The 461373-nt window shown below is 62.3% G+C and carries 396 protein-coding genes, 9 tRNA genes, 1 other RNA gene and 20 pseudogenes (2 of these 426 cut by a window edge); 241 read left to right on the top strand and 185 right to left on the bottom strand.

The window, feature by feature from the left end:
- From lon to RPMA_RS16560, 3 genes and pseudogenes are all read left to right on the top strand, one after another.
- Positions 1-456, top strand: a pseudogene (gene lon, locus RPMA_RS16570) (endopeptidase La) (it extends 1967 nt beyond the left edge of the window).
- A 165-nt stretch (positions 457-621) separates the two neighbouring features.
- On the top strand, positions 622-879 hold the full coding sequence (locus RPMA_RS16565; protein ID WP_211908819.1) for a hypothetical protein: 258 nt from the start codon (positions 622-624) through the stop codon (positions 877-879).
- A gap of 67 nt (positions 880-946) precedes the next feature.
- Positions 947-1023: transfer RNA gene (locus RPMA_RS16560), tRNA-Val, on the top strand.
- A 15-nt stretch (positions 1024-1038) separates the two neighbouring features.
- On the opposite strand, the gene RPMA_RS16555 is transcribed toward RPMA_RS16560, so the two are convergent.
- The 5 genes from RPMA_RS16555 to RPMA_RS16535 all read right to left on the bottom strand — a co-directional run bounded on the left by RPMA_RS16555 (position 1039) and on the right by RPMA_RS16535 (position 4495).
- Positions 1039-1221, bottom strand: a complete 183-nt coding sequence (locus RPMA_RS16555) for a hypothetical protein (RefSeq protein ID WP_211908818.1) — start codon at positions 1219-1221, stop codon at positions 1039-1041.
- Complete coding sequence (locus RPMA_RS16550) at positions 1221-1835, bottom strand: acyl-homoserine-lactone synthase (RefSeq protein WP_211908817.1); 615 nt, start codon at positions 1833-1835, stop codon at positions 1221-1223. Before RPMA_RS16550 ends, RPMA_RS16555 begins: the two co-directional genes overlap by 1 nt.
- An 82-nt stretch (positions 1836-1917) precedes the next feature.
- Positions 1918-2652: a helix-turn-helix transcriptional regulator gene (locus tag RPMA_RS16545; RefSeq protein ID WP_211908816.1), complete on the bottom strand. Its 735-nt coding sequence runs from the start codon at positions 2650-2652 to the stop codon at positions 1918-1920.
- 180 nt (positions 2653-2832) lie between these two features.
- Complete coding sequence (gene pepT, locus RPMA_RS16540) at positions 2833-4092, bottom strand: peptidase T (protein ID WP_211908815.1); 1260 nt, start codon at positions 4090-4092, stop codon at positions 2833-2835.
- Positions 4093-4177: 85 nt separating this feature from the next.
- Entirely contained in the window at positions 4178-4495 is a 318-nt protein-coding gene (locus tag RPMA_RS16535) for an HU family DNA-binding protein (RefSeq protein WP_211908814.1), read from the bottom strand.
- Positions 4496-4741: 246 nt separating this feature from the next.
- On the opposite strand from RPMA_RS16535, the gene RPMA_RS16530 reads away from it, so the two are divergent.
- Positions 4742-4818, top strand: a tRNA-Asp gene (locus RPMA_RS16530).
- A 120-nt stretch (positions 4819-4938) separates the two neighbouring features.
- Here RPMA_RS16530 and RPMA_RS16525 read toward each other — a convergent pair.
- A complete protein-coding gene (locus tag RPMA_RS16525) occupies positions 4939-5085 on the bottom strand; it encodes a DUF3072 domain-containing protein (RefSeq protein ID WP_211908813.1) in 147 nt (48 codons plus the stop codon).
- A gap of 176 nt (positions 5086-5261) precedes the next feature.
- On the opposite strand from RPMA_RS16525, the gene RPMA_RS16520 reads away from it, so the two are divergent.
- The gene (locus RPMA_RS16520) at positions 5262-5444 is read left to right on the top strand and encodes a hypothetical protein (RefSeq protein WP_211908812.1); all 183 of its coding nucleotides are present in this window, start codon (positions 5262-5264) and stop codon (positions 5442-5444) included.
- Positions 5445-5577: 133 nt separating this feature from the next.
- Here the strand turns inward: RPMA_RS16520 and RPMA_RS16515 are convergent, their stop codons facing one another.
- Positions 5578-5913: a hypothetical protein gene (locus RPMA_RS16515; protein WP_211908811.1), complete on the bottom strand. Its 336-nt coding sequence runs from the start codon at positions 5911-5913 to the stop codon at positions 5578-5580.
- Positions 5914-6375: 462 nt separating this feature from the next.
- Here RPMA_RS16515 and RPMA_RS16510 point away from each other — a divergent pair, with 462 nt between their 5' ends.
- From RPMA_RS16510 to RPMA_RS16395, 24 genes are all read left to right on the top strand, one after another.
- Positions 6376-6741 carry an NADH-quinone oxidoreductase subunit A gene (locus tag RPMA_RS16510; protein WP_211908810.1) on the top strand — a complete coding sequence of 122 codons (366 nt, stop codon included), beginning with the start codon at positions 6376-6378 and terminating at the stop codon, positions 6739-6741.
- Positions 6732-7313, top strand: coding sequence for a NuoB/complex I 20 kDa subunit family protein (locus RPMA_RS16505; RefSeq protein WP_211908809.1), 582 nt, complete (start codon positions 6732-6734; stop codon positions 7311-7313). Before RPMA_RS16510 ends, RPMA_RS16505 begins: the two co-directional genes overlap by 10 nt.
- A 40-nt stretch (positions 7314-7353) precedes the next feature.
- Positions 7354-7965 carry an NADH-quinone oxidoreductase subunit C gene (locus RPMA_RS16500; RefSeq protein WP_211908808.1) on the top strand — a complete coding sequence of 204 codons (612 nt, stop codon included), beginning with the start codon at positions 7354-7356 and terminating at the stop codon, positions 7963-7965.
- Entirely contained in the window at positions 7965-9158 is a 1194-nt protein-coding gene (locus RPMA_RS16495) for an NADH-quinone oxidoreductase subunit D (protein WP_211908807.1), read from the top strand. Before RPMA_RS16500 ends, RPMA_RS16495 begins: the two co-directional genes overlap by 1 nt.
- A gap of 2 nt (positions 9159-9160) precedes the next feature.
- Entirely contained in the window at positions 9161-10120 is a 960-nt protein-coding gene (locus tag RPMA_RS16490) for an FkbM family methyltransferase (protein ID WP_408056553.1), read from the top strand.
- An 11-nt stretch (positions 10121-10131) separates the two neighbouring features.
- A complete protein-coding gene (gene nuoE, locus RPMA_RS16485) occupies positions 10132-10920 on the top strand; it encodes an NADH-quinone oxidoreductase subunit NuoE (protein ID WP_211908805.1) in 789 nt (262 codons plus the stop codon).
- A 47-nt stretch (positions 10921-10967) separates the two neighbouring features.
- Entirely contained in the window at positions 10968-11132 is a 165-nt protein-coding gene (locus RPMA_RS16480; protein ID WP_328516522.1) for a hypothetical protein, read from the top strand.
- A gap of 11 nt (positions 11133-11143) precedes the next feature.
- The gene (gene nuoF / locus RPMA_RS16475) at positions 11144-12469 is read left to right on the top strand and encodes an NADH-quinone oxidoreductase subunit NuoF (RefSeq protein ID WP_211908803.1); all 1326 of its coding nucleotides are present in this window, start codon (positions 11144-11146) and stop codon (positions 12467-12469) included.
- A 10-nt stretch (positions 12470-12479) separates the two neighbouring features.
- Positions 12480-14525: an NADH-quinone oxidoreductase subunit NuoG gene (gene nuoG / locus RPMA_RS16470; protein ID WP_211908802.1), complete on the top strand. Its 2046-nt coding sequence runs from the start codon at positions 12480-12482 to the stop codon at positions 14523-14525.
- A gap of 4 nt (positions 14526-14529) precedes the next feature.
- Positions 14530-15555 carry an NADH-quinone oxidoreductase subunit NuoH gene (nuoH, locus tag RPMA_RS16465; protein WP_211908801.1) on the top strand — a complete coding sequence of 342 codons (1026 nt, stop codon included), beginning with the start codon at positions 14530-14532 and terminating at the stop codon, positions 15553-15555.
- A gap of 7 nt (positions 15556-15562) precedes the next feature.
- Positions 15563-16051: an NADH-quinone oxidoreductase subunit NuoI gene (gene nuoI, locus RPMA_RS16460; RefSeq protein WP_211908800.1), complete on the top strand. Its 489-nt coding sequence runs from the start codon at positions 15563-15565 to the stop codon at positions 16049-16051.
- Between the two features lie 9 nt (positions 16052-16060).
- Positions 16061-16699, top strand: a complete 639-nt coding sequence (locus RPMA_RS16455; RefSeq protein WP_211913697.1) for an NADH-quinone oxidoreductase subunit J — start codon at positions 16061-16063, stop codon at positions 16697-16699.
- Entirely contained in the window at positions 16696-17004 is a 309-nt protein-coding gene (gene nuoK / locus RPMA_RS16450; protein WP_211908799.1) for an NADH-quinone oxidoreductase subunit NuoK, read from the top strand. Before RPMA_RS16455 ends, nuoK begins: the two co-directional genes overlap by 4 nt.
- A 7-nt stretch (positions 17005-17011) precedes the next feature.
- The gene (gene nuoL, locus RPMA_RS16445; RefSeq protein WP_211908798.1) at positions 17012-19216 is read left to right on the top strand and encodes an NADH-quinone oxidoreductase subunit L; all 2205 of its coding nucleotides are present in this window, start codon (positions 17012-17014) and stop codon (positions 19214-19216) included.
- The gene (locus RPMA_RS16440) at positions 19101-20624 is read left to right on the top strand and encodes an NADH-quinone oxidoreductase subunit M (RefSeq protein ID WP_211908797.1); all 1524 of its coding nucleotides are present in this window, start codon (positions 19101-19103) and stop codon (positions 20622-20624) included. Before nuoL ends, RPMA_RS16440 begins: the two co-directional genes overlap by 116 nt.
- A gap of 23 nt (positions 20625-20647) precedes the next feature.
- On the top strand, positions 20648-22084 hold the full coding sequence (nuoN, locus tag RPMA_RS16435; RefSeq protein ID WP_211908796.1) for an NADH-quinone oxidoreductase subunit NuoN: 1437 nt from the start codon (positions 20648-20650) through the stop codon (positions 22082-22084).
- Entirely contained in the window at positions 22084-22896 is an 813-nt protein-coding gene (locus RPMA_RS16430; RefSeq protein WP_211908795.1) for a biotin--[acetyl-CoA-carboxylase] ligase, read from the top strand. Before nuoN ends, RPMA_RS16430 begins: the two co-directional genes overlap by 1 nt.
- On the top strand, positions 22893-24569 hold the full coding sequence (locus tag RPMA_RS16425; RefSeq protein WP_211908794.1) for a ribonuclease J: 1677 nt from the start codon (positions 22893-22895) through the stop codon (positions 24567-24569). Before RPMA_RS16430 ends, RPMA_RS16425 begins: the two co-directional genes overlap by 4 nt.
- A gap of 36 nt (positions 24570-24605) precedes the next feature.
- A complete protein-coding gene (gene mce / locus RPMA_RS16420) occupies positions 24606-25010 on the top strand; it encodes a methylmalonyl-CoA epimerase (RefSeq protein ID WP_211908793.1) in 405 nt (134 codons plus the stop codon).
- Between the two features lie 7 nt (positions 25011-25017).
- Positions 25018-25293 (top strand): DUF1467 family protein, encoded by a 276-nt coding sequence (locus tag RPMA_RS16415; RefSeq protein ID WP_211908792.1) that lies wholly within the window; start codon positions 25018-25020, stop codon positions 25291-25293.
- Positions 25294-25342: 49 nt separating this feature from the next.
- The gene (locus RPMA_RS16410) at positions 25343-25744 is read left to right on the top strand and encodes a hypothetical protein (RefSeq protein ID WP_211908791.1); all 402 of its coding nucleotides are present in this window, start codon (positions 25343-25345) and stop codon (positions 25742-25744) included.
- Positions 25745-26370: 626 nt separating this feature from the next.
- Positions 26371-27690, top strand: coding sequence for a proline--tRNA ligase (proS, locus tag RPMA_RS16405; RefSeq protein ID WP_211908790.1), 1320 nt, complete (start codon positions 26371-26373; stop codon positions 27688-27690).
- 88 nt (positions 27691-27778) lie between these two features.
- On the top strand, positions 27779-29047 hold the full coding sequence (locus RPMA_RS16400) for a lipoprotein-releasing ABC transporter permease subunit (RefSeq protein WP_211908789.1): 1269 nt from the start codon (positions 27779-27781) through the stop codon (positions 29045-29047).
- Positions 29048-29056: 9 nt separating this feature from the next.
- The gene (locus RPMA_RS16395) at positions 29057-29755 is read left to right on the top strand and encodes an ABC transporter ATP-binding protein (protein ID WP_211913696.1); all 699 of its coding nucleotides are present in this window, start codon (positions 29057-29059) and stop codon (positions 29753-29755) included.
- A gap of 57 nt (positions 29756-29812) precedes the next feature.
- Here the strand turns inward: RPMA_RS16395 and RPMA_RS16390 are convergent, their stop codons facing one another.
- The gene (locus tag RPMA_RS16390) at positions 29813-30112 is read right to left on the bottom strand and encodes a DUF3551 domain-containing protein (protein WP_211908788.1); all 300 of its coding nucleotides are present in this window, start codon (positions 30110-30112) and stop codon (positions 29813-29815) included.
- A gap of 868 nt (positions 30113-30980) precedes the next feature.
- Between RPMA_RS16390 and dnaE the strand changes: the two genes are divergently transcribed.
- Positions 30981-34457, top strand: coding sequence for a DNA polymerase III subunit alpha (dnaE, locus tag RPMA_RS16385; RefSeq protein ID WP_211908787.1), 3477 nt, complete (start codon positions 30981-30983; stop codon positions 34455-34457).
- Between the two features lie 3 nt (positions 34458-34460).
- On the opposite strand, the gene RPMA_RS16380 is transcribed toward dnaE, so the two are convergent.
- The gene (locus RPMA_RS16380) at positions 34461-34688 is read right to left on the bottom strand and encodes a hypothetical protein (protein WP_211908786.1); all 228 of its coding nucleotides are present in this window, start codon (positions 34686-34688) and stop codon (positions 34461-34463) included.
- Between the two features lie 10 nt (positions 34689-34698).
- Positions 34699-34929 carry a hypothetical protein gene (locus RPMA_RS16375; RefSeq protein WP_211908785.1) on the bottom strand — a complete coding sequence of 77 codons (231 nt, stop codon included), beginning with the start codon at positions 34927-34929 and terminating at the stop codon, positions 34699-34701.
- Positions 34930-35226: 297 nt separating this feature from the next.
- Between RPMA_RS16375 and RPMA_RS16370 the strand changes: the two genes are divergently transcribed.
- The 18 genes and pseudogenes from RPMA_RS16370 (at position 35227) to RPMA_RS16285 (ending at position 55706) form a co-directional block, all read left to right on the top strand.
- The gene (locus RPMA_RS16370; RefSeq protein ID WP_211908784.1) at positions 35227-36213 is read left to right on the top strand and encodes a 30S ribosomal protein S2; all 987 of its coding nucleotides are present in this window, start codon (positions 35227-35229) and stop codon (positions 36211-36213) included.
- A 157-nt stretch (positions 36214-36370) separates the two neighbouring features.
- Entirely contained in the window at positions 36371-37294 is a 924-nt protein-coding gene (gene tsf / locus RPMA_RS16365; RefSeq protein WP_211908783.1) for a translation elongation factor Ts, read from the top strand.
- An 83-nt stretch (positions 37295-37377) separates the two neighbouring features.
- Positions 37378-38094: a UMP kinase gene (gene pyrH, locus RPMA_RS16360; RefSeq protein ID WP_211908782.1), complete on the top strand. Its 717-nt coding sequence runs from the start codon at positions 37378-37380 to the stop codon at positions 38092-38094.
- A 61-nt stretch (positions 38095-38155) separates the two neighbouring features.
- Positions 38156-38722, top strand: a complete 567-nt coding sequence (gene frr, locus RPMA_RS16355) for a ribosome recycling factor (protein ID WP_211908781.1) — start codon at positions 38156-38158, stop codon at positions 38720-38722.
- 92 nt (positions 38723-38814) lie between these two features.
- Positions 38815-39570, top strand: coding sequence for an isoprenyl transferase (locus RPMA_RS16350; RefSeq protein ID WP_211908780.1), 756 nt, complete (start codon positions 38815-38817; stop codon positions 39568-39570).
- Positions 39567-40283 carry a phosphatidate cytidylyltransferase gene (locus RPMA_RS16345; protein ID WP_211908779.1) on the top strand — a complete coding sequence of 239 codons (717 nt, stop codon included), beginning with the start codon at positions 39567-39569 and terminating at the stop codon, positions 40281-40283. The genes RPMA_RS16350 and RPMA_RS16345 overlap by 4 nt, the downstream gene beginning before the upstream one ends.
- Positions 40284-40287: 4 nt before the next feature.
- Positions 40288-41514: a 1-deoxy-D-xylulose-5-phosphate reductoisomerase gene (dxr, locus tag RPMA_RS16340; RefSeq protein WP_211913695.1), complete on the top strand. Its 1227-nt coding sequence runs from the start codon at positions 40288-40290 to the stop codon at positions 41512-41514.
- 43 nt (positions 41515-41557) lie between these two features.
- On the top strand, positions 41558-42709 hold the full coding sequence (gene rseP / locus RPMA_RS16335) for an RIP metalloprotease RseP (protein ID WP_211908778.1): 1152 nt from the start codon (positions 41558-41560) through the stop codon (positions 42707-42709).
- Positions 42710-42897: 188 nt separating this feature from the next.
- On the top strand, positions 42898-45453 hold the full coding sequence (bamA, locus tag RPMA_RS16330; RefSeq protein ID WP_211908776.1) for an outer membrane protein assembly factor BamA: 2556 nt from the start codon (positions 42898-42900) through the stop codon (positions 45451-45453).
- 32 nt (positions 45454-45485) lie between these two features.
- Positions 45486-46567: pseudogene (gene lpxD / locus RPMA_RS16325) on the top strand (UDP-3-O-(3-hydroxymyristoyl)glucosamine N-acyltransferase).
- Complete coding sequence (fabZ, locus tag RPMA_RS16320; protein ID WP_211908774.1) at positions 46564-47025, top strand: 3-hydroxyacyl-ACP dehydratase FabZ; 462 nt, start codon at positions 46564-46566, stop codon at positions 47023-47025. Before lpxD ends, fabZ begins: the two are co-directional and overlap by 4 nt.
- Positions 47026-47534: 509 nt before the next feature.
- Complete coding sequence (locus RPMA_RS16315; protein WP_211908772.1) at positions 47535-50006, top strand: TonB-dependent receptor; 2472 nt, start codon at positions 47535-47537, stop codon at positions 50004-50006.
- 130 nt (positions 50007-50136) lie between these two features.
- A complete protein-coding gene (locus tag RPMA_RS16310; RefSeq protein WP_211908770.1) occupies positions 50137-50814 on the top strand; it encodes a Fe2+-dependent dioxygenase in 678 nt (225 codons plus the stop codon).
- 10 nt (positions 50815-50824) lie between these two features.
- Positions 50825-51943, top strand: a complete 1119-nt coding sequence (locus RPMA_RS16305) for an alpha-hydroxy acid oxidase (RefSeq protein WP_211908768.1) — start codon at positions 50825-50827, stop codon at positions 51941-51943.
- 138 nt (positions 51944-52081) lie between these two features.
- Positions 52082-52885, top strand: a complete 804-nt coding sequence (lpxA, locus tag RPMA_RS16300) for an acyl-ACP--UDP-N-acetylglucosamine O-acyltransferase (RefSeq protein WP_211908767.1) — start codon at positions 52082-52084, stop codon at positions 52883-52885.
- Positions 52886-52903: 18 nt separating this feature from the next.
- Positions 52904-53773: an LpxI family protein gene (locus RPMA_RS16295; RefSeq protein ID WP_211908759.1), complete on the top strand. Its 870-nt coding sequence runs from the start codon at positions 52904-52906 to the stop codon at positions 53771-53773.
- Positions 53770-54930 (top strand): lipid-A-disaccharide synthase, encoded by a 1161-nt coding sequence (gene lpxB, locus RPMA_RS16290; protein WP_249225233.1) that lies wholly within the window; start codon positions 53770-53772, stop codon positions 54928-54930. Before RPMA_RS16295 ends, lpxB begins: the two co-directional genes overlap by 4 nt.
- A gap of 140 nt (positions 54931-55070) precedes the next feature.
- On the top strand, positions 55071-55706 hold the full coding sequence (locus tag RPMA_RS16285; protein ID WP_211908751.1) for a nucleoside deaminase: 636 nt from the start codon (positions 55071-55073) through the stop codon (positions 55704-55706).
- A gap of 160 nt (positions 55707-55866) precedes the next feature.
- Here the strand turns inward: RPMA_RS16285 and gltA are convergent, their stop codons facing one another.
- Together gltA and gltX are read right to left on the bottom strand one after the other, a co-directional pair.
- Positions 55867-57168: a citrate synthase gene (gltA, locus tag RPMA_RS16280; protein WP_211908749.1), complete on the bottom strand. Its 1302-nt coding sequence runs from the start codon at positions 57166-57168 to the stop codon at positions 55867-55869.
- A gap of 155 nt (positions 57169-57323) precedes the next feature.
- Positions 57324-58751 carry a glutamate--tRNA ligase gene (gene gltX, locus RPMA_RS16275; protein ID WP_211908740.1) on the bottom strand — a complete coding sequence of 476 codons (1428 nt, stop codon included), beginning with the start codon at positions 58749-58751 and terminating at the stop codon, positions 57324-57326.
- Positions 58752-58931: 180 nt separating this feature from the next.
- Here gltX and RPMA_RS16270 point away from each other — a divergent pair, with 180 nt between their 5' ends.
- Complete coding sequence (locus RPMA_RS16270; protein WP_211908732.1) at positions 58932-60614, top strand: glutamine--tRNA ligase/YqeY domain fusion protein; 1683 nt, start codon at positions 58932-58934, stop codon at positions 60612-60614.
- Between the two features lie 199 nt (positions 60615-60813).
- Entirely contained in the window at positions 60814-63078 is a 2265-nt protein-coding gene (locus RPMA_RS16265; protein WP_211908730.1) for a ComEC/Rec2 family competence protein, read from the top strand.
- A 64-nt stretch (positions 63079-63142) separates the two neighbouring features.
- Here RPMA_RS16265 and lexA read toward each other — a convergent pair whose 3' ends face one another.
- On the bottom strand, positions 63143-63856 hold the full coding sequence (gene lexA / locus RPMA_RS16260; protein ID WP_211908728.1) for a transcriptional repressor LexA: 714 nt from the start codon (positions 63854-63856) through the stop codon (positions 63143-63145).
- 430 nt (positions 63857-64286) lie between these two features.
- On the opposite strand from lexA, the gene RPMA_RS16255 reads away from it, so the two are divergent.
- Positions 64287-66320: a YgiQ family radical SAM protein gene (locus RPMA_RS16255; protein ID WP_211908726.1), complete on the top strand. Its 2034-nt coding sequence runs from the start codon at positions 64287-64289 to the stop codon at positions 66318-66320.
- Positions 66321-66592: 272 nt separating this feature from the next.
- A complete protein-coding gene (locus RPMA_RS28265; RefSeq protein ID WP_256438168.1) occupies positions 66593-66715 on the top strand; it encodes a hypothetical protein in 123 nt (40 codons plus the stop codon).
- Between the two features lie 33 nt (positions 66716-66748).
- Here the strand turns inward: RPMA_RS28265 and RPMA_RS16250 are convergent, their stop codons facing one another.
- The 3 genes from RPMA_RS16250 to RPMA_RS16240 all read right to left on the bottom strand — a co-directional run bounded on the left by RPMA_RS16250 (position 66749) and on the right by RPMA_RS16240 (position 71044).
- Positions 66749-67258: a GNAT family N-acetyltransferase gene (locus RPMA_RS16250; protein WP_249225731.1), complete on the bottom strand. Its 510-nt coding sequence runs from the start codon at positions 67256-67258 to the stop codon at positions 66749-66751.
- A gap of 65 nt (positions 67259-67323) precedes the next feature.
- On the bottom strand, positions 67324-69699 hold the full coding sequence (locus RPMA_RS16245) for an Orn/Lys/Arg family decarboxylase (RefSeq protein WP_211908724.1): 2376 nt from the start codon (positions 69697-69699) through the stop codon (positions 67324-67326).
- Between the two features lie 139 nt (positions 69700-69838).
- Positions 69839-71044: a molybdopterin molybdotransferase MoeA gene (locus RPMA_RS16240; RefSeq protein ID WP_211908722.1), complete on the bottom strand. Its 1206-nt coding sequence runs from the start codon at positions 71042-71044 to the stop codon at positions 69839-69841.
- A gap of 164 nt (positions 71045-71208) precedes the next feature.
- On the opposite strand from RPMA_RS16240, the gene RPMA_RS16235 reads away from it, so the two are divergent.
- From RPMA_RS16235 to RPMA_RS16220, 4 genes are all read left to right on the top strand, one after another.
- Complete coding sequence (locus RPMA_RS16235; RefSeq protein ID WP_211908714.1) at positions 71209-71529, top strand: hypothetical protein; 321 nt, start codon at positions 71209-71211, stop codon at positions 71527-71529.
- A gap of 16 nt (positions 71530-71545) precedes the next feature.
- Positions 71546-71740, top strand: a complete 195-nt coding sequence (locus tag RPMA_RS16230; RefSeq protein ID WP_249225231.1) for a CbtB domain-containing protein — start codon at positions 71546-71548, stop codon at positions 71738-71740.
- Positions 71741-71767: 27 nt separating this feature from the next.
- Positions 71768-72511 carry a CbtA family protein gene (locus RPMA_RS16225; protein ID WP_211908712.1) on the top strand — a complete coding sequence of 248 codons (744 nt, stop codon included), beginning with the start codon at positions 71768-71770 and terminating at the stop codon, positions 72509-72511.
- A 91-nt stretch (positions 72512-72602) separates the two neighbouring features.
- Positions 72603-73436: an OmpA/MotB family protein gene (locus RPMA_RS16220; RefSeq protein WP_211908710.1), complete on the top strand. Its 834-nt coding sequence runs from the start codon at positions 72603-72605 to the stop codon at positions 73434-73436.
- Positions 73437-73459: 23 nt separating this feature from the next.
- On the opposite strand, the gene RPMA_RS16215 is transcribed toward RPMA_RS16220, so the two are convergent.
- Positions 73460-74080, bottom strand: a complete 621-nt coding sequence (locus tag RPMA_RS16215) for an HAD-IA family hydrolase (protein WP_211908709.1) — start codon at positions 74078-74080, stop codon at positions 73460-73462.
- 187 nt (positions 74081-74267) lie between these two features.
- Between RPMA_RS16215 and RPMA_RS16210 the strand changes: the two genes are divergently transcribed.
- Both RPMA_RS16210 and RPMA_RS16205 read left to right on the top strand, forming a co-directional pair.
- Complete coding sequence (locus tag RPMA_RS16210; protein WP_211908707.1) at positions 74268-74423, top strand: hypothetical protein; 156 nt, start codon at positions 74268-74270, stop codon at positions 74421-74423.
- 256 nt (positions 74424-74679) lie between these two features.
- The gene (locus RPMA_RS16205) at positions 74680-75042 is read left to right on the top strand and encodes an H-NS histone family protein (RefSeq protein WP_249225230.1); all 363 of its coding nucleotides are present in this window, start codon (positions 74680-74682) and stop codon (positions 75040-75042) included.
- Here RPMA_RS16205 and moaC read toward each other — a convergent pair whose 3' ends face one another.
- The 4 genes from moaC to RPMA_RS16185 form a co-directional block, all read right to left on the bottom strand.
- On the bottom strand, positions 75043-75558 hold the full coding sequence (gene moaC, locus RPMA_RS16200) for a cyclic pyranopterin monophosphate synthase MoaC (RefSeq protein WP_211908704.1): 516 nt from the start codon (positions 75556-75558) through the stop codon (positions 75043-75045).
- Positions 75559-75563: 5 nt separating this feature from the next.
- Positions 75564-76358 (bottom strand): indole-3-glycerol phosphate synthase TrpC, encoded by a 795-nt coding sequence (trpC, locus tag RPMA_RS16195; RefSeq protein ID WP_211908703.1) that lies wholly within the window; start codon positions 76356-76358, stop codon positions 75564-75566.
- Between the two features lie 110 nt (positions 76359-76468).
- Positions 76469-77482: an anthranilate phosphoribosyltransferase gene (gene trpD / locus RPMA_RS16190; protein ID WP_211908701.1), complete on the bottom strand. Its 1014-nt coding sequence runs from the start codon at positions 77480-77482 to the stop codon at positions 76469-76471.
- A 79-nt stretch (positions 77483-77561) separates the two neighbouring features.
- Positions 77562-79469: a peptidylprolyl isomerase gene (locus tag RPMA_RS16185; RefSeq protein ID WP_211908699.1), complete on the bottom strand. Its 1908-nt coding sequence runs from the start codon at positions 79467-79469 to the stop codon at positions 77562-77564.
- Between the two features lie 92 nt (positions 79470-79561).
- Here RPMA_RS16185 and RPMA_RS16180 point away from each other — a divergent pair, with 92 nt between their 5' ends.
- The 5 genes from RPMA_RS16180 to RPMA_RS16160 all read left to right on the top strand — a co-directional run bounded on the left by RPMA_RS16180 (position 79562) and on the right by RPMA_RS16160 (position 83811).
- The gene (locus RPMA_RS16180; RefSeq protein ID WP_249225228.1) at positions 79562-80029 is read left to right on the top strand and encodes a hypothetical protein; all 468 of its coding nucleotides are present in this window, start codon (positions 79562-79564) and stop codon (positions 80027-80029) included.
- A 13-nt stretch (positions 80030-80042) separates the two neighbouring features.
- The gene (locus tag RPMA_RS16175) at positions 80043-80630 is read left to right on the top strand and encodes a general stress protein (protein WP_211908697.1); all 588 of its coding nucleotides are present in this window, start codon (positions 80043-80045) and stop codon (positions 80628-80630) included.
- A 66-nt stretch (positions 80631-80696) separates the two neighbouring features.
- Complete coding sequence (gene tpiA / locus RPMA_RS16170; protein WP_211908695.1) at positions 80697-81470, top strand: triose-phosphate isomerase; 774 nt, start codon at positions 80697-80699, stop codon at positions 81468-81470.
- A gap of 158 nt (positions 81471-81628) precedes the next feature.
- Positions 81629-82003, top strand: coding sequence for a preprotein translocase subunit SecG (gene secG, locus RPMA_RS16165; protein ID WP_211908693.1), 375 nt, complete (start codon positions 81629-81631; stop codon positions 82001-82003).
- A 176-nt stretch (positions 82004-82179) separates the two neighbouring features.
- Positions 82180-83811 (top strand): CTP synthase, encoded by a 1632-nt coding sequence (locus tag RPMA_RS16160; protein WP_211908690.1) that lies wholly within the window; start codon positions 82180-82182, stop codon positions 83809-83811.
- 47 nt (positions 83812-83858) lie between these two features.
- Here RPMA_RS16160 and RPMA_RS16155 read toward each other — a convergent pair whose 3' ends face one another.
- The 3 genes from RPMA_RS16155 to RPMA_RS16145 all read right to left on the bottom strand — a co-directional run bounded on the left by RPMA_RS16155 (position 83859) and on the right by RPMA_RS16145 (position 85675).
- A complete protein-coding gene (locus tag RPMA_RS16155; RefSeq protein WP_211908688.1) occupies positions 83859-84137 on the bottom strand; it encodes a BrnA antitoxin family protein in 279 nt (92 codons plus the stop codon).
- Positions 84127-84381: a BrnT family toxin gene (locus RPMA_RS16150; protein WP_211908686.1), complete on the bottom strand. Its 255-nt coding sequence runs from the start codon at positions 84379-84381 to the stop codon at positions 84127-84129. Before RPMA_RS16150 ends, RPMA_RS16155 begins: the two co-directional genes overlap by 11 nt.
- A 100-nt stretch (positions 84382-84481) precedes the next feature.
- A complete protein-coding gene (locus RPMA_RS16145) occupies positions 84482-85675 on the bottom strand; it encodes a serine hydrolase domain-containing protein (protein ID WP_211908684.1) in 1194 nt (397 codons plus the stop codon).
- Positions 85676-85843: 168 nt separating this feature from the next.
- Here RPMA_RS16145 and RPMA_RS16140 point away from each other — a divergent pair, with 168 nt between their 5' ends.
- Positions 85844-86890 (top strand): histone deacetylase family protein, encoded by a 1047-nt coding sequence (locus RPMA_RS16140; protein WP_211908682.1) that lies wholly within the window; start codon positions 85844-85846, stop codon positions 86888-86890.
- A 42-nt stretch (positions 86891-86932) separates the two neighbouring features.
- On the opposite strand, the gene RPMA_RS16135 is transcribed toward RPMA_RS16140, so the two are convergent.
- Positions 86933-89638: a CHAT domain-containing protein gene (locus RPMA_RS16135; protein ID WP_211908680.1), complete on the bottom strand. Its 2706-nt coding sequence runs from the start codon at positions 89636-89638 to the stop codon at positions 86933-86935.
- Positions 89639-89644: 6 nt separating this feature from the next.
- Positions 89645-89980, bottom strand: a complete 336-nt coding sequence (locus RPMA_RS16130; RefSeq protein WP_249225226.1) for a PAAR domain-containing protein — start codon at positions 89978-89980, stop codon at positions 89645-89647.
- Between the two features lie 147 nt (positions 89981-90127).
- Between RPMA_RS16130 and RPMA_RS16125 the strand changes: the two genes are divergently transcribed.
- The 3 genes from RPMA_RS16125 (at position 90128) to RPMA_RS16115 (ending at position 92671) form a co-directional block, all read left to right on the top strand.
- Positions 90128-90454: an NIPSNAP family protein gene (locus tag RPMA_RS16125; protein WP_211908678.1), complete on the top strand. Its 327-nt coding sequence runs from the start codon at positions 90128-90130 to the stop codon at positions 90452-90454.
- A gap of 136 nt (positions 90455-90590) precedes the next feature.
- The gene (kdsA, locus tag RPMA_RS16120; RefSeq protein WP_211908677.1) at positions 90591-91448 is read left to right on the top strand and encodes a 3-deoxy-8-phosphooctulonate synthase; all 858 of its coding nucleotides are present in this window, start codon (positions 90591-90593) and stop codon (positions 91446-91448) included.
- Entirely contained in the window at positions 91445-92671 is a 1227-nt protein-coding gene (locus RPMA_RS16115; RefSeq protein ID WP_249225224.1) for an MFS transporter, read from the top strand. The genes kdsA and RPMA_RS16115 overlap by 4 nt, the downstream gene beginning before the upstream one ends.
- Here RPMA_RS16115 and queF read toward each other — a convergent pair.
- Positions 92668-93147, bottom strand: a complete 480-nt coding sequence (gene queF, locus RPMA_RS16110; RefSeq protein WP_211908675.1) for a preQ(1) synthase — start codon at positions 93145-93147, stop codon at positions 92668-92670. The two genes, RPMA_RS16115 and queF, sit on opposite strands and share 4 nt — an antisense overlap.
- A 136-nt stretch (positions 93148-93283) precedes the next feature.
- On the opposite strand from queF, the gene eno reads away from it, so the two are divergent.
- Complete coding sequence (gene eno / locus RPMA_RS16105) at positions 93284-94567, top strand: phosphopyruvate hydratase (protein WP_211908673.1); 1284 nt, start codon at positions 93284-93286, stop codon at positions 94565-94567.
- Between the two features lie 149 nt (positions 94568-94716).
- Here eno and RPMA_RS16100 read toward each other — a convergent pair whose 3' ends face one another.
- Complete coding sequence (locus RPMA_RS16100; RefSeq protein WP_211908671.1) at positions 94717-95394, bottom strand: hypothetical protein; 678 nt, start codon at positions 95392-95394, stop codon at positions 94717-94719.
- A gap of 245 nt (positions 95395-95639) precedes the next feature.
- Between RPMA_RS16100 and RPMA_RS16095 the strand changes: the two genes are divergently transcribed.
- The 5 genes from RPMA_RS16095 (at position 95640) to fabA (ending at position 100688) form a co-directional block, all read left to right on the top strand.
- Positions 95640-96878 carry a hypothetical protein gene (locus RPMA_RS16095; RefSeq protein WP_211908669.1) on the top strand — a complete coding sequence of 413 codons (1239 nt, stop codon included), beginning with the start codon at positions 95640-95642 and terminating at the stop codon, positions 96876-96878.
- 18 nt (positions 96879-96896) lie between these two features.
- Positions 96897-97484 carry a protein-S-isoprenylcysteine O-methyltransferase gene (locus RPMA_RS16090; RefSeq protein WP_211908667.1) on the top strand — a complete coding sequence of 196 codons (588 nt, stop codon included), beginning with the start codon at positions 96897-96899 and terminating at the stop codon, positions 97482-97484.
- Positions 97485-97517: 33 nt separating this feature from the next.
- Positions 97518-98657, top strand: a complete 1140-nt coding sequence (locus tag RPMA_RS16085; RefSeq protein WP_211908665.1) for a zinc-binding dehydrogenase — start codon at positions 97518-97520, stop codon at positions 98655-98657.
- On the top strand, positions 98654-99895 hold the full coding sequence (locus RPMA_RS16080) for an MFS transporter (protein ID WP_211908663.1): 1242 nt from the start codon (positions 98654-98656) through the stop codon (positions 99893-99895). Before RPMA_RS16085 ends, RPMA_RS16080 begins: the two co-directional genes overlap by 4 nt.
- A 262-nt stretch (positions 99896-100157) precedes the next feature.
- Positions 100158-100688 (top strand): bifunctional 3-hydroxydecanoyl-ACP dehydratase/trans-2-decenoyl-ACP isomerase, encoded by a 531-nt coding sequence (fabA, locus tag RPMA_RS16075; protein WP_211908661.1) that lies wholly within the window; start codon positions 100158-100160, stop codon positions 100686-100688.
- A 20-nt stretch (positions 100689-100708) separates the two neighbouring features.
- Here fabA and RPMA_RS16070 read toward each other — a convergent pair whose 3' ends face one another.
- Positions 100709-102469, bottom strand: coding sequence for a caspase family protein (locus tag RPMA_RS16070; RefSeq protein WP_211908659.1), 1761 nt, complete (start codon positions 102467-102469; stop codon positions 100709-100711).
- 297 nt (positions 102470-102766) lie between these two features.
- Between RPMA_RS16070 and RPMA_RS16065 the strand changes: the two genes are divergently transcribed.
- The 9 genes from RPMA_RS16065 to RPMA_RS16025 all read left to right on the top strand — a co-directional run bounded on the left by RPMA_RS16065 (position 102767) and on the right by RPMA_RS16025 (position 111483).
- Positions 102767-103321, top strand: a complete 555-nt coding sequence (locus tag RPMA_RS16065; protein ID WP_249225222.1) for an NADPH-dependent FMN reductase — start codon at positions 102767-102769, stop codon at positions 103319-103321.
- A 67-nt stretch (positions 103322-103388) separates the two neighbouring features.
- On the top strand, positions 103389-103706 hold the full coding sequence (locus RPMA_RS16060; RefSeq protein ID WP_211908655.1) for an FtsB family cell division protein: 318 nt from the start codon (positions 103389-103391) through the stop codon (positions 103704-103706).
- 280 nt (positions 103707-103986) lie between these two features.
- Positions 103987-105027: a pyruvate dehydrogenase (acetyl-transferring) E1 component subunit alpha gene (gene pdhA / locus RPMA_RS16055; protein WP_211908653.1), complete on the top strand. Its 1041-nt coding sequence runs from the start codon at positions 103987-103989 to the stop codon at positions 105025-105027.
- A 33-nt stretch (positions 105028-105060) separates the two neighbouring features.
- Positions 105061-106464, top strand: a complete 1404-nt coding sequence (locus RPMA_RS16050; RefSeq protein ID WP_211908651.1) for a pyruvate dehydrogenase complex E1 component subunit beta — start codon at positions 105061-105063, stop codon at positions 106462-106464.
- A 17-nt stretch (positions 106465-106481) separates the two neighbouring features.
- Positions 106482-106787, top strand: coding sequence for a DUF5076 domain-containing protein (locus tag RPMA_RS16045; protein ID WP_211908649.1), 306 nt, complete (start codon positions 106482-106484; stop codon positions 106785-106787).
- Positions 106788-106789: 2 nt separating this feature from the next.
- Entirely contained in the window at positions 106790-108151 is a 1362-nt protein-coding gene (locus tag RPMA_RS16040; RefSeq protein ID WP_211908648.1) for a pyruvate dehydrogenase complex dihydrolipoamide acetyltransferase, read from the top strand.
- A 188-nt stretch (positions 108152-108339) separates the two neighbouring features.
- A complete protein-coding gene (gene lpdA, locus RPMA_RS16035; protein WP_211908646.1) occupies positions 108340-109758 on the top strand; it encodes a dihydrolipoyl dehydrogenase in 1419 nt (472 codons plus the stop codon).
- Positions 109759-110042: 284 nt separating this feature from the next.
- The gene (locus tag RPMA_RS16030) at positions 110043-110678 is read left to right on the top strand and encodes a hypothetical protein (protein WP_211908644.1); all 636 of its coding nucleotides are present in this window, start codon (positions 110043-110045) and stop codon (positions 110676-110678) included.
- A complete protein-coding gene (locus RPMA_RS16025; protein WP_211908642.1) occupies positions 110665-111483 on the top strand; it encodes a tetratricopeptide repeat protein in 819 nt (272 codons plus the stop codon). The genes RPMA_RS16030 and RPMA_RS16025 overlap by 14 nt, the downstream gene beginning before the upstream one ends.
- Positions 111484-111522: 39 nt before the next feature.
- On the opposite strand, the gene RPMA_RS16020 is transcribed toward RPMA_RS16025, so the two are convergent.
- From RPMA_RS16020 to xth, 5 genes are all read right to left on the bottom strand, one after another.
- Positions 111523-112110 (bottom strand): hypothetical protein, encoded by a 588-nt coding sequence (locus RPMA_RS16020; protein ID WP_211913687.1) that lies wholly within the window; start codon positions 112108-112110, stop codon positions 111523-111525.
- A gap of 13 nt (positions 112111-112123) precedes the next feature.
- On the bottom strand, positions 112124-112798 hold the full coding sequence (locus tag RPMA_RS16015) for a hypothetical protein (protein WP_211908640.1): 675 nt from the start codon (positions 112796-112798) through the stop codon (positions 112124-112126).
- On the bottom strand, positions 112788-113561 hold the full coding sequence (locus RPMA_RS16010) for a MotA/TolQ/ExbB proton channel family protein (RefSeq protein WP_211908638.1): 774 nt from the start codon (positions 113559-113561) through the stop codon (positions 112788-112790). The genes RPMA_RS16015 and RPMA_RS16010 overlap by 11 nt, the downstream gene beginning before the upstream one ends.
- A 210-nt stretch (positions 113562-113771) precedes the next feature.
- Positions 113772-115802: a TonB-dependent siderophore receptor gene (locus RPMA_RS16005; protein ID WP_249225220.1), complete on the bottom strand. Its 2031-nt coding sequence runs from the start codon at positions 115800-115802 to the stop codon at positions 113772-113774.
- 488 nt (positions 115803-116290) lie between these two features.
- Complete coding sequence (xth, locus tag RPMA_RS16000; RefSeq protein ID WP_211908634.1) at positions 116291-117082, bottom strand: exodeoxyribonuclease III; 792 nt, start codon at positions 117080-117082, stop codon at positions 116291-116293.
- Between the two features lie 191 nt (positions 117083-117273).
- Here xth and RPMA_RS15995 point away from each other — a divergent pair, with 191 nt between their 5' ends.
- From RPMA_RS15995 to RPMA_RS15985, 3 genes are all read left to right on the top strand, one after another.
- On the top strand, positions 117274-118398 hold the full coding sequence (locus RPMA_RS15995; protein WP_211908626.1) for an efflux RND transporter periplasmic adaptor subunit: 1125 nt from the start codon (positions 117274-117276) through the stop codon (positions 118396-118398).
- 3 nt (positions 118399-118401) lie between these two features.
- Positions 118402-121530: an efflux RND transporter permease subunit gene (locus RPMA_RS15990; protein WP_211908624.1), complete on the top strand. Its 3129-nt coding sequence runs from the start codon at positions 118402-118404 to the stop codon at positions 121528-121530.
- A gap of 107 nt (positions 121531-121637) precedes the next feature.
- Positions 121638-122477: an amidohydrolase family protein gene (locus tag RPMA_RS15985; RefSeq protein WP_211908616.1), complete on the top strand. Its 840-nt coding sequence runs from the start codon at positions 121638-121640 to the stop codon at positions 122475-122477.
- Between the two features lie 296 nt (positions 122478-122773).
- On the opposite strand, the gene erpA is transcribed toward RPMA_RS15985, so the two are convergent.
- Positions 122774-123121 (bottom strand): iron-sulfur cluster insertion protein ErpA, encoded by a 348-nt coding sequence (erpA, locus tag RPMA_RS15980; protein WP_211908613.1) that lies wholly within the window; start codon positions 123119-123121, stop codon positions 122774-122776.
- Between the two features lie 99 nt (positions 123122-123220).
- Here erpA and RPMA_RS15975 point away from each other — a divergent pair, with 99 nt between their 5' ends.
- The 12 genes from RPMA_RS15975 to serS all read left to right on the top strand — a co-directional run bounded on the left by RPMA_RS15975 (position 123221) and on the right by serS (position 134751).
- Positions 123221-124435 carry a deoxyguanosinetriphosphate triphosphohydrolase gene (locus tag RPMA_RS15975; RefSeq protein ID WP_211908610.1) on the top strand — a complete coding sequence of 405 codons (1215 nt, stop codon included), beginning with the start codon at positions 123221-123223 and terminating at the stop codon, positions 124433-124435.
- A 139-nt stretch (positions 124436-124574) separates the two neighbouring features.
- On the top strand, positions 124575-126377 hold the full coding sequence (argS, locus tag RPMA_RS15970; RefSeq protein ID WP_211908608.1) for an arginine--tRNA ligase: 1803 nt from the start codon (positions 124575-124577) through the stop codon (positions 126375-126377).
- A gap of 118 nt (positions 126378-126495) precedes the next feature.
- Positions 126496-127140, top strand: a complete 645-nt coding sequence (locus RPMA_RS28420; protein WP_328516521.1) for a hypothetical protein — start codon at positions 126496-126498, stop codon at positions 127138-127140.
- On the top strand, positions 127137-127997 hold the full coding sequence (locus RPMA_RS28415) for an SPOR domain-containing protein (RefSeq protein ID WP_328516520.1): 861 nt from the start codon (positions 127137-127139) through the stop codon (positions 127995-127997). The genes RPMA_RS28420 and RPMA_RS28415 overlap by 4 nt, the downstream gene beginning before the upstream one ends.
- Before the next feature lie 46 nt (positions 127998-128043).
- The gene (gene nagZ / locus RPMA_RS15960; RefSeq protein WP_211908606.1) at positions 128044-129069 is read left to right on the top strand and encodes a beta-N-acetylhexosaminidase; all 1026 of its coding nucleotides are present in this window, start codon (positions 128044-128046) and stop codon (positions 129067-129069) included.
- Complete coding sequence (locus tag RPMA_RS15955; RefSeq protein ID WP_211908604.1) at positions 129066-129896, top strand: segregation and condensation protein A; 831 nt, start codon at positions 129066-129068, stop codon at positions 129894-129896. Before nagZ ends, RPMA_RS15955 begins: the two co-directional genes overlap by 4 nt.
- Before the next feature lie 222 nt (positions 129897-130118).
- The gene (gene scpB / locus RPMA_RS15950; protein WP_211913686.1) at positions 130119-131219 is read left to right on the top strand and encodes an SMC-Scp complex subunit ScpB; all 1101 of its coding nucleotides are present in this window, start codon (positions 130119-130121) and stop codon (positions 131217-131219) included.
- Positions 131220-131360: 141 nt separating this feature from the next.
- Positions 131361-131600 carry a twin-arginine translocase TatA/TatE family subunit gene (locus RPMA_RS15945; RefSeq protein ID WP_211908602.1) on the top strand — a complete coding sequence of 80 codons (240 nt, stop codon included), beginning with the start codon at positions 131361-131363 and terminating at the stop codon, positions 131598-131600.
- A gap of 77 nt (positions 131601-131677) precedes the next feature.
- Positions 131678-132208, top strand: a complete 531-nt coding sequence (tatB, locus tag RPMA_RS15940; RefSeq protein ID WP_211908600.1) for a Sec-independent protein translocase protein TatB — start codon at positions 131678-131680, stop codon at positions 132206-132208.
- On the top strand, positions 132205-133008 hold the full coding sequence (tatC, locus tag RPMA_RS15935) for a twin-arginine translocase subunit TatC (RefSeq protein ID WP_211908598.1): 804 nt from the start codon (positions 132205-132207) through the stop codon (positions 133006-133008). The genes tatB and tatC overlap by 4 nt, the downstream gene beginning before the upstream one ends.
- A gap of 72 nt (positions 133009-133080) precedes the next feature.
- A complete protein-coding gene (locus RPMA_RS15930) occupies positions 133081-133389 on the top strand; it encodes a hypothetical protein (RefSeq protein WP_211908596.1) in 309 nt (102 codons plus the stop codon).
- 57 nt (positions 133390-133446) lie between these two features.
- Complete coding sequence (serS, locus tag RPMA_RS15925; protein WP_211908594.1) at positions 133447-134751, top strand: serine--tRNA ligase; 1305 nt, start codon at positions 133447-133449, stop codon at positions 134749-134751.
- A 15-nt stretch (positions 134752-134766) separates the two neighbouring features.
- Here serS and RPMA_RS15920 read toward each other — a convergent pair whose 3' ends face one another.
- A complete protein-coding gene (locus RPMA_RS15920; protein WP_211908592.1) occupies positions 134767-135261 on the bottom strand; it encodes a hypothetical protein in 495 nt (164 codons plus the stop codon).
- A 236-nt stretch (positions 135262-135497) separates the two neighbouring features.
- Between RPMA_RS15920 and surE the strand changes: the two genes are divergently transcribed.
- Entirely contained in the window at positions 135498-136265 is a 768-nt protein-coding gene (surE, locus tag RPMA_RS15915; RefSeq protein ID WP_211908590.1) for a 5'/3'-nucleotidase SurE, read from the top strand.
- A gap of 9 nt (positions 136266-136274) precedes the next feature.
- Here surE and RPMA_RS15910 read toward each other — a convergent pair whose 3' ends face one another.
- Entirely contained in the window at positions 136275-136652 is a 378-nt protein-coding gene (locus RPMA_RS15910) for a response regulator (RefSeq protein WP_211908588.1), read from the bottom strand.
- 314 nt (positions 136653-136966) lie between these two features.
- On the opposite strand from RPMA_RS15910, the gene RPMA_RS15905 reads away from it, so the two are divergent.
- Positions 136967-137617, top strand: coding sequence for a protein-L-isoaspartate(D-aspartate) O-methyltransferase (locus RPMA_RS15905; protein WP_249225218.1), 651 nt, complete (start codon positions 136967-136969; stop codon positions 137615-137617).
- A gap of 106 nt (positions 137618-137723) precedes the next feature.
- Positions 137724-139136 (top strand): LysM peptidoglycan-binding domain-containing M23 family metallopeptidase, encoded by a 1413-nt coding sequence (locus tag RPMA_RS15900; protein WP_211908579.1) that lies wholly within the window; start codon positions 137724-137726, stop codon positions 139134-139136.
- Positions 139137-139212: 76 nt separating this feature from the next.
- On the opposite strand, the pseudogene RPMA_RS15895 reads toward RPMA_RS15900, so the two are convergent.
- Positions 139213-140183: pseudogene (locus RPMA_RS15895) on the bottom strand (ATP-binding protein).
- Positions 140184-140376: 193 nt separating this feature from the next.
- On the opposite strand from RPMA_RS15895, the gene yajC reads away from it, so the two are divergent.
- Genes yajC through RPMA_RS15870 form a run of 5 tightly spaced genes read left to right on the top strand, consistent with a single transcriptional unit; the run spans position 140377 to position 144661 of the window.
- Positions 140377-140763 carry a preprotein translocase subunit YajC gene (gene yajC, locus RPMA_RS15890; RefSeq protein ID WP_211908575.1) on the top strand — a complete coding sequence of 129 codons (387 nt, stop codon included), beginning with the start codon at positions 140377-140379 and terminating at the stop codon, positions 140761-140763.
- Positions 140764-140807: 44 nt separating this feature from the next.
- Positions 140808-142406, top strand: coding sequence for a protein translocase subunit SecD (gene secD, locus RPMA_RS15885; RefSeq protein WP_211908573.1), 1599 nt, complete (start codon positions 140808-140810; stop codon positions 142404-142406).
- 16 nt (positions 142407-142422) lie between these two features.
- Positions 142423-143448, top strand: a complete 1026-nt coding sequence (secF, locus tag RPMA_RS15880; protein ID WP_249225216.1) for a protein translocase subunit SecF — start codon at positions 142423-142425, stop codon at positions 143446-143448.
- Complete coding sequence (locus tag RPMA_RS15875) at positions 143448-143831, top strand: Mth938-like domain-containing protein (protein WP_211908571.1); 384 nt, start codon at positions 143448-143450, stop codon at positions 143829-143831. Before secF ends, RPMA_RS15875 begins: the two co-directional genes overlap by 1 nt.
- Entirely contained in the window at positions 143828-144661 is an 834-nt protein-coding gene (locus RPMA_RS15870) for a phytoene/squalene synthase family protein (protein WP_211908569.1), read from the top strand. The genes RPMA_RS15875 and RPMA_RS15870 overlap by 4 nt, the downstream gene beginning before the upstream one ends.
- A gap of 95 nt (positions 144662-144756) precedes the next feature.
- Here RPMA_RS15870 and RPMA_RS15865 read toward each other — a convergent pair whose 3' ends face one another.
- The 4 genes from RPMA_RS15865 to RPMA_RS15850 all read right to left on the bottom strand — a co-directional run bounded on the left by RPMA_RS15865 (position 144757) and on the right by RPMA_RS15850 (position 149152).
- Positions 144757-145851 (bottom strand): AMP-binding enzyme, encoded by a 1095-nt coding sequence (locus RPMA_RS15865; RefSeq protein WP_211908567.1) that lies wholly within the window; start codon positions 145849-145851, stop codon positions 144757-144759.
- Positions 145852-145873: 22 nt separating this feature from the next.
- Positions 145874-147310 (bottom strand): methylenetetrahydrofolate--tRNA-(uracil(54)-C(5))-methyltransferase (FADH(2)-oxidizing) TrmFO, encoded by a 1437-nt coding sequence (gene trmFO / locus RPMA_RS15860; RefSeq protein WP_211908565.1) that lies wholly within the window; start codon positions 147308-147310, stop codon positions 145874-145876.
- A 175-nt stretch (positions 147311-147485) separates the two neighbouring features.
- Positions 147486-147638 (bottom strand): DUF1127 domain-containing protein, encoded by a 153-nt coding sequence (locus RPMA_RS15855; protein ID WP_211908563.1) that lies wholly within the window; start codon positions 147636-147638, stop codon positions 147486-147488.
- Positions 147639-148249: 611 nt separating this feature from the next.
- On the bottom strand, positions 148250-149152 hold the full coding sequence (locus tag RPMA_RS15850) for a DUF2189 domain-containing protein (protein WP_211908561.1): 903 nt from the start codon (positions 149150-149152) through the stop codon (positions 148250-148252).
- 370 nt (positions 149153-149522) lie between these two features.
- Between RPMA_RS15850 and RPMA_RS15845 the strand changes: the two genes are divergently transcribed.
- Positions 149523-149900, top strand: a complete 378-nt coding sequence (locus RPMA_RS15845; protein ID WP_211908559.1) for a DUF3597 domain-containing protein — start codon at positions 149523-149525, stop codon at positions 149898-149900.
- Positions 149901-150008: 108 nt separating this feature from the next.
- On the top strand, positions 150009-150800 hold the full coding sequence (locus RPMA_RS15840) for a fumarylacetoacetate hydrolase family protein (RefSeq protein ID WP_211908557.1): 792 nt from the start codon (positions 150009-150011) through the stop codon (positions 150798-150800).
- Positions 150801-150944: 144 nt separating this feature from the next.
- Here the strand turns inward: RPMA_RS15840 and RPMA_RS15835 are convergent, their stop codons facing one another.
- Entirely contained in the window at positions 150945-151235 is a 291-nt protein-coding gene (locus tag RPMA_RS15835; protein WP_211908555.1) for a GNAT family N-acetyltransferase, read from the bottom strand.
- 81 nt (positions 151236-151316) lie between these two features.
- Complete coding sequence (locus tag RPMA_RS15830) at positions 151317-151925, bottom strand: HAD-IA family hydrolase (RefSeq protein ID WP_211908553.1); 609 nt, start codon at positions 151923-151925, stop codon at positions 151317-151319.
- 254 nt (positions 151926-152179) lie between these two features.
- Between RPMA_RS15830 and RPMA_RS15825 the strand changes: the two genes are divergently transcribed.
- The 3 genes from RPMA_RS15825 to RPMA_RS15815 all read left to right on the top strand — a co-directional run bounded on the left by RPMA_RS15825 (position 152180) and on the right by RPMA_RS15815 (position 153366).
- Positions 152180-152701 (top strand): hypothetical protein, encoded by a 522-nt coding sequence (locus RPMA_RS15825; RefSeq protein WP_211908551.1) that lies wholly within the window; start codon positions 152180-152182, stop codon positions 152699-152701.
- Positions 152702-152803: 102 nt separating this feature from the next.
- The gene (locus RPMA_RS15820) at positions 152804-153031 is read left to right on the top strand and encodes a DUF433 domain-containing protein (protein WP_211908549.1); all 228 of its coding nucleotides are present in this window, start codon (positions 152804-152806) and stop codon (positions 153029-153031) included.
- A gap of 2 nt (positions 153032-153033) precedes the next feature.
- Positions 153034-153366, top strand: coding sequence for a DUF5615 family PIN-like protein (locus RPMA_RS15815; protein ID WP_211908547.1), 333 nt, complete (start codon positions 153034-153036; stop codon positions 153364-153366).
- 30 nt (positions 153367-153396) lie between these two features.
- Here the strand turns inward: RPMA_RS15815 and uvrA are convergent, their stop codons facing one another.
- From uvrA to RPMA_RS15800, 3 genes are all read right to left on the bottom strand, one after another.
- Complete coding sequence (gene uvrA, locus RPMA_RS15810; RefSeq protein WP_211908545.1) at positions 153397-156381, bottom strand: excinuclease ABC subunit UvrA; 2985 nt, start codon at positions 156379-156381, stop codon at positions 153397-153399.
- Positions 156382-156675: 294 nt separating this feature from the next.
- Positions 156676-157443 (bottom strand): outer membrane protein, encoded by a 768-nt coding sequence (locus tag RPMA_RS15805; protein ID WP_211908536.1) that lies wholly within the window; start codon positions 157441-157443, stop codon positions 156676-156678.
- Between the two features lie 216 nt (positions 157444-157659).
- The gene (locus RPMA_RS15800; RefSeq protein WP_211908534.1) at positions 157660-158397 is read right to left on the bottom strand and encodes an outer membrane protein; all 738 of its coding nucleotides are present in this window, start codon (positions 158395-158397) and stop codon (positions 157660-157662) included.
- Between the two features lie 445 nt (positions 158398-158842).
- Here RPMA_RS15800 and RPMA_RS15795 point away from each other — a divergent pair, with 445 nt between their 5' ends.
- Entirely contained in the window at positions 158843-159343 is a 501-nt protein-coding gene (locus RPMA_RS15795) for a single-stranded DNA-binding protein (RefSeq protein ID WP_211908532.1), read from the top strand.
- A 116-nt stretch (positions 159344-159459) separates the two neighbouring features.
- On the opposite strand, the gene RPMA_RS15790 is transcribed toward RPMA_RS15795, so the two are convergent.
- Positions 159460-159750 (bottom strand): DUF1127 domain-containing protein, encoded by a 291-nt coding sequence (locus tag RPMA_RS15790; protein WP_211908530.1) that lies wholly within the window; start codon positions 159748-159750, stop codon positions 159460-159462.
- 322 nt (positions 159751-160072) lie between these two features.
- Here RPMA_RS15790 and RPMA_RS15785 point away from each other — a divergent pair, with 322 nt between their 5' ends.
- Positions 160073-160477, top strand: a complete 405-nt coding sequence (locus RPMA_RS15785) for a DUF2306 domain-containing protein (RefSeq protein WP_211908528.1) — start codon at positions 160073-160075, stop codon at positions 160475-160477.
- Between the two features lie 168 nt (positions 160478-160645).
- Positions 160646-163414, top strand: coding sequence for a DNA gyrase subunit A (gene gyrA, locus RPMA_RS15780; protein ID WP_211908526.1), 2769 nt, complete (start codon positions 160646-160648; stop codon positions 163412-163414).
- Positions 163415-164059: 645 nt separating this feature from the next.
- Here gyrA and RPMA_RS15775 read toward each other — a convergent pair.
- The 3 genes and pseudogenes from RPMA_RS15775 to RPMA_RS15765 form a co-directional block, all read right to left on the bottom strand.
- Positions 164060-165889, bottom strand: a complete 1830-nt coding sequence (locus RPMA_RS15775) for a monovalent cation:proton antiporter-2 (CPA2) family protein (RefSeq protein WP_211908524.1) — start codon at positions 165887-165889, stop codon at positions 164060-164062.
- A gap of 114 nt (positions 165890-166003) precedes the next feature.
- Positions 166004-167037, bottom strand: a pseudogene (locus RPMA_RS15770) (LLM class flavin-dependent oxidoreductase).
- 135 nt (positions 167038-167172) lie between these two features.
- On the bottom strand, positions 167173-167820 hold the full coding sequence (locus RPMA_RS15765) for a hydrolase (RefSeq protein WP_211908522.1): 648 nt from the start codon (positions 167818-167820) through the stop codon (positions 167173-167175).
- A gap of 143 nt (positions 167821-167963) precedes the next feature.
- On the opposite strand from RPMA_RS15765, the gene RPMA_RS15760 reads away from it, so the two are divergent.
- Positions 167964-168860 carry a LysR family transcriptional regulator gene (locus tag RPMA_RS15760; protein ID WP_211908520.1) on the top strand — a complete coding sequence of 299 codons (897 nt, stop codon included), beginning with the start codon at positions 167964-167966 and terminating at the stop codon, positions 168858-168860.
- Positions 168861-168872: 12 nt separating this feature from the next.
- Here the strand turns inward: RPMA_RS15760 and RPMA_RS15755 are convergent, their stop codons facing one another.
- Both RPMA_RS15755 and RPMA_RS15750 read right to left on the bottom strand, forming a co-directional pair.
- The gene (locus RPMA_RS15755; protein ID WP_211908518.1) at positions 168873-169106 is read right to left on the bottom strand and encodes a DUF2798 domain-containing protein; all 234 of its coding nucleotides are present in this window, start codon (positions 169104-169106) and stop codon (positions 168873-168875) included.
- A 126-nt stretch (positions 169107-169232) separates the two neighbouring features.
- Positions 169233-169490 carry a hypothetical protein gene (locus tag RPMA_RS15750; protein WP_211913683.1) on the bottom strand — a complete coding sequence of 86 codons (258 nt, stop codon included), beginning with the start codon at positions 169488-169490 and terminating at the stop codon, positions 169233-169235.
- 321 nt (positions 169491-169811) lie between these two features.
- Between RPMA_RS15750 and coaD the strand changes: the two genes are divergently transcribed.
- The 6 genes from coaD to tgt all read left to right on the top strand — a co-directional run bounded on the left by coaD (position 169812) and on the right by tgt (position 174144).
- On the top strand, positions 169812-170309 hold the full coding sequence (gene coaD / locus RPMA_RS15745) for a pantetheine-phosphate adenylyltransferase (RefSeq protein WP_211908516.1): 498 nt from the start codon (positions 169812-169814) through the stop codon (positions 170307-170309).
- A 39-nt stretch (positions 170310-170348) separates the two neighbouring features.
- Positions 170349-170939 (top strand): peptidylprolyl isomerase, encoded by a 591-nt coding sequence (locus tag RPMA_RS15740; protein ID WP_211908514.1) that lies wholly within the window; start codon positions 170349-170351, stop codon positions 170937-170939.
- Between the two features lie 97 nt (positions 170940-171036).
- A complete protein-coding gene (locus RPMA_RS15735) occupies positions 171037-171387 on the top strand; it encodes a hypothetical protein (protein ID WP_249225215.1) in 351 nt (116 codons plus the stop codon).
- The gene (locus tag RPMA_RS15730; RefSeq protein WP_211908510.1) at positions 171363-171830 is read left to right on the top strand and encodes a peptidylprolyl isomerase; all 468 of its coding nucleotides are present in this window, start codon (positions 171363-171365) and stop codon (positions 171828-171830) included. Before RPMA_RS15735 ends, RPMA_RS15730 begins: the two co-directional genes overlap by 25 nt.
- 101 nt (positions 171831-171931) lie before the next feature.
- A complete protein-coding gene (gene queA / locus RPMA_RS15725; RefSeq protein WP_211908508.1) occupies positions 171932-173014 on the top strand; it encodes a tRNA preQ1(34) S-adenosylmethionine ribosyltransferase-isomerase QueA in 1083 nt (360 codons plus the stop codon).
- A complete protein-coding gene (tgt, locus tag RPMA_RS15720; protein ID WP_211908506.1) occupies positions 173011-174144 on the top strand; it encodes a tRNA guanosine(34) transglycosylase Tgt in 1134 nt (377 codons plus the stop codon). Before queA ends, tgt begins: the two co-directional genes overlap by 4 nt.
- Before the next feature lie 94 nt (positions 174145-174238).
- On the opposite strand, the gene torA is transcribed toward tgt, so the two are convergent.
- From torA to RPMA_RS15705, 3 genes are read right to left on the bottom strand one after another with little or no spacing between them, the layout of a single operon-like run.
- Positions 174239-176749, bottom strand: a complete 2511-nt coding sequence (gene torA, locus RPMA_RS15715; RefSeq protein WP_211908504.1) for a trimethylamine-N-oxide reductase TorA — start codon at positions 176747-176749, stop codon at positions 174239-174241.
- Positions 176736-177434: a molecular chaperone TorD family protein gene (locus RPMA_RS15710; protein ID WP_211908502.1), complete on the bottom strand. Its 699-nt coding sequence runs from the start codon at positions 177432-177434 to the stop codon at positions 176736-176738. Before RPMA_RS15710 ends, torA begins: the two co-directional genes overlap by 14 nt.
- Positions 177434-179074: a c-type cytochrome gene (locus tag RPMA_RS15705; protein ID WP_211908500.1), complete on the bottom strand. Its 1641-nt coding sequence runs from the start codon at positions 179072-179074 to the stop codon at positions 177434-177436. The genes RPMA_RS15710 and RPMA_RS15705 overlap by 1 nt, the downstream gene beginning before the upstream one ends.
- 324 nt (positions 179075-179398) lie before the next feature.
- Here RPMA_RS15705 and mog point away from each other — a divergent pair, with 324 nt between their 5' ends.
- Entirely contained in the window at positions 179399-179917 is a 519-nt protein-coding gene (mog, locus tag RPMA_RS15700; protein WP_211908498.1) for a molybdopterin adenylyltransferase, read from the top strand.
- A 54-nt stretch (positions 179918-179971) separates the two neighbouring features.
- Here the strand turns inward: mog and RPMA_RS15695 are convergent.
- Positions 179972-182289 (bottom strand): annotated as a pseudogene (locus RPMA_RS15695) (molybdopterin cofactor-binding domain-containing protein).
- A gap of 1 nt (position 182290) precedes the next feature.
- A complete protein-coding gene (locus RPMA_RS15690; RefSeq protein WP_211908496.1) occupies positions 182291-182743 on the bottom strand; it encodes a (2Fe-2S)-binding protein in 453 nt (150 codons plus the stop codon).
- A gap of 664 nt (positions 182744-183407) precedes the next feature.
- Between RPMA_RS15690 and RPMA_RS15685 the strand changes: the two genes are divergently transcribed.
- The 3 genes from RPMA_RS15685 to RPMA_RS15675 all read left to right on the top strand — a co-directional run bounded on the left by RPMA_RS15685 (position 183408) and on the right by RPMA_RS15675 (position 190966).
- On the top strand, positions 183408-185330 hold the full coding sequence (locus RPMA_RS15685) for an autotransporter assembly complex protein TamA (protein ID WP_211908488.1): 1923 nt from the start codon (positions 183408-183410) through the stop codon (positions 185328-185330).
- Between the two features lies 1 nt (position 185331).
- Entirely contained in the window at positions 185332-189666 is a 4335-nt protein-coding gene (locus RPMA_RS15680) for a translocation/assembly module TamB domain-containing protein (RefSeq protein WP_211908486.1), read from the top strand.
- Positions 189667-189835: 169 nt separating this feature from the next.
- Positions 189836-190966, top strand: a complete 1131-nt coding sequence (locus tag RPMA_RS15675; RefSeq protein ID WP_211908484.1) for a CaiB/BaiF CoA transferase family protein — start codon at positions 189836-189838, stop codon at positions 190964-190966.
- Positions 190967-191002: 36 nt separating this feature from the next.
- Here the strand turns inward: RPMA_RS15675 and RPMA_RS15670 are convergent, their stop codons facing one another.
- Positions 191003-191230: a hypothetical protein gene (locus RPMA_RS15670; RefSeq protein WP_211908482.1), complete on the bottom strand. Its 228-nt coding sequence runs from the start codon at positions 191228-191230 to the stop codon at positions 191003-191005.
- 343 nt (positions 191231-191573) lie between these two features.
- On the opposite strand from RPMA_RS15670, the gene RPMA_RS15665 reads away from it, so the two are divergent.
- Positions 191574-191813, top strand: coding sequence for a BrnA antitoxin family protein (locus RPMA_RS15665; RefSeq protein ID WP_211908480.1), 240 nt, complete (start codon positions 191574-191576; stop codon positions 191811-191813).
- A gap of 21 nt (positions 191814-191834) precedes the next feature.
- On the opposite strand, the gene RPMA_RS28040 is transcribed toward RPMA_RS15665, so the two are convergent.
- The 10 genes and pseudogenes from RPMA_RS28040 to RPMA_RS15625 form a co-directional block, all read right to left on the bottom strand.
- Complete coding sequence (locus RPMA_RS28040) at positions 191835-192008, bottom strand: hypothetical protein (RefSeq protein ID WP_249225786.1); 174 nt, start codon at positions 192006-192008, stop codon at positions 191835-191837.
- A gap of 90 nt (positions 192009-192098) precedes the next feature.
- Positions 192099-192167 (bottom strand): annotated as a pseudogene (locus RPMA_RS28035) (hypothetical protein); the annotation flags it as partial.
- A 407-nt stretch (positions 192168-192574) separates the two neighbouring features.
- A pseudogene (locus RPMA_RS28030) lies at positions 192575-193179 on the bottom strand (caspase family protein); the annotation flags it as partial.
- 194 nt (positions 193180-193373) lie between these two features.
- Positions 193374-194252 carry a DMT family transporter gene (locus RPMA_RS15655; RefSeq protein WP_211908478.1) on the bottom strand — a complete coding sequence of 293 codons (879 nt, stop codon included), beginning with the start codon at positions 194250-194252 and terminating at the stop codon, positions 193374-193376.
- Between the two features lie 186 nt (positions 194253-194438).
- Positions 194439-194936: a hypothetical protein gene (locus RPMA_RS15650; RefSeq protein WP_211908470.1), complete on the bottom strand. Its 498-nt coding sequence runs from the start codon at positions 194934-194936 to the stop codon at positions 194439-194441.
- Positions 194937-194955: 19 nt separating this feature from the next.
- A complete protein-coding gene (locus tag RPMA_RS15645; protein WP_211908468.1) occupies positions 194956-195315 on the bottom strand; it encodes a hypothetical protein in 360 nt (119 codons plus the stop codon).
- A gap of 160 nt (positions 195316-195475) precedes the next feature.
- Positions 195476-196063, bottom strand: coding sequence for a formyltransferase family protein (locus tag RPMA_RS15640; RefSeq protein ID WP_211908466.1), 588 nt, complete (start codon positions 196061-196063; stop codon positions 195476-195478).
- Positions 196064-196132: 69 nt separating this feature from the next.
- A tRNA-Lys gene (locus RPMA_RS15635) sits at positions 196133-196207 on the bottom strand.
- Between the two features lie 182 nt (positions 196208-196389).
- Positions 196390-199059, bottom strand: coding sequence for a glycosyltransferase (locus RPMA_RS15630; protein WP_211908464.1), 2670 nt, complete (start codon positions 199057-199059; stop codon positions 196390-196392).
- Positions 199060-199259: 200 nt separating this feature from the next.
- Positions 199260-199826, bottom strand: a complete 567-nt coding sequence (locus RPMA_RS15625; protein WP_211908455.1) for a beta-1-3, beta-1-6-glucan biosynthesis protein — start codon at positions 199824-199826, stop codon at positions 199260-199262.
- Between the two features lie 266 nt (positions 199827-200092).
- On the opposite strand from RPMA_RS15625, the gene RPMA_RS15620 reads away from it, so the two are divergent.
- Positions 200093-201694: a glycoside hydrolase family 17 protein gene (locus RPMA_RS15620; protein WP_408056552.1), complete on the top strand. Its 1602-nt coding sequence runs from the start codon at positions 200093-200095 to the stop codon at positions 201692-201694.
- Here the strand turns inward: RPMA_RS15620 and RPMA_RS15615 are convergent.
- Positions 201654-202034 (bottom strand): hypothetical protein, encoded by a 381-nt coding sequence (locus RPMA_RS15615; RefSeq protein ID WP_211908453.1) that lies wholly within the window; start codon positions 202032-202034, stop codon positions 201654-201656. The two genes, RPMA_RS15620 and RPMA_RS15615, sit on opposite strands and share 41 nt — an antisense overlap.
- 115 nt (positions 202035-202149) lie before the next feature.
- The gene (locus RPMA_RS28330) at positions 202150-203307 is read right to left on the bottom strand and encodes a hypothetical protein (RefSeq protein WP_211908451.1); all 1158 of its coding nucleotides are present in this window, start codon (positions 203305-203307) and stop codon (positions 202150-202152) included.
- Between the two features lie 170 nt (positions 203308-203477).
- On the opposite strand from RPMA_RS28330, the gene glmU reads away from it, so the two are divergent.
- From glmU to RPMA_RS15580, 6 genes are all read left to right on the top strand, one after another.
- Complete coding sequence (glmU, locus tag RPMA_RS15605; RefSeq protein WP_211908449.1) at positions 203478-204830, top strand: bifunctional UDP-N-acetylglucosamine diphosphorylase/glucosamine-1-phosphate N-acetyltransferase GlmU; 1353 nt, start codon at positions 203478-203480, stop codon at positions 204828-204830.
- Between the two features lie 461 nt (positions 204831-205291).
- A complete protein-coding gene (gene glmS, locus RPMA_RS15600; RefSeq protein ID WP_211908447.1) occupies positions 205292-207118 on the top strand; it encodes a glutamine--fructose-6-phosphate transaminase (isomerizing) in 1827 nt (608 codons plus the stop codon).
- Between the two features lie 79 nt (positions 207119-207197).
- Positions 207198-207485, top strand: coding sequence for a BrnT family toxin (locus tag RPMA_RS15595; RefSeq protein ID WP_211908445.1), 288 nt, complete (start codon positions 207198-207200; stop codon positions 207483-207485).
- A complete protein-coding gene (locus RPMA_RS15590; RefSeq protein ID WP_211908443.1) occupies positions 207433-207720 on the top strand; it encodes a BrnA antitoxin family protein in 288 nt (95 codons plus the stop codon). The genes RPMA_RS15595 and RPMA_RS15590 overlap by 53 nt, the downstream gene beginning before the upstream one ends.
- Positions 207721-207846: 126 nt before the next feature.
- Positions 207847-208611, top strand: coding sequence for a DUF502 domain-containing protein (locus RPMA_RS15585; RefSeq protein WP_211908441.1), 765 nt, complete (start codon positions 207847-207849; stop codon positions 208609-208611).
- Positions 208612-208620: 9 nt separating this feature from the next.
- Positions 208621-208923, top strand: a complete 303-nt coding sequence (locus tag RPMA_RS15580; RefSeq protein WP_211908433.1) for a hypothetical protein — start codon at positions 208621-208623, stop codon at positions 208921-208923.
- A 289-nt stretch (positions 208924-209212) separates the two neighbouring features.
- Here RPMA_RS15580 and RPMA_RS15575 read toward each other — a convergent pair whose 3' ends face one another.
- From RPMA_RS15575 to RPMA_RS15555, 5 genes are all read right to left on the bottom strand, one after another.
- Positions 209213-209707: an RICIN domain-containing protein gene (locus tag RPMA_RS15575; RefSeq protein ID WP_211908431.1), complete on the bottom strand. Its 495-nt coding sequence runs from the start codon at positions 209705-209707 to the stop codon at positions 209213-209215.
- A gap of 7 nt (positions 209708-209714) precedes the next feature.
- A complete protein-coding gene (locus tag RPMA_RS15570; protein ID WP_211908429.1) occupies positions 209715-210311 on the bottom strand; it encodes a class I SAM-dependent methyltransferase in 597 nt (198 codons plus the stop codon).
- Positions 210312-210327: 16 nt separating this feature from the next.
- Positions 210328-211236 carry an SDR family NAD(P)-dependent oxidoreductase gene (locus tag RPMA_RS15565; protein WP_211908427.1) on the bottom strand — a complete coding sequence of 303 codons (909 nt, stop codon included), beginning with the start codon at positions 211234-211236 and terminating at the stop codon, positions 210328-210330.
- Position 211237: 1 nt separating this feature from the next.
- A complete protein-coding gene (locus RPMA_RS15560; protein WP_211908419.1) occupies positions 211238-211801 on the bottom strand; it encodes a TetR/AcrR family transcriptional regulator in 564 nt (187 codons plus the stop codon).
- Positions 211802-212362: 561 nt separating this feature from the next.
- Positions 212363-213466, bottom strand: a complete 1104-nt coding sequence (locus RPMA_RS15555) for a Fic family protein (protein WP_211908417.1) — start codon at positions 213464-213466, stop codon at positions 212363-212365.
- 199 nt (positions 213467-213665) lie between these two features.
- On the opposite strand from RPMA_RS15555, the gene RPMA_RS15550 reads away from it, so the two are divergent.
- From RPMA_RS15550 to RPMA_RS15540, 3 genes are all read left to right on the top strand, one after another.
- Entirely contained in the window at positions 213666-213962 is a 297-nt protein-coding gene (locus tag RPMA_RS15550) for a nucleotidyltransferase family protein (RefSeq protein WP_211908415.1), read from the top strand.
- Positions 213962-214162: a HepT-like ribonuclease domain-containing protein gene (locus RPMA_RS28575; protein ID WP_408056442.1), complete on the top strand. Its 201-nt coding sequence runs from the start codon at positions 213962-213964 to the stop codon at positions 214160-214162. The genes RPMA_RS15550 and RPMA_RS28575 overlap by 1 nt, the downstream gene beginning before the upstream one ends.
- Positions 214163-214290: 128 nt before the next feature.
- On the top strand, positions 214291-214695 hold the full coding sequence (locus RPMA_RS15540) for a GNAT family N-acetyltransferase (protein WP_211908411.1): 405 nt from the start codon (positions 214291-214293) through the stop codon (positions 214693-214695).
- 360 nt (positions 214696-215055) lie between these two features.
- On the opposite strand, the gene recG is transcribed toward RPMA_RS15540, so the two are convergent.
- Positions 215056-217161, bottom strand: coding sequence for an ATP-dependent DNA helicase RecG (gene recG / locus RPMA_RS15535; protein WP_211908404.1), 2106 nt, complete (start codon positions 217159-217161; stop codon positions 215056-215058).
- Between the two features lie 191 nt (positions 217162-217352).
- Here recG and RPMA_RS15530 point away from each other — a divergent pair, with 191 nt between their 5' ends.
- Both RPMA_RS15530 and mfd read left to right on the top strand, forming a co-directional pair.
- Positions 217353-217640, top strand: coding sequence for an FAD assembly factor SdhE (locus RPMA_RS15530; RefSeq protein WP_211908402.1), 288 nt, complete (start codon positions 217353-217355; stop codon positions 217638-217640).
- Positions 217640-221161, top strand: coding sequence for a transcription-repair coupling factor (gene mfd, locus RPMA_RS15525; RefSeq protein ID WP_211908400.1), 3522 nt, complete (start codon positions 217640-217642; stop codon positions 221159-221161). Before RPMA_RS15530 ends, mfd begins: the two co-directional genes overlap by 1 nt.
- 150 nt (positions 221162-221311) lie before the next feature.
- Here mfd and RPMA_RS15520 read toward each other — a convergent pair whose 3' ends face one another.
- The 3 genes from RPMA_RS15520 to RPMA_RS15510 form a co-directional block, all read right to left on the bottom strand.
- Positions 221312-221728, bottom strand: coding sequence for a PRC-barrel domain-containing protein (locus RPMA_RS15520; protein ID WP_211908398.1), 417 nt, complete (start codon positions 221726-221728; stop codon positions 221312-221314).
- Between the two features lie 71 nt (positions 221729-221799).
- Entirely contained in the window at positions 221800-223038 is a 1239-nt protein-coding gene (locus tag RPMA_RS15515) for a GGDEF domain-containing protein (protein WP_211908396.1), read from the bottom strand.
- Positions 223039-223247: 209 nt separating this feature from the next.
- Positions 223248-223571, bottom strand: coding sequence for a hypothetical protein (locus tag RPMA_RS15510; RefSeq protein ID WP_211908395.1), 324 nt, complete (start codon positions 223569-223571; stop codon positions 223248-223250).
- A gap of 1657 nt (positions 223572-225228) precedes the next feature.
- Here RPMA_RS15510 and RPMA_RS15505 point away from each other — a divergent pair.
- Positions 225229-225768: a class I SAM-dependent methyltransferase gene (locus RPMA_RS15505; RefSeq protein ID WP_211908393.1), complete on the top strand. Its 540-nt coding sequence runs from the start codon at positions 225229-225231 to the stop codon at positions 225766-225768.
- Positions 225769-226632: 864 nt separating this feature from the next.
- Here the strand turns inward: RPMA_RS15505 and RPMA_RS15500 are convergent.
- Both RPMA_RS15500 and RPMA_RS15495 read right to left on the bottom strand, forming a co-directional pair.
- Positions 226633-228135, bottom strand: a complete 1503-nt coding sequence (locus tag RPMA_RS15500) for a class I adenylate-forming enzyme family protein (RefSeq protein ID WP_211908391.1) — start codon at positions 228133-228135, stop codon at positions 226633-226635.
- Between the two features lie 4 nt (positions 228136-228139).
- Positions 228140-229866, bottom strand: a pseudogene (locus RPMA_RS15495) (extracellular solute-binding protein).
- A 361-nt stretch (positions 229867-230227) separates the two neighbouring features.
- On the opposite strand from RPMA_RS15495, the gene RPMA_RS15490 reads away from it, so the two are divergent.
- Entirely contained in the window at positions 230228-231043 is an 816-nt protein-coding gene (locus tag RPMA_RS15490; protein ID WP_211908389.1) for an invasion associated locus B family protein, read from the top strand.
- Between the two features lie 285 nt (positions 231044-231328).
- On the opposite strand, the gene hspQ is transcribed toward RPMA_RS15490, so the two are convergent.
- Positions 231329-231661 carry a heat shock protein HspQ gene (hspQ, locus tag RPMA_RS15485; RefSeq protein WP_211908387.1) on the bottom strand — a complete coding sequence of 111 codons (333 nt, stop codon included), beginning with the start codon at positions 231659-231661 and terminating at the stop codon, positions 231329-231331.
- Between the two features lie 367 nt (positions 231662-232028).
- On the opposite strand from hspQ, the gene RPMA_RS15480 reads away from it, so the two are divergent.
- From RPMA_RS15480 to RPMA_RS15455, 6 genes are all read left to right on the top strand, one after another.
- On the top strand, positions 232029-232493 hold the full coding sequence (locus tag RPMA_RS15480) for a hypothetical protein (RefSeq protein WP_211908385.1): 465 nt from the start codon (positions 232029-232031) through the stop codon (positions 232491-232493).
- Positions 232494-233166: 673 nt separating this feature from the next.
- A complete protein-coding gene (locus RPMA_RS15475) occupies positions 233167-233376 on the top strand; it encodes a hypothetical protein (protein ID WP_211908383.1) in 210 nt (69 codons plus the stop codon).
- 65 nt (positions 233377-233441) lie between these two features.
- Positions 233442-233918: an RNA polymerase sigma factor gene (locus RPMA_RS15470; protein ID WP_249225214.1), complete on the top strand. Its 477-nt coding sequence runs from the start codon at positions 233442-233444 to the stop codon at positions 233916-233918.
- A 28-nt stretch (positions 233919-233946) separates the two neighbouring features.
- Positions 233947-234915: a FecR family protein gene (locus tag RPMA_RS15465; RefSeq protein ID WP_211908379.1), complete on the top strand. Its 969-nt coding sequence runs from the start codon at positions 233947-233949 to the stop codon at positions 234913-234915.
- Between the two features lie 228 nt (positions 234916-235143).
- Positions 235144-246873, top strand: coding sequence for a filamentous hemagglutinin N-terminal domain-containing protein (locus RPMA_RS15460; protein WP_211908377.1), 11730 nt, complete (start codon positions 235144-235146; stop codon positions 246871-246873).
- Positions 246870-247637 carry a filamentous haemagglutinin family protein gene (locus tag RPMA_RS15455; RefSeq protein WP_211908375.1) on the top strand — a complete coding sequence of 256 codons (768 nt, stop codon included), beginning with the start codon at positions 246870-246872 and terminating at the stop codon, positions 247635-247637. The genes RPMA_RS15460 and RPMA_RS15455 overlap by 4 nt, the downstream gene beginning before the upstream one ends.
- 232 nt (positions 247638-247869) lie before the next feature.
- Here RPMA_RS15455 and RPMA_RS15450 read toward each other — a convergent pair whose 3' ends face one another.
- Positions 247870-248328 (bottom strand): Lrp/AsnC family transcriptional regulator, encoded by a 459-nt coding sequence (locus RPMA_RS15450; RefSeq protein ID WP_211913681.1) that lies wholly within the window; start codon positions 248326-248328, stop codon positions 247870-247872.
- A gap of 241 nt (positions 248329-248569) precedes the next feature.
- Here RPMA_RS15450 and metC (RPMA_RS15445) point away from each other — a divergent pair, with 241 nt between their 5' ends.
- The 16 genes from metC (RPMA_RS15445) (at position 248570) to RPMA_RS15370 (ending at position 274472) form a co-directional block, all read left to right on the top strand.
- Positions 248570-249685 carry a cystathionine beta-lyase gene (metC, locus tag RPMA_RS15445; RefSeq protein WP_249225213.1) on the top strand — a complete coding sequence of 372 codons (1116 nt, stop codon included), beginning with the start codon at positions 248570-248572 and terminating at the stop codon, positions 249683-249685.
- A 32-nt stretch (positions 249686-249717) separates the two neighbouring features.
- The gene (locus RPMA_RS15440; protein WP_211908371.1) at positions 249718-250608 is read left to right on the top strand and encodes a VOC family protein; all 891 of its coding nucleotides are present in this window, start codon (positions 249718-249720) and stop codon (positions 250606-250608) included.
- 18 nt (positions 250609-250626) lie between these two features.
- A complete protein-coding gene (locus RPMA_RS15435; protein ID WP_211908363.1) occupies positions 250627-251640 on the top strand; it encodes a zinc-binding dehydrogenase in 1014 nt (337 codons plus the stop codon).
- Complete coding sequence (locus tag RPMA_RS15430; protein ID WP_211908361.1) at positions 251637-252068, top strand: PaaI family thioesterase; 432 nt, start codon at positions 251637-251639, stop codon at positions 252066-252068. Before RPMA_RS15435 ends, RPMA_RS15430 begins: the two co-directional genes overlap by 4 nt.
- 17 nt (positions 252069-252085) lie before the next feature.
- Positions 252086-253162, top strand: coding sequence for an ABC transporter substrate-binding protein (locus RPMA_RS15425; protein ID WP_211908359.1), 1077 nt, complete (start codon positions 252086-252088; stop codon positions 253160-253162).
- Between the two features lie 28 nt (positions 253163-253190).
- The gene (locus RPMA_RS15420) at positions 253191-253958 is read left to right on the top strand and encodes an ABC transporter ATP-binding protein (RefSeq protein ID WP_249225212.1); all 768 of its coding nucleotides are present in this window, start codon (positions 253191-253193) and stop codon (positions 253956-253958) included.
- A gap of 18 nt (positions 253959-253976) precedes the next feature.
- Complete coding sequence (locus RPMA_RS15415; protein ID WP_211908355.1) at positions 253977-254213, top strand: hypothetical protein; 237 nt, start codon at positions 253977-253979, stop codon at positions 254211-254213.
- Positions 254213-254758 (top strand): ABC transporter permease, encoded by a 546-nt coding sequence (locus RPMA_RS15410; protein ID WP_211908353.1) that lies wholly within the window; start codon positions 254213-254215, stop codon positions 254756-254758. Before RPMA_RS15415 ends, RPMA_RS15410 begins: the two co-directional genes overlap by 1 nt.
- 62 nt (positions 254759-254820) lie before the next feature.
- Complete coding sequence (locus tag RPMA_RS15405) at positions 254821-256308, top strand: class I adenylate-forming enzyme family protein (RefSeq protein ID WP_211908351.1); 1488 nt, start codon at positions 254821-254823, stop codon at positions 256306-256308.
- Positions 256309-256345: 37 nt separating this feature from the next.
- Positions 256346-257482 carry a M20 aminoacylase family protein gene (locus RPMA_RS15400; RefSeq protein WP_328516519.1) on the top strand — a complete coding sequence of 379 codons (1137 nt, stop codon included), beginning with the start codon at positions 256346-256348 and terminating at the stop codon, positions 257480-257482.
- Positions 257483-258038: 556 nt separating this feature from the next.
- A complete protein-coding gene (locus RPMA_RS15395; RefSeq protein ID WP_211908349.1) occupies positions 258039-258773 on the top strand; it encodes a secretin and TonB N-terminal domain-containing protein in 735 nt (244 codons plus the stop codon).
- On the top strand, positions 258770-259282 hold the full coding sequence (locus RPMA_RS15390; RefSeq protein ID WP_211908343.1) for an RNA polymerase sigma factor: 513 nt from the start codon (positions 258770-258772) through the stop codon (positions 259280-259282). Before RPMA_RS15395 ends, RPMA_RS15390 begins: the two co-directional genes overlap by 4 nt.
- A 74-nt stretch (positions 259283-259356) precedes the next feature.
- On the top strand, positions 259357-260379 hold the full coding sequence (locus RPMA_RS15385; protein WP_211908341.1) for a FecR family protein: 1023 nt from the start codon (positions 259357-259359) through the stop codon (positions 260377-260379).
- Positions 260380-260551: 172 nt separating this feature from the next.
- On the top strand, positions 260552-272890 hold the full coding sequence (locus RPMA_RS15380) for a filamentous haemagglutinin family protein (protein ID WP_211908339.1): 12339 nt from the start codon (positions 260552-260554) through the stop codon (positions 272888-272890).
- Between the two features lie 69 nt (positions 272891-272959).
- Complete coding sequence (locus RPMA_RS15375) at positions 272960-273118, top strand: sigma factor-like helix-turn-helix DNA-binding protein (protein WP_211908337.1); 159 nt, start codon at positions 272960-272962, stop codon at positions 273116-273118.
- Between the two features lie 400 nt (positions 273119-273518).
- Entirely contained in the window at positions 273519-274472 is a 954-nt protein-coding gene (locus RPMA_RS15370; RefSeq protein ID WP_211908335.1) for an AEC family transporter, read from the top strand.
- On the opposite strand, the gene RPMA_RS15365 is transcribed toward RPMA_RS15370, so the two are convergent.
- Positions 274469-275665: a UbiH/UbiF family hydroxylase gene (locus tag RPMA_RS15365; RefSeq protein WP_211908333.1), complete on the bottom strand. Its 1197-nt coding sequence runs from the start codon at positions 275663-275665 to the stop codon at positions 274469-274471. The two genes, RPMA_RS15370 and RPMA_RS15365, sit on opposite strands and share 4 nt — an antisense overlap.
- A 136-nt stretch (positions 275666-275801) precedes the next feature.
- Here RPMA_RS15365 and pcsA point away from each other — a divergent pair, with 136 nt between their 5' ends.
- The 3 genes from pcsA to RPMA_RS15350 all read left to right on the top strand — a co-directional run bounded on the left by pcsA (position 275802) and on the right by RPMA_RS15350 (position 278295).
- Positions 275802-276536 carry a phosphatidylcholine synthase gene (gene pcsA, locus RPMA_RS15360; RefSeq protein WP_211908326.1) on the top strand — a complete coding sequence of 245 codons (735 nt, stop codon included), beginning with the start codon at positions 275802-275804 and terminating at the stop codon, positions 276534-276536.
- A complete protein-coding gene (locus RPMA_RS15355) occupies positions 276533-277255 on the top strand; it encodes a TerC family protein (RefSeq protein ID WP_211908324.1) in 723 nt (240 codons plus the stop codon). The genes pcsA and RPMA_RS15355 overlap by 4 nt, the downstream gene beginning before the upstream one ends.
- 65 nt (positions 277256-277320) lie before the next feature.
- Positions 277321-278295, top strand: coding sequence for a quinone oxidoreductase family protein (locus tag RPMA_RS15350; RefSeq protein WP_211908322.1), 975 nt, complete (start codon positions 277321-277323; stop codon positions 278293-278295).
- Positions 278296-278476: 181 nt separating this feature from the next.
- Here RPMA_RS15350 and rimO read toward each other — a convergent pair whose 3' ends face one another.
- A complete protein-coding gene (gene rimO, locus RPMA_RS15345) occupies positions 278477-279805 on the bottom strand; it encodes a 30S ribosomal protein S12 methylthiotransferase RimO (RefSeq protein ID WP_211908319.1) in 1329 nt (442 codons plus the stop codon).
- Between the two features lie 271 nt (positions 279806-280076).
- On the opposite strand from rimO, the gene RPMA_RS15340 reads away from it, so the two are divergent.
- From RPMA_RS15340 to RPMA_RS15325, 4 genes are all read left to right on the top strand, one after another.
- On the top strand, positions 280077-280292 hold the full coding sequence (locus tag RPMA_RS15340; RefSeq protein ID WP_211908317.1) for a ribbon-helix-helix protein, CopG family: 216 nt from the start codon (positions 280077-280079) through the stop codon (positions 280290-280292).
- The gene (locus RPMA_RS15335) at positions 280286-280651 is read left to right on the top strand and encodes a type II toxin-antitoxin system VapC family toxin (protein ID WP_211908315.1); all 366 of its coding nucleotides are present in this window, start codon (positions 280286-280288) and stop codon (positions 280649-280651) included. The genes RPMA_RS15340 and RPMA_RS15335 overlap by 7 nt, the downstream gene beginning before the upstream one ends.
- An 89-nt stretch (positions 280652-280740) precedes the next feature.
- A complete protein-coding gene (locus tag RPMA_RS15330) occupies positions 280741-281328 on the top strand; it encodes an ANTAR domain-containing response regulator (protein WP_211908313.1) in 588 nt (195 codons plus the stop codon).
- The gene (locus RPMA_RS15325; RefSeq protein ID WP_211908311.1) at positions 281325-282509 is read left to right on the top strand and encodes a CmpA/NrtA family ABC transporter substrate-binding protein; all 1185 of its coding nucleotides are present in this window, start codon (positions 281325-281327) and stop codon (positions 282507-282509) included. The genes RPMA_RS15330 and RPMA_RS15325 overlap by 4 nt, the downstream gene beginning before the upstream one ends.
- A gap of 22 nt (positions 282510-282531) precedes the next feature.
- Here RPMA_RS15325 and RPMA_RS15320 read toward each other — a convergent pair whose 3' ends face one another.
- The 3 genes from RPMA_RS15320 to RPMA_RS15310 are packed head-to-tail and all read right to left on the bottom strand — an operon-like array spanning position 282532 to position 287496.
- The gene (locus tag RPMA_RS15320) at positions 282532-285825 is read right to left on the bottom strand and encodes an efflux RND transporter permease subunit (RefSeq protein ID WP_211908309.1); all 3294 of its coding nucleotides are present in this window, start codon (positions 285823-285825) and stop codon (positions 282532-282534) included.
- On the bottom strand, positions 285822-286895 hold the full coding sequence (locus tag RPMA_RS15315; protein WP_211908307.1) for an efflux RND transporter periplasmic adaptor subunit: 1074 nt from the start codon (positions 286893-286895) through the stop codon (positions 285822-285824). The genes RPMA_RS15320 and RPMA_RS15315 overlap by 4 nt, the downstream gene beginning before the upstream one ends.
- Before the next feature lies 1 nt (position 286896).
- On the bottom strand, positions 286897-287496 hold the full coding sequence (locus RPMA_RS15310) for a TetR/AcrR family transcriptional regulator (RefSeq protein ID WP_211908305.1): 600 nt from the start codon (positions 287494-287496) through the stop codon (positions 286897-286899).
- Between the two features lie 509 nt (positions 287497-288005).
- Here RPMA_RS15310 and RPMA_RS15305 point away from each other — a divergent pair.
- The 8 genes and pseudogenes from RPMA_RS15305 (at position 288006) to RPMA_RS15270 (ending at position 298117) form a co-directional block, all read left to right on the top strand.
- Positions 288006-289790, top strand: coding sequence for a NirA family protein (locus RPMA_RS15305; RefSeq protein WP_211908303.1), 1785 nt, complete (start codon positions 288006-288008; stop codon positions 289788-289790).
- Positions 289787-291391: a sulfite reductase subunit alpha gene (locus tag RPMA_RS15300; protein WP_211908301.1), complete on the top strand. Its 1605-nt coding sequence runs from the start codon at positions 289787-289789 to the stop codon at positions 291389-291391. The genes RPMA_RS15305 and RPMA_RS15300 overlap by 4 nt, the downstream gene beginning before the upstream one ends.
- Before the next feature lie 403 nt (positions 291392-291794).
- Positions 291795-292895, top strand: a complete 1101-nt coding sequence (locus RPMA_RS15295; RefSeq protein WP_211908299.1) for an ABC transporter substrate-binding protein — start codon at positions 291795-291797, stop codon at positions 292893-292895.
- A complete protein-coding gene (locus RPMA_RS15290; protein WP_211908297.1) occupies positions 292873-293913 on the top strand; it encodes an ABC transporter permease in 1041 nt (346 codons plus the stop codon). The genes RPMA_RS15295 and RPMA_RS15290 overlap by 23 nt, the downstream gene beginning before the upstream one ends.
- Positions 293907-294692, top strand: a complete 786-nt coding sequence (locus RPMA_RS15285) for an ABC transporter ATP-binding protein (RefSeq protein WP_211908295.1) — start codon at positions 293907-293909, stop codon at positions 294690-294692. Before RPMA_RS15290 ends, RPMA_RS15285 begins: the two co-directional genes overlap by 7 nt.
- A gap of 219 nt (positions 294693-294911) precedes the next feature.
- Positions 294912-296053: pseudogene (locus RPMA_RS15280) on the top strand (acyl-CoA dehydrogenase family protein).
- Positions 296054-296081: 28 nt separating this feature from the next.
- Positions 296082-297176 carry an LLM class flavin-dependent oxidoreductase gene (locus RPMA_RS15275; RefSeq protein WP_211908293.1) on the top strand — a complete coding sequence of 365 codons (1095 nt, stop codon included), beginning with the start codon at positions 296082-296084 and terminating at the stop codon, positions 297174-297176.
- Positions 297173-298117 (top strand): ABC transporter substrate-binding protein, encoded by a 945-nt coding sequence (locus tag RPMA_RS15270; protein WP_211908291.1) that lies wholly within the window; start codon positions 297173-297175, stop codon positions 298115-298117. Before RPMA_RS15275 ends, RPMA_RS15270 begins: the two co-directional genes overlap by 4 nt.
- 97 nt (positions 298118-298214) lie before the next feature.
- Here RPMA_RS15270 and RPMA_RS15265 read toward each other — a convergent pair.
- Positions 298215-299389 (bottom strand): annotated as a pseudogene (locus RPMA_RS15265) (IS481 family transposase); the annotation flags it as partial.
- Positions 299390-299584: 195 nt separating this feature from the next.
- Here RPMA_RS15265 and RPMA_RS15260 point away from each other — a divergent pair.
- Positions 299585-300625 carry an aliphatic amidase gene (locus RPMA_RS15260; protein WP_211908287.1) on the top strand — a complete coding sequence of 347 codons (1041 nt, stop codon included), beginning with the start codon at positions 299585-299587 and terminating at the stop codon, positions 300623-300625.
- Between the two features lie 144 nt (positions 300626-300769).
- Here RPMA_RS15260 and RPMA_RS15255 read toward each other — a convergent pair whose 3' ends face one another.
- From RPMA_RS15255 to pxpB, 3 genes are read right to left on the bottom strand one after another with little or no spacing between them, the layout of a single operon-like run.
- A complete protein-coding gene (locus RPMA_RS15255) occupies positions 300770-301540 on the bottom strand; it encodes a LamB/YcsF family protein (RefSeq protein ID WP_211913679.1) in 771 nt (256 codons plus the stop codon).
- A 16-nt stretch (positions 301541-301556) separates the two neighbouring features.
- Positions 301557-302591, bottom strand: coding sequence for a 5-oxoprolinase subunit C family protein (locus RPMA_RS15250; RefSeq protein ID WP_211908285.1), 1035 nt, complete (start codon positions 302589-302591; stop codon positions 301557-301559).
- Positions 302588-303319 carry a 5-oxoprolinase subunit PxpB gene (gene pxpB / locus RPMA_RS15245; protein ID WP_211908283.1) on the bottom strand — a complete coding sequence of 244 codons (732 nt, stop codon included), beginning with the start codon at positions 303317-303319 and terminating at the stop codon, positions 302588-302590. Before pxpB ends, RPMA_RS15250 begins: the two co-directional genes overlap by 4 nt.
- Before the next feature lie 224 nt (positions 303320-303543).
- On the opposite strand from pxpB, the gene RPMA_RS15240 reads away from it, so the two are divergent.
- A complete protein-coding gene (locus tag RPMA_RS15240; protein WP_211908281.1) occupies positions 303544-304242 on the top strand; it encodes a ribonuclease activity regulator RraA in 699 nt (232 codons plus the stop codon).
- Between the two features lie 134 nt (positions 304243-304376).
- Positions 304377-304781: a (R)-mandelonitrile lyase gene (locus tag RPMA_RS15235; RefSeq protein ID WP_211908279.1), complete on the top strand. Its 405-nt coding sequence runs from the start codon at positions 304377-304379 to the stop codon at positions 304779-304781.
- Positions 304782-304883: 102 nt separating this feature from the next.
- Here the strand turns inward: RPMA_RS15235 and RPMA_RS15230 are convergent, their stop codons facing one another.
- The 3 genes from RPMA_RS15230 to RPMA_RS15220 form a co-directional block, all read right to left on the bottom strand.
- Positions 304884-305660, bottom strand: coding sequence for a DUF2147 domain-containing protein (locus RPMA_RS15230; protein WP_211908277.1), 777 nt, complete (start codon positions 305658-305660; stop codon positions 304884-304886).
- A 148-nt stretch (positions 305661-305808) separates the two neighbouring features.
- Positions 305809-306342, bottom strand: coding sequence for a hypothetical protein (locus tag RPMA_RS15225; protein WP_211908275.1), 534 nt, complete (start codon positions 306340-306342; stop codon positions 305809-305811).
- A gap of 156 nt (positions 306343-306498) precedes the next feature.
- The gene (locus RPMA_RS15220) at positions 306499-307488 is read right to left on the bottom strand and encodes a hydroxyacid dehydrogenase (protein WP_211908273.1); all 990 of its coding nucleotides are present in this window, start codon (positions 307486-307488) and stop codon (positions 306499-306501) included.
- A 213-nt stretch (positions 307489-307701) separates the two neighbouring features.
- Between RPMA_RS15220 and RPMA_RS15215 the strand changes: the two are divergent.
- The 4 genes and pseudogenes from RPMA_RS15215 (at position 307702) to RPMA_RS15200 (ending at position 309501) form a co-directional block, all read left to right on the top strand.
- A pseudogene (locus tag RPMA_RS15215) lies at positions 307702-308369 on the top strand (Spy/CpxP family protein refolding chaperone).
- Between the two features lie 66 nt (positions 308370-308435).
- A complete protein-coding gene (locus tag RPMA_RS15210; protein WP_211908271.1) occupies positions 308436-308657 on the top strand; it encodes a hypothetical protein in 222 nt (73 codons plus the stop codon).
- A gap of 81 nt (positions 308658-308738) precedes the next feature.
- On the top strand, positions 308739-308993 hold the full coding sequence (locus RPMA_RS15205) for a hypothetical protein (protein ID WP_211908269.1): 255 nt from the start codon (positions 308739-308741) through the stop codon (positions 308991-308993).
- Between the two features lie 112 nt (positions 308994-309105).
- Positions 309106-309501 (top strand): DUF930 domain-containing protein, encoded by a 396-nt coding sequence (locus tag RPMA_RS15200; RefSeq protein ID WP_249225211.1) that lies wholly within the window; start codon positions 309106-309108, stop codon positions 309499-309501.
- 8 nt (positions 309502-309509) lie between these two features.
- Here RPMA_RS15200 and RPMA_RS15195 read toward each other — a convergent pair whose 3' ends face one another.
- Positions 309510-310385: a LysR family transcriptional regulator gene (locus RPMA_RS15195; RefSeq protein WP_211908253.1), complete on the bottom strand. Its 876-nt coding sequence runs from the start codon at positions 310383-310385 to the stop codon at positions 309510-309512.
- A 586-nt stretch (positions 310386-310971) separates the two neighbouring features.
- Positions 310972-311160, bottom strand: coding sequence for a hypothetical protein (locus tag RPMA_RS15190; protein ID WP_211908251.1), 189 nt, complete (start codon positions 311158-311160; stop codon positions 310972-310974).
- Between the two features lie 195 nt (positions 311161-311355).
- Here RPMA_RS15190 and RPMA_RS15185 point away from each other — a divergent pair, with 195 nt between their 5' ends.
- On the top strand, positions 311356-311580 hold the full coding sequence (locus tag RPMA_RS15185) for a hypothetical protein (RefSeq protein ID WP_211908249.1): 225 nt from the start codon (positions 311356-311358) through the stop codon (positions 311578-311580).
- A gap of 22 nt (positions 311581-311602) precedes the next feature.
- Here the strand turns inward: RPMA_RS15185 and RPMA_RS15180 are convergent, their stop codons facing one another.
- Together RPMA_RS15180 and RPMA_RS15175 are read right to left on the bottom strand one after the other, a co-directional pair.
- Entirely contained in the window at positions 311603-312343 is a 741-nt protein-coding gene (locus RPMA_RS15180) for an outer membrane protein (protein WP_249225209.1), read from the bottom strand.
- A gap of 219 nt (positions 312344-312562) precedes the next feature.
- Positions 312563-312826: a hypothetical protein gene (locus tag RPMA_RS15175; RefSeq protein ID WP_211908245.1), complete on the bottom strand. Its 264-nt coding sequence runs from the start codon at positions 312824-312826 to the stop codon at positions 312563-312565.
- A 647-nt stretch (positions 312827-313473) separates the two neighbouring features.
- Here RPMA_RS15175 and RPMA_RS15170 point away from each other — a divergent pair.
- Positions 313474-314061 (top strand): hypothetical protein, encoded by a 588-nt coding sequence (locus RPMA_RS15170; protein WP_211908243.1) that lies wholly within the window; start codon positions 313474-313476, stop codon positions 314059-314061.
- Between the two features lie 14 nt (positions 314062-314075).
- On the opposite strand, the gene RPMA_RS15165 is transcribed toward RPMA_RS15170, so the two are convergent.
- Positions 314076-314735: a dihydrofolate reductase family protein gene (locus tag RPMA_RS15165; protein WP_211908241.1), complete on the bottom strand. Its 660-nt coding sequence runs from the start codon at positions 314733-314735 to the stop codon at positions 314076-314078.
- A gap of 165 nt (positions 314736-314900) precedes the next feature.
- Between RPMA_RS15165 and RPMA_RS15160 the strand changes: the two genes are divergently transcribed.
- Together RPMA_RS15160 and ssrA are read left to right on the top strand one after the other, a co-directional pair.
- Positions 314901-314990, top strand: a tRNA-Ser gene (locus tag RPMA_RS15160).
- Between the two features lie 42 nt (positions 314991-315032).
- Positions 315033-315366: a transfer-messenger RNA gene (gene ssrA / locus RPMA_RS15155) on the top strand.
- Between the two features lie 41 nt (positions 315367-315407).
- On the opposite strand, the gene RPMA_RS15150 is transcribed toward ssrA, so the two are convergent.
- Entirely contained in the window at positions 315408-315653 is a 246-nt protein-coding gene (locus RPMA_RS15150; RefSeq protein WP_211908239.1) for a hypothetical protein, read from the bottom strand.
- 220 nt (positions 315654-315873) lie between these two features.
- On the opposite strand from RPMA_RS15150, the gene RPMA_RS28260 reads away from it, so the two are divergent.
- Together RPMA_RS28260 and RPMA_RS15145 are read left to right on the top strand one after the other, a co-directional pair.
- Entirely contained in the window at positions 315874-316002 is a 129-nt protein-coding gene (locus tag RPMA_RS28260; RefSeq protein WP_256438167.1) for a hypothetical protein, read from the top strand.
- A gap of 135 nt (positions 316003-316137) precedes the next feature.
- Entirely contained in the window at positions 316138-316275 is a 138-nt protein-coding gene (locus RPMA_RS15145) for a hypothetical protein (RefSeq protein ID WP_211908237.1), read from the top strand.
- Between the two features lie 27 nt (positions 316276-316302).
- Here RPMA_RS15145 and RPMA_RS15140 read toward each other — a convergent pair whose 3' ends face one another.
- On the bottom strand, positions 316303-316467 hold the full coding sequence (locus RPMA_RS15140) for a Flp family type IVb pilin (RefSeq protein ID WP_211908235.1): 165 nt from the start codon (positions 316465-316467) through the stop codon (positions 316303-316305).
- Positions 316468-316746: 279 nt separating this feature from the next.
- Here RPMA_RS15140 and RPMA_RS15135 point away from each other — a divergent pair, with 279 nt between their 5' ends.
- The 7 genes and pseudogenes from RPMA_RS15135 (at position 316747) to RPMA_RS15105 (ending at position 323973) form a co-directional block, all read left to right on the top strand.
- A complete protein-coding gene (locus tag RPMA_RS15135) occupies positions 316747-317679 on the top strand; it encodes a septal ring lytic transglycosylase RlpA family protein (RefSeq protein WP_211908233.1) in 933 nt (310 codons plus the stop codon).
- A gap of 103 nt (positions 317680-317782) precedes the next feature.
- Positions 317783-319042 (top strand): D-alanyl-D-alanine carboxypeptidase family protein, encoded by a 1260-nt coding sequence (locus RPMA_RS15130; RefSeq protein ID WP_211908231.1) that lies wholly within the window; start codon positions 317783-317785, stop codon positions 319040-319042.
- A gap of 2 nt (positions 319043-319044) precedes the next feature.
- On the top strand, positions 319045-319731 hold the full coding sequence (gene tmk, locus RPMA_RS15125) for a dTMP kinase (protein ID WP_211908229.1): 687 nt from the start codon (positions 319045-319047) through the stop codon (positions 319729-319731).
- Positions 319728-320768 carry a DNA polymerase III subunit delta' gene (locus tag RPMA_RS15120; protein ID WP_211908227.1) on the top strand — a complete coding sequence of 347 codons (1041 nt, stop codon included), beginning with the start codon at positions 319728-319730 and terminating at the stop codon, positions 320766-320768. Before tmk ends, RPMA_RS15120 begins: the two co-directional genes overlap by 4 nt.
- A 47-nt stretch (positions 320769-320815) precedes the next feature.
- Positions 320816-322378, top strand: a complete 1563-nt coding sequence (metG, locus tag RPMA_RS15115) for a methionine--tRNA ligase (protein ID WP_211908225.1) — start codon at positions 320816-320818, stop codon at positions 322376-322378.
- Between the two features lie 10 nt (positions 322379-322388).
- Entirely contained in the window at positions 322389-323180 is a 792-nt protein-coding gene (locus RPMA_RS15110) for a TatD family hydrolase (RefSeq protein ID WP_211908223.1), read from the top strand.
- Positions 323177-323973: pseudogene (locus tag RPMA_RS15105) on the top strand (MBL fold metallo-hydrolase). Before RPMA_RS15110 ends, RPMA_RS15105 begins: the two are co-directional and overlap by 4 nt.
- 139 nt (positions 323974-324112) lie before the next feature.
- Here RPMA_RS15105 and RPMA_RS15100 read toward each other — a convergent pair.
- The 3 genes from RPMA_RS15100 to RPMA_RS15090 form a co-directional block, all read right to left on the bottom strand.
- Positions 324113-325762 (bottom strand): acyl-CoA synthetase, encoded by a 1650-nt coding sequence (locus RPMA_RS15100; protein WP_211908221.1) that lies wholly within the window; start codon positions 325760-325762, stop codon positions 324113-324115.
- Positions 325763-325883: 121 nt separating this feature from the next.
- A complete protein-coding gene (locus RPMA_RS15095; RefSeq protein WP_211908219.1) occupies positions 325884-327767 on the bottom strand; it encodes a TRAP transporter large permease in 1884 nt (627 codons plus the stop codon).
- Positions 327768-327776: 9 nt separating this feature from the next.
- A complete protein-coding gene (locus tag RPMA_RS15090; RefSeq protein WP_211908217.1) occupies positions 327777-328796 on the bottom strand; it encodes a TRAP transporter substrate-binding protein in 1020 nt (339 codons plus the stop codon).
- Positions 328797-329015: 219 nt separating this feature from the next.
- Between RPMA_RS15090 and RPMA_RS15085 the strand changes: the two genes are divergently transcribed.
- On the top strand, positions 329016-329789 hold the full coding sequence (locus RPMA_RS15085; RefSeq protein ID WP_211908215.1) for an SDR family NAD(P)-dependent oxidoreductase: 774 nt from the start codon (positions 329016-329018) through the stop codon (positions 329787-329789).
- A gap of 339 nt (positions 329790-330128) precedes the next feature.
- Here the strand turns inward: RPMA_RS15085 and RPMA_RS15080 are convergent, their stop codons facing one another.
- Both RPMA_RS15080 and RPMA_RS15075 read right to left on the bottom strand, forming a co-directional pair.
- Positions 330129-331418, bottom strand: coding sequence for a serine hydrolase domain-containing protein (locus RPMA_RS15080; RefSeq protein ID WP_249225207.1), 1290 nt, complete (start codon positions 331416-331418; stop codon positions 330129-330131).
- Positions 331419-331520: 102 nt separating this feature from the next.
- On the bottom strand, positions 331521-332234 hold the full coding sequence (locus RPMA_RS15075; RefSeq protein ID WP_211908213.1) for a Crp/Fnr family transcriptional regulator: 714 nt from the start codon (positions 332232-332234) through the stop codon (positions 331521-331523).
- 260 nt (positions 332235-332494) lie between these two features.
- Here RPMA_RS15075 and RPMA_RS15070 point away from each other — a divergent pair, with 260 nt between their 5' ends.
- From RPMA_RS15070 to RPMA_RS15050, 5 genes and pseudogenes are all read left to right on the top strand, one after another.
- Positions 332495-332686: a periplasmic nitrate reductase, NapE protein gene (locus RPMA_RS15070; protein ID WP_211908211.1), complete on the top strand. Its 192-nt coding sequence runs from the start codon at positions 332495-332497 to the stop codon at positions 332684-332686.
- Positions 332687-332695: 9 nt separating this feature from the next.
- Complete coding sequence (locus RPMA_RS15065) at positions 332696-333001, top strand: chaperone NapD (protein ID WP_249225205.1); 306 nt, start codon at positions 332696-332698, stop codon at positions 332999-333001.
- Position 333002: 1 nt separating this feature from the next.
- Positions 333003-335497: pseudogene (napA, locus tag RPMA_RS15060) on the top strand (periplasmic nitrate reductase subunit alpha).
- Positions 335470-335973 (top strand): nitrate reductase cytochrome c-type subunit, encoded by a 504-nt coding sequence (locus RPMA_RS15055; protein WP_211908209.1) that lies wholly within the window; start codon positions 335470-335472, stop codon positions 335971-335973. Before napA ends, RPMA_RS15055 begins: the two are co-directional and overlap by 28 nt.
- Positions 335970-336659 (top strand): NapC/NirT family cytochrome c, encoded by a 690-nt coding sequence (locus RPMA_RS15050; protein ID WP_211908207.1) that lies wholly within the window; start codon positions 335970-335972, stop codon positions 336657-336659. The genes RPMA_RS15055 and RPMA_RS15050 overlap by 4 nt, the downstream gene beginning before the upstream one ends.
- A 133-nt stretch (positions 336660-336792) precedes the next feature.
- On the opposite strand, the gene RPMA_RS15045 is transcribed toward RPMA_RS15050, so the two are convergent.
- The 4 genes from RPMA_RS15045 to RPMA_RS15030 form a co-directional block, all read right to left on the bottom strand.
- The gene (locus RPMA_RS15045; RefSeq protein WP_211908199.1) at positions 336793-337770 is read right to left on the bottom strand and encodes a Bug family tripartite tricarboxylate transporter substrate binding protein; all 978 of its coding nucleotides are present in this window, start codon (positions 337768-337770) and stop codon (positions 336793-336795) included.
- A 189-nt stretch (positions 337771-337959) separates the two neighbouring features.
- Positions 337960-338934, bottom strand: a complete 975-nt coding sequence (locus RPMA_RS15040; protein ID WP_211908197.1) for a Bug family tripartite tricarboxylate transporter substrate binding protein — start codon at positions 338932-338934, stop codon at positions 337960-337962.
- Positions 338935-338984: 50 nt separating this feature from the next.
- Positions 338985-340415 (bottom strand): FAD-binding oxidoreductase, encoded by a 1431-nt coding sequence (locus tag RPMA_RS15035; RefSeq protein ID WP_211908195.1) that lies wholly within the window; start codon positions 340413-340415, stop codon positions 338985-338987.
- Between the two features lie 14 nt (positions 340416-340429).
- On the bottom strand, positions 340430-341179 hold the full coding sequence (locus tag RPMA_RS15030) for a FadR/GntR family transcriptional regulator (protein WP_211908193.1): 750 nt from the start codon (positions 341177-341179) through the stop codon (positions 340430-340432).
- 303 nt (positions 341180-341482) lie between these two features.
- Here RPMA_RS15030 and RPMA_RS15025 point away from each other — a divergent pair, with 303 nt between their 5' ends.
- Both RPMA_RS15025 and RPMA_RS15020 read left to right on the top strand, forming a co-directional pair.
- Entirely contained in the window at positions 341483-342247 is a 765-nt protein-coding gene (locus tag RPMA_RS15025; RefSeq protein ID WP_211908191.1) for an SDR family NAD(P)-dependent oxidoreductase, read from the top strand.
- Positions 342248-342378: 131 nt separating this feature from the next.
- Positions 342379-343278 (top strand): dihydrodipicolinate synthase family protein, encoded by a 900-nt coding sequence (locus tag RPMA_RS15020; RefSeq protein ID WP_211908189.1) that lies wholly within the window; start codon positions 342379-342381, stop codon positions 343276-343278.
- Here the strand turns inward: RPMA_RS15020 and RPMA_RS15015 are convergent, their stop codons facing one another.
- Both RPMA_RS15015 and queC read right to left on the bottom strand, forming a co-directional pair.
- Positions 343279-344037: a hypothetical protein gene (locus RPMA_RS15015; protein ID WP_249225203.1), complete on the bottom strand. Its 759-nt coding sequence runs from the start codon at positions 344035-344037 to the stop codon at positions 343279-343281.
- A gap of 161 nt (positions 344038-344198) precedes the next feature.
- Positions 344199-344905, bottom strand: a pseudogene (gene queC / locus RPMA_RS15010) (7-cyano-7-deazaguanine synthase QueC).
- Between the two features lie 151 nt (positions 344906-345056).
- Between queC and mazG the strand changes: the two are divergent.
- Positions 345057-345872 carry a nucleoside triphosphate pyrophosphohydrolase gene (gene mazG / locus RPMA_RS15005; protein WP_211908187.1) on the top strand — a complete coding sequence of 272 codons (816 nt, stop codon included), beginning with the start codon at positions 345057-345059 and terminating at the stop codon, positions 345870-345872.
- 133 nt (positions 345873-346005) lie between these two features.
- Here the strand turns inward: mazG and hflX are convergent, their stop codons facing one another.
- From hflX to dusB, 8 genes are all read right to left on the bottom strand, one after another.
- Positions 346006-347385, bottom strand: a complete 1380-nt coding sequence (gene hflX / locus RPMA_RS15000; protein ID WP_211908185.1) for a GTPase HflX — start codon at positions 347383-347385, stop codon at positions 346006-346008.
- 23 nt (positions 347386-347408) lie between these two features.
- Positions 347409-347651 carry an RNA chaperone Hfq gene (gene hfq, locus RPMA_RS14995; protein WP_211908183.1) on the bottom strand — a complete coding sequence of 81 codons (243 nt, stop codon included), beginning with the start codon at positions 347649-347651 and terminating at the stop codon, positions 347409-347411.
- Positions 347652-347842: 191 nt separating this feature from the next.
- Positions 347843-348700: a D-amino-acid transaminase gene (locus tag RPMA_RS14990; RefSeq protein ID WP_211908180.1), complete on the bottom strand. Its 858-nt coding sequence runs from the start codon at positions 348698-348700 to the stop codon at positions 347843-347845.
- A gap of 31 nt (positions 348701-348731) precedes the next feature.
- Entirely contained in the window at positions 348732-350102 is a 1371-nt protein-coding gene (gene ntrX / locus RPMA_RS14985) for a nitrogen assimilation response regulator NtrX (RefSeq protein WP_211908178.1), read from the bottom strand.
- 32 nt (positions 350103-350134) lie between these two features.
- The gene (locus RPMA_RS14980) at positions 350135-352426 is read right to left on the bottom strand and encodes a sensor histidine kinase NtrY-like (protein ID WP_211908176.1); all 2292 of its coding nucleotides are present in this window, start codon (positions 352424-352426) and stop codon (positions 350135-350137) included.
- A 284-nt stretch (positions 352427-352710) separates the two neighbouring features.
- Positions 352711-354153: a nitrogen regulation protein NR(I) gene (ntrC, locus tag RPMA_RS14975; protein ID WP_211908174.1), complete on the bottom strand. Its 1443-nt coding sequence runs from the start codon at positions 354151-354153 to the stop codon at positions 352711-352713.
- 14 nt (positions 354154-354167) lie between these two features.
- Complete coding sequence (locus tag RPMA_RS14970) at positions 354168-355325, bottom strand: two-component system sensor histidine kinase NtrB (RefSeq protein ID WP_249225201.1); 1158 nt, start codon at positions 355323-355325, stop codon at positions 354168-354170.
- Complete coding sequence (gene dusB / locus RPMA_RS14965; RefSeq protein ID WP_249225199.1) at positions 355322-356365, bottom strand: tRNA dihydrouridine synthase DusB; 1044 nt, start codon at positions 356363-356365, stop codon at positions 355322-355324. Before dusB ends, RPMA_RS14970 begins: the two co-directional genes overlap by 4 nt.
- A 230-nt stretch (positions 356366-356595) precedes the next feature.
- On the opposite strand from dusB, the gene RPMA_RS14960 reads away from it, so the two are divergent.
- Positions 356596-357777, top strand: coding sequence for a bifunctional 2-C-methyl-D-erythritol 4-phosphate cytidylyltransferase/2-C-methyl-D-erythritol 2,4-cyclodiphosphate synthase (locus tag RPMA_RS14960; protein ID WP_211908170.1), 1182 nt, complete (start codon positions 356596-356598; stop codon positions 357775-357777).
- Position 357778: 1 nt separating this feature from the next.
- Positions 357779-358393 (top strand): CinA family protein, encoded by a 615-nt coding sequence (locus tag RPMA_RS14955; RefSeq protein ID WP_211908169.1) that lies wholly within the window; start codon positions 357779-357781, stop codon positions 358391-358393.
- 88 nt (positions 358394-358481) lie between these two features.
- On the opposite strand, the gene RPMA_RS14950 is transcribed toward RPMA_RS14955, so the two are convergent.
- Both RPMA_RS14950 and lipA read right to left on the bottom strand, forming a co-directional pair.
- Positions 358482-358943, bottom strand: coding sequence for a type II toxin-antitoxin system RatA family toxin (locus RPMA_RS14950; RefSeq protein WP_211908167.1), 462 nt, complete (start codon positions 358941-358943; stop codon positions 358482-358484).
- 122 nt (positions 358944-359065) lie between these two features.
- The gene (gene lipA / locus RPMA_RS14945; protein WP_211908165.1) at positions 359066-360025 is read right to left on the bottom strand and encodes a lipoyl synthase; all 960 of its coding nucleotides are present in this window, start codon (positions 360023-360025) and stop codon (positions 359066-359068) included.
- A 101-nt stretch (positions 360026-360126) separates the two neighbouring features.
- Between lipA and RPMA_RS14940 the strand changes: the two genes are divergently transcribed.
- Complete coding sequence (locus RPMA_RS14940; RefSeq protein WP_211908163.1) at positions 360127-360732, top strand: DNA-3-methyladenine glycosylase; 606 nt, start codon at positions 360127-360129, stop codon at positions 360730-360732.
- Between the two features lie 87 nt (positions 360733-360819).
- Here the strand turns inward: RPMA_RS14940 and RPMA_RS14935 are convergent, their stop codons facing one another.
- The 7 genes and pseudogenes from RPMA_RS14935 to RPMA_RS14905 form a co-directional block, all read right to left on the bottom strand.
- Complete coding sequence (locus RPMA_RS14935) at positions 360820-363696, bottom strand: valine--tRNA ligase (RefSeq protein ID WP_211908161.1); 2877 nt, start codon at positions 363694-363696, stop codon at positions 360820-360822.
- Positions 363697-363854: 158 nt separating this feature from the next.
- Positions 363855-364574, bottom strand: coding sequence for a PopZ family protein (locus RPMA_RS14930; RefSeq protein WP_211908159.1), 720 nt, complete (start codon positions 364572-364574; stop codon positions 363855-363857).
- A gap of 284 nt (positions 364575-364858) precedes the next feature.
- Positions 364859-366250, bottom strand: coding sequence for a TolC family outer membrane protein (locus tag RPMA_RS14925; protein ID WP_211908157.1), 1392 nt, complete (start codon positions 366248-366250; stop codon positions 364859-364861).
- A 238-nt stretch (positions 366251-366488) separates the two neighbouring features.
- A pseudogene (locus RPMA_RS14920) lies at positions 366489-367069 on the bottom strand (protein-L-isoaspartate O-methyltransferase family protein).
- A gap of 119 nt (positions 367070-367188) precedes the next feature.
- Positions 367189-367404: a hypothetical protein gene (locus RPMA_RS14915; protein WP_211908155.1), complete on the bottom strand. Its 216-nt coding sequence runs from the start codon at positions 367402-367404 to the stop codon at positions 367189-367191.
- Positions 367405-367703: 299 nt separating this feature from the next.
- Positions 367704-367904, bottom strand: coding sequence for a hypothetical protein (locus RPMA_RS14910; RefSeq protein WP_211908153.1), 201 nt, complete (start codon positions 367902-367904; stop codon positions 367704-367706).
- A gap of 1497 nt (positions 367905-369401) precedes the next feature.
- Positions 369402-369476, bottom strand: a tRNA-Asn gene (locus tag RPMA_RS14905).
- A gap of 254 nt (positions 369477-369730) precedes the next feature.
- Between RPMA_RS14905 and RPMA_RS14900 the strand changes: the two genes are divergently transcribed.
- Both RPMA_RS14900 and RPMA_RS14895 read left to right on the top strand, forming a co-directional pair.
- Complete coding sequence (locus RPMA_RS14900) at positions 369731-369904, top strand: hypothetical protein (RefSeq protein WP_211908151.1); 174 nt, start codon at positions 369731-369733, stop codon at positions 369902-369904.
- Between the two features lie 249 nt (positions 369905-370153).
- Positions 370154-370333: a hypothetical protein gene (locus tag RPMA_RS14895; RefSeq protein ID WP_211908143.1), complete on the top strand. Its 180-nt coding sequence runs from the start codon at positions 370154-370156 to the stop codon at positions 370331-370333.
- A 187-nt stretch (positions 370334-370520) separates the two neighbouring features.
- Here RPMA_RS14895 and RPMA_RS14890 read toward each other — a convergent pair.
- From RPMA_RS14890 to RPMA_RS14865, 6 genes and pseudogenes are all read right to left on the bottom strand, one after another.
- A tRNA-Cys gene (locus tag RPMA_RS14890) sits at positions 370521-370594 on the bottom strand.
- Positions 370595-370684: 90 nt separating this feature from the next.
- A complete protein-coding gene (locus RPMA_RS14885) occupies positions 370685-371416 on the bottom strand; it encodes a tRNA-uridine aminocarboxypropyltransferase (RefSeq protein ID WP_211908141.1) in 732 nt (243 codons plus the stop codon).
- A gap of 45 nt (positions 371417-371461) precedes the next feature.
- Positions 371462-374511 (bottom strand): annotated as a pseudogene (locus RPMA_RS14880) (efflux RND transporter permease subunit).
- Between the two features lie 53 nt (positions 374512-374564).
- The gene (locus tag RPMA_RS14875; protein ID WP_211908139.1) at positions 374565-377699 is read right to left on the bottom strand and encodes an efflux RND transporter permease subunit; all 3135 of its coding nucleotides are present in this window, start codon (positions 377697-377699) and stop codon (positions 374565-374567) included.
- A gap of 57 nt (positions 377700-377756) precedes the next feature.
- Complete coding sequence (locus RPMA_RS14870; RefSeq protein ID WP_211908137.1) at positions 377757-379154, bottom strand: efflux RND transporter periplasmic adaptor subunit; 1398 nt, start codon at positions 379152-379154, stop codon at positions 377757-377759.
- Complete coding sequence (locus tag RPMA_RS14865; RefSeq protein ID WP_211913673.1) at positions 379144-380514, bottom strand: efflux transporter outer membrane subunit; 1371 nt, start codon at positions 380512-380514, stop codon at positions 379144-379146. The genes RPMA_RS14870 and RPMA_RS14865 overlap by 11 nt, the downstream gene beginning before the upstream one ends.
- Positions 380515-380994: 480 nt before the next feature.
- On the opposite strand from RPMA_RS14865, the gene RPMA_RS14860 reads away from it, so the two are divergent.
- From RPMA_RS14860 to RPMA_RS14845, 4 genes are all read left to right on the top strand, one after another.
- Positions 380995-382308 (top strand): NAD(P)/FAD-dependent oxidoreductase, encoded by a 1314-nt coding sequence (locus tag RPMA_RS14860; protein WP_211908135.1) that lies wholly within the window; start codon positions 380995-380997, stop codon positions 382306-382308.
- A 2-nt stretch (positions 382309-382310) separates the two neighbouring features.
- Positions 382311-383150 carry a DUF1365 domain-containing protein gene (locus RPMA_RS14855; protein ID WP_211908133.1) on the top strand — a complete coding sequence of 280 codons (840 nt, stop codon included), beginning with the start codon at positions 382311-382313 and terminating at the stop codon, positions 383148-383150.
- A gap of 43 nt (positions 383151-383193) precedes the next feature.
- The gene (locus RPMA_RS14850) at positions 383194-384450 is read left to right on the top strand and encodes an SAM-dependent methyltransferase (protein WP_211908124.1); all 1257 of its coding nucleotides are present in this window, start codon (positions 383194-383196) and stop codon (positions 384448-384450) included.
- Positions 384451-384571: 121 nt separating this feature from the next.
- Complete coding sequence (locus RPMA_RS14845; protein ID WP_211908122.1) at positions 384572-385618, top strand: cysteine synthase A; 1047 nt, start codon at positions 384572-384574, stop codon at positions 385616-385618.
- A 148-nt stretch (positions 385619-385766) separates the two neighbouring features.
- Here RPMA_RS14845 and RPMA_RS14840 read toward each other — a convergent pair whose 3' ends face one another.
- From RPMA_RS14840 to RPMA_RS14825, 4 genes are read right to left on the bottom strand one after another with little or no spacing between them, the layout of a single operon-like run.
- Positions 385767-386510: an amino acid ABC transporter ATP-binding protein gene (locus RPMA_RS14840; protein WP_211908120.1), complete on the bottom strand. Its 744-nt coding sequence runs from the start codon at positions 386508-386510 to the stop codon at positions 385767-385769.
- A 5-nt stretch (positions 386511-386515) separates the two neighbouring features.
- Positions 386516-387946, bottom strand: coding sequence for an amino acid ABC transporter permease (locus RPMA_RS14835; protein ID WP_211908118.1), 1431 nt, complete (start codon positions 387944-387946; stop codon positions 386516-386518).
- Positions 387943-389148 (bottom strand): amino acid ABC transporter permease, encoded by a 1206-nt coding sequence (locus tag RPMA_RS14830; protein WP_211908117.1) that lies wholly within the window; start codon positions 389146-389148, stop codon positions 387943-387945. The genes RPMA_RS14835 and RPMA_RS14830 overlap by 4 nt, the downstream gene beginning before the upstream one ends.
- A gap of 20 nt (positions 389149-389168) precedes the next feature.
- Entirely contained in the window at positions 389169-390185 is a 1017-nt protein-coding gene (locus RPMA_RS14825) for an amino acid ABC transporter substrate-binding protein (RefSeq protein ID WP_211908115.1), read from the bottom strand.
- A 323-nt stretch (positions 390186-390508) separates the two neighbouring features.
- Here RPMA_RS14825 and metC (RPMA_RS14820) point away from each other — a divergent pair, with 323 nt between their 5' ends.
- A complete protein-coding gene (gene metC / locus RPMA_RS14820) occupies positions 390509-391702 on the top strand; it encodes a cystathionine beta-lyase (RefSeq protein ID WP_211908114.1) in 1194 nt (397 codons plus the stop codon).
- Between the two features lie 214 nt (positions 391703-391916).
- Complete coding sequence (locus RPMA_RS14815) at positions 391917-392939, top strand: helix-turn-helix domain-containing protein (RefSeq protein ID WP_211908112.1); 1023 nt, start codon at positions 391917-391919, stop codon at positions 392937-392939.
- A gap of 27 nt (positions 392940-392966) precedes the next feature.
- On the opposite strand, the gene RPMA_RS14810 is transcribed toward RPMA_RS14815, so the two are convergent.
- From RPMA_RS14810 to RPMA_RS14785, 6 genes and pseudogenes are all read right to left on the bottom strand, one after another.
- The gene (locus tag RPMA_RS14810; protein ID WP_211908111.1) at positions 392967-393305 is read right to left on the bottom strand and encodes a lipid-A-disaccharide synthase N-terminal domain-containing protein; all 339 of its coding nucleotides are present in this window, start codon (positions 393303-393305) and stop codon (positions 392967-392969) included.
- Entirely contained in the window at positions 393306-394049 is a 744-nt protein-coding gene (locus tag RPMA_RS14805; protein ID WP_211908110.1) for a glycosyltransferase family 2 protein, read from the bottom strand.
- Between the two features lie 66 nt (positions 394050-394115).
- Positions 394116-394955, bottom strand: coding sequence for a phosphatase PAP2 family protein (locus tag RPMA_RS14800; protein WP_211908103.1), 840 nt, complete (start codon positions 394953-394955; stop codon positions 394116-394118).
- Positions 394955-396697 carry an ArnT family glycosyltransferase gene (locus tag RPMA_RS14795; protein ID WP_211908101.1) on the bottom strand — a complete coding sequence of 581 codons (1743 nt, stop codon included), beginning with the start codon at positions 396695-396697 and terminating at the stop codon, positions 394955-394957. The genes RPMA_RS14800 and RPMA_RS14795 overlap by 1 nt, the downstream gene beginning before the upstream one ends.
- A 52-nt stretch (positions 396698-396749) precedes the next feature.
- Positions 396750-398950, bottom strand: a pseudogene (gene pbpC / locus RPMA_RS14790) (penicillin-binding protein 1C).
- Positions 398947-404169 carry an alpha-2-macroglobulin family protein gene (locus tag RPMA_RS14785; RefSeq protein WP_211908099.1) on the bottom strand — a complete coding sequence of 1741 codons (5223 nt, stop codon included), beginning with the start codon at positions 404167-404169 and terminating at the stop codon, positions 398947-398949. Before RPMA_RS14785 ends, pbpC begins: the two are co-directional and overlap by 4 nt.
- Positions 404170-404588: 419 nt before the next feature.
- On the opposite strand from RPMA_RS14785, the gene RPMA_RS14780 reads away from it, so the two are divergent.
- The 5 genes and pseudogenes from RPMA_RS14780 to RPMA_RS14770 all read left to right on the top strand — a co-directional run bounded on the left by RPMA_RS14780 (position 404589) and on the right by RPMA_RS14770 (position 407966).
- Entirely contained in the window at positions 404589-404945 is a 357-nt protein-coding gene (locus RPMA_RS14780) for a hypothetical protein (RefSeq protein ID WP_211908097.1), read from the top strand.
- Between the two features lie 250 nt (positions 404946-405195).
- Positions 405196-405272, top strand: a tRNA-Arg gene (locus tag RPMA_RS14775).
- Positions 405273-405546: 274 nt separating this feature from the next.
- Positions 405547-405915, top strand: a complete 369-nt coding sequence (locus RPMA_RS28020) for a hypothetical protein (RefSeq protein ID WP_249225196.1) — start codon at positions 405547-405549, stop codon at positions 405913-405915.
- Positions 405882-405959, top strand: a pseudogene (locus RPMA_RS28570) (hypothetical protein); the annotation flags it as partial. The gene RPMA_RS28020 and the pseudogene RPMA_RS28570, both read left to right, overlap by 34 nt.
- 33 nt (positions 405960-405992) lie before the next feature.
- Positions 405993-407966 carry an autotransporter family protein gene (locus tag RPMA_RS14770; RefSeq protein WP_249225194.1) on the top strand — a complete coding sequence of 658 codons (1974 nt, stop codon included), beginning with the start codon at positions 405993-405995 and terminating at the stop codon, positions 407964-407966.
- A gap of 60 nt (positions 407967-408026) precedes the next feature.
- Here RPMA_RS14770 and RPMA_RS14765 read toward each other — a convergent pair whose 3' ends face one another.
- Complete coding sequence (locus RPMA_RS14765; RefSeq protein WP_211908093.1) at positions 408027-408296, bottom strand: hypothetical protein; 270 nt, start codon at positions 408294-408296, stop codon at positions 408027-408029.
- A 175-nt stretch (positions 408297-408471) separates the two neighbouring features.
- Between RPMA_RS14765 and RPMA_RS14760 the strand changes: the two genes are divergently transcribed.
- Both RPMA_RS14760 and RPMA_RS14755 read left to right on the top strand, forming a co-directional pair.
- The gene (locus RPMA_RS14760; protein WP_211908085.1) at positions 408472-409356 is read left to right on the top strand and encodes an FkbM family methyltransferase; all 885 of its coding nucleotides are present in this window, start codon (positions 408472-408474) and stop codon (positions 409354-409356) included.
- 90 nt (positions 409357-409446) lie between these two features.
- Positions 409447-410418 (top strand): TRAP transporter substrate-binding protein, encoded by a 972-nt coding sequence (locus tag RPMA_RS14755; RefSeq protein WP_211908083.1) that lies wholly within the window; start codon positions 409447-409449, stop codon positions 410416-410418.
- A gap of 4 nt (positions 410419-410422) precedes the next feature.
- Here RPMA_RS14755 and RPMA_RS14750 read toward each other — a convergent pair whose 3' ends face one another.
- Together RPMA_RS14750 and RPMA_RS14745 are read right to left on the bottom strand one after the other, a co-directional pair.
- Positions 410423-410887 (bottom strand): FKBP-type peptidyl-prolyl cis-trans isomerase, encoded by a 465-nt coding sequence (locus RPMA_RS14750; RefSeq protein ID WP_249225193.1) that lies wholly within the window; start codon positions 410885-410887, stop codon positions 410423-410425.
- 134 nt (positions 410888-411021) lie between these two features.
- A complete protein-coding gene (locus RPMA_RS14745; RefSeq protein ID WP_211908078.1) occupies positions 411022-411219 on the bottom strand; it encodes a hypothetical protein in 198 nt (65 codons plus the stop codon).
- Between the two features lie 387 nt (positions 411220-411606).
- Here RPMA_RS14745 and RPMA_RS14740 point away from each other — a divergent pair, with 387 nt between their 5' ends.
- Both RPMA_RS14740 and dctP read left to right on the top strand, forming a co-directional pair.
- A complete protein-coding gene (locus tag RPMA_RS14740) occupies positions 411607-411954 on the top strand; it encodes a DUF6481 family protein (RefSeq protein WP_211908076.1) in 348 nt (115 codons plus the stop codon).
- A 198-nt stretch (positions 411955-412152) separates the two neighbouring features.
- Complete coding sequence (dctP, locus tag RPMA_RS14735; RefSeq protein WP_211908074.1) at positions 412153-413175, top strand: TRAP transporter substrate-binding protein DctP; 1023 nt, start codon at positions 412153-412155, stop codon at positions 413173-413175.
- A 9-nt stretch (positions 413176-413184) separates the two neighbouring features.
- On the opposite strand, the gene RPMA_RS14730 is transcribed toward dctP, so the two are convergent.
- From RPMA_RS14730 to RPMA_RS14715, 4 genes are all read right to left on the bottom strand, one after another.
- On the bottom strand, positions 413185-414087 hold the full coding sequence (locus RPMA_RS14730) for a hydroxymethylglutaryl-CoA lyase (RefSeq protein WP_211908072.1): 903 nt from the start codon (positions 414085-414087) through the stop codon (positions 413185-413187).
- Between the two features lie 31 nt (positions 414088-414118).
- Positions 414119-416116: an acetyl/propionyl/methylcrotonyl-CoA carboxylase subunit alpha gene (locus RPMA_RS14725; protein ID WP_249225192.1), complete on the bottom strand. Its 1998-nt coding sequence runs from the start codon at positions 416114-416116 to the stop codon at positions 414119-414121.
- A gap of 10 nt (positions 416117-416126) precedes the next feature.
- The gene (locus RPMA_RS14720) at positions 416127-417731 is read right to left on the bottom strand and encodes a carboxyl transferase domain-containing protein (protein WP_211908061.1); all 1605 of its coding nucleotides are present in this window, start codon (positions 417729-417731) and stop codon (positions 416127-416129) included.
- 178 nt (positions 417732-417909) lie between these two features.
- Positions 417910-418215 carry an ETC complex I subunit gene (locus RPMA_RS14715; protein ID WP_211908047.1) on the bottom strand — a complete coding sequence of 102 codons (306 nt, stop codon included), beginning with the start codon at positions 418213-418215 and terminating at the stop codon, positions 417910-417912.
- Positions 418216-418444: 229 nt separating this feature from the next.
- On the opposite strand from RPMA_RS14715, the pseudogene RPMA_RS14710 reads away from it, so the two are divergent.
- Positions 418445-419625 (top strand): annotated as a pseudogene (locus RPMA_RS14710) (OpgC domain-containing protein).
- A 102-nt stretch (positions 419626-419727) separates the two neighbouring features.
- On the opposite strand, the gene RPMA_RS14705 reads toward RPMA_RS14710, so the two are convergent.
- The 6 genes from RPMA_RS14705 to RPMA_RS14680 all read right to left on the bottom strand — a co-directional run bounded on the left by RPMA_RS14705 (position 419728) and on the right by RPMA_RS14680 (position 422967).
- A tRNA-Pro gene (locus RPMA_RS14705) sits at positions 419728-419804 on the bottom strand.
- Positions 419805-419865: 61 nt separating this feature from the next.
- Positions 419866-420354: a DUF192 domain-containing protein gene (locus RPMA_RS14700; RefSeq protein WP_211908045.1), complete on the bottom strand. Its 489-nt coding sequence runs from the start codon at positions 420352-420354 to the stop codon at positions 419866-419868.
- A gap of 169 nt (positions 420355-420523) precedes the next feature.
- The gene (locus tag RPMA_RS14695) at positions 420524-421183 is read right to left on the bottom strand and encodes a cold-shock protein (protein WP_211908043.1); all 660 of its coding nucleotides are present in this window, start codon (positions 421181-421183) and stop codon (positions 420524-420526) included.
- Positions 421184-421377: 194 nt separating this feature from the next.
- Positions 421378-422139 carry an SIR2 family NAD-dependent protein deacylase gene (locus RPMA_RS14690; protein ID WP_211908035.1) on the bottom strand — a complete coding sequence of 254 codons (762 nt, stop codon included), beginning with the start codon at positions 422137-422139 and terminating at the stop codon, positions 421378-421380.
- 101 nt (positions 422140-422240) lie between these two features.
- On the bottom strand, positions 422241-422555 hold the full coding sequence (locus RPMA_RS28325) for an H-NS histone family protein (protein WP_211908033.1): 315 nt from the start codon (positions 422553-422555) through the stop codon (positions 422241-422243).
- A 169-nt stretch (positions 422556-422724) separates the two neighbouring features.
- Positions 422725-422967: a hypothetical protein gene (locus tag RPMA_RS14680; RefSeq protein WP_211908025.1), complete on the bottom strand. Its 243-nt coding sequence runs from the start codon at positions 422965-422967 to the stop codon at positions 422725-422727.
- 151 nt (positions 422968-423118) lie between these two features.
- Here RPMA_RS14680 and RPMA_RS14675 point away from each other — a divergent pair, with 151 nt between their 5' ends.
- Positions 423119-423571, top strand: a complete 453-nt coding sequence (locus tag RPMA_RS14675) for a hypothetical protein (protein ID WP_211908023.1) — start codon at positions 423119-423121, stop codon at positions 423569-423571.
- 86 nt (positions 423572-423657) lie between these two features.
- Here the strand turns inward: RPMA_RS14675 and RPMA_RS14670 are convergent, their stop codons facing one another.
- The 3 genes from RPMA_RS14670 to RPMA_RS14660 form a co-directional block, all read right to left on the bottom strand.
- Positions 423658-423861 carry a DUF3606 domain-containing protein gene (locus RPMA_RS14670; RefSeq protein ID WP_211908021.1) on the bottom strand — a complete coding sequence of 68 codons (204 nt, stop codon included), beginning with the start codon at positions 423859-423861 and terminating at the stop codon, positions 423658-423660.
- 97 nt (positions 423862-423958) lie between these two features.
- Positions 423959-424222, bottom strand: a complete 264-nt coding sequence (locus RPMA_RS14665) for a DUF6719 family protein (RefSeq protein WP_249225191.1) — start codon at positions 424220-424222, stop codon at positions 423959-423961.
- Between the two features lie 156 nt (positions 424223-424378).
- Complete coding sequence (locus RPMA_RS14660) at positions 424379-424585, bottom strand: hypothetical protein (RefSeq protein ID WP_211908019.1); 207 nt, start codon at positions 424583-424585, stop codon at positions 424379-424381.
- Positions 424586-424902: 317 nt separating this feature from the next.
- Between RPMA_RS14660 and RPMA_RS14655 the strand changes: the two genes are divergently transcribed.
- Positions 424903-425091: a hypothetical protein gene (locus RPMA_RS14655; protein ID WP_211908017.1), complete on the top strand. Its 189-nt coding sequence runs from the start codon at positions 424903-424905 to the stop codon at positions 425089-425091.
- A gap of 63 nt (positions 425092-425154) precedes the next feature.
- Here the strand turns inward: RPMA_RS14655 and RPMA_RS14650 are convergent, their stop codons facing one another.
- Positions 425155-425466: a hypothetical protein gene (locus tag RPMA_RS14650; RefSeq protein ID WP_211908015.1), complete on the bottom strand. Its 312-nt coding sequence runs from the start codon at positions 425464-425466 to the stop codon at positions 425155-425157.
- Positions 425467-425685: 219 nt separating this feature from the next.
- Here RPMA_RS14650 and RPMA_RS14645 point away from each other — a divergent pair, with 219 nt between their 5' ends.
- Both RPMA_RS14645 and RPMA_RS14640 read left to right on the top strand, forming a co-directional pair.
- Positions 425686-425931: a hypothetical protein gene (locus RPMA_RS14645; protein ID WP_328516518.1), complete on the top strand. Its 246-nt coding sequence runs from the start codon at positions 425686-425688 to the stop codon at positions 425929-425931.
- A gap of 60 nt (positions 425932-425991) precedes the next feature.
- On the top strand, positions 425992-426357 hold the full coding sequence (locus RPMA_RS14640; RefSeq protein WP_211908013.1) for a PRC-barrel domain-containing protein: 366 nt from the start codon (positions 425992-425994) through the stop codon (positions 426355-426357).
- A 370-nt stretch (positions 426358-426727) separates the two neighbouring features.
- Here RPMA_RS14640 and RPMA_RS14635 read toward each other — a convergent pair whose 3' ends face one another.
- Together RPMA_RS14635 and RPMA_RS14630 are read right to left on the bottom strand one after the other, a co-directional pair.
- Positions 426728-426913 (bottom strand): hypothetical protein, encoded by a 186-nt coding sequence (locus RPMA_RS14635; RefSeq protein WP_211913862.1) that lies wholly within the window; start codon positions 426911-426913, stop codon positions 426728-426730.
- A gap of 164 nt (positions 426914-427077) precedes the next feature.
- Entirely contained in the window at positions 427078-427254 is a 177-nt protein-coding gene (locus RPMA_RS14630) for a hypothetical protein (protein ID WP_211908011.1), read from the bottom strand.
- Between the two features lie 202 nt (positions 427255-427456).
- Between RPMA_RS14630 and RPMA_RS14625 the strand changes: the two genes are divergently transcribed.
- The 4 genes from RPMA_RS14625 to RPMA_RS14610 all read left to right on the top strand — a co-directional run bounded on the left by RPMA_RS14625 (position 427457) and on the right by RPMA_RS14610 (position 429709).
- A complete protein-coding gene (locus RPMA_RS14625; protein ID WP_211908009.1) occupies positions 427457-427885 on the top strand; it encodes a PAS domain-containing protein in 429 nt (142 codons plus the stop codon).
- Between the two features lie 67 nt (positions 427886-427952).
- Entirely contained in the window at positions 427953-428171 is a 219-nt protein-coding gene (locus RPMA_RS14620) for a hypothetical protein (protein WP_211908001.1), read from the top strand.
- A 107-nt stretch (positions 428172-428278) separates the two neighbouring features.
- The gene (locus RPMA_RS14615) at positions 428279-428728 is read left to right on the top strand and encodes a VOC family protein (RefSeq protein WP_211907999.1); all 450 of its coding nucleotides are present in this window, start codon (positions 428279-428281) and stop codon (positions 428726-428728) included.
- 333 nt (positions 428729-429061) lie between these two features.
- The gene (locus RPMA_RS14610) at positions 429062-429709 is read left to right on the top strand and encodes a glutathione S-transferase family protein (RefSeq protein WP_249225727.1); all 648 of its coding nucleotides are present in this window, start codon (positions 429062-429064) and stop codon (positions 429707-429709) included.
- Between the two features lie 3 nt (positions 429710-429712).
- Here RPMA_RS14610 and RPMA_RS14605 read toward each other — a convergent pair whose 3' ends face one another.
- A complete protein-coding gene (locus RPMA_RS14605) occupies positions 429713-429874 on the bottom strand; it encodes a hypothetical protein (protein ID WP_211907991.1) in 162 nt (53 codons plus the stop codon).
- Positions 429871-430125, bottom strand: coding sequence for a PilZ domain-containing protein (locus tag RPMA_RS14600; RefSeq protein WP_211907989.1), 255 nt, complete (start codon positions 430123-430125; stop codon positions 429871-429873). The genes RPMA_RS14605 and RPMA_RS14600 overlap by 4 nt, the downstream gene beginning before the upstream one ends.
- 321 nt (positions 430126-430446) lie before the next feature.
- Here RPMA_RS14600 and RPMA_RS14595 point away from each other — a divergent pair.
- The 3 genes from RPMA_RS14595 (at position 430447) to RPMA_RS14585 (ending at position 432920) form a co-directional block, all read left to right on the top strand.
- Positions 430447-430521 (top strand) — tRNA-Glu (locus tag RPMA_RS14595).
- Positions 430522-430975: 454 nt separating this feature from the next.
- A complete protein-coding gene (locus tag RPMA_RS14590) occupies positions 430976-431296 on the top strand; it encodes a hypothetical protein (RefSeq protein ID WP_211907981.1) in 321 nt (106 codons plus the stop codon).
- A gap of 436 nt (positions 431297-431732) precedes the next feature.
- On the top strand, positions 431733-432920 hold the full coding sequence (locus RPMA_RS14585; RefSeq protein WP_211907980.1) for a cytochrome P450: 1188 nt from the start codon (positions 431733-431735) through the stop codon (positions 432918-432920).
- Positions 432921-433508: 588 nt separating this feature from the next.
- On the opposite strand, the gene RPMA_RS14580 is transcribed toward RPMA_RS14585, so the two are convergent.
- The 4 genes and pseudogenes from RPMA_RS14580 to RPMA_RS14565 all read right to left on the bottom strand — a co-directional run bounded on the left by RPMA_RS14580 (position 433509) and on the right by RPMA_RS14565 (position 438207).
- Positions 433509-434663: an ABC transporter substrate-binding protein gene (locus tag RPMA_RS14580; protein ID WP_408056441.1), complete on the bottom strand. Its 1155-nt coding sequence runs from the start codon at positions 434661-434663 to the stop codon at positions 433509-433511.
- 14 nt (positions 434664-434677) lie between these two features.
- Positions 434678-435423 (bottom strand): annotated as a pseudogene (locus RPMA_RS14575) (ABC transporter ATP-binding protein).
- Positions 435335-437173 carry a branched-chain amino acid ABC transporter ATP-binding protein/permease gene (locus RPMA_RS14570; RefSeq protein ID WP_249225190.1) on the bottom strand — a complete coding sequence of 613 codons (1839 nt, stop codon included), beginning with the start codon at positions 437171-437173 and terminating at the stop codon, positions 435335-435337. Before RPMA_RS14570 ends, RPMA_RS14575 begins: the two are co-directional and overlap by 89 nt.
- Entirely contained in the window at positions 437173-438207 is a 1035-nt protein-coding gene (locus tag RPMA_RS14565) for a branched-chain amino acid ABC transporter permease (protein ID WP_211913667.1), read from the bottom strand. The genes RPMA_RS14570 and RPMA_RS14565 overlap by 1 nt, the downstream gene beginning before the upstream one ends.
- Positions 438208-438392: 185 nt before the next feature.
- Between RPMA_RS14565 and RPMA_RS14560 the strand changes: the two genes are divergently transcribed.
- Entirely contained in the window at positions 438393-439187 is a 795-nt protein-coding gene (locus RPMA_RS14560) for a helix-turn-helix transcriptional regulator (protein ID WP_211907978.1), read from the top strand.
- Positions 439188-439204: 17 nt separating this feature from the next.
- Here RPMA_RS14560 and RPMA_RS14555 read toward each other — a convergent pair whose 3' ends face one another.
- The 7 genes from RPMA_RS14555 to RPMA_RS14530 form a co-directional block, all read right to left on the bottom strand.
- Positions 439205-439747 (bottom strand): LysR substrate-binding domain-containing protein, encoded by a 543-nt coding sequence (locus RPMA_RS14555; protein WP_249225189.1) that lies wholly within the window; start codon positions 439745-439747, stop codon positions 439205-439207.
- Between the two features lie 316 nt (positions 439748-440063).
- Complete coding sequence (locus tag RPMA_RS28010; RefSeq protein ID WP_249225726.1) at positions 440064-440717, bottom strand: filamentous haemagglutinin family protein; 654 nt, start codon at positions 440715-440717, stop codon at positions 440064-440066.
- Between the two features lie 341 nt (positions 440718-441058).
- The gene (locus RPMA_RS28005; protein WP_249225188.1) at positions 441059-442774 is read right to left on the bottom strand and encodes a hypothetical protein; all 1716 of its coding nucleotides are present in this window, start codon (positions 442772-442774) and stop codon (positions 441059-441061) included.
- Positions 442723-451587, bottom strand: a complete 8865-nt coding sequence (locus RPMA_RS14545; RefSeq protein ID WP_211907972.1) for a two-partner secretion domain-containing protein — start codon at positions 451585-451587, stop codon at positions 442723-442725. The genes RPMA_RS28005 and RPMA_RS14545 overlap by 52 nt, the downstream gene beginning before the upstream one ends.
- A 136-nt stretch (positions 451588-451723) precedes the next feature.
- The gene (locus RPMA_RS14540) at positions 451724-452692 is read right to left on the bottom strand and encodes a FecR family protein (protein ID WP_211907970.1); all 969 of its coding nucleotides are present in this window, start codon (positions 452690-452692) and stop codon (positions 451724-451726) included.
- Positions 452689-453282, bottom strand: coding sequence for an RNA polymerase sigma factor (locus RPMA_RS14535; RefSeq protein WP_211907968.1), 594 nt, complete (start codon positions 453280-453282; stop codon positions 452689-452691). Before RPMA_RS14535 ends, RPMA_RS14540 begins: the two co-directional genes overlap by 4 nt.
- Positions 453279-454040: a TonB family protein gene (locus RPMA_RS14530; RefSeq protein ID WP_211907966.1), complete on the bottom strand. Its 762-nt coding sequence runs from the start codon at positions 454038-454040 to the stop codon at positions 453279-453281. Before RPMA_RS14530 ends, RPMA_RS14535 begins: the two co-directional genes overlap by 4 nt.
- A gap of 456 nt (positions 454041-454496) precedes the next feature.
- Here RPMA_RS14530 and RPMA_RS14525 point away from each other — a divergent pair, with 456 nt between their 5' ends.
- The gene (locus RPMA_RS14525; protein ID WP_249225187.1) at positions 454497-454982 is read left to right on the top strand and encodes a hypothetical protein; all 486 of its coding nucleotides are present in this window, start codon (positions 454497-454499) and stop codon (positions 454980-454982) included.
- A gap of 8 nt (positions 454983-454990) precedes the next feature.
- Here the strand turns inward: RPMA_RS14525 and RPMA_RS14520 are convergent, their stop codons facing one another.
- From RPMA_RS14520 to RPMA_RS14510, 3 genes are all read right to left on the bottom strand, one after another.
- Positions 454991-455608, bottom strand: coding sequence for an FMN-binding negative transcriptional regulator (locus RPMA_RS14520; RefSeq protein ID WP_211907964.1), 618 nt, complete (start codon positions 455606-455608; stop codon positions 454991-454993).
- Positions 455609-455645: 37 nt separating this feature from the next.
- Positions 455646-457361: a cytochrome c biogenesis protein DipZ gene (locus RPMA_RS14515; RefSeq protein ID WP_211907962.1), complete on the bottom strand. Its 1716-nt coding sequence runs from the start codon at positions 457359-457361 to the stop codon at positions 455646-455648.
- Between the two features lie 197 nt (positions 457362-457558).
- A complete protein-coding gene (locus RPMA_RS14510; protein ID WP_211907960.1) occupies positions 457559-457807 on the bottom strand; it encodes a hypothetical protein in 249 nt (82 codons plus the stop codon).
- Between the two features lie 220 nt (positions 457808-458027).
- On the opposite strand from RPMA_RS14510, the gene RPMA_RS14505 reads away from it, so the two are divergent.
- On the top strand, positions 458028-459053 hold the full coding sequence (locus RPMA_RS14505) for a PrsW family glutamic-type intramembrane protease (protein ID WP_211907958.1): 1026 nt from the start codon (positions 458028-458030) through the stop codon (positions 459051-459053).
- A 113-nt stretch (positions 459054-459166) separates the two neighbouring features.
- Entirely contained in the window at positions 459167-459742 is a 576-nt protein-coding gene (locus RPMA_RS14500; RefSeq protein ID WP_211907956.1) for an HdeD family acid-resistance protein, read from the top strand.
- Between the two features lie 101 nt (positions 459743-459843).
- Here the strand turns inward: RPMA_RS14500 and RPMA_RS14495 are convergent, their stop codons facing one another.
- The 3 genes in view from RPMA_RS14495 to epmA are tightly spaced (at most 39 nt apart) and all read right to left on the bottom strand, a layout consistent with a single transcriptional unit that may run on beyond the window.
- A complete protein-coding gene (locus RPMA_RS14495) occupies positions 459844-460119 on the bottom strand; it encodes a hypothetical protein (RefSeq protein ID WP_211907954.1) in 276 nt (91 codons plus the stop codon).
- 39 nt (positions 460120-460158) lie between these two features.
- Positions 460159-461247, bottom strand: a complete 1089-nt coding sequence (locus RPMA_RS14490; protein ID WP_249225185.1) for a lysine-2,3-aminomutase-like protein — start codon at positions 461245-461247, stop codon at positions 460159-460161.
- Positions 461248-461255: 8 nt separating this feature from the next.
- On the bottom strand, positions 461256-461373 hold the end of the coding sequence (epmA, locus tag RPMA_RS14485; RefSeq protein ID WP_211913665.1) for an EF-P lysine aminoacylase EpmA. The gene runs 929 nt beyond the window's last position; 118 of the gene's 1047 nt are visible here — the last part of the coding sequence; the start codon falls outside the window, past its right edge — the gene reads right to left on this strand; it ends in the stop codon at positions 461256-461258.

Here is a 461373-nt window from a genome sequence, read left to right as displayed (position 1 = left end):
CTTCGGGATCGAACCGCCGCTGTTCGAGCGGCGCGACATTCACGTCCACGTGCCGGAGGGCGCAACGCCGAAGGACGGTCCGTCCGCCGGCGTTGCGATGGCGACCACCATCGTCTCGGTGCTCACGGGCATTCCGATCAAGCACGATGTCGCCATGACTGGCGAGATCACGCTGCGCGGTCGTGTGCTGCCCATCGGCGGATTGAAGGAGAAGTTGTTGGCAGCGGCCCGCGGCGGCATCAAGACGGTGCTGATCCCGAGGACAATGCCAAGGACCTCACCGAGATCCCGGACTCGATCAAGGGCGGCCTGAACATCATCCCGGTCGCCCGGATGGACGAAGTGATCAAGAACGCGCTGGTTCGCCAGCCCGAGGCGATCGATTGGGAAGAGGATACCAAGCTGCCGGTGAAAGCCGACGGCGAGGAAGCGGCCGGTGGCCTGACGGCGCACTGATCGCCAACCCGGAGATCAACGACACCAGCGGCGTCCTTCGGGGCGCCGCTTTTGTTTTGAGGCATTTTGTTTGAGGTCGCGCCTCGCCCGATGACGGGAGCTTGATCGGCCCGCGCCTGTCGGCCCGTCGCCTGCAGTGTTATGCTTGGTGATGGAGAGATTGCGATGATGAGAGCGCTCATCCTGACGGCATTGATGTCGGTAGCCGCTAGCGATTCCGCGCTGTGCGAGCGGCTGGACAAGCGCTTCGGCGCAGAGCGTGAGCGCGGCTATCGCGCGGAACGCGAATTCGAGAGCAGGGATTCCGGTTTCCGAAACAAGGACCGCGCGAATTTTCTCGGTAGCAAACAGCCAGAGCAATCGCGTCCGGAATTGCCAAGGCAGGACCTGCAGGCACCATTGGCGATCGGATTACAGCGATAGACGATCAGTCTCGGCTTGCCGTCGCGATGTGCTGACGCTAAACAGACGGCCGATGGCGATTGCCTGAGGGCGGCTAGCTCAGCTGGTTAGAGCATCTCGTTTACACCGAGAGGGTCGGCGGTTCGAATCCGTCGCCGCCTACCATTCCCGCCGCAGCACCTAGCGCTCCATACCCTTCGCAATCTGAATCCCCTCATGCAGCAATGCCATGCGGAGCAGGTTGTAGGTCGTTTCCGATCGGCATGCCTCCGCCAGCTTGAGCGCGTGAAGCATCGTGACGATCAGGTCGTCGGTGTCCCTGCCGCCCTGGATGACTTTCAGATGGTGCTCGGTCATTGGCATCAGGCGGTCCGCCGGAATGTGGGAGTGGCGCCGAACACGGTATCGCGAATGTCCACTTTGTCGCGCACGCGGGCGTGGCATTGCTCGTTGACGTGGAACAGCACGGCGATGGTCGCTTCGCCGTCGATCATCGATGGCAGGCCGAGTGGCTCGATCTCGAAACCGAACCCTTGCAGGATCGGAATACGCAACGGGTTGATCACCGAGGTGAAGCCGGACAGCCCCTCCATCGTCCCGTATTCCTGAATGGCGACCAGCAGCTCGAAATAGTGTCGGCTGCGGCGCTCGGACTTCCGCATGGCAAAGCGCGTCAGTTCGAGCACGTCGCTCCGCCGGATAACGGCGCCTTCCACAAGCGCTGCGAATTGCTCGCTGAGCATATGCGGCAGCACCGTGGGATAGAGTCGGAAGCCGCCGGCCACGCCGCCATGGTCATCCGCGGCGACGAGATAAATGGCGGCATCGTCGTCATATTGGTCGCGCTCATAGGCGCCATCGACGTCAAACGAGGTCCATCCGCGTTCGCGGACGAAGATTTCATGACGGAGCCGGAATTGCTTGTCCAAGAGATCGGGATGTCGCGAGGCGTTGCCGTGGTGGATGACATCGATCATGAGAATTTCTCCGCGCGTGACTGCGCGGAAAATTTTCATGATGCGGCCTGTCGCGACATTCCGTGAGCAGGGGATTGACAAATCAGAAGGTGATCAGCCCCTGCCGGATCGCTTCGGCCACGGCCTGCGCACGCGTATGCGCGTTCAGCTTGTGCATCGCCGCCGTCACCGTCTTGTTCACGGTGTCCTCGGAAATGCTGAGGATGACGCTGGTGTCCCAGGCGGTTTTTCCCGCGGCAACCCAGCCCATCACCTCGCGTTCGCGTGTGGTCAGTCCGGTGGTTTTCGGCTTTTCCCGCGCGCGCAGCATGGCGAAGCGATTGAACGCATACATGGTTACAAGCTCGATGGCCGCATTCGCTTCCGGCGTGCGTTCCACGTCATGTCCGGCAAGCGACAGGCCAGCCTGATAACCGTTCATGCCATGCACGGGCGCACAAAGGCCGAACCGCAATCCATGATCGTTGGCGGCGATGTGCATGATCGCGCGTGAGGCCGGGCTGATGTCCTCCAGCCGGATATCGGACCAGGCGAACATCTCCGGCTGCTGGCGGATGCGGGGCGCAACCGGGTCGTGCGCATAGAAGTTCGAGATGCGATATTGCTCGGCCCAGGTCTTCGGCCAGACATTCCAGAGAACCCGGCTTTCGAACGGCTGATGACTACCGGCCGAGGCGAGAAAGCAGACATGGCCATAGCCGTAAGAGGCGGCCATGCGGGTGATGACGTCGCCGATCCCGCTCGCGGATGTGGCCGCGCCGATCCGTTCGATGGCGGACAATGCAGTCTGGAAATACCTGCCTTTGAACGACTCCATGACACCCCCTGGGTCTGATCTGTATGGAGTTTCGCGTGCGTGGACTTTGCCCGATCCGGTTTCCGCCGAAACCCATCGCCAGATGTCTTTTGCAGGATAGCCTGACTGGGCCGGGACGCAATTGGTCGGTTGGCTAATGTGATCGGCGACAGGTTACGCAGCGCGGTAGCCGTTACGGTTTTAGGCGCGTTCTTCCCAGATCATCGCAAGGTGGACGATGGTCTCCGCGGCTTTTTCCATGTCCTGAACGCTGACCCATTCCGTGCGGCCGTGGAACGCGTGTTCGCCGGCGAAGATATTCGGGCAGGGCAGGCCCATGAAGGACAACCGTGAACCATCGGTACCGCCGCGAATGCTGCTGCGAACCGGCGTCAGCCCTGTCCGCCGGATCGCCTCGACGGCGTAGTCCACCACATGCGGGTGCTGGTCGATCACCTGCTTCATGTTGCGGTATTGCTGGGTGATGGTGATCGATGCGCTGGAATGCGGATAGGACGCCATCACGTCATCGACGATGGATTGCAGCAGCGCTTCCTTCTGCTTCAGGCCATCCTCGGTGAAGTCACGCACGATCAGGCTGAGCGTCGCATGTTCGAGTGCACCCGAGATTCCGGTCGGATGCAGAAAGCCCTGTTTCCCTTCGGTGGTTTCGGGCGAGCAGGTGTCTTTCGGAAGCCGCTCCACTATGGCGGCGGCTATCTTGATGGCATGTTCCATTTTGCTTTTGGCAAAGCCTGGATGTGCCGAGACGCCGGTGATGCTGACGACGGCAGCGTCGGCAGAAAACGTCTCGTCCTCGATGTGGCCGGCGGTTTCGCCATCCATCGTGTAGGCGAAGTCGGCGCCGAGTTTCTTCAGATCGACCTTGTCGACGCCGCGGCCGATCTCTTCATCCGGCGTGAACAGGATCTTGATGGTGCCGTGCTTGATCTGCGGATTGGCGATCAGGAAACGCGCCGCATCTACGATCTCGGCGAGCCCGGCCTTGTTGTCGGCGCCGAGCAGCGTCGTCCCATCGGTGGTGATGATGTCGTTGCCGATCTGATCGGCAAGGGCGGGGTTGTCGTTGAAGCGGATCACCTGCGTTCTGTCGGCCGGCAGCACGATGTCGCCGCCCTGATAGTTGCGGACGATCTGCGGCTTCACATTGGCGCCGCTGCAGTCGGGCGACGTATCCATATGCGAGCAGAAGCAGATCACCGGCACGGCCTTGTCCGTGGTGGCCGGGATCGTCGCATAGACATAGCCGTGCGTGTCGAGATGCGCGTCGGCGAGGCCAAGCTCCAGCAGCTCGCGCGCCAGCAAGGCGCCGAGGTCTTTCTGCTTGGCTGTGGACGGGCAGGAGGGGGATGCGGGATCGGACTGGGTGTCGATCACGACATAGCGCAGGAAGCGCTCGGTGACGTCGTGGGTGAAGGCAATGGCCGACGTCGCTATCATGGATCTCTCGCCTCAGAGGGGCATCCGGAAGTCTTGGTATGGCGCTCCGGGCCGTAGCCCGAAGCGCGCGTTTGGAAGCCGCGGATCAGACCGCGTCCTTCAGCTCCTTGGCGGGGCGGAAGGCGACCTTCTTGCTGGCCTTGATCTGGATTTCTTCGCCGGTGGCTGGGTTGCGGCCGACGCGGGCGGCGCGGGTGCGGACCTGCAGGATGCCGAGGCCGACGATGCGGATGCGCTCGCCGTTCTTCAGGTGCTCGGTCATCTTGCCGACCATGTCGGTGAGAATCTCTTCGGCCTTCTTCTTCGACAGTTCATGGCTTTCGGCCAGCGCTGCCGCCAGATGCTTGAGGGTGATGGTCGCGGGCGCGGGCGCCTTCGCGGGAGTGTCAGGGGTATTCGCCATGGCAACTGGCCTTTCCGTTAATAACCGTCACAAAAACCTGGGACATCGCAGGGCTTAGACGATTCGGCGCGAAGCCGACTACGCCGATTTGCCAGTAAAATATGGGGTTATTTGCATTCGCTGCCTTGAAACGGCCGAACCGCAAGCGGGTGGGGATAGGTTTCAAAAAGGTCGTGCCAACGTCCTTGACTTCATCATGACGTCCCTTTATGTCCAGCCTCACTGCGGGACACAGTCCACGTCCACGCGGGAGTAGCTCAGTTGGTTAGAGCGCCGCCCTGTCACGGCGGAGGCCGCGGGTTCGAGTCCCGTCTCTCGCGCCATTCCATCCGGAATGGCGAGACGATGCAAAATCCTCACAAGCACATCCGATTAGACCGACCAGCAACGCGACGGCATTTATGCGTGTCCGCATTGTTCCGTTCACATCAAGCCGTGCGGCCTCAGAACGAATCCGCAAGCGCGATCTCGTCGCGCAGCATCTGGATACGCCGTGCAGCCTCGGCCCGCGTCAGGTCCTTTTCGAACTGTCCGGGCTGATAGGCTTCAATCGCCAGCGACTTTAAGGTCAGTGCCTGGCTGCGCGTCATCGGGCCGGACAGCCGGTCAAGCAGCGCCTCGGCGTCGAAAGGGACGGCAATCGCCGGCGCGGCGATGGCAGGGGCATAAAAGCCTGGGTCATCAGAGCTTGGGTCACGGAAGCCTCCGGTCAGATTCGGCTTAAGAAGGTCTTGCGATTTAGTTCTTGTTTTGTTCTATATCGGATATGACCGATCTCGCCAAGCTGAATTTTCGAATCGCCCGATTGCGGGTGCGCATGCGGGGAATGCAGTCGGATATCCGCTTACTGACCAATGCCGGCCTCGATTGCACCGACGCCTGCGAAAGGTTGCGGCTGACGCAGCGCGAAATGATCAAGTTAATCGTCAAGCGGGGCGCGCGCGGATAGGGGCGCCACCATATTGTGCCGCGCGATTGCCGCTGTCCCGCAAGCTGGCAGGGACTGGATGGTTTGACGTGACCATCGACCTGTGTGGAGGCTGCACCAGGCAAAAAGCCGGCGCAGCCCGTCCAGCTCGTCCTTACATCTTCTTCGAGTCGCCGCCGGCCATGGGCATCATCGGCAGCATCATGCCGGTGCCCATCATGCCGGTGTCGTTCTTCGGCTTCATCATGCCCATCTTCTGAGCGTTCATGAGATGCTTGTTGCAGCCGCGCATATCGCCTTTCGACATCGCCACATTGGCCATGCCGATCTCGCGATCCATCATCATCTTCTGCTGGCCGTCGGCCATGGCGGTGGACATGTTGTTCACCTTCATCATGCCATCGCCGCTGCAGCCCATCATTGGCTTGGCCGATGCCGGGGTGAGGGCGAAAACAGAGAGCGCTGCGGCCGTGATCAAGAATTTCGTCATGGGAACCTCTTGTCATTGAAAAGGCCAGCAGAGCGCTGGCTCTCAGGATACGGATTTCCTGAGATTTGGTTCGGCAGGAGAATGATTTTTTCGATGGCGCATTGCAGCAACACCGCACTTGCCCGCGGCTGAAAACCCTGTGAAATCGGGCGGTACACCCATACGTTGCCGGTTGAGGCTATAACGGTTTGGCTGGCTCCCCCGATGCAGATGCTCGCAGCCATAGCGCGCCGCAATTTCAACCTCCGGGAAACCCTGTCGCAAGTTTGGCATGCGAGGGCTGGAGGCGCGGTGTTGGCGGCAGAGCTAGTTGCCTAGCTTGAAGGCGTATCGCGCATGGCAGGGGCTGAAAACTGTCAACATCCCCGGTGTTGCATGGCTTGTTGCGCTGCGCTAAGGCTCAGAACCATTCCAATGTTCGAATCTGTGGCAGTTTCCAGGCCATGGGGTTAGGGATCGCCGATGAACGGCATCTTGCAGAATTATCTTCCTCTTGTGGTCTTCATCGGCATCGCTTCCGTCATCGGGTTGGCGTTGCTGATCGCGCCATTCCTTGTCGCTTATCAGAACCCGGATCCGGAAAAGCTGTCCGCATATGAATGCGGATTCAACGCTTTTGACGATGCCCGCATGAAGTTCGATGTGCGCTTCTATCTGGTGGCGATCCTCTTCATCATTTTCGACCTTGAAGTCGCCTTCCTGTTTCCGTGGGCAGTGGCCTTCGGCAAGGTAGGCATTGCCGGCTTCTGGTCGATGATCGTGTTTCTCGGCGTGCTCACCGTCGGCTTCGCCTATGAATGGAAGAAAGGCGCGCTCGAATGGGATTGAGCCCCGCAACTGCTCCCGCGATCGCTCAGGCGCCGCGCGGCATTCTCGATCCGTCTACCGGCAAGCCGGTCGGCGCGAACGATCCGTATTTCCTCGAAGTCAATGCCGAGCTGTCGGACAAGGGATTCTTCGTCGCTGCGGCTGACGATCTGATCACCTGGGCGCGCACCGGTTCGCTGATGTGGATGACCTTCGGTCTTGCCTGCTGTGCGGTCGAGATGATGCAGGTGTCGATGCCGCGTTACGACGTCGAGCGCTTCGGCTTCGCGCCGCGCGCGTCGCCGCGCCAGTCCGACGTGATGATCGTCGCTGGCACGCTTACCAACAAGATGGCGCCGGCGCTGCGCAAGGTCTATGACCAAATGCCGGAGCCTCGCTATGTGATCTCGATGGGATCATGCGCCAATGGCGGTGGCTACTACCACTATTCCTATTCAGTGGTGCGCGGCTGCGACCGCATCGTGCCGATCGACATCTATGTGCCGGGCTGCCCGCCCACTGCCGAAGCGCTGCTTTACGGCGTGCTGCTGCTGCAGAAGAAGATCCGGCGCATCGGAACGATCGAACGGTAAGCTTGCGAACGCTAAGACTGCGAACCTTTAAGGCTATGTCATGGACGATGTGAGGCTCGACACACTGGGTCAGACGATTGTCGGCGCTCTTCCCGGTGCCGCTCTCGCGCATTCGGTTGCTTTCGGCCAGCTGACGATCGTTGCGGAAACGTCGAAGATCGTCGAGGTCATGCGCTTCCTGCGTGATGATCCCGGCTGCCGTTTCGTCAATTTCACCGATGCGACCGCAGTCGACTATCCCGGCCGCGAGAAGCGTTTCGACGTCGTCTATCACCTGATGTCGCCGTTCCTGAATACGCGCATCCGCGTCAAGGCGATGGCGTCCGAGACCACCCAGGTGCCGTCGATCATCGACGTGTTTCCGGGCGCCGACTGGTTCGAGCGCGAAGCCTACGACCTCTATGGCGTGATCTTCGTCGGCCATCCCGACATGCGCCGTTTGCTGACGGATTACGGCTTTGACGGCCATCCGCTGCGCAAGGATTTCCCGCTCACCGGTTTCGTAGAGGTTCGCTACGACGATCAGGAGAAGCGCGTGATCTATGAGCCGGTTCGGCTCAACCAGGAATTCCGCAAGTTCGACTTCCTGTCGCCATGGGAAGGCGCCGACTATCCGACGCTGCCCGGTGACGAGAAGGCAGGGGTTAAGTGATGAACGATCAACCCGGCGTCCGTAATTTTACGATCAACTTTGGCCCGCAGCATCCGGCCGCGCACGGTGTGCTCCGTCTGGTTCTGGAGCTCGACGGCGAAGTCGTCGAGCGCGTCGATCCGCATATCGGCCTGCTTCATCGCGGCACCGAGAAGCTGATCGAGCAGAAGACCTACATGCAGGCGATCCCGTATTTCGATCGCCTCGATTACGTCGCGCCGATGAATCAGGAGCATGCCTTCTGTCTCGCCGCTGAAAAGCTGCTCGGCATCACCGTGCCGCGTCGCGGCCAGCTGATCCGCGTGCTTTATTCGGAAATCGGCCGCATCCTGTCGCATCTGCTCAACGTCACCACGCAGGCGATGGACGTCGGCGCGCTCACCCCGCCGCTGTGGGGCTTTGAAGAGCGCGAAAAGCTGATGGTGTTCTATGAGCGCGCCTCGGGCTCGCGCATGCACGCCGCATTCTTCCGTGTCGGCGGTGTCCATCAGGACCTGCCGCCCGCGCTGATTAACGACATCGACGCCTGGTGCGATGCGTTCCCGCAGGTACTCGACGATCTCGAGACGCTGCTCACCAACAACCGCATTTTCAAACAGCGCAATGTCGATATCGGTGTCGTGAAGCTGGAAGACGCCTGGAAGTGGGGCTTTTCGGGCGTCATGGTGCGCGGTTCAGGCGCGTCGTGGGATCTGCGCAAGGCGCAGCCCTACGAGTGCTATGACGAGATGGAATTCGACATTCCAATCGGCAAGAACGGCGACTGCTACGATCGTTACTGTATCCGCGTCGAAGAGATGCGTCAGTCAACCAAGATCATGAAGCAGTGCATCGCCAAGATGCGCGCAGCTGACGGGCAGGGACCTGTGGTCGTCGATGACCACAAGATTTCGCCGCCGCGTCGTGCCGAGATGAAGCGCTCGATGGAAGCGCTGATCCATCACTTCAAGCTCTACACCGAAGGCGTTCACGTGCCTGAGGGCGAGGTCTATGCCGCCGTGGAAGCGCCGAAGGGCGAGTTCGGCGTGTATCTTGTTTCGGACGGCAGCAACAAGCCATACAAGTGCAAGATCCGCGCGCCGGGCTTTGCACATCTGCAGGCGATGGACTTCCTGTGCCGCGGCCACCAGCTGGCCGACGTCTCGGCGATCCTGGGCTCCATCGATATCGTGTTCGGTGAGGTCGATCGGTGACACTGACGTCTCCCATCCAGTTTGACCGCGCATCGGGCGCGCTCCAGGGGGTAAACCTCTGGGAGCGCACGATGGCGTGCGTGCTGGCCTTGGGGGCAAGACTGTCGGCGTCGTTCTCGCATCGCGGCTACAATATGTGCGCCAATCTGATGCGCGCGACGGTGCTGCCGGCGCGCAATCTGGTGGTGAAGCTGAATGCGGATGCGCTGTTCGCATTCCCGTTCGGTGACGGTTACTGGAGCAAACTGCTCGACCGCAGCTTTTCTTACGAAGACGAGCTTGAACTGCTGTTCAAGAACTCGGTCGATGTCGATTACACGCTGCTCGATTGCGGTGCGAATTACGGCTACTGGTCGGTGCTGGTCTCGAGCGCGCCGTTCGGCTCGCACAAGGCGATTGCCATCGAGCCTTCGGGCGAGAATTTTCCGAAGCTGGCCAACAACGCCAAAATCAATCGCGATCGTTTCGAGGTCATCAAATGCGCGATCGGCTCCGTGCGCGGCACCGCGCGCCTGTCGGGCACCAAGCATGAGGCCTTCAGCATCGCGGGCGACCAGAGCGCCGGCGAGGAAGTGCCGGTCATCGCACTCGACAACCTGCTCGACGACGGCAAGCTGTCCATGAGCGGAAAATATCTCATCAAGCTCGACGTCGAAGGCGTCGAGATCGAGGCCATCAAGGGCGGCACGCGTTTGCTGCAGGGCGACTCGGTCATCATGTGCGAAGAGCACGGCAATGACCCCGCCCATACGGTCTCGCGCTACATTCTGGATCAAACACCGCTGTCGCTGATCGTGCATGATCCCTCAACCAACCGCTTCGAAACCGTGACCGAGTTGTCGATTCTCGATCGCATCAAGGTGTCCACCCACGTTGGCTACAATGTGTTCGGCACCTCCAGTGCGTTCTGGCTCGATCGCTTCAACAGCCTGAATGCGAGCGCGGCCCGCCGCGCTCACTGAGAGTAACCACCATGTCTGTCCGCCGTCTGGCCCCGAAAGAACAGCAGCCCGCATCGTTCGACTTCACGCCCGAGAACCTGGCGTGGGCGAAGAAGCAGATCGAGAAGTTTCCGCCGGGCCGTCAGGCTTCCGCGGTGATCTCGATCCTGTGGCGCGCGCAGGAACAGCATGCCGGCTGGGTATCGGAAGCGGCCATCCGTTACGTCGCTGACATGCTGGAGATGCCCTATATCCGCGTGATGGAGGTCGCGACCTTCTACACGATGTTCCAGCTGCAGCCGGTCGGCAAGAAAGCTCACATTCAGGTGTGCGGCACCACGCCGTGCATGCTGCGCGGCGCCGGCGATCTCATCGATGTCTGCCAGCATCGCATCCATCACGATCCCCACCATGTGTCGGCAGACGGCGATTTCTCGTGGGAAGAGGTCGAGTGCCTCGGCGCCTGTGTGAATGCACCGATGGTGATGATCTGGTCCGATACCTATGAGGACCTGACCAAGGACAGCATGAACAAGCTGATCGACGGTTTTGCTGCGGGAACGCCGCCGAAGCCGGGTCCGCAGATCGACCGTCAGCATGCAGCACCGGAAGGTGGTGCGCGCGTGCTGAAGGATACGTCTGCGAACTACACAAAACAGTTCGATGCTCCGCCGAAGGAGCCGGCGCTCGCCGATGCCGAGCCGAAGAAGCAGACAGAAGCCGCCAATGCGCAGGAACGTCCGGCGCCGAAGGCTCCGGCTGCTGATGCGACCAAGGACAATCCGCCGAAGGGCGGCGCTCCGAAGGATCCGGGCAAATGAAGCGGGCGCGCGCAAAAGCCATTGCATTGAAGTCGGGGGACGATGCCATGAACAAGTGGCTGTACATGTTGCTGCATACCGCAGCTGCGGCGACATTCATGTTCGTTCTGCAGCGCTTCGTCCTGCAGTCCACGTTTGAATCGAGCTTGATCTGGGCGATGGCCTTCGGCCTTGGCGCCGCGGTGATCGCCTTCAAGCAAACCAATCGCTGATCGAGGAAGCCATGCTCGACGACAAGGATCGCATCTTCCGCAATCTGTACGGCCTCGAAGACTGGGGTCTCGATGGCGCACGCCGCCGTGGCGGTTGGGATGGTACCAAGACCATCATCGACAAGGGCCGCGACTGGATCATCAACGAGATGAAGGCGTCGGGCCTGCGCGGCCGCGGCGGCGCCGGCTTCCCGACCGGCATGAAGTGGTCCTTCATGCCGAAGGAGAGCAAGGACGGTCGTCCGAGCTATCTCGTCGTGAATGCCGACGAGTCCGAGCCCGGCACCTGTAAAGACCGCGAGATCATGCGCCACGACCCGCATACGCTGGTCGAGGGCTGCCTGATCGCGTCTTTCGCGATGGGCGCCAATGCCTGCTACATCTATGTGCGCGGCGAATTCATCCGTGAGCGCGAGCGCCTGCAGGCCGCGATCGATCAGGCCTATGACGCCAATCTGATCGGCAAGAACAACATCCATGGCTGGCCGTTCGACCTCTATGTCGCCCACGGCGCCGGCGCCTATATCTGCGGTGAAGAAACCGCGCTGCTCGAAAGCCTCGAAGGCAAGAAGGGCCAGCCGCGGCTGAAGCCGCCATTCCCGGCCAATGTCGGTCTCTATGGCTGCCCGACCACCGTGAACAATGTAGAGTCCATCGCGGTTGCGCCGGACATCCTGCGTCGTGGCGCGTCGTGGTTCGCCGGCATCGGCCGTCCGAACAATGTCGGCACCAAGCTTTACGGCATCTCCGGTCACGTCAACACGCCCTGCGTCGTCGAAGACGCCATGAGCATCCCGTTCCGCGAGCTGATCGAGAAGCATGGCGGCGGCATTCGCGGCGGCTGGGACAATCTGCTTGCGATCATCCCGGGCGGCGCATCGTGCCCGATGATCCCGGCTGCGGATTGCGAAGAACTCATCATGGATTTCGACGGCACCCGTGCCGTGAAATCCTCGTTCGGCACCGCCGGCGTCATTGTCATGGACAAGTCCACCGACGTGGTCGCCGCGATTGCCCGCATCAGCTACTTCTTCAAGCATGAGAGCTGCGGCCAGTGCACGCCGTGCCGCGAAGGCACCGGCTGGATGTGGCGCGTGCTGACCCGCATGGTCGAGGGCCGCGCCCACAAGCGCGAAATCGACATGCTGCTCGAAGTGACGAAACAGGTTGAAGGCCACACCATCTGCGCACTCGGCGATGCCGCCGCGTGGCCGGTGCAGGGCCTGATCCGCGCCTTCCGCCCGGAGATCGAACGCCGCATCGAAGAGTTCAGCCGCAAGGCTTCGCTCGACGATCAGGGCATCCTCGATCCCGCGCATCTGGTCGCGGCGGAGTAGGGCAACGACAATGACTAAACTGATCGTCGACGGCAAAGAGATCGATGTCCCCGCGGAATACACGCTGTTGCAGGCGTGCGAAGCCGCTGGCGCCGAAATTCCGCGCTTCTGCTATCACGAACGCCTCTCGATCGCCGGCAACTGCCGCATGTGTCTGGTCGAGGTGAAGGGCGGACCGAAGCCGGTCGCGAGCTGCGCCTGGGGCGTGCGCGATTGCCGTCCGGGCCCGAATGGCGAGCCGCCGGAAATCTCCACGCGTTCGCCGATGGTCAAGAAGGCCCGCGAAGGCGTGATGGAGTTTCTGCTCATCAACCACCCGCTGGATTGCCCGATCTGCGATCAGGGCGGTGAGTGCGATCTGCAGGACCAGGCGATGGGCTATGGTGTCGACACCAGCCGCTTCGCCGAGAACAAGCGCGCCGTCGAGGACAAGTATCTCGGCGCCCTCGTGAAGACCTCGATGACCCGCTGCATCCAGTGCACGCGCTGCGTCCGCTTCGCTGCGGAAGTCGCCGGCGCGCCGGAAATGGGCGCCATCGGTCGCGGCGAGGACATGGAGATCACCTCCTTCCTCGAAACCGCGCTGACCTCGGAACTGCAGGGCAATCTCGTCGATATCTGCCCGGTCGGTGCGCTGACCTCGAAGCCCTATGCATTCGCGGCCCGTCCGTGGGAGCTCGGCAAGACCCAATCCATCGACGTGATGGATGCGGTCGGTTCGGCCATCCGCGTCGATACCCGTGGCCGCGAAGTGATGCGCATCCTGCCGCGCGTCAATGAGGCGGTGAACGAGGAGTGGATTTCGGACAAGACCCGTCACGTCGTTGACGGCCTGCGCACCCAGCGCCTTGATCGTCCGTATATTCGCGACAACGGCAAGCTGCGCGCCGCGACCTGGACCGAAGCTTTCGGCGCCATCGCTGCCAAGGTGTCGGCGGCCGGCAACAAGGTCGGTGCTATCGCCGGCGATCTTGCTGCGGTCGAAGAGATGTTCGCCATCAAGGCGCTGCTGGCCTCCATGGGCTCCAGCAATGTCGCGACGACCAGCACTGCCGCATTCGACGTGGGCGCGGGCCGTGCGTCCTACATCTTCAACCCGACCATCGCGGGCATCGAGCAGGCGGATGCGCTGCTGATCGTCGGCGCCAATCCACGCAAGGAAGCGGCCGTGCTCAACGCCCGCATCCGCAAAGCCTGGCGCGGCGGTAACCTCAAGATCGGCCTGATCGGCGAGAAGGCCGATCTGACCTATCGCTACGAGCATCTCGGCGCCGGCACCGATACGCTGACCGATGTGATCAGTGGCAAGCACTCGTTTGCTGATGTTCTCAAGAACGCCAAGAATCCGATCGTGCTGGTCGGCGCAGGCGCGACCTCGCGTGCGGACGGCGCTGCCGTGCTGGCGCAGGCCGCCAAGCTCGCTTCCGACATCGGCGCCATCAAGGACGGCTGGAACGGCTTTGCGGTGCTGCATTCGGCGGCGTCCACCGTCGGTGCGCTGGATATCGGTTTTGCTGGCGGCAACATAGCTGAAGGCGCTGACGTCCTGTTCTCGCTCGGCGCCGATGATGTCGAAATCGCTCCGGGCGCTTTCGTCGTTTACATCGGCACTCATGGCGACCGCGGCGCTCACCGCGCCGACGTGATCTTGCCGGGCGCGGCCTATACCGAGAAGTCCGGGCTGTTCGTGAACACCGAAGGCCGCGTGCAGATGGCGGAGCGCGCCTCGTTCCCGCCGGGCGATGCCCGTGAGGACTGGGCGATCATCCGCGCGCTGTCCGACGTGCTCGGCAAGAAGCTGCCTTTCGACTCGCTGGCGCAGCTGCGTCAGGCGATCTTCAAGCAGGCGCCGCATCTGATGCGTCTCGACCAGATCGAAGCCGGCGATGCCGCCGGCATCAAGACCCTCGCAGGGAAGGGCGGCACCGTCGATAAGGCGCCGTTCAAGAGCCCGGTCGAGGATTTCTACCTCACCAACCCGATCGCGCGTGCGTCAGCCGTCATGGCGGAATGCTCCCGCCTGGCCTCGGGCCAGTTGCTGACGGCGGCGGAGTAAGACGATGGCTGAACTCTGGACTAGCACTCTCTGGCCGCTGATCATCATGATCGCGCAGAGCCTTCTCGTGCTCGTATTGCTGCTGGTGGCAATCGCCTACATCCTGCTGGCTGACCGCAAGATCTGGGCCGCCGTGCAGATCCGCCGCGGCCCCAACGTGGTCGGGCCGTTCGGCCTGCTGCAATCCTTCGCGGACTTGCTGAAATTCGTGCTGAAGGAGCCGGTGGTTCCGTCGGGCTCGAACAAGGGCGTGTTCCTGCTGGCGCCGCTGGTGTCCTGTATCCTGGCGCTCGCCGCCTGGGCCGTGATCCCGTTCAATGCCGGCTGGGTGATCGCCGATCTCAATGTCGGCGTGCTCTACATCTTCGCGATTTCGTCGCTGTCGATCTACGGCATCATCATGGCGGGTTGGGCGTCGAATTCGAAGTACCCGTTCCTGTCCGCTCTTCGCGCAGCTGCGCAGATGGTGTCCTACGAAGTCTCCATCGGCTTCGTGATCATCACGGTTCTGCTCTGCGTAGGCTCGCTGAACCTGTCGGCCATCGTGATGGCGCAGGACTCGAAGTGGGGCATCCTCGGCTGGTACTTCATCCCGCTGTTCCCGATGTTCATCGTGTTCTACGTTTCGGCGCTGGCCGAAACCAACCGTCCGCCCTTCGATCTCGTCGAAGCGGAATCGGAACTGGTCGCGGGTTTCATGACCGAATACGGCTCGACCCCGTATCTGCTGTTTATGCTCGGCGAATATGTCGCCATCGTCTCGATGTGCGCGCTCGCCACCATCATGTTCCTCGGTGGCTGGCTGTCGCCGATCCCGTTCGCGCCCTTCACCTGGGTGCCGGGCGTGATCTGGTTCGCCATCAAGGTCATGTTCATGTTCTTCATGTTCGCGATGGCGAAGGCAATCGTGCCGCGCTACCGCTACGACCAGCTGATGCGTCTCGGCTGGAAGGTGTTTCTGCCGCTGTCGCTGGCCTACGTGATCATCGTCGCCGGTGTGCTGCAATTCGGGGGCCTGGCTCCGAAATGAGGTCGCTATGAATATCAGGGCAACAGCTCACTCGCTTCTGCTGGCGGAGTTCGCGCAAGCGTTCGTCCTCGCCATGCGGTATTTCTTCAAGCCGAAGCCGACCTTGAACTATCCGTTCGAGAAGGGCCCGATCTCGCCACGCTTCCGCGGTGAGCACGCACTGCGCCGTTATCCCAACGGCGAAGAGCGCTGCATCGCGTGCAAGCTTTGCGAAGCGGTCTGCCCGGCACAGGCGATCACCATCGAGGCCGGCCCGCGCCGCAACGACGGCACCCGCCGCACGGTGCGCTACGACATCGATATGGTGAAGTGCATCTATTGCGGACTGTGCCAGGAAGCCTGTCCGGTCGACGCCATCGTCGAGGGGCCGAATTTCGAATTCGCCACCGAGACGCGCGAGGAGCTTTTCTATGACAAGGCCAAGCTGCTCGCCAATGGCGACCGCTGGGAACGCGAGATCGCCAAGTCGCTCGCGCTCGATGCACCGTACCGGTAAGGGGAAGTCATAATGTTTCCCGCACTGTTCTTTTATATGTTTGCCGGCGTTTGCGTCGCCTGCGCGGTCATGGTGATCGCGTCGCGCAATCCCGTGCATTCCGTGCTGTTCCTGATCCTCGCTTTCGTGAACGCATCAGGCCTGTTCATCCTGATGGGCGCCGAGTTCCTGGCGATGCTCTTGATCGTCGTCTATGTCGGCGCGGTCGCGGTGCTGTTCCTGTTCGTGATCATGATGCTCGACGTCGACTTCGCGCAGCTGCGTGAAGGCTTCATCCAGTATCTGCCGGTCGGCCTGTTGGTCGGCGCGATCTTCCTGGCCGAACTGCTGCTCGTCGCAGGTGGCTGGGTGATGAACCCGAATGCCGGCAAGGCGATCACCGCGCCGATCCCGGGCGGTGTGTCGAACACCGAGGCGCTCGGCCTCGTGCTGTACACGACCTACATCCATTACTTCCAGCTTGCCGGCCTCGTGCTGCTGGTGGCTATGATCGGCGCCATCGTGCTGACGCTGCGCCATCGCGGTTACGTCAAGCGTCAGGACATCAACGTCCAGAACGCACGCACCAAGACCATGGCCATGGATGTGCGCAAGGTGCCGGCCGGGCAGGGCCTGCAGGATTCGGATTCGGGGAGCTGGATCAAATGACCATCGGTCTCGGACACTATCTCGCCGTCGCGGCGATCCTGTTCACGCTGGGTATTCTTGGCATCTTCCTGAACCGGAAGAACATCATCGTCATTCTGATGTCGATCGAGCTCATCCTGCTCTCGGTCAACATCAACATGGTGGCGTTCTCGACCTTCCTCGGCGACATCGTCGGCCAGGTGTTTGCGTTGCTGGTGCTCACCGTCGCGGCTGCTGAGGCGGCGATCGGTCTCGCCGTGCTCGTCGTATATTTCCGCAACCGCGGTTCGATCGCGGTTGAAGACGTCAATCTGATGAAGGGCTGAGCCAGTTATGATCCAGGCTCTTGTATTCCTGCCGCTGATCGGTGCGCTGATCGCTGGCGCCATCGCCCTCATGGGGGCGCATGCGCGCAACCCCAGCGGCGACGAGATGGACCACGCGCATGGTCACGACGACCATGGTCACGGCCATGCCGACGCTCACGCGTCGCATGCGCATGACGATCACGGTCATGGCCATGACGACCACGACGATCACCACCACGTCGCAGAGCCCGCCGCGTTCGGTTCGCGTGCGGCCGAGCTGATCACCGCCGGCCTGCTGGTGGTATCGGCGGCGCTGTCCTGGATCACCTTCGTCGATGTCGCCTTCAATCACCACGATGCCCGCGTCGTGCTGCTGAGCTGGATCAATTCGGGCGACCTGCAGCTGTCCTGGACGCTGCGCGTCGATACGCTGACCGCCGTGATGCTGGTCGTCGTCACCACGGTGTCGTCGCTCGTTCACATCTATTCGCTCGGCTATATGGAAGACGATCCGAACCGGCCGCGCTTCATGGGCTATCTGTCGCTCTTCACCTTCATGATGCTCATGCTGGTGACCGCGGATAACCTGCTGCAGCTGTTCTTCGGCTGGGAAGGCGTCGGTCTCGCCTCGTATCTCCTGATCGGTTTCTGGTTCAAGAAGCCGTCGGCGAATGCCGCCTCGATCAAGGCCTTCGTGGTCAACCGTGTCGGCGACTTCGGCTTCCTGCTTGGCATCTTCGGCATCTTCATGCTGCTGGGCACGACCGATTTCGACGCCATCTTCGCTGGTGCGCCCGCTCTGGCCGGCAAGACCATCAATTTCTTCGGTTGGCATGCCGATGCATTGACCCTGATCTGCCTGCTGCTGTTTGTCGGCGCCATGGGCAAGTCGGCGCAGTTCCTGCTGCACACCTGGCTGCCGGACGCGATGGAAGGCCCGACCCCGGTGTCGGCGCTCATTCACGCCGCCACCATGGTCACCGCGGGCGTCTTCATGGTTGCGCGCATGTCGCCGCTGTTCGAACTCGCGCCGAATGCCCAGGCCGTCGTCCTTTTGGTCGGCGCCACCACGGCCTTCTTCGCGGCGACCATCGGTCTCGTGCAGAACGACATCAAGCGTATCGTTGCTTACTCGACCTGTTCGCAGCTCGGCTACATGTTCGTGGCGCTGGGGACGGGGGCCTACTCGGTCGCCATGTTCCATCTGTTCACGCACGCCTTCTTCAAGGCGCTGCTGTTCCTTGGCTCGGGCTCGGTGATCTATGCGATGCATCACGAGCAGGACATCCGGAAGATGGGTGGTCTGTGGAACAAGATCCCGTTCACCTATGCGATGATGACCATCGGTACCCTGGCGCTGACCGGTTTCCCGTTCACTGCCGGTTACTTCTCGAAGGACGCGATCATCGAAGCGGCCTACGCCTCGAGCAACCCGTTCGCCTTCTACGGCTTCCTGATGACCACGGTCGCGGCACTGCTGACGTCGTTCTATTCCTGGCGTCTGGTGTTCAAAACATTCCACGGCAAGCCGCATGATCAGAAGCATTATGATCACGCGCATGAACCGCCGATGTGGATGCTGTTCCCGCTGGCCATTCTCGGTATCGGTTCGTTCGCTGCCGGCTTCCCGTTCAAGGAAGCATTCGCTGGCCATCACGTCGGCGAGTTCTTCCGGGAGTCGCTGAAGATGAACCCGCACATCCTCGACGCGATGCATCACTTGCCTGGCTGGGTGCCGTATCTGCCGACGGTGATGATGGTGGTCGGCTTCCTGATTTCGTACCTGTTCTACATCCGCAAGCCGTATCTGCCGGTGGAACTCGCGAACCAGCATCCGCTGCTCTACAAGTTCCTGCTCAACAAGTGGTACTTCGACGAGCTGTACGACCTCATCTTCGTCCGTCCGGCGAAGTGCATCGGTCACTTCCTGTGGAAGAAGGGCGACGGCATGGTCATCGACGGCTTCGGCCCTGACGGTGTGTCCGCCCGCGTGCTCGACGTCACCCGCGGTGTCGTCAAGGTGCAGACCGGCTACCTCTATCACTATGCCTTCGCGATGCTGATCGGCGTCGCCGGGTTGATCACCTGGTTTATCTTCGGCCTGGGGGCCACTAATGTCCGGCTCTGTCATGACCTGGCCGATCCTCTCGGTCACCACCTTCCTGCCGGTCGTCGGCGCCATCCTCGTTTATCTGATGGCCCGCGGCCGCGACGAGGCTGCCGATCGTAACGCCAAGTGGATCGCGCTCTGGACCACGATCATCACCTTCGCGGTGTCACTGATCATGGTGGCGCGCTACGACGGTTCGAATGCCGGCTTCCAGTTCGTCGAAAAGGCGCCCTGGCTGGCAGCGACCATCAACTACCACATGGGCGTTGACGGCATTTCGTTCCCGTTCGTGATCCTGACCACCGCCTTGATGCCGTTCTGCATCCTGTGCTCGTGGAAGTCGGTCTCGAAGCGGGTGCCGGAATACATGATAGCGTTCCTGGTTCTGGAAACGCTGATGATCGGCACCTTCTCGGCGCTCGATCTCGTGCTGTTCTATTTGTTCTTCGAAGGCGGCCTGATCCCGATGTTCCTCATCATCGGCATCTGGGGCGGCCCGCGCCGCGTCTATGCGTCTTTCAAGTTCTTCCTCTACACGTTCCTTGGCTCGGTGCTGATGCTGCTGGCCATCATGGCGCTGTACTGGCAGGCGGGGACCACCGACATCCCGACGCTGATGCAGACCGCGATGCCGCGTAACCTGCAGATGTGGGCATGGCTGGCTTTCTTCGCCTCGTTTGCGGTGAAGATGCCGATGTGGCCGGTGCACACCTGGCTGCCGGATGCCCACGTGGAAGCGCCGACTGCAGGCTCGGTCGTGCTGGCTGCGATCATGCTGAAGATGGGCGGCTACGGCTTCCTGCGCTTCTCGCTGCCGATGTTCCCGGATGCATCGCTGTATTTCGCGCCGATGGTGTGGACGCTCTCGGCCATCGCGATCGTCTACACCTCGCTCGTCGCGCTGATGCAGGAAGACATCAAGAAGCTGATCGCTTACTCGTCGGTCGCGCACATGGGCTATGTCACCATGGGCATCTTCGCCGGTACCCAGCAGGGTGTGGCCGGTGCGGTGTTCCAGATGATCTCGCACGGCATCGTGTCGGGCGCGCTGTTCCTCTGCGTCGGCGTTGCCTATGATCGCATGCACACCCGCGAGATCGCGGCCTATGGCGGTCTGGTCAACCGGATGCCGATCTACGCGATGCTGTTCATGGTGTTCACCATGGCCAATGTCGGTCTGCCCGGCACCTCGGGCTTCGTCGGCGAATTCCTGACGCTGCTCGGCACTTTCAAGGTCTCGATCCCGACCGCGACTGTCGCCTGCGCCGGCGTCATTCTCTCGGCGGCCTATGCGCTGTGGCTCTACCGCAAGGTGGTGTTCGGCGAGATGACCAAGCCGTCGCTGATGGGCATGAAGGACATGACCGTCCGCGAAGGCCTGCTGCTGGTGCCGCTCGCCATTCTCACCATTCTGTTCGGTGTCTATCCGAAGCCCGTCCTCGATATGTCGGCGGCCTCGGTTGATCTCGTCGTCAAGAATTATGCTGCCGCAACCGCTGCCGTGAAGGCCGCGGCACTGCTGCACTGACCGCAGCGGACCAGGATCTCGCTATGACCATTACGACCGCTGGATATTCACTACTGCCCGTGCTGCCGGAACTGATCCTGGCAGTGGGCGCGATGGTGCTTTTGATGATCGGCGCCTTCAACGGGCCGAAGGTGACGGGGCTGGTGACAGCTCTCGCCATCTGCCTGTTGATCGTCACCGGCGTCGCCGAGATCATGCTGCCCGCGGGCAAGCTGGTCACCTTCGGCGGCAGCTTCATCGTCGATGACTATGCACGCTTCCTGAAAGTCCTCGCGCTGATCGCTTCCGCCGCCACGCTGCTGCTGTCGCGCGAATTCCTCGAGCACGACACCCGCCGCATCTTCGAATATCCGATCCTGGTTCTGCTTTCGACCATCGGCATGATGGTGCTCATCTCGGCCGGCGACCTGATCATGCTGTATCTCGGCCTCGAACTGATGAGCCTCGCGCTCTATGTCGTCGCCGCCTCGAACCGCGACAATGCAAAATCCACCGAAGCCGGCCTGAAGTATTTCGTGCTCGGCGCGCTGTCGTCGGGCATGCTGCTCTATGGCGCCTCGATGGTCTATGGCTTCACCGGCACCGTGAATCTGGCCGGCATCGCTGCCGAAGCCAAGACCGGCAGTATCGGTCTCGTGTTTGGTCTCGTGTTCCTGCTCGCCGGTCTCTGCTTCAAGGTCTCGGCCGTGCCGTTCCACATGTGGACGCCGGACGTCTATGAGGGCGCTCCAACGCCGGTCACTGCGTTCTTCGCCTCGGCCCCGAAGGTCGCAGCACTTGCCGTGTTCACCCGCGTCGCGCTCACCGCATTCCCCGGGATCATGGTGCAGTGGCAGCAGATCGTGGTGTTCGTGTCGCTGGCGTCGATGGTGCTCGGCTCGTTCGCCGCCATCGGCCAGACCAACATCAAGCGCCTGATGGCCTACTCGTCGATCGGCCATATGGGCTTTGCCCTGGTCGGTCTCGCACCGGGTACGCAAGAGGGCGCGCAGGGCGTGCTGGTCTATATCGCCATCTATGTCGCGATGACCCTCGGTTCGTTCGCCATCATCCTGACCATGAAGCGCGACGGCAAGCCGGTTGAGACGATCGCGGACTTCGCCGGTCTGTCGCGCACCAATCCGGTCGTGGCGTTCTTCTTCGCGATGTTCCTGTTCTCGCTGGCCGGCGTGCCGCCGCTCGCGGGCTTCTTCGGCAAGTTCTACGTGTTCATGGCCGCCATCAAGTCGGGTCTGTTCGTGCTCGCCGTGGTTGGTGTGCTCGCTTCGGTCGTCGGTGCGTTCTACTATCTGCGCATCGTCAAACTGATGTATTTCGATGAGCCCAAGGGCGCGCTCGATCCGATGCGCGTGGAACTGCGCACCGTTCTGGCCGTGACCGGCGTGTTCAACATCCTGTTCTTCGTCTATCCGGCTCCGCTGGTCAGCGCAGCACAGCTGGCAGCGAAGTCGCTGTTCTAGTGGCGTTCGCCCTCGGGCCACGTGCATTGGCGGCGGGCACCACGCTCGCCGCCTTTGACAGTTTAGGGTCCACCAATGCCGAAGCCATGGACCGAGCCCGCGCAGGCGGGCGCGGTCCGATGTGGTTCGTAACGACAGAGCAGACCGCGGGCAGGGGACGCCGCCATCGTCCATGGAGCGCGCCGCGTGGCAATCTCGCAAGCAGCATTCTCGAAGTGATGGATCTGGCGCCGGCCCAGGCCGCGACCCTCGGCTTCGCCGCCGGCCTCGCGCTGGAAGCCGCCCTGCAGCGCGTCAGCCTGGAAGCGCGCATGCGCGCGCCTGACGCGGACGCGATGGAATTCCGGCTGAAATGGCCGAATGACGTGCTGGCCGGAAAGGCCAAGCTGTCCGGTATTTTGCTCGAAGCCGAGGCGGTTCCATCCGGTCTCGCCGTGGTGGTCGGCATCGGCACCAATGTGGTGGCGCATCCGGAAGACACGCCATATCCCGCAACTTCGCTGCGAAAACTCGGCCTCGATGTCGATGCCGAGGGGCTTTTCACCGCGCTTTCGGACGCATGGGCGGAATATCGCGCCATCTGGGACAATGGGCGCGGTTTTGGCGCCATCCGGGCCAAATGGCTGGATCGTGCCGCTGGACTCGGCGATCCCGTGTCCGTACAGGCTGGAAACTCCACACTTTCTGGAATCTTCGATACGATTGACGACGCCGGTTGTCTGATCGTCGCGACTGCAGATGGCCGGCGCGTGCCGATCTCGGCGGGCGACGTTCACTTCGGCTCCGCGGCGTCGGCAAGGACTGGACAATGACACGACCCGACGAATTGACATTCTCGCCGCTCGGCGGCGTCGGCCAGATCGGCATGAACCTGTCGATCTATGGCCTCGGCAACCGGCATCAGCGTAGCTGGCTGGCGATCGATCTCGGCGTCTATTTCGGCGACGAAGAACATCTGCCCGGCATCGACCTGGTGATGCCCGACATCACGTTTCTGGAAAAGCAGAAGAAGAACCTCGTCGGTCTCGTGCTGACGCATGCCCATGAGGATCACTTCGGCGCCATCATCGATCTCTGGCCGAAGCTGCAATGCCCGATCTATGCGACAAAATTCTCGGCGTCGCTGTTCGAGGCGAAATGCGCGGCCGAGCGTGGCGCGCCGAAAATCCCGGTTACCGTTGTCGAGTCCGGCTCGCGTTTCAATGTCGGCCCGTTCGAAGTCGAGATGATCCCGGTCGCGCATTCGATCCCGGAATCCCACGCCATCGCGTTGCATACGCCCGTCGGCACCGTGCTGCATACCGGCGACTGGAAAATCGATCCGACCCCGATCATCGGCAAGCCCACCGACGAGAAGCGTCTCCGCGAACTCGGCGACGAGGGCGTGCTGGCGATCATCGGTGACTCCACGAACGCCGTTCGCGATGGTCGCTCACCATCCGAAATGGAAGTCGCCGCGACACTGACAAAACTGGTGATGGCGTCCAAAGGCCGCGTGGCCGTCACGACCTTCGCGTCGAACGTCGCCCGCGTGCGCGCCGTCGCCGAAGCTGCGCAGGCCGCAGGCCGCGAAGTCGTCCTCGTCGGCCGCGCCATGGAACGTGTCGTGCAGGTGGCGCGTGAATGTGGCTATCTCGACGGCCTGCCGGCCTTCCGCAACGCCGACTATTACGGACACTTCCCGCCGGACAAGGTTCTGGCGCTGTGCACTGGCAGCCAGGGCGAAAGCCGTGCAGCACTGGCGCGCATCGCCAATGACGATCATCCGCTGGTGACGCTCAACAAGGGCGACACCGTGATCTTCTCGTCGCGCACCATTCCCGGCAACGAGAAGGCCGTGGGCACCATTATCAATGGTCTCGTCACCCAAGGCATCGAAGTCATCACCGACCGTGACGCGCTGGTGCACGTCTCCGGCCATCCGCGCCGCGACGAATTGCGCGACATGATTTCCTGGGTGCGCCCGGAATTGCTGATCCCGGTTCACGGTGAGGCGTTGCATCTGAGCGAACACGCCAAGCTCGCGCGTGCCTGCGGCGTGCCGAAGGTGATGATCGTCAAGACAGGCGACCTCGTGAAGCTCGGCCCCGGAGATTCCGCCGTGATCGACGAATTGCCGTCGGGCCGATTGTTCAAGGACGGCGCGATCCTCGAAAGCGAGAAGTCGCGCGCCGTCACCGAACGCCGTCGTCTCGGCTTCGCCGGCTGCGCCATGGTTGCACTGGCCATCAACAGCAAGGGCGATCTGCTCGATGATCCCGCAGTCGATCTGATCGGCATTCCCGAACGCAACAGCTCCGGTCAGCTGCTCGACGATATCGTCTACGACATCGTGCTCGAAGTGGTGGAGAACCTCCCCAAGGCGCGCAAGCGTGATCCCGATGCGATGGCGGAGTCGGTGCGGCGAGCTGTCCGCTCAACGCTGGCCGAGCATTGGGGTAAGAAGACCATCTGCTATGTGCAGGTCCTGACAGTCGATCAGTAAGACAACAAAACTGAAGAAAAACACGGAGGAAACATTATGCTGGGCAGGCTCAATCACGTGGCGATCGCGGTTGCTGACGCGGCCAAGGCCGCCAAGATCTACGGCACCGCGTTCGGCGCCGAGATTTCCGACCGCGTGCCGCTGCCTGAACATGGCGTCTACACCGTGTTCGCGACGCTGCCGAACACCAAGATCGAATTCATCGAGCCGCTCGGCGAGAACTCGACCATCGCCAAATTCGTCGAGCGCAATCCTGACGGCGCCATTCATCATCTTTGCTACGAAGTGCCGGATATCATCGCGGCGCGCGATCAGCTGATCAAGGAAGGTGCGCGCGTGCTGGGCGATGGCGAGCCGAAGATCGGCGCCCATGGCAAGCCCGTGCTGTTCCTGCATCCGAAGGATTTCTCCGGCGCGTTGGTCGAAATCGAACAGTCCTGAGGGCGCGATGGCCTATACGATCTCGACAGCGCTGGCGATCTACTTCGTGATCTGGTGGGTCACGCTGTTCCTGACGCTGCCTTTCGGCGTGCGCAGCCAGCAGGAAGCCGGCGAGGGCGTCGAAGGCACCGACCCCGGCGCGCCCGTGATGGCGCGGATGGGGCGTAAGCTGATCTGGACGACATTGCTGTCAGCCGTGTTTTTTGCCGCCGGCATGGCCGCAAACAATGCGGGCTATCTCAATATCGAGCGTCTATCGAAACTGATGGGCGTGCCGCTCTAGGATCGAGAGCGAAGCCTGGATTTGATCGCATATTGCTTGGAGCCATCGCATGAAACGCTTCCTGCTCTTTCTGCTGCTTGGTCCGGCGGTTGGCTTTGCCACATTTGAAATCCGCGAAGTGCTCAGCGGGAAAGTGATCGGCGGGTTTCCCGGCTTCATCATGGGCCTGCCTTTTGCCTACTGGTTCGGTCTCATTCCCTCGCTGATCATGTGGGGCGAGGATTGGTTCCTCGAAGACAAGATGGGATTGTGGCCGAAGGTGCTCACCTCGGCGATCACCGGCTACATCGTCAGCATCGGGATGCTGACGATCTGGTCGTCGGTCGCCATCCCGCTGTCGCAGATTTTGACCTTCGGCATCGTCGGCGCATCCCAGGGGCTGGTCTGTTCGTGGCTGTCGGGCATTAAGCCGAAGCGCAAGAATGATGTAGGGCGGATCAGCGAAGCGTAATCCGCCACGGAGTTTCCATGATCAAATCGGCCGGCGGATTACGGCTTCGTCTAATCCGCCTTACGCGCATGTGCAGCAATTGGCCGCGCGTTGTTGGCTTGCATCAATGACGGGGAAGGGCGAAAGAGGGCACGTTCTCGGGTGAGCCGTTGCTCGAAAAAAAAGAGCAGGGCACATGGCCCTGCTCGGAAAATTGTATCGACCCTATATACCCCGATCGTTGGATTTTATCCTTTGATTGGCGGGTTGACGCTGCTTTAAGCGCGTCAGGGTTCCTCCCGAGACTTGGACCTTCAGACGCCATCCTTGCGGATTTGCCTGAGCTTCGAGTCGTAGCTGAACTTTTCGTGTTTGTCATCAATTTCGGCACAGCGTGTTCAAAATTGAGGCATGCATAGAATTGGATTATGACGCGCAACCCATGGTGGTTTTTTGCCGTGAATCTGCGTCTTTTACTGTGGTTCAGGTTGTATTTTCCGCGCGTTTCGCTGTGATGCTTTTCGGCCATGCGGCGTGCCATCATGCGCTGTGTTGTAGCGCGACGATAGCCAAGCTGCCCTTGTGTTTTGCCGGGCGATCCGGTTTCACTCGGGCCTTCCAGTTTCCTCCGATTCCCGGGCCTCACGATGCGATTGTCGCGCTATTTTCTCCCCATCCTCAAGGAAACGCCGAAGGAAGCGGAGATCGTTTCGCATCGCCTGATGCTGCGTGCCGGCATGATCCGCCAGGAGGCCGCCGGCATCTATGCCTGGCTGCCGCTCGGCCTACGCGTGCTGAAGAAGATCCAGGCGATCGTGACCGAGGAACAGAACCGGGCCGGCGCCATCGAACTTCTGATGCCGACGCTGCAGCTCGCCGATCTCTGGCGCGAAAGTGGGCGGTACGACGCTTACGGCCCGGAGATGCTGCGCATCACCGATCGGCACAAGCGCGAGCTGCTTTACGGGCCGACCAATGAGGAAATGATCACCGAGATCTTCCGCGGCTATGTGAAGTCCTACAAGAGCCTGCCGCTCAATCTTTATCACATCCAATGGAAGTTCCGCGACGAACAGCGCCCGCGTTTCGGCGTGATGCGCGGCCGCGAATTCCTGATGAAGGACGGCTACTCGTTCGACATCGATGAAGCCGCGGCGAAGCATTCCTACAATCAGATGTTCGTTGCCTATCTGCGCACCTTCGCCCGCATGGGCCTGAAGGCGATCCCGATGCGCGCCGAGACCGGCCCGATCGGCGGCGATCACAGCCACGAATTCATCGTACTCGCCGAGACCGGCGAATCCGGCGTGTTCTGCGACAAGAACGTGCTCGACCTGCCGATCCCGCCGGCCGATGTCGACTACAAGGGCGATCTTTCCGCCATCATCAATCAGTGGACGTCGATCTATGCGGCGACCGAAGACGTGCATGACGCCGCACGCTTCGAAAGCGAAGTGCCGGAAGAGCGCCGCCTCAATACCCGCGGTATCGAAGTCGGCCAGATTTTCTATTTCGGCACGAAGTATTCCGAAGCGATGGAAGCCAAGGTTGCCGGTCCCGATGGCACTGAGGTCGCCATCCATGGTGGCTCCTACGGCGTCGGCGTGTCGCGTCTGCTTGGCGCGATCATCGAGGCCTGCCACGACGACAACGGCATCATCTGGCCCGAGGAAGTGGCGCCGTTCCGCGCGTCGATCCTCAATCTCAAGCAGGGCTCGGCCGATACGGATGCGGCCTGCGAAGCGCTTTACAAGGAACTCTCGGCCAAGGGCGTTGACGTGCTCTATGACGACACCGACCAGCGCGCCGGCGGCAAGTTCGCCACCGCCGACCTGATCGGCGTGCCCTGGCAGATCCTTGTCGGCCCGAAGGGGCTGGCGGAAGGCAAGGTCGAGCTGAAGAAGCGCAGTGACGGATCGCGCGAAAATATCTCGCCGGCAGAGGTCGTCGCAAAGCTGACGTCCTGACAACTTATCCACTGCATGGTCGCCGCATCCTTTGCGATGCGGCTAGAATAAGCCCGATTCGTATGGGAGTCGGACGACGGATGATGCCATGAGCGAGCCAGTTCGAACCCCACCCTTTGCCGCCTTCGAATGGCTGCTGTCCGGACGCTATCTCCGTGCACGCCGCAAGGAAGGATTCATCTCGGTCATTGCCGGGTTCTCCTTCGTCGGCATCATGCTTGGCGTCGCGACGCTGATCATCGTCATGGCCGTCATGAACGGCTTCCGAAAGGAACTGCTCGACAAGATCCTTGGCCTGAACGGCCATATCCTCGTGCAGCCGCTCGAACGCCCGCTCACGGACTGGAAGGACGTCGCCGACCGGATCAGCGGCGTGAATGGCATCCGTCTCGCGGCGCCCGTGGTCGATGGCCAGGCGCTCGGCTCGTCGGCCTTCGGTGCATCCGGCGTCTTCGTCCGCGGTATTCGCTCTGCCGATCTGAACAATCTCACGTCGATCGCCAAGAACATCAAGCAGGGCTCGCTCGAAGGCTTCGATGAGGGGCAGGGTGTCGCCATCGGGCGCCGTCTTGCCGATCAACTCTCGATCCATGCCGGTGACAACATCACGCTGGTGGCCCCGAAGGGGGCCGTCACGCCGATGGGCACGACGCCGCGCATCAAGCCTTACAAGGTCGCAGCCGTCTTCGAGATCGGCATGTCCGAATACGACTCGACCTTCGTGTTCATGCCGCTCGCTGAAGCGCAGACCTATTTCAACCGCAACAACGACGTCACCTCGATCGAGGTCTACACCGCCAATCCCGACAAGATCGACGGGTATCGAAAACTCGTCACGGAGTCGGCGGGGCGGCCGATCTTCCTGGTGGACTGGCGGCAGCGTAACGCGACCTTCTTCAACGCGCTGCAGGTCGAACGCAACGTCATGTTCCTGATCCTCACGCTGATCGTGCTGGTGGCGGCGCTGAACATCGTCTCCGGCCTGATCATGCTGGTCAAAGACAAGGGCAGTGACATCGCCATCCTGCGCACCATGGGCGCGTCGCAAGGCTCGATCATGCGCATCTTCCTGATCACAGGCGCTGCGATCGGCGTGGTCGGTACATTGGTCGGTTTCGTCGTTGGCCTCTTGGTCTGCATGAATATCGAGGCGATACGGCAGTTCATTTCCTGGATGACCTCCACCGAGCTGTTCTCGCCGGAACTGTACTTCCTGTCCAAACTGCCGGCCGAAATCGATATCGGTGAAACCAGCGCGGTCGTCATCATGGCATTGACGCTGTCGTTCCTTGCAACGCTGTATCCGTCATGGCGCGCGGCGCGGCTCGATCCCGTCGATGCGCTGAGATACGAGTGAGTGGCTGATATGGCGCAGGCGGATGAAGATACACCGGCACTGTATCTGCACGATATCAAGCGGCAATACACGCAGGGCGAAAGCGTCCTGACCATTCTCGACAACGCCAAGCTCGGCCTGTGGGCCGGGCAGTCGGTGGCGCTGGTCGCGCCGTCCGGCTCGGGCAAGTCCACGCTGCTGCACATCGCCGGCCTGCTGGAAAGCCCCGATGAAGGCGAGGTCTATGTAGGCGGCACGGCGACGTCCGGACTATCGGATGCCGAACGCACCCAGATCCGCCGCACCGATATCGGCTTCGTCTACCAGTCACACCGGCTTCTGCCGGAATTCACTGCGCTCGAAAACGTCATGCTGCCGCAGATGATCCGCGGCCTGAAGCGCTCCGAGACGGTGAACCGGGCCAAGGAAATCCTGGCCTATCTCGGTCTCGGCGAGCGCATCACGCATCGTCCTGCGGAACTGTCGGGTGGTGAGCAGCAGCGCGTAGCGATCGCGCGTGCGGTGGCCAATGCCCCGCGGGTTCTGCTGGCCGACGAGCCGACCGGCAATCTCGATCCGCACACCGCCGATCACGTCTTCAAGGCGCTGATGCAGCTTGTGAAGGCGACCCGGGTGGCGATGTTGATCGCGACCCACAATATGGAGCTGGCCGGCCGGATGGACCGCCGTGTCTCGCTGGAAAACGGCAAGGTCGTCGAACTCGACTGACGCGCCATAGCAAAACAGCCGGCGATGCCGGCTGTTCGATCCCTCAAATGATTGGGCTTAGTAGCTGCGGCGCTGCTTGCGCTTTGCCCGCGGTGCCGGTGCATAAGCCTGCGGCGCGTATGCGAGTGCCGGGTTGGCGAAGCAGGAGAGGCCGAGGCCCGACGCCGTGTTGGCGCACTGCTGATAGGTCGAATAGCTGCAATCGTCATCGCCGTAGAGCGAGCGCAGGCAGAACGCGTAGCCGCTCGGCGTATAGAATGAGAACGGGCCCGGATCACGGGGCTGCGCTGCGGCCGGTGCAACGTTCAAGGCGGACGTGGCACCGAGGGCCAACAAAGCAAACAAGGCTGCGCGCATCTAGTATCTCCGTGCCGACTCGCTGGTCGATCATCAGTGAATTTCGCTTGGCACAAAGCCGGCCGTACCGCGTTTCGTCAACTCACAATGCAGCTGTCGGACCGGAAAATATCTGCTGGAAATGCAGGGACATGGAAGGAAATGCAGGCATTGCCGCATCCGACCGTCGGAGCTGCGGCAATGTCGCGCATTCGAGGTGAAATCCGGGGTGTTGAGGTTAAGGGATGATTAATCCAGGTGCCCGGTAGACTCGTAAGAGGCGTTCACACGTCGATTGGACCCCAGCTGCTATCCCGAATCCAACGCAAAACATGCAGGGAGTTTGGGCGATGACCACGGCATTGATCGTTATCTGGGTGGCACTTGGTCTGTGTCTCGTCCCGATCATCTTCGTGTCGCTGGGCCTGTGGGCCAGCACCAAAGTCCAGGATCCCAAGGAATTTCATTGATTTGGCCGGTATGCGGCGCAAGGCGCCGCCGTTGCTTTTAACCATAGCTCGTAACCATGGCTTGTTCTTGCTGCGTTCTCGTGCGCGATATCCTTGACTCTTGGAACGGAATGAGAACATTGTTCTTCATATGTTCCAGGTGTCACGGAGGCTACCATGCTGAAGACCTTTGTTGAGGAAGCCGCGGCGCTGGCATCCATCGTTCTGTTCGTGGGGATGATCGCCGTTTGGGCGCAGGTCATCCCTCAGCTCTGAGCTAACACCAACCGGCGCCTCGCTGAGGGCCGGGAAAACGGGGATGCCCGTTCTGTCGGCTGGGTTTCAGTTGGACAGGGCGGCAGGCAAGGCTCACGATGGAATGGCGAGTCGGCCTTACGATGCCGCCGCGTTCCCCGAGATTGCCGACCCGGAATATCCTGATGAGTGAACGTCCAGCCGCAACCACACCCGGCTTTGTCCATCTGCACGTTCATTCGGCCTATTCGCTGCTGAAGGGCTCGATCAAGGTTGCCAAGCTGGCGGATCTGGCCAAGGCCGACCATCAGCCGGCGCTGGCGCTGACCGACATGGACAACATGTTCGGTGCGCTGGAATTCTCCGAGAAGCTGGCCGGTTCCGGCATCCAGCCCATCGTCGGCGTCGAACTCGCCGTCGATTTCGGCGATCAGGATCCCAATGCGCGCAATGCGCACGCCATCCTGCAACCGCGTATGGTGCTGTTGGCGACGCGCGAGCGTGGCTATTCGAGCCTGATGCGGCTCAATTCCCGCGCATTCCTCGAAACGCCGGTGCATCAGTCGCCGCATATCAAGCTCGACTGGCTGAAGGACGAGGCCGAGGACGTCATCGTGCTCACCGGCGGCCCCGACGGCCCGCTGGCGCAGGCACTGATCGCGGATCAGGCCGAACTCGCAGCACAGCGCTGCGAGCAACTCGCCAGTCTGTTCGGCGATCGCCTCTACATCGAATTGCAGCGCCACAATATCGAGAAGGAGCGCCGCGCCGAAGCGGGGCTGATCGATCTCGCTTATAGCCGCGGCATTCCGCTGGTGGCAGCCAACGAACCGTATTTTGCAACAGCCGAGGACTATGAGGCGCATGACGCGCTGCTGTGCATCGCTGGCGGCCGCATCATTGCCGAGACCGATCGCGAGCAACTAACCTCCGACCATCGTTTCAAGACCCGCGCCGAAATGGCCGTGTTGTTCGCCGATATTCCGGAAGCGCTGGCCTCGACGGTCGAGATCGCCGAGCGCTGCGCCTATCGCCCGCGCACGCGAAAGCCGATCCTGCCGCGCTTCACCGTCGGTGCCGGCAGCAATGCCGAGGCCGCCGCGCAGGAGGAGACTGACGAACTACGCCGCCAGGCGCAGGAGGGCCTCGACCGCCGGCTCAAGGTGCACGGCCTGTCGCAGGGACGCAGCGAGGAAGACTATCGCGCGCGGCTCGATTTCGAGCTCGGCGTCATCGCCCGCATGAACTATGCCGGCTACTTCCTGATCGTGTCGGACTTCATCAAATGGGCGAAGCTGCAGGGCATTCCGGTCGGGCCGGGCCGTGGTTCGGGCGCGGGATCGCTGGTCGCCTGGGTGCTGACGATCACCGACCTCGATCCGCTGCAGTTCAACCTGCTGTTCGAGCGCTTCCTCAATCCGGAACGTGTCTCGATGCCCGACTTCGACATCGACTTCTGCCAGGACCGCCGCGGCGAAGTGATCTCTTATGTGCAGCAGCGCTATGGCCGCGATCAGGTCGCGCAGATCATCACCTTCGGTACGCTGCAGGCGCGCGGCGTGTTGCGCGACGTCGGCCGCGTGCTGCAGATGCCTTACGGGCAGGTCGACAAGCTGACCAAGCTTGTGCCGCAGAATCCGGCGGCGCCTGTGACACTGAAGCAGGCGATCGAGGACGAGCCGAAACTGCAGGCGGCGCGCGATGAAGACCCGATCGTGGCGCGCGCTTTCGATATTGCGCAGAAGCTTGAAGGCCTGACGCGCCACGCCTCGACGCATGCGGCCGGCATCGTCATCGGCGACCGGCCTCTGTCCGAACTGGTGCCGATGTATCGCGATCCGAAATCGGATATGCCGGTCACCCAGTTCAACATGAAATGGGTCGAGCCTGCGGGTCTCGTGAAGTTCGACTTTCTCGGCCTGAAGACGCTGACCGTGCTCGATGTCGCGTGCAAACTGCTCAAGCAGCGCAACATCCATGTCGATCTTGCCACGACACCGATCACCGATGCCGACAGCTATTCCATGCTGGCGCGTGGCGAAGTGGTCGGCGTGTTCCAGGTGGAAAGCGCGGGTATGCGGCGCGCGCTCGTGGACATGCGCCCCGACCGTTTCGAGGACATCATCGCGCTGGTCGCTTTGTATCGACCGGGTCCGATGGCCAACATCCCGACCTATTGCGCGCGCAAGCACGGCGACGAGGAGCCGGAATATCTGCACCCGATCATCGAACCGATCCTGAAGGAGACGTTCGGCGTCATCATCTATCAGGAACAGGTGATGCAGATCGCGCAGGTGATGGCGGGCTATTCGCTCGGCGACGCCGATCTCTTGCGTCGCGCCATGGGTAAGAAGATCCGCGCGGAGATGGAAAAGCAGCGCGCGATCTTCGTCGAGGGCTCGGTGAAGAACGGCGTGCCGAAAGGGCAGGCCGACACGATCTTCGATCTGCTGGCAAAATTCGCCGACTACGGCTTCAACAAGAGCCACGCGGCGGCTTACGCGCTCGTCTCCTATCACACCGCCTATATGAAGGCGCATTATCCGGTGGAGTTCATCGCCGCGTCGATGACGCTGGATATGAGCAACACGGACAAGCTGTCGGAATTCCGCGCCGAGGCGCAGCGGCTCGGTATCAAGGTCGAGGCCCCGAACATCAATCGTTCGGGCGTGACCTTCGAGGTCAGCGAGAACACGATCTATTATGCGCTGGCTGCGCTGAAGGGTGTCGGCGCCGGTGCGGTCGAACAGATCGTGGCTGAGCGCAACAAGAACGGGCTGTTCACATCGCTCGCCGACTTCGCGTCGCGCGTGTCGCCGAAGGCGGTGAACAAGCGCATCATCGAAACGCTGGCCGCGGCTGGCGCTTTCGATACGCTCGATCCCCATCGCGCCCGTGTCCATGGCGGCGCCGACAGCATTCTGGCGGCCTGCCAGCGGGCCAATGAAGCGGCGACCTCTGGCCAGAACGACATGTTCGGCGGCGCTGTCGATGCGCCGACCGTGATGCTGCCGCAGATCGACAACTGGCTGGCGGCCGAGAAGCTGCGCAAGGAATATGACGCCATCGGCTTCTTCCTGTCCGGCCATCCGCTCGACGATTACGCCACCGCGCTGAAGCGGCTGCGGGTGCAGAGCTGGGCTGAGTTCTGCAAGGCCGTGAAGACCGGTGCCACCGCGGGCAGGGTGGCTGCGACGGTGGTGTCGCGCATGGAGCGGCGGACCAAGACCGGCAACAAGATGGGCATCATGGGCCTGTCGGACCCGACCGGTCATTTCGAGGCGGTGCTGTTCTCCGAAGGCCTCGCCCAGTTCCGCGACGTACTTGAGCCCGGTACCGCCGTGCTGCTGCAACTCGGCGCCGAGTTGCAGGGCGAAGACGTCCGCGCCCGCGTCCTCAATGCCGAACCGCTGGATGCCGCCGCCGCCAAGACCCAGAAGGGCCTGCGGATCGTTATGAAAGACACCAAGGCCCTGGATTCGCTGGAAAAACGCCTGCAGAAGCAGGTCGGTCCCGGCGCTGGTGGCGACGTCTCCATCGTGCTGCGGCTGGATCTGCAGACCGAGGTCGAATTCAAGCTCGACGGCCGCTTCGTCGTCTCGCCCCAGATCGCGGGGGCGATCAAGGCGGTGACGGGCGTTGAGATGGTGGAGACGCTCTAAGGCTCAGGTCGCGAGCACTGCCTTTTTCAAGGCGTCGGGGAGGGTAACCGGGCTGAACGACGATTTCGGGTACAGGTAGTCTTCCCCGGATTCATCGATGACGCGCAGCAAGCCGCGCTTGTCGGCCTCGTCGTCGGGGAGCACGACATAGATCTTCCGCCGTTCAAGTGCGGCTGCGTAACCCTCGTTGTCGAGGCAGATGACCAACTGTTCGTTTGAGGTCTTTGCCATGGCAGCCTGCTCAGAGCAGATGTTTGATCTTGTATTCCCGGCGGCCGATGCCTGCCGCTTCGTACCAGTGTATTTCAGCAAGCTGGATTTGACCATCGGCCAGCCGGACACGGCAGACGCCTTTCCGTTTCCGCCAGCGACCACGGCCATAGGCCTTGCGGAGACGGGCGATCTCGCGGATACCCGAACCCGTTGCAATCGTTTCGATATCGAGAATGCCGCCCACTATCTCGAATTGCATTCAATGATTGTCGCGAAGGTTTTGTGCGCGTCAAGGTAGACGGCCGTTATATGTCCTTGAGCGCGTCGCAGCATTAAGGCGTCCAATCGCCTGACGAGGTAGGGGAAAGCCGTGCCAGCCCCCGCCAAACCGCTGTTTCGCCTTGCTTCTCACCAGAATCCCGCTATAAGCCGGCCCATCTCACACGGAAGCATGGCTTAATCGCCGTCCGGTGGCACCGGGCTGCAGGCAGATTCTCCTGTCCGCACAACCCTTTGCTCACACGCTTCCGGAGGAACAAACCGGAGAATTATAACGATGGCACTACCTGAATTCACTATGCGTCAGCTCCTCGAAGCCGGCGTCCACTTTGGTCACCAGTCTCACCGCTGGAATCCGAAGATGGCCGAATACATTTTCGGCGCGCGTAACAATATCCACATCATCGACCTCGCGCAGACCGTGCCGTTGCTGCACACCGCGCTGAAGGCTGTCAGCGACACCGTCGCCAAGGGCGGCCGCATCCTGTTCGTCGGCACCAAGCGCCAGGCGCAGGACGTCGTTGCCGAAGCCGCCAAGCGCTCGGCGATGTATTTCGTCAATTCGCGCTGGCTCGGTGGCACGCTGACCAACTGGAAGACCATTTCCGGTTCGATCAAGCGCCTGCGTCACCTCGAGGAAGTGCTGAACTCGGGCGACGCCGCCCAGTACACCAAGAAGGAGCGCCTGACGCTGCAGCGCGAGCGCGACAAGCTCGACCGTTCGCTCGGTGGCATCAAGGACATGGGCGGTCTGCCCGACCTGATCTTCGTGATCGACACCAACAAGGAAGACATCGCGATTCAGGAAGCTCAGCGTCTGGGCATCCCGGTGGCGGCGATCGTCGATACCAATTCGGATCCGAAGGGCATCACTTATGTGGTCCCGGGCAATGACGACGCCGGCCGTGCGCTGACGCTGTATTGCGACCTGATCGCTCGCGCCGTCATCGACGGCATCTCACGCAACCAGGGCGACAGCGGCTACGATGTCGGCGCCTCAACGGCTCCGGCCGCTGAAGAGCTCCCGGCTTCGGGTTTCCAGGGCCTTGCCGGTCCGCGCGGCACCGCCGACGACCTCAAGAAGCTCACCGGCGTGTCCGGCGCGATCGAGAAGAAGCTTAACGATCTCGGCGTCTTCCACTTCTGGCAGCTCGCCGAGCTCGACCACGACACCGCCCACAAGATCGGCGAAGAAGTCGGTCTGCCGGCCCGCGCCGATGCGTGGGTTGCCCAGGCCAAGTCGCTGACCGCGGAAGCCGAGTAATGCGCGGCGCGCGATTGTGCGCCTCAGCTTGAACAAAATCGTGCGGCCGTCATGTCGGCCGCACGTTTCGTATCTACAACTCTCTCGATGATGGTTCCTGTGGTGAACCCCGGCACCGGCCGGGCTGTGCTCACCCCGACAGGCAAAGGGTACAACAATGGCAGCAATTACCGCAGCGATGGTCAAGGACCTCCGTGAGACCACGGGCGTCGGCATGATGGATTGCAAGAACGCACTGGCCGCCAATGACGGCGACATGCAGGCTGCAATCGACTGGCTGCGCGCCAAGGGTCTCTCCAAGGCCGCCAAGAAGGCGGACCGCGTCGCCGCTGAAGGTCTGATCGGCGTGCTGACCGATGGCACCAAGGGTGTCGTGGTTGAAGTCAACTCCGAGACCGACTTCGTTGCGCGCAACGATCAGTTCCAGGGCCTCGTGAAGATGATTGCCCAGGTCGCGCTGAAGGTCGGCGACGACGTGGAAGCCATCAAGGCTCACAAGGTCGGCGACAGCAATGTCGAGACCGCGATCACCGAAGCCATCGCCACCATCGGCGAGAACATGACGCTCCGTCGCGCCAAGAAGCTGGAAGTGTCGGCCGGCGTCGTGTCGCATTACGTGCATAACGCCGTGATCGACGGCCTCGGCAAGATGGGCATCATCGTCGCGCTGGAATCCACCGGCAAGGCTGATGAGCTGGCCGTACTCGGCCGCCAGATCGCCATGCATGTCGCCGCTGCCAACCCGCAGGCGCTGGACTCGACCGGTCTCGATCCGGCCGTGGTGGCGCGCGAGAAGGAAGTCATGGCGGACAAATATCGCCAGCAGGGCAAGCCGGATGCGATGATCGAGAAGATCGTCGAGAACGGCCTGAAGACCTATTACAAGGAAGTCTGCCTGCTCGATCAGGCCTTCATCCACGACACCGGCAAGTCGGTGGCGCAGGCCGTGAAGGAAGCCGAAGGCAAGGTCGGCGCGCCGATCACCGTCAAGGGCTTCGTCCGCTACGCGCTCGGCGAAGGCATCGAGAAGGCCACGTCGGACTTCGCAGCCGAAGTCGCTGCGGCGTCGGGCCAGAAGTAAGTTCGAAGCGTCAGCTTCGATAATGACGACCTCCCGGCAGATCACTGCCGGGAGCTGCCGCCTCGAAAGGAAGCGATCGCATCATGGCTGAGCCGCTCTATCGTCGCGTCGTCGTGAAAGTGTCGGGCGAGTCCTTCGCCGGCGGACAGCCCTTCGGCATCGATCAGCCGACCATTGATCGCATCGCCAGCGACCTCATTGCAGCCCAGAAACTCGGTGTCGAAATCGCTGTCGTCGTCGGCGGCGGCAACATTTTCCGCGGCGTCGAGGTCTCGTCGCGCGGCGTGTCGCGCCCCGCCGGCGACACCATGGGCATGCTCGCCACCGTCATGAATTGCCTTGCGCTGGAAGCCGCCATCGAACGCCAGGCGGTGCCGGCGCGCACGCTGTCGGCCATGGTGATGCCGCAGGTCTGCGAACTGTTCACCCGCGCCACCGCGCACAAATATCTCTCCGAGGGTCGCATCGTGCTGATGGCTGGCGGCACCGGCAATCCGTTCTTCACCACCGATACGACCGCTGTGCTGCGCGGCGCCGAAATCGGCGCGGCAGCGGTGCTGAAGGCCACCAATGTGGACGGCGTCTACAGCGCCGACCCGAAGAAAGACAAGACCGCCACGCGCTTCGAGCGCCTCAGCCATTCGCAGGCGGTGGAAGGTAACTACAAGGTCATGGACGCGACAGCCTTTGCGCTGGCGCGCGAAGCCTCGCTGCCTATTATCGTGTTTTCCATTGCGGAGCCGGGGTCTATCGGCGCCATTCTGACAGGTACGGGCCGCGGCACCATCGTCGCGGGTTGATCTTCACGACAGGCGAGGGCGCGCGTTTGCGATCCCCGCCAAGGTTTTAAGGAGAGTTCGCATGGCCGCTCTGGCCCCATTCGACATCAACGATCTGAAGCGCCGCATGCAGGGCGCGATTGCGTCCCTCAAGCATGACCTCGGCGGTCTGCGCACCGGACGCGCAGCGTCCTCGATGCTCGAGCCGGTCATGGTCGATGCCTATGGCAGCGCCATGCCGCTGAACCAGGTCGCCACCATCAGCGTGCCGGAGCCGCGCATGCTGTCGGTGCAGGTGTGGGACAAGTCGATGGTCAAAGCCGTCGAAAAGGCGATCGTCGATTCCAATCTCGGCCTCTCGCCGGCCACCGAAGGCACCACGCTGCGTCTGCGCGTGCCGGAACTGAACGAAGAGCGCCGCAAGGAACTCGTCAAGATCGCGCATAAATATGCCGAAGCCGCCAAGGTTGCAGTGCGTCACGTGCGTCGCGACGGCCTCGACATCATCAAGAAGCTTGAAAAGGCCCACGAGATTTCCGAGGACGACCAGAAGCGCCACGACACCGAGGTGCAGAAGGCGACCGACGCCGTGATCGCGGAAGTCGATCAGTTGCTGGCCGCCAAGGAAAAGGAAATCATGACGGTCTAGGCCGCGACGAACAGCGCTTAAACCAATTACAAAGCGTTTGGTCCGCAAATCGCCATAGATATAGCGGACCACACGCCCGGGGATTTCAATCGATGTCGAATGCCGCCGCGCCAGCCACTGAGGGATCTGACCGATCCTCGCCGGCGCATGTCGCAATCATCATGGACGGCAACGGGCGCTGGGCGGCAGCGCGCGGTCTGCCACGCGCCGAAGGCCATCGTCGCGGCGTCGAAGCATTGCGCCGTGTCGTGCGCGCCTCCGACGAACTCGGCATTCGCTATCTGACGATCTTCTCGTTCTCTTCGGAAAACTGGTCACGTCCGGCGTCTGAGATCAGCGACCTATTCGGCCTGCTGCGCCGCTTCATCCGCAATGACCTCGCCACGCTGCATCGCGACGGCGTGCGCGTCCGCGTGATCGGCGAACGGCATGGGCTGGAAGGCGACATCGCCTCGCTGCTCAAGGAAGCGGAAGATCTCACCCGCAACAACACCAAGCTCACGCTGGTGGTCGCGTTCAACTACGGCTCGCGCCACGAAATCGCGATGGCTGCGCAGCGCCTGGCCCGCGAAGTAGCCGAAGGCAAGCGAACGGCCGACAGCATCACCGCCGAACTGCTCGATCAGTCGCTCGACACGGTGGGCATTCCTGATCCCGATCTGATCATCCGCACCTCCGGCGAGCAGCGGCTGTCCAACTTCCTGATGTGGCAGGCGGCCTATAGCGAATTCGTTTTCGTACCGATGCACTGGCCGGACTTCGACAAGGCCGCGCTGGAAGGCGCCATCGCCGAATATGCGACGCGCGAACGCCGCTTCGGCGGCCTGGTTGCGAAAACCGCTTCGTGACGAATCCAGCTCCAGACAGTACGCCGAAACCGGTAGACGACCGCGGTGTGCGCAATCTCGTGCAGCGCGTGCTGGCCGCGATCGTCCTGATCCCGCTCGCGATCGGCGCTGCCTATGCCGGTGGCTGGCTCTGGGCCGGGCTGGTGGCGCTGGTGTCGGTCGGCCTGTTTCTCGAATGGCGCAGCATTGTCGGCCCGCGTCCGGGTTGGCTAGCCATCGGTCTGGTTTATGCGGTAGCCGCGCTCGTCGCTTCGATCCTGGTACGTCGGGATGCCGAGTGGGGCTTCCTGTCGCTGATGTTCATCCTGATCATCGTTTGGGTGACCGATATCGGCGGCTATGCCTTCGGTCGCACGATCGGCGGTGCCAAACTGTGGCCGCGTGTCAGCCCGAAGAAGACCTGGGCGGGCGCTGTCGGTGGAACATTGCTGAGCATTTTTGTTGCGCTCGTGTTCTCCCTGTCCGGCGTCGGAAAGATGGGCCCACTGGTGCTGCTGGCCGCGATCCTCACGGTGCTGTCTCAGCTCGGTGATCTCTTCGAGTCCGCCGTCAAACGCAAATTCGGTGTGAAGGATTCCGGCCAGATCATTCCGGGCCATGGCGGCCTGCTGGATCGGCTCGATGGCTATGTTTTCGCTGTGGTTGCGGCTGCGGTAATCGGTCTTATCCGCGGTGGCGCCGATGGCGTCGGCCGCGGTCTTATGGTTTGGTGATGTGATGAGCCCAGTTCCCTTGCGTAACGAAAAAGCTGCCGAGGCTTCGGTCCGCAGCGTCACGATCCTCGGTGCCACCGGCTCGATCGGCGACAGCACGATGGATCTCATTCGCGCGGCGCCCGAGCGCTACAAGGTCGAGGCGCTGACTGCGAACAGCAATGTTGAGGGCATCGTCAAGCTCGCAAAGGAATTCAACGCGCGCTTCGTTGCTGTCGCCGATGAGAGCAAGGGCGCCGAATTGCGCGCGGCGCTGGCCGGCACCGGCATTGAAACCGGGGCAGGCGAGAGCGCGGTCACAGAGGCTGCTGCACGTCCTGCCGATTGGGTGATGGCGGCCGTCTCAGGCGCCGCGGGCCTGAAGCCGGCGCTGGCCGCCGTCGATCGCGGCGCAACGGTTGCGCTGGCCAACAAGGAATGTCTCGTCTGTGCTGGCGATTTCTTCATGGACCGTGCCGCCAAGGCCGGGGCCTGCATCCTGCCGGCGGATTCCGAGCACAATGCACTGTTCCAGGCATTGGCCTCGGGCAGCCGCGATGAACTCACGCGCGTGATCATCACTGCCTCGGGCGGTCCGTTCCGCACCTGGAAGGCCGAGGATATCGAGCAGGCGACCCTGGCGCAGGCGCTCAAGCATCCGAACTGGTCCATGGGCCAGAAGATCACCATCGATTCCGCCTCGATGATGAACAAGGGCCTCGAAGTGATCGAGGCGTCCTATCTGTTTGCGTTGTCGTCAGATGAAATCGACGTGCTGGTGCATCCGCAGTCGATCATCCACGGCATGGTGGAATTCACGGATATGTCGGTGGTCGCCCAGCTCGGCTCGCCGGACATGCGCACGCCGATCGCCCACTGCCTCGGCTGGCCAAACCGTATCAGCAAGGGCAGGGCGGCGCCGCTCGACCTCGCCAAGATCGGTTCGCTGACCTTCGAGGCACCGGACTACGCCCGTTTCCCTGGCCTCAAACTGGCCTATGACGCGCTGCGCACCGGCTCTGGCGCGACCACAGTCTACAACGCCGCCAACGAAATCGCGGTCGCCGCCTTTATCGCCGGCAAGATCCGCTTCGGCGCCATCGCGCGGCTGGTCGAGGCCACCATGAACGGATGGGTGCGCGCCGGTAACCTGGCGCCGCTGTCGTCGGCGGATGATGCGATTTCCGTTGACCATAAAGCGCGAAAGCTGGCGGCAAGCCTGTTGCCTGAAATTGCCGCAAACGCTTCGTAGATATTTAGAGGCGAGGCTGCCTGGCTTCGCATAGGGGATTGGGATGTTTGACTTTTTGCAGCATGGCTTCACCACGTTGAGCCACGGGCTGATCGGCTACATCATCCCGTTCCTGTTCGTGCTGACCATCGTCGTGTTCTTTCACGAACTCGGACATTTTCTGGTTGCGCGTTGGAACGGCGTTAAGGTCCTGACCTTCTCGCTCGGCTTCGGTCCCGAACTCGCCGGCTTCAACGACCGCCACGGAACGCGCTGGAAAATTTCGGCGATTCCGCTCGGCGGCTATGTCAAATTCTTCGGTGACGAGAGCGAAGCTTCGACGCCGTCGGCCGAAGCGCTGCAGAATATGACGGTGTCCGAGCGCAAGGACGCCTTCCACCACAAGCGCGTCGGTCAGCGCGCGGCGATCGTTGCCGCCGGCCCGATCGCGAATTTCCTGCTCGCCATCGTTATCTTCACCTGCCTGTTCACCTTCTTCGGCAAGCCGAGCACCACCGCCAAGGTGGACAGCATCCAGGCCGGCAGCGCCGCCGAGAAGGCCGGCTTTCAGTCCGGCGACGTGATTGCCTCGATCAACGGCAAGCCGATCACCAGCTTCTCCGACATGCAGCGGATTGTCGGCATCAGCGCCGGCGAGCAGCTTTCCGTCACGGTCAAGCGCGGCGATGCCAATGTCGATCTCAAGGCGACGCCTGAGCAGCGCGAGGTAAAGGACAGTTTCGGTAATGTGCACCGCCTTGGCGTGCTCGGTATCACCCGCGCCACCACGGCGGGTGAGGCGACCACCGAACGGGTCGATCCGGCCACCGCGCTGGTGCTCGGCGTCAAGGAGACCTGGTTCGTCGTTGACCGCACCTTCTCCTATATCGGCGGTGTCTTCACCGGCCGCGAGGCGGCCGACCAGATCGGCGGTCCGATGCGAATCGCCCAGATCTCGGGGCAGGTGGCCACTATCGGCCTGACCGCGCTGATCCATCTGGCCGCGGTCCTGTCGATCTCCATCGGCCTTCTTAACCTGTTTCCAGTTCCATTGCTCGACGGCGGACATCTTCTGTTCTATGCCGTGGAGGCGGTGCGCGGTCGTCCACTGTCCGAACGCGCACAGGAGATGGGGTTCCGGATTGGGCTGGGTTTGGTGCTGATGTTGATGGTTTTCGCGACCTATAACGACATTCTTCACCTTGCCGGGTCATGATGTCTGGTGATGTCCGGAGCGGGGATAACGTGGCCGGAAGGCAACGTCTTGGAATGAAATTAGAAAACTTCGGCGAATGGTCGTTTGCCACTGGGGTAAAATTGGCTACAAGCTGGGCAACTCAAGGGATTCTGTCTGTCCGTAGGGGTGCGGGCCGGCGGTACTGGAATGATAAGGGCGCTTGGCGCATGATTTTTGGATTGCGGGGTTTCCGGGGCGGTTTGTTTGCTGCTTCGATCATGATTGCCATGCCGGTCGCCGCTTCGGTGACGGCTGCGCTTCTTCCGACAGCTGCGGTTGCGCAGACCGTCGCGTCGATCACCGTTGAGGGCAATCGCCGCGTGGATGTCGAAACCATCCGCTCTTATTTCCGTCCGGGCCCGAGCGGTCGTCTGGATCAGGGCGTCCTCGACGACGGCCTCAAGCTGCTGATCGAGACCGGTCTGTTCCAGGACGTGCGCGTCAGCCCCGCTGGTGGACGCATCGTGGTGACTGTGGTCGAGAACCCGGTGATCGGCCGCGTTGCCTTCGAAGGAAACAAGAAGGTCAAGGACGATCAGCTCAACGCCGAAGTGCAGTCGAAGGCCCGCGGTACGCTTTCGCGTCCGATGGTGCAGTCCGACGCCCAGCGCATCTCCGAAATCTATCGCCGTTCCGGCCGCTATGACGTCAGCGTCACCCCGGAAATCATCGAGCAGCCGAACAACCGCGTCGATCTGATCTTCACGATCAACGAAGGCGCGAAGACCGGCGTGAAGTCGATCGAATTCATCGGCAACAACTATTACTCGTCCTATCGCCTCAAGGACGTGATCAAGACCCGCGAGTCGAACTTCCTCAGCTTCTTGGGTTCGGGCGACATCTATGATCCGGATCGCGTCGAAGCCGACCGCGACCTGATCCGTCGCTACTACCTGAAGAACGGCTTTGCCGATGTGCAGGTTGTTGCTGCGCTGACCGAGTACGATCCGGGTCAGAAGGGCTTCCTGGTCACCTTCAAGATCGAAGAAGGCCAGCAGTACCGCGTCGCCAATGTCGATTTCTCGTCGACCATCCCGAACTTCGATCCCACCTCGCTGCGCTCGTTCTCGCGCGTTGGCGTCGGCTCGCTCTACAACGCGGAAGCGCTGGAGAAGTCGGTCGAGGAAATGCAGATCGAAATGTCGCGTCGCGGCTACGCCTTCGCCGTGGTTCGTCCGCGCGGCGATCGTAACTTTGAACAGCACACGGTCTCGATCGGTTATTCGATCGAGGAAGGTCCGCGCGTTTACATCGAGCGCATCAATGTCCGCGGCAACACCCGTACCCGTGACTATGTCATTCGCCGTGAATTCGACGTCTCGGAAGGCGATGCCTATAACCGTGCGCTGGTCGATCGCGCCGAACGCCGCCTGAAGAATCTCGACTTCTTCAAGAGCGTGAAGATCACCACCGAGCCCGGTTCATCCGGCGATCGCGTGATCCTGGTTGTCGATCTGGAAGAAAAGTCGACGGGTGACTTCTCGGTGTCGGGCGGTTACTCGACCACCGACGGTGCGCTGGGCGAAGTCAGCGTCTCCGAGCGTAACTTCCTCGGTCGCGGCCTGTTCGCCAAGGCGTCGGTTCAGTACGGCCAGTACGCTCGCGGCTACTCGCTGTCCTTCGTCGAGCCCTATTTGCTCGACTACCGCGTCGCGCTCGGTCTCGACTTCTTCTATCGCGAGCAGCTGTCGAACCAGTACATCTCGTACAACACCAAGACGATGGGCTTCAGCCCGCGCCTCGGCTTCCAGCTGCGTGAAGACCTCGCGCTGCAGCTCCGCTACTCGATCTTCCAGCAGGAAATCTCGCTGCCGGCTCAGCTCGCGAATTGTAACAATACGATTCCCAATAACGGCACGAACACGCCCGGCTATATCAATCAGCAGAATGGCATCGGTACTGTTCAGCCAGGTAATGCCGGCACATGGGGTTGCTACGCCGATGGTGAATCGTCGCTCCCAGTTCGCCGCGAACTGGCGAACGGCAAGGCTCTGACCTCGATGGTCGGCTACACGCTGAACTACAACACGCTCGACAACAACAAGAACCCGACTGACGGTCTGCTCATCGAGTTCAAGCAGGACTATGCGGGCGTTGGCGGCGACGTGAGCTACCTCAAGTCCACGTTCGATGCAAAGTACTACACCCCGCTGGTGGCGGATATCGTTGGCTTGCTGCGTGTCCAGGGCGGTATGCTGAACGAAGTCGGCAAGGACATCCGCATGCTGGATCACTTCCAGATGGGTCCGAACCTTGTGCGTGGTTTCGCTCAGAACGGTATCGGCCCGCGTGACATCAGCTACGTCGCACTCGGTTCATACGGCGACGCACTGGGCGGCACCAAGTATTGGGGCGCCTCGGCTGAATTGCAGATGCCGTTCTGGTTCCTGCCGAAGGAAGTTGGCATCAAGGGCGCGCTGTATGCCGATGCTGGCGGCCTCTGGGATTATAAGGGACCGACGACTTGGGCTCAGACCGGCGAAATTCAGTCCTTCAAGGCTGGCAGCACCCCAGGTGTTTGCGTCCCGGCATCGCAGACCTCGGTCGGAAGCTGCACCGGCATGACCTATGACGATGGCAATCAGGTTCGGTCGTCGGTCGGTGTTGGCCTGATCTGGCAGTCGCCGTTCGGTCCGCTCCGCTTCGACTACGCTGTTCCGCTCACCAAGGGCGCATATGATCGCGTTCAGCAGTTCAGGTTCGGCGGCGGAACTTCGTTCTAATCTTGCCTGACGGCCGCACCGCGACGGATGGAATGGCGCTGCCGACCTTCTTCAAGCAATACCCTTCGTTGACGTTGGCTGAAATCGCCGCGTCAACGAAGGCGCGTCTGGTCGATGCCGACAAGGCGGACCATGTCATCACGGGCGTCGCCTCGCTGGACGAGGCTGGCCCGCATCATCTCGCATTTTTCGAAAACGTCCGTTACGCCGATCAGCTTGCGCGCACGCAGGCTGGTGCCGTGCTGGTCAGTGAGGGCTATAAGGGCGAGATCCCGGCCCATGTCGCTGTGCTACGTGCCAGGCAACCATTTGCCGCGTTTGTCGGGCTCGCCACTGCATTCCATGCCGATACGCTGCGTCCGACATCAGGCTTCGACGTCTCCGGCATTTCCGAACAGGCCATCATCCATCCGACGGCAGTGCTCGAGGACGACGTCACGGTCGACCCGCTGGCTGTGATCGGCCCGGATGTCGAGATCGGCTCTGGCACGATTGTCGGTTCAGGCGCCGTCATTGCTGCGGGCGTCAAGATCGGCCGCGATTGCAATATCGGGGCAGGGAGCGTGCTGCAGTTCACGCTGATCGGGAATAACGTGCTGGTTCATCCCGGCTGCAAGTTCGGCCAGGACGGCTTCGGCTTTGTGTTTGGTCGCGACAGGCACATCAAGGTACCGCAAACCGGCCGCGTCCTGATCCAGAACGATGTCGAGGTCGGCGCCGGCACCACCATTGATCGCGGTAGTCTGCGCGATACGGTGATCGGCGAGGGCACCAAAATCGACAATCAGGTCCAGATCGGTCACAATGTGACGATCGGACGGCATTGCGTTATCGCCGCCAAATGCGGTCTTGCGGGCAGTCTGACCATCGGCGACAACGTCGCGCTGGGCGCCATGGTGGGCCTCAACAATCACATCACGATTGGCGACGGCGCACAGGTTGCCGCGATGGCGGGCGTGAAGGACAGCATCCCGCCGCGTGGGCGATGGGGGGCATCTTTGCCCGGCCGACGAAACAGTGGTTCCGCGAGATCCTCGCGGTGGAGAAATTGGCCCGTGAGACCGCGCCCGGCGCGGCCACGGATGCGCAGGATACGAAGGACGAGCGGGAATGAGCGAGGAATCGCCGGTTATCATCGAGGCGGTGGACATCAACACCATCCTCAAGACGCTGCCGCATCGCTATCCGTTCCTGCTGATCGATCGCGTGGTCGGTATCCGCAAGGACTTCAGCGGCGTCGGCATCAAGAATGTGACGATCAACGAACCGTGTTTCCTCGGTCACTTTCCCGAACGGCCGGTCTATCCGGGCGTTCTGATGATCGAGGGCATGGCGCAGACGGCCGGTGTAATCGGTATCAGCTCCGTCGAAGGCACCGAGAAGCCGCGCGCGGTTTACTTCCTCACCATCGACAAGTGCAAATTCCGCAAGCCGGTGATGCCGGGTGATACGATCGAGTATCACCTGCACCTGATCAACCGGAAGCGTGCCATGTGGTGGTTTCACGGCGATGCCAAGGTCAATGGCGTCACTGTTGCCGAGGCCGATGTCGGCGCCATGCTGACGGACTAACTGCGTCCTTCTCGATCCACTCCAGTCGTGACGTTCAGCATGCAGGCTGCGGCCTCGCATGCCGATTGAACACGTGTGTCCGGCGACGATCGCGTTGGCGGAGTGTCGATCAGTTCGACATCTACATGCCGATGCGAGCCGGGCGTTGTGCGCGGCATCGTCGAAGAGCGCGCGATTCGTTCCCAGTGTCGGCGCTTGAAAGGATGCAAACACATCGCGGTGTAGTACTGCGATGATTCAACTTATCGAACGTCGCAATGAATTGCTGGCGCGTAAAATTGGTCACTTCTGCCGCATGTGACGAAACGTAGCGTTGTTGATAGGTCTGCAGGTCATGAAACGTTGACCTTCATCAAACCACTGCTGCGATAGCGGATTCGCACGTAAAGATAGGATCGCTGCGACCGATTGCCTCCTGCGGCGTCGCTGTTTGTTAGATGGCTTCTACAAACAGCAATTTGTTTCTCAATGTATCAGCGCCCTGCAATTAAGATTTATGGGGCGATAGAATGACTAAAGTCGGGCGGGGGCGTAACGGTGGAATCGAGCAGCGTGTGATTGTGGTGCACGCGGCTGACACCAAGCGGACGCGACGATCAGCGATACCTTACGCCGCATTGTCGGCAGGCATTGCGATCTCGCTGTCGACGGCCGGTCAGTCAGCATCCGCGCAGGAAGCCACTGCGCAACGCGGATCTTCGCGGGTGCTCTATACGATCGAGGTTACCAGCCCGCGCGTGCAGCAGCGCCGCGCCACGGCGCCTGCGGCCTCTGCACCCCGTCAGGCCCAGCCACGCAGAACGCCGCGCGTTGCTGCTGAGCCGGTCGGTGTGCCAAGCCAGGGCGGGCCGCAGGGTTATGTGGTGCCGACAGCGTCGTCGCCGAAGCAGACCGCACCGCTGCTGGACACGCCGCAGACCGTGACAGTCGTGCCGCAGCAGATCATTCGCGAGCAGGGCGCGCGTAACCTCACCGAGGTTCTTCGCAACACACCCGGTATCAGCTTCGACGCCGGTGAAAACGGCTTCTCGACCTCCACCAACAACTTCAAGCTCCGAGGCTTCGACGGCAGCGGCAACATTTTCTTCGATGGCGCGCGCGACAGCGGCACCTACACCCGCGATACGTTCAACGTCGATCGCGTCGAAGTGTTCAAGGGGCCCGCGATGGAGAATGGTCGCGGCGGCGCCGGCGGCTATGTCAATCTCGTCAGCAAGGTGCCGTGGCTTGCCAATGTCACCCAGGGTGATGTGAGCTTCGGCTTCGCGCAGGGCGGTCAGCAGGCGCAGAAACGCGGCACCATCGACATGAACTACATCGTCGCGCCGAACACTGCGTTCCGATTGAATGCGATGATCGAGCAGAGCGGCATTCCCGGCCGTGACGTTGCGGAGAACCGAACCTGGGGCATCGCACCGTCGCTCGCCTTCGGTCTCGGCACTGATCTGCGTGCCTATGTGTCGTATGAGCATCTGACGCGTCGCGATCGGCCCGATTGGGGCATTCCCGGCGCCGGGGTGAAGGGCATGTTCCGATACGATCCGCTCGCTGCTTCCGCCTCAAAGGACAATTTCTACGGGCTGCGTTCGGATTTCGACAATGTCGATAGCGATGCTGTGCTCGGCCGTGTCGAATACGACATCACCAAGCACGTGACGATCAGCAACCAGACACGCTGGTCGACCGTTGATCGCTCGTCTCAGTACACCGTACCAACCGGTTTCACCCCTGCCACGCGGGTGGTAAGCACGCAGCGGCAGTTCTATGATCGCCGCAACACGTCGGTTTCGAACCTGACGAATGTTTCTGCATCGTTCGACACCGGTCAGCTCCAGCACAAGGTCTCGGCCGGCCTCGAGTTTACGCAGGAAGAGTCGAACGCGCTGCGGTTCGGAACGCAGAACTCGAACACCGATCTTTTTAACCCCAATCCGGATCGGGCCATCGCTGCTCCCTTGCTGCCGACCTTCACCAACGGCATCAAGATCAATACCGTCGCCGCTTACGTGTTCGACACGATCAAGCTGAACGAGCAGTGGTCGATCATGGGTGGCTTGCGCGCCGAAAAATACAAGGTCGATATCGATAGCCGCACCATTGCGGGCCTGCCTTCGGGTCTCAACGGCAGTGAGTCCGATGTCACGCTCGGTGGCAAGACGGCGATCGTCTACAAACCGACGCGTTATTCGAGCATTTACGGTGCGTTCGGTGTCTCCTATCTTCCGCCAGGCTCCTATCTGTCCAACCCGGACATCTCGCGCCCGGATGACAACGCGTTTCCGGGCTTCGTTGCCGGCGCAGATCCGACGCGTTTCCACAATTACGAAGTCGGCACCAAGGTTGATTTCTTCGGTGGCCGTCTGAGCACAACGGCCGCGATCTTCCGTACAGAAAAGCGCAACGCGCCAATTACAGGGCGTGATGTCGGCGATACCGTCGATAGCCTGAAGGGCTATGGGCAGCAGATCGTGCAGGGTATCGAATTCGGCGCGGCCGGTCAGATCACCCCGGCATGGTCGGTGTTCGGCGGTTTGCTGTTCATGCAGAGCGAGCGCAAGCATTCAGCCTATCTGGATGACGTGCGCCGCCGTGCAAATCCCGCGGACTACGCGCCGTTCCTCACCACCAGCGGCAACGAGCTCGCCTTCACACCGAATGTCTCGGGTAATCTCTGGACGACCTACAAGTTCATCTCGACCGGATGGACGCTGGGTGCCGGCGTGAACTTCGCCAGTGAGTCCTTCCTTGGACGCCCGGACGATGCGAACCGCATCATTCCGAACGGCCAGTTCGGCATGCTGCCGGGCTATGCGGCCTTCAACCTGATGGCGTCCTATGACATCCAGAAGGATGTGGTGCTGCGGTTGAACGTCGATAACGTGGCCGACAATCGCTACGCGGTGTCGAGCAACTGGAATGGCTCTCGTGCGGCTATCGCTGCGGGCCGCGTCTATCGGGTCAGCACAAGCTTCAAGTTCTGATCTGATCGATCTACGAAATAGCGGCTGCGGCGGGTTCGTTTAGAACCTGCCGCAGTTGCGTTTGGTGGCGTGGCGATCGATGGTCGGCGCTGCTAAGAAGAGCCGGCAGACGAGCGGAGGAGCGGCGACCATGGAGATCATTCCCGACGTGCTGACACCGGCTGAAGTCAGCCGTTGCCGCGAGCTGCTCGACAGGGCCGCCTGGCAGGATGGCAAGACAACAGCGGGGCACATCGCCGCGCGCGTCAAGCAGAACCAGCAGCTTGCACAGGACGATCCGCTGGCTGGCGAACTCAGCGCCTTCGTGCTGGAGAAGCTCAGCACCACCAGCAGGTTCATGGCTGCGGCACTGCCGCTGAAGGTGCTACCGCCGCGTTTCAACCGTTACGCGGATAGCGGCACCTATGGATATCACATCGACAATGCGATCTTCTCGGTCCCGGGGACGCCGACCCGCGTGCGCGGCGATCTCTCCGCCACGCTGTTTCTCAATGATGTCGATGAGTATGACGGCGGCGAGCTTCTGATCCAGGGTGAACTCGCGACGCATGAGGTCAAGCTGCCAGCGGGACACATGGTCCTGTATCCTGCCAACACGTTTCATCAGGTCACACCGGTCACCCGCGGCGTCAGGCTTGCATCGTTCTTCTGGATCCAGAGTCTGGTGCGCGAAGCCAATCGCCGCGCGATGCTGTTGGATCTCGACGACACCATTCAGGACCTTGCGGAGGAGGCGCCGGATAGCGAGGCGCTGGATCGCCTGACGGGCCTGTATCACAACCTGTTGCGCGAATGGTCGATCACCTGAGGGAGGCGATATGACCGTCGAGCCGCGCGACAAGCTGCAACAGATTCCGGCGACGATTGCGTCGGTCTCCGATTACGAGCCCTATGCGCGCGAGCGGATGACCGAGCAAGCCTGGGCCTATATCGCCGGCGGCGCAGCCGACGAGGTGACGCTGCGCGACAACTGCGCCGCATTCCAGCGCCTCACGCTGCGGCCGCGCGTCCTGCAGGATCTGACAGGCGCACACACGCAACTCACACTGTTCGGCCACACCTTCCTGCATCCGATCATGCTGGCACCCGTCGCCTTCCAGGCGCTCGTGCATCCCGAGGCGGAAATGGCTACCGCGCTCGGCGCATCCGCAATGCAGGCCGGCATGGTGGTGAGCACGCAGGCCACGCGTTTGCTGGAGGATATCGCTGCCGCGGCTTCGTCACCGCTCTGGTTTCAACTCTACATCCAGCCGGACCGCGACTTCACCCGCGATCTGGTGCAGCGTGCCGAGCGCGCCGGATATCAGGCGCTGGTCGTGACCGTCGATGCGCCGGTAAACGGGCTGCGCAATCGCGAGCAGCGGTCCGGCTTCGCGTTTCCAGCCGGAGTCGAGGCCGTCAATCTGCGCGGCATGCGCGGGCTGCCGCCACGACGCGGCGAGGCGGGCGCTCAGATCCTGCTCGGCAGTGACCTCCTGAATGCCGCGCCGACCTGGCGCGACCTCGCCTGGCTGAAATCGCTGACACGGCTGCCGGTGCTGTTGAAAGGGATCACGACAGCCGAGGACGCCGTGCGGGCGGTCACCGAGGGCATGGACGGGGTCATCGTGTCCAACCATGGCGGGCGTACCCTGGACGGCCTCCCCGCGACCATCGACGTGCTGCCGGACATCGTCGCGGCCGTGGAGGGCCGGGTGCCTGTCCTGATGGACGGCGGCATCCGCCGCGGCAGCGACGTGTTCAAGGCCTTGGCGCTGGGCGCGAAGGCGGTGCTGATCGGCCGGCCCTATGTCTATGGTCTGGCGGCGGCGGGCGCGACAGGGGTCTCGCACGTGCTGTATCTGCTGCGGGCCGAGCTCGAGGTCACCATGGCCCTGGCCGGATGCCGCGATCTGGCAGCGATTTCACCGGCTGCGGTGCGGTTCACCCAGGCTTGAGGGCCTGCGGCAACAAGCTGTGCGGACGTAACAGATCGCAATCAGACGTCACTGGACAGCCCCCAAAACTCGCGCTAACCACTGGAAAAATCACGACATTCGCAGGCAGCCGGGCATGGCTGGGATTGGACTTTCCGGATGAGTAAGATCGACCCGACCGCACGTATCGCCGATGGCGCTGTCATCGGTGAGGGCGCCGAGATCGGGCCGTTCTGCGTGGTGGGACCGCATGTCAGCATTGGCGCCGGCACCAAGCTGCTGTCCCATGTGAATGTTACGGCCGACACCACCATCGGTACCAATTGCACGATCTACCCGTTCGCGTCCTTGGGCACGCCACCGCAATCGCTGAGCTACAAAGGCGAGCTGACCAAGCTCGTCATCGGCAACGACTGCACCATCCGCGAGAGCGTGACCATGAATGCCGGCACCGTGGCCGGCGGCGGCATCACCACGGTGGGTGATCGCGGCTACTTCATGAACTGCTCCCATGTGGGCCATGACTGCCATGTCGGCAATGACGTGATCTTCGCAACCTCGGCCACGCTCGGCGGTCACTGCGAAATCGGCGACTTCGTCTTCATGGGCGGCCTCTCCGCCGTGCATCAGTTCACGCGTATCGGACCGCAGGCGATGGTCGGCGGTGTCTGTGGCGTGCGCGGCGACATCATTCCATTCGGCCTCGTCAACGGCCAGTATGCCGCGCTCGAAGGCCTCAACCTGATTGGTATGAAGCGCCGGAAGTTCACCAAGGATCGCCTCGCCATGGTGCGCGGCTTCTATCAGAAGCTCTTCCATGGTCCCGGTGTCTTCGCCGAGCGTCTTGAGCGCGTGCAACCGTTGGCTAGTGAAGATCCGGCGATTGCGGAAATCCTGGCTTTCATTGCAGGGGGCAAGCACCGTGCTTTGTGCCTGCCCGAGGACGGCGGTAGTCATTCCTGACCGGGGCGGGGGCCCAGCATGAACGGCCAGCCATCGACGCAAGCGCTCGCGATCGGATCTCCGTTCGGCATCATCGCCGGCGGAGGTGCCATGCCGTTTGCAGTGGCGGATTCGCTGGCTGCTCGCGGCATCAAGCCGATCATCTTCGGACTGAAGGGTTTCTGTGATCCCGCACAGGCGGCGCGGTTCGAGCATTACTGGACGCCGATCGGAAAACTCGGTGCGTTGCTCAGGCTGATGCGCAGCACGCATTGCCGTGATCTCGTTTTCATCGGCACGCTGGTGCGTCCCGCGATTTCTGAAGTCCGTCTCGACTGGGGCACTTTGCGCGTGATGCCGCAGGTGTTCCGCGCCTTTCGCGGAGGCGACGATCATCTGCTCACCAGCGTCAGCCGCCTGTTCGAAAACGAAGGCTTTCGCCTGCTGGGCGTGAAGGATGTCGCGCCGGACCTTCTGATGCCTGCGGGCAGCATTACGCGTGCGACGCCCGATGCCGACGCCTCGGCCGACATTGCACGTGGACGCGACGTGCTCAGCGCGTTGAGCCCGTTCGATATCGGCCAAGCCTGCGTGGTGATCGATGGTCACGTTGTCGGGATCGAGGACATCGGCGGCACCGACGCGCTGTTGGCGCGTGTCGCCGAATTGCGGGCCAATGGCCGCATCCGCGCCAAAGTGGGCAGGGGCGTGCTGGTGAAGGCGCCGAAGAGCAGCCAGGACCTGCGCTTCGATCTGCCGACAACAGGTCCACGCACGGTCGATGGCGCGATCGCTGCCAAGCTCGGCGGCATTGCTATCGTGGCCGGCAACACCATCGTCGCAGAGCCACAGGCGATGATCGCGGCTGCGGATGCCGCCGGACTGTTCGTGACGGGATTGTCAGCGTGACGCGCAAGATTCATCTGATTGCCACCGAGGAATCCGGGGATCGCCTCGGTTCGGCGCTGATGCGCGAGTTGAAGTCGCGCTTTGGCGATGATGTCGTGTTCTCCGGTGTCGGCGGCTCGTCCATGGCGCGCGAGGGATTGCAGTCGCTCTTTCCGATCGAGCAATTGTCGATCATCGGCATTGCCGCTGTCGTGAAGAAGCTGCCGTCGATCCTCAAGCTGATTGCGCGCGCCACCGACGACGTCTTGCGCACCAAGCCCGACGTGCTGGTCATCATCGACAGTCCCGATTTCACCCAGCGTGTCGCCAAGCGCGTGCGCAAACGCGATGCGTCCATTCCGATCGTCAACTATGTGTCGCCGACCGTATGGGCGTGGCGTCCGGGGCGCGCGAAGGCGATGCGCGCCTATGTCGATCATCTGCTGGCGCTGCTGCCGTTCGAACCCGAGGCGCATCGTAGGCTGGGCGGCCCGCCATGTACTTATGTTGGCCATCCCCTGATCGAGCAGATCGACAGTCTCCGACCGAATGCAGACGAACAGGCGCGGCGTGACGGCAAGCCGCCGGTGCTGCTGGTGCTGCCCGGGAGCCGGCGCGGTGAAATTCGCCATCACATGGAGACGTTCGGTGCGGCGCTCGATCTCCTGCGCAAGCGTGGGGGCGAGTTTGAGCTGATTCTCCCGACCATGCCGCATCTCGTCGATGGCATCACCACCGCTCTGAAGTCGTGGCCGGTGCAGCCGCGTGTCGTCATCGGGGAGGCGGAGAAGCGCGCCGCCTTCCGCATTGCGCATGCGGCTTTTGCGAAGTCCGGCACCGTGACACTCGAACTTGCTTTGGCGGGCGTACCGATGGTCACCGCGTATAAAGCGGGAAAGATCGAAGCGCGGATCATTCGTCGTTTCGTGACATCATCTTCGGTGATTCTCGCCAATCTCGTGATCGGCGAGAACGTTATTCCCGAATTCATTCAGGAAGACTGCACGCCGGAAAAACTCGCCGCATCCTTGCAGGACGTGCTTGCGGATACGCCGATGCGTCATCGTCAGGTGGAAGCAATGGCGAGGCTTGATGACATCATGGGCGTCGGACACGCATCACCCAGCCGCCAGGCCGCCGAAGTGGTAGAGAACTACGCTAAGCATTTGGGGAAATAGGTCTTTCTCCGCACCGCGTCGAAAGTGGGGGGGCGCCAACAAGACTCCGTAAGGACTTCACCTCTAAGAGCAGTGTCGGCCCTCTGCAATCATGCGGCGCGGGCGCTTCAGCGGTCGCTGTGACCGCCAGGGTGAATGACATGACCTCTTCCTCGAATGGCGACACGTCCCTCGATAAATTGTTCGCGTCTGCGCGCGTGGTGCATCGGCGCCAGTTTCTTGCGGCAGGTGCAGGCGGCGTGATCGCCGCGTCCGCGGGCACCGAAGCTTTTGCGAAGCCGGCTTCACCCGTCGCCTCCGGCACGGAAGAGGACAAGAAGTTCATGGCGCAGGCCATCGAACAGATGCGCAAGGCCGGCGTGGTGGAGCGCACCGGCGGTCCGTTCGGCGCCGTGATCGTGCGCAACGGCGAAGTTCTTGCCGTCACCGGCAATAGCGTGTTGCGTGACAACGATCCGTCGGCACATGCCGAGGTCAACGCTATCCGTGCGGCCTGCAAGAAGGTCGGCGCGCCCAATCTCAAGGGCGCTACCATGTATACGAGCTGCGAATGCTGCCCGATGTGCTACGCGACGGCCTATTGGGCGCGTCTCGATCGCATCGTATTCGCGGCGGCGTGGACGGACTACGCGGATCTGTTCGACGACAGCAATATCAGCGCGGATATGAAGCTGCCTTACAGCAAGCGGAAGCTGAAGATCGCGCAAGTCAGCCAAGCCGACGCGCAGAAGGTCTGGCAGGAATTCCGCAAGCTGCCGGATCGCGCGAAGTATTGAGATCGTAGCGTAGCCCGGATGGAGCGCAGCGCAATCCGGGGACAGCAGAGTTAGTTCAAACGCCGGTCCCCGGGTTACGCTTCGCTCCACCCGGGCTACACAAAAACAAAACCGGCGGATCTTGCGATCCGCCGGTTTGTCGTTTCAGCCTCGACGCCGTTTAGCGCTTGGCGATGTCCGTGTAGTCGCGGCGGGCTGCGCCGGTGAAGAGCTGGCGCGGACGGCCGATCTTCTGCTGCGGGTCGCCGATCATTTCGCTCCACTGGCTGATCCAGCCGACGGTGCGGGCGACGGCGAACAGCACGGTGAACATCGAGGTCGGGAAGCCCATCGCCTTCAGCGTGATGCCCGAATAGAAGTCGACATTCGGATACAGCTTGCGGTCGATGAAGTACTGGTCCGACAGCGCGATCTTCTCGAGCTCCATCGCAACAGCGAGCATCTCGTCGCCGCCATGGCCGGTTTCCTTGAGAACTTCGTGGCAGGCCTGCTGCATCAGCTTGGCGCGCGGATCGTAGTTCTTGTAGACGCGGTGGCCGAAGCCCATCAGGCGCACGGACGAGTTCTTGTCCTTCACCTTGGCGATGAATTCCGGAATCTTGTCCACGGTGCCAATGTCGGCGAGCATCTGCAGCGCAGCCTCGTTAGCGCCGCCGTGAGCGGGACCCCACAGGCAGGCGATGCCGGCGGCGATACAGGCGAACGGGTTGGCGCCCGACGAACCGGCGATGCGGACGGTCGAGGTGGAAGCGTTCTGCTCGTGGTCAGCGTGAAGCGTGAAGATCTTGTCCAGCGCCTTCGCGAGCACCGGATTGACCTTGTACTCCTCGCACGGCACGGCGAAGCACATCTTCATGAAGTTCGACGCGAAATCGAGCGTATTGGTCGGGTAAACGAAGGGTTGGCCGATCGTGTACTTGTAGGCCATCGCAGCAAGCGTTGGGATCTTGGCGATCATGCGGATCGAGGCGATCTCGCGCTGCTTGGCGTCGTTGATGTCCGTGGAGTCGTGGTAGAAGGCGGCGAGGGCACCGACAGAGGCGACCATCACAGCCATCGGATGCGCGTCGCGGCGGAAGCCGGTGAAGAAGCGCGTCATCTGGTCGTGGACCATGGTGTGGTTGGTCACGAGGTGGTCGAACTTTTCCTTCTGCGCCTTGGTCGGGAGTTCCCCGTACAGCAGCAGATAGCAGGTCTCGAGGAAGTCACCCTTCTCGGCGAGCTGCTCGATCGGGTAGCCGCGATATTCCAGGATGCCGGCGTCGCCGTCGATATAGGTAATCTGGGACTGGCAGCTCGCGGTCGAGGTGAAGCCCGGATCGTAGGTGAACATGCCCGACTGGGCATAGAGCTTGCCGATATCGATCACATCGGGGCCGACGGTCCCACTATGGATCGGCAGATCGAAACTCTTGCCATCGACTGTCAGCGTTGCGGATTTGGTGTTTGTTTTCGCGTCCATCGCATAGTCCCCGATGAGATCGTTGAGGGGCCGTCAAACCACCGTCATTTAAGGAGAAAATGGCGGCGTCCGACGGGAATTCCAGAGCATTCGGCTGCATGCGTAGCGTATTGGCGAGTGCGCTGCAAGGCGACCTAAGGCTGCCTACAGCTATGCTAAATCGCTGCCTGATCGGCGAGCCGATCGAGGCACTCCTGTCGCCCCAATACCGCCAGCACGTCGAAGATGCCGGGCGATGTGGTCTTACCGGTCAATGCAACCCGCAGCGGCTGCGCGACGCCGCCAAGTTTCAGGCCTGCTTCCTCGGCGAAAGCGCGGGCAGCAGCTTCGGTGTTGGCGGCCGACCAGTCGGTGACGGCTTCGAGCGCTGAGCGCAATTTGCCGAGCAGCGCGCGGGTTTCCGGCGTCAGCACGGCAACCGCCTTCGGCTCGGTGATTTCCAGCGGGCGGTTGGCGAAAATGAAATCGGCGCCCTTGACCAGTTCGAGCAGCGTCTTGGCACGCTCCTTCAGGCCCGGCATGGCGCGCAGCAGTTGTGCACGCGTGGCGTCGTTGAGCTTGCTCTGGATCGCAGCACCGCCCTCAGCGTAAGGGAGGATCTCCTCGAACATAGTCACGAGGGCTTGATCGTCGCTGTGGCGGATATAGTGGCCGTTGATGCTTTCGAGCTTGGCGAAATCGAACCGCGCGGCCGAACGTCCGATGGCCGACAGATCGAAGGCGTCGATCATTTCCTGCGTGGTGAAGATTTCCTGATCGCCATGGCTCCAGCCGAGGCGCACCAGGTAATTCCGCAGGGCGGCCGGCACATAGCCCATGGCGCGATAGGCATCGACGCCGAGCGCGCCGTGGCGCTTCGACAGCTTCGAGCCATCGGGGCCATGGATCAGCGGGATGTGCGACATGCTAGGGACCTCCCAGCCGAGCGCGTCATAGATCTGCTTCTGGCGGGCGGCGTTGATCAGATGGTCGTCGCCGCGGATCACATGGGTGACGGCCATGTCGTGGTCATCCACCACCACAGCCAGCATATAGGTCGGCGTGCCGTCGCCGCGCAGCAGCACGAGATCGTCGAGATTCTCGTTCTGCCAGACCACGCGGCCCTGTACCTGATCCTCGATCACGGTCTCGCCGGTGAGCGGCGCCTTGAGGCGGATGGTCGGCTTCACGTCCGGCTTCGGTGTGAACGGATCGCGGTCGCGCCACAGGCCGTTATAGAGTTTTGAGCGGCCCTCGGCACGCGCGCTCTCGCGCATCGCCTGCAGTTCCTCGGCCGAGGCGTAGCAGTAATAGGCCTTGCCCTCCGCGAGCAGTTGCTCCGCGACCTCGCGGTGCCGGGCGGCGCGGGCGAACTGGTAGACGGTGTCGCCGTCCCACTCGATGCCGAGCCACTTCAGCCCGTCGAGAATGGCGTCGATGGCCGCGTCCGTGGAGCGCTCGCGGTCGGTGTCCTCGATCCGCAGCAGCATCTTGCCGCCGTGCTTCTTGGCATACAGCCAGTTGAACAGCGCGGTACGGCCACCGCCAATATGGAGGAAGCCGGTGGGCGAGGGCGCGAAACGGGTAACGACGGGTGCGGTCATGTCAGGCGAAGTCGATCTGTTCGGATGGGATTGTTGCGGCCGTGTACCACACCCGTGCGCCGCTGCCCAATGGGCAAAAATGCCTGCTTTTCGGCCAGGAACTCCGGGGAGCCCGGTGCGGCTGCCCCTTGGCGGCGCGTCCGGGATTTGGCACATAGGGCGCAATCTGAAAGGCAGCTTATGACAGACGAATCGACCGCGGACACCGGCTCTGAGGCCGGCCGCGATTTTATCCGCGACATCGTGGCGGCGGACCTGGAATCCGGCAAGCACAAAAGCGTGGTGACGCGTTTCCCGCCGGAGCCGAACGGCTACCTGCATCTCGGCCACGCCAAGTCGATCTGCCTGAATTTTGGCGTCGCCGCCGAGTTCGGCGGGCGCTGCAATTTGCGTTTCGACGACACCAACCCGACCAAGGAAGAGCAGGAATATATCGACGCCATCCAGCGCGACGTCCGCTGGCTCGGCTTCGAATGGGGCGAGGGCAACCTGCATTTCGCCTCGGATTACTTCGAGCAGCTCTATGACTGGGCGGTGCACCTGATCCGGGCCGGCAAGGCCTATGTGGACGACCAGTCGCCGGAAGAGATGCGCATTGCCCGCGGCACGCTGACCGAGCCCGGCAAGAACAGCCCGTTCCGCGATCGTTCGGTTGAAGAAAATCTCGACCTGTTCGCGCGCATGCGCGCCGGCGAATTCCCGAACGGCGCGCGCGTGCTGCGCGCCAAGATCGACATGGCTGCCGGCAACATCAACCTGCGCGACCCCGTGATCTACCGCATCCTGCATGCGCATCATCCGCGCACCGGCGAGGCCTGGAAAATCTATCCGAGCTACGACTTCGCCCATGGCCAGTCGGATGCCATCGAACATGTGACGCACTCGATCTGCACGCTGGAATTCGAGGATCACCGGCCGCTCTATGACTGGTGTCTCGACAATCTGCCGGTCCCATCGCGGCCGCATCAGTATGAGTTTGCGCGGCTCAACATGACCTACACGCTGCTGTCGAAGCGCGTGCTCACCGAGCTCGTGCGCGGCGGCCATGTCACAGGCTGGGACGATCCGCGCATGCCGACGCTGGCCGGCCTGCAGCGCCGCGGCATTCCCGCAGAAGCCCTGCGCGAATTCATCAAGCGCATCGGCGTCGCCAAGGCGAATTCCACCGTCGATCTCTCGATGTTCGATTTCGCCGTGCGCGAGACGCTGAATCGCACCGCGCCGCGCCGCATGGCGGTGCTGCGGCCGCTGAAGGTCGTCATCGAAAACTATCCGGAAGGGCAGGTCGAGCAGCTCGAGGCCGTCAACCATCCCGACGATGCTGCGCTCGGCACCCGCCAGATCCCGTTCAGCCGCGAGCTCTATATCGAGCACGAGGACTTTATGGAGGATCCGCCGAAGAAGTTCTTCCGCATGGCGCCGGGCCGCGAGGTGCGTTTGCGCTACGGCTTCTTCATCACCTGCAAGGATGTCGTGAAGAACGACAAGGGCGAGGTGGTCGAACTGCGCTGCACCTACGATCCCGAAACCCGCGGGGGCAACGCGCCTGACGGCCGCAAGGTGAAGGCGACGATCCACTGGGTCAGTGCTTCGCATGCGGTGCCGGCGGAAGTGCGCGTCTATGAGCAACTGTTCGCGACGCCGACGCCGGAAGCGTCGAATTTTGCCGAGCAGATCAATCCGAATTCGCTGGAAGTGCTCGATGGCGCCATGCTGGAGCCGGCGCTGGCGAGCGACAACTATGATGGCGCGATGCAGTTCGAGCGGCAGGGCTATTTCTGCCGTGACAAGGACTCAGCCCCCGGCAAACCGGTGTTCAACCGTACCGTCGGCCTGCGCGACAGCTACGCCAAGCTGGCCTGATTGTAGGATGGGTAGAGCGCAGGCGCGATAGCGCCGAAGCGAAAACCCATCATTCCGTCTTTTCGGCAGGCTCCGCTGATGGGTTTCGCTTCGCTCTACCCATCCTACGCGTCTGAGATTAGTTCGCGCATTCTGCATCCGTTCCGCTAGTCGCCGCTCGCCCTTCCGATAGCATTCGGCAGGGCGAGCGAGCGGTTCGATGGAGCAAAGCGGGGGACAGCAGCGCAATCAGGCGAGAGCGGTCACATGGCCGCCATCGACGACGGCCGGCGCGCTCGCGCCCCATCATTCCTGGACATGGCCGTTCGACTGGCTCCGCGCCTGGGCGCAGGCGGAAGCCGGGCCCGGCCGTTTGCTGCCCTGGGTGCCGGTGGCTTTCGGCGCCGGCATCGCGCTGTATTTTGCAGCGGAGCGCGAGCCGGTGGCTGGGGTGGCGGCCGCAACGGCCTGTGCTTTTGCCATCGCAGCCATTCTGCTTCGGCGATCTTCTGCATTTCCTACCATGCTTCTCGCAGCCGCCTTGGCTGCAGGTTTCGCCTGCGCAACGTGGAAAAGTGCGCGCATCGCGCATGAGGTTCTGGCGAAGCCGGTTTTCGGGGCGGCACTGACCGGCTTCGTCGAAACCCGCGAGGAGCGCGAGCGCAGCGATCGTTTCGTGCTGCGCGTGGCGACGATGGAGACGCCGCGGGACGCGATCAAGCTGACGCGCGTGCGGCTGTCGGTGAAAAAGGGGACGGCGCCTGCGGTTGGCAGTTTCGTCACGCTGAAGGCGCGTTTGCAGCCGCCGCTCGCGCCGCTGCGGCCAGGCGGTTACGACTTTGCGCGCGATCTCTATTTCCAGGGCATCGGCGCTTCGGGCTTCGTCACCGGCGCGATCAGGAAGGTCGATCCACCCACGCCGCCATCGCGGCATCTGCAATATGCCGCCACCATGCAGGGCATGCGCGATGCCATCGATGCGCGTATTCGGGCGTCGCTCACGGGCGACAACCGCGCCATCGCGACGGCGCTCCTGACCGGCCGGCGGGATGCGATCTCATCGGACGTCAACGACGCCATGTTCATTTCCGGGCTCGGCCATGTACTGTCGATCTCCGGCTATCACATGGCGGTGGTCGCCGGCGTGGTGTTCTTTGTCGTGCGCGCGCTCTTGGCGCTGATCCCCGTGCTGACGGTGACGTTTCCCATCAAGAAGGTTGCGGCTGCGGCGGCATTATTGGCCGCGCTGTTCTACTTGCTGCTGTCGGGAGCCGAGGTCGCGACGCAGAGATCCTTCATCATGACTGCGGTGGTGCTGATCGCGGTCATGGTCGATCGCCGCGCCATCACCTTCCGCACACTGGCGATCGCGGCGCTGATCGTGCTGATCGTCACGCCTGAGGCGCTGGTGCATCCGAGTTTCCAGATGTCGTTCGCGGCGACGCTCGGCCTCGTGGCGCTGGTGCAGATCGGCATGCCAGCTTTGTTCGCGACATCCGAGAGTTCGACGACGGCACGCATCGCGCTCTGGGGCGGCCGCGAACTTTCATTGCTGCTGCTCGCATCGCTGGTCGCTGGCCTCGCGACGATGCCTTATGCGGCCTATCATTTTCACCGCATCACGCCTTACGGCATCATCGCCAATCTGCTGGCCATGCCGGTGGTTTCGATACTGGTGATGCCGGCAGGCTTGTTGGGCCTGATCGCCATTCCGTTCGGTTTCGATAGTCTGTTTTGGCACATCATGGAGATCGGGCTGCAATGGATGATCTTTGTGTCCAAGTGGGTGGCAGGGCTCCCCGGTGCGATCGGTCGCGTGTCGGCCTTCGGGACGGGGCCGCTGATCGCAGCCAGTTTCGGCATCATCCTGCTCGCATTGCTGCGCACGCCGTTGCGTTATGCGGGCGTGATCGCGCTGGCGGTGGCAACAGTGTGGGCTGCATTCACAAGGCAGCCTGACGTGCTGATCGCCGGTGACGGCCAGAGCGTGGCTGTCCGCGGACGTGACGGCCGGCTACATGTGATGCGCAGCGGCAAGGATGCGTTTTTGGTCAAGGAATGGCTTGGCGCGGATGCCGATGCGCGATTGCCGACCGATGCTTCGCTTGGCGAAGGCGTGTCATGCGATCCGTCAGGCTGCGTGACGGCGCTCGGTGATGGCGCCCTGATTGCCCTGACGTTGATGCCGGATGCATTCAGTGATGACTGTGAGCGCACGGTGTTGATCGTCACCGCGAAGCAGGCGCCCACCAACTGCCGGGCGATGGTGATCGATCGCGAGAGGCTGCAGGGGCAGGGAGCGACCAGTCTGCGGCGCGTTGGTGACGGTTTCTCAGCGGAGACGACGCGCACAGGCGGCTTGCAGCGGCCCTGGGCGCGCGGACCTGTCGATGCCGTGGAAGCTGCGAGTTCGACCGGCCAACGCACGCGCCAGGGACCGGTCGATGCAACGCCGGCGGAGACGGATCTCGCGCCGGACGATTGAGCAGGATCCCGAAAAGCGGATATGGGTTTTCGGGATCAGATCACGCTTTTACCGAGCGCATCGCTCAGTAGCGGCGATAGAGGCCGGTGAGCTTGCCTTGGATGCGCACGCGGTTCGGCGGCAGGATGCGAACCTCATAGGCCGCATTCGCCGGCTCCAGCGCGATGGAGGCGCCGCGGCGGCGGAAGCGTTTCAGCGTGGCTTCCTCGTCGTCGATCAACGCCACGACGATGTCGCCGGTGTCGGCGCTGTCGGATTTCTGGATCAGCGCCATGTCGCCATCGAGAATGCCGGCGTCCTGCATGGAATCGCCGCGCACTTCGAGCGCATAATGTTCGCCATTGCCGAGCATATCCTGCGGCACGCTGATCGAATGGCTGCGGGTCTGCAGCGCTTCGATGGGCGTACCAGCCGCTATCCGGCCCATCACCGGCACCGAGATGGTGCGGCCGCCGTCATCGTCGCTGGCCACGGGGGTGGGCGCGGAGCGGCCCTTGCCCAGCGTGCCTTCGATGACGCTCGGCGTGAAGCCGCGTCGTCCGCTCGCAGGGGCTGCGGTGTTGAGTTCAGGCAGCTTGATCACTTCGATCGCGCGTGCGCGGTTCGGCAGGCGGCGGATGAAGCCGCGTTCCTCCAGCGCCGTAATCAGGCGGTGGATGCCGGATTTGGAGCGCAGGTCGAGCGCATCCTTCATCTCGTCGAAGGAGGGCGGGACGCCGGCTTCCTTCAGTCGCTGGTCAATGAAGCGGAGCAGTTCGTATTGCTTGCGCGTGAGCATCTGAAAGCCATCCTCAGTTGACGGGTCTTCAACGACAGATCGTCGGCCGCCGCGTGTGTTTCAGGACCTCGTTGCAGACACCCTTTGCAGGGCATCTCATCGAGGGCAGTTCGCGAGTTCGGGCAACGCTTGACGACTAAGCCACGGAATCTCGAAACAAATCATGAACGAACACTATCTGTTCCATATGTGTTCCGCAATGGCTAATTTTGTCATCTTTCGCGCTTTCTGGACGTCCTTGCGACCCATTCGGAACGGCGCGTTTGTTTGCCCCGGTCGCGCGCGCTTACGGTGCGTGGTGGTACCAAGATAATCTTCTGCGAAGCGAAGCCGTCACAGTTCCCGCCAATGCCGGCAAAGACTGCATCGTTCTCGCTCAATATGCAGCGCCGCCGTTGAATTCGGACTCCCGGAGTCTTATGCGTGGCGCATGACAAATCTCGCCGTCGCCGAACAACCATTGATGTCCCGCGCCTTCCTGGTGCCGCAGCGCAAGCCTGCGCCATTCCTGCCCATGAGCCGTGCCGAGATGGACGAACTCGGCTGGGACGCATGCGACATCGTGCTGGTCACCGGCGACGCCTATGTCGATCATCCCTCATTCGGCATGGCCATCATCGGCCGCCTCTTGGAAGCGCAGGGTTTTCGCGTCGGCATCATTTCGCAGCCGGACTGGCATTCGGCCGAGCCGTTCAAGGCGCTAGGTAAGCCGCGCGTGTTCTTCGGCGTCACCGGCGGCAACATGGATTCGATGGTGAACCGCTACACCGCGGACCGCCGTATCCGCAGCGACGATGCCTATACGCCGGGCGGCGAGGGCGGCAAGCGGCCGGATCGCTGTACGGTGGTCTATGCGCAGCGCTGTCGTGAGGCCTTCAAGGATGTGCCGATCATTCTCGGCGGCATCGAGGCCTCGCTTCGCCGCATCGCGCATTACGATTACTGGTCGGAGAAAGTCCGCCGTTCGATCCTCGCCGACGCCAAGGCGGATCTCCTGCTCTACGGCAATGCCGAGCGCGCCGTGGTCGAAGTCGCACATCGGCTGGCCGATGGCGAGCCGCCGCGCGAACTCGATGACATCCGCGGCGTCGCGCTGTTCCGCCGCGTGCCCGAGAATTACACCGAACTGCCGGCGGACGATCTCGATTCCGCCGATGAAGGCGCGTCCCGCCAGAGCGGCGACACGGTGGTGCGGTTGCCGTCCTGCGAACAGGTCGAGCAGGACAAGGAAGCCTATGCGCGCGCTTCGCGCGTGCTGCATCGTGAGGCCAATCCCGGCAATGCGCGTGCGCTGGTGCAGAAGCACGGCGATCGCGATCTATGGCTCAATCCGCCGCCGATCCCGCTGACATCGGAAGAGATGGACGCGGTCTATGATCTGCCTTATGCGCGCGCGCCGCATCCGTCCTATGGTGATGCGAAGATTCCCGCCTGGGACATGATCAAGTTCTCGGTGACGATCATGCGCGGCTGCTTTGGCGGCTGCACCTTCTGCTCGATCACCGAGCATGAAGGCCGTATCATCCAGAACCGTTCGGAAAAATCGATCCTGCAGGAGATCGAAAAGATCCGTGACAAGACGCCGGGTTTTACGGGCGTGATCTCGGATATCGGCGGACCGACCGCGAACATGTACCGGATGGCGTGCAAGGATCCGAAGGTCGAGAAGGCCTGCCGGTTGCCGTCCTGCGTGTTTCCGGACATCTGCCCGAACCTCAACACCTCGCATGACGACCTGATCAGCCTGTATCGCAAGGTGCGCGAGACCAAGGGCATCAAGAAGGTGATGGTCGCCTCGGGCGTGCGTTACGATCTTGCGGTGCAGAGCCCGAAATATGTCGAGGAACTCGTCACCCATCACGTCGGCGGCTATTTGAAGATTGCGCCGGAGCACACCGAGCGCGGTCCGCTCGACAAGATGATGAAGCCGGGCATCGGCACCTACAACCGCTTCAAGAAGATGTTCGACGCCGCCGTGCAGAAGGCCGGCAAGAAATACTTCCTGATCCCGTATTTCATCGCGGCGCATCCGGGCACGACGGATGAGGACATGATGAACCTCGCGCTGTGGCTCAAGAAGAACCGCTATCGCGCCGATCAGGTGCAGACCTTCCTGCCGTCGCCGATGGCCACCGCGACGGCCATGTATCACACCGGCGTCAATCCGCTGCGCGGCGTGCGTCATGGCGCGAGCGAAAAGGTCGAGGCGATCAAGGGGCTGCGGCAGCGTCGGCTGCACAAGGCGTTTCTGCGCTATCACGATCCCGACAACTGGCCGATCCTGCGCGATGCGTTGCGGGCGATGGGCCGCGCCGATCTGATCGGGCCGCGTCCCGAACAGCTCGTGCCGGCGCATCAGCCCCCCGGAACGGGGAAGGCTGCCGGCACGCAGCGCCCGGTTCGGCCCGGTGGCGGCAAGTCCCAGCGCTTCACCACCAAGGGCGTGCCGATGATCCGCAAGTGAGCGGATTAAAGCGGTGTTAACCTTGCGCAACCACGAAATCGGAGCTTGCGGCCATGCGGCAGCACCGGCGACTTGGGGACCGGACATCCGCGCAGAGAGGCTGTCCGGGTGGGGACCCGGCAGCCTCTTGCCGATTCCAGCGCAGTTTGGTGGCCAAAGCTCTATTGCTGCTGTCGCGAAGCCGCGTGTTCCGCATTAAATGCGCGTAACCGTGCTTGCTCCCGTTTGTCCCGATCATACGTTTTGATCGAGGTTCAGACCGGGAGGATGCGATGTCTAAGACACTTGTCCTGATCATGGCCGCATTGGCGATCGCCGTCTGTATCGGCATCGGCGCCAATGCGCAGCATTTCGCCGTCGATCGCCACGTCGTTCACATGCGAACGCCGGCGTGATGCCGGTTGCGGGCAGGGCGATGCCCGCTGTGCTTACGAAATCCGCTCCGACAGCGGCATGGGCGGCGGCGGCGTGGTCGCGCCGGCGGCCAGCGAACGTTGCACCATCACCGTGTCGGCCCATCGGCCGGAGCGATAGGCGACGCCGGGCAGCGTGCCGATCCGCGTGAAGCCGAAGTGGTCGTGCAGCCCGAGCGAAGGGGCGTTGTCGGCGTCGATATAGCCGATGATCTGGCGGAAGCCGGCGGCGGCGCAGACGTCGATGAGTTCGCGCAATAACTTGCCGCCGACACCCTGGCCGGTGTGATCGTGATGCACATAGATCGAGTGCTTCACGGCATAGCGATAGGCCGGCCGCTTCCGGAACTGGACCACATAGGCATAGCCGACCACCTCGCCATTCCGCGTCGCCACGATATGCGGGAAGCGCTTGTTCTTTAGGTTCTTCCGGCGGTCGCGCAGATCGTCGGGCTGCATCGCATCGGCGTCGCTGACGCCTTCCTCCACGCCCTGACGGATGTGGCGGCGATAGATTGCGAGCATGGCATCGACGTCGCTGTCACGCGACGGCCGGACAATGATCGGTGCTTCCGTCCCGTTTGGTACGTTCACTTTCTCGGATCCCGCTCTTCGGACACGACATAGGTGTAGAGCCGAATCCGGCCGCTTGCATCGACCTTGCGATAGATGCCCTGGATTTCGACATCGAAGCCCGGGAAGGTGTTGAAGCAGGTCTCGAACATCTTGAGATAATCGATCATCGGCTGCGCGCGTTCGGTGAGGCGCTCGCCCGGCACGATGGTGGCGATGCCCGGCGGATAGACGACGAAGGGCGTGGTGGCGATGCGGCCGGCGATCTCGTCGATCGGCAGGTAGTCGACATCGTTGCGCACCAGCAGGCGTGCGGCGTCATGGGGCGACATCGCGATTTCCGGCAGATGCTGATCCATGAACTGCTTCGCCTGCAGGCCGCTGACATCGGCGGCGCGATAGAACTTGTGCATGTCGGCGCAGAGATCGCGCAGGCGCACGCCGGCATAGCGCGCCGGGCGGCGGCGCGCGAATTCCGGGATGACATCTTCGAGCAGAGCATTCTCGTCATGGAAGCGCTTGAAGGCGACGAGGCCCGACACCAACGTGCCGGCCTTGCTGGCCTCGACGCCCGGCGTCAGCAGGAACAGCAGCGAGTTGAGGTCGTTCTTTTCCGGCACGATCTGGTTCTCGCGCAGATACTGCGCGACGACAGGCGCCGGGATGCCATGCTCGGCATAGCCGCCTGTGGCGCGATCGAAGCCCGGCGTCAGCACCGTCAGCTTGTTCGGATCGGTCATGGCGAAGCCGGCTTCCATATCCGGGAAGCCGTGCCATTTGGCATCCGGCGTCAGTTGCCAGAAAGCGGGATTGGTGGCGAGCTGGTCGGTGCTGATGCTCTCCCACGGCACGCTGTGGGTGGCGCCGGGCTGCGCGACATCCGGAATCTGGACGCGCTCGGGCACGAAGGGCTCGAAGAACCAGCGGCGTTCCGGGCGGAACTCCTTTTCCTCGAATTCGCGGCGCACCGCGCGCATCTTCTTGCGCAGCTCGATGCCGAGGCGGATCGTATCGTCCCACAAGACTTCGCCGGAGCGGCCTTTCATCATCTGCGCGCCGACGTCGAGCGAGGCGAACAGCGGATAGAATGGGGATGTCGAGGCGTGCTGCATAAAACTTTCGTTGAAGCGACGATGCTCGACGCGGCGCTTCTGGCCGCGGATGTGGCGGTCCTTCATGTGGATCTGCGAGGCCTGCGAGAACGAGGCGAGCTGCTTGTGCGTCGACTGCGTGGCGATGATGCCCGGCGAATCCGGGCCGAGATCCTTGAGGCCCATGGCGAAGCGGCCGGCATAGAGCGGGTGGAATTTCATGAAGCCCGCCCAGGCCTCGTCGAACAGGATGTAGTCGCAGAGATGGCCGATGCGCTTGATGATCATCTCGGCTGAGTAGATGGTGCCGTCATAGGTGCATTGTTCGATGACGGCGACGCGGAACGGCCGCTCGCGTTTCCAGGCATCCTTGTCCTTGACCATGGGATTGGTGCGGATGCGCTCGCGCAGCGCTTCCTCGCTGAAGGAATCCCAGTTCATCGGGCCGATCAGGCCCCAGGGATTGCGCACGGTCGGCACATAGATCGGCGTGCCGCCGGAGATCATCAGCGCGCCGTGCAGCGCGGCCTTGTGGTTATTGCGGTCGAACAGAACCAGGTCGTCATCGGTGACCAGTGCGGACAGCGCGACCTTGTTGGAGGTCGAGGTGCCGTTGAGCACGAAATAGGTTTTCTCCGCGCCAAAAATTTGCGCCGCTTCCTTCTGCGCCTGAAGGGCGGGGCCTTCATGGGTGAGGAGGTCGCCGAGATCGAGCACGGAATTGTCGAGGTCGTCGCGGAACACTGCTTCGCCGAGATGTTCCATGAACACGCGGCCGATCGGAGAGCGGCTGTAGAACACGCCGCCATTGTGGCCGGGGCAGGTCCAGAGCTGGTTGCCTTCCTCGGCATAGTCCACAAGGGCGCCAAAGAACGGCGTCTTCAGCGTCTCGGCATATTGCTTGAGGCGGCTGATCAGGTTCTTGGCGATGAAGGGCGGGGTTTCTTCGGAGAGGAAGATGTAACCGTCGATGAAGTCGAGGACCTCGACCGGAATGTCCTCGAAGCGCTGGCGGCGGATCAGCAGCATGATCGGGAAGTCGAGGCCGCGGCGGCGCATCAGGTTGATCAGCGCGGCGGTCTTGCCCTCGAGGCCCTTCTTGCCCCAGTCCACCACCATGCAGCCGATGGCGGCGTCGGTCTGAACAGCGATGGCAGCGTCTTCAAGCTTGCGCGCCTTCACCACCTCGAAGCCCGATTTCTCGATTTCCTCGACGATCTGATTGAGGCGAACGCCTTCAAGGTCATCCGCATCGAAGGTCGGCATGGCAAAGAGGAAGTTGAAGCGCTTGAAGTAATCCATGAACGGGCACCGAATCTGTTGTCTATGCTCTCTGTCGCCGCGTTACGTGACAACTTGGTGACCGAGAGCTGGCGGAATTTATGAAGGGCGATGCCCCGTCGGGCAACGCCTGAAAATCGGGTCGGTTCGCGGTATCCCGCTAAGTCGGGAGGCGAATGATGGCGCAGGGATCCCCGGCCGTGGCAGCCTCCGCATGCGGCACGCGAACCAGCAGGCCTTCGGCGACGGCGAGGTTGCCCAGCAGCGACGAGTCCTGCTTCATCACCGGCGTCGCCACGAGCTTCCCGTCCTGCCATTCGAGCCGCGTGCGCAGATAGTCCTCACGCTGGTCATTGGCGGCGAGATCGCGGCCGAGCACGGCAGCCTCGCGAACATGCTGGACTTCGCTGCGGCCGGACAGCGCACGCAGCAGCGGCACCATGAACAGGAAGCCGCAGACATAGGACGAGACGGGATTGCCGGGCAGGCCGATCACCCGCATCCCGCCGCGGCGGCCATGCATCATCGGCTTGCCCGGACGCATGGCGATCTTCCAGAACGACATCTCGATGCCGGCCGCGACCAGCGACTGCTGCACGAGATCGTGGTCGCCGACCGATGCGCCGCCGGTGGTGATGAGGACATCCACATTCAGATCGATGGCGCGCCGGATCGCTGCAGTCGTCGATTCCAGCGTGTCGCGGGCGATGCCGAGATCGATCACGTCGGCGCCCTCGGCACGGGCCAATGCGCGCAGGGCGTAACCGTTGGAGAGCACGATCTGGCCGGGGCCTGGCGTGGCACCGGGCAGCACGAGTTCGTCACCGGTGGCGAGCATGGCGACCACCGGGCGACGATGCACCGGCAGCTGCGGATGGTTCATGCCGGCGGCGAGGGCGAGATCGCGGTCGGCGAGGCGCGTGCCGGCGCGCAGCAGCACATCGCCTTCATTGAAGTCCACGCCGGCCGGGCGGATGTTCTTGCCGACTGGGACGGCTTCATTGATGGTCACGATGTCGCCGTCGCGCGCGGTGTCTTCCTGGATCACAACGGTGTCGCTGCCGGCCGGCACGACGCCACCGGTGAAGATGCGCGCCGCTTCGCCGGCAGCGAGAGCGCGATCGAAAGGCTTGCCGGCGGAAATCTCGCCGATCACTTTCAGCTTCGCGCCGACGGTCACATCGGCCGCACGCACGGCATAGCCGTCCATCGCCGACATGGCTTCCGGCGGCTGCGTCCTCAGCGACGCGATGTCGCGCGCCAGCACGCGGTGAAACGCGTCCTCGATCTGCACCATTTCCTCGGGCAGCGCATCGGCGCCCTTCAGGATTGCGGCCATGGCATCGGTGAACGGCATGAGGGCCATCGGCGGATCTCCGTATTCTCGTGATGCCCGTCTTAGCGAAGCGGGCGGGGGAGGCAAGCGTCGGTTGTCCCTTTGGCCGGGCTTGGAGCAGAGCTTGAGGTCGGACTTGACGTCGGACTTGACGTCGGACTTGGGGATCGCTCCCGGAGCCGTTACCAAGGGGCATGACCGACGGATACGATAGGGCCGCTGGCCTTGCATTGCGCTGGCGCAGCGACGTGGATGCCTTGTCGTTCCGGCCCGAAGGGCATGAGGGCGCCTGCATGGTGCATCTCCATGCCTTCCGGACCCTGTTGAAGCACATGCCCTCGCCGGAGGAATGTGCGGCGTTTTTCCACGCGCAGGAAACCGCGTTCCATCTCGCCGCCCGCGCCAAGATCGCGCATGCGCGCCTTGGGCCTGATGCCAATCTGCATCTGACCAGCCGGGATCTCGCACGGGCCATGGCGAAATTGGCGGTCGCATCCGCGGAACAAAGCAGCTAAACTCGTTGCAGAATTGATGAGGAATCCCATGCAGCAGACCCAGACCGCCCAGCTCACCGCCGTCACCACCGACGTCAATGTCGTTGTGCAGGCCGTTCTGGCCATGGCGCTTGGCCTGTTCGTCGTGGGCGTAGTCGGCTTCTCCCATATCAGCGCAGTCCACAACGCCGCGCATGACGTGCGCCACGCCAACGCGTTCCCCTGCCACTGATCCACTGACAGCGGCTACCGAAGAACCATGTCCGTTTTCCGCTCTATCGTGTTCTCGGCCGTGCTTGCCGGGGTGATCGCCGGCGCCGCCACGACGGCCATCCAGATGGTCGGCACCGTGCAACTGATCCAGCGCGCCGAAACCTACGAGAAGAAGGCGGAGGCGCCGGTTGCCGCCCCGACCGCGACACCTGCACCGGCAGCGCCGGCGCATGACCACGGCGCTCATCAGCATGCGAGCGCCGCCGCGCATGACCATGGCGGGGCCTGGGAGCCTGAAGAAGGGTTCCAGCGCAATGCATTCACCGCCGGCGCCAACGTGCTGACGGCTATCGGCTTTGCCTTGCTGCTCGCCGGCATTTTCGCACTGCGCGGCCGTCCGGTGGATTGGCGTGAAGGACTGTTCTGGGGGCTCGGCGGTTTCGTCGTGTTCGTCGCTGCGCCCGGCCTCGGACTACCGCCGGAAGTTCCGGGGCAGCCCGTCGCAGACCTGACACTGCGTCAGACGTGGTGGATCGGTACGGCCTGCGCCACCGCGGCTGGCCTCGGCCTGTTGATTTTCCGCAAGGCGTCCTGGGCCGCACTGCTCGGCCTCGGCCTGATCGTGCTGCCGCATCTGATCGGCGCGCCGCAGGCCCCGGCCGGCCACACCGACGTGCCGGAGGCACTGGCGCACAGCTTCGTTGTCGCCGCTGCCGTCACCGGCCTGATCTTCTGGGCATTGCTGGGCGTCGTGACCAGCCTGGCCTACGCACGGCTGTCCCGGGCCTGAGCGGTGCTCCGTTAGTGCGACATTAATGTCAGGGGTATATTAGTAGTCATATCGCGGTGGTTCGCCCACCGCGCGCATGAAGACTGTACCCATGCTTACGAAAAAAGCATCGAAATCGAAACATGGCGACACGGGCGGCCACGGTGCCGGCTGGTTCGTCACCTTCGCCGACCTCATGAGTCTGCTCATGTGCTTCTTCGCCATGATGCTCGCATTCTCGCATCAGGACGACGGCAAGATGGCGATCCTGGCGGGCTCGATGCGCGAGGCATTCGGCGTGCAGCATGACGCGCGCTATGCCGGGGTGATCGAGATCGACGGATTGCCCACCCGCGGCAAGATCGCCAGTGTCGATCATGTCCCGCCGGATCACATGGGCAACGCACCGAGCCCCGATGGCAAGGCAGCCGAGGTGGCGCAGTCCGCCGAGCGCAATCTGATACGCGCCGCTGCGTCGTTGCGCCAAGCAATCCAGAGCTCGCCGGAGCTGTCGGAAATTTCCAAGAGCCTGATGTGGGAGGAGACGCCGCGCGGCATCAATCTCCAGATTACGGATCAGGAAGGCCGCGCGATGTTCGCCGAGGGCGCCAGCACGCCGACGCTCCAGATGCGGCTTCTGATCGAGCGGCTCGCCGTGCCTTTGCGTGCGACAGCGCTGCGGATTTCGATCACCGGTCATGCTGCCGCGGGCATGCCGACGGGGCGTCCCAATTACGACGCCTACGACCTCTCCTGGGATCGCGCCAATGCCGTGCGGCAGGTTTTGGCGCGCGAGGGTTTTCCGAACAGCCGGCTGTTCCTCGTCGCCAGCAAGGGCGATAGCGAGCCGCTCTATCCCGATGCGCCGTCAGCGGCGGCCAACCGCCGCGTCACCATCACCTTGATCCGCGAAAGCCCGTCGCTGCCGCCTGATCTCAAGCCATAGCCGGATCGTCGCAGCTCCTGGCTCTAAAGCCCGAAGCTGGCGAGCGTGTCGGCGACCACATGCGGCGTGGTGACGTGCACGGCCTGCAGGCCGCGGGCCCGTGCGGCTGTGACGTTCTCTTCTGAATCGTCGAAGAATAAAATGCGGTTCGCGGGCACGCCGATCTTGGCCACCACATGATCGAAGCTCTCGGCGTCAGGCTTACGCATGCCGATCGACGACGACAGAAACACCTCGCGAAAATGTCCGAGCAGATTGGCATGGGCGATCGAGAAATGCGCGACATGTGCCGGATTGGTGTTGGAGAAGGCGTAGAGCGGCCAGCGCGCCGCGGCGCGCGGCAACAGCTCGCCGATGCCCGGCATTTCGCCGACGAAGATTGCATTCCAGCCTTCGAGAAACTGCGCCGGGGTGAGTTCTATGGCGAGCGTCTCGCGCAGATGCGCGAAGAACGCATCATCCGATATCTGACCTCGCTCGTGCTGCATGTAGATGTCGCCGCGTGTGAAGCGTGCGAGCAGGGCTTGCGGCGTCTGTCCTGCATGATAGGCCCAAGCCTGCGCCACGCGGTCGAAATCGATGTCGAGGATAACGCGGCCGAGATCGAACAGCAGCGCGTCGATGGGCAGGGAAGGCGATGTCATGTGGTGTGCAACTTTGATCATGAATGTGCAATTTGAGACCTAGCACGCGCCGATGACGGCATCATCATCGCGAAGGATGCGCGATTAACCAGCGCTGTGCGTGCACGGCATGGGAGATCATCGAAACTTAAAAAAGGATTAACCGTAATTGATCCGATAGAAAGCTATTTTTCAAATCGGATTGCTGATGTCGATATTGTTTGTATTTGCCGTTCTGGCCGCGGGCGGATGGATGCTGGTGAAGCGCTACGAGCGTCATCTCGACGCGCAGATCGGTCCATGGATACTGGAAGAGACGAAGCCGGAACGTCGTCGTGTTCGTCGCCGTCACAACCGCCGTTAAGCGTATTGTACCGGGATTCACCGGTATTCAGGTTACCTGCAAAGTTACAATTGCGAGGCGTAGTTAGCTACGCGGCGTTTACGCTTGGCCCTGGTCGGCGCGCTACCTCTCGTGGCGCCACGATCGCCGGCCCCGGATGTTCTCATCCTCCCGCCCGGGTCGCTTGACGTGGTGCCGGGACCGCCGCCAACACCCCCCATGCTCGCGTGCGGTCCCGGTCCATTTTTTGGACAGCGAATGTGACGCGAGGGCTCAGATGGCGATGAAGTACGATTTCATGACGATGTCTGTGGATGCACTCTGGCAGCTCCATGAGGAGTTGCGCATCGTGCTGGCAGCCAAGATGGCGGCCCAGCGTCAGGACATGGACGACCGGTTGCGCGATCTCGAGCAGTTTTCCGCAGCATCGCAGCGCGCCGTCACGGCGTTACGTCCCAAGGCCGGTCCGTTCTATCGCAATCCGGATCAGCCGTCGCAGGTCTGGTCCGGGCGCGGCCTGCGCCCGCGCTGGCTGGTGTTCCAGCTCGCGTCAGGCCGCAAGCTCGATGAGTTCCGCGTCGAAGGTCAGCCCTGCATGAGCGGCACCGGCAATGACCCGCACGGGCAGATCAGCGCCTGATCAATCGGCGGCGTTGTCGGTCACGATGTAATGGCCGGACTTGCCGCCTTTTTTCTCGACCAGGTGGATGCCTTCGATGCGCACGCCGCGCTCCGCCGCCTTGATCATGTCATAGACGGTCAGACACGCGACCGACACGGCGGTCAGCGCTTCCATCTCGACGCCGGTCGGCCCAGACACCTTCACACTCGCGCGCACGCGGCAGCCCGGCAGCTTCTTGTCGGGTGTGATGTCCACCGTGACGTTCGACAGCGCCAGCGGATGGCAGAGCGGGATCAAGTCGGAGGTGCGCTTCGACGCCATGATGCCGGCGATCCGCGCGGTGCCGAGCACGTCGCCTTTCTTGGCGTTGCCCGACACGATCATGTCGAGCGTCGCCTTGCTCATGAGCACGAGACCTTCAGCAACCGCGACGCGCTCGGTGGCAGGCTTGGCCGACACATCGACCATATGGGCTTCGCCCGACGCGTTGATATGCGTGAGAGCAGGGGTCTTTGATTTCGTTTTCTTACTCATGATGATTAGCCCCGCTTCAGCAATGCTCTCGTCGCTGCCGTGACATCCGTCTGGCGCATCAGGCTTTCGCCGACGAGGAAGGTCGAAATCCCGACGCGCTCCAGTCGCGCGAGGTCATGCGGCGTGAAGACGCCGCTCTCGCCGACCTTGAGGCGGTCCTTCGGCATCATCGGCGCCAGCGTCTCGCTGGTCGCAAGCGTGACGTCGAAGGTGCGCAGGTTGCGGTTGTTGATGCCGATCATCGGCGAGCGCAGGTTCAGCGCGCGTTCGAGTTCGGCTTGATCGTGCACTTCCAGCAGCACGTCCATGCCGTGATCGATGGCGGCATCCTCGATGTCGCGGGCGAGCGCGTCGTCGAGGGCGGCCATGATGATCAGGATGCAGTCGGCGCCATGCGCGCGGGCTTCGACCACCTGATAGGTGTCGAACATGAAGTCCTTGCGCAGCACCGGCAGCCTGGTGGCCTCGCGGGCCGCAACCATGAAGTCGAGATGGCCCTGGAACGAAGGCGTGTCGGTGAGCACCGACAGGCACGCCGCGCCGCCATCCTCATAGGCTTTCGCGAGCGTCGGCGGATCGAAATCGTCGCGGATCAGGCCCTTCGAGGGGGACGCTTTCTTCACTTCGGCGATCAGCGCGAAGTCGCCTTTGTCGAGCTTGCGGTGGATCGCGGTCATGAAGCCGCGCGGCGGCGATGCCGTCTTGGCGAGGGCTTCCAGCGAGGCCAGCGAATGCTGTTGCTTCGCCCTGGCGATTTCCTCGCGCTTATAGACTTCGATCTTGGTGAGGATGTCGGACATGATCTGATCCGTAATTTCTCGTCATTGCGAGCGCAGCGAAGCAATCCAGTCTTTCTTCGCGGCGCTCTGGATTGCTTCGTCGCTGCGCTTCTCGCAATGACGACAATCAATTATGCGTTCGATACCGCCACGAGCTTGTTCAGCTTGGCGAGCGCCGCGCCGCTGTCGAGCGACTGCTGGCCGAGTGCCACGCCTTCCTTGATGTCCTTCACCTTGCCAGCCACCAGCAGCGCGGCGGCGGCATTGAACAGCGCGACATCGCGGAATGCGCTGGGCTTGCCGTCGAGCACCGCGCGCAGCGAGGCTGCATTGGCGGCGGCATCGCCACCCTTGAGCGCTTCCGCCGTGACGTAAGGCAAGCCGGCGTCTTCAGGCTTGATCTCGAAATTGGTGATCTGGCCGTTTTCCAGCGACGACACGAAGGTCGGGCCGGTGAGGGTGATTTCGTCCAGGCCATCGGAGCCATGCACCACCCAGGCGCGCGCGGCGCCGAGATTCTTCAGCACCTGCGCCAGCGGCTGCACCCACTGGCGGGAGAACACGCCGACCATCTGATATTTCACGCCGGCCGGATTGGAGAGCGGGCCGAGCAGGTTGAAGATCGTGCGCGTGGCGAGTTCGACGCGGGTCGGGCCGACATTCTTCATGGCCGGATGATGCGCCGGTGCGAACATGAAGCCGATCCCGGCCTCCGTGGCGCAACGGCTGACATCGGCAGGCTTGAGGTCGATATTGACGCCGAGCGCGGCCAGCACATCGGCCGCGCCGGACTTCGACGACAGCGCGCGATTGCCGTGCTTGGCCACCGGCACGCCGCAGCCAGCGACGATGAAGGAGGCGCAGGTCGAGACATTGACCGAGCCCGAACCGTCGCCGCCGGTGCCGACGATATCGACGGCATCCGCAGGGGCGGTGACGCGCAGCATCTTGGCGCGCATCACTTCGACGGCGCCGGTGATTTCATCGACGGTCTCGCCGCGGACACGCAGGCCCATCAGGAGAGCGCCCATCTGCGACGGCGTCGCTTCACCCGACATCATGCTGTCGAATGCAGCCGAGGATTCCTCACGCGTCAGCGCGGCGCCGGTCGCGACCTTGGCGATGATTGCCCGAAGATTGTCCATGGGGTGCTTTCGAAAGTAATGCGATGGAGCCTTGTAGGATGGGTTGCGCGTCAGCGAAACCCATCCCCGATTCCGAACATCAGTTACTGCTGGTTGCGCCGGTGGCGAGCGCAAATGCTTCCTGATTGATCTTGGTCCCGACCTGCTGCTCGAGCTTGGTGATGTATTGCGCCACCAGTTCGTCGGTCACGCCGCGCTGCAGCGTTTCCTTGAGCTTCTTGGCATCCTCGGACGCCATATCCACGGTCGGTGCCGTGATGTCGGTGATGCGATACACGATCCAGTCGGCGGTGCCGGCCCCCGGCGCCTGGCCGGCGGCATCCTTCACGCCGCGGAACACGGCCTGCATCACGCCCGGCGACAGATCGGCGACCGTGGCATCGCGCTTGAACGGCGCGGAGGTTGTGACCTTGAGACCGGCCGCTGCAGCTTCGTCGGCGAGCTTGGCGCCGCCTTCGAGCTTCTTGACCATCTCTTCGGCCTTGGTGCGCAGGCGCTTCGTGACTTCATCCTCGCGCCAGCGGGTTTCGACCTGGGCTTTGACCTCGTCAAGGGCGCGGTCGCGCGACGGCTTGATGTCGAGCACGTCGTACCAGATGTAACCGCCGCCAGCCTGGATGGCGTCATTATCGACGCCGACATCGCTGCTGAAAGCTTGCGACACGAGATCGGTACCGGCGGGCAGGCCGGTCACCGGCTGGCCGTCGAGGCCACGGCCGGAGCGGTCGATCGCCTCGATGGTCACGGCATTGAGGCCGAGCTTCTTGGCGGCATCGACGATGTTGGCGCCGCCGCCGCGTTCGTCCTCGACCTTGTTGTGCATCTCGTTCACGACCGCGCGGGCACGCTCGATGCCGAGATCACGCTTGATAGTCGCCGCCACGCTGTCATAGCTCGGCGTGGTTCCCGGCTGGATCTTGCCGACCTTGACGATGGTCGTGCCGAAGCGGCCGGTGATGGGCTGGCTGATGCCATCGGGCGCCAGCGAGAAGGCGGCATCGGCAACCGACGGGTCGAGAATGCCGGCCTTGGCGACCATGCCGAGATCGATATCCGATGCCGTCAGGCCGCGCTCCTTGGCGAGGTCGTCGAACGAGAAGCTGCCGCTCAGCTTGGCATGGGCGGCCTTCGCTTCTTCCGCATTGGGGAACACGATTTGCGAAATCTGGCGCTGCTCCGGCGTCGAGATTCGGTCCTTGCGCTCGTCATAGAGTTTCTTGGCGTCCTCGTCGGACACCGTCGACCACTTGCCCATCTCTTCCGGAGTCATCGCGAGGAAGGCGATCTTGCGATATTCGGGAGCGCGGAACTGGGTCTTGCGCTCATCGAAATAGGCGGCCAGCGCTTCGGGCGAGGGCGCGTCGATGGTGCCGGCCTGCGCCGCATCGAGCTTCACATAGTCGATGGTGCGCTGTTCGTTCTGGAAACGGCTGAGGGCTTCGACCATGGTCTTCGGCGCTTCGACGCCGGTGGTGACCGTGGAGGCGATCTGGCGACGCAGCGACACCTTGCGCTGTTCGGCGATGTAGCGCTGTTCGGTGTAGCCGAGCGAGCGGATCAGCTGCTGGAAGCGGCCGGCGTCGAATTGGCCGTTCATGCCCTGGAAGTTCGTATCGGTCATGATCTGGCGCAGCACTTCCTGATCCGACACACCAAGACCCTTACGACGGGCGTCCTCATCGAGTGCGGCTTCCGAAATCACCTGCTGCAACACCTGGCGATCGAGACCGAAAGCGCGGGCCTGTTCCGGCGTCAGCGGGCGGCCGAACTGGCGGCCGATCTGCTGCAGCTTGTCATTGAAAAGCTGGCGGAACTGCTCCGTGGAAATATCGGTAGAGCCGATGGAGGCGACCTTGGTCTGGGTCGATCCCTTGAAAGCGTCACCGATGCCCCAGACGCCAAAGCTGATGATGAGCACGCCCATCACGACGCTCATGATCATCTTGCCAATCCAGTTGGATGAGGCCTTGCGTATTCCTCGAAGCATTGGGGTCAATCTTGTCTGTCAGGAGGGGAACCGGCTCGCGCCAGCGGCTCAGGCCGCGTGAGGGCGTCGCCAAATTGGAGATGCATCATAAAGTGACGGTGGCGCTGTCGCAACCGGCCGGAAAGGGACGGATTGAAGCGGTTTCAGGCGCTTGGCCGGATTTCAGGGGATGGAACTTCTGCCGGTTCCGTCGATTGATGCAGCAGGCCGGGCCGGCCGACCGGGGAGGACACATGCGAATCTGGGCAGGCGGAGCAGTGGCCGTCGCCAGCCTCTGGCTGGCGGTTTCGTCGGGTTTGGCACAGCAGAACCCTGCGATGGAAAATCCGAGTGTCGTGCAGCCCAAATCCATGGCGCCGACCACTGCGCCATTGTCTGTCGGGGCAAACAGTTTCTCGGAAGGACAGGCGCGCGACTTGCTGGTTTCGCGCGGCTTCTCCGACGTGTCGCAATTGATGAATGACAGCCAGGGCATCTGGCGCGGCACCGCCAAGAACGGCACGCAGCGCGTCCGGGTCAGCGTTGATTTCAAGGGCAATGTCTCGGCACAGCCGGAGTGAGCAGGAGACGCCGATGACTAAAGTGACGATCTCCCGCCTGTTCGACGACTATGGTGATGCGCAGAAAGCCGTCGCGCAGCTGCGCGAGGCCGGCGTGGCCGAGGACGACATCAGCATCATCGCCAATAATGCGGACAAATGGTACGCGCCCGACCTCGCGGGAGGCGCTGGCAAGGGCGCCGCGATCGGTGCCGGCTTTGGCGGTTTCGGCGGATTGCTGGCGGGCCTCGGCCTGCTCGCAATTCCCGGCCTGGGTCCGGTGGTGGCGGCCGGCTGGCTCGCCGCCGCAGCGACCGGCGCGGCGGTCGCCGGCGCTGCTGGCGGGGTTATCGGCATGCTGGCGGAAGCCGGCGTCGCCGTGAACGAGGCCGAGGTCTATGCCGAAAGCATCCGCCGCGGTGGTTCGCTGGTCAGCGCCAAGGTTGAGGCTGCGGACAAGGAGAGGCTTGAGGCCGTGCTCCATCCGTCATCGGTGGATGTCACCGCCCGTCGCACCGAGCTGGAATCCTCGGGCTGGCATGGCTTCAATCCGCAAGCGCCGGATCCGACGGCGGAGGACATCAGGCGCCATCGCGGCAGCCGTGGCGGTGGGTCGGCTTGAGCCTCCGGGCGGCCTCTGTTAGCTCAGGGGATCACCACACTCTCTCATAATCACGGGATATACCTCATGACTGATGCCGTTCGGCCGCTGATCGCTGGCAATTGGAAGATGAACGGCCTCAAGACATCCATCACCGAGTTCGAAGCAATGCTTCGCGGTGCGCCGGAAGTGACTGGAAAGGCGGACCTTCTGGTTTGCCCGCCAGTGACGTTGCTGGCTGGCTTCGCCGCCAAGGCATCGAGCTTCGGGCAGGAAGGCAAACATGCCGTGACCGTGGGTGCGCAGGACTGTCACCCCAAGGCCTCAGGCGCCCACACCGGCGACATTTCCGCCGAGATGCTGGCTGATGCCGGCGCCACCGCCATCATCGTCGGTCACTCCGAGCGCCGTGCCGATCACGGCGAGAGCGATGCCGTTGTCCGCGAAAAGGCGCTGGCCGCCTGGCGTGCCGGCCTGACCGCCATCGTCTGCATCGGCGAGACGCAGGCCGAGCGCGATGCCGGCAAGACGCTCGATGTCTGCGGCGCCCAGCTCAAGGGCTCACTACCGGACGACTGCACGTCGGGCAACCTGATCGTGGCCTATGAGCCGGTCTGGGCGATCGGCACCGGATTGACTCCGACCGCACAAGATGTCGAGCAAGTTCATAAGTTTATCCGCGAACACCTCAACCAGCGTTTCAAGAACGAGGGGCCGTCGATCAAGATTCTCTATGGCGGCTCGGTAAAGCCCTCGAATGCCAAGGAGTTGATGGCGGTTCCCAACGTGAACGGCGCGCTGGTCGGCGGCGCCAGCCTGAAGGCGGCCGACTTCCTGGCAATTGCGGCTGGGTGTCCCTAAATCAGGAACGTTCCCTTCACACGGGAGAGGTTTGAGGTTTCCGCCCAAAGGGTTGGCAATTTCAGCCTCCTTCGTGTAGACACCTGCAGATTCAAACCCCGCGAGCCCTCAGACTGCAGCCGGCGATCGGCGCGGCGTGCTTGCGATGGAAGGACAAGATGCAAAGCGTCGTTATCGTAATTCACCTGATGATCGTCGCCGCCCTGATCGGCGTCGTGCTGCTGCAGAAGTCGGAAGGCGGCGGCCTCGGTATTGGCAGTGGCGGCGGCGGTGGTGGTGGTTTCATGACCGGCCGCGGTACGGCCAACCTCCTGACCCGCACCACAGCGTTCCTGGCGGTCGGCTTCTTCCTGACCTCGATGTTCCTGTCCTGGCTGGCGACCTATAACCGCGGTCCGAGCTCGATCATTCCGGGCACCGCGCCGTCGACCCAGCAGGGCGCTCCGTCGCCGCTGACCGCGCCGACCTCGGGTGGCCTTCTCGACTCGCTGAAGAAGGCCGACGAAGCACCGCAGGCACCGCAATCGCGGTAACTTGCGCGCTGATGCATTGGCGCCATGCAGGATGGGTGCTTCCATCCTGCCTCAACAGCCCCATCAAGGGCTGTTATCATTTCGAAATCCCAGTCACCCACAGCCTCGCCGGATCTCGGTCGGGTGCTGCGATTCGTTTTGGCGAATCGAGATCAAGGCCTTAAAGGTTAAGTCCCATGGCGCGGTACATTTTCATCACCGGCGGCGTGGTTTCCTCGCTCGGTAAAGGTCTGGCATCAGCGGCGTTAGGCGCGCTGTTGCAGGCACGTGGCTACAAGGTCCGGCTTCGCAAGCTCGACCCGTATCTCAATCTCGATCCCGGCACGATGTCGCCGTATCAGCACGGCGAGGTGTTCGTCACCGACGACGGCGCCGAGACCGATCTCGACCTCGGCCATTACGAGCGCTTCACCGGTCGTCCTGCCACCAAGAAGGACAACATCACCACCGGGCGCATCTATCAGGACATCCTCACCAAGGAGCGGCGCGGCGACTATCTCGGCGCCACCATCCAGGTGATTCCGCATGTCACCAACGCCATCAAGGATTTCGTCCTCTCGGACAATGACGGCTACGACTTCGTGCTGGTGGAAATCGGCGGCACCGTCGGTGACATCGAGGGCCTGCCGTTCTTTGAGGCGATCCGCCAGCTGCGCAACGACCTGCCGCGCGGCGACACGATCTTTGTCCACCTGACGCTGCTGCCCTATATCCCGAGCGCCGGCGAGCTGAAGACCAAGCCGACCCAGCATTCGGTGAAGGAGCTGCGCTCCATCGGCATCCAGCCGGATATCCTGCTGTGCCGCTGCGACCGCGATATCCCGGCGGAAGAGCGTCGCAAGCTCGGTCTGTTCTGTAACGTCCGCGAAAGCGCTGTCATCGAGGCGCGCGACGTCGACAACATCTATGCGGTGCCCGAGGCCTATCACAAGGCAGGCCTCGACGACGAAGTGCTGGCCGCCTTTGGCATCTCGTCGCGCGAAGAGCTGCAGCTGAAGTCATGGCACACGATCAACGAGCGCGTCCGCAATCCGGAAGGTGCCGTCACCATCGCCATTGTCGGCAAATATACCGGCATGAAGGACGCCTATAAGTCGCTGATCGAGGCGCTCTCGCACGGCGGCATCGCCAACAAGGTGAAGGTCAATCTCGACTGGATCGAGAGCGAGGTGTTCGAGAACGAGGACCCCGCGCCGTTCCTCGAGCACGTCAACGGGATCATGGTCCCCGGCGGCTTCGGCCAGCGCGGCGCCGAAGGCAAGATCCGCGCGGCGCAGTTCGCGCGCGAGCGCAACGTGCCGTATTTCGGCATCTGCTTCGGCATGCAGATGGCGGTCATCGAAGCTGCGCGAAACCTCGCCGGGATCAAGGACGCCAACTCCACGGAGTTCGGCGAGACCAATGAGCCCGTGGTCGGCCTGATGACCGAATGGCTGCGCGGCAACGAGCTCGAGAAGCGCACCAATGCCGGCGATCTCGGCGGCACCATGCGTCTCGGCGCCTATCCGGCCGCGCTGACCAAGGGCAGCAAGGTCTCCGAAGTCTATGGCGGTGCGCTGGAAATCTCCGAGCGCCATCGCCACCGCTACGAGGTCAACACGGCCTATAAGGAGCGGCTGGAGAAGCACGGCCTGAAATTCTCAGGGCTCTCGCCGGATGGGGTGCTGCCGGAGATCGTGGAATATGAGAACCACCCGTGGTTCATCGGCGTGCAGTATCACCCCGAGCTGAAGTCCCGCCCGTTCGAGCCGCATCCGCTGTTCGCGAGCTTCATCAAGGCCGCGGCGGCACAGAGCCGGCTGGTTTAAACGTCGGGATTGCGGGGCGGGGAGACGTGTGGCCCCCGCCTTTCCAACTACACCTTTGCGATCTTGCGCAACGCGTCGTCGATCCGGCTTTGCCAGCCGGGTCCGGTATCCTTGAAGTGCTTCACGACGTCTGCGCTAAGGCGAAGCGAGACCGGCACTTTGGTCGGCGCTTTCTGCGGACCGCGTCTGGCGACACCAGCAAGGATTTCCGGCGTCAGGTCGCTGGCTTTGATGCTCGGCTCGAAGGTCGTCGCGATCGCGAAATCCTGTTCGGTCCATTCCGGGTTGTCATCGTCAAACACTGGTTCTTTCAGCTTACGTGACATAGCGCTTCATTTCCTTTGCATGCGCGCGGCGCAGGCTGATGGGGCGCTTGGCGCCGTCGCGCATCGTGAAGACGAGGCAGTATGATTGTCCATCGATCAAACCATAGGCGCGATATCGCGGTTCGCCATAGTCAAAACGATCGTCCCGCATTATGGCTAAAACCGAGAGTTCACCCCACCGCTCTAGTGAGATGTGGTGTTTCTCGAGGTTCTTCGCTTCCTTAGTCGGATCGAAATCAGCCATTTAATCGTATATACGATTTGATCGGCGCGGTCAAAATGATCGCGCTGCAGGCTGATGTATATCACAGGTTGAGTAAAGATAGCGCGCCGGTGTGGGGCTTCTATCTCTCGATATGGTCACTCACCGCTTCCGCGAAGCGTAGCGTCAGTTCGGTGAGCGCGGCATCCAGCGGTGCTATCTGTGACGACATTTTCGCGATCACCAGCTCCTTTGCGGGTTCGACAAAAATGTTCTGGCCATGAATGCCGAGACCGAGCGCCATGCGTCGATCTCTCAACACATACCATTTGTTCCGGTAGTGCATCGATCGGTCGCCGAAATAGGGCGCCAGATCGCCCGCGGACCATGCTGCCGGATCGCCGTTTGCGAGGATGTCATCGATCCAGGCGGACGGGATGATCGATGCGCCGTTGCGCTGGCCGCCTTGCAGCATCAACTGTCCCACACGCGCCAGATCCATCACCGTCATGCAGATGCCGCCTGCACAGCGCGGCGCGCCGAAGCGATCGACGGTGACATAGGCCGGATACTGCGCGCCCATCGGCTGCCACAGATGTTTGCTCATCAGATCGGCGAACCGTGTCCCGGTCGCGCGCTCGATGATCCAGCCGAGCAGGTCGGAATTCGGCGAGACATAATGGAAGGGACCGTTGTCCGGACCTTCACGGTCCTTCAGGCTGGTGAGGAAGCTGCGCAGGTCGCTTGGGCTCTCGCCGTGGCCGAGCGGATTCCAGCCGGTCGATTTGCGATACTCAACGATGGGGCCCGATGTCGCGAGATAGTTCTCGTCGAAGCGGATGCCGACGCGCATATCCAGGACATGACGCACGGTGGCATCGGAATAGACGGAGTCGCGCAGTTCCGGAATGATCGACACGACGTTCTGCGTGGGATCGATGGCGCCCTTCGCAACGAGAATGCCGGCCACCAGCGCGGTCATGGATTTCGAAACCGACATCAGGATGTGGGGCGTGTTCGCCCCCATGCCATTGGCATAATGTTCGAAGATCACCTTGCCGCGATGCAGGATCACCAATCCGTCGGTGTCGGTCTCGCCGATCAGTTTGTCGAGCGAATAGCGGACACTGAGATGCTCGAACGATAGTGAAGACAGATCGGCAGGGCGCGATTCCAATTGCCAGACATTACCGGGCTCGTTCGCAATGTCAGCGGACGGCACGATGTCCCGGACATGATGAAACGCCCATTTGTTGTAGGGGCCGGTGCGCCAATTGGCCAAGGTGACCTGATCGGTGGGAGCGGACGGGAAACCGGACATCGGCGCAGACGGCATCAGCAACATCTCCAGAGAACGAACAACAATGCCAAGTCTGACCGTTTACATCGGCGACGTCGAGAGGCGTTGATCTCGCGCAGAGCCGAGTGGTTTTTCCGCAGTGTGGAAACGTTGGCGATGATGGCGTGGTCTGCTAACTCATCGATCCGACCGAAGGAGATGTCCATGCGTGCTTTCTATCATCCGGATCAGGCGGTTCATTCGCCGCAGCAATTCATGCGTTACGGCAAGTTCGTGCCCATCAAGGACTCGCCTGTTCGCACCGAGCGACTTCTTGGCGCTTTGGCGCGTCACGGGATTACGCCTGAGTTGCCGGCCGAACATGGCACCGCGCCGGCGCTCACGGTGCACACCGCCGCCTATGTCCGCTTTCTCGAGACCGCATGGGAAAACTGGGCGAAGCTGCCCGATCACGGACCGGAAGTGTGGCCGCAATATTTCCCTTACTGGAGCGGGCGCGTCGAGGAAACGGCACGGCCTGATTGTCCGGCGACGGGCTTCATCGGCCAGGTCGGCTGGTATCTCGGCGATCTCTCGGTGCCGATGGGTCCCGACAGTTGGCGCTCCATCCTGCGTTCGTCGGAAACGGCGGTCACGGCCGCCGATGCGATCCTCGCCGGTGACCGGTCGGCCTATGCCCTGTGCCGGCCGTCGGGCCATCATGCCCGTGCCGACCGCGGCACCGGCTTCTGCTATCTCAACAACAGCGCGATTGCCGCGCAAAGGCTGCGCAGCCGCTTCAAGAAGGTGGCGATCATCGACGTCGATATTCATCACGGCGACGGCACGCAGCAGATTTTCTACACGCGGCCGGACGTGCTGACGATTTCGATCCATGGTGATCCCATCGACTTCGTACCGTTCTATACCGGCTTTGCGAACGAGACCGGCTATGGCGAAGGCGAGGGCTGCAATCTCAACCTGCCGTTGGCCGCGGGCGCCGGTGGCGCCGAGATGAACGCTGCGCTCGACAAAGCGATCGCGGCCGTTCGTGCATTCGGTGCCGATGCACTCGTCGTGGCGCTTGGCTTCGATGCGCATCGCGATGATCCGATCGGCATCTTCAAGCTCGATGCGAAGGATTTCGGCAGTGTCGGCAGCAAGATGCAGTCTCCCGATCTGCCCACCCTCGTCGTGCAGGAAGGCGGATACGGCATCGATGCGATTCAGGATTGTTTGGACAGCTTCCTGACCGGATTCAGTAAAACATAGTTCTCGTAGCCCGCATGAATGAAGCTCATGCGGGCTACACGCTCAACTCTCGAAAAACACAAAGGCCGCCCAGACCGATGGATCTTTGGCGGCCTTGATCTTGCCGTGGATCGCTTCGATACGGACTTTGCGCAATGCGCTGGCATAATCGAGATCGTCATCCGCGAGCACCTGATAGAAGCGCGCCATGAAATTCGCGGTGCCTTCGTCCTCGACTTCCCACAGCGTCAATAGTGATCGCCGCGCGCCGGCAATCGCGAGCGCGGTGGGAAGCCCGCGGACGCTGCCGACACGGCTGGGATCGCCAAGCGCGGTCTGGCAGGCGGACAGCACGACGAGATCCGCGGATGACAGATCCCAATTCATCAATTCATGCGCATAGAGCACGCCGTCATTGTCGTCGCGCTGCGGCGGGCGTTTGAGGTTCGGCCGTGACGCGACAAGGCCGCTGCGCCAGAGGGCGTCGGTGCGGTCGGACGCCGTCTTGTAGAAGCCGTGGGTGGCGAGATGGATCAGCGACGCGCCCTTGGCGTCGCTGCGGATGAGAGGTTCGCCGATCCCGTCGCCGCTGCGCATGGTGACGTCGAGCTTGCGCTTCTTCAGGTCGGCCTCGACCGTCTCGATTTCGGTTCTGGTCGAGGGGAGCTGGCTCGCTGCGCCGGCATAATCGAGGCCGCCGACCAGCAGCGCCTTGCTGCCTGCCGCGAGCTTCGTACCGCGGCCGGCGAAGAACAACGCATCTGCGCGCGTCATGATGCGGGTGTCGTAGGTCTCGTCGAGATAGCGGCCGCCGGCGTCCTGCAGCATCGCGAAGGGCAGGCTGTAGAGTTCGCTGTCGGGCACCAGGAACAGCCGCGTGACCTCCGCAAGCTGCGGCTTGAGCGGACCGATCAGCGTGTCATGCAGACGGCGGAACGTCTTGGCGCGATCCGCTGAGGTGACATCGGCGCCGAGAAAATTGTCGAGCGGGCCGAGATCGACGAGCGACGGCGACTTGCCGGCGCGGTGGATCACCGCCTGCAGGCGCATCTCCGGCTTCGGATCGATGGGTGTCACGCGGTTGCGGCGTCCGCTGACGAAGAAGTCCACCAGCGCGTCGGTGCGCTCAAGTCTGTCCTCGATCGACGGAAGCTTGAGATCGCGCGGCACCGTCTCGCCCATGCGTGCGGATAAGGCCAGACGCGCCGCCTGCAACTCGCTCAGCACCTGTCGTGCATCGCTGTCGATCCTGCCGGATGACAGCAGTTCCTGCTGCTGGCCGGAGAGACGCAGCACGGTCTGTGCCAGTGTCCTGGTGGCGTCGTCGGGGAGGCGGTCTGCGGTGAGACGGAGCAATGTGCGGTCGCCGTCCTCCATGGTCTTCCAGCGCGTCACTGCTTCCGCATAGGCGACGGCCGCGGATGGCTCCTGCAGCGCGTAGCGGCCGAACTCGTAGAGAATGTCGTCGGCGAGCTTACGCATGGTTTCGGCAACATAGCGGTTGCCCGCGGTGCCGACCTCGCGCAGCATCCAGCGGAACGACTGCTGTTCGACATCCTTGAAGGTGGCGAGCGCGTCCTTGTCGCCGCGTTTCATCCGCGCCATGGCGACACCGAGCAGGGCATCGAAGGTCATGGGGTGCTGTTTCGCGATGGTGTCCTGCGAGCGCTGATAGGCATCGAGGCGCAGCGCCAGTGCGCGCGCGGTATCGCCGCGTGCCTCATATTGATCTGCCGCGAGTTGCGCCGTCTTGATGCGCAGGATGTCCGGTGCGCCGTTCCAGTCTTTCACGCGCGCCATCGCTTCGAGATCGGCATTGCTCAGGCGGCGGTCGGGATGGAAATAGGCTTTTGTATAAGCAATCCAGGTATCGGCCTGTGCGACATGCTCGGAGGTCGGATCGGCCAGCGCTGCTGCGGCGCGCTTCTGCAGGTCGAGCGCCTTCAGCGTTTCGGCCTCGTTGCCCATGGCGAGATGGTTGAGCGCGAGATTGGAGGCCGAGACCAGCGCCTGGATGCTGCCGAGACCGTAGTGGGCGATGCGCCGCTTCAGCAGCGGCTCGTCGATGGTGGCGGCGACGTCGGGATGGCCGACCATGCGCAGCGCTTCGGCATAGTTGTTTTCGGTACGCCAGGTCAGCGGTACGCGCTCGCCGAGCGCCTTCTTGGCATTGAGATAGATGTCTTCGGAGAGATTGAGCCCTGCGGCGACGGCGCCGTTATTGGTGAGGACGGTGGCGAGAATGTCGCCGCCGGCAATGTCCTCCTGCGAATTACGGCCATAGATCGCGCGCATCCGCTTATGCGCTTCGGTGGCGACCGGGATGGCGGCTTCATAGTTCTGGATGCGGTTGAGGAAGCGCGCATATTCGAACCACAGCGTGGCAGCGGCGGTTTCCGGCTCCTGCGCGGCGCGGGTCTTCGATGCATCGGCGAATAATTCGGATGCGGCCGCGTTGTCGCGGCGGCGTTCGAACAGCGTGACAGCGTTGAGATAGGCGCGGATCGTCAACTCGCTATAATTGCTGTCGGCGAGGGCACGGAGTGTCGTCTTCAGGCGCAGGCGGCCACCTTCGCTGTCGCCCGCTTGCAGCCTGCGAAACGCATCGTTGATGCGATCGACGAATTCGCGCTCGCTGGTGGCCTTGCGGGTCTGGGCGTGCGCGGTGTGAGGGACAACAGGCAGAGCGAGTGCGCCGGCGGTGATGGCGAGGGCGATCCGGCCGGCCAGGCCTATGCCTGCCGTTCGGCGAATTCCGGAATGAGACATCTGCGCTTATTTGCAGTCCGACGTGGTGTCGCCGGCGCGCGCCATCGGCTTGCCGTTGACGAAGACGCCGGTGGCGCCGGAGGTGGTCTTGCCACCGCATTCGGTGCCGCCGCCGACCACGGCTACGGGCTTGCCGTTGATATAGACGCCCTTGGCGCCTTCGATGATCTTGCCGTCTGTCGTGGTGTCGCCCACACGCGCTGCCGGCTTGCCATTCACCGTCACGCTGGTCGCGCCCGATGTGATCTGGCCGGGCTGCTGCGCGCCGGGCTGTTGCGCCATGGCCGGAGCCGAAAGAGCGGCAACGAAGAGCAGGCTATAGACGGTGTGTCGCATGGTCATTCCCAGTCCAATAAGCAGTCCGGCGAGCGCTGTTGCGTCGCCGGCGGCATGATGTAACCCTGTACCAGCGCAGGCAAGGGATGATGCCGCAACGAGCCATGCGCAAGAGCCGTAAGAGGCCGTCAAAAAGGGAAGGAACCAATTGCGATGATCTATGAATTGCGTGTGTATCGGTGTTTGCCCGGGCGGTTGCCGGCGTTGCTCAAGCGTTTCGAGGCTGCGACATTGAAGCTGTGGGAGAAGCACGGCATCCGCCAGGCCGGTTTTTTCACCACTGTGATCGGCGAATCCAACAACGACCTGACCTATATCCTGAAGTGGGAGTCGCTGGCCGAGCGCGAGAAGCTCTGGACCGCCTTCATGACCGATCCGGACTGGATGGCGGCACGGGCCAAGTCCGAAGAGGATGGCCAGATCGTCGGCAATATCGTCAGCCAGCTGCTCACGCCGACGGCGTTTTCCGCACTGAAGTGATGTGCGACGACAGCGCTGCCCGGTTGGGCAGCGCGTCCGGCGCAACCCTGATATCCCCGTGTGGGCGCAGGTCGATCCGGGCTTGCATCCCGCCCAGTCCTGCGGTTGATGGTCGCGTTTCCCAGAGGATATCGCTTTGACCGCATCGCCCATCGCCGCGCCCGTCGTTGAACTTGGCACCGTCCGCTTCGGCAATGACCTGCCGATCTCGGTCATCGCCGGGCCATGCCAGCTCGAAAGCCGGCAGCACGCGCTGGAAACCGCGCAGGCGCTGAAAGAGATCGCGCAGCGGTTGAAGATCGGTCTCGTCTACAAGACATCGTTCGACAAGGCCAACCGCACCAGCGCCTCCGCGGCACGCGGCATCGGTCTCGATGACGCGTTGCCGATTTTTGCGGAAATCCGCGAGACGTTCGGTCTGCCCGTTCTCACCGACGTGCATGAGAATGATCAATGCGCACGTGCGGCCGAGGCTGTCGATGTGCTGCAGATCCCGGCCTTCTTGTGCCGGCAGACCGATCTGCTGCTTGCAGCCGCTGCCACCGGCAAGGCAGTGAATGTGAAGAAGGGCCAATTCCTCGCACCATGGGACATGGCGAATGTCGTGAAGAAGCTGGTCGGCGGTGGCAATGACCGCGTGCTGGTCACCGAGCGGGGGGCGTCCTTCGGCTACAACACATTGGTGTCCGACATGCGCGCGCTGCCGATTCTGGCGCGCACCACCAAGGCGCCGGTGATTTTCGACGCCACCCATTCGGTGCAGCAGCCCGGCGGCAAGGGCGAGTCCTCCGGTGGCGAGCGTGAATTCGTGCCGGTGCTGGCGCGCGCGGCCGTTGCAGTCGGCGTCGCCGGTGTCTTCATCGAGACGCATCCTGATCCCGACAACGCGCCGTCCGATGGACCGAACATGGTGCCGCTGCGCGAATTCGAAGCGCTGGTGAAGAACCTGATGGCGTTCGACGCGCTCGCCAAGCAGACATCGGTCAAGGCGTGACCTACAACGCATCGGGTCGCCAAGTGAATTCGAGTGGCGCACCGGTGCTGCCGCCGGTCATCAAGATCATCGCACTGGCATCATTTGCCGCCGCGCTGTCCCAGCGCGCGCTCGATCCGGTGCTGCCGCATGTGGCCGACGACCTGCTGGTCACCGTCGCCGTTGCGGCAGGTCTCTCATCCGCGCTCGCTTTCACTTTTGCCATCGTGCAACCGGTGCTGGGCGCTGCGGCCGACATGTTCGGCAAGGCGCGACTGATGATCGTGTGTCTCGTATTGCTCGGCATCGCCAGCATTCTGGGTGCGATGACGACCAACTACTCGCTGCTGCTGGCCACGCGCGTCCTGGCCGGCATCGGGGCAGGCGGCGTGTTTCCGGTGACGCTCTCGCTGACCAGCGATCTGGTCGGACCGCAGCTGCGTCAGGTCGCGCTCAGCCGCGTGATGGCCGGCGCCATGACGGGCACCGTGCTCGGCTCGACGGCGGCCGGCGTGATCGGCGATGTCTTCGGCTGGCGCGGCGTGCTGGTGATCCTCGGCGGCGTCGCGATCCTCGCATCGATCGCTGTCGCGATCGGCTTCAAGGGCGCAGCGATTATCGCGCCGGCGGGCAAAGCGGATTTCGGTAAGCTCGCCCGGGGCTACAAGGTGATCTTCCGCAATCCGAATACGCTGATCGTCTACAGTGCCGTCTTCATCGAGGGCTGCTGTATCCTCGGCCTGTTTCCGTTCATCTCGTCATTCCTGTTCGATGGCGGCGTCACCAGCCTGTCGATCGCCGGAATCGTCATCGCCTGCTTCGCGCTCGGCGGCTTGCTTTATACGGCCACGGTGTCGCGCATGCTGGCGCGGCTCGGCATCAACGGCATGATGATCTGGGGTGGCATCCTGATCGCGATCCAGGTCGCCGCCACGGCTTTTGGCCCGCACTGGCAGATCCAGGCCTTGAGCCTGCTGATCATGGGCTGGGGCTTTTACATGCTGCACGGCTCGCTGCAGATTTTCTCCACCGAGCTGTCGCAGGAAGCCCGTGCCAGCGCCATGTCGCTGCATGCGTGCTGCTTCTTCCTGGGCCAGTCCGTCGGCCCCATCGCCTACGGCTTCGGCCTGGCCCATGCCGGCAAGGTGCCGACGCTGCTGATCAGCGCGGCCCTGGTGTTCGCGCTCGGCTTTTTCAGCGCCAGGTTCCTGAAACAGCGCAAGCCGGCGGATGCGGGGAACTAACCCCGCCCGCGATACGGCGCGACGCCTTGCTCCGGCACCCATACGCCCTTGGGCAAACGTCCGGTCTGCCAGAACACGTCGATGGGGATGCCGCCGCGCGGATACCAGTAGCCGCCGATGCGTAGCCATTTTGGCTTGATCGTGTCGGCGATGCGCTTGCCGATCGCCACCGTGCAATCTTCGTGGAAGGCGCCGTGATTGCGGAACGAGGCGAGGTACAGCTTCAATGCCTTCGACTCCACCAGCCACTGGCCGGGCACATAGTCGATCATCAGATGGGCGAAATCCGGCTGGCCGGTGATCGGGCACAGCGAGGTGAATTCCGGCGCGGTGAAACGCACGGTGTAATCGGTGCCCTTTTGCGGGTTTGGCACCTTGTCGAGCTGGGCGGCCTCGGGGGAGGTCGGCCATTCCACGGCGCGGCCGAGCTGCAGCTCGGGGGCGGCTTTGGACGATTTGCGAGGGTTTTTTGACATTTCGGTCTCCGTTGCCGCGGTTCTTAGCCAATTCGCCGCAATTCGTCACTCCGCGTCACGCGAAGCGGGGTTTTCCCGCCCCGCACCATGGGCTAGAAGCACGGCCAACCGACCACCCCAGCACAAAGAGGGCACCATGACCGCCATCGTCGACATCATCGGCCGCGAAATTCTCGATAGCCGCGGCAATCCCACGGTCGAGGTGGATGTGGTGCTGGAAGACGGCAGCATGGGCCGCGCCGCGGTGCCGTCGGGCGCCTCCACCGGCGCCCATGAGGCCGTCGAGCTGCGCGACGGCGACAAGAGCCGTTACCTCGGCAAGGGCGTGCTGAAGGCTGTCGATGCCATCAATGGCGAGATATTCGACGCCATCGGCGGCATGGATGTGGAAAACCAGATCCAGCTCGACGAGACCATGATCGCGCTGGACGGCACCCCGAACAAGTCGCGCCTCGGCGCCAATGCCATCCTCGGCGTCTCGCTGGCCGCAGCCAAGGCCGCCGCTGAATCGCTCGACATGCCGCTGTATCGCTATGTCGGCGGCACCTCGGCGCGCACCCTGCCGGTGCCGATGATGAACATCATCAATGGCGGCGCCCATGCCGACAATCCCATCGACTTCCAGGAATTCATGATCATGCCGGTGGGGGCCTCGACCTTCGCCGATGGCCTGCGCTGCGGCGCCGAAATCTTCCACACGCTGAAGGGCGAGCTGAAGAAGGCCGGCCACAACACCAATGTCGGCGACGAAGGCGGCTTTGCGCCGAACCTCGCTTCCGCCGAAGCTGCATTGGACTTCGTGATGGCTGCCATCACCAAGGCCGGCTACAAGCCCGGCGACGACGTCATGCTCGCGCTCGATTGCGCCTCCACCGAATTCTTCAAGGACGGCAAATACGCCTATGAAGGCGAGGGCAAGACACGCAGCATTTCGGAGCAGGCGAAATATCTCGCGCAGCTGGTCGGCAATTACCCCATCGTGTCCATCGAAGACGGCATGTCGGAAGACGACATGGACGGCTGGAAGGAAGTCACCGATCTCATCGGCGAGAAGTGCCAGCTGGTCGGCGACGACCTGTTCGTCACCAATGTCACGCGCCTCGAAGAAGGCATCAAGGCCGGCCGCGCCAATTCGATCCTGGTGAAGGTCAACCAGATCGGCTCGCTCACCGAGACGCTGAGCGCCGTCGAGATGGCCTTCAAGGCCGGCTACACTGCCGTGATGTCGCATCGTTCGGGCGAGACCGAGGACTCGACCATTGCCGATCTCGCGGTGGCCACCAATTGCGGACAGATCAAGACCGGCTCGCTCGCCCGCGCCGACCGCACCGCCAAGTACAACCAGCTCCTGCGCATCGAGCAGCAGCTCGGCACCCAGGCGCTCTATGCCGGCCGCAAGGCGCTGAAGGCGCTGGCATAAGCCACCCGCATTCAGTCGAACCGATCATCGCCGCCCGCAGAAACGCGGGCGGCGATTTTCGTTTAGGTACGCTGCTCAAGTCCGAGCGGAAACACAAACGGCCGAGGCGATGCCCCGGCCGTTTGGTCGTTCTGATCGATGTATCGCGCTTACTGCGGCGCTGCCGAGATCTGCGCGTTTTTCGGCGCGGCCGGCTTGCGGCGGATATTGCCGCCGGTGACGGCGAGCACGCGGGCGACGGTCTGACGCTGCAGGGCTTCGTCCTTGTCGATGGAGAAGTGGTTGGTTGTGCGGCTTTCGTTCACATTGGCAAGTTTGCCCTTGAAGCGCTTGTCAGCCGCAACAGCCTGTCCCCATCCGGTGGCCACATAATGGTTCACGACCTGCTTGACGTTGCTCGGAACGGCTTCCGGAGCCACCGGGTCGAAATTGACGATCAGCGCCACCGGAATGTTGTACTGCGCCAGCTTGCGCGCGACCGAGATGGTCGCGTCGGCACCGGCCGAGTGGCCCATCAGGATGATCGGTTCGCGGTTACCGGCCTGATAGGCGGCGATCATGTCATTGGCTTCGCTGCTCCACAAAGTGTGGTTGCTGACGGAAGTGGCAACGCCGACGGCCTGGAGCTTGGAGCCGAGCTGGTCCATGCCGAGCGAGAACACATTCATCAGGCCGCGATAGAGATAGACCTTGCCGGGGCGACGGCCGGCGGCTTCCGCGGCGCTGGAACCGGCGAAACTGCCCAGCACGAGGGAACATAGAATCAGCAGAACGGCCGCCGGAGATATCCGCGACGGCCGCTGCGAGCCCTGAACAACGATCGACATCTTGCTTTCTTTCCAAGGAGAAACCCGCGACATGTTCAGACATAACCTTGTCGCGTCAATCACCGTCCTGCCGCGATTCCAGGTTTTGTGATAGGGGCGGTTGCGAAACCGGCTTTGTGTGACCCGCGGGCGACAAAATGCAGCCGGGTCTTTCTGTTTTGATGCCGTAACAGGTTTGTGGTGCCGGGCGAATTTGCTATGCACCGGCCATGACCATGCGGGATGCAATCGGGAGCGAACGGGCGATGATCGCGCGGCGACACGTCTTCCATATTGGTGGCTACGACCCGATCTCGCCGGACACGCAGCTCGCGCGGTTCCGCAAGTCGCTGGGTACGTTCCAGAACACGTGGGGCGTGACCGCGAGCGCAACGGGCACGCCTGATGTGCGTGAGGTCAGCGCCGCATGGCCGGCCCAGGCGTCGGGCCCGAACTGGCATACCGACATCACCTACGAGATGCTGCGCTGGGATGATCTCATCAATGAGGATCATTCGCGGGGCATGGTCTCGCGGCTCGGTGCGGCTTTCGTCACTTTGGGCAACTGGCTGGTGACGGGAACCCTGTTCCGCTTCTTTTATTCGAGCTGGAAATATGCCGGCTTCTTCTTGTTCTCGTATCTGTGGATCGCAGCCTTTGCAGCCGCGGGCGCCGTGGTCGGCATCGGGCTGACCTGGCTGTTGGGCATGACCGGTGCGGCCGCGTGGATTGCCGCCCTTGTCGCAGCCGCCACGGTGTTCACGGCACTGCTGCAGTATTACGGCTGGCGCAAGCCGATCAATCATGTGTTCGACGACTGGATCTTCTCGCGCGAATACGTCTACGGCCAACGCCCGAAGATGAAGGCGCGCGTCGATGAATTTGCAAGGGTGCTGGTGGCGCGCGCGCAGAAGGCCGATATCGATGAAATCGTCATTGTCGGTCACTGCCTCGGCGCCGCATTGGTGATGGAAACGGTCGCGCGGGCGCTCAAACTCGATCCCGATCTCACCAAACACGGTCCGACCATCTGCATCCTCACCGTGAGCGCCACGATTCCGAAATTCGCACTGCATCCGTCTGGCACCAGCGTGCGCGAGGCATCGAAACTTGTCGCCGATACGCCGGCCGTGCGCTGGGCCGAGTATCACGCCCGTGACGATGTCATCAGCTTCTACCGGTTCGATCCGGTGACGCTGACGCGCATCGGCCGTCACGATCGCGAAGGGCGCCCCAATATCCGCCGCGTCCAGATGCACGACATGATGGGGCGCGAGCAGTTCAAGCGCTACCGTTTCAATTTCATGCGCATCCACTATCAGATGGTGATGGGCAATCAGCAGCGCGCGCCCTATGACTACTGCATGGTGCTGTGCGGCCCTCTGCCTTTCGATGAGATCACGGCGGTCGGCGGCGGCGTCACGCGCTTCGGTGCGGATGGCGCATTGCTGGCACCCGGCAATTCCTCTCAACTGCAGGCCGGGGCATCCGTGAATGCCGCATGATGGCCTGAACGGACGACCATGACCGCGTCACTTCTTGGAATCTATGTCTGGGCGATCGGGCTCGTCGCCTGGTTCATCATCCGCTACCCCTATGCGCGCAAGGCCCGCAAGACCGCCACGGTGAAGGCCGTGGGCTGGAGCCGTGAGCGCATCCTGCTGGCCATCGCCACCATCGGCCTGGTCGTGGTGCCGGCGATCTGGCTCGCCTCGGGCTGGCCCGCGGCGCTGAACTACCAGCTCAGCTACGTCTCCGTCGTGGCGGGCGCGCTGGTCTATGCGCTGTCGCTGTGGCTGTTTCGCCGCTCGCACAAGGATCTCGGCCGGCAATGGTCGGCCAGCCTCGAAATCCGCGACAGTCACCAGATCGTGCGCGGCGGTGTCTATCGCCTGATCCGGCATCCGATGTATTCGTCGTTCTGGCTGTGGGCGCTGGCGCAGGCTCTGCTGCTGCCGAACGTCATGGCCGCCCTGAGCGGACTTGTCGCCATCGCGATCCTGTTCTTCACCCGCATCGACCACGAGGAGCGGATGCTGATCGAGGCATTCGGTGACGACTACCGGGCCTATATGCGCGAGACCAAGCGCATCATTCCGGGCATTTATTGACGCGGCAGAGACCGCAGCATTTGGGAGAGCGACATGACTGCGGACATCACCACCGGCCTCGAACTGCGATCCTTCATCAAGAGCAGCGGCGAACTCGAAATCTCGCTGCAGCAGGTCGCTATCCCGGCACCCGGCGCCGATGAGATCGTGGTGCGCATCGAGGCAGCGCCGATCAATCCGTCCGACCTCGGCCTGCTGCTCGGCGCGGCCGATCCGACCACTGCCAAGGTCACCGGCTCCGGCACATCCGCTGTCGTCACGGCAACGGTGGCGCAGGCCAATCTGAAGGCCATGGGCGGCCGTCTCGACGAGTCCATGGCCGTCGGCAATGAAGGCGCCGGCACGGTGGTGAAGGCCGGCGCGTCCGAGGCCGCGCAGGCGCTGCTCGGCAACACCGTCGCGATGATCGGCGGCGCCATGTATGCGCAATACCGCGTCATCAAGGCGAAGGAAGTGCTGCCGCTGCCCGCAGGCACCACGGCGCTTGAGGGCGCATCCTGCTTCGTCAATCCGCTGACCTCGCTCGGCATGACCGAGACGATGAAGCGGGAAGGGCACACCGCGCTCGTCCATACCGCCGCGGCCTCCAATCTCGGCCAGATGCTCAACAAGATCTGCCAGAAGGACGGCATCGATCTCGTCAACATCGTGCGCAGCGAAACCCAAGAGAAAATCCTGCGCGACATCGGTGCCAAATATGTCGTGAACACAACGGCAGCCACATTCTTCGACGATCTCGTCGCAGCACTCGAAACCACCGGCGCGACCATCGCTTTCGATGCGACCGGCGGCGGCAAGCTGCAGGGGCAGATCCTCCATGCGATGGAAGCCGCTGCCGTGAAGGCCATGAAGGTCTATAGCCGCTACGGCTCGACGACGCACAAGCAGGTCTATGTCTATGGCCGCCTCGAGCCGCGTCCGATCGAACTGTCGCCACCGGGCATGGCCTGGGGCATGGGCGGCTGGCTGCTGTTTCCGTTCCTGCAGAAGATCGGCAAGGACGATGCCGCCAAGTTGCGCGCGCGCGTGGTCGCCGAACTCAAGACCACGTTCGCCAGCCACTACACCAAGACCATCTCGCTTCAGGACGTGCTCGATCTCGACAATCTGCGTGCCTATGCCAAGCGCGCCACCGGCGAGAAGTACCTGATCAATCCGAATCTGCAGGGATGACACTCGCAGATCAATCTGCCGAGGTTACAAGTGATGGCGCACGCCTGCTGCTGCGCCATCCGCCCTATCTGTATTACATGGTGTCGCGCAGCTTCTCGCGCTTTGCCTCGCAGATCGCGGCCGTCGCTGTTGGCTGGCAGATCTACGACCTGACCGGCAGCGCCTTCCAGCTCGGCATGGTCGGCCTCGCGCAATTCGCGCCGATGCTGGCGCTCGTCTTCTTTGCCGGCCATATCGCCGACCGTTACGACCGCCGTCGCGTCGTGCAGATCTGCCAGTTGCTGCAGGGCGTGACGGCGATCCTGCTCGCCTGGGGCACCTATGCCGGCTGGATCACGGTGCCGCAGATCTTCATCGCGCTGGTGGTGATCGGCGCCGCCACGGCCTTCGAGGCGCCGGCCGGCTCGGCGCTGCTGCCCGGCGTGGTGCCGGAAGGTCATCTGCAAAAGGCGACGGCGCTCTCCACCGGCGTGTTCCAGGTGGCGATGATCTGCGGCCCCGCGCTCGGCGGCTTCGCCTATGCGCTGGCGCCGTCGACGCCCTATGTGATGATGGCCGCGTTCTGGATCATCGGCGCGCTGCTCAACAGCGCCATCCGGCTCGCACGCGAGGTGGCGGTGAAGGATCCGCCATCGCTGCGCACGCTGTTCGCCGGCGTCGGCTTCGTGCGCAGCAATCCGAACATCCTCGGCACCATCTCGCTGGATCTGTTCGCAGTGCTGCTCGGCGGCGCCACGGCGCTGCTGCCGATCTATGCGCGCGACATCCTGCAGACCGGCCCCTGGGGCCTCGGCGTGATGCGGGCAGCGCCTGCGGTCGGCGCATTGCTCACCACCATCGTGCTGACGCGCTGGTCGATCAACCGCCGTGTCGGCATGCGCATGTTCCAGTCGGTGATCATCTTCGGCCTGGCGACGGCGGTGTTCGCGGTGTCGCAATGGCTATGGCTGTCGGTTGCAGCACTCGCGGTGCTCGGCGCCGCGGACACGGTGAGCGTCGTGATCCGCTTCTCGCTGGTGCAGCTTGCCACCCCTGACGAGATGCGCGGCCGGGTCGGTGCAGTGAACTATCTCTTCATCAACACATCGAACCAGCTCGGCCAGTTCGAAAGCGGTGTCACCGCCGCGCTGCTCGGCACGGTGCCGGCCGCCCTGATCGGCGGCCTCGGCACGGTGGCGATCGCGTTGATCTGGATGAAACTGTTCCCGACGCTCCGCGAGATGGAGCGGCTGGAGTAGCGTGACGTTCGTAGCCCGGATGAGCGTAGCGATATCCGGGGCCGGTGCCTTCACAGATGCGACATCCACGCATATCGCCTGCGCTCATGCGGGCTACGGCCTGCCTCAGTTACACACCTCGACATTCGTCAGGCCGATCCGCATGTCCTTCATCTCCAGCCGGGGGCGTCGCGGTCGTGTTGACCTGTGCGGGTGAGATCGTAAGATGCAACCGAGAGAGCGATGGCGATCGAGCGCCCGCTGGTCGCGCGAGGGGTGTGCATTGGTCGATCCGCATGCGTTTCACAAGCCGCAATCGACCTACACAAAGGACGATCTGCTCAAATCAAGCGACGGCGGATATTTCGGCCCGGGCAATGCACAGCTACCCGCGCCGCCGATGCTGATGATGGATCGCATCACGGCGATCACATCAGATGGCGGTGAGTTCGGAAAGGGGCAGGTCATCGGCGAACTGGATATCAGCACAGATCTTTGGTTCTTTGCTTGCCACACTCCGGGCGACCCGTTGATGCCGGCGTCGTTGGGGCTCGATGCGATGTGGCAGATGGTCGGCTACTGGCTTGGTTGGTCGGGCTCGCCTGGCAAAGGCAGGGCCATCGGTGTGGGAGAAGTGACGTGCACCGGATCCATCACGCCTGATACACGTTTGGTGCGCTACGTGGTCGATATGCGTCAGGTCCGACGTGGCAAGCTCACGCTCGGCGTCGCGAATGGCTGCGTGTTTGCCGATGACATTTGTGTCTGTGCCGCCAAGGATATGAGAGTGAGCCTCGTGACATCGATTGATTGAGTTCGTCGTGGTGCTTCCACCTAGTTACACACCTCGACATTCGTCAGGCCAATCCGCATGTCCTTCATCTCCAGACGGCAGCCGGCGCGGACAGGGCGACAACCGCTGGCATCACAGACGACTTGGCCGGAGGGGCGCGCAGCGCGTGAGGCGCGGGCCTGCGCCCGCGGGCGGTCGAGCTCTTCGGCCTCAAGGCGCTCGCGGCGCGGCACGTTGCGCTTTGCCTCGCTGCGGCTGCGCTTCTCGCATTCGTTGTCGTCGTTGAGCACGCTGCCGCGGCGGCAGACAATCTTCACGCATTTGTCGCCATCGGCGCGGCTGCCATGGGCGCAGGCGAGGGGGCAGACGCGCGCCGACTTCGCCTTGATGGCGTCGAGCGCGTCCAGGCTCGCGGCCTTGCTGTCGAATTTGGTCGATGCATAACGGTTGAAGCGCTCCAGCGATTTGCCGGAGGCGCTGGTCCAGCTGTCGTCGACCGCGCCCTGCAGGCAGCCGACACGCTGCAATTCCACCTGCACCTGGCGTGGCAGGTCGGAGGGCGTCGCGGGCTTAGGCGGGTCGGCGGGGGAGAGGGCCGCGAGCTGCGAGCCGCCGGTGGCCGGCGCGGCTTTCGTGGCATCAGCTTTGGCGGCATCGGATTTGGCTTCCGCAGTAGCACGCGCGCGTTCAGCGGCGGCAACGCGCTCCTGCTCGGCGAGCTTCTTCTTCTCGGCGGCGAGTTTCGCATCCTCCGCAGCCTTGGCGTCGGCGGCGGCTTTTGCCTGTTCGGCTTTCTTCGCGCCCTCGGCGGCGAGCCGCGTCTTTTCATCCGTCGCCGCGCGCGCCTTTTCCGCGGCGACGACATGCGCCGTTTCGGCGGCGAGCTTGGCGAGCTGCGCCTTGGCCAGATTGGCGTAGAAGCCATCCGGATGCTGGGCGAGGAAGGCGTTCCAGCCGTCGCGGGTGCCGACCTGCATGGCCAGCTCATAGTCGCGGCGGATCTCGTTCGGCACGCTTTGCGCGGCAGGCACGGCTACCGGCACCAGCGCCACGTCGTCGCCGCCCAGCGAGCCGTAGACATAGGGCTCCTGGCGGTTGCCGGTGTCCTTCATCACCTCGTCGCGGACGAAGCCGAAGGCCTTGCGCAGGTCGAGGCCGGGCGTCGCGATATGGCGCACCAGCGCCGTCGTGAACGGGCTGTTCTTGCTGTCGCCGTCCAGCGCGGTGGAACCGGCTTTCGCCGAATAGGCGATCAGCGTGTTCGGGCTGGCCGGTTCGACCTTGGCAAGGCCGCGCGGGATTGCGCGCGACGCCGTGGTGCGCTTCATGGTCTTCAGGAACGGGTTGTCGCGGCAGGCATCGAGGATCACCAGCCGAAGCTTTTTCGCGGGCTCGACGGTGGCGAGGATGCGCTCCAGCGAGAACGCTTCGTCATAGACGTCGGTGTCGCGTTCGAGCTGCGCGTCGGTGGGGATCAGGTAGTTGCTGCCGTCGATCTCGATGCCATGGCCGGCGAAATAGATCACCGCCACATCGGCGCTGCGCGCCTTTTCCGTGAAGTCGCGCAGGGCGCGGCGCATCTCGGTGGCCTTGAGGTCGCGCCGGCCTTCGACGATGTCGAAATTGGCGGCCTTCAGCGTCTCGGTCATCGCATTGGCATCGTTCACGGGGTTCGCGAGCTTGACCACGTTTTGATAGGCCGAGTTGCCGATCACCAGCGCGACGCGCTTGTCGGCCCAGGCCGAAGAGCTCAGCAATCCCGTTGCGAAAATGGCGGAAGCCAACAGTCCCAGTTTGCGCATCGAACGTCCCGCGAGTTGCGATGGTTGGATCGTATCATCCCGGCAGGAGGTCGCCTATCTCCGCCGGCCTGTGTGGTTGGTCGCGCGCTCGGCAATACCGGTTCGATGACCGGCAACCACCGCGTGACAGCTCCCGTATCCTTTCACCATTGTCACGCAGATGTGTTTGCAAACCGAGCGCGTGCAGGCGTCCACCGTTCGGATGATGCTATCCATGCACTTGCATGGTTCCACCGGATGCGACAAGTAACGCATGTTCGTGTTGCGCCGATGCGCGCGTTTCCCAGAGGACATGTCATGACCACCCACAGCGTCGCCGTCATCGTCGGCAGCCTTCGCCAGCAGTCGTTTTCGCTCAAGGTCGCCAAGGCCTTCGCCAAGCTGGCACCGGCCTCGCTCAAGCTCAACATCGTGACGTTGCACGACCTGTCCTTCTTCAACCAGGACCTGGAAGCCAATCCGCCGGCCGACTGGCTCAGGTTCCGCGAGACGGTGCAGGCGTCGGACGCCGTGATCTTCGTGACGCCGGAATATAACCGCGGCACGTCCGGCGTGCTGAAGAATGCCATCGACATCGGCTCCCGCCCGTTCGGCAAGAGCTCGTTCCTGGGCAAGCCGACCGGCATCGTCGGCAACGCACCAGGACCCGGCGGCGGCGTGTCTGCGGCCCTGAATCTGCGCCAGGTGCTGCCGGGCATCACCGGTCCGATCATGGGGCAGCCCGAGATCTATCTGAACGCCATCGCGGACGCGTTCGACGACCATGGCGAGATCGTCAAGGAGTCAATCCGGCCGGTGCTGCAGGCCTATATCGATGCCTTCGCGGCCTGGGTCGCGCTTCACAAGAAATAAGACCGTTCAACGACACGCACGGCCCGGTTGTTAGGTTGACCTTAACCGGGCCGTCGCATTTTCAGGCATGGTCAAACATACCCGCCTGAAATCGGTCCTGACCGGCCTCGTGCTCTATGCCGTGGCCGCGCTTTTGGTCAGCTATTTCGGCATGAATGCCTATACCGGCAAGTATGGCCTCAATGCGCGGCAGGAACTCGATCAGGAGATCACCGCGCTGACCTCCGAACTGGTGCAGCTTCGGAAGGAGCGCAACAAGGCCGAACAGCGCGTTGCGCTGCTGCGCTCCAACAGCCTCGATCCCGACATGCTCGACGAGCGTGTGCGCTGGCAACTCGACTACGCGCATTCGCGCGATGTCGTGCGCGTCCTCAAGCCGAACTAGGATTCACAATCGTCGCCGCATGAGTCGCGCGCGCGTAGAGCAATTCTGCTTTGCGTGAATCCGATGGTTAGCGCTTCGTCACCCTATGTTGCGATGAAATGACGACAACGCTCATTTCTATTCCTCAAATTACAAAACGCACTGCGATCCCGATCAAAAGTTTCACGCTCTCGCTGCAGTGCGAAATAACAGTGTGGCATTCCGCGCGACGCAATCCCTTTCACCGCGCAAGCAGTTGGAGTAGGAAGAACTAACTTCCTCACTCGCATCCGGAATTTTCATGGCCGCACCGAAGAAAAGCGCTCCCGCGGAGCAGGCATCGAGCAATGACGCCAAAACTTCTCAGGCAAAGTCATCGCCGCCCGCTTTCAACCGTGATCAGGAGATGCGCGCGCTGCGCGACATGCTGCTGATCAGGCGCTTTGAAGAGAAGGCCGGCCAGCTCTATGGCATGGGCGCGATCGGCGGTTTCTGCCATCTCTATATCGGTCAGGAAGCCGTCGTCGTCGGCATGCAGATGGCGCTCAAGGATGGCGATCAGGTCATCACCGGTTACCGCGATCATGGTCACATGCTCGCTTGCGGCATGGACGCCAATGGCGTGATGGCCGAGCTCACGGGGCGCCGCGGCGGCTACTCCAAGGGCAAGGGCGGCTCGATGCACATGTTCAGCCGCGAGAAGCATTTCTACGGCGGCCACGGCATCGTCGGTGCGCAGGTCTCGCTCGGCACCGGTCTCGCATTCGCCAATCGCTATCGCGAGAACGACAATGTCTCGGTCGCTTACTTCGGCGACGGCGCGTCGAACCAGGGCCAGGTCTATGAGAGCTTCAACATGGCGGAGCTCTGGAAGCTGCCGGTGATCTACGTCATCGAGAACAACCGCTACGCCATGGGTACCTCGGTGGTGCGCTCGTCGGCGCAGACCGATTTCTCCAAGCGCGGCGTGTCGTTCAACATTCCGGGCGAGCAGGTGGACGGCATGGATGTCCGCGCTGTGAAGGCTGCTGCTGACAAGGCCGTCGCCTGGTGCCGCGCCGGCAAGGGCCCGTACATTCTCGAAATGCAGACCTATCGCTATCGCGGCCACTCGATGTCGGACCCTGCGAAGTATCGCACCCGCGAGGAAGTCGAGAAGATCCGTCACGACCAGGATCCGATCGAGCAGGTACGTAGCCGACTGCTGGAAGCAAAGGTGAGCGAGCAGGACCTGAAGGCGATCGACGCGGAAGTGCGCGAGATCGTCAATGCGTCGGCCGACTTCGCACAGAACGATCCCGAGCCGGATGCGTCCGAGCTCTATACCGACATCTACCGCTAAGAAGCGCGCAAGCTAGAGCGATCCGGAGTTACTATGGCAATTCAAGTGCTGATGCCCGCGCTGTCCCCCACCATGGAAAAGGGCAACCTTTCGAAGTGGCTGAAGAAGGAAGGCGACACCATCAAGTCCGGCGACGTGATCGCCGAGATCGAGACCGACAAGGCCACGATGGAAGTCGAAGCGACCGACGAAGGGACGCTCGGCAAGATCCTTGTGCCGGAAGGCACCAATGACGTCGCGGTGAACACGCCGATCGCGATGATCCTCGCCGAAGGTGAAGATGCGTCGGCTGCCGATAAGGCGCCGGCCCCTGCCAAGCAGGAAGCCGCTCCGGCCGCTGAAGCCAAGTTGGAAGAGAAGTCCGAGACCAAGGCTGAAGCGCCGAAGGCCGAAGCTGCTCCGGAAGCGCCGCAGACTGCGCTGCTGCCCGATCCGGATATTCCGGAAGGCACCGAGATGGTCACCATGACCATCCGTGAAGCGCTGCGCGATGCCATGGCGGAAGAAATGCGCCGCGATGGCGACGTGTTCGTGATGGGTGAGGAAGTCGCCGAATATCAGGGCGCCTACAAGGTCACCCAGGGCCTGCTGCAGGAATTCGGCGCCCGCCGCGTCATCGACACGCCGATCACCGAGCATGGCTTTGCCGGCGTCGGCGTCGGTGCAGCCATGGCCGGTCTGAAGCCGATCGTCGAATTCATGACCTTCAACTTCGCCATGCAGGCGATCGACCAGATCATCAACTCCGCCGCCAAGACGCTCTACATGTCCGGCGGCCAGATGACCTGCCAGATGGTGTTCCGCGGCCCCAACGGCGCCGCTGCCCGTGTCGCCGCCCAGCACAGCCAGGATTACTCGGCCTGGTACTCGCAGATCCCCGGCCTCAAGGTGATCGCGCCGTCGAACGCCGCCGACTACAAGGGCCTGCTCAAGGCCGCGATCCGCGATCCCAATCCAGTGATCTTCCTCGAGCATGAAATGCTCTACGGCCAGACCGGTGAAGTGCCGAAGCTCGACGATTACGTGCTGCCGATCGGCAAGGCGAAGATCGTGCGCGCCGGCAAGGACGTCACGCTGATCTCGTGGTCGCATGGCATGACCTACACGCTGAAGGCCGCCGAAGAGCTTGCCAAGGAAGGCATCGAAGCGGAGGTCATCGACCTGCGCACGCTGCGTCCGCTCGACACCGAGACCATCATTGAATCGGTGAAGAAGACCTCGCGCGCAGTCTGCGTGGAAGAGGGCTGGCAGCAGAACGGCGTGGGCGCCGAAATCGCGGCGCGCATCATGGAAAATGCGTTCGACTATCTCGATGCACCGGTTGGCCGCGTGTCGGGCAAGGACGTGCCGATGCCTTACGCCGCCAATCTCGAAAAGCTCGCGCTGCCCTCGGTGGCCGAGGTCGTCGCTGCCGCCAAGGCCGTCTGCTATCGCTAACGCGGGAGAGCGCTGACATGGCCGGACCGAAGGAACAGTCGCTGCCGCCGGATGTCGTGGGACGCGAGGACGCAACCGAAGTGTTGCGTGCTTTCGTTGTCGATGGCGGCCTGTCGATCGCGTTCATGCGCGCCTTCGAGGACCCGGAAATGTGGGGCATGCTGCTGGTCGATATCGCGCGCCACGCTGCGCGCGCCTATGGGCGCGAGAGCGAATTCACCGAGGACGAGGCGCTGCAGCGCATCGTCGATATGTTCGAAGCCGAGATTGCTCGTCCGACCGATATGGGCGCCACCACGCCGCGGTCGCAACAAGGTCACTGACAATGCCGATTAACATTCTGATGCCTGCGCTGTCGCCCACGATGGAGAAGGGCAACCTTGCCAAGTGGCTCAAGAAAGAAGGCGACACCGTCAAGTCCGGCGACGTGATCGCGGAGATCGAGACCGACAAGGCAACGATGGAAGTCGAAGCCGTCGATGAAGGCACGATCGCGAAGATCCTGGTGCCGGAAGGCACCGCCGACGTGCCGGTCAACGACATTATCGCGATCCTTGCTGCTGACGGCGAGGATGTGAAGGCTGCGGCCAGCGGCGGTGGTGCTGCGAAGTCGGAAGCCAAGGCCGAGGCGAAGCCCGAGCCGAATGCAGAAGCAAAATCAGAAGCCAAGCCGGAGCCCAAGTCAGAAGCGAAGCAAGACGCGCCGAAGCCGGCTGCTGCGCCTGCGCCCGCTCAGGCCGTTGCGAACACCGGCGCGCGCGTGTTCTCGTCGCCGCTGGCGCGTCGCCTCGCCAAGGAAGCCGGCATCGATGTCAGCCGCGTCAACGGCACCGGCCCGCGCGGCCGTGTCGTTGCGGCCGATATCGAGAAGGCGAAGTCGGGTGGCGCGCTGAAAGCGCCCGCCGCTGGTGCTGCTGCTCCCGCCGGCTCGGCCGGTGTGCCCGCGATGTCCGATTCAGCAATCCTCGGCCTGTACGAAGAGGGCTCCTACGAGAGCGTGCCGCATGACTCCATGCGCCGCACCATCGCGCAGCGTCTCACCGCTGCCACCAATTCGATGCCGACCTTCTATCTCACGGTTGACTGCGATCTCGGCAAGCTCTCCGCCGCGCGCGAAGAGATCAATGCCGCGGCCGGCAAGGACAAGGACGGCAAGCCGAACTACAAGCTCTCGGTCAACGACTTCGTCATCAAGGCGATGGCGGTGGCGCTGCAGAAGATTCCGGAAGCCAATGTGTCGTGGACGGAAGCTGCCATGCTGCGCCACAAGCATTCCGACATCGGCGTCGCCGTGGCGCTGCCATTCGGCCTGATCACGCCGATCATCCGCCAGGCCGAAATCAAGTCGATCTCCGCGATCTCCAACGAGATGAAGGAACTCGCCGCACGCGCCAAGGCCAAGAAGCTGAAGCCGCATGAATATCAGGGCGGCGCGTCGTCCGTGTCCAATCTCGGCATGTTCGGCATCAAGGACTTCACCGCGGTGATCAACCCGCCGCAGTCCTCGATCCTGGCGGTCGGCACCGGCGAGGAGCGGGCGGTGGTCCGCAACGGCCAGATCGTCGCCGCGACCATGATGAGCGTGACGCTCTCCTGCGACCACCGCGCCATCGACGGCGCACTCGGCGCAGAGCTGATCACGGCGTTCAAGAAGCTGATCGAAAATCCGGTGATGATGGTGGTGTAGTTCACTTCCCCTCGCTACCGACGAAGCGCAGCTTCGTTGGGGGAGAGGGTGGCTCAATCGAGCGAAGCGAGATTGAGACGGGAGAGGGGGCTTTTGCCGCGACGCGCAGCAGACCCTCTCCCGCCTTCGCTTCGCTCAGGCACCCTCTCCCGAAGGGAGAGGGACAAGCAAACGCAAGCGAGTAACCCATGTCCGACAATTCCTTCGACGTCGTCGTCATCGGCTCCGGTCCCGGCGGCTATGTGACGGCCATTCGTGCCGCGCAGCTCGGCTTCAAGACGGCGATCGTCGAGAAGGCCTATTTCGGTGGCATCTGCAACAATTGGGGCTGCATCCCCACCAAGGCGCTGCTGCGCTCGGCGGAAATGTATCATGCCTTCCAGCATGCCAAGGATTATGGCCTCTCCGCCGACAACGTCTCCTTCGACATCAAGGCCGTGATCGCGCGCTCGCGCGGCGTCGTGAAGCGCCTCAATGGCGGCGTTGAATTCCTGATGAAGAAGAACAAGATCACCGTGATCTGGGGCGAGGCCACGCTGGACGCGCCCGGCAAGTTCTCCGTCAAGAAGTCGCAGGTCGAGGCGCCGAAGGGCGCGCTGGGCGAGGGCAGCTACACCGCCAAGCACATCATCGTCGCCACCGGCGCGCGCCCGCGCGCGCTGCCTGGGCTTGAGCCCGACAAGAAGCTGGTCTGGACCTATTTCGAGGCGATGAATCCGGACAAGATGCCGAAGTCGCTGCTGGTGGTCGGCTCCGGCGCCATCGGCATCGAATTCGCGTCGTTCTATCGTTCTTTCGGCGCCGAGGTGACCGTGGTGGAAGTGCTGCCGCAGATCCTGCCGGTGGAAGACGCCGAGATCGCCGCCTTTGCGCGAAAACAGTTCGAGAAGCAGGGCATCAAGGTGCTCGCCAATACCAAGGTGACGAAGCTCGACAAGAAGGCCGACAGCGTCGTCGCCACCATCGATGACGGCAAGAAGCCGGTGACGCAGGAATTCGACCGCGTGATCTCGGCGGTCGGCGTCATCGGCAATATCGAGGGCATCGGCCTGGAGAAGCTCGGCGTGAAGACCGAGCGCGGCTGCATCGTCATCGACAAACACGGCAAGACCAATGTGCCCGGCATCTATGCCATCGGCGACGTCGCCGGTCCGCCGATGCTCGCCCACAAGGCCGAGCATGAAGGCGTGATCTGCGTCGAGGCCATCAAGGGCATGAACCCGCATGCGATGGACAAGACGCTGATCCCGGGCTGCACCTATTGCCACCCGCAGATCGCCTCGGTCGGTCTCACTGAAGCCAAGGCCAAGGAAGCCGGCAAGGATATTCGCGTCGGCCGATTCCCCTTCGTCGCCAATGGCAAGGCCATCGCCCAGGGCGAGGACCAGGGCATGGTGAAGGTGATCTTCGACAAGAAGACGGGCCAGCTGCTCGGTGCCCACATGGTCGGCGCCGAAGTCGTCGAGATGATCCAGGGTTTTGTCGTCTCCATGAACCTGGAGACGACCGAAGAAGAGCTGTTCCACACCATCTTCCCGCATCCGACGATCTCGGAGACGATGAAGGAAGCGGTGCTGGACGCCTATGGCCGGGTGCTGAACACCTGAGCCACCGCGGTCACACCCGGGGGTCGCGACTGCCAACCGGCGTTCGCGTCCCGGATGACGGTCGGCGCCATGGTTGCCCCGGTGCAACGCCTGTGTCGCCGGCGCAACAGTTCCCCAACATTTAACCCTGTCAAGCGGCAGCTCTTGCAACCGCCGCTATTTGGCCACACGCCTTCGTGAAATCATTTCTCGTCAGCCAGTAAGGCTGAAGCGCTTCAGACGATCGGCGGGATGTCAGAGGGACTTCCCGGATTCCTGAAGCGGCCTGAGAAACCAGGTTCACGATGGACGCCGAGACGATCATCACGCCGCACATGCCGAGTCGCCCCGGGGCGACCAGCCGGCATTTGCCGTGGGCGTCGATGTCGTCGGTGACGCATTCCTTCGCGATCGGACACGAACCGGTGTCCGAACTTGTCGAAATCTTCAAAAAGACTCCGTTTGTCTCCGGTTTGCACTCAGTCAGCCGTGATGTGGTCAAAGACATCGCCGAAATTGGCAGCATCCCGTTGCTGACAATGACAACGCTCGATCACCACCTCCCGCAAGTGTCAGGCTTGGCGGGCAGGATGATCGCGGAGAGTTCGACGGCCGTGAAGTCACATTCCCACCAGGACGTTTTTCGTTCTGCCGACGCAAGGGCCGCTGCATGCGCCGATGTCGTCGGATCGACAGGGAATCAGGCCAAGAGTCCGGATTGGGCGGTGCCGGTTGGCGCGGGAATTTCTAACGGAAAGTTGACTGCTGGCGGTGGGGCTGGGCGCACGTCCGAAAGGGCAGGTTGCGCGACCAACCATGGGTCAGGGACGCACCGGATTTTCGCCAACCGGACTTTCGCCAAGACAAATCGAATTGCCATTGCTGACGCTCTGTGCCTTCCGGCCGGCGTCGTCGAGAAACAGTGTTATGCGGATCATTGAACGTATCGTTGCTGTCGCGTTGGCGTGGAGCGCTGCCGTTCTGGTCGGGCCCGCTTTTGCGTTTGACGGCTCCCCCGTAGGTGGCAGCGACGCTGCGCCGGCTCTGGTGCCGGTTGTGCCTGGTTCGCCCGCTGCGATCGCCAAGAAGCCGGCCGCGAAGGCCGATCCGTCCTTCACCGCTCTGCAATATGCCGCCGAGGGCGGCCATCCGATCGCCCAGTGGAAGCTCGGTCGCATGTATGCGGACGGCAATGGCGTCGCTCAGGACGATCTGCGCGCCTTCGAATATTTCAGCCGCATCGCCAATGCCCATGCCGAGGATTCGCCCTCGGCGCCGCAGGCTGCGATCGTCGCCAACGCCTTCGTGGCGCTGGGCCGCTATTATCTCGACGGCATCCCGAATTCGAAGATCAAGGCGGACACCGAGCGTGCGCGCGAGATGTTCTCCTATGCCGCGTCCTATTTCGGCAATGCCGACGCGCAGTATGATCTGGCCCGCCTGTATCTGAAGGGCATCGGCATGCCTCGCGACGCCAAATACGGCGTGCGCTGGCTCGGCCTTGCCGCACAGAAGGGCCAGCACCAGGCCCAGGCGCTGCTCGGCCAGATGCTGTTCAATGGCGAAGCGCTGCCGCGCCAGATGGCCCGTGGCCTGATGTGGCTGACGCTCGCCCGCGACAATGCCGGCCCGGAAGACACCTGGATCCGCGACAGCTACGCCAAGGCCATCGCCAAAGCCTCCGAAGACGACCGCGCCATGGCGCTGCAGATGCTCGAGCACTGGGTCCAGGGCAAGCGCGACTGAGGCCTTGCCCCGAATACTGCCCGATCCCTCGCCGCACGCCTACTGATCCTTCGGCGGCATTCGCGGCGGGAGCAGGGGTGTGAAGGACACGGCTTCGCCGGCACTTTGCGGCGCGACGGGGCCGCCGCCGGTCGAGGGATCGCCGCCTGACGTCTCCATGATCGTGCTGGGCGTGATGTATTCCCGGGCGGCATCGAGCAGCCCGCCTTCACCGCTGCCGTAATCGGCTGCGCGCCCGCCTTGCGGATGGCCGGCCGCGATCTCGCTGATGGCCTTGTCGGTTTTCTCTGCGAGCCTGTCGCTGTAGGGAACGCGAAACGCACGCGGGATGCCGCTCGGGCGATTGTCGTCGTCCAGCGTTTCCACCCAGAGATAGATCGCGCCGGGATCGCCGGCCAGTGAATGTGGTTCGACGATCCGCGCCTGCAGCAGCTTGAAGCGGGGCGGCAGCCTGTCGATGCTGGCCCAGCCGAGCAGGCCGCGCAGGCCGATGAAGCTCGCGATATAGAACGCGCTGGTGACGACGACGACCGCCGCCTTGGCACGCCAGCCGAGGCGCGCATAGACGAGGATCGTCAGCAGCAGCGCGCCGATCAGCGCGTAGCCGACCGACAGCGTCAGCACCATGGATTGTTGGCCGTTACTCACGGCGGGGCATCCTCACGCCGGTCTTGGGATCGAGATCGGCGCCATTGGCGCGGGCATTGCGGAAAGTCTCGAGCAGCGACTTGTGGCGCTGCTGGACATCAACGACCTTGCCTTCGGCATCGAGCCAGAACCGCACCGCGGTGCGCTCGTGGCCGGTGTGATCCAGGATCAGCCTGTCGTCGAACACGACCTGCGCCGTCGGATTGAGCTTCTGCACCTTCACCTTGACGGGGACCGGCTGGCCCGTGGTTGCCGCGAAGTGCGAGACATTGACCGTGTATTCGCCGCGCACGATTCCGCGAACCGTGACGATTTCCTCGCGGATCGGCGAGGCGATCTTCTTGCCGTTGACGGTGACGGAATTGTTGGCCCCGCCACGATCATCGCGATCGAGGGTGAGGAAGCCGGCTTCGCGATGCCGATACCAGGCGATATTGCCGATGGGGTCCTGCACGAACAGATCGAAGTCGTCGGGATGACTGTCGGGCCAGTCCATCGTGATGATGAACTCGGCCTTGGAGTCGATCTTGCCGTCCTTGGAGTCCGGTGACACCGCCAGCAGTGCGATAAAGAACAGGAAGGCGATGACCTGCAGCGCCTTGAACAGCATCACGCCGAGCGGATCGAAATTCTCGTCGCGTGGATAGAGGCCGAAATCATCGTTCATGGCGCGCTTCCAGAACCGGCGTGACCCGCGTTTCGGTCAGCATCACGGCATCGGAAAACACCCGCTGGGTGGCGGCATCGAGCATGTAATATTGAATTCTGACGAGGATCGAACCGATCAGCCCGGCCAGCGTCGTATACATGGCCACCGCCATGCCATCGCTCATCAGTCCCATCGACGCGCGCATCGCCGCCTTGTCGGCGGCATCGAGCGTGGCGACCGGCGCCAGCATGATGATGAAGCCGACGATGGTGCCGAGCAGCCCGAGCTTCATCAGCGTGTCGGACGCGAAGGCGCCGAAGCCGTTGGAGCCGCGCAGCCGATCGGCCAGCGCGCGCAGCATCAGTGTCTGGTCGATCCGGCCGCCGCCTTGCGCCTTCGCTTTCGTCACCAGATTGCGGATGTGATCGGTGACCATCCCGTCCGGCAATCGCGGGTGTTCAGATGTGAGCGCCGCCATGCCGTCGGGCGTGCTCAGCAATGCACGGCAGCGCGTCGCGGCTGCGCCTTCACGCGCAATCGCGCGGGTGCGCAGGAAACAGTGACAGCAGGTGACGATGTAGAGCACGCCGATCACGCTGGAAATGTAGGTCCGGTCGGATGCGATCATCAGGTCGATCAGGCCGTATCGCCACAGCAGCACGAGAGCGAAGACGGAGAGCCCGGTAAAGATCATCCAGAGCAGCAGGACGTCGCGTTCCGACGCGACAAGCGCGATATCAGCGATATCCGCGCGGTCGACGGAGGTGTCGATGGATCTCATAGCGCAGCTTCCCGAAACGACATTGCGATCAAGTCAGCCAGTGCGACCTGATTAAACCACAGCGTGTGGTGCTTCGTCCAAGGGATATGGAGGGATATGGCCGGAAGTTTTCAGGAATTATGCTGCATAGCGGTCGTGCGGCGTGGCGCCAGCGACAGCTATGCGCTGCAGCCGCCATCGTCAGGCCGCAGCGACGGGCTGGCGTTCACCTCACCATTTGTAGCGCAGGGTCGCGATCACCTGTCGGCGCAGGCCGTAATAGCAACCGCCGTCCTGACAGAGCGAGAGGTAGGTCTTGTCGAACAGGTTGGTGCCGTTCACCGACAGGTTCAGGCCTTTGAACTGTGGCCCGAGCGCGGCCATGTCGTAGTGCACTGCGGCGTCGAACAATGTGACGGCGGGGATGAAGAACGGTGTCGTCGCGTTCGGCGCGGGCAGGAAGTTCGACGTCGTGCCTGCGGACTCGCCAATATAACGCACGCCGCCGGATATGCCGAAGCCGTCGAGCGGACCGCCGCGGAATGTGTAGTCCGCCCATGCCGATGCGGAATGGGTCGGCATGCCAACCAGACGCTTGCCGAGCTGGGCGGCGTTGTTGCTCTGGGTCACGGTCTGGTCGAGATAGGTGTAGGCGCCGAGAACTGTCAGGCTGCGATTGACCTCGGTCTTGCCCTCGATTTCGATGCCGCGCGATCGCACTTCGCCGGTCTGCACATTGGTGCGGACACCGCCACGGATATGCGTCGGATCGGGATCCGGCGTCAGGACATTCTGTTGGGTCAGGTTGAAATAGGCGATCGTGTAAAGCGACTGTGGGTCAGGCTGATACTTGACGCCGATCTCTTCCTGCTGGCCGCGCGTTGGCAGGAACGGGCTGTTGAAGAAGTCGGTACCCGCGGTCGGCTGGAATGACTCCGTGTACTGGATGTAGGGCGCGACGCCGTTGTCGAATTTGTAGAGCAGTGCGCCGCGCTTGCTGATCGCGGTGTCCATCTTCTCGGTGCCGTTGACGCCGGCGAACAGGTTGTCGGTGCGCGAGTTGGCCTGATCGCGGCGGATGCCGAGCAAGGCGACCCAGCGGTCGAACTTGATCTGGTCCTGCGCATAGATGCCGACCTGATCGAGGCGCTGGCGGTTGTTGCCGGAAATCGCCATCGTGGGCGTGAAACCATAGACGGGATCGAGCGCGTTGATCGGGTTGGCGGTGCCTTGTCGGTTCAGGGCGGTGTCGATGGCATGGCGATAGTCGATGCCGAACAAGGTCGTGTGCTCGAACGGACCATAGACGAATTTGCCTTCGGCCTGGTTGTCGACCGCCAGCGACTTGATCGTTTCATCCGTGGCATAGGCACCGCGGGTGAGGTTGGTCGGGTTGGTCAGGCCGCCATCGGGCGACACCACCGCGAATTTCACATCGCTTTCCAGGTAACGCAGATTTTGCCGGAGCGTCAGGCCGCCGGTGAGGCGGTGCTCGAACTGATATCCGATCGAGCCAAAGGTCCGGTCGGTTTTGTCGAAGCCGGGTTCGCCGGAATAGAAGCTCGTCGGAATGAACCGGCCCTGATACGGAAACAGCGTGCCGATGCCGCGCGGCGGAAGCTGATTGTAGAAGCCGGCCTTGGGATCGCGCTGATAGACGCCCTGGATGGTCAGGGTGATGTCGTTGGTGGGGCGCCATGTCAGCGAAGGCGCGATCGACACGCGCTGGTAGCCGGTGTGATCAACCTGGCTGCCGACATCGTAACCCGATGCGGTCAGGCGGTAGAGAAACTCCTTGTTCTTGTCGAGCGGGCCGCTGAGATCGACGCCGCTCTGGATACGGCCGTAGCTGCCGGTGGAGACGAACATCTCGTGATAGGGCTCGGATGTCGGCCGCTTGCTCACCATGTTGATGACGCCGCCCGGCGTGGCCTGCCCGTAGAGGATAGAGGCGGGGCCATGCAGCACTTCGATGCGCTCGAGATTGAACGGCTCGGTGATCGCGTAGCTGAAGATGCCGAAATTCACGAGGCGCAGGCCGTCCAGATACTGGTCGGCGAGAAAGCCGCGGATATAGACGCCGTCGGTGCGGGCGTCGGCGCCGGCGACCTCGGCACGCGTACCCGATGTGTAGCGCACCGCCTGCGAGACGTTCTGTGCCGCTTGCGCCTGGATCTGGTCCTGCGTCACCACCGAGATCGCCTGCGGTGTCTCGATCAGCGCCGTGTCCGTCTTGGTGCCGGTGCCGCTGCGGGTCGCCACAAAACCATCCACATGGCCCAGGCCGTTTCCCTGGCACGCGGCGCTGATGCCGGAGCCTGCTGTGCCGGCTGGCTCGGCGACCGCGCAGTAATGCTTCGCGCGCGCCGTGCCCCGGCGTTGCGGCGGGGGCTCATGGCGCGGCGCGTGGTCGGTGCTTGCGGCGCATCGACGGTGACCGCCGGGAGTGTCGACTGCGCATGCGCGCCGGTGGTGATGTCTGCTGACAGAACGAGAAGACTTGCCGCGCCGAGCCAAGCGGCGTGTGTCAAGGTCCTGATGCCGATAATCACGATATCGCCCCCGTTAACGATGCAGATTGTCATCATCTGCCGGAGCTTTCGTGATCTACAACTTTAGCGTCCACAATCGTTCGGGACTTAGAATAGATTGAGAAATGTCAACCGTTGGCCGCGTGTGTCAAAATTAGCGCAGAGTGAGGGACGCGCGGTCAGGCCGGCCTATAGAGCGAGGCGGTCCCGACCGTCGGCTCACGCCACCTCCAGATCGAGATCGACCCAGACCGGTACGTGGTCGCTCGGCTTCTCCCAGGCGCGGACATATTTGTCGATGCCGACATCGACGAGCCTGTCGCTGGCCTGCGGCGACAGCAGCAGGTGGTCGATGCGGATGCCCCAGTTCTTCTGCCAGGCGCCGGCCTGATAGTCCCAGAACGTGTACTGGCCGGCGTCATCGGTGACGGCGCGCAGCGCGTCGGTCATGCCGAGGCCGAGCAAGGCCTGGAAGCTCTCGCGGGTCTCGGGCTTGAACAGCGCATCATTGGCCCAGGCCGCGGGATTGTGGACGTCGCGGGCATGCGGGATCACGTTGAAGTCGCCGGCAAGGATCAGCGGTTCTTCGGTCTTCAGGCGCAGCTTGGTGAATTCGCGCAGCCGCTCCATCCAGCGCAGCTTGTAGGGATACTTCTCGGTGTCCACCGGATTGCCGTTCGGCAGATACAGGCACGCGACCCGCACCACGCCCGATTTCAGCGACACCACGCCCTCGATGAACCTGGCATGCTCGTCCAGGTCGTCGCCGGCGAGGCGCGGCGTGGCTTCGTCGAGCGGATATTTGGACAGCAGGGCGACGCCGTTAAAGGTCTTCTGGCCGTGGGTGACGACATTGTAGCCGAGCGCCTCGATGGGCTCGCGCGGGAACGCGTCGTCCATGCATTTGATTTCCTGCAGGCAGACGATGTCCGGCCGGCATTCCTTGAGCCAGGTGAGCAGGTGGTCGAGCCGCTGACGGACCGAATTCACATTCCAGGTGGCAATTCTCATGGGCGCGAATTCCGGTAACAATGGTGGCAATATTGCGTCGGTGCGGCATATCATCCCCGGCGGCGGCATGATACGCTTTAAGCCTAAAGCGCACAGGTGCCGAAACAATCAGGCACGGGCGGGCAGGGGGGCGACACCCGAGCTGCGACCCGAAGGCTGTTCCAAGTGACGTTCCAGGTGACGAAGACCATATGAACAAACGCACATTGATCGCTCTCGTCGTCCTGGGTGGCGTCGCCGTCGCCGGCTATGCCACGCGGTCCTCCTGGATGGGGGGCGAGAAGGCCCAAACTCAGCCGCGCACCCGGATCGTGGCCGTCGAGCTCGCCAACGCCGAGCGCAAGCCGGTGCCGGTGGATGTGGATGCCATCGGGATGGTGACGCCGATCTCTTCGGTGGCGCTGAAGTCCCGGCTGGAAACCACCATCATCTCCGTCCACTTCCAGGACGGCGCCAAGGTCAATGAAGGCGACCTCCTCTTCACCCTTGATTCGCGCCAGATCGACGCCCAGATCGAGCAGGCCGAAGGCACGCTGGCCCGCGACCAGGCCCAGCTCGCCGGTGCCGAGCGCGACGTCCGCCGCTTCGCCGACCTGATCGGGAAGGGCGCGACCACCCAGGTCAGCCTCGACAACGCCAAGACCCAGACCGACATCCTGGCCGGCACCATCAAGGCCGACCAGTCGATGCTCGACAATCTGAAGGTCCAGAAGAGCTTCACCATCATCAAGGCGCCGTTCTCCGGGCGGATCAGCGCCGCCAATGTGAAGGTCGGCAATTTCGTGCGCCCGGCCGACACCGCGCCGCTCGCCACCATCAACCAGATGGCGCCGGTCTATGTGACCTTCACGATCCCGCAGCGCCTGCTCGCCGATCTGCGCGACGCCATGGCCGCCGGTACCACCAAGGTGGTCGCGACGATCCCGAACAGCGAGCGTTCGGAGAGCGGCAAGGTCGCCATGATCGAGAACACGGTGGATTCCACCACCGGCATGGTCACGGTCCGCGGCATCATGGACAACACCAGCGAGATCCTGTGGCCGGGCACGCTGGTGCAGACCAAGCTCATCATTCGCGTCGAGGACGGCGTCACGGTGCCGACGGTGGCCGTGCAGCGCAGCCAGACCGGGAACTTCGTTTTCGTGGTGAAGGACGGCAAGGCGCAGATCCAGCCGGTCGAGGTCGATCGCACCTTCCAGGGCCAGTCGGTGATCACCACCGGCCTGTCGGGCAATGAGGAGGTGGTGGTGGACGGTCAGCTGCTGCTGACCCAGGGCACCCAGGTCGAAGCGCGCAAACGCAAGGCCGGGGCGTAAGCCATGACCCTCTCGGAGATCTGCATCCGTCGCCCTGTGATGACCACGCTCATCACGGCGACGATCATCGCGTTCGGCATTTTCGGTTTCCGCCTGCTGCCGGTCTCGGCGCTGCCGAAAGTGGACTTCCCGACCATCGCCGTCACCGCGACTCTGCCGGGCGCCAGCGCCGACACCATGGCCGCGTCGGTCGCGGGCGTCATCGAACGCCAGCTCTCCACCATTGCCGGCATCTCGTCGATGTCGTCGTCGTCGTCGCAAGGCACGACGCAGATCACCATCCAGTTCGATCTCAACCGCAGCATCGACGCCGCAGCCCTCGACGTGCAGACCGCGCTGACCATCGCGCAGCGGCGTCTGCCGATCGAGATGACGATCCCGCCTAGCTTCCGAAAAGTAAATCCGGGTGACTTCCCGATCCTGTTCATCGCGCTGTCGTCGTCCACGCTGCCGCTCTCGGCGGTGAACGAATTCGGCGACATCACCATCGGGCAGGCGCTGTCGCAAATTCCCGGCGTCGCGCAGGTGCTGATCTACGGGACGCAGAAATTCGCCATCCGCGTCCAGGCCGATCCGGAGGCTGCGGCCGCGCGTGGCCTGTCGCTCGAAGACATCCGCACCGCCGTGTCGCGTGCCAATTCCTCGACGCCGGTCGGAACCCTCAACGGCCCCAAGCAGGACATTTCGCTACAGGCCTCCGGCCAGATGACCAAGGCCGCCGATTACAGCCAGATCGTCGTCGCCTGGCGCAACGGTTCGCCGGTGAAGCTAAACGAAGTCGCCAAGATCTATGACGCCGTCGAGAACGACAAGGTCGGCACCTGGCTGAACGGCGAACGCGCCATCGTGCTGGCGATCCAGAAACAGCCCGATGCCAACACCGTCGCGGTGGTGGATGCCGTGCGCGAGCGGCTGCCGTCGCTGCGCGCGCAGATCCCGGCCTCGGTCGAGGTCAATATGATGATGGACCGCTCGGTCTCGGTGCGCGAGGCCGTCGCCGACGTCGAGGAAACGCTGGTGATCGCCGTGGTGCTGGTGATCATCGTCATCTTCCTGTTCCTGCGCTCGGCTTCGGCCACCTTCATTCCCGCGCTGGCTGTGCCGATCTCGATCCTCGGCACCTGCGCCGTCATGTATATGCTGGACTACTCCATCAACAACATGACGCTGCTGGCGATGACGCTGTCCGTCGGCTTCGTGGTCGACGACGCCATCGTGATGCTGGAAAACATCGTCCGCCACATCGAGCGCGGCATGCAGCCTTTCGAGGCCGCATTGAAGGGCGCGCGCGAAATCGGCTTCACGATCATCTCGATCACCTTCTCGCTGATTGCCGTGTTCATCCCGGTGCTGCTGATGGGCGGCATCGTCGGCCGTGTGTTCCGCGAATTCGCAGTGACGATCTCGGTCGCCATCGTCGTCTCCGGCTTCGTGTCGCTGACGCTGACGCCGATGCTGTGCGCGCGCGTGCTGCGGGCGCATGATCCCAATCACAAAGAGAACGTCGTCCTGCGCCTGTTCGAGCGCATGTTCGCGGCCTGGCTGCGCGCCTATGAATGGTCGCTGGACCGCGTACTCGCCTACAAGGCCGTCATGCTGCTGGTGACGCTCGCGACACTGGGCGGCACCGTCTATCTCTACATGATCGTGCCGAAGGGCTTCTTCCCGCAGGAAGACACCGGCTTCCTTACCGGCATCACCGAGGCCGCCACCGACACCTCGTTCGAAGCCATGAAGGCGCGGCAGGCCGCACTGGTCGATGTGCTGAAATCCGATCCGGCGGTTGAATATATCAACTCCACCGTCGGCTCCGGCGGTCCCAATGCAACGGCCAATTACGGCCGCCTGTTTGTGGCGCTGAAGCCGAAGAAGCAGCGCGAGGCGGCGCCGGTCGTGATGGCACGTCTGCGCCAGAAGGCGACGGCGGTGCCGGGCCTGCAGGCCTTCTTCCAGAGCATCCAGAACCTGAATATCGGCGGCCGACCGTCGAAGAGCCAGTATCAATATGTCCTGCAGAGCAGCGACACCGAGCAGCTCTATCGGCTGGCGCCCGAGATGCGCGAGGCGATCTCGAAAGTGCCGGGCCTGCTCGACGTGACCACGGACCTCTACATCAAGAACCCGCAGATGACGGTCGATATCGACCGCGAGAAGGCAGCGGTCTACGGCATCACCGTTGATCAGGTCCGCAACCAGCTCTACAACGCCTTCGGTGCGCGGCAGATCGGCACGATCTATACGCCGACCAATGACTATCAGATCATCCTGGAGGCGCAGCCGCAGTTCCGCGTCGATCCCAGCGATCTCTCCAAGCTCTATATGAAGACCTCGGCCAACCAGACCATTCCGCTGTCGGCGGTGGCGAAACTGGTGCCGACGGTGGGCCCGCTGCAGATCAACCATCAGGGCCAGCAGCCCGCGGTGACGATCTCGTTCAACCTGCAGCCCGGCTATTCGCTGGGCTATGCGGTGGACCAGATCACGAAGATCGAAAGCGACAGTAAGCTCCCGGTGACGATTGCGACGGGCTTCTCGGGCACCGCGCAGGTGTTCCAGGACAGTTTGCGCGGGCAGGGCGTGCTGATCCTCGCCGCCGTGTTCGCGGCCTTCGTGATCCTCGGCATTCTCTATGAGAGCTTCATCCATCCGATCACGATCATTTCCGGCCTGCCATCGGCGGGCATCGGCGCCATCCTGACGCTGATGCTGTTCAAGATGGAAATGTCGGTCATCGCCATGATCGGCATCGTGATGCTGGTCGGCATCGTGAAGAAGAACGCCATCATGATGGTGGACTTCGCGCTGGAGCGCCGCCGTGTCGGTCTCTCCGCGGAACACGCCATCCGTGAAGCCGCGCTGCTGCGTTTCCGCCCGATCATGATGACCACTTTCGCGGCGATCTTCGGCACGCTGCCCATCGCCATCGGTGCCGGCGCCGGCGCCGAACTGCGCCAGCCGCTCGGCGTCGCCGTGGTCGGTGGCCTCTGTCTGTCGCAGCTCCTGACGCTCTACATCACGCCGGTGATCTACATCTATCTCGACCGCATCGATCGCAAGTTGAAGCGCAAGCTGCAGCCGCAGATCGAGGACGACGAGATCGACGGCCGCCCGCGGGTCGTTGCGGCGGAGTGATGTCGTAGCCTGGATGAAGCGAAGCGAAATCCAGGGACAGCAGAACAAATCGAGACGTCGGTCCCCGGATTGCGCTGCGCTCCATCCGGGCTACGCAGGAGCATCACATGTCGATCAAGGCCCTTTGCGCTGCAGTCGCTCTCGTTACTTGCGTCGTCGCCGCACGCGCCGATGACCGCATCGAAATCTTCGACGCCCACATGCACTACAACTGGGAGCCGAAACCCTATTACCAGCCTGACGAGGTGCTGGAGGTTTTCAAGCGCAACCGCGTCACCGGCATCCTCGCAACCTCCCGCCCGAACACCGGCACCCATGTGCTGATGGACAAGCAGGCGGACGGCAAGGCCAGCGGTTTGCAGGTGGTGCCGTTCATCCGGCCGTATCGCATTCGCGCCGATATCGGGTCGTGGTTCAACGATTCCGTGATCTTCGATCTCGTGCAGGACGAATACAAGCGCGGCTATTATCGCGGCGTCGGCGAATTCCATCTCACCGGCAAGGCCGCCGATACGGAGATGGTGAAGAAGACCGTCGACTTCGCCGTCGAGAAGAATCTCTATCTGCACGCGCATGCCGATGCCGAGGCCGTCGAGATCCTGATGCGCCACAATCCGAAGGCACAGATCATCTGGGCGCATACGGGCTTCAGCCTCGGCCCCGATCGCGTCGCCGCGATGCTGCAAAAATATCCGAAACTGTGGGGCGAACTGTCCTATCGTAGCGGCATCGTCGACGGATCAGGCAAACTGACGCCGGAATGGCGAAAACTGTTCGAGACCTATCCGGATCGCTTCCTGGTCGGCTCCGACACCTGGGTGCCGGAACGCTGGGCGAGCTATGACGACATCATGGCCGGCTACCGCGCCTGGCTCGCGCAGCTTCCGCCCGTGATCGCGAAGAAGATCGCCCACGGCAATGCGCGGGCGTTGTTTGCGGAGAAGTAGGGGCGGGGGTTGGTGGGTTGATACGCGGGCGCCGGTGGTTTCCCTCCCGGAGCGAAGCGAATGGGGAGGGGGGCGCGTAGCGCCGGGTGGGGTGTCTCCCCACGTGACGTCGGCGTTTGTGGCAGCACCCCACCCGTCTCGAAGCTCGCTGAACGCTCGCTTCTCACCACCCTCCCAGTCGCTGCGCTCCGGGGAGGGAAAAGAAGGCGCCGCTGCGCGGCTTGGGAGAGGGAGAAGACAACAGAAGCGCACTCGCGCCACTAACGCCGTTATCGAAACCGGAACAGCGCTGACGCTCAGATCGAAAAACTCGTCCCGCAGCCACACGATGCCGTCGCGTTCGGGTTGACCACGCGGAACGAGGCGCCGATGAGGTCGTCGACGAAATCGAGTTCGGAGCCGGCGAGAAACGGTGCCGATGCGGGATCGACGAGCACCACGGCGGTGTCGCGCTCGATCACCACGTCGTCTTCCGCCTTGGCGCGTTCGACGTCGAACTTGTACTGGAAGCCGGAGCAGCCGCCGCCTTCGACGGAGACGCGTAACATCGCGCCGTCACCTTCGGCCTTTAGAATCTCGCCGATCCGGCGCGCAGCGCTGGCGCTGACGGTGAGGGGGGCGTCGATCGTGGCAGTGTCGGTCATGTCTGGCTCCGCCGGAGGGATTCGGACTATTTGAATCTCCCGCGCCCCATAGTTAAGTGCGGCAGCCCCCGGAATCAATTGGATCAAGGATAAACAGCCGTGTCGGTCGGAATGGCAGCTCCCCGCGCTCCTTATGCCTGTGATTCCGAGCGCAGCCGCGGCCGGTTGTTCCCGGAAGCGCCGAGCCGGACCCGCAGCGCATTCCGCCGGGACTGCGACCGGGTGATCCATTCCACCGCGTTCCGCCGGCTGAAGCACAAGACCCAGGTCTTCGTGTTCCACGAGGGTGATCATTACCGCACACGCCTGACGCATACGCTGGAGGTCGCCCAGATCGCCCGCGCCGTGGCGCGGCAGCTCGGCCTCGACGAGGACCTCACCGAAACGCTGGCGCTGGCGCATGATCTCGGCCATCCGCCATTCGGCCACGCCGGCGAACGCGCGCTGGATGCCTGTCTCGAGGCCCATGGAGGCTTCGACCACAATGCGCAGGCGCTGCATGTGGTCACCGCGCTGGAGCACCGCTATCCCGATTTCGACGGCCTCAACCTGACCTGGGAATCCCTCGAAGGCATCGTCAAGCACAACGGCCCGCTGACGACGCCGAATGGCACGCCGCTCGACCGCTACGCGCAGCACGGCCTGCCGCTCGGCATCACCGCGTTCAATGCCCGGTTCGACCTCGAACTCGGCAGCTATGCCTCGCTGGAAGCGCAGGCGGCGGCGATCGCCGACGATATCGCCTATGACGCCCACGATATCGACGATGGCCTGCGCGCGGGCCTGTTCAGCATCGACGACCTCACGGCGATCCCGCTGGTGGCCGGTGTCGTCGCCGATATCGATGCGCGCTATCCCGGCCTCGATCAGGATCGCCGCGGCGCGGAGCTGGTGCGCGAGCTGATCTCCTATCTGATCGGCTCCGTGGTGAGCGAGGCGCAGCGGCGGCTGGACGAGGTGAGGCCGCGCTCGGCCGAGGAGGTCCGGCATTGCGGCCGGCAGCTCATCGCCTTCTCCGCGGAAGCTGCCGAGGCCGAGCGTGCCGTCAAAGCCTTCCTCTGGACCGGTATGTATCGCCATCCGCGCGTCATGCGGGTGATGGTCGAGGCCGAGTGCCTGGTCGCCGACCTGTTCTCGCGCTACATGCGCCAACCCGACGACCTGCCGCCGGACTGGCAGGCCGGCGCGACCGCCAAGGCGGAATCGGAGGCCGAGCAGGCCCGCCGGATCGGTAATTTTATCGCCGGGATGACCGACCGTTTCGCCATCACCGAGCATGTCCGGCTCTTTGACTCGACCCCGGAATTGCGTTGAATCAGTAAGTCTCTGCTTTTATTGTGAAATATTCGGGTTTGCGCGCCGCCGTTTGGCTGCGTGCAAACCGCGCCCAAAATGCTAATCAGCGCACAAATCCATGCCGGGTGAGTCCGGCTCAGCCCGGTTCCTGTACCTAATGACCACTTCCGCTCCGACGCCGCATCTGTTCGCCAATGTGCTCGCCCGCGTGCATGCGATCTGCAACGACCTGATCACCGACGGCGTGCTGCCTGCCGGCATCGATCTGTCGCGTATCGTCGTCGAGCCAACCAAGGATGCATCCCACGGCGACATGGCGAGCAATGCCGCGATGGTGCTGGCCAAGGAGGCCAAGGCCAAGCCGCGCGATCTCGCGGACGCGATCGCCGCCAAATTGCGCGCCGATGACCTCATCACGTCTGTCGATGTCGCCGGTCCCGGCTTCATCAATCTGACGCTGAAGACCACGGTCTGGGCCGACGCGCTGCGTGCCGTTTTGCGCGACGGCGATTCCTATGGCCGCAGCGCCATCGGTGGCGGCGAGAAGGTCAATGTCGAGTATGTCTCGGCCAATCCGACCGGTCCGATGCATGTCGGCCATTGCCGCGGCGCGGTGTTTGGCGATGCGCTGGCGAGCTTGCTGGACATCGCGGGATTTGGGGTCACCCGCGAATATTACATCAATGATGCCGGCGCCCAGGTGGATGTGCTCGGCCGCTCGGCATTCCTTCGCTATCGCGAAGCGCTGGGCGAGGCGATCGGCGAAATCCCGGAAGGCCTGTATCCCGGCGACTATCTGCAGCCGGTCGGGCAGGCGCTGGCTGCGGAGCATGGCGCTGCGCTGAAGGATATGCCGGAAGAGCAGTGGCTGCCGATCACGCGTGCCAAGGCTATCGACATGATGATGGAGATGATCAAGGGCGATCTCGCAGCCCTGAACATCAGCCACGAAATGTTCTTCTCGGAGCGTTCGCTGATCACGGGCGCGACCGATCAGGTCGGGGCGACCATCGATTTCCTGCGCGCCAAGGGCGACGTCTATGAGGGCCGCCTGCCGCCGCCGAAGGGCAAGCCAATCGACGACTACGAGGATCGCGAGCAGACCCTGTTCCGCGCCACCGCCTACGGCGACGACGTCGACCGCCCGCTTTTGAAGTCGAATGGCGGCTACACCTATTTTGCCTCCGACATCGCCTATCACAAGACCAAGGTCGATCGCGGCTTCCGCAGCATGGTGGACGTCTGGGGCGCCGATCACGGCGGCTATATCAAGCGCGTGCAGGCGGCGATCAAGGCGGTCACCGACGGCAAGGGCGATCTGGATGTGAAGATCGTCCAGCTGGTCAAGCTGCTGCGCAATGGCGAGCCGGTGAAGATGTCGAAGCGCTCCGGCGATTTCGTCACCTTGCGCGAAGTCGTGGACGAGGTCGGCTCCGACGCCGTCCGCTTCATGATGCTGTTCCGGAAGAACGACGCCGTGCTGGATTTCGACCTCGCCAAGGTCATCGAGCAGTCCAAGGACAATCCGGTTTTCTATGTGCAGTACGGTCACGCCCGCGGCCATTCGATCTTCCGCAATGCGCGGGAGCAGATGCCGGAGGTCGCCGACCTGCCTCTGGAAAGCGCGGCGCGGACTGCCTACCTCAAGGATGCGGCAATGGAGCGGCTGGACGATCCGGCCGAGCTGAGCCTGCTGCGGCAGCTCGCTTTGTATCCGCGGATGATCGAAGCGGCGGCCACGGCGCATGAGCCGCACCGGATCGCTTTCTACCTCTACGACCTGGCCAGCGCCTTCCATGCGCACTGGACCCAGGGGCGCGATGCGCCTCATTTACGCTTCATTATCACTAATGATGCAGAACTTACTAAAGCACGTCTGGCACTCGTGCAGAGCATCGTTTCCGTTCTTAGGTCAGGACTAGCCGTTCTCGGCGTCTCCGCTCCGAATGAGATGCGTTAGTAGTTGAGTAATAAATTGGGAATGGTCGCGGCATGGGGGTGTGTCGCGGTCAATGACAGGCAGCAATCTCGTCCGGTCGGCGAGGTGGCGGCTTTCCCGCAGGGGATGTGACATCACCATGGCCAATCAATACCAGAACCGATCTTACCCCGCAGGCGCCGGTTACAATGACCAGCGCTCGCAAGGCGAGGGTGATCCCTTGGCAGAACTGGCGCGCCTGATCGGTCAGACCGATCCGTTCGCTGCGCCCGCCCGTCCGTCGGCAGCCCAGACGCAGCGTCGTGCCGAGCCAGCGCCCGCCTATCACGACGAGCCGGAAGAGCCGTTCGAGACTGCGCCGACCCCGCCGCCGTGGATGCAGCGCGTCGCCGCGCAGCGTGCCGCTCAGCCGGTCGAGCCGGAGCCGCAGCATTACAGCCAGCCGCGGCCTGAGCCGGAATTCGATTTCCAGCAGCAGTATGAACAGGGTCCGCAACCCGATACGCAGGCTTATGCCGCAAGCGGATACGCTCCGCAGGGCTATGCAGCCCATGAGCCGCAGGCTCATGCTGGCTACGATGCCTATGGTCATCCGCAGCAGGCGCATGCTTACGAGACGCAGGCTCATCAGCCCGATCCGAACCGTTACGACGATGCACTGTATGGCCAGCCCGATCACGGGCAGCAGGTCTATCAGCAGGATCAGTATCAGGACGATCCCTATGGCTATCCGCAGGGGATTATGCGGACGAGGAGCCGGCGCCGAAGCGTCGCAGCGGCATGAAGACCGTTGCCGCGGTGCTTGCGCTCGCCATCGTCGGTACTGGCGGCGCGTTCGCTTATCGGACCTTTGTCGGCCCAACCCGCAGCGGCGAGCCGCCGGTGATCAAGGCAGAGCCCGGCCCGAACAAGATCATTCCGCCGTCGGCAACCGCCGCCAGCGACAGCGGCAAGCAACTCGACCGTCTGGCCAGTGGCCAGGAGCGCCTGGTGCCCCGCGAGGAAACGCCTGTGAACGTGCAGGATGCCACCAAGGCCGGCGGCCCGCGCGTGGTGTTCCCGCCACTGAACCAGAATAACAATCCGCCGACCACCGCGAGTGTCTCGCCGGCAAACAAGCCGATGGTCGCAAACAATGCCGTTAATGGCGACGAGCCACGCCGGGTCCGCACTTTGGCGGTCCGCGGTGATCAGATGGACGCGGCCGCGGTTCCGGCGGCACGCGCAGCTCCTGGCCGGCCGACCACGCCGGCTGCGATGCCGGCCGTCAATTCCAATGCCTCGGCCAACGCGCCGATGCAGCTGTCGCCCCAGCCGGCTCCGGCCGCGCCTGCGACCCGCTCGGCGTCGCTGAACGCTGCCCCGCAGGATGTCGCCCCGGCGTCAACCGGCGGCTATGTGGTCCAGATCTCGTCGCAGCGCAGCGATGCTGATGCCCGTGCCTCGTTCAAGGCGCTGCAGGGCAAATACCCCTCGGTGCTCGGTTCCCGCTCGGCCGTGATCAAGAAGGCTGATCTCGGCGACAAGGGAACATATTACCGGGCCATGGTCGGCCCGTTCGGTTCCGCGGATGAAGCGCTCCAGTTCCGCAAGAATCTGGAAGCTGCCGGTGGACCGCAGGGAATAGTCCAAAGGAATTAACGGCGCTTTCCTTGACCCTGCGTGGTGATGGGGCCTAATCGGCCCCATGAGCACCCGCGCTTTCATCACCGGAATATCCGGCCTCGAATTGACCGCTGACGAGCGCGCCTTTTTGCGCGCCGAGCGTCCGTGGGGCTTCATTCTTTTCAAACGTAACATCGATAATCCGGCCCAAGTTGCTGCGCTGGTTGAAGAATTGCGTGAGACGACAGGCGATCTCGGGGCGCCGGTCCTGATCGATCAGGAAGGTGGCCGGGTTCAGCGCCTTGGTCCGCCGCATTGGCCCGTTTATCCGCCGGGGGCGGTCTTCAGCGCGCTCTACGATATCCAGCCGGATCTGGGCCTCCGCGCTGCCTGGCTGAGCTCACGGCTCATTGCTGCCGATCTGATCGATCTCGGGATCACCGTGGACTGCCTGCCACTGGCGGATGTGCCAGTGGAGGGTGCCGACGCCGTGATCGGCAATCGCGCCTATGGCACGACGCCGGCCAAGGTGGCGGCCATTGCGCGGGCCGTGACCGATGGTCTGGCGGATGGCGGCGTGCTGCCGGTGCTCAAGCATATTCCGGGTCACGGCCGCGCCAATGCCGACAGTCATCACAAGTTGCCAATCGTAGATAGCTCGAAGAGTGAGCTTGAAGCCTCTGATTTTGAAGCGTTTCGTCCGCTTGCCGACCTGCCGATGGCGATGACTGCACATGTTGTGTTTAACGCCCTGGATGCCACTCAGCCGGCCACGACTTCTGCGACAATCATCAATGAAGTGATTCGCGGCAGTATCGGTTTCCAGGGTTTGTTGATGAGTGATGACGTGTCCATGAATGCTCTGGCGGGATCGATCGCCGAGCGAACCCGCGCCATCGTGAGCGCCGGCTGCGACGTCGTCTTGCACTGCAACGGCCAGCTGGACGAGATGCGCGCAGTCGCCGCCGAGACCCCGCTGCTCAAAGGCAAAGCCGACGAGCGTGCCCGGGCTGCCATCGCCGCGCGTCAGCAGCCAAAGCCGTTCGACCGCGTGGCGGGGCGTGCGGAACTCGACCAACTGATTGCACGGACGGGAGCCAGCGCATGAGCGCCGAAATTCTGTCGTTTGAAACCGGACGTCCGACGGAAATCGTCACCAATGACGAGCCAGCACTGGTCATCGACGTCGAGGGTTATGAAGGCCCGCTCGACCTGTTGCTGACGCTTGCGCGCCAGCAGAAGGTCGATCTGCACAAGATTTCGATCCTGGCGCTGGCCGACCAATATCTGTTGTTCATCGAGGAAGCGCGAAAGATCCGGCTGGAACTCGCGGCCGACTATCTGGTCATGGCGGCTTGGCTGGCCTTCCTGAAGTCGCGCCTGTTGTTGCCGGAACAGACGACCCAGGAAGAGGGCCCGAGCGCCGAGGATATGGCGACCGCGCTGGCCAACCGGCTGCGCCGCCTCGAAGCGATCCGGAGCGCGGCCGACCAACTGATGGCCCGGCCGCAGCTCGGCCGTGACACGTTTCCGCGTGGGGCGCCTGAGCAGATCGCCGAAATCAAGCAGCAGAAGTTCACCGCGACGCTGTACGATCTGCTGTCGGCCTATGCGACCCAGCGTCAGGCCCGCGTGTTGACCCGCGTCCATCTCGCCAAGCGCACCGTCTGGTCGCTGAGCGAGGCCCGCGCCTCACTGGAGCGGCTCATCGGCATGGCCGAGGACTGGAGTCGTCTGGACGAATATTTGCTGGCCTATGTGCCCGATCCGCAGCAACGCGCCACCGTAATGGCGTCGAGCTTTGCGGCGGCGCTGGAGCTTGTCCGCGAGGGCACGCTCGATCTCAGCCAGAGCGAAGCATTTGCACCCCTGTATTTCCGCAAGCATGTGGGCCCTCCGCCCGTGCCTGTGGCGCCGGTCGTTCCGGCTGAGTAAGTGAGAGAAGGAGATCCGGACATGGCCAGTGTCGCGAAGAAACATATCGACGCTGTCGAGGATCAGGTTGAGGACATGCCGCAGGCCGAGGCCGCGCAGCAGTACGAAGCCGCGCATCAGCACGACGACGAGCCATCCGACGTGATTGCCGCGCAGTCGGAGGTCGTCGCCGAGCAGGACGAATCCGCGCAGGCCGACGAGCCCGAAGTGAAAGATGACAGCATGCAGCAGGCTGGGTCCGTGATGTTGGCTGAAGTCGCTGCGGAGGACGAGCCGGAGGTCGCGGCGCGCCCCGAAGAGATGCGCATTCTCGAAGCCCTGCTGTTCGCCTCCACCGAGCCGCTCGACCAGTCCGCGCTGGCCAAGCGCATGCCCGAAGGCGTGAACGTCAAGAAAGCACTGGAAGCGCTGCAGGCGGATTACGCCATGCGCGGGATCAATCTGGTGCGCATCGCCAACAAATGGACCTTCCGTACCGCCGGCGATCTCGCCTGGCTGATGACCCGCGAGACCAGCGAGACCAAGAAGCTGTCGCGCGCCGCCGTCGAGGTGCTGGCGATCGTGGCCTATCACCAGCCGGTGACCCGCGCCGAGATCGAAGACATCCGCGGCGTCGTGACCTCCAAGGGCACGCTCGACGTCTTGCTGGAAACTGGATGGATCAAGCCGCGCGGCCGCCGCAAGACACCGGGCCGTCCGCTGACCTTCGGCACCACCGATACATTCCTGTCCCAGTTCGGCCTTGAAGCGCTCGGCGATCTGCCGGGTCTCGAAGAGCTGAAGGGCACGGGCCTGCTCGATTCGCGCCTGCCGGCCGGCTTCAGCGTGCCCAATCCGTCCGACGATCCGCAGCTCCGCGAGGACGAGGATCCGCTGGAGGATAGCGAGCTTCACCTGTCGCTTTCCGAGCCCGATCCGGAGTTCCCGGAAGCGCAGGGCGAGCAGGCCGAAACGGCGTCTGACGATGAGGCAAAAGCAGAAGTCATTGGCTTTGCGGATTTGGCGGGGACAGACGCTGCAGCAGGCGATATCGACGATCTGACCGACGCTGAAGAAGCCGAAGCGCCGGCACTCGGCGTCGTCGAGATCGACGAAGACGACGCGGACGACAGCGAAGACGCGGAAGACGTCGCCGAAACGGGGCAGGCCGAGACCGAAACTGCGGAACTCGACGCCGACGAGGCGGATGAGGACGATTTCGACGACGAAGACGACCTCGACGAGGACGACGAGGACGAGGAAATCGACGCCGATGGCTCGGACGAGGGGGCTTCGGAGGACGAGGCGCCGAAGTCGGACGAGGATGACGATCAGCACCGCTGATGCGACATTAACGCTCGCGACGTTACGACTTGTCCATGCGCGATTCCGCGGTGGTTAAGTCCTTGTTTTTGACGAACCCGCGGCCTACGTTCCGGTTAAATCAGGCCGGTACGCCGGCTCCGTGTTTGGAGGGTTAGCAGGATGGGTTCTCTCAGCATTTGGCACTGGATCGTGGTGATCGCGGTGGTCCTGCTGTTGTTCGGTCGCGGCAAGATCTCCGATCTCATGGGTGACGTCGCGCAGGGCATCAAGGCATTCAAGAAGGGCATGGCGGACGACGACAAGCCGGCCGAGAAGCCCGCTGATCCGAACAAGACCATCGATCAGGCTCCCTCGGCGCCGACCGCCAACCGGTCGGATGTCGGCAGCAAGGCTGTCTAAGGTCAAGGCTGTTTGGGTCTAGTCGCAGCGGACGGGTCAGAAGGCGCGGCTCGTCCGGCCTGTGAGCAGGTTGTTACATGTTCGATATCGGGTGGAGTGAACTGGTCGTCATCGGCGTCGTTGCGCTGATCGCCATCGGCCCGAAAGAATTGCCCGGCGTCCTGCGCATGGTCGGTCAATGGATGGGCAAGGCCCGTCGCATGGCCTCGGAATTCCAGGGCCAGTTCAACGAGGCCATGCGCGAAGCCGAAATGGCCGACGTCAAAAAGGCGTTCGACGACGTCAAGGACGCCGCCTCGGATTTTTCCAAGAACAACATCATGACCTCGCTGACCAAGGATGTCAGCGATGCCATGACCGTCGACAAGATCGACAATGTCACCACGCCCCCGGTTGAGCCGACCACGCCGGAGCCACCGACGCCGGACACCTTTATCGAGGCTGCAGCGCATGATGCGGTCAACGAGCCGCTCGCCATTACGCGTGAAGTCCTGCCGCCCCCGGCCGAGCCTGTGGCTACCAGCGACGTGCCCGTTGCTACCGACCACGTTGAACCGTCTGCCGAGTCCGGCAATCCCGAAGTCCTGAAGAACGCCAAAGCCCTATGAGCGCCGAAGATATCGAGGCCTCGAAGGCCCCCTTGATGGACCACCTGATCGAGCTGCGGTCGCGGCTGATCAAGGCGCTGCTGGCATTCGCGCTGGCCTTCATCTTCTGCTTCATCTTCGCCAAGCAGATCTACAACGTGCTGGTCTGGCCATTCGTGTGGATTGCGGGGCCGGAGAACTCGAAGTTCATCTACACAGCGCTGCTCGAATACTTCCTGACGCAGCTGAAGCTCGCCATGTTCGGCGCCGGTTTCATCTCGTTTCCGGTGATCGCGGCGCAGATCTACATGTTCGTCGCGCCGGGCCTCTACAAGCATGAGAAGGGGGCGTTCCTGCCCTATCTCATCGCAACGCCGTTCTTCTTCGTGTTGGGGTCATTGCTGGTCTATTTCATGGTCCTGCCGATGCTGATCCGCTTCTCGCTGGGCATGCAGCAGACCGGCGGCGCGGAGACTGCGCAGATCGCGCTGCTGCCGAAGGTCGGCGAATATTTGTCGCTGATGATGTCGCTGATCTTTGCTTTCGGCATCGCGTTCCAGCTGCCAGTCATTCTCACCTTGCTTGGCCGCATCGGGGTGCTCACGTCGAAGCAACTGCGCGACAAGCGTCGCTATTTCATTGTCGGCGCCTTCGTCATCGCCGCAGTGCTGACGCCGCCGGACGTGATCAGCCAGCTGTCGCTCGCGATCCCACTGATGATCCTCTATGAGGGCTCGATCTACTCGGTGGCCATCGTGGAGAAGAACGCAGCGAAACGGGCTGCGGCAGCGACCGGGACGGATCTGACGACGGTGGAGTAAGGACGTGTTTCTTGCAATTTTCCGTACTTCAATCTACCTTAGATTGTAGTTCGGTTGGTGGCGAGGAAGCACATGACCGTTACCTTTGACACGCTGACTTATTCCAAACGTTTGCGCGAGGCGGGCGTCCCCAAGGAACAGGCGGACGCTCATGCAGGTGCAGCCCTTTACCTGTTCAAAGCTATCAGTCCCAGCACCGTTGTTCTCGAAGCGCCCGAAGCCAAGTCTCATCTGCCTGCGTCTTCGGTGGATATGACGGCGGCGATAGATCGGATGGTATGGCAGGTCACCGTGCGCGTCGGCGGTCTCATCCTTTTGGCTGTTTCTGTCCTCGCGGTGTTCGTCGTCGGCGTCTTAGGAAAGGCTTCGCCTCCCATTTGATGTTCCAAATGGCAGCCATTCGGGGTACTCAGGGCCGCTTTCCCTAGGAATCCCGCTATGCACGACATCAAATCGATCCGCGACAATCCCGAAGCCTTTGACGCTGCGCTGAAGCGGCGCGGTTTGGCTGCGATGTCGTCGTCGTTGCTGGCCATCGACGAGGCCCGGCGCACCGCGATCCTGGCGTCCGAACAGGCGCAGGCGCGCCGCAATGCAGCCTCGAAGGAAATCGGCGAGGCCAAGAAGACCAAGGACGAGGCGCGCGCAAATGCGCTGATGGCCGAGGTTGCCGAGCTCAAGACCACGATGCCGGAGATGGAAGCGGCGGTGAAGGCGGCTGAGGACCAGTTGCGCACCGAGCTTGCCGGCATTCCGAACCTGCCGCTCGACGATGTGCCGGAAGGCACGGACGAGCATGGCAATGTCGAGCGTCACCACTTTGGCGCCAAGCGCAACTACGCTTTCACGACAAAGCCGCACTACGAGATCGGCGAAGCCATGGGCTTCATGGATTTCGAGGCGGCCGCAAAACTGTCGGGCGCACGTTTCGTCGTGCTGAAAAAAGGCCTCGCGCGGCTTGAGCGTGCGATCGGGCAATTCATGCTCGACCTGCACACGAACGAACACGGCTACACCGAAGTGAATCCACCACTGCTGGTGCGTGACGATGCGATGTTCGGCACGGCGCAGCTGCCGAAGTTTCGCGATGATCAGTTCGCCGCTGGTGCCCTTGGCAATGAGGGGCAGGGCTATTGGCTTATCCCGACGGCCGAAGTGCCGCTGACCAATCTCGTTCGCGAGTCCATTCTCGACGAGAAAGAGCTGCCGCTGCGTTTCACCGCGCTGACGCCGTGCTTCCGCGCTGAAGCAGGTGCGGCCGGCCGCGATACGCGCGGCATGATCCGGCAGCATCAGTTCACTAAGGTCGAGCTGGTTTCGGTCACGACGCCCGAGGAGAGCAGGAACGAGCATGAACGCATGCTGTCCTGTGCCGAGGAAGTGCTGAAGAAGCTCGGCCTGCATTATCGGGTGATGACGCTGTGCACGGGCGACATGGGCTTTGCCGCGCAAAAAACCTACGACATCGAGGTGTGGATGCCGGGACAAGGCGAGGGAGGCGCTTACCGCGAAATTTCGTCCTGCTCGGTCTGCGGCGATTTCCAGGCACGCCGGATGGACGCGCGGTCGCGCGGGCCGGACGGCAAGCCGCGTTTCGTGCATACGTTGAACGGTTCGGGCACGGCCGTCGGTCGCGCGTTGATCGCCGTGATCGAGAACTATCAGCAGGAAGACGGCTCCATCGCGGTGCCGGATGTCCTGCAGCCCTATATGGGCGGGCTCAAGGTCATTCAGGCGAATTGATTTTGCCTGAATGCGTCACGCACGGCTCGCAGTCACGAGCGAGCATTTTGCCTTTGAGGCGCGCACATTGATGTGGCCGACAAGTGTCATCGGAAACGCCTTGCGGCTCTTCATGGCGACGGTGTCGGCGACCATCTTGCGACGCTCGGTGGTGTAGCGGCCGTCGCGGCTCCTGAAGGCGCAGAGCAGTTCGAGATCCTTGATGTCATAGGCATTGGCGTTGCGCACCGTGAAGGTCATCAATGCCCGCGATCCCATGCCGCCACGACGAAACGACTGGCGCGACAGGCGCACCTTGTCGAGATCGACCGTCTCGGCCATCTCGACCGAGGGCGGCGGCTTTGTGTCGGTGATCTTGCTGTCGTCCTGCGGAGTGGCAACGGCCAGGTTCAATGTCAGGTCGGGCTCAGGTGCTTTGGCAAAGCTCGGGATCAGCATCCAGCCGACGATGCCGATTGCGACAATAGCGCAAGCACCGAGCCAGATTCGTCGATCAAGCACCGTGACCATGTTCCTCGCCTCGATAGGCGTTGCGGCCAGGTTCGCGGCCGCGCGCTAAAGTCCGAAACGCATCAACACGCAGTAAGCGAGGGGAGAACGGCGCTGCCGGGCGGCTGGTTCCCGTGCGCCGGAAAAATGGCCCACACGGGCAACGTACAGCGTCGAATAGGGGGTGGCAAAAGCCCCTTGGGCTGGCAAAAAGTCCGCAACGGCCGGGTCGGCCAGTATCGAAAGGGCTGACGCGCATGCGCATTCTCTGCACCAATGACGACGGTATTCACGCGCCGGGCCTGCAGATCATCGAGCAGATCGCCAAGCAATTGTCCGACGATGTCTGGGTCGTTGCGCCTGAGCTCGATCAGTCCGGCGTCTCGCATTCGTTGTCGCTGAACGATCCGCTGCGCCTGCGCGAAGTCAGCGAGCGGCACTATGCCGTGCGTGGCACGCCGACCGACTGCGTCATTATGGGCGCGCGGCACATCCTCAAGGACAAGCAGCCGGATCTGGTGCTGTCCGGCGTCAATAAGGGCCGCAATGTTGCCGAGGACGTGGTCTATTCCGGCACGATCGCCGGCGCGCTCGAAGGCACGATCCTGGGCTTCCCGTCGGTGGCGCTGAGCCAGGAATTCTCCATGGAAACGCGCAACAATCCGCAATGGGAAACCGCGCTGAAGCACGGGCCGGATGTGCTGCGCAAGGTGATCAAGGCGGGCGTGCCGAAGAACACGGTCATCAATATCAACTTCCCGGCCTGCGACGCAGATGAGGTCAAGGGCGTCGTGGTAACGCGGCAAGGCAAGCGCAATCAGGGTTTTCTGCGGATCGACGAGCGCCGCGACGGCCGCAATAACCCGTATTTCTGGATCGGTTTCGAACGGATCGTGGCAGCAGAGGCGCCGCCCGAAGGCACCGACCTCGCAGCACTCGCAGCCCGGTATGTGTCAGTCACGCCGTTGCGTCTAGACCGTACGGACGATGCGTTCTCGGACGTGTTGCACAAGGCGCTCGGCTGAGACTGAAGCCTAGACGGCCACGCCCTTGAGCGTGGTCGCCAGCACCTGGGCCAGCGTTTCCATCTGGAACGGCTTCTGCAATGTCGGGCGATCCCGAAAATCTTCCGGAAGTCCCTGCGCGCCGTAGCCGGTTGCGAAAATGAAGGGCTTCTTGCGGGCGGCCAGTGCTTCGGCGACGGGCGAGATCACCTTGCCGTTGACGTTGACATCGAGGATGGCAACGTCGAATTCGGCGCTCCCCGCAAGACGGGTGGCCTCTACGATGTCACCGGCTTCCGCGGCTACGCGGTAACCCAGCTCTTCGAGCATGTCGGCGACCATCATGCGGATCATCACCTCGTCTTCAACGAGGAAGACGGAGCCGCCCGGCTGGTTCGCTTCAGTCATGGCCGCATTCCCTGCATCATCCTGATGTAACGTCGCAAATTCCGGGATTGAACGCAATCGCGCGGCTTCTCGATTTCGAGTGAGTCAAAGAGACCATCACCGGCACGGATGTGTCCGGTTTCCGACGTTGACTGGCGAAAATCGATGATCCCCAAGTGCCTGTAACCGGTAAAACCTTGTCGGGTTCCGCGTTCGGAACAATAAAGTCGAAGCGACGCCCTCCTTGTTCCCGGCGCAGATTGCGTCAACTTATTTAGGGTATTCGGACGCCATCGCAGGTCGATGGCAGAAGAGGTCCCGAAGTGAGGTTTTCCATGGCGGATGCCGTTCAGCCGCCCGAGCAGATGCGGTTTCAGCTGAGCCTGCGTCGTCGCGGGATCAGCGATCGGCGCGTATTGCGCGCAATGGAAGAGGTGCCGCGCGATCGTTTCGTGGGCGCCGCAGATCAGGGCTATGCGTGGCGGGATTCGGCATTGCCGATCGCCTGCGGCCAGACCATCAGCCAGCCTTTCGTCGTGGCCTATATGACCGAGCAGTTGCAGCTCGACAGCCGGCATCGCGTGCTCGAGATCGGGACCGGGTCGGGCTATCAGGCGGCGGTGCTGGCGAAGCTGGTGCGGGAGGTGCTCAGCATCGAGCGGTACCGCACACTGGCCGACACGGCGCGGGCACAGCTCGAGCAGCTGGACCTCTATAATGTCGAGGTCATGTTGGGCGACGGCCTCAATCTCGCGCCCAATCTCGGCACCTTCGACCGCATCATCGTCACTGCGGCGGTCGAGGCCGTGCCGCAATCGTTAATCGAGCTGCTCGGTGAGGGCGGCGTTCTGGTGGCGCCGGTGGGGCCACATCACGGCGTGCAGACGCTGGTGCGTCTCCGCAAGTCGGGTGGCCAGATCGAGTACCGCGATCTCGTTGACGTCCGCTTCGTGCCCGCGCTTCCGGGGATCGCACGCGAGCTCTGAACAACTGCGTGATCACCTTTCACAGCTTTGTCGCAGGGTTAAAGGCTTGGTAACGGAGACGGTGTTTACTCAATTCAGTCGTTTGTTGCGTATGAGTGAGTAACCAATGTCCAGCGTTGTCGAGTTGCTTTGCTCACGTCGAGTTCCGCAGGTTGCGGTGCTGGCGTTGATGTCAATCGGATTTGCCGGCTGCAGTGCCGACATGTCGACACGCCTTTCCCAGACATTCGATTCCAATCCGCGTGGCAGTCAGCCACAGCAGTTCGGCTGGCAGCGTGAGGCGACAGGCTCGATTCCACAGCAGCCGATGACGCATTCCGCGCCGCGCGAGCTGCCGCAGTATCAGCGCCCGGCCTATACGCCGCAGCCACAATATCAGTCCCAGCCGTTGCCGCCGCCGATTGCGGCGCCGCAGTCTTATCCGTCCGCTCCGCGTCCGGTCGCATCCGCTGCGCCGATGAGCGGTGGGGGCAATGGCATGTATACGCCGCCGCCCGCGCGGGCGCCGATCGAGCACACCGGCAGCACCGCGCCGCGCTCGGTGGCCGCCGCCCGTGCGCCCGCCGCGCAGAATGGCACCACGATTATCGTGGGCACCAGCGACACGCTGGACGGCCTGTCGAAGCGCTACAATGTCTCGCAGGCTGCGATCCTGCAGGCGAATGGCTATCGCGGTCCGCGCGCACTGTCGCCAGGCCAGTCGCTGATCATTCCGCGCCAGGGTGCTGTCGCCGCGCCGGCAGTCGCAACTGCACCGGCCAAGCCGGCCGCTGCTGCAACGACGCACTACGTCAATCGCGGCGATACGTTGATGAGCATCTCGCGCAAGAACAACGTGCCGGTCGCTGAACTCGCCCGCGCCAATGGATTGTCGCCGACCGCCCAGTTGAAGCTTGGCAGCAAGATCAATGTGCCTGCCGGACGTTCGGCCGTCGCTGCTGCGCCCACCGCATCTGCTCCGGCGCCGCTCGGTGCGCCGTCCACCATCGCGGCTGCGCCGGTAGCGCCAGTCGCAACGGCTCCCGCGCGTGTTGCCGCCGTCGAACCGCAGCAGAAGGCCCGTCTCGCCAGCGCAACTGCGACGCCGGAAGAAACGGTCTCCGAGGCTCCGGCCAAGGCTGCTGAAGCCACCGGTGCGCTGCCAACCTTCCGCTGGCCAGTGCGCGGTCGCGTCGTGACCGGTTATGGTGCGAAGACCAACGGCAAGTCGAATGACGGCATCAACGTTGCCGTGCCGGAAGGCACGCCGGTGAAGGCTGCTGAAGATGGTGTCGTCGCTTACGCCGGCAACGAACTCAAAGGCTACGGCAATCTCGTGCTGGTGCGCCACTCGAACGGCTATGTGACCGCCTATGCGCATGCCAGCGAACTGATGGTGAAGCGTGGCGAGACCATCAAGCGCGGTCAGGTGATCATGAAGTCCGGCCAGTCCGGCGAAGTCGGTTCGCCGCAGCTGCACTTCGAAATCCGCAAGGGCTCGTCGCCGGTGGATCCGCTGCAGTTCCTCAACGGCGCGTAAGCGACCGATCGACACAGATACTAAAATGGCGCCGACGTCTCCGTCGGCGCCATTTTCATTCTCGGCTGTGCGATGTTTACTTGGTCGCCAGCTTCACGCCCAAGCGGCCCGCCAGTTCCTGCACGAATTGCCAGGCCACGCGGCCCGAGCGCGAGCCGCGGGTGGTGGACCATTCCAGTGCTTCGCGCTGCAGCTGGTCATCGGCGATTTTGACTTTGAAGTGGCTGCAATAGCCGCGCACCATCGCGAGATATTCGTCCTGGCTGCATTTGTGGAAGCCAAGCCAGAGACCAAAGCGATCTGACAGCGAGACCTTTTCTTCCACGGCTTCGCCGGGATTGATCGAGGTCGAGCGCTCGTTCTCGATCATGTCGCGGGCGAGCAGGTGACGGCGGTTCGAGGTCGCATAGAGAATGACGTTTTCCGGCCGGCCCTCGATGCCGCCTTCGAGCACGGCTTTCAGCGACTTGTAGGACGCGTCATTGCCGTCGAAGGAGAGGTCGTCGCAGAACACGATGAAGTAGAAGTCCGAGGCGCGGATCTGCGACATCAGTAGCGGCAGGCTCTCGATGTCCTCGCGATGGATCTCCACCAGTTTCAGTCGGCCATTGACCGACTTCGAGGCATTGATCCGCGCATGCGCGGCCTTCACCAGCGACGACTTGCCCATGCCGCGGGCGCCCCAGAGCAGGGCGTTATTGGCGGGGAGGCCATTGGCGAAGCGACGGGTGTTCTCGATCAGGGTATCGACCTGCTGGTTGATGCCCTGCAGCAGGTCGAGTTCGACGCGCGATACCTTGGGCACCGGCGCGAGGCGGCCGTCCGGGTGCCAGATGAAGGCATCGGCGCTGGCCAGAGAATCGGCATTCGAGACTTTTGGCGCGGCCGCGGCCATGTTGGCGGCGATCGCTTCCAGCGCCACGGCGATGCGTTCTTCCAGGCCGGGGGCGGCCATCGGTCGCGGGCGCTTGGGAGCGGCTTTCCGGGCGGGGGCTTGGCGGCTTTGGGGGCAGGGCGGCGGCTGGTTTTATTGGGTTTTTTTGACATTTCTGACTTTCCTCGGCCCGCACCCTTAACCATCCGGGAACAGCTCCGCAAGCGGTACAAAGCGCTTGTACATCAAGGGGGTTAGGAGCGTTGCAATTGGCTTGCCGGCCGCTATAGTCCGCGCCGAATTTACCGAGACCGGGCCGAACGCGGCTGCGTCGCCGGTCAACTCCCGCATTCACGAGGACTTTCGATGTTCATTACCCCTGCGTTCGCCCAGGCCGCAGCCGCCGGCAACGATACCAACAGCATGCTGATGTCGCTGCTGCCGTTCGCGCTGATCTTCGTGATCATGTATTTCCTGATCCTGCGCCCGCAGCAGAAGAAGGTGCGCGACCACGCCGAAATGGTGAAGAACATCCGCCGCGGCGACACCATCGTCACCTCGGGCGGTCTGGTCGGCAAGGTCACCAAGGTGGTCGATGACGAGCAGATCGAATTCGAACTCTCGGAAGGCGTGCGCGTCCGCCAGCTGCGTTCGATGATCTCCGGCGTCCGCACCAAGGGCGAGCCCGCCAAGGACAAGGGCGAGAAGACCGAAACCAAGGCCGAGGCCAAGGACGACGCGGCGGCGAAGTAATTCGCCGCGCGACTCCTCTCCTCGAATTCTGACGGATCAACTCGATGTTGTATTTCACGCGGTGGAAGGCGCTGGGCATCATTCTGACGGCGCTGGTCGTCTGCCTGTGCGCGGTGCCGAATTTCTTCCCCGAAGCCACCGTGAAGACCTGGCCGACATGGGCGCAGCGCCACTTAGTGCTGGGCCTCGACCTGCAGGGCGGCTCGCACATCCTGCTCGAAGTCGATGCCAATTCGGTCAAGAAGGACAAGCTCGATCAGGTGCGTGACGACGTCCGTCGCACCCTGCGCGATGCCCGTATCGTCTATACCGGCCTCAATGTCCGCAACGACACCGTCGAAGTCCGCATTACCAAGGACACCGACCTGCCGACCGCGCTGACCAAGTTGCGCGAACTCTCCCAGCCGCTCGGCGGCATCATGGGCCAGAGCGGCGCACGCAGCCTGGAAGTTAGCGATGCCGGCGGCGGTCTGATCCGCTTTACGGTCCCGCAGGCGGCCATCAACGATCGCATTCGCCAGTCGGTCGACCAGTCGATCCAGATCGTCGAGCGCCGCGTCAACGAACTCGGCACCGTGGAACCGCTGATCCAGCGCCAGGGCCTCGACCGCATCCTCGTTCAGGTTCCGGGCCTGCAGGATCCAAGCCGCCTCAAGGAACTGCTCGGCAAGACCGCGAAGCTCGACTTCCGCATGGTCGATAGTTCGATGTCGCCTGAGCAGGCGCAGGGCAGGCCGCCGGCCGACTCTGAAATCCTGATGAGCTCGACCTCACCGAAGACGCCTTATCTGGTGAAGAAGGAAGTGCTGGTTTCGGGTGGCGATCTCAACGACGCCCAGCCCGGCTTCGACCAGCGCACCAATGAGCCGATCGTCTCGTTCCGCTTCAACTCGTCCGGCGCACGCAAGTTCGCCGACGCGACCGTCAAGAACGTCAACCAGCCCTTCGCCATCGTGCTCGACAACGAAGTCGTGTCGGCGCCGGTCATCCGTGAACCGATCACCGGCGGTTCCGGCCAGATCTCGGGATCGTTCACGGTGCAGGGCGCCAACGATCTTGCGATCCTGCTGCGCGCAGGCGCGCTGCCGGCACCGCTGTCGATCATTGAGGAGCGCACGGTCGGTCCGGGCCTTGGCCAGGACTCCATCGCCAAGGGTGAACTTGCCGCCTATGTGGGCTCGATCTTCGTCATTCTGTTCATGCTGCTGACCTACCGGTTGTTCGGCCTGTTCGCGAATATTGCGGTCGCCATCAACGTGGCCATGATCTTCGGCATCCTGTCGCTGCTCAATGCCACGCTGACGCTGCCGGGCATTGCTGGCATCGTGCTGACGGTCGGTATCGCGGTGGACTCCAACGTGCTGATCTATGAGCGCATCCGCGAAGAACTGCGCGGTGGCCGCACGGCGATTGCCGCCATCGACGCCGGCTTCAAGCGTGCGCTTGCGACGATTCTCGATTCCAACATCACCACCTTCATCGCTGCCTGCGTGCTGTTCTATGTCGGAACCGGCCCGGTGCGCGGCTTTGCTGTGACCTTCGGCATCGGCATTGTCACGACGGTGTTCACCGCCTTTACGGTGACCCGCCTGATCGTTGCCGCCTGGGTCAGGTGGAAGCGGCCGCAGCGCGTGCCGATCTGAGCTGACGGAGCAGGTTTTGACTACAACACAAATGGTTCTCGCGGGTCTCGGTGCATTGGTCGTCATTCTGTCGATCGTGACCATCTTCGACCTGTTGCCTTCGCTCCGCATCGTCCCCGACGATACGAAGTTCGACTTCACCCAGTTCCGCCGGATCAGCTTTCCGGTGTCGGCGCTGCTGACGATAGCCGCGATCACGCTGTTCTTCACGCACGGCCTGAATTTCGGCATCGACTTCAAGGGCGGCACCCTGATGGAAGTGCAGTCCAAATCCGGTCCGGCCGACATCTCCGGCATGCGGACCAAACTGTCCACGCTGGAGCTCGGCGAAGTCCAGCTGCAGCAGTTCGGTGGTCCCGCCGATGTGTTGATCCGCCTCGCGCAGCAGCCTGGCGGCGATGCAGCGCAGCAGGCAGCCGTGCAGAAGGTGCGTGCGACCCTCGGCGATGCCGTCGAATATCGTCGTGTCGAGGTGGTCGGTCCGCGCGTGTCCGGCGAATTGCTCGCTTACGGCATGCTCGGCCTGATCCTCGCGATCTTCGGCATCCTGATCTATCTCTGGTTCCGGTTCGAATGGCAGTTCGCCATTGGCGCCATGATCGCCAACGTCCACGACATCGTGCTGACCATCGGCTTCATGTCGATCGCGCAGATCGATTTCGACCTCACCAGCATCGCGGCGCTGCTGACCATTCTCGGCTATTCGCTGAACGACACCGTGGTCATCTATGACCGTATTCGTGAAATCCTGCGTCGCTACAAGAAGATGCCGATGCCGGAGCTGCTCAACGAGTCGATCAATTCGACGCTGTCGCGCTCGATCATTACCCACGTCACCGTGACGCTGGCATTGCTCGCGCTGTATCTGTTCGGCGGCAACGCCATTCATTCGTTCACCGCCGTGATGATCTTCGGCGTCGTGCTGGTCGGCACCTACACCTCGATCTTCATTGCAGCGCCCATGCTGATCTATCTCGGCGTCGGTGAGAACCGCGACGAGCCGGTGGCCACGGGCAAGCCTGCGAAGACGGCGAAGGCTTGATGCCGGTCGATCCCGAAGCGCCGCATCTTCCGCGGGCTGCCGAGATCGAGGCCTACGGCAAGGGCGGCTTCATCTTCGACACCATGTCGCATCAGGGCTCGCTTCTGTGCCTCCCTGATGCGGTGTGGGCATGGTCGGTGACGAAGCCGGACGAGATCGACCGCCATGCGCTCCGTCGCGTGTTCGAGGGCCATGCGGGCATCGACACGCTGCTTATCGGCACGGGAAACGATGTCTGGATCATGCCGCGCAATCTGCGCGAAGCGCTGCGCGGTCTCCACATCATGGCGGATACGATGATGACCGGTCCTGCGATCCGCACTTACAACATCATGATCGGCGAGCGCCGCCGCGTGGCTGCCGCGCTGATCGCTGTGCCATGAGTGCCGACCCAAGCGCGGCGGCGTTCTGCGCCGATCTCGTGCGTACTCACGATTTCGATCGCTATGCGTCCACATTGTTTGTGCCGCCCGACAAGCGTCGTCCGCTATTGGCGCTGTATGCGTTCAACGCCGAAGTGAGCCGCGTCCGCGATCAGGTGAAACAGGCTCTGCCCGGCGAAATCCGGCTGCAGTGGTGGACCGATGCGCTGGCCGGCAACGGGCATGGCGATGTCGAGCAGAATCCCGTCGCGGCCGAATTGCTGCTGGCCGTGCGCAGCTTCGATCTACCTGTCGATCGGCTGACCAAGCTGGTCGATGCCCACGTCTTCGATCTCTACAATGACCCGATGCCCGATCTCGCGGTGCTGGAAAGCCATTTTCGCGACACGTCCGGCACGTTGTTCGCCTGCACCGGACGCGTCCTTGGCGATGCGTCGGAGGCGATCGATCATGTTGCCGAACATGCGGGCCTTGCGCATGGCGTCGCGCATATCACTGCGCGCCTGCCTTATGACGCTGCACGACGACAACTCTATCTGCCGCATGACATGCTCCAGCAGAACGGCAGTAGTGAGCACGAGTTCTATGCCGGCAAGCTGACACCGGGGATCCGCACGACACTTAATCAGCTGATCAAGGGCGCGCAGGAGCAACTGGCCGTGGCGGATGGCATGCTCGCCGATGTCGCCGAGCCAGCCCGCGCGGCATTCATGCCGATGGCGCTGATGAAATATGATCTCGGCCAGATGTCTGAAGCGAGCTTCGATCCGTTCGAGCTTTATCTGCGATCGCGGCTGCGGACATTGTGGACGTTGTGGCGGGCGTCATAAGCTCAGTGCGTAGCCCGGATGAAGCGTAACGCAATCCGGGAATCAGAGCTTCAGTCGAGACGCCGGTCCCCGGATTTCGCTTCGCTTCATCCGGGCTACGCTTGCGGTAGCTGCGTTTCGAAATTGAAGCGATCGCGCAGGTTCTTCCGCGATTCCAAAATCGTCTTCAAAAACGCTCGATCCGCGTCGCTCTTCATCAGCGGCTCCAGCAGATCCACCTGGTTCATCGCCACCAGCTGCAAGACTTCGGTCCGGATCTTGCCAGATGCATCGCGCGGCAAGGCCGGGATCACTTGAAGATGCTCCGGCGGTTTCGCCGCTTTCGCTGCCCCCAGCTCGTTCTGAAGTTTGCTCTCCAGCGCAATGTCATCCGCTTCAACGAATGCATAGAGGCCAACGCCCGTGCGCCGATCCGCGAATGCGACAATCGCCGCATCGCGCACCGCCGGATTGCGCTTGATCATCTCCAGCAGCGGCGGCGCGTCATTGACGAGGCGCTTGCCGCCGCCTTCGCGGTCGGTGAAGTTGAAGATGCCGCGGGTGATGGCGCGATAGACCTTCTTGCCGGTCATCAGCCAGATCCGCGCCGGCAGCGATTTCTTCGACAGGATCTGCTTTTCCTTCGCCGTCAGAAGCTCCGGCGCATAGGTCCGCTTGTGCTTGAGGAGATGGCGGAGGTCTTCATAAGCGGCGATACGAAACAGCTGGCTGCGGCTCTTGAAGCAGACGGCGAGCTGGAAATCGGTGAGATAGGCAAGGCCGTCGCTGCCCTGGAGCCAGTTCTGCTCCTTGGCGAGATCGTTATGGCACACGCCCATGCGATGCAATTTGCGCAGCGCCAGCTTGGCCGACTGGAAATAACGCGCATCGTTGTAGGGTTTGGCGAGATGCAGAGCGACGCCATCGATGAAACCGCGCACCAGTGTGCGCTTGCCGGCCCAGAGCAGTTCCGGTCCGACCTTGAGATCGCGCGCCAAAGTCAGCGCGCGGCGTTCGCGCGTGAACAGATGATGCGCGAGGATGAACGACCACCACGGCACCTGATCGAGGCGGCGGAGGACAGCATCGACGTCGCCATCGCGCGTGCGAAAACGACCTCGCTCGACGGTCGAGAACACGTCGCGTTTCAGCAGCACGCCTTCGGTCCAATGCTTGGACAGCGCAGCGGCATCCTGTTTGGGCAAGCTCATGAGATATCCAACCGAGCTTGCGTTACGCCGCTGCCGCGACGGCAGGGAGCGTGGTGGCGATCCAGCCATCGAGATCGGCCAGTGCGCGGGCGCTCATGGCCTGCTTCTTGGCGACGGTCTTCTCATTGCCGCGCAGCCGCGAGCCATCCGGCTTCTTTGTCGGTGGTGACGCCAGCGGCGGGAACAGGCCGAAATTGATGTTCATCGGCTGAAACGAGCGCGGGCCGGCATCCACGGTCTCGATGTGGCCGCCGGTGATATGGCCGAGCAGCGAGCCGAGCGCCGTGGTCGCGGGCGGCATGGTCAGCGACTGTCCCTTGGCCTCCGCTGCCGCGCACAGGCCGGCGATCAGGCCGACGCTGGCGGATTCCACATAGCCTTCGCAGCCGGTCATCTGGCCGGCGAAACGCAGGCGCGGCTGCGCCTTCAGGCGGAGCTGCTCATCGAGCAGTTTTGGCGAATTGAGAAAAGTGTTGCGATGTAGGCCGCCGAGGCGGGCGAATTCTGCATTCTGCAGGCCCGGAATCATGCGCAGCACGTTCTGCTGCGGGCCGTATTTCAGCTTCGTCTGGAAACCGACGATATTGTAGAGCGTGCCCAGCTTGTTGTCCTGGCGCAGCTGGACGATGGCATAGGGCTTCACCAGCGGATCGCGTGGATTGGTGAGGCCGACCGGCTTCATCGGTCCATGGCGCAGCGTCTCGCGACCGCGCTCGGCCATGACTTCAATCGGCAGGCAGCCGTCGAAATAGGGCGTGTTCAGCTCCCATTCCTTGAAGTCGGTCTTTTCGCCGGCCAGCAGCGCATCGATGAAGGCGTCATACTGTTCGCGGGTCATCGGGCAGTTGATGTAATCGGCACCGGTGCCACCAGGCCCGACCTTGTCGTAGCGCGATTGAAACCAAGCGATCTCCATATCGATGGAATCTTTGTGCACGATCGGCGCGATGGCGTCGAAAAAGGCCAGCGCGTTCTCATCGGTCAGTTCGCGGATGGAATCAGCCAGCGGGGCCGAGGTGAGGGGGCCGGTCGCGACAATGACGTTGCGCCAGTCTGCCGGCGGCAGGCCGGCGACTTCGGTGCGGTCGATGGTGATGAGGGGGTGTTCTTCCAGCGCCTTGGTGACGGCGTCCGAGAACGCGTCGCGGTCCACGGCCAGCGCCCCGCCGGCGGGCACCTGATGGGCGTCGGCGCTGCGCATGATCAGCGAGCCGAGCTTGCGCATTTCGGCATGCAGCAAGCCGACAGCGTTGTTTAGCGCGTCGTCGGAACGGAATGAATTGGAGCAGACGAGTTCGGCGAGCCCATCGGTGCGATGGGCATCGGTCATCCGGACTGGACGCATCTCGTGAAGGGTCACAGGGATGCCGGCATTGGCGACCTGCCAGGCGGCTTCAGAGCCGGCAAGGCCCGCACCGATCACATGGACGCGGTCGTCTGTATCTGAGGCTGTTGTCATGGCCCGCATGTAGCGCGTTTCAACGCGAAACGGAATTCGCTTTGGCGGGGTTCCGCAGGTTAGTCAGTGCTTTGCACTGGCGGCAACAAAGCCGGGTCCGCGGGGACCACGATCGCGCCCGCTCGTCGCGGGCGCAATTCGTGAAACGTCAGTGGACGGAGACCGTCCCGACGTATCAACCGTTGTAGGCACCCGAGGCAACGCGCGGAATGTCAGAGCGGTCGAGACCGATGTCGGACAGTTCGCGATCGCTGAGCTGCGACAGCTCGGCAACATTGCGCTGATAGTCACGGAAAGCCTGGATCATACGGATAAGCGAGAGCAGCATTTTCTTTCTCCTTCAATCTAGCGATTCATCTCTTGGGAGTGTCTCGCCGTTGAAGTGAATATAGATGACCGCTTCGCGATGCAGCAGTTCAGATGTTGCGGTGCAGCTAAGCGATTTATGCATGCCTCTGGCAAGAAGTGATTAACCTTTCGCCGTCGATTGGCGTCCGTTCGGGCAGGGTGCGTATCCGGACACCGAAGCCAATACCGGAGAGGTTAGTTAGTCGATTAAACGACGTTTTTAAAGGGGTTCTACAACGCATGGCGACGCGATGGCACGATGGCGGCGCGAAGCTGTTGGCAGGGTGTCGGACGTTAAGCAGCCTAGGTTCAGGCATGCGCGAATCGCATGTTCATATGGATATGAATCGTAATTCACATCAGTCATCGACATCTTGAAGCATGGATTTGCGTCAAATCCGTTCGTCGTAGTCTAACAATTTCCTGCTTTGTTCTTCGACAACCGGTGTCTTTCCCTTCTCTCTTAAGTTTTCTTGTGCGGCGGTTACCGCGTCATGCGTGTGTTGGTCGCAAAGACTGAACCATGTCGCGGGCTGGAACCACCGGCGCCCGCCCGGGAATCGGCGGGCGCGGAAGCAGGCGTACAGCCTTTCAGGTTTCACGACGTCCCTTGAACAGTGAAACCGGGAAATCGGCTGCGTGTCGCCTGGTCGTGCTGCGCTCCGGCAGGATCGGCGGATTCGGATTGCGCTCGACCACCATGCGATAGAGACGCCAGGTGGCGTGACCGAGCAGCGGGATCACGACGGCGAGTCCAAGGAAGAAGGGCAGCGAGCCCAGCACAAGCAGGGCGGCCACGATGACGCCCCATATGGCCATCGTCGCCGGATTGCGCGCGACCACGCGCAGCGATGTGGTCACGGCGTCCATCACGCTCGCATGGCGATCGAGCATTAGCGGAAATGACACGGCGCTGACGCCCAAGGCGACAAGCGCGAACATCAGACCGGTGCCGCAGCCGACGAAGATGAGCTGCCAGCCTTGCGATGTCGTCAGCACTTGCGACAGGAAGCTCGGAATTTCCGAGGCGGGGGCATTGCCGAAAGTGGAAACGTAGATCGCCTGCGCCGTGGCGATCCAGGTCAGGAACAGCACCAGCAATGCGAGGCCGAGTGCAAGCATGGCGCCGAAGGACGGCGAACGCGTCACGTCAAGCGCATGCCAGGCCGATGCATCCTCGCCCGTCTCGCGGCGGCGGCTGAGTTCATAGAGGCCGATGGCTGCGAACGGCCCGAGCAGTGCGAAACCTGCCGCGAGGGGAAACAGCAGCGGCAGGATCGAATAGCCGAGCACCGTGCGCGCCAGCACGATGCCGATCGCGGGATAGATCAGGCACAGCATGATGGCGTGGCTCGGCACCGCCTTGAAATCCTCCCAGCCGAGCCGCAGGGCATCGGCGAGATCCGAGGGCGTGATGGCGTAGACGCGGGGCGCCGTGCGGACATCGTCGAGACGGACGAGGTCGGTGGTATTGCCAGTATAAGAAGAGGCCATGGTCGTTGCTCCCATTTGCACGCGGCATCATCACGCGCGCCAGGCGCGGGAGCCGCTCGGAAACCATCACGACGAAGTCAGACGCGCTTTCAGAAAGAACTGACTTGCCGCGACCTGTGGCATCATCCTAGCGCGCGATGCGCATTGCCGCTCTCACGCTTGGGTGAGGGTGCAGCGCGTGCGCCTGGGGTGCAGTGCAGTCGGCGTTTCGCCGCAATTGGAGCGGAGTTTGAGCGAGTCTATTTGCTTGTCGCCGTTGCCGCATTGGCAGCGGTGGGCAGCGGGGACATACTGCTATCCGGCGGTCATTCGCCGGTCATGTCTTGCGGCAATTCTTGCAGCCATCATCATAGTTATTGGGAGCGACAAAATGAGCATTTTTGGAAAGATCATGGGCGCGATTTTCGGCAGCAGCGCCAGCGCTGCAGCTCCCGGCGCTGCCCCCGCCGCTGGCGGTGCGGCGGCCCCGGCCGGAGGCGCGGCACCGGCGGCGACCGTGGACGTGGCGCCAATTCTCGATGCCGCTGTGAAGGCCAAGGGCGAGAAGCTGGAATGGCGCACCTCCATTGTCGATCTGATGAAGGCGCTGGACATCGACAGCAGCCTCAGCGCGCGCAAGGAGCTGGCCAAGGAACTCGGCTATACTGGTGACACCAGCGACAGTGCCAGCATGAATATCTGGCTGCACAAGCAGGTAATGACCAAACTCGCGGCCAATGGCGGCAAGCTGCCGGACGATCTCAAGTAACTCTTCGCTCTCTCGCGAAACGAAAGGCCCGCGCTCGCGCGGGCCTTTTTGTTGTGGTATGCCAGCAGACCAGAACCGCTCATCCAAGAGCGGATAAGGGAGGCTATCATGGATCTGATTGATCGTCGGACACTCGTCGCCGGCGGTGCTGTCGCGCTGACCGCAAGTGCCATGGGCGGAGAGGCCGCGCAGGCACAGGCCGGCCCCAAAAGCATCTTCAAGGTCGATGCCATCACGATCCCCATCGTTGGCGAAACCGATGTCTTTCCGGTCCGGCGTATCTATTGCATCGGCCGCAACTACGCAGCGCATTCGCGCGAGATGGGATCCGACCCCACGCGCGAGCCACCGTTCTTCTTCCAGAAGCCGACCGATGCGATCCAGAACGTGAAGACCGGCGAGGTGGCTGATCACCCTTATCCGTCACTGACCAAGAACTATCACTATGAGGTTGAGCTCGTTGCTGCGCTGAAATCCGGAGGCACCAATATCCCGGTCGATAAAGCGCTCGATCACGTCTATGGCTACGCTCTCGGCCTCGACATGACGCGTCGGGATCTTCAGCGTGCGATGGGAGACGAGAAGAAGCCGTGGGAGATCGGCAAGAGTTTTGATCATGGTGCGGTGATCGGTCCGCTGCATCCGGTGAGCAAGACAGGGCACATGGCGAAGGGACCGATCTCGCTGGCGGTGAATGGTGCCGTGAAGCAGAGCTCGGATCTCGACAAGATGATCTGGAGCGTCGCCGAGCAGATCTCGAAACTGTCGGAAGCGTTCGAACTGAAGGCCGGTGATATCATCTATTCCGGCACGCCGGAGAATGTCGGTCCGGTGGTGAAAGGCGATGTGCTGCTGTGCAAGCTGCAGGGCCTGCCGGATATGTCGATCAAGATTGTCTGAGCAAGGACGCCAAGTCTCCAGACGTCATTGCGAGGAGCATAGCGACGAAGCAATCCAGGGCAACAAGCAAAGGCTGGATTGCTTCGCCCAAAGAATTGGCTTCGCCAATTCTTTGGGCTCGCAATGACGGACTGTGTTTGTCGGTCAGCCCTTGATATCCGCGTATTCAGGATGCTGCTCGAGATAATCGACTACAAAACTGCATCCAGCCACGACCTTGTTTCCATCCGCCCGGATCAATCCCAGGGCGCCTTTGACCAGCTCCGATGCGATACCGCGACCACGCAAAGCCGGCGGCGTCTCCGTATGCGTGATGATCACGCGATCGCCGGCCGTGCGATAATTGGCAAAGGCGATGCTGCCATCCACAGGCAGCTCGAAGCGGTTGGCGCTCTTGTTGTCGCGTACGGCGGAGGCGGTGAGGGTGTCGGTCATGATGGCGTCCCAATCAATGATAGATGCGTGATCGAAAACGTAAGCATCCTCGCATCCGCGGGCAATGCGGCTGGGTGATGATCAGCCCCGCGGCGACGTCAAGGCGACAGTGACGTCGTCCATCCGCGAGAACATGAAAGTCGGCGCGCGTGCATTGAGCGCCGCGGCGCTTGTATAGCCCCATGACACCGCACCGAAATCGACGCCAGCCTCGCGGGCGGCTTCGATGTCGCGGATCTCGTCACCGATGGACAGCGTATCGTCCACCGAAATGCCGGTCAGATCGAGGATGCGCTGGAATTTCGCGGTCTTGCCGAACAGGCCGGCGGCGCAGGCGAAATAAGACACCTGGTCCTCGAGCTGGTCGAGCACGGCGCGCACATTGTCCTCGGTGTCGGAGGAGACCACGGCAATGGTCACACCTCGCGCCTTCAGCTCATCGAACATGCGATCGACGCCGGGAAACAGCGCGATGCGATCGATCTGCTCCGCTTTCATCTTGCGCATGTCGCGCGCGATCAGCGGAATGCGCCACCGCGCGACGCCGAGCATACGGATCAGCTCATTGGCGCCGACGCTCCGCATGTCCTCGACGCGATCCTTGGTGACACGCTGAAACTTGTGCTTGTCAGCCACGGCATTGATGACGCTGAGAAACCACGGAAAGCTGTCAGACAGCGTTCCATCCATGTCAAAAATGGCGAGTTTATACGGCATGTCACTGGAAAAAGCGGCGAGGGAGGTTCGCCGTGCAACTGGTCATGAAAAGGCGGTGGAATCGAGGCCGCCCGCTGAGAGCAGGATGACCGGATTGGGGGACGACAGCAAGTCGAAGGGACGCGGCGAAAGGATGCACGGTGTCCGCCGACCACTCTTTTGCGTAAATGGATTGCGCGACGCCTGATCTCCGCTACGCTGGCTCGTCAGCGTCGGAGAAACACACAGTGCCTCTGCGTGCGGAACAGATCGAGGTTTGCTTCGACGACAACGCGCTGTTCAAGCTGTTGGCAGCTGAACTGACGGAGCGCCTCGGCCCGGAAGAGGGCGACGATCTCGACCTGTTTTTGAACCGGATTTCGCAAATCCCCGTTGGCCTCCGTGCGATGGCGGCGGTCTACCAACTCGACGTGAGCCTGACGCTGGATAATCTTGGCTGGCACTTCGCCAACTGGCACCATCGCGGCTATTGCGACATGACGCTATGGGCGCTCGGCGAACTTGGTGCGCACGACCATGCTGGGCTCTTCGGCGAGGCCTATCGGCGGGTGCTGCCATTCTGGGATGAGATCGGCATACGCTGCTCACGAGACTTCGAGGACTTCGTGGCGTGGTACGGAAATTCCGAACTCGAACGACTGATGCTGCCACTGACGAAGAAAATGTGGGACTTGCAGGAAATTGACGGCGGACTGTTCGGATTTTGGACGCGCTACGCACGCAAGCATCCCGAAAGGGTTGGTGGATAGTGCGACGAGATCGTTATGAGGGGATGTGCCCGGTAGCATTGGTACGCAGGTCGCCAATGACATTTTGTCAATTGGCTGATAAACTCACCTAAGAGGTGTAAAATGTCAGATTTGCTGGAGCGGATCACGATTGATCCCGAGCGCATGCACGGAAGGCCCTGCATCCGCGGTCTACGGGTCACCGTCGCTGATATTTTATCGCTTCTCGCTGCCGGAGAAACGCGCGAGCAAATTCTGGCTGACTATCCCTATCTTGAAAGTCCGGACATCGACGCTGCATTGGCATTTGCTGCCAGTCTCGCCGATCGATCCATCATCGCGGCGGAATAATCATGCGCTTCCTGGTGGATGCTCAGTTTCCACCAGCACTGGCCGACGCTTTGCGAGCCGAAGGGCATGACGCAATACATGTGGCCGATCTAAACATGCTTGCCGCCACAGACGCGGCGATATGGGATCAGGCGATCACGGCGTCCGCAACGTTGGTGACCAAGGATCGTGATTTCACTTTGCTTCGCGCGGCACGACGCAATGGACCCTCCATTGTTTGGATCCGTGTCGGTAACACTGGCAACGGTGCATTGATTGCTGCCGTCCTGCAATCGATGTCCAAATTGCTTAAAGCATTGAAGCGCGGCGATATGATCGTGGAGCTTGCAAAGTAGAATCGCCCCTCGCGCCGCGCTTGCGGACGTCTACTCCGCCGCTTCCCCCGTCACCTTGCGCTTTTTCGTCTTCCCAGCTTTCGCCAGCACCGGCTTCAGGAATTGCCCTGTATAGCTGCGCGGCGCCTTGACGATATCTTCTGGCGGGCCCCAGGCGACGATTTCGCCGCCGCCGTCGCCGCCTTCGGGGCCGAGATCAATGACCCAGTCGGCGGTCTTGATGACTTCGAGATTGTGCTCAATCACCACCACCGTGTTGCCTTGCTCCACCAACTCATGAAGCACTTCCAGCAGTTTTGCGACATCGTGGAAATGCAGGCCGGTGGTTGGCTCGTCCAGGATATAGAGCGTGCGGCCGGTGGCGCGCTTGCTCAATTCCTTCGCCAGCTTCACGCGCTGCGCTTCGCCGCCTGAAAGCGTAGTCGCCTGCTGGCCAACGTGAATGTAGTCCAACCCGACGCGATGCAAGGTTTTAAAAGTTTCGCGCACGCGCGGCACCGCCTTGAAGAATTCGGCGGCTTCCTCGACGGTCATGTCGAGCACGTCGGCGATGGACTTGCCCTTGAACAGGACTTCCAGCGTCTCGCGATTGTAGCGTTTGCCTTTGCAGGTGTCGCAAGTGACATAAACGTCGGGCAGGAAGTGCATCTCGATCTTGATGACGCCATCGCCCTGGCAGGCCTCGCAGCGGCCGCCCTTGACGTTGAAGGAGAAGCGACCAGCCTCATAGCCGCGTGCCTTGCTCTCCGGCAGGCCGGCAAACCACTCGCGGATCGGCGTGAAGGCGCCGGTATAGGTCGCGGGATTGGAGCGCGGCGTGCGGCCGATCGGCGACTGGTCGATCTCGATGATCTTGTCGATATGTTCGAGACCCTCGATGCGATCATGAGGTGCCGCGCCTTCGCTGGCGCCGTTGAGTTTGCGCGCAATGGCCTTGTAGAGCGTGTCGATCAGCAGAGTGGACTTGCCGCCGCCGGAGACGCCGGTGATGGCGGTGAACAGGCCGAGCGGCAATTCCGCCGAAACATTCTTCAGATTGTTGCCACGCGCATTGATCACCTTGATGGTGCGGCGATGGTTCGGCGGACGACGCTCCGGCACGGGCACCGACATTTCGCCGGTGAGATATTTGCCGGTCAGCGACTTCGGATTTTTCATCACCTCGGCGGGCGTGCCCTGGGCGACGATATTGCCGCCATGGGTGCCGGCGCCTGGGCCAACGTCCACCACATAGTCCGCTGCGATGACAGCGTCCTCGTCGTGCTCGACTACGATCACGGTGTTGCCGAGATCGCGCAGCCGCCGCAGCGTATCCAGCAGCCGCGCATTGTCGCGCTGATGCAGGCCGATGGAGGGCTCGTCCAGCACATAGAGTACGCCGGTGAGGCCGGAGCCGATCTGCGAGGCGAGGCGGATGCGCTGGCTCTCGCCGCCGGATAGCGTGCCGGAGGAGCGGGCGAGGGTGAGATAGTTCAGGCCGACATCGAGCAGGAAGGAGAGGCGCTCGCGGATCTCCTTCAGGATGCGAACGGCGATTTCGTTCTGCTGCTTGTTCAACAGCTTGGGTACGGTCTCGAACCAGTCGCCGGCCTTGCGCACCGACATTTCCGAGATGCTGCCGATATGCATGCCGCCGATCTTCACCGACAGCGCTTCCGGCTTCAGGCGATAGCCCTCGCAGGCGTCGCAGGGAACGTCGGAAAAATACTTGCCGAGCTCCTCGCGCGCCCATTCGCTTTCCGTCTCGCGAAAGCGGCGATCGATATTGGTGACCACGCCTTCAAACGGCTTCTTGGTGTCGTAGGAGCGGACGCCATCCTCATAGGAGAACTTGATCTCGTCATCGCCGGAGCCGTGCAGCAGGACGTTCTGCGTCTTCTTCGGCAGGTCCTTCCACTTGGTGTCGAGCGTGAACTTGTAGTGCTTGCCGAGCGCGGTGAGCGTCTGGAGATAATACGGTGAGGACGACTTCGCCCAGGGCGCGATGGCACCCTTGCGCAGTGTCAGCTCCCTGTCGGGAATGACGAGATCGGCATCGATGGTCTGCTCGACGCCAAGGCCGCCGCATTTCGGGCAGGCGCCGTAGGGATTGTTGAACGAGAACAGCCGCGGTTCGACTTCCGGAATGGTGAAGCCGGAGACCGGGCAGGCGAATTTTTCCGAGAACAGGATACGCTCGGCGCCGGTCTTGTCATGGATTTTGGCGACCTTCTTCTTGCTGTCTTTCGCGGGTTCTTCCGCGGCGGCAGCAGGCGCATCGGCGTATTCGATGACGGCAAGGCCTTCGGCGAGTTTCAGCGCGGTCTCAAAGCTTTCGGCGAGACGCTGGCCGATATCGGGGCGCACCACGATGCGATCGACCACCACGTCGATGTCGTGCGGAAACTTCTTGTCCAGCGTCGGCGCTTCCGCGAGTTCGTGGAAGGTGCCGTCCACCTTGATGCGCTGAAAACCCTTCTTGAGATATTCGGCGAATTCCTTGCGGTACTCGCCCTTGCGGCCGCGCACCACCGGCGCCAGCAGATAGAGCCGCGTGCCTTCCGGCATCGCCAATACGCGGTCCACCATCATGGACACGGTCTGGCTTTCGATCGGCAGGCCGGTGGCTGGCGAATAGGGAATGCCGACACGCGCCCAGAGCAGGCGCATATAATCGTAGATCTCGGTGACGGTGCCGACGGTCGAGCGCGGATTTTTCGAAGTGGTCTTCTGCTCGATGGAGATCGCGGGTGAGAGGCCATCGATCTGGTCCACATCGGGCTTCTGCATCATCTCCAGGAACTGGCGCGCGTAAGCCGACAGCGACTCCACATAGCGGCGCTGGCCTTCAGCATAGATCGTATCGAAGGCGAGGGAGGATTTGCCGGAGCCGGACAGTCCCGTGAAGACCACCAGCTTGTCGCGCGGAATGGTCAGATCGACATTTTTGAGATTGTGCTCGCGGGCGCCGCGAATGGTGATGCTGCGTGCGTTCGCCGCGGCCTGCTGCCGCTTCGCCTTGATGATCTCGTCCATAGCGGGCAATTCCCCGGCGCGTGAGGCGCGCCACATCCGGGCGAAGACCGCCGGCCAGACCGGGATCGAACGCCAATTGGCTTTGCTCGGAACATAGGAAGAACGGGAAGGGATTTCCAGTGCTCCGCATCAACCTTTCAACGGTTTGTTGGCGGAGTGGTTGCGCCGCCGCGGCAACCCACGAAGGGCACGGGGCGCTGCGCTCTTTTGGCTCGAACGCTCTTTCATCGCGACGGAGAAAAGCCCGGCACGAAGCCGGGCTGAGTTGTTCTGGAGTCGAAATAAACGATCAAGCTAGTATCTTGCAACCACGGGACCGCCGAAGCGGTAGTTGATGCGGGCGGTAACGATATCGACGTCCTGGCTGATGCGTTCGGTACGGCTCGGTGTGCCAGCCGCAAACAGGAGGCCAGTGGAGGTCAGGCCGACATCTCGGTCGCCAAGAAATATATGGTTGTATTCGACGCCAAATGACCAGTTCGGCGTAAAGCCATACTCGAGGCCAACGCCAACCGTTCCGCCCCAGCGGGTTTCGCGGCCGCCGTCGAAGGCTGCGCCGGCCAGAGTGTAGCCGGTGTATTTGTCGGAGGTGACGCCGGCGCCGCCCTTCACATAGAGCAGCGTGTTGTTCCAAGCATAGCCCAGCTGGCCGGTAAAAAGCCCGAACGCATCCACCTTCGACTCGTTGGTGGAGAGCAGTTGCAGGCTTGTATTGGAGCCCTTGAAGTCGGCCCAGTTGCCCTGCGCCTCGAGGCCGAACACCCATGCGCTGGACTGCCAGCGATAGCCGATCTGGCCGCCGACCGTGCCGCCGTTCGCGTCATGGCAGCCTTCGCCGAGCGCGGGCGCGACGGGTATGCCGACGAGATTGTTCAAGTCCCAGCATTTGCGGGTCGTGCCCCAGCCGCCATTGGCGCCGATGTAAAAGCCGCTCCAGTCATAGACTGCGGCGATCATCGGTGGTGCTTTGGTGTAGGGCCTTGCGGCCAGATCCGCTGCCGAAGCAGCTGTCATGGTACCCAATGTGCTGATCGCAACAGTCGCAAGAAGGATGTTCTTCATGGCGTAGCTCCCAAATGACAATGCAACCTTAGCGAGATTCATTGAGTTTGGCTGTGCCTTTGGTGCAACGACGAAAAACAAACGCACTAGTTGCGCGAATATTCATGTCGCACACCCCAGGGCACTCTTGTTGCGAGGGGCTCTATTCGCAAAACAAAAAGGCCGGCGTTTCCGCCGGCCGTTCCGCAAGTCTGAGCCTGAAATCAGGCGCGAAACTTAGTACTTCGCGACAACCGGGCCGCCCCAGTTGAAACGGTAGTTCAGGCCGGCCTTGACGGTGTGGGTGTCGTTCTTGGACGAAACGGCGGTGCCGAGACCAGTGACAGCCGGCTGCAGGGTGGTGCTGCCGAAATCGTAGTACTGGTATTCAACCTTGCCCGACCAGTTCTGGGTGAACAGGTATTCGAGACCGGCGCCAACGGTGTAGCCGTTCTTCTTGGTGCCGCCGTCGAATGCGATCGGAGCGCCGGCAACGCCAGCCACCAGGGTTTCGCTGACGTCCTGATAAGCCCAGCCGCCCTTCACGTAGAGCAGTGCGGGACCCCAGGTGTAGCCGAGACGGCCGGTCACCGAGGCGATAGCCTTCTGGTTCAGGTTGTAGGTCGAGAAGGTCGCCGGAGGAGCGGGCTGGAAAGCAACGTTCGTGTTGTTGTTGCCGAGCCAGCTGTACTGACCTTCAACACCGATCACCCAGTTCGGAGCGAACTGGTAGTCAGCGCCGATCTGCACACCGCCGAGGAAGCGACCATCCGAGTTGTCGGTGGTGCCGCCGAAGCCGTTGTTGCCGTTGAAGGCGCCACCGACGTGACCGCCGATGTAGAAGCCGGTCCAGTTGTAGATCGGGGCAGCGACGTAAGCCGGAGCCTTGGTGTAGGGACGAGCGGCGAGGTCAGCGGCCGAAGCCGAAGCGCCCATCGCGAGGAGGGCAGCGGTGCCCAGCAGGAACTTCTTCATGGTGATCTCCCCAGATCCGGCTTCCATCATGAAGCCAATGTTCGGCGCGGACGCCGAATGAATTCGATGGTCAAAATATACGCGAGTTCGCTCAAAAAGCAGTCTCTCAAAAGTCACACTTGATCGCGTTCTACCGAGCTTTCGAGGTTAAAAATGCGTAAGTAAAATCAAGCCGCTATGCCAGCCGGCAGAGAGGTGGAGAAGAGTTCGCCGGTTGGTTATGCCGGCCTCCACTACGGGATACCGTCATACGCCTGATGTTGAGAACGTAAAGGGAACGTGCTAGGTTACGTGACCGTGGATAACCTGCGGTGCGGGGACGTCCGGTCAGCGCGGACCGTATAGGGTCAATTTCAGCACGGTTGCGCGCGGCCCGGTACACTTGGTGTCGGGCTTTGATGGCAGCATCCGATCAGCAATTCAGATGAGAGCGTAGGAGCGTGATATGGCGGGTAGCGTCAACAAGGTGATTTTGGTCGGCAATCTCGGCAAGGATCCCGAGGTTCGCCGCATGCAGAATGGCAACCCGGTGGTCAATCTCACGGTCGCGACGTCGGACACCTGGCGCGACAAGGGCACCGGTGAGCGCAAGGAAAAGACCGAGTGGCATCGTGTGGTGATCTTCAGCGAAGGTCTCGCCAAGGTGGCCGAGCAGTATCTGAAGAAGGGCGCCAAGGTTTACATCGAAGGCGCGCTCCAGACTCGTAAATGGACTGACCCGCAGGGCGTCGAGAAGTATTCGACGGAAATCGTGCTGCAGGGTTTCAACTCGACCCTGACCATGCTCGATGGTCGCAGCGGCGGTGGCTCGGGCGGCGGTGGCGGCTATGGCGGCGACGACATGGGCGACAGCTTTGGCGGTGGCCAATCCAGCCCGCCGCAGCGCCGCGTAGCGGCTGCGCCGGCCGGCGGTCGCAGCGATATGGATGACGACATTCCGTTTTGATCGGCACTCGGAAGGCAACAGAACTGCCAGGTAGGCAACGGCGCTTTTGCGCATTGGTTATGGCTCTCGGCGGGGCAAGAAGAGTGGGCACACCGATTTGCCCACCCTTCGACTGCTCATGTTCCTGAGTGCATTCCGAGGTTACGTGAATTGTCCCTCAGCGTGTCGTGAGCGCGGTAAGCGGCGATGTATTCGATCTCGGCGGGCGTCACTCCGATATCGGTCAGCTCCCTGTCGCTGAGGTCGCGCAGCGCCATGCGGACGTTTTCGCGCTGGCGCTGCTCCTGGAATGCTCGCCAGTAACTAATCAGTGCATAGATGAACCGCGTCGCTGCCGAGGTGTAAGCGGCAGGGCGTGCCGTGCCGCGCTTGGCCTCGGATACGAAGTGGTGATGGTGTGTCGGCATCGGATGCTCCTGCTGTTGCGCGCGGCAGGAGAGGCCAACAAAAAGCCCCGTCCGGTGCCGGCGGGGCTTCTTGGAAAAAATCGTGTCGTCAGATGTCCTAGCGCACGACTCCGTCCATGGCCCAGCCAGAGTAGCGGGTCATTGGTTTGCGGTTGACGATGCACAGAGCATTGGACATCTGATACGAATATCTTTTTGGTTGCATCAATACAAGATGCTATTCTTAGATTGCGTCGGCGCGGCGATGCCAAATAGTCTGAAGTTATTGGGCTGAAAGCGACTGATCGGTCACGGGGCGGAGCCGACCCGAGCGGGGCTGCACATGAACCTGTCACCTTTGCTCGACTCCGCTGCGCCCATTCCCCTCCATGCCTCTGCGGCCATGGCTGGCTTTGTGCTCGGCATTGTCCAGCTCATCGCGCCGAAGGGAACGCTGTCGCATCGCGTGATCGGCTGGGCGTGGGTGCTGCTGCTTGCCGTTACGGCGATCAGTTCGTTCTGGATTCACAGCCACGGTTTTCGGCTGTGGCGCGACTTTGGTCCGATCCATCTTCTGTCAATCTTTGCGCCCGTGATGCTCGTCATTGGCGTTCTCAGGGCGCGCCGACATCGCGTCAGGGCGCATGCGATCACCATGGTGTCGATCTTTGTTGGGGCGCTGGTCGTCGCCGGCGTGTTCACGCTGGTGCCGGGGCGGGTGATGCATATGGTGGTGTTCGGTCGCTGAATCGCCGCAGGATTTTTGCCCCGTCCGCGCGATTTGGCGTTCTTGGGGTGAGCGTTGTAACCAATTGAAAAACAAGGTGGAAAATCGCCCGCCGCAAACCGCCTCGGGGTGGCCTGTGCGTGCATGTTGCGCTATATGAGTCGCACCCGAATCTGACCGGAAACGACCTTGTCCGACAACGAAGACCAGAAGCCCGGGGAGCCGCCGGTTCCCTCGGATATCCGTCCCGTATCCATCCTCGACGAGATGAAGCGCTCGTATCTCGATTACGCCATGAGCGTGATCGTGGCGCGTGCGCTGCCCGACGCACGCGACGGCCTCAAGCCGGTGCATCGGCGCATTCTCTACGCGATGTACGAGAACGGCTTCGAATGGAATAAGCCGTTCCGCAAGTCGGCGCGCACCGTCGGTGACGTGATCGGTAAGTATCATCCGCATGGCGACCAGTCGGTCTATGACGCCATGGTTCGCATGGCGCAGGACTTTTCCATGCGCGTGCCGCTGATCGATGGTCAGGGCAATTTCGGCTCAGTCGACGGCGATCAACCGGCGGCGATGCGTTATACGGAATCGCGCCTCACCAAGATCGCGCAGACGCTGCTCGACGATATCGACAAGGACACCGTCGACTATCAGGACAACTACGACTCGTCGGAGAAAGAGCCAAAAGTTCTTCCGGCAAAATTCCCGAACCTCTTGGTCAATGGCGGCGGCGGCATCGCCGTGGGCATGGCGACCAATATCCCGCCACACAATCTCGGCGAAACCATCGACGCCTGTATCGCGCTGATCGACGATCCCTCGCTGACCATCGACGATCTCAACAAGATCATTCCGGGGCCGGATTTCCCGACCGGTGGCATCATCCTCGGGCGCGCCGGCATCCGCTCGGCCTATAACACCGGCCGCGGCTCCATCGTGATGCGCGGCAAGGTGGCGATCGAGCCGACGCGCAAGGATCGCGAAGCGATCATCATCTCGGAAATTCCGTATCAGGTGAACAAGGCCACCATGGTCGAGCGCATCGCTGAACTCGTGCGCGACAAGAAGATCGAAGGCATTTCCGACCTGCGCGACGAATCCGATCGTGACGGCTATCGCGTGGTCGTCGAGCTGAAGCGCGATGTCGTGCCTGAGATCGTGCTCAACCAGCTCTACAAGTTCACGCCGCTGCAGACCAATTTCGGTGCCAATATGGTGGCGCTGGATGCCGGTCGTCCGCTGCTGATGAATTTGAAGGACCTGCTGACGATCTTCGTCGCCTTCCGCGAGCAGGTCGTCACCCGCCGCACCAAATTCCTGCTCAACAAGGCACGCGACCGCGCGCATATCCTCGTCGGTCTCGCGATCGCCGTCGCCAATATCGATGAAATCATTCGCGTGATCCGCACCTCGCCGGATCCGACCACTGCGCGCGATATCCTGATGGAGCGCCGCTGGCCGGCACAGGACGTTGCGGCGATGATCACGCTGATCGACGACCCGCGTCATCGTCTCGAGGAAGACGGCACCGCGCGCCTGTCCTTCGAACAGGCCAAGGCCATTCTCGATCTGCGTTTGGCCCGCCTCACGGCTCTCGGCCGTGAGGAAATTTCCGACGAACTCGACAAGCTCGCCATCGAGATAGCCGACTATCTCGACATCCTGCGTTCGCGTGCGCGCGTGCAGGGCATCGTCAAGGACGAGCTCGGCGCCGTGAAGTCCGAATTCGCCACGCCGCGCCGCACCGTGATCATGGAGCAGGAAGGCGAGGTCGAGGACGAGGACCTGATCCAGCGCGAGGACATGGTGGTGACGGTGTCGCATCATGGCTATGTGAAGCGCGTGCCGCTCTCGACCTATCGGGCGCAGCGCCGCGGCGGCAAGGGCCGCTCCGGCATGGCGACGCGTGATGAAGATTTTGTCAGCCGCCTGTTCGTGGCCTCCACGCATACGCCGGTGCTGTTCTTCTCGTCGCACGGCCAGGTCTACAAGGAAAAGGTCTGGCGCCTGCCAATCGCGCCGCCGAACGGCCGCGGCAAGGCGATGATCAACATCCTGCCGCTGGAGCAAGGCGAGCGCATCACCACCATCATGCCGCTGCCCGAGGACGAGAGCACCTGGGATACGCTGGACGTGATGTTCGCGACCACCGGCGGCAATGTCCGGCGCAACAAGCTTTCGGATTTCTCCGACGTGCGCCGCTCCGGCATTATCGCCATGAAGCTGGACGAGGGCGAGGCCATCGTCGATGTGCAGATCGCCACCGAGCATGACGACGTGCTGCTGACCGCCGCCGGCGGCCAGTGCATCCGCTTCCCGGTGACCGATGTGCGCGTGTTCCAGGGCCGCAGCTCCATGGGCGTGCGCGGCATTGCCCTCGCCGAAGGCGACAAGCTGATCTCGCTATCGATCCTGCGCCATGTGGAAACGACGTCCGACGAGCGCACGGCCTATCTGAAGATGCGCCGCGCAGTGGCAGGCGAGGCGGCGGTGACCGACGAGTCCGTGCTCGAGGCCGAGGCGGAAGAGGCTTCGGGCGAGACGTCCGGCGCGATCCAGCTGACTCAGGAACGCTATGTCGAACTGTCCGCCGCCGAGCAGGTGGTGCTGACCATCTCCATCAACGGCTATGGCAAGCGTACCTCGTCCTATGAGTATCGCACCACCGGCCGCGGCGGTAAGGGCATCGTCGCCATGTCGGTGAACAACCGCAACGGCAAGCTGATCGCCTCATTCCCGGTGGAAGACTCGGACCAGATCATGCTGGTCACCGACAAGGGCCAGCTGATCCGCTGCCCGGTGGAAGGCATCCGCGTCGCCGGCCGCTCGACCCAGGGCGTCATCGTGTTCAACACAGCCGATGACGAGCATGTGGTCTCGGTGGAGCATATCGGCGAAGCCGGCGAGGGCGATGAGCCTGAGGCTGGTGGGGATGTGCCGGTGGCGGAGGGCTGAGGCTCTTCGTGTTAGTCTCTGAGACGTGAGTTAAAAAGCCCGCGGTCATGCCGCGGGCTTTTTTATGCTTGCGGTGACAAGACGAGCAAAAAGGTGCTGAACCAAGTAACCACGACAGCAAAACTCAAGTCATGTTCGCTGTCTGATGATCTCTAGGGCGTCCGAGGATAGTTCTTCGTTGGAGCGGAATCGCAGAGGTGCTTGCGTGTCCTATCGTAGTCTATGCGGTCAAGGCAGTCGTCATAGATAGCGAACGAATAAATTCTCCAAGCTGCCAGCACGAGCAGTGCGGTGAGTACAATTGCGACCCACTTCAATCGTGAGGATTTCAAATCAACGCTCTCATCTGCGGTGTCGTCACTGTTGATGCGTTAGAGTGGATTAAAGCCTCAACGCAAAAACTGGAACACCAAAGCCGGGCTGGCAGCGGCAATGGCCCCAGCAGCGAACCCGACCAAACCGAGCGCAATTGCGCCGAACGGACCGGACTGCTGCCAGCCATAGAGGACTCCAATGCTTGTCGCCCCGCCTACAATGACCACTGTCCAAACGACCTGGATTGCAATCTTCAAAGCCCTCACATGGGCACTCCTATTGCGATGGACGGGTAATTCGATGCATCGATCGCACAGTGCTTTATCTTCACTACGGTTTTGCAGCCGCTCCCGCCGCGCCTGCGCCCGCATCCTCCGCCTTCACCGCCTTCGTCTTGAAGAACGGGCTCGGCTCCGGCGTCTCGGCATTGCCGCGCAGCAGTTTTCGCCCGGCCTCAAGCCCGCCGATCACTTCCAGCTCGACACGCTGGGCGTCGCGTTCGCGGACGTCGGCGATGGCTTCGCGGGCTTCGTCTTCGTCGAGGCCGAGGCCGGTCAACACGGCTTCGCTGAACAGCAGCGCTGATTCAAAGGTTTCGCGGATCTGGAAATCGACGCCGGCATGGATGAGGCGCAGCGAATGGCCGCGGTCGTAGGAGCGGACATAGAGTTTGGCCAGCGGGAATTCCGACTTGCAGAGTTCGACGATGTGATCGGCGGCCTCCGGCTTGTCGATACAGACCAGGATCGCCTCGGCGGTGGCCGCGCCCGAGGCGTGCAGCACGTCGAGGCGGGTGCCGTCGCCATAATGTATCTTGAAGCCGAAATTGCCGGCGGCGCGGATCATGTCCACATCGGTCTCGATCAGCGACAGTTCGATGTTGCGCGCCAGCAGCGCCTGGCTCGCCACCTGGGCGAAGCGGCCGAAGCCGATGAACAGCACCTTGCCGCTCAGGCCTTCGGCCTTGTCGATGCCGTCCATGGAGACCGGCGTGCTCTGGCGCATCTGCGCATGGATCAGCAGCACGATGGGCGTCAGCGCCATTGAGAGAATGACGATGGCGCTCATGACGGCGGAGACGCGGGTATCGAAGATGCCGGCGGTGCCGGCGGCTGCATAGAGCACGAAGGCGAATTCGCCGCCTTGCGCGAACAGGGCTGCGCGATGGGTGGCGGCAGCGTGATCGGATTTCGCGAGGCGTGCGATGACATAGATGCCGATCGCCTTGACGATCATGAAGGCGACGACACCGCCCAGCACGATGATCCATTCGCTGATGACGATGGTGAGATTCAGCGACATGCCGACGCTGAGGAAGAACAGGCCGAGCAGAATGCCGCGGAACGGCTCGATGTCGGCTTCCAGCTGATGCCGGAAGTTGGATTCCGATAGGAGGACGCCGGCGAGGAAGGCGCCCATCGCCATCGATAGCCCGACGCTCTGCATGAACACGGCGGAGCCGAGCACGACGAGCAGTGCTGCGGCGGTCAGCACTTCGCGGGCGCCCGCGCGCGCGATGATGCGAAAGAACGGATCGAGCAGCCAGCGGCCGGCGGCCAGCAGGGCTGCGAGGCCGGCCAGCGCGATCATGGCGCTCTGCCACATCGGCTTCGCATTGGCGGCAGCAGGCGCGCCGGCAGCGCCCCAGACGGCGACCAGCGCCAGCAACGGGACGATGGCGAGATCCTCCAGCAGCAGGATCGCGATCGCGCGCTGGCCTTCGGGCGAGGAGGTCTCGTCCTGCTCCTCCAGCAGCTGCATGATGACGGCGGTGGAGGACAGCACAAAGCCCATGGCGCCGATCATGGCCACGGGGAAAGAGAGGCCGGCAGCCATGCCCACCAGCGTGAGCAGAAAGCCGCAGGTGACGACCTGCGCGGCGCCGAGGCCAAAAATTTGCCGCCGCAGCTTCCACAGTTTCGACGGGCGCATTTCCAGCCCGATGATGAACAGGAACATGACCACGCCGAGTTCGGCGGTGTGGAGCAGGGTCTCGGGATCGTTGAACAGGCCAAGGCCGAATGGTCCCACGGCAAGGCCGGCGGTGAGGTAGCCCAGGACCGAGCCGAGCCCCAGACGCTTGAACAATGGTACCGCGACGGTGGCCGCACCCAGCAGGACGATTGCGTGTCCCAAGTTGAAACCGGAAGCGTCCGCCATGAAACCTCTTTCGTTGATGCACCGGACAGCCCGGTCCGGCGCGCGCAGCACCGTGGTTGCATATGCCTGCGTGCTGCGCGGCGGGCAAGGTGCCGGAGATGGAACCGGCCGCGGTTACGCCTGGGCAGCACGTATGACTGGCGCCACTTCGGTGCCGAGCAGTTCGATCGAGCGCTTCATGGCGGCCGTCTCGAGCGAGGCAGTGCTCATCTGGAAGGTGATGCGCGACACGCCGCCCAGTGCGTCATTGGCATGGCGCATCTTGGCTGCGACGGTGTTGGGGGCGCCAACGAGGAAAGCGCCTTCAGGCCCGGCCATGGCATCGAATTGCTGGCGCGACGGCGGCGACCAGCCGCGTTCGCGACCGATCTTCGCGGTCAGATGCGCCCAGCCGGGGAAGAAGGCGTCTCGGGCGGCGGCGTCCGTCTCGCCGACAAAGCCCATCGCATGCACGCCCACCTTGAGTTTGTCCGGGCTGTGCCCGGCTTTGCTACCGGCTTCGCGATAGAGATCGACGAGCGGGCGAAACCGCTCGAACGTTCCGCCGATGATGGCGACCATCAGCGGCAGGCCAAGAGTGCCGGCGCGGACGAAGGATTCCGGCGTGCCGCCGACGCCGATCCAGACCGGCAGTTTGGGCTGATGGGGCGGGGATAGACACCCTGGCCTTCAAGCGCTGCGCGGAAACGGCCCTTCCAGATCGGATGTTTGCTCGCGCCAAGCTTCAGGAACAGATCAAGCTTCTCCGCGAACAGTTCGTCATAGTCGCGGGGATCCATGCCGAATAGCGGATAGGCCTCGCCGAACGAGCCGCGGCCGACGACGAGTTCGGCGCGGCCCTTTGAAATCAGGTCAAGCGTCGCGAATTCCTGAAACACCCGCACAGGGTCGGCGGCGCTCAGCACGGTCACGGCGCTGGTCAGTCGGATCTGCTCGGTGCGCGCTGCCGCGGCGGCGAGAATGATGGCGGGCGCGGAATCGAGAAACTCGGCGCGGTGATGCTCGCCGATGCCGAACACGTCGAGCCCGGCACGGTCGGCGACTTCGACCTCGTCGAGGAGGTCGGCCATGCGGTCAGTCGCTGAGGGTAGTTGGCGGGTCGCGGGATCTGGGAGAATGGCGGCAAAACTGTCGATGCCGATTTCCATCACTATGTCTCCGGATTGACGTATCGATGTGGCTGATGCCGTCGGGTTAAATGAGAATAGACCGGGATGACGACGCAGGATGGCGCGTGCGTTGTTCTGCCGCACGCGCCATCCCAATCGTTGGTTCCGCTTCGGTCAGGTCTTGGGCACCGGCGTGTTGAGCAGTTGCTGCTCCCACAGGAAGGCAATGCCGCTGCCGCCTGCATGCTGCACGATGACTTCGGTGAGCTTGGCGGCACTGTCGGTCCTTGCCCAGTCGCGCTGCCATTCGGCTGCGACGACGAGCCAGGTCATCACATTAGCGCCGGCTGAAATCATGCGCTGGATGGCGACGTTATGCGCCTCGACAGACACGGCGCCCGATGCATCGGTGACGACGGTGACATCCCAGCCTTCGCCAAGCGCTTGAATCGCAGGCATTGCGACGCAGATCTCGGTCCACAGTCCGGCGATGATCAGCTGCTTGCGGCCGGTGGCCTTGACCGCATCCACAACCTTCGGATCTTCCCAGGTGTTGATGAAGGTGCGGTCGATCACCTCCTGACCAGGGAATACGTCGGTGATCTGCGGAAACAGGAGGCCGCCGCGCTCGGCGATCACCGAGGTCAGGATGGTGGGAACATTGAAGGCCTTCGCGGCCTTGGCCAACCCAGCCGTATTGTTGATCACCATCTGCGGCTCGTGGCTGTTCACGTTGGCAAGCTGGTAGGGCTGGTGGTCGATCAGAACGAGGACCGAGTCTTCGGGGCGAAGAAGCGATGCAAGGCCGTTACGAAAGGTCATGTATTCATCCTCTGCTGCCGGTGTGTGTAAGTTTGGTTGGCCGGAAGACATGCGCCGGCAGCGCGACGGAAACTGTCATTCCGGTTTCCTGTGCGGTAGGGCTCTCGGGTGCCAAGCTGTGTCGCAACATGGGGAACGCCGGATTGGATATCGAAGAGCTCAGGACATTCGTGGAAGTCGCCGACGCGGGCGGTGTGTCATCTGCCGCCCGCCGGCTCGGCGTTTCCAAGTCCATCGTCAGTCGGCAGCTTGCTCGGCTTGAAGCGGAACTCGGCGTTCAACTGCTTGCACGCAGCACGCGCGGTGCCGCGCTTACCGAAGCCGGCACCCTGTTTCGCGATCATGCCGCTCGCGCCTGCGCCGAGATCGACTCCGCGCGCGAACTGATCCTGCCGGATGGCGAATTGCGCGGCCGGTTACGCATCGCTGCGCCGCTGACTTTCGGCCCCACACATCTCGCGCCCGTGCTCGCGGAGATGGCGCAGAAACATCCGCAGCTCCACATGCACACCGTCTACAGCGATCGCTTCGTGGATCTCATCACCGAGGGGTTCGATTGCGCGATCCGTTTCGGCTATCTGCAGGACTCCAACCTGATTGCGCGCCACGTCGGACCTTTCCTTGGGAAGCTCGTCGCGAGTCCCGACTACATCAGGGCGCATGGATCTCCCGAGAAACCGGACGACCTGTCCGACCATCAGGCGCTCATGCAGGGCACGGAGGCCTGGCAGTTCACGGATGGCGACAAGATCGTGACGGTTCGCCCGCAGGGTCGTTTCAAGGCCGACAACGGGACCGCGCTGATGGCAGCGGCCCTGGCAGGCCTCGGCGTCGCATGGCTTCCCGATGCCATCACCGGCGAACATGTCGCCTCCGGTGCGCTTGTTCCGGTGATGACGCGCTATCCGCCGCCGCCGGCCGGGGTCTATGTCATCCGCCCGCCCAGCCAGCATCCGGCGCGAAAGGTGAGGGTGCTCACCGAGATGCTGATCGATTGCTTCGGCAAGGCGGCGCAAGGCCGTGCGGGTGTTGGTCGCTAGCGGCGTTGAAGATCAGCCAACGTCGTGTGTCATGCGGTGAACGAGCGCTTTGATGAAGGGGGCGGCAAAAACCACGATCGGCAGCATGATCAGCCAGGAGATCGACCAGGCCGACAGCCAATGCGCGAGAAATGACCGCTGCTGCCAGAATGGCACGCTGGCGACGGCCGCCGATATGCCACTGGTCAGACCAGACTGGATCACACCGAAGGTGAGGTGGCTGTAGCGTACGGGAATAAGCGTCATCTGGAGTCCTCTGATCGCTGAGGACAAAGCAACAAGCTTGCCAGATCTCCGGCCAGCGGCGTCATCGAATCAAAAAGCCCGCGGACATGCCGCGGGCTTTTTGATGTGTTCGGATCGCTGGAACGTCTAGTGGCGATCGGTGCTGACCACGCGCACTTCGCGGATATTGATGACCTTGGTCGCGGCGTTGCGCAGGCACGAGGCTTCGAAGTTCGGCCAGGCCTGTTCGGAACAGGCGCGACCGACTTGCTTGACGTCCAGGCGGTCGGCCTTGGCGAGCGCCACCGGAACCGACGCTTCGACCCGCGGTGCGAAGCCGGGGAGAACGGTGACGGCGGCGGCAATGAAAGCGGCAATCGCGATTGCGGAAAGAGCCTTGATCATGACGGTCCCTGTCATTTGGGGCATTTTGCCCCGGTTGTTTGTGGTCCCTGTGCCTGCCTGATTAATCAGGGCCGGTTTCGGGAGATTGTCGTGGCCGGGCAAACTGGTTTCATCCCGCCCGGCCTGTGTTTCATCCATCCGTCCGCGACGACACAATCCGCTGAAAAGCGTGTGTTTTCAGTGCCGTCCCAGATGCCCAATAGACGCGGTGACCGGCATTCCGGTTCGAACGAACGCAAAAAATATTGTGGCCGGGGCGGGGCGTCCCGAAGGGAACCAACGGCGCTTGCGGGGCTACCTTGGGCAGGCTAGGACGGGGGCATGACCCGTATCGCGCTCTATCCCGGATCGTTCGATCCCGTGACCAATGGCCACCTCGATGTGGTCCGCAACGCCGTCGGCCTCTGCGACAAGCTCGTCGTCGCCATCGGCGTCCATCCTGGCAAGAAGCCGCTGTTCACGACCGAAGAACGGCTGGCGATGGTGAAAGACGTGTTCGGCCCAGCGGCGAAAGCCGCCGGCTGCGACTTCGACTGCACGACCTATGACAACCTCACCATCACGGCCGCCGAAAAGATCGGCGCAACCATCATGATCCGCGGCCTGCGCGACGGTACCGATCTCGATTACGAGATGCAGATCGCCGGCATGAACCAGACCATGGCGCCGGATGTGAAGACCGTCTTCCTGCCGGCATCGGTCGGCGTCCGCCCGATCACCGCCACACTGGTCCGGCAGATCGCTGCCATGGGCGGCGATGTCTCGGCCTTCGTGCCGGAGGCTGTCGCCAACAGCCTGAAGACCAAATTCGCGACCTGAACTGAACGCCCTTTGGGCATTGCTGCATCCGGAGTTTCCATGATCCGTACCCTCGCCATCGCTGCCGTGCTACTATCGGCCGCTCCCGCTTTTGCGCAGGCGCCCGCTGCGCAGGCTCCAGCCGCAGCAGCGCTGCCGGCCGGCCTCGACAAGGCCAATGCCATCGTCATCGACAGCACCAAGGGTCGCATCGTCTTCAAGCTGCGTCCGGATATCGCCCCGCAGCATGCCGAGCGCATCAAGCTGCTGGCGCGCGAGGGCTATTACAACAATGTGCCGTTCCACCGCGTGATGGATGGCTTCATGGCCCAGACCGGCGACGGCAAGAATTTCAACGGCACCGGCGGCTCGAAATATCCCAACCTGAAGGCCGAGTTTTCGCAGGTGCCGTACAAGCGTGGCGTGGTCGGCATGGCACGCGCTGGCGATCCGGATTCGGCGAATTCGCAGTTCTTCATCATGTTCGCTGACGGCTCGTCGCTGAACGGCAAATACACCGTGGTCGGCGATGTCGTGCAGGGCATGGATGTGGTGGACAAGCTGAAGAAGGCACCTCCGGGCTCGGCGTCGGGCGCCGTCACCGATCCGGACAAGATGGTGAAAGTCCAGGTCGCCTCCGACATCAAGTAAGGCAGCGATGCTGCGGCGCGGACATATCGTCCTGCTCGCAGCATTGATGCTGATCGGGCCCGCTCGTGTGCATACTGCTCTCGCGCAGGAGGGGACGGTGAGTACGCTGGATGGGATGTTCGAAAAGCTGAAGGGATGCTGGCGCGGACCGGAATTGCCGCGCGGCCATCTCGGTATGCAGATCACTGTGCTGTTCAGCTTCAAACGCGACGGCGAACTTCTTGGCCGGCCGCGGATTACCTTTGAGACACCGGGTGCGTCCGATACCGACAGCATCGCCTACCGAACGGCGGTGATGGAGACTTTGCAACGGTGCTCACCGATGCCATTTAGCGGGGGACTAGGCGACGCTGTCGCTGGACGCCCGTTCCGAGTGCGGTTCGACGACCGCCGAAACCAACCCAAACCAGTCGAGAGAAAAGCATGGCTGTCACCGAAAATACTCTGATCCTCGAAACCACCCAGGGCAACGTCACCATCGAGATGCGCCCGGACCTGGCTCCCGGCCACGTCGCCCGCATCCAGGAACTGGTGCGCGAAGGCTTTTACGATGGCATCGTGTTCCATCGCGTCATCGACGGCTTCATGGCGCAGACCGGCTGCCCGCAGGGCACCGGCACCGGCGGCTCGGGCAAAAAGCTGAAGGCCGAATTCAACGCCGAACCGCATGTGCGCGGCACCACCTCGATGGCCCGCGCCGCCAGCCCGGATTCCGGCGACAGCCAGTTCTTCATCTGCTTCGACGATGCGTCGTTCCTGAACAAGCAGTACACCGTCTGGGGCAAGGTCACCGAAGGCATGGAGAATGTCGACAAGATCAAGCGCGGCGAACCCGTGCAGAACCCGGACAAGATCGTGAAGGCGTACATGGCTGCCGACAAGGCTGAGTAATCGACGCCTTCGTTTTTCCTGACGACGTCATGCCCGGGCCATACGCGAAGCGTTGCTTCGCTGGATGTCCCGGGCATCCACGTTTTATAGCCGTTGAGACCATGCGCACCGACCTGTTCGACTTCGAGCTTCCATCCGACAATATCGCGCTTCGCCCCGCGTCGCCGCGTGAGGCTGCGCGTCTTCTCGTGGTGCAGCCGGGATGTGGGGTGGAAGATCACACCGTCGGCGATCTGCCGGACTGGCTGAAGCCGGGCGATCAGCTCGTCGTCAACGACACCAAGGTGATTGCTGCATCGCTCACGGGCCGTCGCATCTCGCGCGAGACCGAACCGAAGATCGAGGCGACACTGATCAAGCGCGTCGATGGCTCGCGTTGGCAGGCTTTTGTGAAGCCCGCGAAGAAGCTCGCGCCCGGCGATATCGTGCGCTTCGGCAATGAAGGCCGCGTCTGCCTGCTCGGGCATCTCGACGCCACGGTGGAAGCCAAGGGTGAGGCGGGCGAGGTGACGTTTGCGTTCACCTTTCATGGCCCGGCACTGGATCAGGCCATCGCCGAACTCGGTGCGCCGCCGTTGCCGCCTTACATCGCGTCCAAGCGCGATGCCGACGAGCAGGACGCGGCGGACTATCAGACCATGTTTGCCGTCAATGAAGGCGCCGTTGCCGCGCCTACTGCCGGCTTGCATTTCACGCCCGCGCTGGAAGCGAAGCTGAAGGAACGCGGCGTCGGCTTGCATCGCGTGACGTTGCATGTGGGTGCGGGCACGTTTTTGCCCGTAAAGGTCGACGACACGACCGAACACAAGATGCATTCCGAGTGGGGATCGATCTCGCGCGAGACCGCCGATGCGTTGAATGCCGCACATGCTGCCGGTGGCCGCATCGTCGCTGTCGGCACGACGTCGATGCGCCTGCTCGAAAGCGCGACCGGTGAGGATGACGTCATCAAACCGTTTGCCGATGACACCGCGATCTTCATCACGCCGGGCTATCGTTTCCGTGCCGTCGATATCCTGCTCACCAACTTCCATCTGCCGCGTTCGACGCTGTTCATGCTGGTCTCGGCCTTTGCCGGGCTCGACACCATGAAAGCCGCTTACGCGCATGCCATTTCCACGGGCTACCGCTTCTACTCCTATGGCGATGCCAGCCTGCTGTTCCGTAACGAAAGCCCGCAATGACCGTCGCCAATCACTTTGAACTGCTCGGCTCGAATGGCGCCGCGCGCCTCGGTCGCCTGACCACGCCGCATGGTGTGGTGCGGACGCCGGCCTTCATGCCGGTGGGTACCATCGGCGCCATGAAGGGGCTGCACTGGCGTGAGGTGCGCGATGCCGGCGCGGATATCGTGCTGGGCAACACCTATCATTTGATGCTGCGGCCGGGCGCCGAGCGCATTGCGGCACTCGGTGGCCTGCAGAAGTTCACGACGTGGAATGGGCCGATGCTGACCGACAGCGGCGGCTTTCAGGTGATGTCGCTGGCGCAGCTGCGGAAGGTCACGGAGCAGGGAGTCACCTTCCGCTCGCATATCGACGGCGCGAAATATGAGCTGACGCCGGAGCGCGCGGTGGAGATTCAGCGGCTGCTGAATTCTGACATCGCCATGCAACTCGACGAATGCGTGCGGCTGCCGGCGGAGCCTGTCGAGATCGAGCGCGCCATGCAATTGTCGTTGCGCTGGGCCGAGCGCAGCAAGCGCGCCTTCGAGAGCGCGCCGGACGGCTATATGCTGTTCGGCATCGCACAGGGCGGTGACGTGCCGGCGCTGCGGCATGCGAGCGCGCGCGGGCTGATCGATATCGGTTTCCACGGCTATGCCATCGGTGGTCTCGCGGTTGGCGAGCCGCAAGAGGTCATGCTGGCGATGATCGAGGAAGTCGCGCCGATCCTGCCGACGGATCGGCCGCGCTATCTGATGGGCGTCGGTACGCCCGAGGATATTCTGGAAGCTGTCGCGCGCGGCGTCGATATGTTCGACTGCGTGATGCCGACCCGCAACGGTCGCCACGGCATGGCCTTCACGCGCCACGGCCAGATCAATATCCGCAATGCCCGGCATCAGGACGATCCGCGTCCGCTGGATGAAGAAAGCCCGTGGCCGGCGGCGCGTAACTATTCGCGCGCCTATCTGCACCATCTCGTGCGCGCCAACGAGACGCTGGGCGCGATGCTGCTGTCGGAGATCAATATCGCCTACTACCAGACCCTGATGCGGGGCATCCGCGCCGCGATCGAAGCCGGGACCTTCGAGGAATTTCGCGTCGCGACGAAAGAAGGCTGGGCGAAAGGCGATATCGCGCCGCGTTGAGGTGCTTCGCTCAACCCATCCTGCGAAACCGGTTACCCATGAACGCAAAACCCCGCCGGTCGCCCGGCGGGGTTTGTTGTTTGTCAGTGTCGCATCAGCCGGCGCTGGCCTGCTTCGCCGGTTCGTCGAACACGGCCACCTTCGGCGGCGTGCCCTGATATTTCTCCAGCTCGCAGCTGCCGGTCTGTCCTGAGGTGCCCTGTGCGAGCTTGGAGGTCGCCACGCTCGGCGTCAGGTTGTTGACGTCGCCGTAGCGACACAGCGTGCCAGCCTCGCGCGGGTTCTCCGGATCATACCAGCCGCCTTCGTCGATGCGGATCACGCCGGGGCGAATGTCCTTCGAGATCTTGATACCGACCAGGATTTGGCCACGATCGTTGAAGGCGCGGGCGACATCGCCGTCCTTCAGGCCGCGCTTGTCGGCATCGACCGGATTGATCCAGCAGGGCTCACGACCCGCGACTGCATACTTCTCCCGTAACGATGTGCCGCAGAGCTGCGAATGCAGGCGGTAGATCGGATGGTTCGACGCGATGTGCAGCGGATACTTCGTCGTCGGGCCGTCGAGGCGTTCGATCGGCTCCATCCAGGTCGGATGGGCCGGGCAGTCGTCATACTTCATCTTGGCGATCGCCTTGGAGAATATCTCGATCTTCCCCGAAGGCGTGCCCAGCGCGCTGAGCAGTGGATCGTTGCGGTATGCAGCATACGACACATAATCCCGTTGCGGCTTCTCGAGTGGGAAGGCTAGCGCGTCATTGCTGTTCCAGAATGCGTTGAACACCGGCAGTTCCTGGCCCTTGGAGCGGGCCGTCATGCGGGCCTTTTCGTAGAAGTTCCGGATCCAGTCCATCTCGGTCAGGCCTTCGGTGTACTGCTCCTTGAGCCCGAGCCGTTCGCAGATGCCTGCATAGATGTCGTAGTCCGAACGGGCCTCGAACAGCGGCTCCACGATCTTGCGCATCGGCACGATATGGCTGAGGGCGAAATCGCCGACCTGCTCGATGTCGTTGCGCTCATAGGAGGTGGTGACGGGCAGCACGATGTCGGCGTGGCGCGCCGTCGCTGTCCACTGGAAGTCGTTCACGACGAAGGTCTCGATCTTCCGCCAGGCCCGCAGCATCTCGTTGCGGTCCTGGTGATGCGCGAACGGATTGCCGCCGGCCCAGAACGCCATCTTGATGTCGGGATACTTCACCTTGCTGCCGTTGAAATCGATGGTCATGCCGGGATTGAGCAGCATTTCCACGATGCGCGAGACCGGGATCGAGACGCCGGCATCACCCATGCAGTAGGAGGTGGTGTTGCCCGGCGTGCAGCCCGGAGGCAGGTCGGCGAGCGAACGGCCGCGGCCGTCGGTCATGCCGGGGACGCTCGGCGAATTGTGCGAGGGCACGCCGGCATTGTAGTGATAGGAGAAGGCGAAGCCACCGCCGGGCAGGCCGATCTGGCCGAGCATGGCCGCCAGCGTCACCATCATCCATGGCGGCTGCTCGCCGTGATGCTGGCGCTGCGTCGACCAGCCCATGGAGAGCATGGTGCGGTTCTTGGCGAAGGTATGGGCAAGCTCGCGCAGCTTGTCCGCAGGCACGCCGCAGATCGCCGCTGCCCAGTCTGCTGTCTTCGCGACGCCGTCAGTTTCGCCGACGAGATATTTGCGGAAGTCCTCGAAGCCGGTGGCGTACTTCTTCAGGAACGCCTCGTCATGCAGCTTCTCGGAATAAAGGACATGGGCGATGCCGAGCATCATCGCCACGTCGGTCTGCGGCTTCACCGCGACCCATTCGCCGCCGAAATGCTGGCAGGTTTCGGTGCGGACGGGGTCGATGCAGATCAGCTTGACGCCGGCCTTCTTCACCTCGTCCAGATGCTTCATGTAGCCGTGATCGGGGACCATCCAGGCGATGTTGGAGGTGTTCATGGGGTTGCATCCCCACATCACCAGCACCTTGCAGTGCTTGGCCAGCATCTCATAGGTGGTGCACTGATCGACGACGCCGGCCGAGCCGATGACATGGGGCAGGATCACCGAGGCGGCGGCATTCGAATAGTTGCCGACCGAACTGACGAAGCCACCGGTGAGCTTCAGCATGCGCCACAGCAGCACGCGGCAGCTATGCACCTTGCCGACGCTCTTCCAGCCATAGGAACCGCCATAGATGGCGGTGTTGCCATGGGCCTTTCGGACCCGCTGCATCTCGGCCGCAACGAGGTCGAGCGCCTTGTCCCAACTGACGCGGACGAAATCGCCGGTGCCGCGTCCTTCGGGATCGGCACCCGGTCCTTTTTCGAGCCAGGCGCGGCGTACCATTGGATACTTGATGCGGGTCGGCGAGTAGATGGAGTCGCGCATGCCCTGGAGCATGACGCTTGGATGCTTGTCGCCTTCCCACGGGATGACTTCCTCGAAGCGGCCGTTCTTCACACGGGCGCGGAACACGCCCCAATGCGATGCTGAAAGCGGCAGCGTCTCCGGTGCTGCGGCCAGCGCGCCTCTGGTGAATAGGGGCGTGCCGCCGACGCCAAGCGCGGCCAGCGCAGCTGCGCTCTTGAGGAATGAGCGACGATCGAGATGCGAGGATGTGCGAACATTAGTGACGGGCATGATCTGCCTCCTGATAGGCATGGGGAGCGCGGTCGGCTGTCGGCCGGAGCAGCGACGCCGTTGCAACGAGGAACGCATCGAGCAGCGCGAAGAGGTGGCGATAGAAGCCGCAGTGAGGACTGGTCGTCACCGCGCCGCCGATTGAGGGTGTCCAGCGGCACAGCCGCGTGACGAGCCCATCGGCGATGTCGCGTTTGCCGAGGCGTAGCGCCTTGGCCAATGCGGCGAGTTCGATGGCGAGATGGTCCGGCGGCTCGCGGCAGGGATCGTCGAGGCGGATGTCGAGCGCGCGCAGGATTTCCTGCATCTCGACGAACGGCGCGCCAAACAAGCCAACTCCGTTGCCGCAATGACTACTCTCATAGAGCGAGATCGACTTCGGCCCGTTGATACCCTCGAACAGCAGCAGATAGTCGCGGGACAATCGGACTTCGGCCACCGCTGGCGCATCACCGGCCGCGGCGAGCAAGGCATGGGCTGCGGCTTCGCAGTCCAGCGCGTCGCCAAGGCTGCGGACAAAGTGCCGGCCTTCGGCGGTTTGCAATTGCTTGACGTCGCAGGCCTGCATCGGTGCCAGCAGGCGGTGGGCGAACCAGTCGGCGAGGAGGGCAGAGGCATCGACCTCCGCCCTCGCGGGACAGGCAGCAAGGCTGCCGGCGCCGCGGGTTTGGGCGGTCATCGGCATCAGTGATGTCCCCCCATGTCCTTCGCGTGGTTCTGTACATAAGCGAGGAGCAGGCGGTACTCATCATTGCTGAGCGACGTGTAGCGCCGCATTGCGCCGAGTGTGCCGATCCACTGATTGGCCGTAAAATGCTCCGGCGTATTCAGCGAGTGGCAAGTTGAACAACTGCTCGACAGCAGGTTCGATGAGAACTGCCACAGATTTTCCTGCTTCACGTTGAGGCCGGCGCTGTCGATCCAGATGCTTGCCTTCACCTGGGCCCAGCGGGCGCCAGAGTCCTTGTCGGTTTCGAACGCACCCCGCTCGACCTTGGCGATGGCATCCTCGTCGAGGACGGCGGCCACGATGCGCTTGCCGCGCGCGGCATAGACAACCGAGGTGACGCCTTCCGGCTGCCAGCCGTCGAGACGGACCTTGATCCGATCGCCCTGGCGTTCTTCAACCATGAGCTTGGCGGCGCCGAGCAGCTTGCCGCTGCTCTTGGTGGCATCCCTCATCGCGGCCTGGTCGAGATAAAGCGGCTTGGTCGCCGTGGTGAACAGCACCGGAGATTTCGCGATGTCGGCAGCAGTCGATGTCGGCAGCGGCACCTCGTTCTTCTGTACGGGGATCGTGACGACCTTCGCCGTGTAGTTCGGCGATGGCTGGCCCGGTGCGGGATTATCGACACCTGGCAGCGTCTTCAGATAGGCCGCAATGGCCTTGAGATCACGGTCCGGAAGCTGCTTGGTGTTGGCGATGACCTCGGCCATGTCGCCGCCCGCCGTCTTGCCGAGTGGGCTGATGCCGGTCTTCAGGTACGAGACGATAGATGCCTCGGCCCAGAAGTTGATGCCGGTGTCATGCTGGCTGATATTGGGGAAGAATGATTTGCCATCGGGCGCCTGTCCGCCGCCATAGCGCTTGGCATCGGCAATCACGCCCATGAAGTTGCGCGGCGAGTGACACTCGGCACAGTGGCCCGCGCCTTCCACCAGATAGCGGCCGCGCGCGACGAGGTCGGCCTGCGAAAGCGGGGCTCCCGTCTTGCCGGCCTGTGCCGCGTTGTCGTCGAGCGGCTTGCCGTCGAGGAAGGCAAGACGCCAGACGCCGATGCCGCGGCGGATATTGTAGGGAAACTTCAGCTCGTGGTCGGGTACCTTCCCGGCGACGGCCGGCAGGGTCTTCATGAAGGCAAACATGTCGCGCACGTCATTGGCGCTCAGGCGCTGATAGGACGTGTAGGGGAAGGACGGATAGAGGTTCTGCCCATCCGGCAGGAATTTTGCGGGACCGACGCCTTCGCGCACCGCGCGCGTGAATTGTGCGAGGGTCCAGCCGCCGATGCCGTCCTTCGGATCGGACGAGATGTTCGGCATGCGAAACTTGCCGAACTCGGTATCGAGAACCCGGCCACCGCCGAGCTTGAGATGGTCCGGCTGGTTCGGTGTGGCGTGACATGTCGCGCAATCGCTCGCGACGAACACGTCGCGGCCGTTCTTGAGATCGGCCGGTCCGCTATCGGCGACGTCGCGCGACGGATGGATGAGCGACCACGCCCACGGAGATGTGAGAGTGAAAAAGCCTGCAACGCCGAGGAGAGCCGTTATGGCAATTCCCTTCGTCAGCAGAGCTTTCCTGGTCTTGCGAGGTCCTGACACTGTCGATCCTTTCTCGCGACATATTCGCGGCAAGGTTGTGTTTTGGCGGTGCTGGGCCGTTGATCAGGAAATGCGGCGTTGCACTCCAACCGATCGTGCATGCGAACTGGGACGCGATTTTACGAATCAGGTCAGTGGCTTGCGCGACGGTGGTGCTATGGTGTGGTAATGGTGCTTGTATCGCATTGCGGCACATCAATGTCGAAAGGGCGAGCGCTTTGGTAGGAATTTAAGTAGATCTACAACTTTCGCGTGCGTTGCGTCAGGTGAGATACGTGGCGTCGCCAAGGATTTCGCACCGGCTGATCGCGTTGGAGACGAAGAATGCGCATTGCCATCATCACGATATCGGACAGGGCTGCCCGCGGAGACTATGAAGATATCAGCGGACCGGCGATCGAAGCGTGCCTGCGCGGCTTTGTGACATCGGACTTCGAACTCGTCCGCCGTGTGGTCGCCGATGGACGTGCTCTGGTTGCAGACGCGCTGATGGAATATTGCGATCGCGATCCCGTGGATCTAATCCTCACCACCGGCGGGACGGGCCCGGCACCGCGTGACGAAACGCCAGAAGCGATGCAGTCGGTGATGGAGAAAGAGCTGGCCGGTTTCGGTGAGCTGATGCGTCGCGTCAGTCTGGAACAGACGCCGACTGCGATTCTCTCACGTCAAACCGCGGGTATTCGTGGGCAGACCTTGATCATCAATCTGCCGGGGCGACCAGCGGCTATCGACATATGCTTGCGAGCGGTGTTTCCCGCCGTGCCTTACTGCCTTGATCTCATCGGAGCCGGCCGGATCGAGACCGATCCCGCTGTGCTTGCCAGTTTCAGACCGGCGTAGCGCGCGTCACGCAGGATGGAATGTGGGCTCCATCCTGCGTGATGTTTGCGTCGGTTACGCCTCCAGCTGCTTGCCGATCGGCAGGCTGCGGATGCGTTTCCCAGTGGCCGCAAAGATCGCATTCATCAGTGCCGGTGCGAATGGCGGCACGCCGGGTTCGCCGACACCGCTGGGCGGCGCATCGGGATCGGCGGGCACGATGTGCACATTGGTGATGGCCGGTGCATCATCGATCCGGACGACCTGATAGTCGTCAAAGTTCTTCTGCTGCACGCGGCCATCCTTGAAGCTGATCTCACCATATTTGGCGAGGCTGAGCCCCATGATCGCAGCGCCCTCGATCTGCGAGCGGATGCGCTCGGGATTGATAAAGGTGCCGCAATCGATGGCCGTATCGACCTGAGGGACGCTTAGCTTGCCCTTGTCGTCGATGGCGACCTCGACGATGGTCGCGACATAGGCGACAAAGCTGCGGTGCACGGCGATGCCGAGGCCATGGCCTTTCGGCACTGACCGCCCCCATTTGCCTTTCTCCGCCACATGCTCGACGACGCGGCGGAGACGGCCGGTGTCGATGGGATAGCTGCTATAGGGCTCGCCGTAATTCCACGGCTCCTTGACCGAGGACAGGTCGACGATGCGCGGCTTGCCGATCAGGTCGAGCAACACATCCTTCTGATCGCGACCGGTGGCATAGGCGATTTCGCCGACCATGGACTGCACGGCAAAGGCGCGCGGTATATTGGACACCGAGCGGAACCATCCGATCCGCGTCTGTGCCTTTGCTTCCGGATTCTCGCATTGCAGATTGGCGATCTCGAACGGCACGTCGATCAGGCCCATGCCGAGTTCGAGGCCAAGCTCATGCACGGCACCAGCGGCGAAGGTCGATGCGATGCTGGGCGCGGCGCTACGATGACGCCAGGCGATAACCTTGCCGCTCTTGTCGAGGCCGGCCTCGATCCGCTCCATCGAGACGGTGTGATAGAAGTCGTGCTGGACATCGTCCTCACGCGTCCATTGCACTTTGACGGGGGCGCCAAGTTCCTTCGACAGCAGCACAGCTTCCTGCGCGAAATCGCATTTCGATTTTCGTCCGAAACCACCGCCGAGCAGCGTCACGTTGACGGTGACGTTCTCCTCAGGGATTCCGAGGGTCTTGGCGACATCGCCGCGAGTGCCGCCAGGGCTTTGCACGGGTGCCCAGATCTCCACCTTGTCCCCTGGACATGCGCGACGGCGACCGGCGGCTCCATGCTCGCATGAGCGAGATGCGGCGCGTAATATTCGCCGACCAGCACCTTGTCCGCGCCTTTCAATGCCGCATCCGCATCACCTTCCTTGCGGACGACAAGGCCAGGTTGGCGTGTCGCCGCCTCGAGGGTCGTGCGGAATGCTGCGGAATCGTAGCTGGCATTGGCGCCGTCATTCCATTTGATCTTGAGCGCATCGCGGCCCTTGATCGCCGCGCCGGTGTTGCGCGCGATCACCGCCACGCCGCCGAGCGGCTGGAATTTCGAAGGCCACGGCCACCCTTTGACCTCCATGACTTTCTCGACGCCCGGGACCTTCATCGCATCTGTCGCATCGAATGATGCAAGCGTGCCGCCAGTTACCGGCGGGCGGGCGATGACGGCGTATTTCATGCCGGGGAGGCGGATGTCCGCACCGTAATGCGCGGCACCCGTGGTGATGTCGTGAAGATCGACGATGCTGACGGTGCCCTTGCCGAGATATTTGAAGTCCTTGGGATCTTTCAGCGTGATCTCGGTGAGGGCAGGCACCGGCTCCTTCGCTGCGGCATCCGCGAGATCGCCGAAGCCGAGGCTGCGGCCAGTCGCGGGATGGGTCACGGTGTGATTGACGGCTTTCACCTCGGCGCGCGCGACGCCCCATTTCTTGGCGGCGGCGTTTTCGAGCATGAAGCGGGCACAGGCGCCGATCTGGCGCATCGGGATCAGATAGTGACGCGTGCTGCGCGAACCGTCGGTGTCCTGATTGCCGAAGCGCGCTTCATCGCCATGGGCCTGCTGGACGGTCACACGGGTCCAGTCGGCCTCCATCTCTTCGGCCACGACGAGGGGCAGGCTGGTGCGGATACCGGTGCCCATCTCGGCGCGATGCGCGAGGATCGTCACCTTGCCGTCGGGCGCGATGGCCACAAAGATTTTTGGATCGACGACGACGCCGTGCGGCATCTTGCTGGCGCCGGTCTCATAGGCAAAGGACGGGCGCGAAAGGAGGGGCGAGGCAAGAACAAAACTTCCGGCGATCCCGAGACCTTTCAGGATGCTGCGACGGGAGAGGTTTTCTACCTTGCTGGCGTGTGGCGCTGAGCTGCGCGTGCTGGCTGGGTCGAAAGCGATGTTCATGTCAGGCCCCCGTGGATGCGAGATGAACGGCGTTCTGGATGCGCTGGTAGCAGCCGCAGCGGCAGATGTTGCCGGACATCGCCTCGCGGATCTGGTCGCCTGACGGTTTTGGATTTTCGGCGAGCAGGGCTGCGGCCTGCATGATCTGGCCGGCCTGGCAGAAACCGCATTGCGGCACGTTCTCCTGACGCCAAGCTTTCTGCACCACGTGATCACCGGTTGGATGCAGGCCCTCGATGGTGGTGATCGGCTGGCCGGCGGCATCGGAGACGGATGTGATACAGGCGCGGATCGCCTGTTTGTCCATCATCACGGTGCAGGCGCCGCACAGAGCCTGGCCGCAGCCATATTTGGTGCCTGTGAGCCCGAGCTCGTCGCGCAGATACCAGAGCAAAGGGAGATCGGGATCTCCGTCCCATGTCTGCGATTTTCCGTTGATATTGAGTGTGACCATGATCGTTCCTCGCTCTTTGTAAGCTTCGATGGTGGACGGGAGCGCATCGCATGCGTCCCGGTCTCGGCTCCCCGGCAGCTCTTGCGCGCCCGCAAGGCCGGATGAGCAGATGTCATCTGGATGATCGGATGTGGTGGGGGTGATGCCCTCCATGGTGAGTGACGAAATGCTAGCAGAGCAGCGGACGAGCGGACTTCACAGGCACGTGTGTTGCGGATGCGAAGTAACCAGTGGTGCGCATTCGGCCGGTGAAGTCTCAGGGAATCGGCCCCTGATCGCTCGTCGCCGGTTGCATCTTGCAAGCGAGATAAACGCGCGCTGCGTCGGCACGATGCGGGAACCCGCAATGTTCCAGCATCTGCGCAAATAAATCTCCGCATGCGGCAATATGACAATACGTAGTTTGAGACGCGGGAACCCTATAAATAAAGGACGATCCGCGATCTCGACGATGCGCCTACGTTGCATCGATGCGCCACGCGACCCCAGCGAGATTTTGGCGAAATCGCGTTCTTGTTTGGCTCACACCTTCGCCGTATTTGGCCGAACTATGTCCGAAAGCGCTCTTTAGATGTCTCGGGGTTGAGCGCGCAATCGTCTTTGGAATGTGATGCGACTGCGGAAATTTTCTTCCGATCTATTGGTTTGTTTCTCTGCTGCTGCTTTGGTTGTTGCCGTTCATCCAGCCGACGCGCTGGCGTTCGACCCGATTGCATGGGTCACCGGCGACGATACGCCGAAAGTTTCGCCGAACACGTTGCCATACAAGGTCGAATTCGATGCCGATGGTGTCGATAAGACTGCCGTGCAGGCATTGAAGGACGTCTCCAATCTGCACAAGCTGCGCACCGATCCGCCTGCCGATGGCGAGATGCTGGTGCGGCGTGCGCAGCTCGATGCCGAGCCGATGCTGCGGGCACTGTGGGGCTCCGGTTATTACGATGCATCGGTGACGATCGAGATTGCATCAGTGCCGCTGCGTGAAGACGGCGCAACGGCCGCGCAAAAGGCAGAAGAATTCCGCAATAGCGGCCTCGTTCCCATCAAGGTGCGGGTAGCGCCGGGCTCCCTGTTCAAACTGCGCAACATCTCGGTGGTCGATGCCGCCACCATGCGGCCGTTCGATGCGCAGACACTGCCGCCCCATGTGATGAAGATCGCGCCTGGGATGGGGGCAAGTGCAGGGGACTTGCAGGCGGCGCAGGGAGCCATCGTCGATTATTTCCGCGCGCAGTCCTATCCGCTGGTGCGGGCGCGCGATGCCGAGCCGCTGGTCGATCATCGCAACCGCACCATGGACATCACCTTCGTGATCGATCGCGGTCCGCGCGCCGGCTTCGGCGAGGTCACGGTCAGCGGCACGACGAATGTCGATCCACGCGTGGTGCAGTCGTATATCTATCCGGCACCGGGCGATCCCTATTCGCCAGACCAGATCGCGCGTATTCGCAAATCGGTTCTGCAGGTGCCGGCGATCCAGACGGTCCGCGTGCGCGAGGCGCGCGACCTCAACAGCGCCGGGCAGTTGCCGTTCACGGCCGAGGTGACCGAACGTCCCAACAATGTGCTGGGTGCATCCGCCCGGTTCTCGACGCTGGATGGGCCGAGCCTCCGCAGCTACTGGCAGCACCGCAACCTGTTCGGCGGCGCCGAGAGCCTGCGAGTCGAGGCCGACATCTTCGTGCCGCCGCGCACCAATCAAAGCGCACTGGATACGCTGCGCGATTTCGGCTTCTCCGACCTCGGTGGACGTCTGCGCACCACGTTCATCAAACCGGCGCTGAACGGCTCGCGCAACGATCTGCTGCTGGATGGCATGGTCGAGCGGGACCGCACAGGTGGCGACCGCTATGGCGGCTATGAGAGCGAGCGCGCGACTGCGAGCGCATCGATCCGCCATCGCTTCAGCGATACGTTCTCTGCACAGATCGGCATTGCAGGTGACGTCGGCCGCACCACCGATACGCTTGGCACAGTCGATTATCACCTGGTCGGCATTCCCGTGCAGGTCTCCTACGACACCACGGATCATGCGCTCGACCCGACCAAGGGCATCCGTCTGCAAGGCTTTGCCGCGACCTATCCGGACTGGCTGGGCTCGTCGGTCAGTTTTACCGAAACGCGCGCGCAGGCCTCGGTCTATCGCGCGCTCGACGAGTCCGCGCGATACGTGTTGGCCGGCCGTGTGGCGGCCGGTTCGCTGTTCGGCGCCGACACCGCGCTGATCCCCGCTAATCACCGCTTCTATGCGGGCGGCGGCGGCTCGGTGCGCGGTTTCCGCTATCGCAGCATCAGTCCGCTCGGCCCGACCGGTGAAGTGGTCGGCGGCAGCAATCTGCTGGAAGCCTCGTTCGAGGCGCGCATCAAGGTGACCGATACGATCGGCATCGTGCCTTTCGTCGATGTCGGCGGCGCGTTCAATTCGGGCTATTCGAACTTTGGCGAGGAGATGCGCGTCGCGGCGGGTGTCGGCCTGCGTTATTACACCGCCATCGGGCCGATCCGCCTCGATGTCGCTTTGCCGATCAACAAGCGACCGGGCGAATCCGCCTATGCGTTTTACGTCGGCATCGGCCAGGCGTTCTGACATGCGGTTACGCCGCAGAACCATATTCATTGGTCTTGCCGCATTCGTGCTGTTGCTCGGCGTCGCGGGCTATGCGTTTCTCCATTTCACATTGCGCGGGCAGGGCGACGACAAGGGGCTGCTCGCCAATCTGATCTCGCGCGCACTATCGACACCGGCGGCGCAAATCTCGATCGGTGACGTCTCGGGCGTGCTGACATCGGATGTCACCGTCAGCGATGTCTCGATCGCCGATCAGGATGGCGTCTGGCTCAAGCTCGACAAGATCAGGCTGGTGTGGCGCCGCACGGCGCTGCTGGCGGGCAGGCTTGAGATCGACAAGCTCGATGTCGGCCGTCTCGCCATCCATCGCAAGCCGCTGCCGACACCTGCAACGATTGTTCCCGAACAATCGCCGCCCGGTCAGACAGCACAGCCCGATGAGCCGCTGCTGCCCACCATCCCCGTCAAGGTGGAGCTGAAATCCTTTGCGCTGGCGGAACTGTCCCTCGGCGAGCCGCTGCTCGGCGTTGCCTCCCGGCTCACGGCAGCCGGCCAGGCCGTGCTTGGCAATCCCGCCGAAGGCCTCGCGCTGACGCTCGATGCGCGACGGCTCGATGCGCAGGGCGTGTTTGCAGCAAAGCTTGATTACATCCCGGCGAGCGGACGGCTGCAGACCATGCTGACCCTCGACGAAGCGCCTGGCGGCATCGTGGTGCGGTTGCTCAAGGTTGCTGATCTCCCGGCCGCCAAACTGGACCTGCGCGGCACCGGCACGCTGGATGCGTTCGATGCAAAGCTGGCTTTCGATGCCGGACCGAGCACAGGTGCCGATGGCGCTGCGCAACTGACCAGACAGGCCGATGGACGTCGGCTGAGCCTCGATCTCGGTGCGCGCATCGAGGGGCTGTTGCCGTCGGTGATCCAGCCGATCTTCGCCGGCACCACCCGGCTGAACAGCAGTATCGGTTTCGCGCCGGACGGCGGCATCCGCATCGAGCCGTTGTCAGTGGTGTCGAAACTGGCGCGCATGGATATCGGCGGCTCCGTCGATGCGGAGCAGGTCGCCGATCTCACCATCCGCATGCGCGCTTTGCCGAATACGGGCGACGCCACCGAGGTCAACGATATCGGCATCAAGACGTTGGCCTTTGATGCCACGGTGAAGGGCGCGCTGTCAGGACCGCAGGTCGCCGCCACAGCCGCGCTGCGCGACGCAAAATTACCGCAGGGCCGTTTCGGGCAGATCGACGCGTCGTTCAACGCAACGCCGGCGGGCTCGCTGCTTGAAAAGGACACGACGGTCAAACTGACGGGGCAGGTCAAGGCAACGGGCTTGCATGCGAGTGACGCGGCTATCGACAGCGCTGTCGGGTCGTCACTTTCGCTGATGTTCGCGGGTACGAGCCGTGCGGGCATCGTCGATGTGCAGACGTTGCAGCTGCAGACGGAAACCGCAGCCGCTTCGTTCGCCGGACAGGTCGGCGGTCCCTTACTGAAAGGCCGGGCCGATATCACCTCGTCCGATCTCGCGCGTTTTGGCGCATTGGCTGGCCTCAAGCTCCGCGGTGCGTTGGCATTCGGAGCGCAACTCGATGGCAGCCCCGACGCCGGACGGATCGACGCGCGGCTCGATGGCAAGCTGACTGGTCTCTCGACCGGGATCGGACAGGTCGATGGACTTACCGGCGGAACGGTCGATCTCGCGGGCACCGTCCGCACGCTGCCCGGTGCAGGGTACGGCTTCGACGATCTGCGCATTGCCGGCCGCCATATTGGTGCACGCGTGCATGGCGATGCCACCAGAGAAAACGCTGCGATCAGCGCCGTCGTGCAGATCCCGCAGCTGTCACATGCCGACAAGACACTGAGCGGGCAGGCCGAGGCAAATGCGCAGCTCAGTGGATCGCTCGGCAAGCTTAATGCCCATGTCGCGATGGCACTGAACGATGTGCGGGCTTCCGGCCGTCCAGTGCCGCGCGTCACGCTTGAACTCGCCGCAACCGACGTCACCGGTGCGCTCGACGCCAAGGCGACGCTCGATGGCATCATCGATCGCAACTCCGCGAATGGGCGTCTGCATGTGGCGAAGCAGAGTGACGGCGGCTGGCGGGTCGATGATCTCGATTTGCGCGTCGGTTCCGTCGCTGCGCGCGGTGTCATCGCGCTGGATGCGGAGCATCTGCTGTCGGGGCAGCTTGCGGCGTCTGCCGGCAATCTCGATGACCTGTCGCCACTGCTGCTGGCCAAACTGGCCGGCGCCTTCGATGCCAGTCTGAACTTCACCACCGAGGCAGGCGCGCAGAATGCACAGATCGCATTGCGCGGACAGGGGCTCAAATATGCGAGCGATGCGATCGGCAAGGTCGATGTGCAAGCGGCGTTGCGCGACATCTGGCGACGTCCGATGGCGGACGGCAATGTCGCCATCGACAATGCGAGCATCGCGGGCGAGGTGGTCCAGAGCGTCCGCGTGGCCTCGCGCAGCACGACATCGGGCAGCGACATCACGCTGAAGCTGAACGGCAAGCGTGTCGGGGCCGATCTGCGGGCCATGCTGGTGCCGGCCAACGACATCCGCCTCGATCTCTCGGCGCTGACAGCGCGCTACGAGAGCAGTCGCATCGCGCTGGCACGACCGGCATCGTTCACGCTGCGTGGCTCGGCCATTGATATCCGCGACTTCGCGCTGGCGCTGGATCGCGGTGTGCTCAGCGTGAATGGGACGGCTGGTGACACGCTCGATCTGACGCTGTCGGCCAAGGCCGTGCCGCTCGCCGTCGCCAATGCCGTGGCGCCGCAGCTCGGGCTTGCGGGGACGCTCGATGCGCAGGCCCGCGTCACCGGGACCGCGCAGGCGCCGAGCGGAGACTGGCGCGTGGCCATCGCGGGGCTCGCAGCGGCGCAGACGCGTGAATTCGCACTGGCGCCGATGGGCATTCAGGCCAGCGGTCGCCTGAGCGAGGGGCAGACTACACTGGATGCGCAGGTCAGCGCGCCGCGCCTCGGCCAGTTGCGCGCCGCCGGGAAGATCCCGCTACAGCGTGGAGCGCTCGATCTCGCGGTGAAGGGATCGCTCGATCTTGCCGCGGCCAACGGCCATCTGTCGCCGCAGGGACGTCGGCTGTCGGGGCGCTCGGATATCGACCTGCGCGTGACCGGTGCGCTCGACAAGCCCAAGCTCAATGGTGCGGCGACGCTGTCGGGCGGCACGTTCGACGATGTCGAACTTGGCACCAAGCTCACTGGCATCGCCGCACGGATCGCCGCGCGTAACGAAGACGTGGTGATCGAGCGCTTCACCGCGACCAGCGCCAATGGCGGCAGCCTGAATGCCAGCGGCAATATCCGCATCGATCCCGACGCCGGTCTGCCCGGTTCGATCCAGGTCTCCGGCCGCGACGTGCTGCTGGCGTCGAACGCCATCATGAAGATGCGCGCCAGCCCGAACCTGCGCATTGCGGGCCCGCTGATGCGCGATCCCCGGATCACCGGGCGCATTGATGTCGATGGCCTCGACGTCAATGTCCCGGAGCGGCTGCCATCCACGTTGAAGCCGCTGGCTGGTACACGCCATGTGGATGCGCCCGAACATGTTCGGCAGGCAATTGAGAAAGAAGAGAAGGCCCGAAAGCGCACCAAGCGGGCGCCGCCTTTCGACGCGGGGCTCGACCTCACCATCGCGGCACCCAATCGCGTCTTCGTGCGCGGTCGTGGCATCGATGCCGAGCTCGGCGGCGACATGCGCCTGACCGGCCGGCTGGCGTCACCGGTGACCATCGGTGCGTTCGAGATGCGGCGTGGGAAGCTGCAGGTGGCCGGCACGCGGCTTGATTTCAGCCGTGGCCGCGCGACCTTCAGCGGCGAGGTGACGCCGGAACTCGATTTTGTCGCGCAGACCCAGGCGGGCGATGTGACCGCACAGATCACGGTCAGCGGCATCGCCTCGGCGCCGACATTCGCGTTCAGCTCGTCGCCCGACCTGCCGCAAGACGAGGTGCTGTCGCGCATCATGTTCTCGAAGGCATCCGGTGGGTTGTCGCCGTTCCAGGCGGTGCAGCTTGCGCAGATGGTGGCGCAGTTCTCGGGCGATGGCGGACCGGACACGATGGAGCGCCTGCGTCGCTCGCTCGGCGTTGATGCGCTGGATATTTCGGCCGGCGGTGCCGGCGGCCCCAGCGTCGGCGCCGCGCGCGCCATCAACAGCCGCGTCAGCGTCGGCGTGAAAGGCGCAGCTGCCGCCAAGGATTCCGCCGTCACGCTCGATATCGATCTCACCCGCCGCCTGCGCCTGCAGGGCGAGGCCTCGGGCACCGGCGCGACATCGATCGGGATCGGGACCGAGATCGAGTATTGAACGAGGGGCGGCCATGTCCGCCCCGAACTTCTCAGTGTCGGGCGAATACTGGTAGTCATTCGCTGGTGTGTTTGAGACACTGGATTTCACTGAATCCGAATAGTCCGCACCACAGAAAATCAACGCGCCGCACAGAGCGCTGTCTCAATGATCGATCGGGGAGTTTGTCATGACGGGTCCGCTACATGGTGTTCGAGTTGTCGATCTCACCACGATGTTGTCGGGGCCATGTGCTGCGCAGACCCTTGCCGAGATGGGCGCCGACGTCACCAAGGTCGAGACGCCCGAGGGCGACAATCTCCGCAATATCGGCCAGTCCCGCAGCGGCGGGATGGGGCCGATGCATCTTCATGCCAATCGCGGCAAGCGCAGCGTCGCGCTCGATCTCAAGAGCGAGGATGGGCGCAACGCATTTATAGGTCTGATCAAGGATGCCGATGTCCTGATCTGCAATGTCAGGACCAAGGCGATGCAGCGTCTGCGCCTCGCTTACGATGATTTGCGCGCGATCAACCCGACCCTGATCTATGTGAGCATCGTTGGCTATGGCAGCGGTGGGCCTTATTCGGATCGGCCAGCTTATGATGATCTCATTCAGGCGGCCGTCGGCATTCCGTCGCTTGGCGCGTCGCAGGAAGGCGGCGCGCGCTACGCGCCGATCGCTGTTGCGGATCGTGTCACCGGCATGAATGCGGCCAATGCGGCGCTGGGTGCGCTGTATCACCGTCTCAGGACGGGTGAGGGCCAGCATGTCGAGGTCGCGATGTTCGAGACGATGGCCTTCATGGTGCTGTCCGATCACATGGGCGGTCGCACCTATCAGCCTCAACTCGGCCCGACCGTGTTCGAACGATATGCGTCGGTGCGCCGACCATTCCCGACGTTGGACGGCGTGGTTTGCTTGCTGCTCGTCACCGACAAACAGTGGAAGGCATTCTTTGATCTCGTCGATCGCGGCAATGTTCTCGAGGACGAACGTTTCTCCACAGTATCAGGGCGCACGCATAACACGACAGCGCTCTACAAGATCGTCGCCGAACTCGTCGCGACGCGCACGACCGACTGGTGGATGCAGGAACTGGAGCGTGTCGATATTCCCGCAGTGCCGCTGGCGACCATCGACAGCCTGATCGACGATCCGCATCTGAAGGCGGTCGGCTTCTTCGACGAGGTCGAGCATCCCAGCGAAGGTCCGATCAGGGCCATGCGATCGACGGGGCGTTGGTCGAAATCGCAGCCAGCACCAGATCGGCCAGCTCCACGCCTGGGCGAGCACAACGAACAAATTTTGCCGAGGTAGAGTTTTCAGGCCGCGAACACCGCGACCGCCGCCCGTTTAACTACAGGTGATCTTCTTCATCGTGTGATTGGTGACGAAGCCGTAGCCGCAGGTGTCGCAGGTCCAGAGATAGCTCACCACATTTTCAGCGAGAAACGCGGAAGACTCTGCGGCGATCATGCTGTCGGCGCAGACCGGACAAGTGGGAAGATCGACACGTGGTGTCGTGCTCGACGTAGTCTGATGGGACGTCGTGGTCGTATGGATTTCAGCAGCAGCTGCCATCGTGACCTCCTTCACCATCTGATTTGACCCGCGATGAGATTATCCTGATTTGCCCGACCAAAACTGATTTGTTTGACCTCGGCGCAACACAAATGCGTTGATCCGGTGATATTCCCATCGCGATTTTGCGATGCAGCGCGTTACGACGTTGTGCACTGCGGGCAATTGCGACGCAGTGTCACGCTTTTCAATGTTCGCAGGCGACCCTCTCCGTTTCGTTACCAGACGGATCGGTTACGGATATGCAGCGATTAACGTGACACCCAGCAGGATGCCTGCTGGCAATTGCGGGGGCCTTGCCGTAGCTCTTGGGCGCGTCTCACACCTGCAAGGATTCGCCTCGATGGCCCAGCCCCCACGCCGACCACGCACGCTCCAGGACGCCCGCACCGAGGCTGAATCAGCTTTCAAGAAGGTCACCGCGCCGGTTGCGGAAGCACCGGCCAAGGCGAAAGCCATTCCTGGTGTTCGCGAGGTGGTGTCGCTGCGGATCGATCAGGACGTGCTCGAATATTTCCAGGAAGCCGGTCCAGGCTGGCAGGACCGGATCAATGATGCGCTGCGCAAGGCTGCGGGAAAATAGCCCCGCAGCCTTTTCACATGATCAGCGCCCGAGAATGCCGCCCACAACGCCGCCGATGAACCGGCCCGGCAGTGCGGGATCGACCGAAGGCGGCGGCGCCTGGCGCCTTACCACAGGCGCGGGTGCTTCCTCATAGGTCTGTACCTGACGGCGCACCGGCTTCGGTGCCGGCGCGGGCTCTTCGGCCAAGGTCACAGGTTCGGCCAATAATGCGACGTGCTGGACCTTGTTCAGGTAACCCGAGGTCGGATAGCCGCGCGCGGCCTGCCAGCGGGTGATGACGCCGCGGGTTCCGGCGTCAAAGCTGCCGGTCGCCTTGGTGTCGAAGCCGAGCCCGTTGAGGCGGCGCTGCACGTCGCGGCGCTTGGCCTGGTTGAGGCCGATCTTGTCTTCGGTGAGCTGGTTGGCCTGTTCGGTGAACACGGCTTTGTCACCGCCGGGGCCGCGGTGCGCGGCGCTGTGGCGGCTTCCTGCAGCGCCGCGATGCGGGCGAGGGCGAGCGGCTTGAACTGGCCGTTCGGATACATGGTGATATAGGCGTTGAGTTCTTCGGGACGGTTGGAGTCCTTGATTGAGCGCCAGAATTCAAGCTCGACATCGGAGCCGGGTGTCGCTGCCGCAGGCATCGTGGCGGTCGGGCTGGCAGCGGCGACCTGTACCTGCGTCTGGACATCCGGATTGAGGTAGACGGCGCCGATCAGGTTGGTGTGGCCCCAGGGCAGCTGTCCCTTGTTGGTTTCGTCCTGCACCTGCGCGCGGACCTTGGTCATGGCCTGCTGGATCTCGGCGCCGGGCGTGGTGATGTTGTTCAACAGCGCGCGGGTGAACGGGCTGTTGCCGCCGCTCTTGCCGTCGAGCGCGGTCTGGCCCGGGCTGGTCGCGAAAGCGATCAGGGTACCTTCGCCAGACTTCATTTCGGCCAGGCCGGACGATACGGCGACGCTGCGCGTTGCCGATCCGCTGGAGCGGATCTTGGCGGCGAATGGATTGTCACGGCAGGCGTCGAGAAACACCAGTTTGACCTTGGCGTCGCCCATGGTCTGTTCGAGCGTCATCTCGACATTGATGGCGGCACCGAGCTTGACGTCCATTTCCGATTTCAGATTGGCATCGACCGGCAAGAGGTAGTTGACGTTGTTCACCGAGATACCGTGACCGGCGTAGAAGAAGAGGGCGACATCCGCCCCTGTGCCTTGCGCCCGAATTCGAGCAGGCGTTCGGTCATGCCGTCGCGGGTGAGGTTGGAACCTTCGATGACCTCGAAGCCGACATTGCGCAGCGTGCTGGCCATGGCCTTGGCGTCGATCGGCGGGTTCGGCAGCGGATCGACATTCTTGTAGGCGCCGTTACCGACGACAAACGCCACGCGTTTGTCGGCGAGCGCAACGTCGGCGCTGAAGACCACAGACAGCGCAGACAAAGCGAATACGAGCTGGCGCACGGCAAATCTCCCCTAATCGAATCCGGTCGTTCGACCACTGGCAGAGGAGAAACTATCAAGGGTGTGCCCGCGCCAAAATGGCGAGACGCGCACTGCAGGAATAAAAACGAAAATGGAACTCAGGTGGTCGCGCGCGCCGGTGCGCGATCGGGGCTGCGCAGGTTCAGCGTATTACCGGCGAGGATCAGCGTGGCGCCGAGCACCGTGAACATGTCCAGCTGTTCAGAGTATAGTAACCATCCGATCATGGCGCTCAACGGCACGCGCAGGAAATCCATCGGCACGACGACTGTCGCATCGGCATAGAGCATCGCGCGCGCCATGCAGAAGTGCGAGAAGGTGCCGCAGAAGCCGACGACGACCAGCCAGAACCACACATAGGCCGATGGCCATTCCCATGTGGCTATCGCGGGAATGAGACCTGCCGTCGACTGGACCACGATCATCCAGAAGATGATCTTGAGCGCGCTGTCGGTGCGCGTCAGCGACTTGATCAAGGTCACCGAAATACCAAATCCAAAAGCCGAGGCGAGCGAGATCAGTTGTCCGACATTCAGCTCGCCTGTCGTCGGCCGCACGATCACGATGACGCCGATCAAGCCGAGGACGATCGCGATCACCTTCCAGCGCGTGATGCGCTCACCGAGAAAGATCGCGGCCATGATGGCGATCCAGATCGGCATCGTGAATTCAATCGATACGAGTTGGCTGAGCGGGATCAGGGTCAGCGCATAAAACCAGCCGAGCTGCGATGCGTAGTGCACCAGATTGCGCGTGACATGCGCCATCGGCCGCGTGGTCGCCATGGCTCTGCAACCACCATTCATCAGGACGATCGGTACAAGGAAAACGAAACCGAACAGCGAGCGGATTTCCATTACCTGAAACACGCCGAGTTCGCGCAGCGTCTCGCGACCGCCGATGGCCACGAACAGCATCAAGAGCAGCCAGCCGGACATCCAGAAGGCGGCGCGAATTTTGGAGGGCTGGCGGTCCATGAAGACGAGCTTGTTTCCTGCAGGGCATGCACCGTTATGGTCGGCGATTGCCATCTCGCCGCTGTATCGGCGAGATATCCGGGCTTTGCAACGCGCGAATTCGCCGAAGCAGCAATGCGCGCGCAAAACAAAACCCCGGCAGCGCAGGGCGCCACCGGGGTTAGGATCACGGATGGGATGACAGGCTTAGCTGCGCGTCAGCGTGATGTTCACGCCCTTGAACTGGCCATCGGATGCGATGGAGACCGCCTGCTTGTTGCCGGTGGTCGTCAGCGTCAGTTTGGCATCGAAGCCCGGTGCCGAGACATTGACGTTGAACTTGCCAGCCGAAGAGGTGCCCTGGAGTTCGCCGCTGACATTGCGGGTGGTCTCGGACCAGTTACCCGACAGCGTATTGCCCTTGGCGATCACATTGCTCTTCAGCTCGAACTTGTAGCTGTCGCTGGCGCAGAGCAGCGACTGGTTGAGCCCGTTGCCGTCGCCGCTGACCGCATACGTCGCCTTGCAACGGATGCGCTCCTTGGCGCCGCCATCGAGCGAGATGTTGCCCTGGCCCGACCAGACACCCGCCATTCCCGCGAAGGGCGCGGACTGGGCGAACGCCGCAATGGACGGCACCGCAATGGCGGCGGCGAAAATAGCGGTCCGGGCAAAGGCGCGCGGGAAGGTCGAGACGGCGGTCATGGGCAGTTCCTGATGCGGGTTATTGACGAGAAGCTTCCCAGCGCCCGCTGCAGGGGACGCCACCCGAGGCGCCGTTCCATTTGCCGGAGCCGGCATTGCCGGTGAGCTGGCCGTTCGCGAATGCGGGGCCGATCGAGACGCGCACGAGGCCGGTGCTCGCGATCTTGCCGGAAACGTCAGCACCAGGTGCAGTCACCCGGCCGTCGGTCACCGTCAGCGGATAGCTGGCCGTACGGTCGCAGCTGCCAGTCTGCGTGAAAATGGTGACGTTCCAAAGACCGTCATAAGGGTGCTGGGCGGAGGCAGGGACGGTGGCGGCAAGCGTGGCACCGGCCAGCAAGGAGGCGGACAGGAACACGCGCATGCGGTCGAAACGCATTGAATCAAATCCTTTGATGTTGTGATGGGTCGCGTTATTCGCGACTAATGTGTCCAAAATTTGTGCGGTGCGCATTGACCCAAAACATCTGCATGGCGCAACGCACGGTCCCCGGTTTCGTTCCCCGGGAGCCGGTATTATTTTCGGCTCGTCCGAAAAATCAGCTCAGCTTCGGCGCCTTCGTGGCGAATTGCTCGTCCTGATAGGTGGCCGGCAAGCTATTGTTTGCAATGGCATAATCGACGACTTCGCCGAGCAGCTTGTAGCCGAGCGGGGCGAGGGCGCGTTCCCATAGTTCGCGAGCGGTTTCGCCCTTCTTCACGAAGCAGAATTCCTGGGCCGCAATGGCGCCGCCGTCCATCACGTCGGCCAGATGGTACACGGTGCCGCCGGCGATCGGGTCGCCTTCCTTGATGGTCCATTCCACCGCTGCGATTCCCCGGTGACGCGGAAGCAGCGACGGGTGATAGCCGATCCCGCCGAGCTTGGACTTGGCCAGTGCATCCTTGCCGATGCGGGCGTGGCTGTGGGCGGTGATGATCAGATCGGTGCCATCGGCGATTTCTGAGGCGACCACGAGCTTCGGATTGGCCTGCACGGTCACCGGAATCCCTGCGGCCTTGGCTGCAGCGGCCAGTCGGTCCTCTGCATCCGCCACGACCACGCTGATGATCTCGACCTTGTGGGTCTTCAGCATATCGAAGGTCGTGACGCCGAAGTGACGGGAGCCGACGAGCGTAATCCGCATGGTATGTGTCCGGTGATCAGAGGCTGGAGGGACAGAAGCCGGTTGGCCCGGCGTCGTTGATTGCGAAAGTGGTGGGCGGGATGGGGATCGAACCCATGACCAGTCGATTAAAAGTCGAATGCTCTACCGCTGAGCTACCCGCCCGAAGATGCCGTAAGATTTTGCGGTCCGACGGCTGATGCCCAACCCTGGGGAGAGACAGTCCGTCCGCCATGCCGCTTGCGATGCAGCGTATCGCGTTGGGACGCTGTGTAAAAGGCGGGTCCGCCGGGGTCAAGGGCGAGCCCGCTGGTTGTGGACATGAACCGGCGGACGGTAAACGCAGGTCAGCTGGCCTCGCGCTGCGGCTCGGGCCGGGAAATGTCCAGCTGCGGCATCCGCACGGGGCGCAGGCCGATCAGCTCGGCGGTGCGCACCGTGGTGTCTGTCCACCACTGGAACTGATTGGCGCGCGAATTTTCCAGAATGGCGATCAGCACCGCCGACAGGAATGGCAGGCTCTGCAGTATGAGCACGCCGGCGAAGATGTAGATTTCCGTGACCTGCTTGTCGTTGTTCGAAAACACCAGCACGCCGGCGCTGATCAGCAGCAAGACGCCGATCACCGCCTCCCAGAACGCCTGGAATTCGATCGACATGGTCGATTTGCCGCCCTTCGACGTCACGGTGAAGGGCAGGTGATCCTTGATGAGGCCGTCGGCGACGGCCCGTGACACCGTCCATTGCACGGACATGGCGGCGACCATGGCGCCGAGCATCTGCCATAGGCCGATCTTCACGCGCAGCCGGTACAGGATCAGGAAGTGCGCCAGCGAAATCACGAAGGAGACGATGATCGGCAGTGTCAGGATCGTGTCTGGGATCGAGATATCGGCAAAGGCGATGATCGGCACCCAGATGATGTTGAGGATCGCCACGACGACGCCGAGGCTCTCGGCACCGAGCCAGTTGAGCCAGCCGAGCCCGAATTCTCGCTTCTGGTCCTGCGTCATCCGGCTCGCGCCTGGCATGAAACGGCGCCAGTGCTTCTTGATGATCTGGAAGCCACCATAGGCCCAGCGATGCCGTTGCTTCCTGAACGCCTCATAGGTGTCCGGAAGCACGCCGTAGCCGTAGCGCTCCTTGGTGTAATGGGTCAGCCAGCCATGCTGCATGATCGCGAGACCGAGATCACTGTCCTCGCAGATGGTGTCGCCGGCCCAGCCACCCGCCATGTCCATCGCCTCGCGACGGATCAGGCACATGGTGCCGTGGACGATGATCGCATTGGCCTCGTTGCGCTGGACCATGCCGATGTCGAAGAAGCCGGCATATTCGCCGTTCATGATGTAGTGCATCAGTGAACGGTCTTCGTCGCGATGGTCCTGCGGCGCCTGCACGAGACCGACGCGCGGGTCGTTGAAGGCAGGGACAAGGTCCTTGAGCCAGTTCGGCTCCACAACATAGTCGGCATCGATGATGCCGATCACCTCTGCATCGGCCGCGGTGCGATCCATGGCAATGCGCAGCGCGCCGGCCTTGAAGCCCTCGACCTTCTCCGCATTGATGAAGATGAAGCGCTCGCCGAGCATCCGGCAATGATCCTGGATCGGCTGCCAATGGGCGGGATCCGGGGTGTTGTTGATGATCACCACGCATTCGAAATTCGGGTAATCGAGGGCTGCCACCGCATCCAGCGTCAGCTTCAGCATGTCCGGCTGTTCGCGATAGGCCGGGATATGAATCGAGACCTTCGGATATTTCTGCTCGGCATCGGCCGCCGCGCGCAGCACTTCGCTACGTTCGGCTGTCAGCAGCCGGAGTGGCTTCTTCCCGAATGCAATGGCCGCGATTTCCTCGATGCGGGCAAGTGCGATCAAGATCAGCGGAATCAGGAGAATACAGCCGAGCGTGAGGGCGAAAGCCGAGCCCCAGACGAAGTAATGAGTTTGCTGATAGGCAAAGATCGTTGCCGCCCAGGCGCCGACCGCATTGGCAGCCACCGCCAGCACGAAGGCCTGCAGCGCGGTCGGGGCGACGATCTGCAGGATCGGTAGCGACAGCAGAATGCCAACGAGCAGGGCGATGCTGGCGTTCTTCCAGTAGTCTGGGTTCACCACTGGACCGGTCCAGGGAAATTTCGGTTCGCGCGACGCGTTGAGCATGCCCCAATACGGGCCGACGCCGCCTTCGAAGAACTTCCAGGGCTGATCGATAGCTTCGACGATGTTGTAATCCATGCCGATGGCTTCGGCGCGGGTCACGAAATTGCGGATCACCACCGCCTGCTTGAACGGGCCGGGCTCGGCATTGCGGAGATTGTAGCCCTCGCTCGGCCAGCCGAATTCGGCGACCACGATGCGCTTGCCTGGGAAAGTCTCGCGGAGGAGGCCGTAGATATACACGGCCTGATCGACGGCCTGGGTGTCCTTGAAGTTTTCCCAATAAGGCAGGATATGCGCGGCGATGAAATCGACGGAGGATGCGAGCTGCGGGTTGTCGCGCCAGATGTTCCAGATTTCACCGGTGGTCACCGGAACGGAGACCTGCCTCTTCACCTTGCGGATATACTCGATCAGGTCCTGGATCTTGAGTTCGTCGCGATAGAGCGTTTCGTTGCCGACCACGACGCCGATGACGTTCGAGTTCTTTTTCGCCAGATCGACCGCGGAGACGATTTCGCGCTCATTGCGATCGGCATTCTTGTCGATCCAGACGCCGAGCGTGACCTTGAGACCGAATTCGGCGGCAATGGCCGGAACGATTTCGACGCCGCCGGTCGACGAATAGAGACGAATCGCCCGCGTCATGGTCGCGAGCTTCTTGAGGTCGGCGCGTACCTTGTCGACGGTCGGGATATTGTCGATGTCCGGATGTGCCGTTCCTTCGAACGGCGCATAGGACATGCTGGGGATCATGCCCCGGAAATCCGGGGCGTCCTGCTTCTCGCGCAGGAGGGCCCAGAGACCGGCATGAATGGCAGTGACGAGAAATATTACGGCGACGACGACGCGCATCGCGAGGAAACCATACGGGGCGAGCGAGGCCGGGAAGCGGACCTGTCCCCGAGGTCCGGCCAGTAGCGATCGTGGCCGATTATATCTGCCACACGAGTGAACAACTCAACTGCGGCCGTGGCGTTTTGAGGGCGACGACCGATCTCTGTGGAGACGTTTGCGGTGCACGACCGGCTTGGGCCGGTCGCGCGAAGCTAGACTTACTTTGGCGCCTCTGCCGGCTTGGCATCCGGCTTCGCCTCAGGCTGGGCAGCCGGAGGAGCAGGGGACGGCACGGGCGGCTGGGTGAGCGCGGCCGGCTGCGGCGTGGCGTTCGGATTGATCCAGCAGGCATGGACGTGACGGTTCAGGCTGTCGGCCACTTTCGGGTCGATCGCCGGGCCGAATTTCACGAGGCAACGGAACGTCGCCTGCACGTGGCCGCCGGGGCAGCCGAAGCGGTCATAGAGGTCGAGGTGACGGAAAGCCGTGTCGAGATCGTCGCGCCACATCAGGACGACGACGCGGCGGCCGAGCCAGACACATTCCGGATTGCCGCCCGGGCCATTGATCGCCTGAGTCGCCTCGACGAATTCGTCGGCCTTCTTCTGGCTCTCACGGGCGACGTCGGCAGGGGTGACAGGCGCATTTGCCGCAGGTTTCTGATCCTGCGCGAGGACGGCACTGACCGGCATGATTGTCGCGCTCACACCCAGCAGCAAAGCGAGTGCCGGAACGGCGCAACGACGCAGAACCGAAGTTTGGAACCCGAACACCAGTCGACCCATAAAGTCCCCGATAAAAGTTAGCTGTCAGCCCCTGACGTCCTCGCCAGATGCCGCGCAAATGGGTCTCCATTACGGCGAAGACCTCGGGTGAATCCCATGACTGTTATTTTGGATTTTGTCCAGCAACGCCGGAAGTTCGTCTCATTTTCGTGGCGTGACGGTGAACATTCGCCGCAGCGCCGGTTGGCGGGCTTGGCAGATCGGCGATGACGGGCTAATCGACGAGCGTCTTTTGGAGGACGGAACCAATTTCCTACCGCACGCCGCTGGCGCTTCTCCTAATCTCACTCGGTACGATCGCAGCGGTGTGGTGGTGGCTCGCCACGCCGGTTTCGCTCGCGCGTGCCCCGATCGATCCCGCCGCCAAGCTGGAATGCGTGTCCTACGCGCCGTTCCGCGGCGAGCAGACGCCGCTCAATTCGACGGCCATCATTCCTGCCGCGCAGATTGCCGCCGACATGGCGCAACTGGCGCAGATCTCGAAATGCGTGCGGACCTATTCGATCGACAATGGTCTCGATCAGGTGCCGGAGCTGGCCGGGAAGGTCGGTCTCAAGGTCTTGCAGGGCGTCTGGCTCGGCAGCAACCGGGCAAAGAACCTGGCACAGATCGCGGGCGTGGTCGATTTGACCAAGCGCTATCCCAGCGTCATCACCGGCGTCGTAGTCGGCAACGAAGTGTTGCTGCGCGGCGAGATGACTGCCGCCGATCTCGTCGGCAATATCCGGTCGGTGAAGGCGCAGGTCGGGCAGGTCCCTGTGACCTATGCCGATGTCTGGGAGTTCTGGCTGAAGAATCGCGAACTCTATGACGCCGTCGATTTCGTCACGATTCACATCCTTCCATATTGGGAGGACCTGCCGATCCGTGCCCGGAACGCGGCGGCGCATATCGATTCGATCCGTAAGCGGGTTGCAGTGGCATTCCCCGCCAAGGAAATCCTGATCGGCGAGACCGGCTGGCCGAGCGCGGGTCGCATGCGCGAAGGTGCACTGCCGTCGCGGGCCAATCAGGCGCGGGTGGTGTCGGAACTGCTCGATCTCGCCAAGCGTGAAGGCTTCCGGGTCAATCTGATCGAGGCCTATGACCAGCCGTGGAAGCGCGATCTGGAAGGAACGGTTGGCGGCTATTGGGGGCTTTATGACGCCGATGCCCGCGATCTGAAGTATCCGGCCGGCATTCCTGTCAGCAATTATCCGACCTGGAAGCTGCAGATGGGGCTTGGCATGGGCCTCAGCATCGTCGTGTTCCTCACGGGTATGCTGACGCTGCGCCGCAAGCCGTGGATGCCGCGTTTTTCGGCGTGGCTGACGGTAGCGGTGTCCGCAACGGTCGCCGGCGCACTGCTCGGCGTGGCCATCGACAAGCTGATTTACGAGAGCTACGGCAGCGGCCGGTCGATCCAGTGGGCCGCTCTGCTTGCCGCAGGCGTACTGTCACCGATCTTGTGTGCCTACGCCACCATGTCCGGCCGTTCGCTGCCGACATTCCTGGAGCTGCTGGGTCCGCAGCCCTACCAGAATCGCTCGTTTGCGACCGTTCTGCTGGGCCTGACCGTGATCGTCACGGCCCTGATCGCAGCGCAGACCGCGCTCGGCTTCGTGTTCGATCCGCGCTATCGCGATTTCCCGTTCGCTGCGCTCTCGATGGCCGTTGTGCCATTCGCCGGCCTGATGACGGTCAATCGCCGCGCCGACGGGACGCGGCCGATTGCCGAGGCCACCTTCGCCGGCCTGCTTGCCGCGGCCGTCGTCTATATCGGCTTCAACGAAGGGCCGGAGAACTGGCAGTCGGTCTGGACCTGTGCGGTCTACCTGCTGTTCGCTCTTACGCTGTGGCGGGCGCGGGCCGCGCAAATCCAAGGATAAGCAGCCCGATCGCGATGCCCGACAGGGCGACGTTGTAGAGCACGATGCCGAGACCGGCGGCGATCAACGCCCCGGTGATCAGCACGATCGATGGCCGCAGCAGGTTCAGCGTCGCAATCACGATCGCGGCGATGCCGAACACCGAATTCTTGAACAGATAGGTCGCGGTCAGTCGGCTTTTGCACAGCATGGTCTGCAAGCCGCCATCGCAGGCGAGTGCCGCAGACGACAGTTCGATCGCCATATAGCGCAGATAGATCGCATAACCGACGGTGGCGAAACCGACGATCAGGAGCCACTGGACTTCGCGAGCGGTGAGGCGGAACGGATCTTTTTTCATGGCCTGACTATGCTTTGGATCGGATCGGACGACAACCCGTCAGGCCGTCGCGGGCGCGCTTGAGCTTAGAAGACGATATAGGTTTCGCTGCCAAGCGTTTTCAATTGCTGGATTTTCATTCGCGGCTGAAGCCGAGCAATGTTCGCAGCGACGGCGTCGGCTTCGGCTCGGGGGCTTGGGCCTGCGCTTCCTCGACCGGGCGCGGTGGCGGCGAGGGCTCGGAGCGCTGTTCGGGCTTTGGTGCGGGTGCAGGTTCCGGCTTGGGCGCTGCGCGCCGCTGGGCCGGGCGCGGCGGCTTGGGTACGACCGGAGCGGCAGCTGCCGGTTCAGCCTCATTTTTCAGGGCAAGGCGCTGACCGTCGAAGGTCGAGGTCTCGCACGGGCGTTTGGTCTCGATCAGCGCGGCGCAGATCTGGGCCGCCGCCGCAGCATCGGTCAGCGGTCCCGCCACCAGGCGAAGCTGCATGCCGAGGCCGTTGCTGCGTTCGCGGACGGTGATGATGGGGCGCAGGCCGGACAATGCGCGCGATTTGGACATGCCGCGCCAGATCGCCCGCAGGCCATCGACCGAATTCGCGCCGCCGATATCGACGCCGAATTCGGTGCGGGACACCGGCGTGGCGACCACTTCGGGCTGAACGACAGCGGTGGCGGCCACTTCGATCGCAGGGGGCGCTTCAGGCGTCGGCTCGGGCGCCAGTATCGCCGCGGTCGTAACCTTGGCGGGCTCGTCCTGCGGCGGCGTCGAGGCGACGGGGGCGACCACCGGGACGAACGGGATCGCCGGGAGTGTTGCTGGCACCGGCTCGGTGGGGATCGCGGCGGTGGAGACCGGTTCGGCAGCAGGCTCCGGCGTGACCGGTTTCGGAACGACCACGGCGGCCGCCTGCCGCTTGATCGATCCGGTCACGGAATCCAGCCCCTGTTCGATCGAGGTCACGCGCGCAAACAGCCGGTCGCGGTCGCCATTCAGGGTCTCGATGGCGTGGGTCAGGCGGCGGTTCTCGACCTGCGCTTCCTTGGTGAGCTGCTGCAGCTGCTGGGCCTGGCGCGCGATCGAATCGGAGGCCACGACCTGGTCGTGGCGCAGCTGGAGCTGATACTGGCTGGAGACCACGGCGAGGCTGACTGCGCCGATCGCAGCCACGCCCCAGGAGCCCAGCCGCCACATCAGGCGCCGGCCTCCCTTGTCTTCATCGGCAAGGAATCCCGTCAGCAAGCCTTGCGGCTCGGCCGAGAAGGAATCCGCCCATTGGTCGCGCTTGTCAGCCATCCGACGTCTACGTCGTCCCGTCGCCCCGAATCACGCTTTGACATTATCAGGAAACCTTTGTGACCCTGACGCCGGAAAGCCACGTGATAGGGGAAACTGGTTTCCGGTTTCGCCGAAAGATGGCTATGACGGGGGCACGCGTTCGCGCGTTTCACGCTACGAGGACTTCCATGAACGATCGAACCAGCCTCACCATCGTCCTTGCCGCAGGCGAGGGCACGCGGATGCGGTCGTCTCAGCCGAAAGTGTTGCATCAGGTCGCCAACCAGTCGCTGCTGGCGCATGTGCTGCGCGCCGCGCCGCAGGGGGCGGGATCGTCGCTGGCGGTGGTGGTCGGGCCAGACCGCGAGGATGTTGCGGCCGAAGCCACCCGCGCCCGGGCCGACGCTGCGACTTATGTCCAGCGCGAGCGGCTCGGCACGGCGCATGCGGTGCTGGCGGCCAAAGAGGCGATGGTGAAAGGCGCCGACGATCTCTTGGTCGCGTTCGGCGACACGCCGTTGATCTCGGCTGCGACATTCGAGCGGCTGCGTGCGCCACTCCGGAATGGTGCCGCGCTGGCGGTGCTGGGTTTTCGCGCGGCCGATCCGACCGGTTACGGACGATTGCTCGTGGAGGGCGGTCAACTCGTCGCCATTCGTGAGCAGGCCGATGCCACCGAGGCCGAACGCAAGGTCGATCTCTGCAATGCCGGCGTCATGGCCTTTGCCGGCAAGACTGCGCTCGAGGTCATCGAGAAGATCGGCAATGCCAACAGCAAGGGCGAATATTACCTGACCGATGCCGTCGAGATCGTGCGCGGCATGGGCCTGCAGGCGACCGTGATCGAGACCGACGAGGACGAGGTCCGCGGCATCAACACCAAGGCGCAGCTCGCCGAGGCCGAAGCCATCATGCAGGCGCGCCTGCGCAAGGCGGCGCTCGATGCGGGCGTCACCATCGTAGCGCCGGACACGGTACATCTGTCCGCCGATACGACGTTCGGCAAGGATGTCATGATCGAGCAATTCGTGGTCATTGGTCCCGGCGTCAGCATCGGCGATGGCGCGGTCATCCATGCCTTCTCGCACATCGTGCAGGCCGAGATCGGCAAGCAGGTATCCGTCGGTCCCTATGCACGGCTGCGTCCGGGCACATCGCTGGGGGATGGCTCGCGGATCGGCAACTTCGTCGAGACCAAGGCCGCCAAGCTCGAGGCCGGCGTCAAGGTCAATCACCTGACCTATATCGGCGACACCCAGATCGGTGCCGGCGCCAATATCGGTGCGGGCACGATCACCTGCAATTACGATGGCTTCAACAAGAGCAAGACCATCATCGGCGCCGGCGCGTTTGTGGGGTCGAATTCATCGCTGGTCGCCCCGGTCAAGATCGGTGCGGGTGCGTACATCGGTTCCGGTTCGGTCATCACGCGCGATGTGCCGGACGACGCGCTTGCAGTGGAGCGCAACGACGTATCCGTGAAGGAAGGCTGGGGACAGCGTTTCCGCGACAAGAACGCCGGATCGAAGAAATCCAAGTGATGAAAAAATCCAAGTGACGATATCCGCCGGCTACTTGCCGGAGCCCTTGAGGAACCAGTTCCGCCGGGGTGGCGCCTTGACGGGCATTTCGGCGGGAAGTTCGACCGGTGGCGGTTCGTGGGCCGGAGGGGTCACAGTGTCGCGCATCGGCGGTGGCCACTGGGCGAGGCGGCTCTCATGCATTTCGATATGCCGCAGCCGTGTCCCAGCGATGGATCGCGGTTCGCGTGGATTGCGTGGCTCCCACATGGCCGTCACTCCATTTCAAGCTGGAGCGTCGCTAAATTGCGTTGACGTTTTGTTAAACGCCGCCGTGAAAATCGCATGGGATGGCCAGTCAAACTGTCTCAATCCGCAATAATTCTTGAGTATCAAGGCTTTTGCGATTCTCGCTAAGAGGTTCCGGCGCCCATTGTGGCAGCTTGTTACCGATCGTCGATTTACTGGAGATCAATTCGCACATGTGCGGCATCGTCGGAATTCTGGGACGCGCTCCCGTCGCTGAGCAGATCGTGGACTCGCTGAAGCGGCTCGAATATCGCGGTTACGATTCCGCCGGCGTTGCCACGCTGGAGAATGGTGAACTGACGCGTCGCCGCGCCGAGGGCAAACTGAAGAACCTCGAAGCCAAGCTGGCTAAGTCGCCATTGGCAGGCCATGTCGGTATCGGACATACGCGTTGGGCGACCCATGGCAAGCCCACCGAAGCCAATGCGCATCCGCATGCTGCCGATGGCGTGGCTGTTGTCCATAACGGCATCATCGAGAATTTTCGCGAGCTGCGCATCGAGCTTGAAAAGCAGGGCGCAGTGTTCGCCAGCGAGACCGACACCGAGACAGTCGCACATCTGGTCAACTCCTTCATCAAAAAGGGAGCCAAGCCCGTCGATGCCGTGAAGCAGGCACTGCCGCGCCTGAAAGGCGCCTTCGCGCTCGCTTTCGTATTCAAGGACCACGATGATCTCATGGTCGGCGCCCGCAAGGGCTCGCCGCTGGCCGTCGGTTTCGGCGATGGCGAGATGTATCTCGGCTCCGACGCCATCGCACTTGCGCCGTTCACCGACGATATCTGTTATCTCGAAGACGGCGACTGGGTGGTGATGAACCACAAGGGCTGCGAGATCTTCGACGAGGCCGGCAAACCGGCGAAGCGCGAGGTGCTGAAATCCGGTGCTTCGGCCTTCATGGTGGACAAGGCCAATTACCGCCACTTCATGGCGAAGGAAATTCACGAGCAGCCGGAAGTCGTCGGTCATACGCTGGCGCGTTACGTCGATATGGCCAGCGAACGCATTTCGCTGCCGACCGAGTTGCCATTCGATTTCAACGATGTTCAGCGTATTTCGATCGCTGCATGCGGTACGGCGAGCCTTGCAGGATTCGTCGCGAAATACTGGTTCGAGCGTTTCGCGCGCTTGCCGGTCGAGGTCGATGTCGCTTCGGAATTCCGTTATCGCGAAGCACCGGTGCGCAAGGGAGATCTGGCGATTTTCATCTCGCAGTCGGGCGAGACCGCCGATACCCTGGCAGCGCTGCGCTATGCCAAGGCCGAAGGCATGCACACGCTGGCCGTGGTCAATGTCCCGACCTCGACGATCGCGCGCGAGAGCGAGACCGTGATGCCCACGCTTGCGGGCCCCGAGATCGGCGTCGCTTCGACCAAGGCCTTCACGTGCCAATTGATGACGCTGGCTGCGCTGGCGGTTGCTGCCGGCAAGGCACGCGGCGTGCTGTCGGATGCCGACGAAGCCAAGCTCGTCCATGGGCTGGTCGAAATTCCGCGCCTGATGACCGAAGCGCTCACCCATGAGCACGAGATCGAGAAGCTTGCGCGCGACATCGCCAAGTCGAAGGACGTGCTCTATCTCGGCCGCGGCACCAGCTATCCGCTGGCGCTGGAAGGCGCGCTGAAGCTTAAGGAAATCTCCTACATCCACGCTGAAGGCTACGCCGCCGGTGAACTCAAGCATGGCCCGATCGCGCTGATCGACGAGACCATGCCGGTGGTGGTGATCGCGCCTTACGACAAGGTGTTCGACAAGACCGTCTCCAACATGCAGGAAGTCGCTGCCCGCGGCGGCCGGATCATCCTGATGACCGACGCCAAGGGCGCCGAGGAGGCGACCGTGGACTCCATGGTGACCATCGTGATGCCCGACATGTCCGCCGCCTTCACGCCGCTGGTCTATGCCGTGCCGGTGCAGTTGCTCGCCTATCACACCGCCGTGGTGATGGGCACGGACGTCGATCAGCCGCGCAATCTCGCGAAATCGGTGACGGTGGAGTAGGGCTAAGCGCTGATCTTGCCCTGGCTGAATTATGTAGTTACATTAATGCCTGTGGTGACTGCAGCAACGCGGGCAGCGCATGGCGACGACGTTCGATCCTGTCAAACGGAAATGGACGATCGAGCATCGCGGGCTCGACTTCGCCGTCGATGCCGATGAGGTCTTCGGCTCCATCAAAGCTACAAAGGTCGATGACCGGTTCGATTATGGCGAGGTTCGCTACATCAGTGCCGGATATGTCCGCAGCCGAATGGCTGTGATGGTTTGGACTGTTCGCGGCGATGATCGTCACGTGATCTCGATGAGGTACTGCCATGCGAAGGAAGAAACCTATTGGCAAGCCTATTTTCGGCAGTCCGGTGACTGATGACCCCGATGATGCTCCGGAATTGCTAGAAGAGTTTTTCCGGACTGCTGAATGGCGCGATGGGGATAAAGTCATCAGACCTGGGCGACCGCCACTGGGCGATCAACCGAAAAAGTCCGTCACGCTCCGGCTTGATGCCGATGTGCTCGAGTCCTATCGGGCGCTTGGCGCCGGCTGGCAGTCGCAGATCAACGCCGACCTTCGGAAGGTTCGTAAATTGAAAGCAGCATCCTGACGGTGTGTTCCGCGACGTCTTGTCCGAAAGGTGGCTTTCCCCGCACTGGCGAAATGCTGCTAGGATACCCATCAAAGGGGTAGGCGCAGTCGTGCGCCACCTGTCGTTTCTGACGCCGAGAGTTTGATGCAGCCCACCAATCTGCCGCCGACACCGCCTTTGGGCGAACTGCCGCCCGAGGCCCCGCGGGGCTTCATGGCGCGCATCCGCAACTACTTCCTCACCGGCCTGATTGTCGCCGGGCCGATCGCCATCACCTTCTATCTGACCTGGTGGTTCGTCACCTGGGTGGACGCCATCGTCCGCCCTCTGGTGCCCGAAGCCTATCGGCCGGAGCAATGGCTGCCTTATGGCATTCCAGGTTCGGGCCTGGTCGTCGCCTTCGTGGCGCTGACGCTGCTGGGTTTCCTCACGGCCAATCTCATCGGCCGTTCGCTGGTCGATCTCGGTGAAAACCTGCTCGGCCGCATGCCGGTGGTGCGCGCGATCTATCGCGGCCTCAAGCAGGTGTTCGAGACGCTGTTCTCCGGCAACGGTTCGAGCTTCCGAAAAGTCGGCATGGTCGAGTTTCCATCGCCGGGCATGTGGTCGCTGGTGTTGATCTCGCAGCCGCCGAGTGTCGAGGTCGCCACCAAGATCCCGAGCGAGGAGGAGCACATTTCGGTGTTCTTGCCTTGCGCACCGAACCCGACCACCGGCTTCTTCTTCTACGTGCCGAAGAGCAAGCTGATCGAGATCGACATGTCGGCGGAAGCGGCGGCCACGCTGATCATGTCGGCTGGCGTGGTGCAGCCCGGATCCGACCCTCAGAAGAAGATCGCGGCACTGGCCGAGATGGCCAAGGCGTCACGCGCCGGGACCGCGACGAAGCAGCCGGCCAAGGTCGAGTGATCGCGGCCGATGCGACCGCTTAACTCCTGGTCTCTGGCGGGGCTCGTTATCCTCGCCAGCGTGATCGTAACCGCCGTCACCGAAATGCGGATCGCCGGGATGGGCAGCGTCGCGCTGTCTGCCGGGGTCGCTTATGCCGGTTTTTTCGCCAACGTTGCCTGTTCGGGACTTGGGTTCTCGACACCGGAGCGGGGATGGTGGATTGCGAACGTTGCCATAGGCATCGCCACCATGACATTTCTCGGCGCACCCACCATTCCAAGTGCGTTGTGGACCGCCGGGCGCGTCCTGCTTGCGCGAGCGCTGGCCTAGAAGGCTCATAGCCTGAAGGGCGTTGGTTTAGATGCTGCCCTCGCGGGCGAAAGCCCAGCGCTTTCGTTTGCCCACACTCCATCGGGACGACCTAGCACGCGGCTATTCGTGGAATTAGCTCCGACGAGACCTTAGCTCATACCTCTTAGAGACATGATGACCGGGTTTGCTCAGCGTATACGCGAACGACGCGCACCGGAAAACGCGCTTCAGATGCAACGACGTCGGTGCGTTGGCGGCATGGGAGCCACGACGGCGATATCCGCGTCTTTGATTCGATATCGTGAGGCTAGAACCAAGGATTCTGTCTGATCAGACGCCATTTCTGCGCGGTTGAGTTCTGAAGTGGCTTGAGGACAATTGGGGAGTTCGTCTTCTCAGACGAGATGGTGACGTAGAGTTGTGTGTCCTTAAGTCGGATGAGGTAGGTCTCTCCTCCGTCTGAAATGAAATCCCAATATTGAGTTTTGCTGCTGCCAAGCGGCTGCTGCCAAAGTGCCGTCATTGCACCTGGAGTGCCTGATGGCTCCAGTGTTTTAGAAGTGTACACATTGCGAAGCTGATAGGTGTTGCCTTGCACCTGATCAAACTGCCAGGTCATGCACTTCCAGCTCCAGTGATCATAGAGAATGATGTTGTTACCGTCGTCTTTCTTGGCTTCGAATGGACGAATGTTTTTGGCAGTGAGCACATTTTGTATGGCGTAAGTGGTGCCGACTTCCTGCGCTGATGCGCCGGTCAGGAGCGCCAGTAATGCGAGGATCGGGGCAATAAGCGTGTTCATGGTTACCTCATGTCATGTACGCGACAGGCTGCCGACGACGAATGCGATAGACAGAGGCGGGCGGCACGTTGCGGGCTGTTCGTCCAACCAGGCTGGCCTTGAGACCTAGCCTGTCCAGGATCGGGCGCGGAACGGGGCAGCCTATGCCATAAGTGAACTGATAAAATGTGCCTCCATCACGCATATGACGGAAGGCGCCAGTGAGAATGGCCATTACCTTGCGGGGCGTCATAGAAAGCAGCGGAAGGCCGCTTACGACCGACCCTGCTGGCGCGATGAAGGGCTCATACTGCGCAAGCTGCGAAGCATCCATCCATAGCACGCGTGCATTTGGAAACCGCTGTTGCAGCAAGCGCATGAAGTCAGAGCCGTACTCAATGAGCAGAAGTTCTGATTCCGAGACGCCGCGTTGGAGGAGTGCTTTGGTGAAGACTCCAGTTCCAGGTCCAAGCTCGATGACAGGGCCATCCCCTGGTTTTATCTCGCTTGTTATGAGCCTTGCCAGAGATTGACCCGATGGAGCAACTGCCGACACCCGGCGGGGATTGGCTATCCAGGCGCGGAAGAACCCAAAGAAATCGTTGCAAGTGGTCGTCGTGCTCATCGTGTTTCCCTAAGGGCTAGAACTCGAACTTGACGCCGGTCATGTGCTCAAGTTGCTCAACGAGGATACGTCCAGCCTCGATGTCGTCGGCAATTGGTGCGGTCTTATCTTCAGCCGGATGGCCACGAAGTCGCATGAAACCACCAGGGCCGTAGTAGCCGCCCGGCTTGATGTCCTTCGATGTGGCAACCATCAGCGTTGGTTCGGCACCAGCAGCTGCGCTTTGAATCAAGGGATACATCGCGAAAACGGAGAGCAGCATGAGCTTGCTGGTGTCTGCAAAGAGATTGGTCTTGGCAGCGCCAGGGTGGCTGCAAGCTGAAAGGAGCCGGTCGCCTGCACGTCGTTGGAACTCCCTTGCAACGAGAATGTTTGCGAGCTTCGTTTTTGCGTAGGTCTTGATCGGTTTGTAGCCCTGCTTTGCATCAAGGTCTTGAATAGGAACTGGACCGCCCATGGCGTGAGTCCCAGAAGCCACCGTCACGACGCGGGGCGAAGATGATTTCAGCAGTGCGGGAAGAAGTAAGGCGGTGAGGCGATAAGGCCCAAGCACGTTGGTGGCAAATTGCATCTCGTGACCATCGACGCTTTCCCGGCGGTCTGGTAGCGCCATTACGCCTGCATTGTTGATGAGGATGTCGAGGGGCGTTCCAAGAGCAAGTTGGCGCTCTGCAAATGATTGAACCGAGTCCGGGTGCGCGAGATCAAGCTTGTCGGATCGAACGGTGGCGGTCGGGACAGCCGATAGAATGCGACGAGCGGCGTCGGCTGCTTTTCCCTCATTGCGGGAAGCGATCGTCACATCAGCTCCGGCGCGCACCAATTCAAGGGCCGTGTGCCAGCCGATGCCGTTACTCGCACCGGTTACGATGATGCGTTTGCCTGCCATTGAAGGGATATCCTTCAATGTCCATTCCTTACTCATACTACTTACGTTCCTTCTTATTGGACGGAGCGAAGCGCGCGGCGAGAAGCCGGATGCGCTGTTCAAGCACCGGTATTGGGGGCTCGTCGGTGAGAAGGCCGTCGAGTGCGAGAGTGAAAACCTCGGCGGATGTGCTGTCGCCTCCAAGGATTTCAGTGGCGCTTTCGATGACGATCTGCCGGTGAAGCGCTTCGACCTCAGGGTCAATGCGCTCACATACGTCGAAGAACTCTCCAGCCATCGGGGCGCCGATCATGTCGGACCATGGTTCGATGACCATCAGGCGGCAGACCTCAAAGAGCCGATCTTGGGCGGTGCCTCGCATGGTCACAGCAGCTTTGGCAGCCGGGTGGCGCGAAACGAGCCATTCCGCGAAGACAGCGGTGAAGATGTCCTCTTTGTCCTTGAAGATTTTATAGAGCAGCGTTCGCGAGATTCGCGCCCTTTTGGCGATGTCGTCGAAGGACGTCTTCGCGAATCCAAAATTCAGAAAGCACCAGCGAGCCTCTGTCAGGATGCTCAGGCGACGTGCTTCCGCCTCTTGTTGAGAAAGCTGCTTGGTCATGAATGAGATACTCGCATAAGACGTCTTTGACAGAAAGTGCCAAATTTGTCAAAGTGTATAAATCGGAGGGGAGCATGCCGGTCGCGATAGCGGACAGAATTCAGGGGCAGAGTTGGGGATCGGCAATGACAAGGCGAATGCGGTCATCTCTCGCAAATTCGATGCACTGCTCGATGAATAGCGGGTGTGTAGCCGCGATCTCAGAATCCGTGAGCTATAGGGCGGCGTTCTATAGCTCATGCTGACAATTGAACCGTGGGCGCCAAAAATGGCGCCGGGAGTGTGATTGCGGCTTTATTCCTTGCTCAAACGGCTGCCAACGCTCGATTCCGAAGGCGGGCATTGGAATTATCGTTTGCCCGCGCCCGTGCAAACGAAAGCCGGCTCGTTCCACCATCCCTGACGAGATCACCGGGATGTCCCGGTGCTGTTGCCATGGGCGATCCAATGGTCAGACAGCTATGCCCGATGGGGGATTTCGATCTACATCAAGACAATTAGCACAAGCATGATAGGCCAGCACAAATTTGACCCGAACGGCTGGGTGTCGTGGAACCCCGGTTAATCCAGCTTCAGATGATAGCGCGTGTGCCTTAGTTCGCCTGTTCGGGTGAGTGCACCTTTTGCGACGAGATCCTGTAGGTCGCGTGTTGTCGTGGCGCGCGCCGCATGCGCGATGCTGATGTAGTTCTCGGCGCTCAGGCCACCTTTGAACCCATTGATGCCTTCCTCGAACATGCGCGCGATGACTTTACGCTGACGCTCGTTGAACTGATCGCGCAGGCGGTCATAGAATTTGGTCTTGGCGACATAGAACTCGACGCGCTTGTTGGTGATGTCCTGGGCTTTGAGAACGGTCTCTGCAAAATAAGTCAGCCAGTCGGTCACCTCGGTGGATTTGTTGTTGTGCTCCAGAGCATCGTAGTAGGCCTTACGTTTGCGCTCGATGGTGTAGGCGAGTGCAATGAGCGTGGGTTGGCCGAGGTTCTGGGCGAGCGATTTTTCAGCCAGCGCACGCGCAATGCGGCCGTTGCCATCTTCAAACGCATGGATGCTGACGAAATAGAGGTGGGCAAGACCGGCGCGGGTCAATGCGGGCAGCACGTTTGCGCCGCCGGGGGCGGTCTCGTTGAACCAGGTGATGAAGGCCTCCATCTCTTTTGCCATGCGCTCGGAGGGGGGCGCCTCGAAATGAACCTTGCGGCGCGTGATCGGGCCGGACACCACCTGCATCGGATCGGGGTGTTTCCGGTAGTCGCCGATTACGCGGATAGAGTCGGCGTCCGCCATCAGCATCGTGTGCCACTTGAACAGTGTCTCATGGGTGAGGGGCGCAGCGAAGGTGCGGTAGAGATCGACCATCATGTCCACGACGCCGCGTTCAGCGGCTGGAACCCCTCTTTGGTCCGTGGCGAGGCCGAACTGGTAGCGCAGGGATGATTGGACGCTGTTGCGGTCGAGGAGTTCTCCCTCGATCTCGGAGGTCTTGAGCGCCTCCTCGCTGATGAGTTCGATACGCAGGCTGGTCTGGTCGTCCGGAGTGACGTGCTTGAAGGCTCCGATGAATTCACCGGAGTGCAGTAGGAAGTCAGCCTCCACTTTCTCCAGCCGTTTGCCGTCATAGGAGAAATGAGGCCAATCGGGGTCTTCCCAGATCCAGGGCATGAGTTATGAGCTTCCTTCTATAACTCATAATCGGACTTCTGGTGAGTTATAGCAAGATATTCTATCGCTCAGACCCAATGGTGTTTGGCAATATGGTACCGTCATCGCAGAAGAGGGGCGTCATCGTTTGCCCACGCCTGTCCGCCGCACTGGAATTCACCTGTGCCGCTCTCCCTATGTTTATGGATAGGATTTGACCATGAACCGGACCGAAGCCCTGAAGAGATTGCGGGCGTTTACCGGCGCTCTCAAAGAGCGTGGGGCAACCTCGCTTTATCTGTTCGGCTCGACCTCTCGCAAGGAGGCGAACGCGAAGAGCGATCTCGACCTCTTCCTGGATTACAACCCTCGTAGCAGGTTCAGCGCCTTTGACCTGGTAGCCGCCAAGCGCATGCTGCAGGAAGGGTTGGGGGTCGATGTGGACCTCACCACCAGAAGCGGACTGCATCCCTTGATCCGCAAGAAGGTTGAAGCCGAGGCCATTCGGGTCTTCTGATGCCGCGTCCCCCTCTGCTCCGCATTCACGACATGCTGGATGCCGCCAAGGAGATCGAACGGGCCATCCGCGGAATGAGTGATCGGGATTATCAAAGATCATGGGTGCTGCGCTCCGCACTGGAGCGCGGGATCGAGATTATCTCCGAGGCCAGTCGAAGTACCAGAATGTCGATGAGCGCATCATCTGGAATGCGTTGAAGAACGAGCTTCCGCCGCTCAAGGAGGCGCTGCTGGCTTTGCAGGATGTATTGGCAGACGAGTAGCGCTTCATGCATAGGATAGCTAGTGGACTTGAACTTAAGCCGGCTCAGCAGAGCGACTTTGCGATGGCGCTTGATCTCTATGTCGCGACCATGGAGCCCTACGCGGCGGAGCTCATGACGTGGGACGATGCAAAGCAACGTGAAAGTTTCGCGTCACAATGGACGACCGAAGCTTCGGAGGTCATCGTTTTCGAGGGGCAAGCCATCGGTTGGTTTGAGGCACAAATCACAAAGACAGGAGTTTTGCTTCAGCAGTTCTTCATTGCGCCTGACCACCAAGGAAAAGGCATTGGTACGCATGTGCTTGAGCATCTTCTGGCGAGATGGTCGAAGATGGGTGTACCGATTTTCCTGACTGTGCTGAAAAATAATCCGGCACGCAGGCTCTACGAGCGGCTTGGGTTTGTGGTGGTCGGTGAGGTCGGCGTCAAATTCCAGATGAAGCGTAGCGCTGCGGACCTGTGCTGACTTGTTTGGCAGGTTACGTTTTCAAAAAAAAACTGTGAGGCAGTCATCGTTCGCAGCACTTCGGCTGCAAACGATCAGCCTGCGCCAAAGGCGACGGCGGGCTTTATTCTTGAAGGGCAGGGTCGTTGACGTTTGCCCACGCTGTGCCAACGAAAGCCAGGCTCTTGCCACCATCCCTGACGAGATCACCGGGATGTCCCGGTACTGTTGCCATGGGCGATCCAATGGTCGGACAGCTATACCGGATGCGAGGCAAGCGTAGTGGTAGTCTAGAGCGAGAGAACTAGAGGCCGGATCACCGTCGCACGGCAACATCGTGTCGTCGTGCGACGGGCTCCCGAGCAAAAACACGTTGCCCGACTATCCAGCACCGAGCAGCGAAATCGCTTCATCGCGCTCATACAGATAGAGCAGGCAGCGCAGCGCTTCGCCGCGTTCACCCGTGAGTTTCGGGTTGTCCTTCATGATCCGCAGCGCCTCGTCACGGGCTTGCGTGATCAGCTGCGCATGCACTTCCGAGCGCGCGATGCGATAGCCGGGCAGGCCTGATTGCCGCGTGCCCAGCACATCGCCTTCGCCGCGCAGCTTGAGGTCTTCCTCGGCGATCCGAAAACCATCGGTCGAATCCTTGATCACCGTGAGGCGCTTCTTGGCGATCTCGCCCAGCGGCTCGCGATAGAGCAGCAGGCAGGTCGATGTTTCTGAGCCGCGGCCGATGCGGCCGCGCAGCTGATGCAATTGCGCGAGGCCGAAACGCTCGGCATTCTCGATGACCATGATGGTTGCCGCCGGCACATCGACGCCGACTTCCACCACCGTGGTGGCCACGAGGATCTGTGTTTCGCCGGCAGCAAAGCGCGCCATGGCGGCGTCCTTTTCCGGCCCGCGCATGCGGCCATGGACGAGGCCGACCTTGTCGCCGAAACGCTGCTGCAGGCTTTCGAAACGCTCCTCGGCATTGGTGAGTTTTGGGCCGTCCATCTCGGACTCTTCGACCAGTGGCACGATCCAGTAGATCAGCTTGCCGCTGTCCACCGCACGGCCGACGCCGTCGATGATCTCCTGCAGGCGGCTCGCGGAAAACGTTCGCGTCTCGATGGGCTGGCGTCCGGCGGGCTTTTCACGCAGCTCGGAAATGTCCATGTCGCCGAAATAGGTCAGCACCAGCGTGCGCGGGATCGGCGTCGCCGACAGCACCAGCACGTCCACGGCGTTGCCTTTGTTGGTGAGTGCGAGGCGCTCGCGCACGCCGAAGCGATGCTGCTCATCGACCACGGCGAGGGCGAGCGACTTGAAGATCACGTCGTCCTGGATCAGCGCATGGGTGCCGACGAGAAAATCGATCTCGCCAGACTCCAGCCGCGCCAAAATGTCCTTGCGCTCGCGGCCCTTTTCGCGGCCCGTCAGGATCGCGACGGTGAGGCCGGCCCGTTCGGCCAGCGGTGCGATGGTCTTGACGTGCTGGCGCGCGAGGATTTCCGTGGGCGCCATCAGGGCGGTCTGCTTGCCGACCTCCGCCACGGCCGCCGCAGCAAGCAGTGCGACCACCGTCTTGCCCGAGCCGACATCGCCCTGCAGCAGGCGCAGCATGCGCACGGGCTGCGTGAGATCATCAGCGATGGCGGCCGATGCCTGCTGCTGCGACGGCGTCAGCGCATAGGGCAGGGCATCGATGATTTTCCGGCGCAATGCGCCATCGCCGGCATTGCGGTCGCCGGCCGGACGCCGCAACTGCGCGCGCACCAGCGCCAGCGCGAGCTGGCCGGCCAGCAGCTCGTCATAGGCAAGGCGCGACCAGAACGGGCCGTCCGGCAGGATGTCGGTCAGTTCCTGCGGGACGTGCACGCGCTGGAGCGCGTCCGCAAAGGATGGAAACTTGCAGCGACGAAGGACGTCGGCGCCGATCCATTCCGGCAGGTCCGGCAGCTTGGTCAGCGCCTGCGCGATCGCCTTGCGCAGCGCGGTGATCGCGAGCCCTTGTGTGAGCGGATAGACCGCATCGATGCCGGTGAGCTTGGCAAATCCTTCCTCATCCACCACGCGATCGGGATGGGTCATCTGCAGCATGCCGTCGAACAGCTGCGTGGTGCCGGAGACGTAGCGCTTCTCACCCTCGGGCAGCAGTTTCTCGATCTGGCCGGGATAGGTGCGGAAATAGGTCAGGATCACCGTGCCGGTATCGTCGGCGCAGTAGACCAGATGAGGCGCGCGGGAGCGGCCGGGCGGCGGCGGGCGATGACGCTCGACGATGACCTCCAGCGTCACCATGGCGCCGATCTCGGCCTCGTTGATCTTCGGCCGCTGGCGGCGGTCGATGACGCTCGCGGGCAGGTGCAGCAGCAGATCGACGATGCGCGGGGTCTCGTCGCGACCGAGCAGGAAGCGGAACAGTTTTTCCTGTTTGGGGCCGATCCCGGTCATGGCCGTGATCGGTGCGAACAGGGCGTTGAGGACTTCTGGGCGCATGGACCGACTCATGGAACGGCAGAATTCGCCGGATACCGCCAGACTTGGCGGCATTTTGGAGCGAAAGCAATCCGCGCAGGCCCGCTTTGCGTGCGTGAGGTGCTGACAACGGGGCAGGCGCTCGCTATATGCACCCGGCCCGGCATGTCCGGGCTTTTGGCGTTGAACTTCAGCCGCTTGGGAACGAACGAATGACGGGTACGACACGATCGAGCAACGGGCTGGATGATCGCCGCAAGCGGCTTTTGTATCGCTGCTGGCATCGCGGCACGCGCGAGATGGACCTGATCCTCGGCCGCTTTGCCGATGCCGAGATCGGCATTCTCGCAGATTTGGAGCTCACCCAGCTCGAAGCACTGATCGCCCTTGAGGATCCCGAACTCTATCCGGCCTTTGTCGGCGACACCCAGCTGGCGCCGGAATACCACACGCCGCTGTTCGAGCGGATCAAAGAGTTCCGCAATCTGGACAAGGTCTGATGAAATCTCCTGTTGCCTCGCCGGCCTCGCAGCTCCTGCCCGGCAAGGCGCTGACCTTTGCCAATGTGAGCGAAGGCGCCGAAGGCCTGATCGTTGCCGATCTCGCCCGTGCCGTCGCCGCCAAGCCGAAGCCGCCGGCGGTGAGCCTCGCGGTCGTGTGCCGCGACGGCCCGCGCATGCAGCAGCTTGCGCGCGCGCTGCAATTCTTCGCGCCGGATCTGCCGGTGCTGCAATTCCCGGCCTGGGACTGCCAGCCTTACGACCGCGTCTCGCCCTTCGCCGGCGTTCTCGCCCAGCGCATGACGGCGCTGGCGCAGCTGTCGCGCCTCACCGGCAGCGACAAGCCGATGATCGTGCTGACCACCGTGAACGCCATGGTGCAGCGGGTGCCGACACGCGACATCGTCGCGGCGCAGGCGCTGTCGGTGGCGCCGGGCAATGTGGTGCCGATGGACAACATCGTCGCCTGGCTCGAACACAACGGCTACAGCCGCTCCTCCACGGTGCGCGAGCCCGGTGAATATGCCGTCCGCGGCGGCATCCTCGATCTGTTTCCCGCCGGGCTGGAAATGCCCGTGCGGTTCGACTTTTTCGGCGACAGCCTGGAATCCATCCGCACCTTCGATGCCGAAACGCAGCGCACCGAACTCACGATGCGTGGCCTCGATCTCGTGCCGGTGTCCGAATTCCAGCTCATCACCGAGACCATCCGCCGCTTCCGCATGGGCTATGTCGCCGAATTCGGCGCGCCCGAGCGAGACGACCAGCTCTATGAGGCCGTCAGCGAAGGCCGTCGCCATCCCGGCATGGAGCATTGGCTGCCGCTGTTCCAGGAGAAGATGGACACGCTGTTCGATTATTTCGATCGCACGCCCATCGTGATGCAGTCGCTGGCCGAAGACGCGGCCAGCGAGCGCTTCAAGCAGATCCAAGATTATTACGAGGCCCGCAAGGACGCCATGGGCATGGCCGGCGGCGGCGCCATTTACAAGCCGTTGCCGCCGGACCGGCTGTATCTCTCCGAAGACGAGTGGAAGCAGCGGCTGCGCGAGCGCGCCGTGGCGCGGCTGTCGCCGTTTGCGGTGCCTGAGGGCACTGCGGATACGGTTGATGCCGGTGCGCGGCAAGGCCGCGACTTCGCGCCGGAGCGTGCCGACAGTTCCGTCAACGTGTTCGAACGTGTCGTTGCGCATATCCAGTCGCTGCAATCGGCGCGCAAGAAGGTGGTCGTGGCACTCTGGAGCGAAGGCTCTCGCGACCGCATGGCGAGCATGCTCAAGGATCACAAGCTGCTCAATCTGCAGATGGTGAATTCCTGGCGTGCCGTGAACGCCGTGCCGCGCAACGAGGCGTCGCTGGCCGTGGTCGGCATGGAATCGGGCTTCGAGACCGATAACGTCGCCGTCATCAGCGAGCAGGACATTCTCGGCGATCGCCTCGTGCGCCCGCGCAAGGCGAGCCGCAAACTCGATAATTTCATATCCGAAGTCACCTCGCTTTCGGCCGGCGATATCGTGGTTCATGTCGAGCACGGCATCGGCCGCTTCGTCGGCCTGCAGACGCTCGAAGTCGGCGGAGCACCGCATGACTGTCTCGAACTGCGCTACGCCAACGAGACCAAGCTCTATCTGCCGGTCGAGAATATCGAGCTGCTGTCGCGCTACGGCTCCGACCAGACGAATGTCGAACTCGACAAACTCGGCGGCTCCGGCTGGCAGGCCCGGAAAGCAAAACTCAAGAACCGCATTCAGGAAATCGCCGGCGAACTCATCAAGATCGCGGCCGAGCGCCATCTGCGCGAGACCGAAAAGATCTCGATCCCGCGCGAGCAGTATGACGAATTCTGCGCGCGCTTCCCCTATGAGGAAACCGAGGATCAGCAGAACGCCATCGACGCGGCGCTGCATGATCTCGAAAGCGGCAAGCCGATGGATCGCCTGATCTGCGGCGATGTCGGCTTCGGCAAGACGGAAGTCGCCATGCGCGCCACCTTTGGCGTCGCGATGGAAGGCAAGCAGGTCGCCGTTGTGGTGCCGACCACGCTGCTTGCTCGTCAGCACGCCAAGAACTTTGCCGAGCGTTTCCGCGGTTTCCCCGTGAATGTCGCGCAGGCCTCGCGCCTGGTGACGCCGAAGGAACTGTCGGCCACGAAGAAAGGCCTCGCCGATGGTTCCGTCGATATCGTCGTCGGCACCCATGCGCTGCTCGGCAAGTCGATCAAGTTCAAGGATCTCGGCCTTGTCGTGGTGGACGAGGAACAGCATTTTGGCGTGACGCATAAGGAGCGGCTCAAGCAGCTCCGTGCCAATGTTCATGTGCTGACGCTCTCGGCAACGCCGATCCCGCGTACGTTGCAGCTTGCGCTGACCGGCGTGCGCGATCTCTCGATCATCGCCTCGGCGCCGGTCGATCGTCTCGCCGTCCGCACCTTCGTGGCGCCGCACGATCCGCTGATGATCCGCGAAGCGCTGCTGCGCGAACGCTATCGCGGCGGGCAGGCCTTCTATGTCGTGCCGCGTATCGAGGATCTCGCCGGGGTGAAGGATTTCCTCGACAAGCATGTGCCGGAGATGAAAGTCGCCGTGGCCCATGGCCAGATGGCGCCGACCGTCATCGAGGATATCATGTCGGCCTTCTATGACGGCAAATACGACATCCTGCTGTCCACCACGATCGTGGAATCCGGCCTCGATATCCCGAATGCCAATACGCTGATCATCCACCGCGCCGATATGTTCGGTCTCGCGCAGCTCTATCAGCTGCGCGGCCGTGTCGGCCGTTCCAAGCTGCGCGCCTATGCGCTGTTCACGCTGCCGGCGCAGCAGAAGATCACCGGGCAGGCGGAGCGTCGCCTGAAGGTGCTGCAGTCGCTGGAAAACCTCGGCGCAGGATTCCAGCTGGCGTCGCACGATCTCGACATCCGCGGCGCCGGCAATCTGCTTGGCGAGGAGCAGTCCGGCCATATCAAGGAAGTCGGTTTCGAACTGTACCAATCGATGCTGGAAGAGGCGATCCTCGCGCTCAAGTCCGGCATCTCCGAGCCGATCGCCGACAGGTGGTCGCCGAGTATTACGCTGGGCATGCCGGTGATGATCCCCGACGATTTCGTCGCCGATCTGTCGGTGCGGCTATCGTTGTATCGTCGTCTCGCCGATCTCGACACCGACGAGGAGATCGAGAGCTTTGCCGCCGAACTGCGCGACCGTTTTGGCGTTCTACCGGACGAGGTGCGTTACCTCTTCAAGATCGCCGCGATCAAATCCTATTGCCGCCGCGCCAATGTCGAGAAGGTCGATGCCGGCCCGAAGGGCATGTCGCTGGTCTTCCGCGACAACAGCTTTGCCGAGCCGGAAAAACTGGTGGCCTTCATCCGTCGTTACGGCGCTGCGGCGAAGGTACGCCCGGACATGAAGGTGGTGTTCCTGCAGGAATGGGATACGCCGGAAGATCGCCTCGAAGGCGCGACGGATATCCTGCGTGATCTCGCAAACCTCGCGGAGAGCGGCAAGAAGGCGGCGTGATTTTGTAGGGTGGGCAAAGCGCAGCGTGCCCACCTTCAAATGCACAGCTGGTCGTGGTGGGCACGCTGCGCTTTGCCCACCCTACAGTCAAAGCAAAACAAAAGGCCGCAAGCGTTTCCGCTGGCGGCCCTTCGTCCGAACTACGCAATCTTACTTCGGATACTTGAATTCCGGAGCAGCCTTCAGCGCATCCTTGGTGGTGTTCATGGTCGCCACCCACTTGTTGTCCTTGAGGCTGACCTTCACGGATGCTGGCGATACCGCGACATAACGCTCGCCGACGCCGAGGAAGCCGCCGACGGACAGGATCATGGCGTCGACCTGATTGTTCTTGATGGCAAGGTCGGTGATTTCGCCGACGGTTTCATTCGCCTGATTGGTGATGTTCAGGCCCTTGAGCTTGGACGAGAACATTTCATCCTTCGACACCGTCGAATACTTTGCCTCGGCTGGCGCTGCACCCGTGGTGGCTGCGGCCGGAGCCGTGGTCGTCGTGGTGGTTGACTGCGCCAGCGCCGGGGAGGCGAGCAAGGCGAGCGAGGTGGTGATGATTGCGAGTTTTTTCATTGTTGTCGTCTCCGTTTCGGATACCCCAACAATACGAGGCAATGAGCATCGTTCCGCTCATTGCGGAATTGTCATGAAGCCGCGCGCTGGCTGGTCTGCTCCTGCAGACGCTCCATCAGAGATTTTGCGGTGTCGTCCGGATTCATTCCGGTCACCTTCACGCGCGGGTCGTTGCGCGCATCGCGCTTGGGGCCGTGCATGGTGTGCTTCATCACGGCTGACAGGCGTCGCGCGATCATGTGCGCATTGCGCGGATCGGTCTCCGCGAACATCACGATGATCGATCCATCTTCGCAAAGCGTCCCGAAGTCGATCTTGCGCATCAGCCGGCTGATGATCCGGGCGGCGTCGCGTTGCGCGCGCAGCGATATGTCCTTGAACGTGAAGCGTGCGGCAGAGAGGCCGCCACCGCGCGTCTGGGTGTGATAGACCGCGGTCGCAAGGTCGCGTTCGAACGCCTGTAGCGTCAGCAGGCCGGTCGCGGCATCGATCAGGCCTTCGGAATCGATGGAGCGCAGCGTGCGGTTCAGTCGTGCCTCGAAGGCGCGCTGCCGCACCAGGGGCAAGGCGATCCGGGTGACGTCATCGGCCTCGCCGGTGACCATCTCGAAATTGGCGAGGTCGTAACTTTGCGCGAGGCCCGGCGCCGTCACGATGACGGGCAGGCTGCGGAAGCGCGGGTCTTCCGTCAGCACCGTGAGGAAGGCATCGATCACGCGCGGTGTAAATCCGTCGCCGATCACGATGCCGTCGAGGTCACGCGCATTGAGGTGTTTGGCGGCGGCCTCGATACTCAGTGCGCCGACCAGGCTGACATGCGCGCCGAGCGCGACCGACAGCGCAGCATGGCTGCCGCTGCGGCCGACCAGCATGACCGTCGCATCGTCGAGCGGGTCGGGCGCATTGGTCGTGAAGCTGTGGAGATTGTCGGCCGTGAGCCGGCGCAACACAGTGGCGTGCAGCGTGCGGATCCGCAGCGCATTGCGCAGCCGGGCGCTCAGTCGTTCGAACTGGCCGCGGTCTCCGGTGAGCGGGATGGCGTGTCCAGGCAAAGCCGTCACGGGATCAATGGCGATCAGCGGGATGTAGGGCTGGCGTGCGCCGAGCCTTGCGGTCAGCTTTTCAAAGGCCGGCATGTCCTCGGCCGTCGCCGAGGCGACCACCGCAGCCGGTTGGACGCGCGCCACGGCATCGAGCGCATCGGCCCATGTGGCATCGACCACCGGAAAGATGTTGCTCTCGGCCAGGGCTGTCGCAAAGGGCGCAGGTTGCTGATTGGAAATGGCAACGATGGTCGCCTGATCGGACATGCGCGCGTGGACCCTGACGGAGATAAGTAGGGTCACGCTAGCGTGATGTCGTTAATGCGCGGTCAATGTATTGGGCGAGTAACGACGTTGATTTTACTTGCTTTCGTTCAGTCGAGTTCAAGGTCTAGGTCATGCTTCGTTTTTGGTACATCTCAGAATGGCAACCTCGCTGTTGCTCTTCAGAGCTTCGCGGCTGTAGCGCTGGGTGGTTACGATGCTCGCGTGACTGGCCTGCTTGTGTGTTTCTCCAAGTTGTCGTCCTTGATATCGATCATCTCGCTTGCCTCACCGGCGCGGCTATCCATGTTGCGGATCAATGACGGAATTTTCGCCGTCTTGGCGGCTTCACGCCACTGCTGGCGAAATGCTGGCTGCTTCCACGATCGACCGTTTATCTCGCTGACGATGATCGGGCTAGATCGGCGATCTTCCGGCACTTTAGCCAATTCCTCGGCCACCATCGAGTAGAGCTTGATGTCGAACTCGAGTACCTTGGCCCTGCGCGCCTTGGACATCTGGTGGCGCAGGATCATGTCGGCATCGATTTCTTCTCAGTGAGGGCTTAGAACCCACTTCAACCCATGACATCCGACGAGGCATTGTCATCCATCGGCGCCCGTTTGCCGATCACGTCTTTTTGGCACAAGGTCAGCTCGAACTGAAAGGCTTGCGCTAAAGTCACGGAAAGCTGCCCGCGCTCGTGAGCGGAGGCTTGGATGGTATTGGCTTGAGATCGCGACAACCTCTGCGGGCGCTACGTTGCTGAACCCCACGATTTGTAGGATCGTTTGTAGCCGTATGCAGTCCGGGTATGAAGCGCGGCGTGCCGTTCGATTTCGAAAGTCGCGCCGAATTTCGAGACCAAGCGCAGGATATTCATGGCGGAGTCGCCGTTCGATACGCGCCTGGCGTGGCGCCTACAACGCCCGATGCGATCGTGACTGCATTCGAGTCGGTCAGGGGGCGGACGAGGCAAGTGATGCTAGCTTTTCAATAATTATCGCCAGGATGTGCGTAGCGTTCGGGATGCCAGTCACGAGGCTCTTCGCGCTCGATGTCCCACCTTCGATCACCTCACCAAACGCGAAGCTCGACGAATTTGACACGGTTAACGTCTGCGTTCGCGGAAGGGGCTCGATGACAGTCACCGCGCACGACAGTCCATCGATTGCGACAGCCGTTGTCAAGCAAGTCTTACCTAAGTATCGGATATACTGACCGACATGCGCTGCGGTGAGAACGCGACAGATCCGCTTATTGTCAAGGTAATCGAGCCAGTCAGTGCAAACGGCGTTAGCGGCAACGCCTGGCGGCACAAACTCGTTGTTTGATAGACGACGAAATCGACGAGGCGCGCGGGCCCAGGAAGATTAGCCAGACGCCCCGCATAGCAATTTCGGGCGAGAGCTCGCCGGCCGAGAAACTTATCTGCAGGGATTTGCGCCGAGGCATGGCATCACCTCAGCGAGCCGTGGCCGCGAATTATCGGCGGCCGACGTTGAAGATCCGCGCGCAGGATTGGTTAAATACTGGGATCTCGCGGCGGCTGCGACTACGCATCGCGGTTTTCCGCAATTTTGAATCGGTCGCTAGCGGAATCGTCCGCGCCAAAGCTTTGCGATAGCGCTCTCCGACGCCCTGCAAGAATATCGCCTCGCACCGCTGGATCATTCCCTCACGATACCATGCGGGCCAAGCGCTTTCTGGTCCCCGCCAGATATAGTGCAGGATGACCTCCGCATCCTCCGATGGGTCGCAAAGAAGGGTCGATCCGTGGACTTCATACTTGACCGTACACCCTGAAACCTCGAGCGCGCGAATTTCCCGCACGTCTGTCGGCAGCGCGCACGCCCCAGTCCAAGGCTCCTGCGGGCTCCTCTGCACCGTGGCGTCGATCCGATCAAGTTTTTCGATCTCGGCCGGCTGCCTCCGATAGGTGAACTGCTCTAATTTGACAAAATTCTGTTAACCTTTCAATGCGATAGTAGCCACAGAACCTACGTTACGGAAAACGCCGTGACCGGATTGTTTCCGGTTCGAGTGGCCGCGGCATTCATGAATGAAAGGTCGGTTGTAGCCATGCTGGATGGTGGGATAGACGGCCGATAAGCGGCAACCCACCCGCACGCCGAACTGCAGAATCGCCGCTTCGTGTTGCCTCGCTCAGAAGGGTTAGTGTAGTGTCCGTGAATGTTCTTCGACGAGCGGACGTACTATGAAGGCAAACCTGCCAAAACGCGGTTTTGGGGGAATCAAGAAGGCGCGACCAGGCGATACGATGCCGTAATCGCGGCGACTGATCCAAGGCTTAATTCAATACTCGATGTCGGCTGTGGCGCAGGCGGCTTGCTCGCGCGTATCAAAGAACTCGGAATTTCACACGCGCGGTACACCGGCATAGACATTGTTCCTAGCTTCGTTGAAGAAGCGCGCCTTTGCCATTCAGAGGCAGCATTCGTTTGTGCTGATATCGCTACAGTGCCTCCGCCTGAGGCTGATTGGATTGTTGCTGTAGGTCTATTTGGCCATGAGCAAAAATTCTGGCAGGATCGGTTCAACTTGCTAACATCACTAATGATGAAATCAGCTAAGAAAGGCATTTGCTACACGCTGACTTCAACCCGCTCGCCTAAACGAAATATACAAGCTCACTATTGTGACCCTGAAGAATTCGGATCGGTTGATCACTCCTATTTGCCAAACGACTTCTTGGTCACCGTCAAGAAGTAAGGTATTCAGCGGCTAGAGAGCTGACTTGCGCGCTATGCCATTGCTGTCTTTCGCACCTGCGACCGCAATGCTCTCTGCGCCCTGATAGTTTTGTTCTGAACACTATCAAGATGGCGCCTGAACCGAGCAGTCCAGCGACGCCAGTACCTGTGTTAGCGCCGCCTCGATTGCGTGTAACGCACCTGTTTTCTCCACAAGCAGCGCCGCTGCCGGTCTGCCCGCAGAGCCAGTGCCACTGCATTCTGCGTTTATGTTGATCCAGCTCCGACGGAAGCTCCGCTGCGGGAACTCGGGGCGGTGACGCTGCTAAACGTCTCAGTAGCAATCAATACGTTTTCCGCGACAGTATTTGATCCGCTTGCGCTGCGACTGGCACCGCACAGTCATTGAAATCCCTGCCTGCAGTTGAGAGTTTCCTGTCACAGAGATGACGGTGAATATCTTGTGGTCTGATGGCATGAACGTCGGACTTTCCGATGCAGAGCTCATGCTCAGATATAGAGCGCGCTCCATAGTCTAAGTCGCGAGAGCCTGAGAGGGCGTCGTGGGAAGACTGCGCGGCACTCATGGCTAGCCTCGCGAATATCCACGGCGACGGTCGCGCATAAGATGCGAGCAGTCGGCTGCCTTACGGCGTGCCAGTTCTCGCTCAACCGTCCTCAGCTGCGGCTTAGCGATCAGGATCTTATGGTCGCAGGAGGAGTTCGGTCTGGGGAACACGTGTTTGCTATTCATCCAGCTGCCTTTCGTTCATCTGTGATGAACTTAAGGCCAATTAGACCACCGCCGTGACCGGCATGGGCGGTCAATGGCAAGCAGTGAACCCGTGCTGAGATTGCTCGTGTTTTCGATGCAGGGCCCAAGCTACTCCGCGCTCGCCCGGTCCCTGAATGCTTCGACCATCAACGGATTGAGGCCGAGCTCGTTGAGCGCTTCGCGCGCGCAGCCATTGTCGCTGGCGCGGCCGGCGAGGCGGTAGCCGCTGAGGCGGTCGGGCAGGGCCGTGAGCATGGCATTGTCGCCGAGCCGCTTGGCCCATTCGCCGAGGTCCTGCGCGAGAAAGCGATAGCCGCCCACGGACATTACGCCGGACGGCGGCGCCGTCACATGCAGTGCGCCGGTGCCCCGATCGAGCCGCGCCTGATAGCCGGTGTCCACATAGTCCAGCGGCTTGGCCGGGATCAGTCCATTGCTGGCATCCGCCTGCGCGGTATAGGCGAGTACGGGTACCATGGGTCCGCGCAGGCCGAGCGTGCCGCGTGGTGTCATCAGGGTTTCGCCAGCCACTGCCGAACCTGCAGCAGCCCGCGGTGCGCCGTGAGGGCCGGGCATGATGGTTGCGGGCAGGCCATCGCTGCCACGAATGGCGCCAAACAAGCCGGCCTCGCCGAACAGATAGACATCGGTGAAAGCAGCCTGTGTGGCCGGCCAGGCCGCGGAGCTTTCCACCTGCTCCGGCGCGCGCCACAGGCCGATGACATGCTTGAGCATCGGCGCACGGTCGAGCAGGCCGGCATCGGCAAGCCCCTGCGCGAATGGGGCGGGGGCAATCAGGACGTCGCATCCGCCATCGACGATCTCGCGCTCGAGCACCGCGCTGTCGAACGGATGATGCAGCGACAGCACGCCGCCTGACAGCAGCCACGTGACCAGCGATGAGGCGAGATGGCCGAAGGACGACGGCACCAATGCCGACATCACTGTCGCGCCCTGCGGCATGCCGCTTTCGAGGAAAACGGCGAGGCCGCCCGAAATCAGATTGAGATGCGTGCGCGGGACGGCGCGAAAACCGTCGGCGGTGATGTCGAATGTGATGATGGCCGCGCTGCGCGCGTCCGGTGCCGGCGGCAGCGGCTCCATGAACGGGCCGGCCAGTACATGGTCGAGCGGGGTCATGCCTTCGGGGAGATCGCTGCCGAACCCGCCGACATAGCGAATCGAGAAGGCTTCGGCGGCGGCGTTCATGACGAGGTCGGCGTGGCTGACGCCATCGATCCGGCTCGACGTCACGATGGCGCGGGCGCCGGAGCGATTCAGCGCCGTGGTGAGATCGTGCTGGCGCCAGAGCTGCGGCAGCAGCGCGGCAACCAGCCCGGCGCGGTGTGCGGCGAGTACCGTCAGCACGAACTCCACCGTATTGGGGAGCTGCAGGGCGATCACCGAGCCCGGCGGCAGGCCCATATCGATGAAATGTGCGGTCAGCGCGTTGATCTCGCGATCCGCCTGGGCAAAGGTCAGGCGCTGTGGCGGTGTCTGCGTCACGCGCATTTTGTCAGCGGGATCGACCAGGGCCAGCGCCTCCGGCTGCCGGAGCAGCGAGCGGCGAAACAGTCCATCGAGGGTGGGCGAATTGCTGGCTGAGGTCACGGCATCACTTCCGGTCGGGCGGAGCAGGTGTCGGCGGTCTGGCCCACCATGTCTCCGGCAGGGTGCCGACAAGCGCGGTGGTCGATGGCCGTTCTATCCGATTCCATCGCGCGAGCCATTGTTCACGCACGTTGTACAGGGGGATCGCGTAGGCCCCGGACATCCATGCGCGGTCAAGCGCGCGGACGGCAGCGACGAAATCCGTCCGCTCGCGGGCTTTCAGCATCTCCTCGATCATGGCGTCGATGGCTGGGTCCTTGGCGCCCATGTAATTGCGGGTGCCGGGCACGTCTGCGGCGTCCGAGCCCCAGTAAAAGGCCTGCTCGTTGCCGGGTGACAGCGAATTGTCCCAGCGGTTCGGCAGCATGTCGAATTCGTAATTGATGCGGCGCTGGTCGAATTGCACGCCGTCCACCGCGCGGATTGTGGCGGTGATGCCGGCGCGTTTGAGATCGCGCGCATAGGTCAGGGCGATACGTTCCTGATCGCGGGAGGTGACGAGGATCTCGAAGCTCAGCGGCGTCCTGTCGGAGGTCTTGCGCAGGACATTGTTGTCGAGGCGATAGCCGGCATCTTTCAGCAGCGTGAGCGCCGTGCGTAGCGCCGGGCGGTCGCGGCCGGAGCCGTCGCTGGCGGGGAGGCGATAGCTGCCGTCCATGATATCGGCCGGGATTTGCGCGGCATAGGGTTTCAGCAGCGCGCGCTCGCGGTCGTCTGCGGGGCGGCCATAGGCGGACAGGTCGGAGCCGGCAAAAATCCCGCCGGATCGTGCATAGAGATCGAAGAAGTAGTTGCGATTGATCCATTCGAAATCGAACAACAGCGTCAGTGCACGACGAACACGGATATCGGCAAAGACCGGTCGGCGGGTGTTGAAGACGAAAAATTCCGACGGCTTCGGCAGGCCGGTCGTGATGCTGTCGCGGATCACCTGACCGGACTTCACGGCCGCGAAATTGTAGCCCTCGTGCCAGCGCAGCGGTTCGTTCTCGACCCGAAAATCATAGAGGCCGCGGGTGAAGGCCTCGAACATGCCGTTCGATTCCCGGTAGTAATCGATGCGCAGCTCATCGAAATTCCACAGCCCCGACTGACCGGCAGGTCGCGGCCCCAATAATCGGGATTGCGGGTCAGGGTCACGCTGGCGCCAGGCCGCACATGGGTGACGGTATACGGCCCCGACCCCAGCGGCGGAGCCATCGACGTATCCTCGAAAGTCTCCGGATTGACGGCATGCTTGGGGAGGATCGGCATCAGGCCGAGGATCAGCGGCAATTCGCGATCTTTGGCTTCAGCGATATCGAAACGGATGGTGAGCGGGTCTTGCAGCTCGGCTTTGGTGACCTTGCCAAAGTACTGCCGAAAATGCGGCCGGCCGCGCTCCTTCAGGAGATGCCAGGAAAACAGGACATCCTCCGCCGTGACCGGCTTGCCATCGGAGAACCGCGCTTTGGGGTGGACGCGGAAAGTCACATAGGTCCGGTCATCGTCGGTCTCGACACTCTCGGCGAGCAGGCCGTACAGCGTGAAAGGCTCGTTCTGGCCGCGGGCCAGCAGGCTCTCGGTGACATAGCCGCGCATCTGCTGCACGGCGATGCCGCGGACGATAAACGGGTTCAGACTGTCGAACGTGCCCAGCACGCCCCAGGTGATCCGTCCGCCTTTCGCGGCGTTCGGATTGACATAAGGCATGTACTGGAAATCGGCTGGCAAAGCCGGCTGCCCATGCATGGCGATGGCATGCCGGGGCCCGGAATCGGCGACCGCGCGATCGGCGATGACGGAGAGCGCAGTCACGGCTGCAAGCAGGCCGTGCGCCCACCGCCGTCGCCACAGTTTTGAATGATTTGATTCGGTCCAATTCACCCAGGAACCCTATCATGGCTGTGTATTGGCCATGCGTAGCACGCATCAAATCGGCCTGTTGCCATTGATCTTTTCGCCCGCCGCTGTATTGGAGTGCGGGCAATTGACGAGGGCGGCGCGGCCTGTCACGTAACGGCCGTAATCGGCAGCGAGACACCCGGCAACGGGTGACTGACAGCGCCGCCTCCGGGATATGAGCGCCTCCGTTCAGAAAGGGTTTTCCGCAATGAATTTCCGTCTCTTGGCTGCGTCGGTGTTGCCGCGCGGGCGGGGCGTCGCGCTTCTCGCGGCGACGGCTCTGACCGCCGCTGTGGTCGCTCCGGACGCGTTCGCTCAGGCTCCTGCACCCGCTCCGGGCGCTCCCGCCCAAAAGGCTGCACCGGCCCCGAAGGCTGCGCCGAAAGCTGCCCCCAAGGCTGCCCCGGCCGCTCCCGCCCAGCAGGCTGCGCCGCAGCAGCCGCAGGGTGAGCAGCAGCAGGTTCAGCTGATCTACGCGCCGTGGACCAAGTTCTGCCTCAAGGGCCAGGACGCCAACGCCAAGCAGGTGTGCTTCACCGGCAAGGACGGCCGCATCGAGTCGGGTCAGCCCGTCATCGCCGCCGTCATCATCGAGCCGGAAGGCGAGCCGAAGAAGATCCTGCGCGTGACGCTGCCGCTCGGCATGCAGCTCGTGCACGGCACCCGCGTGATCGTCGACAGCAATGCACCGGCGCAGAGCCCCTATGTGATCTGCTTCCAGAACGGCTGCATGTCGGACTACGAAGTCACCCCGGAGCTGCTGGCCAATATGAAGAAGGGCCAGAACCTCGTCGTGCAGGCGATCAATTCCAACGGCGCACCGCTGACGCTGCCGCTGCCGCTGGCCGAATTCGCCAAAGCCTATGATGGCCCGCCGACCGATCCGAAGGTGTTCGAAGAAACCCAGAAGAAGCTGCAGGAAGAGCTGCAGAAGCGTGCGGCTGAAGCCCGCGCCAAGCTCGAAGCGCAGCAGCCTGCAGGCGGCGCTGCCCCGGCAGCTCCGGCCAATCCAGCCGCCAAGTAAGCGGTTCGGCCAGACAAACCAAAAGGCGCCCAGCGATGGGCGCCTTTTTCTGTTGGGGGCTATACATCCGGCCCTCATCCTGAGGAGCGGCCTCTCGGCCGCGTCTCGAAGGATGGCCGCAGACTTTGGCGTCAGGCCAGCTCATGGTTCGAGACGCGCGCAAGGGCGCGCTCCTCACCATGAGGGGTGGAGAAGGGCTTGGGGAATTTCGATCCTTGAATGGATGAGCGGAGCGAAAACCTATGCTGCTCCGCCTTGGCGGCAGGCCCGGCCGATGGGGTATCGTCAGTTCAGCGACGGATTGCGCTGGCGGTAACCGCCGCTCTTGTCTTTGACGAAGATCTCGGCGACCTGCGAATGCCGGATCGGCTCGCCGGACTCGTCCGGGACAAGATTCTGTTCGGAGACATAGGCGACATATTCGGAGTCCGAATTTTCCGCCAGCAGGTGATAGAAGGGCTGATCCTTGTGCGGACGCACTTCTTCCGGGATCGACAGCCACCATTCCTCGGTGTTGTTGAACACCGGGTCGATATCGAACACCACGCCCCGGAATGAATAGACCCGGTGGCGGACGATCTGTCCGATCTGGAATTTGGCGGTCCGCGCTTTAATCATGTCTGGTCGAATAGACCAGGATTGTGGCCGATGCTAGAGGCAAAACGACGGTTTTGCGACAGCCCGGCCGGATACCGATGAGCCGTCAGATGACCGTAACAGCCTTCAAGAGGCTCGCGCCGGACCGCGCGTAACGCTCTGATCGCGCGGTATATTTCGAGACTTTAAAATCGCCGGTCCAGGGACTATTCTGTCGGCTGACCCCGAGCAATGAAATGAATGCGGCGCGTGGCGTCAGTGGGCGCTTTGCTTGCCGTGATTTGCATGACATGTGCGTGGCATCCCATATCCGGATAATTGTCCTCGCGACGGACGCATCGAGGGGCGGCCGCAGCAGGTTGCTTGGAAGTTGGTTTGGATTGAGATCGTGAGCGACAACGGCAGGGATCGTAACATCAGGTTGTTCGGCCTTTGGCACGAACAGAACGGCGCATGTTTTTATTGCGACGGACCTACATTCATTCCGGAGCGTGAGAACAAGGACGCCGCCCGCGTGCGCCTGCGCATCGAAGCCGGGGTGTCGGGATCCGGCCGACATCTCAACCAGCATGTGGCAACCATCGACAAGGCGGCCAAGGCCATGGCCTGCAAGTTCTGCAATTGCAGCAGAGGCAGTCGGGACGCCGGCAAACACCGCACCGCCATGCAGACGCTGGTTGCCGCAGAACGCCACCCGGTGAACCGGCTCATCGAGAGCTACGATGATTGCCGTCTTGCCTGGACAACTTGCGTGTCGCAAACCGCGCTTGCCGGTCGCCGCGCTGTGCATGTTGCGTATGCGGATGCAGGTCCAGATCCCTCGGTTGAGATCTTGCGCGCAGATCAACTCTAGGGCCTTTTGCGAAGCGCGTTTCTTTCGCTCTCGCGTGCCGAATACGGTCTTATCCAGGTCCCGCGTTTCCATCGATCATGGTGCAGTCGCGCAAAGCGGACGCTTGGATGCCATAAGCGATCGAGATTGCACTGACATCTAACTGTTACAATAGTCCCTTAGGTACGTGCCTACTGCCGTGAACTCGCGTAACCCAAGGGTGATATTCGATGCCCGCGCCGTGTGTTGCGCGTCAGGGCGTTGTCATTCGCCTTGCTGCTGTCGTTACAGTTCTGTTGCTTGGTGGCCCGGTGTCAGCTTTGAGCGGTGTTCGAAGTTACGACATTCAAGCACAAGCGCTGGTGGCCGCACTTGCCGAATTCGCGGATCAGGCTGGAATGGCCGCTCTGGTCGATGCGGAGATTGCGCGGAACAGGACCTCTTCCAAGGTCAAAGGAAGGCTTTTGCCGCAGGACGCTTTGCGCATCCTTCTTGCTGGTACTGGCCTGTCATTCCGGCGCGTCAATGACACCGCCTTTGCGGTTGGTCCGAATACGCCGGAAGCGGTGATGGACGGACCGTCGGAGAGCCGCGGCAACGGCGTGTATAGCGCATATTTTGCGCGTATTCAGGACCAGACCGAACGCTCGCTCTGCAACGACCCCTACGTCGATCTCGGCGCAGAGCGGGGGTTGTGCAGGTATGGGTCGGACCGGCTGGTGCGGTCGATGCGGTCCATGTGGTCACAATGCTGGATGACGGGCGCCGCGCCATGCTGTCCGAGCGGATCATGCGGATCCGTGTCGCGCCGCCCCCGGCCGGCCTGCCGCAACCGGTCACGATGATCCTGCGCGGCGACGTTGCCCGCGCGCATTGCGCAATCGGACCCGCGGCTACGCCATGACGGAGAATTCGACCGTCCGCATGCGGGCTATTTTCGAGGACAAATATCAACGCTTTCGGGAGCGGTTGCGCCGCCGGCTCGGCTCCGACGCGTTGGCTATCGAGGTGCTGCACGAGACCTGGCTGCGGTTGGAGCGCATCGGCGATGCCAGCGCGATCCAGAAGCCGGAATCCTATCTGTTTCGGATGGCGCTCAACGAGGCTGCCGACAGGAAGGAGGCGGATAACCGCAAACTGTCTGCAGCCGAGGTCGATGCCCTGCGCCATATGATGGACCATATGCTCGATCCTGAACGGATTGCGGATGCCCGGCGGGAAATGGATGCTCTTGCGGCAGCGCTCAACGAATTGACGCCGAGGCGCAAGGCAATCTTCCTGCTCGCGCGGATCGACGAGATGAAACATACCGATATTGCGGCGCGGTTCGGCATCTCGCCGCGCATGGTCGAGAAGGAGCTCGCCCAAGCCTTGCACCATTGCGCACAGCGGCTCGGAAGAAAAGTTGTTCGCCGGTTCGGTCCCGGCGGTTCAAAAGAGTCATAGGGGGACGGTGGCTGAAAAAGAGGACCCCATGACGAATGCGGGCGGGACGCAGGCGCTGGAAGGTGAGGCGCAGGCATGGCTCATGCGCCTGACGTCAGGCGACGCCACCGCAGCGGATGCGCGGGCGCTGAAGGCGTGGTGCGGTCGCAGCGCCGCGCATGCGCGGGCTTTTGCCGAAGCGAATTTGCTGTGGGATCGTCTTGAGACAGCTGCCCGGCTGCCGGCCGTCGCGCCAGTCACGACCCATCTGGCGTCACAACGCGGCGTGCCGTCACGACGCTGGTTTCTTGGCGGAGCCATCGCCGCTTCCGTTGCCGGTGCCGGTTATCTGGTCGCTCGCCCGCCCATGGAGCTGTGGCCGTCGCCCCAGGAGCTCGCAGCGGATTATCGAACCCGCACGGCCGAGCGCCGCGAGATCGCCATGGGGGAGGGCGTTACGGTTGAGCTGAACACACGCAGCAGCCTGAACATAAGCCCGAGATCGAGTGAACGACAGATCGAGTTGATCGCGGGTGAAGCTGCGATATCGGTATCGTCGATGCAAACAGGAGCGCTGACGGTGCGCGCCGCTGGCGGTCTCGTTCATGCTGCAGACGCGCAATTCAATTTGCGATGTGATGCCGGTCGGTCGGTGGTCACCTGCCACCGCGGAGCGCTCGTGGTTGAATATGCGGGACGATCGGCCGACCTGCGCGCTGGCAGGCAGCTGGCTTATGCGGATGGCGTGGTCGGCGCGGCCGTGACGGTTGATCCGGCCATCGTGATGGCCTGGCGAGACGGGCAACTGGTATTCCGGCAAACGCCGCTTGCCGAGGTGGTCGATGAAGCCAACCGCTATCGCAATGGGCGCATCGTTCTGATGAATGAAGCGCTTGGCCGGCGCGCGGTCGATGCACGTATCGCGATCAACCGTGTGGACGATCTGATCGCGCTGGTCCGGGAAGCTTACGGTGCCAAGGTCACGTCACTGCCCGGCGCCATTGTCGTCCTGTCCTGAGCCGATTTACATACGAAATATTTGTGACACGGTTCAGTCCGGCCCTGCCTCCAACCGTCTTACGGGCAATCACGAGAAGAGACGGGAGCAGGGACGTGTCTGTCATGCGCGATTGACGGTTCGGCAATAGAAATTGCCGGCCGCAATCGCGGATATCGATGTGTTCTGCCTCGGTCCCTTCGCAGGAATGGTGTCGGTGCGTTCTGTCGCGCCGTGTAAGGGGCAATCATGGCGTCGAATTTCAACAAGCATCAGGTGTTTTCGCGTTCCGGCGCTTTGCTGACGACGGTCAGCGCCGTCGCCCTCTTGATGTCCGCGCCGCTGGTTCATGCCCGTTCGCTCAACGGCGGCAGCGCTGGCGGAGCCGTCTCTGCACCGAACATTGCGGCCGATGCCGCGGCGCAGGCGGCGCGGCAGGCGGCTGCAGCAGCCCAGCAAAGCCAACAGTCATTGGCACGAGCAGCGCGCGCCGTGCAGGACATTCAGGCGGTGCAGTCTGCTGCGCGGGCTGCGGCAGCGGCGGCGCAGGTTTCTACGCGGGCACCGCTCGCGATCCCGAATGGCCTCGGAGCCGGTGGCCTGGATCAGGGAGGATATAACTGGAACAATGCCGCCGACACGCCGACCCAGAGTGTCGATGGTAACGGACAGACCCAGGTCAATATTCGCCAGCGTGTCCAACAGGCGATTCTGAACTGGGAAAGTTTCAACATCGGCGCGCGCACCACGTTGACTTTCGATCAGGGTGGCAACAGCAGCTGGGTCGCGCTCAACCGCGTTAACAACGCCACCGCGCCGAGCCAGATCCTCGGCAATATCAAAGCTGACGGCCATGTCTATGTGATCAATCGAAGCGGCATCATCTTCGGCGGCAACAGCCAGGTGAATGTCGGCTCGCTGATCGCCTCCACGGCCGATATCGACGATGCTCATTTCCGGGCGCACGGCATTTTCAGCGCGCAGTCGGGCAACAGCTGGATTCCGAGTTTCACCGCCGCAGGAGCAGGCGGCGTGGGCGCCATCGCCGGAAAGATTTTCGTGGAAGCGGGCGCCACGATCAATACACGCGCCCCATCGTCGGTGACGTCAGGTGGCGGCTTCGTCCTGATGATGGGCACCGAGGTGAGCAATGCCGGGTCGATCGGCACGCCAAAGGGACAGACGATCCTCGCTGCCGGTGACAGCTTCAATCTGCGCCAAGGTTTCACCACCGCCGGCAACGCAATCTCGACTACGCGTGGCATCGAGATCGCTCCGACCATCGCGGCGGGCGCTACCCGCGGTATTGTCGGCAATAGCGGTCTCATCTTCGCGCAACAAGGCGATATCACGCTGGCCGGTCGCACCATCACCCAGGATGGCGCTCTGATCGCGACCACGTCGGTGAACACGCGAGGGACAATTCACCTCCTGAACGCGACCAATGACGGCGATGGCAGCATCACGCTCGACGCCGGCAGTCTGACGGCCATCCTGCCCGAACTGGACAGCAAGGAGACGGCACTCAACGGGCAACGCGACGCGTTGATCGCCGCCTCGGCCACCGCCAATGCGCAGCGCGCGGCGCATGCGGTGTTCAACAATCTGTCGCTGCTGGCTGATCGTCAGGACCAGTCGCGCATCGAGATCGTCACCGGCGGCAATATCGTCTTCAAGGGGAATTCGTACACGGCTGCGCAAGGCGGCCAGATTGCGGCAACGGCAGGCCAGCGCATCTTCACTGAAGATGGCGCGCGGCTTGACGTGTCCGGCGTGCGTAACGTCGCCCTGACGATGGAATCCAACAACGTCAAAGTCAACGTGCAGGGCAACGAACTGCGCGACAGCCCGCAAAATCGCGATTCCGATACGCTCAAGAACAACGACGTCTGGATCGACGTTCGCACGCTGACGCTGGTGCCGGATGGCACCGGTGGTTACAACGGCGATCGTTACTACACGGCTGGCGGGCTGCTCGAAGTCGGTGGTTATCTCACCAACACGGCGCATGGGATCGGCGAATGGACCGCCGTGGGCGGCACCATCACGCTGTCGGCGCCAGAAGTGATCGCGCAGCGGGGCGCGGTGTTCGACATTTCCGGCGGCTCGCTCGACTATGCCGGCGGCTGGCTGCGCTCCACCAATCTGATCGGCAACGACGGTCGCCGCTACAGCGTGGACAACGCGCCGGGCTATCTCGGCTATGCCGGTTATGCCGGCGGCTTCCGCCGCACGCATAACATCCAGGGGCAGGCAGACGAGCGCCTCACGGAGATCTGGACGTCGGTCTTCGATCGCGGACGCACCTCGCTGCGCTGGGAAGACGGATACACCGTCGGTCGCGATGCGGGCCGGCTTAACCTGTCAGCAGCGACCAGCATGATTTCAGCGACGATCGTCGCCGATACGGTTGCCGGCACCTATCAGGCGAACAAGCGAAGCAGTGGCATCACAGATGGCTATAAGGCGACCCAGACCACACCCGCGCAAAACGGCACGCTGGCGTTCGGGCGATACACCAGTCTCGGTCGAACGGGCGTGTTCGATACGGATGTCCGGATCGGCGACATTTCAGATGTCACGGCTGGTCTTGATGCTGGAAGCGCCACGCCTGCAGGTCGTGCCAATACACTTTGGCTGGATGCCGGCTGGCTGAAGCAGCAGCAGCTCGGCGGTCTCGATTTGGCAACAAGCGGCAGCATCGTCATCGACAGCAATGTCGAAATGGCGGTTGGCGGAAAGCTCAATCTTGTTGCGCCAATTATCGATATCGCGGCGAACATCACAGTGCGCGGAGGCGATATCACCGCGAGCAACTCGTTCCGGCCGGACGTCCGGGGCGGGACGACAGTTGTCCTGACGACACCTGGCGGCACGTCGCGTATCGATGTGCGCACCGGTTCAACCCTCGATGTGACCGGCTTGTGGGTCAATGCGCTCCTGAACCGCGACGACTACCTCAAGGCGGCCTATGTCGACGGTGGCGTTGTCCTTCTTCAAAATTCTCGAGACGTGTCGATTGCATCAGGAAGTGTGATCGACGTGTCGTCGGGGGCCGCGCTTCAGGCCAATGGCACGTTGAAGGGCGGGGCAGCTGGCAATATCACCCTGGAGGCGGGCATCGGCAGCTCGACAGGAGATTTGCAACTCGATGGCCGGTTGCAAGGCTTCGGCGTGTCGGGCAGCGGAACGCTGAGACTCGGCTTCGGTCGAACATTGACGATTGGCACCGATCTCGATGCCTCGCTTTTCCGTAGTGGCTTTGCGAATTATGAAGTCATTACGCGCGGCAGCCTGACGGTCGCGAGCGGGACCCATATCGAGGTCGAGCGACCGGTCTATCGCCCGAGTGATCGTGCTTTCGATGTCGCCACTGGCGCACCGGCATCCGCAGCCCTCGAGCTCTGGACGCCGCCCGTCTACACCGAGAATCCGCGCACCGGGCTGTTGGAGCAGCGTGACGGCGCCAGCGTGCTGCTCCAGGCAGGCAATGCGTCCTCGATCGCAAGCGCCACAGTGCTTCACATTGCCGACATGGCGGCGATCACGGTCGATCCCGGCCAGGCGATCACGTTGCGGAGCGCTGGACAGTTGACCGTCGATGGTCGGCTTCAAGCGGCCGGTGGACGTATCGAATTGGGTGGCGTGGGCACTAACACCGTCGCGGCAGCCGGCACGTCGGTCTGGATCGGCGAACGTGCTGTGCTCGATGTGGCGGGCCGCGCGGTAACCGCGCAGGATCTGAGTGGTCGGCGCTACGGATCGGTTGGTGCGGGCGGAAGCATCCTGATCGGCAATCGCGTCAATCCTGAAGACGGCAGCATCGCAGGATCCAGCCTGTTCGTTGTCGTGCGCGAAGGCGCGCTGCTCGATGCGTCAGGCGCCCATGCAGTTCTGGATGTTGCCGGTCGCGGCGCCGTCGATGTGACCAGCAATGGCGGCGAGATCGTGCTGGCGTCATCGAACGGCCTCTATCTCGACGGCACCATGCGAGCTCAGGCAGGTGGAAAGGGCGCAGCTGGTGGTAGCCTGACGGTCGGGATCGGCAGTCAGGTGGTCGTTGGCGGCACCCCCGAGCGTATACGGCGCATCCGCGAACTGATTGTCGCGGAGCGCCAGGGGCCAAGTCTGCTCCCGCAGAACATCGATCCGTCCGCTGCTGCCGATGGTCTGGTCTACGGCCATGCACGCCTCGGCGTCGACAAGGTCAGGGACGGCGGCTTCGATACGCTGACGCTGCACAGCAGCGGCATGATCGCCTTCGACGGCAATGTGGATCTGTCGCTCGGCCTGGCGCTCAACCTTTATGCGGGTTCGCTCGGCTGGTCGGAGGGAGCATCCGCGAACAGTCATGTCAAACTCGCCGCATCGATCATTCGCGTGGCTGGCTCTGATCTTTCCAACTCCAACGTTCCGATTGATCGGACCGGCATGCATTACGGTGACAGCAAGCTGCAGACATCTCAGCAGGCTGTTACCGGCAGCCTGGAACTCAAGGCCGGTTTGATCGACGTCGTCGCAGGCTCCGGTTTCGGCACGGGTGGTCGGTTGACGATCCCCGGCATCACCAGCGCGAGCAATCAGATCATCGACCGGCGAGGCTTCGATCAGGTGTCGCTGATCAGTTCGGGCGATCTGCGCTTCGGTTCAGGCCGCGCCTATGTGACCGGCGGTTTGAATCTGGCGGCGGCGCAGATCTATCCGGTGACGGGCGCCAATGCGACGATCATTGCCGGTTGGCGCGGCAATAGTGCCGATTTCGATCCGGCTCGCATCCTGACCATATCACGTACGACCGGTGATATCCCGAACATGCCCTATTCGGCGTTCGGGCAACTGACATTGGATGCCGCGAGGATCGATCAGGGCGGCATCATCCGGGCGCCACTGGGCACCATCAGTTTCGGACGTATCGCGAGCTATTCGGCAAAGAACGTGAACCTGCTTCCGAGCAGCATCACCTCGACGAGTTCGCGCGGCCTGGTCATGCCATATGGCGGCACGGTCGATGGCATCGACTGGCTCTATGACGGAAACAAGGTTGCGCTCGAAGGCGCGGTATCTGCGACGCGTGGCGTCTTCCTCTACGGCGAGTCGGTCGATGTCCGGGAAGGCGCATTGATCGACCTGTCCGGCGGCGGCGATCTGAAGGGGGCGGGCTTCGTGTCGGGACGCGGTGGTTCCGTCGATGTGCTGCGCAATCCGCTCATCGCGGCGAATCCGGCGAATGGCTATAGCGCCGACGGCAATGCAGTCTATGCGATCGTGCCAAGCCATGGCGCAGGCTATGCGCCGGTCACGCCGGAAGTCGGCACTGGAAATCCGCTGGTCGGTCAGCAGATCACGCTTGACGGCAGCATTCCGGGCCTTCCGGCCGGCACCTACACCTTGATGCCCGCGACCTATGCGTTGTTGCCAGGAGCTTTCCGCGTCGAGATCCCGACTGCGGCTGACCCGCGCGGCCTTGCCGGAAACGCGGCTTTGCCAAACGGCTCCTATATGGCCAGCGGCCGGCTGGGTTTTGCCAATACTGCGATCAGGGACAGTCTCTCCCGGCAGGTGATCCTCACATCGGCCAATGTCGTTCGCACGCTTTCGCAGTTCAATGAAACGACCTACGCGCAGTTTGCTGTGGCGGATGCGGCGCGTCTTGGCACGCCGCGAGCGATGATGCCGCTGGACGGCAAGAGCCTGCACCTCTATTTGCGGCCTGGCGCCGGTACCAATGCGTTGCAATTCGACGGCGCGGTCGATTTCAGCGCCGCAACGGGCGGCTATGCGGGATCGGCAAATGTCACCGGCGTTTCGGCAAGTTCGTTCGAAATTCTGGCCGCGGGACAAAGTGCGACGGCTGGCTTCAGCGGCGTCTCGCTTTATGCAGACGATCTCAACGCGCTGGCGGCCAACCGGTTGACCATCGGTGCGACAGCCGAGGTCAGATACGGCCAGCAGGGCAACTATTTCACCTTCCTGCAAAGCTCGATGAACGCCAGAAACATTATCCTGCGCGAGGGCACCTTGCTCCGCGCGGCCGAAGTGCTGCTGGTCCAGTCCGGTGCACAAGGCGCGATTACGATCGAGGCAGGCGCCGGGATCAGCACGTTGGGAATGGGCGCGACGCCATTCGATTCACGCGACGGCTTCATCTACACGCCGCAGCCGACGTTGAATGCCGGCGGCTCGATGCTGGCGGTTTCCAATGGCGTGATCGAAGTCCTTCCCTCAAATGCAACGGTTACATCGCAAGGCGCCATTCTGATTGGGACGTGCGGGGCGAGTGGCAATTGCAATGCGCCGACGACCTTGTATTCCGAAGGGACGATCGCGTTTGCAACGACGAACCGGTTCGAACTCGGCGACAATGTGCGTTACGGTACGCGAAATCTGTCGATCGGTGTGGGGGCGTTGAACATCGGCACCAGCGCGGCACTGGCGGCGGCGAGCGCCGCGGGCGTGTTGCCATCGGGCCTGATGCTGAACCAGGAGGTTCTCGACCGGCTGTTGCGTGGCGATGTTTCGGCCGGCGCTCCGGCGCTGGAAAGCCTCAAGCTGAACGCCAGTTCGGCCGTCAACATTTTCGGCACTGTGACGCTCGACACTTACGCGGCAGACGGCACATCGCGCATCGCCAATCTGGTGTTCGGCACGCCGGCGATCTACGGCGCGGGCAGCTCCAGCGATGTCGCGACGATCCGTACCGAAAATCTGGTGTGGAGCGGCTTGGCGCGGACACCGGGCTCGGTCATTGCAGGCGGGGCGGGCACCGGGCAGGGCGCGCTCAACATCGATGCCGAGCGCATCACCTTCGGTTATGGCCCGAATGTACAGATCAGCGGGATCGAAGATGTGGGGCGTCTCGCGCTCGGGTTCGCTCAGGTGAATCTCAATGCCAGCGAGCGCATCACCGCCAATCACAAGGGAAGCGTCGCGTTCTATCAAAGCCAGGGGGCCTATGTACCGGGCGAGGGCTATTCCTATACGGGCGGCAATCTGACGATCTCAGCGCCGCTGCTGACCGGCGAGGCCGGATCGGTGAACAGCATCACGGCGGGCGGGGCGATCAGTGTCGTGTCGAACGGCGCGGCAGGCACAATCCTCGGCGCGGAAAGCCTTGGAGCCAAAAACCTTGGCGCCGAACTGGCGCTGACCGGCCAAAGCGTCACATTGGCGAGTGCCGTGGTGCTGCCGTCCGGCCGCTTCACGGTCAGTGCTACGGGCAACATCGTACTCACGGATGCGGCACAGCTCGATCTGTCGGGCCGCGAGGTCAGCTTCGATGACGTGAAGAAATTCTCCTGGGGCGGCGATGTCGTTCTCGAAAGCAAGGATGGCGACATCACCCAACATGCAGGCGCGGTGATCGACCTGTCGGCGAAGTACAATCACGCCGGTCGCCTCACCGCGTCGGCGCTGGGGAGCAGTGCGGGCACTGTCGATCTCGCCGGCCGCATTCTCGGCTCCGCGGGCGGGCAATACGATGCCGGCGGCACGCTGGTGCCGTACCGTGCGGGTTTTGTCGATATCAGGGCGCAGCATCTCGGCGGCACAGGCACGCTCAGCGACAGGTTCGCGGCGCTCAACGCGCGTCTCAACGACGGCAACATGACCGGCGGCCGCGGCTTCCAGCTGAAGCAGGGTGATCTCGTCATCGGTAATGAACTGCGAGCCAGCGAGATCAACGTCTCGCTCGATAGCGGTCATCTGACGGTCACCGGTACGGTGGATGCCAGTGGCGCCGAAGTTGGCATCATTCGCCTCGCAGCGAAGAACGGACTGACCATCGCCGGCAGTGCGTTGCTCGACGCACATGGTACGATTCTACGCGTCGATAGCTACGGCAAGATCATCGATAGCCCGAACCGGGCGATCGTGGAGCTGAGCTCCGGTACGGGGCGGCTGACCCTCGCATCCGGCGCGCGGATCGACTTACGCCATGGCACCGCTGCCGCATCCGGCACCGGTCCGAGCCAGCACGACGGCGTCGCGCGCGGCACGCTGGAGCTCAATGTGCCGCGCCTTGGCGGTGCAACGAGCGGAGATGTGGATATCGACGCCAGCGGCAGCATCACCATTCAGGGCGCGCGCTCCATCGCGGTCAATGCGGTGCAGCGCTACAGCGATGCCGCCTATGGCACGGACCCGGCAGCAAGCGGGCGCCCATATCAGCAGATCACCCAGGCCTATCTGGATCAGAAACACAACGAGAGCATACTCTTCGTCGCCAACGCGCTCGGTAGCAATGCGCTGATGAACGGCAAGCTCGCCGGTCTTAACAACGCCGCTTATCGAGACGCTTTCCATCTCCGATCGGGCGTCGAGATCGTCAGTGCGACCGCAGATGGCGACCTCGTGGTGGTCGGCGATCTCGATCTGTCCGGCTACCGCTATCAGGGCGTCAATCCGAACTTCCAGCGCTCCGGCATCTACGGCTCGGGCGAAGTAGGCAAATTGACCATTCGTGCCGGCGGCAATCTCGACATCTACGGCTCGATCAATGACGGCTTCGCGCCGCCGCCGGAAACCCCCGATAATGATGGTTGGCTGCTGCGTCCGGGGCTTCTCTCTTACGGCGGCGACGTCGTCGTGCCGAACGGCAACGTGACGCTTGCCGATGGCACGACCTATCCCGCTGGCCGCGCGTTGAACTACAATCTGCCGATCAAGGCGATGACGGTCCCTGCGGGCACGCAGCTGCCTGTCGAGGGAGTTCTCAACGGCAGCATCACGCTTCCAGCCAACACGATTCTCGCTGGAGATATCTTCGCCGCCAATGGCACGACGCTATTGTACGCCAAGGGCACGCGTCTCGCCGTTGACGTGACGCTCGCTGCCAATACCCGTCTCGGCGCCGGTTTCATCGTTCCCGTCAGCGCATCGCTCCGCGCCATGATCTGGCCGAAGGGCGTGGCGCTGCCTGCGGTCGCGACGATCAACGGCGATGTGACCCTGCCCATGGGAGGCCTCATTCCCTCCCAGGCCGATCTGAAACTGCCGGCTGACGCCATCAAGGTGAATCTCAGGCCAGCTGACTCGAACGGACGTCAGGGCGCCAATTGGGCGGTTGCCTCGATGCTGCCCGCCGGCTCGCAATCCTGGTCGATGCGCTTCGTCGCCGGTGCAGACATCGAGGCCGCAGATACCAGGATGCTTCGCCCGCGCGATGCCAATGGCCATCTCACGCTTGCCGATACGCACTTCTCGAAAGTCGATCGGTTCGAAGGCGGCGGCGTCTGGTACTGGGCGGAGGGCAACTATATGAGCGGCGTGCCCGGCACGCCGGTCGATGATTGGGCGCTCGACCCGGATTACAATGTCTGCTTGCAGGAACCCGGACAATGCGTGAAGGTCTCGTGGCTGTGGGCTCCCGGTAATCAGTTTAGCGGCACGCCCGGCAAGCCAGTCGATGAGTGGGCACTCGATCCCAGCTACAATGTCTGTCTAGCGGAAAGCGGTCAGTGCGTCAGCATCGGCGGCAATGGCGTTCTCGCCGAAGTGAATCCGATCACGCCGATGTTCAGCGTCCTGCGCACCGGCATCGGTGATCTCGATATTGTCACCGGCGGCAATATCGCGATGCGCTCGTCCTACGGTGTCTACACCGCGGGCACGCAGTCGCGGAACGTGGATCCGGTCTTCAGCGCCCCCCGTGTCACGCGGAACGGCTCGGTTCTGGGCGATGGTGCCTCCGACTATGAAAGTCTCGTCAGTGGTGCCGATGCCACTTATCGCGCCTGGTATCCCGAACTCGGCGGCAACCTGCTGCTGAAAGCCGGCGGAAATCTCACCGGCGATTCATGGACGCAGGGCGGCGTCTTCGGTGCCGAAGGAAGCCGGCACGGGCAGAATTCGAGTGCGGATCCGGCCAACTGGCTGTGGCGGCAGGGGGATGTCGCCGGCGCTGCGAATGGCGCGGCGTGGTGGATCAATTTCGGCAGCTACGTTGCCGGGCGGAACGACACTCAGCCGTTCAGCGACTATCCCTATCTTGTCGGCTTCACCGGTTACGGCACGCTCGGCGGCGGCGATCTGCAGGTCGATGTGCGCGGCGGCGCCGGCACCATCGACGTGCTCAGCCCGGGCCGCGTCGATACCAAGGTGTATCCGCGCAGCCAGGGGCTTGTACTGGCCGTCGCTTCGACCGGCCGCGTCAATGCCAATGGCGAATTGCTGTTGACCGGCGGCGGCGACATGGATGTCCGCATCGGCGGCGGGATCAATCCGAACCGGTTCGCGCATATGGAAATGGTCCCGGGCTCGAGCAATCCGACGCCCGAATATCTCAACCTGGGTTTGAGCGGTCTCGCTGCCAATCTGCGCGGTCATGCCGCGATCCAGGCGGGGGCGCATGGCAATGTCGAGCTTCGCTATGGTCCGTTCGCGGCATTCCAGGATCCCAAGGAAGTGCGCGCCTACGATCCGTTCACGTCGACCTGGGCGCTGGCGGGCGGCGGTTTGATGCTGATGCCGGGCGACTCCACGTTCAGCCTGACGTCGCGCGGCGATCTCGTCGCCGGAGGTGTTTGGGACGGTGGTCGCCTGCCGAGCATCGATCCTGCGGTTCGTGGGTCCAATCCCTGGTTCAGCCTTTGGACGGACCGGACCTCGATCGATCTGTTTGCTGCGGGCGGCAATCTCACACCGAGCATTCAACTGGGCGAGGCCGGGTCGGAGATTGCTCCCAATGCGATGGCGGGTGCGACCGGCGCACGGTTCGTTTATCCCGCGATCCTGCGCGCCGCCGCGCCATCAGGCAGCATCTATGCAGGGGCCTCCGCGGTTCGGCAGGGTGGCAAGCCTCTGGGCTACTCGCTCATGCTGGCGCCATCGCCGTATGGAGAGCTTGAGCTTCTCGCCGGCAACTCGATCTATGCCGGTGGCCACGCGATCACACGGTCGAGCGCGGATGTATCGGTTGTCCCGACCCCATTTAACCCGGCGACCATGAGCAATCTCAGTCCGCTGGCTTTCCAGATGGCCAACAACATGTTCGCCTTCGGCCCCAATACCGCTTCCGGTCTCTACGATCTGCAGCCGGCGCGTTTCTATGCGCTGTCGGGAGACATCGTCGGCCTTCGAACGGGCGAGGTTCTGACAAGCTTCACCGACGCCCTGAACGGCCGAACACTTTACGAAGCCGGCGGGCCTGTCTGGATCAAGGCCGGTCGTGACATCGTCAACAGCGGGACCAATATCGGTCAGTTCACCTATATGCCGACCACCGGCATGGGCGGTCGCTCCACCGGCAACCTGATCGCCCACTCGTCCGAGACGGATGTGTCGATCGTGTCCGCGGGCCGTGACATCATCTTCAGCTCGTTCGATATCGCCGGCCCCGGCACGCTCGAAGTGACGGCTGCACGCAACATCCGCCAGGAAGATCGCGGCGCGATCACCTCGCTGGGATCGATCATCGCCGGCGACAACCGACCCGGTGCCAGCGTGTTCGTGGCGGCGGGCATGTCGGACGCGAACTGGGCTGCGGTTCGCACGCGCTATCTCGATCCGGCGAACCTCGCCAATCCAGACATGCCGCTGGCGGATCAGCCCGGCAAGGCTGTGAAGTCCTATGGCAAGGAACTCGCCGACTGGCTGAAGGCCCGCTACGGGCACGACGGCAGCGCCGAAGAAAACCTCGCTTATTTCGACGCCCTTGCGCCGGAGCAGCAGCGCATCTTCCTGCGCGAGATCTATTACGCCGAACTGCGCGCGGGCGGGCGTGACTACAACGATCCGACGTCGAAGCGCTTCGGCTCCTATTTGCGTGGCCGCGAGATGATTGCGACCCTGTTCCCGGAGAAGAATGCGGACGGCAGTGCAATCGTCCGCACTGGCGACATCACGCTGTTCAGCACGGAATATTTCGAGGACGTCTACAATCCCGTGACCATGGTCAATGACAGCGTGCGCCGCACGCGCGACGGCTCGGTGCGGACCTTGTTCGGCGGCGACATCCAGATGATGGCACCGGGGGACAGGTGATCGTTGGCGTCGAAGGCGTGGTGCCGGGCGCCACAGCGGGACTCGTGACGCAAGGCAGCGGGAACATCCAGATCTATTCGCAAGGAAGCGTCTTGCTCGGCCTGTCGCGTATGATGACGACCTTCGGCGGTGACATTCTGGCGTGGTCTGCGACTGGCGACATCAATGCCGGCCGCGGCGCCAAGAGCACGATCCTTTACACGCCACCGCGCCGGACGATGGACATGTATGGCAATGTCACGCTGGCACCGGTGACGCCGTCCTCGGGCGCCGGCATCGCGACGCTCAATCCGATCCCGGAAGTGGAGGCCGGCGACATCGACCTGATCGCGCCGCTCGGCACCATCGACGCCGGCGAGGCCGGGATCCGCGTCTCGGGCAACGTCAATCTTGCCGCACTGCAGGTGTTGAATGCGGCGAATATCCAGGTGCAGGGCAGCAGCGCGGGCATTCCTGTCGTGCAGGCGCCGAGCATCTCCGCTGCATTGTCCACCTCGAATGCCGCCGCTGCGACCCAGCAGACAGCGACCCCGACGCAGTCAGCCAATACACAGCCATCGGTGATCATCGTCGAAGTGCTCGGCTATGGCGGAGGCAGCGGGGATGACGACGAAAGGAAGCGTGAGCAGTTGCGTACCGAACCGCGCGATGAGCGCCGCACGCAAAACCCGAACAGTCCGGTCCAGGTGCTCGGCGCCGGCAGACTGGAGCAGGCGGCGCTGGATCAGCTCACCCCGGAGGAGAGGCGTCGGCTCGTTCGCTGATGCGCTGGTGACCCTGAAAATCGTCGATGAGCAATTGTCTGATTGCTCATCGACACAAAGACGCAAAATACGAATGAGTGATGGCGGGGCGCTCGACGTTCCGAATGTCCGCTCCTGGCGGCAGCGCTGGCGGAGCCGTGTCTGCACCGAACATTGCGGCCTGCCGCGGCGCAGTTCCCGGCCTAGCTGACAGACCCTTCGATGTGTCGAAAGCCGGTCTCGGCTTCGAATTTCATGCGTGCGTGAGCGGCAGTGACGTCGTGTGCTTGATCTCTTCGATCACGAACATGGACGTTACGTCTGCAAGGTCTGCGCCCTTGATGAGTGTCTTATAGATATGGTCATAGCCGTCCATGTCGGACACGACCACCTTCAGCAAATAGTCGGTACTGCCCGCGACGCGGTGGAATTCGGTGACTTCCGGGATTTCGCTGACCAGTTTGTGGAAGTTCTCGAACCAGTCGAACCGGTGCTCGCGGGTGCGGATCGAGATGAAGACAGTGAAACTGAGATTGATCTGCTTCGGCTCCAGAAGCGTCACCCGCTTCTTGATCACCCCGCGCTCCTCAAGTCGCTGGATCCGGCGCCAGCAGGGTGTCGAGGTCAGGCCGACCCGCTCGGCCAGTTCGGCAACGGACACGGTCGAATCCTCCTGGAGATGCGCAAGGATTTCACGATCGAACCGATCCAGCTTTTCTCCACGTGACATGAGTATGAACATCCTCAATCTGATATCAGAGAGGAATAATATTGCAGGTAGCGTGCATAAGCCAGCATGATTTTGCAAATTACGCCCGCATTTCAGGATGTATATTTCGCGCATTAGAACGACGAAAGTGCTGGAAATGCGATTGTTGCCGCGGCGGAAGAAGCCTTTTGAACTCGATACGCGCCTTGCCCATACCGGTCGGGCGCCGTCAGAGCATTGCGGCATGGTCAACGTACCCATCTACCGCGGATCGACCATTTTGTCGGACACGCTCGAAGACTGGGAATCGAAGAAGACCCAAGACAATCCGATGGCCAATTATGGCCGTTTCGGTTCCCCACTGACGCGGTCGCTCGAGGCGGCTGTTTGCGACCTCGAGGGCGGTTATCGGTCGATCCTGTTTCCGTCCGGTCTGTCGGCCTGCACCCATGCTCTGTTGGGACTCCTGAAGGTCGGGGACCACCTGCTGATCAGCGACAGCGTCTATGGGCCGACGCGGATTTTCGCCGAGCGGGTGCTTAAGCGGTTAGGGATCGACGTCGAATATTTCGCGCCCAGCGACACCGCCGATCTGATCGCCCGGTTCAAGCCCGCGACGCGCGTTGTCTTTGTTGAATCGCCGGGCTCGATGACATTCGAAATTCAGGACATTCCGGCCATCGCCGAGGTGGCGCATCGGCAGGATGCGTTCGTCGTGCTCGACAATACTTGGGCGACGCCGCTGTTCTTCAAGCCGTTCGAGCACGGCGTGGATATCTCCATCCAGGCCGCCACCAAATATATCGTGGGACATTCTGATGCATTGCTCGGCATCGCCACGGCGAATGAGCGGGCGTGGCCGGCGCTGCAGGCCGCCGCGCATGACTTCGGCGAGACGGCCGGTCCCGACGATATCTTCCTCGCTTTGCGCGGGCTGCGCACTTTGTCGGTGCGCATGAAGCAACATCATGAGAGCGGGCTGCGGCTGGCCGAAGCCCTGCAGGCGCATGCCGCCGTTGCCCGGGTCATACATCCCGGCCTGCCGCACGATCCGGGTCATGCGATCTGGCAGCGCGATTTCCGCGGCGCCAGTGGTCTGTTCGGCGTTGTCCTCAAGCCGATGTCGCGCAGCCAACTGTCGATACTGTTCAAGAATTTCAATCTGTTCGGCATCGGCCTGTCATGGGGCGGCTTCGAGAGCCTAGCGCTGCTGGTCGATCCGCCGAAGCGATGCGTACCCACTGGCGGATGCGATGGGCCGCTGCTCCGGATCCATGCGGGACTGGAGGACGTCCAGGACCTCATCGAGGACATGTGCGGCGCACTGGATTCCGCGCTTTGTGTCGAAACGGCAGCATAGCCGTAGCGCAACACCATAGGGGAGGATCTGGAATGGCTGTGGTTTCCGAACTAGCGCTCGATCATCTTGGTCTTGCCGTTCGCGATCTCGAGAAGGCGAGGGCGGCCTTCGCCCGGCTGGGTTTCAATCTGTCGTCGCGCAGCATGCATGCCGGCTCGGTCGTTCCCGGCGGCCCGGTGGTGCCGTGGGGATCGGGCAATCACTGCGCCATGTTCCGGCGAGGCTATTTCGAACTGCTCGGCCTCGTTGATGATGCGCTTCCCAGCAACGTCAAGCAGATGGTGTCCACCTATGAGGGGCTGCACATCGTTGCACTTGCGTGCCAGTCGGCGGACATCATGCAGGCGGAACTGGCCGCGCGCGGTGTTGCTGCGGCGAAGCCGATCACGCTCGAACGGGATGCGGCATTCGGCGCATCCGACGAGGATGTCCGGCGCGCTCGGTTTCGCAATGTCTATCTCGATTCGCACGATTACCCGGATGCGCGCTTCATCGTGATCGAACACGACACGCGGGAGGTGCTGTGGCAGCAGCATCTCATGCTGCATCCGAACGGCGCGGAAGAGCTTCGTTCCACGTATCTGGTCACAAACGATGTGGATTCAGCATTGAAACGTCTGGCGCTGGTCATGGGCCCGCCGGTATCCCAGAATGACGCATATCGTTTCGCGATGGCCCATGGCAGCATCTGGGTCATGACCGAGGCGACGATGCGCGCGGTCTCTCCTGTGGCGAACGGTCATCCCGTGAACCGTGTCGGCGCCGCGTGCATCGGCGTAAGGTCTCTGCCGGATTTGAAGGCGCATCTCGATCGCAACGACGTACCGTTCGTCGCCGGAGCATCGCTGGACTCCGACGATTCCATCTGGGTCGCTCCGACCGAAGCGAGCCACAGCATTCTTGTTTTTGTTCAAACGGCGTGAAGACGAAGGAAGAGGCAGATGAAAGCTGCAGTTATCTATGAGCACGGCGGTCCGGGCTCGATCAAATATGAAACCAATTTCCCCGATCCGAAGCCTGCTTCCGGCGAAGTCGTCATTAAGGTTCACGCTGCCACGCTGAACTATCACGACGTCTTCACGCGCAACGGCATGCCCGGCATCACGGTGCCAATGCCGATGATCATGGCGCTGGATTTCGCCGGCGAGATTGTCGAGGTGGGTGAGGGCGTCGAGGGCGGCTGGAAAGTCGGCGATCGCGTCATGATCGATCCGTCGGATCGCAAGACGTTCGGCGGCGTCCTAGGCGAAGCGCGCCATGGTGGCCTGGCCGAATATTGCGCCGTCCCGGATCATCATCTGGTGCGTCTGCCCGACGATGTCAGCTACGACGTCGCGGCCTGTCTGCCGGTGGCCTATGGCACCGCGTGGCGCATGATGGTGACGATCGGTAAGGTGAAGGCCGGCGAAAAGGTCCTGGTGCTCGGCGCATCCGGCGGCGTCGGCACATGCTGCGTGCAACTCGCCAAGCTCGCAGGCGCCGAAGTGGTCGCTGCGGCGTCGAGCCCCGAGAAGCTCGCGCGCCTGAAAGAACTCGGCGCCGATCATGTCGTCGACTACAAGAAAGACGATTTCATGAAGTGGGTCTTCGCCGAATTCGGCAAGCCCCATCGTCGCCTCTATGAAAAGGGCATGGATGTCGTCGTCAATTTCACCGGCGGCGATACCTGGGTGAAGTCGCTACGCACGCTGCATCGTGGTGGCCGCATTCTGACTTGCGGCGCCACCGCCGGTTACGATCCGAAGGAAGACCTGCGTTTCATCTGGAGCTACGAACTGCAGATTCTCGGCTCCAACGGCTGGGCCCGCGACGACCTGACGAGCCTGCTCGATCTCGTGCGCGGCGGCAAACTGAAGCCGGTCATCGATCGCACCTATGGTCTCGCCGACATCAACGATGCGTTCAAGCACATGGAAGACCGTCATCTGTTCGGAAAGGTTTTGATCAAACCATGAGCGGATCCGAAGTAAAAAAGCTTCAGAAGCCTGATATCGAGGCAATCTTCGCAAGATCGCCTTTCATCAACTTCATGAATCTCGAAGTCCTGCGCGTCGATCACGACAAGAGCGAATTTGCCGTGCGCATGCCGCTGCGTCCCGAATACGAACGCCGGGAGGGAACGCAGCAATTTCACGGCGGTGCGATCGCCGCGCTGATCGATGTCGTCGGCGATTTCGCCATCGGCATGATGGTCGGTGGCGGTGTGCCGACGATGAATCTGCGGATCGACTATCTTCGCCCCGGAGTTGGCGCGTTTCTTGAAGGTGTTGCAGTCGTACGAAAGACAGGAAGAACGTCGGCGGTCATCGACATCGACATCTTCTCTGAAGACCGCAAACTGGTCGCGATCGGTCGCGGGACGTACGTTCCCATTACAGGTTGAGAGAACGGGGTATTTGCATGAGCACGTTTCGTTTGAGACTTTCGCGCCTGTTGCTGGTGACAGCAGCATCCGCCTTGATGGCCGGGCAGGCGAGCGCCGCATCGACCAAGATCGTGTATGGCAACGTCACCGAGATGACGTTGTCGCAGGTGCCCATGGTCGCCGCCAAGCGGCTCGGCTATTTCGCCGAAGAAGGGCTGGATGTCGAACTGATGGGCTTCAAGGGCACCGGCACGCTGATGCCGCAGATGCTGGCGAAGCGCGTCGACATCGGCTATCCAAATCCCGACACGCTGATCCTGTCGCGTGCGCCGGGCAAGGAAAAGCTCCCGATCAAATACTTCTACAACGCCACCCGTAGTTCGGGATGGGAGTTCGCCGTCCTCGACGACTCACCACTCAAGTCGTTGAAGGATCTGAACGGCAAGACCGTCGGCGTCGGCGCGATGACCTTCGGCAATGTGCCGATCACCAAGGCGGCGTTCAAGGATCTCGGTGTCAACGCCACCATGGTGCCTGTCGGCGTCGGGAGTGCCGCCTTCCTCGCCCTCACTAGCAAACGCATCGACGTGCTGAACCTGTTCGACGCCCAGCACGCGACGCTGGAAGCAGAGGGCACCAAGATCCGCCGTCTGCCACAACTCCCGCGTTACGAGGCCCTGTTCAGCAATGGCTTCGTGGCGCATGAGGACATGATCCGCGACAAGCCGGAAGTGCTGGCCGGTTTCGGTCGCGCCATCGCCAAGGCGACGGTGTTCTGCGAGGCCAATCGCGAGGCCTGCGTCAAACTGTTCTGGAAGGAATATCCGAACACCAAGCCGAGCGGCGACGAAGCGAAGGTCCTCGCCGATGGCGTGAAGATCTTCTCGGCGCGCTTCGACAAGATGCTCAGCTTCCCGACCGGTAAGCCGCGCCAGTGGGGCAGCTTCGACCAGAAGGTCTGGCTTGATTTCGCCGAGGCCCTGCATGAGGGCGGCCAACTCGAGCCGAAGACCGTCGATGTGGAGAATTGCTACACCAATGCGCTGGTGCCAAAATTCTCAGACTTCGATGCCGCGAAGATCGTCGCCCAGGCGAAGGCCTTCAAGGACTGATCCAATGATGCACGAACGGGGAATCAAGGTGGGCGAGCCAGTCTTCCAGACCAAAAATCTCGATGTGACGTATAGTTCGTCGCGCGGTAAGACGAAGGCGCTCGAAGACTTCACGACGACGCTCGAAAAAGGCGAGTTTCTCTCGATCCTCGGCCCGTCGGGTTGCGGTAAATCCACCTTGCTGAAGGTGGCGGCGGGGTTGCTGCCGCCATCCTCCGGCGTGGCCGAACTCGATGGTCGGCCGATCACCGGTCCCCGCCGTGACGTCGGTATCGTATTCCAGCAGGCGACGCTGCTGCCCTGGCAGAATGTGATCGACAATATTCTGCTTCCGATCCGGACCTTAGGCATGGATCTTGACAAGGGCAGGGCGCGTGCCCGCGAATTGCTCGAACTGATGGGGCTGGAGAAGTTCGAGAAGCACTATCCGCACGAACTTTCGGGCGGCATGCAACAGCGTGTCGGCATCGCGCGCGGACTTGTGCATGATCCGAGCCTGCTCCTGATGGATGAGCCGTTCGCGGCGCTCGATGCGATGACGCGCGAGCATATGATGGTCGAATTGCAGCGTATTTGGATGGATACTCGGAAATCCGTGATCTTCATCACCCATTCGATTCCGGAAGCCGTGTTCCTGTCGTCGCGGGTGCTCGTGCTGTCGCCACGTCCCGCGCGCATCATGCGCGACGTCAATATCGAACTGCCGCTGCCGCGCACGGAAGAAACCATGGGCCTGCCGGCATTTGCCGAACTGTGTGCAGAACTCCGCGCGATGTTCTCGCCGCGCGCCAAGTGAGAGTAAGTGAGAGATAGCATGAACGAGCGATTGAAATCTGTCGTCTATCCGCTGCTCCTGCTGGCCGTGCTGCTGGCACTATGGGTCGCCGCCGTTCGTTATTGGGGTGTACCGAACTACGTCCTGCCGCCGCTCGACAGCGTGATTGCAGCCCTGAAGCGTGGCTATATCGACGGCGCCTATTGGAAGGATTTCGGATTTACGCTGTCGTCTATGATGCTCGGCTATATCGGGGGTGTTCGCTGGCCTTCGTGATGGGCGTGCTGTTCGCCGAGTTCCGCTGGCTGGAGCGTCTGCTGTATCCCTTCGTGCTCGGCCTGCAGTCGATGCCGAAGGTGGCTCTGGCGCCGCTGATCCTGGTCTGGTTCGGTTTTGGCCTCGGCTCGAAGGCCGTCATGGTGGGCCTGGTCTGCTTCTTCCCGATGTTCATCAACACGGCAGTGGGTCTGAAGGCGACCGATCCGTCGCTGCTCGACCTGATGCGCGCGTTTTCGGCGAGCCGCTGGCACGTCCTGACCCGGATCAAGATTCCATCGGCGGCCAGCCATATTTTCGCCGGCCTGCAGATCTCGATCGTACTTGGCCTGATCGGTGCCGTCGTTGCCGAATTCGTGTCGTCCTCTGAAGGCCTCGGCTTCTTGATCAATGCGGCGACCACCACGCTGGACACCAGCACCATGTTCGCGGCACTGATAAGCCTCGCCGTGCTCGGCATCGGCGGCAGCCAGATCATCAAGATGCTGCAGCACAGGTTGGTCTTCTGGGACCGCAGCGGCGGCATGAAATCGTTGTCCGAATAACCGCGTCGACATCCGCAACCGCAGCCTTACATCATTCAGATATCATCGAAGCAAGTCACGCCATGTGGAAGAATCTCGGTAAGCTCGTCGATCCCTCGAAGAACCAGCAAGCGGTCGCACTGATCGACTGTTCCGGCGGAGAGGCGAGGGAATTTTCACATGGCGACCTCGATCGGTTGTCGGATGCGTGCGCGCGCGGGCTGGTCCACAAGGGCCTTAAGCGCGGCGACAGCGTCGCGATCATGAGCGTCAATCGCGCCGAGTTCATCATCGCTTATTTCGCGATCATGCGGGCCGGGATGATCGCAGTGCCGGTGAACCACAAGCTGTCCGCCGATGGGGTCGCTTTCATCCTCTCCGATTGCTCGGCGAAGCTGGCCTTCGTCGATGGCGACCGTGCATCGCTCGTTCCCGGCGGTCTGCCGACCGTCCGCCTCGACGGACCTGAATGGGACGCGTTTCTGGATCCCGGCCCGTTCGACACTTTCGAGCCGCCGCATGGCACCTGTGCGATGATCCTCTATACGTCCGGTTCCACCGGCCGGCCGAAAGGCGTGCAACTCTCTCATGACGGCCAGATCTGGGCGCTGACGATCCGCGTGGCCGCCCGTGCCTCCTTCGAGGACGAACGCCTGATCGTGGCGGCGCCGCTGTTTCACATGAATGCGCTTGGTTCTTGCAAATTCGCGATCTGCGCCCATGCCAGCGTGGTGCTGATGCCGCAGTTCGAGGCCAAGTCGTTTATCGATGCCATTGGCCGGTTCGGCGTTACCTGGATCACCTCGGTGCCGACCATGATGGCCATGCTGACCCGTGAGACGAGCGCGCTGGCCGGCATCGATACGTCGCGAGTCCGCTATGTGCGCATGGGTTCGGCCCCCGCCACGCAGCAGCTCTATGATGCGGTTCATCGCACATTCCCGAATGCCGGTGTCGCCGGCGGATATGGCACCACGGAAGCGGGGCCGATCGTGTTCGGGCCGACGCAAAATCGCACGCTGCCGGGCGGTGATGGTCTCGGCTGGCCTTTGAAGGATGTTGAAGTACGCATCGTCGATGTGGACGGACATGACGCTGCCGAAGGCGAGCTCTGGATGCGCACGCCGGCCAATATGCTCGGCTATCTCAACATGCCGGAAAAGACGGCCGAGGCGCTGACCCCGGATGGCTGGTACAAATCCGGCGACGCGTTCCGCACCGATGCGGAGGGCTGCTATTATTTCGTCGGCCGCGTCGATGACATGTTCAATTGCGGCGGCGAGAACATCTATCCCGGTGAGGTCGAAAAGGTCATTGAGCAGGTCCCGGGCGTCATGCAGGCCTGCGTGGTGCCGGTACCGGACGAACTCAAGGGCCAGAAGCCGGTCGCCTTCGTTGTACCCCGGAAGGACGCCGATCTCTCCGAGAAGGCCATCAAGGACTATGTGCTGGCGCATGCGCCCGCCTATCAGCATCCGCGCCGTGTGTTCTTCCTGGACGAGTTGCCGCTGGCTGCCACCAACAAGGTCGATCGTCGCCAACTCTGCGAACGCGCCGCACGGTCCATCTGATCGCGCCTTGGAATCTCTGCAATAGAAAGGAACGCTGGTGGATCTGTCAGACGTCAGAGCATGGCGGCATCACCTGCACGCCCATCCCGAAACCGCTTTCGAGGAGTTTGAGACGAGCCGTTTCGTCGCCGAGAAGCTGCGCAGCTTTGGCCTCGAGGTGACCGAAGGCATCGGCGGCACTGGTGTCGTCGGCGTCAAACGCGGCACCGGCGGCGGCCGGACCGTGTCGTTTCGTGCTGATATGGATGCACTCGATATCCAGGAAGCCAATCGCTTCGCGCATGCATCTCGCATCCGCGGCAAGATGCATGCCTGCGGTCATGACGGCCACACGGCCATGCTGCTCGGCGCCGCCCGTCATCTCGCGCAGCGCGACCTGTCCGGTACGATCCAGTTCGTCTTCCAGCCAGCCGAAGAGAACGAAGGCGGTGGCAAGCGGATGATCGAGGATGGGTTGTTCAAGCGCTTTCCCGCCGATGCCGTTTTCGGAATGCATACGCGACCCGGCCTGGACATCGGCAGTTTTGCGCTGCGTAGCGGGCCTTCGATGGCATCCTTCGATGTCTTCGAGATCACAATCGAAGGAAAGGGCACCCATGCGGCCCGCCCGCATTTGGGCGCGGATCCCATCGTTGCGGCTGGCCAGATCATTTCAGCCGTCCAGAGCATCGTCAGCCGCTCCGTCGATCCGCTCGATGCGGCCGTGGTCAGCATCACCGAGATGAAAGGCGGCGCGTCATGGAACGTTATTCCAGACAGCGCGGTGCTGCGCGGAACCACGCGTGCGCTCGATCAAGGCGTGCGCGACCTCATCGAGGCCCGGCTGCGGTCGGTCGTGAGCAGCATCTGCGGCGGTTTGGGATGCGTTGCCAATATCATTTATGACCGGCGTTATCCTGTCTTAGTCAACACGCCGGAATGGACTGCAGCCTGCGGCGAGGTCGTGCAGAGACTAGTCGGCACGGATCGGGTGAAAAAGGAAATTCCCGCCACCATGGGCGCCGAGGATTTCGCCTTCATGCTGCAGGAAGTGCCCGGATGCTACTTGTGGATCGGAAACGGTACGATGGAGCGCGATCGCATCCTTCACAATCCAAACTTCGACTTCAACGACGACGCTCTCCCTTTCGGAATCGACTATTGGGTTGCTCTGGCAGAGGCGGTAGCAAAGTGAATGCTATAATCAGCGTCGCAAGAGTTGCATCGAGTACCGAATTATTCCCCTAAGAGTCTGTCTCAAAATAACGCCTTAAAAGCCAAGGATGCGGCATTGGTCCGTTGGCAGGCGATGGATTCCTATCGTTCAGAATCGCCGAGCGTTTTGAACATTTCCGCTGAAGCAATCCGATTGTTTACTCTCGTGGCACCTCCGTAAGATTTTGAAATAACTCAACATCATCTTCGGTCAGACACCTGGAATGAGGCGATGGCTGGTATTGGGGCGCATGGCGGACATCGGCTTCAGCCGATCACCTACCAGCCCTTGACCTGCCATTTTTAAAACAGGCCTAATCGCGCTGTACTGCTTCTACCCTGATGCCATCCGAACGGCCAGACGGCCAAAGGGACAGCGACGTGATGGTCGCGCCCGCCCACAGTCTCCCGCTTGTCGTAAATCTGCAATGAGGCGCGCCTAGTTTCCGCCGCGTTTGTTGGCGGCGTGACCGGAGCCGTCGCAGAGACTTATCGGCGCAGATCCTGAGCTGCTCCTCGCCGGTTGAGCAGTGAGAATGCCTCAGCGAGCCGACATCGCCAGTAAGCCATTTCCAGACTTGAAGCGGAATGGGGCGAAGCGCAGGGGCGCGTCGATCTCGGGCGGCATCTACGGCGCCCTCCTGCTCGCGCACGCCGCCATAACGACCTGCGTGGCCGCAGAGCCGATGTTTCATTTCTCGATTGCCGCGCAACCGCTTGGTTCGGCGCTCATTCGCTATGGCGATGTGACTGGCAAAGAGGCGCTGTACGAAGGCGGGGTCGTGGACGGCCGGTTCTCGGGCGGCGTCGAGGGGCGCGCGACGCCAGAGGCGGCATTGGCTCAGATGCTCGTCGGAACAGGTCTGACAGCGCGTTTCGTTGCCGAAGAGACATACGTACTGGAACCAATTCCGGAGCGACGATCAGGGCAGGATCGCCCGGATCGGCGCTATTATGCGCTTGTGCAACAGGATGTTTTGGAGACGCTTTGCCGGATTCCTCATGCGAGGCCGGGCCAATATCGCCTCGTCACGGTGTTTTGGATTGCGCCGGACGGCACGGTGCAGGATTTTCTCAAGCTTGGGAGTGTTGGACAGCCTGAGACTGACCACGCCATCAACAGCGCACTGCGTCGGATCCACTTTCGGGAGCCGCCGCCGGCGGGCTTCGTTCAGCCGATCCGTCTGCTGTTCACGCCGCAATCACCGGGCGCCAAATCCGATTGTGACGCCACTGAGCCCCATCGTCGCGCGCAGGGTGGCGTGCGATGAGCGGTCTGGCGAAAACGGTGATGCGCCGGCTGTTCAGCGAGGATTACACCGATCTGAAAAAGCGGTTGACCCGGCGGCTTGGTTCAGCCGATCTCGCCGACGAGGCGATGCACGACGCCTGGATCCGCCTCGCCACGGGGCGGACGGACAGGGAGATCGCGCGACCGGAGAATTATCTGTTCCGCACCGCGCTGAATGCGGCCATCGATTTGCACCGGAAGGAAAAGCGGCACCGGCGAAGTGTCGAGCTCGATCTGGCTCTGGAAATCCCGGATGACAAGCCGACGCCGGAAGAGGAGATGATTGCGAGGACCGAGATCGATGCGTTCGAGACCATCGTGTCCGAGCTTCCGGCGCGACAGCGTGCGATCTTCCTTGCGGCGCGCGTGGGAAATATCCCGCATGACGTCATCGCCAAACAGATGCGGATCACGCGTCGGACGGTTGCCAGGGAGTTGGTCCGTGCCCACGAATATTGTTTGTCGCGTTGCAAGGAATTGATGGGCTGAGATGTCACATTCGGCGCGGCATAAACGTCTGAGCTAATGGAAACACAGGAGAACTGCCATCCCGATATTCGGTCATGGCGTCAGCGGTATCACGACAGATGAGCGAGCATCACAGGTCCAATCTGAGCCAGATCGAGCAGCAGGCAGTTGGCTGGGTTCAGAAGCTCGCTTCGGGGGCTGCGACAGCGGAAGAGATCGCGAGCGCGCAGCGATGGCGCATGCAGGATCCGCATCACCAGACAGCCTATGAGGAGGCCGAGCGCATCTGGCAGCGGATGGCGGTGGTGGGCCGCGCCAAATACGGCGCCGACGCAAATTTCATGGCGCCGCTTCAGGAATATGGCCGGCAGCGTGCGGTGATGACCCGGCGCGTGATGCTAGGCGCCGCCTTTGCTTCGATCGGCGGTGCGGCGATCTACGGCGCCATAAGACCGCCTCTTGGGTTGTGGCCCTCCGTCTCCGAAATGCGGGCGGATTTCCGCACCGGCACCGGTGAGCAGCGCACGGTCGCCTTTGCCGGCGATGTCGAGATCGCGCTGAATACCCAGACAAGCCTTGCAGTTCGTCCCGCAACCGCCACGGAGGAACGCATCGAACTGATCGCGGGTGAAGCATCCTTCAAAGCGCCAGGCAGTGCGTCGCGTGCGCTTGCAGTGTTTGCCGCAGACGGCAAGATCGTCAGCGAAGCCGGCCAATTCGAACTGCGCACCTTTGGCGCCGGCGCGCAAACGGTCGTGACATGTCTGGAGGGCCGGCTGAGGGTCGAAAGCGGCACGCAGGTCGCAGAGCTCAATGCAAGGCAGCGGGTCTCCTATGGTGGCCTCCGTGTCGGCGAAATCGATGCGATCGATCCGGCCGCGGTGTCGGAATGGCGCCGCGGCATCGTGACATTTCGCAATACGCCGCTGTCCGAAGCGGTGGAGGAGATGAACCGCTACAGATCCGGTCGGATCATTCTGAGCAATGCTGCGCAAGGACAGCGATTGCTCAGCGGTCGCTTTCGCATCGACCAGATGGAGCAGGCGCTCGCGCAAGTGGAAAATACGTTCAAGCTGACAGTCACGCGCTATCCCGCAGGGATCGTCGTGCTGAGTTGAACGTGATCTTGTCATGCTTGCGATCGCTGCCTCTTTCTTAAATTTTTCTTTCACTCCCTGTCACACGGCGCGCGGCACCTCCGTCTGACTCCATGAAAGCGTTTTTTCGAGCCTCAACGCATGACCGTGGGGTGACTCGAGCTTCTAACGTCAGTTCTGGGAATGGTTATTCATGTCCGTCCGTGCCGCCTCTTCGTCCTCGATCGTGACCGGTTCCAAGCTTCGCGCCATGCGGAACGCTGTATTCCTGGCAGGCGCCAGCGTGCTGACCCTGTTCGCCGCCTCACCGGCGGTTCAAGCGCGATCCTTGAACGGTGGCAGCGCAGGGGGAGTGGTTTCGGCGCCGAACATCGCGTCTGATGCCGCCGCACAGGCTGCTCGGCAGGCCGCGGCAGCCGCGCGGCAATCGCAGGACTCGCTGACGCGCGCGGCGCGGGCGGTTCAGGACATGCAGGCTGTGCAGGCCGCAGCGCGCGCTGCTGCTGCCGCTGCCCAGGCGTCAATACCGGTTCCGAACGGTCTCGGCGCCGGTGGCCTGCTGCCGCATATGCCGCAGAACTGGAGTGGTGCGAACAGCCCGACCCAGAGCATCGATGCAGCGGGACAGACCCAGGTCAATATCCGTCAGACCACCCAGCAGGCGATCCTCGACTGGCAGAGTTTCAATGTCGGCGCGCTCACCACGCTGACGTTCGACCAACAGGGCAATAGCAGCTGGACTGCGCTCAATCGCGTCAGCGGTGCCATTGCGCCGAGCCAGATCCTCGGCAATATCAAGGCCGACGGCCAAGTGCTGGTGATCAATCGCAACGGCATTGTTTTTGGTGGCAACAGCCAGGTCAATGTCGGCTCGCTGATTGCCTCGACGGCCGATATCGATACCGATCTGTTCCGCACCAACGGCATCTTCAGCACGCAAGTAAATAACAATTATGTGCCGAACTTCACCGCGGCCGGCGGCAAGGTCGTGGTGCAGTCTGGCGCTTCGATCGCCACCAATGCGCCGGCGTCCGTGAATTCCGGCGGCGGCTTCGTGCTGATGATCGGTTCGGAAGTCAGCAATGCCGGTACGATTTCCACGCCGAAGGGGCAGACGCTTCTGGCTGCGGGCGACAGTTTTGCCCTGCGCCGTGGCTTTAGCACCACCGGCAACACCATATCGACCACGCGCGGCATCGAGATCGCACCGCAGATTCTCAATGGGAGCACCAGTGGCCGCGTCGATAATAGCGGCCTGATCCTTGCACAACAGGGCGACATCACGCTGGCCGGCCGCACGCTGAACCAGAGCGGCGTGATGATCGCGACCACGTCGGTCAATACCCGCGGCACCATTCATCTGCTCAACTCGGCCAACGACTCGCAAGGCCGCATCACGCTCGGCGCCAATGCGCTGACTGCCATCCTGCCCGAACTCGACAGCTCCGAGACCGCACTCGATGGTCAGCGCGACGCTTTGATCAAAGCCTCGCCTCAGGCTGATGTTGACCGCGCCCAGGCCACGCTCGGTCTGTTCGACAATCTGTCGCGGATGACCGACCGGCAGGATCAGTCGCGTATCGAGATCGTCACCGGCGGCAAGGTCACGTTCCAGAACAAGTCGCAGACCATGGCGCAAGGCGGCCAGATCTCGGTCAGCGCCAAGGAGCGCATCTTTGTCGAGAGCGGCGCCAATATCGACGTCTCCGGCGTGCGCGGCGTATTGCTGCCGATGTCGGCCAATCAGGTGCTGGTCAATGTCCAGGGCAATGAATTGCGCGACAGCCCGCAGAACCGCGATAGCGGCCTGCTGGTCAATAAGGATGTGTGGATCGATATTCGCAATCTCACTTTGCTGGCCGACGGCACCGGCGGCTATAGCGGCTATCGCTACTACACCAAAGGTGGATTGCTGGAAGTCGGCGGTTATCTCGCCAATATCAAGCACACGATTGGCGAATGGTCGGCAGTCGGCGGCACCATTACGCTGGCGGCAAATGACGTTATTGCGCAGCAGGGCGCGCGTTTCGATATTTCCGGCGGGTCGGTCAGCTATGACGGCGGCAAGATCTATTCGACCAAGCTGATCGGCTCCGATGGCCGTATCTATAGTTTCGACAATGCACCGGCCGACATGAAGTTCGTTGGCATCGCCGGCGGCTTCTCGCGTACGCATAACATCCAGGGCCGTGTCTCCGACCAGCTCACCGAGATCTGGAGCTCGGTGTTCGACCGCTCGACAAGCTGGCGCTATGAGGATGGCTATACGGCCGGCCGCGATGCCGGCCGGCTGAATCTTTCGACACCGACCGCCGTCATGGAAGCCGACATCATTGCCGATGTCATCAAGGGCGAGCGCCAGACCTCGACACGCGCCGCCAATGTCGCCGATGGCTATAAGCAGGTGCAGGACGCGGTGCCGCTGGCCGGTACGCTCGGCCTTGCCGACTATTCGCGGATCGGGCGCTGGGATCTCTACGATACCGATATCCGCATCGGCGCGATTGCGGACATCGCCAGCAATCTTTCCGTCGATAGCCTGCTCGCAGCCGATCGCGTCAACACGGTCTGGTTTGACGCAAACCGCCTCAGCGGCCAGCGGCTCGGCGGGCTCGATCTTGGCACCCGCGGCAGCATCACGATCGACGGCAGCCTGACGCTCGCCAATGGTGGTGCGCTCGACATGACGGCAGCGTCCATCGACATCAAAGGAAATGTCACGGCGCATGGCGGACGGGTGACATCGACCAACCAGTTCAAGTCGGTTCGCGACGGGGCCGCGACAGAGGAACTGGTCAATGGTGCCCAGCCGTCGCTGACGCTGCGAGCAGGCGCGACCATCGATGTTTCGGGCCTCGTCGGCGGCGTGGCGGCCGACGGCAGCGCCTCCGCCTTGCTGGGCCTTCTCGATGGTGGAACGGTCGATCTGCAGGTGACGCGCGATATGGTCATCGAGCGTGATGCGCTGATCGATGTCTCCTCGGGCGCGGCGTTGCTGGTGAACGGCAAAATCCAGGGAGGTAAGGGTGGCAGCGTGACGCTGGTGGCCGGCCAGTCGATCAATGCCGGTGCCACCGCTGGGTCCTTGCGCCTTGATGGTGAGCTTCGCGGCTATGGCATCAGCGGCGCCGGCGCGTTGACGATCTCAACCTCGTCGGTGTTGATCGCGGCAGCGGGATCGGCTGTGGCCAACGGAGCGTTGCTGCTGACGCCCGACTTCTTCCGTCGCGGCTTCGCCAAATACGACATCAATGGCTATGGCGGCGTTACCGTCGCCGATGGCACCCACGTCGAGGTGATCGCGCCGGTTTATCAGGTGCAGGACACTTCTGCTCTGGCTGCCGGCGATCGTGCCGCATTGCAGGTCGTGCAGGCGCCGCTGTATCTCGACAATCCGGCCAAGCGCACGCTGACCCAGCGCGCCGGCGCCGATCTCGTCTTGCGCTCACAGTTGCTCGAGAAGGGCTGTGACATCGTCATCGGCAAAAATGCCGTGGTCTCGGTCGATCCTGGTCGTAGCATCAGCCTGTTCGGCGGAGGGTTGAGCGAGATCGATGTCGAGGGACGACTGAATGCCTTCGGCGGCAACATCAATATCAATATCGACGGACCGCTGGCCTATTCGCCGCAAAATGTGTCGCAGCATGCGCATCGGCGCTCGATCTGGATCGGCGACAACGCGGTGCTCGATGTCGCGGCGCGCGCGGCGGTCGGACAGGGCCGCTATGGCAGCGTCCAGGCGGGCGGCACCATCGCGATTGGTGGCGGCCATGATTGGGAGGCGACCGGCGACGGCCTGACTCAAGACATCGCCGTCGTCATCCGGCCCGGTGCATTGCTTGATGCGTCGGGGACGCGCGCGATGCTCGACGTTTCCGGTCCCAATGGACACACCCCGATCGAGGTCGCCAGCAATGGCGGCACTATCGTGCTGAAATCTGCGCATAGCTTGTATCTCGATGGCACGCTCCGTGCGCAGGCCGGTGGTGCGTCGGCAGCCGGCGGCACGCTGGCGATCGCGCTCGAGACGTCGATCTACTCGACCAGCGCCGCCTATCAAGCAGACAACGAGGTCCGCGTACCGCGCGAATTCGTACTGTCACAAGTGAATCGCGGGAGCGGCCTGTCTGCCGATATGAAGTTCGGTGAAGCCGATGCGACGCTGGCTTATGGCGTCGGTCGGCTTGGCGTTGATCAGATCACCGCTGGTGGCTTCGGCAATCTGTCTCTGCTGGTGGATGGCATTCTGTCGTTCGACGGTAATGTCACGCTCTCCCTGGCACAGAGTATTCGCCTTTACGGTGGCGCTTACGCCCTGAGCGAGGCCGCGGAGTCCAATGCGCAGATATCGCTGGCTTCGTCTTATGTCAGGCTGGCGGCGCCAACACGCATCCCAGGTGATTTCCAGATCCTTCCGACGGTGACTTGGCGAGACGGCGCTTCTGCACGCAGCAGCGATGCCACCTTCCGCGTGCAGGCGGATCATATCGATGTGCGCGACCGCGTCGGCTTTGGCGCGCGCGGTGAGGTCGCAATGCTCAACGGGCCGGCTGTCGTGATGGACCGCCGCGGCTTCGATTCCGTCGAAATGGTCAGCCGCGGTGATCTGCGTCTGCTTGGCGGTTTGACCGGACGCGGCATCGGTGTGGGTACGGAGCTGCATACGCCAGGCGATCTCACCATCACGGCAGCGCAGATCTATCCCGACACCGGCGTCTCGGCGCAGATCGTGGCGGGTTATGCGCCGGGCCGCGTCCTGGAGATTCGGCGCGGGCGCGATGGAGATATTGCTGCGCCTTATTCGCTGTTCGGCAGCCTGTCGCTCGGCGCGCACACCGTGCGTCAGGGCGGTGTCGTTCGCGCCCCGATGGGAACGCTGGTGCTTGGAACGAATGTCACCAACGCGTCGGTGACATCCGCAAATCTGCACCTCTTGCCTGGCAGTATCACATCGGTGAGTGCTGCCGGGCTATTGATGCCTTACGGCGGCACGGCCGATGGCCAGAGCTACAGCGTGGCAGGCACGACGATCACGCCGCGTGCGCTCGGCGCGTCGCAAATCTCGTTGTCCGGCGACAGTGTCATCGGCCACAGCGGTGCGATCCTCGATCTGTCCGGCGGCGGTGAACTCGTCGGCGCCGGCTTCGTCAGCGGCCGCGGCGGTTCGGTGGATGTGATCCGCACGCCGCTGGCCAATGCCAATCCAGGTTTCGATTTCAGTTCGGCCAAGAATAACGTCTATGCCATCGTCCCGACCTATGCCGGCAGTATCGCGCCGACGGGGCTCGAAGCGAGCGGTCCGGCTCTCGGCCAGCAGATCACGCTGCCGTCGGATGTCGGCGGCCTGAAGGCTGGTACCTATACGTTGATGCCGGCGAATTACGCATTGCTGCCGGGCGCATTCCGTATCGAGATCGGCGCAGCGCATACCGGTCCGAATGTCACGGCTGCGATCGAGACGGGCTCCTATGTCTCGAATGGCTATCTCGGCGTTGCCAATACGTCGATCCGGTCGGCGCTGGCCAGCCGCGTGATCGTTACGCCGTCCGATGCGATGCGTCTGCATTCGAGCTACAACACGATGGGCTACGATGCCTTTGTCCTTGCGGACTCGGCTCGGCGCGGCGGCACGCGCGGCGAGATCCTTGCCGATGCGCATAATCTCGTGCTCGCTTTCGGCTATTCGAAGCAGCGCGCCGACGCGCCGCTGCTGCAGTTCGATGGCCGCGCATTGTTCGCGCCGGCTGCCGGTAGCGTCGGTTATGGCGGCACCGTCGCGCTGACCGGTTTCGACGTCGAGATCCTCGGTAAGGGTCAACTCCCCTCAGCCGGTTTCACGGGCACGTCCGTTCATGCCGATGAGCTCAATGCGTTCGGCGCGCCGCGGCTGTTGATCGGCGGTGAGCTCGACCTGACCTATGCCGGAACCGTGGCGACCTACAGCACCAACGGATGGAGCACGACAGTGCGCAGCGGCGCTGTGCTCACCGGCGCGGAAGTTGTCCTGATCTCCGGCCGCGATGGCATCGTGGTGGAGCAGGGCGCATCGATCAATACGTTGGCCAGCGGGGCAGCCGCTTACGACTCCGATGACGGCATCGTGTTCTCGACCGGCAATGCCAGCGTGTTCGCGGTGTCCAATGGTTGGATCAACATGCTGGCGCCTGTCTCCAATGGCGGCCAGCAGCCCGGCACGATCCGGATCGGCGAATGCGCGACCGGCGCTTGCAGCGGTGAGACCACGATTCTGGCGCGTGGCACGATTGCGGTCGGCACCGACAAGGCATTCACCTTCGCGGACAATGTTCGTTACGGCGCCGAGAATCTGGCGCTGTCCGTGTCGTCGGTGAACCTCGGCAGCGATGCGGCGCTGGCGCAGGCGGCCGCCAATGGCCAGTTGCCGTCCGGCATGTCGATGAACCAGAATATCCTGGCCAGCTTGCTCGCGGGCAACAAGGGAGCGGGCATTCCGGCGGTGAAAACGCTGGTGCTGAACGCCCGCGAGTCCGTAAATATGTACGGCTCGGTGGCGCTCGATACGCTTGATGTCGCCACCGGCCAGTCCTCGATCGAGCGACTGGTGCTGGGAACGCCGGCCATCTATGGCTATGGTTCGGCCACCGACAAGGCGATCATCTCCACCGGCGAATTCGTCTGGACCGGCCTGTCGGAACAGCCATCGCCCGTGAGTGGCGGCTCGAATATTCCGAACACGCCCGGCGCTGCGATCGGCAGCCTGCTCGGCAGCAGCATGCTCGACATCTCGGCCAAACGCATCGTGTTCGGCTATGGCCCGAACACCCAGCCGGCCGTCCCTTATTCGGCGGATCGCGTCGCACTCGGTTTCAGCACGGTCAATCTGCATGCCAGCGAAAACATCTCGGCCAATCTGAAAGGCTCGCTCAGCGTCTATCATCAGCAAGGCAGCTACACGCCCGGCAGCGGCTACAGCTATAGCGGCGGCGATCTCAATCTGTTCGCGCCGGTGCTCACCGGTGAGGCCGGCTCGGTCAATCGCATCACTGCGGGCGGCGACATCCTGTTCTCGTCACAGGGTGCCGCGGCCCCCAAGCGCGACGCGCTCGGCGCCGAACTGGCGTTGACCGGCCGCAATGTCACCATCGATGGCAATATCGCACTCGCTTCCGGCAAGTTGTCGGTGACCGCCGATCAGTTGCTGTCGCTCAGCAACAATGCGCAGATCGACCTGTCCGGTCGCGCTGTCTCGTTCTTCGAGCAGACCCGCTACAGCAATGGCGGAGCGATCGTCCTGTCGAGCACGTCGGGCGATATCGTTCAGGCTGCGGGATCGTCGATCGATCTTTCGGCGGTCAATAACCGCGCCGGCACCTTGCAGGCGACCGCGCTCGGCACCGGTGCCGGCCGCATCGATCTGGCCGGTCGCATTATCGGCTCGGCCAGCGGCGAATATGACGCGGGCGGCACGTTCGTGCCGTATGATCGCGCCGAGGTCACGCTACGGGCCCAGACCATTGTCGACTTTGCCGGCCTGAATGCCCGCCTCACCGACGGCGAAGTATTCGGTGCCCGCCGCTTCCAGATCAAGCAGGGCGATCTCACGGTCGGCAATGAGGTGAAGGCCCGCACCGTCGAGATCGTCCTCGACGACGGCAGCCTCACGGTGAATGGCACCATCGATGCCAGCGGCGCGCAGGTAGGCACCATCCGCTTGATGGCGATGAACGATCTCGTCATCAACGGCACGCTTGATGCCCATGGCACGCGCCTGCGTTTCGACAGCTATGGCAAGATCATCGACGCGCCAAACCGTGCCATCGTTGATCTCACCACGCGACAGGGCACCTTGACGCTCGCAGCCGGCGCAGTGATCGATCTGCGCGCCGGCACCGATGAGGCGGCCGGTGCGTCGGCCTATCGGAACGATGGTGTTGCGCGCGGCACGCTGGCGCTGAATGCGCCGCGTCTCGGCGGCAGTGGCGTGGCCGCGGGCACCCGCGGCGACGATGGCGCTGATGACGTCGCCATCAATGTGCTTGGTTCGCCGGGGATCCGCGGCGCCAAGACCATCGCCGTCAATGCGTTCCGCATCTATGACGATGCGCCGCTCGCTGCGGCGCCGGACGTGACCGGCCACAAGCCGCAGGACATCACCCAGGCCTATCTCGACGATCTCGACGACGACAATCGCGCCTTCATCGACCGTGCGCTCGCCAATGGAACGCTGCGTGCGAAGCTGAGCGGGCTCGGCGCCTATCATCTGCGTCCGGGCATGGAGATCACCAGCCGGGTCAGCGCCGACAATCCCAATGGCGATCTCACCATCGTGGGCGATCTCGATCTGTCGAATTATCGTTACGGCCCTGATGCCGACGTTCTCAATGACGTCCGCCGCGGCTATGGCGAGCCGGGCGCGCTGGCGATCCGCGCCAAAGGCAACATCAGCATCTATGGCAGCGTCAATGACGGTTTTGCGCCGCCGCCGGCCACGCCGAACGACGATGGCTGGTATCTCGTCGAATGGCGCGACCAGTTCAACCAGCCCTTTACGCCGTTTGGCGCCGATGTGTCGATTCCGATCGATGGCGTGGTGCTCGACAAGGGCACCGTATTCCCGCGCGGCGCCACGCTCGGTTACGACGTGTCGACCGACGCGATGACGCTGCCGTCGGGTGTCATCCTGCCAATCGATGTGACACTGACGGCCAATTATACGCTGCCGGTCGGATCAGTGCTGCGCGGCAATGTCTACAATGTCGATGGCAGCATCGCGCATGCGGCCGGCAAGGTGATCCAGCAGGATATCGTGATCACCAGCGGCATGAAGCTCGGCGCCGGCACGGCACTGCGCAGCGACGCCTCGGTCGGTCCGCTGATCTGGCCGAAGGGCTTTGCCTTGCCGGCTACGATCACCGCCAATGCCACGGTCGCGATCCCGCGCGGCTCGGTGGTGCCGGGTGGCACCGCTGTCGAACTCATCGACAACAAGCCGATCGACCTGCGGCCGGTGGTGAATGGCGTGCCGGGCCGCAACTGGGCGCTGGCGCCGATGCTGGGCGAGGGTAGCACGAGCTGGGACATGCAGTTCACGGCCGGTGCCGATCTCGGCTCAGCGGATCGTCGCGCCACGATGCCCGGTGCGAGTGGCTCGATCATCCTCGCCGACAGCCATGCAATGACGAATGTGGTCACCATTCCGGCGAGCATAGTCATTTCCTATACATGGACGTCCCTAGCCACCGGCAATCGTGTCGAGGGGCAGCCTGTTCCGAAGAATCAAGAAGCCCAATGCAGGGTCAGGCCGACCTGGTGCAACAAGTTCGAAACGGTTTCGCCTGAAACCACGCAACACACCGTTCTAGCGCCGCTATTCAGCGTGGTGCGCACCGGCACCGGCGATCTCGCCATGGCGGCGGCCGGCGACTTCCGTATGGAGTCGCTGTTCGGCGTCTATACCGCCGGCGCGCGCTCGGTGACGCTAACCGACGCCAATGGCAACGACCCGTTCGATCTCGGTCGCGGCCTGTACAACGGCTTCCTGCTCGGCACCCAGGAGAATGACACCAAGTATCGCGCGGCGGCGGATGCGGCCTATCAGGCCTGGTATCCTGACCACGGCGGCAATCTCGACATCGCAGTCGGCGGCAATTTCATCGGCAACATCCTTGGCGGCATTTCCTCCAGCAACCGCTCGCAGCTCGGCACGGTCGGCGTCGGCAACTGGCTCTGGCGCCAGGGCACCGGCAGCGCCGATCGCAGCGCGGATGGCATGGCGACGGCCTGGTGGATCAATTTCGGCACTTATGTCCGCAATCCCTTCAGCAATGCGCTGACCGATCCGTTCATTGTCGGCTTCACCGGATTGGGCACGCTGGGCGGTGGCAACCTCACCATCCGCGCCGCCGGCGATGCTGGCATCATCACGGAGGGGACTGCCAATCTGGTGAACTATCCGGGCAGTGAGGGCCTGGTGGCCGCCATCGGCAGCACCGGCCGCGTGGATGCCGCCGGCAACCTGACGCTCACGGGCGGCGGCGATCTCACGCTGCAGGTCGTCGGAACGGTCAATCCGAATCTCAAGGCCACCCAGGGCGGCAGCCTCGGCAATAATCAGCAGTATACGGAGCTGAACGGCGCACTGATCAATCTACGCGGCCTGACCTCGGTGATGGCTGGTGCCGTCGGCACCGTCGATCTCGCTTACGGGACGCGCGATCACAAGGATATCCGCGCCAGCGATCCGTTCGCGGCCGGGCGCGCCATCAGCGCCGCGGGTCTGGTGCTCATGCCCGGCGACAGCGCGGTCTATCTCAACACGCCGGGAGATCTCGTGATCTCCGGCGTCAGCGATCCCGGTCGCGTGCCGGTGATCAACACGCAGGCGTTCAAGGCGGGCGGCGTGTCCTACACTGGCGATGGCGAAAGCTGGTTCTCGCTATGGACGGATCGCACCGCGATCAACCTGTTCAGCATCGGCGGCAACGTGACGCCCGGCACCATCGTCGGCCAACGCAACACGAACTATGCCAACACGTTGCAGGGCGACATCCGCACCACCTATCCGTCAATCCTGCGCGCCACGGCGGCATCGGGCAGTATCTATTACGGACTGGCCGTGGCCGGCGACACCAAGACGTCCGAGCAGGGGATCGTGCTGGCACCGTCCTCGTCCGGTGCGCTCGAATTCCTCGCGGCCAACTCGCTGTTCGGCGGCGGCTATACGATCAGCATGTCCGGCGCCGACACGCCGATCCCGACCCCGTTCAACCCGGCCTTTGTCGGGCGCGGTGGCTCGCCGGTCGGCGTCCTGCTCTCGAATACGAGCCGCGAAGGAACCCTCACCAGTGGCGGCGGATTCAACAGCCAGGCGAGCAATAGCGGCGGCGCGGCGCTGTTCGCATTCGGTCCGAACACGCTTGGCAGCCGCGATCTGCATGCGGGCAGCCAGTCGCCTGCGCTGTTCTATGCGGTCGGCGGCGACATTCTCGGTCTGGAATCGGGCGAGGTGCTGAATTTCAACGCGACTACGGGCCGGTCGATCCTCACCTGGTATGTCGGCGCGACGTCCGCACGCATCCGTGCCGGCCGCGACATCGTCGGCAGCGGAGGTCTGATCGTCAACAATAACGCAACCGACGTCTCCATCATCCAGGCCGGGCGCGACCTTACTTATGCGAATTGGCAGATCGGTGGGCCGGGCACGCTGGAAGTAACGGCCGGCCGCAACATCTATCAGGGCGATGCAGGTTCGTTGACCAGCGTCGGGCCGCTGATCGCCGGCGACAAGCGCCCTGGGGCCAGCATCGTCGTGATGGCCGGCACCGGACCGGAAGGCCCGGCGTGGCAGGCACTGCTGCGCTATCTCGATCCGGCCAACCAGTTGCCAACCGGCACGCCGCTGGATGGCTCGGGTAAAGTCGCCAAGACCTATGAGAAGGACCTGACGGCATGGCTGCAGCAGCGCTACGGCTTCGTCGCCAAGGATGACGCTGAGGCGCGAGACTATTTCACCGGGCTGGCACCCGAACAGCAGCGCGTCTTCCTGCGGCAGGTCTATTACGCCGAACTGACCGCTGGCGGCCGCGAATACAACAATCCTGAAAGCCCGCGCTATCAGAGCTATCTGCGCGGCCGCGAGATGATTGCGGCGCTGTTCCCTGCAACCGATGACGCTGGCAAGCCCACGGCCTATCTCGGCGACATCACGATGTTCGACGGCTCCGGCATTCGCACCAATTTCGGCGGCGACATCCAGATGCTGGCACCGGGCGGCCAGATCACCCTCGGCGTCGAAGGCGACCAGCCGCCGCCTTCGGCAGGCGTGATGACCCAGGGCGAGGGCAACATCCAGATGTATAGCGATGGCAGCGTGCTGCTCGGCCTGTCGCGCATCATGACGACCTTCGGTGGCAATATCCTGGCATGGACCGCGACCGGCGACATCAATGCCGGCCGCGGCGCCAAGACCACGGTGCTGTTCGCTCCGTCGCGCCGCGTCTATGACAACTATGGCAATGTCGCGCTGTCGCCGGTGGCGCCGTCTGCGGGTGCGGGCATTGCCAGCATTCCGTTCCCGGAAAAGCCGCCCGGCGATGTCGACCTGATCGCACCGCTCGGCGTCATCGACGCCGGTGAAGCCGGCATCCGCTTTGCCGGCAATCTGAACCTCGCGGCGCTGCAGATCGTCAATGCCGCGAATATCTCTGGGCAGGGCACGGCGACCGGTGTTCCCACCGTGCAGGCGCCAAGTATCAGCGGCTCGCTGTCGAGCAGCAATGCCGCGGCAGCGACGCAGCAGGCGGCAGCACCAGCGCAAAGCGCGAACGCGCAGCCGTCGGTGATCATCGTGGAAGTGTTGGGCTATGGCGGGGGAAGTGGCGACGGCGACGAAGACAACAAGCGTCGGCGCAATGAGCAGCGGACCGAACTCAACGAGAAAAAGTCCGATACGGTCCGTGTCATCGGAAGCGGTCCAATCACGCCCGAGCAGATGAAGTCGCTGACGGATGAGGAGAAGATGGAGCTTCTCGCGGGAGAGCGGCGACGATTGTGATCGTCAACGCCGTGACGGCAGGCGCTCGCTGCAGAGAATGCGGCGGGCGCTGGCGTGTGGCAGCCGATTATGGACGGCGCGGACCAGCCTGTAATCCGCTCCGCTGCAATGGTCAAAAACAAGCCCTATGTCGAGATCGCCACCGAGCTGGGTGTGAGCGCGCGTATGGTTGAGATCGACCTCAGCAACGCGTTGAAGCACTGTGCGCGAAAGCTCGGCCGGGTATGATCCGAAGAAGCGGCGGCCGGCGGCCGCACTGAGGCGATCTTCAAGCGGGCGATGCTTTGAAGACCGAGCGGTCCCTGGCCATCGGGAATGGTTCCTAGCCCTGCGTTCCGTTCCTGTTGCATCAAACGGGCTTCGACAGCTCGCTTGGTGCGAGGTAACAGACTGCTAGATCTTTGAATCGATTTGATTCCGTGCGAATGCGTTGCCGCTGTCGTGGCGAAGCGCGATCGGTGGGGAATGGGAGGCCTTATGGTTCGGGCGAGCATCGACGGCAGCGCAATGGGCTTATGCCATTCGGTTTGGTATTAATTCCTCGTTAGATCGTAATAGCATTGGCTCATAAGTCCAAAACATTGGGTTTCCCACCAATGGGCCAGAAGCAAAAGGCGAATGCCGGCCCATGATGGATGTCCTCAATCTCGCATTACCGTATTTCGGCCTGATCTTCATCGGCTTTGCCTGCGGCAAGGTGAAGAGCCTGCCCGAGTCCGGCCTGGCCTGGATGAATTTTTTCCTGCTCTATGTCTCCCTGCCTGCGCTGTTCTTCCGAATCATGGCGAAGACGCCGTTCGAGGAGCTGAACAATCTGCCCTTCGTGATCGGCACCACGCTGGCCACCGCAACGGCGTTCTTCCTGTCCGTGGGCACCGGCAAATTCCTCGGCCGGTTGACCATGCGCGAGGCCGGGATGGCGGGGCTGGCGGGCGGCTATGGCAATATCGGCTATATGGGGCCGGGGCTGGCGCTGGCCGTGCTCGGTCCGTCCGCGGCGGTGCCGACGGCGCTGGTGTTCTGCTTCGACAGTATCTTCCTGTTTTCGATCGCGCCGTTGATGATGGCGCTGACCTCGGCCGACAAGCGGCCATTGCTCCCGACCATCGGCATCGTCATCAAGCACATCCTGCTGCATCCGCTGATCGTGGCGGCCTATCTCGGTGCGGCCGTGGCAGCATTCCATATCCAGATGCCGGTGGCGCTCGATGGCATGCTGCTGTTCCTGCAGAATTCGGCGGCGCCGGTGGCGCTGTTCGCGCTTGGCGTCACCGTCGCGCTGCGGCCGCTCGGGCGCGTGCCATGGGAGATTCCGGGCCTGATCATGATCAAGCTTCTGATCCATCCGCTGATCGTGTTCGGCCTGATGCTGTTGCTCGGCCCGTTTCCGCCGGTCTGGGCGGCCACCGCCGTTCTGCTGGCATCGTTGCCGCCGGCGCTCAATGTGTTCGTGATCGCGCGGCAATATGACAGCTGGATCGAGCCGGCCTCGGTCGCGGTTCTGCTGGGCACCTTCGTGTCAGTGCTCACGCTGACCTCTGTGATGTATCTCCTGAAGTCAGGCCAGATCGCTTTTCCTTAGAATGCGCTCTTGCGCCATGACGGCGACAGCCCCTCGCGCATGGCGAGCCGGCGCAGCGGGCCGATGGCGCCCATCGCATGCATGCCGGCGGCACGGATGATCTGGACCGGCAGCAGGTCGTTGAGCAGCGAACGGTTGGCCATGTCGATGGCGAAGGTGCGCGAGGCGATATCGCTGCGGCGCATGCGGGTGTAGCGCGCAATGACGTCGGGCGCGCCGATGTCCTGACCGGCGGTGCCGGCGTCGCGGACCATGTCGGCCAGATCGGACGCATCGCGCAGGCCGAGATTGAGACCCTGCGCGCCGATCGGCGGCACCACATGCGCGGCGTCGCCCACCAGCACCACGCGGTTTTTCGCGAGCTCCCGCGGCCCGCCGATCCCGAGCGGAAAGCGATAGCGTCCGGGCTCGACCGTCATGCGGCCGAGGATGTAGTGCGACTGCTTTTCGATGGCTGCCGACAGGTCATCGTCGCTCAGCGCCATCAGGCGCTCGGCGTCTGCGGGCTTGTTGATCCAGACGATGCTGGAGCGGTCGCCGGGCAGCGGCACGAATACGCACGGACCGGCCGGTGTGTGGAATTCGGTCGATACGTTCCGGTGCGGGCGGCTGTGGCTGACATTGAACGTGACGGCCACCTGATCCAGCGGACGGCGCTCGGCGGTGATGCCGGCGGCGTCGCGGGACATGGATTGCCGGCCGTCGGCGCCGACCGCGAGCCGCGCTGCAATGGTCTCGCCCTGTGCGGTGAGGATGGTCACTTCCATCTCGCCGGGGTTGACCGAAGCGGCCTCGTCGTCGATGCGGACGAGATTGCTCAGCTCCGCCGCGCGCGCTTCCAGCGCGATCATCAATTCGCGGTTCTCGATATTGTAGCCGAACGTGTCGAGACCGATCTCCTCGCTGACGAACTTGACCTCTGGCGCGCGGATCAGCCGGTTGGTGTCGTCCACCAGCCGCATGGTGGTCAGCGCGGCCGCCTTGTCGGCGCAGCGATGCCAGACGTCGAGCGACTGGAGAAAGTCGACGGAGCCGCCGAGGAGGGCGGTGGTGCGGTTGTCCGCATAGGGCAGGCGGCGGGCGACGAGCGCCGTGCGGGCGCCGGTTTCGGCCACGGCCACGGCCGCGGCAAGGCCGGCCGGACCGCCACCGACAATGGCGACGTCATAGAGGGAAGCGGGGGTATCGGTCATGGCCGAACCATCGGCTTTTGGGCCGGTCTTTTCAAGCCATGACGCGTTGCAAAATCGTTCCACTCGGCCTCGGCGGCCGAACGCCGCAAGCGTCGCCGTGCAAAGTTCTGCAATTCCTGCTAGCAATCCGTTGTCCATGACCGCTTCGAGTCCCGACAATCGTCCGTCTGTTCCACGGCCCGCGCGCATGGCGGCGTTCTCCGTTCATATTTTCACGGCGCTTGGCGCCGGAGTTGCGTTGATCGCCATGATGAGCGCTGTGCGCGGCGAGTGGGCCGCGATGTTCGGCTGGCTCGGTCTGGCCCTCGTGATCGACGGGCTCGACGGTCCCATGGCGCGTTATCTCGATGTCGGCCGCGTGTTGCCGAACTGGTCGGGCGACGCGCTGGATTTCGTGGTCGACTTCCTCACTTACGTGTTCGTTCCGGCCTATGCGATCGCCACCTCTGGTCTGCTGGCACCGTGGACCGCCACGCTGCTTGGTGCCGGCATAGTCGTCACCAGCGCGCTGTATTTCGCCGATCTCAGGATGAAGACCGACGACAACCATTTCCGCGGCTTTCCGGCGCTGTGGAACGGAGCGGCGTTCTATCTGTTTCTGCTGCAGCCTTCGCCGATGCTGGCGAGCGCTGTGGTGCTGGCGCTGATCATCCTGACTTTCGTCCCGCTGCATGTATTGCATCCCGTACGCGTCAAGCGTTTGCGATGGCTCAATCTGATGCTGATGGCGGTATGGGCGGGATTGGCCGTCATCACGCTGATACAGAATTTCGATGTTGCTCTGCCTGTGACCATCTCGCTCTGCCTGATCGCGCTCTACATTGTCTGCGGTGACGCCGTCATCCGCCTCATGAGGCCCTCCACGCCATGATCGAATTGTTCTCCAGCCCGGAAGCCTGGGCCGCGCTGCTGACGCTGACTGCGCTCGAAATCGTGCTCGGCATCGACAATGTGATTTTCCTGTCGGTGCTGGTGTCGCGGCTGCCGGAGCCGCAAGCGACGCGCGCACGACAGATCGGTCTGGCGCTCGCGCTGATCTTCCGGATCGCGCTGTTGAGCATCCTGGTCTGGCTGATCGGCCTCACCGCGCCGGTGGTGACGGCCTTCGGCTTCTCGCTATCGTGGCGCGATCTGATCCTGATTTTCGGTGGCCTTTTCCTGATCGCCAAGGCGACGCATGAAATCCATGCCGAAGTCGAAGCCCGCGAGGGTGCGGTGACCGACAAGCCGGTGCCGAATGCGTTTGCGTGGGTGATCCTGCAGGTTGTCGTCGTCGATCTCGTCTTCTCGCTCGACAGCATTATCACGGCCATCGGCATGGCGCAGGATATCGAGATCATGGTGGCAGCGGTCATCATCGCCTGTGCGGTGATGTATGTGTCGTCGGGGCCGGTGGCGCGTTTCGTCGCGGAATATCCAACCACCAAGATGCTGGCGCTTGCATTCCTCGTGCTGATCGGCGTGTCGCTGGTGGCAGATGGTTTCAGTTTCCATATCCCGCGCGGCTACATCTATTTTGCCATCCTGTTTTCGGCGGCGGTTGAACTGTTCAACGTGCTGGCCAAGCGTAACCGCAGGAAGCGAGGCTAGGTCCGGTTGACATCTCCCGGCCATTGGTATCGCTTGTGCGCGAAGTCATTCAGGGAGATTGAGCGATGACGAAGGCCGTGCGCGTCCATCAGGTTGGCGGACCCGAAGTGCTGACCTATGAGGATGTCGAGGTGCCGGCACCGGGCGCAGGCGAAGTTCGTATTCGCCAGCATGCCATCGGCGTCAATTTCATCGACACCTATTTCCGCACCGGCCTCTATAAGGCGCCGCAGTTGCCTTTCATCGCGGGCAACGAAGCGTCGGGCGAGGTGGTCAGCGTTGGGGCAGGCGTCACCGGTTTCCATCCGGGCGATCGCGTCGCCTACTATTCCAATCTCGGCAGCTACGCGACCGAGCGCGTCTTTGCCGCCGATCGCCTGGTGAAGCTGCCGGATCGCATCACCCATGAGCAGGGCGCGGTGCTGATGCTCAAGGGGCTCACGGTCTGGTATCTGCTGCACAAGACCTTCAAGGTCGAGCCGCACCACCGCGTGCTGATCCACGCTGCGGCCGGCGGCATCGGCCTGATCGCCTGCCAATGGGCCAAGGCGATGGGCGCGCATGTGATCGGCACTGTCGGCTCGAAGGAAAAGGGCGAACTCGCGCTCGCCAATGGCTGCGACCACGTCATCTATTACAACGAGGAAAACTTCGTCGAGCGCGTCAGGCAGATCACGCGCAATGAGTTGTGCGATGTCGTCTATGACGGCGTCGGCAAGACGACGTTCCCTGGCTCATTGTCCTGCTTGAAGCCGCTGGGCCTGTGGGTGTCGTTCGGGAATGCGTCGGGCCCAGTGCCGCCCTTCGCGATCGCTGAACTCAACAATCACGGCTCGCTGTTCGCGACGCGGCCAAAGCTCAACGACTATGTGGCCAAGCGGAAAGATTTGCTGGAAGGCGCGGATACGCTGTTCTCCGCGGTGATCGACGGCAAACTGCATGTGCCGATCAACCACGCCTATGCGCTGAAGGATGCAGCCAAGGCGCACACGGATCTGGAAGCCCGCAAGACGACAGGTGCTGTGATTTTGAAGGTGTGACCTTCTTTTCCCTCCCCAAGCCGCGAAGCGGCGCAGCGGGGAGGGTGGATCGAAGCGAGCGTTCAGCGAGCTTCGAGACGGGTGGGGTGCTTCCACAAGCCCTACGTCACGTGGGCACCCCCACCCCGGCCTTCGGCCGACCCTCCCCACAAGGGGAGGGTTAAGAACCCCTACGTTCCAATTAAAACCCCGCCACCGTCCCGTGCAGATCGTAGTTATCCGCACGCTCTATTTTCGCCGTGACGATCTCTCCGACCTTAAGAGGTCGCCGCGCAGTTACATACACCGCACCATCGATCTCCGGCGCATCTGCCTTCGAGCGGCCCTTCGACACGGTCGGGCCGACCTCGTCGATGATCACTTGCTGCCGCGTGCCGACCTTGCGCTTGAGGCGGCGGGCCGAGATCTTCTGCTGGCGCTCCATCAGCGCGTTCCAGCGCTGCTGCTTCAGTTCGGCCGGCACATCGAGGCCGATGCCGTTCGAGACGGCGCCCGCCACCGGCTCATATTTGAACGCGCCGACGCGGTCGATCTGCGCTTCGTCGAGCCAGTCCAGCAGATACTGGAAATCGTCCTCGGTCTCGCCGGGAAAGCCGACGATGAAGGTCGAGCGCAGCACGAGGTCGGGGCATTGCTCTCGCCAGGCCTTGATGCGGTTGAGCGTCTTGTCCTGCGCGGCAGGTCGCTTCATCGCCTTCAGCACGTTCGGCGCGGCATGCTGGAACGGGATGTCGAGATAGGGCAGCACATTGCTGCCGGGCGTCATCAGGCCGATGACTTCATCCACATGAGGATAGGGATAGACATACTGCAGCCGCACCCACGCGCCGAGATCGCCGAGTTCCTTGGCGAGATCGTAGAATTTGGCGCGGACGCTGCGATCCTTCCACATGCTCTCGGCATATTTGATATCGACGCCGTAAGCCGAGGTGTCCTGCGACACCACCAGCAGCTCCTTGACGCCGGCCTTCACCAGCTTCTCGGCTTCGAGCAGCACGTCCTTGGCCGAGCGCGAGACGAGATCGCCGCGCAGCTTCGGGATGATGCAGAAGGTGCAGCGATTGTTGCAGCCTTCGGAAATCTTCAGATAGGCATAGTGCCGCGGGGTCAGCTTGATGCCCTGCGGCGGGACGAGATCGATATGCGGATTGTGCACCGGCGGCAGCGCACGATGCACGGCGTCCAACACGCTCTCATATTGCTGCGGGCCGGTGATCGACAGCACATTGGGATAGGCCGCCTCGATCTGCTCGGGCTCGGCGCCCATGCAGCCGGTGACGATGACCTTGCCATTGACCGCCATGGCCTCGCCGATGGCGCCCAGCGATTCTTGCTTGGCGCTGTCAAGGAAGCCGCAGGTGTTGACGATGACCACATCGGCGCCATCATGCTTGCGGGCTAGCTCATAGCCTTCGGCGCGCAGGCGCGTGATGATGCGCTCGGAATCCACCAAGGCTTTGGGGCATCCCAAGGACACAAACGAGATTTTGGGCGCGGCGGCCTGCTGCATGTTTCGATCTGCCTGATTGAAGGGCAGCAGGTAGTCCCATTTGCTCGCAAATTCAAGGATTTATGCGCGGTGATGAGGGGGCGAATTCCCCTTGCGGGGTGGGCAAGACGACTTGTCCGCCTTAGCCTGAAGGGCGACGGCAGCAGCGCGCCCGCTGTCACAAGCGGTCTGCTGGAGGGGGCACGTTGCGGCGCTCCTCTGCTCATCCTACCGGTCACTTCCATTTTATGGATTCATATGATATGTATATAGCATATCAGTGGAGGGTGTGATGCGTGCTTTGATCGATATGAGCGACGCCCAGGTGAAAGCCTTGGACGCGCTGGCGAAACGAGGGAGGCAGTCTCGTGCTGCGCTGATCCGGGCGGCGATCGACGACTATCTCCAACGCCATCATCGCGCCCAGGTGGAGGACGGTTTCGGCCTGTGGGGCAAACGTGAGGTCGATGGTCTGGCCTATCAGGACAAGGTGCGCAGCGAATGGTAGGCGCGCTATTCGACACCAACATCCTCATCGACCATCTGAACGCCGTGCCCCAGGCCCGCGAAGAGATCGCGCGTTTCGAAAATCGCGCCATCAGCATCATTACCTGGATGGAGGTGATGGTGGGCGCGAAACGCGATCTGGTCGAGCAGACCCGCCGCTTTCTCGGCGGCTTCGAAGTCATCGCCCTGGACAACGCGATTGCCGATCGTGCAGTGACGTTGCGGCAGACGCATCGCATCAAGCTGCCCGATGCGGTGATCTGGGCAACGGCGCAGACCGCCGCACGTCTGCTGGTGACCCGCAATACGAAGGACTTTCCGCCCGACGATCCCGGAATTCGCACGCCCTATGCTTTATAGGCCGTAGCCCGCAGTCCTCGCTGGCTCTCAATACAAGGCTTTATGCCGCAGCGCCGCATGCTATGGATAGGTATCCAGCCGAGAGCCCGATGCCCGACAAGTCGCCCAAGATCGTCATCGTCGACGAAAGCCCGATCCGGGCCGCCATCCTTGAAGAAGGGCTGCGCGAGGCCGGCTATGGCGATGTGCACCACATCCGGGAAATGCAGAACCTGCTGGCCCGGATTTACCAGCTCGATCCCGAGGTCATCCTGATCGACCTCGAAAACCCCAGCCGCGACGTGTTGGAGCAAATGTTCCAGGTGTCCCGCGCGGTGCGCCGGCCGGTCGCCATGTTCGTGGACCAGAGCGACGCCGAGTCGGCGCGGGCGTCGGTGGATGCGGGGGTATCTTCCTATATCGTGGACGGGCTGAAGAAGGAGCGGATCAAGCCGATCCTCGATCTCTGCATTTCCCGCTTCAACGCCTTCTCCAAGCTGCAGGACGAACTCGAGCGCACCAAGTCGGCGCTGGAGGAGCGCAAGATCATCGACCGTGCCAAGGGCATCGTGATGAAGCTCAAGGGCCTCAATGAAGAAGAGGCCTATGTCCTGCTGCGCTCCACGGCGATGCGCGAGAAGAAGAAGATCGGCGAGATCGCACAGTCGATCATCACCGCAGCGGAGCTTTTGAAATGACCCATCCGCTTCGCATCGGTTTCATTCCGCTGGTTGATGCTGCCGCACTGATCGTTGCCGTCGACAAGGGCTTTGCGAAGGACGAGGGACTTGCTGTCGAACTCGTCCGCGAAGTGTCATGGTCGAATGTCCGCGACAAGCTGAATATCGGCCTGTTCGAGGCCGCACACCTGTTGGCGCCGGTCGCGATCGCGTCGAGCCTCGGGCTAGGCCATGTGAGGGTGCCGATCGTGGCGCCGTTCAATCTTGGCATCAATGGAAATGCCATCACGGTGTCACCGGCGCTGCATGCGGCAATCATGTCGGAGCTGGATGGCGATGCCAACAATCCCGATTTTGCCAATCCCATGGCGACGGCGCAGGCGCTGAACCGCGTGGTGGTGGCACGGGCGCGGGCAGGGGCCGATCCGCTGACCTTCGGGATGACGTTCCCGTTCTCCACCCACAACTACCAGCTCCGGTTCTGGATGGCCGCAGGCGGCGTCGATCCCGACGAGGATGTGCGGCTCGTGGTGCTGCCGCCGCCATACATGGTGGACAGTCTCGCCAACGGGCATGTGGATGCTTTCTGTGTCGGCGCGCCCTGGAATTCGGTCGCGGTCGATCTCGGCATCGGCCATATCCTGCACTTTGCATCGGATATCCTGCAGCGCGCGGCCGAGAAGGTGCTGGGCATCCGGCAGGTCTGGGCGGAGAAGAACCCGGAGATCGTCGTTGCGCTGACGCGCGCGCATGTGAAAGCGGCCGCCTTCATCGAAGCGCCGGAGAATCGCGGCGAGGTCACGGCCATTCTCGCCAGGCCCGAACGGATTGGCGTGTCTCCCGAGGTGCTGCAGCGGACGCTGGACGGCAAGCTCAAGATTTCGCCCGATGGCACCTGGCGCGAGAGCAACCGCTATCTCCTGGTCGGCCGCGAAGACGCCGGGCGGCCCGATCCGAGGCAGGCCGCGTGGCTCTATGCCCAGATGGTGCGTTGGGGCCAGACAGCAATCAGCCCTGAGGCGCTGGCCATCGCGGAGTCCGTGTTCCGACCTGATCTCTACGACGCGGCCATCGGCAAGTCCGGCGGTGGCGATGACCACGCCGGCGATCCGGTCGGGGCTTTTGCCGGGCCGGCTTTTGATCCCGCCAAAATCGAGACGCATCTCGCCGCCTTCGAAATCGCATATCCGAAGAGCTGAGACGGCGGGATACTTGCTGTCGTTACGCTCGAGTAGGCACCGCGCGGCGGAGCCGCCTCTTTGCATCGAGTTCGTACAGGATAGGCACGACGAAGACCGTCAGCGCGGTGGAGACCACCGTGCCGAAGATCAGCGAGATCGCCAGGCCGCCGAAGACCGGGTCGGTCACCATGATCGCCGAGCCGAGGATAATGGCCAGCGTGGTCAGCAGGATGGGGCGCAGACGGACCGCACCTGCCTGCCGGGCCGCAACGTCAAGCGGCATGCCGTGTTTGAGGTTGTCCTGGATGAAATCGATGATGAGCAGCGAGTTGCGGATCACGACGCCGGACAGGGCGATGATGCCGACCATCGAGGTCGCCGAGAAATCTGCTCCGACCAGCCAATGACCGGGAAAGATGCCGATAATGCCAAGCGGCACCGACGACATCGCTATCACGGGGATCAGGAACGAACGATAATAGGCGACGAGCAAGAAATAGACGGCCAGCAGCGCGCCGCCGAGCGCCGTTCCCATGTCACGATAGACGTCGAGGGTCATCCGCATCTCGCCGCCCCAGAGAAGTTGATAGCCGTCGATGGTGTCGGGGGCATCCTCAATGAAACCCAGATTGCCGGTCCTGAGCGGGCGGCCGTCCGGCGCGACGATGCCGTTTAGCCGCTTTTGCAGGTCGAGCACTGCATAGATCGGAACGGAATTGGAGAGTTCGCCGCCGACAAACGTCACTTTCTCGTTGTTGCGGTGAAGGATGGGGCGGTCGGCCGAAGCCGGTTGGATCGTGACCAATTCCGAGAGCGGCACGGGATTGCCGTCAGCATTGCTAACGAAGACGCGGTCGAGACGCGTAGGATCAACCGCGAAGCGGCGAGGCACGAAGGCACGTACTGCGACTGGATTGCGCTCGTCGGCGAGATGCGCGCGGCTGAGTGTTTTGCCGCCATAGACCAGGGTCAGGGCTTCCGCGATCTGAGCGGTCGATACCCGCGAAAACGCCGCCTTCTCCTTATCGGGAACGATGCGGTGCTCCAGGATATGCACCTGCTCGGTATGCGTCAGATCGACGATGTCGTAGGTTTCCTCGAAAGCCTTGCGCACCTTGGCGGACAACGCGCGCAAGCCTTCGGAGTCCGGGCCGTAGAGCTCGGCCAACACGGTCGAGCGCAGCGGCGGTCCCGGCGGGTCCTCGACGAGCGCCACTTTAGCTGCCGGATAGGCAAGGCGGATCGCATCGACCTGCGACCTGAACGCATGCACGATGTCGATCGAGCTGGCAGATCTTGCATGCTTGTCGGTCAGATTGACACGGATCTCGGCCACATGATTGCCGGTGCGGCCAGCGGTGCGCTTGAACAGGCCGTTGAAATCGTCCACGCCCGACTGACCGATCCAGGTCTGGTAGTTGACGACATTCGGCTCTTTCGCGAGGCGGACGGCGATCTCGCGGACGAGTCTGTCGGTCTGTTCAACCGGTGTATCTTCCGGCATCGAGACCACGATGTTGAAGGTGTTCTTGTTGTCTTTCGGCAGGAAGCCGATGGGCACGCCGAGACTTGCTGTCGCGCCGCCGACGCCGGATGGGCGAACGAACTGCCAAGCGCCCTGCATGATGGAGATCACCATCAGGAGAAGAATGACAGCGCCGAACACGATCCGTGTGCGGCGATATTGCTGAAGGGGCGTGACAAGGCGCAAATACTGGCGCTCCATCCAACCAGGCTGGCCGTGAGATTCCTCCGCGGCGTGGGCGTCCTCTTCCTGGACCTCGTGGCGATGCAGCCAGCGATTGGCAGCCCAGGGCGTGACGATGTACGCGACGACCACCGAGGCCGCCATGGCGATCGGGACGTTGAACGCGATCGGGTAGAAATAATCGCCCGCCATGCCCGTGACGAGAAACAGAGCGGAGAAAACCAGCATGACGGCGAAGGTCGCGAGATTGGTCGCGTTGCCGATCTCGTTGGTCGCCATGATCGTGATCGCCTGCTTGTCGGCGCCAGCCTTCGCGGTCCCAAAGTGGCGGTGGATGTTCTCGATGACAACGATGGCCGCATCGACGAGCAGGCCGAGGGCGAGGATCAATGCGAACAATGTCACCCGGTTGATGGTCACACCGCCGAGCAGGTCGGCGACGAGTGTGATGGAAAGGATGAGGGGCACGGTGACCATGACGATCATCGCTTCGCGCCAGCCGAGGAAGAAGATCAGCACAAGGCCGACCGTTCCGAGCGCGACGAGCAGATGCTCGAGCAGCAGGTTCACGGCGGCATTCGCCTTTTCGCCGTCGTTGCGGGTGACGATTACCTGAACGTCCTTGGGGACGAGCGTCGCCTGCATGCGTTCGACGCGGTCGATAACGGCGTTGGCAACCACCACTGCGTTTGCGCCTTTTTTCTTGGCCACCGCGATGGCCACGGCTGCCATGTCCGTCGCGCCTGCTGCTCTGGAACGCGGGTCGCCGGGGCCGAACGAAAAGCGGCTGACCGCCGTTACTTCGGAAGGCGGATCGTCGGTGACGGTCGCAACATCGCGGACGTAGACCGGGCGTCCGTTGGAGACGGCGACGATCTGGTTGCGGACGTCCACGGCCGATGTGTAGGAGGCGGACAGCTTGATCGCCTCGACCTTGCCGCCCCGCACGGTCTGCTGCAAAGGCACCGACAGATTGCTGGTGGTGAATGCGGAGTAGGCCTGGCTCAGGGTGACACCGAATGCCTGCAGACGATCGAGGTCGAGTTCGATGGCGATCTCACGCTCACGACCACCTTTGATCGAGACCACCGAAACATTGTCAGTGCTGCGCAGCCGTTCGGCCACGCGTTCGGCAACCCGTTTCAGCGCATAATCGTCATATTGCGCGGAAGCGAGTGTGAAGGTGACGATGGGAACGTCGTCGGCATCGATGCTCTGCACCTGCGGAGCACCGGCATCGGAGGGCAGGCGGCCGCGGCTCGCCAGCACCCGGTCGTACAGCTTGACCAGAGAGGCCTCTCGCGGCTGGCCGACCTTGAATTGCACCTGAATGACCGCGACCGAGTTCTGCGCCGTGCTCTCGACATAATCGACGCCGGGAATCTCCTTGAGGATACCTTCAAGCGGGGCCACGAGCAGCTTTTCGACCTCGGCTGCCGAGGCACCGGGCAATGTGACTGTGACGGCCGCCGCCGGTACGACGATCTGCGGATTTTCTTCGCGCGGCGTCTTCAGAACAGCAAGGGTCCCCATCAAGGCGACGGCGATGATGAAGACGATCGTCAGCTTCGATGTGATAAAGGTTTGAGCCAGACGGCCGGCGAAGTTCAAAGGTGTTTTGTTCACTGCGCGCGCGCCTCGGCTCGCACGGAAGCGCCGTCACGAATGGAATCTGTTGGGGTTGCGACGATGCGTTCATCGCCAGACAGCCCGGACACCACCTCGATGGTGTCGCCAATGACGCGGCCGGTGCGCAACCAGCGGAAACGCGCGGACCCATCACTCACGACGAAGACGCCGTCGAGCCCGCCATGGCGGACAACGGCCTCGCGAGGAACCAGCATCGCCTTCTCGGTGCCAGTCACGATTTCCGCCCGCCCAAACATTCCGGGCACAAGCCGCGTGTCCTTCGGCAAGATGATGTTGATCTCGTAGCGGCGGGTCACGTCATCGCCCGACGGGACTATGCCGCGGATACGTCCCTGGAAGACGGCGTTCTTGAGCGTATCGATCCGCACCGTCACAGATTTGTTCGGGTCGATCACTGCCAGGTTGGTTTCCGAGACGAAAGCCTTGAACAACAAGACTTGATGCGACTCCACTTTCAGGATGGTGGAGCCCACCGTCGCCATTTCACCGCTGCGCCTCGCAACGGAGACGATAACACCATCGACCGGACTGGTGATCGTTGCGTAGTTCTTCTGCGCTTCTGCCACAGTCAAAGCCGAGCGAGCCTTATCGAGAGCCGCTCCTGATACATCGACCCGGACCTTCGCTTTTCGCAGTGTCTCGGTCGCGACGGAGCCAGAACGAGCGAGGTTTTCGAATTTTTGCACGTCCAACTCGGCGTCCTGCTGATCCCGCTCCGCAGCTCGCACGCTGGCCTTTGCCTGCTGGATCGCCTCGTCGATGTCAGTCTGGTCGATCCGCACCAGCAAATCGCCGCGCGCGACCTTCTTGCCTTCGCGCACATCGAGTTGTTCGATGAAGCCTACGACCCGCGACGATACCTCGATACGACCATCCGAAATAACCGATCCGGGAACGGAGTAGGTGACGGGAATGTCCGTCTGAATCACCTGCGCGACAGCAATCGTCGGAGGTTGTTCGGTCGCACGTTGCGCTAAAGCGCCCGCAGAGAGAAGGAGGGATGAAGAGAAACCGATAAGGGATGCGACGCGAGAGAAAGTGAGCATTTCACTTGTCGTTTCCGTTGGAGTGAAAAGCGCGGCTGAGCGCCGCTGTGACGTGTCCGATGACCACAGATGCGTCGGAATGGTCGGGACGACCGCCCGGCAAATGGGGAAGAAGTGGCGCCAGGAGGGCGTGACCGAGCACGAGGCTGACGATGGAGACCGTTGCCAGGAACTGCTGGTCTTCCGATTGCCCAGGTCCGGCAAGGCTGCTGATGAGGCGGAACGGACGTTCGAGGACCGAGCGCGCGAGATAACCGAGGCGGTTCTCATCGCCATCGACCAATTCGCGCACGAGCAGGCGAAAGAAGACGCGATCTTCCGCTAACAATTTGACGAAGTACGCGATGAAGATTCCAAGCCGTTCGGCTTCGTCGTGTTTTTCATTCAGCAATGCCGCGATCGGTGCGGTTTTCTCCGCAAAAACATGAGCCAGAGCCTCACGGATCAGATCATCTTTGCCTTTGAAGTGATGGTAGAGGTTGGCGGGTGTTACGCCTACTTTTTTGGCGATATCGCGCATGGACACTGCGCTGTATCCGAGGTCGGCATAGAGTTCAGCCGAGACTTCCAGAATTGAAACGCGCGTAGTGGGTGTATCCATAAGGGGTTTCTGAGCCTACCTAACGTTCGTTAAGTACGAGTACCGCTAAGTTCCATTGCTGTCAATTTCAGATTTGGCAGGGCAACTGACGGGTTGGCGGGGGCTGATGCGCTGCGCGTAAGTGGCATTTTCGTACGAGCCACTGCGAGGCCTGGCTTCCGGCCGGCAGCTGCTGTGTTGTCGCACCGACGCGACCCAGGCCAACGAGGTTATGCCGCCTCATTATTGTGCGTGCAGTGCGAAATAGCTGCATCAGCTTGTCTTTTCGGCACCCTCGCTCGTCTATCGGTATGAATTCAAAGGAAAATTCTCGAGATTTTGTCTGGCACGCGACTTGAATGTCTCTAAGTGCCGGCACCCGCTGATGTCTGCCGGCCATCCCTGATGGATATCCGCAGCAACGAGGCTGATCGGACCGTCCTCCAGATCAAAACCGGCAGAAGTGCCGGTGCGATGTGGAGCGGTCTCGTCCGTCACATCCCGTTGCCTCGCAGGAGCTTCGTCGCCGCATGAAAATCGAACCACTCTCCATCGACTTCTCCGACGAGCAGAAGCGCTATCTCGAAGGTTTTACGACCGGCCTCCAGATCAGCCGAGTTGGGAAGGGTCTTGGTGGCGGCGTTGCCGCGAAGGGCAATGTGGAGCCGAGCGGGCCGGATGCCTCGCATATCAAGGCTCAGGACCGCACCACCGCCGCGGGCAAGAAGCTGGTCGATCAGGAGAAGTGGAAGCGAGAGGAGCATCCGTTTGACGCCTATCCGCGGCTGCGTGAGCAGGCCGCGAATGATGCGCGGCCGTCGCCCGCCGATAATTTCCGCTGGCGCTATTACGGCATCTTTTACGTCGGGCCGACGCAGGACAGCTACATGTCGCGCTTGCGTATTCCCAACGGGATCATGAAGCACTGGCAGCTGGCGGGCCTCGCCGATCTCAGCGACGAGCTCTGTGGCCCCTTCAGCCATGTCACCACGCGGGCCAATCTGCAGGTGCGCGAGATTCCGCCGAACAATGCGGTGCGGCTGATCGAAGGCATCCAGGATCTCGGCCTGTGTTCGCGCGGCTCCGGCGCCGATAATATCCGCAATGTCACGGGCACGCCGACCGCCGGCATCGATCCGCAGGAGCTGCTCGACACCCGGCCTTATGCGCGTGAGTGGCACTATCACATCCTCAACGACCGCTCGCTGTATGGCCTGCCGCGTAAGTTCAATGTGGCGTTCGATGGCGCCGGCAAGATCGCCGTGCTGGAAGACACTAATGACATCGCCTTCGCGGCCGTCGAGGTGAAGGACGGATTTGGTGTTGCGCCCGGCGTCTGGTTCAAGCTCGGCATCGGCGGCATTACCGGCCACAAGGATTTTGCTGCCGACACCGGCATCATCGTGAAGCCGGAAGAGGCGACCAAGGTGTCGGACGCCATCGTGCGCGTCTTTATCGATCTCGGCGACCGCACCAACCGGCTCAAGGCGCGGCTGAAATATGTCATCGACGGCATGGGCATGGAGAAGTTTCTCATCCTTGTGGAGGAGAAACTCGGCGTGCCGTTCACGCGCATCGCGGTGGAGGCGCTGCTGCCGCGGCCCGCATTCGATCGCACGGCGCATATCGGTGTGCACAAGCAGAAGCAGGAGGGGCTGAACTGGGTCGGCGTCGTGCTCCCGCTCGGCAAGATGACGTCGGACCAGATGCGCGGTCTGGCCAAGATCGCAGCCGATCTCGGCGACGGCGATATCCGTCTCACTGTGTGGCAAAACCTGCTCATTCCCGGCGTGAAGGACGCCAATGTCGCGCTGGCGATCGCCGCCATCGAGGCCATCGGCCTTGCGGTCAAGACGACGGAAATCCGGGCCGGCCTGATCGCCTGCACCGGTCGCGCCGGCTGCAAATTCGGCAATGCCGACACCAAGAAGACGGCTACGAACATTGCGGAATGGTGCGACACCCGCGTCGAACTGGATACGCCGATCAATATCCATCTGACCGGCTGCCATCACTCCTGCGCTCAGCATTACATCAGCGATATCGGCATGATCGGCGCACGTGTCCAGGTCGAGGATAGCGACGATGCCGTTGATGGATTCCACATCTTCACCGGCGGCGGTTTTGGCCCGCAGGCCGATGTGGGGCAGGAGCTCTATCAGAACGTCAAGTCGGAAGACGCGCCGGCCGTGGTCGAGAAGCTTCTGAAAGCCTATCTCGCCAATCGCGCCTCGGCGGACGAAACCTTCCTCACATTCTCGCGCCGCCATGATGCGGCAACCCTGCGCAAGCTCGCTGACGAGGTCTCGGCATGAACCAGATGGTGACGCCTCCCAAACTCGACATCATCCCGTCCTCGGCGCCGTTCTCCGAAGCGCAGCGTTCGTGGCTGAATGGTTTCTTCGCCGGCCTGTTGTCCGACGCCCCCGCCACGCCGCTGTCGGCAGAGCAGGGCGCAGCCATCATGGAAGAGGACGACGGCGCGCCGTGGCATGACCAGACCATGCCGATCGGTGACCGCATGAAGCTTGCCGAAGGCAAGGCTGTACGTCGCAAGATGATGGCGGCGATGGCGCAGCAGGACTGCGGCCAGTGCGGCTATAACTGCAACGACTATTCCGACGCGATTGCCTCCAAGGCCGAGCCGCGTCTGAATCTCTGCGTTCCCGGCGGCAAGGAAACCGCGCGGATGCTGAAGTCGCTCTACGAGGAACTGGACAAGGCGCCGGCCGCCGGTGCTGCGCCGGCGGCAAAGCCCGCGGTCGCCGATCCGGTCGAAGCCGCCGCGCCCGATCCTTCGACGCTCGGACGCTCGCGCGATAATCCGGCGCCGGCGATCTTTCTCGGCCGCCGTCTGCTCAATGGCGCCGGTTCGGAGAAGGAAACCTGGCATATCGATTTCGATCTCTCGGGCTGCGGTCTCGATTATGTGGTCGGCGACAGTTTTGGCATTTTTGCCAGCAACGATCTCGGCCATGTCGATCAGATCATCGCGCTGCTCGGTGCCTCGCATACGACCGAGGTCCGCGGCAAGACATTGCGCGAGGTGTTGCAGCACGACGTTTCGCTGGCGCCGGCGCCGGACAGTCTGTTCGAGCTGATCTCCTATCTCACCGGTGGGCCCGCTCGCGCCAAGGCGCGTGCGCTGGCCCAGGGCGAGGATCCGGATGGCGATGCTGCGACGCTCGACGTGATGGCTGCGCTGCAGAAATTCCCCAGCGTGCGTCCGCATCCGGAAGCCTTCATCGAGGCACTGGAGCCGCTGCAGCCGCGGCTCTATTCGATTTCATCATCGCATAATGCCACGCCGGGCAAGCTTTCACTGACCGTCGATGCGGTCCGCTACGTCATCGGCAAGCGCAAACGGCATGGTCTGGCATCGAGCTTCCTGGCCGATCGCATCAAGCCCGGCGACGAACTCAAGGTCTATGTACAGAAGGCCCATGGCTTCGCGCTGCCGGACAATCCGGAAACGCCGATCATCATGGTCGGCCCCGGCACCGGCATCGCGCCGTTCCGCGCCTTCCTGCATGACCGCAAGGCGACGGCGGCGCCGGGCAAGAACTGGCTGTTCTTCGGTCACCAGCGCAGCGCGTCGGACTTCTTCTATGCCGACGAACTCAACGGCATGAAGAATGACGGCTTCCTCACGCGCCTGTCGCTCGCCTGGTCGCGCGACACCGGCGAGAAATTCTACGTGCAGGATCGCATGCGCGAGGTCGGCCGCGATCTGTGGACGTGGCTCGCCGAAGGCGCCCATGTCTATGTCTGCGGCGATGCCAAGCGCATGGCCAAGGATGTCGAGCGCGCGCTGGTGGACGTCACCGCGCAACACGGCGCAAGGTCGATCGACGAGGCCGTGACCTTTGTCAGCGAGTTGAAGAAGAAAGGACGATTCCAGCTCGACGTGTATTGATCAGTTCGGACGTAGCCCGCATAGAGCGAAGCGTCATGCGGGGACCGGCGATTATCTCGCAGCTCCGTTCCCGCGGATTGCGCTTCCCTTCATCCGGGCTACGTGGACGGAGTGGAAACGTAACGCCTCTACGAAGTCGCGTAGCACATTTCATTGTGGCGATAGTTCATCCTCTCCTGATGCCGCGCCACTTGGAGATAATCTCTCCAACACCTGCGACATTCAAAATTCCATTTCATTGACCCCATGCGCCCGCGCTGCGCATTCTCGCACCGTCAACACAGACGGTGTGGGAGTCGAATGACGCTCACGCCGCACTCATCTTCCACTATCGCATCAGCGCGAGCTGCAACGTCCTGCGTTGCGCTAAGGGGCCGTGCTGTGTCGCATTCAAGGAGACGACATGTCCGACGATGACCACAAGCGCGCCGCCTTGCTAAACCGCCGCGCGCTGCTCGGTGCCGGTGCGGCCGCGGCCTTCGCCGCGCCGCTCGGCCTCTGGGGCGCTGCGCAGGCCTTTCCGTTCAGGCAGGCGTCGCCCATCGATTTCTCCGAATCCCCGATCTGCAAGGCATCATCCGATGCGCCCGCACTCACCGGCGCGCCACGTAAATTGAAACTGTCGTGGAACGCTGGCGCGGTCTGCCTCGCGCCGCTGGCTGTGGCGATCGAGCATGGTTTCTTCACCAAGCAGAATCTCGACGTCGAGCTCGTCAATTATAGCGGTTCGACCGATCAGCTGCTTGAGGCCATTGCCACAGGCAAATCCGATGCAGGCGTCGGCATGGCGCTGCGCTGGCTGAAGCCGCTGGAGCAGGGCTTTGACGTCAAGATTGTCGCCGGCACCCATGGCGGTTGCCTGCGCGCCTTCGTGCCGGCGAAATCGGAGATCAAGGGCGTCGCGGACTTCAAGGGCAAGGTGATCGCGGTCGGCGATATGGCTGGGCCGGACAAGAACTTCTTTGCCGTTCAGCTCGCCAAGATCGGGCTGAACCCGGACAAGGACGTCGAGTTTCGCCAATTCCCCGGCAATCTGGTGCAACTCGCGGTGCAGAAGGGCGAGGCGCAGGTCGGTCTCGCATCCGATCCGCTTGCCTATCTCTGGCTCAAGGACGGCGAGTTCAGGGAGGTCGGCTCCAATCTCGACGGACCTTATCGTGACATCAGTTGCTGCATCGTCGGCGTGCGCGGCAGCCTGATCCGGCAGGAACCGCTGGTGGCGCGCGCGCTCACGCAGTCGCTGCTCGATGCCGCGATGTTTGCCTCGCAGAATCCCGACAAGGCCGCTGCGGCATTCCAGCCTTATGCGCCGAAGGCGGCGACTCCCGATGATCTGCTGGCGATGGTGAAGTATCACACCCATCACCATCATCCCGTCGGCGAGCAGCTCAAGCGCGAGTTGAAGACCTATGCGGACGAGTTGAAGACGGTGTCCGTGTTCAAGCCGAATACCGATACGGCCAAATTTGCGGAGCGCATCTATGCCGACGTATTCCGCGTCTGAGATCGCGCCTGGTAGCGCCGACCGCGAAAGCCTTGCGATTGCAGGCGATGGCGGTCTCTCCATCGCCGGCAAGCTGCGTCCGACATTGTCGGGTGTGGGGGCAGGGCTGGCCTGGCTGGCGTTTGGCGCTGCAAGCCTGCATTGGCCGGACATTGGCGACTGGTCGCGCACAGAAGCCGTCGCCTATGTGGCCTTCGCGGTTGCCGCCTTCATAGTCGTCACGACGACGGCGCAGGGCGCGCTCGGCAGTTTTGGCGAGGGCGTGCGAGAGCGTGCGCCCTGGCTGCTCGCGCTCGGTGTGTTCCTGACATTGTGGGAGTTGGCCACGGCGAAATTCGGTTGGCTGCCGCTGCCGTTCTTTCCGCCGCCGCAATCCATCGTCGAGGTCTATACCGACGATCTGCCAAAGCTGCTCGACAGCGTGTTCGCCTCGGTGAAGCTCCAGCTCGGCGGTTATTTCATCGGCGCGGCCGTCGGCTTCCTGACCGGTGTCTCCATCGGCTGGTCGCGTCTTGCCGGCTACTGGGTGCATCCGATCCTGCGCTTCATCGGTCCGCTCCCGGCCACGGCGTGGCCGCCGATCGCCTTCTTCACGTTTCCATCCAGCTGGAGTGCCTCGACCTTCCTGATCGCGCTCGCCACCGGCTTTCCGGTGACGGTGCTGACCTGGTCGGGTGTCGCCAGCGTCAGCAGCGCCTATTACGACGTCGCGCGCACGCTTGGTGCAAAGCCGTCATTCCTGGTCACCAAAGTCGCGATCCCCGCAGCATTGCCGCATGTCTTTGTCGGCCTGTTCATGGGGCTTGGCGCGTCCTTCGCGGTGCTCGTGGTGGCCGAGATGATTGGCGTGAAGGCGGGCCTCGGCTGGTATCTGCAATGGGCGCAGGGCTGGGCCTCCTACAACAACATGTATGCGGCGCTCATCGTGATGTCGCTGCTGTGCTCCGGCGCCATCACGCTGCTGTTCCGCGTGCGTGATCGCCTGCTGGGTTGGCAGAAGGGAGTCGTCAAATGGTAGCGCTCGCAAAAGCGGTTGATGCGACCGGCGCGTCGCTCGATATAGCCAATGTCAGCCATGCCTTCGACATCGATGGCGCCGTGCTGCCGGTGCTTGACGATGTGAGCATCAAGGTCGCGCCCGGCGAATTCGTAGCACTGCTCGGCCCCTCCGGCTGCGGCAAGTCCACGCTGTTGCGGCTTGTCGCCGGTCTCGAACCGCCGCGCGCCGGCACATTGGCGGAGGACGGTGCAGCGATCACTGGACCATATCCGTCGCGCGTCGTCGTGTTCCAGGATCCGACCTTGTTTCCATGGCGGAGCGTCTATGACAATGTCGCGCTCGGCCTGGAAGCGCAGGGCGTATTGAAGACGCAGCGCCATCGCGTGGATGCCGCGATCGAGCTCGTCGGTCTCGGCGCGTTCCGAAAGGCCTATCCGCATCAGCTCTCCGGCGGCATGGCGCAGCGCGTCGCACTGGCGCGTGCGCTGGTCAATGATCCGCGCATCCTCGTGCTCGACGAGCCATTGGGGAAGCTGGACTCGCTGACACGCCTCACCATGCAGTCGGAGATCGTGTCGCTGTGGCAGCGCAATGGATTCACGGCGCTGCTGGTGACCCATGATGTGGAGGAGGCGCTGTTCCTGGCCAATCGCGTCATCGTGTTCAGTGATCGTCCCGCAAAGGTGAAGGCGGATATCGTTGTCGATCGGCCTTATCCGCGCCATCGCGGTGATCCGCATCTGGCGGAACTTCGACGCGACATTCTCGGCCTGCTGGGACTCGACGCCACATGGTGAACACATCCGGACAAATCCGCGCGAATGATCTTCTCTGTCGAAGATCACGCAGAGAATGTTTCATCTGCCCGCCGTGATGGACAAAGCGCGGGCGTCGTTATTTCCGCGCGCGGCTTGTAACCGCAGCCAAACGGTCTTTTCTCCATGCAACAGAACCAGGCGAGGGCCGTCTATCGCGGCCTTCGGATACCACACAGACATCGCGGGCCGCTTGCCGTCATGGACGCAATTCCGGGGATCATCGACAGGGTCAATCTGCTGACGCCAGGCTTTGCCGAGCGTGCGCCGCTGCACGATCGTACGGCTGGATTTCCGTTCGAGAATTTTCAGGATCTCGCCGATGCCGGCCTGCTCGCATTGCCCGTGCCGAAAGCGATCGGCGGCGGCGGGGCGGCGTGGCAGAGGCTGCGCGCGTTGTCGGCCTCGTCGCCAAGGCGGATGCCGCCACCGGCCTCGTACTGGCCATGCACTATATCCACCATCTCGTCATCGCCAGAAGCGGCCACTGGCCAAAACATCTGGCGGAGAAAGTCGGCCGCGGCACGATCGATGATATTGCATTGATCAATGCGCTGCGTGTCGAGCCCGATCTCGGCTCGCCCGCACGTGGCGGACTGCCGGCCACGACCGCACGGCGTACGTCGGACGGTTGGCGCATCTCCGGCCGAAAAATCTATTCGACCGGTGCACCCATCCTGAAATGGATGACGGTGTGGGCGAAGACCGACAAGCCGGATGTGCGTGTGGGTCTCTTTCTTGTCCCCGCCAGATCCGAAGGCATTCGCATTATCGAGACATGGGATCATCTCGGCCTGCGCGCCAGCGGCAGCCATGATGTGGTATTCGATGATGTTCTGATCCCGCTCGACCACGAGATCGACGTTCGAGCGCCCGGCGCGTGGGGACCGCCTGACGTCACGCAATCCACGGTGCAGGCCGTGCTGGTCGGCGCGGTCTATGACGGCGTCGCGCGTGCGGCCCGTGACTGGCTGATCGATTTCCTCAAGACCCGTATGCCGTCGAGCCTTGGCGCGCCGCTGGCGTCGCTGCCGCGTGCGCAGGAGATCGTCGGCGGCATGGAGGCGAAGCTCACGGTGAATGCGCGGCTGCTGAACGGCTTTGCGCGTGACCTCGACGAGGGCGCCGTCCTGACTGCGAGCGAAGGCAATATCGTCAAGCTTACCGTCACCAATAATGCGGTCGCCGTGGTCGAAGATGCGCTGTCGCTCACCAGCAATCACGGACTCACCCGCGCCAATCCGCTTGAGCGGCATTATCGCGATGTCCTGTGCGGACGCGTGCACACGCCGCAGGACGACAGCACCCGTATCGCCGCCGGCCGCCGCGCTCTCGGCATCTGATCATCACCAATTGAAATTGGAGGAAGACATGTCCGTCGAATTCATCGGTTTCATCACCAACAATGACGCATCCGAAACCCGCGTGCGCTCCGGCCCGATCCTCGATCCCGGCTACATCGAGACTGTTGCCAAGGCCCATGAGCTCGCCGGTTTCGACCGCGCGCTGCTTGCTTTCCACTCGACGACGCCTGACGGATTGCAGGTCGCCCAGCATGCGCTCGGCGTCACCGAGAAGTTGAAGGTGATGATCGCCCAGCGTCCGGGCTTCACGGCGCCGACGGTGATCGCGCGGCAGCTGGCGACCATCGAGAATTTCCACCGCGGTCGCGTCTCGCTGCATGTCATCACCGGCGGCAATGCGAAGGAACTGCGGCAGGACGGCAATACGCTGGACGACAAGGATGAGCGCTATGCCCGCACCGGCGAATGGCTCGACATCATCAAGCAGGAATGGACCAGCGAGAGGCCGTTCGACTATCACGGCAAATATTATCAGGTCGAAGGCGGCTTTTCGCAGGTGAAGCCGATCGTGCCGATCCATGTCTTCGTAGGCGGTGCGTCGGACGCGGCCATCGAAGTGTCCGGCAAGCATGCCGATACATTTGCGCTGTGGGGTGAATCCTACGCGCAAGTGCGCGACGTCACCGGGCGCGTGCGTGCCGCTGCCAAGAAATATGGTCGCCCGGCGCCGCGTTTCAGCCTGTCGGTGCGACCGATCATCGCCGACAACGAGGAAAAGGCCTGGGCCAAGGCCGATGACATCCTCGCTCGCGCTACGGCGCTGCAAGACAAGACCGGCTATCGCAAGCCGGCCGATGGTCATGCCACTGCCGGTGCCAAGCGTCTGCTGGCCCTGGCAGAGCAGGGCACCCGCATCGACAAGCGGCTGTGGACCGAAATGGCGGCGCTGACCGGCGCCAACAGCAACACCACCGCGCTGGTCGGCACGCCAGAGCAGGTCGCCGAAGTTTTCGCTGATTACTACGATCTCGGCGTCAGCCACTTCCTGATCCGCGGCTTCGATCCGCTGATCGATGCCATCGATTATGGCCGTGAACTGATCCCGGCCACGCGTGCGCTGATCGCCGCGCGCGAAGCGGACAAGGGAGTCGTCGCAGCATGAAAGGTCTTGCATTTGCCGCTGGTTTGATCGCGGCGGTCCTCGCCCCCTCCGTACAGGCCGAAACGACGCTGATCGTCGGCGATCAGAAGGGCAATGCGCGCGCCGTGATGGAGGCATCCGGCGTGCTGAAGGATGTGCCCTACAAGATCGAATGGAAGGAGTTCGCCGCGGCCGCGCCGCTGCTGGAAGCGCTTGGTGCTGGCGCGCTCGATAGCGGGCTGGTGGGCGATGCACCCTTCACCTTTGCCGCGGCGGCCAATGTGCCGGTCAAGGCCATCGGCGCGATCCGGCAGACCGGTGACGGTCTGGCGGTCCTCGTGCCGAAGGATTCCGCGATCAAGAGTTTTGACGATCTGAAGGGCAAGAAGATCGCCACCGGCCGCGGCTCCATCGGGCATCAGCTCATTCTTGCCGCGCTGGAGAAGAAGGGCTGGACGGCAAGCGATATACAGCTCGTTTTCCTTGCGCCATCGGACGCCAAGGTTGCCTATACCCGCGGCTCCGTCGATGCCTGGTCAACCTGGGAGCCCTATGTGAGCCAGGAAGAGGTGCTGTTCCAGTCGCGTGTCGTGCTCAATGCCGAAGGCCTGACATCCGGCCTCAGTTTTGTCGTAGCCACGCCCAATGCAATCCGCGACAAGCATGCGGAACTGGAGGACTATCTCCGCCGTCTGACCGCAGCGCGCGCTTGGGCGCTGAAGAATGCGGAGACCTATGCGCAGACCTGGGGCAAGCTCATGAATGTGGCGCCATCGGTGCCGCTGAACTGGCTGAATCGTGCGCAGGTCAGGATCGCGCCCGTTGACGACGGCGTTGTGGCCGACGAGCAGAAGACCATCGATCTGTACCTGCGCAGCGGCCTCATCAAGCAGAAGCTCGACGCCAATGTGCTGCTTGATCGCTCGTTCAACGTGGCGATCGGGAAGGGCGCGGGATTGTAGGTCCGCCCTTGCTCCTCATGTCGTCACCCGGCTTGACCGGGTGACCCAGCACACACCGCTGTTTACGGGAGTGCTGGATCGCCCGGTCAAGTGTATGGCCCGGAGACATGGGTAACGGGTGTTCGGAGACATAGGTAACGGTTTTCATGTTGCCTCGTTGCGTAGATCGATGGAAGCGATCTGATGGGCTCCGAAGAAGACACCGAACGCGCCATCGGTGGCGAGCGGCCGGATGGCCAATAGCTCGCCGCTAAAAGCTTCCGGCATCCGCCAGCGCTTTTTACCGAATCTGAACTGAGCCTTGTGCCAGCTCGCCCGGCGCACGATCGTGCCCTCGTCATAGTCTGGCTCCCGCAACTGGCCTGGCATGGCACGAGTGCTCGGTCGGTAGCGGTTCGCCGGCACGTCGTAGCCGAGCGCTTGGTGCGGCCTCTCGGCATTGTAGACATGCCGCCAGCGGTCGAAAGCCTGCTGCATTTGTTGGGTGGTGCGATAGGTCGCCATCGACAGGACTTCGCTCTTGAGGGTGCGATGGAAGCGCTCGTTCTTGCCCTTGGTCTGCGGGTGATACGGGCGGGCATAGACGACATCGACGCCGAGCTTGAGCAGCCAGACGCGCAGCCGCGTCCACCTGACTTCAGAGCAGGTGCCCCACGGCACGCCGTTATCGACCAGAAACGCCTGCGGCAGGCCGTAGCGCCGGAAGCAGCCGATGAGATGCTGCTGCACCGTATCCTGCCGCTCATTGCTGCAGGCCTGAAGGCACAGCGCATAGCGGGAATGGTCGTCGATCATGGTGAGTGGATGGCACATCCCCTCACCGAGCGGGAAGCGCCCCTTGAAGTCCATCTGCCACAGATCGTTGGGAGCCGGATGCTCGAAGCGCGTGTAGTGCGACGGCTGGTTAGGAGCCGGCACACGGTCGTGCCGTGCCAGCATGGCATGCACCGTCGAGGCGGCCGGCAGGCTTGCTTGCCGATCGTCGAGCCGGCGCCGGATCTTGCGCGCGCCCCAGGCCGGATGCGCATCGCGTATCGCCAGCACAGCGGCTTCGACCTCCAGATCGCTCCGCTTGGGCGAGACATGGGGCCGGCGCGATTGATCCTGTGCCCACCGGGCTTCAGTGGTTTGGGCACGGGCCAGCCATTTATAGCCGGTCTTCGGGCTGATCTGGAAACGGCGGCACAGTTCCCGCCGATTGACGTCCGGCTGCTGAAACAGCCGAACGAACTCCATTCTCTGATCCATGTGTGACACCTCGCGCCAAGGCATGCCGGCCTCCTCAAGCCATCCATGCCGACGATGTGTTACCCATGTCTCCGAACGGGTGTTACCTATCTCTCCGGGTCATACATCAAGCCGGGCGATGACAACGAGTGATGGCAATAAGCATACCATCCGTAAATCCACGTATGGCCGGCCGTGGATGCCCGGCACAGGATCACCGTCAAACGGAGACCCTGCATCATGCACCACGGCGATATCTCTTCCAGCAAGGACGCGGTCGGCGTGGCCGTCGTGAACTACAAAATGCCCCGGCTGCACACCAAGGCCGAGGTGCTCGCTAATGCGCAGAAGATCGCCGACATGATCACTGGCATGAAGATCGGTCTGCCCGGTCTCGATCTCGTGATCTTCCCGGAATATTCGACCCAGGGCATTATGTATGACGAGAAGGAGATGTATGAGACCGCATCTCAGGTGCCCGGCGAAGAAACCGAAATCTTCGCTGAAGCCTGTCGCAAGGCAAAGGTCTGGGGCGTGTTCTCGCTCACGGGTGAACGCCACGAGCAGCATCCGCACAAGGCGCCGTACAACACGCTGATCCTGATGAACGACAAGGGCGAGATCGTTCAGAAATATCGCAAGATCATGCCCTGGGTGCCGATCGAGGGCTGGTATCCCGGCAACTGCACCTATGTCTCGGAAGGTCCGAAAGGACTGAAGGTCTCGCTGATCATCTGTGACGACGGCAACTATCCCGAGATCTGGCGCGACTGTGCCATGAAGGGCGCTGAACTCATCGTGCGCTGCCAGGGTTACATGTATCCCGCCAAGGACCAGCAAGTGCTGATGGCCAAGGCGATGGCATGGGCCAACAACACCTATGTCGCCGTCGCCAATGCGTCAGGCTTCGATGGCGTCTACTCGTATTTCGGCCATTCCGCGATCATCGGCTTTGATGGCCGCACGCTCGGTGAATGCGGCGAGGAGGATTACGGCATCCAGTATGCGGCGCTGTCGAAGTCGCTGATCCGCGATGCCCGCCGCAACGGTCAGTCGGAGAACCACCTCTTCAAGCTGCTGCACCGCGGCTATACCGGCACCATCAATTCCGGCGAAAGCAACAAGGGCGTGGCGGCGTGCCCGTTCGATTTCTATGCGACCTGGGTCAACAATCCCGACCAGGCGCGGGAGAATGTCGAGGCGATCACGCGCCGGACGGTCGGTGTCGAGGAATGCCCGATCGAAGGTCTGCCGCATGAGGGCATGCTGAACGATCGGTAGGCGATGGATCTTCTCCCTCTCCCGCTTTTGCGGGGGAGGGCCGGGGTGGGGGCGCAACAATCACCGGCATCAGCGTTTCGCTGCGGCCCCTCCCTAACCCTCCCCGCAAGCGGGAGAGGGAACTTACGGAGCGCTTTGCAAACCCTAAAGCACCGTCGTGAACGGCGTCACATCGATCCCCGCGGCCTGCAGTCCGGCCCGCACCTGACGGCCGATTTCCACGGCGCCATGCGTGTCGCCATGGATGCACACGGTGTCCATTTTCATCTTGATGACCTTGCCGGTGATCGAAATGACCTCGCCGGTCTGCGCCATCTTCACGACGCGATCCGCGATCATTTTGGGATCGTGCAGCACCGCGCCTTCCTTCTTGCGCGAAACCAGATTGCCGTTGTCTTCATAGGCACGATCGGCAAACACCTCATGTGCCAGCGGCAGGCCGGCGGCTTCACCGGCGGTGACGAGTTTCGAATTCGCCAGCACCACGAAAGTGAGGTTGCGATCGACGGCCTTGATTCCTGCCGCAATGGCGCGGGCGGTCATGTCGTCTTCGCAGGCGACATTCGAGATCGCGCCATGCGCCTTCACATGGGTGACCTTGTAGCCTTCCATCGCAGCGATGCCCTGCAAGGCGCCGATCTGATAAGCGATCAGGTTCTCGATCTCGAGCGCGGTGAGGCCGACAATGGGACGGCGGCCGAAACCATGCAGGTCGCGATAGCCGGGATGCGCGCCGATCTTGACGCCGCGCGCCTTGGCCAGTTGCACGGTCTTGCGCATCACATCGGCGTCGCCGGCATGATAGCCGCAGGCGATGTTCACCGATGTCGCGAGATCGATCATCGCGGCATCATTGCCCATCTCCCACATGCCGAAGCTTTCGCCGAGGTCGCAGTTCAAATCGATGGTCATGATGGGTTCTCCCGGTCTGTCAGCTGTTGGCAGCGGCTTGCCAGGTCGCGTCATTGATGGCGTCGATGGCGGTACCGGCGACGTTGGCGTTGAGCAGGGCCTTGATGTCGAGCATCAGGATGTTGGAATCGTGGACGCGCGACGGCAGGCTCTGCAGGAGCTCTGCATGCGCGCGATACGCGGCTTGCGCCTCCGCCATGGTGACGGCCTTGAAACGGAACGGCATGCCCGGCTGGGTCTGGCCGAAGCGGCCGAGATCGGCGGAGATCACCGTCGCGATTTTCGGATAGCCGCCGGATGTGCCGCGATCCGGCATCAGCACGATGGGCTGGCCGTTGCCGGGCACCTGGATCGAGCCGTTCACGGTGCCGTCGGAGACGATGTTGTGGCCATGAAGGTGCTTGATTGCTGGACCTTCGAGGCGGTAGCCCATGCGGTCGCTGGTGGCGGAAATCTTCCATTCGCTGTTCAGGAACAAGTCCTTGCCGTCCGCGAATTCGTCGTCCTGCGGTCCCATCACGACGCGGATCGGGCCTTCGCCGGGTGACGGCAGTTCGATGCGTTTCTCCGTTGTCGCGCTTGCTGTCGCGACCAGCAATTCGTCGCCAGCCTGCAGCGGTCGCGGATAGGGGCTGCCGAGGCCGGCACGTGCATTGACGGCGAGGCTGCCGAACATCGGCTCGCCACGCACACCGCCTTCGATGGCGAGATAGCCGAAGGTGCCGGAGCGGGCGACGCCGATGTTCAGGCTTTCACCGTCAGCCAGCGTGACCGTCGTGTTCACGGCAACCGAGGAGCCTGCGACATCGGCCGGCCGCAACGCGCCGGTCAGTGCGACGCGGACGGCGCCGCCCTTCGCGGTGAAGACGGAATTCAGCGGGCCGAGTTCGATGGTGGCAGCGAAGAGCGGATTGCCGAGCAATGCATTGGCTGCCGCCATCGCAAGGCGATCGACAGCACCGGATGGCACGAGGCCATAACGCTGTGCGCCAAAACGGCCGATATCCTGCACCGATGTGCCGGGGCTCACGGAAGCGACGATCAGCTTGCTCATGACGGGATCAACTCGGCAACGAATTCGCCGGCCTCGGCGGCACGGTCCTGCTCCGCAAATGTCTTCTCGTCGATAGCAGCGAAGGTGATGGCATCGCCGGGCTCCAGCAGGAAGGTGGGATCGCGGCCGAGCTGATAGGTGCGCACGGGCGTGCGACCGAGCAGGTGCCAGCCGCTGGGGCCGGCGAGGCACTGCACGCCGGTCTGGATGCCGCCGATGGAGATGGTGCCGGCTGGCGTCAGCAGCCGCGGATTCTGTCTCCGTCCCATCTGCATATCGCTCGGCAGGCCGGAGAGATAGGACCAGCCCGGCGTGAAGCCAATCATGGCGACCTTGTAGTCACCGGCCACGTGGCGCGACACGACCTCATCGGGCGTGATGTTCAGCGCCTTGGCGACGTCTTCGAGATCGATGCCATTCTCGCCGCCATAGGCGACGGGAATGCGCCAGCGCCTCGCGGGCTTGGGGTCCGGTAGCGGCTTGAGGGCAAGCTCGGTCAGCTGCGTGCCGAGCGCTTCGAAGTCGATCTGCAGCGGATCGTAATGCACCAGCAGCGAGCGATAGGTGGGCACGGTCTCGGTGATCGCGGCAAGCGCCGCGGTGGCGACGAGCTTGTCCAGCGCGAGCACACGACGGTTCGCCTCGTCATCGATGGTGCGGCTGAATTCGACCGTGATGGCAGCATCGCCGGAGGGCAGAATGCGGGGCGGGGAGAGAGCTGCGGCCATGGCGTCTCACGTCTGTCACGATGCATTCTGCATATCGCGTTTTGCCGGTCAGTGGAATTCGCAATCTCAAAATAGCCGTGCAGCTTCAATAAATTATCATGCATGTGAACGATAAGCTGGGATGATCGCCGATGCGATGCAGCACTGTGCGCGAGCCTCTTGACGTCGTGGCATTCCACCGCAAGATGCGCGGCCTGAACATCCTCTGACGGAAAGCTCCGCGCATGTCCCTGTCTCCTGAAGTCGTTGCCACCCTGTCCAAGATCTCCACCGCCACCATCACCACGGTGCTGTTGAAGAAAGGGCTGCGCAATGTCTGGATGCGGGGCGCAAAACCGTTGCGTCCGGGCATGCCGCGCCTCGTCGGCCCCGCCTTCACGCTGCGTTTCGTCCCGGCCCGCGAGGACCTCGCTACGCCGGAATCCTGGTCGTCGCCGATCTCCACCCGCACTGCCATCGAGGCGATGCCGGAAGGCTGCATCGCCGTGGTGGATGCCATGGGCATCACCGATGCCGGCATCTTTGGCGACATCCTCTGCGCGCGCATGCAGAAGCGTGGTGTTGCCGCGCTGGTATCCGACGGCGTGGTGCGTGATATCGAAGGCGTGCTCGGCACCAATCTCCCGGTCTGGTGCGATGGTTTTGCGGCGCCGGCTTCGGTGACCGGTCTGACCTTCGTCGGCTGGGGCGAACCGATCGGCTGCGGCGGCGTTGCCGTTTTCCCGGATGACATCATCGTCGCCGATCAGGATGGCGCCGTCGTCATTCCCAAGGCCTTCCTCGATCACGTTCTCGCTGAAGGCGAAGAGCAGGAGCGCATGGAAGCCTGGATCGTCAACGAGGTGAATAACGGCGCCGCGCTGCCCGGCCTCTATCCGATGAACGCCGAGACCAAGGCGCGCTACGCCGCGTCGAAGAAGTAACAAGACGATCGCCGTCGTCCCTCATCCTGAGGAGCGGCCGAAGGCCGCTTCTCGAAGGGTGAGGGCCACCAGCTCATGGTTCGAGACGGCGCTGCGCGCCTCCTCACCATGAGAGGCAGAGATTAGGAGTCTTCATGAAGCTTTTTCCTGCAGGTTCGCGTCCGACAAAACGGGCGCCGGACGAGTATTTTACGGGCACGGTCTGGCAGGATCCGGTCGTTGTCGCGGAAGCGCCGGCACGGCTGGTGACGTTTCGCGTGAGTTTTGAGCCGGGCGCGCGCACCGCCTGGCACACGCATCCGTTCGGCCAGACGCTGTATGTGACCGACGGCGTCGGCCGCTTCCAGACCGAAGGCCATCCCATCATCGAGATCAAGCCGGGCGATACCGTGTGGATTCCGCCGGGTGAAAAACACTGGCACGGCGCTGCGCCGGAGACCGGCATGGTTCACATCGCCATGCAGGAAGCGCTCGACGGCAAGACAGCGGACTGGATGGAGAAGGTGACCGACGAGCAGTATGGCAAGGCTATCGGGTAACTCAGACTGTAGGGTGGGCAAAGCGAAGCGTGCCCACCTTTACCAGCCGTGCAGTTGAAGGTGGGCACGGCGTAATGGCGCCTTTGCCCACCCTACAGATTGTTAGTTCACCCGCGTCCAGGTCTGGCCGCCGCAGAACATGCCGCCGAAGGCGCAACCTTGTACGCGCAGGGAGTCGTTGCCCTTCAGCGCGATGGTCGAGTCATAGGTGCTGCCGCTCTTGGGATCGTAGATCTTGCCGGCCCATTTGCTGTCGCCCGGCTTCATGTTGATCAGGATCTTTTCGCCATTGGCTTCGGTCTTCTTGTCCATGGCATAACCGCAGATATCACTGCCGCAATTTTCGATGCGGATCTTGCCTTCGTTCTTCTCGGTCATCCAGATGCCGAGCGGCGAAGCGGCTGCCACCGGTGACGGTGCCGGCTTCACGGCAGGATCAGCAGCCGGTGTATTGGCGACAACGGTCGATGGCGCGGGCTTTGCGGGCTCCGCTGTGGCAGGCGTGTTGCTCGACGGCGCGCTTGATAGCGCCGGCGGCGTGGCAGTGGTCGCGGGCGCTGCAGGGGCCGCTGCGACCGGCGCTGGAGCCGGTTGCGCAGGCTGAGCCGTTGTCGGTGGCGGGGCGGGCCGCACGCGCTCTTCCCTGGGGGATGGCGCCGTGTTGCTCTCGCGGTTGTCGCGGTCACGATCGCGGCGAATGCGCTTGGTGTTGTATTCGAACACGCCCGGGATCGAGATCGACACGCAATCCGCAGAGTTGCAGTCTTTCGGCGCATCGATGGTGACGGACTGGCCGCCGATGTCGAAGGAATAGGTGTCGGCTGCCTGGGCGGCAGTCGTGGCCAGCAGGATGGCGGCAATAGCGGCGAAGCGCTTCATGATGGTCCCCTGAACGTTTGCGCATCCAGTTCCGTCATATCGGCCGCGTCTCGCCTCCAGAGCGCAACCTTGACGGAACCCTCGTGCTTCTTCGTCGCCGGGAGAAAACGCCGGGTTCATACCGGCGTTCCGAAAAATTCAAGGACGTTCAGTTTTCGCTGACTGGCTCGGTTTCGGGCATCTGGCGGCTGATGGTCATCTGCCGTTTCAGGCTCTGGAACCGTTCGCGTGCCGCACCCTCACGGGCGTTGATGAACTCCACCACCTCGTGGCGCGGCATTGGACCGGAAGAAATCGGCCGCGAATGGCTGCCAATGGTCTCATCGACGAAATACTGGCCGTCCTCGTCCCGTCGTGCGGTCCAGCGAAACCGGATGGCATCGAGCGGGCCAGGGCCAAGGCGCGTGTAGCCGTCGACCTCGCCATGCTCGATCGCGGGCAATTCCGGTTCTGGCTCGGGTGTGAAATCAGGTTCGGGCGCCGTGGTCGGCGCGTCCGTCTCGGCAATGACCGTTTCCTGCTCGACGGTCACGGTCACGCGCTCGGCGACCACCGTCACGGTCTCATGCAGGTGATGATCCGTGGGCTCCGCATCGGCGATCCGGGACAGCGAGGATTCCTTGCTGTCGAGAATGCTGGCAATGGCAGCCAGAGCGTGGTCGGTCGGATCGTTCTGGGTCAAGGCGCGGCTCCCGGCACATCCAAAAGGCAAGTACAAAGGCAGATCAAGGCGGCATTTCACCGGCAATCCGCCGGGGCATATGACACTTTCACAACGCCTGTGGCCCTTTTGGGGCATGCCGGCGGCCATTTTCATGGCCGCCGGCTCGGACCTCCATCAGTCCAGTACGTCGGTATTCACGACATTGGCGCGGATCGGTTCGCCGTCGAGCGCACTGAGCATGTTGCGGGCAGTCTGCAGGCCCATGCGGTCGAGCGCCTCGCGGGTGACACCGGCCACATGCGGGGCGATGATCACGTTGGGCAGTTCGAACAGTGTATGGCCGAGCGGCGGCGGTTCGGCCTCGAACACATCGAGACCCGCGCCGGCGAGCTTGCCTGATGTCAGTGCGTCATACAGCGCGGCCTCGACCACGATGCCGCCGCGTGCGGTGTTGATGAGATAGGCGGTCGGCTTCATCTTGCCGATCCGCGCTGCGTCGAACAGGCCGGTGGTTTCTGGTGTCTTCGGGCAGTGCAGGGTGACGAAGTCCGCCTGCGCCACGGCGGCGTCCAGGTCCTTCACCGGCTCGTAGCCCGCAGCCTTGATGGCATCGGCGGAGACGTAGGGATCATAGACCAGCACGTTCATTTCCATCGCCTGGCAGCGCGTCGCCGTGCGGCTGCCGATACGGCCGAAGCCGACGATGAGAACGGTCTTGCCGAACAGGTCGAAAGGCAGCGCGGTGAAGCGCGTCGCCCATTTTCCTTCCTTCACCATGGCATGCAGCTCGGCGGCGCGCTTGGCCAGGGTCAGCATCATGAACAGTGCCTGTTCGGCGACGGAAGGCGAATTGGCGGTGCCTGCGATCATCAGTGGCACCTTGCGCGTGCTGAGTGCCGGCACGTCCACGGCATCATAGCCGACGCCGATACGCGCCACGACTTTCAGGTCTTTGCTGGCTTCGAGTTCCGGTGCGCCGAAGCGCGTGGCGCCGAGTGCCGCGCCATGAACCGGCGCATGGGTTTCGATCAGCTTGAGGAAGTCTGGCGCGGAAATCAGGTTGCTGAACTCGATCGTCTCGATGTCGTCGCGTGCATCGAACAACGCGCGGCCTTGCGGCGACAGGGACTCGGTGATCAGAAGTTTCTTCTTGTTGGTCGCCATTTCCACCCCTTGAAAGATTCAATCTGTGATGCGCGCACGTTCTTCGCTGCGCTGAATTTATCTAACAGGCTTGATGCGACGAGGTCCACATCGGCCAGCGCAACGCAGCGTGGCAGAGCCAGTGGACTTCGCCGACGCGAAGCTAATATGTTCAATCCCGCAGATTCCGCTCGGCCATTTTGTTGCGCCGCAAAAGCGTTCAAGGAGTTGTTGATGATCCGATTGTCCCAACCGCGTCGTGCACTGTGTCTCGCCGTTGCCCTGCTCATCGGGCATGCCGGAGCCGCCGAAGCCCAGGGCCTGGTACAGGGCATGCAGCGCGGCGCGCGCGACGGCAATCGTGCAGCGGGGCCGATTGGTGGCGTGCTGGGCGGAGCGATCGGCGGCGTGGTTGGTGCGGTCGGCGGCGTCCTTGGTGTTCCCGCCAACAACAACAGCGTGCGCGGACCGGTATCCGGCGCGCAGCCCAATGCGAAACAGGCCAAGGCGAAGAAGGGCAAGAAGGGCGCCGTGCAGCCCCCGAGCTGACCGCCGAGCAGATCGTCGCCAACAGCGACGCGAATATCGCGCGGATCAAGACATCGCTGAACCTGACGCCCGAACAGGAGAAGAACTGGAGCGGCTTCAGCGACGCCATGCACGGTCTCGGTAACAATGGTGCCGAGCGTTTCAAGCTGCGTGTTGCGCGCGCACAGCGCGATCCGCCGGATGACATCATTGAGCAGATGCGCAACGAGGCCCAGTTCCTCAATGACCGCGCGGTCGACCAGCGTGCCGTCGCTGACGCTGCCGAGCCGCTCTATGCGGTGCTCGACGACAAGCAGAAGGCGCTGTTCATCCAGGAAATGGTGAAGCTGAGCCGCGAACGCGGTCTCGACTGAACTGCCGCATTCCGGAACCTCCCTGTCTCGTGCGCGTTTTTCTTCGCAATGACGGAGGAGACGATCATGGCTGAGAAGTTCGATCCGGCGCCCCACGACAAATATGCGGAGGGCGTGAAAGAGGCCGCAAAAGCAGATCGCAAGACGAGTGAAGATCTGAAAGCGGGGTTGGACGGCACATTCCCGGCCTCTGATCCCGTCAGTGCCACGCAGCCTGACAAATCCAAGCACGATGCCGATCAGGATCCATCATTGTGGACCAAGATCACGGGCGTCTTCAAATCCTGATCGATGGAATGCCGTGCAAGGTTCGGTTAATGGTGCCGTTGCAACATGGTCTCAGGCGAGTCGTTCCGCAGGAGACTGGCATTGGCGAAGATGTTGATCGACGAGAGCGTTGATGCCGAGGCATCCGCGCGATCCAAACGGGGCGCGGTATTCACGATCCATGCGACCCGTGATGACCGCAGCCTGACGACGCACCGGATCATACCGGACATCGCCGTCGCTCAGGCCCGGCAACTGAACGATGCAGGTTGGCGCGTTCATATCTCTGGCTTGGGCGGTCGAGAGTTCAAGCCCTCCGAATTCTACCAGCTCTTGGATCACAATCGCATAGGCTGATCGGTCGTCCGCAACTCCGTCATTGCATTGGCAGGGTTTCTCGCACTTGCGAACGTGCTAGCTTGGGCCAAAGACGCTCTCCTCATTTGTCTCAGGTTCCAGTTATAAGCCTATGAAAAATTTCGCTCTTGGCGTTCTCGTCGCCGTCGGAATCGTCGGCGTGTCGCCCACGCTCGCTAAATCTTCGCGCAACGATCAAATGCTGAAACTCGATCCGGCGACGCGCGTCGAGCAGCGTTGCGATGCGCGCGCGATGGGTATCGTTGGCCGCGAGCATAAGGGGTATCGGCCCGACGAATTCGTTGCCTATGCCTTCGCGGAGCCCGTCATCCGCGGAACCCAGATCAAAGCTCCCGGCGGTGCGATCCGCTCCGGCGGCAAATGGTACAGACTGGCTTATGTCTGCGAAACCTCATCCGATGGTCTCGAAGTGAAATCGTTCAGCTATCAGCTTGGCGCCGAAGTCCCGCGCAGCGAGTGGGATGCGCACTATCTCGTCCCAAGGTGACGCGGGGCCTATAGATTGACGATTTGTGGCGTCCCGAAGAACCGTTCTGACATGGTCTTCAGCAGTTTGGTGCTTTGTGAACTTTCCAGATTGGATCGCGCGCAGAGCAATGCCTTGAGCGGTGGCAAAGCTGGCAGGTAGTATTCCTGTGCCCAGACCAGCGGGGCGGGGATCATCCGCTTCGGAATCGCGGCGATGCCGATCCCGGCCTCCACGGCCGCGAGCTTGGCATGATAGTCCGGACTATTGAACACGATCTTGTACGCGAGTCCGTGGCGGGTGAGCGTGCGGATCATCAGGTCGTCGCCTGGCCAGGTCAGCAACGGGATCGGCGCGCCGGGACTCAGCACGAAATCCTTCGACCGCACCCAGACGAATTCCTCATCAACCTCGTTGACGATCAGATGCGAAATCTCGCTCGTCATTTCCGGATTTTCAAAGATATAGGCGATGTCGATATAACCGTCGATCAAGCCCTTGGTAATACCGACCGAGTTGTCCGTATGGATGACGAGATCGGTTAGTAGCCCGCCGCGTTGCTCAGCAAGAAACTGCCGCACGAACAAGGTGCTCAATCCCAACCGGATCGGCTGCGGCAGATGCGCGGCACCGCCGATCCGGAGCATCTGATCATTGGCTTCAAGGATGCGCCGGGCTTGATGCAGGACGAGCTTGCCGAGTTGCGTGGCGCTTGTGCCCTGAGACGTTTTTGTAAAAAGTGCCCCGCCGACCAAGCCCTGAATGCGTTTGATCTGCGAGCTGACCGCAGGCTGGCTTAAGCCCAGTCGTTCAGCCGCTTTGGTGAGGCTTCCGGTCTCGGAGATGGCGACGACTGTGCGAACGATCTCAATGGGGATGTTGAGCGGCTGATATCGCTTATGCATCTCGCCTCCGAATCCCGTCCGGAATTGATGGTGAGATCAAAATCTACAGTTGTGTCACGCCGGACCGCAATCGATGAATTTGAGTGCTTCCTGCAACAGTCTGTGAAAATTATGCACGCTGGGCGTGTGGCCTCTGGTATACGGTGCGGAATTGAGGTAGCTCGTTACGGACGCGATTCCCAGTGCGCGTACAGCGCTTTTTAAGCAATTAAAGGTTGTTTGTTCTGAGGTCGTCGGCGCCGTTTTAGGCGCTGCGACCGAAACCTGACGGTTTTCGGAGCTCGCCGATGCCTAGCACGCGCATACTCTACCTGAACGACAATATCCGCACCGAGCACCTCAAATGCTCCTGTTGCCGGACGCAGGTTTATCTCTCAAAAATTGAGCCCGACGGCGCTGGCGGTGAGGTGCGAACCTTTGCTTGCCCGCACTGTCAGGCCCGCCGCCTGATGCGGCTATTGCCACGCAGCGTCAGGGCGCGACCATTCGAGGTCGTCGCGTGCGGCGATCTTGGCATGCGTTGAACCCGCCGGCTCGCTCAGACCACGCGTTGGTCAGACGACGCGTTGTTCAGACGAGGCCTTGCTCAGAGACGATCGACGCGCAGAAACAGTGCGCAGAGGATCGCGAGGATGGCTGCTGTAAACAGCCATGACGGATTCATGCAGAACATGTCGCCGTAGCGGCAAATGCGGACTGCCCAGGCGGTGTTGTTGATACTCGCCGCGTAGAAGATGCCAGCGGCGACCGTGAGTATGCTCGCAATCATGAACATCGGGCGCGCTCCAGAAATTCCGCCTAACCTGCGCGGGATTGCTGAAACGGTCGTGAATCCGATCAGGGAAAGTCGGGGGTGTCTGCGAGATTGCGGTGGATGCGTGCGAATAGGCGTGAAGCGCCGCGTTCTGAATTTGTTAACCGCGACTCATTCAGGCTCCGAACGAATAGATCGAATGCGCGGGAGGCCTGATTGGCCATATATGAAACGACGTCTTACGCACAAATGCGCCGCTGCCGCATGGCGCATCTGTATGGCGAGATGATCGACGAGCGTTTCAGCGCCGCAAGCGACAGCACATTCGTTGGAGGTTACGTGCATGCGGTTCGACCGGATCTGACTTGCTGGCCGCTGCGCTGGGAGATCGTCGTCGAGGGCTACCCGGTTGCCGGTCGCGCGATGGCTTTAGCTGGCTGACAACTCGTCTTGATCAGGCTGATCAGTAACGGGCAACCGACGGACCACCGAAGTGATAGTTGAGTCCGCCACGAACCGTATTCGTGTTGAGATTCACGTCATGGGCGACCAGGCCGTTGGCCGTTCCCGCGCCCGTCAGCAGCGGTGATGCCGCTTTCTGCTTTCCAAAGTCAGTGTAGAGATACTCGACCTTGGCGCTCCAGTTGCGCGTAAAGGCATGCTCGATCCCCGCACCGGCGACCCAGCCAACCGCGGTCTTGCTGAAATCGGTGCGTTCGCTCTGGCCGGCCGTATCCACGTAGGACGACGACAGGTTGAGCTCGGTGAGGGCGAGGCCTCCCGTGAGATAGAACAGCGTGCGATCGACGGTGTAGCCCACGCGCGGGCGCAGCGTCACGGACCAGTCGGCGCTTGTCGCAGTCGTCGCCGTGAATGAGGTGCCACCGACGGGGAATGGAGCGGTGACGCTGCGGGCCTGACGTAAGCCGGTATAGCTGGCATCGACCTCGACACCGAACAGCCAGCGATCGACCTGATGGTTGTAGCCGATCTGGCCACCGCCATTGAAACCGGCAGGATTGAATTGCGTTGAGCTCGACGCAAAAGCCTGCTGATTGGCGATCGGCGTCGTGCCATTGACGAAAGCACTGTTGACGTCGCTGCGCCCCCAGACGCCGCCGGCATGGCCGCCGACATACCAGCCGCCCCAGTTATAGGAGGCATCGGTAATCTGCGGAGCTTTGGTGACAATGCGTGACAACATGTCGGCCGCCGAAGCCGTAGCCACGCCAGTCATTGCCAACAATGCTGCCAGTCCGAGCAGTCTCATCCGCTTGCCTTTGACCCCAGCAACGCGCTGCGGACAAAAGTACTCTAGCGGGTTCCGATCACGATGGCTGTGACCGGCCGGCAACAACCGCAGGGACAATACCCCGGTATGGGAAAAGAAGCCCGGCTGGTTGCCGGGCTTCGAGCAGGGCCTTTAAAATGTGCAGACATTGACGACACGGACGCGGGGCCCGCGGCGGGTCTCGACGACGCGGCGCTGCAGGCAGTCATCGGTGAGGCCACCGATATAGAAGGTCGGACCGCCATAAAAGCCGTGATGGACGATGCGGCCATTCCAGCCGGCGATGTGCCAGCCATGGTGATGGGTCCATCCCTGGGCCGAAGCTGCGGATGGCGCGAGGGCAGCCGCGCCGAGCGAAGCGGCGGCGATCAGGCCGAGGGTGATTTTGCGAAGCATGGTCGTTCTCCATTGGGCTGGGCCAGCGGCCCTGTGATGTCCCTGCCGATGGGTCGCGCTGCCCTCAGGCAGCGTTCAGCCGGCGCATGGAGAATCGTGTTTCAGTCTTGTTTCATGATGCGGGGGCAGATTGGCTGCATGCGCATCAGAAAGTGAGGTGACCAACACCGGGCATGAATTGCACCGGGCGGTGTTTGATGTCCGCCGTCGAGCAGCCGGGGGGGCGCGATCAGAGGCGAGCGCGGAAGCCGTCGTAAGCGTGAGCAACAAGAATGCCTGCGCTGAGTACGCCGAAGATTGCAGTGACGGTGTCGATCATGATCGGTGGTCCTTTTCCCCCGCGCTGACCAAACGTGATGAGCTGCCGCACAGTCAAAGATATTCGTGAGAGCGCTTTCATTCGGTTGTGTGGTGATGCGTTGCTGCAACATCCATCAGCGTCGAAGCGTGGCACCATGTGGCAAGACTCGCGGCGGTGGGGTGGCGCAAGCGTGTCGTAAGCCCGACGGCGTCGACATGGGGATACGCCTTGCCTCTCGGCAATGGCGGTTCACGGTCAGCTGATTTGTGCTTACAAACACGATCGGATGCGCCGCATGTCTCGTCGATCGAGCCGCAGGGTCGGGTGCTACAATTAAGGAAATCCCGTGGCCGATACATACGGAAATGAGATCAATGTTGGACCGCCGCCGGTGACGCTGCGGAAGCGGAGGTCGTTTGGTGCGGTCGGCATTCTGGCCGTCCTGCTCATCGTCGGCGCCGCAGGCGGGCTTGTCTGGCTCAATCTCGATACCGTCACTGATATGCTGCACGGAGCGGCGAACCCTGTCAGCGCCCCCGGTGAAAATGCTGAAGTCCTTGCGAGCGCCGCCGAGCCGGCCGTGAATGCAGCCGAGTTCACAGCTTTCCAACAGCAGACCGGAAGCGCGATCCAGACCGCCAATGATCTGCTCAATGCGCAGAAGGTTGAGCTCAAGCGCTTGTCGGACCAGGTGCAGGGACTGACCGGCCAGCTGGCGAATCTGACCGCGAAGCTCGACCAGATGCAGCAGGGCAGGGCCGCCGCGGCACCGACACCCGCGCCGGTCGCCGTGCCTACCGCTGCCGCGGCGCCCGCCGCCGCCAGCCCCCGGCCGGCACCCACGGCGCCGCGCAAGCGCGCCGCAGATCGCCCCGCCGGTGCAGTGTCGGTCGGCGGCGCACCACTGGGCGGCGCAGCCCCGGCGCCGCGCTAGGTCGGCGCGTCAGGTCAGGTCAGGTTCTTGCGCCGCGCCAGTTCCGCTTCGGTGGGCTGTTCGAATTCGAACGAGCCCGTCGTGACAGCGCCGGATGGAACATAGCGATTGGCGGTGATGCCGCTCGCGGTCGTTTTCGACGACACGAGCTTCAGCGCCGTGGGCTGCGATGCGTCACCGAACAACCGCTTGCCGCGACCGAGCAGGATCGGGAAGACGTAGACATTGATCTCGTCGACCAGGCCATGCGCGAACAGGGTCTTCAAAAAATCCGTGGAGCCCTGGGTGAGCAGGTTGGGGCCGTCTTCGCGCTTTAGCTGGCGCACCGCCTCCACGGCATCCGCGCCGAGGATGTGGCTGTTCTGCCAGTTTGTCTCGAAGCCGCGATTGCGTGTCGCGACATACTTGTTGATGCGGTCGAACAGTGGACCGATCGGATCGTCCGGTTTGGCATAGGGCCAGTGTGCGGCGAAGATATCGTAGGTCTTGCGGCCGAGCAGCAGATCGAACGGCGCGCTGAAGAGCTCACCGACCTCGGCGCCCATGGTTTCATCGAAATAGGGCGCCGCCCAGCCGCCAAACGAGAAGCCGCCGATCGGGTCCTCCTCGGGGCCGCCCGGTGCCTGCATGACGCCATCCAGGCTGGTGAAGGCGCCGACGATGAGCTTTCGCATTCTGAGATCCTCCTGCGCCACGACCGGCGCCTGTGATCAAGACGTCTCGCTTTGCGCATATGCCGACAAGCCGGCAAAAATAATCTGCGGGGGGCCAGTCGACCGACCGTGCGCACGTATTCCTCTTCCCCTGCGCAGCCCCCTTTGCTAAGCGCTGTCGGCAACGGAAGGGTGGCCGAGTGGTTTAAGGCAGCGGTCTTGAAAACCGCCGTGCCTGCAAGGGTACCGTGGGTTCGAATCCCACCCCTTCCGCCAATTCCCGCGCGCGCGGCTGTGCATCGGGCTCATCCCGGGGCCCACCTAGATTTCCGTCGTCATCCCCCCTATATTCATCCTGTCGCAAGACGATGGCGCTGAACCTCACGATGGACCGCAGGCAGACCCGGGGGCAGTACCCGGCGCCTCCACCTCAGCAGCTTCTGGCTTTTCTCAGGGAAGTCGGTCGCAGGGCTGCTTAGGCGGGGGCGAAACAGGATCGATGGCTGCGAAGAAGTCGCGAATTGTGCTCGGCATGATACCGCCGTTATCGGGTCAAAAACCTAAATGCCAACGATAACGTTAGCATGAACGAAGTGCGCCTCGCGGCGTAACCGTTCGGGGTTGGTCCACCTAGCAACAGAACGGCCGGCCGCGTCATCCTTCGGGATGGCGCGGTTTTTCTTTGCACGGTGTTCAGTGCCGTGTCCTGCTGGCATTTCGGAACGGTTGCCGGGCCGCCTCGTGCTTCTCGAACAGCTCCAGCCAGCGACGATCTTCCATGCATGACCAGGTGTGCCCGTCCTCCATGGGCGTCATGCGGACATCGCCGAGTGCCGAATCGAGCCGGATGAATTCAGCGGTTTCCGCTGCCGACAGTCCGATCAGCACGCGCACGCCGTGGGCGTCGAGCTGATAATGCTCGTCATCATCGTCGATCATTCCGGCAGTTGAGCAGGGCGCCGATGCCGGTCAACGCAACGACGGATTTAACCTAAGCTTTCAACCTTACTGCAACGGGCTTTGCGCGTGCATCGGTAGATGGATCCGCTTTGCGGCCGGTTGTCGCTGTATGACAAGCTATGGTCTGCGCCGAGGCGCATTTTCACCACGTTGAAATGCGAGCTTTGAGTCGATCTCGATCTGGACGAAGGAGCAACCCATGGCGCGTAATTTTGGCGTTCACCGGCGGTTCAACAATCCGGCCGATGCACCGGTGTGGCCGTTATGGATGATGACCTTTGCGGCCGTCGCCGTGATCAATGCCGCAACGTTCCTGCCGCCGCGCTAGTCGCTGCAGTCTCTCTCGATGCAAGCGAGGGCCGTTAACCCCGGTTAGCGGCCGCGTGGAAATGTGAGGCATTTTCGCGCCGCGATTTTAAATCTCATTCGGTACATCGCTCCCAAAGACCATTCGGGGGCACACATGATTGAGACCATATTGCTGCTGGCGATCCTGGCCGGCTTCATCTGCCTTGGCGTGCAGATCTATCTGTGGCGGCAGGATGTGTTGTGGGGGCCGTATATCCGCCGCGAGGAGCGGAGCGGGCGTCTCATCGGCTGATCACCAGTTTTCGCTCGGCGACGTCGCTTACTTGAGCGACGTGTTGATCGATGTGAACTTGCCCTTGAGATTGCTGCCGGTGCCGTTGACCACGGCGATGATCGCAAGCGCGATGCCCGCAGCGATCAGCCCGTATTCGATGGCGGTGGCGCCCGACTCGTCGGCAATGAAGCGTTTGATCAATGTCATCATGCGGCGACGCTAGGTGGCTGAGATGAAGCGCTCGTAAATATCTACCGCACAACGCGCGGTATAATCTGATCCCGCCGTCATTCGCATGTGGAATCGATTTTGGGATGGCACGGCTCGCCTCTGTCAGTGTTCCGTTTACCATAACCCGGCTCACCCCATTTTCGCCCTGATTGGGCTACGATATATTCACCACGCGATGCGGAAGTGGGCGCATCGGATTTTGCGGCCACGGGGCTGCCCCAAGATGGGCAGACGGTCGCCGGCATGGTATTGGGGCGTATGGGGATTCTTCGGTCACACCGGCTCGGCCGCGCTGCGAGTGCAGCGGCGGCCATGGGCGCTTGTTTGGCGCTGGCCAATTGCACGTCCCAGACCACCAGCTTCAGCCGTGTCGATCCCAAATATGGCGTGTCCAGCAGCCCGCGCGTGGTCGGGGCCGGAGAGCCGGTTCCCAAAGGTGGCGGCACCTATCGAGTCGGCAAGCCCTACATGATCGCCGGCAAGACCTATGTTCCCGAAGAGAATGCCAATTATCGCGCCGAGGGCATGGCGTCCTGGTATGGCGACGCGTTTCACGGCCGCCGCACCGCCAATGGTGAAGTGTTCGACATGACCTCGCTCACGGCGGCGCATCCGACGCTGCCGATCCCGAGCTATGCGCGCGTCACCAATATGTACAACGGCAAGTCGCTGATCGTGCGCGTCAACGATCGCGGCCCTTATCACGGCAACCGCCTGATCGACGTCTCCAACAAGGCTGCCGAACTTCTCGATTTCAAGAACAACGGTGTTGCCCGCGTGCGCGTCGAGTATGTCGGTCGCGCTTCGCTGGAAGGCTCCGACGACCGCCAGCTGGTCGCAACCCTGCGCACCGGCGAACCTGCGCCGTCGCCATCGCTGGTCCGCGTGGCATCGGCGCGCTCTTTCGTGCCGGACATGCAGGGCGGCCGGGTCGTCTCGCGTGACATCCCGATGCCGGAAGGCCGGCCTTACTCGCTGGGCAATACGTCCGCGGATCGCCAGACCTCTGAAATGTCGTCGTCCAGCCGGCACCGTTCGGCTTCTGCCGGCTATCCCGCGGAGAATCGCCGTGCGGTGTCCTATGAAGGCAATGCCGACTACACCGCATCCGCCGAACCGGCCGGGCGCGCTGAGGGCACCGTCGATGCCCGCGGAGCTGCGGCGATCCTGTCGGGCCGCGGCCTGTACTGACCCATATTTGATCTAGCAACACCGTCACGCGGCCGGTCCGGTGACCGGCTTGCGTTGTCCGGGTGCCGCGATGCTGTTAAGACCTGACCATTCGGGACACGGCATGACATCAGGCTTTTTCACTGCACATCTCTCGCGGCCGCGCCCGGCGCGCTGGCGTTCGCTGCTGGCGGCTGTCGTCGCTGTGGCGCTCGTGCTGCCATCCACGGTGCAGGCCGCAAACCAGAGCGTGCAGGGCGCCAAGAAGGCGGTCGAGGACGGTGGCTATGACACCGATGCGCCGACGGCGATTCTGATCGAGGCCTCGTCCGGCGCCGTACTGTTCGAGAAGAACGCCGACGAGTTGCGCGCGCCCTCCAGCATGATGAAATTGATGACCGTGGAGGTCGCGTTCGACGCACTGACCCGCGGCGACATCAAGCTGACCGACGAATATCGCGTCAGCGAAAATTCCTGGCGCAAGGGCGGGGCACCTGCCGGTGCCTCGACCATGTTCGCGGCGATCAACAGCCGCGTGCCGGTGGCCGATCTGCTGCGGGGCGCCATCATCCAGAGCGGCAATGACAGCTGCATGGTTCTCGCGGAGGCCATGGAGGGCAACGAAGCTGCATTCGCCGAGCGCATGACCAAGCGTGCGCGCGCGCTCGGCATGCCGAAATCCACCTTCGCCAATTCCAGCGGCCTTCCGGATCCCGGCAACCGGATGACGGTGCGCGAACTCGGCGTGCTCGCGCGTCACATCATCCGCACCTATCCGGATTTCTACAAGATCTTCGGCGAGCGCGAATTCACCTGGAACAAGATCCGCCAGCAGAACCGCAATCCATTGCTCGCCACGCTGGAAGGTGCGGACGGGTTCAAGACCGGTTTCACCAAGGAAGGCGGCTACGGCATGGTCGGCTCGGCCGTGCAGAACGATACGCGCCTGATCGTGGTAGTGAACGGTCTCGAGGATTCCGATGATCGCGCGGCGGCGGCCAAGAAGCTGCTCGAATGGGGCTTCAAGAATTTCGAGGTGCGCACGCTGTTCGCCGCTGACCAGACGGTGGGCTATGCGAAGGTGTTCGGCGGTGAAAACCGTTCCGTCGCGCTGGCCAGCAAGGAGCCGGTCAAGGTGATGGTGCAGAAGAACGGCACCGACAAGCTGATCGCGCGCGTGGTCTACAAAGGCCCGGTGCATGCGCCGGTGAAGCCGGGTCAGCCGATCGGGGCGGTCAAGGTCTGGCGCGGCGCGCAGGTCGCCGTCGAGACGCCGCTCTATGCCGTCGATGCCATCGGCAACGGCACCACCGTGCAGCGTGCCATGGACGGCGCCAGTGAACTCATGATCGGCCTGTTCCGCGCCGGCGTCGAGAAACTCTAGACATGGCAGACACATCCATGTCGCCGCCACGCGGACGCTTTATCAGTTTCGAAGGCGGCGAGGGCGCCGGCAAGTCAACGCAGATCCGTCTGCTCGCGGATCGCCTGGACACCGCAGGCACGCGCGTGATCGTCACGCGCGAACCCGGTGGCTCGCCGGGCGCTGAGATCATCCGCCATGTGGTACTGTCCGGCGTCGGCAAGATGTTCGGGCCCGAAGCCGAGACGCTGCTATTCGCGGCCGCGCGCGATGACCACGTGCATTCGGTGATCGCGCCGGCGTTGGAGCAGGGCATCTGGGTGCTGTGCGATCGCTTCTCGGATTCGACGCGCGCCTACCAGGGCCGGCTCGGCAATGTCTCGCCCGAGTTGATGAACGCGATGGAGCGTGTCACCATCGGCCGGTTGAAGCCGGACCTCACGGTGATGCTCGATCTGCCCGTCGAGATCGGGATGGCCCGCGCCATGGCACGGCGTGGCAATGACGCGCCGGACCGGTTCGAGTCCGAAGGGGTCGATTTTCATCAGGGCCTGCGCGATGCCTTCCGGCAGATCGCGGCAGACGATCCCGATCGCTGCGTCGTCATCGATGCGAGCCGCGATGTGAAGTCGGTGGCGTCAGCCGTGTGGCTCGCCGTGCTGAAGCGTCTCGATCCGCTGGTCGAGAACAACCAGACGGCGCCGGCATGAGCAAGAACGAGCCCGATATCGCCGTCCCGCATCCGCGCGAGACCGCCGCATTGTTCGGCCATCACGAGGGCGAACAGACGCTGCTCAATGCCTATCGCGGCGGCCGCATTCCACATGCCTGGCTGATCTCGGGGCCGCAGGGCATCGGCAAGGCGACGCTGGCCTATCGCATGGCGCGCTTCGTGCTGGCGCATCGCGATCCCGCATCGGTGCAGGTGCAATCCGCCGAGACGCTCGATCTCGACGCCGCGCATCCGGTCAGCCGCCAGGTCGCCTCGGAATCTCATGGCGGGCTGCTGTCGATCCGGCGCACCGCCAATGACAAAGGCGTCATGCGCACTGTCATCACCGTGGACGACGTGCGCGAAACGGTCGGCTTCTTCGGCTCCACGGCTGCGGTCGATGGCTGGCGCGTCTGCATCGTCGATACCGTGGATGAGCTCAACACCAATGCTGCTAATGCGCTGCTGAAGGTGCTGGAAGAGCCGCCGCAGCGCTCGCTGTTCCTGCTGATCACCCACGCCCAGGCGCGCGTGCTGCCGACCATCCAGTCGCGCTGCCGCAAGCTGCCGCTGCGGGCGCTCTCCACCGATGACGTGCTCTCCGCTGTCGCGCTGGCCACGGAAGGCGAGGAAGGTGATCCCGCGCTCCGCGAGGTTGCCGACGCCTCCGAGGGCAGCGTGGCACGGGCCATCAATCTGCTCGGCGGCGGCGCGCTGAAGCTGCACCAGCGGACCGCCTCGCTGCTCAACACGCTCCCGCATGTGGACCCCCGCGAGTTGCATGCGCTGGGCGATGCGCTGGGGACCAGCGACCGTGTGGCGCTCGGTGCTTTCGTCGATAGCGTCGATCGCTGGATCGGTGAGCGCCTGCGCGCCGATCCCGCCAGCCTGAACGCCGATCTGCCCCGCCTTGCACGCCTTGCGGAGGTATGGGAAAAGATCAACAAAGCCGCGCGCGAGACCGAATCCTACAATCTCGAGCGAAAACCGCTGGTTTTCTCGGTGTTTGGCCTGCTCGCAGACGCGACGCGCTAAGCCAAACTAACGCGGCAAGATCGATCATTTGAAAGGCTTTCGCGCCGATGGCGAACGCAACCACCCGACCGAGCTATTTCCTCACCACGCCGATCTTCTATCCGAACGGTGTGCCGCATATCGGTCACGCCTATACCTGCATGGCGACAGATGCGATCGCGCGCTTCCAGCGCCTCGACGGCTATGACGTCCGCTTCCTGACCGGCACCGACGAGCACGGTCTGAAGATGCAGCAGACCGCCGTCAAGGAAGGGATCACGCCGCTCGAGCTGGCCACCCGCAACTCCGCGCGCTTCCGCGAGATGATGGCCGCGCTCAACATCTCCTATGACGACTACATCCGCACCACCGAGAAGCGCCACGAGCGCTCGGTGCAGGCCTTGTGGGTCGAACTGGAGAAGGCTGGCGCGATCTATACCGACAAATATGCCGGCTGGTACTCGGTGCGCCAGGAAGCTTATTTCGACGAGGCGGAAACCACGGTAGGCCCCGATGGCGTGCGCCGTGAGCCGCTGGGCTCGCCGGTGGAGTGGACCGAGGAGGAGACCTACTTCTTCCGCTTGTCCGCCTATGCGGACAAGCTGCTCGACCTCTATGCCCGCGTGCCGGATTTCGTGCTGCCGCGTGAACGACTCAACGAAGTCGCGAGCTTCGTCAAAGGTGGCTTGAAGGATCTCTCGATCTCGCGCACCACATTCGACTGGGGCATCAAGGTGCCCAACGCGCCCGGCCATGTGATGTATGTCTGGATCGACGCGCTCACCAACTACATCACCGCCGCCGGCTATCCCGATATCGACGGCGAGGACTTCAAGCGGCTGTGGCCGGCGAACCTGCATGTCATCGGCAAGGACATCGTGCGCTTCCATGCGGTGTATTGGCCGGCCTTCCTGATGGCGGCCGGCATCGAGGTGCCGCAGCGCGTCTTCAGCCACGGTTTCCTTCTCAACAACAGCGGTGAGAAGATGTCGAAGTCGGCGGGCAATGTCGTCGATCCCTCCGGCATGGCCGAGCAGTATGGCGTCGATCAGATGCGCTACTTCTTCCTGCGCGAGGTGTCGTTCGGGCAGGATGGTAGCTATAGCCACGACGCCATCGTCAACCGCACCAATGCCGACCTCGCCAACGACCTCGGCAACCTCGCCCAGCGCTCGCTGTCGATGATCGGCAAGCAATATGGCGGCGTGCTGCCCGAGCCCGGCGATTTCAGCGACAACGACAAGGCGATCCTGGCGCAGGCCGATGGCATGCTCGAAGCGGCACGCGCCGCCATGTCGAAGCAGCAGATCAACAAGGCGCTAGATGCGATCTGGGCTGTGGTCGCCGAAGCCAACCGTTATTTTGCGGGGGAGGCGCCGTGGGCGCTGGCCAAGACCGATCCGAAGAAGCAGGCCACGGTGCTTTACACCACGGCGGAAATCGTGCGTCAGGTCGCCATCCTCGCACAGCCTGTGATGCCGGCGTCGTGCGCCAAGCTGCTCGACGTCCTCGGTATCCCGGCAGACGCGCGTGACTTCGCAGCGATCGCGACCCGCATCAAGCCGGGCACGCAGCTTCCGACCCCGACCGGCGTGTTCCCGCGCTATGTCGAGCCGCCGGCAGCGAGCTGAGATTTTGGCAATGCTGGTCGATAGTCACTGCCATCTCGACTTCCCGGATTTCGCCGAAGACCTCGACGGCATCGTCGCCCGCGCCGAAGCCGCGGGCGTCGGAAGACTGGTGACGATCTCGACCCGCGTGCGTCGCCTGCCGGCGCTGCTGGCCATCGCCGAACGTTTTCCCAATGTCTATTGCTCGGTGGGAACCCATCCGCACAATGCCGACGAGGAAGACGGCATTTCCGCGGACGAGCTGATCGAACTCACGAAACATCCGAAGGTGATTGCGCTCGGCGAAGCCGGCCTCGATAACTTCTACGAACACGGCTCCAGCGCCGCGCAGGAGCGGGGCTTTCGCGCCCATATCGCGGCAGCTCGCGCGACCGGCCTGCCGCTGGTGATCCACACCCGTGAAGCCGATGAGCACTGCGGCGCCATTCTCGAAGACGAGATGGCCAAGGGCGCCTTCAAGGCCGTGCTGCATTGCTACACCGGCGGCCGCGAGCTGGCGATGAAGGCCATCGACATGGGCCTGTCGATCTCCTTCACAGGGATCATCACCTTCAAGAAGTCGCAGGAGCTGCGCGACCTTGCCGCCGAACTGCCGGCCGACCGCATCATGGTCGAGACCGATGCACCGTATCTGGCGCCAGGCAAATGGCGCGGCAAGCGCAACGAGCCGTCCTATGTGGTGGAGACCGCCAAGGTTCTCGCCGAAACGCGCGGCGTCACCTACGAAGAACTGGCGAAGCAGACCACGGACAACTTCTTCCGCCTGTTCGGCAAGGTACCTACGGAAAGCATCGCCGCATGACCCTGGCGCTCACCATTCTCGGTTCGGGATCATCCGCGGGGGTGCCGCGCCCGGCGCTGGGATGGGGCGCCTGCGATCCCGCCAATCCGAAAAACCGCCGCCGCCGCTGTTCCATGATGGCGGAGCGCATCGGGCCGAATGGCATCACCCGCGTGATCATCGACACCTCGCCGGACCTGCGCGAGCAGCTGATCGATGCCGATGTGGACGACATCGATGCGGTGTTCCTGACCCACGAACATGCCGATCAGACCCATGGCATGGACGATCTGCGCTCGGTGGTGCTGAAGCGCCGCAAGCGCATCCCGGTCTATATGAACGCGTCCACGGCGACCGATATCATGATGCGCTTCGGCTACTGCTTCCAGTCACCCCCGGCAGCGATTATCCGCCGATCCTCGACCGCCTCGACATCGAGGCCGGCGAGAGCCGCACCATTACGGGGAAGGGCGGCGATCTCACGCTGACGCCGTTCCTGGTCCAGCATGGCAACATCCCCGCGCTCGGCTATCGCATCGACAAGACCGCCTATTCGCCGGACCTGCACGACATCCCGCAAGAGAGTTGGCCGGCACTGGAAGGCCTCGATCTCTGGATCATCGACGGCCTGCGCTATGCCCAGCATTCCAGCCATTTCAGCCTCAGCGACGCACTGTCATGGATCGAGCGCTTCAAGCCGAAGCGGGCGGTCATCACCAACATGCATGCAGACCTCGACTATGAGGCGGTGCGCGCGGCAGTGCCGGAGGGCGTGGTTCCCGGTTATGACGGGATGCGGCTGGTGATTGAATAGATCGCCGGCCTGACAACCGTCATTGCGAGCCCTGACGAATTGCCTTTGCAATTCGTTTGGGCGAAGCAATCCAGTGTTCATTCATCCGGCTCTGGATTGCTTCGTCGCTGACGCTCCTCGCAATGACGACTGATGGGATTCAGCTCTCGAACGAGCCCGTCGATTTGACCCGATCCCGCAGCATGAATTTCTGGATCTTGCCCGTTGAGGTCTTCGGGATCGCCCCGAACACGACGGCCTTCGGGGTCTTGAAGCCCGGCAGCTGGTCGCGGCAGAAGGCGATGATCTCGGCCTCCGTCGCCGTTGCGTTCGGCTTCAGCTCGACAAAGGCACAGGGCACCTCGCCCCATTTGGGATCGGGCTTCGCGACCACCGAGGAGAACAGCACCGCGGGGTGCTTGTAGAGGACGTCTTCCACCTCCACCGACGAGACGTTCTCGCCGCCGGAAATGATGATGTCCTTGGAGCGGTCCTTGATGGTCACATAGCCCTGCGCGTCCATCACGCCGAGATCGCCGGTGTGATACCAGCCGCCGGCAAAGGCTTCCTGCGTGGCCTTCTCGTTCTTGAGATAGCCCTTCATCACGATATTGCCGCGGAACATGATCTCACCGATGGTCTCGCCATCGGCGGGCACCGGCTGCATGGTCTCGGGATCCATCACGGTCAGCCCCTCCTGCGACGGATAGGCGACGCCCTGGCGCCGCTTCATCCGGGCGCGTTCGTCGGCGGGGAGGGCGTCCCAGCCGGGCTGCTCCTCGCAGACCGAGGCGGGGCCGTAGGTTTCGGTGAGGCCGTAGACATGGGTTAGCTTGATGCCGATCCGCTCGGCGCCGGCCAGCACGGCCATGGGCGGTGGCGCGCCGGCGATGGAGCCGCGGATGATCGGGCCGCCGGCATAGGCCGGGGCGTCCGGGGCGTTGATCAGCGTGTTGTAGACGATCGGCGCGCCCGACATGTGGGTGACGCCGTGTTCGCGCATCAGCGCAAAGATCTTGGTCGGCTCGACCTTGCGCAGGCAGACATTGATGCCGGCCGTGGCGGCCACGGCCCAGGGCAGGCACCAGCCGTTGCAGTGGAACATCGGCAGGGTCCAGAGATAAGCGGGATGCCGGCCGAGATCGGTCGCCATCACATTGCCGATGGCATTGAGATAGGCGCCGCGGTGATGGGTGACGACCCCCTTGGGATTGCCGGTGGTGCCCGAGGTGTAGCCCAGCGCGATGGCATCCCATTCGTCGAGCGGGAAGGCGGAGGTGAAGTCCGGGCTGCCCTCGGCCAGCGCGGCTTCATATTCCAGTTCCCCGATCTTCTGAGGGGTAGAGAAGGCGAGGTCGTCGACATCGACGATCAACGGCTTCGGCCCGCTCATCAGGCCCAGCGCCTCGGTGATCACGGCGGCGAATTCCGGATCGACCAGCAGGATCTTTGCGGCGCCATGGTCGAGCTGGAAAGCGATGGCCGCGGCGTCGAGCCGAATGTTGATGGCATGAATGACAGCGCCGGCCACCGGAATTGCGAAATGCGCCTCGTTCATCGCCGGCACATTCGGCAGCATGGTCGCGACCGTGTCGCCACGTCCGATGCCGCGGGCGGTCAGGAACGAGGCGAAGCGCCGGCAGCGCTCCTGGGTCTGGGACCAGGTGAAGCGGCGGTCCTCATAGATCGTGCTGAGATGGTTCGGATAGACGGCCGCGCTGCGGGTGAGGAAGCTGATCGGCGACAGCGCCACGAAGTTGGCGGCGTTCTGGTCAAGTCCGATGCTATAGGCGCCTTGATCCGGTATCATTTTGCACTCTTTTATGTATTTCAGTGAGATGTTGGAAATATCTCACCTAGCAGATTAGCGGCGGAACGTTCTTCCAAAGTTAGATCGGTAGACGACCATAACTGTCTGAATTTTAATTGGATTACAGGAATCCAATCGAGATCCAGGGGAAGATCGCGACGATGATGAGGCCGGCCAGCAGAGCGAGCAGATAGCCGAGGATCGGCTTTATGCCTTCTGCTGGATCGACCCGTCCGATCGCGCAGGCGGCATAGTAGCCTACACCGAAGGGCGGTGCGAAGAGCCCGATACCCATCGCCAGGATCACGATCATCGCATAGTGAACCTCGTGCACACCGACCAGCCGGGCGATCGGGAACAGCAGGGGCCCGAACAGCACGATGGCCGGAATGCCCTCGAGCACGCTGCCGAGGATGATGAAGGCCACGATGGAGACCGCGATGAAGGTCGCAGCGCCTCCGGGCAGGCCGGTCATGGCGGCTGCCAGCGAGCGCGAGAAGCCGGACTGGGTCAGGCCCCAGGCCATGCCGGTGGCGGTCCCGATGATCAGCAGGATGGCGCCGGACAGGCAAGCGGTGTCCACCAGCATCTTCTGCAACCGTGACCAGTCGAACTGGCGATAGATCAGGAGGCCCGCCAGCACGGCATAGACGATGCCGATGGTGGAGACCTCGGTGGCGGTGGCGATGCCCTCGACGACGGCGGCGCGGATCACGAATGGCAGTGCGATGGCCGGCAGCGAGATGATGAAGGCCTTGCCGATCTCGGAGCCGGTCGCCCGCTTCACATGGCTGAGGTCCTCGCCGCGATAACGCCACCAGACCAGCATGCCCAGCGTGATCGCCAGCACGACGCCGGGCAGCAGTCCACCGGTGAACAGCGCGGCGATGGAGACGCCGGTGACCGAGCCGATGGTGATCAGCACCAGGCTTGGCGGGATGGTTTCGGTCTGCGCGCCGGTGGCCGAGAGCAGGGCGACGAGATCGCCCGGCTTGGCGCCGCGCTTCTTCATTTCCGGGAACAGAACCGGCGCCACGGCGGCCATGTCGGCGGCCTTGGAGCCGGAAATGCCGGAGACGAGATACATGGCGCCGATCAGCACGTAATGCAGGCCGCCGCGGACATGGCCGAGCAGGCTGGCCAGGAACGCCACCATGGCGCGGGCCATGCCGGTCATCTCGATCAAGAGGCCGAGAAACACGAACAGCGGCACCGACAGCAGGATCAGGTGGCTCATGCCCTCGTCCATGCGGCCGATCAGCACCATGATCGGGGTCCGCGTGGTCAGCGCCATATAGCCGAAGATCGCGAGGCCGAATCCAAAGGCAATCGGCACGCCTGCAAAGACGCAGAGCGCCACCACACCGACGAAGAAGATGATCAGGTTGAGATTGCCGAGGGTACGCAGGAACGGTTCGGCGAGCCAGAACACGCCCATGATGGCGACGACGGTGCCCAGCGCCATCAGCACGGTCTTCGGCTGGCCATGGCGGAGCAGGCGCAGGAAGGCGAACACGATCATCAGCGAGATGCCGACCGGCAGGGCCGCAGCCCGAAAGCTGTTTGCGATCTGCAAGGCCGGCGTCGTGATGTAGCTTTCCTCGTAAGCGTATTCGTAGGACGGCGCGACGACCATCAGCAGGAAAGCCAGCGCGGCGCAGGTCGCCACCACATCGAGAAAGGCCCACATGCGCGGGCCGGCGGTCGCGACCAGCGCCGTCATGCGCATATGCTCGCCGCGCCGGAACGCGACGACCGAACCCAGCATCGCCAGCCACAGGAACAGGATCGACGCCAGTTCGTCCGACCACACCAGCGGCCGGTGGAGGCCATAGCGGGCCACCACGCCGGCAAACAGAATGGCGATCTCGGCGACGACCAGGATCGCCACCGGGATTTCCACCAGGGTGCCGAGGATTCGCTCCAGCGATGTCAGCCATCCCTTCGGACGGGTGACATCGGGTGTCATCCCGCCCGGCGGCTGTGCGAGTTCGGCATGGGCCATGACGGTGCTTTAGGCCAGTTTGCCGACGGACTTTTCAAGCAGCGACCAGGCCTGGTCGCCATATTTGCCCTTCCATTCCGCATAGAAGCCGGCCGAGCGCAGTTTTTCGCGGAATGGCGCGACGTCGGGCTCATTGAACTGCAGGCCTTTGGCAGCCAATTCTTTCTGCACACTGGCATTCAGATTCGCGGTGTCCTCGCGTTCCTTGACTGCCGCGGCGTTGATGTTCCGGGCAACGATCTCGCGCAGATTGGCGGGCAGGCGTTCCCAGGCGCGGCGATTTGCGAGGAACCAGAAGCCGTCCCACATGTGATTGGTCATCGAGCAGTACTGTTGCACTTCATAGAGTTTCGCCGTGGAGATCAGCGCCAGCGGATTCTCCTGGCCCTCGACGACCTTGGTCTGCAGCGCCGAATAGACCTCGCTGAAATTGATCGAGGCCGGCGCACTGTCGAACGCCTTGTACATGGAGGTCCACAGCGGCGACACCGGCACGCGGATCTTGAAGCCCTTCAAATCTTGCGGGCCTCTGATCGGCCGCGTGGACGAGGTGGTCTGGCGGAAGCCGTTGTCCCAGATCTTATCCATGACCACGAGATTGGCCTTGTTGATCTCGCCGCGCACATAGGCCCCGAGATCGCCGTCCATCGCCTGCCAAACGGTCTTGTAATCCGGGAAGGCGAAGCCGATGCCGTTGATGGACGCCGCCGGTACCAGCGTGGCCAGGATCAGGCCCGACAGCGTGAAGAACTCGACGCCGCCCGAGCGGATCTGGCTCAGCATGTCCGTGTCGGAGCCGAGCTGGTTGTTCGGAAACACCTGCAGATCGACCTTGCCGCCGGTCTCCATCTTGATCGCTGCCGACATCTCGCGGGCGCGGACGTTCAGCGGATGGGTATCCGGCAGATTGTTTGCGTATTTGTAGACAAATTCGGCTTGCTGGGCGCGTGCGACCAGCGGCATGCCGATGCCACCCATGGCCGTCGCGGCGGCCGATGCCTTCAACAGAGTGCGGCGTGAAATCGTCATTTTGTTTCTCCCTGCCGTGTCTTCATTTGCATTTGTGATGTCGAAGACCTTGTTGTTTGGTCATCATGTCGCAGCTGCCCGGTCAAGCCTTTTCGGCTCAGACCAAAGGCTGACACACAGCCACAGCCTCGACTTCCAGCGATCTTTGGTGGAAAGCAGTGCTGCAACAACGATGCTGTGCAGCCGCAAGGCTGACGCAGAACTTCTGAGGAAATGCGCATGAATAGCGATCGTGGCGTCGTCATTATCACCGGCGGAGCATCGGGAATCGGACTGGCGATCGCCAGGGCGGCCGTGGGTGAGGGGTGGAAGGTCCTCCTCGCCGACCTCACCCAGCCTGCTCTTGATGCCGCCAAGGCCCAGGTCGATGCCATCAAGCCCGGTGCGACCCGAACGGTGGTCATGGATGTCGCCAACGAAGACGCCGTGATCGCCGGCCTCAAGGACTGCGAAAACGGTTTCGGCCCGGTCCGTGGCCTCGTGAATTCGGCCGGAATCGGCCGTCAGGTGCCGTTCTTCGAGACCTCGGTAAAGCTGTTCCGGGAGATCCTGGACATCAATCTGGTCGGTACCTTTGCCGTGGCCAAGGAAGCCGCCCGCATGATGAAGGCCCATGGCGGCGGCGCCATCGTCAATGTGGCGTCCGTGTCTGGCATCCGTGGCAATATCGAGCGCTCGGCCTATGGCGCGTCCAAGGGTGGCGTCATCACGCTGACCCAGGTGATGGCCGCCGAACTGGCGCCGCTGAAGATCCGCGTCAACGCCATCGCGCCCGGGCCGTTCGAGACGCCCATGGTCCAGGAGATGCACACGACTGAGACCCGTGAGGCCTGGATGCAAGTCGTGCCGCAACGGCGCTATGCCGAGCCGGCCGAAGTCGCGGGCGCCGCGATGTTCCTGCTGGACGACAGCAAGTCGAGCTTCGTCACGGGGCACGTGCTGAACGTGGACGGTGGCTTTGCCGCGCATGGATTGCTGCCCAAATATCCATGAAGCGAGCAGCGATTGACGCCAGATCTATGAGCGGTTTCGGCTAAGCCGCTCATATCGCTGAAGGATAATATATTCCATAATATACCTTATGCGAATATTGGATATTGGGCTTGGGACAAGCCCTTGAGCCAGCCCCGCCTTGCATGTCGTCCGATATCCACTCCACTGGACCCCGCTGCTGCTGAAACCAGCCAGCAGACGGTCGGCTTGCTCGTTCTTTCGGTGGACAGTCAGCAGCCCGACATTATCGATGCCATTCAGCGTTCAGGTCCTAATTGGGAACGAAACAGATCGAGCAAGGCTCGCCTGTACATGGCGCTGTGCCGTCAACGGGCGATGTCAGTTCTTCTTGATCGCATCATAGACGAGCGTCTTCAGGATCGGCTGGATGCGGCCGCGCTGGGTCGGTGTCTGGACCATCAGGATCATCACCATGTCCTGGTCCGGATAGGTCCAGAAATATGTCCCGGCAGCGCCTCCCCAGGCCATTTCACCGATGAAGCCCGGCACGCCGTCTTCTCCTGGACCGGTGCGGACGCCGAAGCCAAGGCCGTAGCCGAAACCTGCGCCGGGATAATAGTAGGCCCAGGGCTTCACATCGGTTGCCGGCGCGACTTCGTTCTTGCGCATCAGCGCGACGGTCTCTGGCTGAAGTATGCGCTTGCCATCGATCTCGCCGCCGTTGAGCAGCATCTGCAGGAAGCGCGCATAGTCGCCCGTCGTGGCAACAAGACCGCCTCCTCCGGATTCCCATTTGCGCGGGATGGTCGGGTCGCTGATGGTCTCGTTGCCGATGATACGGTCAGTCGGCAGAGGCTGGGCGATGCGCGACGCCTTGGCGGGATCGGCGACGTAGTAGCTCGTATCGGGCATTCCGAGCGGATCGAAAATGTATTGTTTTTCGAACTGATAGAGCGACATGCCGGACGCGACCTCGATGACGCGTCCGAGCACGTCGGTTGAATGGCCGTAATCCCAGACGGTTGCCGGCTGGTAAGCGAGCGGCAGTTTGGCCAGACGATCGGCAAATTCGCGATTGTCGAAATCGCCATCGAACAGCCCGGCCTTCAGATAAAGGTCCGTAATCAGACCAAGATTGGTGAAAGCCGAGCTGATCCCGGATGACTGGCGCATCAGATCGAGCACCGTGATCGGCTTCAAGGCCGGCGAAAAATCGAGATATTTTTGCCCGTTGGCGCCGGTCTTCTCGGTCGCGACGCGCAGATTGGCGTAGGCCGGAATGTAATGCGACACGGGATCATCGAGCTTCAACTTGCCCTGCTCGACCAGTACCATGGCGGCCACTGACGTGACCGGTTTGCTCATCGAATACAGCCGGAAGATTGTATCCCGTGTCATCGGCGCCATGGTGGCGGGATCGCGGACGCCAAAGCCCTGATAATAGACGGGCTTGCCGCGGTGCTGGATCAGCATGATGGCGCCGGCGAGGTGACCCTGCCCGACTTCGCGGTCGAGCATCTCCGTCACTTTATCAAGGCCTTGCTGCGCGAAACCGGTGAGGTCGGGCGGCGCGGTCAGGAGATCCGTGCCGGCCGCGGCGGCCGATGTCATGCACATTGCCGCGACCATGACGGCGAACTTGCTGCGAGTCTGCTTCAACTTTGTCACTCGACCTCAAAACGCTGCCTAATTCTGCCATCGCGATATCAACGACTTGCAAATATCGCAGAAAATTGTGGCAAGCGCGCCGCAAGCAACGGTCGGATCCCGCTATGCGTCTTGCGCGCATTCCATGATGGCGGCCCCGGCAAGACCGGCGAGCCGGCCGAGATCGGTGATGACCAGTCGTCCACGGCCGGCCTTGACGATCTGCAGCCGGTGCCACGCCGAGACGGTCCGGCTCACGGTGAACAGCGTGGTGTCGCTGAGCTCGGCCAGTTCCTGGCGCGAGATGGTCAATTCGACCGGCGTTTCGCTCATGCGGATATCAGCGACATTGGCGAGACGAAGGATGATCCGCGCCAGGCGGCGATCGGCATTCTCGCTGGTCGCCTCGTGCAGGCGCCGCAGCAGCCGCGCACTGCGGCGGCCGACGATGCCGAGGACATTGATGGCGAGCTGCGAATGCGCATGCATCAGGTTGGTAAAGCGTTCGCCCGACCAGTACATCAGTTCGGTCGTCATCGTGGCGGTGGCCGTCGCCGGATAGGGAAAATCGCCGTAGACGGACGAGCAGCCGATGCAGTCGCCACGGCGCATGAAGCGCAATGTCTTTTGGCCGCCTTCGGCATCGATCACCGCTTCCTTGAGTTGGCCGTCGAGGACGAAAGCGACAATGTCGGGCGCATCGCCCTGCTGCCATAGCGCGAAACTCGTATCGAGCGTCAATCGCTTGCCGGCTTCGACGATGCGCGCACGCGCGCCCTCGTTGAGGCCAAAAAAAAGCGGCGCCTCCGCGAATGTCTTTCCGTTGCCGCGATCCATCGTCGGTTCTCCGCAAGACGTAGCGTCGTCATGCAGCCCTCGCAATCGAATAAAATTGTCATCAACGACAGGTAGCTGCGGTTCTGCACGCGCACGTCGCAATCAGAACTAAGATATCGAATAAATCCTCCTTTGAGTTTGTTGATTGACTTAGCGCAAAGAACGTCGCTGCCACATCGGGCATGTTGCACACGCTCAGGGCGACTCTCTCGCCTCTTCTCTAGGCATATGGCCGTTAACCGAAGGGGGAGCATATGGTGATGGACCAGAACATTTCTCCGCCTGATCAGGCACCCACGCGCAACAGCCGCCTGTCGGAGTTGCTCGTCTTTCTCACAATCATTGTTTTCATCTGGCCCGTCGTCGCTGTCGGCATTGTTGGCGGCTACGGATTTTCTGTCTGGATCTTTCAAATGATCTTCGGCCCGCCAGGTCCGCCTTCGGTTCAATAGGACACGCACATGACCAACAAAATGACCCGACGCGCCCTGTTCACGGGCGCGAGCGCTGACGCGTCTTCGCAAGACCACGACCACATTTCGAGCGCGGTCGTCTCAGTGCTCCCAGTGCACATCGAAGCCGTGTCCGCGCGATTGCTGGGCCTGCCCGGCGTCGAGATTCACCATCGCTCGGAGCACAAGCTCGTCGCGGTGCTCGAAGGCCCCGGCAGCGGTGCGCTCGGCGCGATGCTCGCCGAGATCTCGTCATGGCCGGGCGTGCTGTCCGCCAACATGGTTTTCGAACAACGTCTCGATCAGGACAACTAACATGACTCTCTCGCGACGTGATCTTCTCAAGGCACAGGCAGCAGCAGTCGCAGCGGCCGCGGCCGGCATCAGCGTGCCTGCGGTCGCGCAGTCGATCGCTGGCAGCGTCAATCCATTGTCGATCAAATGGTCGAAGGCCCTTGCCGTTTCTGCGGTACTGGCTGCGGTGTCATGGTCGGCGTCAAGGACAACAAGGTGGTCGCCACCCATGGCGATACGCTCGCGGAAGTGAACCGTGGCCTCAACTGCATCAAAGGCTACTTTCTCTCCAAGATCATGTACGGCGCCGACCGCCTGACAACGCCCCTGCTCCGCAAGAAGAATGGCGTCTACGACAAGAGTGGCGACCTCACACCAGTGAGCTGGGATGAAGCCTTCGACACCATGGCGACGCATGCCAAGGCGACGCTGAAAGCGAAGGGACCGAACGCGCTCGCCATGTTCGGCTCCGGCCAGTGGACCGTGCTCGAGGGCTATGCCGCATCAAAACTGATGCGTGCAGGCTTCCGTACCAACAATCTCGACCCCAATGCACGGCATTGCATGGCCTCGGCGGCCGTCGGTTTCATGCGCACCTTCGGCATGGATGAACCGATGGGCTGTTATGACGATTTCGAAGCCGCCGACGCCTTCGTGCTGTGGGGCTCGAACATGGCCGAGATGCATCCGATTCTGTGGACGCGCCTCACCGATCGCCGCCTGAACCATCCGCATGTGAAGGTCGCGGTGCTCTCGACCTTCACCCATCGCAGCTCGGATCTCGCCGACATCCCGATGGTGTTCAAGCCGAGCACCGATCTGGCGATCCTGAACTTCATTGCCAACCACATCATCTCGACGAACCGCGTGAACATGGAGTTCGTCAATGCCCACACGACCTTTGTGAAGGGCACCACGGATATCGGCTACGGGCTGCGCCCGGAGCATCCGCTGGAGCAGAAGGCGAAAGGTGCGGCCACGGCCGGCGCCACCACGCCGATCGACTTTGCCGCCTTCAAGGAATTCGTGAAGGACTACACGCTCGAGAAGGTGTCGAAGCTCTCTGGTGTCGATCAGAACTACCTGCTCGAACTCGCCGAGCTCTATGCCGATCCCAAGCGCAAGGTAATGTCGCTTTGGACCATGGGTGTGAACCAGCATGTCCGTGGCGTCTGGGTCAACCAGCTCATCTACAACATCCATCTTCTGACCGGAAAAATCTCCGAGCCCGGCAATTCGCCGTTCTCGCTGACCGGCCAGCCCTCGGCTTGCGGCACCGCGCGTGAGGTCGGCACTTTCGCACATCGCCTGCCCGCCGACATGGTCGTGACCAATCCCGAGCATCGCAAGCATACTGAAGAACTCTGGCGTGTGCCGCACGGCCTGCTGCCCGACAAGATCGGCTATCACGCTGTCGAGCAGGATCGCATGCTCAAGGATGGCAAGATCAACTTCTATTGGGTGCAGGTGAACAACAATGTTCAGGCGGCGCCCAACAGCTCGAACGAGACCTATCCCGGCTATCGCAACCCCGCGAATTTCATCGTCGTGTCGGATGCCTATCCGACGGTGACGGCGATGTCGGCTGACTGCGTGCTGCCTGCCGCCATGTGGGTCGAGAAAGAAGGCGCTTACGGCAATGCCGAGCGGCGCACCCATGTATGGCGTCAACTCGTTGATCCACCGGGCCTGGCGCGCTCCGACCTCTGGCAGCTGATGGAATTCTCGAAGCGCTTCACCACTGAGGAAGTATGGCCGGCGGCTTTGCTCGATGCCAATCCGGCCTTCAAGAACAAGACGCTGTTCGAGGTGCTGTTCCGTAACGGCACGTCCGACAAATTCCCCGTCAGCGAAATCCCGGCGGACTACAACAATCACGAATCCAAGGATTTCGGCTTCTACGTCCAGAAAGGCCTGTTCGAGGAATATGCGGCCTTTGGCCGTGGTCACGGTCACGACCTCGCGCCGTGGGACATGCTGCATCAGGTGCGCGGCATGCGCTGGCCCGTGGTGGATGGCAAGGAGACCAAGTGGCGCTATCGTGAAGGTCTCGATCCCTATGTGAAGCCGGGCAAGAAGGTCGAATTCTACGGCAACAAGGATGGTCGCGCCCGCATTCTCGCGGTGCCTTACGAGCCCGCCGCTGAATCGCCGGACGCCGAGTTCGATCTGTGGCTGGTGACCGGTCGTGTTCTGGAACACTGGCATTCCGGCTCGATGACCATGCGGGTGCCCGAACTCTACAAGGCTTTCCCCGGCGCGCGCTGCTTCATGCATCCCGAGGACGCCCGTGCGCGTGGCCTGAACCAGGGCGCAGAAATTCGCCTCGCATCGCGACGCGGCGAAATCCGCACGCGCATCGACACCAATGGGCGTAACCGGCCCCCGCGCGGTGTCGTGTTCGTGCCGTGGTTCGATGCCAGCCAGCTGATCAACAAGGTCACGCTGGATGCCACCGACCCGATCTCCAAACAGACGGATTTCAAGAAATGCGCGGTCAAGATCGTTTCGGTGTAAGCGCCATGAAAACCCTCCTCGCAGCCATCATTGCCGGCGGCACGGTGCTGGTGTCTGGCGCAATCTACGCGCAATCGACGCAGTCCGCGGTGCAGATCGTGCCGCGCGTCACCGGCGCGGCCCAGCCGATGTCGGAGATCCCCGCTCCTGCTCTGCCGCGCGCGATCACCGACGACAAGCGGGTGATGCGGAATTATCCGGAGCAGCCGCCGGTGATCCCGCATTCCATCGACAACTATCAACTCACCACCAAGACCAATCGTTGTCTCGAATGTCATAACCGCGAATATACCGAAAGCTCGGGCGCGCCGATGATCAGCGTGACCCATTTCATGGATCGCGATGGCCAGATGCTCGCCGACGTGACGCCGCGGCGTTACTTCTGCACGGCCTGCCACGTGACGCAGACCGATGTGCGTCCGCTTGTTCCGAACACGTTCACCGACATGAAGGCATCCGGCAGGTCTGCGCCATGAAATGGTTGTTCGCGAAACTGAAGTGGTTCTGGCAGATCGCCAGCCGACCCGCCACGCATATCAGCCTCGGTGTGCTGGCGCTCGGCGGCTTTCTCGGCGGTGTGATCTTCTGGGGCGGTTTCAACACCGCGCTGGAGGTGACCAATACCGAGAAATTCTGCACCGGCTGCCATGAGATGCATGACAACGTGTATCAGGAGCTGCAGCGCACACCGCATTACGCCAATCGTTCTGGCGTGCGGGCCACTTGCCCGGATTGCCACGTGCCGCATAACTGGACCGACAAGATCGCCCGCAAGATGCAGGCCTCGAAGGAAGTCTGGGGCAAGATTTTCGGCACCATCGCCACGCGTGAAAAATTCCAGGAGAAGCGCCTGGAACTGGCGAAGCATGAATGGGCGCGGCTGAAGGCGAATGACTCGCTGGAATGCCGCAACTGTCATTCGTCGATTGCCATGGATTTTACCAAACAGGCCCCGCGTGCGGCGGCGATCCATGCCAAGTATCTCGTCACGGGTGAGCGCACCTGCATCGATTGCCACAAGGGCATCGCGCATGAGCTGCCCGACATGACGGGCATCGAGCCCGGCTGGAGCGCCCCTTCCGACCTGCGCGACCGCCACAGCGGCTATCATGCGCAGGAAGCAGATATGCTGACGAAGTTCCTGGCGTCGGTGAAGAAGTAGGACAATCGCGCCGCCTGAGCGACGCGATTCTTTTTGTAGCCCGGATGAAGCGAAGCGAAATCCGGGGACCGGCGACATGATGATGCTCTGATTCCCGGATTACGCTGCGCTTCATCCGGGCTACATCAGAGTTCTAGTTCATCGTGATATTTGCCTTCTCGATGACGCCTTTCCAGCGTGCCGTTTCGCTGGCGATGTATTTGCCGAAAGTCGGGCCATCCACGTCCATCGCGACAGCGCCGAGTTCGGAGATCTTCTTCTTCGTCTCAGGCTGCTGCATGAAGGCGCGGATCTCGGCCGAGAGCTTGTCGGTGATCGCCGTCGGCGTGCCCGTGGGCGCGATGAAGCCGTGCCAGGCGACGGCCTCGAAACCCGGCAGGAATTCGGCGACGGCCGGCAGGTTGGGATCGAACTCCGCACGCTTCGGCGTGGCTGTGGCGAGCATCGCCAGCTTGCCACCGGTGACATGCGGCAGCAGCAGCGGGACATTGTCGAAGGACAGGTCGATCTGGCCGCTGAGCAGGTCCGGCATCATCTGGCTCGAACCCTTATAGGGCACGTGAACCATCTTGGTGCCTGTCATCTGCTGGAATAGCTCACCCGCGAGATGTTGCGATGTCCCCGGCCCGGCCGAGCCGAATGTCACCTTGCCCGGATTGGCTTTGAGATAGGCGATGAGATCCGGCACGGTGCGCGCGGCGATCTTGGTCGGGTTCACCACGAGCACATTGGGGACCATGCTGACTTGGGCGATCGGCACCAGGTCCTTCTCGGGATTGTAGCTCAGCTTGGCGCCATAGATGGTCGGATTGATCGACATCGCGGACGTACTCGCCACGCCGATGGTGTAGCCGTCGGGCTGCGCCTTGGCGACGCGGGTGACGCCGATGATGCTGCCGGCGCCGCCGACATTTTCCACGACGATGGTGGCGCCCATCTTTTTCTGCAAATGCTCTGCCACCATACGGCCGAGAATGTCGGCGGTGCCGCCTGCGGAGAATGGGACGATGGTGGTGATGGCGCGGCTGGGATAATTCGCATCCTGCGCCGAGGCTGGCGTGAGCACGCCGAACGTGAGGCAGGCAGCCGTCAAGGTTGAGAGCAGTCTCATGGGTCGTTCCTCCAGTGGGTTGAATCGGCCCCGTTTGTGGGTGCTCGATTTGGGGTGACGCACCACGCCGGGAAGCGTGGTGCGTCATGTCGTAGCCCGGATGAAGCGAAGCGTAATCCGGGGACCGGCGAATTGCCGAAGCTCTGGTTCCCGGATTTCGCTGCGCTCCATCCGGGCTACATCAGAGCTTTAGTTCATCGTGACGTTGGCCTTCTCCATCACGGTCTTCCAGCGCGCGGTCTCGCTGGCGATGTATGTCGTGAATTCATCCTGCGGGATCGCCACGGCAGTGGCGCCGAGTTCGGACATCTTCTTCTTGGTCTCCGGCAGGCTCATGAATTCGCGCACCTCGGACGAGAGCTTGTCGACGATCGGCTTCGGCGTCGCGATCGGCGCGATGAAACCGTGCCAGGCAACGGCCTCGAAACCCGGCAGGAATTCGGCGACGGCCGGCACCTTCGGATCGAATTCGGCGCGCTTCGGCGTAGCGGTGGCGAGCATGACCAGCTTGCCGCCGGCGACATGCGGCAGCAGCAGCGGCACATTGTCGAAGGCGATGTCGATCTGGCCCGAGATCAGGTCGGTGACCATCTGGCTGGAGCCCTTGTAGGGCACGTGGATCATCTTGGTGCCGGTCATCTGCTGGAACAGCTCGCCCGCGAGATGCTGCGACGTGCCGGGGCCCGACGAGCCAAACGTCACCTTCTCCGGATTGGCCTTGATGTATTCGATCAGCTCCGGAACGGTGCGGGCCTTGATGCGGTCCGGGTTCACAACGAGAACGTTCGGGACCTGGCTGACCTGGGTGAAGGCAACGAGGTCCTTCGCCGGCTGGAACTGCAGCTTGCTGCCATAGAGTGACGGCGCGATCGCCAGCGGCGAGGTCGAGGCGAGACCGATCGTGTAGCCGTCCGGCTGTGCCTTGGCGACGCGGTTGACGCCGATATTGCCGCCGGCGCCGCCCATGTTTTCAACGACGACAGTGGCGCCGAGCTTCTTCTGCAGGTGCTCACCGACCATGCGGGCGATGATGTCCACGGTGCCACCCGCCGCGAACGGCACCACGATGGTGATCGGCTTGGTCGGGTATTTGGCGTCCTGTGCGTGGGCCTGCCCGGCACCGAGCGCGATGGCCGCAGCCATCAGGATGGATTTGATCTTCATGGGTATCCTCTTCTCGTATCGATTTTCGTTCAGCAGTCGAAGCTGCGGCGTCATTGTGCCGGCAGCACCTTTCCGGGGTTCATGATGTCGTTGGGGTCGAGCATCGCCTTGACGCTGCGCAAAAGCTTCAGCTCGACGGGATTGGCAACGCGGCCGAGGCGCTCGCGATTTGCGATGCCGATGCCGTGCTCGGCGCTAATACTGCCGCCGAGGGCTGCGGTTTCCTCATCGACGATGGTGTTGATGGCAAGAATCGTCTCGGCGATCTCGTTCTTCTGGTCCTGCTTGAAGCCGGGAATGATCGCGAGCACGTGGATATTGCCGTCGCCGATATGGCCGTGCATCACGATGCGCGCATCGGGCCTATATTCGGCGATGCGTTTCTCGACCTGCTTCACGAAAGTCGCCTGCTGCGACAGTGGCACCGCACTGTCATGCGAGATGACGTAGCCTGCAGCCTTGCTGCCTTCTGAGACGCTGTGGCGGATCTTCCAGAAGGTGGCCGCCTGGGTCTCGCTGGAAGCCACCAGCGCGTCCGCGATCAGCTCGCGCTCATAGGCATTGCCGAGCATGGTCTCCATGGCTTCGTTGAGATCGACGGACAGCAGCGTGTCGACCAGTTCGATCAGCACATACCAGGGCGTATCCAGCTCGAACGGGATGGTGACGAGCGGCAGGTTTTCGGCAATCACGTCGATCTGGCCGCGCGACATCACCTCGAAGGCGCCGAGGCGATCGCCGAGATCGGTACGCGCCTGGGCGAGCAGGTCGAGCACCGCATCGATGCTGTTCAGCTTGACGAAGGCTACTGCCCTCGCCCGCGGCTTTGGAAAGAGTTTCAGCACCGCGCCGGTGATGATGCCGAGCGTGCCTTCGGCGCCGATGAAAAGCTGCTTGGTGTCGAAGCTGGTCGAGTCCTTGCGCAGCGCCGTCATGCCGTCGAGGATTTCGCCATTGGGCATGACCACCTCTAAGCCCAGACAAAGCTCGCGCGTGGTGCCATAGCGCAGCACTGCGGTGCCGCCGGCATTGGTGGAGAGATTGCCGCCGATCTGGCAGGAGCCCTCGGCGCCGAGGCTGAGGGGAAACAGGCGGTCGATATCGTCTGCGGCCTTCTGGATATCGGCCAGGATGCAGCCGGCATCGACGGCGATAGAGTCGCCAAGCCGGCTGACGCTACGGATCTTGTTGAGACGATCGAGGCGCAGCACGATCATGTCGCGGTCGCCAAGCGGCGTGGCCGCGCCGCACATGCCTGTGTTGCCACCCTGCGGGACGATCGCGATACCCGCGGCCACGCAGGCCTTCACGACGGCGGACACTTCCTGCGTCGAACCGGGCTTCACCACGGCCAGTGCGCTGCCGTGATAGCGGCCGCGCCAGTCCACCACATAAGGCTCGAAATCGCCGCCGGGTCCGATGAGGTAGCTGTCGCCGACGATGCCGGTGAGCGTGGCCAAGAACGTTGCGTGGTCGGTCAAATCATTCTCCTCGTCTACCGGAACGAGAGATCGAGCAAACGGCCTTCAAACAGGCGGTCGCGCGAGGTCTCGAGATGGAGACGCATGGCCGTGCGCGCGGCCTCGGCGTCGCGGTCACGGATGGCTTCAAAAATGCTGCTGTGTTCCTCGAACACCGCTTCGAGACCGGGCTGCGGGCCCATCAGCGACTGGCCGTGCAGCTTCATGCCGACAGCGACATGATCCTTCAGTGCGTTCAGTGAGGTCGCGAAATAGTGGTTGTTGGTCGCCTCGGAGATCGCGAGATGGAACGCGTAGTCGGCGTCCTCGCGATGCTTGCGGTTCTTGGTCGCCTCGCGCAGCAGGCCGAGGGCGGCTTCCATCTGCACCAGATTGTCGTCGCTGCGGCGAAGTGCTGCGAAATGCGCGGCGTCGCTTTCCATGCTGATGCGAAATTCGAAGCAGCGCTGGATGTCGGCAATGGTCTCGACCCGCGCAAAACCGATCTGCGGCGCCTTGCCCCTCGCCTGCACAAAGCTGCCGGAGCCCTGACGCGAATAGATCAAACCATCTTCGCGCAGGCGCCCGAGCGCATCGCGCAACACTGGCCGCGAGACGTCGAAGATGGAAGCGAGTTCGTGTTCACCGGGCAGTTTCTGGTCAGCTGCGTATTCACCACTGGCGATGCGCTCGGCGAGCTCGCTATAGACCTTGTCGACCAGCGACGCGCCGGCGTTACGCGGGCGTGGCGCGTTAGGATGTTCGCTGGGATCGATCGGCTTCATAATCAAGTCGGGACCGCTGCTCACAGGACGGCGCGGAGGTTTCATTCGAAAACTCGATCGATCCGCTCGGCTCTCTGTTGGAAACATTTCCTCGCCAGGTTGCGGCGAACATGTCGAGGCGCGTCAAACTTGTCAACATGTCAAAATTGCGCGGATCGTCCGATGTCGCAGTTATCTATATGATTTTGAACAGAGAATTTTGTTGATTTGATCAGATACCGTATTGCGGTGCACAAAATCTGGCAACTTGTCAGGTTGCAAAATTCGTGGTCGAACGCTGGCAACATTCGAAAGGATTTTTGCGTGACCAACGGACTGAACGGCAAAGCCATTGTGATCATTGGCGCGAGCTCGGGCATCGGCGCTGCCGTGGCGAAGAAATTCGGCACCCTCGGTGCCAACCTGATCGTGCACTACAACGGCAATCCCGAAGGCGCGCAGGAAGTTGTTTCCAGCATCCAGGCCACCGGCGGCAAGGCCGAGCTGATCCGTGGCGACGTCTCGGAACGCGCGGAGGCCGCGCGCGTGATCGAGGAAGCCCATGCGAAGCTCGGGCGCATCGACGTGCTGATCAACAATGCCGGCGCCATGTTCGGCCGTACCGCAATCGCCAATGCGACCGACGAGCAGTATGACGATGTGATCGATCTCAATATCGGCTCGGTGTTCTTCGCCTGCCGCAAGGTCGCCAAGATCATGGAAGCGCAGCGCTCGGGCTCGATCATCAACACGACCTCGGTCGCAGCCCGCAACGGCGGCGGCGGCGGTGCGGGCCTCTATGGCTCGGCCAAGGGTTTTGTGAGCACCATCACCCGCGTGCTGGCGAAGGAGCTGGCGCCGTTCGGCGTGCGCGCCAATGCGGTGGCGCCGGGCGTGATCATGACGCCGTTCCACCAGCGCTACTCGAATGCGGAACAGCTCGAGGCCTCGCGCCAGACCATCCCGCTCGGCCGTATCGGCACCCCGGAAGAATGCGTCGGCGCATATCAGTTCCTCGCCGACGAAAGCATGAGCGGCTACATCACCGGCCAGGTGATCGAGGTCAATGGCGGCCAGATCATGCCGTAAGGCTCGCTCTTCGTAGCCCGGATGGAGCGCAGCGTAATCCGGGGACAGCAGATATAGTCGAAACGCCGGTCCCCGGATTGCGCTGCGCTCCATCCGGGCTACACATCCCAGCAACCCGAAAGACCCCGACGATGCCTTCCACCTTCCCCACCGGCGTGTTCTGCGCCGCGACCACGCCCTTCAATGCCGATCTCTCGGTAGATCAGGGGCTGTTCACCGCCCACTGTCAGCGCCTGCTGGATGATGGCTGCACGGGCATCGCCATGCTCGGCACCACCGGCGAAGCCAATTCGCTGTCGTCGGCCGAGCGCAAGTCGCTGCTCGAAGCCGTGGTGAAGTCGGGTATCGCGCCGACGAAGCTTCTGCCGGGCACCGGCGTGGCGTCGATCATGGAGACGATCGACCTCACCAAGCATGCCGTGGCCAATGGCGTCGAAGCCGTCGTGATGCTGCCGCCGTACTACTACAAGGGCGTGTCGGATGACGGCATCGTTGATGCATATACGGCGGTGATCGAGCGCGTGAACGATCCACGCCTGCGCGTGGTGCTCTATCACATCCCGCAGATGTCGGCGGTGCCGATCTCGCTGGACGTCATCGATCGCTTGCGCAAGCGCTTCCCGGAGATTGTGACGGGCATCAAGGATTCCTCCGGCGATTTCGCCAATATGAGCGCTATCGTCGAACGCTTTCCGGGCTTCTCGGTGCTGGTGGGCGCCGATCCCTTGATGATCAAGCTGTTGCCCATGGGCGGGGCGGGCTGCATCACTGCAACGTCGAACCTGGTCGGCGGCGATCTCGCCACGGTGTTCAATGGCTACAACGATCCGGCCAAGGCGGCAGAGGTCGCAGCCGCGCAGGAGCGTATCGTGGCCGGCCGCAACGCGGTGTCGAGCTATGCGCAACTGCCCTCGCTGAAGGTGCTGCTGGCCAAGCGCTACGGCAATGACGGCTGGATGCGCGTGCGTCCGCCGCTCACCGGTCTGGGCGCTGCGGAAGCGGAAGCCGTGCGGGCATCGTTCGCGGCGTAACTACAAATGCGGCTCGCGCTGGCGCGAGCCGCCTTCCGGCGGGAAGCGGATGGTCGTGCCGATGGTGATCCAATTGGAATCTTCGCCGGTGATATTCCGGCCATAGATCAGATCGACCGAAAAGGTCTCGTTCGGCCGATAGCGGATGCCGGTCTGCAGCCGCGGCTGCACCACGCTCGGCATGTCCGCCCGGCCTGCCTGCCCGTAAAGCTCGACCGTATATTGCAGCGTGTCGGTGAACTTCCAGTCGAAGCCGATGCCGTAAGTGAGATAGTGCCAGTCATTGACGCGGTCCCACAGCCAGCCGGCATTGAGATTGATGCGCATGGTCTCGGACAGGCGATAGGTCGCCGGAATCTCGGCGAACAGCGCCGTGTTCTGGCCGGTGACGGCGTCGAACGTCATGCTGCCGAGCACGGAGACGCCGAATTTGCCAATGCCCGTCGGCTCGAAATTGTACTTCGCCTTGGGGGCGATGGTGGTCGAATAGTCACCACCCGAGCGGCTGTAATTGGTGAGTGCGCTGAGCTCGACAGGCTTGCCGAGGTCAACCACGCAGGACGGATTGGCGACGGCTGCGAAATCGGTATTCGTCGCCATCGAATACCAGCTCTCGACCTTGCAGGAGCCGACTTCCGAAATGTCGGCGGCATCGACGGCATAGGCACCATTGGCGGCGGAGGCCGAGCGCGCCAGACAGCCCGCGGCGCTCGTCACCACGAGCGCGACCGCCAGCGTTTTGCCCCGGATTGTCCCCATGGCGAAAGCGTAGCTGAGTCGCCGCTTGTCGAGCGGTAGTTTCGCGGCGGATTGACGCGCGCGTAGCCCGGATGAAGCGTAGCGCAATCCGGGGACCGGCGTTCCAACTGGCTCAGCTGTCCCTGGATTTCGCTTCGCTCCATCCAGGCTACAGAACCGCGTTAAACCGCCGTCGCCTTGAACTCCCGCCAGCCCTTCGCGCGCAGCTCGCAGGCAGGACACTTGCCGCAGCCATAGCCCCAGTCGTGCAACGCGCCGCGCTCACCGAGATAGCAGGTGTGGGAGTGCTCGCGGATCAAACCCGTCAGCGCCTCGCCGCCAAGGTCATTCGCCAGCCCCCATGTCGCAGCCTTGTCGAGCCACATCAGCGGGGTGTGCAGCGTAAAGTCCTTGGCCATGCCGAGATTGAGTGCGCCGTTGAGCGCCTTGATGGTGTCGTCGCGGCAGTCGGGATAGCCGGAATAGTCAGTCTCGCACATGCCCCGACGATGTCGGTGATCCCGCGGCGGTAGGCCAGCGCGGCTGCAAAGGTCAGGAAGACGAGATTGCGGCCGGGCACGAAAGTATTGGGCAGGCCGTCGGCGCCCATCTCGATGGCGACGTCGCGGGTCAGCGCTGTGTCGGAGATCGCCGACAGGGTCGGGATGTCGAGCGTGTGGCTGTCGCCGATTTTTGTGGCCCAGACCGGGTTCATGGCCTTCATGCCGTCGATGAGCTTGGCGCGGCTGTCGAGCTCGACGGCGTGACGCTGGCCGTAAGCGAAGCCGAGGGTTTCGACGCGGGCAAAACGGTCGAGCGCCCAGGCGAGGCAGGTGGCGGAATCCTGGCCGCCGGAGAACAGGACGAGGGCTGTGGAGGTGTCGGTCATGGCCCTCTTGTAGCCCGGATGGAGCGAAGCGCAATCCGGGGACTGGCGTTTCCGCATGCCTGCCGGTCCCTGCATTCCGCTTCGCTGCATGCAGGCTACACATCGCGCCCTGCATACGGCATACCGGGATCGCAAGCCTCCGGAGCCAAGCATGACCCCTTCCCGCGATATCACCCGCCTGATCGAGATCATGGCCGCGCTGCGCACGCCGGTGACCGGTTGCCCGTGGGACCTGGAACAGGACTTTGCGAGCATTGCGTCCTATACGATCGAGGAGGCCTATGAGGTCGTGGACGCGATTGCGCGGAACGATCTCGACGATCTCTGCGAGGAGCTGGGCGACCTCCTGCTGCAGGTCGTGTTTCACGCGCAGATGGCGTCCGAGCAAGGCAGGTTCGATTTTGGCGACGTCGTGACCGCGATCACCAGAAAAATGGTCCGTCGGCATCCGCATGTGTTTGCCGATGCGGACGGGAATGTCACCTCGGGCCACGTGAAGGGCGTGTGGGATCGCATCAAGGCCGAGGAGAAGGCGGAACGCGCAGCGCGACGCGGCGAAAATCTTGCCGCCCCCGCCTCGCTACTGGCCAGCGTGAAGGCCAGCCAGCCGGCGCTGGCGCAGGCCCTGGCGCTACAAGCCAAGGCCTCCACGGTCGGCTTCGACTGGAACGATCCGCGCGCGGTGCTGGCAAAAATCCGCGAGGAAGCGGATGAGATCGAAGCGGCGTTGGAGCGTGGCGATCCCGACCACATCGCGGAGGAGACCGGCGACCTGATGTTCGCGCTGGTGAACCTCGCGCGGCATGTGAAGGCCGATCCGGAAATGGCGCTGCGCGGGACCAATGTGAAATTCGAGACGCGGTTTGCGTATATCGAGAAGGCACTGCGGGCCAAGGGGCGCACGCTGGAAGAGGCATCACTGGAAGAGATGGATGCGCTGTGGAACGAGGCGAAGTGGAAGCCGTAACGCTCCTCTCCTCATGGTGAGGAGCGCGCCCTTGCGCGCGTCTCGAACCATGAGATGGCCTGGCTCGGAGATTGCGGCCATCCTTCGAGACGCTGCTTCGCAGCTCCTCAGGATGAGGGATGGAGTTGGAGAGTTACTCCATCGCGCGCAGCACCGCGCCGAACTTGCTGATCACCACATCGCGCTTGGTCTCATCGACGCGCACGGTCATGTCGAAATGACCGTCATGCAGCTCCTTTGCCAGCACCTCGGCGTTGCGATGCAGCCAGCTGATGCCGGCGCCGTCTGATGCGTCGATGGAGAGATCGAGCGTGATGCGCGTGGCGGCGAGACGATCCTCAATGCTGGTCAGCAGCTCATTCACGCCCTCGCCGGTCACGGCTGAGACCATGAAGACCGGGCTTTCCGTCGGGCGCCGTGCAGCGATGTTTGCGAGGTTTTCGCGTTCCTCTTCCGAGAAGCGATCGATCTTGTTCCAGACTTCGAGAATGCGCGCGCCACCCTCGGTGTCGATGCCGAGCTGGCGCAGCACATTGTCGACGTCGCTCTGCTGCGCTTCGGCATCTTCGTGGCTGATGTCGCGCACATGCAGGATGATGTCGGCTTCCAGCACTTCTTCCAGCGTGGCGCGGAACGCCGCAACGAGCTGGGTCGGCAGGTTGGAGATGAAGCCGACGGTGTCGGACAGCATCGCCTTGCCGCCATGGGGCAGCGTCAGCGCGCGCAGCGTCGGATCAAGGGTCGCGAACAGCATGTCCTCGGCCTGCACATCGGCGCGCGTGAGCCGATTGAACAGCGTGGACTTGCCGGCATTGGTGTAGCCGACAAGTGCCACGACACGATACGGCACGCGCTGGCGGCCGGCGCGATGCAGCCGGCGTGTTGCCTGCACTTTCTTGAGATCGGCTTCCAATCGGCCGATGCGATCGCCGATCATGCGGCGGTCGGCTTCGATCTGGGTTTCGCCGGGGCCGCCCATGAAGCCGAAGCCGCCGCGCTGGCGCTCGAGATGGGTCCACGAGCGCACCAGACGGCTGCGCTGATAATTGAGATGCGCGAGTTCGACCTGCAGCGTGCCCTCTTTCGTTTTTGCACGGCGGCCGAAGATTTCCAGGATGAGGCCGGTACGGTCGAGGACCTTCGCCTTGAATTCCTTTTCCAGATTGCGCTGCTGGATCGGCGACAGCGCGCAGTCCATCACCACGATGCCGATCTCGTTCGCGGCGATGACGCCCGCGATCTCCTCGACCTTGCCCTTGCCGAGATAGGTGGCCGGACGGATCTGGCTCAACGGCGCGGCGATCGCCTCGACGACTTCGAGCTCGATGGCGCGTGCGAGTCCCACCGCTTCTTCGAGACGGGCTTCGGTGTCGCGAATATGGGCATATGCGCTGGCCTCGGCATCGCCGCGGCGTTCGCGCAGATAGGGGCCGACCACGAGAACGCGGCCGGTGGATGCGCTGCCGGCCGCGGGGCGGTCGGCAGCATTGCCTTCGAAGCTACGAAATTCCAATCAAGCGTCTCTCAGCTGTTCGCTCAGGCTTCTTCGCCGCCTTCGAACAACTGGATCGGCGCGCCCGGCATGATGGTCGAGATCGCATGCTTATACACCAGCTGCGAGTGGCCGTCGCGGCGGAGCAGAAGACAGAAATTGTCGAACCAGGTGACGATTCCCTGCAGCTTGACGCCGTTCACGAGGAAGATCGTCAGAGGTGTCTTGGTCTTGCGAACGTGGTTGAGGAAGGTGTCCTGTAGATTTTGAGCGCGGTCTGCCGCCATTTTTCTTAATCCCGAAGTCTGTTGTGTCTGTTTTGTTGCTTTTCTTGCGCCAAGCTCACCCTCTTAGGGGTGTCGCCTGACTGTCCCGCGCCCAAAGATCCCCTCGGGGCGCGAAACAGGGGGATTAGACGGCAGACGGCGTGTGAAGGCAAGCCGCCACACGGAAAACCTGCCTGGAAATGCGGCAAATCCTACGCGATGTCCGCAAATTTGTGAAATTCCTGCCGCAGGCGCAGCGCGGTCGGTCCTGGTTTACCGTTGCCGATCGGGTTTCCGTCGATCGAGATGACCGGCATGACAATCTGACTCGCGGAGGAGACGAAGGCCTCGGCAGCGTCAGCGGCCTCCTTCGGCGTAAAATTCCGTTCCTCGAGCTTGAGTTGCAACGACGCCAGCACCTCGACCAGGACGGCCCGGGTGATACCCGAGAGGATGCCACGCTCCGCGCTCTTGGTGATCACACGGCCGTCCTTGGTGATGATCCAGGCGTTGCACGATGCGCCTTCGGTGACGAAGCCCTTATCATCCACATACCAGGCCTCATAGGCGCCCTTGTCGCGGGCTTCCTGGCGGGCCAGCACGTTCGGCAGCAGGCCGACGCTCTTGATGTCCACGCGTGGCCAGCGGTTCTCGGCCGTGGTGATGACCTTCACGCCGCGTTCGGCCGCTGCCTGGTTCTTGGCGAAATTCAGCGACTTCGCGGTCACGACCACGCTCGGCTTCACATCGGGCGACGGGAATCCGTGGTCGCGATGGGCGACGCCGCGGGTGACCTGCAGATAGACGATGCCGTAGCTGATGCGGTTGCGGCGGACCACTTCCTGCATGATGACCTTCAGCGAGGTCAGCGCCATCGGCGTAGCGATGCGGAGCTCACGCAGCGAGCGTTCCAGCCGCGCCATGTGGCGCGGGAAATCGACCATCTTGCCGCCGACGATCTCGCAGACCTCATAGACGCCATCGGCGAACTGATAACCGCGATCCTCCACATTGACCGCGGCGTCGCTGAGGTTCTGGTAGAGGCCGTTGACATAGGCAATACGCGACATCGTCGATTTCCGTTGCGTGAGTGAGAGTGAGTTAGCCGACGCCCAGCGCCTTCAATTTACGATGCAGGGCCGACCGCTCCATGCCGACGAATTCGGCGGTGCGCGAGATGTTACCCGAGAAGCGGCTGATCTGCGCAATCAGATAATCGCGCTCGAACACTTCACGGGCCTCACGCAGCGGCAGGCCCATGATGTGCTCGCCATTGTTCGAAGTCGGCATCGACGGCACCATGGAGCCGACGTCCTGCGGCAGCATGTCGGCGGTGATGATCACCTCCGGCCCGCCACCGGCGAGGATCATGACGCGCTCGACGTTGTTGCGGAGCTGGCGGACATTGCCGGGCCAGACGTGGGACTGCAGCACCGCCATGGCGTCCTGCCCGATCTGGCGCTTGGGCAGACCGGTATTGGCCGAGATGTGCTCCATGAAATATTCGATCAGCTCGGGGATATCCTCGCGATGCTCGGACAGCGGCGGGACGCGAATGGGGACCACCGACAGACGGTGATACAGATCCTCGCGGAAGCGGCCTTCCGCGATTTCCTCTTCGAGATTGCGCGCGGTCGAGGAGATGATGCGGACATCGACGCTGACCTTGGTCGTGCCCCCCGCCCGCATGAAGGTCTGATCGACCAGCACGCGCAGGATCTTGTTCTGCGTCTCGCGCGGCAGATCGCCGATCTCGTCGATGAACAAGGTGCCGCCATGGGCTTCCTCGAGTGCACCGGCCTTGCGCTGCTGCTCGCCATTGGTCTGCTCGGTGCCGAACAGCTCCAACTCCATCCGCTCCGGCGTGATCGCTGCAGCGTTGATGACGACGAACGGGCCATTGGCGCGCGCGGACGCCGTGTGCAGCGTACGTGCGGCCAGTTCCTTGCCGGCACCGGACGGGCCGACGATTAGAATACGGCTATTGGCCTTGGCTGCGCGATCAATGGTCTGGCGCAGCTGGTTCATCGCTGCCGAGCGGCCGGTCAGTGCATTGGCGATCGGAGCCATCTGCTTGAGTTCGCGAACCTCGCGTTTGAGGCGCGAGGTTTCGAGCGCGCGGGTGGCCACCAGGATGAGGCGGTCAGCCTTGAACGGCTTCTCGATAAAGTCGTAAGCGCCGCGTTTGATGGCGGCAACGGCGGTCTCGATATTGCCGTGACCGGAAATCATCACCACGGGAAGGTCCGGATTGTCCTTCTTGACCTGCTCGAGCAACTGCAAACCATCGAGCTTGCTGCCCTGCAGCCAGATGTCGAGGAAAACAAGATTGGGACGCCGGTTCGAGATTTCATTGAGCGCGCTGTCGCTGTCGCGCGCCGTGCGCGTCGTAAATCCCTCGTCTTCCAGAATACCCGCGACAAGATCGCGAATATCGGCTTCGTCGTCGACGATCAGAATGTCATTTGCCATGGCTCAAAAAATCCTGGTCACGTTTCTTATGGTCAACTGCCGGTAACGGCTTCGATCTCGGGTTTTGCAGCAACGGTTTCTGTTTTCTCGGCGTCTGCCTTTTGTCCGGAGACGGCAAACCGCAAGCGCATCCACGCGCCGCGCTGTCCTTCGCGGATGCTGGATGCGTCGCCGAGTTCGATCCCGCCGCCATGATCCTCAAGCACCTTGCCGACGATCGCGAGACCCAGGCCGGTGCCCTTCTCCCGCGTTGTCACATAAGGTTCGAGCAGGCGGGAGCGATTGGCTGTCGGGAGTCCAATGCCGTTATCGACGACATCGATGACGATCATATCGTTCTCGCACGCCGCTATGACGTCAATGCGGCCCTTGCCGAGTTCTTCGGGCGGTACCGCCTCGATCGCCTCGGTGGCATTCTTGATGATGTTGGTGAGCGCCTGCGAAATCAACCGGCGATCGAATTGCGCCTTCATCGGCTCCTGCTTGATCTCGGCATTTATATCGAGATCGGGATGGCCCACGCGCATCAGGAAAACGGCCTGTCTGACGGTGTCGGCGACATCCTCGCCTTCGATGACCGGCTTCGGCATGCGCGCAAAGCGCGAGAATTCATCGACCATGCGGCGGATATCATCGACCTGGCGCACGATGGTGTCGGTGCATTGTTCGAAGATCTGCTTGTCATCGACGATGACCTTGCCGAATTTACGCTTAATACGCTCGGCGGACAGCTGGATCGGCGTCAGCGGATTCTTGATTTCATGGGCGATACGGCGGGCTACGTCGGCCCATGCCGAGGTGCGTTGCGCCGAGACGAGATCGGTGATGTCGTCCAGCGTGATGATGTAGCTATCACGCGACTGGCTGGTCTGCTCGGCCGAGATGCGGACGGACAGATTGCGCTCGCGCCCCTCGCGATCGATGGTGATCTGGCCCTGCACGAGGCGCTGAGAGCTCTCACGGGCGTTCTGCATGAGCTCGTCGAGTTCAGGGATGATCTCATGCAACGGATGTCCAAGAACTTCGGATTCCGAATGGCCGACCAGCTTCTCGGCCGAGCGGTTCAGAATGCCGATGACGTTGGATCCATCGACGCCGATAATGCCGGCGCTCGCGGATGACAGAACGGCTTCGATGAAGCGGCGGCGGCTGTCGATCACATCGCTGGCGCTGACGAGTTCGTCGCGCTGGCTGCGCAGTTCGGACGTCATCTTGTTGAAGGTCTCGCCGAGATGGGCGAGATCGCCTTCCGACTGGATCACCGGCACCTGAACGTGGAGGTCGCCTGTCGAGACGACATTGGCGGCGCTCATCAGGCGGCGGATCGGCGCCACCAGCCAGTTGGCGAAGTTCAGGCCGATCAGAACCGATGACATCAGCACGGTCAATGCGATGACCGTGAACATCAAGCCGAAGGCGACCTGGATGCCGAGCTTGCGCGATTCCAGTTCGGCATATTCGGCAACGCTGGCTTCGGTCTGCTTGAGCTGCGCGACCACGCGAGGGTCCAGCAACCGTGCCACATAGAGGAAGGTGTTGTCATAGGCCCGCAGCCGGATCACCGCGGCAACGTAATTGCCTTCCGGAATGATGGCGATCTCGGGCTCGTTCTCGTTGACGTTCTGCAGAAATTCCGGCGCCGGCGTCGAGAAGTCCTGGCGGATACCGGTCTGCGCGGATTCCAGCACCTGCCGGTCCTTGTCGATCAGCATGGCGCCTGGAAGATTGCGCGACGTCGCATTGGCTGACAGCAAGCTACGAAACGTGCCACGGTCCTGATCGTAAAGCGGCCGGATATGGGTCAGGTCATTCGCCATGCCGAGAATGTCGCCGCGGATCAATTGGGCATGCTCGTGCACATAAGCACGCGCGACCGTCAGCGAGTTGCCGATCACGGCTTTGGTCGGGCCTGAGAACAGACGGTCAAGGCCGCGATCGAGCGTCACATTGGCGACGATGGACACGAGTACGGCCGGCAGCACGGCGATGACGGAGAACAGGCTGACGATCTGCACATGCAGGCGTGCGGCTGCCCTGCCCCGGCGCCGCGCCTGGACGACTTTCCAGATCTCCCGCGCGATGATCAGCACCAGCAAAAGCACCGTGGCGGCATTGATCATCAGGAAGGTGACGACCACCGTATGGGTGGGCGCGATCGGGGTCAGGCCGTTGAGCACGACGAAAGTGAGGCACGACGACAGCAGCGCCAGCACCACGGCCACAGGCGCAAAAAGCCGGCGCAAGGACCACCTGCGCGGCTCGAATACCGACGGTTCAAATACCGGCGATTTCATAGTTTGGGCCGACGTCTCTGCGTTGGTCATTCCGGGATGTTTTGCTGAGCGTGCCGCGCTTACGCAGACGGATTTGTCCGCCGCGCACTGATGCAATCATACAACAATGTTGCTCAATTACGACAAATCCGCGGCATAGAACAGCCGCGGATTGCGCAAGACGGTCGTTTTCACCGTTTCATCGGTGAAAAATCAGGAATGATTTGACCGAGCGTCTCCGTGGGGCGGATGAGCGAAGCGTAATCCGCCGACCGACTTCGAGGCGGAGATTCCGCGGCGGATTACGGCTTCGCCTCATCCGCCCTACGGTCTCATCAGCCCCCCGTTCGATACACCTGAATATCCAGGTCCCGAATCTTCTTCCGCAGGGTGTTGCGGTTGAGACCGAGAAGATCGGCGGCGCGAATCTGGTTGCCCCGGGTCGCGGCCAGCGCGGCGGTAAGCAGTGGCACCTCGATCTCACGCAGGATTCGGTGATAGAGGCCCGGCGGCGGCACGCCGTTCGGGAAGCTGGAGAAGTGCGAGGCCAGATAGACCTCCACGGCCCCACCCAGATTGTCCACGGTGGTCGGCGCATTGCCACCCGAGACCACGGCGGGCGGCGCCAATTCGCCATCGATCACCGGACCGGTGATGACGTCCTGTGGATAGAGCGCGGCCAGACGACGGGCGAGGTTTTCGAGCTCGCGGACGTTGCCAGGCCAGCGGTGCTGCTTCATGCGCTCGAGTGCCAGGGCATCGAGCTTCTTCGGCGGCAGGCCATCCTTCTCGGCCAGCGCGAAGAAGTGGCGGATCAGGTCCGGCAGATCCTCGATGCGCTCGCGCAGCGGCGGCAGGCGCAGCGGGACGACATTGAGGCGGAAGAACAGGTCTTCGCGGAACAGGCCCTGCTGGATCAGGATGCGCAGATCCTTGTTCGAGGCGGCAACGATGCGCACATCGGTCTTGATCGGGGTGCGACCGCCGACCGTGGTGTATTCGCCCTGCTGCAGCACGCGCAGCAGGCGGGTCTGGGCTTCCATCGGCATGTCGCCGATTTCGTCCAGGAACAGCGTGCCGCCTTCAGCCTGCTCGAAGCGTCCGGTCGCGCGGGCATTGGCGCCGGTGAAGGCACCACGCTCATGGCCGAACAGTTCGGACTCTATGAGATCGCGCGGAATCGCCGCCATGTTGACCGCGACAAACGGGCCGTTACGGCGCTTACCGTAGTCATGCAGCGCGCGGGCGACCAGCTCCTTGCCGGTACCGCTCTCGCCGGAGATCATGACCGTCAGATCGGTCTGCATCAGGCGGGCGAGGACACGGTAGATTTCCTGCATCGCCGGCGAACGGCCGACCAGCGGGATCGAGTCGAACTCGCCGTCGTCGTCATTGCTGGCGACCCGCTCTTTCGGTTCGGCCAGAGCGCGGCCGACGATGGCGATCAGTTCTTTCAGGTCGAAGGGTTTCGGCAGATATTCGTACGCGCCCTTCTCCGAGGCGCGGATTGCGGTCATGAAGGTGTTCTGCGCGCTCATCACGATGACCGGCAGATTGGGCCGCATCTTCTTGATGCGCGGCAAAAGGTCGAACGCGTTCTCGTCGGGCATCACCACGTCGGTGATGACGAGATCGCCCTCGCCCTGACTCACCCAGCGCCACAAAGTGGCGGCATTGCCGGTGAGGCGTACCTCGTATCCCGCGCGCGACAGCGCCTGATTGAGGACCGTGCGGATCGCCGTATCGTCATCCGCAACCAGAATACTTCCTGCAGGCATCGTCAGTCCTCTACTTAAGTCTGCAAGCCGGACGATGCACCCGCATCGTCACTGCTCGGATCAATGGTCTTTGCTGGATTGAACATCGGCAACAGCACGCGGAAGGTCGTCTTTCGTGGTTGGGATTCACACTCGATGATCCCGCCGTGATCGCCGATGATCTTCGCAACCAATGCAAGACCCAGGCCGCTTCCGGTCGGTTTGGTCGTCACGAAGGGATCAAACAGATTCGGCAGCAGGTCTTCAGGAACACCGGGGCCGTTGTCCTTCACGCAGAACTCCAGCGGTAGAGATACGCGCGACTTCTTGCCAGGCACCGACAGACGCACACCGGGGCGGAATGCTGTGGTGAGCTGAATCTCGCCATCGGAGCCGAGATCGACGATCGCCTCGGCGGCGTTCTTCACCAAGTTCAGGAAGACCTGAATGAGCTGGTCCTGGTTGGCCAGCACCGGCGGCAATGAAGGGTCGTAATCCTCGATGAAGCGGATGTTTCGCGCGAAGCCGGACTGCGCCAGGCGCTTCACGTGATCGAGGACCGAGTGGATGTTCACGGCGCCGCGCGCCACAGGACGTTCGTCGCCGAACACTTCCATACGGTCGACCAATGTGACGATGCGATCGGCCTCGTCGGTGATCAGGCGCGTCAGCATGCGGTCTTCGGCGGAGGCCTGCTGTTCCAGCAGCTGCGCGGCGCCACGGATGCCGGAGAGCGGATTTTTGATTTCATGCGCCAGCATCGCGGCCAGCGCCGTCACCGAGCGCGCGGCACTACGATGTGTGAGCTGGCGATCCATCTTGTCGGCAATGCTGCGCTCCTGCAGCATGACAACGATATGGCCGGGACGCTCGGTGAGCGGCGCCACATGCAGATCGACCTGACGGTCGCCACCGATGCGCGGCGTGCCGAGATCGACCTTGTATTCGTTGACGGGCGAATTGACGTCGCGGACCTGATCGATCAGCGCCAGCAGCGGACTACCAAACGGCACCAGTTCCTTCAGCGACTGCCGGCGCAGGAACTGCGCGGAAATATCGAAGAAGGATTCCGCAGCCATATTGGCATCGACGATCTTGCCGTCCGGCGCGATCACGATGATCGGATGCGGCAGCGCGTTGAGGATGGCCTCGCTGTCTGCGGGGGCTGGCCGGCGATATTCTGCGGCGCTCATGCGGCAGCACTCCATGCGAAATCGTCGAAAGCCTCGTTCAGGGCGCGCTGGACGCCTGACGGATCTTCGGAGGTGAGAATGGCCTGGCGCCACGCTTTCAATTTTTCAGCCGAGGCGCCTGAGGTGGCAGCGGCCGCGTCGAGCGCCCAGCCGAGATGTTTTCGCGCATGGCGCAGGCCGACACGCAGGCCGTAGTGCTGGCAAACATCGTCATAGAGCGCAGCGATGTAAGCAAGCTGCTGCTGCAGCGAGGGCGTCGCTTCCGCCATGCCGGTGTCGAGCTGCCGGCCGATCTGGCCGGGCAGCCACGGCTGGCCATAGGCGCCGCGACCGACCATCACGGCGTCCGCACCGGAAGCCTCAAGCGCGCTGACGGCCTTGTCGTAGGAGGTGATATCGCCGTTGACGACGACGGGGACGCTCACCGCGTCCTTCACCGGGCGCACGGCGTCCCAATTGGCGTCGCCCTTGTAGAACTGGCAGCGCGTGCGGCCATGCACGGTGATGAGTTGAACGCCCGCCTCCTCTGCGCGGCGCGCAAGTTCGGCAGCATTCATCGAGCGGTCGTCCCAGCCGAGGCGCATCTTCAGCGTCACCGGGACTTTCACGGCAGAGATCGTAGCCTCGATCAGCGTCAGCGCATGATCGAGATCGCGCATCAGCGCGGAGCCGGACTGGCCGCCGGTTACGTGGCGTGCCGGGCAGCCCATATTGATGTCGATGATATCGGCGCCGCCGCCTTCGGCAATGCGGGCGCCCTCGGCCATCCAATGGGCCTCACAGCCGGCGAGCTGCACCACATGCGGGCCGATTCCGGTGGCTTCACAGCGAAGCACCGACATCGGGCGGCCATTCACCAGATCGTCGCTGGCGGTCATCTCGGAGACCACAAGGCCGGCGCCGAGTTCGGCGGTCAGGCGTCGGAACGGAGCGTCGGTAATGCCCGACATCGGCGCAAGCACGACCCGGTTGGCGATTTCGACGTCACCAATCTTCAATGTCTTGCTGTATGATGCGTCCGGGTTCACAGACTTGCTCATCTTGCTCGGTCCCGCAGCGTTGCGGCGACTGGGCGCAGTATGCGCACATTTGTTGTGCAGTCAATTGTCATGCCTACACATTAGACAAAGCCAACAGTTTTGCAAGTGCAGTGCAGCAATGCACGTTTATGCGTCATGCCCACCAAAGCTGAAAGCAAACCTACTGTTTTTCGGCGCGGCCGTGCTAAGGGCTGTGCGACCAACGCTTACCCCTTAATCACCTGAGCCTGATGACAAATTCACCGAAAACCGCTGCCATCATCGTTGCTGCCGGGCGCGGCCTGCGCGCTGGAGGCGGCGGTCCGAAGCAATACCGCACCATCGGCGGCCGTCCGGTGATCGCCCGGTCCATGGAGCCCTTTTGCGCGCATCCACAGGTATCCTTGGTTCAGCCCATCACCAATCCCGACGATGTCGCGCTGTTCAATGAGGCAGTTGCCGGCCTCAACTACCGGGTTCCCGCCAACGGCGGCGCGACTCGCCAGGCATCCGTTCATGCCGGACTGGAGGCTCTGGCCGACCAGGCACCGGACATCGTGCTGATTCATGACGCCGCCCGCCCCTTCGTGACTGCTGCCGTGATCGAGCGCGCGATTGCCGCCGCGCAGATCACCGGCGCCGCGATCCCGACCGCGCCGGTCGTCGATACGATCAAGGTCGTCAATGGCGACGGCCATGTGGAGGCGACGCCCGAGCGCGCCAAGCTGCGCATCGCACAGACGCCACAGGCTTTTCGTTTCGATGTCATCCTCGCGGCGCATCGTCGTGCCGCAGCCGAGGGACGTGATGATTTCACCGACGATGCCGCGCTCGCCGAATGGGCGGGATTGACCGTGGCAACCTTTGAAGGCGATCCTGCAAATATGAAGCTGACGACTCCCGAAGATTTTTCCCGCGAAGAAGCCCGCCTCGCCGCCTCGCTCGGCGATATCCGCATGGGCACGGGCTATGACGTCCACGCCTTCGGCGAGGGCGATCACCTGATGATCTGCGGCGTCCGCGTGCCGCATACGAAGGGTTTTCTGGCGCATTCCGACGGCGACGTTGGCCTGCATGCGCTGGTGGATGCGATTTTGGGCGCACTGGCCAATGGCGATATCGGTTCGCATTTCCCGCCGAGCGACCCGCAATGGAAGGGCGCGGCGTCCGACAAGTTTCTGGAATATGCCGTCGGCCGCGTCACCGCGCGTGGCGGCAAGATCGCCAACCTCGAAGTCACACTGATCTGCGAGCGACCGAAGATCGGTCCGCTGCGCGACGCCATGCGCACGCGCATTAGCGAGATCTCCGGCGTGCCGGTGTCGCGCGTGGCCGTGAAGGCAACGACCAGCGAACGTCTCGGCTTCACCGGGCGCGAGGAAGGCATTGCCGCGACCGCGGCGGCTACGATCCGCTTACCCTGGGTGGACTGACATGGCCGGCAGCGACGCAAGAGCCCTCTCCCGCGCGCTGCTCGACCTTTGCCGCAGCCGCAAGCTGACTATCGCAACGGCGGAGAGCTGCACCGGCGGCCTCGTCGCCGGCGCGCTGACGGAAATCCCCGGCTCGTCCGATGTGATCGATCGCGGCTTCGTCACCTATTCCAATGACGCCAAGCGCAAGATGCTGGGCGTCAAGGCGACGACGCTGGAGAGTTTTGGCGCGGTCAGCAAGGAGACCGCGATCCAGATGGCGGTCGGCGCGTTGGAAGAAGCGGATGTCGATCTCGCAGTGTCCATCACCGGCATCGCCGGCCCCGGCGGTGCTGTGCCAGGCAAGCCTGTGGGTCTCGTACATTTTGCTGTCGCTGCGCGTGACGGACGGATCGTCGATAGGGAATTCCGGTTCGGCGCCATCGGGCGAAGTGCCGTACGTCAGCGCTCAGTGCTGGAAGCGCTGCGCATGCTGATGGAGTTGGCGCGAGGACCGCAGCCGCCAGCGAAAAAACGGGCTCTGGCGAGCAGTGTTCGGGTGGCGCGTTCGCCAAGGCGCAAGGCCGCGACGCGGCCGGTGAAGAAGTCGGTTAAGCCAAAGCCGAAAGTGGACTGAGGTGTAGCCCGGGTGGAGCGCAGCGTAACCCGGGAACCGGCGAACTGCTGCGACTCTGAATCCCGGATTGCGCTTCGCTTCATCCGGGCTACGAGATGCGCGCTCTATACACTTCGTCCGCACGCTTCTCGAACGCTGCTGCAAAGCGCTGGAATGCGGCGTCGAACATCGAGCCCATCAGCAGGGCCAGCATGCGGCTCTTGAACTCGTAATTAATGAAGAAGCCGACATCGCATTCGGCCTCGCCTTTCGGCTCGAAGGTCCAGCGGTTTTCGAGATTGCTGAACGGACCGCGCAGATATTCGACGAGAATTTTGAGATTGGTGCGATCGAGCGTGACCTTGCTCGTAAAGCTCTCCTGCACCAGCTTGAACGACACCGTCATGTCGGCAACGATCACCTCGCGGCCATCGGCATTCTGCGTATGTTGGCGGATCTTCAGCGCCTTGCAGAGCGGGACGAATTCCGGATAGCGCTCGACATCGGCCACGAGGTCGAACATCTGCGGCGCGCTGTGGCGCACCCGGCGCTTATTGGCAAATCTCGGCATTTCCTAAGTCTCGATCTATCGTCGTCATTGCGAGGAGCCGAAGGCGACGAAGCAATCCAGTTCTTGCTTGCCGCCTTCTGGATTGCTTCGTCGCTGCGCTCCTCGCAATGACAAACGAGAGGTCAGCGCGCGATGGCTTCGCGCGCTGCCTTCAGCTTGGCAAAATCCTCGCCGGCATGATGCGACGAGCGCGTCAGCGGCGACGCCGACACCATCAGGAAGCCTTTGGTGTAAGCAACCTTCTCATAGCCCTTGAATTCATCCGGCGTGACATAGCGCGACACCACATGATGCTTCCGCGTCGGCTGCAGATATTGCCCGATGGTGAGGAAGTCGATCTCTGCCGAGCGCATGTCGTCCATCACCTGCAGCACTTCGGGCCGCTCTTCGCCGAGGCCGACCATGATGCCGGACTTGGTGAAGATGGAGGGATCGAGCTCCTTCACCCGCTGCAGCAAACGCAGCGAGTGGAAATAGCGGGCGCCGGGGCGAACGGTGAGATAGCGCGACGGCACTGTTTCGAGATTGTGGTTGAACACGTCGGGCTTCGCCGCGACGACAACTTCAAGCGCGCCAGGCTTGCGCAGGAAATCAGGCGTCAGGATTTCGATGGTCGTTGTCGGGCATGCCGCACGAATGGCGCGGATGACCTGCGCGAAATGATCAGCGCCGCCATCGGCGAGATCATCGCGGTCCACCGAGGTGATGACGACGTGTTCGAGACCGAGCTTGCGCACGGCTTCGGCGACATGGGCGGGCTCGTTGGCGTCGAGCGCATTCGGCATGCCGGTCTTGACGTTGCAGAACGCACAGGCACGGGTGCAGGTGTCACCCATGATCATGAAAGTGGCGTGCTTCTTCTGCCAGCACTCGCCGATATTCGGGCAGCCGGCTTCCTCGCACACGGTGACGAGGCCGTTTTCCTTGACGATCTTGCGGGTGTCGCCATAGCCACGGCTGGTCGGCGCGCGCACGCGAATCCAGTCCGGCTTCTGCGGCGAAAAATTATCAGGCCGATTCACCTTTTCCGGGTGGCGCGGGCGAACCTGGGATGATGATACGGTATCGAGGACGACGACCATGAATTGTCCGATCTGTGCAACGCTCTAGGTAATCCGCCGGGCGCCCGCTCGCAACCCGCCTGGATCAAGCCCGCCCCTGCATCCCAGCATATCGTGTGAGAATGGCCCGAAAATCTGACCAAACCACCCACAAACTCGGCAAAGCACTGAATCGGAAGTTCTTCGATCGCAGCGTCCATGAGGTCGCCCCGGAACTGATCGGCGCGACCCTGCTGGTCGATGGCGTCGGCGGGATGATCGTGGAGGTGGAGGCCTATCATCACACCGACCCGGCCGCGCATTCCTTCAACGGCGAGACCCCGCGTACCCGCATCATGTTCGGCCCGGCGGGCTTCGCCTATGTCTATCGCATCCATCAGGTCTATTGCGTGAATGCGGTCTGCGAGGCGGAAGGCTCGGCGAGCGCCGTGCTGATCCGCGCCTTGCAGCCGACATTCGGGCTCGACGAGATGCGGGCGCGGCGTGGAGTCGATGACAAGCGGCTGCTTTGCTCCGGGCCGGGCCGGCTGTGCCAGGCGCTCGGGATCGGTCTTGCGCATAATGGGCTGGCGCTGGACAGAGCGCCGATCGAGATGTTCGCGCGGACTGGGGTGCCAGATGTGTTGCGCGGCATCCGCATCGGGATCAGCAAGGCGGTGGAGTATCCGTGGCGCTACGGCGTGCGCGGGTCGAAGTATCTGAGCAAGCCGTTTGCGAAGGTCGCGTAGCCCGGATGGAGCGAAGCGCAATCCGGGATTCAGAACCTCAGCAATTCGCTGGTCCCCGGATTTCGCTGCGCTCCATCCGGGCTACAATCAGCTCATCGTCTTCAGCCGCTCGATCGCTTCCAGCGTCTTTGCTTTTCGCGCCTCGGCCGCCGCACGCTTCTCGCGCTCTTCCTCGACAACTTCTTCTGCGGCATTTGCGACAAACTTCTCGTTCGAGAGCTTTGCGTCCGCGCGCTTGATGTCGCCTTCGGCCTTGGCGAGTTCCTTTTCCAGTCGTGCCTGTTCGGCCGCGACGTCGATCAGGCCCTTGAGCGGCAGGCCGGCGACTTCACCACGCACGATGAGTTGCACGGTGCCTTCCGGCGCCTTGTCCGCAAAAGTGATGTTGTCGATGCGTGCGAGGCGCTTGATGACGTCGCTCCAGCGCTGCGCCCTCGCCTGCATCTCGGCGGATGCAGCGACAAGCACGAGCGGCGTCAGGGTCGCGGGCACGATGTTCATCTCGGCACGCAGCGAGCGCACCGCGGTAATGAGATCGACCACCCAGCCGATCTCGGCCTCGGCGGCATCGTCGGTGAAATCGGCGGGCGTGTCGGTGGGCTCTCCGAGCAGGATCGGCGCCACGATCGGATCGCTGGCGGCCGTCGCGACGATGAGCGCTTCCTGTTCGCGCGTGATGCCCGTCGCCTTGCGCGACCATGGCGTCAGCACCAGCAAGCCGTCGCGCTTGGCGGTCACCGCCCACAGCTCTTCGGTGATGAAGGGCATGAACGGATGCAAGAGCTTCAGGATTTCATCGCGCGCCCAGGCGACCATGGCGCGGGTTTCGGCCTTGGCCGGGCCGTCTTCGCCCATCATGAAGGGTTTTGCGAGCTCGAGATACCAGTCGCAATACACGTTCCAGACGAAGCGATAGGCGGCGCCCGCCGCGTCGTTGAAGCGATAGGCCTCGATCGCCTCGGTGACTTCGCGCGTCGCCTTCACTGTCTCATGCGCGATCCAGCGATTGAGCACTTCCTTCGCCGCGGTCGGATCGAAGCCGGCCGGCAGAACGCACTCGTTCATTTCGGCGAAGCGGCACGCATTCCAGAGCTTGGTCGCGAAATTGCGATAGCCCTCCACGCGCGACGTCGCGAGCTTGATGTCGCGGCCTTGCGCAGCCATGGCGGCCAGCGTGAAACGCAGCGCGTCGGCACCGAACTGATCGATCAGGTTCAAGGGATCGATGACGTTGCCCTTCGACTTCGACATCTTGGCGCCCTTCTCGTCGCGGACGAGGGCGTGCATGTAGATGGTCGGGAACGGCGCTTCCTTCAGGAAGTGGATGCCCATCATCATCATGCGGGCGACCCAGAAGAAGATGATGTCGAAGCCGGTGACGAGCGCGTTGTTCGGATAGTAACGCTTCACATCGACATCGGTCTGCGGCCAGCCGAGCGTCGAGAACGGCCACAGCGCCGACGAGAACCAGGTGTCGAGCACGTCTTCATCGCGGCGAATGAAGCTGTCGCGCTTGGCAGGATCTTCCGCCATCTCGCGGGCCTGCTCTTCGGTGATATGTCCCTGCTCGACGTAATAGCCGAGCGCGGCACCGACCGCCTCGTCCTCGGTCTCGGCGACGAAGAACTTGCCATCCGGACCATACCAGGCCGGGATCTGATGGCCCCACCACAGCTGGCGCGAGATGCACCATGGCTGGATGTTCTCCATCCACTCGTAATAGGTCTTTTCCCAGTTCTTCGGCACGAATTCAGTCGCGCCGGTGCGCACGGCGGCGATCGCCGGCTGCGCCATGGTCTTGGCGTCGACATACCACTGGTCGGTGAGGAACGGCTCGATGACGACATTCGAGCGGTCGCCATGCGGGACCATGTGGACGTTCGGCTCGATCTTTTCGAGGAAGCCAAAATCGTCGAGCCGCTGCACGATCGCTTTACGCGCGGCGAAGCGCTCCATGCCGTGCAGCTCCTCGATGAGCTGCGAAGAGCCCTCGGGCAGACCACGTGCGTAATCCTCGTTGTCGGCGAGCGCGAGCTTGCCTTCGATATCGAGGATGCTGATACGCGCGAGGCCGTGGCGGTTGCCGACCTCGAAGTCGTTGAAGTCGTGTGCCGGCGTGATCTTCACCGCACCCGAGCCCTTCTCCGGGTCTGAGTATTCGTCGCCAACGATCGGGATCAGGCGGCCGACCAATGGCAGCACGACCTTCTTGCCGATCAGATGCGTGTAGCGCTCGTCTTCCGGGTTCACCGCAACGCCGCTGTCGCCCAGCATCGTCTCCGGACGCGTGGTCGCGACGACGATGAAGCTTGTCGGATCTTCCGGATTGAAGGTCTTGCCTTCGATCGGATAGCGCAGATGCCAGAGGTTGCCCTTGACCTCGACTTGCACAACTTCGAGATCGGAGATCGCAGTCAGCAGCTTCGGGTCCCAATTGACGAGACGCTTGTCCTTGTAGATCAGGCCCTCGCGATAGAGCTGAACGAACACCTTGATGACAGCCTCGGACAGGCCTTCATCCATCGTGAACCGCTCACGCGACCAGTCGCAGGACGCGCCGAGGCGCTTCAGCTGGTTGACGATGGTGCCGCCGCTCTCGGCTTTCCATTTCCAGACGCGTTCGAGGAATGCCTCGCGGCCCATCTCGCGACGGCCGGGCTCCTGGCGCTCCATCAGTTGGCGTTCGACGACCATCTGGGTCGCGATGCCCGCGTGGTCGGTGCCCGGCTGCCACAGCACATCGCGGCCGCGCATGCGCTCGAAGCGGCACAGCACGTCCTGCAGCGTGTTGTTAAGGGCGTGGCCCATATGCAGCGAACCGGTGACGTTCGGCGGCGGGATCACGATCGTATAGGGCTCGGCGTCCTTGCGCTCGGGACGGCCGGCCTTGAAGGCCCCTTCACTCTCCCACGCAGCCGCGATGCGGGCTTCGATATCGGCGGGCTGATAGGTCTTTTCGATCATGACGGATGCAATCAATCAGAGATGGGCCGTAAAAACGGCCTTACGGATGCCTGTCGGTTAGAAACCCACAGGCACGGCGCAAGTCAACAGATGGCAGGTATATAAGCCCTGAATGGGCCAAACGAAGGCCCGTTTCCGCCCGAAACGGCTAACGCGGCCTAACGGCCGCCATTGCCGCGCGAGACGCGCTCGATCTCGGCCTTGACGATACGCTCCACCAGGCCCGGCAGGTTGTCGTCCAGCCACGACTTCAGCATCGGCCGCAGCATCTCCTTGACGAGATCTTCCAGCGTGCGGGCATTGTTGCTGAGCACGGTGTTGGCAAGCGAATTGAAAGCCGATTCGACCGCCGACACCGTCGAGTGCGACAGCATCTGCTGCTGCGGCGTCACCGGCGGCGGATCGTAGGATGGCGGATCCAAGCGAGGCGGCGCACGATCGGTACTGGCAGCGACAGCCTCGGCAAATTCCAGATCGTCATCTGGCTCGACCCGCTGGAACGCTGGCTCTGGTTCCGGCACCACCATCTCGTCGGTGAGTTCGAAGACGTCGTTCTCTTCCGGCTCCGGCGGGCGGACTTCTTCTTCCGTCGTGACAGCGTCGAGGCTCGCGAGCATCGCGTCGATATCGTCTTGGCTGTTGCTCACGGCAGGCTCGGCTACAGGAGGTGGTGCGGGCGCAGGCTTTGGCGAAGCGGGAGGCGGTGCTGCAGTCACTGCAGCGGGCTTGGGCGCCGGTGCAGGAGGTGCGACGGGTTTCGGGGCGGGTGCTGGAGGCGCGGCTTCGACAGGCTTTGCTTCATCGTCAGCGATGATGCGGCGGATCGACGCCAGAATCTCCTCCATGGAGGGTTCCTGGACCTTTGCAGGTTGCGTCATGTCCGACTCCGCATCGTCAAGCTCTCGTCATCATCCTACATCAGACGAGGCTGAATTTGGTGGCCCCCGATCACATCGGGCTAACCATTCATCGCGCAAGCCTGACTTGTCCCCAGATCAAGCGAAGCCTGACCGCCAGCCGTGCCAATTCCTGCGTGATGCATTCCGAATCGCACTGCTACTTCGTTGAACGCTACGTCATTGCATCAAATGATTGCAAGTAAACGGCAAAAGCAAAGGGCCGCACGTGGCGGCCCTTCATGGCATTGCAATGTAGCAGCGACTCAGCGGCCGTCGGGCGTGCGCACGCCAACCCAGCTGTCGCGGACCTGGTGATAGTGCACGCTCGGATCGTAGACCGATGTGTTCAGCTTCATCACCGTCGGTGACAGACGACCGACTGCATTGAGCACCGCATAGGATGCGACGACGCGATCATGCTGCGCCGTCACGAGCGCAACGCGCGCGTTGACCAATGCCTGCTGCGCGTTCAGCACGTCGAGCGTGGTGCGTTGGCCGGCCTTGGCTTCTTCACGGACACCGTTCAGCGCAATTTCCGAGGCCTGGACCTGCGCCTGTGCGGAGGCGACCTGCGCCCTGCCCGCCAGCAACTGGCCCCAAGCCTGCACGACGCTCGCACGGGTCTGGTCACGCACCTGCTCCAGCGCGAGGCGCTGCTGAGCCAGTGTTTCCTTCGACTGGCGGATCAACGAATACTCTGCGCCGCCCTGGAACACAGGGATCGAGACCTGGGCGACAGCTGCCGTGGTCAGGCCGCGCGGCGCGGTGATGGATTGGTCCCAGCCCTGCTGAATGCTGGCCTGGACGGAAACCGTCGGGAACAGCGCGCCCTCGTTGACCTTCACATTCAGGAAGCTCACGTCGATGCCGTACATGGCAGCAGTGACGTTCGGATTCTCGACCAGCGCCAGATCGACCGAAGCCGGCAGCGAAGCAGGCAGGAAGCGATCGACGGGCGAGCCGGCCTGGAGTGAGCTGGGCTCGTTGCCGATGATGCGGCGGAAGTTGGAGCGTGTCGTGGTGAGATTCGATTCAGCCGTGAGAAGCTGGGTGCGGCCTGCGGCGAGCTGCGCTTCAGACTGCGCGACGTCGGTGCGCGTCACTTCGCCAACGTTGAAACGATCGCGTGTCTGCTTCAGCGTCTGCTCAAGAACGCGGACGTTGCTCTTCTGCACTTCGACCACTGCGGCGTCGCGCAAATAGTCCATGTAAATTGTTGCAGCCGACAGCATCACGGTCTGCTCGAGAACGCGCAGACCTTCGCGCGCTGCGGACACCTGGCCCTCAGCCGCACGTGTACGGTTGGCGGTCTGATTGCCGTTGTAGATGTTCTGCGTCACCGTCGCGCCGACAGAGCGCGGCACTTGCGTGCCATGAAGCGCAATGGTGTTGCCGCCTACCACGCTGACGGCGTCCGTATATTGATAGCCGCCGCTCGCGGTGATTGCGACCTTGGGGCGATAGCCCGACAGAGCCTGCGGCACGTTTTCGTCAGTCGCACGAACCGATGCACGCTGAGCGTTCAATTGCGGATTGTTCTGATAGGCCCGAACCAGCGCTGCCTCGATCGTGTCGGCCAGGCTGGGAGCAGTGCCCGCAAGCGACAACAACAAGGCCGCAGCAGCAGCGCCGGTAGATACTTTAACGCGGCCCATTCTCAGTAATCCATTCTTGCCACTCACCTATCTGGCCGCAGTCTTGCTGCGCCGGATCGGCCGAGTCCGTTAGCGAGTCTCCACTCACCATATTCCTCGCAGTCGCGAGACGGAACCTCTCGTGGCGATATCGCGGTGGAAACTTGGCGGCTGGGACATACAAGCCACACTTGCAATTTCTACCGCGACGCCCATGCGCGTTTGGCCACTCTCCGGCAGCCGACGGGCGGGACCCGTGTCAGAACACGAATTCGGCCCGGCGCTCCAGGCCCGGAAGCACCGGTGCGGCCGCGTCGAACAGAGGCCGGGTGCCATAATCATCGTGAGAATGGGTGACCATGGTGGCGCGCTGCGGCTTGTTCTGGGCGAATACGCCCAGCAGGCGGCCACCGGGAGCGAGTTGGGCGTAGAGCGCCGTGGGGCCACCTCGGTGGCGCCGGCCAGGACGATGATGTCGTACGGACCTTTCGCGGCGTCGCCTTCGGTGCCCGCATTGGTCACGGTGGCGGCGATCTTGGCGATAACGGCTGCGGAATAGCCGCTGGGGCAGCCGACCACGAGCACCTTGTCAGAAGCCTTGAGCTCGGCCGCCTGAAGCATCTTGGCGAGGACGACCGGCTTGATCAGGAAGCGCTTGCCCTCCCCGGTTCCTGCCAGATCGAGATCGAGGTCCAGATAGGCCATCGGCCGCAGCTGGGCGGGCACGAATTCCTCGCGGGGAACCGCCAGCATGGCATCGATGATTCGCAGATCGGTGACATCGCTCGGACGGACCTGCCCATCGACCATTTTCTGGCGGGCGGCGGAGAAGTCGGACATGGCAATCCCTTGCAAAGTCTAGAAGCGGCTGAGTCTAGAAGGTCTCGAAGCTGAGGAATTACGGCAACACGGTGCCGCGGGCAAGGTGCGGAAAGGCACAGTTGCTGCCCGCCAGCCGCTTATTCGGGACGTACCAATGACGGCGGCAGCTCGCCCTTGGCCCGTCTGCGGTTGAATACCCAGACACCCAGGAGAATGGCGGCAAATCCGACAGCCGATGGCAATACCGCCTCGGTGAACATGTCCACCGACCGCGACATCATCGAGGTGCCGAGAAAGCACATGATGATCCACAGCGTGCCAATCACGACCAATAACGATCCGAGGAACCGCATCTCACGCCCTTCTCTTCGTCCGGAGACTGAAAGCTGGGGCGGTTTGACCGGCTCACAGGTTCAAACGAGCCGGTCCATAGAAGCAAATACGCGCATCTGAAGGGGACGATATACCTGTCTAGGCAAGGGACGAGGTCGCCCCACTTGGAGGAAAGAGCGACCTCGGGAGAGACGCGAATTGCCCTCGCGCCGGTCCATCTCTCGGGGAAAAGAGAGTAACTCAACTTAGTCAGAAAGGTATTACATCGCTATGACACCGAGATCGATGCCGGAAAGGGCGCAGCTAACCTGAGCGCTGGCTATGTTTTCAGCTCATTGGTCGGATTGTCGTTCACGGAGACGATCTCGCTTCGGCGAACGCCCTCGTCGCGGACGTCCAAAGTGGCCATTCCGATCAAGCTAGCTGTCAAGAACAGGCCGAGCCTTGCCGCCTTCAATTGAGCCGCCTTCAGCTCATCCAGCAGTTCGACAATTGCACGATCTGGCGGCGGTGCGATCATCGCAAGCTCTCCGATCGGCAGAGTCTAGTTAACAGTGCGTCGTGCTGCCTCACCCAACTGGGTGACGTATTACTTAGTCTCCCGCGGAACATGGCCAGATTAGCAAGGATCAGCGGATTGCCGACAGCGTCATCGAGCCCATCACTCTCCGACGAAGCGAGTTCCAACCTTGGCGTTCTAGGGGCGAATACGCGCTTCGAGATCTTAAGGCGCTCGGAGCTTTCCGTCCTGTCTTCCGCTTCCAGGCCTTACTCTTCGCTTTCGCCGGCCTTGCTCCGCAACCAACGAACGTAGCCGTCCCCTGATATCCAATTGCGCGCAGCGCGTTCCGTATCGAAAAGCCCGATCAACCTTTCGGTCGATCCGTCGTGCCACTCCGCTTCGATGACGAAGCCATCCTCGTGGGCAACAACTTCCAAAGCTTTTGGAGTAGGCATTAGCGCCCCTCATTCCCAATTCGCAAAAATCAATCACCTAGATTGGTGAAGCTATCTTGTCACGCGAAATGAAAACTCTGGCAAATCTACGCGCTGCGTCAGCTTGCCGACACACGAGAGAGCTTTTATCCAATAGACGAAAGTCGCAAACCGAGAATCGACGATGAGACCAACGTGTATTCAACAAGCCTAGTCCCGTGTCCTGGCTGCGGCCAGAGACGCGACCTCAAGAGTATCAAGCGCGCTTCCGACGGTCATGGAGAAATTCGCACCTTTCACTGCCCAGAGTGCGATGACACTGTCAGCTATCTGTTTCGAGGCAAAGGCGAGCCAATTGTGCTGCCCATAAAGTCGCCGCGATAAACACTTTCATTCGAACCCTTGCGCGCATCACCGAACGCCACTAGTCCCGGCGCCGCTGCTCGCCGATGTTTTTTTTGGTTTGCAGGTGACCCGCCGCGACGTGCCCGCAGAATTCCGACCGGGCTGACAGGACCGAGATGAGCATCGATCTCAAATTTCCAATCGCTTCGCTGGGACTGCGCTGATGGTCGATCAACCGCGACAGAGCGGCTGGGTCCGGGTGATGATCATCGTTATGGGCATCGCTGTGGTGGCAGGGACAATCGGGTCGCTGCTCATTGCCGCGCGGCTGATGAATTGAACTTTCACCCGCGCTAGTCCACCCGTCCCGATCACGCGCGCCGCGGCTGACGGCTGCCGACACAGGGAACGTCCGCGCATTTTCAGATTTATCGGCGTAGCTTGCGAAGTGGACGCAGCCTAGGTGGCGATTTACCGACTTGCCGGAGACAGCAAGAGGCTTCCGAGCACGCCATTAGCCAAAATTCACAGATCCCAACGTCCGTACGGTTCAGCGATGTTTTGAGGCTGCTACGGCCCGCAGATCAAGATCGCCCGATGCGTAACGGTGGCGGACTCGGCGTGCAGGTATGTCCCGACCTTAGTTGCCGGTTCGAATGGCCCACGGTGGGCCCCGTCCATTGAATGCAAAAGAGAGTGAGAAAGCGATAAAATCGCTTAAGCCATTGAAAGTGAATGGCTCCCCGGGCTGGATTCGAACCAGCGACCATTCGATTAACAGTCGAATGCTCTACCGCTGAGCTACCAGGGAAAATGCGAACCGTGTCGCGTGCGGCAGCGTATAACAAAGCGATCCCGGCTTGGAAAGTGGGAAATGCGGATTGTTTCACATTGGCTTCATGGACGGGAAAACCCTCGAAAAGCCCGATCTTGCAGGCACTTTTTGCGGTCAGCGCCATTTCCCTTGCGGGCCGCCGGCGTGGCCGTGCCAAATTATCGGCACATTGCGCCGGAAACTTCGGTCCCTGAGACGTCGAACCAGTCCCGAATCGAACGAGGTGACCGATGCCCGCCACGCACACCGACCGCGCGCTTCCGACCAACATCAATTCCCTGCCCCTGATCAGCGACGACGAGTGCGTCATTCGGTTGGCCGAAGCCGTCGAGCATCACGACGACGAGCATCTCGACGAAGTGGCGTTGCTGATCGGCCGTCTGGCCGTTCCGATCGAAATCTGAGCCGCTTCTCTAGCCCTGGAATGCTGGCCTGGTGGTCGTGCCGGGCCAGTGAAATTGTGTATGCGTACAAGACCCCGCCGTTTCCATCGCGCTTTGACCGCCGATGACCTGCTTCAAATCGGATCAATCATCGTAACGCTTCGACAACCATCGCGGCCCTCCGCGGTGGATCGATACAATTTGAGCGATCCCTGCAACGCGCCTACAAAAGCTTTCCGTCAGATTGCCCTCAAGACAGGGAGTTTGACGATGAGTGAAGCCGAGTTCGATTACATTCTGGAAGCGGTCCGTACCGAGATCGAAGCCGAGATCGAGGACGATTTCCGCAGTCAGGTGATGTTCCTGGCGCCGATTCCGACGGCGGCCAACGACAATGGCGGCCCCTGGCCTCACCTCCCGTTTCCGGACGGCTGGCACGCCTCCTGCTGAGATCTGGCGGCGGTCCAGACCGCCGTGCATGTGACGCGCAATCATCGCGGTCAGGCCCTCCGGCTTGGCCGCGTTTTCGTTTTGCATCAGGCCAACACGACAGCCGTCAGCCCCGACGCGCAGGCTGCTGCAAATTTCGAATGTGATGAGCTGAATAAGAGGTCGAACGCCTTGCATATCGCAAGGCTGGAGGCCGCGCCCGGAATCGAACCGGGATGCAAGGATTTGCAGTCCTCTGCGTAACCATTCCGCCACGCGGCCAGTGGCGGGCCTATAACACCCTCACGACGGCTAATCCATAGCTATGCCGTCATGATTTTGTATCTTTCGTCGCGGTGACGTTTTTGTCCGTTATTTCTTCTTCCCGCGACGGCGCCAATCGCGCTTGGGCTTTGCTTTGGGGGCCAATTCCGGGATTTCGGCCTGGACCTCGCGATATCGCGCCAGCATGCGCTCAAAGCTCGCATTGAGCGTGGCGGCGATGTCCGGCCGCTTCTGCAGGGCCGAGAGCACCATGCCGGCCGCCTCGATCGTGGAGAGGCCGTCCTTGCGCGGCTCGCGGCGCAGCTTGCCGTAAAGCGAGGGTGCCGCGGGCCCAAGAATGACGCGCTGGCATTTCAGCATCCAGGCATTGCGCCACCAGAGCGCCTTGGCCTGGCTCCAGGTGCCGTCCAGCAGGATCACGCCCTCGATGTCACGCAGCAGCGACTTCTGGTTCATCTCGGCTTCGCCCTTGCGGTCGATGGCAAGAATGTCGAGATCGGTGTCATAGTCGGCCACTTTGGCCGAGCCGAGATAAAGAATCGCCCAGCGGGCGGGATCGACGGTCCGGCCGAGAATCTTGGACAGGCTTGGCCAGGACAGGCCGACCTTGACCTGGGCATTGGCGAAATGCTGGGCGGCCACGCGCGCGGTTCCGAGCGCCCTGTCCTGCTCCTGCGGATGCTGCAGGATCAGCAGTTCGAGCTTACTCTTGATCGGTTCGATGCTGTCGCAGATGCAGAACGGCACCGGCTTCTGGCAATGCGGGCAATCCGGGATCTCGATGATCTCGCCGGGCGAAACGTCTTGGGTGCTGGACATTGCCCGCTATACGCCGCGGACGGGCCGGCTTCAACCGCCGCGGCGCTATTCGGCCGGCGCCGGTAGCGGCTGTGAGCGGTATCTGTTTCGCAGCCGGTCGATCAAAAGATAGATCACGGGCGTCGTGTACAGCGTCAGGATCTGCGACACGAAGAGGCCGCCGATGATGGTGATTCCGAGCGGTCGCCGGAGTTCGGTGCCGGGGCCCGTGGCGACCACCAGGGGGATCGCGGCGAAGGCTGCGGCCAGCGATGTCATCAGGATCGGCCGGAAGCGCGCGCGGCAGGCCTCGAAAATGGCATCCGCCGGCGACAGATTGCGCTGGCGCTCGGCCTCGAGCGCAAAATCCACCAGCATAATGCCGTTCTTCTTGACGATGCCGATCAGCAGGATGATGCCGACAAAGGCGATCACCGTCAGCGGCGTATTGGTCAGTTGCAGCGCCAGCAGTGCGCCCAGCCCTGCAGACGGCAATGTCGAGATGATCGTCAGCGGATGCATCAGGCTCTCATAGAGAACGCCCAGCACGATATACATCGCGATCAATGCGCCCAGGATAAGCAGTGGCTGCCGGCTGGCCGTTTTGTTGAAATCGCCGGCGCTGCCCTCGAAGCCGCCGCGAATTCCTTCCGGCATGTGCAGTTCGTCGACGGCGCGTTGAATTGAGCTGGTGACGGAATCCAGTTGCACGCCGGGCAGCAGATTGAACGACACCGTCGTCGAAGGCATCGACTGCGAGTGATAGACCGCCAGCGGCGTCAGCGAGCGTGTGATCTTGGCGACTGCCGAGAGCGGCACCTGCGCGCCGCCGGTGCCGGCCACATAGATGCGCTCGAGATCGGCGGGATCGTTCTGGAACTTGCCGTTGATCTCCAGGATCACCTTGTACTGGTTGCGCTGGGTGTAGATCGTCGAAATCTGCCGCTGCGAGAATGCATTGTTGAGCGCGGAATCGATATCGGCGACATCGACGCCGAGGCTCGACGCCAGTTTGCGGTCGATCTGCAGCGTCAGTTGCAACCCGCCGGGATCGCGGTCGCTGGAGACGTCGGTGACGCCTTCAACCGTCTCCAGCCGCTTGCTCACCAGCGGCGCCCACTTCTGCAGCAGCTCCAGATTGCTGGATGTCAGCGTGTACTGATAGTTGGAGTCGCTCTGCCGTCCGCCGGCACGCAGATCCTGTGCAGCGAACATGAACAGGCGAATTCCGGGAATATTGCTCAGCTTCGGCCGCAGGCGGTTGATGACGTCTTCGGTGGACGCACCATCGCGCTCCGCCGGCGACTTGAGAGCGATGAACATGGAGCCGCGCGGGCCGCCGCCGCCGAAACCGCCGGTGCCACCGAGCGAGGAGCCGACGCTGGCGACACCGGGATCGGCCAGTACGATGTCCATGACCTGCTGCTGCAGCGGCAGCATGGCCTGGAAAGACGTATCCGCAGATGCCCGCGTAGAGCCGATGACAAAGCCGCTGTCATCGCTCGGGAAGAAACCTTTCGGCGTCTTGATGTAGAGCGTCACGGTCAGAGCGATGGTGGCGAAGAAGACCACCAGGGTCATCAGCGGGAACTCCAGCACGCCCCGCAGTGTCCGCTCGTAGATCGCGATGATCCGTGACAGCAAGCCTTCGACGATGCGATCGAAGCGTGTTTCGGTCGAGGACATCGCCGCGCGAATATATTGCGCGCAGATCATCGGGGTCACCGTCAGCGACACCAGGGTTGAAACCGCGATCGCAAAGGTCAGCGTCAGCGAGAATTCACGCAGCAATCGGCCGACCAGGCCATCCATGAACAGCAGTGGAATGAAGGCGGCGACCAGCGACAGGCTGATCGAAACGACGGTGAAGCCGATCTGCTTGGCGCCTTCGAGCGCGGCCTGCATCGGCGCCATGCCGTCTTCGAGATTGCGATACATGTTCTCGATCATGACGATGGCATCGTCGACCACGAAGCCGACCGAGATGACCAGCGCCATCAGCGACAGATTGTTGATCGAGAAACCGGCTAGCCACATGCCGGCCAGCGTGCCCGCCAGCGCCAGCGGCACCGAAATGCCCGCCGCAATGGTTGGCACGCCGCGGCGGACGAACAGGAACACGACGCCCATCACCAGGATCGCCGTGGCGAACAGGGTCCATTCCATATCCTCGACTGACGCGCGGATGGTGCCGGTGCGGTCCGTCAGCACCGAAACCTCGATGCCGGCGGGGATCCACTGCTTCAGGTCAGGGATCAACGCCTTCACGCGATCGACGGTGTCGATGACATTGGCATTACCCTGCTTGGTGATCTGGATCAGCACCGCCGGCTGCTTGTTGAACCACGCAACCGAGCGGCTATTTCGCGTGGCGTCCTGAACGTCGGCAACATCCGCCAGGCGCAAAAAGTTGCCGTTCGAGCTCTTGATAATGATCTCGCGGAATTCTTCCGCGGTCCGCATCTGCGGATTCATCGAGATCGTTTCGCTCTGTCGTGCGCCCTGGAAGATGCCGACCGGGCCCAGCGGATTGGCATTGACGATGGCGGTGCGGACATCGTCGCTGGATATGCCGGCATTCGACAGCGCGACCGGATTGAGCTGGATGCGCACTGCAGGCTGGTCGGCGCCCGATGCCGTGACCTCGCCTACCCCGGCACCTGCGCGATGCGCTGCACCAGCACGGTGTCGGCGACGTCATAGATGGCGGCGGCCGACATGGTCTTCGATGTCAGCGCCAGAATGAAGACGGGTGCTGCGGCCGGATTGGCCTTGCGGAAGGTCGGCAGCGTCGGCAGATCGGTTGGCAGGTCCGCCATCGAGGCATTGATCGCCGCCTGCACATCGCGCGCCGCGCGGTCGGCATCGCGGCTGATGGCGAATTGCATCATGATGCGGGTGGAGCCGAGCGAACTCGTCGAGGTGATCTGTTCGAGGCCGGCAATGGTCCCGAGACGCCGCTCCAGCGGGGCGGCGACCGTCGATGCCATGATCGCGGGATCGGCGCCGGGACGCGACGCCATCACCATGATCATCGGAAAATCGACATTCGGCGTGGCGGCGACCGGCAGGATGCGATAGGCGACGACGCCGAGCAGGAACAGGCCGATCGCCATCAGCGTGGTGCCGACCGGCCTGCGGATGAAGGGCTCGGAGATCGAGATCGCCACTAGGGCCGCCCTCCTGCCCCGGCCCGTCCCGGCGTACCCGCGACATTTGGCGACGAGCGGCGGAACCGCAGACTGACGCGATCAAGCGCGAGATAGATCACCGGCGTCGTATAAAGCGTCAGCATCTGGCTGAGGATCAGGCCGCCGATGATGGAAACGCCGAGCGGAAAGCGCAGCTCCGAGCCGGTGCCGCTCTCCAGCGCCAGCGGTAGCGCGCCGAACAGCGCCGCCAGCGTCGTCATCATGATCGGGCGGAACCGCAGCAGGCAGGCCTCGACGATGGCCGCCTCCGGCGCCATGCCGCGCTCACGCTCGGCATCGAGCGCGAAGTCGATCATCATGATGGCGTTCTTCTTGACGATGCCCATCAGGAGAATGATGCCGATCAGGCCGATCACCGACAGGTCCTCGCCGCACAGCATCAGCGCGAGAATGGCGCCGACACCCGCGGATGGCAGCGTCGAGAGAATGGTGATTGGGTGGATGTAGCTCTCATAGAGCACGCCCAGCACGATATAGATCGTGACGATGGCGGCTAGGATCAGCCACGGCTGTCCGGCCAGCGACTTGGAAAATTCGGCCGCATCGCCCGAAAACATGCCGACGATGCTGGTCGGCATACCGATCCGCGCTTCGATGGTCTTCACTTCCTCGACGGCATTGCCGAGGGATTCGCCAGGCGCGAGATTGAAGCTGAGCGAGATCGCGGGGAATTGGGCCTGATGCGAGATCGCGAGTGGCGCCGTGGTCCGCGTCAGCGTGGCGACGGCCGAGAGCGGCACTTGCGCATTGTTGGTACCGTTATTGGCGCCGGGCAGATAGAGTTTTGATAGCACACCGGGATCGCGTTGCTGCTCCGGCAGTGCTTCCAGCACCACACGATACTGGTTCGACTGGCCATAGATGGTCGAAATCTGCCGCTGCGCGAAGGCATCGTTCAGCGTGTCATTGATGGCCTGCAGGCTGACACCGAGCTGGCCGGCGCGCTGGCGGTCGATATCGAGCGCAGCGCGCAGGCCGCCCACGGCCGCTTCTGACGACACGTCGCGGAACATCGGATCGCTGCGCAACTCCTTGACCAGGCGCTGCGACCACTGGGTCACCTCGGCAGCATCCGTGCCGGTCAGCGTGTATTGATACTGCGACCGGCTCGACGACGTGCTGATCTGGATATCCTGCACCGGCTGGAAATAGACCGTCATGCCCGGAACGCCAGCGACGCGCTCCTTGAGCCGCGTGATGACCTTGGTGATGTTGTCCTTGCGCTCGCCAAGCGGTTTCAGCGTCATCACCAGACGACCCACATTGGTGGTCGGATTGACGGAGCCGCCGCCGATCACCGACACCACCCCGACCACATCCGGATCGACCTGGATGATGGCAGCGACCGCGCTCTGCCGATTCTGCATCTCCGTGAAGGAGACATCCGGACCGGCCTCGGTCACCGCGGTGATCGACGCCGTATCCTGCAGTGGCAGGAAACCTTTGGGCGCGATCACATAGAGGCCGAGCGTGGCCGCGATGGTGATGAAGGTCACCACCAGCGTCGCCGGTTGATGCTTCATCACCCACAGCAGCGTGCGGTGATAGAACGCCACCATGGCGTCGATACCGCGGCTGATCGTGGCAAGACCCGGCACCTGCCATTCGTCATGCATGTTCTTCAGCAGCCGCGAGCACATCATCGGCGTCAGTGTCAGCGACACCACGGCGGACATCACGACGGCGATGGTCAGTGTCAGCGCAAACTCCCGGAACATGCGGCCGACAAGGCCGGACATGAACAGCAGCGGGATGAACACCGCGATCAGCGAGACGGTGAGCGAGATGACGGTGAAGCCGATTTCGCTGGCGCCCTTCAGCGCCGCCTGCATCGGGCTTTCGCCCTCCTCCATGTGGCGGACGATGTTCTCGATCATCACGATGGCATCGTCGACCACGAAACCGGTGCCGATGGTCAGCGCCATCAGCGAGAGATTGTCGAGGCTGAAGCCGGCGAAATACATCACGCCGAACGACGTGATCAGCGACAGCGGCAGCGCGACGCCGGCAATCAGCGTGGCGCGCAGCGAGCGCAGGAACAGCAGCACCACCAGCGTCACGAGGATGACGGCCAGCACCAGCGTAAATTGCACGTCATGAACGGAGGCGCGGATGGTCACCGTGCGGTCGCTGACGATGGTCAGCTTGACGCCGGCCGGCATCAAGCGCTGCACTTTCGGGATTTCCTCGCGGATCTGGCGCACCACCTCGATGACATTGGCGCCGGGCTGGCGCTGGATCTCGATGATGACCGCCGGTGTTCCCTGATACCAACCGCCGGTGCGATTGTTCTCCAGGCCGTCCACGATCTGCGCGACGTCGCCGATGGTGACGGGCGCGCCGTTGCGATAGGCGATGATGATCGGCTTATACGCCTCCGCCGCAGCGATCTGGTCGTTGGCCGCAATGGTGTAGGCCTGTTGTGGCCCGTCGAGCGATCCTTTCGGGCCGGACACATTGGCGCCCGCAATCGCCGTGCGCAGGTCCTCCATGGAGATGCCATAGGCCGCAAGCCGCGCCAGATCAGCCTGTACGCGGACCGCAGGCTTGAGCCCGCCAAGCACGCCCACTTTGCCGACGCCGGAGATCTGGCTGAGCCGCTGCGCCAACAGCGTGTCGGACAGATCGCTCATGGCGCGCAGCGCGATCGTGTCGGAGGTCAGCGCCAGCGTCATCACCGGCGCGTCGGCCGGGTTCACTTTCGCATAGACCGGCGGATAAGGCAGGTTGCGCGGCAGCACGCCGGCGGCGGCATTGATCGCCGCCTGCACATCCTGCGTGGCGCCATCGATGTCGCGATTTAGGTCGAACTGCAGCGAGATCTGGCTGACGCCATAGGAGCTGGTCGATGTCATCGATACCAGCGACGGGATTTGGCCGAGCTGCCGTTCCAGCGGCGCAGTGATCAGCGACGCGGTCACTTCCGGGCTCGCGCCCGGCAATTGCGTCGAGACCTGCACCGTCGGGAAGTCGACCTGCGGCAGCGCCGAAACCGGTAGCGCGAAATAGCCGAGCAAACCGCCGATCAGCAGCGCCACCCCGATCAGGGATGTTGCGACAGGCCGGCGGATAAAGGGTTCGGAGACGCTCATATCTGTGCGCTCTTCGCGATCGCGGCCATCAACCGCGACGACCGGTCTGGATCGGCGTCATGGCTGTTTCGCTCCCTGCGGTGCGTTCCCCTGATTGGGCTGGCCGGCGGCGGGGGCTGTCTGGCCCATTGGCGCGGACGGATTGCCATCGCCACCCTGCTGCTGGCCCTGCCCGCGTTTGCTGCGACGTTCACCGGCATCGCTGCCTTTGGTGCCGCTGCGCTTGCGGGGCGCGAGATCAACCGTGGGCTCGCCCGTATTGGTGCCGACGCTGACCTTGGCGCCATCGGACAGATTGGCAAAGCCCGTGGTCACGACGCGGTCGGTAGCTGACAGGCCTTTGGCGATAACGGCCGACAGTTCGCTCTGCTGCGTGACCGTGATCGGCACCGCCTTCACCACATCGCCTTCGCCGATCACATAGCTGAATGTGCCGGCCGGACCGCGCTGCACGGCGGAGGTCGGCACCACCATGGCGTCCTTCAGCGTCTCCACCTTGAGGCGGACATTGACGAACTGGCCGGGCCAGAGCTGATAGTTCGGATTCGGAAACTCCGCCTTCACCTTCACGGTGCCCGTGGTCTGATCGACCTGATTGTCGATGCCCGTCAGCGTGCCCGTATCGACGACAGTCACGCCGTCATTTCCAAACACGTCGACGGTCAGCTGTCCCTTGGCGGCAGCGGCATTGGCGCGTGTGATCTGCTGCTGCGGCAGGCTGAACAGCACGGCGATCGGCTGCAGCTGTGTGATCACCACCAGACCCGTCGTATCGGAGGCGCGGATCAGGTTGCCCTGATCGACCTGACGCAGGCCGGCGCGGCCGGACAGCGGCGCGATGATGTTGGTGTAGCTGAGCGTGGCCCCGGCATTGTCGATGGCGGCCTGATCAGCTTTCACAAGCGCTTCCTGCTGGGCGACCAGCGCGCGCTGGGTGTCCGCCTGCTGCTTGGAACCCGCATTGGACTGGGCAAGCTGCTCGTAACGGATCAGGTCGAGCCGCGCATTGGCGAGTGTGGCTTCGTCCTGCGCCTTCTTGGCGACAGCCTGGTCGTACAGCGCCTTGTAGAGGACCGGGTCGATCTCGGCGAGCACATCGCCCGCCTTGACGTCCTGGCCTTCCTTGAAATTGACCTTGATCAGTTTGCCGTCGACCTGCGCACGGACCGTGACGGTGTTGAGCGCACGCACGGCGCCCACGCCGTCGAGATAGACTGGCACGTCCTCGATCTTCGGCGTGGCTGCGAGCACCGGCACGATCATCATGTCCGGCCGGAAGCCGCCGCGGCGCATGTCGCCACCACCCTGACGCGGCTGCATAGCCTGCCAGGCGATATAGCCGAGGCCGCCAAGGATCAGCAGCGTCACCGCGATCGAGACGGTGCGGCGGCGGGCCTTGCCGGCAACCGTCGCCACGCCATCGCTGGCAGCTTTCATGTCCGGCTTAAAGAGCATTGACCGGTCTTTCCATTTTCGGCTCCCAGCCGCCGCCCAGCGCCTGATAGAGGCTGACGATGGCCTGCAGCCGCGCAAGCTGCGCCTGGGACAGCGTGTCCTCGGCCTGGAACAGCGTCAGCTGGGTGTTTAGCACAGTTACGATATCAGCGGTTCCGGCGCGCAATTGCTGCTCGGAGAGTTCAAAGGCTCGCCGCGACGCGCGGACCACTTCACGCTGCAGTCGCAGCCGTTCCGTGGTCTGGCGGATCGCCACCAGCGCATTGTCCACGTCGGCGAAGGCGGAAACGACCGTTTTGCGATAGGTCTGCAGCAGCTCGTCCTGACGCGCCTGCGTCAGTTCGAAATTGCCGCGAATGCGCCCGCCATCGAAAATCGGCTGTGTCAGTCCGCCCACCAGGCTGAAGAACGCCGCATTGGGATTGAACAGAGCCACGAGGGCGGCGCTTTGGTAGCCGCCCGAACCGGTCAGCTGGATCGTCGGGAAGAACTGCGCACGCGCGCTCCCCACATTGGCGGTTGCCGCAGCGAGCTGAGCTTCCTGTCGGCGAATATCCGGACGCTGGGTGAGAAGCTCAGACGGCAGCCCCGGCGTTACCTTCGGTCCAGTAATGGCGTTCAGCGTGCCGCCGGCGACACGCACGCTCTCCGGCGGACGCGACACCAGCGTCGCCAACGCATGCTTGTTCTGAGCCAGCGTGGTGCGCAACAGCGGCACCGAGGCGCGTTGGTTCGCGAGCACGCTTTCCTGCTGCGCCACGTCCAGCTCGGAACCGGTACCTGCGCTGAAACGCTGCTTGATCGCATCGAGGATGCGGACCGCACTGGCGATGTTGCGCTCGGCGGTTCGGATCCGGTCCTGCGCCGTCACCACCTGGAAATAGGCATTGGCCACCGCCGCCATGGTGGTCAGGGCGACGACGTCGCGGTCGAAGCGGCTGGCATTGGCCGTCTCTTCGGCCGCCAGCGCCGCGTCTCGATTCTTGCCCCAGAAATCGATCTCGTAGCTGGCGGAGAGCGACGCCTGGAAGTTGGTGATCTCGCGGCCGTTATTGGTCAGGCCGCTGGCACTCGAACCGGAGGTGCGCGCGTAGTTTTCCTGACCGCCCGCGCTCAAGGTCGGCAACAGCGCCGCGCCGGTGATTCGCGCCTGCGCATCCGCCTGCCGGAGTCGCGCCACGGCAGCTGCGATATCCAGATTGACGGTTTGCGCCTCTTCCATGAGCTGAGTGAGCTCGGCCGAGCGGAAGCCGCGCCACCAGTCGAGCGCCGGCACGGCCGCGCCCGGTTTGCTGGTGTGGGCATCCTTGTAAACGGTGGGGATATCCAGCGCCGGATCGGGCAAATCCGACGTCAGCATGCATCCGGTCAGCGCCGATCCGGCCGTCAGCAAGGCCAGCACGCGGCCGATGATTCGGAATGTGGGACGGCTCACAGTGACTGCTCCGCGGACAGGCGTCGCCCACCCGCAAAATGCAGGGGAAACTGACGAAAGGAGCAATAGACTGCGACACGTTGACCGGGTGATGCTGGACGATGAAAACGCGTCGCCATTCTAGCCGCCCGCAGATGCGGCGGACAGTGTTCTTGCGTGTCGGAACGTGCAGGCAGGCTCGAACGTTGGGCCTGTGAAAACGCTCCTATTTGCACAAATTCCCTTATTTCACTGGCTTAATCTGAATGTGACAATCGATATTGCTCAACCCGGCTTACGAAGATTTCATGTGTCTCGACATTGCTGCCGCATATCTCCTCGCCTCGCTGCTGTTCCCGCGGTGAAACCCTGGGCTCATTCCAACCGTAGCTCCACCATTATCAGGCCACCGCAAGGGACTTTGGAATGCGCATCGCAGTGATCGGAACGGGAATAGCCGGCAACGCCGCGGCCTGGGCACTGTCGAAACGCTATCCCGTGACGGTCTATGACCGCGAATTGCGGCCGGGCGGTCATAGCCACACGGTGACCGTGGATTATGACGGCGAGCAGATCCCGGTCGATATCGGCTTCATCGTCTATAACGAGCTCAACTACCCCGATCTCACCGCGTTGTTCGCCCATCTTGGCGTCGAGACCGTCGATAGCTGCATGAGCTTTGCCGTCAGCGCCGATGCCGGCCGTTTCGAATGGAAGGGCGGCGGTGACAACTGGGCGGATACGGCGCGGGGCCTGTTCGCGCAGAAGCGCAATGTGCTGTCGCCATCCTATCTGCGCATGCTGCGCGATATCCTCACCTTCAACGAGCAGAGCGTGAAGGATCGGGCGGCAGGCCTTCTCGGTGACATGACACTGGGCGCCTATTTCCGCTGGCGCAAATTCGCGCCGCGCCTGCTCACCGACTATCTCGCGCCGATGGGCGCGGCCATCTGGTCGGCACCGGCGGATCGCATGCTGGATTTTCCGGCCGAGAACTTCGTCGCTTTCTTCAGCAATCACCGCCTGCTGCAATATGACCGTCCCGTCTGGCGCACGGTACGCGGGGGCAGCAAGCGTTATGTCGAGAGGCTCACCGCGGCCTTCGGCGATCACCTACGTCTTGGCTGCGCGGTATCCTCCATCGAGCGCGGCCCGCACGGCGTCACCGTGCATGACAGCCTCGGTCATCACGAACTCTATGATCACGTCATCGTCGCCACGCATAGCGACCAGGCCCTGTCGCTGCTGTCCGATCCCAGCGCAGACGAGACTGCGGTGCTCGGCGACATCGGCTATGCGCCCAATGTCGTCCATCTCCATCGCGACCCCAGGCTGATGCCGAAGCGCCGCAATGCCTGGGCGTCGTGGAATTTCCTGCGCTGGAAGCGCGAAGGTAGCCATGTCAACGACGTTGCCGTCACCTACTGGATGAACCAGTTGCAAGACATTCCCGGCAACAAACCGCTCTTTGTCAGCCTCAATCCGCCCTTCGCGCCGGACCCTGATCTCACCTTCGGACGTTATATGTGCGAGCATCCGCAATATGACGCCAAGGCGTTTGCGGCACAGAAGCGTCTCGGGGACATCCAGGGCAAGCGCCACACCTGGTTTTGCGGCGCATGGACCGGCTACGGCTTTCACGAGGATGGTTTGCGTTCGGGCCTCGCCGTCGCCGAAGCGCTCGGAGCCACGGTCCCCTGGCGCGAGACACCGTCGGAACTGGCGGAGGCTGCGGAGTAGCGATGATGAAGAGCGCAGGCAAAGCGATGGCACCGGCGGCGCTGTATTTCGGCGACGTCATGCATGCGCGCCTGAAGCCGATGGGTCATCGCTTCAACTACCGCGTCATGAGCCTGCTCATCGATCTCGACCGGCTGGATCAAGCGGACCGGACGTCGCGCCTGTTCGGCGTCAATCGCGCCGCGCTGTACAGTTTTTACGAGAAGGATCACGGCGATCGCGACGGATCTTCCTTGCGTGCTTTTGCCCAACGCTCCGCTGCGGCGCATGGCATCGATCTCACCGGCGGTCGCGTCGAACTGCTCTGCTATCCCCGCCTGCTCGGCTACACCTTCAATCCGCTGTCGGTCTATTTCTGCCATCGCGCGGACGGTACACTCGCACTGATCATCTATGAAGTGCGCAACACCTTTGGCGATATCCATTCCTACGTGCTGCCGGTCACTGACGGCGAGCAGACCGATGCCGGCATCCGGCAGGTGCAGGACAAGCTGTTCTATGTGTCGCCCTTCATCGAGACGGCCATGCGCTATCACTTCCGCGTGTCGCCGCCGTCAGATGACGTGAAGCTGCGCATTCTGGAAACCGATGCAGAAGGTCCGCTGCTCGCCGCGACCTTTCATGGCCGACGTCGCGCGCTGACATCGCGGGCGCTTCTGAAGTCGTTTTTCAGCCTTCCACTCGTGACTTTGAAGATCATGGCCGCCATCCACTGGGAGGCCCTGCGCCTCTGGCTCAAAGGTGCGCGGCTCGTCCCGCGGCCGTCCGCCAATGCCGGAAATACCGGCTTGGCGAGTGAACAAAGCCGCGCTTATATTTCCGCAAAGTCATCGGCACGCTGAGCGTTCTCGCGACGCACAACGCAAATCCTGACGGCGGATGCACATGTCTGAACTCACTCTCAACGCGCCGGCCAATGTGCCGGAAAGCGTCACCCCGGAAAATGCCAAGCGCCTGTTGGCGGACCTGCCCAGGATCGTCCGGATGGCGCTGGGTTTTGGCGCGCACATCACCCGCGGCACGCTCGACGTGACACTGCCGAACGGCCGCCGTTATCGGCTAGGTGGTCGCGAGCCCGGCCCTGCCGCGGAAATGACCGTCCACAGCTACGCCTTCGCCTCGCGCCTGATCAATGGCGGCGATATCGGCATTGCCGAAGCCTATCTCCATGGCGACTGGGACACGCCGGACCTCACGCAATTCCTGTATCTGTTCTGCGTCAATCACGACCTGATCCAGTCGATGCTCGGCAACAATCCGATGATGCGGTTGGTGCAGGTCGTCAGACACTGGTTCAACCGCAACACCAAGCGGCAGGCGCGCAAGAACATCTTCGCGCATTACGATATCGGCAATCGGTTCTATTCGGCCTGGCTCGATCCGAGCATGACCTATTCGTCGGCGATCTTCGAGGACGGCACGCAGGATCTCACCGCGGCCCAGCACAACAAATATCGCCGGCTCGCGGAAGCCATTGAACTCAAGCCAGGCATGAGCGTGCTGGAGATCGGCTGCGGCTGGGGCGGCTTCGCCGAATATGCCGCGAAGAATTACGACGTGCAGGTGGTCGGCCTCACCATCAGCACCGAGCAGCGCGATTACGCGCTGAAGCGCATGCAGGACGCCGGTCTGGCGGACAAAGTCGAGATCCGCTTTCAGGACTACCGCGACGAGCGCGGGCTGTATGACCGCATCGTCTCCATAGAGATGATCGAGGCCGTCGGCGAGCAGTTCTGGCCGCGCTATTTCTCGCAGATCCGCGATCGCCTGCTGCCTGGCGGCTTCGCCGGCATTCAGGCCATCACCATTCAGGACAAGTTCTTCCAGACCTATCGCAACGAGGTCGATTTCATCCAGCGCTACGTCTTTCCCGGCGGCATGCTGCCATCGCCCGAGATCCTGAGATCGCTCGGTGAGCGCTTCAGCGTTCCCGTTATCCGGGAGCGCATTTTCGGGCAGGACTATGCTACGACGCTTGCCATCTGGAGAGACAATTTCCGCGCGGCATGGCCAAGCCTGACGCCGCTCGGTTTCGACGATCGCTTTCGCCGTCTGTGGGAATACTACCTCGCTTATTGCGAGGCTGGTTTCTTGTCAGGGAATATCGACGTCCGCCAGGTCGTGTTCGCAAAAGCGAAATGAGGCGCGCCTTCAAGGCTGCCTGCTCGCGCCGCCCTGTCCTGCCCCTGCTTCCCTTGTATGACCTTGCTGCGTTCACTAGGTTGAGTTCAGCATCGTCAACCCGTTCGAGAATTACAGGCTCATGATTTTCAACAAAGACGTCGTCGCGGCCATCGGCAACACGCCCCTGATCAAGCTGAAACGCGCCTCCGAACTCACCGGTTGCACCATTCTCGGCAAGGCCGAATTCATGAATCCCGGCCAGTCGGTGAAGGACCGTGCCGGCAAATGGATGATTTTGGAAGCCGAGAAGCGCGGTGATCTCAAGCCCGGCGGCCTGGTGGTGGAATCCACGGCCGGCAACACCGGCATCGGTCTGGCTGTGGTGGCGAGTGCGCGCGGCTATCGCACCATCATCGTGATCCCTGACAGCCAGAGCCAGGAAAAGAAAGACATGCTCAAGCTGGCGGGTGCCGAGCTCATCGAAGTGCCTGTCGTTCCCTTTTCCAATCCGAACCAGTTCCAGCATGTCGGCAAGCGGCTCGCAGAACAGCTCCGCAAGACCGAGCCGAATGGCGTGCTGTTTGGCGACCAGTGGAACAATCTCGACAATGCGAAAGCGCATTACGAGTCGACCGGTCCCGAGATCTGGCAGCAGACCGACGGCAAGATTGACGGCTTCATCTGTGCGGTCGGCAGCGGCGGCACGCTCGCCGGCACCAGCACTTATCTCAAGGAAAAGAACAAGGGCATCGTGATCGGCTGCGCCGATCCGCATGGCGCTGCCATGTATAGCTATTTCAAAACCGGCGAAGCCAAGGCGTCCGAGGGCGGATCGATCACCGAGGGTATTGGTCTTGGCCGCATCACGCCCATCGCGCAGCAGGCCAAAAAGGCCGTCGATGAAGCCTTCCTGATCTCCGATGAGGAAGCCGTGGCTGAGATCTACGATCTCGCTGAACACGAGGGCCTCTGCCTCGGCGGGTCCAGCGGCGTCAACATCGCCGGCGCCATTCGTCTCGCCAAGCAACTCGGGCCGGGCAAGACCATCGTCACGATCCTGTGCGACTCCGGCGGGCGTTATCAGTCGAAACTGTTCAATCCGGATTTCATGCGCAGCAAGAACCTGCCGGTGCCGGCATGGCTGGAGCGCAAGAGCGACATTCAGGTGCCGTTCGAGAAGGTGTAACTCACCGTCCCACGAACTCCCCGTCATCCTGAGGCGCGAGCACTTGCGAGCCTCGAAGGATGGCCCGCAAGCACCGGAGTGCGCCGCCGCATCCTTCGAGGCTCGCCCTTTGGGCGAGCACCTCAGGATGACGATTTGAGAGATGGGCTCACCGCAAAATCTGCCCGAGAAACAGTTTCGTGCGTTCGTGCTGCGGGGCATCGAAAAACGCCTGCGGCTTGTTCACTTCGATGATCTGACCGGCATCCATGAAAACGATGCGGTCGGCGACCTGACGCGCAAATCCCATTTCATGGGTGACGACGAGCATCGTCATGCCTTCGTCGGCGAGATCGACCATGGTGTCGAGCACTTCCTTGACCATCTCCGGGTCTAGTGCTGACGTCGGTTCGTCGAACAGCATCACCTTGGGCTTCATGGTCAATGCCCGCGCGATGGCGACGCGCTGTTGCTGGCCGCCCGAGAGCTGGCCGGGATAGCTGCCGGCCTTTTCGGGTATCCGCACCCGTTCGAGATATTTCATCGCGGATGCTTCGGCATCCTTCTTCGACATGTGCCTCACCCAGATCGGCGCGAGCGTGCAGTTTTCCAGCACGGTCAGATGGGGAAACAGGTTGAAGCTCTGGAACACCATGCCGACCTCACGGCGGACGTCATCAACGCGGCTCAGCCTGGGGCCGAGTTCGATGCCGTCGACGGTGATTTGCCCCTCCTGAAAATCCTCCAGCGCATTGATGCAGCGGATCAGCGTCGATTTTCCCGAGCCGGACGGCCCGCAGATGACGATACGTTCGCCAGCGCCGACATTCAGATCGATGTCGCGCAACACGTGAAACTCCCCGAACCACTTGTTGAGGCCCGCAATGCTGACGACCGGTTGTGTGCTGGCCATATGTCTCAACTCCGTCGGTGCGCGTTGAGCCTGTGCTCAACGAACAGCGAGTATCGCGACATGCCGAAGCACAACACGAAATAGATGATGCCGGTGAAAGCGAATCCGGTGAACAACGTCGTCGGTGACGACCATTCCGGATCGGCAAAGGCCGCACGCAACTGCCCGAGCAGATCGAACAGCGCGACGATGGACACCAGCGAGGTGTCTTTCAACAATGCGATGAAGCTGTTGACGAGACCCGGAATGACATGGCGCAACGCCTGCGGCAGCACGATCAGTCGCGTCGTCCGCCACCAGGACAGGCCAAGGGCGCTGGCTGCTTCCGCCTGCCCGCGCGGGATCGCCGCCAGGCCACCACGGATCACCTCTGCATTATAGGCGCCCGCAAACAGCGCCACGCCGATCAGCACGCGTAGCAAACCATCGATGGTGAAATTGCCGGGCAAGAACAGTGGCAGCATATATGTCGCGAAAAACAGCACCGTGATCAACGGCACACCGCGCCAGAATTCGATGAAGGCGACCGATGCGATGCGGATCAGCGGAATGCCGGAGCGCCTGCCCAGCGCGAGTGCAATACCGACCGGCATGGACGCCACGATGCCGGTCGTTGCCACCACCAGCGTGACCAGCAACCCGCCCCAGGATCCCGTCGGGACGATCGGCAAGCCGCCATGGTCCAACCGAAGCGCTGCAATCATCACAGCAGTGGCGGCAAAGGTCGCAACTGTCCCCACGAATGCGCGTATGCCGCCGGCTGCGAGAATGACAAGCGAAACGAACGTCGCAACGATCCCGAATTCGAACCAGACAGGCGACCCGAGCGCATCGCCCTGGTTACGCAGCCAGTCATGCAGCAATGCCAGATACACATGGGCGTCCGAAGCGAGCGGAATTCCCCAGGCTTTCAGGTGATCCGCACCGATCGCCAGCGCCTCGATAGCAGCGCCGATACCGAAACCATCCAGGCCTCCGCCATACAGCAGAAAGAATGCCACCACAGGAAAAGCGAGAAAGAACACCGCAGCATTGGTCGTTTTTCCCGGCAAGCGCGGAATGAGCAGCGGCAGAAGCACAAGCGCTCCGATCAGGAACGTCAGATCGACGCGCCAGCGTTCGCTTTCGGGATAGAAGCCATAGATGAACTGCGAGAACTTCGCCTGCACGAACGGCCAGCAGGCGCCGACCGGGCGCCCCAGCGTTTCCGGCAGGCAGGCGCTGCGGTCGCTGCCATGCCAGACGGCGTCCACCAGCAGAAATTTTGTCAGCGGGACAATGGTGAACCACAGCAACAGAATGCTCGCGGCCGTGAGCAGGATGTTGGTCGGCGAGTTCAGCAATCGGCCGCGCACGAAGCCGACGAGTCCGGTACTTCGGACCGGCGCATCGCGGGCCGTGATCATCGCTCCGGCGACATAGGCGGTCTCGCTCATGTGCCCATGCTCCGCGACATCCGCCAGCCATAGACACTCATCAGTGCGCTCGTGATCAGCGAAATCGCAAGATAGATCGCCATGGTGATGGCGACGATCTCGATGGCCTGTCCGGTTTGGCTCAAAGTGGTTCCTGCGAACACCGACACCAGGTCGGGATAGCCGATAGCCACCGCCAGCGACGAATTCTTGGTCAGATTGAGATACTGGTTGGTGAGCGGCGGCAGGATCACGCGCATGGCTTGCGGCACCACGATCAACCGCAACACGTCGCCGCGCGAGAGCCCGAGCGAAGCGCCCGCTTCGGGCTGCCCCTTATGGACCGACTGCACACCGGCGCGCACGATCTCGGCGATGAAGGCTGCGGAATAGGTCGATAGCGCGATGGCCAGTGCGGCGAATTCAGGCACCATGCGCATGCCGCCGGAGAAATTGAACCCGCGCAGCACTGGATAGTCGAGGGTCCACGGCTTGCCGAAGATGAAAACCGTCAGCACCGGCAGTCCGATCAGGGCAGCCAGCACCATGGGCCAGATCACTATTTGCCGGCCCGTCGCAAACAGCACCCGCTGCGAAATCGCGCGCAACGCGACCACCAGCAGCAAGGCAATGCCGATGGCAATCGCGAAAGGCGCAAGTGCCTCGGTGCCGATCGGCTTCGGCATGCCAAAGCCGCGATTGCTGAGAAACACGCTGTCGAACAGATTGATGCTCTGGCGCGGCTGCGGCAGCGCTGCGAGTACTGCGAGGTACCAGAACAGGATCTGGAACAGCAGCGGCAGATTGCGGATCAGCTCCACATAAGCGCCGGCAATGCGCGACAGCAGCCAGTTCGACGACAATCTCCCGAGCCCGACCATGAAGCCGATGATGGTCGCGAAGATGATGCCAACAATGGAGACGGCAAGCGTGTTGGTAAGGCCGACCAGCAGCACCCGCAGATATGTGTCGGATTCCGAATAAGGGATCAGCGTCTGGCTGACACCGAATCCTGCAGTACTCCAGAGAAAGCCGAATCCCGACGCAATCTTCTGCGTCGCGAGATTGTCGCGCGCATTGTCGATGATCTCATGGCCAATCCAGGCCAGTGCCACGACGAGCACGACCTGCAACGCAAAGCCGCTCCAGCCGGCCTGCCCGCCCAATGCGCGGCGCAGTTTCGCGCGGAGCATCAGTGGCGGTCGTCTGGCTTCGCCTGTCATTGTGATCGCGGGCGCGGCGCTTAGCGGATCGGCGGCGCAAACATGATGCCGCCTTTGTTCCAGAGCTGGTTCAAGCCACGCGCGATCCCGAGCTTCGAGCCCGGTCCGACATGGCGATCAAAACTCTCGCCGTAATTGCCGGTCGCCTTGATGATGCGATGAAACCAGTCCTTGGTGAGGCCGAGTTGTTCGCCGAGGCTGCCATCGGTGCCGAAGATGCGCTTCAGCTCGGGTTTGTCGGATTTGGCTTGGTCATCGACATTCTTCTGGGTGATCCCCAGCTCTTCCGCATTCACCTGCGCGAACAGCGTCCAGCGCACCACGTCGAGCCATTGATCATCGCCATGCCGCACCAGCGGGCCCAGCGGCTCCTTGGAAATCACCTGCGGCAGCACTTCATGATCGGCCGGCGTGGTCAGCTTCAGGCGCTCGGCATAGAGCTGCGAGATGTCCGCGGTGAACGCATCACACCGCCCGGACTCATAGGCTTTCACGACTTCATCGGCGGTCGAAAACGCGACCACCTCATATTTCATGTTGTTGCCTTTGAAGAAGTCGGCGAGGTTCTGCTCGTTGGTGGTGCCCGTCTGCAGGCACACCGACGCGCTGTTCAGTTCGAGCGCCGAGTTCACCTTCAGCGCCTTGCGAACCATGAAGCCCTGGCCGTCGTAATAGTTGATGCCGGCGAAATTCACGCCCAGCGATGTGTCGCGCGAGAGCGTCCAGGTCGTGTTGCGCGACAACACGTCGATCTCGCCGGACTGCAGCGCGGTGAAGCGGTCCTTGGCCGACAGCGGGACATATTTGACCTTGGTCGCGTCATTGAAAATCGCCGCCGCGATGCCGCGGCACAGATCCACATCGAGGCCGGCCCAGTTGCCGCGGTCGTCCGGCGCCGAAAAGCCCGGCAGGCCCTGCGTCACGCCGCAGGACAACACGCCGCGATCCTTCACAGTCTTCAGTGTTTGCGCCGACGCGCCCTGCGCCGTCCAGCCGGCTGCGATTGCGAGGGTGAGCATCAAGGTCGCGGATTTCATGGAGGAGCCTTTCCTGAGGCGTCGGCGTCGCCCGACCAACCGGGCGCAGCACCACACAAAGAACTGAATGCCGAACCGTTCGATCAGTTCCATAGCGGGCCACCACTCAGCCGAAAAGGCCGGTTCGCGCCAGTTCGGATCAAATCCAGTTATGCGAGTCGGAGCCGCAGGTCACCACCATGGCTTGCAGACGAGAGCGATCTGCCAGTCGGGTCAAGGGGTTGACGGGGAACCGGTCCTGTCGGCTTAGTGGCGCTGCAGCAGATGCGCGCGTTCGCCGCGGTCCGCTGCGGCAAAACACCAGACCCGGCAGGCGCTTCCCGATGGCTTCATCCGACAATCACGGCACTTCTTCGCTCGATACCGATACGGTGATCGTCACCGCCGGCCGCGACACCAAAGGCCAATGGGGCTTCGTCAATCCGCCCACCGTGCGCGGGTCGACCGTGCTCTACCCGACCGCCGATGACCTGCATGCCCATCGCGGCGAATATCAATATGGCCGCCACGGCACGCCGACCACCAAGGCGCTTCAGCAGGCGCTGATTGCGCTGGAAGGCCCGCGCTGCGCCGGCGTCGGCCTCGTGCCGTCCGGCCTGGCTGCGATCTCGACCGCGCTGCTCTCGGTCCTCAACGCCGGAGACCACCTCCTCGTCTCGGACAGCGCCTATCGCCCGACCCGCAATTTCTGCAACGGCATGCTGGCGCGCTACGGCATCGAGACCACCTATTTCGATCCGCTGATCGGTGCTGGCATCGAGGCCCTGATCAAGCCGAACACGCGCGCCGTCATGGTCGAGGCGCCGGGCTCACAATCCTTCGAAATGCCCGATGTGCCCGTGATCGCAGGCATCGCCCACAAGCATGGCGCGCTGGTGATCGACGACAACACCTGGGCGACGCCGCTCTATCATCGCTCCCTCGAGCAAGGCGTCGATATCAGCATCCAGGCCGCCACAAAATATATCGGCGGCCATTCCGACATCATGTTCGGCACCATCTCGGCCAACGACGCCGCATGGCCGAAGATCAGCGAAGGCATCAAGCTGCTCGGCACCTGCGCCGGTCCTGACGATGTCTTCCTCGCGCTGCGCGGCCTCCGCACCATGTCGGTACGCCTTGCCCATCACCAGCGCGCGGGCATCGAGATGGCGCAATGGCTGAAGGCACGTCCGGAAGTGCTGAAAGTGCTGCACCCTGCTCTGCCCGAAGATCCCGGCCACGCGATCTGGAAGCGCGACTTCACCGGCGCGTCCGGCCTGTTCAGCATCGTGCTGAAGCCGGTGTCCCAGAAGGCCGTCGATGCCCTGCTCGACGCCGTCAAGCTGTTCGGCATGGGCTATTCGTGGGGCGGTTTCGAGAGCCTGGTCATCCCGTTTGATTGCAGCGAGTACCGCACGGCGACCACATGGGCGCCGGGCGGCCCGACGCTGCGTCTCCATATCGGCCTCGAAAGCCTGGACGATCTCAAGGCCGATCTCGAACGCGGCTTCGCGGCGCTGAAGGCAGCCGCGTGAACTCGATTTTCTGAGCGTGGCATCTGGCCACGGGCGCAGCCAGCCACGACACGGCATCACGAATGATGCCGTGTCATCGCGATGCCTGCGTTCACCACGCTGACAAGCTCTCGCAGTTGCGACCAACGTATCGGTCGTTTCTCGTCCACAACCCCGCTACAATACGCGTCATCGATGTCCGGATCAGAGCCATCGCTCGTCCGAGGAAAGTGCCTTGCAAGACCCGCAGCTCCATGCGCCGCCGCTTCCCCGTCTATACTACGTGACCAGCGGGCTCGATGACCTCGATGCATTTGCAACCTGGAGTGCAGTGCTCTCCCCTCTGTTCGAGCCGAGGTCGTGTGGTCCCAACAAGAAGATCCCGACCGGGTCGGCGTCGGGTGTCATTATCGGCGACATCATCATCGCCAAGGTGATCTTCACCGCCCAGGATTTCGTTCGCGACGAACAACGCATCGCTGTCACGCCGGACCACCTGCTACTGCACCTCTATGTCAATGGCGGATTCAATGGGACGATCAATCGGCAAACGACGACGATCGGCCCCGGCAAGGTCGCGCTGATCGATCTCGCGCACCCCGTGAACACACGCGCCTTTGCATCGACCACCGTCTCGCTGATCGTGCCGCGCAAGTTGCTGGATGGCGTGCCGTTCGACACACTCAAGCCGCGCCTCGATACACTCAGGAACGACCTTCTGGCCGCACATATCCGCTCGCTGCTGGAACGGAGCGCGCAATTGACCGAGGCCGATGTCACGGCCACGATCGACGATACTGTTGGATTTTTGAAACGCCTGCTCGCGCCGATGCCGGACGATTTTCTCGTGCGGCAAAAGGATGCCGACGAAAACATCCTGGCGCTGACCGAAGCGACGATCCGGGATCATCTCGCATTGCCCGAACTGTCGCCGGACTGGCTGGCGCTGAAACTCGACATATCGCGCGCCACGCTCTATCGCCTGTTCGCGGATCATGGCGGCATCATGCGCTATGTCCAGGAGCGTCGTTTGCTCGCCGTGCAGGCCGCCCTCAGCGATCCCCTGGAGACCCGCCGGCTGTCGCGGCTCGCATCAGACCTGGGCTTCAGCAGCGAGGCGCATTTCAGCCGCAGCTTTCGCGCAAGGTTTGGGTCTACTGCGAGCGCCTATCGCAAAAGCCAGCTCGAAGCATCTGCAACCATCCAGCTCACGAGCCCCGAGATCGTTCAGCACTGGTGGATGACCGTGGCTCAATGACCACGCAAAGATCGGCGCAGCAGGCGATTAGTTCGACAGCGTCTTCGAGGCGCGGCCGCGGTTCTTGATGATCAGCATGATGTTGCGGACATAGATCACCGTGGCCGCGGCCTGGCCGATGATGATCACCGGTTCGCGCTTGGCGATGCCATAGACCAGTGTCATCAGCCCGCCGGCGATCGAGAAGAACCAGAACGCCATCGGCACCACGCTCTGCCCGGCGCGCTCGCTTGAAATCCACTGCACCACAAAGCGCGCGGTGAATAGCAGTTGCGCCACCAGGCCGAATGCCAGCCAGAAATCGAATTTGGCAACGAACACATCGTAGAGATAGTCGCCTAGAACCTGGCCGTAGCTGATCAGCATTTACTTGAACTCGGTTGCGACAGGCGTCGTGCGCTTGCGGCGGATCAGCCACCACACGCCGGCCAGATCCATCAGGCCGACCCACAGCCGGTCGAAGAATCCGTAATTCGACACGCCGGAATGACGCGGGCGGTCGATGACATCCACATAGGCGATCTCAAATCCCTCGCGGCGCACCAGCGCCGGCAGGAAGCGATGCAGACCATCGAAATAAGGCAGCGACAAGAACACGTCACGGCGGAACGCCTTCAGCCCGCAGCCGGTGTCACGGGTGCCATCCTTGAGCACGGCGTTGCGCACCTTGTTGGCGATGCGCGACTGGAATTTCTTGAAGCCGGTATCCTTGCGGCCGACCCGCTGAGCCGCAGCGAGACCGACGCGCCCGCCGCCATCGGCGATCGCCGAAATCAGGTTCGGCAGGAATGCCGGATTGTTCTGGCCGTCGCCGTCGAGCGTCGCGACGATGCCGCCGCGCGCATGGCGCACGCCGGTGCGTACCGCCGCCGACTGGCCCGATGACGCCGCATGATCGATCCGCCGCAGATTGCCGCGCGCCTGCATCAATTCGGCGAGTAAACCAGGCGTGCGGTCCGTGGAGCCGTCATTGACGTAGATGATCTCGTAAGCCCAGCGGCCATCCAGCGCGGCTGCGATCTCGGCGATCAACGGCGCGACATTGCCCTCCTCGTTGCGCACGGGCACGACAATGGAGACGTCGATGGGAGAAGTGTCAGCAGCGGACAAAGCGAAGCTCTTGGTTGGCGGACCGGCTACGGGAACTCGCCGCAGCCACGGCGCGAAGACGGCTTATTATGGGGCGATCGCCTCGCGGGCAACCCTCTTGACGTGTCCCCAGGACGGCCCCGGCAACGGGACAGTTTCTCCGCCCGGTCGGATGGTGAAAGCGAGGTGGCGGGCCGCGAACCAGTAACGCATGGCCATGGCGACGATCCAGCCGAGCAGACCGCCGGCCACTACATCGCTCGGATGGTGGGCTAGTAGGACCAGCCGGCTGCAGCAGATGATGACCGCATAGGCGATCATCAGCATGCGCAACCGCGGCCATAGCGCTCCGACTGCAAAGGCGAGCGCAAAGCTGGTGGTCGCATGGCCCGACGGGAAGCTCGCATAGATCTCGCTCCATGAGAAATGCGAGTAGTGAAACGCATTGGCGGCGCCACCGACGAACGGCCGCCCGCGGCCAATGGTGCCCTTGAGCAATTCACCCAGGATGACGGCCACGCCCACCGTAAGGAAGATGTATTGAACGCGCGTGCCGACACTCAGCCAGATCGCCCGTGACACGCCACGCAGCCGCGGCGCGACCAGCATGATGAAGATCAACAGTGCGAACAGCACCCACAGCACATATTCGGACTTCCCGAAATCCGTCACGATCCGCAATGGCCACAAACTGGCCGTGCCCCGCGGCGGCATCAGACCGATCTCATAGACATCGAGCAGATACATCAATGCAATGATGACCACTGCCGTCAGCGCGCCGAATGCGAGCGAGCGCTTCGCCCAATGGCGCGCAGCTTCGGCGCGGCGCGAATGCGCGGGTGGCCGTAGCACCTGCGTCACCGCATGCCACAGGATCCTGCCGAGTTGTGCGAAGTAGCCCGGCGCAGTCTGCGACGGCCCGGTCATCACTCGGTTCCTTCGGAACGATAGATGGCGATGGAGACGGCTTTACCCTGCGAGTAGTTGTAACCTTCGACGCGGGTAAACATGTTGTAGCGCAGGCCCAGCGCTTCCGCACGCTGCGCGAACTGGCGCTCGGAACGATACTCCACCAGAGCGAACCGGCAGCTGCCCTGCGCCAGGAAATCCGCGGCCCCCGCACCATCCAGAAGCTGCGCTCCGGTGCCGGCCATGAAGACGAGGCTGGGTTCATGATAGCCGGCTGCAGCCGCCTTCGGCGCCACGCAGACAACGGTGCGCAATGCCCGCGCGAGGTGAACGCTCGGGAACACCGGCTTCAGCGACGGCAGGAACACCGCGTAGAACGCGATGCTCATGAAGAAGGCCGCCACCACGCCCGACAACAGCGAGCGTTCGGCGCGGTTGTTGTCATACATCATCCAGGCGAACAGGCCGAAGACCAGCGCGCCGGCCGCGAACGGCCAGGCCAGGAACATCGGGTGACGGACGACGGCGACGGAGCCCACCAACGCGCCCACGGCTGCCAGCACGGGAATGGCAAACCACCACGCCGAGCCGCGCGACAGCCAGCCACGCGCCAGCACCCGGCGTTCCATGGCGCCGACAATGAGAATGGCAATGGCCGGATAGAGCGGCAGCACGTAATGCGGCAGCTTGGTCATCACGGCTTCGAATACGATCCAGGACGGCACCAGCCAGGCCAGCAGGAACTGGGCGCCGGGCTCACGGCGTGCACGCCAGATTGCCGGCGCGGCCATGCCGGCGAGCGGCGCGCCGGGCCAGAACGTCACCCAGAACAGCAGGAAGTAGGTGCCCGGAGGTGCGCCGTGGGATTCCTGCGCCTGCAGCTTGCTCAGCATGTCGCCGCCGATGGAATCCTGGAAGAAGCTCTGCCCGGCCTTCAGATAGATCGCCACGAACCACGGCAGCACCAGCAGCAGGGTCCACGGAATACCTGCCAACGGTTTCAACCGACCGAGCCAACCCACCGAACGATCCATGATGCCCAGCACCAGGATGGTGAAGCCGACAAACATCAGGATCAGCGGCCCCTTGATGAGGATACTGACCGCCATGCCCGTCCAGAACACGAAGGGTTCGAGCCAGCCGCCCTGCTTGTTCTCCTCGCCGCGCTGCCAGGCCAGATAAACCCGCGCCATGGCGCCCATCACGGCCATCACCGTGAGGAGCAGCATGGCGTCGGTCTTCGCCATCCGCGCTTCGACATTCAGCAGCACCGAGCTGCACATGATCAGGCCCGCCAGCACCGCGCCGCGCCGCGTCACGAAAGCCAATGCGGTCCAATATGTCAGCAGCACCGCGCCGATGGCGCCGAGCAGCGACGGCACGCGGTACAGCCAGATGCGGATTTCGGCATTGGGCACGCCGAGACGGTCGGCGACCTCCACCACGGCCGCTTGCATCCAGTAGATGCCTACGGGCTTCTTGTAGCGAACCTCGTCCTGGAACCGGATATCGACGAAATCACCGCTTTCGACCATCTGCTTGGTCGCCTGGGCGAACCGTGCTTCGTCGCGGTCGATCGGCGGGATCGTAAAGAAGCCGGACAGGAAGAACAAAAAGCTGACGACGGCCAGGAAGGCGACCGCCCGGCCGTGGCTCAACGTGACGAAATCCAGCACGCGCGCGAGCGTATTGCCCGGATCGACACGGGGTTTCGGCTCACGGGGGGCACCAAATCGGGGTGTATATTCAGTCTCAGCCATATGCTTGTCGCATACGCTGAAACTACCGGTCTCACAACCAGTTAGCCGGGGTCTACTGGATTCTGACCACAACTGTTGCTGCGGCGCCCACCGCGTCCATGACGGTCAGCCGGACAAAGCCCGGCCCGGGGGATCCACCATCCGCTCGCGACGGCTATCAATCTCGCCAGCTGCGGAACCATTGACCATCACTGTCATGGGCAGCACCCCGCCAGCGACTTTTACCGGCACCGGGGACAGCTGCCCCTCGCCTGCGCCGGCATCGATCCGGGAGCCATTCAACGGAAACTGGATCTGCAGGGCCTGTTCGCTGCCGGATCGCATCAGTTCACCTGCCGGGCGGAACCGGCGTAACGGCAGCGGCAATTTGGCATTGCTCGCCACAAGCGCCCCCTTGGGGGCCCTGGGGAGCGGTGCAGTCAGCTTCCCGGTTCGCGCAAAGGCGTCGAACAGGATCGGCGCCGCGGCCACTCGCCCGACCAGTCCGGGCACCGGCGCACCATCGGGCCGTCCCACCCAGACACCGATGGTCATACGGCCATCGAACCCGACCGACCAGGCGTCACGGTAGCCGTAGCTGGTGCCGGTCTTGAACGCGATACGGTTGTGTACGGCATTATCCGGCGGCGGCGTGCCGATCAGCACATTGCCGACCTGCCATGCCGCGACCGGGTCCATCAGCCGGAATGTCTCACGATCATCACCGCCATTCGCCTGCATCAGTTCGCGCAGTGGCTTGACGCTGCCGAGGCGCGCCACACCGGTATAGAGCTGGACGAGGTCGTGCAGCGTCACGCCGACGCCGCCGAGACCCATCGCGAGACCCGGCGTTTCGCCGGGCGGCAGCACGAGATTTCCACCGGCCTGTTTCAAACGGGATGTCAGCCGTGACGCTCCGACGCGGTCGAGCAACGCAATGGCTGGCACGTTGAGCGACAATTGCAGGGCCTTACGCACCGGCACCGTGCCCTGGAACGTCATGTCGAAGTTTTCCGGCGCATAGGTGCCGAACCGCACCGGCCGATCCTCGATCAGGCTTTCCGGATGAACAAACCCATCCTCGAAAGCGAGGCCGTAGATGAATGGCTTGAGCGTCGAACCGGGCGAGCGCACGGCGCGCGTCATGTCCACCTGCCCGGCCCTACGGTCATCGAAGTAATCGGCCGAACCGACATGGGCGAGAATGTCGCCACTCTCATTATCGACCGCGAGAATGCCGATGGAGATATTGCCGCCGAGAGCAGCTGCGCGATCCCGCGCCAATGTCTCCAACGCCTGCTGGATGCCGGCATCGAGCGACAACGGAATGATCGGGACATCCTTGCGCAACGATGCCGCCTGATCGGCCGCATGCGGCGCGAGGATCGGCATGGGCTTGCGCAGCTTGGGTACGCCAACAGCCTTGGCCTGAACCGCATCGGCCTCAGACACCCGTCCTTCGCCGACCATCCGCTCCAGCACACGATCGCGCGCAACGCGGGCATTGCCGGGATGCCGGTCGAGGCGCCGATGTTCCGGCGACTGCGGCAACGCCACCAGCAGCGCAGCCTCGGCAAGCGATAGCCGTTTCGGCTCCTTGCCGAAATAGGCGATGGACGCTGCGCGAACGCCTTCCAGATTGCCGCCGAATGGCGCAAGCGTCAGATACAAATCAAGGATCTGCTCCTTGCTCATCTGGCGCTCGAGTTGGAGCGCGCGCACGGCCTGGCGAATTTTCGCATGGACCGAGCGTTCGCGCCGCGGCTCCAGCAGCCGCGCCACCTGCATCGTGATGGTCGAGCCACCTGAAACGATATGTCCGCGCGTCACCAATTGAATAGCGGCACGCCCGAGCGCCAGCGGATCGACGCCGTGATGCGCGTAGAAACGTTTGTCCTCATATCCGAGCAAGATGTTGAGATAACCGGGATCGATCGACGAACTCGCCGTCACCGGCAGCCGCCATCGGCCGTCCGCCATGGCGTAGGCGCGTAAAAGCTTGCCGTTGCGATCGACGACCGTGGTGGAAACGGTGCTGACCTTGTCGAGCGGGAGCGGTCCGAGCGAATGGACCCAGGTGGCGAAAGCAGCGCCAGCGAAAAGCAGAGCCGCACCTGCAACGATCACCGCACGTTTGATGACGCGCCGCGCTCTCCTCCCGTCATGGCCGGTCCTGTCCCGGCCATCCACGTCTTCGCGAAGGGGCGGTAAAGGCGTGGATCCCCGGGACAAGCCCGGGGATGACGGTGTTTCTACTGAATCACCCTCGCTCATTTCGCTTTCGCGACCTCGACACTGCCCGTTCCCGTCCGGCCATATCGCGATGGATTGTACATGTCCTCCACATAGGCCTGCGGGAGCACGTATTTGCCGGGCGACACAGCGCGAACGATATAGGCGACCGTGAACACAGCCTTGTCATTCGCCTTCCGATCGATGGCTGCCGTGAAGCGGTCGTCGCGGAATTCGGTGTTCACCGGCTCCTGACCGTCCTCAATCCAATCCAGCTTGCCGCTGTCGCCTGACGACACCAGATGCGGATTGTCGATTTCGAAGCCGGCCGGGAGATAATCGGCCACCATGACGTGCCCGTATTCCGGCTTGGCTTCGGTGATCTTCAGCACTACAGCGAAGCGGTCGTTCTGCTTCGCCTTGGCAATATCGGCCGGTTTGCCGTCGAGCGTGAAGTAATTGCGCTCGATCTTGAAGCCATTGGACGCAGCCGGCTCTGGCGTCACCGGCGCGCCCGTGACCGAGACCACAGCCTGTATCGGTGTATCGCCGCGATTGGTGATCTTGATCGGAACGCCCGTCAGTTCAGCTGCCTTGTAGCTGCGATAGAGTGCCGACTTCACCGCCGCGCCGTTGACGTCCAGCGACAGCGTATTGGCCTCCTTGGCCAGTGCGCGCGATGCCAGCACCAGCCACGCGTTTTCCTGCGTGGAGGTGTATGGCGTCAGCCCGCGCGCTGCTTCGACGCGCTGGACGGCCTGGGTTAGCGTTGCCCGTGGCGCGCTGCCTTCGCTGGCCAGCGAGACCAGCGCCGCCGCATCGCGCAGGGCCGAGCCGAAATCGGTCCGGCCGAACTCGATGACGGGCTTCGGCTGCAGGCTTTCGACGGCGGCGCCATAGACGCGTTCGGCACGTGCGCGATCGCCAACCAGCGCCAGCGCGGCAGCAAGCTGCGATTTGGCGATCGGGGTCGCCAGATTGCCGAGCTTGGTATCTGCGAGATAGCGCAAATCGCCGATCGGTGCGGTGCCGTTCTTGGCCAGCACATAGAGGCCATATGCCAGTTCACGGCCGCCGTCCTTTTCAGGCTCCGCCGCATTCACGACGGAGTTGCGGACACGGTCGAGCGCTGCACGGAACAGAACGTCCGGCACCACAAAACCCTTCTCGCGGGCGCGGGTCAGGAAGTCCGTCACGTAAGCATCGAGCCACGGGTCGTCGCCGCCCGACGACCACAGGCCGAACGAGCCGTTCGAGCCTTGCCGCGCCAGTAGCCGGTCGATGGAGTCCTTGATGCGCTGATCGACGGACGTGTCCATCGCCAGATGGGCGCCTGCAGCGAGATCGTTGACATAGAGCAGCGGCAGCGCTCGGCTGGTGATCTGCTCCGAGCAGCCATAGGGGTAACGATCCAGCGCCTTCAGGATACTGGCAGCGTCCAGAGCCGTGGAGAGGCTGGCTGACAGCGACACACCGCCGGTGCCTGGTACGAGATCGGCGAACATGTCCGATGTCAGCGTCAGGCTCTCGCCTTTCGCCAAAGTACGGATCGAGCGCCGGGCCAGGATCTGCGTGGCCGCCTTGACGTCGAGCTCATAATGCCGCGCCAGCGTCAGCCCGTTCGGACCCTTGATATCGACATCGAACTGCGCTCGGCCTGCACCGGCCGCATCGATGGCGAGCGCCATGGAGGTTCGCTGCTTGGCAGCCAGTTTGACCGTGGTCGACGGATTGCCGGTGAGTTTCACCGGACCCGAGGTTTTTACGCTGATCGTGTAATCGCCGGCTGCGCCTTCGACATTGTCGAGGTCGAAATTCATGGTGCCGCGATCACCCGACAGCAGGAACCGCGGCAACGTTGCCGTCAGCACCACGGGATCGCGAACGATGACATCGACATTGGCGCGACCGAGCTTGGTGGCGGTCCAGGCCACGGCCATCACGCGTGCCGTGCCGGCAAATTCGGGGATCTCGAATTCGATCTCCGCCGTGCCGTCGGATTTCACCGTGACGATGCCTGAATAGAGCGCCAGCGGTTTCTGGGTCGGCGCGGAGCCCTGCAATTCGGCGCCGGCACTGTCGCCGCCTGTGCGCAGCTGGCCACGGGTGCCCTGCATGCCGTCGATCAGTTGCCCGTAGAGATCGCGGATTTCGGACGTCATGCGGCGCTGGCCGAGATAGTAGTCATCCGGGGCCGGCGGCTTGTAGTTGGTCAGGTTGAGGATGCCGACATCGACGGCTGCGACCACGATCTTGGCGTCTTCACCCGGATTGAGGCCACCGAGCTTGACGGGCAGCTTCATGGTCGTGCTGGGGCGCACCAGCGCCGGCGGCGTCAATGCGACGTCGAGGGTGCGCGCCTTCTTGTCGATCCCGAACCATTTCAGGCCGATGGCGCGCCCAGGCATCCGTTGTCCCGCACTGTCCAGCGGCCGCCGCAACGTCGCCACGACATATGCGCCAGTGCCCCAGTCCTTGCCGACTGGAAGGGTGACTTTCGAGGCGCCTTCCTTGACCGAAACGCTGGTGGTCGTGAGCAGTCGGTCGCCGATGACATTGACCGTCAGACGGCCGGCCGTACGTGCATTCACCGACACCGTCATGGTGTCACCGGAGGCATATTCCGGCTTGTCGATGGAGGTCTCCAGCAGGTCCGGCGTATCGGCGTTGCCGTCCGAATACCAGCCCACATCGAACTGCACCGATGTGATCGGGCCATCCGTGTCGTTGGACTTCACATCAAGGCGATACCGGCCCGGCTGCGGCTGCAGGCTGATCCGGGCCGGCTTGTCCGCGGCAATCGTCAGGTCGCCGTCGGCCACGCGCTTGGTGGACTTTACGGGCTCATAGTCCCAGGACGAATTCTGCCGGTACCACTGGTAGCGCGACTCGATCTTGAGGAGTTCGTAGCGCAGACCGTTGCGGGCGAGCGAGGTGCCCTCGGGCGATACGACCACGACGTCGAAGGCCGCATTGTCGCCCTCGGCAACGCTCTTGTCCTGGAACAGCGGCTTCACGCCGATCATGGGAGCTGCGGGGGCAATCGGCAGCACCAGCTTGCGCTCGACGGCCCGCCCTCCGGACTCCGTCATGCGAATGAAAATCTGCGCCTCCTGCGGCCGGGTCGAGGATGGCGGCTTCGCCAGGCTGACCGGGAAGGTCGCGGACCCGTTGGCGTCGGCTTCGGGCAGGTCCTCGATCGGCTTGCGTTCGTTGCTGGCGCTTTCTTCGTCCGCGACACCGAACTGATAGCCGGGATAACCCGGGCGCGCGGCGGCCGGCGCAACCAGCAGATCGCCTTCGAGCTGGAGGCCCGAAGCCGGCGCACCATAGAGGAACCTGCCATCAACCTTAAGTTCTACAGGAAGATCAGCTTTGATCAGTTTGTCCTTGGAATTTATATCAAATTCGATCCGGTCGGCGACGTAATCCTCGACCATGAACGTGGTTTCACCGATCGATGGCGCCTTCGGATCGGTGAAGGCGCGGACGCGCCAGGTGCCGGTCGGCACGGCAGAATTCAGCGGGAGCGTGAGGCTGCGACCGCCTGCCCCCTGATCCTGCAGGACGGTCCGGCGGAACTCGACGCCGTCTGGACGTTCAACGACAAGCGTCATCGGACCGGAGCTCACGGCATTGCCCTGCCCGTCCCGCAGCAGCGCGGTGAGGTAGACGGTTTCACCGGAGCGATAGACGCCACGCTCGGCATAGACGAAGGCGTCCGCACCGGCCGGAACCGGACGGCCGGATACACCGCGGTCGGACAGGTCGAAGGCATTCGACTTGAGACTCAGGAAGGCATAGTCGGCCTTGGCTGCCGTCACGGTCAGCATCGCCGGCGACAACCCGCCCTCGCCCTTGCCGAGGCCGGCTTCGAAAAGGACATGGCCGGCGTCGTCGGTCTGGCGCGTTGCCAGGATCTCGTTGTTGCGCGCGATCAGGCGCACTTCGGCTTTCGTCGTCGGCTCGGTCGAGGCCAGCGAGTTGACGAAGACGTGGATGCCGTCATTGCCGGAGAACGCGGTCAAACCGAGATCGGAGACGATGAACCACTGGGTGGCCAACGAGCCTCCCTCGTCGTCGTTGCCGGCCGACCCCGGGCCTTTGGCCGCTGCGGTCATCACATAGACGCCGGGCTGCAACTCGCCGATCGCCTGATCCACCGGAAACGCGGTGATAACGTCTTCGTTGAGCTTGGTGTCTGTAGTGAGTTCGCCGGTCCAGACCTTCTGGCCGCGCTCATCGCCAAGCGCTTCGAGCTGGTACTTGCTGAGCGCAGTCTGGAAATCGCTGCCGATCACGGTGTTGATCAGGTTGCGGTCGCCGATCCGGAACACATTGATATTGACTGCCTGTGTGTTGACCGACACCAGCGGGATGCCCTTCTGGCCGGTACGCGGCAGAACATAGGCACGGCCGGTAAAGCGTACGAAGGGCTTGCGGTCGCGTACGTAGATGTTGAATTCAGCCGATTTCGGCAGGCTTTCCTTCACGGTGGATGGCAGGCCCGCACGCAGATTGATGTTGTAGCGCTCGCCGTGCTTGAGACCCTCGACGCAGAGCTGCTTGTCCTCGGACGTCAGTGCCGGCTTGTCGCTGCCCGCAAGCGCCAGGAACGGTCCGAAATCGACGCGTTTCGCCAGATCCTCAGAAAACTGGAAGCAGGCGCGCGGCGACGCCGAATCGGAGTCCACGCTGTAGTCGAGCAACCGGAAACCGTGCTCACCGCGCATTTTCTCGTATTGCTCGCGTGTATCCGCGACCTCGCGCAGATCCAGTGACAGCCTGAAAGCATCCAGCGCGGGACGCCAGAGTTTCCGTTCGGCCATGGCGCGGCCAAGCACGGCCAGTGCCTCGGCCTCCTCGCCAGCATTGCCGGCACGTTGATAGGCAATATAGGCAGCGGTCGCGGCCCGCTCACGCAGGAAGGTGGTTTCCGAAGATGTTGCCGGGCGGATCTGCGAAACAGTCTTGGCGAGGCGTAGCCAATTGGCGCCATCTTCCGGCGCAATCGCCACGATCTGTCCGAGGATCTGCAACCCGGCGCGCATGTCCGAGCGGCGGAATGCGGCATCGGCATCGGTGCGCAAGGTCACCGCCGATTTGGCAACGGGCCCCGCTTCGCTCTTGATCTGCGACTCCAGCTTGATCGCGCGATCGGCCAGCTCATCGCGGCGGAAAGCCTTGTCCGCGGCCTGGCTGGACGCCAGTCCCATTGCCAAGGCGACGCAGAAACTGGCGGCGCGAACAAAAGCCTTCATGAAAAACTCCCCTGCACGGATGAGCGCTGATGGCGCTCAGGCTTGCGCGATAATGATGACAGACCGAGTGGCCGGCGGGACTTCGGAGGAAACCTATTCTGATAACGCGACACAACGAATTCACGATTCGAGGCGGTGCGAAAACATACACATGTCTCCGGTGAGGACATGGCTCCGCACCGATTTCAGGGCAAGCCACGACTCCACCGTTTGGTCGCTGTGATTGGTGAATTGGTTCGCATCGCCAGCGCCTAATCACCGGTTTTGATTCAAACCCGAGATGTTAAGACTAAATTCTGATGGCTGGGGACATAGCCCGTCCGGCGGTATCTCGCGCCAGTGTCCAGACGTCAAATGGCGACGTCTGGCGGAAGTACATCGCATCGATGGCGGCCCGCATGATTTCGAGGGCGCATCGCATGATGATCGAACTGCTGATCGCAACGTGTTCTTTGGCGGGTCTGGCGATCGGACTGGTCTTTTCCGTCCGGGCCATTGCCCTGACAACGGTGGCGATGGCGATCTTCGCCGCCAGCATGTCGTGGTCGCAAGATTTTGGGATGCTCGGCGGCATCGCGCTGACGACCGGGTGCCTCGTTGCGTGCCAATTGTCCTATCTGGCCGGGCGGGCTGTCACGAAGCGCTATGGCTTTCCGGATTTGCTAGCCGGCGACGAAATCGACGGCGATCCAGGCGAGCCCAGCCAGCGCAGCGTCGCAAACCAGGATCCCGAGCGCGATCCGCCACCATCCGGGCCCGCGTCGCCGAAGCCGTGAACGCCAGGCGCCCACAACAGGTCGCCGCCATGTCGGCGATCGCCCTCCGACCGCGAGATCGACAGCGGCAAGATGGAAAGATGAGACAACCGTGTCGTTCTGGAGCGTCAAGCGGATCAAGGCGGCACACTTTCTTGCTGATGTCGCGTTCTGCGGTCACATCAGCAAGACGAAGGCCAGACAGAGCAGCTTGTGCCCGTATCGTCGGCGGTCTGTCCAAGCCGGAACGAGGATGGTATGAGGACGCACCGGTCCCATAGCTCAACTGGATAGAGTAGCGGATTTCTACTCCGCGGGTTGCAGGTTCGAGTCCTGCTGGGATCGCCATGTCATCCCCCATCGCCAATCCGAAGGTGTCTGGCGCAAATCCGGCCGCCAGACCGATGGAATGGCCGCTTCATTATGAGCGGTTGCGGCCTGCTTACACGCCCGTTTCACGGGTGCCGCCCCATGAAAAGTCTCGAAATTCAGAAAACTTCAGACTTATTTCAGGACCACAGGAGGCCACCCCCTCTAGGGTCTACCTGAGCTACAGGGGACAACTTACATGCGGGGCACTGGACCACACCGGTCGGGCGGACATTCGTCGGCGTTTCTGACGATGCCGGCTACCGATAGGCGCAGTGCAACCGAATATTCGGGCCGGCTCGCGCGGTGGTGCGTCGGGCTGTTCGTCACTTCGGCGCTGGTCGCTCTCGCGGCACCCGCAGGCGCGACTGACTGGACCGGATCCATATCGAACGACTGGTGGGACGGCGCGAACTGGAGTACCGGAACGCCGCCGGACTCGGCCGTCACGGCCAATATCGATACGACATCGCCAAATGCGGCGGTTCTGAGCGGAAGCTCTGCCTCGGTTGGCGAGTTGAGTGTCGGTGTCTCCGCCACGGGCGCGGTCACTGTTTCCAATACCTCGTTGTTTCGAACGACCTCTATATTGGCCGCAGTGTCGGCTCGGCAGGAATACTGAACGCGACGGGATCGAATACGCGCATATTCGCTGGCCAGAACCTTTACGTCGGCTTTGAAGGCACCGGCATATTGACCGTGGCGAATGGCAGCGTTGTAACAGCGACCGATTTTTACGTAGGTGGCGACTCCGGAGGAAGCCGCGGCGGCACCGGCACCGTGAATATCGGCGCCGCATCGGGTAGCGCGCCGGTCGCGGCAGGTCTGATCAACACCGGCACTTTGCAGTTCGTCAATGCTGGCAACCTGGTGTTCAATCACACCAGCCAGAACTATACTTTCGCCCCGTTGATCACCGGCGACGCGACCGTGACTGTGGAAGCTGGTACAACCATTCTCGCCGCTGCGAATACCTACACGGGCGATACCAATATCAACGGCGGCACGTTGCTGGTGAACGGCGCGACGGATGCGAATGGGCTTGTCTTGGTCAATCCGGGCGGCACGCTCGGCGGCACCGGAAGCGTCGGCGCCGTGTTCCTGGCCGACCACGCGACACTCGCGCCGGGCACACCGAGCACGATCGGCACGCTGACCATCAACGGCGTCCTGATGATGTGCGACTGCAGCTCCTATATCGTGAAGGCGGACAATCTCGGCAATGCCGACAAGGTTCTCGTGAATGGCATCGCTAATCTCGATGGCCTTCTGAAAGTCGCTCCAACGACGTGGATAGGCTCTGCGACAAATTCATTGATCCTGTCTGCAACGGCAGGGGTCGGCGGAGACTTTACGTCCGCAACCAGCCTGCATCCATGGCTGGGACGGGTCGCGGGATGGAACATCATCGGAGACGATGTCTTCCTCACGCTCGACCGCGGCAGTCTCGCCGCCGCCCTGCCCGCCAATGCGCCTGCCAATGCGAAGGCGATCGGCACCGGCATCGAGAATGCCGTTATTGGAGGCGCGACGCCAAATAGCCAGATCATCGGCCTGATGAGGCTGTCGGGCAGCAACCTGGCACAAGCGCTCAATCAGTTGTCCGGGGAAATCGGTGCGGCCCAGCAGCAGATGGGATACAGCGCAGCCAATTACTTCATGAATGCCATGTTCGATCCGTTCGCGATGGGGCGCGATGGCCGCGCCGACAATGGTGCGATGGCCTTTGCCGGCGAAGCTGACGCGATGGCCTACGCGCCGCGCGGATCGCGCGACGCACGCGATGCTTACGCGGCCATGGCCACCAAGGCTCCGCGTGACAACCGGTTCGACCGCTGGAGTGCATGGGGCATGGCCTATGGCGGCAACACCAGTATCTCCGGCAGCACGACAACGGGATCGAGTGACACCATCAGCCGTGTCTATGGTGTTGCAGCTGGCGCCGATTATCTGCTGTCGCGCGACACCGTGCTGGGCATTGCGCTGGGCGGTGGCGGTTCGTCATTCGCGGTGGCGAACGGACTTGGCAGTGGCCGCGCCGAGATGTTTCAGTCCGGCATCTACGGCAAGCACATCATGGGTGCCGCCTATTTCAAAGCTGGACTGTCCTACACGTATCAGGATGTCACGACTGACCGCACGGTCACAGTTGCCGGCACCGATCGTCTGCAAGCCAGTTTCGGCAGCCACATTGTCGGCGGACGCGTCGAGGGCGGCTATCGCTTCATGCGACACGATCTCGGCGTAACGCCCTATGCCGGTTTCCAGGTCACTCATATCAACCTGCCGTCTTATGGCGAAAGCGCTTTGTCCGGTGCAGGCGGCTTCGCCCTGAACCACAGCGCCTCGGCGACCACCATTTCACGCAGCGAACTGGGTGCGCGCTTCGACCGGGCATTCGTAATGGATCGCTCGGTGTTGACCCTGCGGAGCCGCGTGGCCTGGGCGCATGACGAAGGCAATGATGGTGCAGTATCGGCCAGCTTCGCGTCACTACCCGGCGCCTCGTTCACTGTGAATGGCGCCGTGACATCGAAAGACCTCGCACTGTTCAGTGCAGGTGCAGACATGAAATGGAACAACGGATTTTCGCTTGCCGGCTCGTTTGACGGCGAGTTCTCTGACACCAGTCGCGGCTATGGCGGCAGAGCTGTGCTCCGTTACACGTGGTGATCACGACCAATAGCGCGTCCCGCTACGAGACGCGCTATTGCCAATGACATTTGCCAAAAATCAGTTCTTGTCTTCACTGACCTTCGTTGCGGTCTTGATCCCGGCGCTTTCGGTATAAGTCACCGTCACCTTGTCGCCCGCGTGTAGCGACTCCGGCACGGCCTCGCGCAATTTGAAGCGCTCCGGAGCCGGCTGGGCCGTCGATCCCACAGTGCCGCTCGTGGCCTGGCCGACAACGATCTCGTTCGTGGTGCGATCAACGATGGTGACCATCCCGCTAAATGTCTGATCTGCCCAGGCAGCGGTCGTGCCGAGGAGTGCGGTGGCCATCGAGCCGGCCAAGATAAGTCTCGGCAATCTCATGGGTTTCTCCCGTGTTTGAACAGTCGAAGACAAGTTTTCGCGCCGCGGATCGTTCCAGTAATCGAACTCCGCGACGATGTGACACGCAGAATCCCGGCCGCCCCGCGCCCACTGTCGCGCCGTCGAATCGAGGCGGATCTCCGTGAACCAACAAACGACCCATGATGGCCTGACGGCATTGTTGCGACCGGCGCGGCTCACTGAGGTCGTCGATATCGGCGCCAATCCCATCGATGGCGATCCGCCTTACAAGACCATGATGCAGCAGCGGCTTTGCCGAGTGACCGGATTCGATCCGCATCCGGAAGCTATCGCAGCGCTGGCAAAACGTAAGAGCGCGCAAGAAACCTATCTGCCTTATGCAGTGGGCGACGGCGGAGAGCACGTACTCAACATATGCCGTGGCATCGGCTTCGCCAGCCTGTTGCAACCGCATGCCAAGACGCTGACACATTTTCCGAATTTTTCCGAGCTTGGCCGTGTAATCAATCATCTGGCGCTGAGGACGAAGCGGCTCGACGAGATCGATGAAATTCCGGCGTTCGATCTGCTCAAGATCGACATTCAGGGCGGCGAACTGGCCGTCTTTCAGAATGGCCGTCGCAAGCTTGCCGCAGCAGTGGCTATTCAGACCGAAGTTTCCTTCGTGCCTCTTTATGAGAAGCAGCCGGTTTTCGGTGATATCGATCTCGAACTGCGTAGCCTCGGCTTCGTGCCGCACATGTTTGCAGCCATCAACAAGCGCATGATCGCTCCGATGCTCGGTGCGGATCCCGCGGCGGCGATCAACCAGCTCGTCGAGGCTGATGTGGTTTATGTCCGCAATTTCGTCGAGGCGGATACGATGCAGAGCGAGCAGCTCAAGCACCTCGCGCTGATCGCGCATCATTGCTACGGCTCGTTCGATCTCGCGCTCAACTGCGTCCACCATCTGACCAGCCGCGGCGAAATTCCACCAGACAGCAAGAACCGCTATGTGGGGCTGCTGCAGGCCCAGCGACCGAAGGTGGCAGGCGCAAGGCTTTAAACGCCGCGCGAGACGACATATGATCCAGCCGCTGGCGCGCTTGAAGCATCACTGTCATCGCCGGCCCCTCGGACAGTTCGCAGGTCGATCATGTTTTCCCGGCGCCGCCTCATCCTGACCGCAGGTCTCGTCATGGCCTGCCCGGCCGTGTTGCGCGCTGCACCACAGAAACTGCGCTTGGCGCACGGATTGCCGACCACGCACCCGGTCCATCCTGCGATGCAGCATTTTGCCGACCTTGCCCGCGAACGCTCGCAGGGGGAGCTCGATATCGCGCTATTCGCAGACGGTCAGTTGGGACAGGAGAGCGACCTGATCTCGCAGGTTCAGGCCGGAAAGCTCGATTTCCTGAAAGTAAGCGGCAGCCTGCTGGAGCGGTTTCATCCGGCCTACAAGGTGCTCAACCTGCCGTTCACGCTGCGCGATCGTGCACACTGGCTCCGGGTCACCAATTCGGACGTTGGCCGCGACATCCTTGCGACCACGACATCATCCGGACTGGTCGGCCTGACCTATTACGATGCCGGCGCGCGCAGCTTCTACGGTCGCAAGCCGATCAATCATCCCGACGATCTCAAAGGCATGAAGATCCGGATCCAGCCCTCCGTGACAATGACCCGGCTGCTGGAACTATTCGGCGCCGAGGGCGTCGAGCTTGCCTGGAGCAATGTCTATGTGGCGTTGAAATCGGGCGTTGTCGACGGTGCCGAGAACAGCGTCGTGGCGCTCATCGTCGGCCGGCATGGCGAGGTCGCAACGCATTACTCGTTCGATGAACACACCATGATCCCTGACGTGCTTCTCGTCGGCACCGAACGGATGAAGAGCTTCACGCCGCGTCAGCGCGAGATTTTGCAGGAAGCCGCGACAGCCTCGTATCACCACATGAACAAACTGTGGGACGCGTTCGAAACCAAGGCGCGCGCCGATGTGCAGCAGATGGGCGTGACATTTGTCCGCCCGGACAAGGAGCCCTTCATCGCGAAAGCGGCTCCCCTCGCCGACCTTTATGCCGGCGAGGAAGCTTCCCGCACATTATTGCGCAGGATCGCACAGGCCTGACGGCTTACTTGACGCCGAGCAGTTCGACTTCGAACACCAGCGTGGCATTCGGCGGAATCACGCCGCCAGCGCCGCGGGCGCCATAGCCCATCTCCGGCGGAATGATCAGCGTGCGCTTGCCGCCGACCTTCATCGTGGCAACGCCTTCGTCCCATCCCTTGATCACGCGTCCAGCACCGATCGGGAATTCAAACGGCTCGTTGCGATCGACCGACGAGTCGAACTTCTTGCCCTTGACGCCATTCTCATACAGCCAGCCGGTATAGTGCATGACGCAGGTCTGGCCGCGGGTCGGCGTTGCGCCGGTGCCGACTTTGGTGTCTTCGATCTTGAGGCCTGAAGCTGTGGTCATGACTTTTCCTGCGGCTTGCGCCATGGCTGGAGATTGCGAGACATCGGAGAGCGTCGAGATTGTGGCTGCGCCGAGAGCAAGGGCCGACACTGCGACCGCGCGTCGAAAGTTTCTCATATTATGTCCTGCAACGATGGGAGGGACGAGGCCCAAACCTATGCCCCGCCGACCTGCCTTGATGCAAGGCCTGCCCTGAAGTAAGGCCTGCTCCGAAGTAAGGCCCGGCCGGCTGGCCCTAAAAGACAAATCGCCTATTCGGCTACGGTCGCTCGCCCGGCGACATATCCCTTGTAGTTCTGGAGCAGTTTTGAAGCCAGAACAGCAGCATCCGGGGTGGAAGAGCGACCATGTTCGCGCGAATCCGCCAAGCCGCGCCGCGTTTGCTCGTCACTGGCCGTGGGCCATTTGAAGGTGAAGGTGCGGATGACGCGATCGATGGTTGTTTGCATGAAGAACTCCCGATGGGATGAAAACCCTGCGTCGCTCGTAAAGTTCCTGATCAGTCGGCCGAGGCCCCTGGCGGGTTCAGCATCCGCCCGGTTTGCGGCCGGATGGCGGCCGACACTCAATCAATTGGACCCTGACTCGTCGCGAATTACGGTCCGTCAGGACGAGGCTCCAAGCTCGATCGGCACCGGTCGAGGCCATCTGGGCGGTACTCCGACGTCCCAGGCGCCACATGTTCGCTTCGCATTGCTGGAATTCGTCAGATTCTTGATGCGTGTGCGGTGTCCACCATGTAAACCGCTGCGGTGTTTCGGCCGGTCCGGCGTGCGCCCGACATGTGGTCGAACCCATCCAACAACCCCTAAAGAGAAAGTGACAAGGGCTCGTTCATGAGCGGATTCAAATCCCCCAGCTTCGCTGATCGTCAGAAGGCCGCGCAGCAGTCGCGCCAGAACATTCTGGCCAAGTTCAAGGCGCAGCCAAGCCCTGACGATCCGGCCGTTCAGGCCCGCGCTGCCGAACGCGCAGCCATCGCAGCGGCTCGGGAACAGAGCAAAATCGCACGTGAAGCCGAAAAGGCCGCTCAGAAGGCCCGCGAAGCCGAGGAAGCTGCGCGCGAGATCGAGCGGATCGCCCGCGAGAAGGAAGAGGCCGAAATCGCGGCACGCGAACTCGAGGCCCAGCAAAAAGCTGCACGCGACGCACGTTACGCCGCTCGCAAGGCGCGGAAGAAATAACAACCACCACGTCAGGCTGTGCAATCGTGGCGCTCTGCAGAATACCCGGCAGTGGCCACGGCTGCGCATGCTGAACATCCATTGCCAGACGCGCGGTTTTGTCTGACAAAGCGCGCTGGCGCATACGGAACACCGCGGCAGCGGATGAACACGGTCGCGCAAGAACGACCGGCTAATTCCCCAATCGGGAGCGACACCATGTTCACCCGCCGCCACATCCTCGCTTCTGCGCTCGCAGCACCGGCCGTTCTGACATTCCAGCCGGGGTCAGCTCACGCCGCAACGCGGCTCAAAATCTCTCATCAATTTCCAGGTGGAACCGTCGATCAGGGCGATTTTCGTGATCGACTGGTGCGGAAGTTCGCCGTGGAGATCGCCGCGCGGAGCCACGGGGAACTGACGGCAGACGTGTATCCGAATGCATCCTTGTTCGACGCCACCGCCCAGTTTGCCGCGATGCGACGCGGCGCGCTCGACCTCAGCCTGTATCCCCTGCCCTATGCCGGGACGATCTTGCCCGAACTGAATATCGGGATGATGCCTGGTCTCGTTTCGACCTACGATCAGGGCTTGCGCTGGCGGACATCCCCTATCGGCAAGGCGCTCGCAGATTTTCTCGCTGACAAGGGCGTCGTGCTGCTCAGTTGGGTCTGGCAGGCCGGCGGTGTCGCCAGCCGTGCACGCCCGTTGGTCGCTCCCGAAGATGCCAAGGGTCTCAAGGTCCGCGGCGGCTCGCGGGAGATGAACATGGTGCTGCAGATGGCCGGCGCCACGGTGCTGTCGATGCCGTCCAACGAGATCTATTCTGCGATGGAAAGCGGTGCCTGTGATGCGGGCATTACCTCATCGACCAGCTTGATCTCATTCGGGCTTGCGCGCGTCGCGAAGCATCTCACGTCAGGCGCAGGGGCATCCTACTGGTTCATGCTCGAACCGCTGATGATGTCGCGAACCGTCTTCGACAAGCTGCCCAGAGCGCATCAGGACATCCTGATGTCGGTCGGCCACGACCTGGAAGCCTTCGGCCGCAAGGGCGCGCAGGACGACGATATCGAGGTCGCCAAGATCTATGAAACGGCTGGCGCGCAGACGACACGGCTGGATGTCGCAACTGTCGGCAAATGGCGGGACATCGCGCGCGACACGGCGTGGAAGGACTACAGCGCGAGATCTGCGCTATCGGCGAACCTTCTCAAACTTGCGAACGAAGTGCCGTCATAGCCAAGTCCGTCAGCGAGCTTTTGCTTTTGCATTCAATGCTGACGCCACGCGGCTGACAGGCGGACGCCCGATGACCTGGCTGATCTGGTTGGTTGCGGCCAGCAACTTCTCCATATCGACACCGGTCGCGATCCCCATGCCTTCGAGCATGTAGACGACGTCCTCCGTGCCGACATTGCCCGTCGCACCCGGCGCATAAGGGCAACCACCAAGGCCGCCTGCGGCGCTGTCAATGACCGTGCAGCCTTCTTCGAGACCGGCATAGATATTGGCGAGCGCCTGGCCATAGGTGTCGTGAAAATGCATCGCCAGCTGGTCCATCGGAACGACGCCCGAAACCGCGCGAAGCAGTTCGCGCGCCTTGGACGGGGTGCCGACGCCGATGGTGTCGCCGAGCGAGACCTCGTAGCAGCCGAGATCCGAGAGCGTCTTGGCGACATCGACGACGGCCTTTGGCGCGACGTCGCCGTCATAGGGGCAGCCCAGCACACAGGAAATGTAGCCGCGCACCTTGATGCCATCGGCCTTGGCGCGTTCGATCACCGGCTTGAACCGCTCGATGGATTCCGCGACCGTGCAATTGATGTTGGCGCGTGAAAAGCCTTCGGACGCCGACGCGAACACCGCAATGACCTTGGCGCCGACAGCCCTCGCGCCTTCATAGCCCTTCTCGTTCGGCACGAGGACGTGGAATTCACCGGGCAGATCGCTGACGCCGCGAAACACCTCGTCCGAGCCTTGCATTTTCGGCACGGCCTTGGGCGAGACGAAGGAGCCGACCTCGATCGTGTGCAGCCCCGCTGCGAACAGGCCACGCGAGAAAGCAATGCGATCGGCGACGCTGACCTGTGCCTTTTCGTTCTGCAGGCCGTCACGCGGGCCGACTTCGATGATCCGAACCTGATCGCTCATTGCATTCCAATCTTACGTAGAGGCGGAGAGATCAGGCACTCGGCTCGATTTCAGCCAGTTCAGCGCCTTCTCCGACGACATCGCCGACCTTGCATTTAATCTGCTTGAGCACGCCCGCAAAGGGGGCGCGCAAGGTCTGCTCCATCTTCATCACTTCCAGCGTCAGGATGGCCGCGCCCTTCTCGAGCGTTGCGCCCTCCTCGGCCAGCAACGCCACAACCGTGCCGGGCAGCGGCGCGACAATCTTGTCCTCGCCGTCGGCTTCCTCATCGTCACCGCCGAATGGATCGACCCAATGCAGATCGAAGCGGCCGTTGCGGGTCCGCACATAGAGTTCATGGCCCTCGACGATGCCGGTGATGCGCGACCGAACGCCGTCGAGCGTGAGATCAATCGCACCGTCGCTTGCCGGCGTTGCGGAATAGACCAGCTCGCGATCCCCAATGGTGATCAGCGAGGCGCCACTGCCATAGCGCAACATCACCGGCCACTCATCCTGCCCGCGCTTGAACTTAAACAACCGGCTGCGTCGTCCGACCGGCATCCAGCCGGCGGTCTGCCAAGGCGATCGTTCTTTACTCTGTTCGGCGGCTTGCTCGCTGGCGATGATCGCAGCAATCGCAGCCGCCAATTCGAGATCGCCGATGGCGCTGTCGCTCGTGGTCAACGCGCTCAGCTCGCGCTCGATGAAACCCGTCGTGACCTTGTTGGCCCGCACGTCGGGATGCGTGACCAATTTTGACAGGAACGCCGTGTTGGTGACGATGCCGCGAATGTCGGTCTCATCAAGCGCACGGCCGAGCGCATCGATGGCGGTCGCCCGCGTCGGCGCCCAGGTGATGACCTTGGCCAGCATGGCGTCGTAATTCGGCGACACCATATCGCCCGCGCGATAGCCGGCGTCGATGCGTAAACCGCCGATATCCGACGCCATTCGCCAGGCGCTGATGCGGCCGACCGATGGCATGAAGTTCTTGTCCGGGTTTTCTGCATAGACCCGCGCTTCGATGGCGTGGCCGTTCAGCTTGATCTGGCCCTGCGTCAGCGGCAGCGTTTCGCCAAAAGCGACACGCAGCTGCCATTCGACGAGATCGACGCCCGTGATCAATTCGGTGACGGGATGCTCGACCTGCAGACGCGTGTTCATCTCGATAAAGAACACGTCCTTGCCATCGGACACGAATTCGATGGTGCCAGCACCGACGTAATTCACGGCGCCGGCGGCCTTACGGGCAGCCGTACAGACAGCTTCACGCTGCGAGTCGTTCAGCGTCGGTGACGGCGCCTCTTCGATCACCTTTTGATGCCGGCGCTGCAGCGTGCATTCGCGCTCGAACAGCGAGAGCAGATTGCCGTGGCTGTCGCCGATCACCTGCACTTCGATATGGCGGGGATTATCGACATACTTTTCGATCAGCATGCGATCGTCGCCGAACGCCGCCTTGGCTTCGCGCTTGGCGCTGACAATGGCTGGCGCAAGCTCGTCCGCCGATCGCACCACACGCATGCCACGACCGCCGCCGCCGGCCGATGCCTTCACCAGAACGGGGTAGCCGATCTTGTTGGTGGCATTCGACAGCGTGGCGTCGTCCTGTGCATCGCCGTGATAGCCGGGCACCAGCGGCACGCCCGCCTTTTCCATCAGCGCCTTGGAGCCCGATTTCGAGCCCATGGCCGTGATCATGTCGGCGGTGGGGCCGACAAAGACCAGGCCGGCATCGGCGCAAGCCTGCGCGAATTCAGCGCTCTCGGACAGAAAGCCATAGCCCGGATGGATCGCCTCGGCGCCACTGCTTTTCGCAGCAGCCAGAATGCGCGGGATGCTGAGGTAGCTGTCGCTCGCACGCGCCGGGCCGATCAGCACGGCCTCATCGGCTTCGGCCACATGCAGCGCGTCAGCATCGGCCTCGGAATACACGGCAACGGTGCGCAGGCCCATGGCCCGCGCGGTGCGGATCACACGGCAGGCGATTTCACCGCGATTGGCGATGAGGAGTGTGCGGAAGCGGCGATAGATTGCATTGGCCATGATCGTCGCCTCACATCCTGAACAGGCCAAAGCGCGTCTGCTCGACAGGCGCATTGGCAGAGGCGGACAGGCCGAGACCGAGCACGAGGCGCGTATCGGCGGGATCGATCACACCGTCATCCCAGAGCCGCGCGGTCGCGTGGTACGGACTGCCTTGCGTCTCGAATTGATCGCGGGTCGGCTTGCGAAAGGCTTCTTCTTCCTCGGTGGACCAGGTGCCGCCTTTGGCCTCGATATTGTCGCGGCGAAGCTGGCTCAGCACCATCGCGGCCTGCTCGCCGCCCATCACCGAAATACGGGCATTCGGCCACATCCACAGGAAGCGCGGGCTATAGGCGCGGCCGCACATGCCGTAATTGCCAGCGCCATAGGAGCCGCCGACGACGACCGTGAATTTCGGCACGGCAGCCGTGGCGACCGCCGTGACGAGCTTGGCGCCGTCGCGTGCGATGCCGCCGGCCTCGTATTTCTTGCCGACCATGAAGCCGGTGATGTTCTGCAGGAACACCAGCGGGATGTTGCGCTGGCAACAGAGTTCGATGAAGTGGGCGCCCTTCAGCGAGCTTTCACTGAACAGGATGCCGTTATTTGCAATGATGCCGACCGGAAAACCCCAGATATGCGCGAAGCCACAGATCAGCGTCGTGCCGTAGAGCTTCTTGAACTCATCGAATTCCGAGCCGTCGACAATGCGCGCGATGATGTCGTGCATATCGAACGGTTTGCGCTGATCGGCGGGAATGACGCCGTAGAGTTCTTCGGCTGCATAAAGCGGATCGCGGACAGGCTGAAGATTCCAGGCCGCACGTTGCGTCGGCTTGAACGTCGCCGCGATTTTTCGCGCGATGCCGATCGCATGGGCGTCGTTCTGCGCGTAGTGATCGGTGACGCCGGATTGCCGCGAATGCACGTCGGCACCGCCGAGTTCCTCGGCCGACACCACCTCGCCCGTCGCTGCCTTCACCAGCGGCGGACCGCCAAGGAAGATCGTGCCCTGATTGCGCACGATGATGCTCTCGTCCGACATCGCCGGCACATAGGCGCCACCCGCGGTGCACGATCCCATCACCACGGCGATTTGCGGAATGCCCTGCGCCGACATCTGTGCCTGATTGTAGAAGATGCGGCCGAAATGGCGTTCGTCGGGAAACAGGTCGTCCTGCAGCGGCAGGAAGGCGCCGCCGGAATCGACCATATAGATGCAGGGAAGATTGTTCTGTCGCGCGATATCCTGCGCGCGCAGATGCTTCTTCACGGTCATCGGATAATAGGTGCCGCCCTTGATGGTCGCGTCATTGGCGATGATCATGCATTCGCGGCCGGACACCCGGCCGATGCCGGTGATGATGCTGGCGGAATGCACATCGCCGCCATAGAGGCCGTTGGCAGCCAGCGGCGACAATTCGAGAAAGGCCGTGCCGGGATCGATCAGGAGATCGACGCGCTCGCGGGCCAGCATCTTGCCGCGCGCGGTATGCTTGGCGCGGGCGGCCTCACCGCCGCCGGCCGCCACGGCACCGAGCTTGTCCTTGAGCTCGGCGACCTGCGCCTGCATTGCCTCGATGTTTCGTTTGAATTCAGCCGAATTGGTATCGAGCGTTGAGCGAAGGGCCATCGGCTCCCGTTTCCTGCAAATCCGTTTCTTGTTTTGCCCGGCCCTCTGGACGGGGCGTGGGATGGTCTCATTGCGCGGCAGACCCGCGCAACCCTAACTTTTGGCTGTTCTCAAAGCTATAGGATGGGTAAAGCGCAGCGTGCCCACCATATAAATGTCGAGCACGCGACAATTCCGGTCAGTGCGACCACGGCTCCTGACGGCCAAAAGCAAAATTGTCGGAATAGGCGACCTTGCGCTCGATCCGCCCCTTGGGCTCGATTACCTGATAGGCAATGCCTTCACGCTCGCAGTAAGCGACAGCATCTTCCTTGGTGTCGAAATGCAGCGAAAGCTGCTGCTTCATGTCGGTGGACGAGGTCCAGCCCATCAGCGGTTCGATCACCCGCGCCTGCTCCGGCTCGTAATCGAGCTGCCAATCCCGGGTTTTGGCCATGCCGGACTGCATGGCGTTCTTGGCGGCCTTGAAGATACGTGCGGTCATGGCTTGCAACGGCTTTCGAAGATGCGACACTGCGACAATTTGGTGAAAACGACGTCGCTGATATATCCACGTGTCACGAACGATATATTGGCGATTCCGTCGTTCAACGGCTTCTAATGTGTATATTCGGTCCCCGGCACCGTGACAATCGGGGCCTGAAACTGCCTATTTGACCTCAGCTTTTCGCGTCTCCCACGGCTTCTCCCATCCGGTTTACGAAGCGGTCCCCATGGAAATCCACGCCACCCTCCCCCCAAAGGCCGAGACCTGCGGCTGGACCTGTTCCGTGGCATCGCCAATTGGGCGATCTTCCTCGATCACATCCCCGACAATGTGGTGAACTGGGTCACCACCCGGAACTACGGCTTTTCGGACGCAGCCGACCTGTTCGTCTTCATCTCCGGCTATACGGCGTCCTTTGTCTACGCCAAGATGATGCTGGAGCGCGGCTTCATCGTCGGCGCCACGCGGTTGACCAAGCGCGTGTGGCAGCTCTACGTCGCCCATGTCATCCTGTTCGTGATCTATATCGCCGCCATCGGTTGGGTGGCGCAGCGCTACAACGACCCCGACATTATCAACGAGTTCAACGTCGCGGGGCTGGTCGATAATCCGATCCAGACCCTGACCAACGGCCTGCTGCTCAAGTTCAAGCCGCTGAATCTCGACGTGCTGCCGCTCTACATCGTCCTGATGGGCTTTTTCCCGCCGGTGCTGTGGATGATGCTGCGCAAGCCGGATCTCACGATGCTGGCCTCGCTGGCGCTGTATTTCGCCGCCCGCCAGTTCGGCTGGAATCTGCCGGCCTATCCCTACGGCACCTGGTACTTCAACCCGTTCACCTGGCAGCTGCTGTTCGTGTTCGGCGCCTGGTTTGCGCTGGGCGGCGCGCTGGAATCGCGCTCGGTGATCCGATCGAAAGTGCTGCTCTATTTCGGCATCGTCTATTTGCTGTTCTCGCTCGTCATGACCATGGCCGGACGCTTCCCGGATTATGGCCACATGATCATGCCGGAATGGCTGTTCGATGCCTTCAACCCGAACGACAAGACCAATCTCGCGCCCTATCGCGTGCTGCATTTCGTGATCATCGCCTTCTTCGTCACCCGCTTCGTGCCGAAGGAATGGAAGGGTCTGGAATGGCCCGTGTTCCGCCCGCTGATCAAATGCGGCCAGCAGTCACTCGCGGTCTTCTGCGTGGGTGTGTTCTTGTCTTTTGTCGGCCACTTCCAGCTGATGATGTCGTCGGGCTCGTTCCTGGCACAGCTGTTCGTCAGCGTCGGCGGCATCGCCATTATGACCTGCGTGGCCTATTACATCTCGTGGTCGAAGAAGCAGGACAAGCCGCTTCCGAAGCCGGCCCCGGCGGCGAGCAAGCCGGCCGACACAACTGGGAACAGCGCAGAGTAAGACCTCGATACGGCGGAACCGGTTCACAGACGCCGAAACGCCCGCGTCGCCGGATGAAATGGGCGAGCGGCTGAAATTCTTTTTGATTTCAAAGGGATAGATTGGTCGGGGCACAAAGATTCGAACTTTGGACCTGCGGTACCCAAAACCGCCGCGCTACCAGGCTGCGCTATACCCCGCCAATGTGACGTCGATACACCGTTCGGTGCGAGGCAGCAAGGCTGCAGGCACCTGTTTTCCCTATCGCTTCTTGAACATCGGATGCACGACCTGATCTCCAGGCGCGATCCCCTGCTTTCGCGCAGTGCCCGCAATCACCTCAAGAACGGCCTTGGCAGGTCCGCCAGACGAAATGATGCGGGTCGAATGTGGCTCGGTGCTCTCCGCAATGCGGGTCACGCGACCATCGGCTCCGATGAAGATCATGTCGAGCGAGATGAAGGTATTCTTCATCCACATCGAGATGGTCTGCTCGGGGGTGAAGTCGAACAGCATGCCGCGGCCGTCCGGCAGCTCCTTGCGATACATCAGTCCGGTCGCCCGCTCCTCGTCGGTCTTGGCGATCTCGACCGAGAACATTTTCACGCCGGACTTGGTCGCGATTTCCAGCGGCTGGAACTCGGCGGCACGTGCCTCATATGACAGCGAAGCCAGGCCAACGAGCAGAGCGAGCAGCCAGACACGACCTGCAAAAGCAAAACGGCGGTGATGGTAAGAAAAGTGACTCATCAACAATCATCCAGGAGCGACCAGGCGGATGCGCCGGGCGCGCGAACCTAGCCTGCCGAGGCCGGCCAAAGCCAGACCCGTGATCAGCAAAGCCGCGTGATGATGAGGAATATCGACAAGTCACCTGTGGCCGCAGATTGGCCCGCGACAGATGTCAACGATCGTCGCCTTAGTGCGAGGACAATCCCGGCGCGCCACCCTCAGGGTGAATCTCGGCCGCCATCATGCCCTTCGAGCCCGGCCCGAAACGCACCATCACATACTGGCCGGGGCGAAGTTCGGTCATGCCGAAGCGGCGCAGCGTTTCCATATGCACGAAAATGTCGGGGCAGCCTTCGCCGCAGCTCAGGAAGCCAAAGCCGCGAAGACGGTTGAACCACTTCACCTGTGCGCGTTCGAGGCCGCTGGTCGGCGTGACCGTGACGTGGGTGCGCGGCGGCAGCATCTGGGCCGGGTGGATCGCGGTCGACTCATCCATCGAGACGACGCGGAAAGCCTGATAGCCCTTGGAACGCTGCAGGCACTCGACAACCACGCGAGCGCCTTCATAGGCGGTCTGGAAGCCGTCACGGCGCAGCACGGTGACATGCAGCAGCACATCAGCGGCGCCATTATCCGGGATGATAAAGCCATAACCCTTAGAGGCGTCGAACCATTTGATGACGCCACGGATCTCGACGAGATCAGCTGCAGAACCCTCGCCTGCCCCCGCAAACGGATCGATAGAACTGCGCTGCGCGTTACCTGGGTTCTCGCCTGTCGGCCGGGAAACTCCCGCACCTGGCATCAAACCTCCCAAACGCTTGGACTCAAATGCGTCCGACCCCATGGCCCCGGATCCCACTATCAATTGCGCTGCCAGCCCTGACGGCGCTATCTCACATGCCTCATCGATGCGGTTGCACGATGTGCGGTGCGAATCTCTTGCGATTCGAGGATAACACCGACGACTGTTCAGCAAAGACTAAAAACGAACACAGTGCGAGCTATGAACAGCTTGCGCTAAAACGAATCAGCTTCACATCAGTTTCGAACGAATGGTCCGAGCGTTTGGCCGATATCGTGACGAATGACAAGGTCGGCATGCACGTCATGCTCAGTTGGTTCGTTGTTGATGATCACAAGTCGCGCACCTGCATGCTTTGCCATGACGGGAAAGCCTGCAGCAGGCCATACGACGAGTGATGATCCGATGGCGATGAAGAGGTCGCAATGCTGCGACAATTCGGCTGCACGCTGCATTTCATCTTCAGGCATTGCCTGACCGAATGAGATTGTCGCAGTCTTCACGGGCTCACCGCATGCACTGCAATCGGGCCCGCGCTGTTGGGGCTCGAAGCGCGTCTTCACCCATCCAAGATCATATGCAGTGCCGCAACCGATGCACCGTGCATATGTCGTGTTGCCATGCAGTTCGATCACATCGCCTGCAGCGAAACCGGATGCCTGATGCAGGTTGTCGATGTTCTGCGTGATGATCGCAGGAATCTTTCCTGCTCTATAGAGCGACGCCAATGCGCGATGGCCGCGTCCGGGTTTCGCGGCAGCGAAGGTTTCCTCCATCGCGAATCGACGCCGCCAGGATTCATCGCGTGCATCCTGACTCGCAACGAACTCATCGAATGGGATCGGCCGGTTGCGTGTCCACAGGCCACCTGGCGAACGGAAATCAGGAATGCCCGTTTCCGTTGAAATGCCCGCTCCGGTGAACGGGACAATGACTTTCGCTTCGGCGATGAATTCGCCCAACTGATCCACGCCGCTCTGAAGGCTCGCTGCAATCATCGTCGCATCCCGATAGACTGTTGTACGGGATGCAGGTTGCCGCAATCAGACGCGAACGTCATGCCTTGAGTGCTGATGAACCATCACGATCTCGAACAGTTCTATTTCGTTCGCGACCGAGACCCCTTCGCAGCATTGTCGATCAGAAATTCTTCGCGGTTGCGTCCAGCAGCAATTTCCTTCGCAAGCCAGCCCGCGACACCGCCCCGCCCGGTCCAGGTTTCGCCCGTCTTGGGATGGCGATATTTTGGAGCGATCTTCACGCCGCGGGTTGGCCCGCCCCTTCCGTTCACTGTGCCGATCTGAGCGAGCTGCGCTTGCAGCTCGTCGCGATGTGCGAGCAGCTGCTTGTCGATATCCTCGCGCAAGGCGAGCAATTGCGGAACCGAGAGAGACTTGAGGTCAGGCGTATACATTACGCACTCCGATACAAAACGCGCGTGCTCCTGTCGGTGATGCATAAAAACATGCATTGGGCACGATCATCTAAAACAATTAAATCGAATTAGAGTGGTGCTAACGCACCGCTCATTATCAAGCGACTGAGAGCCGCACCGGCTCGCAGTTATCAGTTGTATCCGGAGGTCAGGCTGCTCGCGACACGTCGGACGCCGTATTGTCCGATTTGGCGGCCTCATCCTTTTTTGTCTTAGCCACCGGTGTAGCCTGAGACTTCTTCACGACCTTCCCGTATTGCGCGAGTTTGTCGAGTTCCGCTTCGAGTTCGGCCTGTCGGGCGGCGACTTTCTCGGCCAGTTTGTCGGTGGCCTGGTCACGCAAGGCTGCAAGCTGCTCGATGCTCAACGAATCCAGATCGATTGTCGTCATGGAATTCTCCCGTTTCGTCCGAACTAGCGAGATCACAAGCGCGCCGCAAGCGTATCACGCGCCTCATCCACTGAACTCGACTGCATCTTGGTAAGGTTGACGCCCGATTGTGGCTGCGACGACAATCGTTCCAGGGTAGAGGAAACGCGTCATGGCATCTTGGAAAGAAGAGCGTGACCGGTTGGTGGCACAGACACTTGCATTCGTGCAGCAGGTCACTGCCGCGCATCCGGCCGCAGCACAAAAACTGGGACTTCACTCTGCGCGAGATCCGCTCACACCGGAGCCGGACGCAGAGCTGATCGACGTTGCAACGCCCGGCGCTTCATCTGCATCGCCTGCCGAGATCGACGAGGTGACAGTGCAAGACCTCGCGACCGGTCAGCCCAACGAAATTCCCGCCGCACAAACGATCCTGGCGTCACTGACAGGCCACGCCTCCATCTACACCTCGGCATCTGAGCGCACGGATATCGGCAAGCGCGTGGCGGCGTTCAAGGCCAGGCAGGCCCAGCTGCAACATGAGCGCGGTGCCTATTACGACCACATGCAGGCGCGCATTCGCGCGTCGCTGCGGAACGAATCCGATCCCGAAAGATTGTGAAGACGGAGCAACTTCCCCGATGCTCCTATTTCAGGAAGCCCCGTCCTCCCCGGCGGGGCTTTCGCCTTTTTGGCCGGGTACGACGGTCACTTGCCCAGATGGCGCCTGATGGCAGCCACGGACGGGCCGACAGCCTCGATGGCCGCATTGAGATCGTCGGAGGACACGCTCAGCCGATACGCCCAGTAATTGCGCTGGGTCTCGTCCTCGGGATTGATCTTGGCAGCCGGCCGGACACCGCTTTCGGTGTCCGCCGCGAGAACCGTCGCTACTGGGACGAGCCTGATCATGGACCGAGGCTATCACCCCTTGCGCGCTGCCCAAGCGGAGCTTGGCCAAAGCCTTAACGGGTGATTGCCCCGATCGCGGACATCGGAGGCTGTCGCTTTACTGGATGATGAAGCCGAGCGACGCCTGCGTGTCGCCGAGAGCCACGCAGGTCTTTTTTCGTCGCAGGCCACGAATGGAGCCTGTGACCTTCAAAACCTTCCCCGCCGAGCAGGATCCGTCATAGACCAGCGCGCTTTCATATGGCGCGAGGATCAGCGGTTCCGATGTCCTGATGGATTGGGCGTCACAAGATGACGCGAAGGTCATGGCGGCAGCCGCCGTGACCAGAATTCCGGACAAAAGCGATAGACCAATACGCATTACGATCCCCGACGCCCAAACACCAGATACCAGTCCGCAGGGTAAGATCTTTCGCTCGCTGTGCCGTGAGGCCACATCCAAGCTTGCTGCGCCAATCTCGCCCCGAACCGTCAAAAATACAAAGCAATTTTCAAGCCGTTTGACGGAATTGTAGCGTCAGAGCGTGACCTGCGCGTGACCGCATTCCTTGCAGTTGAACGACACGCGCGAAACACCTTTCGGCGCCGACACCTTGTTCTCCGCCCCGCATTTCCCGCATGTGGACATAATGCGTGTGTCCCCCTGTTTCACCACCAGGGTTTTCCGCTCCATCGACTCGCGGATCAAACGCTCCGCTTCTTCGCGCATTGCCTGCTTGCTCATGCCCCGTCCCGATCCAGTTGATGCGGCTATATAGCCGATCGATCTCGGGCTCTCCATGACAGTTCTCAAATCCTGCCGACGCACGCGATTGCGATGGACAACGAGATATGGACTTACATAGAACGTTTAGGGAACAATTTAGCCGAGCAAGGAACCTGTGACAGCTTGATGTCACAATGGAACAAATTGATGGCGTAAGCGTTGGCTGTGGCCCTCTTACCCGTTGCGCTGGCATGGCATCTGCCCGGGTGGCCTTAGCCGCTCCGTCTCGCGCCTTAATGCCAAGGCCGATTTCGACCAGAACAAGAAGAAAATAGATGGACGACCAGAGACTTTTAGCTGCCCGCCAGGACATCGAACGTCGCGTCGCTGCATTCCGCAATAAACAGGCGCGTCTCACGCGCGAGCGGGAAACCTACTATGACCGCGTCATCGAGCAGGTTCGATCAACCGATTGGAACGAGTTCGTAACACCACCGCCGGAACGCAAGTCGTCGTCGAGATAAGCTCGATCTAGAGCGTGAATTGACGCGAAGGTGCGGCGCGCCTTCGCGTCGATTTCATTTCGCTTACCAGTAACCGTAACTGCGATAGTAGCGCGGACCGCCATAGCCATATCGCGGGCCGTAATAGCCGCCATAATATGCGGGACGGTAATAGCGCGGACCGTAATAGCCATAACGCGGTCCATAATAGCGCGGGCCATAATACGGGCCGTAAGCCCCCGCAGCGAGCGCTCCAGCTGCGATACCGAAGCCGATCGCAGGTCCGGGGCCCCACCCGCCATAGCCATGACGCCAGCCGTGGGCTTCTGCAGGTGCCGCGATTGTTGCCGTTCCAATCGCGGCAAGCGACGCCAGAATGATTGCTGCTTTCTTCATGTCACATCCTCTCCAGCATGATCGGCAATTAACGCGTTTCGATTTTGTTGGTTTCACGGCTTGCGACACGCCGCGAAACGGTTCCCGCGATTGTGATGCCCTCTGTTTTACGCTTCGTTCAGCATGTCGGCCTGCAAGGCGGAACGGCCCGCAAAGCCGACGCTTTCTTTCCCAGGATGACGAGGTGCCGAAGGCGCGTTGCGGATGGGAGTGACAGTGATGATGGAGCAGATCGCAAGGATCGACACGGCGCTGGACGAATTGCTGGTGGGCCTTGGTGGGATGGTGTTGCGTCTTGCGCATCCACAAGTGACGCGTACACGTGAAGAGCGCGAAGCTCTCGTGCGGTCCGTCAATCAATTTTCGACCTGTGCGGCACGCTCGCGTGATCCCCGCGTGCAGCAGCTGAATGACAAGCTCAGGGACTCTTTGAAGCCCCGACTTCGCTTGGTCGCTAGCCGCTAGTCGCGTCGGGAACGTTTCGGATGACCGCCGGTTGGACCATGAACATCATGGAGACGTGGCATGGCAACCGAAGCAAACGAACAGGGCAACCTCATCGGCAGCGACAAGGTCGAAGGCACGGCTGTATATGGTGCCGATGATCGCAAGATTGGATCGATCGAGCGCGTCATGATCGACAAGAAGAGCGGGCGCGTGTCTTACGCCGTGCTCTCATTCGGCGGCTTTCTTGGCATTGGCGACGATCACTATCCGCTCCCGTGGCAGTCCCTCAAATATGATACGGCGCTCGGCGGTTATCGCACCGGCGTGACGCAAGAACAGCTGGAGAAAGCGCCGAAATATGGCAACGACAATAGCTGGAATTGGGCCGATACATCACGCGCCCGAGCGGTGAACGATTACTACGGCGTACCGATGGGAATCTGAAGTATCTGCGGAAGAGATGTCCAACAGCGCCCTGTTAGGGCGCTGTTTTTTGACGCATAAGTGTGCATCAAATCGCGCGGAATTTCGCGCCAGACCATTAACCAAGCGTCAGGTTGCTTCCGAACCGAATACCGCGATGCGCATTAACGCGGATGAACTCACGAGCGCTGATCATTCCCACCATCAACGTGCAGGCTAACCCGCCGCCTTATGGCGAGCTCTATCTTCGCAAAGGCGCATGGGACCAACTGCAGGCGCGTAAAGCCTACGAAAACGGCGACACTTCCGTTGATGGACATACTTCACCAGCGCTCGACCGCAGGGTCTAAGACCACGCGCGTGTTACGGTAAAATTCCCGGAAGCTCGACGTTAGTTCGTCGCAACCGCCTGCCCGGCCGTCCGCACGATCTTATCCGCCTTGAGCAGCACATGGTCTGTCTGCGGTTGCGGACGAGCGAAGAAACTCACCGCAACAAATGCAGCGCAGAACAAAAATCCCACCAGCATAACGCGACGATGTGTAGGCTTATCGGCATTGTGAAACGAAGCGGACATGACATGACCCTCGCATGAGATCATCCATATCCAACGCCGCTTTACGTGCAACTAGAGTCGGATTTTAACCTAACTGATGAGGGTTACCGGCCTATCCGGATTTTACCGAACGCGTTTGCAGTTGTTAATGCGGGCGCATTTTTGCGCAGCGTGCGGGCGGACGATCACTTCTTTTCGAAGTTGTCCTGAGAGAGCGGCAATGCCGCGGTCTCTTTTGCGTATTTCTCCGCGAGCAAAAAAATCTCGCGACGACGTTCTGGCTCATTAATGCTGAGGTAAGCGACAACCATTTTCAGGGCTTCCGCGTCCGAAGCCCGACCAAACCGCCACACGACGATCACTCCCAAGTTGTGCGATGAAGTTTTGGAACCTTCTCCTGCACATCACATTGAATAAAATCTAACACCAATATTACTACGATTTATCGGGTTATTAGTTCCGGAGTCCAGCCTGATGCGAGGACGAGCGATATCCGACATCTGCCGCGAACTTGCCGAGTCGGCTGGATCAGAGCGGCACGATATCCTCGCTCAAATCCTGCGCATGGCGGCTTTGGAAGCCACGCAGGCGGGCGCGCGCTTTGACGACGGCGGAGATATCCGGACACGGCTTGTCGGCACCTGGGACTGGGACATCCTCAATGACAGGGTCTATGCAGAAGGCTCGTTTGCCCGCCTGTTCGGCCTCACCGATCAGCAGGCCGCACAAGGCGCTCCATTGAGGGTTTGGCTGGACGCGATCCATCCCGACGATCTCGATCAGGTTTCAGCAATGATCCGTCAAACGATGAAACCCGGAGAAGTCTTTTCGATGGAATACCGCGTTGTCGCGCATGGCGAAACACACTGGATCTATGCGCGCGGCAACTGCACGTTCGATCAGGCCGGCGAGCCCGTCCGCTTTCCCGGCGCAGTCGTCGATATCACGCATGAAAAAATCGACGATCGTCATCTGAGTATCGCACCCATCTGACCACGTTGTGATCCAGTGATGGCCGCGCGGACTTGGAACGCCCCTTACCCTTTCTCGTTGTCCTGTCATGTCGAGAAAATTTTACAGCGTCGTGGTCGTCCGCTCCATCGAGGAATCGACGGAGATCGTGGTCGAAGCCGCGAGTGAAGATCAGGCCCACGCCATGGCCCTCAAGCATCTCGCAGCATCCGGCGATGAATATGCGTGGAGCCACCCGCGCAAAGATCTGACGGTCTGGCACAAACGTGAAATCGACACGCCCGCCATTATCGACGTGTCCGCCTGACATCCATATCTGTGCGCGATCCCCGATCGGCTCTGCCACGTGTCGTCATAGGCTGCTATGCTAGGCGATCGCCCCCCGGCCCCGGCTGCCCCCATGGAGCTTTCGACATGCGCTATCTTCACACCATGCTTCGCGTCCGCAATCTGGATGCTGCCCTGACATTTTACCGGGATGCGCTCGGCCTGCAGGAGGTCCGCCGCGTCGATAACGACAAGGCCAGGTTCACGCTCGTGTTTCTGGCCGCCGACGAAGACGTTGCGCCGCTGGCCGGACAGCAGGGGCGTGGAGCGCCGCTGGTCGAGCTGACTTACAATTGGGACGAAGAACGTTACGGCGAAGACCGCTATTTCGGCCACCTCGCTTATGAGGTCGATGATATCTACGCGACCTGCGATCGCCTGATGAAGCTTGGCATCACCATCAACCGCCCTCCGCGTGATGGACAGATGGCTTTCGTTCGTTCGCCCGACCTGCACTCCATCGAACTCCTTCAGAAAGGCAATGCATTGCCGCCGCAGGAGCCATGGACGTCCATGCAGAATACGGGTCACTGGTAAGCCGAATAACAAAACATCACGCATCGGCTCCCATACTGGAACCCGGTGACATCGATGTCGTTAGTGATGCGACGTTGATTTCATGGAGGCTGAGATATGGGACGCGGAATTTTGCTTTGGATGCTGGGTGTGCCGATTCCAGTGATCATTCTGCTCTGGCTGTTCTTCGGTCGCTGACCTGGCCAGACGAGATACGACAGAGACGGGCCTCGCATTTGCGGGGCCCGTTTTTGTATGGGCATGCACACATGCCAGATACGAGAAACACGCGCTTGTGGGATACTGCAGGGGTTGGCTACACCTGAGCGACCAAACAAATTCCGAGGAAACGCCGTGCCCCGAACGCCATCGCCGCCGCTCCAACTATGGGGCCGAGCCAATTCGGTGAATGTGCAGAAAGTCCTGTGGTGCTGTCATGAACTCGATCTGTCTTTCGAGCGCATCGACGCCGGCATGCAGTTCGGCCGCAACGGCGATCCCGACTATCTCGCGATGAATCCCAACGGCCGCGTTCCGACGCTTTGCCACGGAGATTTCACGCTGTGGGAATCGAATGCGATCATCCGATATCTTGCGCTCAGCTTCGATGATGCTCACCAGCTTTATCCGACCGAGCCAAAAACGCGTGCCGGAATCGAACGCTGGCTCGATTGGATTTTGACGACGTTGCAGCCGGCGGAGCGCCCCTTGTTCTGGGGGCTGGTGCGAACCCCGCCGCACGCGCGCGATATGGCCGAGCTGCGAGAGGCTGCGGAAGAAAACGCCAAGTTGTGGACGATGATCGAAAAGCACCTGGACGGGCGCGTCTATCTCGAAGGCGACGCCTTCAGTCTCGCGGACCTCGCCATCGGTTGTTACGCGCGGCGATGGTTCGGTGTGGAAGGCATCGAGCGCCCTGCTCTCCCACATCTCCAGCGCTGGTATGAAAGTATCGCCGAGCGACCCGGTTTCGTGACCTGGGTGTCCCCGCCTCTCACATGAGAGCTATTGCATCGCCCGTTCGATCCACAGCACCGCGACGATGATGACCAGGGTGATGCTCACAACTGTCAGGCGCGTGGTCCAACCCATGCCGCGGCCGATCCACCACAGGAGCGCGCAGCTCATCAGCACGGGAACGAGGATTTCCGGACGCACGATGTTCATCCGATGAAGCGAACGCCCAGCGTCTTCCCGCGTCGCCAGACCACTTCGCAGTTGCGCCCGGTACGTGCATCGCGGGTAAAGGCAAGCCGCATCTTGTTGCTCACGGACGTCGGATCTTCCACCACCAGCTTGGCGCCCGTGGTTGACAGGTCGAGCACATTGCATGGCCGTGCCGCGAAGCCGCCATCGAGCGTGATCCATCCAGCCTGATGAACTGACCGCCGCACATCGCGCTTCTTCGTCACTGCCATGGCACTCTCCGCGTCCCCTTTCTCCTTTAAAACGGCGGGCTTTAAGAAGCGTTGCGATCCTGCGTCAACTTGCCGATGGGGACCGCGCGGCGGCTTATCCACGGCGATGGGATTGTTTGCAAAGATACCGCATCAGATGACTTGCCGACCCCGCCAAAGGTCACTATACGTTCGCCCACTGGCGCTGAATTGATTTGCTTATGGCTTCATCCAGCGCCCGGCTGACATCATAACGCACTGATGTTCCAGTCGTTTTTACATAACCGTGCGAAGTGACGGTCTTCAGCCCCGATCCCGGGCGTTGGTTGGACCGGCATTTTTGCTCCCTTCGTCTATCGGTTAGGACGCCACCCTTTCACGGTGGAGAGAGCGGTTCGATTCCGCTAGGGAGCGCCAAGCTCAAGCCATTGAAATCATTGAGAGAGACGCTGTCCGGACTGTGTAGCCTACACGGGTTCCTACACATGCCCGATTTCCTTTGGCTTCGAGGTAAAAGCGGTTGGACGTTCCAACTCGCGATCCAGAAACAATTCCTCACAAGTATGGTGCTGCCCCGTCCGAATTCGCCTCGGGCCGCTCCCGTTGGCGGAGGCAACACGTCGTTCACGCATTCTTGCGGGATACGCGACAGCACAAATGGGGATCGTCGAAATGTCTAGAGATACCGTGATGCGCTCGCCGAGCTCGCGTCCCAATTGGCCGACCTAAAGAACCAAGAATCGCGCGCAAACTTCGACGCGCTGCGAGCCAGTGGCGCGATCAACGACATCGAGCAAGGCCGAGCGACTTCCTATCCGACCAGTCCATCCCCGTGCATGAGAAGTCAACGTACGACCGAATGCTAGACCGCATGGCACAGTCGAAACCGATCACCGGGGAGCTGCCGATACTGAGCGTCGCCGCTGAGATGGTGATCGCAGCGAAAGCGGATGCACTTGATCAAAAGTCAGAAGGCTACATCGCACGCCTGCGACGGGCTACCGCGTCGTTCGCCTCGATCATCGGCGACAAGCGCATCTCTGAACATTCTCCGCTCGACGTCCAGACCTATGCGACATCTCTCGGCCTTCTCTGCCGAAGAGCTGGGCGACGGACCCAAGGCTACGCGAGCAGAATATCTCAGCCAGTTTCGCGCGGTTTGGAAGGTGATCCGAGCGACGTACGCGCATGACGTATTCTCGCTTGCACATGAAGATCTTTACGTCACGCATCCACGAAGCGCATCCGCTGCAGTCCGCCGCGAGGGCCTGCCGATCGAAAACCTGAACAAGTTCCAGTTGCAGCCCGATGCAAGCGTCCGGACGACAAGTATATTCCCTTGCTTTGTGCCCTCACAGGCGCACGCCTCGGCGAAATCGCCCATCTGCAAGTCGAAGACGTGCAGCGCTTACTTCGATTGATGAAAGCCGCAGGCCGTTCATGTTCCGCTGAAGCAGACGATCCACTCCTTGCGACACAGCTACAAGGACCATCTTCGGGAGCGCGATGCAGGTTTTGCTCAGTGATAAAGCTCGGAGGCGGCAATCTCAACTTGTCCCAAGCTATGGGGACAGACGGCGATAGCAAAGCCGTCTAGCGTGATTCCCAGCTAAGCTGAGGACTGGAACGTGAGCAACGCCCCCCGGATCGATATTGACGTCTCGGAATTCTGGAAGGACCCCTACCCGACTTTGTCGAGGCTGAGACGAGATACACCTATCGCGCACATCAACCAGCTAGGCAGTACCGTGTTGTGCGGTCGAGACGATATTTTCGCCTGCGAGAAAATGATCGACGTATTCAGTTCTGATCAGCCCACCGGTCTCATGACGAAGCTGATGGGACAAAACATGATGCGCAAAGACGGCGAAGCCCATCTCAAGGAGCGCCAACCGTTCTTCAAAGCCGTATCGCCGAAGGCGGTTGCAACCCAGTGGCTCGAACAATTTCGCGCACACGCCGACGCGCTCATTTCCAGTCTACCGAATGACGGTCACGCAGATTTCGTCGCCGACATTGCACTGCCATTCTCCGCTGAATGCCTAAAGTCCATCACGGGACTAACAAACATGCGCTACCAGGACATGAACGCCTGGTCTCAAGGGATGATCGACGGCATTTCCAATTATACGGGCGATCCCGCCGCGGAAGCCCGGTGTCACGAAGCCACTGCGGGCATCGACGCCGCCATCGACGACATGCTCCCAGTGCTGGAGAGGCACCCTAATCTGAGCCTCCTCAGCACGATGGTTGCTTCGGGGATGCCTATGGACAGTGTACGCGCCAACATCAAGCTTGCGATTAGCGGAGGCCAAAACGAGCCCCGTGACGCGATTGCAGGCACAACATGGGCGCTCCTTGATGATCCCGACCAGCTTGCTGCAGTGAGAAAGGGCGATGCCTCATGGCTCAACGCTTTCGAGGAGTACGCCCGATGGATATCGCCAATTGGCATGGTTCCGCGGCGTATCGCCAAGTCTTGGTCGATCCGCGACGTACGCTTTGACGAGGGCGATCGTATTTTCCTTTTTTACAGTTCAGCCAATCGGGATGAGTCTTATTTCGATCGGGCCGACAGCTTTGACGTGAAGCGGGATACTTCGAAAAGCGTCGCCTTTGGCGCCGGTCCCCATTTCTGTGCGGGAGCTTGGGCTTCCAGAGCGATGGTCGCCGAGGTGGCACTTCCACAGATGTTCGCCAGGCTGACAAATCTGCGGATCACGGACCGCAACGCAGTCAAGCTCGGTGGCTGGGCTTTCCGAGGCCTGCTCTCACTTCCTGTCGCATGGAATGAAGTCAAAGCCAGAACTTCATGACCGAATGTGAATTTACCGCCGGACCGAAGCGATGATCTGTTCCGGAACAGGACTTGATCGAAGCCCTTTATCGGCAGATGAAGCGCGCCAAACACGTGTTTGGAAGCATCTCGCGGCCATTTGATTTCGATTAACGCCGCAGTGCCTTATGTCAAAACTGGAGTTCCGGATCGCAGAGATTGCGGTGAATGACAATAAGATCATCGTAGCGCACAGCCCATCGAAGTGAACCGTCGATTCCACGATGGGAAATCCCGCAAATCCGAAGTCACGTTGGAGCGCACTGAGCGAAAAGCTGCAACCGTCTCGAAATAGGCTGCAGAACTTCTGTCAAAATACTCCAGAAAGCGGGGGTGAAAAACAATGCCCGCAGGGGCGCAATGTCCGCATTCGACAATCACCCCTCGAGAGAATGTCTTGAATTCGCCGTCGATAAAATCCGGTCCCGGAGGGACATCGTTGCTCATATGTTATCTCGGTGTTCGGCATAGTGCTCGACGCATTCTCTGCGCAGACCAAAGCAAAAAACGGCCTCCCGTGCCAACACGGGAGGCCCAAATCCGTGACGGATGGTTCACGGCATAGAGCTCAATCCTTCAGCAACCTGAACTTTCCTTGATCAAGTTTGATCAAGAAAGCCGACCGCTCATCGTAACCGTTGTGATCGGCTGGGCTCATGTTCGAGAGGCCGTTGTTTAGATAGACATTCTTCGTTAGCTCCAAGCTGTCGCGGATTGCTGATCGAAATTCGGGCGTTCCCGGTTTGCCTGCCTTCAGAGCGCTCGGTAACGCGTTTGCAACAAGCTGCATCGAGTCGTAGAGGTGGGCTCCGAAAATCACCGGCGATTGGTTCTGGCTCTTCTTGTATGCCTCGATGTATTCAGACGTGATCTTTTTGAACGGGTTACCCGCTTCGAGGTCGTCGGCGATGGTGTAGGCTTCCCCGGCAAAGATGGCGCCATCGACATCTTTGCCGCCGAGTTTGACGAAGTCGTCCGTGGCAATACCGTGGGTCTGGTAAATCGGGCCCTTGTAACCTCGCTCTCGCAGCGCCTTTTGGGGGAGCACGGCAGGCGTACCAGCCGATGCGATGAACACCGCCTCTGGCTTCAACGAGATCGTCTTGAGAACCTGTCCCGTGACGCTCGCGTCACTTCTGGCATAGACCTCTTTTCCGAGGAGCTTGATGCCCAACTTCGGCGCAAGATCGGCCAATACCTTATAATAGCCTTCACCATACGCGTCAGAGACGCCGATATAGGCAATCGTCTTGACGCCAGTTTTTCCAATGTATTTCAGGATCGCTTCAGCCATCAGGTCATCGTTCGGAACGACCTTGAACGCCCACTTTCGCTTCTCGTCCATCGGCGCGACGATGGCGGCGGCGGCTGCAAGAGTGAGAAGCGGAGTTTTATTCTCTGCCGCGATATCGACCAATGGCAGAGATACGGGCGAGAGAGACGAGCCTATGAGGATATCGACCTTTTCGTCCAGCACCAGCTTACGGGCGTTCTGCGCGCCCTTTGTCGGATCCGACTCGTCGTCGAGTGCGATGTAAGTGATCTTTTCGCCCGCGATCTCTTTGGGCAGCGCGCCGACCGTCTTCATCTGGGGTTGCCCGAGCGATGCGCCGGGTCCCGAAGCACTGACCGTGATGCCGATTTTGACGTCTGCATAGGCGCCGCCAACGGTGGCAATGCTCATGAAGGATGCCAGAATCGCGATTTTCCTGTTACGTTTCATTCCCTGCTCCATTGTTAGTAAGTGTTTTTGCCAATTCCCAGATAACTCTCGACCAACCGTTCGTCCTGTTCGATATCCGCAGGCATTCCGGATGATGTGACTTTGCCCAATTCCATGACGTATGCGTAGTCGGCGATCCTGAGCGCCGCCCTGGCATTTTGCTCGACCAACAAAATAGTCACGCCTGTCTCACGCAACTGAACAAGTAGTTCAAATACGTCGCTTATGATTTTTGGAGCGAGGCCTAAACTTGGCTCGTCAAGCATCAGCAACCGCGGGCGGGCCATTAGTGCGCGTCCCATGGCCAGCATTTGCCGCTCGCCTCCTGACAAGGTACCAGCCAACTGCCGCCGCCGTTCGTGCAACCGAGGAAATCTCTTCATCACCGAATCTAAATTCTCCCCACGCTCGCGACGCGGGCGCGCAAACCCGCCGAGCAACAGGTTGTCTTCGACGGTCATGTCGGAGAACAATTCGCGCCTTTCGGGACTAGGCCCAGACCGGACCCGACACGCTTCTCAACGGACTTTCCTTCCAAAGGGGTTCCTGCGAATGAGATGCTCCCCGTGCTCGGATGCAGGCCGATCAGCGCATTGAGCATCGTGGTTTTTCCGGCCCCGTTCGCACCGATCACCGTGACGATCTCCCCCTCCGGGAGATCAATGGAAATTTCATGCAAAACCTCGGCGGATCCGTAACCCGCCGAAAGGGAGCTTACCGATAGCAAGGAATTGCTCACGCGGCCCTCCCAGATACGCATCGAGAACCCGCGGATTACTTCGTATTCCGTTCGCGTCGCCCTCGGCGATCTGGTTGCCGAAATCCAGAACGATAAGGTGGTCGGCAAGACTCATAACGAAATCCATGTCATGCTCCACCATGAGGACTGCAACGCCCTCCTGTCTTAGTTCGCGAAGCAATCTCGCCAACTCCCGTTTTTCGCAGACTCGCAGACCGGCAGCCGGCTCATCCAGGAGGACGATGAGCGGGTCCAAAGCGAGTGCTCTGGCGACTTCGAGAAGGCGAAGCTGACCCAACGACAATGTCCCAGCAGGGCTCAGGGCGACTTTTTCAAGTCCGGTGCGCTGGAGCATCCGCCAGGCAATGGCGTGAAGTACAAGTTCTTCCTTACGGTCGAGTCCCAACATCGCTTTCACTGCACCCGCATGGCCGCGCAGATGGGCACCAAGCATGACGTTCTCCACGACGCTCATGTCCGTCATGATCTCAGGATGTTGAAACGAACGACCCACGCCGAGCCGTGCCATTTCCTGGGGAGAGATCGTTTTCAAGGCTTCGTCGCAAAAGCACACTTCTCCGCTCGTGGGCGTAAGGACACCCGTCGCGAGATTGAAAGTGGTGCTCTTTCCGGCGCCGTTCGGGCCGATCAGACCGACGATGCGGCCCGCAGGCACTGCGAATGTCACGTCATTCACAGCGATCAGCCCGCCGAACACCTTTTTCAGGTGCCGGAGCTCGAGCAACTTCGTGTCCTTGGCCGGTCGTTCTTTTCTGGAAGCGGTAAGAACGCCCGAAGCAGAATCGAAAGCAATCGCAGCCTCACGTCCGGCGATCTTCGCCCAGAGACCGTCGCTCGCACCTCTCAACAGCAGAACGAGCGCGGCACCGAAGATAATGGTTTCATAGTTTCCAGCGCCAAGCAGATGCGGCAACCAAGATTGAAGCTGATCCCGCAGAAGGATGACGAGAGCGGCACCCAGAACCGCACCGTAAATCCGCCCTGCCCCGCCGAGAACAGCCATCAGCAAATACTCGGTGCCCGCCGTAATGCCGAATGGCCCTGGCGATACAGACCGTTGAAAATGAGCATACAGCCAACCAGCGATCGCTGCGAGCATAGCTGCGAACACAAAGACTATGAGTTTGACCGTGCTGGGATGAACGCCGAACGCCTCGGCCGCATGGGTGCCGTCCCGCAGTGAACGAACCGCTCGACCTACACGCCCGCGCAACAGATTGCGTGTCAACAGGATCGCGGTGAACAAGACGCCGAGGGTGAGGATCAGATACTCTTTCTGGCCGGTGATCGCGTGGTTGCCAAGAGTCAGTGGAGGAATACCCGAAATACCATCGTGCCTGCCAAGCCATTCGATATTGCCGAACAGATAGTAGAATGAGATGCCCCAGGCGATCGTCCCGAGGGGAAGGTAATGACCGGAAAGCCGCACCGTCACGGCCCCGATCAAAAGCGCACAACCGCCGGTGACGACGATGGACGCCGCCAGTGCAAGCCACGGAGACAGGCCATACCGGACAGTCAGGACCGCAGTCGTGTAAGCGCCCAAGCCGACGAACGCGGCCTGCCCGAACGACGTCATCCCGCCAACGCCCGTCAATACGACAAGCCCCAGTGCAACGAGACTGGCAATCGCGATGTCATTGATCAATGCAACCGTGAAGCTCGATAGAACACCGCTCACTGCGAGGGCGAGAACAAGCAGGAATGCAACAGGCTCAACGAAGCGCTTCATTTTCGATGCAGCGCCCATCAGCCGTGCCCTCCCGACGTCGAATAGAGCGATCGCCACAGGAGAATTGGGACGATCAGACTGAACACCAACACTTCCTTGAAAGAGCTTGCCCAGAATGAGAACATCGACTCGGCAAATCCAACGACGAGTGCGGCGATGACCGTCAACGGGAAGCTCACCAGCCCTCCCAGAATGGCCGCTACGAACCCTTTAAGACCGATCAGGAATCCGCTGTCGTAATACATCGTCGTCAACGGCCCGACGAGCACACCGGAAACTGCGCCCAGCCCTGCGGCTATCGTGAAGGCGGCCTGTCCCGCCAGTTCGACAGGGATCCCGGATAGACGGGCACCGACGCGGTTGGAAGCCGAAGCCCGAAGGGCTTTCCCGAAAATCGTCCAGTTGAAGAAGCCGGCGAACACTGAAAGCGCAATGAGCGTTACGCATACGACGAGGATGCTTTGAGCGCTCACAACCAGCGTGCCGAGTGAGAAGCTCTCTGCCGAAAAGGGCGTCGTTCCGACCCCCTCCGGCCCGAAGAAGAGCAAACCGACTCCCATCAGGGAGAAGTGTACGCCGAATGCTGCGATCAACAGGACCAGCACGCTGGCTGTCGCGATCGGCTGGAACGCGATGCGATACAGCATCGAGCCCATCGGCAAGATTAAAAGGATAGCGACGACGCTGTTCGCGAACGTGCCGAGTTTCAGCGGCGCGACGGTCCATGTGAGGAACGCGAGACCAACCGGCAACGCAATATCGAATGCTGCGATGCGACATAGGCGTCCAATGCCAAGATCCTTCCGAAACAAGACGATTTCTGAGGCCGCCGCAAGCAATCCCATGGTGATGAGAAGCCAGATCGTACCGGGTGCCCGGCCATTCTCGAGAGCGGACACGGTCAGAGCAGCGAAGGCAACGAATTCCCCCTGCGATACGAGGATTACGCGAGTGACTGCGAAAACAAGCACGAGAGCAAGCGCAACGAGCGCATAAACCGCTCCATTGATAACTCCGTCTTGGAACAGGAAAAGGAGAACGGTGAGATCCACAAAGATACCCCAGTCACTCGGACGCAATTGTGCCGATGTGCTGAAAGTATCCACCAGTCCCCAAAGCGTCAGTCCCTACAATTAGGGACAGGGTGTCGCTTCGAACCGGCGAGGAGTATGCGCGCCCACTATCCATCGGCCCACGCCGCTGGTAGAACTGGAAAAAATATAAATCGGAGGAAGCCATGGCGGATCGATTGCACGATCGTCCCACCCGTGACGAATGCACGCATGTAGGGCTGTCAATCGGTCACCCCGAATTCGGGCGATCGCTTCTCGATATGTTGCGGCGCACAGCGGACGTGGGGCACTGTATGGTATTCGCGCTGGAAGGAGAACGCTCGACCCGGTGCGCTCTTGACCTTGGAAATATTGCGATCGGCCCCGATCTCGGATCAGCCTATTCCGAACATTTCCACTTGTCCGACCCGAACCGCGATGCGTTATTTGAAGCGCGTTCGGACGAAACATCGATAATCCTGCCCACCTTTGCACGTCGTATGTACAATGATCGGTATCGCCGCCTGTTCTTCGATGAATCCGCCATCGTGGACAAGTTCGCAGCCGCGGTGTGGATCGACGACACCTGCTACTACGTCAACTTGTATCGCTCGCTCCCACAAGGACGTTTCAATAGTGAGCAAAGGGAGGCTCTCGGCAAGGCCGCGCCTGGCATCGTGTCGGCGGTCGCCCAACATTGCCGTGCAGAGGCCGCAAATCGGTCCGATCCGTTTGTGCTCCTAGAAGACGCCTTCACGACTCACGAACCGCTGCTCCGTCTCACAAAGCGGGAGCGCGAAGTCTGTCTTCGCATACTCAGCGGCTTAACTTCGGAAGGCATCTCTTCCGAACTGGGCGTAAGCCTCCAATCGACCCTGACCTATCGGAAGCGCGCCTACGATAAGCTTGGCATCTCATCGCAAAGCGAACTGTTCAAACTCGCCATTCGATCCCTCGTCGCGACGCCCCGACTAAATTAGCTTTGGCGAACAGTTCGCTACGATCGGGCGCCCTTTCCGGATGCGGCGCGTGACCGCGACCGCTTTTCCTGATGCAGATTTGCGACGTACGTCCGAAGCCATTTGACGGCCGGGTCGCCGTCGAATCTCCCATGGCAGAACTGACTGATTTCGTAAGGCTGAATATTGATCGGTGGCTCAACCATGCGAAGGTTGTCGATGCCGACGTAATACTCGGCGAGCGACCGCGGAACCGTTACGATCAAGTCGGCAGATGCGATGATCGCGGACAAGGACAAAACGTGAGATGACAGAAGCGTCACCTTCCTTCGCAATTTCCTGGTTCGCAGAAGCGTCTCGAAGAGTTCATTACTGCGACCTACCGAATGAACGACGGCATGCTGCAATTCGAGTAATGTGTCGAGCGTTACGTGAGACGATCTCACCTGCGGATGGTTGGCGCGGACGAGACAGAACAATGAATGCAGGAATAGCTTTTCGCTCATGATTCCGAGAGCGTTCAGATTGGGACAGTATCCCATTGCCAGATCGATCCCGCCGGACGACAATGCGTCGTCCATTTGACCGGTGGTGACGGGCTCGCATCGTAGACTACAATGCGGTGCCGTTAGGACAACTCCACAACTCGCATTTGCTCGAATTCCCCAGAGCTTGAATGCTTGCCAGTCGATTACGACGTGGTCTTTCAGCGGCGAGATCGAACAATACCTCATGACGCAAGCAGCAGCGACCAGGCTGCTTAATGAGCAACTATGGAACCTTTGCCTGGTCAAACGCCGGCTAAAGGATTGCCGAGTGGGCCGCTCGGCGATTGGTTGAACTGGCTGGCAGAGCCCGGCAATGAAAAGGGATGCTCTGCCAGCGATACTCCGGGAATTACAGACCGATCTGATCGAAATTCCTTCGCTCGCTTTCAGTCAGATTCTGCCTCTGCTCATTGCTCAGCGCGCCGTTGCCGATCAATTTCAACGCACTGTTCGGATTGTAGCTGGCGCGGTCGTCGCTGCGTCGCTTGTCGCGGCGCTCTTCGTCCTCACCATCGTTGCCGCCGCCGTAGCCGAGCACTTCGACGATGATCACCGACGGTCGATCATTGCCGCTGCCCTGGTTTGGCGTGGCGGTCTGCTGCGTGGCCGCCGCCGCATTAGAGGTGGAGAGCGCCGCGGTGATGCTTGGCGCCTGTACTGTCGGGATACCCGACGCGGTGCCCTGCACCTGAATGTTCGCCGCATTCAGTACCTGCAGAGCCGCCAGGTTGATATTGCCCGAGACGCGGATGCCCGCCTCACCCGCATCAATGGTGCCTTCAGGTGCGATCAGATCGATGTCGCCCGCCGGCACTTCCGGGATTGGATTAAGCGTCGCGATACCCGCACCGGTGGCCGGCACCTGCGGCGATAGCGTGACACGACCATATTTGTCATAGACCCGTTTCGGCGGCGTATACAGCACCGATGTCTTCGAGCCTCGGCCGGCATTGATGTCGCCGCTGGCCGACCAGGCCAGGATATCGCCACCAAACGTCGTCATGATGCGCGACTGGCCGAGCAGGATCGAACCCTCCGCATAGAGCTGGATATCGCCCTGCCCCTGCGTCACCAGACCGGACTTGGCGCCCGGCGTGACGCCTTCGACCCCGATCACCTGCTGACCGCCCGGCGTCATGATCTGGATGTTGCCGCCGAACAACGTCCGGATGCCGGAGTCGTAGCGCGTGGCATTGGCACCGCTGCCTTCGATGCCGCTGAACATCACGAGATCGCCGCGATAGGCGTTACCCTCCGGGAACAGCGCCGCGATGGCCTGACGGCCGCGCAGATAGGAACCGAAGCGGCTGCTCGTCGCATCGTTATATTCGCGCCCGCCGGCTTTCAGCTCGGCATAATAGACCTTGCGCAGGAAGATGTGCTGCTGCTCCGGCGCCAATGCGGCGAAGTAGCTGCGGGCTTGCGTATCGTCGGTGGTGGCAAAGCCGTAGCGATCCTGCAGCCACTTGCGCAACTCGCTTTCATAGGTCTTCGCCACCTTGCCGACCTGATCCGCCAGCGGTGTGCCGGACACTGCAAGATTGGCGGGATCGAGATAGACCAGCAGATTGTCGTAGCGCGCGCCCGCTGTGCCTGCCCCGCCATCACCGCGATGGATGCACCCGGCCGGTTGTCGCCCGGCGCGATCGGGCCGAGCGAGGCGATGCCGCCTTTGTAGCCCTGATAGATGTCACCGCCCGCGGTGACTTCCAGCGTACCGGGACCGGCGATTTCCACATTCGTGTAGTACATGTTGCGGCCGGCCGAGATAACCGACACGTCGTTGGCGTCGTTGTGCAGGATGAAACTTGGCTGGATGCCAAGAGTGCCATCGTCCAGGGCTTGGGTGATCAGGCCGAAACCAACCATGTCGCGGCCGGCCATGACGCGTGCTGCCTTGGCGCCGACATAGTCGACATTTCCGTTCTGCCGTACACGGGCCTGGCCCAGAACGACATTCACCAGATCGCCGGTGACGGCGTAGATCCGTATCGGCGTGTCGTCGCCGTCATAGAGTGAACCGGCGCCGCCGCCGATATCGAAACGAACCGGGTTGGTCAGGTGAATCGTATCGTGGGTCGCCGCACCGTAGATCGAATTCCGGGCCAGCAATTCGAGTCCGCCGTCAGGCACCGCATCGACATGCACGATGATGTCTTGATAGGTCGAGATATTCTGCGGCCGGCCACCGAGATAAATGCTGCCCTCCGCCGCGACCACCGAGAAATGTCCGGGCACATGGTACTGACGGAAGCCTCCCGGCGCATCGCTGCGCCAGTTGTCGTTCGGCCGCCCCTCTCTGTCGCCATTGATCGGCACGACATTGCCACCCGCGGAGAACAGCGACACCGCGGTCTCGTCGCTCCAGTTCAGTCTGGCGCTGGTGCCGGATGTGCCATAACCGGCGACGACGAGATCGCCGCGGCTGAGAATCGACACATGACCGTCGCGCGGCAGCAGCATCACGCCGCCGGCCGCCATGCCGATAGCGGCAGCGGTCAGGCGGTCTGCCTGACGTGGATCGTTGATTTCCCTTGTGCCGTAAACCAGCGGGATGACGCCGATGCGGCCGGCCTTTACGGTGATGTCGCCCCGATCGGTACTGAACACGCCGTTCATGTCGTCATTGCCGCCGCCGGGCGAGCCGCCGTAACCTAGCGGATTGAGCGCGCCGCCAATGGTGATGCGCACATCGCCGCCGCCCTGAACGCCGGCGACGATGGCCGTGCTGGCATATCCGAGCGACGCGGTGCCGCTGCCATGCGGTCGCAACACGCCGGCATCGCCGCCGGCCTCGAGCGTGACATTGCCGCCATTAAGCGCGCCAAAGCCTGCGAAATTTACGCCATTCTGGTTGTACCAGCGCGACACCGTGGCACTGGTCACGTAGTTGCCGGACTCCGCAACGAAGGCATGACCGGTGAGAACGCCCTGCGTCTTGACGAAGAGATCTGCGGGCACCGCATCACCCTTGCCGAAGGTCGAGATGTTGAAGGGCGAGAGCTGGTTCAGATCGCCGCCCGCGAGAAGATCGAGATCGGCGGCACCGGTGCGTAGCATGCTGGGGCCGGCACGCTGCCATTGCTCATCGGATTGTTCAGGATGATGTTGCCACGATTTGCCAAAGTGCTGGCTGCGGCCAGCGTGCGTGCGGCGGCGGCGTTCAGATCAGAGCCCGCAACGACGCGCAGCTGCGTTGCAGCGCCGGCGAGCGGTGTGGAATATTGCGGTGCCTGCGCCGGGGTGACGTATTGCACGGTCGGCCATCTCGCCGCCTCCGCCGTGACCAGTTGCAGCTGGTTGACAGAAAACGTCGTTCCGGCCGGAACGATCGATCCCGGCGACCATACCTTCCCGGTGCTGTCCGTGACCCCACTCGTACCATAGACGTAGTAGTCCGTCGTCGGAACGGTCCAGTCAGTGACGAGGCTGATCGCGTTGCGATTGCGATAGTAAGGAATACTGACTCGCGTACCACTCGGGAGAGTGACGTTGCGCGTACCATTGGTGACGAAATCGGTACTGTTATTGAGGATCGTGATCTGCCGGAATGTGGCCGGCGTCCCCTGGGCCGTGGTCCGATAGCCATCAGACAGATTGCCACGCACTGTCAGATTACCGCCAGCGCGCAGAGTGAGGCCCATAGCCTCGCCGGAGCCATAGGTCGCAGATCCGGGATCGCGCTCGGCGTTTGGACCGTAGCGATAAGCGGACAGGTCTATATCGCCACTGACAATGAGATTGCCCGTGGGTGTGGCGCTGGCGATGGTGACGCCCGGACGAAGATGGAAGGCGCTGCCATAGGCTGTGAGGCCGGCAAGCCTACCCATCAAATCACTGTTGGCGAGCGCAGCATTGATGAAGGCCGTGCTGTCCCGATCGACCTTGTCGAGGAAGGCCTTGTCGATCACCTGCGTGCCGGGAGTGTTCGGATCGACCGGAGCATTCTTGTATGTCGTCTCCCCATAGACCGCGATCTCGCGCGCGCCGCGAATATCGATGTTCGTCCCGATTTCGATGGGGATGTCGTAGCCGATGGCGTTGTATGGCGCACCTGCACCGGTGGCACTGGTTCCACCGCCGAAACGCGGTGCGTAAAGGTTGAACGTGCCCCGCGAAACACCATCGGGCGATGACACATCGATCACCGCACCCGAGTCCAGCTGCAGCCCGACATAAGTGCTGCCGACTTCCACCAATGCACGGTTCTTGGCGGCGATGGCGTTGCCGTCGCTATCGACCTGCAGCACGGTGCCATGGGCATCGAGGACAGCGGTATTGGTGAGGATCACGTCATCGATCGCCCACAGACGGATACTGCCGGCGCGCTCGCCGCTGGCGTCGATCTTGCCGTTCACGGTGAGCATGCCGTCATCGACGGAAACCGAGATGTCATGCGCCTTCAATTCATTGCCGATGACAAGATTGCCTTGCTTGAGCACGAAGCTGCGGCGCTCGGTGAAACCGGCCTCGCTGAGCTTGATATTGAGAGCGGCAAAGTCTTCCGACTGAGTATTGACAAAGGCGCCGATCAATCGCGCGCGCAGATCGATCGAGCCGCCACGGACGCCGGTCGCTTTGAGCGTACCGCCCAGAATGACCCGACCCGAACTGCTGGTGGCTGTCAGCGTCAACGAACCGGCATCGTTGTTGGCCGCCGAAATGTCGATCACCGATCCAGCCATCTGCCGGATTTCGCCGAAGCGGGATTCCAGCAAGACATCGCCGCCCCACGAATATTTGGTGACGTCGAGCATCGGAATCGCCTGTCCCGACAGATCGAGTTTGGAGTTGGCGCCGAGCGTAACATTGCTGCCCGCGGTGCCAGAGAAGCGCCCGCTCGGCAGATAGATGGTCGAGTCGAGATACAGGGATTCGCCCGCAGTGATGGCGATATCGGCGCCCAGCGCCGCCGCCGGCTTGACCTCGGATGCGCCGACCGGCCGGGTGAGACGCACATCGCCGCCGGCCCGGATCGACAACACGGCGCCGGGATCGCCGGTGAGCAGCGGCGTCACCAGATTGAGCGCACCGCCGACACCGGCATAGGTCTTGCTGTTGTAGGTGTTGTCAGGGCTCGGTCCGGAGGCGAACACCGCCAGCGTGCCACGGTTGTTGGCGACGATCGCCTCGCTGGCGCTGAGAGTGACCGCCGAGAAGCCGAGCATCAGCCGATCGTAATTGACCTGCGAGTAGCTGCGATCGTTCGGGCCGAAGCCGAGCACGACGCGCCTTGCATCGATGGTGATGGTGCCGGCACCGTTACCGGCGCCGCCAGGCGTGGTCGCACCCGGTGTCTTGCTGGGCGACGGCTGCGTGGCATTGCCCACGGTGGTGGCGTAGCCGTTCCAGATCAAGGTATCAGCGGAGATGCGGACCTGATCGCCCGCGCTTCCTGCGCCGTAGATGGCTGGCGTGTTGAGCTGGAATTGCTTGAGGCGTGAACGGCCCGTGAGCGGATCGATGGCGTCGAGGCTCACCGATCCGAAGAAGTTGATGGAGTTGCTGGCGCCGAGCACCAGCGTCTCCAATGCCGGCGCGCCCGCGCCGGCACCGCCAGCCAGCAAGCGATCGAACAGGCTCTGGTCGAAAGCCAGTCCGGTCGGCAGCGTTCCCGCGGCGCGCGCCGCGTCCAGCGATGCGGCAGTGCCGACATTGAGGGTCGGCACTGTGAGATTGAGGCTGCGGGTGCCGAGAACCGGCGTTCCGTTCACCGTCAGGCTGCCCGGCACGAGGAAGCCGATCGATCCCTCGCTCACCAGGGTCGCGCCATCCCCGATGGTCACATTGCCGGCGGTGCCGATGGGCGCGCTGAAGGCGATCGTGCCGTTCGAGACCGCAACGACCGCGGCCATGTTGCCGCTATTGGCGGAATCCAGCGAAGGCCCGCCATAGGTCAGGCCGGTGGCATTGCTGTCGGGCGCCTGCACGCCCCAGCCCAGCGTATCGACCCGCGCACCCGATGCGATGGTGATATTGCGGAGCGCCGCCAGAATGATCTGCGAGCCGCGCAGCACCACGCCGCTATCGACTATGACATTCCAGGTCCCTATCTGATCCGTCTGGGTATAGTCCCAGCCGACCGTGTTTTCCTTCCGTCCAAGCACGCCGCCGATATTGATATTCGGCGCACCGATCGCTGCGATCGTGGCGTCAGACACCGGGGTCGCCATCGATGTACGGTTGACGATGGAGCCGGCCTTGACGATCTGCAGCGTCGACTGCGAGCCAGTGACATAGACGTTGCGCACGACGCCGAGATTGAGCGTGCCGCCATAGCCGCCGTCGTCCGCCGCAAACAACGCGCGGCCCTCAAAGACAAGCGCGTCACGCGTGCGCTGCTGCGTACTGGTCGGGTTGCCGCCGTCGAGCGCCATCAGGCTGATGGACAGGAACTTGCCATCGCGCTCCAGCAGTGTCGGCGTGGTGCCGAAGCGGGCGGACTGTGCGAGCTGGAAGTCGGTATAGTTCTGCTCGTTGTACTTCGCATAACTGCGCGTGGCATTTCCGGGCGTGAGGATCAGCGTGGTCTGCAGCGCATCGCGGATCGACGTATTGGCGATACCCAGCATACCGCTCGCGAGATACGAGCCATTGGCGAGCGCGATCGGCGCCGTGGTCGCCGTGACATGGCTGGACGCGATCTCGACGCGGAACGCGCCGGGCAACAGCGCGTAGTTGGCAGGCATCAGCGTATAGGTGCCGGCGGCAAGGCCGGGCACGCCCGCTGGGATCGTGACCTGCTGGCCGATACCGGGCGCATTGCCGGTCCAGGCCGTGTTGTAGCCACCGGTGACCGGCGCGGTGACCACGCCGGGGACGAGCGCATAGACGGCATTGCCGGTGCCGTATTTGCGGTTGGCTGGATTGGCATCGGCCAGCGTTGCGACCAGCACGTCCACCGAGCCGCCGCGGCCGGACACGAAGCCCGCGCCCGTCAGCGTGCCGCCGCCCGACAGATCGATCACGGATCCGGCGGCGCTGGTCACCTCGCTGGCATTGATGGCCACGCCCAGGCGCGTACCGGACGTGCCGAACGCACCGGTCATCAGATCCGGCGTGATGGCTGCCACGCCGTCGGCGGTGTAGTTCACACCGTCCGTCGTGCCGCCATACGGCATGATCAGGCCGGCAGCACTCACCGATGTCAGGCTGCCTGCCAGCAATTCGACGCGCGTGAAGAAGTTATCCGTCGCCGACTTGGCGATGTGCTTGCCGAGCGTAATGGAGCCGAGCGGCGCGCGCAGCACGCCGCCCTGCAGGATGGTCGGCGCCGTCAATGAGAGGCTGCCGAACACCGAATAAGGCGCGGCCGGACGGCTGCCGTCGACGGAGAGGATGCGCAGTACAGCGTTCATATCGGTGATGGTCGTGCCGGTGCTGTTCATGCCCGCAAACAAGGTCGCGGAAGCGCCGCTGGCCGGGTAGACCTGCTGCGCCGTGAGCGTGAGGTTGCCAGAGGTGCCGATGGTCGTCAGCCCACCCGGCGTGGCGAGCACCCGGATGTCGCCGCGGCTGACGAGCACCGTATCGGCGTATTTGAAGCGGATGTCGCTCTGCAGGTCGATCAGCCCGGCCGAAATCTCCAGCAAACCGCCAGCTGGCATCGCAGGCAGGATGTCCGCGAAGACGAGCGTGTCCTTCTGCACGCCGAGACCGATCAAGCCCACATAGGCCGACTTCAGCCGCACCGTTGCGCCTGCGGTGGTGTTGGCGATGTCGCCATTCCACACCTGGCCGGCCGAGGTGTTGGTGATAAATCCGCTGTGGCTGAGGGTCAGGCTGCGCCCGGTGGCGAGATTGACATTGCCGTCGAACGAGATGCCACCCCGTGTCCACAGCTGGACGCTATCGGCCCCCGACGCCATGATCGTGTCGGCGGTGATGTGTCCATGGCCGATGACCAAGGTGGGATCGGCGACGCCCGGACGCGCGCCCGCGGCGAGATCGCCGGTGACAGCACTCTGCCCGATCGTGAGAATGCGTGCGGCGCGCATATAGGCCGGCACGAAACTCGCATTGGTTTCCGCGAACAAGGGCGACTCGAAGAATACCGAGAGCGAACCGCCAGATGCATTGGCGCTGCCGGCCTGGGCGCGCAGCGTGCCGTCCATATAGATGCTCGATCGCGATGCAATCGTGATGCTGCCGCCATTGCTGCCGGCCATGATCGTGCGCGTGCCGTTGATATCGGACACGGTCAGTTCGCCCGCGGTTCCCGATGCGTCGAGGATCGCGCCCGAACGTATCACCACATGGGAGATTGCGCTGTTGCGGACCGTCGAATCCTTCACGACCGCGCCGGTGCCGCCGATGATGATCTTGCCACCGTCGGCGACGATGCCGAAGAAACCGCCCTGCACGTCGCGCGCCACATGCGCTTGTGCCGACACGTCGAGCACGGCGGTCTCGCCGATCCAGATCGAGCGCGCGCCGGGATCATAGGCAGTATAGGGCGACGTTACACCGGCCGACGGGAACCCCGCATTGCCGTCGCGGATTTCAATGCGTCCGGCATGCGCCGTGATACGGCCGAGCACGGTGATCTGCCCGGCGCTGACCAGCTCGACTTTGCGGCCGGGATCAACCGTGATGCTGGCACCTTGCGCGATGGTGATGGCGCTGTTCGTGCCAGCAAAGTCCGGACGACCGCCGGAGCGCAGGAGCAAATCAGCGCCTGCGCGCTGCGTGGTGCTGCCCTTCATGGCATTGTCGAGATAGAGCGGCTGCAGGACTGTCGCGGCGGCCGTGGCGACATCCCCGCCGCTCGCCAATTCATAAAGCGCGCTCGTGGCCTGATAGGTCGGCCTGGTGACGTTGACGGCCGCATCAGCGGCGACGGTCAGCGATTTCTGGCCGTTGATGGCATAGCTGGAGAAGCCCTGGCTGAAGAAGTCGGCGGCGAGATGCAGCGTCTGCGGCTGCGTGGGCACAGCGCCGCCGATCACCACCGCGCCGCCGGTGTCGAGCGTCAATGCACCGCCCTTGGCGAAGCCCGTCGAAACGAGCTGGCCGCCCAGTGTCAGTTGTCCGGTTCCGGATGCGTTGGATGCGCTGGCGATCAGCGTGATATCGCCGCCGCTGCCGCCCTTGAATTTGCCGCGCGGCGAAACCATGCCGCCCGCTGATGCATCGATGCGCGATCCGGTCTCAAGGGTGACATGGAGCGTCGTGCTGATGGTGACGTCGCCGCCATCAATATACGCTTCAGCGGATGGGCTGGTCGTTTCATCGAGCAGCGCGTTGCTCCAGACGCCGCGTGTGTCGATCACCGCGCCGTTGCGCAAGGTCATATGCGAGCTCGCGGTTCCGTCCAGCAGCGGCGAGCTTCCCGGCACCAGATTGCCGATGGTGACCGTGCCGCTGCGCGCCGTGACATCCGCAGCGATGGTGACGTTCGCCGCCTGAAAATCGATCACGCCGCCAGCAGCGACTGCCAATGCACTGTCGACGGCGATCCCCTTCGTCGACCATGCCGAGATGCCGCCGAGATTGAAGCTGGTCAGCAGATCGGAGCTGAGCCAGACCGTTCCGGTGCGGTCGCTTGGTGCCGGCGCATCGCTGAAGGTGATGGCGCTGTCGAGTGCTGTCCATCGCGGTACACCGGTGCTGCCCTCATAGATCTGCAACGCCAGCGTACCGTTTTGCGCGACGACATTATGCGAAAGCTTGTAGCCATCGGTCACGCCGGCATTGCGGCGGGAGGTCTGCTGTTCACCCGTGACCGTATCGGCGACGATGGTGGCCGCGAATTTTGCGGTCGGCGCCGCGAGGTTCAGACGGCCGGCGTCGCGACCGACCGAATAGCCTTCTTCCCAGCGCAACGAGTTGCGGCCGCGATCGAACACGCTGAACCAGACTTCCGTGAGCCGATCATCGACCTTCCCCTGGATGTTATGCGTGCGTGAAAAACTGCCGGCAAAGCCGACGAATTTCATGTCGGCCGGCGCGTTGTCCACGCTGTAGCGGCGCCCATCGCTGCCGATCAGATTGGTCGATCGGATCCAGCCCGCTGCAACATCCAGCGAGCCGCCGGAAATATCGAAGCGCGCGCCCTCATGGGCAGTGAGCTCAGGTGCCTGCAATGTGATGCTGCCGCCGATGGCGGCCCATTCGCCGATGGTGTGCGCGGTGGTGTTGAGATAGCCGCCGACTTCGAGCAGGCCGCCCGGCGTATAGTAACGATCGGATGCATAGCCGCCGGTGCCGGCCGCGACGAAAGTGAGATAGCGCGCATCGATCCAGACATCGTTGCTGGTCAGGGCACCGTTGTCGCGGTTCTGCGGGCTATCGCGCAGTTCGTTGCCCTGCACATTGACCCTGATATTGTTGCTCGACATCGCCAGCGCGACGTTGCGCACGCCGGACACGTCGAGCAAGGCGCCATCGGCCACGTCGATCGTCTTCGCCGCGGAGACCGCAATCTGGCCGCCCTGCGCGGCCGTATAGGAGCCGCCGGCGAAACTGACGCTGCCACCGGTGACGATCTCGATCCGCGACTGGTCCTGCCGGTCGGAGAGGCGCGACAGATTGTCGAACACACCGGCTGCGCTGCCGAAGCGGAGCTTGTCGGCTTCAAGTGACGCAGCGATCAGCGCGTTGCGCGCACTGTCCAACGCCGTCTCGCCGCTGTCGAGCTCGGGAAGAATTGCTGTCACACTGCCGGCGGCCAAGGTGATCTTGCCCGCGGTATCGGACGCCCGGTTGAGCAAATGGATGGTGCCGCGCGTATTGACCGAACTCGTCGAGATCAGCGCACCACCAACCAGCAGGTCGCGGCCGGCGAGCGTGATGTCGCCTTGTTGTGCAAAGATGAGGCCTGAATTCACCACCCGGCCGCTGCTGCTACCGGCATTGATGACCGGCGACACTTCGGCGCCGCGGGTCGTCGATGCGGTGTTGCCTGTGGTGCTGAAGCCATGACGCAAGATAAAAGAGTCACCGGCCGCGAGCAGCGCCTGCCCTTTCGGCGTTGAAATCATGCCGTCATTCACGACGGACTGGCCTAGCAGCATCACAAAGCCACCGCCGGAGGTCACGCTGGTCGGCGCCTTCGTGGCGATCTGCGCACCGGCCTCGACACGAACCTCGCCGAGCGCGTCGGTGAAGCTGGGCGTCCAGTCTTGTCCGCTTTGGTTCGAGTATAGTCCCTTGCTGAGCTGTTCCGGCGAGATCGCCGCGGCCGCCACGATCAGCGAGCCGACATTCACCTGGCTATTGCCGCCGAAGATGATGCCGCTCTGATTGATGACATAGACCTGGCCATCGGCCTTGATGTTGCCGAGAATTTGAATCGGAGCCGTGCTCGCGCTGACGCGGTTGACCGCGACCCAATCCGCCTTGCCCTGCTGATCGAAGGTCAGCGTGGTGCGCGAACCGATGTTGAAACTCGACCAATCCAGGATCGCCTGCTGCCCCGTCTGCTGTACCTTGACCTGGGTCTGACCAGAACTGTCGATGGATTGCGTGGGGCCATTGGCGTTCGTCCAACTGCCCGGGCCTTGCACCAGACCTCCGGGCGCGAGACCGTTCGGCACCGCCACAGGCCGTGTCTGCGATACCTGGGCCGCAGCGGCGGCCGCACGGGCCGCCGCTTGCACCGCCTGTATGTCCTGTACGGCACGCGCCGCGCGCGACAGGGAGTCCTGGGTCTGTCGCACCGCAGTTGCGGCCTGCCGTGCCGCCAGCGCCGCTGCATCTGCCGCAATATTCGGCGCGGAAACCGCGCCGGTGCTACCGCCGCCAAGCGCGCGCGCATGTACCGACGCAGGCATCACGCTCAGCGCGACGGTGCTCACGGTCGCCCATAAAATCCGGCGTCTCACGATGGCGCGGGCCTGGGAATGGGAGACGGCGGCATTGCGGACGAACATGGGCATTTCTCGCGACAGAGATCGGGACCATGTTCAGCGGCAACTGCGACACGGTGACTCAGTTCGGAGACGACGGCGGATGCCCCTACGTGAACAAGAATCTTTATGAAACTTTTATGTCTACGAAACCGACGAGCTAGCTGAGCAGAACGATCCCGCCGGGAAGCGAACGCCCCTTGATGTTGAACGCCTGCTCGATCCACACCAACACGTCTTCGATACGCTGGATACGAAAACGGCCATTCACCGGGCTCGCCCCGAGGTCATCGCTCATCAGCACGACCTTGCCGGGCCGGTAGCGATTGATCTCCGCGACGACATCGGACAGCGGCGTGAACCGGAACACGAGCATGCCGTCCTGCCAGGCGGTGCTGACATTCAGATCGGCGACGCTTGCCGGCTGAAGGCCACGCGCGTCATAGCGGACCTGCTTTCCGCCAATAAGCACCGCTGCCTTGCCGGTGTGTTCGACCCGGACCTCCCCCTCGACACAGGTGACGCAAACGGACGCGCCCACGTGGCGAACCTCGAAACGGCCGCTCGTCGCCGTGCTGCGCCCTCTGCCAGCCATGACGGCAAGGGGACGCTGGGCATCAGCCGGCATGACAAAGGATGCCTCGCCGGCGATCAACTTCAGCTCCTCAGCCGCATTGTCGGCAACCGTGAGACTGGTCTGCGTGTTCAAGCGCACGGACAGACCACCCGTCAGTGTGACTCGGCGCTGTTCGCCCGTGCCGGTCCGATAGTCCGCCGCCAATTCGGTCAACGACGGCCACAGATCGAATGGCGGTTTCGCAACGACATAGCCCGCGGCACAGGCGGCGGCGGCACCACTCAGCACCGCACGTCGGCTGAGCAACGGTCGCGGTGGCGTCCATGGCGGAAGCTGGCCGCTTTCGCGCAAGGTCTGGCCGGCCTGCCCGTAATCCTTCCAGCGCCTGCGCGCATGCGCAAAGGCGCGTTCATGCGCAGCACTGGTCCGTCGCCAGGTTCGCAACGCTTCCGCATCCTCGGTGCTGGCTTCGCCAGAGACGAGCAGCGCCACCCAGCGATGCGCCTCGCGCGCCAGCTGATCGTCATCATCGGTGGGATGCGGCATCGTCATTCATCATCATGGGCGGGAAAGCGGGCATCAGCCACGTCCGCATTGTTCTTTAACAATGACGTTTCCCGCACAGCCAATGTGCAATCAAAATTACGCTTGAGGCGACCTGCACAGTAATTTTGTGCCTGAAGCAGTTCACGCTGGACCAGCCGCACCGAAATCCGGAAGCGCCTGGCGATCTCGGCGCGCGGCATGTCGTCGAGCCGGGCCGCCAGCAGAATGGCGCGCTGACGCGGCGGCAACTCCAGCAGAATCCCTTCCAGTGCCCTAATCTCGGATCGGCCTTCGGCGACATCGATCTGGCTCGGCGCTTCGTCAGCGACGTCGAGTAACGCATCGACCTCGTTCGAGGTCAGGCGCCGCGCTTCGGCCCGGCGTCGATCCCGTGCGATATTGACGGCGACCGTGAAGAGGTAGGAATCTGCGTGGCGTACGACCGCCGCGCCATCGGCCGTTTCCAGTCTCAGCCACGTGTCCTGCAAGGCATCGCCCGCGAGCTCCGCCGAGCCTAGGCGACGCGTGAGGCGCAGTTTCAGATCGTCGTAGCGCAGCAGGAAGCGCCGTCGCAGTTCGGACAGGTTGCCGGTCATCGCCCCACTCTGCTGACCATGCCGGCATCCATCGACCGGCACTCCTGCTGAAACGCCGCTGACCGCGGCGACAGCACGAGCGTGACCGGTTGAGCGAAACCTGCAGGTGGTGATGCGCCAACCGAGATTTGGCGAAGCAATTTCAAGACTGACGCGTCGCGTCCTGAGTCCCCGGTGGAATCCAGCAAGGTGGCGCGGGTGACCTGGCCACCTGAATCAATCCAGAAACTTGCGGCCAGTCGATCAGTCTCACGCATGACGCCATCGTCGCTGCATAGCGTTTGCAGGAGCCGGGTCTGCATCAAACCATAGTAGCGTGCAGCGAGAGGCCCCGGCGTCGTACTTGTCGGCAGCGCGGCTTTCGGCGCCGGCACCAGCACAAAGGCATCCTCAGCCATGTAGCGTGGCGAGAGACCGGTCCCCTGGAGGAGCCGCCCCAATGCCTCCTCAACATCGAAGGTCCCGTGGACCGCCGCAGTTTGGCGACCGATCGCAAGGTTTCCGTTGTAGATCACCTGCCGTCTGGACACGACACTGTAGGCCTCAAGTGCCGAAGCAAGCGGCTGAGCTTCGATCGCGAACGCGATCTTGCCTGAGCCGGTTTCGCGTTCTTTGACCTCGGAGGCCCGAGCACCTGGAAAGACCGCTGAATGATTGACTTCGATCAACGCCATAGCCGCCAGGGCCGCCACAAAAATCAACCTTCGCAAGCAATCAGCGAGCCGCAGCAACGAGCATCCTGATGAAACGAAGGCCATCACGACCTCTCATGGCTCAGCTTCGTAACAGGAGTATGTCAGCACCTTCGCCGGCAGTTTGTAATCCGAACACCCAGTCGGCGAAAATATGACGATAATTCAATGGCATAGCTACAAGCAACGAAATACCGCTTCCGAGTGATCGCTAAGTCTTTCCGGACGCGAGCGTCTCAGCGACCGGTCAGGCGGGCGACACGTTGCACAGGCGTAGTATTCACAACTTCAGCTCAGACACCTCGTTTCTGACTTAATTTCGCTGAACTTTGCCGCGTATCAGTTCGATATTGCACGTTACGCGTCGTCTGCGTTCGCTTTGGAACGAACACTTGCCAGAGGACTTTGAGCTCTATGGTCGAGATGACAACGAGCCATTCCCCAGCTGAATTCACTGCCAGACAGAATGTCTTCGATCGCACGCCGCCGATCACGACGGAGCGGCCGCAGGATCGGCCGGCCTTGCTGCAGATCGGCCAACAGCCTCTGCTGGTGACGGCCGTAGCGCTGGTGTTGCTCTTTGCGGGGATCGGCGGTGTCTTTGCATGGCGAAGCTGGAGCGGCAGTGTACCCGAGCCCGAACGGCTCACCGCCTCACGCTTGCAACAGGCACGCGTAGCGCAGGCGTCCGAACAGCTTATCGAAAAAACCAAGGGGATCGAAGCCACCCAACAACAGTCCGTAGATCAGTTGCAGGTCGTGCAGGACCAGCTGCTGACCATGCAGCGGCTGCTGTCAGCCCAGCAGAACGAAACGCGGAAGCTGACCGAGCAGGTAGGCGTCCTCACCTCCAGCCTCGACAATCTCCGTCAATCATTCGCCAGCACCTCTGCGACTGATGACACGGCGTCTGCCCGCGAGACGCCGCGGCGCTCGCGCTCCCGCGCCACGGTGAACAACCGCAACCGGAGCAAGGCGGCCGCCGTCCAGCGCAAACGCAGCCGCTGAGCGTCGCTTTATTCCGGCAGCCGTCCCAGATAACGCGTCATCGTCTCCGCCACCTGCCGCTCGCGCAATGAGCCGGCGCCAAGCGCAGCTCTGACCTTCCGCTGATCATCCGCATTGTTCTGCTGCGACAGGCGCAGCTGAACATCGACGTGATCCACCTCGATCGCGAAGCCGACAATGCCCGGCAGCAGTTTGTCGATATAGGCGATGTCGAGCTTCGCAGCCTCCCATGGACTGCCATCAGGCTCCATCAGCGCGCTGAGATCGAGCACCATCCGACGCAGCGTCTCCCGATCTTCCGTTACGCGCACGCGGCCGCGCACCTGCACGGCCACATAATTCCATGTCGGCGCGCGCGGGCTGGTCGTGTACCAGGATGGCGAGATATGCGTGTTGGGGCCGAGGAAGTTCACCAGCACGGGCGAAGCCTCGAGCTCCTTCCATTGCGGATTGGCACGCGCGACATGCCCGACAAGACGAACCGCATCGCCGCGCTCCACCATGAATGGCAGATGCGAAGCCATCAGGCCCAGTCCGCCGCTGATCAGACAGCCGAACCGGATATCTTCGACAAGCTGCCAGGCGAGGTCCGGGTCGTCCGATCGGAAAGCGGCAGGAATGTACAACTAAACCTCTAAGCGATAGCTGCGGCGATGCTCACATTCATCCGAACGTGAATGCAAAGGCCTGGGCGCCGGGATCGAGAAATTCGATCTCGAATTGATGCTCGGCGACTGGACCACTGTTCCGGATCAATTGATAGAGCCGCTCGCTCGTAATCGTGCCATTGCCTTCGGCATCGATGTCTCCGCCGCGATCGTTGCCGGGCGGCTTGCCATCGATGGTGACGCGGAAACGCACCGGCTTGCTGTCGGCTGAGCCGAGCACGAGATGCACGTCGCGCGCCTTGAACTTGTAGGTGATGCGCGTCTGCGCAGCATTGGCGACGGAACGCTCGTTTTCGATCGTCCAGTTGCCGCTGAGCGTCCAATCGTTGAGGCCAAGTTCGGGGATCGATGAGTAATCCTGCGCGCGATCATTCGCGACATCCTCGGGCGACGCGAAGTTCTGGCCGCGATTGTAGCCAAGATAAGTCTCGTGCGACTCGACATCATTCCCCGGAGCCGCCTGTGCGCCGCGACCATCAGCGGTGACGAAGCCGGATGGCACATCGCGTGTGCCCGCTTCGGCCAACAGCTTCTGGATCACGCGTTCGGAATTTTCGTACTCGCCTTCGCCAAAATGATGGTGGCGGATACGGCCCTGCGCATCGATGAAATAATGCGCCGGCCAGTATTCGTTGGAGAAGGCGCGCCAGATCGCAAAACTGTTGTCGATGGCCACGGGATAGGAAATCTGCATATCCTTCATCGCGCGCTTCACATTGTCGATGTTCTTCTCGAAGGCGAATTCCGGCGCGTGAACGCCAATCACCACCAGCCCCTTGTCCCTGTATTTCTCCGCCCAGGCTTTCACATAAGGCAGCGCACGCAGGCAGTTGATGCAGGAATAGGTCCAGAAATCCACCAGCACGACCTTGCCGCGCAGGCTCTCCCGGGTGAGCTCCGGCGAGTTCAGCCATTCGACGGCGCCGGTGAGCGGCGGCAACTCGCCCTCGACGGCGAGATCACCCGTGGACGCCTCTTTCGCCGGCTGCGGGCGAACCGCATTGATCAGCTTCTGCTCGATGGCGACCGTGCTGGCCGTCGAGACGCGTGTGAGAAAGCCAATATCGAGGCCGAGCGCGATGGCTGCCACGCCGCACAGGACCGCTGCACCAAGTGCACGGCGGATCCATTCCCCTGCTCCCAGCCCGCGCTTCATGGCCGCGAACACGCGCCCGCCAATGACCAACGCGAGCGCCAGCGATGTCGCCGCCCCCAACGCATAGGCCAGCAGCAGCAGCGAGGTCTGAACATTGGCGCCTTGCAGCGCGGCACCCGTCAGCACCAGACCGAGGATAGGGCCCGCACACGGCGCCCATAGCAGGCCGGTGGCGACACCTAGCAGCAGCGATTGGGTAAAAGTTCGGCCCGAGCCATCACCTGAAGCCGAGTTGGAAAGCCGGCCACCCAGCGCCACCAATGGCTGGGTCAGCCTGTCGGCAAGGCTGGGCAACAGCAGCACCAGGCCGAACACCGCGAGGACGACCATAGCGGCGATGCGCCCATATTGATTGGCCTGCACTGCCCAGCCGCCGCCGACGGCCGCCAGCGTCGCCACCAGCGAAAAAGTCGCAGCCATGCCGATCAGCAAAGGCAAGCCGCTTCGGGCGAACGGCTGATCTGAGCGCGCGAACACGAAAGGCAGCACCGGCAGGATGCAGGGGCTCACGATAGTGAGTACACCGCCGAGATAGGCAATGGCGACGAGAAGCATGCCAGAATCCTTTCAAAGCCCACATCGGAGATACGGGCCTTGCCTGGATTCGTTACACGTGTTCGGGCGGCATGCCTATCCGCTATGTCCCACCGGATATCACGCAGGCGACACGGTGCCGACCGTCGAGCGTGTCAGAAAGCAGACCTCGCGGCTATTGGCGAGGGATCGTCCCCTCGGGACGCCCGGTGAAGAAACTAGCGCCGCCGTGCCACCGCCACGCCCAGCAGAAAGGCCACCAGCAGCGATCCCAGCGGCGCTTCGCGGGCCACATTGGCAAGGATGCTCAGCGGCATGCCGGGCTTCTTGCCGGCTTCGAATGTGTCGCTGACGCGGTGCGCAGCGTCTTTCACGGTATCGACCACTTCGGACAAGGTGGATTTTTCCTCCGGTACGAGCGCAACGCCCTCATAGATGAAGGGCGGCGTCGGTGCGTCATCGGCCATGGTCGGATCCCCGTCTTGCGGTGGTTTCAGGTCCAATCGGCCGGGCGGCATTTGGTTCCCTCCCCGTTCTCTCTTGTCATCAGCCGCGGAAGCGGGTGATCCAGCACACTCCGCAGCCTCCATGTTTGCTGGAGTGGCCGGTCAAGCCGGGCCACGACAACTGACGGGTGCGACCGCACGGCCCTTCCCGCCCGCACGGCGGCCCTATACTTAACTCTCCATGGACGCCCTCGAATCGCTCCCGACCGTGATTGGCATTGCAGCCGTGGCGCCAGCCTTGCTGGTGCTGTGGCTGATCATTGCCGCGGACGAACGGCCCGGGCCCCCGGGACTGGTCTGGGCGGCCTTTTTGCTCGGTGCGGCCAGCATCTCGCTGCTCGGCTATGCCCGTGCGCTGTTCGCCGCCATCCCCGGCCTCACCGATGACCCGACCTGGACCATGGTGCTGCATGCGGTGTTCGGGATCGCCGCGCCCGAGGAGATCGTGAAGATCTTGGTGATCGTCGCGGTCTCGACCCAGCGTGCCCGCACCGCCGATCCCATGGACAATGTTGTCTATGGCGCCGCCGCCGGCCTCGGCTTCGCGGCATATGAAAATCTCGTCTATCTGCTCAGCTATCCCGAGATGTGGCGTACGCTGGCCGTCCTGCGCAGCGTGCTGACGGTGCCGTTTCACGGCGCCCTCGGCGTCATTGCCGGCGCCTATATCGCGATCGCCCGCTCGGGCCGCGCACTCGGCGCGCATCGCCGCGACAGTTTTGCTTTCATTCGCACGCCTCTGTTGATCGTGCTGGCGCCCGTCACATTGCATGCCTGCTACGACCTGCCGCTGCTCACCTTGCAACAACATCCCGAAATCGTGGGGCTCGGCCGTCGCGCGCTGGAAGGCGCCGGCATGTTGTTTGGGTTCGGGACCATCGCCCTTGCCGCCCGGCTGGTGCGCCGCATCGGCGCTCATCACGCGCCTCATACGGACGTATCGCGCGAACGGCTCGCGCAATTGCGCAGCATGTGGGCGCTGACTTTTGCGGGCGGCGCGGCGGGCTTTGCGGGCACAGCGTTCCTGATTTCATCGCTGCGGCATTGGTACAGCAATCCCGAGCGCACAGTGACTATGGTGCTGGTGCCGCTCGGTGTAACATCCATCGTCATCGGTGGCGTGCTGCTGGTGCTGACCAGCGCCGCCTATTTCCTCGGCCGCAACCGCATGCGGACCGCGGCGCCGGCGATTCCAATTCAGCAATAAGCTTCGACAATTCATCTAAAGTACTTGACGATGGTCGCGGATATTTCGCGCCGCGGCCCGGTTGCGGCTATAGTCAGGCGACAGTGCCCCGTCGGGCCGATCAGGAATTGCCCATGACCATGCCTCCCGATTTCGCTGAACTGCAATCGAAGATGAGCGAAGCCGTTCGCGCCCATTGGAAAGCCTTCCTCATCGAAGGCATCGTGCTGGTGGTTCTGGGTCTCGCCGCGATGATCGTGCCGCCGATCGCCAGCATCGCCGTCACCGTGATGCTCGGCTGGATGTTCCTGCTGGCAGGACTCGCCGCGCTGCTGATGACATTGTGGGCGCGTCAGGTACCGGGCTTCGTCTGGTCTTTGATATCGGCGGTGCTTGGCATTGCAGCGGGGATCGTGCTGCTCACGCGGCCGGCTGAGAGCACGCTGACCCTGACCGTCGTCGTCGGAATCTATTTCCTGGCCGAAGGCGTCGCGACGATCATGTATGCGTTGCAGCACCGCAAGGAGTTGTCGGAGCGCTGGAGCTGGCTGGCGATCTCAGGCCTCATGGACATCCTGATCGCTTTCTTCATCATCTCAGGCCTGCCGGGCTCCGCGGCATGGGCCATTGGCGTGCTGGTCGGCATCAACCTTCTGATCGGTGGCTCGTCGCTGATCGGCATGGCATTGGCGGCGCGCAACAAGGCGTGAGCTGTAGGGTGGGCAAAGCGTAGCGTGCCCACCTTCACGAGCGGAGCACTTGAAGGTGGGCACGGCATAATCGCGCCTTTGCCCGCCCTACATGTCTTCGCTCAGCAACCCTTGCAGATATTCTTGATCATACGATCGAGCTCGCGGTCCTGCGCATCAATGCGATCGGGATTGTTCTTGCCGGTTTCCGGCGGTAGATCCGCCGGCCGCGGCTGTCGATGGCCAATCGGCGCATCCGGCACATTGCCGCTGGAAGATTGCGTGGTCGGCTGCGCGCGCAATGCCTTCGGCGGCAGATTACGCTGGGATTCCTGCGCCAAGGCGAGTGAATGCCCGATCACCATCAGGCCGGCCGTCATCACGAACAATGTCTTCATTTTATGTCTCCGACACCGATAGCGCGCCGAAGCCGAACGTTACGACTTCGGAGGATAAATATGCACGTCACCGCAGTAGTCCATCACACGATAGCTTGATTCCTGTGGCGTGGCATCGCCTGCCTTGGCATTGGTCGGTGCGTTTTGAGATAAATATTCGGGACCGATCGGCGCCTTGCCGTAACCGCCGGGAATATCGAGCACGTAATCGGGCTGGCAGAGGCCCGACACATTGCCGCGCAGTGCCTGCATCAGGGCCTGTCCCTCCGCAATGGTGGTGCGCAGATGCGCAGTCCCGGGCGCGAGATCGCCGTGGTGCAGGTAATAGGGTTTGATGCGGTTCTCGACGAAGCTGCGCATGAGTGCAGTGAGCGTCACCGCATCGTCATTGACGCCGCGCAACAGCACGGACTGGCTGACCATGGGGATGCCGCTGTCGATCATGCGTGCACAGGCGGCCCGCGCCGCCTCAGAAAACTCGCGCGGATGATTGGCATGCAACGCCACCCAGGTCGATGCGCCCTGTACGCGCAAGGCCGCCACCATTTCATCGCTGACGCGTGCGGGATCTGCGACCGGCACGCGCGTATGCAGGCGGATGATCTTCACATGATCGATGGCGGCGAGATCATTCATGATTTCGGCCAGGCGGCGCGGCGACAACATCAGCGGATCGCCACCGGTGAGGATCACTTCCCAGATCTCATCGTGGCCGCAGATATAGTCGAGCGCCTTTGTGTAAGCCTCGCGCGACAGCGCCGTCTCCTTGCCCGGCCCCACCATCTCGCGGCGAAAGCAGAACCGGCAATAAACCGCGCAGACATGGACGAGCTTGAACAGCACGCGATCGGGGTAGCGATGCACGATGCCATCGACGGGTGCGTGCGTGTGATCGCCGATCGGATCGTCGCGCTCATTGGCCTGCGCATTCAGCTCGCGCGCATCGGGAATGTATTGCCGCGCGATCGGATCATCGGGATCGCTGCTATCGATGAGCTCAGCGACAGCCGGCGTCACCGCCACGGCATAACGCGCAGCGACGCGTTCAAGCTCCGCCAGCGCCTGCTCCGGCGCGAGGCCTTCGGCCACGAGCTCGCTCGCCCGCCGCAGCGTGGTTGAAATTTTCACGGGCCCGTTCATGCCGGCGGTGTCCACACGACTTGATCGATCCTCGTTGCACCGGCGGCCAGCATCACGAGCCGATCGAAACCAAGCGCAACACCGGAAGCCGGCGGCATCAAAGCGACCGCTGCG

The organism is Tardiphaga alba, assembly GCF_018279705.1.
Taxonomy (GTDB): domain Bacteria; phylum Pseudomonadota; class Alphaproteobacteria; order Rhizobiales; family Xanthobacteraceae; genus Tardiphaga; species Tardiphaga alba.
The sequence above is the reverse complement of the archived record's forward strand: the minus strand, read 5'-3'. Positions and strand labels throughout refer to the sequence as shown.

Excerpts from the sequence above, each read along its gene's own strand:
- RPMA_RS16565 (WP_211908819.1), top strand. The coding sequence starts at position 622 with ATGATGAGAGCGCTCATCCTGACGGCATTGATGTCGGTAGCCGCTAGC.
- RPMA_RS16555 (WP_211908818.1), bottom strand. The coding sequence starts at position 1,221 with ATGCCAATGACCGAGCACCATCTGAAAGTCATCCAGGGCGGCAGGGAC.
- RPMA_RS16550 (WP_211908817.1), bottom strand. The coding sequence starts at position 1,835 with ATGATCGATGTCATCCACCACGGCAACGCCTCGCGACATCCCGATCTC.
- RPMA_RS16545 (WP_211908816.1), bottom strand. The coding sequence starts at position 2,652 with ATGGAGTCGTTCAAAGGCAGGTATTTCCAGACTGCATTGTCCGCCATC.
- pepT (WP_211908815.1), bottom strand. The coding sequence starts at position 4,092 with ATGATAGCGACGTCGGCCATTGCCTTCACCCACGACGTCACCGAGCGC.
- RPMA_RS16535 (WP_211908814.1), bottom strand. The coding sequence starts at position 4,495 with ATGGCGAATACCCCTGACACTCCCGCGAAGGCGCCCGCGCCCGCGACC.
- RPMA_RS16525 (WP_211908813.1), bottom strand. The coding sequence starts at position 5,085 with ATGACGCGCAGCCAGGCACTGACCTTAAAGTCGCTGGCGATTGAAGCC.
- RPMA_RS16520 (WP_211908812.1), top strand. The coding sequence starts at position 5,262 with ATGACCGATCTCGCCAAGCTGAATTTTCGAATCGCCCGATTGCGGGTG.
- RPMA_RS16515 (WP_211908811.1), bottom strand. The coding sequence starts at position 5,913 with ATGACGAAATTCTTGATCACGGCCGCAGCGCTCTCTGTTTTCGCCCTC.
- RPMA_RS16510 (WP_211908810.1), top strand. The coding sequence starts at position 6,376 with ATGAACGGCATCTTGCAGAATTATCTTCCTCTTGTGGTCTTCATCGGC.
- RPMA_RS16505 (WP_211908809.1), top strand. The coding sequence starts at position 6,732 with ATGGGATTGAGCCCCGCAACTGCTCCCGCGATCGCTCAGGCGCCGCGC.
- RPMA_RS16500 (WP_211908808.1), top strand. The coding sequence starts at position 7,354 with ATGGACGATGTGAGGCTCGACACACTGGGTCAGACGATTGTCGGCGCT.
- RPMA_RS16495 (WP_211908807.1), top strand. The coding sequence starts at position 7,965 with ATGAACGATCAACCCGGCGTCCGTAATTTTACGATCAACTTTGGCCCG.
- nuoE (WP_211908805.1), top strand. The coding sequence starts at position 10,132 with ATGTCTGTCCGCCGTCTGGCCCCGAAAGAACAGCAGCCCGCATCGTTC.
- RPMA_RS16480 (WP_328516522.1), top strand. The coding sequence starts at position 10,968 with ATGAACAAGTGGCTGTACATGTTGCTGCATACCGCAGCTGCGGCGACA.
- nuoF (WP_211908803.1), top strand. The coding sequence starts at position 11,144 with ATGCTCGACGACAAGGATCGCATCTTCCGCAATCTGTACGGCCTCGAA.
- nuoG (WP_211908802.1), top strand. The coding sequence starts at position 12,480 with ATGACTAAACTGATCGTCGACGGCAAAGAGATCGATGTCCCCGCGGAA.
- nuoH (WP_211908801.1), top strand. The coding sequence starts at position 14,530 with ATGGCTGAACTCTGGACTAGCACTCTCTGGCCGCTGATCATCATGATC.
- nuoI (WP_211908800.1), top strand. The coding sequence starts at position 15,563 with ATGAATATCAGGGCAACAGCTCACTCGCTTCTGCTGGCGGAGTTCGCG.
- nuoK (WP_211908799.1), top strand. The coding sequence starts at position 16,696 with ATGACCATCGGTCTCGGACACTATCTCGCCGTCGCGGCGATCCTGTTC.
- nuoL (WP_211908798.1), top strand. The coding sequence starts at position 17,012 with ATGATCCAGGCTCTTGTATTCCTGCCGCTGATCGGTGCGCTGATCGCT.
- RPMA_RS16440 (WP_211908797.1), top strand. The coding sequence starts at position 19,101 with ATGTCCGGCTCTGTCATGACCTGGCCGATCCTCTCGGTCACCACCTTC.
- nuoN (WP_211908796.1), top strand. The coding sequence starts at position 20,648 with ATGACCATTACGACCGCTGGATATTCACTACTGCCCGTGCTGCCGGAA.
- RPMA_RS16425 (WP_211908794.1), top strand. The coding sequence starts at position 22,893 with ATGACACGACCCGACGAATTGACATTCTCGCCGCTCGGCGGCGTCGGC.
- mce (WP_211908793.1), top strand. The coding sequence starts at position 24,606 with ATGCTGGGCAGGCTCAATCACGTGGCGATCGCGGTTGCTGACGCGGCC.
- RPMA_RS16415 (WP_211908792.1), top strand. The coding sequence starts at position 25,018 with ATGGCCTATACGATCTCGACAGCGCTGGCGATCTACTTCGTGATCTGG.
- RPMA_RS16410 (WP_211908791.1), top strand. The coding sequence starts at position 25,343 with ATGAAACGCTTCCTGCTCTTTCTGCTGCTTGGTCCGGCGGTTGGCTTT.
- proS (WP_211908790.1), top strand. The coding sequence starts at position 26,371 with ATGCGATTGTCGCGCTATTTTCTCCCCATCCTCAAGGAAACGCCGAAG.
- RPMA_RS16400 (WP_211908789.1), top strand. The coding sequence starts at position 27,779 with ATGAGCGAGCCAGTTCGAACCCCACCCTTTGCCGCCTTCGAATGGCTG.
- RPMA_RS16395 (WP_211913696.1), top strand. The coding sequence starts at position 29,057 with ATGGCGCAGGCGGATGAAGATACACCGGCACTGTATCTGCACGATATC.
- RPMA_RS16390 (WP_211908788.1), bottom strand. The coding sequence starts at position 30,112 with ATGCGCGCAGCCTTGTTTGCTTTGTTGGCCCTCGGTGCCACGTCCGCC.
- dnaE (WP_211908787.1), top strand. The coding sequence starts at position 30,981 with ATGAGTGAACGTCCAGCCGCAACCACACCCGGCTTTGTCCATCTGCAC.
- RPMA_RS16380 (WP_211908786.1), bottom strand. The coding sequence starts at position 34,688 with ATGGCAAAGACCTCAAACGAACAGTTGGTCATCTGCCTCGACAACGAG.
- RPMA_RS16375 (WP_211908785.1), bottom strand. The coding sequence starts at position 34,929 with ATGCAATTCGAGATAGTGGGCGGCATTCTCGATATCGAAACGATTGCA.
- RPMA_RS16370 (WP_211908784.1), top strand. The coding sequence starts at position 35,227 with ATGGCACTACCTGAATTCACTATGCGTCAGCTCCTCGAAGCCGGCGTC.
- tsf (WP_211908783.1), top strand. The coding sequence starts at position 36,371 with ATGGCAGCAATTACCGCAGCGATGGTCAAGGACCTCCGTGAGACCACG.
- pyrH (WP_211908782.1), top strand. The coding sequence starts at position 37,378 with ATGGCTGAGCCGCTCTATCGTCGCGTCGTCGTGAAAGTGTCGGGCGAG.
- frr (WP_211908781.1), top strand. The coding sequence starts at position 38,156 with ATGGCCGCTCTGGCCCCATTCGACATCAACGATCTGAAGCGCCGCATG.
- RPMA_RS16350 (WP_211908780.1), top strand. The coding sequence starts at position 38,815 with ATGTCGAATGCCGCCGCGCCAGCCACTGAGGGATCTGACCGATCCTCG.
- dxr (WP_211913695.1), top strand. The coding sequence starts at position 40,288 with ATGAGCCCAGTTCCCTTGCGTAACGAAAAAGCTGCCGAGGCTTCGGTC.
- rseP (WP_211908778.1), top strand. The coding sequence starts at position 41,558 with ATGTTTGACTTTTTGCAGCATGGCTTCACCACGTTGAGCCACGGGCTG.
- bamA (WP_211908776.1), top strand. The coding sequence starts at position 42,898 with ATGATTTTTGGATTGCGGGGTTTCCGGGGCGGTTTGTTTGCTGCTTCG.
- fabZ (WP_211908774.1), top strand. The coding sequence starts at position 46,564 with ATGAGCGAGGAATCGCCGGTTATCATCGAGGCGGTGGACATCAACACC.
- RPMA_RS16315 (WP_211908772.1), top strand. The coding sequence starts at position 47,535 with ATGACTAAAGTCGGGCGGGGGCGTAACGGTGGAATCGAGCAGCGTGTG.
- RPMA_RS16310 (WP_211908770.1), top strand. The coding sequence starts at position 50,137 with ATGGAGATCATTCCCGACGTGCTGACACCGGCTGAAGTCAGCCGTTGC.
- RPMA_RS16305 (WP_211908768.1), top strand. The coding sequence starts at position 50,825 with ATGACCGTCGAGCCGCGCGACAAGCTGCAACAGATTCCGGCGACGATT.
- lpxA (WP_211908767.1), top strand. The coding sequence starts at position 52,082 with ATGAGTAAGATCGACCCGACCGCACGTATCGCCGATGGCGCTGTCATC.
- RPMA_RS16295 (WP_211908759.1), top strand. The coding sequence starts at position 52,904 with ATGAACGGCCAGCCATCGACGCAAGCGCTCGCGATCGGATCTCCGTTC.
- RPMA_RS16285 (WP_211908751.1), top strand. The coding sequence starts at position 55,071 with ATGACCTCTTCCTCGAATGGCGACACGTCCCTCGATAAATTGTTCGCG.
- gltA (WP_211908749.1), bottom strand. The coding sequence starts at position 57,168 with ATGGACGCGAAAACAAACACCAAATCCGCAACGCTGACAGTCGATGGC.
- gltX (WP_211908740.1), bottom strand. The coding sequence starts at position 58,751 with ATGACCGCACCCGTCGTTACCCGTTTCGCGCCCTCGCCCACCGGCTTC.
- RPMA_RS16270 (WP_211908732.1), top strand. The coding sequence starts at position 58,932 with ATGACAGACGAATCGACCGCGGACACCGGCTCTGAGGCCGGCCGCGAT.
- RPMA_RS16265 (WP_211908730.1), top strand. The coding sequence starts at position 60,814 with ATGGAGCAAAGCGGGGGACAGCAGCGCAATCAGGCGAGAGCGGTCACA.
- lexA (WP_211908728.1), bottom strand. The coding sequence starts at position 63,856 with ATGCTCACGCGCAAGCAATACGAACTGCTCCGCTTCATTGACCAGCGA.
- RPMA_RS16255 (WP_211908726.1), top strand. The coding sequence starts at position 64,287 with ATGACAAATCTCGCCGTCGCCGAACAACCATTGATGTCCCGCGCCTTC.
- RPMA_RS28265 (WP_256438168.1), top strand. The coding sequence starts at position 66,593 with ATGTCTAAGACACTTGTCCTGATCATGGCCGCATTGGCGATCGCCGTC.
- RPMA_RS16250 (WP_249225731.1), bottom strand. The coding sequence starts at position 67,258 with ATGCTCGCAATCTATCGCCGCCACATCCGTCAGGGCGTGGAGGAAGGC.
- RPMA_RS16245 (WP_211908724.1), bottom strand. The coding sequence starts at position 69,699 with ATGGATTACTTCAAGCGCTTCAACTTCCTCTTTGCCATGCCGACCTTC.
- RPMA_RS16240 (WP_211908722.1), bottom strand. The coding sequence starts at position 71,044 with ATGGCCCTCATGCCGTTCACCGATGCCATGGCCGCAATCCTGAAGGGC.
- RPMA_RS16235 (WP_211908714.1), top strand. The coding sequence starts at position 71,209 with ATGACCGACGGATACGATAGGGCCGCTGGCCTTGCATTGCGCTGGCGC.
- RPMA_RS16230 (WP_249225231.1), top strand. The coding sequence starts at position 71,546 with ATGAGGAATCCCATGCAGCAGACCCAGACCGCCCAGCTCACCGCCGTC.
- RPMA_RS16225 (WP_211908712.1), top strand. The coding sequence starts at position 71,768 with ATGTCCGTTTTCCGCTCTATCGTGTTCTCGGCCGTGCTTGCCGGGGTG.
- RPMA_RS16220 (WP_211908710.1), top strand. The coding sequence starts at position 72,603 with ATGCTTACGAAAAAAGCATCGAAATCGAAACATGGCGACACGGGCGGC.
- RPMA_RS16215 (WP_211908709.1), bottom strand. The coding sequence starts at position 74,080 with ATGACATCGCCTTCCCTGCCCATCGACGCGCTGCTGTTCGATCTCGGC.
- RPMA_RS16210 (WP_211908707.1), top strand. The coding sequence starts at position 74,268 with ATGTCGATATTGTTTGTATTTGCCGTTCTGGCCGCGGGCGGATGGATG.
- RPMA_RS16205 (WP_249225230.1), top strand. The coding sequence starts at position 74,680 with ATGGCGATGAAGTACGATTTCATGACGATGTCTGTGGATGCACTCTGG.
- moaC (WP_211908704.1), bottom strand. The coding sequence starts at position 75,558 with ATGAGTAAGAAAACGAAATCAAAGACCCCTGCTCTCACGCATATCAAC.
- trpC (WP_211908703.1), bottom strand. The coding sequence starts at position 76,358 with ATGTCCGACATCCTCACCAAGATCGAAGTCTATAAGCGCGAGGAAATC.
- trpD (WP_211908701.1), bottom strand. The coding sequence starts at position 77,482 with ATGGACAATCTTCGGGCAATCATCGCCAAGGTCGCGACCGGCGCCGCG.
- RPMA_RS16185 (WP_211908699.1), bottom strand. The coding sequence starts at position 79,469 with ATGCTTCGAGGAATACGCAAGGCCTCATCCAACTGGATTGGCAAGATG.
- RPMA_RS16175 (WP_211908697.1), top strand. The coding sequence starts at position 80,043 with ATGACTAAAGTGACGATCTCCCGCCTGTTCGACGACTATGGTGATGCG.
- tpiA (WP_211908695.1), top strand. The coding sequence starts at position 80,697 with ATGACTGATGCCGTTCGGCCGCTGATCGCTGGCAATTGGAAGATGAAC.
- secG (WP_211908693.1), top strand. The coding sequence starts at position 81,629 with ATGCAAAGCGTCGTTATCGTAATTCACCTGATGATCGTCGCCGCCCTG.
- RPMA_RS16160 (WP_211908690.1), top strand. The coding sequence starts at position 82,180 with ATGGCGCGGTACATTTTCATCACCGGCGGCGTGGTTTCCTCGCTCGGT.
- RPMA_RS16155 (WP_211908688.1), bottom strand. The coding sequence starts at position 84,137 with ATGTCACGTAAGCTGAAAGAACCAGTGTTTGACGATGACAACCCGGAA.
- RPMA_RS16150 (WP_211908686.1), bottom strand. The coding sequence starts at position 84,381 with ATGGCTGATTTCGATCCGACTAAGGAAGCGAAGAACCTCGAGAAACAC.
- RPMA_RS16145 (WP_211908684.1), bottom strand. The coding sequence starts at position 85,675 with ATGCCGTCTGCGCCGATGTCCGGTTTCCCGTCCGCTCCCACCGATCAG.
- RPMA_RS16140 (WP_211908682.1), top strand. The coding sequence starts at position 85,844 with ATGCGTGCTTTCTATCATCCGGATCAGGCGGTTCATTCGCCGCAGCAA.
- RPMA_RS16135 (WP_211908680.1), bottom strand. The coding sequence starts at position 89,638 with ATGTCTCATTCCGGAATTCGCCGAACGGCAGGCATAGGCCTGGCCGGC.
- RPMA_RS16130 (WP_249225226.1), bottom strand. The coding sequence starts at position 89,980 with ATGACCATGCGACACACCGTCTATAGCCTGCTCTTCGTTGCCGCTCTT.
- RPMA_RS16125 (WP_211908678.1), top strand. The coding sequence starts at position 90,128 with ATGATCTATGAATTGCGTGTGTATCGGTGTTTGCCCGGGCGGTTGCCG.
- queF (WP_211908675.1), bottom strand. The coding sequence starts at position 93,147 with ATGTCAAAAAACCCTCGCAAATCGTCCAAAGCCGCCCCCGAGCTGCAG.
- eno (WP_211908673.1), top strand. The coding sequence starts at position 93,284 with ATGACCGCCATCGTCGACATCATCGGCCGCGAAATTCTCGATAGCCGC.
- RPMA_RS16100 (WP_211908671.1), bottom strand. The coding sequence starts at position 95,394 with ATGTCGATCGTTGTTCAGGGCTCGCAGCGGCCGTCGCGGATATCTCCG.
- RPMA_RS16095 (WP_211908669.1), top strand. The coding sequence starts at position 95,640 with ATGATCGCGCGGCGACACGTCTTCCATATTGGTGGCTACGACCCGATC.
- RPMA_RS16090 (WP_211908667.1), top strand. The coding sequence starts at position 96,897 with ATGACCGCGTCACTTCTTGGAATCTATGTCTGGGCGATCGGGCTCGTC.
- RPMA_RS16085 (WP_211908665.1), top strand. The coding sequence starts at position 97,518 with ATGACTGCGGACATCACCACCGGCCTCGAACTGCGATCCTTCATCAAG.
- RPMA_RS16080 (WP_211908663.1), top strand. The coding sequence starts at position 98,654 with ATGACACTCGCAGATCAATCTGCCGAGGTTACAAGTGATGGCGCACGC.
- RPMA_RS16070 (WP_211908659.1), bottom strand. The coding sequence starts at position 102,469 with ATGCGCAAACTGGGACTGTTGGCTTCCGCCATTTTCGCAACGGGATTG.
- RPMA_RS16065 (WP_249225222.1), top strand. The coding sequence starts at position 102,767 with ATGACCACCCACAGCGTCGCCGTCATCGTCGGCAGCCTTCGCCAGCAG.
- RPMA_RS16060 (WP_211908655.1), top strand. The coding sequence starts at position 103,389 with ATGGTCAAACATACCCGCCTGAAATCGGTCCTGACCGGCCTCGTGCTC.
- pdhA (WP_211908653.1), top strand. The coding sequence starts at position 103,987 with ATGGCCGCACCGAAGAAAAGCGCTCCCGCGGAGCAGGCATCGAGCAAT.
- RPMA_RS16050 (WP_211908651.1), top strand. The coding sequence starts at position 105,061 with ATGGCAATTCAAGTGCTGATGCCCGCGCTGTCCCCCACCATGGAAAAG.
- RPMA_RS16045 (WP_211908649.1), top strand. The coding sequence starts at position 106,482 with ATGGCCGGACCGAAGGAACAGTCGCTGCCGCCGGATGTCGTGGGACGC.
- RPMA_RS16040 (WP_211908648.1), top strand. The coding sequence starts at position 106,790 with ATGCCGATTAACATTCTGATGCCTGCGCTGTCGCCCACGATGGAGAAG.
- lpdA (WP_211908646.1), top strand. The coding sequence starts at position 108,340 with ATGTCCGACAATTCCTTCGACGTCGTCGTCATCGGCTCCGGTCCCGGC.
- RPMA_RS16030 (WP_211908644.1), top strand. The coding sequence starts at position 110,043 with ATGGACGCCGAGACGATCATCACGCCGCACATGCCGAGTCGCCCCGGG.
- RPMA_RS16025 (WP_211908642.1), top strand. The coding sequence starts at position 110,665 with ATGCGGATCATTGAACGTATCGTTGCTGTCGCGTTGGCGTGGAGCGCT.
- RPMA_RS16020 (WP_211913687.1), bottom strand. The coding sequence starts at position 112,110 with ATGGTGCTGACGCTGTCGGTCGGCTACGCGCTGATCGGCGCGCTGCTG.
- RPMA_RS16015 (WP_211908640.1), bottom strand. The coding sequence starts at position 112,798 with ATGAACGATGATTTCGGCCTCTATCCACGCGACGAGAATTTCGATCCG.
- RPMA_RS16010 (WP_211908638.1), bottom strand. The coding sequence starts at position 113,561 with ATGAGATCCATCGACACCTCCGTCGACCGCGCGGATATCGCTGATATC.
- xth (WP_211908634.1), bottom strand. The coding sequence starts at position 117,082 with ATGAGAATTGCCACCTGGAATGTGAATTCGGTCCGTCAGCGGCTCGAC.
- RPMA_RS15995 (WP_211908626.1), top strand. The coding sequence starts at position 117,274 with ATGAACAAACGCACATTGATCGCTCTCGTCGTCCTGGGTGGCGTCGCC.
- RPMA_RS15990 (WP_211908624.1), top strand. The coding sequence starts at position 118,402 with ATGACCCTCTCGGAGATCTGCATCCGTCGCCCTGTGATGACCACGCTC.
- RPMA_RS15985 (WP_211908616.1), top strand. The coding sequence starts at position 121,638 with ATGTCGATCAAGGCCCTTTGCGCTGCAGTCGCTCTCGTTACTTGCGTC.
- erpA (WP_211908613.1), bottom strand. The coding sequence starts at position 123,121 with ATGACCGACACTGCCACGATCGACGCCCCCCTCACCGTCAGCGCCAGC.
- argS (WP_211908608.1), top strand. The coding sequence starts at position 124,575 with ATGACCACTTCCGCTCCGACGCCGCATCTGTTCGCCAATGTGCTCGCC.
- RPMA_RS28420 (WP_328516521.1), top strand. The coding sequence starts at position 126,496 with ATGGCCAATCAATACCAGAACCGATCTTACCCCGCAGGCGCCGGTTAC.
- RPMA_RS28415 (WP_328516520.1), top strand. The coding sequence starts at position 127,137 with ATGAAGACCGTTGCCGCGGTGCTTGCGCTCGCCATCGTCGGTACTGGC.
- nagZ (WP_211908606.1), top strand. The coding sequence starts at position 128,044 with ATGAGCACCCGCGCTTTCATCACCGGAATATCCGGCCTCGAATTGACC.
- RPMA_RS15955 (WP_211908604.1), top strand. The coding sequence starts at position 129,066 with ATGAGCGCCGAAATTCTGTCGTTTGAAACCGGACGTCCGACGGAAATC.
- scpB (WP_211913686.1), top strand. The coding sequence starts at position 130,119 with ATGCAGCAGGCTGGGTCCGTGATGTTGGCTGAAGTCGCTGCGGAGGAC.
- RPMA_RS15945 (WP_211908602.1), top strand. The coding sequence starts at position 131,361 with ATGGGTTCTCTCAGCATTTGGCACTGGATCGTGGTGATCGCGGTGGTC.
- tatB (WP_211908600.1), top strand. The coding sequence starts at position 131,678 with ATGTTCGATATCGGGTGGAGTGAACTGGTCGTCATCGGCGTCGTTGCG.
- tatC (WP_211908598.1), top strand. The coding sequence starts at position 132,205 with ATGAGCGCCGAAGATATCGAGGCCTCGAAGGCCCCCTTGATGGACCAC.
- RPMA_RS15930 (WP_211908596.1), top strand. The coding sequence starts at position 133,081 with ATGACCGTTACCTTTGACACGCTGACTTATTCCAAACGTTTGCGCGAG.
- serS (WP_211908594.1), top strand. The coding sequence starts at position 133,447 with ATGCACGACATCAAATCGATCCGCGACAATCCCGAAGCCTTTGACGCT.
- RPMA_RS15920 (WP_211908592.1), bottom strand. The coding sequence starts at position 135,261 with ATGGTCACGGTGCTTGATCGACGAATCTGGCTCGGTGCTTGCGCTATT.
- surE (WP_211908590.1), top strand. The coding sequence starts at position 135,498 with ATGCGCATTCTCTGCACCAATGACGACGGTATTCACGCGCCGGGCCTG.
- RPMA_RS15910 (WP_211908588.1), bottom strand. The coding sequence starts at position 136,652 with ATGACTGAAGCGAACCAGCCGGGCGGCTCCGTCTTCCTCGTTGAAGAC.
- RPMA_RS15905 (WP_249225218.1), top strand. The coding sequence starts at position 136,967 with ATGGCGGATGCCGTTCAGCCGCCCGAGCAGATGCGGTTTCAGCTGAGC.
- RPMA_RS15900 (WP_211908579.1), top strand. The coding sequence starts at position 137,724 with ATGTCCAGCGTTGTCGAGTTGCTTTGCTCACGTCGAGTTCCGCAGGTT.
- yajC (WP_211908575.1), top strand. The coding sequence starts at position 140,377 with ATGTTCATTACCCCTGCGTTCGCCCAGGCCGCAGCCGCCGGCAACGAT.
- secD (WP_211908573.1), top strand. The coding sequence starts at position 140,808 with ATGTTGTATTTCACGCGGTGGAAGGCGCTGGGCATCATTCTGACGGCG.
- RPMA_RS15875 (WP_211908571.1), top strand. The coding sequence starts at position 143,448 with ATGCCGGTCGATCCCGAAGCGCCGCATCTTCCGCGGGCTGCCGAGATC.
- RPMA_RS15870 (WP_211908569.1), top strand. The coding sequence starts at position 143,828 with ATGAGTGCCGACCCAAGCGCGGCGGCGTTCTGCGCCGATCTCGTGCGT.
- RPMA_RS15865 (WP_211908567.1), bottom strand. The coding sequence starts at position 145,851 with ATGAGCTTGCCCAAACAGGATGCCGCTGCGCTGTCCAAGCATTGGACC.
- trmFO (WP_211908565.1), bottom strand. The coding sequence starts at position 147,310 with ATGACAACAGCCTCAGATACAGACGACCGCGTCCATGTGATCGGTGCG.
- RPMA_RS15855 (WP_211908563.1), bottom strand. The coding sequence starts at position 147,638 with ATGCTGCTCTCGCTTATCCGTATGATCCAGGCTTTCCGTGACTATCAG.
- RPMA_RS15850 (WP_211908561.1), bottom strand. The coding sequence starts at position 149,152 with ATGGCCTCTTCTTATACTGGCAATACCACCGACCTCGTCCGTCTCGAC.
- RPMA_RS15845 (WP_211908559.1), top strand. The coding sequence starts at position 149,523 with ATGAGCATTTTTGGAAAGATCATGGGCGCGATTTTCGGCAGCAGCGCC.
- RPMA_RS15840 (WP_211908557.1), top strand. The coding sequence starts at position 150,009 with ATGGATCTGATTGATCGTCGGACACTCGTCGCCGGCGGTGCTGTCGCG.
- RPMA_RS15835 (WP_211908555.1), bottom strand. The coding sequence starts at position 151,235 with ATGACCGACACCCTCACCGCCTCCGCCGTACGCGACAACAAGAGCGCC.
- RPMA_RS15830 (WP_211908553.1), bottom strand. The coding sequence starts at position 151,925 with ATGGATGGAACGCTGTCTGACAGCTTTCCGTGGTTTCTCAGCGTCATC.
- RPMA_RS15820 (WP_211908549.1), top strand. The coding sequence starts at position 152,804 with ATGTCAGATTTGCTGGAGCGGATCACGATTGATCCCGAGCGCATGCAC.
- RPMA_RS15815 (WP_211908547.1), top strand. The coding sequence starts at position 153,034 with ATGCGCTTCCTGGTGGATGCTCAGTTTCCACCAGCACTGGCCGACGCT.
- uvrA (WP_211908545.1), bottom strand. The coding sequence starts at position 156,381 with ATGGACGAGATCATCAAGGCGAAGCGGCAGCAGGCCGCGGCGAACGCA.
- RPMA_RS15805 (WP_211908536.1), bottom strand. The coding sequence starts at position 157,443 with ATGAAGAACATCCTTCTTGCGACTGTTGCGATCAGCACATTGGGTACC.
- RPMA_RS15800 (WP_211908534.1), bottom strand. The coding sequence starts at position 158,397 with ATGAAGAAGTTCCTGCTGGGCACCGCTGCCCTCCTCGCGATGGGCGCT.
- RPMA_RS15795 (WP_211908532.1), top strand. The coding sequence starts at position 158,843 with ATGGCGGGTAGCGTCAACAAGGTGATTTTGGTCGGCAATCTCGGCAAG.
- RPMA_RS15790 (WP_211908530.1), bottom strand. The coding sequence starts at position 159,750 with ATGCCGACACACCATCACCACTTCGTATCCGAGGCCAAGCGCGGCACG.
- RPMA_RS15785 (WP_211908528.1), top strand. The coding sequence starts at position 160,073 with ATGAACCTGTCACCTTTGCTCGACTCCGCTGCGCCCATTCCCCTCCAT.
- RPMA_RS15775 (WP_211908524.1), bottom strand. The coding sequence starts at position 165,889 with ATGGCGGACGCTTCCGGTTTCAACTTGGGACACGCAATCGTCCTGCTG.
- RPMA_RS15765 (WP_211908522.1), bottom strand. The coding sequence starts at position 167,820 with ATGACCTTTCGTAACGGCCTTGCATCGCTTCTTCGCCCCGAAGACTCG.
- RPMA_RS15755 (WP_211908518.1), bottom strand. The coding sequence starts at position 169,106 with ATGACGCTTATTCCCGTACGCTACAGCCACCTCACCTTCGGTGTGATC.
- RPMA_RS15750 (WP_211913683.1), bottom strand. The coding sequence starts at position 169,490 with ATGATCAAGGCTCTTTCCGCAATCGCGATTGCCGCTTTCATTGCCGCC.
- coaD (WP_211908516.1), top strand. The coding sequence starts at position 169,812 with ATGACCCGTATCGCGCTCTATCCCGGATCGTTCGATCCCGTGACCAAT.
- RPMA_RS15740 (WP_211908514.1), top strand. The coding sequence starts at position 170,349 with ATGATCCGTACCCTCGCCATCGCTGCCGTGCTACTATCGGCCGCTCCC.
- RPMA_RS15730 (WP_211908510.1), top strand. The coding sequence starts at position 171,363 with ATGGCTGTCACCGAAAATACTCTGATCCTCGAAACCACCCAGGGCAAC.
- queA (WP_211908508.1), top strand. The coding sequence starts at position 171,932 with ATGCGCACCGACCTGTTCGACTTCGAGCTTCCATCCGACAATATCGCG.
- tgt (WP_211908506.1), top strand. The coding sequence starts at position 173,011 with ATGACCGTCGCCAATCACTTTGAACTGCTCGGCTCGAATGGCGCCGCG.
- torA (WP_211908504.1), bottom strand. The coding sequence starts at position 176,749 with ATGCCCGTCACTAATGTTCGCACATCCTCGCATCTCGATCGTCGCTCA.
- RPMA_RS15710 (WP_211908502.1), bottom strand. The coding sequence starts at position 177,434 with ATGCCGATGACCGCCCAAACCCGCGGCGCCGGCAGCCTTGCTGCCTGT.
- mog (WP_211908498.1), top strand. The coding sequence starts at position 179,399 with ATGCGCATTGCCATCATCACGATATCGGACAGGGCTGCCCGCGGAGAC.
- RPMA_RS15690 (WP_211908496.1), bottom strand. The coding sequence starts at position 182,743 with ATGGTCACACTCAATATCAACGGAAAATCGCAGACATGGGACGGAGAT.
- RPMA_RS15680 (WP_211908486.1), top strand. The coding sequence starts at position 185,332 with ATGCGGTTACGCCGCAGAACCATATTCATTGGTCTTGCCGCATTCGTG.
- RPMA_RS15675 (WP_211908484.1), top strand. The coding sequence starts at position 189,836 with ATGACGGGTCCGCTACATGGTGTTCGAGTTGTCGATCTCACCACGATG.
- RPMA_RS15670 (WP_211908482.1), bottom strand. The coding sequence starts at position 191,230 with ATGGCAGCTGCTGCTGAAATCCATACGACCACGACGTCCCATCAGACT.
- RPMA_RS15665 (WP_211908480.1), top strand. The coding sequence starts at position 191,574 with ATGGCCCAGCCCCCACGCCGACCACGCACGCTCCAGGACGCCCGCACC.
- RPMA_RS15655 (WP_211908478.1), bottom strand. The coding sequence starts at position 194,252 with ATGGACCGCCAGCCCTCCAAAATTCGCGCCGCCTTCTGGATGTCCGGC.
- RPMA_RS15650 (WP_211908470.1), bottom strand. The coding sequence starts at position 194,936 with ATGACCGCCGTCTCGACCTTCCCGCGCGCCTTTGCCCGGACCGCTATT.
- RPMA_RS15645 (WP_211908468.1), bottom strand. The coding sequence starts at position 195,315 with ATGCGTTTCGACCGCATGCGCGTGTTCCTGTCCGCCTCCTTGCTGGCC.
- RPMA_RS15640 (WP_211908466.1), bottom strand. The coding sequence starts at position 196,063 with ATGCGGATTACGCTCGTCGGCTCCCGTCACTTCGGCGTCACGACCTTC.
- RPMA_RS15630 (WP_211908464.1), bottom strand. The coding sequence starts at position 199,059 with ATGCGCGTCGTCGTCGCCGTAATATTTCTCGTCACTGCCATTCATGCC.
- RPMA_RS15625 (WP_211908455.1), bottom strand. The coding sequence starts at position 199,826 with ATGGGTCGACTGGTGTTCGGGTTCCAAACTTCGGTTCTGCGTCGTTGC.
- RPMA_RS15615 (WP_211908453.1), bottom strand. The coding sequence starts at position 202,034 with ATGAAAAAAGATCCGTTCCGCCTCACCGCTCGCGAAGTCCAGTGGCTC.
- RPMA_RS28330 (WP_211908451.1), bottom strand. The coding sequence starts at position 203,307 with ATGGCTGACAAGCGCGACCAATGGGCGGATTCCTTCTCGGCCGAGCCG.
- glmU (WP_211908449.1), top strand. The coding sequence starts at position 203,478 with ATGAACGATCGAACCAGCCTCACCATCGTCCTTGCCGCAGGCGAGGGC.
- glmS (WP_211908447.1), top strand. The coding sequence starts at position 205,292 with ATGTGCGGCATCGTCGGAATTCTGGGACGCGCTCCCGTCGCTGAGCAG.
- RPMA_RS15595 (WP_211908445.1), top strand. The coding sequence starts at position 207,198 with ATGGCGACGACGTTCGATCCTGTCAAACGGAAATGGACGATCGAGCAT.
- RPMA_RS15590 (WP_211908443.1), top strand. The coding sequence starts at position 207,433 with ATGCGAAGGAAGAAACCTATTGGCAAGCCTATTTTCGGCAGTCCGGTG.
- RPMA_RS15585 (WP_211908441.1), top strand. The coding sequence starts at position 207,847 with ATGCAGCCCACCAATCTGCCGCCGACACCGCCTTTGGGCGAACTGCCG.
- RPMA_RS15580 (WP_211908433.1), top strand. The coding sequence starts at position 208,621 with ATGCGACCGCTTAACTCCTGGTCTCTGGCGGGGCTCGTTATCCTCGCC.
- RPMA_RS15575 (WP_211908431.1), bottom strand. The coding sequence starts at position 209,707 with ATGAACACGCTTATTGCCCCGATCCTCGCATTACTGGCGCTCCTGACC.
- RPMA_RS15570 (WP_211908429.1), bottom strand. The coding sequence starts at position 210,311 with ATGAGCACGACGACCACTTGCAACGATTTCTTTGGGTTCTTCCGCGCC.
- RPMA_RS15565 (WP_211908427.1), bottom strand. The coding sequence starts at position 211,236 with ATGAGTAAGGAATGGACATTGAAGGATATCCCTTCAATGGCAGGCAAA.
- RPMA_RS15560 (WP_211908419.1), bottom strand. The coding sequence starts at position 211,801 with ATGACCAAGCAGCTTTCTCAACAAGAGGCGGAAGCACGTCGCCTGAGC.
- RPMA_RS15555 (WP_211908417.1), bottom strand. The coding sequence starts at position 213,466 with ATGCCCTGGATCTGGGAAGACCCCGATTGGCCTCATTTCTCCTATGAC.
- RPMA_RS15550 (WP_211908415.1), top strand. The coding sequence starts at position 213,666 with ATGAACCGGACCGAAGCCCTGAAGAGATTGCGGGCGTTTACCGGCGCT.
- RPMA_RS28575 (WP_408056442.1), top strand. The coding sequence starts at position 213,962 with ATGCCGCGTCCCCCTCTGCTCCGCATTCACGACATGCTGGATGCCGCC.
- RPMA_RS15540 (WP_211908411.1), top strand. The coding sequence starts at position 214,291 with ATGGCGCTTGATCTCTATGTCGCGACCATGGAGCCCTACGCGGCGGAG.
- recG (WP_211908404.1), bottom strand. The coding sequence starts at position 217,161 with ATGCGCCCAGAAGTCCTCAACGCCCTGTTCGCACCGATCACGGCCATG.
- RPMA_RS15530 (WP_211908402.1), top strand. The coding sequence starts at position 217,353 with ATGACGGGTACGACACGATCGAGCAACGGGCTGGATGATCGCCGCAAG.
- mfd (WP_211908400.1), top strand. The coding sequence starts at position 217,640 with ATGAAATCTCCTGTTGCCTCGCCGGCCTCGCAGCTCCTGCCCGGCAAG.
- RPMA_RS15520 (WP_211908398.1), bottom strand. The coding sequence starts at position 221,728 with ATGAAAAAACTCGCAATCATCACCACCTCGCTCGCCTTGCTCGCCTCC.
- RPMA_RS15515 (WP_211908396.1), bottom strand. The coding sequence starts at position 223,038 with ATGTCCGATCAGGCGACCATCGTTGCCATTTCCAATCAGCAACCTGCG.
- RPMA_RS15510 (WP_211908395.1), bottom strand. The coding sequence starts at position 223,571 with ATGATCCTGCGCCACCAGATGTCCAAGGCGCGCAGGGCCAAGGTACTC.
- RPMA_RS15505 (WP_211908393.1), top strand. The coding sequence starts at position 225,229 with ATGTTCTTCGACGAGCGGACGTACTATGAAGGCAAACCTGCCAAAACG.
- RPMA_RS15490 (WP_211908389.1), top strand. The coding sequence starts at position 230,228 with ATGAATTTCCGTCTCTTGGCTGCGTCGGTGTTGCCGCGCGGGCGGGGC.
- hspQ (WP_211908387.1), bottom strand. The coding sequence starts at position 231,661 with ATGATTAAAGCGCGGACCGCCAAATTCCAGATCGGACAGATCGTCCGC.
- RPMA_RS15465 (WP_211908379.1), top strand. The coding sequence starts at position 233,947 with ATGACGAATGCGGGCGGGACGCAGGCGCTGGAAGGTGAGGCGCAGGCA.
- RPMA_RS15460 (WP_211908377.1), top strand. The coding sequence starts at position 235,144 with ATGGCGTCGAATTTCAACAAGCATCAGGTGTTTTCGCGTTCCGGCGCT.
- metC (WP_249225213.1), top strand. The coding sequence starts at position 248,570 with ATGGTCAACGTACCCATCTACCGCGGATCGACCATTTTGTCGGACACG.
- RPMA_RS15440 (WP_211908371.1), top strand. The coding sequence starts at position 249,718 with ATGGCTGTGGTTTCCGAACTAGCGCTCGATCATCTTGGTCTTGCCGTT.
- RPMA_RS15435 (WP_211908363.1), top strand. The coding sequence starts at position 250,627 with ATGAAAGCTGCAGTTATCTATGAGCACGGCGGTCCGGGCTCGATCAAA.
- RPMA_RS15430 (WP_211908361.1), top strand. The coding sequence starts at position 251,637 with ATGAGCGGATCCGAAGTAAAAAAGCTTCAGAAGCCTGATATCGAGGCA.
- RPMA_RS15425 (WP_211908359.1), top strand. The coding sequence starts at position 252,086 with ATGAGCACGTTTCGTTTGAGACTTTCGCGCCTGTTGCTGGTGACAGCA.
- RPMA_RS15415 (WP_211908355.1), top strand. The coding sequence starts at position 253,977 with ATGAACGAGCGATTGAAATCTGTCGTCTATCCGCTGCTCCTGCTGGCC.
- RPMA_RS15410 (WP_211908353.1), top strand. The coding sequence starts at position 254,213 with ATGGGCGTGCTGTTCGCCGAGTTCCGCTGGCTGGAGCGTCTGCTGTAT.
- RPMA_RS15405 (WP_211908351.1), top strand. The coding sequence starts at position 254,821 with ATGTGGAAGAATCTCGGTAAGCTCGTCGATCCCTCGAAGAACCAGCAA.
- RPMA_RS15395 (WP_211908349.1), top strand. The coding sequence starts at position 258,039 with ATGCCTCAGCGAGCCGACATCGCCAGTAAGCCATTTCCAGACTTGAAG.
- RPMA_RS15390 (WP_211908343.1), top strand. The coding sequence starts at position 258,770 with ATGAGCGGTCTGGCGAAAACGGTGATGCGCCGGCTGTTCAGCGAGGAT.
- RPMA_RS15385 (WP_211908341.1), top strand. The coding sequence starts at position 259,357 with ATGGCGTCAGCGGTATCACGACAGATGAGCGAGCATCACAGGTCCAAT.
- RPMA_RS15380 (WP_211908339.1), top strand. The coding sequence starts at position 260,552 with ATGTCCGTCCGTGCCGCCTCTTCGTCCTCGATCGTGACCGGTTCCAAG.
- RPMA_RS15375 (WP_211908337.1), top strand. The coding sequence starts at position 272,960 with ATGGACGGCGCGGACCAGCCTGTAATCCGCTCCGCTGCAATGGTCAAA.
- RPMA_RS15370 (WP_211908335.1), top strand. The coding sequence starts at position 273,519 with ATGATGGATGTCCTCAATCTCGCATTACCGTATTTCGGCCTGATCTTC.
- RPMA_RS15365 (WP_211908333.1), bottom strand. The coding sequence starts at position 275,665 with ATGACCGATACCCCCGCTTCCCTCTATGACGTCGCCATTGTCGGTGGC.
- pcsA (WP_211908326.1), top strand. The coding sequence starts at position 275,802 with ATGACCGCTTCGAGTCCCGACAATCGTCCGTCTGTTCCACGGCCCGCG.
- RPMA_RS15355 (WP_211908324.1), top strand. The coding sequence starts at position 276,533 with ATGATCGAATTGTTCTCCAGCCCGGAAGCCTGGGCCGCGCTGCTGACG.
- RPMA_RS15350 (WP_211908322.1), top strand. The coding sequence starts at position 277,321 with ATGACGAAGGCCGTGCGCGTCCATCAGGTTGGCGGACCCGAAGTGCTG.
- rimO (WP_211908319.1), bottom strand. The coding sequence starts at position 279,805 with ATGCAGCAGGCCGCCGCGCCCAAAATCTCGTTTGTGTCCTTGGGATGC.
- RPMA_RS15340 (WP_211908317.1), top strand. The coding sequence starts at position 280,077 with ATGCGTGCTTTGATCGATATGAGCGACGCCCAGGTGAAAGCCTTGGAC.
- RPMA_RS15335 (WP_211908315.1), top strand. The coding sequence starts at position 280,286 with ATGGTAGGCGCGCTATTCGACACCAACATCCTCATCGACCATCTGAAC.
- RPMA_RS15330 (WP_211908313.1), top strand. The coding sequence starts at position 280,741 with ATGCCCGACAAGTCGCCCAAGATCGTCATCGTCGACGAAAGCCCGATC.
- RPMA_RS15325 (WP_211908311.1), top strand. The coding sequence starts at position 281,325 with ATGACCCATCCGCTTCGCATCGGTTTCATTCCGCTGGTTGATGCTGCC.
- RPMA_RS15315 (WP_211908307.1), bottom strand. The coding sequence starts at position 286,895 with ATGCTCACTTTCTCTCGCGTCGCATCCCTTATCGGTTTCTCTTCATCC.
- RPMA_RS15310 (WP_211908305.1), bottom strand. The coding sequence starts at position 287,496 with ATGGATACACCCACTACGCGCGTTTCAATTCTGGAAGTCTCGGCTGAA.
- RPMA_RS15305 (WP_211908303.1), top strand. The coding sequence starts at position 288,006 with ATGAAAATCGAACCACTCTCCATCGACTTCTCCGACGAGCAGAAGCGC.
- RPMA_RS15300 (WP_211908301.1), top strand. The coding sequence starts at position 289,787 with ATGAACCAGATGGTGACGCCTCCCAAACTCGACATCATCCCGTCCTCG.
- RPMA_RS15295 (WP_211908299.1), top strand. The coding sequence starts at position 291,795 with ATGTCCGACGATGACCACAAGCGCGCCGCCTTGCTAAACCGCCGCGCG.
- RPMA_RS15290 (WP_211908297.1), top strand. The coding sequence starts at position 292,873 with ATGCCGACGTATTCCGCGTCTGAGATCGCGCCTGGTAGCGCCGACCGC.
- RPMA_RS15285 (WP_211908295.1), top strand. The coding sequence starts at position 293,907 with ATGGTAGCGCTCGCAAAAGCGGTTGATGCGACCGGCGCGTCGCTCGAT.
- RPMA_RS15275 (WP_211908293.1), top strand. The coding sequence starts at position 296,082 with ATGTCCGTCGAATTCATCGGTTTCATCACCAACAATGACGCATCCGAA.
- RPMA_RS15270 (WP_211908291.1), top strand. The coding sequence starts at position 297,173 with ATGAAAGGTCTTGCATTTGCCGCTGGTTTGATCGCGGCGGTCCTCGCC.
- RPMA_RS15260 (WP_211908287.1), top strand. The coding sequence starts at position 299,585 with ATGCACCACGGCGATATCTCTTCCAGCAAGGACGCGGTCGGCGTGGCC.
- RPMA_RS15250 (WP_211908285.1), bottom strand. The coding sequence starts at position 302,591 with ATGAGCAAGCTGATCGTCGCTTCCGTGAGCCCCGGCACATCGGTGCAG.
- pxpB (WP_211908283.1), bottom strand. The coding sequence starts at position 303,319 with ATGGCCGCAGCTCTCTCCCCGCCCCGCATTCTGCCCTCCGGCGATGCT.
- RPMA_RS15240 (WP_211908281.1), top strand. The coding sequence starts at position 303,544 with ATGTCCCTGTCTCCTGAAGTCGTTGCCACCCTGTCCAAGATCTCCACC.
- RPMA_RS15235 (WP_211908279.1), top strand. The coding sequence starts at position 304,377 with ATGAAGCTTTTTCCTGCAGGTTCGCGTCCGACAAAACGGGCGCCGGAC.
- RPMA_RS15230 (WP_211908277.1), bottom strand. The coding sequence starts at position 305,660 with ATGAAGCGCTTCGCCGCTATTGCCGCCATCCTGCTGGCCACGACTGCC.
- RPMA_RS15220 (WP_211908273.1), bottom strand. The coding sequence starts at position 307,488 with ATGGCGACCAACAAGAAGAAACTTCTGATCACCGAGTCCCTGTCGCCG.
- RPMA_RS15210 (WP_211908271.1), top strand. The coding sequence starts at position 308,436 with ATGGCTGAGAAGTTCGATCCGGCGCCCCACGACAAATATGCGGAGGGC.
- RPMA_RS15200 (WP_249225211.1), top strand. The coding sequence starts at position 309,106 with ATGAAAAATTTCGCTCTTGGCGTTCTCGTCGCCGTCGGAATCGTCGGC.
- RPMA_RS15195 (WP_211908253.1), bottom strand. The coding sequence starts at position 310,385 with ATGCATAAGCGATATCAGCCGCTCAACATCCCCATTGAGATCGTTCGC.
- RPMA_RS15190 (WP_211908251.1), bottom strand. The coding sequence starts at position 311,160 with ATGTTCATGATTGCGAGCATACTCACGGTCGCCGCTGGCATCTTCTAC.
- RPMA_RS15180 (WP_249225209.1), bottom strand. The coding sequence starts at position 312,343 with ATGTTGTCACGCATTGTCACCAAAGCTCCGCAGATTACCGATGCCTCC.
- RPMA_RS15175 (WP_211908245.1), bottom strand. The coding sequence starts at position 312,826 with ATGCTTCGCAAAATCACCCTCGGCCTGATCGCCGCCGCTTCGCTCGGC.
- RPMA_RS15165 (WP_211908241.1), bottom strand. The coding sequence starts at position 314,735 with ATGCGAAAGCTCATCGTCGGCGCCTTCACCAGCCTGGATGGCGTCATG.
- RPMA_RS15150 (WP_211908239.1), bottom strand. The coding sequence starts at position 315,653 with ATGATCGACGATGATGACGAGCATTATCAGCTCGACGCCCACGGCGTG.
- RPMA_RS28260 (WP_256438167.1), top strand. The coding sequence starts at position 315,874 with ATGGCGCGTAATTTTGGCGTTCACCGGCGGTTCAACAATCCGGCCGAT.
- RPMA_RS15145 (WP_211908237.1), top strand. The coding sequence starts at position 316,138 with ATGATTGAGACCATATTGCTGCTGGCGATCCTGGCCGGCTTCATCTGC.
- RPMA_RS15140 (WP_211908235.1), bottom strand. The coding sequence starts at position 316,467 with ATGATGACATTGATCAAACGCTTCATTGCCGACGAGTCGGGCGCCACC.
- RPMA_RS15135 (WP_211908233.1), top strand. The coding sequence starts at position 316,747 with ATGGGGATTCTTCGGTCACACCGGCTCGGCCGCGCTGCGAGTGCAGCG.
- RPMA_RS15130 (WP_211908231.1), top strand. The coding sequence starts at position 317,783 with ATGACATCAGGCTTTTTCACTGCACATCTCTCGCGGCCGCGCCCGGCG.
- tmk (WP_211908229.1), top strand. The coding sequence starts at position 319,045 with ATGGCAGACACATCCATGTCGCCGCCACGCGGACGCTTTATCAGTTTC.
- RPMA_RS15120 (WP_211908227.1), top strand. The coding sequence starts at position 319,728 with ATGAGCAAGAACGAGCCCGATATCGCCGTCCCGCATCCGCGCGAGACC.
- metG (WP_211908225.1), top strand. The coding sequence starts at position 320,816 with ATGGCGAACGCAACCACCCGACCGAGCTATTTCCTCACCACGCCGATC.
- RPMA_RS15110 (WP_211908223.1), top strand. The coding sequence starts at position 322,389 with ATGCTGGTCGATAGTCACTGCCATCTCGACTTCCCGGATTTCGCCGAA.
- RPMA_RS15100 (WP_211908221.1), bottom strand. The coding sequence starts at position 325,762 with ATGATACCGGATCAAGGCGCCTATAGCATCGGACTTGACCAGAACGCC.
- RPMA_RS15095 (WP_211908219.1), bottom strand. The coding sequence starts at position 327,767 with ATGGCCCATGCCGAACTCGCACAGCCGCCGGGCGGGATGACACCCGAT.
- RPMA_RS15090 (WP_211908217.1), bottom strand. The coding sequence starts at position 328,796 with ATGACGATTTCACGCCGCACTCTGTTGAAGGCATCGGCCGCCGCGACG.
- RPMA_RS15085 (WP_211908215.1), top strand. The coding sequence starts at position 329,016 with ATGAATAGCGATCGTGGCGTCGTCATTATCACCGGCGGAGCATCGGGA.
- RPMA_RS15075 (WP_211908213.1), bottom strand. The coding sequence starts at position 332,234 with ATGGATCGCGGCAACGGAAAGACATTCGCGGAGGCGCCGCTTTTTTTT.
- RPMA_RS15070 (WP_211908211.1), top strand. The coding sequence starts at position 332,495 with ATGGACCAGAACATTTCTCCGCCTGATCAGGCACCCACGCGCAACAGC.
- RPMA_RS15065 (WP_249225205.1), top strand. The coding sequence starts at position 332,696 with ATGACCAACAAAATGACCCGACGCGCCCTGTTCACGGGCGCGAGCGCT.
- RPMA_RS15055 (WP_211908209.1), top strand. The coding sequence starts at position 335,470 with ATGCGCGGTCAAGATCGTTTCGGTGTAAGCGCCATGAAAACCCTCCTC.
- RPMA_RS15050 (WP_211908207.1), top strand. The coding sequence starts at position 335,970 with ATGAAATGGTTGTTCGCGAAACTGAAGTGGTTCTGGCAGATCGCCAGC.
- RPMA_RS15045 (WP_211908199.1), bottom strand. The coding sequence starts at position 337,770 with ATGAGACTGCTCTCAACCTTGACGGCTGCCTGCCTCACGTTCGGCGTG.
- RPMA_RS15040 (WP_211908197.1), bottom strand. The coding sequence starts at position 338,934 with ATGAAGATCAAATCCATCCTGATGGCTGCGGCCATCGCGCTCGGTGCC.
- RPMA_RS15030 (WP_211908193.1), bottom strand. The coding sequence starts at position 341,179 with ATGAAGCCGATCGATCCCAGCGAACATCCTAACGCGCCACGCCCGCGT.
- RPMA_RS15020 (WP_211908189.1), top strand. The coding sequence starts at position 342,379 with ATGCCTTCCACCTTCCCCACCGGCGTGTTCTGCGCCGCGACCACGCCC.
- RPMA_RS15015 (WP_249225203.1), bottom strand. The coding sequence starts at position 344,037 with ATGGGGACAATCCGGGGCAAAACGCTGGCGGTCGCGCTCGTGGTGACG.
- mazG (WP_211908187.1), top strand. The coding sequence starts at position 345,057 with ATGACCCCTTCCCGCGATATCACCCGCCTGATCGAGATCATGGCCGCG.
- hfq (WP_211908183.1), bottom strand. The coding sequence starts at position 347,651 with ATGGCGGCAGACCGCGCTCAAAATCTACAGGACACCTTCCTCAACCAC.
- RPMA_RS14990 (WP_211908180.1), bottom strand. The coding sequence starts at position 348,700 with ATGTCGCGTATTGCCTATGTCAACGGCCTCTACCAGAACCTCAGCGAC.
- ntrX (WP_211908178.1), bottom strand. The coding sequence starts at position 350,102 with ATGGCAAATGACATTCTGATCGTCGACGACGAAGCCGATATTCGCGAT.
- RPMA_RS14980 (WP_211908176.1), bottom strand. The coding sequence starts at position 352,426 with ATGACCAACGCAGAGACGTCGGCCCAAACTATGAAATCGCCGGTATTT.
- ntrC (WP_211908174.1), bottom strand. The coding sequence starts at position 354,153 with ATGCCTGCAGGAAGTATTCTGGTTGCGGATGACGATACGGCGATCCGC.
- RPMA_RS14970 (WP_249225201.1), bottom strand. The coding sequence starts at position 355,325 with ATGAGCGCCGCAGAATATCGCCGGCCAGCCCCCGCAGACAGCGAGGCC.
- dusB (WP_249225199.1), bottom strand. The coding sequence starts at position 356,365 with ATGAGCAAGTCTGTGAACCCGGACGCATCATACAGCAAGACATTGAAG.
- RPMA_RS14960 (WP_211908170.1), top strand. The coding sequence starts at position 356,596 with ATGACAAATTCACCGAAAACCGCTGCCATCATCGTTGCTGCCGGGCGC.
- RPMA_RS14955 (WP_211908169.1), top strand. The coding sequence starts at position 357,779 with ATGGCCGGCAGCGACGCAAGAGCCCTCTCCCGCGCGCTGCTCGACCTT.
- RPMA_RS14950 (WP_211908167.1), bottom strand. The coding sequence starts at position 358,943 with ATGCCGAGATTTGCCAATAAGCGCCGGGTGCGCCACAGCGCGCCGCAG.
- lipA (WP_211908165.1), bottom strand. The coding sequence starts at position 360,025 with ATGGTCGTCGTCCTCGATACCGTATCATCATCCCAGGTTCGCCCGCGC.
- RPMA_RS14940 (WP_211908163.1), top strand. The coding sequence starts at position 360,127 with ATGGCCCGAAAATCTGACCAAACCACCCACAAACTCGGCAAAGCACTG.
- RPMA_RS14935 (WP_211908161.1), bottom strand. The coding sequence starts at position 363,696 with ATGATCGAAAAGACCTATCAGCCCGCCGATATCGAAGCCCGCATCGCG.
- RPMA_RS14930 (WP_211908159.1), bottom strand. The coding sequence starts at position 364,574 with ATGACGCAACCTGCAAAGGTCCAGGAACCCTCCATGGAGGAGATTCTG.
- RPMA_RS14925 (WP_211908157.1), bottom strand. The coding sequence starts at position 366,250 with ATGGGCCGCGTTAAAGTATCTACCGGCGCTGCTGCTGCGGCCTTGTTG.
- RPMA_RS14915 (WP_211908155.1), bottom strand. The coding sequence starts at position 367,404 with ATGCGGTTCCTCGGATCGTTATTGGTCGTGATTGGCACGCTGTGGATC.
- RPMA_RS14910 (WP_211908153.1), bottom strand. The coding sequence starts at position 367,904 with ATGATCGCACCGCCGCCAGATCGTGCAATTGTCGAACTGCTGGATGAG.
- RPMA_RS14900 (WP_211908151.1), top strand. The coding sequence starts at position 369,731 with ATGCCCGCCACGCACACCGACCGCGCGCTTCCGACCAACATCAATTCC.
- RPMA_RS14895 (WP_211908143.1), top strand. The coding sequence starts at position 370,154 with ATGAGTGAAGCCGAGTTCGATTACATTCTGGAAGCGGTCCGTACCGAG.
- RPMA_RS14885 (WP_211908141.1), bottom strand. The coding sequence starts at position 371,416 with ATGTCCAGCACCCAAGACGTTTCGCCCGGCGAGATCATCGAGATCCCG.
- RPMA_RS14875 (WP_211908139.1), bottom strand. The coding sequence starts at position 377,699 with ATGAGCGTCTCCGAACCCTTTATCCGCCGGCCTGTCGCAACATCCCTG.
- RPMA_RS14870 (WP_211908137.1), bottom strand. The coding sequence starts at position 379,154 with ATGCTCTTTAAGCCGGACATGAAAGCTGCCAGCGATGGCGTGGCGACG.
- RPMA_RS14865 (WP_211913673.1), bottom strand. The coding sequence starts at position 380,514 with ATGCTGACGTCGGATTTGCCCGATCCGGCGCTGGATATCCCCACCGTT.
- RPMA_RS14860 (WP_211908135.1), top strand. The coding sequence starts at position 380,995 with ATGCGCATCGCAGTGATCGGAACGGGAATAGCCGGCAACGCCGCGGCC.
- RPMA_RS14855 (WP_211908133.1), top strand. The coding sequence starts at position 382,311 with ATGATGAAGAGCGCAGGCAAAGCGATGGCACCGGCGGCGCTGTATTTC.
- RPMA_RS14850 (WP_211908124.1), top strand. The coding sequence starts at position 383,194 with ATGTCTGAACTCACTCTCAACGCGCCGGCCAATGTGCCGGAAAGCGTC.
- RPMA_RS14845 (WP_211908122.1), top strand. The coding sequence starts at position 384,572 with ATGATTTTCAACAAAGACGTCGTCGCGGCCATCGGCAACACGCCCCTG.
- RPMA_RS14840 (WP_211908120.1), bottom strand. The coding sequence starts at position 386,510 with ATGGCCAGCACACAACCGGTCGTCAGCATTGCGGGCCTCAACAAGTGG.
- RPMA_RS14835 (WP_211908118.1), bottom strand. The coding sequence starts at position 387,946 with ATGAGCGAGACCGCCTATGTCGCCGGAGCGATGATCACGGCCCGCGAT.
- RPMA_RS14830 (WP_211908117.1), bottom strand. The coding sequence starts at position 389,148 with ATGACAGGCGAAGCCAGACGACCGCCACTGATGCTCCGCGCGAAACTG.
- RPMA_RS14825 (WP_211908115.1), bottom strand. The coding sequence starts at position 390,185 with ATGAAATCCGCGACCTTGATGCTCACCCTCGCAATCGCAGCCGGCTGG.
- metC (WP_211908114.1), top strand. The coding sequence starts at position 390,509 with ATGGCTTCATCCGACAATCACGGCACTTCTTCGCTCGATACCGATACG.
- RPMA_RS14810 (WP_211908111.1), bottom strand. The coding sequence starts at position 393,305 with ATGCTGATCAGCTACGGCCAGGTTCTAGGCGACTATCTCTACGATGTG.
- RPMA_RS14800 (WP_211908103.1), bottom strand. The coding sequence starts at position 394,955 with ATGACCGGGCCGTCGCAGACTGCGCCGGGCTACTTCGCACAACTCGGC.
- RPMA_RS14795 (WP_211908101.1), bottom strand. The coding sequence starts at position 396,697 with ATGGCTGAGACTGAATATACACCCCGATTTGGTGCCCCCCGTGAGCCG.
- RPMA_RS14785 (WP_211908099.1), bottom strand. The coding sequence starts at position 404,169 with ATGAAGGCTTTTGTTCGCGCCGCCAGTTTCTGCGTCGCCTTGGCAATG.
- RPMA_RS14780 (WP_211908097.1), top strand. The coding sequence starts at position 404,589 with ATGATGATCGAACTGCTGATCGCAACGTGTTCTTTGGCGGGTCTGGCG.
- RPMA_RS28020 (WP_249225196.1), top strand. The coding sequence starts at position 405,547 with ATGCCGGCTACCGATAGGCGCAGTGCAACCGAATATTCGGGCCGGCTC.
- RPMA_RS14765 (WP_211908093.1), bottom strand. The coding sequence starts at position 408,296 with ATGGCCACCGCACTCCTCGGCACGACCGCTGCCTGGGCAGATCAGACA.
- RPMA_RS14755 (WP_211908083.1), top strand. The coding sequence starts at position 409,447 with ATGTTTTCCCGGCGCCGCCTCATCCTGACCGCAGGTCTCGTCATGGCC.
- RPMA_RS14750 (WP_249225193.1), bottom strand. The coding sequence starts at position 410,887 with ATGAGAAACTTTCGACGCGCGGTCGCAGTGTCGGCCCTTGCTCTCGGC.
- RPMA_RS14745 (WP_211908078.1), bottom strand. The coding sequence starts at position 411,219 with ATGCAAACAACCATCGATCGCGTCATCCGCACCTTCACCTTCAAATGG.
- RPMA_RS14740 (WP_211908076.1), top strand. The coding sequence starts at position 411,607 with ATGAGCGGATTCAAATCCCCCAGCTTCGCTGATCGTCAGAAGGCCGCG.
- dctP (WP_211908074.1), top strand. The coding sequence starts at position 412,153 with ATGTTCACCCGCCGCCACATCCTCGCTTCTGCGCTCGCAGCACCGGCC.
- RPMA_RS14730 (WP_211908072.1), bottom strand. The coding sequence starts at position 414,087 with ATGAGCGATCAGGTTCGGATCATCGAAGTCGGCCCGCGTGACGGCCTG.
- RPMA_RS14725 (WP_249225192.1), bottom strand. The coding sequence starts at position 416,116 with ATGGCCAATGCAATCTATCGCCGCTTCCGCACACTCCTCATCGCCAAT.
- RPMA_RS14720 (WP_211908061.1), bottom strand. The coding sequence starts at position 417,731 with ATGGCCCTTCGCTCAACGCTCGATACCAATTCGGCTGAATTCAAACGA.
- RPMA_RS14715 (WP_211908047.1), bottom strand. The coding sequence starts at position 418,215 with ATGACCGCACGTATCTTCAAGGCCGCCAAGAACGCCATGCAGTCCGGC.
- RPMA_RS14700 (WP_211908045.1), bottom strand. The coding sequence starts at position 420,354 with ATGAGTCACTTTTCTTACCATCACCGCCGTTTTGCTTTTGCAGGTCGT.
- RPMA_RS14695 (WP_211908043.1), bottom strand. The coding sequence starts at position 421,183 with ATGGGGTCGGACGCATTTGAGTCCAAGCGTTTGGGAGGTTTGATGCCA.
- RPMA_RS14690 (WP_211908035.1), bottom strand. The coding sequence starts at position 422,139 with ATGATTGCAGCGAGCCTTCAGAGCGGCGTGGATCAGTTGGGCGAATTC.
- RPMA_RS28325 (WP_211908033.1), bottom strand. The coding sequence starts at position 422,555 with ATGTATACGCCTGACCTCAAGTCTCTCTCGGTTCCGCAATTGCTCGCC.
- RPMA_RS14680 (WP_211908025.1), bottom strand. The coding sequence starts at position 422,967 with ATGACGACAATCGATCTGGATTCGTTGAGCATCGAGCAGCTTGCAGCC.
- RPMA_RS14675 (WP_211908023.1), top strand. The coding sequence starts at position 423,119 with ATGGCATCTTGGAAAGAAGAGCGTGACCGGTTGGTGGCACAGACACTT.
- RPMA_RS14670 (WP_211908021.1), bottom strand. The coding sequence starts at position 423,861 with ATGATCAGGCTCGTCCCAGTAGCGACGGTTCTCGCGGCGGACACCGAA.
- RPMA_RS14665 (WP_249225191.1), bottom strand. The coding sequence starts at position 424,222 with ATGCGTATTGGTCTATCGCTTTTGTCCGGAATTCTGGTCACGGCGGCT.
- RPMA_RS14660 (WP_211908019.1), bottom strand. The coding sequence starts at position 424,585 with ATGAGCAAGCAGGCAATGCGCGAAGAAGCGGAGCGTTTGATCCGCGAG.
- RPMA_RS14655 (WP_211908017.1), top strand. The coding sequence starts at position 424,903 with ATGGACGACCAGAGACTTTTAGCTGCCCGCCAGGACATCGAACGTCGC.
- RPMA_RS14650 (WP_211908015.1), bottom strand. The coding sequence starts at position 425,466 with ATGAAGAAAGCAGCAATCATTCTGGCGTCGCTTGCCGCGATTGGAACG.
- RPMA_RS14645 (WP_328516518.1), top strand. The coding sequence starts at position 425,686 with ATGATGGAGCAGATCGCAAGGATCGACACGGCGCTGGACGAATTGCTG.
- RPMA_RS14640 (WP_211908013.1), top strand. The coding sequence starts at position 425,992 with ATGGCAACCGAAGCAAACGAACAGGGCAACCTCATCGGCAGCGACAAG.
- RPMA_RS14635 (WP_211913862.1), bottom strand. The coding sequence starts at position 426,913 with ATGTCCGCTTCGTTTCACAATGCCGATAAGCCTACACATCGTCGCGTT.
- RPMA_RS14625 (WP_211908009.1), top strand. The coding sequence starts at position 427,457 with ATGGCGGCTTTGGAAGCCACGCAGGCGGGCGCGCGCTTTGACGACGGC.
- RPMA_RS14620 (WP_211908001.1), top strand. The coding sequence starts at position 427,953 with ATGTCGAGAAAATTTTACAGCGTCGTGGTCGTCCGCTCCATCGAGGAA.
- RPMA_RS14615 (WP_211907999.1), top strand. The coding sequence starts at position 428,279 with ATGCGCTATCTTCACACCATGCTTCGCGTCCGCAATCTGGATGCTGCC.
- RPMA_RS14605 (WP_211907991.1), bottom strand. The coding sequence starts at position 429,874 with ATGAACATCGTGCGTCCGGAAATCCTCGTTCCCGTGCTGATGAGCTGC.
- RPMA_RS14600 (WP_211907989.1), bottom strand. The coding sequence starts at position 430,125 with ATGGCAGTGACGAAGAAGCGCGATGTGCGGCGGTCAGTTCATCAGGCT.
- RPMA_RS14590 (WP_211907981.1), top strand. The coding sequence starts at position 430,976 with ATGGCACAGTCGAAACCGATCACCGGGGAGCTGCCGATACTGAGCGTC.
- RPMA_RS14580 (WP_408056441.1), bottom strand. The coding sequence starts at position 434,663 with ATGAAACGTAACAGGAAAATCGCGATTCTGGCATCCTTCATGAGCATT.
- RPMA_RS14570 (WP_249225190.1), bottom strand. The coding sequence starts at position 437,173 with ATGGGCGCTGCATCGAAAATGAAGCGCTTCGTTGAGCCTGTTGCATTC.
- RPMA_RS14560 (WP_211907978.1), top strand. The coding sequence starts at position 438,393 with ATGGCGGATCGATTGCACGATCGTCCCACCCGTGACGAATGCACGCAT.
- RPMA_RS14555 (WP_249225189.1), bottom strand. The coding sequence starts at position 439,747 with ATGGACGACGCATTGTCGTCCGGCGGGATCGATCTGGCAATGGGATAC.
- RPMA_RS28010 (WP_249225726.1), bottom strand. The coding sequence starts at position 440,717 with ATGACGACGTTTGGTGGCGATATCCTGGCCTGGTCGGCCAGCGGCGAC.
- RPMA_RS28005 (WP_249225188.1), bottom strand. The coding sequence starts at position 442,774 with ATGCTACGCACCGGTGCCGCCGATCTCGATCTTCTCGCGGGCGGCGAT.
- RPMA_RS14545 (WP_211907972.1), bottom strand. The coding sequence starts at position 451,587 with ATGTTCGTCCGCAATGCCGCCGTCTCCCATTCCCAGGCCCGCGCCATC.
- RPMA_RS14540 (WP_211907970.1), bottom strand. The coding sequence starts at position 452,692 with ATGACGATGCCGCATCCCACCGATGATGACGATCAGCTGGCGCGCGAG.
- RPMA_RS14535 (WP_211907968.1), bottom strand. The coding sequence starts at position 453,282 with ATGACCGGCAACCTGTCCGAACTGCGACGGCGCTTCCTGCTGCGCTAC.
- RPMA_RS14530 (WP_211907966.1), bottom strand. The coding sequence starts at position 454,040 with ATGGCCTTCGTTTCATCAGGATGCTCGTTGCTGCGGCTCGCTGATTGC.
- RPMA_RS14515 (WP_211907962.1), bottom strand. The coding sequence starts at position 457,361 with ATGCTTCTCGTCGCCATTGCCTATCTCGGCGGTGTACTCACTATCGTG.
- RPMA_RS14510 (WP_211907960.1), bottom strand. The coding sequence starts at position 457,807 with ATGGCCGATGACGCACCGACGCCGCCCTTCATCTATGAGGGCGTTGCG.
- RPMA_RS14505 (WP_211907958.1), top strand. The coding sequence starts at position 458,028 with ATGGACGCCCTCGAATCGCTCCCGACCGTGATTGGCATTGCAGCCGTG.
- RPMA_RS14500 (WP_211907956.1), top strand. The coding sequence starts at position 459,167 with ATGACCATGCCTCCCGATTTCGCTGAACTGCAATCGAAGATGAGCGAA.
- RPMA_RS14495 (WP_211907954.1), bottom strand. The coding sequence starts at position 460,119 with ATGAAGACATTGTTCGTGATGACGGCCGGCCTGATGGTGATCGGGCAT.